Origin of the sequence: Alcaligenes sp. SJTW-7 (assembly GCF_047716895.1) — a bacterium.
GTDB classification, from domain to species: domain Bacteria; phylum Pseudomonadota; class Gammaproteobacteria; order Burkholderiales; family Burkholderiaceae_B; genus Alcaligenes; species Alcaligenes ammonioxydans.
Map to the genome: position 1 here is coordinate 1,712,771 of NZ_CP136682.1, position 461,373 is coordinate 2,174,143.

Genomic DNA, 461,373 nt, shown 5'->3' on the forward strand with positions numbered 1-461,373 from the left:
GCCCGCCCAGCAAAGCTACGAGCTGATAGAAGTAAAAGGGCCCGGAGATCGTTTGCAAGATAACCAACGGCGCTGGTTAAGCTATTTCGAGCAGCACGCCATCCCCGCGCGTGTCTGCTATGTGACCCGGCCTGAGGCGTCATGAAAGCCTGGACGGTAGGCGTACGAGCCTTATGCGAATTTACCGCCCGCAGCGGGGATCTGGACTTGCGCTTTACGCCTGCGGCGACGGCACAGGAAGGCATTCTAGGCCATCAGCAGTTAACGCTGCGTCGCCCCGAGCACTATGAAGCCGAAGTACCGCTGTCATATGAGATGGAAGGGCTCTTGGTGCGTGGCCGAGCCGATGGATTTGATCCCGTCAGCAATTGCCTGGAAGAGCTGAAAACCTATCGTGGTGCTTTTGATGCCATCCCCGAGCACCATAGACGACTGCATCAGGCGCAAGCCAAGGTCTATGCTGCCATGTTGTGCCAGGAACGCGATTTGCCGGGGATGACAGTCAGCGTGGTGTATTACCACGTAGATAAGCACAAAGAGACCAGCATTTCCGAGTATCTGGAGCGCGCGGACCTGTGGGCCTTTTTTGAGCAGCAATGTCGCGCATATGTAGCGTGGGGGCAGCAGGAGCAAAAACACAGGCTGGCGCGCGATCAAGCTTGTACTGCTCTGCAATTTCCCTTTGAACAGTTTCGTGCGGGTCAGCGGCAACTGGCTGTAGCTGCGTTCCGGGCGCAGCGCGATGCACAGTGCCTGTTAGCGCAAGCCCCCACGGGTATTGGCAAAACCTTGGCAGTCGTATTCCCGGGCCTGAAAGCCATGCCCGAGGCTGGTCTGGACAAGCTGTTTTATCTGACGGCTAAAAACTCGGGCCGGCAAATGGCGCTGGACGCCTTGCAGCGCTTAAGTCCGGATGGTGGGGGCGCGTGGCGGGTGCTGGAAATGGTGGCCCGCGACAAGCAGTGTCCCCATCCGGATAAAGCCTGCCATGGCCAATCCTGTCCCTTGGCCGAAGGCTTTTACGACCGGCTTCCCGCGGCCCGTCAGCAAGCTCTGGAGCAGCCCATGCTAACTAGCCAGCGCCTGCAGCAAGTGGCTAGCGAACACCAGGTCTGCCCCTATTACTTGAGCCAGGAAATGCTGCGTTGGGCGGACGCCATTGTGGGCGACTACAACTATTTTTTCGACTCACATGCGGTGCTCTATAGCCAGACCCTGGCCCAGCAATGGCGCAGCGCGATCTTGGTGGACGAGGCGCACAATCTGGTAGAACGTGCTCGTTCCATGTATTCCGCGTCCTTCTCGCAAGTGCAGTTGCGCATGGCACGTAAAGCCGCGCCTTCGGCCTTGAAGCGTCATTTCGCTCCATTGACTCGCTTGATGGAGGACCTGATACCCGAGGAAGGCGGTGACCAATGGGGGCTGGAAAAAATCCCGGAGGACTTGCTGGAGCAGTGCGAGTATCTGGCTGCCCGTTTAGGGGCCTATGTAGCGGAGAATCCCCTGCCGCAAGACAGCCCCTTGCTGCTGTTTTATTTCGAGCTACTGTATTTTGTGGACCTGGCCGGGCAGTTCGGCTCGCATTCCTTGTTTGATATTTTGGCGCAGCGCGATGGTGTACTTCTGAACCTGCGCAATATCGTGCCTGCTCCCTTTCTGGCCGAACGCTACGGCGATGCGCACGGCGTGGTGCTGTTCTCCGGCACGTTGAATCCTTCGCAGTTTTATCGTGATGTCTTGGGGCTGCCGCCCAGTACGGCAGAGTTGAACGTAGCATCTCCTTATCGAGCCGAGCAGTTGCGGGTACGTCAATATGCCGGTTTGTCCACGCGCTATGCCGACCGGGCGCAAAGCCTGAGCGGGGTGTGCGATATTGTCGGGCAGGCCTATCAGGAGCAGCCTGGCAACTATCTCTTGTTTTTGAGCAGCTTTGATTATCTGGAGCAGGTCAGCCAGGCCTTGCAGGAGCGCTGGCCGGATATGCCGCTTTGGCATCAGCAACCGGGTATGAGCGATCAGCAAAGAACGCAGTTTCTGGACCGCTTTACGCTGGACGGCAAGGGAGTGGGTTTGGCAGTGCTGGGGGGGGCGTTTTCAGAAGGGGTAGATTTACCCGGTAAACGCTTGATCGGTGCTTTTATTGCCACTTTGGGTTTGCCGCAATTCAACCCGGCCAATGAGTCGGTGCGGCAAGTCATGGCCCGGCTCTTTGGGGAGCGGCGGGCCTATGACTATACCTATCTGTATCCGGGACTACGCAAGATTACACAGGCCGCGGGTCGTGTGATTCGCGATGAGCAGGATCAAGGCTTTGTGTATCTGCTGGACGAACGTTATGGGCAGCGGCGGGTGCAGCAGTTGTTGCCGGACTGGTGGCAAATTGAGCAGGTGCGGACTGACGCTCGTTCTGGGCAATCACCTCGGTAATGATCTGCGCAGTGGCGGCGGACAGGGTCCAGCCCAGGTGACCGTGGCCGGTGTTGTAGTACACGCCAGGACGGCTGCCCGCTTTTACGCGCGGCATCATGTCCGGCATCATGGGGCGCAAACCTGCCCACGGTACGACACGGTCGGTAGCCGCGTCGTGGAAGTTGCGGCGTGTCCAGTTGGTCAGCGGGGCGATGCGATCGGCGCGTATGTCTTTGTTGGACCCGTTGTATTCCGCGGTGCCGGCCACACGCAGGCGGTCTTTGCCCAGGCGGCTGGTCACAATCTTGGCCTCTTCGTCCAGCAAACTGACCCAGGGGGCTGCATGTTGGGCTTCGGGCGTATCCAGGTACACCGAGATGGAGTAGCCCTTGACGGGATAAATATTGATGTAGTCGCCCAGCATACGGGCCAGGTGGCGGCTGCCTACGCCAGCGCACACGACCAGGGAGTCCACGGACAGCGTATGGGTGTGGGCATCTGCACCTTCGCCAGTACGGAGCTGGATACGGTGCGGTGGGCCGCAATCAATACCCAGGACTTCGGTATCCTGCAGAAACTTCACGCCGCGCTTGGCGCACGCATCGGCCAAGCCGCGGGTGTATTTGTGAATATCGCCGGTGGCGTCCGAGGGCGTGAAGAAACCGCCGTAATAGGTGCCTTGCAGAGCAGGTTCGATCTGATGGATTTCTTCGTTGGTAACGGTACGGCGTTCCAGACCGCCTTTTTGCAGTAGCTGGCTGACTTTTTTGCCAGACTCAAAGCCGCCGGGCGTGTGGTAAATATGCAAAATGCCGCGCTGCTCCAGGTCGAAATCAATATTTTCGTCCTTGGCCCACTGATACAAGTTTTCGCGAGCGGCAATGGCCAGCTTGACGGTCTCGATCGTGTTGCGCTCGTAACCGGAAATTGCCCCCACAAATTGGCCCATCCAGCTGTATTTGTGCCAGCTTGGCTTGGGGTTGAAGAGCAGTGGAGCGTCCTTGCGCATCATCCATTTCAAGCCTTTGAAAATGGTGCTGCGGCTGTTCCAGACCTCGGCATTGCAGGCGGAAAGCTGCCCGCCATTGGCAAAAGAAGTTTCCATCGCGGGGTAGCGAAGGCGGTCAATAACGGTGACTTGATAGCCCTTCAGACTAAGGGCGTAGGCGGTGGTGATTCCGGAAATACCGGCACCAATGACGGCAATATGCGACATAACAGGCTCCTGACAGGTGAATTACCACCGAGTAGTGGCAATACCCCATCTGTCCTGTGACCTGAGAGTTTATCCAACCTGTGCATCTGGCTGGGCTCCTTCGGTGGGCGTCAAACGCCGCTCTCCAGAGTGTCGGGCTGGTACGATCCTTTTGCCTGAGAGATTCCGGGGTGGTTGCTCCGTCGGCGCCTGATTGAACAGGTCTCTTTCATACCGCCTGTAGTGACGCGACTACAGTAGCCGCGCTTACAAAAGTTTGCAATCAGGGTAAACCGGGAGCTGTGGGGGGTGGCTCCCGGTTTGGAGCGATGGATCAGGAGGGGTAAATCCACAGTTTGGAGGGCGGCAATTGCAGATGATGCACGCCACTGGGCAGTGGTTCAGGTCCGAAAGCTCGCAGTGTGCCGGCAGTCGGGTCGGCCATGCGGAAAACGTGCTCCCACTTGTCGCCCAGATACATGCTGGTGGATAGCTGCAGTGGCAGCGTATCGGGGCCGGGCTGCGCATTCAGTTGCACTTGTTCGACGCGAATCACGGCGGTGGCGTGCTGGCCGGCGCTCAGAGGAGCGGCGGCATGGCCCCATAACTCCCAACCAGGGCCGCTAAGCCGAGTTTGTTGATCGCGTTGCTCGGTAACCTTGCCTTGCAGACGATTGTTCGAGCCCATGAACTCGGCGGTGTACAGGGTCTTGGGATTGCTGTAGACCTCTTGCGGGGTACCTTGTTGCTCGATTTCGCCACCATTCAGCAACAGGATCCGGTCCGAAATCGCCATGGCCTCCGCCTGGTCATGGGTTACCATCAAAGCGGACAGGCCCATTTTCACAATCAGTTCGCGCAGGAACACGCGGGCCTCTTCACGCAGCTTAGCATCCAGGTTGGACAGTGGCTCATCCAGCAAGATGACCGGGGGGTTGTAAATCAGCGCACGGGCAATGGCCACACGCTGCTGTTGCCCTCCAGACAGTTGGCTGGGGTAGCGCTCGCCCAGGCCTTTCAACCCCAATTGATCCAAAATGGCGTCCACCTTTTGGCGGCTTTGCGCCTTGGAGGTTTTGCGCAGCGTGAGCGGATAAGCCACATTGTCCTGCACGGTCATGTGTGGCCACAAGGCATAGGACTGGAAAACCAGGCCCAGATTGCGCGCCTCGGCGGGCAGGTCGATACGGTTTTGCGAGTCGTACAGCACGTTCTCATTGATGGCGATACGCCCTTGGGAGGGCTGTTCGAGCCCGGCAACCGCACGCAGCAAGGTGGTTTTGCCACTACCCGAGGCCCCCAGCAGGGAAACCACCTCACCTTTGTTCAGGCTCATGGACACGCCTTTCAGAACCGGGTTGCGGTCGTAGGCCAGATGAATGTTGTCTACAGTCAGCTCGGTCATCGTAGTTTTACTCCGAAGCGCAATGCGATGGTCAGGCCAATGACCACCAGAACGATATTGATAAAAGACAGGGCAGCTACAATGTCGATGGCGCCGGTCGCCCACAGTGAAACCAGCATGGAGCCAATGGTTTCCGTGCCCGGTGTGAGCAGGTACACGCCGGTAGAGTATTCCCGCTCAAAAATCAGGAACATCAATAACCAGGACCCGATCAGGCCGAACTTTGCCAGTGGTAAGGTGATTTGACGTGTTACCTGACCGGGACGCGCTCCCGTGCTGCGGGCGGCTTCTTCCAGCTCCGGACCCACTTGTAAAAGGGTGGAGGAGATCAGACGCAAGCCGTAAGCCATCCAGACCACGCTGTAGGCCAGCCAGACGCTGAAGATGGTGCTGCGCAGGGCGCGCAGCGGACTGACGAGCGTGCCTTGCAACCATTCCGCCATGGGCAGGACCGACAAGTAGCCGTTTTCCAGGGACTGATCCAGCCACATGGGCACGAACAGGAACATCCACAAAAAGGCCAGACCCGCCAGTAGACCGGGGACGGCACGGGGTACCAGAACGCTGTAGTCCAGAAAGCGGGTGATGCCGTCTGGCTTGCGGTGCATGGCCAGGCCAATGAAGGTGTAGCAGATGACGGCCAAGGCGCCGCCAAATACACCAATCGCCACTGAGTTCAGAATGGCGCGCAGCAGATTGGCTTGCCCAAACACTTGCCGGAAGGCATCCAGGGAGAGCACGTCCATCAGCGAGACGCCAATCCCCCAGTTGGACACAAAGGCGCGCAAGACTACGCCCACCACCGGGACAATGACGGTGAAGAACAACCACAGACCGACCAGTGTTGCAGCTGCCCAGCGCCAGCGACCCAGCGGCAAGGCACGCGCCTGGGAGGCTTTGCCCTTGACGGTTACGAAGCGGTTGGCGGTGCGCATCAGACGGCGTTGCAGCATCACGAGCGGGATAGTCATGGCAATCAGGACGACTGCCACAGCCGCCATCAGGTGGTAGGACGGAATGCCGAGCTTGTTGGTGAGCTTGTATAGATAGGTGGCCAGTACCAGGTGGCCTTCAGGGTCGCCGAGCACCAGCACCAGACCAAATACTTCCAGCCCCAGAAAAAAGAGCAGAACGCAGGCGTACAGGATGGCGGGACGCACCATGGGCAGGCTGACCGAGCGCATGACCTGCCAGGGGCTGGCACCGGCGCTGCGGGCGGCTTCTTCCACATCCGAGCCCATGCTGCGCAAGGCCGAGGAAATGTACAGATAGGCGTGGGGAACGTGCGTCAGACCGGCAATGATGACAATGCTGGTGAAGGAGTAAATGTTCCAGGGGACAAAGCCGATCAGCTCCAGCGTCCAGGTGGAGAAGAAACCGACGGGTCCGGCGGCAACAATATAGCCAAAGCCCAGCACCATGGGCGAGACGAAAATCGGGACCAGAATGAGCGGTTCAATCCAGGCACGGCCGGGTAAATCGGTACGTACCATCAGGAAGGCCAGGATGCCGCCCAAAGGAATCGAAATACCGGCCAGGCCAAAGGCCATGATGAAACCGCTCCCCAGTGCTTTGTAAAAGTCCGGGTCGTCGAAGATGAAACGGAAAGCATCCAGCCCCAGAGACTTGTCAGTCGCAAAAAAGGGGGCCGATAGCAGGCTTTGGATGATGATCAGGCTAAGCGGCACATAAATGGCCAATGCCGTGATCAGAACAACGACATGGCGTGGCCAGGCCTGCCACCGAAGGCGTAAGGCTTGCATGATAAGGATTCCAGGCGGTAAAAGGCAGGGTGACGGCCGAGGCCGTCACCCGGTTCACAGACGAGGTGTCTTATTTATTGGCCGCAGCGCGCCATTGCTTGATGAAGTCCAGGCGTTCCTTTTGCTTCAGGAAGTCCAGCAGCGACGAATCCACCGGGATGGGGGTCAGTTCTACCCCTGCCAATTTCTTGGTCAGGCCATCCACATCGTTGTCGCCTTCCACGTCAGAGCGGATCGAGGCCAGCTCGGATTGGTTCGCCAGAACATCCTGTCCGTCCTTGGATAACATGTAGTCCAGAAAGACACGGGCGGCATGGGGGTGCTGGGCCTTGTTGCTGATGAACGCCACGCGTGACAGGACCAGGGTGTAGTCCGAGGGGTACACAATACCGATGGCTTTATCCTTGGCGGCGCGGGTCTCCGCATATGAACCCAGCAGGTTGTAGCCAATCAGGTTTTCACCCGAGCTGACGCGCTCCATCATGGTGCCCGTCGAGGACTGCAGTACCAGATTGGCTGAACCTACGCCTTTGATGAAATCCCAGTAGCTCTGGCCTTTCTTGCTGTCTTGAGCGGCCAGCATATAGCCTACTGCAGATTTTTCAATGTCGTAGGTAGTGACCTTGTTGCGAAAGCGGTCCTTGTCGCTTTCCACCAGCTTGGCCAGTTCTGCATGCGTCTTGGGTGCTTCTTCAGGCTTGATAAGACGGTTGTTGTAGATGAATACCGTCGGCTCGTAAGTGGTGCCAAACGCCTTGTTTTCCCATACGGCCCAACTGGGCAGGGCAGGGATTTCAGGGGAGTCGTAGCGGGCTGCGTAGTCGGTGGCCAGGCGCATAGCCGAGTCCATGGAGGAGCTCCACACAAGGTCGCCACTGTGGCTGCCCGAAGCCTGTTCGCTGATGTAGCGGTTGTACAGCTCGGTGCTGTTCATGTCGTGGTATTCGACTTTGATCTTGGGGTGGGCGGCCTCAAACGCGGCAATGAGCGGTGCGGCGGCTTTGGTGTCCGTGGTCGAGTAGACAATAACCTTGCCTTCTTTGTCCGCTGCTTGAGTCTGGTCGTCCTGAGCCCAGGCCGCTTGTCCGGCCAGCAGGCTGGCACTGAGTGACAGGGCGAGCAGGCTCAGGCGCTTAGGGGGGGTAAATGCTGACATTCGGGTCTCCTTGTTGTCAGAGTCCCGTCCTGTTGCGGGACTTCTTGGGTGATCGGTGTCATTGCATTGTCTGGACTCTAGCTGTCAGCATCCTGTCATTGGGGATGGGAAGGGGCTAGGGTCCTGGCGGCGTGTCGGTGACCAGACGTCGCCAGTTCTGCAGAAAACGGTGGCGGCGGGTGGGGTCCAGGCCCACTAACAAAGAGGGATTGAGAATAAGCGGTTGAATAATTCCAATTGATTGATTTTCAATGGTTTTTGTGAACCAGCTGCCCGTTTCCACGGCGTTGAGCGAGCCTAATCCGGCTGGGCCGGCGAGGGTTTGTTGGCCTTGGGGAGAGAGCAGGTAATCAATGAAAGCAGCGGCTAGATCGGGGCGGCGAGCTTGTTTATGAATCAGGGCGCTGCGGGTAAACACTGACACATAATCGCTGGGTACGATGATGGCAATGTCCGAGCCTGCTTTTTGCCGAGCCAGGGCATACGAGCCTAGTACGTTGTAGGCGACATCCAGGGTGCCATTGTCCAGATCATCCAAAATGGCACCGGTATTGGCATACAGACGGGTGCCGACACGGCCCAGGGCATTGGCCAAGCCCCAGAACGTGGAAGAGGTGCGTTCGTCGTACAGTGCAAACAGGTAGCCCACGCCACTGATCTGAATGTCATAGGTGCCCACCCGGCCCCTCAGACTGCCCTGGTTACGCTCCAGCAGCTTAAGCAGCGCTTCGCGAGAGGCCGGCAGCTCGTACGGTAAACGAGCCGGTGCGTAGGCGATGACGGCCGGCTCCAGCGTGAAGCCAAACACCTCATTGCGCCAACGTGCCCAGCCGGGCATGGTCTGGGTCAGACTGGATGTGTGCGCACGAGCATAGCCGTCGTTCGCCAGTTTGACCTGCATGTCCGCGGCCGAGCTGATCAGCAGATCCGTTTCAGGCAGGCTGCCTTGAGTGGTGTGCCGATACAGCGCGGTGGAATCCATCTCGTGATAAAGAATGCGTACGTGAGGCTGGATACGCTGAAAGTCCTGTACGAGCACTTCAAACAGTTCGGTGTCGGTAGGGCCTGCAATCACCAGCAAGGCCTGATCTTCCGGTCCAGGTGGACGGGGGGAGCGAGCCGGGTAGTCGTGACTGCGAATGCCCATATCGGGTTCCGCGGCGCTGGCGAGGGCGAAGGCTGGCTGGGGCTGGGCCAACATGCCCGTCATGATCAACGCTGCGATGAGCATGGTCAGGGGGGGCGAGGGTCGGGGACTCTGGTAAAGGGTGGGGATTTCGATGCGGACTGTCAGACCCTGCGGGGTATGGTCACGCAAGAGCAACGTGCCTTGATGCGCTTGTACCACGGTGCGCACGATAGACAGCCCTAGGCCCGAACCGGGCCGCCCCTGGCTGCTGGGACCACGCTGAAAACGCTCCAGCAAACGGGTTTTGTCATCGTCACTGATGCCTGGGCCCAGGTCGGACACATCAAACACCACCCAACCGTTCGGGCGGGTGTAGATTCGCACGGAAACAGGCTCGTCGCTGTAGAGCATGGCGTTGTCGATCACATTGCGCAGCATCTCCCGCAAGGACACATGGTCGCCCAGGATTTGTGCTCGTCGAGCCGAGGGCGTGAGGTGAATGTACAGCCGGTGGGCCCGGTCGGGATCGACCCGGCCCTGGATTTCCTGAATCAACGGGGCCACATCTAAAGGCCGCATGGTGCTGCGGTCTAGGCGGTGGCTGACGGTGGCGTCCATCAGTAACTGGTTCAACAGATGGGTGGCATGCGTAGTGTTGTTCAGAATCCGTCGCAGGCGTGGCCTTAGGGTGTCAGAGCCGGGCTCATCCATCGCGAGCTGGGTTTGCAGATGGACTGCCGCCAAGGGAGTGCGAATCTGATGGGCCGCATCGGCCACCAGATTGTTCAGAGTACCAACCGCTGTTTGCAGGCGCTGCATGAAGGCATTGAGGGTATCGACCAGACGGCGAATCTCTTTGGGTACCGGCGTGTCGATGGGCTGCAAATTGTCGTGGGAGCGTTCTCGCAGTGCTGTTTCCAATTCGGCCAAGGGGGCGAACGCACGCCGAATCCCCAGGCTGGTAATCATCAGGGCCAGCAACATCAGACCGGTCAGGGACAGAGTGCTGCGACCCAGCAACTCATCGGCCAGCGCTTGTCGGGTGCCCAGGGTTTCAGCAACGCGGATGGTGATCCAGCCACGGCCCAGTGAATGCTGGCCTGTCAGCAAGCGTCCGATCGTGGCGACACGCACGGCAGTGCCGTGATAGGAAATGGTGTCGTAGCGCGGTTCGGAACTGGTGGCCGGCGGCAGGGTGTCTCCCAAGTCTGGATAGCCGGAAATCAGGCTATTGGCCGAGCGTACGCTGTAAAAAATATGTTCCTGTTCGGACAGCATGGCCATCGCCGAATAGGGCAGCTCCAGGGAAAGTTCACCCTCGTCAATTTGAATGGCATTGGCAATAGTCAGGGCGGCGGCGTTCAGGAGCCTGTCATAGGCGGAGTCGGCGGCACGCTGGGCATATTGTCGCGATGCCAGACCCAATGCCAGTAAGGCAGCGGCCAGCAAGCATACGGCCAGCGCCAGTACACGCTGCTGGATAGACAGGGTGCGGCGCATCAGCGGGCATCACCCAAGCTTGCCATATAACCGGTGCCCCGCACCGTGTCGATGCGAATGGCACTATCGCTAAGCTTGCGCCGCAGACGAGAGACATGCAGCTCCACGGCATTGGGGCTGGAGTCTTCATCGAAGTTGAACAGCTGCATCATCAACCGTTCCTTGGTGACCACTTGTCCGGCACGACTCAGGAGCAACTCCAGCAAGCAGAATTCGCGCTGGCCAAATTCCACGGTCTGATCCCGGCTATTGATGCGTCGGGCGGCGATGTCAATGCTGACGTGTCCCAACTGCCAGATTTCCGCTTGCGTGGTGGCGGGCCGCCGCATCAGGGCACGCAGCCGTGCTTCCAGCTCGCGCAGATCGAAAGGTTTGACCAGATAATCGTCTGCTCCCAGGTCCAGCATGGACACACGATCTTCGATTTCTGAACGAGCCGTCATGACCAGCACGGGCAGGCTGGGTGTTTGCTGGCGCAGATGCCGCAAAATGCTGAAACCGTCCTGATCGGGCAGCATGATGTCCAAAAGCAGGACGTCCCAGTTATCCATTTCCAGATAGCGTAGGGCCAGCTCGCCAGTGTTGACCCACTCCACGCTATGACCGCCCGCGCTGAGCCGGCTGGCGATGGCTTCTCCCAAATCCTCATTGTCTTCGACCATGAGTAATCGCATATTGCCTCCATCCAATGGGCTCCTGTTCGTCGAGAAGCCTCTTTATTTATTTTTTTATTCTATCTCATGGAACTAAGGCTTCTAGTCCAGCCGAAAATGCGCGCCCAGACTGTGAGGGCGGGCCAGAGCCGCGTGGGCCAGCAACCAGGCGGTGTCCAGGTGCAGACTGCCAATGCGATGATCGACCGTGTCGGGCAGGCGGCGAATTTGCTCTCGCCAGTCGCTCAGGGTGTGGATGGCGTGCGCCAGACCCGCTCTATTGCGAAGCAGACCGACATGCTCTTGCATCAGGTTTTGCAAGGCAGGCAGGGTGGGGAACGGGGGTGTGGGTGGGCGATGCAGTGTTCCCTTGTCTTTGCAGGGAATGTTGTTGTTGTTGTTGTTGTTGTTGTTGTTGTTGTTGTTGTTGTTGTTGTTGTTGTTGTTGTTGTTGTCGCGTGCGGGCGCAGGGGTGTGCGGTGATCCTGCGAAGGTCGGTGCCGTTTTTGATCTTTCGTCCTCGGGAGTCAGGGCGGAACAATGAGCGGCCCGGCTCCCTTCGATGGCTTGCGCTGCTGCCCGCCCCATGACCACGCACTCCAGCAGCGAGTTGCTGGCCAAGCGGTTCGCCCCGTGCAAACCGGTGCAGGCCACTTCCCCTATCGCATACAGACCCGAAACGCTCGTGCGACCGAACAGGTCGGTTTGAATCCCTCCACAGCTGTAATGCGCTGCCGGCGCGACAGGTATCCAGTCCTGGCGTAAATCCAGGCCGCGGCGTAAACCTTCTTCCAAGGCCCGTGGGAAATGCCGCTGCAACGTATCGGCACCCAGATGGCGCACATCCAGCCAGACGTGCGCACGGTCCTCTTGTTTCATTTGTGCTGCAATGGCTCGCGACACAATATCGCGGGGGGCCAGTTCGGCGCGGGAATCATAGTCCGGCATGAAGCGACGACCATGTGCATCCAGTAAATGGCCACCTTCACCCCGCAAGGCTTCGGTAAGCAGAAACGTCGGCCCTTGTGTGTACAGGCAGGTGGGATGGAACTGCACGAACTCCAGATCGCGGATTGCTGCGCCTATGCGCCAGGCCAAAGCCACGCCTTCACCTTTGGCGGTGTCGGGATTGGTGCTGTGGGCATACAGACTGCCGAGCCCGCCCGTGGCCAGCACCACATGGTCCGCTAGAATCGTTTCATGACGATGGGTTTGTTTGTCGTAAATATCAACCCCCGCTACACGACCGTGTTCATTCCGGCGCAAGGCCAATGCCAGGCAGTTTGTGCGTTGGAGCAGTTGTGTGGCTTGTTGTAGCTGGGGGTACAAGGCCTGCATGATGGCGTACCCACTGGCATCCGCCGCGTGCACGATACGTCGCTGGCTGTGCCCCCCTTCGCGGGTCAGGTGCAGTTGCCCGTCTGGTGTTCTGTCCAAAGGCACCTGGCGCTCCAGCAGCCACTGCACCGCTTGTGGCGCGGCTTGTAAGATGTTGCGCACAGCATCCGCATCGGAATGGTGGGCACCTGCCTGCAGGGTGTCCTCGATATGCAGCTCCACACTGTCCTGGGCGCTGAGCACGGCAGCCAGCCCCCCCAGCGCCATCGTGCTTGCGCTACACGGAGCCGCGCCACTGCTCAGCAACGCTGCCTTCATGGAGGCAGGCAGAGACAGAGCCAGACTGGTGCCAGCCAGGCCCGCCCCAATAATCAATACATCCGTCTTTGTGCTAAGGCGCGGCATCAGGCGGCCCCTACGTGCAGAAACTGCTGGCTGTGTTGGGCGAGATCAGCTCCTACACGCAGTGTTCTCTGATGAGCAGCTGCAAAGTCCATCATCCTTTGCAGGGAGCGTCGTGCGCCTTGCTGTAATGCGGGCTCGATTTGTATACCCGGGCCCGGCTCGCTCAAGCGTTGTTGCAGCGCTTGCAAACTGTTCAGCGCCATCCAGGGGCAATAGGCGCAGCTTTTGCAGGTGGCGCTTTCGCCTGCTGTAGGGGCGGCCAAAAAGGTTTTGCCTGGGGCCTGTTGACGCATGGCATGCAAAATGCCCTGATCGGTCGCCACGATAAAGGTGTCGGCAGGGTGGTTGACAGCGGCGCGCAGCAGTTGTGTGGTGGAACCAACCACATCGGCCAAGGCCACCACCGCAGCTGGCGATTCTGGATGGACCAGTACCTGAGCATGCGGATGCTCATTCATCAACGCTTTTAAGCCGTCGGCCTTGAACTCGTCGTGAACCAGACAGGAACCTTGCCAGAGCAGCATGTCCGCTCCGGTCTGCTTCTGGATGTACGCACCTAAATGACGATCGGGCGCCCACACTATTTTTTTCCCTTGCGCATGCAGATGGCGCACGATGTCCAGTGCGATCGAGGACGTGACCACCCAGTCTGCCTGAGCTTTCACCGCCGCGCTGGTATTGGCATAGACAACCACCTCCCGGTCCGGGTGAGCGGCGCAAAACTGTTTGAAGTCTTGCGGGGCGCAGCCCAGATCCAGTGAGCAGGTGGCTTGATCGTGGACGGCCAGGACCCGTTTTTCCGGACTCAGGATTTTGGCGGACTCTGCCATGAAACCCACACCGGCTACCAGGACCGTGCTGGCTTTGTGCTCTTGTCCAAAGCGAGCCATTTCCAAGGAGTCGCCCACGCAGCCCCCGGTCTCCAGCGCCAGATCCTGAATATCGGGATCGGTGTAGTAATGGGCCACCAGCACCGCATCCTGGGCCTTCAGCTCCGTGGCCAAGACTTGTTTCAAAGCCGCTTTATCGTTTTGTGACTTGATCGGGGATGGGACTTCATGCCAGCCAATCTGACGGTTTAAGGCATCCTGTGAATCGGGCTGACAGACATCAATAGGGAAACGCTGAGTCATGAGTGTCCTTGATGCTCAAATTGAGCATAAATGATTTAAAAAAATGGCCGCGGTGAAACATCGAGCGAAAAGGAAAATTGTTTTTTTTGTTATGCTTTTTTTGAGCATAATTAAAAAATCAATGCTTCGCAAGCACAAGGACAGATTCAGTCAGAAAAAGGAGACCCCGCGTCATGACATTGAAGCGGGGCCAAGTCCCTTACGGCGCCGGATTGGGCGTGTGGTGATGAATGGCGTTGATTTTGCTGATCAGTTCATCATTGAGCTGAACATCCACGCTGGCAATGTTTTCGCGCAATTGCTCCAGGGTGGTTGCACCAATCAAGTTGCTACTGGTAAAGGCTTGCTGGTTTACCCATGCCAAAGCCAGCTGAGTCGGTGTCAGACCATATTCACGGGCTAGTTCGTTGTAGGCCAACGCGGCCTCACGAGCCCGCGGCGCGTCATAACGCGTGAATCGGTTGTACCGTGTCAAGCGACCCTTCTCGGGGCGTGCGCCGTGATCATATTTGCCGGTTAGCACACCCATCGCCAAAGGCGAATAGGCCAGAAGCCCAAGTCCTTCATAGCGACAAAATTCGGACAGGCCCTCTTCAAACACCCGGTTCAGCAGGTTGTAGGGATTCTGGATGGTGGCAATCAGAGGCAGGGACTGGGTGCGCGCCAATTCCAGAAAGCGGGAAACCCCCCAGGGCGTTTCATTGGAAACACCGATATGCCGCACCTTGCCTTGACGTACAAAGTCGTCCAGTACCGCCAGAGTTTCTTCAATAGGGACGGTGTCTTCCTCTTTCCAGGGGTAACTGCGCTGCCCAAACGTAACCGTGCTACGGTCTGGCCAGTGCAACTGGTACAGATCCAGGTAGTCGGTTTGCAGTCTGCGCAGACTGTCATGCAGGGCTTGTTCCAGATTGTTGCGATCCAGGCTTGTGCTGCCATTACGGATGTGTCCGGGACGCTTGGGGTCGCGCTGCGGACCGGCAATTTTGCTGGCCAACACAATATCCTTGCGACGGCCCGTTTTCGCCAGCCAGGTACCAATATATTGCTCGGTCAAACCCTGTGTGGCTGCCATAGGAGGGACAGGGTACATTTCGGCGGTATCCACCAGATTTACCCCCAGCTCCAAGGCAAGGTCCAGTTGAGCGTGCGCCTCGGCCTCGCTGTTTTGTTCCCCGTACGTCATGGTGCCCAAACCAATCAGGCTGACGTCCAGATCTGTATTGCCCAGCTTGCGGTATTCCATCTACTTCGACTCCCGAAAACGCAGGGCCGGGCGGCCCTACAAATCGTGCATGGTAGCGTATTTACCAGACGCTATGCGGCTTCATCATGCTCGGGCAAGGCGGGCGGAGCGGGTAAGGGACGTTTGGGCAGCAGGGGCAAACCGTGCTTGGCCCGCAGACGTTGGCAGTCGACGTTGGGGCTGCCATCCAGTTCCCAGATCTGATAGTCGCGACAGGGGGTAGGGCGATCCGGGTAAATGGCGCAATGAATGCCTGGCTGACCCAAGGTGCCCCGCAAGGCAATGCAACGACCCTCACCTTGCTCTGTGCCTTTCATGCACGCGCGCAGCGGCCCGACCTGGGTGGTCAACTCGACCGGAACGGTCCCGCCCGTCTCCCCACTTAACTCGCCACTATAGAAGGAAACCCGAAAGTGTGAGCAGCACACCCCACAGCTCAAACAGGGGTTTTCGTCGAAAATCTCATCATTGGGGGGCGTATAAAGCACCGTTTCCAGCGTTGTTTCTTGAACGCCAGGCAAGTCAAGCAAAGTAGTGGGGGTAGGCGGGAGAGAAGAGCAAGTCATGTGCGTGGATGTCCCGTAGTAGCCGCAAATTCGGTTCAGATCAGATCGCGTATCTGCAGGCGTAAAGCATTTATTTTATTTTTGCGCGAAGAACTTGAATAGGAAAATCGTGTATGCCCCCAGGGGCGTGATGCTGAGGCGAGACAGAATTGATGTATCCATATGTATCTTGTGATGAATTGAGCAGAAAACGCCCAAAATTTTTTGGAACGATAGGTTTTCGTTTTATTCTAAGTAAAACAATGGCTTGGAGCTTATTCTGGGGATTTTGATGCGTTCGAGCGGATAGGTGGAGAAAAAAATAAGGGATTTTTTATGGAAAAACGCAAAATAGTGTTGACAGCCTCATAGGGAAGATCTATTATTTCATTTCTTCACCGCAGGCGGTTAGCTCAGTTGGTTAGAGCGCTACGTTGACATCGTAGAGGTCGCTGGTTCGAATCCAGTACTGCCTACCAGAATATATGCACACAGCTCCAAGCTGTGCCAAGAAAAGCCCCAAAGATCAATACTTTGGGGCTTTTTTGTTGCCCAGCGTTCCAAGCTGCGCCAAGCCCCGCCAAGGTATTTTGGTGGCATGAATGGGGGCACGGACGGAACGAATGGGGGCATGGCTATTTTGGCGCTTTCTCCAACTGCGCGTCCAGGTAATCCGACCACCATTGCATCAGGTCATGGCGCTCGGCCATGTACTGAGCATGGTTGTAGGCACGGCGCACCTTGTTGCGATCACGGTGTGCCAGCTGACGCTCAATCACCTCTGAGCGAAAACCGCTTTGCTCGTTCATGATGGTGGAAGCCAAGCCACGAAAGCCATGGCCCGTCTGCAGGCCGCCAAATCCCATAATCTTTAAAGCCCGGTTCATCGTCTCGCTGCTGATAGGCGTAGAGCGAGGATTGTGCACACCCGGAAAGAGAAACGCATGCCGGCCGGATAGGCTGTACAGCGAATCAAGAATTTGTAGGCTTTGGCGGGACAGGGGCACCAGGTGATCCGCGGCGCTTTGTTTTTGAATCAGCCGGCCTTTCATGCGCTCGGCGGGGATGGTCCATAAGGCGTTGGCCATATCGAATTCTTCCCAGCGCGCCCATTGCCGCTCGCTCGTGGGTGGGGTGGGGCTGTAATTAAATGAGGGAGCAGCGGGTGGGCTTCGCAATATAGGCGCTGTTACGCTCAGCCACAGCCCGTGTGCGCATGGACTGTGCACTGCAAGCGCTGTCATGCATAACCCCGTGAGGTTTGCGCCGCGTCAGGCTCCATTGAAAGGCAAGAGGCTTAGCCTGTGCCTGTCGCTGCATCTACGCGTAGGCCGTGACCGCCATGTCCGGGGATCTAATCCTATCGTTCGCGGTACTCTCGTTGCTCATGACAAGGCAGTTTTGATATTGAAATGCTTGAGGGAGTGGGAAGGCGGTGGCTGCAGAGCCAAGATTGAACGCGGTTTGGCTATTTAGTTTGTAACAGCGCTATCTATATCTCTGAATAAGGTCCATAGTGTGTTCAGGGAGATTTTTCCCTTGAACAATTAGGACATACATTGAAAACAGAAATTGGTATCGTGAAGTGGTTCAACAACGAAAAAGGCTTCGGCTTCATCGCACCGGAAAGTGGCGGTAAAGACCTCTTCGCACACCACAGTGAAATTCAGGGTACTGGGTTTAAATCTCTCGAAGAGAATCAGCGAGTTTCTTTCGTTGCAGGCGCTGGCCAAAAAGGCCCTTGCGCTACCCAGATCCAAATCGTTTGATCCCCTGCTTGCCTTCTTAGGCAAGTGTTGAGTTGATCGGTTAAGGCCGGACCCTTTGAAACATTGGGTTCGGCCTTTTCGTATGCAAGTGCCCCTTGCCCTCATCCAGGCATGGTCCGCGACGATGCATCGGCGTCCCTGACCCTCTGTCAATGAGGGTGTTTCTGGCAGAGACGACGCTGTGAGCATGATAGGGAAGGGCATGACAAGCTGGTTCTCAACCTCCATCCATACACGCCTCTTGTTGAAATAGACGCGCTGTTGGTAGCTTCAACGCCTAGCGTTGAGAATAAGGTAACGGCGCAGTGGTTGGTGATAGAATCGCGCATTTAATAATGTCAAATAGTCAAATAATGAGAAAAATAAATGCACTAACACTAGGTGCCATCGCTTGTAGCATGTTGATCGGTAGCGCCCACGCTCAGACGAGGGTGTCGTGTGAGCAGGAAGTGAGAGAGGTCAACCAGTTTCTCTCAGAGAAAGGGATGCCGGTCATCAATGACGTGAAGGCGCTTGTCCATGTGCTTCGCCAAATAAAGCAGTACGAAAGGCTTCCTCCTCAGTACCTGACAAGTAACGAAGCAAGGAGACTGGGGTGGTCTGGGAAGGCTTCAGACAGTCTGTGGGGGCTTAGGGCAACCAATCAGAAATTGATAGGAGGGGACGCTTTCAGAGGCCCAGGCTTGCCCGCTAATGTGCAGTGGCTCAGTGCTGACCTGGATGTGTCGCGAGGCTATCGCGGTAATAAGCGCTTGATTTACAGTCCCGAAAGCCCGATAAGCTTTATCAGCGTTGATAACTATCGGAATTTTGTTGAGTTATCTCCCTGTCATTAAAGCGATTGTGTTTGTCAGGTTGCTATGAGGGGCCTTGTAGGACAAGCGTGGCGCTGATCATTATCAGCGTCGAAGCAGAGCTACCCATGGGGAGCCGCTTGGGTAGGCCAGCGCTTCGTACAAGCGCCTGATCATCAGGGAGTGGTTGGCTGGAGTTGGCTTTACATCACCACGTATTGGGATATGGCCAGGAAATGTGCTGCACTGCCCGCCAGTACAAATAAATGCCAAATGCCGTGCCAATGTCGGAAGCGCTCGTCAAACACGAAAAAAACAATGCCGGCAGTATAAATTGCCCCTCCTGCCGCCAACCAGGAAAAGCCCTGTGAGCCCAGACTGGATGCCAGGGGCTCCAGCGCCAGCAAGACAATCCAGCCCATAAGAGCATAAATGACCAGCGACAAGACGCGTGCTGGCGAACGTGGACGGATATCCTGAAGGATACCGATGAGAGCCAGACCCCAGACCACGCCGAACAGACTCCATCCCCAAGGTCCTCGCAGCGTTACCAGGCAAAAGGGGGTATAACTTCCCGCAATCAGCAAATAGATGGAAAAGTGGTCCATCTTGCGAAATACGCGTTTGGCTCGTCCCTGGAAGCAGTGGTACAGCGTGGAGATCAGGTAAAGCAGGACAAGCGTAGTGCCATAGATGGCTGTGCTGGTAATGCGCCAAGGGTCGCCCGTAAAGCTTGCCATGACCAGCAGCCAGGAGACACCGCCGATGGCCAGAACCGCGCCGATCAAATGTGACCAGGCATTGAATCGTTCACCGTAATACATGATTCCCTCTTCTCTCCGAACACAGGGCAGGCACAATGGAAGACTGTTGCCGAAAGGGAAAAGCTTAGTGCATCGCTTCGAAGCCCGTATTGGTGTTGATCAAGTCCGCGCAATACCTGGGGCATGAACCGCCGTGTTTTTTAATTTCTTGCCGTACGGCGCCGTTTTTGGCGATCGTGCTGTTTTTGTGTTGGCTCCAAGCTTATTCCCTTACGGAAATGGGGCTCGTGCGGTGTCCGCATACTCCGTCAGGTTCAAAGTGGACGCCGTGTCTCCTAGCCTAGCGCTGTGGCCTGTTTGGTTAACCCGACAAGGCGATGCTGTCAGGTAAACCCCAATGTCTGCTGAACCTGTCTGGCCCTAGGATAGCAGCAGCGCAATGTGCGTTTTTACTCTGGGAGGGTCATCATGAAATTTGTGCTTTACAAGGACAAAGGGGGTGAATGGCGCTGGCGGTTCAAGGCGGCAAACGGCAATATTATTTGCGTCAGCTCGGAAGGCTATACCAGTAAGCAGAGTGCTCAAAACAGTATTGAGTCGGTCAAGAAAGGAATACCGGATGCGCCAGTTGTGGAGGAATAGATAGGGGCCCTTGTTGCCCCTTCTTCGTTCAGTCGGGAACGTGGACGAGAGCTCAGCCCGCCTGTCCGTGTGTCTTTTTATCTTGGGCCTTGCCATTACGCCGTCGCCTGGCGGAGGCTTCCTGCAACGGCGGTGCAGACAGGTACGGTGTGTGAACAGAGTCGTCGCCGCCTGCCATTGGGCAGGCTCAGGGCTTGGACGAGAGAAACAGGACGGCGCGGTCAACACGCCGTTCTGTCATTCGTGCTCCATTTTTTGTTCTTGGGCGTTATCTTGGCTGCGTACGATGCCGCAGCGCTTGTGGGCCTGCATGACCACAGCCACGTTGCTGTTGAGCACGCCTTCTATTTCCCCCAGCCGACGCGTCACTACATCCCAAAGCTGGAGGCTGTCGCGGCACAGCACGTGCCAGAAAAGTTGGGAAGGGCCACTGGTGCCAAAGAGACAACGGGTATTGGGGTCCTGGGCCAGGTGTGCTGCCAGCGTATTGACCGCCTGAGGGCGCACTTGTATCGAAACCACAGCTTCAACCGGAAAGCCTACCAAAGCGGGCTCCACTTCGACCCGGAAAGATAGCGCTTTACGCTCTACCAGATGCTGTAAAAGCCGTTGCGCGGTCGGTTCGCTTACGCCAGCCTGCTCGGCCAAATCGGCCAGGCTGGCCCGACCATCCCTTTTTAACCCATTCGCGATTCGGTGTTCGGCTTCGGTCAGTGCCAGGGGAGCGTGCGTGGAGTGGCTGTCGGTCGTGTCCGCTGGCTTGGCCTGTATGCGCCACTGACCTGCCCGTCGAAACGAGCGTAGTACCAGGCGTGCATCGACATGCTCGACGCCGGGCATGCAGGGAAGGCTGCGGGTCACCAGTTCGGGCATGTCTGCCTCATCGGCAAGTGTCAGTTCGGCCATCAAGTCTGCGGAGCCTGCCAAGGTGACCACCAATTGGCAGTTTTCCATTTGGGCCAGTTTTTCGGCCACGAAAGGAACTTGTCCGGCATGACAGCGCATCCAGGCATGCAAGACCACCCCCTTGCCAGTGGTCAACGGGTCGGTTTCGGCAATGACGCGCAGGGCGCCTGTTTCCAAAAGGCGCTTGATCCGTCTTCCCACTGTACGTTCGGCGATGCCGGCGGCCGCGCCGAGCTCTCGCCAGGAGGCGCGTGGCTCTGCCTGCAAGGCAATCAGGCAGGCCAGATCGGTGTCATCGAGAGTGGGTAGCAAGGGTTTACCCTTGCTTGACGTGACCATATTCATCTAATTAACCTTCTTCAATTGCTAAAAAATAAACTTTTTAAACCTGTTTTGACCAAAAATAAACAAATTGAGGAATTCATGAGCACTCCCTCTCTACGTCCGAGCGCCCCGACAGGAGTGGACCCCGTTCCGGTTTCGCGCGTTCGCACCATTGTGGCAGGTAGTGTAGGCAACGCGGTTGAATGGTTCGATTGGACCATTTACGCCTCCTTCGCTATCTTTTTTTCCAGTCAGTTCTTTCCTGAAGGAAATGAAACCACGGCACTGCTGGCCAGCTTTGGTATTTTTGCAGTGGGTTTTTTCATGCGCCCCATCGGCGGCTGGCTGCTTGGTATCTTCTCCGACCGTTACGGACGCAAAGCCGCTTTAGGACTGACTATCCTGATGATGGCCGGAGGGTCGCTTATTATCGCAGTAACCCCGACCTATGCGGCAATCGGTTTGGCGGCTCCTCTTTTATTGACCCTTGCCCGTCTGTTGCAAGGTCTGTCTTTGGGAGGAGAGTATGCCTCGGCAACAACTTTTCTGACCGAGATGGCGCCGCCCCATCGCCGCGGTTTTTACTCCAGCTTTGTTTTCTTCAGTGCGGCGGTCGGCATCCTGGCGGCTTCGGCCGTAGGGTGGGTGCTGACGACCTGGTTGACGCGTGCGGAAATGGCCGCCTGGGGGTGGCGTATTCCGTTTCTGCTGGGGGCATTGGGCGGGGTAGTGGGTCTGTGGATTCGACGCTCGATTCCCGAGACCGAGGCTTTTTCCGAAAGCAAGAAAGCAGGGGTTGAAAAGCAGCCTTTGCGCACGTTGCTGCGTGAATACCCCAGAGAAGTGCTGCGCATTATCGGTTTTTCCGTGCTGACAACCTTTGCGTTCTATATTTTTGTCGCCTATGTGCCGACCTATGCCATCCGCCATGTGCAGGCCGATCCCAAGGTTGCATTTGCCGCCAATACTGTGGCCTTGATTGTGTTCATGGTGGTCCAGCCCTTGTTCGGTGCCTTGTCCGATCGGATCGGACGCAAACCACAATTAATCGTTTTTGCGGCCGGGTACCTGTTCTTCTTTTATCCGCTGATGAGCACGTTGGGCCCGTCTTTCGGTTCTATTTTGTTGGTGGAGCTGTTTGGTCTGGTCCTGTACGCCATGTATACCTCGATCGGCCCAGCGATTATGTCTGAGCAGTTCCCGACCAGCGTCCGGGCGGTTGGCATCGGTGCCCCCTATAACCTGATGGTGGCTTTGTTGGGAGGCACGACGCCTTATCTGTTGACCTGGTTGCAAAGCAATGGCCTGGAACGATGGTTCTTTTACTATGTGTTGGCTGGCGCGGTAATTACCTTGGTCACCTTTATACGTATGCCCGAGACAGTCGGACAAAAATTGCGCTGATCGCGCCTGTTTAGCCCGGTGTCTGGCCGGGTAGTAGACACAGCCCGCGATGCGGGCTGTGTGATTTTCAGGAAACCCCATGTTGAAACAAGATGTCGCCCTTCATTTTCGAGATGCTCTGGAGATTGGGCAGGAGATTCGGCAGGGCCGCTTAAGCGCCCGCCAGGTTGCCACGTATTTTCTGGATCGTATCGAGCGTGCAGCCGAGCTCAATGCCTTTAGTGTCATCACGGCCGAACGCGCCCTGGCCCAGGCGGACGCGGCCGATCGTTTGCTGGCGGCGGGCATTGTGCTGGGACCCTTCCATGGTGTGCCCGTGGCTGTCAAGGACAGTGTGCAATGGGAGGGTACCGAGGCGACTCTCGGTTCGCAAAGCCGGGGCGGCAAGCTTAGTACCGAGACGGCAGTTGTCCTGCGCTCCTTGATGGCGCACGGCTTGGTGGTGCTGGGCAAAACCCGGATGACCGAGTTCGCCTTTGGCTTATCCGGGCAGAATCCTAGCCAGGGCACGGCGCGCAATCCCTGGGATGCGGTCGTCGCGCGTGCTCCGGGGGGCTCCTCCAGTGGCAGTGGGGTGGCGGTAGCGGCTGGTCTGGTGCCGATGGCCATGGGGGGCGATACGGGCGGCTCAGTACGTGCTCCTGCCACACTTAATGGCCTTGTCGGTTACAAGCCTTCGACGGGCGTGATCAGTTGTGCAGGCAGCTTGCCTTTGTCTGCGACCCTGGATGTTCTGGGACCCATCGCGCGCAGTGTGGCCGATGCCCGTCAAGTGACGGCGCTGTTGGCAGGCCCGGACATTGCCGATCCTTCGACGCTGGCGTTGCCTGCCGGGTGTGTGGCGGCCTTGCGCGCACCTGTTGCGCCGATACAGGGTTCGATTGCCGTGCTGGATGAGACGGACTGGCCCGCGACGTTGGACCGTGACACACAAACGAGCTGGCATTCCACGCTGGAGCGCTTGCAGGAGGCAGGCGTATCACTGCAGACCTGGGCACCGCCGCCGGATTGTTCTTTTGCCCGACTGGCTGAAGATAATTCGATTGTGCTCGCTTACGAGGCCTATCAATATTACGGTGAGCTCGCTGCCGATCCTCGACACGACCTGTGGTCAGTGGTGCGGGAACGCATCCTGGCGGGGGGGCGGATTGATAGAGCGGCTTATGAAGCGGCTTTGCAACGACGCACAGCCGATATGCAGGCGTTTGCGCAGGCGATGCATGGCTTTGCAGCGTTACTGATGCCCGCCTGCGATCAGGTGGCTCAGCCGCTCGATCCTGAAGATGTACGGCATGCTGGTTTGGGCCGCTTGCTGCGCCCCGGCAATTTTTTGGGAGCAGCCGCTATTTCTCTGCCCACCGGGCTGGATGGGCACGGTTTACCTACGGGCATTCAATTAATGACTTCGCGGGGACGTGATGCGGGTTTGCTCGATTGTGCGCACGGGGTTGAACACGCGCTTGGCCGACTTTCCCGCCATCCGGATTTGACGGCGTGGGGGCTGTAAAAAAACTGCTTGAGCCCGCCTGCAGCTCTTTGGGTGCTCCCCGTTCCCCACTCAGGGCGCAGGCTCTGTTTTCAGTAGTGCCCTTAGCAAGGTGAGCCCACACACAGGCTCTGGAGACAGAGAGCAAAAAAAAGACCTCGGTTCGATACCAGGTCTTTTTTTGCGCTCAGCATTTAAAAATGCATAGTGCGCGCGATCAGTCCAGCATGGCCTCTGCTTCAATCTCAATCAGCCATTCGCGTCGGGCCAGGCCGTTGATCAGAATCCAGGAGGAAGGGGGGGGATTGACCGGAAAGCGTTTCAATAATGCGGCGGCAATCTCATCCTGCTCTTGGGGTGAACTGGCATCTTCCCGAATAAAAATTCGCAGCATGATTACCTGATCGATCCGGCCGCCCGCTTCGGCCAGAACCAGTTCTATATTGTCCAGAGCGGCTTCTGTCTGTTCACGCATACCACCGCTGACGGTTTGTTCCTGGGCGTTGACGCCCACTTGCCCGGACAACATGACACGGCGTTGGCCGGTGACAACCAAGCCTTGGCTGAAACCGTATTGCAGAGAATTGAATACGGTGGAGGGGTTAATAGCGCTTTTAGTCATCTTCATCAATACATAAAAAGTCAGTTGAGGCGGTGTGTTCACACGCCATCCTCCTACCTTGGGGCTGCCTGGTAGAAGACAAGGGCTGTGTGGAAAATAGATACCGGCCCGGGCAGGGATTCACCAAGAGGGCTCACAAGACTGGAGGCGTAGTGCGGAGACACCTTACATCGAGTTTCCCTTGTTCGACCGCGCAGCCGCTAGAATGAGTTCACGTCCTAGCCACGGAGGCGTTTATGACGAGTGATCAAACCCGGATTCAGGGCACGTGTTTGTGTGCTGCGGTGTCAATCAGTATTGCGCAGCCCAGCCCGACAATCAGTGCTTGCCATTGCAGTATCTGTCGAAACTGGACGGGAGGCCCGTTCTTTTCATTAGAGACGCATGAGAGCCCTGTCATTGAGGGGAAAGAGCATGTCAGGTCTTATGCTTCCTCGGAATGGGCGCGGCGTAGTTTTTGCGCTGTCTGCGGCACGCATTTATTCTATGAGCTCAAGGCAGGTGGCTTTCATGCTATTTCGGCCGGCCTGTTCAAAGAGAGCGGGCAATGGCCGTTTGAACTGCAGGTTTTTATCGATGAGAAACCAGATAATTATCAGTTTGCCAATCCAACACGGCAGATGACCGGCGAGGAGGTGGTGAAGCTGTTTTCCTGATTGTTTGCGCTGTCCTGGCAGTCGGGTCTGGAAGCCGGCTGCTCGCCCTGCCCGGGCAGCGCTGTGAAAATCGTAAGAGAAGGTCGGCGGAAATAGTCTTTGATTCGTGTTCAAGGGGAGTTCTGATGAAAAAAATTATGGTGCTATCACTATCTGTCACCTTAGCGGCCTGCGCCACCTCGCAGGCGGACCTGGCGACACAGAAAGACGTGGACTTGAACCAGTACATGGGTACCTGGTATGAGCAGGCACGGTTGCCCAACAGTTTTCAGCGTGAGTGTGTCGGGGACGTGCAGGCCAATTATGTGATGGCGGCAGACAAAACCATCACGGTCACCAATCGCTGTCAGGGTAGCGATGGTCAGGTCAAAGAAGCGGTGGGGCAGGGCAGGCTGGCCAGTAGCGTTAATCCAGCTGATCCGGCGGTGCTGGAGGTGCGCTTTGCTCCGAAATGGTTGTCCTGGCTCCCGATGGTCTGGGGAGATTATTGGATTATGAAGCTGGAAGGAGACTATCAGTATTCTCTGGTTGGAACTCCAGACCGGAAATATCTGTGGGTTTTGTCCCGAGACAAGCAGGCTGACCCCAAGACGGTGAGCCAGTTGCTGGACTATGCGGCATCACAGGGTTTTGCCGTGCAAAAGGTGATTCCGACGAATCAATAGTCGCCTTTTAAGGGGCGGGGGCGCCGCAGCAGCACAGTTTTGCCTCTCTCCTTACATGTTTTGGTTATAAGCATGGGGAGATTTGATCGTTTTGAAAGGCTGACGGCTGTGGTCGAATGGCACGACGGTATGTATCGGACGTGCCATTTTTTTTACGGAATGTTTTTATTATGAAGTCGTTTTTAAGCATTGCCGCAACCCTTACCCTGGCGTTGGTGGCTGGAGTGGCCCAGGCTGATCGTCTGGATGACATCAAGAAAACGGGTGTCTTGAAAGTCGCGTCTTTCGACAGCAATCCACCGTTTGGTTTTGTGGATCAGAAGTCCCGTCAGATCACGGGTCTGGATGTGGATTTTGCTCAGGCTCTGGCGGACAAGCTGGGCGTGAAGCTGGAAGTTTTGCCGACCAACCCAGCCAATCGTGTGCCGCTGCTGACGTCCAATAAAGTGGATCTGGTTCTGGCCAACTTTACGATTACCGAAGAGCGCGCCAAACAGGTTGATTTCAGCATTCCGTACTTTGCATCGGGTCAGCAGTTCTTAGCCAAGAAAGGCGTCTTGTCCTCGCCCGAGCAATTGAACTCGCTGCGTATTGGTGTCGACAAAGGCACAGTCAATGAGATCGTCCTGCGTGAAAAATACCCCCAGGCCAAGCTGGTTGCCTATGACGATACGCCTTTCGCCTTTACCGCCTTGCGTAACGGCAATGTGCAGGCTATCACACAGGATGGCCCCAAGCTGATCGGCCTGTTGGCCAATGTGCCGGACAAGGAAAACTATGAAATCCCGGCCTTTAGCATTTCCGAGGACTTGATCGGTATTGGTATCCCCAAAGGCGAGACAGCACTGAAGTCCTTTGTGGATGAAACCTTGCTGGAGCTGGAAGCCCAGGGCAAGGCACAAGCCATTTATGACGTTTGGTTTGGTCCTCAATCCAAAACACCGCTGGAGCGTTTGTACCGCATCGGTCAGCAACAGTAAGTCGCCACGTGTTTGCAGGCCAGCCTCGCATGTTCAGGCTGGCCTTTTCCTGTTTGTGTTTTTAACAGCGGGATCGGTTGATCCTGCTTTTTGGTGTTTGCTATGCCGTCTTCTGATTTCTGGCTGGCACCCCACTATGTGGGCTGGTTGCTGCAAGGGTTCTGGGTCACGATTCAGCTCTCTTTAATCGTTTCCTTCGCTGCAACTGTTTTGGGTTTTTTGGTGTGTATTGCCAGGCTCTCGTCATTTGCCTGGCTGGCCTGGCCGGTGCGTGCCTACCTTAGCTTGTTCCGTAATACGCCCTTGTTGGTGCAACTGTTCTTCTGGTATTTCGGTGCCTCCGCGCTGATGCCCCCGGAGCTGGTTCAATGGCTGAACACCCAGCATGTCTTGCAACTGGTTTTGTTTGATGTGCAGTGGCCCAGTTTTGAGATGTTGGCCGCCTTTGTGGGGCTGACGCTCTACACCACAGCGTTTGTTGCGGAAGAGTTTCGCTCCGGCGTGCGCGCGGTGCGCAAGGGGCAATGGGCCGCTGCGGCCTCCCTGGGCATGTCATCCATGCAGGTCTGGCGCTATGTGGTGATGCCGCAAGCCTTGCGCAATACCTTTCCTTCGCTGATCGGGCAGTACATGAATGTCATCAAGAACACCTCGCTGACCATGGCCATTGGTTTGGCAGAGCTGTCTTATGCCTCCCGTCAGGTGGAAACCGAAACCTTCAAGACCTTCCAGTCCTTTGGGATTGCCACGCTGTTGTATGTCTTGCTGGTCATGCTGGTTGAGGTGGGTGGGCAATGGTTGCAACGCCATCGTCTGCAAGTGCGAGGTGGGCTGTAATGAACTTCGATGTAATCCATGAGAACCTCCTGTACTTCCTGGTGGGGGCGTATCCGCACGGCCCTTTAGGAGGGGCAGCCCTGACGCTCTTGTTAAGCGTGCTCTCGGCAAGCCTGTCTGCCATTTTGGGTTTGGTGTTCGGAGTGGCGTTGGTGTTGACGCGTGGTGTAGCGCATACCGCTTTGCTGCTGTTTCTGGGCTTTTTTCGCGCCGTGCCCGTGATCATGCTGATTTTCTGGGTGTATTTTTTGCTGCCCATTCTGTTCAAGGTGGATGTGCCGGGTTTGTTTACCGTGGTCTGCGCCTTGTCCTTGATTGGCGGTGCGTATCTGGCGCACTCGGTGTATGCGGGCATCAGCAGCTTGCCGGCGGGGCAATGGCAAGCGGGCAAGGCCCTGGGGCTGAAAACTGCCCAAATCATGACGTCCATCATCCTGCCGCAAGCTTTGCCGGTAATGCTGCCTTCTTTTATTAATCAGTGGGTTGCCTTGATCAAAGACACGTCGCTGGCCTATGTCATTGGCGTAGCGGAATTGTCTTTCGTGGCCACTCAGGTCAGTAACCGGGTCATGGTGCACCCCACTGAAATCTTCTTGTTTGTCGGGTTGATGTACTACGTGATTTGCGCAACGCTGGAGTTGATCGCGAACCGGGTGGCCCGACGTTATGACAAACATCTGCGACTGGATGGCAAATGATCCGTATCGATAGTGTTTCCAAGTGGTATGGCACATTTCAGGTGCTCAAGGACTGTACGGCCAAGGTGGACCGGCAGGAAGTCGTGGTGGTGTGCGGGCCTTCGGGCTCTGGCAAGTCCACCTTGTTGAAAACCGTCAATGGTCTGGAACCGTTTCAGCAGGGCGCGATTGTTGTGGATGGGATTTCCGTCGGTGACCCGGCAACGAATCTGCCAGACTTGCGCAGCCGGGTCGGGATGGTGTTTCAGAACTTTGAGCTTTTTCCGCATTTGAGTGTCATGGCCAATCTGACCTTGGCGCAGCGTAAAGTGCTGGGCAGGGATCGTGATGAAGCGAACGAGCGGGCCTTGCTGTATCTGGATCGGGTGGGCCTGAAAGCGCTGGCCGATCGTTATCCGGCCAGTTTGTCGGGCGGGCAGCAACAGCGTGTCGCGATTGCGCGGGCGCTGTGCATGGACCCGGTCTGCATGCTGTTTGACGAGCCCACCTCCGCATTGGACCCGGAGATGGTCAATGAGGTGCTGGACGTGATGGTCAGCTTGGCGCAGGAGGGCATGACCATGATGTGCGTCACCCATGAGATGGGCTTTGCCCGCAAGGTAGCCGATCGGATGGTTTTCATGGATCAGGGCCAGATTCTGGAGGACGTGCCCACGGATGTGTTCTTTGGTGATTTGGCAGGTCGGCCACAGCGAGTGCAAACCTTTTTGTCCAAGGAACTGCGCTTGTAGCTGGTTGTGGTGCACGGCAGCCAGTTGCTTGATTGCCGAGCCGTGCCGAGCCCAGAGTCCGTCACCAAAAAAAAGCCCGCCTGTGGAAAAATGGGCGGGCTTTTTTACGGGCGAACAAACCAGGCTTGGTGAAACAGGGCGAATGACATGCGTGCCCGGCCTGGAGTGGATCGCGATGTACTCAGAACTACTGAGCGGCGGTGTCAAACGATTGCAGTAGGGATTCTGAGGCCAGTACGGCGCGGCGTGCCTGTTCATGCTGATCATGCAGGGCCAGATAACGTGCTTCGGCTTCGTCGCCTCGCGCTACATCCCCTTTGTAGGAATGCTCTACGTAGTTTGCGTACCAGATGGACTCGGCTACGGTCATACCGACAAACACTTCATTGTTGTCCTGATCGTTCGTCAGGGCTCGGATACCCGATAAATACGCCCGTTCACGGGGCTGAAATTCCAACATAAGACTCCTTAGATAAGCCTCCATTGTAGTAGGTAGAGGAAATCAGGCTAGATCTCGTGCAATCCGCTCGACCAAAGCAAGGAATGAGGCCCTTTGTTGAGGAAACGAGCATTGGCGATTTGTTATGACGGAGCAACGATAGACTCTTTGTTTTGTTGCCCCGCAGCCTGCCTTATAGTGACCGCTTCCTGGCCACGAACTCAGCGTTAACTTATATGGATAGACAGAAACTCGAATCACGCCTGGCTTTTCTCGAAGAGGCGGAACGGCTCAAGAGTGTATTGCGTAGTGGACATACGTCGACCGGGCGCCCTGAGAGCACGGCGGAGCACTCCTGGCGCTTGTGCTTGATGGCCATGCTGTTTCAGGATGAGCTCGGTGATCTGGATATGCTTAAAGTCTTGAAAATCTGTCTGGTCCACGATTTGGGCGAGGCCTTGCACGGCGATATTCCCGCCATTGAAAAAGATCAGCATCCTGATAAGAGCGAGCAGGAGCGTGCGGATATGGCTTATCTGACCCGCCACCTGGATGCGACGGCCCAGGCCGGCATTCTGGGCTTGTGGGAAGAGTACGAAAATGCCAGTTCAGCCGAAGCACGTATGGTGAAGGCACTGGACAAGCTGGAAACGATTTTGCAACACACACAGGGGCGCAATCCGCAGGACTTTGATTACGGCTTCAACCTGACTTACGGTGAGAAATACACGGCTATAAGGCCGTTTCTGACCCGCTTACGCCAGATTCTTGACGAGAAAACCCGTGCTCGCATGGATGAGCGGGCAGGGGATGCGGACAAGGCTGGTGCATAAACGTCAATGAGCGCTCACACAGGGCCCGAGCCTTGTAAAAAGGCACTGGACTCGTCAAGCGGGCATCGTCACTTTTTTCAAGCGATAGGCCAATGCAGGCCGGGTCAATCCCAGTCTGCGGGCAGCTTCCGATATATTTCCGTTTGTCCTTTTCAGGGTCAGTTGAATGATCTGTTCCTCCAGCTCGTCCAGATTGAAGGGCGTTTCCAGCAAACTCTCCAGATACTGCGTCTGATTCGCGCTCAGACAGGATTCCTTGGCCATAAAGCCTTGCGTATTCAAACTGCTCAGATACTGCAAGGCACTTTTTTGCTGGGGGAACAGGTGGTGGGTTTCGATTTCGTGGTTGTGCTCGGTCAGGATGACACCACGCTCGATCATGTTTTCGAATTCGCGGATATTGCCCGGCCAGTCGTACTGCATCAGCAGTTCCCGGCTGCGGTCGCTCACTCCCAGCACGTGCTTTTTGTACATGCTGGAGTATTTGTTCAGGAAATATTCGGTCAGCAGCGGGATGTCTTCTTTGCGCTCACGCAGCGGCGGAATGTGGATGGGAAAGACATTCAGGCGGTAGTACAAGTCGGCGCGAAAACTGCCTTTTTGAACCGCCTCGGCCAAATCCTCGTTGGTTGCTGCCACTACACGCACGTCGATGTGACGGGTATTTTCATCCCCGACGCGCTCTAGCTCCTGTTCCTGCAGGACCCGGAGCAGGGCAGCTTGAGACCTTGGTGACAGTTCCACAATCTCGTCCAGAAACAGGGTGCCGCCTTGAGCGCGTTCGAAGCGGCCTGGGCGGGACTTGTGGGCGCCCGTGTAGGCCCCTTTTTCCACACCAAACAGCTCTGACTCAATCAGTTCTGGCGGGATGGAGGCACAGTTCACGGCGATGAAGGGCTGATCAGCCCGGTCGCTGGCCGCGTGCAGGCCGCGTGCGAAGGCTTCTTTCCCCACGCCGGTTTCTCCCAGCAGCAGCACGGAGACTTTGCTTTGCGCCGCTTTCTCCAGCAAATGGCAGGCGGCCTGGTAAGCCGCCGACTGGCCGATGGAGTTGGGCAAGTTGAAGTGGGCACTGGAGCGTTTGAACTCCTGCTCACGTAACTTCACCAGCTCGCATCGCAAGGCAAACAATTCGTCCTGAACCGGGTCGGGCAGCATGAAGCGGTCAATTTCGGGGTCGTCATGCTCCCATTCTTCGGCGGGTTTGCCTACGATTTTGCAGTGACTGTGGCCCATGGCCGCGCATTGGGTTTCTTTGTAGATGATGCTTTTGCCCATATAAAAGCTGGTGTAGCCGCTCGCATAGCCGAGCAGGCTCCAACAGACGGGCTCGCTGGACTGGCCGTGCTCTTTCTGGTGATTGCTGACTTCATAGGAGTCAAACCAGTCAAATTCGCCGTAATACTGGCCAGCATCGCGGTCAAAGGTCAGGGCGGTAGGTACCACTTTGACCATGCCGCGAATGGTGTGCATTTGCGGCCCCGCCAGAAAGGTCTCTTTCAGCGACAGGTCCGGGCGCACTTTCTGGGACACCTCAGCATCTTTCATGCCCGCGTGGTAGCCAAAGCGCATCAGAAAGTATTTGGCGCGCTCGCTGCCTAAAGAGGCAATCAGCTCTTTGCGCAACTGACCAAAACCGCTGGCGTGCAGCAAGAGCATGCGTTGCTCGCTAAACCAGATTTTTCCCTCACGAGCGTCAAAGCGAATGGCGTCGATCAGGTCCTGACTCAATGGCAGGGTGAGTTCAGTAGCCCCCATGGCAGTCTCCATCTTGTGTTTTTTTATTGTGTTTTTGGGTTTTCTAAAACCAGTATGCCGCCTGTCTTTCTAGTGACTCAAGGAAAACCGAATAGTGTCCAGAGTACGGATAAAACCGTTTTTTCTAAGGTTTTACCCTAACTCAGCATTTGGTGAAAACGGCGCTAAGAACTTGATCAAATGATCAATTTTCCTGCTGCGGACCCGTCTCAGGCCGCATTCCTTCTCGGCTGGTTCTCCTCTATCTCTTTAATCCTAAAGGGTTAAATCCTTCAAATTTGAAGTTGGCACGGCGTTTGCTATGAACAGGCTGTGGACACTCATGCAACCGTTTGATCAGGAGGAGAACCGATGGCAGACACGAGCTTGCCCACCTTGACGAAGTATGTACGCGTACGCAGTCCCGCCAATGCCCGTTTTGTGGAGTTTGATTTTGCGATTGGCCAGCCGGACCTGTTTGTGGAGCTGGTCATGCCCCCGGCGGCATTTGAGCATTTTTGCCTGCAAAACAATGTCCAGCCCATGAGCGATGAGCAAATGCGGGTCAATGACGAGAACGAGGAAAAATGGCGTTTTGGTTATGACACTTTGGTCGGTAACAGTCGTCAGGCTGAAGCCCAGTAGGTTTTATTCAGGAGAACAAGAGGATGACATTAGAAATTAAAACGGCCAGTTTGCAGCCGGTGCGGCAAACCTTCGCCAACGTGGCCCGCCGCTTTGGCGAAAAACCGGCCACGCGCTACCAGGAAGCCACCTACGACGCCCAGGCGACGGCCAACTTCCATTACCGGCCTCTGTGGATGCCGGACAAGACCCTGAACGACCCCACACACACCGCCATTCAAATGAAGGACTGGTATGTGTTCCGTGACCCGCGTCAGTTCTATTACGGGGCGTATGTTCAGAACCGTGCCCGCATGCAGGAGTCGGCGGAAACCAATTACGGTTTTTTTGAAAAGCGCGAGCTGGCTCAGTATCTGAGCGAGGACGTCAAAGCCAAGGTCACCCGCTTGCTGCTGCCTGTGCGTCACATTGAGCAAACTGCCAACCTGAACTTCATGTCGGGCTCGGCCTACGGGTATGGCACCACCATTACCCAAGCCTGTCTCTATGCCGGGATGGATTCGCTGGGTATGGCGCAATACGTCTCCCGTATGGGGCTGCTGATCGATGGCAATAGTGCCGATTCCCTGAGCCAAGCCAAAGAGGCCTGGATGCAGGATGCGGCCTGGCAAGGTCTGCGCGCCTTGTGCGAGAAAACGTTGGTCCAGAAAGACTGGTTTGAACTGCTGCTGGTGCAGTCTCTGCTGGTCAATAGCGTGGTGCATCAGGGGGTGTATCAAGCTCTGGTGGCGGATCTGGCCAAGGAAGGCGGCCGCGATCTGGATATGCTGCTGGAGTTCATGTTGGAGTGCCATAAAGACCTGGCCAATTGGAGCGATAGCGTCTTCAAGATTGCCGTTGCCGAAAGCGAGGAAAACAAGCGGCAACTCCAAACCTGGCTCAATCAGTGGCTGCCTCAAGTACGCGCCGCCTTCATGCCATACCTTAAGGCGGCCTTTGCCGAGCAGGCTGATCAGGTCTGGGAACAGGCGCAGGAAACCATTGCCAAACGCGTCACGAAAGCAGGCCTGAGCCTGGGTGGAGAAGCCTGATGACATCCAAGGTTTATATCGGTCTGCAAGACAACGACATGTCGCGCTACATCGTCGAGGCCATCGAGGAAGACAACCCGGACGCGACGGTGATTTATCAGCCAGCCATGATCCGTATTGAGTGTGTGGGTCAGTTGACCGTCAAGCGCGAGACCGTGGAAGAAAAGTATGGGCAGCAATGGGACATGCAGGAGCTGCATCTGAATCTGATCACCTTGGGTGGCAACGTGGATGAAGATGAAGACCGCTTGTTTTTGCACTGGAACAGCTAAATCGGAAAAGGGGGCAATATGGCCACGAAAAAACTAAATATCAAAGACAAATATCGCTATCTGACTCGTGATCTGGACTGGGAATTCAGCTACCAGGATCGCAAGGACGCCTTCCCCTATGAGGAGTTCGAAGGCATCAAGATTACGGATTGGTCCAAATGGGAAGATCCGTTCCGTCTGACCATGGACGCGTATTGGAAGTACCAGGCCGAAAAAGAAAAGAAGCTGTATGCCATTTTTGATGCTTTTGCGCAGAACAATGGCCAGATGAATATTTCCGATCCGCGTTACCTGAACGCGATCAAGGTGTTCCTGACGGCAGTGACCCCGCTGGAATACCAGGCTTACCAGGGCTATTCCCATGTGGGCCGTCAGTTCAGCGGCATCGGCGCCCGTATTGCGTGCCAGATGCAGTCGATTGATGAACTGCGTCACGTCCAGACGCAGGTCCACGCCATGAGCCATTACAACAAGTTTTTCAATGGCTTTCAGGACTGGAGCCATATGCATGACCGGGTCTGGTACCTGTCCGTGCCCAAGTCCTTCTTTGAAGATGCCCGCTCGGCCGGACCCTTCGAGTTTTTGCTGGCGATCAGCTTCTCCTTTGAGTACGTGCTGACCAACCTGCTGTTTGTGCCTTTTATGTCGGGCGCAGCCTATAACGGCGATATGGCGACGGTGACCTTCGGTTTCAGCTCGCAGTCTGACGAAGCTCGACACATGACGCTGGGGCTGGAAGTGATCAAGTTCTTGCTGGAACAGCACGAGGACAACGTGCCTATCGTTCAGCAGTGGATTGATAAATGGTTCTGGCGTGGCACCCGCCTGCTCTCCGTGGTGGCCATGATGATGGACTACATGTTGCCCAACAAGGTCATGTCCTGGAAAGAAGCGTGGGAAGTGTATTTTGAACAGGCCGGCGGTGCTCTGTTCAAGGACCTGGCCCGTTACGGCATTCGCATGCCCAAGTACAGCGACGTGATCGAGAAAGAAAAAGAGCACATTTCGCATCAGGCCTGGTGGATTTTTTACAACTTCGGTCACGCGGCCGGTTTTCACACCTGGATTCCCAGCGACGAGGAGCTGGATTGGTTAAGTGCCAAGTATCCCGACACCTTCGACAAGTATTACCGCCCGCGTTGGGAGATGGCCAAGAAGATGGAAGCAGAAGGCAAGCGTTTTTACTCCAGCGGTCTGCCACAGCTGTGCCAGGTGTGTCAGGTGCCCATGACCTTTACCGACATGGAAAAACCGGACGAGATTACCTATCGACAAAGCCTTTATCAGGGTGAGCGTTACCACACTTGCTCGGACGGTTGCCGCGATATTTTCGAGCACGAGCCTGAAAAGTACATCCAGGCCTGGCTGCCGGTGAACCAGATCCTGCAAGGCGGCTGCGGTGGCCCCGAGCTCGAGAAGATCCTGAGCGATTACTACCGGCTGAACGTGGGTGTCGACAATATGGACTTCAAGGGCTCGGTGGATGAAACGCGCTGGAATGAATGGAAAGGAGTGACGGCCTAGTCACGCGAGAAAAAAGGCAGCGCTCCCGGTGGGTGCTGCCACTACCTATAAAAATTGGAGATCAATATGGCAGTTACTGCGATTACCCCGGATTATCAAGGCTACGCGCGCGACCAGCGCTCCCACTATGGCGACAGCATGTTGCTGTACATCGGCTGGGATGAGCATCTGTTGTTCTGCTCGGCCAAGGCCTTTCTGGTTCAAGCTGACATGACCGTGTCGCAACTGATCCAGCAACTGATGCCCGCTGGCTTTGCCCAGCACCCTGACTTCGAGCAGATCGAATGGAGCAAGGTGCAATGGAATCTGAATGGTCAGGCGGTGGACCTCAAGCCTGATGGCACTCTGGGTGAACAAGGCTTCGATCACAAATCCTTGTTGCGTTTCAAAACCCCGGGCCTGAATGGCTACAAGGGCACGGGCGTATAAGAGGCGGAGGCAGCAATGACGTATCAGGTAACCGTAGAACCCACAGGTGATGTGGTCGAGGTGGAAGACGGACAAACCTTGTTGGACGCTGCGTTGCGACAAGGGGTTTGGTTGCCTTTTGCCTGTGGACATGGCACATGTGGCACCTGCAAGGTGCAGGTTCTGGAAGGCTATGCGGACGCAGGGGATGCGTCCAGTTTTGCCCTGATGGATTCGGAGCGCGATGAAGGCAAGTTGCTGGCCTGTTGCTGTCTGCCCGAATCCGATATGGTCATCGAGGCCGATATTGATGTAGACCCGGATTTTCAGGGGCTGCCCGTGGAGGACTATCAGGGCAAGGTCGTCCTGATTGAAGACTTGTCGCCCACCATCAAGCATATCCGTCTGGAATTGGATCGCCCGATGGCGTTCCAGGCCGGGCAGTACATCAACCTGCATGTGCCGTCCATCGACAGCACCCGTGCTTTCTCGATTGCGAATCCGCCGTCCATGAGCGGTATTGTTGATTTGCATGTGCGCAAGGTGGAAGGGGGAGCAGGCACCACCTGGCTGCACGAGGAGCTGCAAGTGGGACAGAGCCTGGATGTGTCTGGCCCCTACGGGCAGTTCTTTGTGCGCAAGTCCGATCCGCAAGGCGCGATCTTCATTGCCGGAGGCTCGGGGCTGTCCAGTCCCGAGTCCATGATTATGGACTTGCTGGAGCAGGGCGATACCCGCCCGATTTACCTGTTCCAGGGAGCGCGCAATAAAGCCGAGCTGTATCACGCCGATCACTTCTATCAGCTAGCTGAAAAGCATGACAATTTTCACTACATTCCGGCCTTGAATGCCCCCTTGCCGGAAGATGCCTGGGAAGGGTTTGTAGGCTTTGTACACGAGGCAGTGGGGCAGTTCTTTGAGCAACGCTGTTCAGGCAACAAAGCCTATTTGTGTGGCCCGCCACCCATGATCGAAGCGGCGATCTCCACCTTGATGCAAAGCCGCCTTTTTGAGCGTGACATTCACATGGAGCAGTTTCTGACAGCGGCAGATGGGGCGAGCGGCAAGGTGCGCTCGGCCTTGTTCAAGCGTATTTAAGGGCGGGGGATTTCCATCAGTCGGGCCCTTTGGCAATGAAAGGACCCGACTGGTGCGCCATGATCGCATTTTCAATAGTTTGTTGAAATATGGCGAGCAGCCCCTCTTCGAGCCCTAGTGTGTGCATGGGATTGCCTCCCTGTACCCAACCCCGCTGCAGGCCTTCCACGCCTTCGGCTCTGGCGAAATCCTTTCCATCGAATACGACATCACTCGTATAACTGAAGCATTTTTCCAATGCCTTGATACCCGCTTCTCCATGAAATTGGGTTAGTCGATACAGCATTTCATGTGTCCAGATTGTTCGATTCGGTGCCTCAGGACAGAACAGATTAATGGCCACGTAATCTGGGCGCATAATAAAAAAGCGTGCGAGAAAAGAGAGTAGTAAAGCGATGCAAAATCCAGAATACGTCGCTGGTCCGCCTGCACAGGCACTGTTTTCTGAAAGTTGCTTCGCGCCGTATTATCTGTCCCTTTATACCGGGCTATCGCTGTTCGCCGAGTCCTAGTATGAAGCCAAGCTTTTTGGGGGAGTCAGTTCAAGGGGTTTAAGTGGCCGGAACCACGGTTCCCTGTGCCAGCGCGCATAGTTTTTGGGACTCGCCATCAATGGCGTAAACCTCGCATTGGCAAACGGCCAAGCGCTTTCCTGTGCTACGTGCTTGCGCCTGGGCGACCAAACGAGTGCCAATCGCTGGCCGGATGTAATTGATTTTAAATTCTACGGTTAACGCGTTTCCGCCCAGTGCAAGCCCCCCAGCAAAAGTGATGGCATTGTCCGCCAGGTAACTGATCGCGCCACCATGAACAAATCCATGTTGCTGTTTGTGATGATCCTGAACAGCGAGTGCCAGTTCGGCGCTGTCGTGAGAGCATGTCACCAGCTCCGCGCCGATGAATTGGCTAAAGGGTTGTGATTGAAATATTTTTAACGCAAATGCTTTTATATCGTCCATTGATAAGCACCTTTGCCGAAAATACGGCGTTAGGTTTTTCGCAGTATTTTTGAGAGAAGTTTTTATTTATTATGTTAGCAAGATAATAAACCGGGATATTCAGTCGAAAACCGTAATTTTTTTTCTTGAAACTGTATTACGGTTTTATGCCAATTTTTCAAAATTCATTTATCTTTCATTTTGAACGACGCCCTATATTATTTAAACTAAATAATATAGGGCGATAATATGGCATCTATTGGAAATCGTCGCGCTATTCAGGCAGGACCGTTGCTTAAAGCACTGTGCCCTGGAATGAGCCAGGGCGGTTTTTCTGCATACATCTCTTCGATAAACGCATGCATCTGGGCGATATACCAGGAGTTGTCGTTTTTTCTGTGGCTGAAAATAATGGGCGAGGTCACTTTCTCGTCGTCAATCAGCCGGTAAACCAGATCGCTGCGTATCTGAGCGGCCGAGGGAATCAGACACAAACCCACGCCCCCGGCAACCAGTCCCATTGCGGTTTGCAGCTCCTTCACCTCATGTACTTCAGTGGGGAAAATAGCATTGTCATGCAGGATATTGAGCACATGATCGGCAAAGCTGGGGCGCGGCGATTTGGGATAAACGATGAAGGCGTGATCGGCAATGACCTGTAAAGACACGGGGCCCCGATCCCTGGCCAGTTCAATGGTGGGCGGGATGGCCAGAACCAGACGTTCTTCACGCAAAACGGTACGACATACGGCGCTGTCGTGAATGCGCACGCGGCCAAAAGCCACATCAATGCGCCCGGCACGCAAGGCGGCTATCTGCTGGCTGGAGGTGAGCTCCAGAAAGTGAAAACGAATGTCGGGGTAGGCGTGACGGAACTTCTGGATCAGGATAGGCAAGCCGCCGTACAAGGTGGAGGCCACAAAGCCAATCGACAGTTGCGGGCGTTGGTTCAGCCCGACTTCGGTGGTTGCGGTCTTCATGGCTTCCACCCGATTGAGCAGTTGGAGCGACTGCTCGTAGAAGATTCGGCCGGCCTCGGTCAGTTGTAAGGGTCGGCTTTCTCGTGAGAGCAGCAGGACATTAAGCTCCTGTTCCAGTAACTGGATCTGCCGGCTCAGTGCGGGCTGAGCGATGTGCAGTTGTTCGGCAGCGCGTGTGAAATTGCGTGCTTTGGCGACCGCAACAAAGTAGCGGATTTGTTTCAAGTCCATATGCTTTGCCTGTGGCCCAGATCCAAAAAACCCGATTCAATATATCACCTATCTCGACCATCCAAGCTTCAAGCTTATGCTCCTATACGTCTAGGGTTAACGATAGGTTTTGGTGTTAGTGATATATAAGCAATTGATTTTAATAATAAAAAAACAAACTATAGAATTTTGGTATAGAGCGGAAACGATATGGTATTGGAAGCCTGAGTCCACCCGGACTGTAATGAAAGTCATGCAGAACAGCCCTTGGTGTCAATTTAGCGGGCTGAGCATCAGCCGCCCGACAGCGTTCCAGTCGGGTGTGAAACAGGCTCGGTGCAGACTCACTTGCACGCTGTCATGAGCCTGCCGGATTTCGATCCGGCGCGATTTCTCTTTTTATCACGCGTGCTTGCTATGTCTCTCGGGGCATGGGCAGGGACGGCTGCAACTCTCATAAAGGCCACATCATGTCAGTCCTTATGGATAAAACCAAAGATATCAGACACTTGCTGGATACTGCCCTGGAAGAAAACAAAGAATCCGGCGTGTACCGCTGTCGTCGTGACATCTTCACGAACCCTGATTTGTTCGAGCTGGAGATGAAACATATTTTTGAAGGTAATTGGGTCTATCTGGCCCATGAAAGTCAGCTGCCCGAGGTCAATGACTACTTCACGACTTATATCGGACGCCAACCTGTGTTTCTGACACGCGGCAAAGATGGCGGACTGAATGCGTTCATCAATGCCTGCGCGCATCGTGGGGCCATGCTGTGCCGTCGCAAGCACGGCAACAAGGGCAGTTTTACCTGTCCTTTTCATGGCTGGACTTTCAATAACAGCGGCAAGCTGCTCAAGGTGAAAGATGAGAAAAGCACCCAGTATCCCGAGCAGTTCAATAGCAATGGCTCCCATGACCTGACGCGGGTGGCGCGTTTTGAGAACTATCGCGGTTTTCTGTTCGGCAGCCTGAATCCGGATGTGGTGTCCCTGGATGACTATCTGGGTGAAACCAAAGTCATTATCGACCAGATCGTGGACCAGGCCCCGGAGGGGCTGGAAGTGCTGCGCGGCAACTCTTCCTACATGTACGACGGCAACTGGAAGCTGCAGATGGAAAACGGCGCTGACGGCTATCACGTGAGCAGCGTGCACTGGAACTACGCAGCCACGATGGGTCGTCGCAAAGAGGGTGGGACGCAAGCGGTGGATGCGAATGGCTGGAGCAAAAGCCTGGGCGGTGTGTATGGCTTTGATTACGGCCATATTCTGCTGTGGACCAAGACCATGAATCCAACCGTGCGTCCGGTCTATGAGCATCGCGAGGAACTGAAACAGCGTTTGGGCGAGAAACGAGCCGAACTCATCGTCAACCAGACACGTAATCTGTGTTTATACCCGAACGTATACCTGATGGACCAGTTCTCCACTCAGATTCGGGTAACGCGCCCGATCAGCGTGGACAAGACAGAGGTCACGATCTATTGCTTTGCTCCCAAAGGCGAGAGTGCCGAGCAGCGTGCGATCCGTATCCGTCAATACGAGGACTTTTTTAACGTGTCGGGCATGGGAACGGCGGACGATCTGGAAGAGTTCCGCGCCTGTCAGGAGGGCTATGCCGGTTTGGCAGCCCCCTGGAATGATTTGAGCCGAGGCGCTCCCTTGTGGGTGGAAGGGCCGGATGATAATGCCACCGCCATGGGCATGAAGCCTTTGATCAGCGGCGGGCGTAGTGAGGATGAAGGCTTATTTGTCTGCCAGCACGAGTACTGGGCCAAGACCATGAGCCAGGCGTTGCAAGCAGAAAACGGGGAGGTCTAAGCCATGAACGCAAGCTATCACTCTATTTGCACTTTCCTGTATCGCGAAGCCCGCTTGCTGGATGATCGCCAGTGGGATGAATGGCTGGAATGCTATAGCCCCAACGCCCAGTACTGGATGCCTTGCTGGGATGATGATGATCAATTGATCGAAGACCCGCATAGCGAGATTTCCTTGATCTTTTATCCCAACCGCAACGGTCTGGAAGATCGGGTGTTCCGCATCAAGACCGAGCGTTCTGGCGCCTCCACGCCCGAGCCACGTACTGCTCACATGCTGAGCAATATTGAGATTCTGGCCGAGCGCGACGGGCAGGTGGACGTTCGCTATAACTTTTTAACGCTGAACCATCGCTATCGCGTGACAGATCAGTTCTTTGGCACGATTTACCTGACCTTGTCGCCTCAGGAGCAGGGCTGGGTGATCGAGCAAAAGAAGGTAGTGCTCAAGAATGACTACATCCGTCAAGTGATTGATGTGTATCACATTTAAAGCGGGGAACGTCGTGAATAGCTATCGTATTGCGCTGAATTTTGAGGACGGCGTCACCCGTTTTGTGGACTGTGGTGAACACGAAAAAGTACTGGATGCCGCGTATCGCCATCAGATCAATCTGCCTATGGATTGTTCGGACGGAGTGTGTGGCACTTGTAAATGTCAGGCCGAAAGTGGTCAGTATGATCAGGGCGACGACTATATCGAAGATGCCCTGACGCAGGAAGAAGCGGACAAAGGTTTGGTGCTGACTTGCCAGATGATTCCCAAATCAGACTGCGTGATTACCGTGCCGATTTCATCGGGTGTGTGCAAGACCGCCGTGGCCAAGTGGCAGGGGCAGGTATCGGAATGCCGTCAGTATGAGGACGCGGCTTACGAGCTGAAGATTGATGCGGCCGACAAAGCCTTGCCTTTCCTGCCTGGGCAGTACGTGAATATCACGGTGCCCGGCGGGCAGGCGCATCGCTCCTATTCCTTCAGCTCTGCGCCGGGCGAGTCGCGTTTGAGCTTCTTGATCAAGCAGGTTCCGGGTGGCCTGATGAGTTCCTGGCTGGCTGCACAGCCGCTAGGACAGCAGGTAGAAATGACTGGTCCTTTAGGCAGTTTTTATCTGCGGCAGGTAACTCGTCCTTTGCTGTTTCTGGCCGGCGGAACGGGCCTGGCGCCGTTTTTATCCATGCTTGAAGCATTGGTCCGGCAAGGCTGTACGCAGCCTGTGCATCTGGTCTATGGCGTCACCCGTGATCAGGATCTGGTGATGCTGGCAGAGCTGGAGTCCTATACCCAGCGATTGCCGGGATTCAGTTACACCACCTGCGTGGTGGACCCGAAATCCCGCCACGAGCGCAAAGGCTACGTTACCCAGCATTTGGATTTGGCGCATTGGCATGAGGGGCAGGTGGATGTTTACCTGTGCGGGCCGCCGCCCATGGTGGACGCAGTCAGCCAGTTCATTGATGCGCAAGCCCATGCTCCCGCGAATTTTTACTACGAAAAATTCATTACCAGCCAAGCAATGTAGGCAGGCAGCGCCTCCTTTGCGGGGCGTCCTGTGCTGCTTGACCCTTACAAGGAAAAATCATGACTGCGCCTGCGCGTTTTTATCAAAAAGTGGCCATTGTGACGGGTGCGGCCCAAGGTATTGGCCGTCGCGTTGCCGAGCGCCTGCAGGCCGAAGGGGCCTGGGTGCTGGCAGTCGATCGTTCGGAGCTGGTGCGGGAACTGGCCTGCGAGTCGGTCTTGACGCTGGAAGCGGATCTGGAAAGCGTTGAAGGTGCTCAGGCCGCGGCCCGGGCGGCGCTGGATAAGTGGGGGCGTATTGATATTTTGATCAATAACGTCGGAGGAACGATCTGGACGCGTCCTTATGAGCATTACACACCCGGGCAGATTGAAGCCGAGATCCGTCGCTCCCTGTTTCCAACGCTGTGGTCCTGTCATGCCGTTTTACCCAGCATGCAAGCGCAGGGTAGCGGGGCCATTGTGAATGTGTCCTCGATTGCCACCCGCAGCATCAACCGCGTGCCTTATGCCGCAGCCAAAGGCGGGGTCAATGCCTTGACCGCCTCATTGGCTTTTGAGAATGCCCAGCGCGGCATTCGGGTCAATGCCGTCTCGCCCGGTGGGACCGAGGCACCGCCACGGCGCATTCCCCGCAATACCCAGAATCACGAAGATCCTCAAGAAGCGATCTGGTATCAGCAGATTGTGGATCAGACCGTAGCGAGCAGTTTGATGAAGCGTCACGGCAGCCTGGATGAGCAGGCTGCCAGCATTTTGTTTTTGGCCTCGGACGAGGCTTCGTACATTACCGGCACTGTCTTGCCAGTAGGAGGTGGCGACCAGGGCTGATCAAGCGATGCGTGCGGCTTGTAGAGCGAATGGCATCAAGACAGAAACTCCATATTGGGGGAGACAAATCATGAAAATAATAAAAGTGAATGAAGTCATTGAGCAGGCTCGTTTTGGATCTTATCACTGGCTGGTGATGAGCCTGTGTGCGTTGCTGCTGGTGTTTGATGGCTATGACCTGTTCATTTATGGCGTGGTCTTGCCGGTGCTGATGGACGAGTGGAATCTGACTCCGGTACAGGCTGGTGCCTTGGGCAGCTACGCCTTGTTTGGCATGATGTTCGGCGCGTTTGTGTTCGGGCCCCTGGCTGATCGGATTGGCCGCAAAAAGGGGGTCACCCTTTGCTTTACCTTATTCAGTCTGGCCACATTTTTCAATGGTTTTGCATCCTCACCGACCGAGTTTGGTGTGTATCGCTTTCTGGCTGGCTTGGGCTGCGGGGGCTTGATGCCCAATGCCGTGGCCTTGATGAATGAGTATTCGCCCAAGCGGTCGCGCAGCACCTTGGTGGCGATCATGTTCAGTGGCTATTCATTGGGTGGCCTTTTGTCGGCGGCGATCGGCATCTATATGCTGCCGCGCTTTGGCTGGCAGTCCATGTTTTTCTGTGCGGCCATACCGTTTTTGCTGCTGCCTTTGATTGTCTGGAAACTGCCCGAGTCGCTGGCGTTTCTGATGCGCCAGGGGCAAGAAGACAAGGCACGGGCGATTGTGCAGAAACTGGCGCCGGAAATGGAGGTGTCAAAGCAGACAGTGTTGACCTTGAATGAGCCGAAAAAAGCGGGCGTGCCCATGCTGGATCTGCTCAAAGATGGGCGTTTGCTGGGCACCTTGATGATCTGGCTAGCGTTTTTCTGCTGTTTGCTGATGGTTTATGCACTGGGTTCCTGGTTGCCTAAACTGATGGCCAATGCCGGTTACAGCCTGGGCTCCAGCCTGTCTTTCTTGGTGGCGCTGAATCTGGGGGGGATGTTCGGTGCCATTTTGGGCGGCTGGCTGGGAGATCGGTTCAGCTTGCCCAAGGTGGTGGCATGGTTCTTTCTGGTGTCAGCGGTCTCTATTACGCTGCTGGGTTTCAAAAGCCCGACTTTGCTCCTGTATTTGCTGATCGTGATCGCCGGGGCGACGACGATAGGCACGCAAATTCTGCTGTATGCGAATGCGGCGCAATTCTACCCGCTGTCCATGCGTTCCACGGGTCTGGGCTGGGCGTCGGGAGTGGGGCGTCTGGGTGCGATTGCAGGACCTTTTCTGGGGGGGACTCTGATGGCAGCCAACTTGCCCTTGCAAATGAATTTTATGGCTTTTGCGGTACCGGGCGTTCTTGCCATGCTGGCCTTTCTCGTGTTTTTGGCCTCGTTGCGCAGTAGTTCGCGGCTAGCCATGAATGCCGTAGCAGGTTAGTTCTGAGGGTTTGCCAGGCCGTTCCTAAAACGGCCTTCCTGGTCGCTATCGGCTGGCAGCCTGTTGGATTGGGGGAGCTTCGTTATACTTACTTGTGCTAACAGGTCCTCTTTCAAGGGGGCGCCGGTATCAGGTTTGAACCCGTCTTTGTCAGTCCACCAATGCCAGCACTTCTGAATGAAGTGCTGGCATTGTCTATGGAGTCCGTACCATCATGAATGCCAGTAGTGTCTTGCTGTTTCTGCCCGCCTGCTTTGCCTTGAACATGGCTTTTGGGCCCAATAATCTCTTGTCCATGACCGTGGGCGCCAAGCAGGGGGTGTCTACGGCCCTGGTCGCGGCTATGGGACGCCTGCTTGCTTTCGCGATCATGATTGTGGTGGCAGCGCTGGGGATGGGAAGCTTGCTGATGGTCTCTGAAACGGCGTTTACCGTCGTCAAGTTTGCCGGCGCGGCCTACCTCATCTGGCTGGGCATCAAGATTTTGCGTGCCAATGGCAGGGCATCCACAGAGCAGCTAGAGCTAGGCAAAACGGATATCCGGGGGCTGGCACGTCAGGAGTTTTTGGTGGCGATTGGCAACCCTAAGGCAATCCTGATCTTTACGGCCTTTTTTCCACAGTTTGTGGACATGAATAATTACTGGACCAGTTTTATGATTCAGGGCGTGATTTTCTTGTTGCTGGAGGTGATTGCGATCGCCGCCTACGCGTATGTGGGTACGCGGCTGTCCGGGGTGCTGCAGCATGCGCAGGGGCTGCGTTGGGTGAATCGTATCAGTGGCAGCATGATGATTGGCTTTGGTTTGATCCTTGCCATGGCCAGACGTTCATAACATCTGCATTGAGCTTGGCCAAGAAAGCGCTCGCACGAGCGCTTTTTTTTCCTTTTTACATCCTTATCCCTACGCTCCTGTTTTTTTGACTGTTTTTGGTTTGCAGAGAAAATATGCAAACAAACAAACAGACTGACAGGGCAACGCGCGGCCCCTGTTTTTTCCTGGATGTGCATTGATGCAGGGAAAACACTAGGTAGTATGAAAGACGCTTGCGATTTGGTTTCTTTTTGATAGGATGAAAACTCGTTCTACGCTTTCACTATTAACCAAGCAGCAGGAGGTGAGGATGAACGATATACCGATGAACTGGCCCGGTGATTTTCCGAATAAACACGATTCACTATAAACACTCATTAAAAACGGAGTCTTTTGCCCGCCAGGCCGCCTTTGGGCGGCTTTTTTTATGCATGCTGTTATTTTGCATAAAAATCACTTTATATGCTGTGGCTATTTTCGAGTTGCTTTCTGGGTTTCTATGGATCGCGCTTTAATGCGTTTTATTTCAAGCAATGGTTGGGTCTCTGTATTTATCAGTAATCACCGTTGCAGTGTCTGAGTGGAAACAGCGGCCTCAGCTCATCCCCTCGGTCATCGACGAACCGGTGCCTGTCACCTTGGCCCGTAGCAAAGGCATTAAACAGCTCAGGCATCTCTGTGCGGCCATTAACTTGTAAGATAGCGCCTGAGGGAATGGACCAAGGCGTTTGGCCCTGGTTTGTTAAGCGTGGATGTGGGCAAAGGGTGTAATGAATAATTCAAATCGGGCCTATATGAGCGATCTGCTTAGTGTCGCTTCCTGGATGACCGGCCTGGGAGCGGCTTTTGTGGGGTTTGTTTACTTGCTGTCCTTTCCCTGGGATTGGGTCGTACCGGCCGCGATTGGTCTGGAAGTGGTCTTGTTGGTCATCGCCATAAGAATGGAGCTTTCAGCCAGACAAGTGAGTGGAGCCGCGGGCTGGGCAACGTTTGGATTCGTGTTCGGACACATCTGGATATTTGCGGCGGCACTGGTTCTGCGAGGCATCGTGTTGCTGGGGCAATGGGCGTTGGCTTAAGTCAGGCCGTCCCAGCCTTGGGTTGCTCGCCCGCATGTTCCCACAAGGCAGTCATCAATTCAGCCTGGCGGTCAGGTCGGCGAGGAAGGCAAACATCGGCCCCGGTCTAGCCTACGTTCGCGATGGGCGCGTTGGTAAACCAGCGCCCAAGGCAGGCTGCCAATACCCGTTGCGGTTTCCCTGATATCTGTCATCAGACTCGTGGTGACAAAAACTTTTTTACCGGGATTGAAGTGGGGCTAGAACGGGCCTACGATCAGCGTACCCCCATGTCGCTGATGCCCTGCATCAAGATGTCCGGCAGAACAGCGGCCAATACGATCGGCACACTGGCGGTCATCTCGCAGTCCTCCACCGTCGCGAGTAACAGGCCTTAATCCACAATGTAGAGTTTGGCGCCTGTCTGGGTGGAGGAACGATGTGGCTCGGCATTATCAGCCACATGGTAGGACTGCCCCGCCCTTAACGTGAAGCGGCGCCCGTCTTGCAGCTCGGTGTCCAATTCGCCCTCCAGACACAGCAGCATATGGCCTTTGACACACCAGTGATCGGCCAGGTAACCGGGGCTGTATTCCACCATGCGTACACGAATGGGGCCAAACTGCTGGGTACGCCACAGGGCCATGCCGGTTTCGCCTTTGTGCTCTGTAGGGTTAATGTCGGACCAGTTGACGGTGCAAAAAGGTAAGTTCTGAATATCCATGTGTGGCTCCTTAAAGAGGAATGAGGTTCATGCTAGGCCTGTTCGAAAGATTTGATTTGCTGCCTTACGAATTTTGCCTGATACGGACGATTTCAATTTAGAAATTTGCTGATGTCACAAGTGCAGGGAGGCGAGGAATACTCGCGCTTAACAAGGGCACGACACGCTTTTGACGATTTTCAGCAGCCTGGGGCAGAAAAACTATCAGCTGGCGGGTAAAGCAGGCGAGCGTTGCGTCTTGGTTTATACCAATCGCAGCGCCACGCCTTATGAAATCATCACCAGGGTAGATGGTCTGGATGTTTTGTCGGGCAAGCCGGGCAGCCGCAGCTCTAAGGCTGATCTCTAGCAGGCTGGGGCCGTCTTGCGGATCGAGCGCCTTCCGTCCCTTCGTCAACAGAGCCGTCAGTGTTCGATGAGGGGACGCAGGACAATCGCGTAAATGTCAGAGCTCATAGCGGGAAAGTACGCGCTTGGAGCCCCGAAACGACTCTGTTAATGTGGGCCAGGATTTGTCACTTTGCAAGGACAAGCCATGCCGCCAGAGTTGATCCACCCCGAGCATTTTGTTCACGTTCGCATCATTATCGGTATGGTGCTGGGGATCAGCATTTCCCGTCTGATTGTGGGCGTCTCCGAGTTCATTCAGCATCCCAAAGCCAAACGCATCTACCCCATTCATATGGGGTGGGTGCTGTACCTGTTTCTGACGATTATCCATTTTTGGTGGTATGAGTTCAGCCTGGTCAAAGTGCAAGTCTGGTCCTTTCCGCTGTATTTTTTCCTGATTCTGTATACCTGCGTGTTTGCCATCATGGCCTCCTTGCTCTTTCCTTCCAGCCTGCAGGAGTATCGGGGCTTTGAGGATTACTTCCAGACTCGGCGGCGTTCGTTCTACGGTATTTTTGTACTCATCCAGATCATGGATTTGATCGACACCGCCATCAAGGGAGAAGCCTATTTTCTCAGTCTGGGACTGGAGTATCCCTTGCAGCAAACGGTATTTATTGTCATGGGGTTGATCGCGATGGTCGTGCCCAGCCAACGTTACCAGGCCGCTTTAGTTGTGTGGACGCTGCTTTATAAAGGGCTGTGGATTTTCCGCTTGTACGACATTTTGAATTAATGCCGCTCAGTGGCGTCCACCTGTTTTACGCGTGCTGGCCTGTTTGTCGGGTTTGATAACGTGGCTGGATGCTGTCAACGGAAAGGGCCGCGCAATGACGTTCTTTCGCTGAGCTGTCATTGAGGCTGGGCTAGAATTGCTTTTTCAGCTTTGTTCTTGGAGAGGGTGACGACATGAGTGGCTCCTTTACCTTTGTAGTGATGTTGGCGTTTTTGGCGGTGGTCGTGGTGATGGCCGGAGTCAAAGTAGTGCCTCAGGGGCAGCAATGGACGGTGGAACGCTTTGGTCGCTATACCCGTACGCTGACGCCGGGCCTGTCTTTATTGGTTCCGTTTATGGACCGTGTCGGCAGAAAACTCAAAATGATGGAATCCGTGCTGGATGTGCCGTCGCAAAACGTGATTTCTCGCGATAACGTGGCCGTTACCGCCGATGGTGTGGTGTTTTATCGCATCGACAATGCGGCTCAGGCAGCCTATGAAATTGATCACCTGGAAATGGCGATTGTGAATCTGACCACCACCAACCTGCGTTCGGTTCTGGGTTCGATGGAACTGGATCACATGCTGTCCAATCGCGAAGTGATCAACGATCGCCTGCTGGCAGCGGTGGATGCAGCGACGACACCTTGGGGCGTGAAGGTGACACGTGTTGAGATCCGTGACTTGAACATGGCGCCGGAATTGCAGGAAGCCATGAATTTGCAAATGACGGCGGAACGTCATCGCCGTGCGGTAGTGACCAAGGCCAGCGGGCAGAAAGAAGCCGAGGTCCTGCAGGCTGAAGGGGAAAAGCAGGCTGCTGTGCTGCGTGCCGAGGGTGAAAAGCAGTCGGCAATTCTACGGGCCGAGGCGCGTGAGCGTGAAGCCGAGGCGGAAGCGCGTGCCACCCGCGAGGTATCGGAGGCAATCAAAAGTGGGGACGTACAGGCTTTGCAGTACTTTGTGGGCCTGAAGTATGTGGAAGCGTTGCGGGACGTAGGCAATGGCCCCAATAGCAAGCTGGTATTGATGCCGTTGGAGGCCAGCGGCATTACCGGTGCCGTAGCCGGCGTCGCAGAGCTGTTAAAGTCCACCGCCGGTCACTCGGGCCAGGGTTAAACGCAGGGCGGAAGGAGGTGATCGTGTCGTTTATTTTCGATTCCTTTTGGATATGGTTGGTATCAGGCCTTGTCCTGATTGCCGCCGAGGTTGTCATCTCCGGCGTCTATCTGCTTTGGCTGGGGCTGGGGGCTCTGACCGTGGGCTTGTTTTCAGCCGCCTGGCCCCATGCTCCCGTGTGGTTGCAATGGGTGATTTTGGCGCTTGCGATGATTGGCTGGGTGGTCGTGGGCGTACGGTGGCAACGGCGCAGCCGGGCGAATCAACCCGACATGCTCAACACTGGCTTGAGTGCCTATGTCGGGGCGCGTGCGCAGGTGAGCGAAGGTTTTGTGAATGGCCGAGGTCGTATTCGGCTTAACGATAGTTATTACAGTGCTAGCGCGAGCCAGAGTCTGGAGCAGGGCGCTGTCGTAGTGGTCTTGGCGGTGGAAGGCGCTGAAATGCGTGTTCAGGCTGTTGAGCAGCATAAATAGGTACATGTAGAACCATGATGAATAATCGCTATGGAAAGTTGGCTTCCTTGGTGTATCACCTGGACAAGCCGGTAGGACGTTCTTTTGGAGATGTTGAGTATTATCTGGAGCGCTTGCGCGGTGTAAGCGGACCTGTTCTGGAGCCGGCAGTCGGTACGGGGCGCATGCTCATCCCCTTGTTACAGGCCGGGCTCGATGTCAGTGGCTTTGATATCTCTCAGGAAATGCTGGATTACTGCCAGCGAGAGCTGGAGCTTCGCTCCTTGACGGCGCGACTGGAGTTGGCGGGGTTTACGGATTACCGCGTCGATCGTCCTGTGGAGGCGATTGTGGTGCCGGCCGGCTCTTTTCAACTGCTGGACTCCTTTGAGCAGGGTTTGCTGGCCTTGCGCCGTTTTCATGCCAGTTTGAAGGTGGGTGGACGTTTATTGCTGGATCTGGACCCGGTGGCTGCTATTGTCAATGTGCAGCCCGGTTTGCGGACTTGGTCGGCCCCGCCAAACGGCTTGATTACCCTCAATGCGACCCCCTTGGAAAAGGATTATTGCGCGCAGCTTACGCGGGAAATGCATCGCTATGAGCTCTGGGAACATGGTGTTTTGCTGGAAACCCAGCTGGAGCAGTTTTCGCTGCGCTGGTGGGGGGTACAGGAGATGCGGATGGCGCTGGAGCAGGTCGGCTTTACCGAGATAAGCGTATCAGGTGGCTACCAGTATGGAAAAATGCCGCAGGACACTGACGGAATCATCTCGTTTGAAGCATACAAGCGCCAGGACTGAAATGCCGCTGTGCATGGCGGGGGCGATTTGTACTATCGTCCGTCGCGTGCAGGCAGGCCTGCGGGCAGAAGGGCTATTCTGGATTCAAGCCTTGTTTCTGCTTTTGATCTTCACGTTTGGTACGTCTGCATACAGTCAGCGCCTGATTCAAGATGAGCACGGCTGGGTTTATGTGAATCATCGCGGTGAAGCGCTGTTGCGACCCTTTATTTACGATAATGGCCCGGATTATTTCAAAGAAGGTTTGGCGCGTTTTGTGCATGACGGGAAGATGGGCTTTCACGACGAGGCCCTAAGGATCTGGGTCCCCGCCCGCTATGATTTTGCCTTTCCTTTTGTGAATGGCAAGGCTCAGGTTGGTATGGATTGTCACCGGGTGTCGGACGGAGAGCATCGTTCGGTGTACTGCCAGCATTGGGACAGCATTGTCCACCCCGTGCCAGGCTCAACCTTTGCGTCCGACCATTAGACGTTGCGCAGTACACTGCACGGCAGAACTTATCCGGAGAACATGATGAAAAGATGGGGAATCCTGGGACTTGTCAGCGTCTTGTCCGCCTGTGCAAATCAGCCAGCCAACCCGCCTGCCCTCGGTATGGCCAATCCCGCTTCGGCCTATTGTGTGGAAAAAGGAGGGCGCCTCGATATAGTGCAGACGGCGGCAGGGCAAGTGGGTATGTGTACCTTGCCTGATGGCAGCGTGATTGAAGAATGGGAATTGATGCGCCGTGACCATCCATCGCCGCAATCGTAATGTTTGATATTAAAAAGCCAGCAAATTGCTGGCTTTTATGTTTTTGATATCAAATGTGTGGCCTGACTTGGGGGCAAGCCTGTTTGTAGTGATGCGCCGCGTCCCAGCTGTGCTTCATCGCTTGAATTGCCCGGGTGTCGTAAATGGCCGTGGATCAGCGCTCAATACGAACTTCAAAATACGCTTCTGATTCACCCAAATCACGAAAACCATCGCTCATGGCGCGCGTGGCGGCAGCGATCCATTTCTTGGCCAAGGCAATATCTTCTCCAGACAATTCGGTCTCTGCGGTTTCTTCCGCCAGTTGCCAGGCACGGTAGGCCTGGACCACGGCCTCTGGGCCTTGCATGACTTTTTCTAAGCTGCGGCGAAATCGCTCCTCAGCCTCGCGGCGGCCGCGTTCAGTGATATCGGAAGGAGCGTCGTGCAAAGTGATGGTATAGGACATGATGCTTCTTTTTTTGCTGTATGGATGAACAGTAATTTAGCACGACTTTTTATCTTGGGCTAGATTTTTATGCGTCAGTCTACGCCATGAAAGCAAGCTGGTTTTATGGCTCTGGGCATGGCCGGTTGGGGTGGCGCCAGCAGCGGACTGAAAGCGCAGATCTGATTTTCTATCCTGGACCAAGAGAGGCCGCGGCTGGGTATACTGCTCCAGGCAGATTGGCGCTTTCTTATTCATGGCCGAGGTATACGGTGCAGCTTGTAGCAATTGGCAGTATTACCCTTGATATTGTGGTTTCAGGTATGCCGGCCGAGCTGGCGCGTGGTGACAAGCAGGAGGTGGGATCAATTGATCTGTATCCTGGCGGAGGCGCACTCAATGCGACAGCGAGTTTTATGGGCCAAGGCGAGACGGTCAGACTCGTGGGAGCGTTGGGCCGGGACGGCCTGGGTGCTCGTTTGCATGAGCATCTTGAACAATTAGGGGTGGCAGTCGGCAGTATCCAGTTCTGTCCCGATCAGCCAACCGGTAAAGCGATCGTTCTGGTCGAGCCGTCTGGTAGTGCGTCAGTATTGGCCCGTCGTGGGGCGAATGCCTGTTTGCGTGTGCAGGCGCAAGATCTGCTGGCCGATCTGGTTTATGTAGCCCCCTTGGCGCTGCAACCGATGGAAAGCCTGGCACAGGCTTTGTCTGGAAAAAGTGCCAATTCAAGTTGTTTGGTAGTCAACCCCAGTGTGGCCTGCTTACAGCATCAGGGTCAGGGGTTCAGGCAGGTTTATGCGCAGGCCGATGTGTTGGGCCTGAATGCCGTGGAGGCTCAAATGCTGGCCGGTGTTCAAGGCGCCGATATTCAACTGGACCTGTCGGTTCAGCACGCCTGTGCGCTGGCCAGCCGCCTGCAACATCATGCGCAACAAGCCTTGTTGATTACCTTGGGGGCACAGGGAGCTGTCTTGCTGTTCCAGGGGCAGCATTACGTACAGCCTGCTTGCAAGGTGACAGTGTGTTCTACCGTCGGAGCGGGCGATGCGTTTCTGTCCAGCTTTGCCTTGGCATGGAAACGTGGCGTAGGGCCGACTCGCGCCCTGACAGTGGCCAGTCAGGCCGCGGCAATGCGCTTGGAACAATGGGCCGCCAATGCGTTTCCTCCTCTGCTGGGAGAGGATGACAATGAAAGTCCTGTGCCCTAAATGGGATAACAGTTCATTTGATCGCGGGGAGGGGATATGGCAGCCATCGTCATTATTGTTAGCCTGTATCTGCTGGTAACGCTATTGTTGGGTGTGACACTGCGTTATACCCGCCCGAACAGCTGGAAGCGGGATACGGGTTTGTTGATGGTCACGCCTTTGGCGGTGCCGCTAGCCTATGCTGTCTACTCTCTGCTGACTGGATGGGGGCCCTGATATCCCTCTGGTTTGAAAGCCTGTTGGCGTCCTTTAAGCAGGTATACGCCGTTTATGCCGCAGAAGTAAATTGATGTTGCTTAATACAAGTCGTTGTGTCGTTCCTGTGCTGGAACTTGACAATCGTTGACTTCATGTTCGGAGCCTGGCCCGCTACCATAGTCCTAAGCTTGTTGTAAGTTGGACTTTGGGATGTACGCCATGATTAATGCCTCGAATCTGATCGATTATGTACCTATGGTATTAATGCTGGCCGGCTGCGGTATTTTAGGTTTCATTCTCCTGTCTTTCTGGCTGCATCGTTCGTAAGCCAGGCCTGACGCTGTTGCGTCTTGTCATAACCTGTCTCTTTTCAGGCATGATTTCAGCGCCTTTTTTGACTGAAGGTGTTGCTTTTGCTGCACGCTTGGCTGTGCCCGCTTTTCGTGCTGGACAAGTGTAGTAAGCTATTTCCACGATCTGTTTCGCGACTGGCGCACTCCGATTTTCGATCCTGCGCGTCGTAGCGATTGCCTGGACAGTCCCCATCTCGGAGGACATCTCAGACATCGGCAACCTTCAGATCAAGGAGAAGGAAATCATGTTTTTCCGCTTAGTTTCTGCCTGTGCAGGGTCTTTGATGCTGTCGGCATGTGCCAACTCTCCCCAAACCGTGGCCAAGCCTGTTGCCCAGACGAATCTGGCATCCTCTTTTTGTCAGCGCATGGGTGGGCAAACCATTGTTCATGAAAGCGAGAGTGGCGCTTATGGAACCTGTTTGATGAAAGATGGGTCGGAGTCGGAGGAGTGGGCGTTTTACCGTAGCTGGTATCCCCGTATGGATTGAATTCTTTTTCGAATGTGGTTTTTGTAGCGATACCGCATCGCGACGGCGGGGAAGGTGATAAACTTATCCAATCAAATGTGTTATTTGGGAAGCAGAATCTTATGAACTCAACGCGAACTACCCGTCGGCAAGTCTAGCCGTGGCCGCGTAGCGTTTCGTTTGCTTTTCAAGAACGTTCAATTCAAAAGCGCGGCTTTTTCAAGGCCGCGTTTTTTATTTCAGGAAGTGTTATGGTCCGAATCACACTGCCCGATGGCTCCCAGCGAGAGTTTGAGGGCCCGGTTTCCGTCAGCGAAGTGGCGAACTCGATTGGTACTGGCCTGGGCCGCGCGGCCCTGGCGGGTCGTGTCAGCACGCCAGGCACCGAGTCGCGGCTGGTGGATACCTCGTATGTGATTGACCAGGACAGCAATCTGGCCATCATTACCGCCAAGGACGCAGACGGCCTGGAGGTGATTCGTCACTCCACCGCTCACTTGTTGGCTTACGCGGTCAAGAGCTTGTTTCCAGACGCGCAGGTCACCATTGGCCCGGTGATCGACAATGGCTTTTACTACGACTTTTCCTACAAGCGTGCTTTCACGCCCGAGGACCTGGAAGCCATTGAAAAGAAAATGGCTGAACTGGCCAAGAAGGACGAAGTGGTCACCCGTGAGGAGTGGCTGCGTGACGATGCGGTCGAGTTCTTCAAAAGCATTGGTGAGGACTACAAGGCAGAAATCATTGCCTCCATCCCGTCCAACGAGCCCATCAGTCTGTATCGCGAGGGCGAGTTCATCGACTTGTGCCGTGGGCCGCACGTCCCATCGACGGGCAAGCTGAAAGTCTTCAAGCTGATGAAAGTCGCAGGGGCTTACTGGCGCGGTGACAGCAACAATGAAATGCTGCAGCGCATTTACGGTACGGCCTGGGCGAGCAAGGAAGACCAGCAAGCCTATCTGACCATGCTGGAGGAGGCCGAGCGCCGCGACCACCGCAAACTGGGGCGCGAACTGGACCTGTTCCACTTCCAGGAAGAAGCCCCCGGTCTGATTTTCTGGCACCCCAAAGGCTGGGTCATCTGGCAACAGGTCGAGCAATACATTCGTCGCGTGTATCAGGACAATGGTTATCAGGAAGTGAAAGCGCCGCAGATTCTGGATCTGTCGCTGTGGAAGAAAACAGGTCACTGGGATAACTATGCTGAAAATATGTTCACGACCGAGTCGGAGAATCGCGTTTATGGCCTAAAGCCCATGAACTGCCCCGGCCACGTGCAGATTTTCAATTCAGGTCTGCATTCCTACCGTGAGCTGCCTATTCGTTATGGCGAGTTCGGTCAGTGCCACCGTAATGAACCGTCGGGCGCCTTGCACGGCATGATGCGGGTGCGCGGATTTACACAAGACGACGGCCACATTTTCTGTACGGAAGACCAGTTGCAGGACGAATGCGCGGCGTTTACAGCCCAGTTGCAAGCGGTGTATGCGGACTTTGGCTTTACCGAGATTTTGTACAAGGTCGCTACTCGCCCTGAAAAGCGCATTGGTGACGATGCCGTCTGGGACAAGGCTGAGCAAGCCCTGATCGAGAGCTTGCGTCGTACCGGTTGCGAGTTCGAGATTTCGGAAGGCGAGGGGGCGTTTTACGGTCCGAAGATCGAGTACACCCTGAAAGACGCGATTGGCCGTCACTGGCAGTGCGGTACCATTCAGGTGGACTTCTCCATGCCGGCCCGTCTCGGGGCCGAGTATGTGGATGCTCAGGACCAGCGACGCGTGCCTGTTATGTTGCACCGTGCTATTTTGGGGTCGTTTGAGCGCTTTATTGGCATGTTGATTGAAAACCATGCCGGCGCCTTGCCTGCCTGGCTGGCGCCAGAGCACGTGGTGGTATGCTGCATTTCAGAAAGCTCGGCTGATTATGCCCAGTCCGTCGCCCAAAATCTGAAGAAAATGGGATTTCGTGCCTCCTCTGATTTGCGCGGTGAAAAAATCACTCGTAAAATCCGTGAGCACAGTATGCAAAAAGTGCCCTATATTCTGGTCGTGGGTGAAAAAGAGCGTGAGAACGGTGCCGTTGCCGTACGTGCACGCGGTGGCGTGGACTTGGGCGTCATGCCGGTAGCCGATTTTTCAGCACGATTGAAACAAGAGATCGATAGCCGTCAATAAAACAGGAACGCTATCGTTTTTATCGACATTTTTAGGAGTTTTCGACATCGCAACCGAGAAAAAACATCGCATCAATGGTGAAATTCGTATTCCAGAGGTGCGACTCATTGGAGTCGAGGGTGAGCAGCTAGGTATCGTCAAGGTACCTGACGCCTTGGCTATGGCAGAACAGCACGATGTGGATCTGGTGGAAATCGCCCCTGCGGCTGTGCCACCGGTGTGCCGCTTGATGGATTACGGCAAGTTCCGCTATCAGGAGCAAAAACGCCAACAGGAAGCCAAGGCCAAGCAAAAAATCATTCAGATCAAGGAAGTCAAATTCCGTCCCGGAACGGATGAAGGCGACTACCAGGTCAAGCTGCGCAACGTGAAACGTTTTATTGACGATGGCGACAAGGTTAAGGTGACTTTGCGTTTCCGTGGTCGTGAGATGGCTCACCAGGAATTGGGGATGCGCGTGCTGGAGCGGATTCGCGACGAAGTTAGCGAAATCTGTCAGGTTGAAGCGATGCCCAAGCTGGAAGGCCGTCAAATGGTCATGGTTCTCGCGCCTCGCAAGAAAGCGTCCTGATCGTTTTGCGCGATACTGCCTGGGCCTGCCCAGGAGCATTATGCGTTGCCCGATTCGCTCCCAAGTAGCGAGTCGGGCACAATCGCCTTTGCAGCTGGTTTGCAAAGGCGTTTTTCTCTAGGTGTGACATGCACGTTCTATTCATCATTGATCCCTTGCCCAGCCTGTCGGCTTACAAGGATTCCTCCGTTGCCATGATGCGTGCATTCCTGGCGCGTGGTCATCGCGTCAGCGTGACCTTGCAGTCTGATCTGTATATCGCCCAAAGCCGGGTTCGTACGCGCAGCCAGGCTGTCAGCATTGCTGCGGATGCCGATTTGCGTGCACCTGCGTGGTGGAGTCATCCCGAACAGGCCATCGAGCAGGAGCTCAATGCCTTTGACGCAGTGATCATGCGCAAGGACCCGCCTTTCGATATGGAGTACGCCTATTCCACGCACCTGCTCAGTTTTGCGCAGGAGCAAGGGGCCAAGGTCTTCAATTCAGGGGCAGCCATTCGCAATCACCCTGAAAAACTCGCCATTACCGAATTTCCACAGTTCACACCGCCTACCCTGGTCACCCGTGATATGGGTCGCTTGCGCGCCTTTCACCAAGAGCATCAAGATGTGATCGTCAAACCGCTGGACGGTATGGGCGGCATGGGTATTTTCCGTTTGCAGGATCCCGAACCCAATCTGGGTGCCATCCTGGAAACGCTGACTGCCAATGGTACGCAAACCATTATGGCGCAGCGCTACATTCCGGAGATTGTCAAGGGGGATAAGCGCATCCTCATTATTGACGGCGAGCCTGTGCCTTACGCCCTGGCCCGTATCCCTCTGGCTGGCGAAACGCGTGGCAATCTGGCGGCCGGTGGTCGCGGGGTTGCTCAGCCCTTGTCCGAGCATGACTGGCATATTGCCCGCACCTTGGGACCGGTGCTGGCGGCCCGTGGTTTGCTGCTGATCGGCCTGGATGTGATTGGTGACTACGTCACGGAAATCAATGTGACCAGCCCAACCTGTTTTGTCGAAATTACCGAGCAGACAGGCTTTGATGTGGCACAGCGCTTTGTCCAGGCTGTCGAGAAAGCGACGGGACGCGCGTGATCCGCCTAGCCTTGATTATGCATGAGCCCCTGGCCAGTGCGTTTGCCAGTTGCGCCGAGCACGTTCTGGGCGAGAAGCCCGATCTGTTTGTCTTTGATATTCAGGCGGACGAATGCACGGACACGGCGGTAGAGCGCTTGCTGGGGCAATTACACACGCAGGCGCCAGATGCCGTGGCGACCTTGATTCTGTGTGATCTGTATGGCGCCACTCCGTTTAATGTGGCGCGCCGGGTCCAGCAGGCTTTACAGGATCAGGGACAGGGCGCCTATTTATTGACCGGCACCAATATGTGCATGGTATTGAAAGCTTTGACCGAGCGACGCGACAATCCGGAGCAATTCGCTCAGGATGTCATGGCAGGCGCATTGCGTGGCATTATTCACGCCGACTGCCATTGCTGATTTTGAATTTTCACTTTCATTTTTCCAGTTGCCTCTATGCCCAGCGTATCCATCACGATCAGTAATAAATTAGGTCTTCATGCACGGGCAGCGGCCAAGCTTACGCAATTGGCCGGCCGTTACAGCAGTGAGATTTTTATCGCACGTGGCTCTCAGCGTGTGAATGCAAAAAGTATTATGGGTGTCATGATGCTGGCCGCCGGAATGGGCGTCACGGTGGTGGTTGATGCCCAGGGCGATGACGCCGATCAGGCCCTGAATGATATCCAGGCGTTGTTTGACGCCAAGTTTGGTGAAAACGAATAAGGAACCACACCGGTCATGAATAGTGCTGCTGCTCGAACCCCCGCGTCTGATTTGTCCGCGATGTTTACCGCTCAAGGTCAAGCAGTCGGCAAGGGGTACGCCATTGCCAAGGCGGTGGTGATGAGCGCAGCTGCCTTGGAAGTTCCTCATTACCGGATTGCCGCCGAGGACGTGGATTCCGAATGTCAGCGTTTGCTGAGCGCCATGGCCGGTACGCGTGATGAACTGCGCACCATGGTGGACCAGTTGCCGGTGGATGCGCCGCGTGAGCTGGCGCCTATTTTGACGGTGCACAGCCTCTTGCTGGACGACCCCATGTTGACGCAGCAAACCTGTGCCATCATTGCCGAGCGTCACTACAACGCCGAATGGGCCTTGACCTCGCAGGGCCAGATGCTGGTCGAACAGTTTTCGCAGATGGAAGATGAATATCTGCGTGAGCGTGGTGCCGATGTGCGTCAGGTGATTGAACGGGTGCTGCGTGTCCTGGCTGGCAAACCCGCCATGCTGCCCGGCTTTGCCGCCGCTCACGAAGAGCCGCTGATTGTCGTGGCGCGTGATATTTCGCCTGCGGATATGTTGCGTTTGCGGGGAGGCCATTTTGCCGCCTTCCTGACTGATCTTGGCGGGCCGACCTCTCACACAGCCATTGTGGCTCGTAGTCTGGGCGTTCCGGCCGTTGTGGGTCTGGGCAGTTTTCGTAGTTTGATCCGCGATGGGGACTATCTGATTGTGGACGGCTTTTCAGGCGCCGTCATAGTGAATCCCTCCGAGCAGGTTCTGAGCGAATACCGGGAGCGGCAGGAAGCCTATCTCCGTGAACGTGCCGAGCTCCAGGCGCTGCTGGACGCCCCTGCGATGACTCTGGATGGTATTAATGTACGGCTCGAAGCCAATATCGAACTTCCCGAGGAGGCCGAGCTTGCCTTGAAAGCGGGCGCCGATGGCATTGGTTTGTTCCGTAGTGAGTTTTTGTTCATGGGGCGCACGGATTTGCCTTCTGAGCAGGAGCAGTATGAGGCGTATTCCCGCGTGGTCAAAGCCATGCAGGGCAAAGTTGTCACGATCCGCACACTGGATATTGGCGCCGACAAGACCTTGGATGGGGACGCGACGGTGGCGACCAATCCTGCCTTGGGCTTGCGCGCCATTCGCTACTGCCTGGATCGACCAGAAATGTTTGCCACGCAGTTGCGGGCCTTGTTACGTGCCAGCCAGCATGGGCAGATTCGTATCCTGATTCCCATGATCTCGTCCATGAACGAGGTGTACGCCAGCCGGCAGGCCATTGAAGCGGCTGCCCGCGAACTGGAGAAATCCGGCACGCCGTTTGCACGTAATTATTTGCTGGGGGCCATGGTTGAAGTGCCCGCCATTGCCATTGCTATCGAACCTTTCGTGCAGGAGCTCGATTTCCTGTCGATCGGTACCAACGACCTGATTCAGTATGTGTTGGCCGTCGATCGGGGCGATGCTGAAGTGGCCAATTTGTACGACCCCATGCACCCCGCTGTTTTGCGTTTGATTGCGCATACGATCAACGCCGCTGACCGCGCCGGCAAGCCAGTGGCTATCTGCGGCGAGATGGCCGGCGATGCTTCCGTGACCCGGATGCTGCTCGGGCTGGGTCTGAAAGAATTCTCCATGCATCCGCAGCAATTGCTGGATGTCAAAAAGGAAGTGCGTCTATCGCATTCCAACGCATTGCGTGTGAAAGTGGCCAGTGCCTTAAACCGCGCCGAGCGCATCGATTTGGCCACCTTAGCTGCCTAAGTAGTTGAAAATAGGTCTATTTAATTTGGTAAATATGTAACAAACCCCGGCTGTGATCCTATGAGGGATTCTATTTGTAACAGCGCATCAAAGCCGAGCTAGTCGCTAGGTGCTTGTTGTTAAAGGGTTTGTCATCCCGCTTGCACGATATCGTCAGATTCATTGAAATCAGGATTTACACTAATAGATTGGTCTGTGTGCCCAGCACCGATAGAATGGCTCTTAGGGGAGTTGTAACAGACCCAAGGCCGAGCTGGCAGTCGCAACAGATCTCGGCCCATTCTATCTAGCGACCTTGGAATAGTAGGAAGGAAATCTTATGAAACTGACTCGTGCTCATTTTGCTGTCATGGCCGCTGCTGCTTCGATGACTCTGCTGGCTGCGTGTTCCAAAGAGGACGATAAAGCCGCTACGAGTGCACCACCTGCTCCTGTTGCTGCTCCACAATCGACAGCGCCTGCCACCACTCCACCTGCACCAGAGGCTGACAAGACCTTGGAGCAGAGAACGGAAGAGCTGAAGAAGGATGCGGATAAAGTTGCTGAAGACGTCAAAAAAGACGCAGAGAAGCAGGAAGAAAACGCCAAGGAAAATCTCCATAACCTGAAGGAAGACGCCAAGGCAGCGGGTGATGCAGTTGCTGAGAAAGCCGTTGAGGCTAAAGATGCCATGGCCGACGCTGCCAGCCGTACAGGCGATGCCATTAAAGAAGGTGCTGCCAAAGCGGACAGCGCTATTCAGAGCAAGCTGGGCAATGGCGTAGATTCCTCGCCTTCTACTGTGCCTTCTGAACAGTCCAAGCCTTAAGGTTTGAATTAATCGGTCGCTTTTGCGGCCAGATGCAAAAAGCGGGTGCCTTCGGTACCCGCTTTTTCTATACTGCTGTTAGTGTCACTAATTTCAGGAGAGGACCATGATTAATCGTAGCGAGTGGCTGGAAGATCTGCAAAAAAATGTCTCGGAGCTGATCGCCAAAAGCCCGGCTGCCGATATTGAGCGCAATGTTAAAGCCTTTATGGGACAGGCTTTCAATCGCATGGACCTGGTGACTCGTGAAGAGTTCGATACCTACAAGTTGATGCTCGAACGCGCTCTGGCTCGTGTGGCCGCTTTGGAAACCCGCTTGCAAGCCCTTGAAGGACGTCAGGCACCGGTAGTCCAGGACAAGGGCGAGGTCCCTGAGCAAGCGGACAGCCAAGGCTGATTACGGCATTTGAATCCTACCGTCAGGCCTGGGGGCACACCATTGGCCAGCCCCTTTTTTACTGCTGTTTTTCTGGTCGTGACCGGGGTGTGCGCCGCATTGCATGTGTGGAAGGTCCCCCCGGCTTTGCCTTTTATGCAGCGGGAATTGGGGATGGACTTGGTGCAGTCCGGCTTCTTGCTGGCCAGTGTGCAAATGGCCGGCATGTTGCTCGGGCTGTGCATTGGTCTGATTTCCGAGAAGATTGGTCTGCGCCGCTGCATTGTGACGGGGCTGGGTATTTTGTCTCTGGCTTCGCTGCTGGGCTCTCTGTCCGACCATAGCACGCCGGTATTGCTCGGTCGCATGATCGAAGGCTGTGGCTTTCTGATGGTGGTGTTGCCCATCCCGGCCCTGATTAAACGTATTACGGTTGCGGCACGCTTGAGCCGAGTCATGGGTTGGTGGGGGTGTTATATGCCTGCCGGCGCGGTCTTGATGCTGTGGGCTGGCGCTGCCTGGCTGGCAGTGGGCTCCTGGCGCACCTTGTGGGTGGTTCTAGGCATACTGACAGCCATCTTTATGGTTTTGACCTTTCTTCTTGTGCCCCCCGATTCTCAGACTCAAGCCAAGCGTGCAGTGCAGCACACTGTGGCGCTTCGCTGGTCCAGTCTGTTGCGCACGACCTTAAGCTCGGGCCAGGTTTGGTTGCTGGCTTTGGCCTTTGGCGTGTACGCGGCGCAATGGGCGGCAGTCGTGGGTTTTATGCCCACTATTTATAACCAGGCAGAGATAGCAGTCGGTACCGCCGGTTTGCTGACGGCCTCGATTGCTGCGGGGAATGTTATCGGCAATCTGGGGGCAGGGCGCTGTTTGCATGCGGGTATCCCGCCTCATAGATTGTTGCAAGCAGGCTACCTGGGCATGATTGCGTGTGCGGTCCTTGCGTTTGGACTGACACAAAGCTTGGTGGTTCAGTTTGTCGCCATCCTGGTGTTCTCGATTGTGGGCGGCTTGATTCCCGCGACTTTGTTTTTTCTGGCCGTCACGGCCGCGCCTTCCCCGGAGACGACGTCCACGTCGGTGGGCTGGGTGCAGCAATGCTCTTCACTGGGTCAATTTGTAGGGCCGCCTGTCGTGGCTTCAGTCGTGCATATGTTGGGCGGGTGGCAGTGGGCGTGGGTCGCGACAGTCAGCTTTGCAATTTTGGGTTTGATCATTGCCTGGCGTCTGTCCCGATTGGGTTTGCCTGGCAGCCGTTAAGTTTTGCTCTGATCAAGGTCAGATTGCATGATGCAGATAGTCAAGGGGCCCGTGCCGTCAGGCGGGCTCTGTTTTTTTTTGAGGGGAAGGCAGCATGCTCGTCAGTAACGTCCAGATCACAAGAGATGAGTTGGCCGATCTGGTGGCCGGCGCCCATGCGTCTTTGAGTTTTGAGAACTGTATTTTTGATGATGAGGACCTGTCGGGGCTGGAGCTGGAAGGTTTGCTGTTTTCGGGTTGCAGTTTTTTGAGAACCTGCTTTACACGAGCCCATTTGCAAGACACGGTCTGGCAGCGTTGCAAGCTGAGTCAGTCAGATTTCAGCTTGGCGGACCTTAGTTCGGCCCGTTTTAGGGCTTGTGATCTGCACGTGAGCAAGTGGCTAGGCACTCGGATTGCCTCCTTGCAAATCGAGGACTCCAAGTTGAGCGCTGCGGTTTTCAACGAAACCCGTGGTTTGGACCTGAGGCTGCGTGAGTGCAAGCTAGTGGGTGCTACGTTGCGCGCGATTAGTTTCCGCAAGCAAAATCTGGTGCAACTGGATTTCTCCGATGCGGACCTCGGTGGCTGCGATTTCCAGGATGCCGTCTTTGAGGGCGGCAGTTTGCGCGGGGCCAGCCTGCGTGGGACCTGCTTTAAGGGGGCAGATTTGCGCAGTGTGGAGTTGGGCAGTATTAGCTTTTATGACTTGAACCACTCTTTTCAAGGTGCGTGTCTGTCGGTGGAACAGGCGGTCGGGCTAGTCAGTTCCATGGGGGTGCGGGTGCAGTAGGGGCAGCGTTGCGTACAAGTACGCAGTGATCAAGTCAGAGCCGCCATCTGGCACTTTCTTCCTTGGCTGGGCAAGCTATCTGTTTGCCTCAGGATAGGGGAAAGGTCTATGTCCTTGGCCGTGTTGAACAGTTGTGCCTTGTCGGGCCTGGATGTAATCGATGTGCGGGTTGAGGCGCATGTCGCTCCGGGCTTGCCCGCTTTTCATATTGTTGGTTTGCCGGATGCTGGTATCCGGGAAAGTCGGGAGCGAATACGTGCCGCTTTGCAAGCCAGCGGTTTTGATTTTCCCGCTGCCCGACTGACAATCAATCTGGCTCCGGCCGATCTGCCCAAAGATTCGGGGCGCTTTGATCTACCGGTGGCGTTGGCAATTTTGCTGGCCAGCGGCCAGCTTAGCCGCTGTGATGATGGACAGCGTGAGCAGGCGATTACGGGTTTGGAGCGCTATGTCATGGCCGGTGAGCTGTCCTTGACGGGCGCAGTGGTTCCTGTTCAAGGCGCGCTGACGATTGCGTTGGGAATGGCGCGGCGGCATCCAGCGCCTTGTTTGCTTTTGCCAAGACACAGCGCGGAGGTGGCGGCCCATGTGCCGGAACTGCAGGTTCGAGGTGTGGCGAGCCTGGCCGAGGCAGCCGCTTATCTGCGGGGTGATAAAGAGCTTGAGCCAGCTTTGGCTCAGCCCTGGCCAGAGGAGCACACTTACGATCCGTCGCTTTGCCTGTCTGATGTACGTGGACAGCCTTTGGCCTGTCGTGCTTTGGAAGTAGCAGCGGCCGGTGGTCACAGCCTTTTGTTGAACGGCTCGCCGGGTGTAGGAAAAACCATGTTGGCTCAACGTCTGCCCGGCCTGTTGCCCGATCTGGATCGCTATGCCCAACTCGAAGTGGCGGCCTTGTACTCTTTTGTTCAGGAGCGGGATTTTTACAGCCGACGCCCTCCGTTTCGTGCCCCGCATCACAGTGTGTCTACGCCAGCCCTGATTGGCGGGGGCAGCCGCCCCCGGCCGGGGGAGGTTTCTCTGGCGCACCAGGGCGTGCTGTTTCTAGATGAGCTGCCCGAGTTCAGCCGACGTTCACTGGAGGCGCTGCGCGAGCCCCTGGAGCAAGGCTGCGTACATATCTCCCGTGCACAGAAGCAGGCGGTCTTTCCGGCCCAATTTCAATTAGTGGCCGCGATGAACCCTTGTCCATGTGGCTGGGCGGCCAGTCGGCATCGGGCATGCCGTTGCTCGCCCGCTCAACGAGAACAATATCGGCAACGTTTGTCCGGCCCCATGTTGGACAGGATTGATCTCTTGGTCACCTTGAGCGAGTCCGGGGCGCAGAGCGATCATGAAGCGACGCCATCCGCTCAGGTCAGGTTACGCGTGCAGGAGGCGATCGAAAGGCAAGTGAGGCGTCAGGCGGTGCGCAATGCCCGCTTGCCGGTGTCGGGCTTGAAAGCGCATGTCGGCCTGTCTGCAGATGCCATGGCTTTGCTGAGCAGCGCGCGCAAGCGCTGGCATTGGTCGGAAAGAGTGCAGGGCAGGGTGCTGCGAGTGGCGCGTACGATTGCGGATCTGGCGGGCGTGGACCAGCTGACCCGCTCCCATATTGCGGAGGCGCTACAGTTCCGCCCGGATTTACCTTAAGCCTGCTGGGCTACAAGAAGACCGTGATGGCGGTTGAACATGGACGGGTGCCGCCCGCTTCAAGGACGATGTGGAAAATTCCCGAAGGGGGCGGTTCGCTGACGTTCGCACTGGGCGGATAGGGGGAGAACGAATAACCCTGTTTGTTTACAGGCCAGCTCTACAGACACATGAGCACCGTGTCGGGCCGTGATACGGTGTTGCTGGGTAGACAGTGGGTGTGGCAGGGACTGGTTTTATTGAGGGCCTGTCAGCAACGACCTGGCTATAAAAAACCGGGGTCTGTCTGGACAATTTTCCAGGAATCATCCTATAATCAAGAGCTTTTCCCCTGTTTGGATTTGTTCTTGCAGCGGGCAAAGAAAAAAATAAGTGCCTGTTTTGGGTCATACAAGTGCGTGCCAGTTTCTTTGGCGGCCACCCGCAGACACAAATTAGTCGAGTAATTTCATGCCTAAAATGAAAACCAAAAAAAGCGCTTCCAAGCGCTTTGTGGTTCGTGGTAGCGGTTCCATCAAGCGGGGCCAAGCGTTCAAGCGTCACATTCTGACCAAGAAGACGACCAAGAACAAACGTCAGTTGCGCGGTGCCGTCGAGGTTCATAAAGCCGACGTCGCTTCCGTAAAAGCAATGATGCCTTTCGCTTGATTAGGGAGAATCGAACATGTCACGAGTAAAACGCGGTGTTAACGCACGCGCACGCCACAAGAAAGTCATTGCCCAGGCCAAAGGTTTTCGCGGTCGTCGCGGTAATGTATTCCGTATAGCCAAACAGGCTGTCATGAAGGCAGGTCAGTATGCCTACCGTGACCGCCGTAACAAGAAACGTGTATTCCGCTCGCTGTGGATTACCCGTATCAACGCAGCTTGCCGCGAACTGGACATGAGCTACAGCCAGTTTATCGCCGGCCTGAACAAAGCCTCCATCGCTTTGGACCGTAAGGTTCTGGCTGACTTGGCTGTTAAAGACAAGGCAGGTTTTGCTGCTATTGTTGCACAGGCTAAGAACGCTCTGGCTGCTTAAGCGGTATCTGACTGTATAGTTCACAAACGGGGCCTTTGGGGCTCCGTTTGTTTTTGGAAAGTAACACGCCATGACTTCCTCCCACGACGATCTGATCGCCCAGGCTCGGGCCTTGTTTGAGCAGTCTCAGGACGCCGCCTCGCTGGAAAACGCCAAAGCCCGCTTTTTGGGCAAACAAGGTGCCATCACCGCCTTGATGAAAGGCCTTGCCCAGATGGAGCCGGAGCAGAAAAAAGCAGCAGGCGCCAGCATTAATGTGCTCAAGCGCGAAATTGAGGATTTGCTCAATGATCGTCGTGCTGCCTTGGCGGCAGAACAATTGAACCAACGTCTGGCTCAAGAACAGATTGATGTGACTCTGCCTGGCCGTGGACGGGGCACCGGCGGCATTCATCCGGTCATCCAGACCTGGCAGCGAGTCGAGGCCATTTTCCGCTCTATCGGTTTTGATGTGGCGGACGGCCCTGAAATCGAAAATGACTGGACCAATTTTACCGCTCTGAACAATCCAGAGAATCACCCGGCCCGCTCAATGCAGGATACGTTCTATATCGATATGAACGACGAGCAGGGTCTGCCTTATTTGCTGCGCACACACACCAGCCCCATGCAGGTGCGATACGCGCGCATGAACCAGGCCCCGATCAAGGTTATTGCCCCTGGGCGCACTTATCGCGTTGACAGTGATGCCACTCACTCGCCCATGTTCCATCAGGTCGAAGGCTTGTGGATTGCCGAGGATATTTCCTTTGCGGATCTGAAAGGCGTCTACACGAATTTTCTGCGCGCTTTTTTTGAAAGCGACGATCTGGTCGTGCGTTTTCGACCTTCTTTTTTCCCCTTTACCGAGCCATCCGCCGAGATTGACATGATGTTCTCCTCCGGTCCCAATAAGGGCCGTTGGCTGGAAATCTCGGGCTCCGGGCAGGTTCACCCGCAAGTGGTGCGCAATTTCGGTTTGGACCCCGAGCGTTACATTGGTTTCGCTTTTGGTTCCGGGCTGGAGCGCCTGACTATGTTGCGCTATGGTGTTAACGATTTACGCCAGTTCTTTGAAGGCGATCTGCGCTTTCTGAAGCAATTCAATCGTTGATTCCTGTTTCGCGCCGCTGGGCCTGACAGGCCCGGTCGGTTCCGGTATACACCGTTTTACGTCTCCATCTTTGCATCATGTTATTTTCCGAATCGTGGCTGCGCCGCTTTGTGAATCCCAAACTGGGAACTGAAGAACTGGGTCATCAACTGACGATGGCTGGCCTGGAGGTTGAAGAAATTCAAGCCGCCGCGCCAGCGTTCGAGAATGTTGTCGTTGGCTTTATTGCCGAGATTGCCCCTCATCCCGACGCTGACCGCCTGCGCGTGTGCCAGGTCGATGACGGCTCGGGCAAGCTGCTGCAGATTGTGTGCGGTGCCCCCAACGCGGCTCAAGGCATCAAGATCCCGGTCGCTCGTGTTGGCGCAACGCTGCCTGGTGGCATGAAAATTGGCCCGGTCAAAATGCGTGGTGTGGAATCCGCCGGCATGTTGTGCTCGGGTCGCGAGCTGGGTCTGTCGCAAGATCACGATGGTTTGCTGGTACTGGATACGGACGCACCCGTGGGGCAAAGCCTGCGTGAGCTGCTGGATCTGGACGACCAGATTATCGAATTGAAATTGACGCCTAACCGTGCGGACTGCCTGTCCGTGCTGGGCGTGGCGCGTGAAGTGGCCGCTCTGACGGGCGAACCATTGACACTGCCCGACTTCACTCCTGTTCCTGTCACGATTGAAGATCGCGTTTCCGTTACCGTGAAAGACGCTGATCTGTGTGGCCGTTTTGCCGGTCGTGTGATTCGTGGCGTCAATGCGCGTGCGAAAACCCCGGACTGGATGAAAACCCGTCTGGAGCGTAGTGGCCAGCGTTCGATCTCTGCTTTGGTGGACATCTCCAATTACGTCATGCTGGAGCTGGGCCGTCCTACGCACGTGTTCGATTTGCAGCACGTACAGTCTGGCCTGGAAGTGCGTTGGGCACGTAAAGGCGAACAACTGGAGCTGCTGAGCGGTTTGAACGTCGAGCTGGATACCGATGTTGGCGTGATCGCGGTTAACGATGTAGTGCAAAGCATGGCCGGTATCATGGGCGGCGAACAAAGTGCCGTCACGCTGGACACGACAGATGTGTATCTGGAAGGGGCTTTCTGGTGGCCGGAAGCCATCATGGGCCGTGCCCGTCGCTATAAATTTTCATCGGACGCCAGCCATCGTTTTGAGCGGGGCGTGGACTTTGATTCCATTACCCAGCATCTGGAGCGCACCACCGCCTTGATACTGGAAATTTGTGGTGGTCAGGCTGGCCCCCTGGATGACCAGATTGTGGCCCTGCCGGAGCGCAAGCCTGTCGCCATGCGTCTGGAGCGCTGTCGTCGTGTGCTGGGCATCGCTTTGGAGCAGGATCAGGTCGAGAGCATCTTTACCCGCCTGGGCCTGAGCTTTTCGGTCGCCGACGGTGTGTTTACCGTCACGCCGCCCAGCTACCGTTTTGACTTGACGATCGAAGAGGATCTGATCGAGGAAGTCGCTCGTATTTATGGCTTTGAAAATATCCCTGATCTTCCTCCAGTCGCCGCAGCCCACATGCGCGTTCCTGAGGAAGCCCTGCGCGGTCCGCATGCCTTGCGTGCTGTCATGGCGGGGCAGGACTACCAGGAAGTCATCAATTTTTCCTTTGTGCAAGAGTCCTGGGAAAAAGGGATCAACGGGCAGGCTGACCCGATTCGCTTGCTCAATCCGATTGCCAGTCAGTTGGCTGTCATGCGCACCAGTTTGATCCCTGGTTTGTTGGCCAATATCGAACACAATGCCAACCGCCGGCAGTCTCGTGTGCGGGTTTTTGAATTTGGCCGTGTTTTCCTGCGGGATGCTTCGCAAGAAAATGGCGCATTGACAGTGGCCGGCATCCATCAGCCGAACCGCATTGCGGCGGCGGCCTGGGGTTCTGTCGTGAGTGAGCAATGGGGCCAAGCCGACCGCCCTGTGGATTTCTTTGATGTCAAACGGGACCTGGAGACCTTGCTGGGTCAACGGGCTGCTCACGTACGGTTTGAACCTGAAGTTCATCCGGCCTTGCATCCTGGTCGTAGCGCCAGTGTGAAGCTGGAGGGTAAAACCATAGGCTGGATTGGTGAAGTCCATCCCCAGTGGTTGGGTGAGTTTGGTCTGAACCAGGCCCCGGTGGTTTTTGAGGTGGATGTCGAGGCGATTTCGCGTGACGACGTGGTGCATGCCCAGGAGATCTCCAAGCAGCCCGTGGTGCAGCGTGATCTGGCAGTTTGGGTCAATAAAGACGTATCCTATCAAGCGGTGCTGGATACGCTCAATCAAGTGCGCCGCAGCGTAGCATCCGCGGCAATTGTCAAAGACATTCAGTTGTTTGACGTCTGGCGTGACAAGAACGATGCGTCGGAAAAGAGTCTGGCCATTCGTTTCTGGCTGCAGGACAGCGCAAGCACGCTGGATGATGAGCGTGTCGAGCAATGCCTGGAAGCATTGCTGGCGGCACTGGTATCCGCGCATGGTGCACGGGCACGGGCATAAGGAGACACAATGAACGTAGAGCGTACTTTGACCAAAGCAGACCTGGCAGAACTCTTGTTTGAACGTGTTGGTTTGAATAAGCGGGAAGCCAAAGATATCGTGGATACCTTCTTTGCTGAGATCCGCGATTCCCTGGCCGACGGTGTAGAGGTCAAGTTGTCCGGTTTCGGTAATTTTCAGGTGCGGGATAAACCCCCGCGTCCTGGTCGCAACCCCAAGACGGGTGAGGTCATTCCTATTTCGGCGCGCCGGGTGGTGACTTTTCATGCCAGTCAAAAGCTCAAGAGTGTCGTTGAAGGCGCACCGGTGGCGCCCGAGGATGACCGGGACTAAATCCTGGTACGTTTGCGTACAGTTTTGCCTGACTGAACGTGTAAAATCATTCCTATTGTCGATGAGCATCAGTGGCCATGAGCACAAACGAAAAAACGGCGACCTTGCCTCCTATCCCTGCCAAGCGTTATTTCACCATCGGTGAAGTCAGCGAGCTTTGTCTGGTCAAGCCCCATGTCTTGCGTTACTGGGAGCAGGAATTTACACAGCTAAAGCCTGTCAAGCGACGTGGTAACCGACGTTATTACCAGCACCATGAAGTGCTGTTGATTCGCCGGATTCGCGGCTTGCTGTACGACGAGGGCTTTACCATCAGCGGCGCACGCAATCGTCTGGGCGATGGTCCGGATATGCCGTTTGACCAGGAAGCGGCGGTACGTCTGACCGGTCAGGAGATGCAAGCCCTGCGCACCAATCTGGGACAGATCCAGGCGATGCTGGATCAGGCCCTGGCCATGACAGACCCGGGCTCTGCCCAGTAATTCCGGATTGTCGGTGGGAAGGAAGGTCGGCCTGGGTGCCGGCCTTTTTTCATGGAAGGATGAACAGTGAATCTACGTCGTCGAGCTCTACAAGCCCTGGTGGTGCAAGAACCGGCTGCCAAGCTGGCTGCCGTTCGAGCCATTCCCCCTGGTTTGCCTGTTGGGGCGCATGAGCATCTGGATGAGCCACCTGGTGTGCCCGGAAGGCCGCCCGGCTTACGTTTTGTCGGTCCTCAACAGGTGCCCAGGCGCTCAGTACACACCCTTCAGGGGCGTGCGGCCTTATTGCACTCCCTGGCGCATATTGAATTCAATGCCATTAACCTGGCTTTGGACGTGTTATGGCGTTACCCGGGCTTGCCAGATTCGTTTTACGCGGGCTGGTTGCAAGTTGCGGTGGAAGAGGCTTTGCACTTTGAGTTGTTAAACGATCATTTGCAAACCTTGGGGGTCCGCTACGGCGATTTGCCTGTCCATGATGGCCTGTGGGAGATGGCAGAGCGAACCCGCTTCGATTTGCTGGCACGGCTGGCCTTGGTGCCTCGAACTTTGGAGGCGCGCGGTCTGGACGCGTGTCCGGTGGTCCACAGCAAGCTGCTGGAGGCTGGTGACCAGAAGGCCGCGTCCATTATTGCCATCATCTTGCGTGATGAGGTGGGGCATGTGGCCTTGGGGAACTACTGGTATCGCAAAGTCTGCCAGGAGCAGGGTTTATCCGATTTCGATACCTATGGTGAACTGGCGCAGCATTACCGCGCCCCGCGCCTGCGGGGGCCGTTCAATCGTAAAGCCCGCCTGGAGGCGGGCTTTACGGCAGCGGAGATTGATGAGCTGGAACGTCTGGATACGGCGTTCAGGAGCGCGTTGCCGACGAGCTAGCCTCCTTGTTGCTGATAGGCAGATTGTCCAATTGTCCAAAACTGACAATGCGGCCTATATAAAGGACGGGGCCTTCCGGCGCGCCGCTATTGGAGCCTCCCTCGGCTTCCAGCGTCATTTCAAAAATCTGTTCGTCTTCGACCGTGCCGATCAAGGCAGCGGGGACGGTGATGGGACGATTGGGGTCGATCAAACCCAGGGAGCGGATTTGTGTCCCACGGGGCGTGTGAGTCCATAACTGCACGGATTGGGTGGCTTTAACTTCGGTATTGACCTTGGGCACCAGCAGGACATTTCCTTGCGGGTCCACTGTCGCAATCCAGGCAGGCGTCGAGGATTGGCCGGGAGCTTGTAGGATCGCTGCCTGACGTGGCTTCATTTCAATGACATTGACCGGTGGTTCCGAATTCATGTTCATGAACAGGGCAATGGCCAAACCTAGTATTACGACAACGGCCAAACCACCGAGCAGCAGGGGCAAGGGCATTGCAAAGCCACGCGCTTTTTTTCCTTCCTCTGCGGCCTCGGGTGCCGGTTTTTTCTCGCTGGTCAGGCTGGGGGGCACTTCGCTGTTGGCAGGTTTTTTCTTGTCTCCTTTTCTGGGCGGCGCGACAGGGGGCAAGTCGGGCGTGGGAATCATCGATTTGGCTGCAGGGTCAGCGTCGGCGCGCAACAAAGTGGGAAAGGGCGGAGCATGCTCCTCGGCCTTGTCAGTGGCGCTTGTGCTGTCTGCGGACCAGCGTGGTTCATTACGAATGGCTGGCTTGGCGGTGCCGTCAATCGCATCGCTGGTCTTGATGCTGGGTTCCTGACGTTCTGTTTTAGCTGCTGTGCTGTTCGCTGCCGCGATCGCCCCTGCGCCGCCACCTGGCGACGCAGGAACTTCCTTCTCGGGGCTAATCGGGCTGCCTGCCTGACGGCGTGCGGCAGGCGGCGGCAACCCTAAGGTATGGTGGATGTGCGCCAGACTGGTGGGGGCTGGGACGGTAGGGGTCAGACAATCCACCAGCTCCAGCCAGGCCTGCTCCCAGGCCAATGCCAGACGAGCGGCCTGATCATTTTGCTGCATCAGCGTGTGCGCCTGCGCCAATTCATGCTGACTAAGCAAGCCCAATGTGTATTCGCCAATCATGACGGCATGGCGCGGGTCGTTGGCATTGCCTTCATTGATTAAAGGGGTGAGCTGTTGCAGACCATGCTGAACCACGGCGCGCAACTGAGCGGGGGATCGATTCAGTTGAGGGCCTAATTGCTCATAGCTGTTGCCATGCAAATAGGCATGAATCATGGCGCGTTGACTGGTACCGTCCAGTTTCCCCAGGGCGGGAATGAATCGTTGTCCTGACTGAGGCTTAATGGCGGGCAAAGCGTAACTGCTATCCCCACTTTGCGTACGCTGGCGTAAACGGGCCAGCAATCTGAAACGCAGAATGCTATAAATCCAGGCACGGCCCTCACCCAGATCGGGGTCGTAGCCTGCGGCATTTTTCCACAACAGGACAAAGCTGTCGCGCAGAACCTCTTCAGCATCAATGCGGCGACCCAAAACGGCCTGGCCCAAAGCCAGCATCAAGGGTGCTTCCCGGTCGTACAGCACATCCAGCGCCTGGCTGTCCTGTGCGGCTAACTGATCCAGGGAAGAAGAATACGAGAAAGAAGAAGACGGCATGGATGACTTTTGCACGGTAAAGGAATTTATAAGCCAGTTGCCCGTGTCTCAGGCGCCATTCTGATCGGATGGGTACCCGTTTCGGACAAGCAGGTATTGTATGCCTTTCGCAGAAGGCCGGAAGGTAACAAAGTGCTGGATTGCCAGCATTTTCATTGCAATGGCAGAGATGTCGGGAATGGGGAGCCAATCCTGTGCATTCGTTCCACCGGGCTGCTGGATGCACAGCACTTTTTGGAGCAATGTGGCTTGAAACAAGCACGCCGGCGTTAGGGTCTTGGTGTAGGAGTCAGGTGCCCGGAGCTATACTTGATGATTGCCTGACGCCTGCTCATCTGGCAGGAAAAGTAGGCGGCTAATCGTTTTGTTGTATTCGTATCAAGGACAGCTCAGGAGTCTGGCTGTGTGTGGACTGGGCATGCTGCCAGTTTGACCTTGATTTCAGCTTTGTGCTGCAACCTCTTTTGAACCTGTCCGCTGTTCTTTGGCCTTTTGCTATTGAACGCGACTCTATTGCGTGTGCCTCCTCGTCCTGAAGTGCTTGATGGTGTCTCCGGTGGTTTGAGCACCCTGAAATCTCTATTTCCTTACGTTTGGCGTTTCAAAACCCGCGTGGTTGTGGCCTTGGCCTGCCTGATTCTGGCGAAAGTGGCCACCGTCCTGATGCCCATCTACTTAAAGCAGGTCATCGATGCTTTGAGTCTGCCGGCTACGGCGCTGATGCTGCCTGTGGCGGCGCTGCTCGGATATGGGGCGGTGCGGCTGGCCTCCAGTGCCTTGGGGGAAATCCGCGATGCCCTGTTTGCACGGGTAACGCAAGGCGCAGTTCGCCTGATTGCCAATAATGTCTTTCGGCATCTGCTGGATCTGTCACTGCGTTTTCATACCGAGCGCCAGACGGGTGGGTTAAGCCGGGATATTGAGCGGGGCACCAAGGGCGTCAGCTTTTTGCTCAATTTTCTGGTTTTCAATATTTTGCCCACCCTGCTGGAAATCGCCCTGGTGTGCGGCATTTTGCTCTGGCGCTATGACTGGACCTTTGCGGCCGTCACCTTGGGAACCATTGCGACTTATATTGTCTTTACCCTGCTGGTCACGGAGCGGCGCATGCGTTATCGGCGCACCATGAATGATCTGGACAGCCGTGCCAACTCCCGTGCCATTGATGCTTTGCTCAACTATGAAACCGTGAAGTATTTTGGCAACGAGGAGTATGAAATCAATCGTTATGACCAGAATATGGGTCAGTGGGTGCAGGCTGCCGTCCGTAATCAGGTATCGCTGAACCTGCTCAATATCGGGCAAGCCTCTATCATCAGTATTGGCGTTACCGCTTTGTTGTTCATGTCTGCGCAAGGGGTGTTGGCCGGATCCATGACGGTAGGGGATGTGGTGTTGGTCTCGGCCTTTCTGACTCAGCTGTACGCACCGCTGAATTTTCTGGGATTTGTATATCGCGAGATCAAGAACTCCCTGGCGGACATGGAGCGTTTGTTCTCCCTGCTGCGCCGCAAGCAGGAGGTGACGGACGCACCCAATGCCCAAGAGTTGTCCTGTACACAGGCCAGTGTGCGTTTTGAGAACGTCAGTTTTGCCTACGATAAGCGTCGCACGGTTATCCAGAACCTGAGTTTCGAGATTCCGGCAGGCAAGACGGTGGCCGTGGTGGGGGCTTCAGGGGCGGGCAAGTCCACCTTGTCGCGTCTGTTGTTTCGTTTTTACGATGTGACCGCCGGGCGGATTCTGTTTAATGACCGTGCGCTAAACGAGTGGACACAAGAGAGTCTGCGTCGCCATATTGGTATCGTTCCGCAAGACACGGTGCTGTTTAACGATACGATTTTGCACAATATTGCGTATGGTCGTCCCGATGCCAGCAAGGAGCAGATTGTTGCCGCTGCCCGTGCTGCCAGTATTCATGACTTTATTCAAAGCCTGCCGGATGGCTACGAGACCGTGGTGGGCGAGCGTGGACTGAAGTTGTCCGGGGGTGAGAAACAGCGCGTGGCGATTGCTCGTACCTTGCTGAAAAACCCGCCGGTGCTGATCCTGGATGAAGCGACCAGTGCGCTGGATACGCGTACGGAGCGGGCCATTCAGGCCGAACTCAATGAGATCGCCCGTGACCGTACCACCTTGATCATTGCCCACCGCCTGTCCACGATTACGGACGCAGATCTGATCCTGGTTCTGGAGCGTGGCCAGATCGTGGAGCAGGGCACGCACAACGAACTTTTAGCCCTGGATGGCGCCTATGCCCGTATGTGGAATATCCAGCAAAGTCTGCAGGGATAATTTGACCATATAGTACCAAAGCAGTACTATATAGTTCTACGACCTGTTCAGAGAGAAGGAATGCTGCGAATCAGTAAAATCATTGATTACGGCACTTTGGTGCTGACACACATGGCTGGCGATCCAGACCGTGTGTTCAGTGCGTCTGACTTGGCCGCCATCCTGGGTTTGGGCCAACCAACTGTCAGCAAGGTGCTTAAACTGCTGGGCCAGCATGAACTGGTAATCAGTAGTCGAGGCGCACGCGGAGGGTATGTGTTGGGCCGCCCCGCCAAACAGATAAGTGTAGCGCAGATTATTGATGCACTGGAAGATCAGCCCTTTGGCTTGACCGAATGTGTTGCCACTCCTGGAGCCTGTTCCGTGGAGTCAGACTGCCACATACGCAGTAACTGGCAGCGTATCAACGATATTGTCCGGCGTACCTTGGAAGAGGTCAGTGTTGCAGACATGATACGCGTGCCCGTTAACGAGTTTCCCCTGACACACAAGCCGGGTCCCGAATTGAAAAACAGAAACAAGGCGAACACCTCCAACGTGGAGTTAACCGAATGAGTACCGTCAACGAACATCTGGACACCTTCCTCGATCGTGATTACGAGGCAGGCTTTGTCACCGACATCGAGTCTGAAACCATACCGAAAGGTTTGAACGAAGACGTCATCCGTTTCCTGTCCGCGAAAAAACGCGAACCGGAGTTCATGCTGGAATGGCGCCTGGCTGCTTACCGCCAGTGGCTGACCATGAAGTACCCCAAGTGGTCGATTGTGGAGTACCCGCCAATCGACTTTCAGGACATCAGTTACTACTCCGCGCCCAAAAGCAAGGCCGATGGTCCCAAGAGCCTGGATGAGGTCGATCCTGAACTGTTGCGCACCTATGAAAAACTGGGTGTGCCCCTGCACGAACGCGCACGTCTGGCCGGTGTGGCCGTTGACGCCGTGTTTGACTCGGTCTCGGTGGCCACCACCTTCCGCAAGGAACTGGAAGAAGTGGGCGTGATCTTCTGTTCCTTTTCCGAAGCGGTACGTGAATATCCGGAACTGGTCAAAAAGTACCTGGGCACGGTGGTCCCTCCCAGCGACAACTTCTATGCCGCACTGAACTCGGCTGTGTTCTCTGATGGTTCCTTTGTGTACATCCCCAAAGGGGTGCGCTGCCCCATGGAGCTGTCCACTTATTTCCGTATCAATGCCCGCGACACCGGCCAGTTCGAGCGCACCTTGATCATTGCGGAAGAGGGCGCGTCGGTCAGTTACCTGGAAGGCTGTACGGCGCCGATGCGCGATGAAAACCAATTGCACGCTGCGGTCGTGGAGCTGGTCGCGTTGGACGACGCCAAGATCAAGTACTCGACCGTGCAAAACTGGTACCCCGGTGACAAGGACGGCGTAGGCGGTATTTACAACTTCGTCACCAAGCGTGGCGAATGCCGTGGCGCACGTTCGCACATCTCCTGGACGCAGGTTGAAACCGGCTCGGCCATTACCTGGAAATACCCCAGCGTGGTGCTGCGTGGCGATGACTCCCAAGGGGAGTTCTACTCGGTCGCCCTGAGCAATCACCGTCAGCAAGCGGACACCGGCACCAAGATGATCCATATGGGGCGCAATACCCGCAGCACGATTATCTCCAAGGGGATTTCGGCCGGCCAGGGCATCAATACCTATCGTGGTTTGGTGCGGATTACTCCCAAGGCAGAGAACGCCCGCAATTACACTCAGTGTGATTCGCTGCTGATTGGCAAGCGCTGCGCTGCGCATACCTTCCCGACAATGGAAGTGCAGAATCCCAGTGCCAGTGTGGAACACGAGGCGACGGCTTCGCGTATTGGAGAGGATCAGCTCTTTTATGCCATGCAGCGCGGCCTGACAGCCGAAGACGCCGTCTCCATGATCGTGAACGGCTTTTGTAAAGAAGTGATTAAAGAATTGCCCATGGAGTTTGCGGTCGAAGCACAGAATTTGCTCGGCGTCAGCTTGGAAGGCAGTGTAGGTTAAGGAGAATAATGAAATGCTGACGATTAAAGATTTGCGCGCTTCGGTTGAAGATAAACCTATCCTTAAAGGCCTGAACCTGGAAATCAAACCCGGTGAAGTTCACGCCATCATGGGTCCGAACGGCTCGGGCAAGAGCACCTTGTCCCAGGTTCTGGCGGGTCGTGAAGACTACACCGTGGAAGGTGGTTCGGTTGATTGGCTGGGTCAAGACCTGCTGGAAATGAAGATTGAAGACCGCGCCCGTTCCGGTCTGTTCCTGGCATTCCAGTACCCCATCGAAATTCCCGGTGTGTCCAACGCCTATTTCCTGCGTGCTTCGGTGAACGCCGTGCGTCGTCATCAGGGTCTGCCTGAGCTGGACGCCATGGACTTCCTCAAGCGCGTGAAAGAGGAAATGAAGATTGTAGGTATGCGTGAAGAGTTTCTGTACCGCTCGGTGAACGAAGGCTTTTCCGGCGGCGAAAAGAAACGCAATGAAGTTCTGCAAATGAGTCTGCTGGAGCCCAAGCTGGCCATTCTGGACGAAACCGACTCCGGTCTGGATATTGACGCTTTGCGCGTGGTGGCTGACGGCGTGAACCGTCTGCGTTCCCCCGAGCGTTCCTTGCTGGTGATCACTCACTACCAACGTCTGCTGGATTACATCGTGCCTGACTTTGTGCACGTTTTGGCCGGTGGCAAGATCATTCGTTCCGGTGGCCGTGAGTTGGCCCTGGAACTGGAAGAGCGTGGCTACGGCTGGGTGCTGGAACAAGCAGAGGCCGAACAGAAAGCCAAGGGAGCTGCGGTATGAGTCTGCCGGATTGGGTCAACAGCTTTGCCGCTCAGGCTGCACAAGCACCTGGAGCCGGTCTGCCATGGCTAAGCGCTGTGCGTCAGCGTGCGCTGGAGCGTTTCGAACAAGAAGGCTGGCCAACCACACGCATTGAAGCCTGGCATCACACCTCCTTGGCTTTGCTGGAACAACAAAGCTTCGCACCACGCAAATCAGCGTCGGCAGCGGAGCTGGTGGCGTCGGTGCGCCAACAAGAGGACGGGTACTTCCTGGTCTTTGTGGATGGTCACTACGATGCGGCGCTGTCGCACCTGGATGAATTGCCCGCTGGTGTGCGTTTGGCGTCGCTCAGCGCCTGTCTGGAGCGCGATGCAGACTGGTTGCAGCAGGCTTACGGTGATGAGTCCCAGGGCGCTTCGACCGCAGCCTTGAACCTGGCCTTGGCTCAGGATGGTGCCGCCTTGCATATCGCCGCTGGCAAGCACCTGGAGCAACCGGTCCATTTGGTTTTTGTTCGCACCCAAGGGGGCAGCGCCAGCTTTACGCGTAACCTGATCTCTCTGGAGTCGGGTGCCAGTGCAACGGTGGTTGAGCACTACGTAGGTCAGGACGGCATGGATGCGTCCTTGAGCAGCGTCGTGACTCGTCTGAACGTGGCTCCAGATGCCAATCTGACGCACATGAAGTTGCAGCAGGAAGCGCTGCAAGACTTTCACCTGGCGGCCATCGATGTGCAGCAAGGTCGCGGCTCGGTATTCAATTCGCACTCGCTGTCCTTCGGTGCCCGTATTGCCCGTAACGATATTGCTACCGTTTTCAACGGCGAGCGTTGCGAAACCTTGTTTAACGGCTTGTACTTTGTGGATGGTCGTCGTCATGTCGACCACAACACACTGATTGACCATGCCCAGCCCAACTGCCAAAGTCGTGAGTTCTACCGCGGTATTCTGGCAGACACCGCCCGCGGTGTGTTCAGTGGTCGTGTGCTGGTGGGCAAGGGTGCCGATGGTACGGATTCGGTACAGCGTTCGGACAGCTTGCTCTTGTCCAAGATGGCGCGGGCAGATTCCCGCCCCGAGCTGGAAATCTACGCTGACGACGTCAAGTGTGCTCACGGGGCCACGGTGGGCCAACTGGATGCCGATAGCCTGTTCTATCTGCGCTCGCGAGGCATGAGCATGGAAGATGCCCGCAATATGCTGATTTATGCATTTGCCGCCCAGTCCTTGGAGCGCATTGCGTCTGAAAGCCTGCGTAGCCGTGCCACTGTCGGTATTAATGCGTTGTTGCCGGGCGGGCTCGCCCTTGGAGATCTTGCATGAATGCGCCCATGCCCGTAACTGCTGCTGGTTTGCTGAATCACCGCGAGGATTTTCCCATCCTAGCCCGCCCGATCCGGGGGCAACGCTTGTCCTATCTGGATAACGGTGCGACGACGCAAAAGCCGCGTTCGGTCATTGAGGCCGAGGCGCGATTCTATGAGCAGTCCAATGCGAATATCCATCGGGGTGTGCATTGGCTGTCTCAACATGCTACTGAGCTGTACGATCAGGCCAGAAGTACAGTGCGGGCATTTCTGAATGCCGCCCGTGATGAAGAGATTGTATTTACGCGTGGCACCACGGAATCCATTAATCTGGTCGCCTACAGCTGGGGCATGGATAACTTGAAGGCAGGCGACGAGATCTTGCTGACAGGTCTGGAGCATCACTCCAACATCGTGCCCTGGCAGCTGGTTGCCCAGCGTACCGGCGCCATCATCCGCGTGGTGCCCGTGCTGGACAACGGTGAATTGGATCAGGAAGCATTCCAGCAACTGCTCAATGAGAAAACCCGCCTGCTGGCCGTGGTCCATGTCTCCAATGCGCTGGGGACGATTAACCCCATTGCTGAAATGACGCGTCAGGCCCATGCGGTCGGCGCCAAGGTGCTGGTGGATGGTGCCCAGTCCGTCCCCCACGGTGTGGTGGACGTGCAAGCCCTGGATGCCGATTTTTATACATTTTCGGCTCACAAGCTTTACGGGCCAACCGGCATGGGCGCCTTGTATGTGCGCTACGACATTTTGGACAGCATGTCACCCTGGATGGGTGGCGGTGACATGATCACCACTGTCAGCTTTGAAAAAAGCAATTACGCGCCCGTGCCGCAGCGTTTTGAAGCGGGGACGCCCAATATCGCTGGTGCCATTACCATGGCTGCCGCCATCGATTATTTGATGCGTATTGGCATGCAGCGTATTGCCGACCACGAAGCACTGCTGCTGGATTACGCCACCGAAGCCTTGCTGGCCATGCCTGGCATTCGCATTATCGGGACGGCGGAACACAAGGCTGGGATTGTGTCTTTCCTGGTTGACGGTATTCATCCGCACGACCTGGGTACTATCCTGGATATGGATGGGGTAGCAGTGCGTGCCGGTCACCACTGTGCCATGCCTTTGATGACGCGGTTTGGCATCCCGGGTACGGCGCGTGCTTCTTTTGCCCTGTACAACGATTACGCTGATATTGATGCTTTGCTGGGCAGCCTGCGCAAAGCGCAAAAATTATTTGGAGTTGGCTAAATGAGCCAGGATTTCAACGGGCTGCGCGAGCTTTACCAAGAGGTCATTTTCGACCACAACCGTAGCCCGCGTAACTTTGAAGTAATAGAAAATGCCAGCCATTTCGCCAATGGCCACAACCCTTTGTGCGGGGATCAGCTGGCGGTATATGCCGTTGTCGAAGACGGCATTGTGCAGAAAGTCAGCTTTGTGGGTCATGGCTGTGCCATTTCCAAGGCGTCGGCGTCCTTGATGACCGAAGCTGTTAAAGGTCTGACTCTGGCTGAGTTTGAGTCGCTCTTTCAAGATATGCATGCCATGCTGACAGAGGCTCATCCAGATCGGGACCTGGGCAAGCTGGAAGTGTTATCGGGTGTGCGTGAATTTCCTGCACGGGTTAAATGTGCCACGTTGGCCTGGCATACCCTGCACAACGCCATCAATCAGGCCAAAGAAACCGCGCAAACGGAATAAAGGCGCAAGCAAGCCATGAGTTACTTTGAACGACATGATGTGCTGGTCAGTCGGGACTGCCCGGCAGTGAGCATTCCTTACGGCGCTCCCGTCACCATCGAGGCGGGGTGTACGGCGACGATTACCCAGAAGCTGGGTGGTAGTTATACCGTCATGGTGGAAGGCAATCTTTACCGGATTGAGGGCGTCGATGCCGATGCCTTGGGTTTTGAGTCTCAGGACAAGCCTGAGGTCTTTGTCCCTGAACTGCCGCTGAGTGAAAAAACCATTGAAGATGCCGCCTGGATTGTACTGTCCAGTGTGTACGATCCCGAGATTCCGGTTGATATCGTCAATCTGGGACTGGTGTATGCCTGTCACGTGACTAAGACGGGGCCCGAAACCTTTTCCATTACGATGGAAATGACGTTGACAGCCCCCGGCTGCGGAATGGGGACCATGATTGCGGACGAGGCTCGCTACAAGCTGGAAACGATTCAGGGTGTCGAGAAGGCCGTGGTTGATCTTGTCTGGGACCCGCCGTGGAGTCGTGAGCGAATGAGCGAATCCGCCCGTTTGCAACTGGGTATGTTGTAATTTTGAAAAGCCTGCGATCAGCAGGCTTTTTCCATGTGGGAGCTGGGCATCCCGAGCCTGGCCCCTTTGGAAACCGCGCGATAGACAGCCTCGTTGCGATTATGTACGTTCATTCGTATATAAAGGGTTTCGGCATGCGCCTTGGCCGTGGCCGACGAAATATTCAACTGCCGGGCCACGCCCTTGATGGTCATGCCACGAGCCAATAGCACAAGCACCTCGTACTGGCGAGGCGTCAGACCCAGTAGCCGTGCTTCGTCAAGAGGGTCGATTTCTCGATTGACGGGTGGCCAGCGTTCAGGTTCGTAGGACGTAATCAGCCTGTCGGGCTCCGCTTTAGAAGGCAATGGGCTCGAAGGCTGGTTTGTAGGCGTGGCCATTGAGGTCGGTTGACGCTGGGGCGCAGGCGATGGAAAACAGGAACCGCCTGCCAATACCAGATTGATGGTAGCCGCCATCAATTCCGGCGTGGCGGTCTTGAGTAAATGCCCCATGACGCCGGCAGGCATGTCCTGAATTGCCGGTAAGGCGTAGTGGGATTCGGCCATCAAGAGTACGGCGCTAGGCTGCAGACTGCGGCGTACATCAGCTAGCAGCTTCATACAGGCCTCGGCGGAAGGTACCGACAATAGCAGCAACTCACAACGTCGTGTTTGCAGACCTGTCTCCATTGACTCGTAGTCCATGCTGAGCAGTTCCGCGCTGGGCAGAGTGTCTGCCAGCAGTCGTATGATACCTAACCTGAATAAGGTGTGTGGTTCCACGACGATAATTGTTGTCATTTTGTATCTCCCTCACTGCGTATATAGGCTCTATGTCATTGTGTTGAATAAGCCTTTTGTTGGGTTGCATGTGTCATTTTCTTTGGTAGTTATGTGTGTTTTCGTTTCTCTATACCCGTTGTGCGGCCTAATTATCCGGCGGCGAGTCGCACTCAGGGCTGACGAATTATTTGAAATTGTTAAAAATGTTTTGTATTTGTCAAAATTTGATGTTTTAAATGTCAGTTTGTGCCGAAAAGCGCGGATTGGCTATTTGAATAGCCTTATAAATTCGGGTTACTCCTACGCTCCATAACCCTTAAATCCCTTACGTATCAATGATTTGAGGGTTGTCAGCGGCGCCTACTATATAACATATTGCCGCTGACAGGTGGCTTACATTAGCCGGTTAATGCTGGTTGACATACGCATTGTTGAAATTACCCGTCTGGGTGACGGTGCTGTTATGGTTTAGGCCGCTTTGCACCACTTGGGTGCGATTGCCCCAACCGTTCTGCGTTACCGACGAATCCAGGTTGAAACCGACCTGGGTAACCACGGCCTGGTTATAGCCGCCGCCCTGGCTGATGTAGGAATCGTTGCCGATCCCTGCTTGGGAGTTGTAGGCGTCATTACCCAAGCCACTTTGGATGATGTTGCTATCGTTGCTGTAGCCGGCCTGTTCAGTGACAGCTTTGTTATGCGAGCCGCTCTGGACAATACTGGCATGCAGGCGATCCGAATTGCCCCACCACGTACCAGTTTGGCTGATGGTGGCATCATTCTTGTGGCCGCCACCCTGGACGATAGAGGCGTTCGAGTTGGAGACATTCCACTGATCGATAACGCCGTTGTCGTACTTGCCGCTATCGGTGATGCTGGCCGTCGAGCCCGTGCTTTTATATTGATTGATGTATGCATCCCCTTTGTATCCCGACTGGGTAATGAAGGCGTTGACATTGCTGCTGTTGTTTTGCTCGATGACCGAGTCGTTGCGCTCGCCGCTGTCGTTGATGACAGCCAGTGCATCACGGGTTCGGTATTGATTGACATAGGCATCGCCCATTTGCCCCGTTTGGTTTACCCAGGCTTGGTCACCGGCGCTGCGGACTTGTTCCACAACCGCCTTATTGTCCGAGCGCAATTGCTTGATGCCGATTTGCGACCCATTGGCCTCCCATTGGCTGGCGAAAGCGTCGTTGCGATTGCGCGATTGAGTGATGGTGATCGTGGAGTTGCCGCCGCTGCGGCTTTGTTCCACCACGGCCTTGTTGCCGTTGCCGTTGATGACCTTCACGGTAGTGCGAACCGTACCGTTGTCCCACTGATTGATGTAGTCGTCGTTGCGGTCTCCCTTCACGTCGATGCTCGCGTTGGCGTTGGTGTTGTGGTTTTGAAGAACTACACCTTTATTAAAGCTGCCGGTCTGCGTCACGGTGGCGTTGTCAGCCAGCGCCAGTGTGGGCAGGGCCAGCGCGGTGCCCAGGGCAATAGCCAATGTGGACAGTTTGCCGTTCATATACTTCTCCTCAGTGCATGTCGAAGACCGTTGTCAGGAAAGAGAGCGGTGGCCGGTCTTCTCGGAACCACCGCGCTGTCTGCTCGTGTTCAACTGCCGGAGACGGGGGCGGTCTGCACCTCATCACTTGTGGCAGCATTGGCTTGCGCGGCTTGAGGATCGACCACAGCGGCCTGGGTGCGCAGGTTGCGGTAAGTTTCGTTTTGCTTCATGTAGTTCTGCACGATGGGGTTGTTACGGTCAGCCTCGTTTTGCAGGCGCCATTGACCTTCCCTCATGCCTTGCACGATCAGATGCACAACCGCCGATTCAATTGCCTCTTTGACCGAGAGCTGGGCCGGTTCGTTGTTGGTCACCCCGGCCTCGATTTCCAGCAGGTCTTTGAAGTTCACGAACTTGTAGACGCTAGGGCGGATTTCGTAGGAAAAGATGGTCTTGGTGGTGGACACGCTTTGCAAAATGTTGCCGGTGCGTACATCAATGGCGCGTAGGTTGACTGTGACTTGGTCGACCCGATACTGGGTAGACAGGCCTACGCCTAGAAAGCGTGCGCCCGCGCCGCCGGTGCGCACATTGCTTTCATAGGAGATGATGCCTCCGTCCATCATGATTTCGGCCGGGGCCAGCGGGGGGATATTAATGGCGGTGCGTTGGCCGTTTTCTTGCGATCCGTCCAGGGCGCGCACGATGCGCCGCTCGGTCAGCAGTTCCTGTAAGCTTTCGCGCTCGACCGGAGTGAACCAACGCGAATCACGCAAGGCTTTGACCAGTAGGGCGGCGGCTCCCTGGGTGACTGAGGTGGAAAAGGAGCTGTCCGGATTGGGCTTGTATTGGCCAGTCTGGTCACGAAACCCATAGACGGCCACGGTCAGGCGCTGCGCGGGCGCTGGCAGCTCCAGCAGATCGTGCGTGGCTGGCGAGGCGGGCGTCAGGTAGGCGGAACTTTTGACGTCGGCGGGGGTGGAGGGCAGGGCACAGGCCGCCAGGGCCGAGGCCATGGCCAGCACGCTGAGCAGGCGCGCTGGGCGGGCGTTCAGGATGGTCAACGGGCTCATCATGGCTGCATCACCCGGAAAGTAGTGGAAGCGCCGGTGATCCGGTCCGTGGTGGTGATCGTCAGTGCTCCGCCGCCGACATCAACGACGCTGACCGTAAAGCTGCCGGTCTCGAAGGTGCCCGGTACAAATTTTCCATTGCTGTCCACAAACTGTGAGGATGCGGCCGAGGCCAGACGGCTGAGTACCGAGCGCTCCAACTGATCGTTGAAGTCCTGGAAGGGGGTGCGCTGCTCAAAGGTCGAACTCAGGTCTTCGGCTGCTGGGTCCGTGTGCTTGTTGGTGACCTGGGCCGAGTTCAGTAGCCACTGCCCATTGAGCGGGCTGCCGCCGAAATTCGGATTGACAGGGGTATAGATCAGTTCGGTCGCATGGACGGGGGCAAATAGCGAACCGGCCAGCAGAGCGGAGGCAAGGGGCAGGAAAGTCTTCACGTTATGTCTCTCTTATTAAAGTTCGTCCGGTGCAAGGTCCGGGTTGTTGGTCAGTACGCGTTCGATTTCGCTTTTATTGACGTTTTCCAGAACCAGATCTACGGCTCGCTCACTGGTCTTTTTTGTGCCGGAGCGCGCCGGTGCGAGAAAAGCGTGATACATGCGCTGGCGGCGGTATTCGACCCAGATTTCGCTACCCCAGCGGGCCGACGGTCGTTCCACCACCGTCAGGGTGAAAGGACTGGCACCGCTCAGCTCGCGCCAGCGATTGCTGAAGTAGCGGTAAAAGTCGTGCCCTTGCACCGTTACGGTGCGGTTGATGACGATGCCCGAGAGCGGATCGTCAAACAGGTTCTTGCGTACCACTTCAGCCTGCTGGATGGCTTCCATGAAGTTGGCCGGTTTGGGCTTGCCGGTGCCTTTGCCGGGTTGTGCTTCGCTGCTGCCCATAACACACAGCATTGCCAGCAGCACGGCCCCTTGTTGGTATGGTTTTGTCATTGCAGCACCTCTTGTTCCCTCGCCTTACGGCTTGATACATCGGCGTTACTGACTATGGTAGAGATGGTCACCTGCATTTACATGAGCCGCATTCCCTAGGCTGTTTACCCTTGCGCAGGGTTGTCTGGCATCGGTACTACTGATTCGGCGTAGGCTGTTTGGAGTAAGCGCGAGGATGAAAGATCAGCGGTGCCAGCGGTTTTTCGTCGCGGGTGCCGGTGGCCTGCTGCAGGGGCAGCGGATGGGCTGCCTCCACATGCTGTACCGCGCCGTCCTGGGCGTTGTAGAGGACGACGATGCGGCTGTGGCGCACGGTATCGATCTGCTCGGGGTCAAAGTGCGGCAAGGGAGGCTGCTTGGCGCGATGCGAGCGGCTGCGGTGACGGTACAGGGCCTGACGAAGGCGGCGCTGCTGGCGCTGATGCCGCCGCCAGCGTGACCAGGCCAGCAGCAGCAAACCGTTGGTCAGTAAAACCGCCCCGTAGAATAGAAAGGTGGCCAGGGTCGGGAAGATCGGGTCGAGCTGTTTGTAGCCGGTTTTGTCCATGGAGTGATTGATCAATAGGAGCAAGCCTTTGGCGATCAGGTAACTGAAGGCGAACCAGCCGGCGATGGTCAGCAGGCGGTCTATCCAGCGAGTGATGGGATGGCGTTGGGTCGTAATGATCATGACAGCTCCTTGATGCCCCGGTCAGGACTGCTCCAGCGGGCGCGTTTGCGACGCAGGCGTAGCATGACCATGGGAAAACTCCACAGTGTGGTTAAGAAATTGATCAGCCAGTACACAAATGGGTACCAGATGATCCAGAACATGGTCAGGGGCAGATCGGGCTCGTAACGGCGGTCGATCCAGATGCTGATGGCAAATTGCAGCAGGCACATGCCGGCCAGTACCATACCGGTGAACGAGGGCGGGAACAGACCGTCGATCTGGGTTGCAGCGGGCAAGGGGAGCATGAGTCCAAGCAACCAGACCAGCATCGCCACGCCCAGGGCGAAACTCCATAAAGTCGAGCACAGGTATTCCAGACTGAGCGGCCACATGCCGCGATTTTCCCAGCGCAGCACCTGCGGGGTGTATTTCAGGAAAGTTTCCGCACCGCCCTGAGCCCAGCGCAAACGTTGCTTGAACAGGCCCTTCAGTGTTTCGGGCATCAGTACCCAGCACAGTGCGCGTGGCTCATAGAACACCTGCCAGCCGGCCAACTGCAACTTCCAGGTCACATCGATGTCTTCGGTGATCATGTCCAGACTCCAGTAGTCCACTTCCTCCAGGGCCTGGCGACGAAAGCCTGCGATCACCCCAGAAATCGTGAAGATCTTTCCGTAAACGCGCTGCGTGCGTTTGATCAGCCCGATGATCGAGGAGAATTCGCCTACCTGGATGCGGCCAATCAGGGTAGAGCGCGTGCGGATGCGCGGATTGCCGGTAGTGGCACCGACCTGCGGGTGGCGCAACATGGGGGCGACCAGGTAATTGACGCCTTCCGGGTCCAGGTAAGCATCCCCATCTATACATACGAAGTAATCGCCGCTGGCGCTCATGGCGCCCATGCGCAGGGCCAGGGCCTTGCCTTGGTTCTGGGCCAGGTGAACAACGCGTAGCTTGTCGTGCTCCTCGCTCAGTGCGTTGAGCACTTGGGCGGTCTGGTCGCTAGAGCCGTCGTTGATGGCGATGACTTCGATGTTGGGATAGACCTGGTTCAGCGCGGACAGAATGGTATGGCGGGCGTTGGCCTGTTCGTTAAAGCAGGGGATCAGGATGCTAACCAGCGGCATACCTTCCAGTGCGGGTGGGGCGTGTGGTTTATAGGTCCAGCGGCGTTCGTGCTGGAACCAGAAGATCAAGCCACCGCCTATCCATATGCCCGACATGAACAGCGGGTACATGAAGATGAAGTAGAGCAGCAGGTGGCTCGTCAGGGCGACGGTGATTCCCAGAGGGATACCGACGATCAGGCACAGGGCCAATAGGGCGATCAGTCGTTCAATCATTTTTTGTTGGATACCAGTCAATCGTGATTTCCGGACGAATCACGTTCATCTTGGGCTGATTGTTGACAAAGTCGTCTGGGTAATAGCCGACATGTCGCGCCCCTCTTGCTGTCAGTGCATTGAGCCAGCCGGCCACCAGGCGGGAGTCCAGAGGACGGGGTGGCTGATCTTGGCCGGGCCAATCTACGGATTGCACTTCAAACACGGTGCGGCGCAAGCCCTCTGGGTGGCTGGCTACCTGATCGACCAGCTCGTTTAGCCAGGACACGGCATGCTGATCGTGGATGCCTTCCATGCGGGGCATGGCCATCACGGCAGTCCAGTCGTAGGCTTGCAGAAAATCGTTCAGGTTCTGTGCGAACCACTGTTCGCTGTGAGGTTGCAGAACCGGCAGGGCGTACATATTGCGGGCCGTACTGATCTGTGGGCCGCGCTGTTTGCGCACCCGATCAGCCAGTTCCTGGGTCAGGTCGATCAGGGTTTGGGATTTAAAGCGCGTCCAGCGCTCAAACTGCTCGGGATTGGCGCGTATCACTCCTATGTCCCTGCCAAAACCAGCTTTTTCGTAGGCGTCCAGGGCGACGGGTGATGCATCTTCAAAGTCGGTCAGTGTGGCATCGTCATGGAATACGACGCCAAAGAAGATAGCGCTGCGTCCCAGGTCTTCATACAGATCGCCCATGATCTGGTGAGTGCGCGGGTCAAAGGGGGACAGGCGGCGGTAGCCTTGTGCGGGCAGGGAAGGCGGGCTGCCGTCGGCACGCCATTGCAGTACGTGTTGCGCCGGCTCGACCGTCTCGATGGCCAGCACGGGCATCCATGCAAAGACATTGACATGGGCGCGCGAACTTAATTGCCAGGCCGCACGGTTGAACAGGTCGGCGCGCATGGGCAGGTGGCGGTTGGGGAAGTAAACCGCGCGCACCAGGCCATCGCCTGTGGGGTCGGCGAAGGCTTGCAGATAGACACTGCGTGGTTTCAGGTCTGCTATACGTTGCACCAGGGCGCTCAAGTTGCGTTCCATCTGCGCCGGATCGGGGTCATACACATAATCCAGATCCACATGGACGACGCGTTCGGCCTGACGGTCTTCACGGGCAGTGATAAAGCCTGCAAAGGTGCTGATGTCCGGGTCGTTATCCACTAGATAGCGCGGCATATTCATCAGGTCGTGGACGTTGGCCACGCCGTCGGTCAGCGTCAGGGCCATCTGATAGCCTTCTTGCTCCAGAATTTGCAGGCCCAGACCACTGATCCGGCCGTAGGGCCAGACCCAGACGCGCGGCGTCTTGCCAGCGTGCTGTTTGACCCGGGCGCTGATAGCCCGCACGTCCTCGCGAAAGCGGGCGGTGTACTCGGCATCGGTCTCGTAGCGTTTCTGATCGGTCAGATAGCGATGCGCGGCAGCCACCGGCTGAACATTGCCTTGTGGGTTGGCGATGGCACCGTAATGCATGTTTTGGGTGTGCGCGCCGATTTCCACTAAACCGGAGTTGGCCATTTCGTTGACCTGCGCCCAGTGCAAAAAGCGCGAGCGTTCGGTGGAAAGTCCGCCGAAGTCCACTTTTTCGTTGTCGGGGGTGTCCAACCATTTGCCGACCGGGGCCAGCAGCGCAGGCCAGTGATAGGCTTTGAGCAGCGGGAACACGCGGGTATAGAAGCTTTGGTAACCGTCGTCAAACGACAGCAGCACCGCCTTTTCAGGAAGAGGCTCCACACCGAGGCGAGCGCGCATAATTTGCTCCACGCTGACCGGCACATAGTCGTTCTCCTGTAACCAGGAAAACTGCTGTCGAAGGTGCTCGGTGCTCACGCTTAGATAAGCCTGATTGGGGTCGCGGTCTTCGACATCGTGATAAGCGATGATGAGCAGTTCATCGTTGCGCCAGGGCTGTTCCTGTTGTTCAAGGCGACGCTGCTCGGGCGGCACATACAGGGCAGGCGGGCTAGTGCTGCAGGCGGATAAAAGGGCGCTGAAGGCTACTATCAGAAGGGGCAGGATTCGTGTGCTCATTGTCGTGGCCGCTTAGAATTTGATCTTGAGTTCAACCATGCCGCTGTACTGCTGTTCCCGCTGGCCGTCATAGGGGCGGGACAGGGCCTGCAGGCGCAGGCCGACTTCCAGATCGCGGTCGTGCTGGTAGTTCAGTTCGTAGGCGACGGAACCTACGGCGCCACTGCCATAGCCGCTTTGGTGATGTAGGCCCACACCCAGTGTCAGGGCCTGGGTCAGGCGCTCGTCGTAGTGTTGGTAAATCAGGTGCTCCAGACGTAGGGCAGGCACAGCCATATATTCGCGCCGTGGGCTGTAGTAGGGTCTGTCTTCGTCTTTGTTGGCGGAAGCCCATAGTTCCAGCTGGGCGTCGGCCTTGAGGCGCGGGCGGGTGTAGATGCGTTGGTTACCGGTGATCTGCAGGCTCTGACGTACGTTGTCGTCAGAGAATTTAGTCCCGGTGTAGGCGGCTTGCACCCACTGTTCGGGGCCGTTTTGCCAGCGCAGCCGTACTTGTCCCTGGTTGGCCGTGATGCCTGCGTCCAGAGCGCGATTCGGAATATCCAGGGTACGGTAATCCAGGGTGCCGCCGATGCTCCAGTGATCATTCAGCTCGTGATCGACCTGCAGGCTGGCCCCCATTTTGTTGCCCTGGCCCGCGTTCTGGTTGTTGATCATTAATTGCGACTGCCAGTCGCGGCCGCGGTACTCCAGACCGGCTCCCTGCCAGAACACGTTGTGGCCAAGCTCGTCGTTGGTATCCAGATGCCCGGCCAGGGCGGTGACGCGCCAGTTGTAGTCGATGGGGGCGCTGTACCATTGCGCCTCAGTGCGTATGCCGTCATTGCCCGAGACATCGCCCCCGTTGCTCTTTTCAAAACCGCTGCGCAAAATCAGTTCGTTCTTGCGGTAGGTTTGCCAGTCTTTGTCCAGTTCGGTGACCCGCATATTGGTGGGGTAGTGCGCTTTTGCATACGCTAATAGTTCTTCGGCCTGGCGGTATTCGTGCAGGTCCATGGCGGTCTGGGCCTGGCTGATGATGACGTCTTCTTGACGCGGAGCGTAGGTTTCGGCGATCTTCAGATTGCGTTCCGCCGCCCTTGGCATGCTCGATATGCGCTGAACGTCGGCTAGCGGCACGCGCAGGTTGACGTTACTCGGTGCCTTCGCACTGGCCTGGGCCAGATTTTCGCGTGCGTCCTTGAGCAAACCCGTATAGGTATAGAGCGAGTTTTTTAAAATCAAGGTGTCGGTATAGCCCGGATTGGGCTGGGCGATGGGATTGCCGCGTAACCAGCGAGTGGCGGGCATGTCTTTTTCCATGCGCTCGGCCAGTGCCAGTGCCTGGTCTTCGCGGCCAGATTCCAGCAAGGAAAAGGCTAATCCGGTTTGATAGCGTGTGCGTGTTTTTTCGTCCAGCGAGGGTTCGGCCAACGCCCGTTCGTAGCTGGACACAGCTTGTTCGGGGTGGCGGGCGCGCAGTTGCAGAGCTCCTAGCGAGGCGTAAGCATAGCTCGGATATTGGGCCGCCCGTTCGGGGGCAATGTCCACTGTCGAGGGGGCGTCTTCGCGTGCGTCCACAGCAATCAGGCGGTCGCCACGAATGCGGCGTGCGAAAGCGGGATTGCCCAGAAAGCTGCCGCTGTCAGCCAGCCTGTCTTGCAACGCGATGGCTCGGTTGGCAATCACAAAGCGTTCGGTCAGTGTGCGTGTGGGCTGGGGCGATAGCCGGGTCAATTCAGCAGCATAGTCGGCCTGACGGTCAGCCATGTCTGCGTTCGAGAAGATGCCGGGATGCTGTGTTTGCCATTCCATCGCCTGACGATGTAGGCCGGCGGCATGCAGGGACTGGTCATAATCCCGGATGACATCGATTTTGTCGGGCTGGACAGCCAGGGCATCCTGGCTGACGCGCAGGGCGTCGTAGTTCTGGCCGGCAGCGCGGTAGATGTAGCTGCGGGTCAGCAGGTAATTGGTATTTTCACGTGTGGCCGGCCTCAGTTGCTGGGTGCAGCTCAAGGCCTGGGCAGTCAGGCCGGCATCGGCCAGGCTCATACATAGGCCCATGGTGAAGGCCGTTTGCTGTGGAAAGCGCCGCACTCCTTCCCGATACAGGGTTTGGGCGGGAGCCCATTGGCGCGTATCTTTGTGGGCGCGCGCGGCCAACAGCAGGACATCGGCCGGCAAAAGCTGCTTGGTCGGCCAGTTTTCGTACAGACGGATGACCTCTTGCGGCTGACCTGCCCAGGCATGAATGCGCATCAGATCAAGCTGGGCACGCATCTCTTGCGGATGTTGTTGCTGGTACTGCTGCAAGCCGACGATGGCAGATTGATATTGGCCTTGGCGTGCCTGTTTGATCCAGTCCTCATAGGAGGCGGCATGCAGGCTATTGTTACACGCGGTCAGGACGAGCAGGGTTAAGGAATCCAGCCCACACCGGCGCAAAAACGAAGTTCTGGCTGGAAAGAGGCCGACGTTTTGCAGAGCACGTCTTTTTAGTGAACGCCTGGACACTTCTCTTCCCCTTGTTATTTGTATATACTTCGGCCCACTGTTCGTTATTGAGCGGTCAGAAGGGTCTTAAGGGGTATCCTAGGAGCCTGGGTCTCTGGCAGTAATTGGCCTTTTGATGTAAACCATCTGGTTTTTTGTAGTAAGCCACTCGGCCTAAGCAAAACCTTTTTCAAAAAAAGCTTGCACAACAGAAAAAACAGGGTTATAGTTTAATTCTTTCGGGGCGTAGCGCAGCCTGGTAGCGCACTTGCATGGGGTGCAAGGGGTCGAAGGTTCAAATCCTTCCGTTCCGACCAAATTTGAAAAGGCCTACAGCATTTTTGCTGTAGGCCTTTTTTAATTGCGGTGGAATAGTCGTGGGATTGCAGTTTTCCCTATTGCCCACGCAGTGGTTAAAGCATGATACGGGTGGTGCCTTGGTTTTGTGCGTTTGTTTGATAGACGGAAGATAAACAAGCTATTTATTGGTTTATGGCCTATCCTGTACAACTGCCCTGACATTTGTTGGGGCTGCCATTGACCAACGGAGGTCACAATGGACAAGAGAGTCAAACGGCCTAAGAAGCCCAGTACACGCAAGTCTGAGATTGCGCCGCCGCACGCAGCATGGCCGACTCAGGCTCCTAATGATGGGATCAAGCGCGCCAGTGCTGCTCATGATCACAGACATATGGGAAGAGGTGCGGCACGGGGTAGATAAACCCCTTGAGGCTTGAGTCACCCATCTATCCTGTTAGAGAAAAGGCCTGCAATGACACTCTTGCAGGCCTTTTTTCATAAGCTGTTTTCCGTAGCGCGTCACCGTTGAAAATCGTGCAACATACCTTGCAATAGCATCAAGCCCTGTTGCAAGCCTCGGGATGTTGAGTGCGTTAAGTTGCACTGTGATGCACGGGTGGCTAGTTAAAAATGGATTGATCGTTTTGTACTGGAGGAGGCAGGCGAGGTTTTTTGTCGCCGATTGGCTCATCGGTTGCAGGCGGAGTTAGATCGTCTTCGCGAATCCTTTCGATTTCGACAGGACGTTTGTCGCGTGGATCTGGGAGAGTGGGCTCGTCCGGGTCTGCGGCCGAGCGAAGGGGGAAGCGAAGCAAGTCAGCTTGTCTTCCAACGGAGCGGAGATAGTGTGTCATAGACACTCCTGCCAGGACTGACGGGATGCCTTTCAGAGGATCTGAGGAGCCGCGCCAGTAGCGCCTTCAAGTTGATGTCGAGAAGGTCTACTCTCATACTAGGCTGATCCTGTACGTCCCCACCATGATAATTTGTAAATCATTGTATTTTAAGGGAAAGCCGGGTCTCTGCGCATTGCTGGAAGCACGCCTGAAAGGCTGGGGGGGACTATACTGACCTCTCATTTAACTGTCGGCAGGAGAGGGAGTTATGCATACAGAAGTGTCATCAGGAGGTGGGCAATGGGATGATGATGGTGGATCTCAATTAAAAGCCCTGGCAATAGCAAGAGCCGTTGATCAGTTAGATGAAGACGATCGGTTGATACTTGGTTTTTTAGGGGCGTCGCTATTGAGTTTGTGGGATGATTTGCCTGCCAGCGAACAGCAGCGTTTGTTGAATAGCCAAGCTGTCAAAAGTGCATTTGATAAAGCAGAAATTAAGACTCGCATTCAGCGGTTGCAAGCGCATTTCAAGCGATGAAGATAGTCATTTGTCCGCTCAGGCTGTGTCGCTTCAGTCTGTGGGGCGTTGCTTCTGTTATTTTTGAGTACAAAAAAGCCCGCTCTATGGCGGGCTCTTTTTCTATTGCAGCAATCAGTTATAGCCAGGGGGCTGCGTTTCTACAATGTTCTTTGCGCCCATATAAATGGGTTCGTTGGGATGCTCAGTGCAGTAGTTACGCATCCGTTGTGCAATCTGCGCTGGAGTCAGGCGGATTTGTCCGTTTTGCGGTCTGTGAAGATTGGTTGCGGATATAAAGCCTTGCACCCAGGACATATAAGCCAGACTCATCGTGGCAAAAAGCTCGCCATCCGAAGGATCTTTCCACATTGCGTCGTGTGCCCGCATGTCCAGCGCCTCGGCCATGCTCTTGCATGGGTGGTGGGCCCCCAAACCGTGTCCGATTCCCTGGGCGTTTGCGGTTGTCGTGCCAACTAACAGACAAGCAGCCCATACTATTTTTCTCATTGTGTCCTCTCCCGCGCAAAGCGCACTTGTATTGAATTTGAACGTCTTGGTTTCACGCTGCTGCCTTGTGTGCGTTGACAGTCTGGATGCCGGCATGTTTTAAGTTTGGCATGCTAGGGCGTTCAAGACTCCTGGTAGTGCTACGCCAGGGGCAGCACATTTTATTTGGCTTCGTCCGGGAATTGGGGTTTATCGGGGGCGAAATCGATCGACGCCACCCATTCTCGCGAGCAGCGTCATGGCCCATAAGCGGGATGGCGCCCTTATTAACGTAAAGGGCGCTCATGCCTCAAGACAAGAAGCGTGGGGCCAACAAAAAATCCCGAATGCAGGCTTTTTGTTGGCTTGATTCCCACGATCCCGCTTTACCAACCCCAGCAAGTCCCCGATGCTGGCTTGCCGCAATGGCGGTAGTTCACCGCAAACCAGAGTTTGCCGGCGCCACGCGGGCTGCCGTCGGATTTGACGTCGTTGCGTGGCAGCTCTTCCAAGGTATCGCGAGCGGTCTTGGTGACCGATCCACTGGCCGCATCAGCTTCCAGGGTGATACGACCCAGAGCGGCAGCGTCACGATCTTCAAAGACCAGATCCGTATCTTGCAAGGCCGACATTTTCAGAGAGGCATCGCGCACGGCTGCCGCATAGCTCGTATCTGAGCCGCCGGTTTGCAGGGCCTTGTTCAGGGTGCTGGCTGCCAGAATCTGCTCTGGTGTAGCGGGCGTGGCCATCAGGTAGGCGTCCAGTCCGGGGAGTTGGCCTGCTGCTGCCTGACGACGCAGCCAGTCGCCCCACAGAAACTCTGCGTACTCGGGCAAATTCCCGTTTTTGTAGGCAATATCGCGCGTGAAGTACACCAGAGAACGATAGCGGTCTTCTTGCATGCCTCCTGCCTCTTGGTCGTTGGCCAAACCAAGACGCGTAGGCAGTTGTTCCACGGTGATGGGCTGATTCTGGCCATCTCGCAGCCAAACTTGTTTCTCCTCGCTCATGCGATCCCAGAAAGCAGGTGCATCATGCAAATCGCTGTAGTTGGCGCTGACTTTGACCCAGACGGGCAATTTCGGACCGCCATCAGGAATCTCACGTAGAGAGGAAAATGTGTGGTGACCATCGGTCAGGTAGAGATTGCCGTCCCAGCCGACCACCACAGTTTTAAGATTTTCGGTCTGCGAGCCCAACGGGTCTTTACAGAGATATGTCGTTGGTTGATCCAGACGCGCCGCTTGTACTTCGGCCAGGGACAGGAATTTCTGGGCACGTTCCGTGCCGCCCATGTCCTCGCAGTAGTCATCAAATTTCTTGCCGATGGTGCGATTCAGATAGTCCAGCTGTTGTTGGGGATCGTGTGCCCACGTGGGGCGATCCAGGTCGCCCTGCCAGCGTCCCAGCTTGTAATAAACCTGATCGTAGCCAATGGCGGCCTGAGTGGGATGCAGTTCTTCGATACGAACTTTGATCACATCACCTGCTTTGCGGTCTAGATAGGCAGTATTACGTGGTGGCGGCGCTGGCTCTTCGCTGGCAGGGGGAGTGACGACGGGAGGATCGACGAGGGCGTTGCCGCCGGTGCTCGATCCACTGTCGCAGGCTGCCAGAGCCAGAGGCAACAGGGCAATACCCAGAGTGCGCCATAAGGGGCGCCGCACGAGTTCGAGAGGGGGCAGGAAGGCAGGATTCATAGTCCATTAAGAAATGTTGTTGGAGGACCTTTCATCATGAGGGCTGGGTATTGCCGGAAGATTGCATTCAGAAACATTAATGAGCTGTCTTTCCGGTTGTTGGACTCATGGCTATAGGGTGGGGCGTGCTGTTGAGTTTGAGCCCACTTATTTCCTGCCTGCAGGAGGAATGCGGATCGCCTAAATGGGCCTGTATATAGCCTGGCCTGGGCTTTATCGAGTGTGGCATGACCATACGCAGACTAACTCATGATCTGGCCTTCTGGGTGGCCCGTATTTTTGGGACGTAGGTAGTGTTGTCTTTAGCTCTCTGGCGGGGTTGTCAGCGTAAGGTCAGCCCTTAAAGTGTCCGCCTAGTAAAAACCCTCTTGGCCGTTTTCCCAGGAAAGGCCTACTATTAGTCCTCGATTATCGGATATGAGAATTTTATGGTGTACGACTACCTGATCGTGGGCGCCGGCATGGCTGGCGTGTCTTTGGCTTACCGTTTGCCCCGTGATGCCCAAGTCCTGATTCTGGAAAGAGAGTCTCATGCCGCCTATCACTCCACCGGGCGTTCGGCTGCCATGTTTGTGGAAACCTACGGCACCGAGACGATTCGTGCCTTGACAGTGGCTGGCAATGACTTTTTCAGTCATCCCCCTGAGGGTTTTACGGATCAGCCCATCCTGTTGCCTCGAGGCGTGCTGTACGTGGGAACGGCCGAGCAGCAGGATTTGCTGGACAGCCAATATCAGGACTGGCTGGAGCAGGGCCTGGATGTCAGCCGCCTGAGTGCTGAGCAGGCTTTGGCCTTGGTGCCCTGTCTGGACCCGGAAACGCTGGCCGGCGCCTTGTATGACGGACAGGGCCAGGACATGGACGTCCATGCCTTGCATCAAGGTTTTTTGAAGGGCGCACAGGCGAAAGGAGTGAGCTTGCGTCTGGATGCCGAGGTGGTATCGGCGCAGTGGGATGGCGAATGCTGGGACGTCCAGCTCGAGGGTGAAGCGACCCGCCTGCGCACCCGTGTGCTGGTTAACGCGGCAGGTGCCTGGGCGGATACGCTGGCCCAACGCTGTGGCGTGCAGGCATTGGGCATTCAGCCCAAGCGTCGCTCGGCTTTTTTGTTCTCCCCGCCAGAGGGGGTCGATCATCGCCAATGGCCAGCCGTGATTGATATCGGCGAAGAGTTCTATTTTAAACCGGACGCAGGCATGTTGCTCGGGTCGCCCGCCAATGCGGATGATGTGCAGGCGCATGATGTGGTGGCTGAAGAACTGGATGTGGCCACCGGAATTTATCGCATTGAAGAGCGCACCCGATTGCGTATCCGTCGCCCTAGCCATACCTGGGCTGGGCTGCGCAGTTTCGCCCCAGATGGAGAGTTGGTGATTGGTCAGGATGCGCAATGTCCTGGTTTTTTCTGGCTGGCGGGGCAAGGTGGCTATGGAATTCAAACGGCGGCAGGGGCGTCCTTGCTGGCAGCCAGCCTGTTGCAACAGCAGGAACTGCCTGAATCGTTGAAAGCCTTGAACATTGATCCGGCTGTGGTGTCACCGGCTCGTTTCCGAACCTAAAAAAACAAGCAGCACTTTGATCTCCCGGAGGGGAAGGCATGTCAAATATAAAAAATATCCTGGGCATTGCGATGGCCTTTGTCGGCGTGGTGGTGGGCGCAGGCTTTGCTTCAGGACAGGAAATATTGCAGTTTTTCAGCAGCTTTGGCTACTGGGGGCTGTTGGGAGGGGTGGTCAGTGGCTTGTGTTTCACGATATTGGGCATGGCGGTGGGGGAACTGAGCCAGGTCTCCGTCTCGCATTCGTTCAAGGAAGGCTTGTATCTGATTTGCGGGCCACGACTGGGGATGGTGGTCGATGTCATGATTACCTTCTTTATGTATGCCATCGCTGTGGTGATGTTTGCCGGTGGCGGTTCGCTGATGGAGCAGCAGTGGGGGGTTCCGGCAGAGTATGGCAGCGTGGCGGTCATGCTGATTACGGTGCTGATTGTGTTTTTGCGCGTGGACCGCGTGATGGCGTTTATCGGCAGCATCACGCCCGTTCTGGTGTTGATGGTGATTTTTTTGGCGGTGTATAGCTGGAATACCCGTGACCTCCTGCTGGATGAGCTCAATGTCATCGCCCATACCAAACCCCAGGGCGCGGGGCATTGGCTGGTCGCCGCCTTGCTGTACGTGTCCTACAACATGGTGGTGGGGGCACCTTTTCTGATGATTGCAGGCTCGCAAGCCACGTCGCGGCGCAATGCGTTGCTGGGAGGGCTGCTTGGGGGGCTGTTATTGGGTGTGCTCATTGTATTGATCAGTGCCGGTGTGTTCGGTCGCATCGACTCGATTGGCTCGGCTGCCTTACCGATGCTGATGCTGGCGACCGAGCAGTCCAAGTTCTTGGGGACGGTTATGTCTGTGGTGATTTTCGCCATGATTCTGACAACCTCCGTGGGAGTGCTCTACGCTTTTTCGGCTCGCATTCTGCCTCCCAATACGCGTAGATTCAATATAGGCACCGCGATTGCCGGCGTGCTGGGATTGGTGGGCGCCAAGGTTGGTTTTATTAATCTGGTGGGCACGGTTTATCCATTTTTCGGCTATCTGGGCTTTGTTTTGATGGCCTGGATTCTGATTGCCTGGTTCCGTTTGCGCCGCTTACAATCCAGGAATGCTACGTAATGAACTGCTCAGCAAGGAACAGGTAGGAGCTCGCCTGCGCCAGGCCCGACATAATCAAAAACAGACACTCAAGCAGTTGGCTGAAAAAACCGGCTTGGCGCTTTCCACCATTTCCAAAGCGGAATTGGGGCAAGTCACCTTAAGTTATGAAAAATTCGTGGTGTTGGCCCGTGCCCTGAATATCGAAGTCGGCTCTTTGTTTGCCGTGCCCGATCAGGAAAGCGCAAAGGCTTTGCCGGTGAGCGCAGTGGGTATTTCCAGCCACAAATCCACTGCGACCCCCGGTTATGCGACCCGTAATTACGAATACGGTTTGTTGTTTGGGGAACTAAGCGGCAAGCACATGAACCCCATTTTGGCCGTGATCGATTCACGCGATGCCAGTGAGTTTGACGATTATATTCGTCATGCCGGGCAGGAGTTTGTGATCGTGTTGTCTGGCTCTATTGCCATTCAATTTGAAACCGGTGAGACCTTGTTTCTGGACAAACACGAATCTGCGTATTTCGACAGCGGTATTGGGCATATTTATTTATCGACCAGTCAGGAAGATGCCAAGGTGGTGGCGGTCTGTACCAGCGGTTTGCCGCCAGGGATGGCTTGAGGTTTCTGGCCGAGGGATAAGGGATTAAAGTTTTTCCGGCCCTTTTTTTACCGCCGATTTTCTTTTCTCGTTTGCTTTTGGCTGCTATTAAGATTTCGCGCATACGTACCTGAATATGATTATTCTGCTTATTTAATAATTGTTAGTTACAATGCCGTTTCTTATAGTAAAAAAAGTAAAGGGTTAAGAATGAGGAAGACTGTCTTTCTGGCTGCGTTCATGTTGACGGGTTGCGCGTCCATTACCTCCGAGTCCAATCAGTTGGTGCGTGTGGATGCGGTGGATGAGTCAGGAGAGAAGGTAGAAGCGGCGCGCTGCACTTTAACGAATGACAAAGGTGAGTTTGTATCAGAGGCTGGCAAGCATGCGAGAGTGAGCAAATCCAGCAAGAACCTGAGTGTGAGCTGTACGGCTGCTGACAGAACAGACGAAGCCACGGGCACCTTGATCTCACGAGCAGGCGCGGGCATGTTTGGCAATATTATTTTTGGTGGCGGGATTGGCGCCATCATCGACCATAATCGCGGCACCGCCTATAACTACCCCGATTGGGTGGAGTTGGTGTTTGGCAAAGTGCTGACATTTGATCGCACAAACAACAAGGAAGGTCGGCCCATGAAGGAAGCCGACCTGCTGGTTGATCCGACTCAGCCTGCTGAGGCGGTGGTCGCCGCCAATCCTTGATCAGCCCCTACGGGCTAAGTAGCCCCCAAGATGGGCTTGGTTTCACAAGCTTGGGGGGCAGGTACATGTCAGCGGGATGTGTGCGCATGAGCGTAAGCCCCTGCTGGCCGGTCTGCTTGCCAAGGGCTGTCAGACAGGGCTAGGGCTTGTCAGTTGCCTCATCAAACACAGCGGGGGCATCGCTGCTGGGAACGCGGGTGGGAGCAGGAGCTCCGTTGCTTTTCAAGGGGGCCACACAGCGAGCCGTAGCGTGTTGGAAGTAGGCGGTGCCGGCCGGGTAATGGCGTAAACGGGCCAGTTCCGGCTTGGCTTGGATGCTGCTTTCGGATAGGGGAAAGACGATGCCGCGTGTGGGGATGGTATTGCGTGAGGTGCTGGCATCGTCGCCGCCGCCCTTGACGACCCTGACATGAGGCGGGTCGCGCGTGGGGTCTGAGATGACCCATTCATGCAGACCGTTCGCCATATCCTGGATACCGAGTGGGTTAGCCGGGAAAGAGCCTATATCGTAGTGCTGTGTTCGTTGCTCCTGATCGGGCAGGTTGCGCCCTTCTTGCCATTGGCCATTGTCGGTGGCCCAGGGAAAAGCCTGACCGCGGCTGCGGGCAGCATACTCCCATTCAGCCTCGGTAGGCAGGCGCATATCCAGACCACTGTTTTGACCTAACCAGGCACAAAATGCCTCCGCTTCGTCATAAGGCATATTGGCGGCTTGTTGTTCGTCGCCTTTGACCGCTTGCCAGCGGGCAGGGCGCTGGGTCTGTTTTAAAAAGCGGTCATACAGAGCGTTGCTGGCCTCTTTCTTCATGATGGAAAATGCATTGACTTCGACGGGGTAGGGCTCCAGGGCGCCTTGGTCAGGCTGGGCTACCCATTGCACGCTTTGTGCGCCGTCAGGGGTTCGCATGGGGACCTGAAAATTGCCGGCCATGAAGGAGCCGCCTTCTACTTGTATCAGTTCGGGACCGGGTTCGGGGCTGGAGGGCAGTGATCTCAACACCAGTAAGAGCAATACGCTGGCAACGATGAGAGTTGCACTGATCCGGACGGGGGTATGACGCAATCTGGGTTCCTTGTCGCTGGCTTTGGTATAAGTCAGCGTTTCATCGATTTGTGGGTTGTGCTTTTCAGGCCCCGTATTATTTCACGCTTGCTTCCGTGATGGGTTTGCCTGTGCGCAGAGTTTACTCATTTAAGTCAGACGACGGGGTCGACCAGGCACTTATTCGGCAGGAGCCGCGGTTTTTTTGGGGATGACGCTCAGAGGAATACGAATCACCTGCCCTTCTTGAACCACAATGCTCCAGCGATCAGCTTGAAACAGCGCAGGGCTGACTTCAAATACCGCCACATCGGAAACGCTGACGCCAGGATTGATCTTGTCGGGCCCCACGGTGTCCAGATCATGCGCGTAACGGTAGTCCTGGCTTGCCCGTCGGTTCGGGGCGAACTTCTGACCGGCGGCATCCGCCAGGAAGAGGCGTGGCCGGTGTACCTGCGGGTTCAGAGGACGGCCTGAGGTGTTGGTGTAGCGGTAATGCAAAATGATAAATAGATTATTCTGGCGGGCGGGTGTGCCCATCTCGCCTTCATTCGGCTCATTTTGGGTGTTCCACCCGATCAGCTCGATATGCAGGCGCACTCCCTGATACTGAGGGGAGAGCAGGGTGGCTCCGTAGTTCAGCACGGAAGCCGCAGGTGGGATGGGCGCGATGGGAGGGGGCGCAGCAGGCTGCGTACGGGTGGATAGAATCCGGTCGTTTTGACTGTAAGCGACGGCAGACCACAGGGCCAAAGTGACACACAGCCAAAAACGGGAACGGGGAGCAATCATGGGGCGAGGCGAACAAGAGGCTTCATCGGTTACAGGGCCGGTCACGGCGACCCATATGGCAGGCCGGAAAAAAATAAACGGCTCATGGGCCGTTTTTCTTCACTACTTTTTTCAGATCATCCAGCTCTTTGCGCAGAGCGACGACTTCGTCACTGAGTAAACCAATGACGGCCATTTGACTTTGGTACATTTCTACCAAGGGGTGGTAACTGATACCACGACTGGTCAGTTCCCGACAAAGCGCGCTAAGACCGGTTCCAGCGCGCTTGGTTAAGGTTGCCATCTTCCTGTGATCCATAAGCCTGCGTCCTGATCCGTAGTTGTTCGATGTTTACATCCGTTAACCATACCAAAATTCGATGACAATAGTCATTTTTCTTAAAACTTCTTGTATATCGGTGGCTTGGCAATTGGCTTAGCCCACCTGAAAGTTTCCCTCCGGATAACGAACCCGGCTGCGTTTGCGGGTGGCCAGCGTGTACACCAGGGTCAGAGGCCCGAGTCGACCCGCAAACATCAGGATCATGATCAGGATCTGGCTGGGCAGGGATAGTTTGTGGGTGATGCCGTGGCTCATGCCGGTGGTGCTGAGCGCGGAGGCCGCTTCAAAGAGCAGGCTGGTAATGGGCATGTCTTCAAACAGCGTCAGCAGCAAAACACTGATGAAATACAGGGCGCCGGTGATCAGGAACAGGGCCAGGGCTTTCTGGACGGTCTCAGGCGGTACGCTGCGTTCCATCAGAACGACTTCTTCGCGTTGACGGATATAGGAGCGCACGGCTGCCAGCAGCACAATCAAGGTGCCGATCTTGATGCCACTGGCCGTACTGAGTGAGCCGCCACCAATCAGCATTAGCACAATCAAGGTTAACTGGGTGCTGTCGCGCAGATTGGCAATATCCATGGTGGTGAAGCCGGCAGTGCGGGTCGCGGCGTTCTGCATCCAGGCGGCCAGTGCCTGGTCGCCGGTGCCCAACATGCCCAGGGTGTGCGGGTTGTTGAATTCCAGTGCCCACAGGCTGAAAAAACCGATCAGATTCAGTACCAGCGTTCCGATCAGGATGAGCTTGGTGTAGGGCAGGAGGGTTTGCCAGCGTTTTTTCTGGCCGACATCGGCAAGGACTGTAAAACCGATTCCGCCCAGAATAATCAGACCGGACAGCGTCATGACTGAAATAATATCGCCGGAGATGGGGATCAGCGAGTCATGAAACAGAGAGAAGCCGGCGTTGTTAAAAGCCGTCACCGAGTGGAACAGGGCGCGATACAGGGCCGTTGTCCAGGGAAAATCGATGGACCAGCGCAAGAACAGGATAGCGGCTGCGATCAGTTCAATCAGGGCAGCAATCTTGAAAACCTGGAAGGCCGTGCTGCGGATACGGGACACGCTGGTCTGATTAAAGGCTTCCAAAGCCAGCGCTTGTTGGCTGACACTGATGCGCTTGTGCATGGTGATCGCCGCAATCACGGCGAAGGTCACAAATCCCATGCCACCAATCTGCACCAGCAGCGCCAGGACAATTTGTCCGAAGTGGGTCAGGTCCGTGGCCGGGTCAATGACCGCCAGCCCGGTGACGGTGACCGCCGAGGTGGCCATGAACAGGGCCTGGAAAACCCCCAGACGGTGTTCAGCGGCTTGTGGCAGGCTGAGCAAAAGGGTGCCCAGGATAATCAAGGCCATAAAGCCCAAGGCCAGCACCAGCGGCGGGCTGGCGCTCAAGGTGCGAGCATGAGGATGGACCTCAAGACGGCGGGTAAAGCTATTGGGCAGCCAGTTGCGCATACATCAGACCAGTTTGGGGGCGGCAGTACGAAGTGCTTGCAATTGCCCAAACAAAATGAGCAGATCCTTGGCATGCAGGGAGAAATCAGGGCCGGGCTGAATGGTGGTCTGGCCGCGGCGCTTGACCAGCAAGACTTGGACATCGGTCAATTGCTCGCGCAGTATATCCCGTATGGTCTGGCCATTCATATTGTCGCTGGCGGTCACCTCCACAATGTAATCCCCATTTCCCAGGGTGATGTAGTCGTTGACCATGGGGTAGCTCAACATTTGGGCAACGCGTATACCCATTTCTTCTTCGGGGTGGATAATCCGGTTGACCCCAATCTTGGCCAGAATCAGATGCTGGGTATGGGAAATGGCTTTGGCCCAGATGGTGGGGACGCCAAAACTTTTCAAATGCACCACGCACACCAGGCTTGATTCAATATCCGCCCCAATGGCAACCAGAACGACGTCATAATTGTCCAGCCCCAGCTCCTCCAGAGCCTGACGGTCAGTGACATCGGCGATGACGGCACGGTTTAATTGGTCGGCGTATTTGTTGACCAGTTTCGGATTGGTGTCCACTCCCAGCACGGAGTGTCCCATTTTCATGAGTTCCAGAGCGCAGGCTGATCCAAAGCGGCCTAGCCCTATGACGGCGAACTGTGCCATAGCTTATTTGTTCCGTTTGATGCTTGAAACAATTTCAAGCCAAATTAAGCGTTGATGGTATAAAGAGATATCTGGTAAAAACCCTTATCGGGTATTCCCTTGGGCGCGTGTCGTTCAAGCCCTGGCGGAAACATCAATAGTGGACAGTGTAAAACAATGGTTAGTTTGTTTGATCCAATCAAACTGGGTGATATTGAGCTCATGAACCGCATCATCATGGCGCCCATGACACGCGCGCGCGCCTCGGAGGGCCGTATGCCCAACGATTTGATGCGTATGTACTATTGTCAGCGGGCCAGTGCGGGGCTGATTGTAGCCGAAGCGACCTCGGTATCGCCGCAAGGCGTGGGCTATGCCCACACACCGGGCATCTGGAGCAGCGCGCAGGTAGACGCCTGGCGCACGATTACCGAAGCCGTGCATGCCAAGGGGGGGCGGATCGTTCTGCAATTGTGGCATGTGGGGCGGGTGTCTGACCCGGAGTTTCTCAATGGGCAGATGCCGGTAGCGCCTAGTGCAATTGCCTGTGACGGCATGGTCAGCCATTTAAGCCCCGAGCGTCCTTTCGTGGTGCCTCGCGCCTTGCGCATAGAAGAAATTGCCGACATCGTGGACGATTTTGCTGTAGCGGCCCAAAACGCACTCAGTGCGGGCTTTGATGGGGTAGAGATACACGGTGCCAATGGTTATCTGATTGACCAGTTCTTGCACGATGGGTCCAACACGCGTACCGATGCGTACGGCGGAACGATTGAAAATCGGGCGCGTTTCCTGTTGGAAATTGTGGATGCGTGTGTGGCCATTTGGGGTGCCGGCCGGGTGGGTGTGCATTTGTCTCCACGGGGTGGTTTGCATGGCATGAAGGATTCCGATCCGGCCCGCTTGTTCTCTTACGTGGCCTGTGAGCTGGATCGCCGCGATATTGCCTTTTTGTTCTTGCGCGAAAGTCCGGCCTCGGACAGCTTGTTGCCCATGATCAAATGTCAGTTTGGTGGCGCCATTATTGCCAATGAGCATTTTGATTTGCCCACCGCACAGACCACTTTATCCAAAGGCATGGCCGATGCCGTGTCGTTCGGTAAGGCTTTTTTATCCAATCCGGATTTGCCATTGCGTTTGCAGTTACGCGCTCCCCTCAATAGCTGGGACCGGGATTCGTTTTACACCCAGGGCCCCAAAGGCTATACGGATTATCCATTTTTGAAAACCCAGGCAGACTGTGAGCAGTCGGTGGGTGAGGATTTGCAGACGCATTAATTCGGCGCTCTGGTTAAGTCGCTTGAAAATAAAAAAGCCCGTTTGATGCGGGCTTTTTTAATGGAATTTGTGGTGATTCGGTAGTGGATTGAAACAAGGTGCCGTTTTTGAATGATTGTGTGCGGATGGCTGATTTACTGGTGTCAACGCTGGTTTGACGGTGCCCGTTTAGGCAATCCCTTGGCGCGTGGCGTTCAGCTACCGCGCACAACCCGAAAAGTGGCTGCCGCTTTAACCAGCAAGCGCTCCTTCTCGTCGTATCCGCCTCCTTCGCAATAGGCGGTGTCGCCTTCCAGATAGAGACACCGGGCTTTGAACCAGACATCGCCACGGGCTGGGAGCAGGAACTGGGTGTTCATGTCGATGGTGGCCATCCCTGAACCAGGGCGCTGGGCTCGCGCGGCAGCGCTGAGCGTGAAGTCCAGAATAGCCATCAAGGTGCCTCCATGTACATCCGCACGGGAGTTGGCATTCCAGGCTTGCCAGGGCAGAAAAGTGATCACTTCCTGCTCGGTGCTGCTGACGGTTTGCAGGCCCAGGTGCTGCATCAAAGGGATATGAGTGCCGAAGAAATCCTGTTTGGGCTGCGCCAGTTCGGCCTGCAAATGCTTCATGGATTCAGCTTCTGCTTCACTTGAGCGGAAACTTGAGACATATCGGCACGACCGGCCAGTTTGGCTTTAACCAAACCCATGACCTTGCCCATCAGTGCGGGACCTTGAGCGCCTTCCGATTGGGCTTGGGTAATTGCATCGGCAATTGCAGCATCAATTTCTGCCTTATCGGCCTGTTGGGGCAGATATTCTTGCAGAATCTGCAATTCTGCTGCTTCTTTCTCGGCGCTTTCAGTGCGACCGGCCGATTCAAAAGCCTGAATGGATTCGCGGCGCTGCTTGACCTGTTTTTCAATGATGCTTGTGACTTCGGCATCGCCCAGCTCCGTACGCTCATCCACTTCACGTTGTTTGATCGCGGCTTGCAAAAAGCGCAAGGTCTCCAGGCGCGCGCTATCGCGAGCGCGCATCGCCGTTTTGATATCGTCAGCTAAACGGGTTTTGAGTGTTTGACTCATGGTGGTTCCTGATTGAACGGGCAAAGCCTTAGTTTAACGCAGGGCGGGATGGGGAAAAATCCGATTATTGAAAATCCCGACTGCGCGTCACCAGATCACCGATCAGGTGATTCAGGCAAACCAGGCGTCGGGCAATCAAATGGCAGACAGCACCGTCGCGCTGCCAGATGCCATAGACGCCAAGCAGACGTGACTGGAGCAGTGCCTGGGATTGCTCCTGAGCCAGCTCCTCGCGCACGATGACATTCACACTGCCTGTTTCGTCTTCCAGCGTCACAAAGACCGTTCCCTTGGCGGTGCCGGGACGTTGGCGGGTCGTGACCAGGCCACAGGCCCGTGCCAGCCGGCGGTCCGGGTAGTTCAGACTCAGTTGCGCTGCCGTTGAGAATCGCAAAGGAATTAACTGCTGTCGCAGCAAGGACAGGGGGTGACGGTGCAAACTTAATCCGACTGCCTGATAGTCGCTCAATACCTCTATCCCTACGCTGGTACGAGGTAGCTCTGGCGTCGTGTCCGGGTTTTCTGCATGGCTGAGCAAACCGGCCTGGCTGGGACGGCGAGCATCCCATACGCCATGTCGACGCTGGCTATAAGCGCTGCGCAAGGCATGGGCTTGCGCCAGGGCTTGTTGATCATGAGCGGACAGGGCCAGCTCCTGGCGCAAGCAGGCCAGGTTCAATGTCCGTTCGGGGTGGTTTTGCCGGTAGTGAACAATAGCGTGTGCGCCTTGCTCACTTAAACCTTTAACCATGTGCAGGCCCAGACGGACCTGGCGCGGGCTGCCCGGTGCTGAACATACATGGCTGTCAAACAGGCTGTATTGCACATCAACAGGCAGCACTTGTACGCCGTGGCGGCGTGCATCCTGGACCAATTGGCTGGGGCCATAAAAGCCCATGGGCTGAGAGTTCAGCAAAGCGGCCAGAAAATGATCGGGATAACGCGCTTTCAGATAGGCACTGAACCAGGCCAGTTTGGCGAAGCTGGCCGAATGGCTTTCGGGAAAACCGTATTCCCCAAAACCGCTGATCTGATCAAACAGGCGCTTGGCGAACTCAGGGGGATACTGTTTAGCGGCCATACCATCTAGCAACTCCTGTTCAAAAGGCCCCAAACCACCACGGCGACGCCAGGCAGCCATGGCTCGTCGCAGGGCATCTGCTTTGTCGGCCGAAAAACCTGCCGCCTCCATGGCCAGTTCCATCGCCTGCTCCTGAAAAATAGGCACGCCCAAGGTGCGTTCCAGCACAGGGCGGATTTCGGGAGCGGGGTAATCGACTTTGCTGGGGTCGCGACGGCGTTCCAGATACGGGTGCACCATGCCACCTTGAATGGGGCCGGGCCTCACGATCGCCACTTGCACCACCAGGTCATAAAAGCACTTGGGACGTAGCCGCGGCAACATGCTCATCTGGGCGCGGGATTCGATCTGGAATACGCCTATGGTGTCGGCGCGCCGGATCATGCGAAAGGTTTTGGCGCTGTGCAAAGGAATGTCTTGCAAGCGGAACGGCTTGCCTGTTTGCTGACTGATGCTGTCCAGGCATCGACGCAGGGCGCTCAACATGCCCAAAGCCAGGATGTCGACTTTCAGCAGCCCCAGCACATCCAGATCATCCTTGTCCCATTGCACGACGCTGCGTCCCGGCATGGCGGCGTTTTGAATCGGCACCAGCCTGTGCAAAGGCGTTTGTGAAATCACAAAACCACCGGGATGCTGAGACAGGTGACGCGGGAAACCCATGAGCTGACGGGTCAAAGACAGCCATTGATGGGCTTGTTCAGGCGGGCATTCGGGAAAGCGTGCCAGGACCTCATCCTGAATACGGGTATCTTTGAGCCAGGCGCGGTCACATTGGATCAAGGCCTCGATCAAGGCGTGAGGAATGCTAAGTGCCTTGCCGGTATCACGCAAGGCGCTGCGACGGCGGTAGCTCGTGATTACCGCCGTTAATGCAGCCCGTTCACGACCATATTTACGATAAATGTATTGAATGACTTCTTCGCGACGCTGGTGCTCGAAGTCCACATCGATATCGGGCGGTTCGGCCCGTGCCCGACTGATAAAGCGGGCAAACAGCGTATGAGTGCTGGCGGGGTCCACTTCCGTAATACCCAGGCAATAGCATACCGCTGAATTGGCGGCCGAGCCGCGTCCCTGGCACAGAATTCCCCGGCTGCGGGCGTAGCTGACGATGTCATACAAGGTCAGAAAGTAGGACTCGTAGCCCAGGTCTTCAATCAGGCTCAGCTCTTCGTCCAGGCGCGTGCGCAAACGGTCACTGATTCCTTTCGGATAGCGCCTGTGCGCGCCACGCTCGGTTTCCTGTCGCAGATACTCACTGCCACTGAGGCCGGGCGGAACAATCTCGACCGGGTACTCGTACTTGATTTCGCTTAAACAAAACTGGCACAGCTCTTGAATGTGATCGCTGGTCTTGCGCAAGTCGGCCGGGTAGAGGTTGGCCAGTTGGAAACGACTGCGCAAGTGGTGTTCCGCATTGCTGGCCAGAGACCAGCCACATTCCTGTATGGGTGTTTTCAGGCGTATGGCGGTCAAGGTGTCGTGCAAGGGCTGGCGAGAACGCACATGCATGTGGACGCCGCCCAAGGCGGCACAAGACAGGCCACACTGTTGGGCTGCCAGCCGAACCGTGCGTAAATGCTGCTGATCCTGATCCCGCCTATGTAAGCTGAGGCCTAAAAACAAACGGTCGGCAAACAGGCTTTTCAAGTCTTGCGCTTGCTGATAGATGTGTTCGCCAGACAGGCCATAAGCCGGTTTGTAAATGACCAGACAGTCGGCTAATACCGTGTGCTGCGCACCGTAGCGGGCTTGCTGCAAAAAGGACCAGTCAATGGGCGCCTCCTGCTTCAAGTCCAAAGACTGGTGCAGCTCAGAGATGAACTGACAAAGATTGCCATAGCCTTCTTTGTTGCGGGGCAGAATCAAGAGTTCGTGGGCCTGCGTGTCGTTGGGTGAAGCGGTCTCACAATGCGTGCCAGGGCAGGAGGAAGTGTCCCATTGGCCGCTAAAGCGGAATCGGCTGCCAACCAGCAAACGGATCTGTGGATGCAGTCGGGCCTGTGCGTAGGCGCGGACTACCCCGGCCATGGAGGCGTAGTCGCATAAGGCCAGTGCCTTGTAGCCCAGCTCGGCGGCTCGACTGATCAGCTCCTCGGGATGGGAGGCACCCGTCAAAAAACTGTAGTTGGACAGGCAGTCCAGTTCGGAGTAGAGCAGTTCTGAAGGGATACTCATCCAAAGACTCCGTGTAAATACCAAGCGTGTTCCTGGCTTAAATCCCGGTAAACCCAATACAAACGCCCTTGGGGGCACAAGGCTACAAAATAGTCGCGCTGCTGGTGGCCGCCACCGTTCCACCAGCCGGTTTGTATTCGCTCTGGGCCTTGAATCAGGCGCAAACGTTGATGGTCCAGGAGCGGGGATTGTTGGTCGTGTGGCAGGGGCCGGGCCGGCTCCAGCAGCCAGCATGGACGCTGCCGTACCGGGCCTGCGGCTGGGCGGGCGGCCACCGTTGATGCGGGCTGCCATTGATTGGCTTGCTCGGGCAAATGGCTGGCCTGGGGGGCGGGGGTGAGGATCTGCCCGGTCCCGAGTCTGGCCTGCAAGCGTTCCAGAAGTTGCTGGTCTTGTTCCTGCCAATGGTGTGCATCCGGAAACAGACTGCTGGCGTGGGTTTGGCGTGGGTGAAGTTGGCGGGCCCGCAGCATCAGGCTTTGGACGGCGGCAGGTAATTGCAGGGGCTGGAACTGTTCTTGCCAGACAGGCAGAAAGTCCTGGCTGCGCCAGCTAGAGCGGGCCATGTGCAGTTCCAGATGAGTGCTGCGTGGGTAATCTTTATAGCGCTCCGTATGCAGGGTCAGCTCCAGGCCCGTACAAGCGAGTTGGTGCTGGTTCAGCCCGCCTTCCAGCTGGTTTAGCAGACGGGTCAAGGCCCGTAATACCAAGGCTTTGTTATTGGAAGGGGTGTCCAGCTCCAGTCGGTATATAAATTGTGGGGCAGACTGGACCCATTCCAGGGTCCAGCTCTGCAAGCCGTAGGCCTGATCCAGTTGCAGGAGCAGGGTACGCAGCCCGCGCTGGGCCAGACCGTCGCGTGGCAATTGACGCAACTGGCCCAAGGTATGACAGCCCAGGCTGTGCAACCAGTGCAACTGATCGGCAGGTGCGCCCAGCAACTGGATGGGAAGCGGGTTCAGACAAGCGTGCAGCCGCCGGATGCAACGACGTTGCTTGCGTGTGGACAGGGCCAGCAAACAGGCCGCCCGCGCGCTGGGAGCCAGGGCCAGACAGGGATCGGGAATCAGGGCTTGCAAGTCTGCCCGAACGTGTTGGTATAGACGACGCAGGCCACCAAACAGCCGTAGGCTGGCGCTGATATTCAGTACCCATAGATTCGCCTGAATGTGAGCCAGTTGCGGGCTGTAGTGTAGCAAGACCGCCTGCAGCCTGTCTTGCTGCTCTGAACCGGCCTCAGGCGTGAGCAGGCTCTGGGGCAGTCGCAGGCACAGGTACATGGTTTGGCAGGGCCGCTGGCGGCATCCCGGTTGGGTGAAGGGCTAAGGCAATGGCTTGCGAGCAGGGCGGACCGCGGCGCTTAAGAATCTGCACATCCAGCCAGGCCTGGCCTTGTTGATCTTGTCGGGGGTAAAGCGCCAGGCGCAACAGGGCCGGGCTATTGGCTTGGCTGTGCAGGGGACGTAAGCAAAAAAACAGGCTGTCGCTATGGCTGGCCAACAGTTGCAACTGGCGTAAGGCGGCTAAAGGGACATGGGCGGGCAACCAGCTCAGTACGGCGGCACAGTGGCCGTGCCGCAGGGCTTGGGCGCTGGCCCATAAGGTGTCGTTCAGGTGCTGGCTGCGTATCCAGAGCAGGCGGGCGGGTAGCGTGCGTGGCGCAGGGTGGGTTGGCCGGGACATTGCACAGGTGCCATGCCACGATTGCTGCATGGGCTGATAGGGAGGGGCGACCAGCACACGCAAGCGTTCTGCCGGCATGGCATTTAAGGCGGGCAATAGCAAGGACATGGCACTGCTGTCCGGGTGGGCCAGCAGCTCGATCAGGTTGCCCACTGGCCAGCCGCCTCCAGGCAGTTGGGCATTCAGGCTGTCAAAGCCACTGGACAGGCACGTGCCGGCGGCATGCGCATAATGCTTGCCCGTCCACAGGGAGGGGTGAATATCTAAAAGGGAACGAAGTGCGCTTGCCATAGAATGCTCCTGAATGCTGTATAAATATACAGTAAAAATGCAACTCGGCAAACCGGCCATCGGCTTCAAAGCAGAACTTTTATATACTGTGGCCTTCTGTTGGGTCCCCTTGCATGAACGCTTCCTCTTTCTCTCGTCCAGGCCGTTGCGCACGGTGTCAGCGGCCTGTGGCCCGATGCTTGTGTTCGCTGATTCCTTCTCTGCAAGCAACGTGCCCTCTTTTGATTCTGCAGCATCATTCCGAGGCGCGGCATGCGCTCAATACCGGGCGCCTGGCGTATTTGGGTGTGCAAGGGGCGCAGCTGTGGGTGGGGGAGCAGTTTGAAGATCTGGAGGCGCGTTTAGCGCAGGCCCAGCGTCCTGTACTGCTGTTTCCGGGACCTCAGGCCCAGGTGGCCCGGGCCTTGGCGCCCCAGCAAAGGCCTGATCTGATAGTGGTGCCCGATGGCACCTGGCGCAAGGCCCGCTTGATTTTGCATCGCAATCCGATCTTGCAGCGTTTGCCGCATTGGGTGCTGCCGCAAGGGGATGTGTCGCGCTACCGGTTGCGCAAAGCGCCAGATCCTCAGGCCGTTTCCACGTTGGAGGCGATTGTACGGTTGATGCAGCTTATGGAGCCGGAGCGCGATTTCAGCGCCTTGCTACGGCCATTTGAGCATTTGATCGAGGAGCAGATCCAGGCCATGGGCCTGGATACCTATGAGCGCAACTATCCTACTTCCAGATGAAGTTCAGTTCCTGCGGCTTACCCTCGACCAGTGTGGTCTGGCGCTCCTGGGTTTGGCCTTCGTACGTGGCAAACACTTTGTAGTTGCCCGGACCGAGGCGGATCAGGCAATAAGGGCCATCAATCAGGCTGTTGAGCACGGTCTGATCGGCGCTGTTACGGATCACCAGCTGAACATCAGAGATGTAGGCGATGCGCTCGCCCTGCTGGGCTGAAAAGTTGACGGACAAGGGAAAGGTGCTGCGCACCATGCGGAAAAGCTGGGCTTCATCACTGCCTATGCCGCCGCTGACGTATTCGGTGGAGCCGTAATACTGGCTGGGGGGCAGTTCCTGAGCGTGCGCAATCGGACTGCTCAACAAGGCCAGCGACATGGCAATGCCGATCAAAGAAAGACGAGGACTCATGAGATTTCCTTGCTTGAGGTGAGGTGGCTAAGCGGGCCATGCATGGCCCTGTTGCTGTTATGAGTGGAAGGGGGCAGGCCGTGCGGATGAAAGCTGGGCCATGACAAGGGCCAGTCATGTTGCCGCTCGGGCTGGGCCGCCGGGGTGAAGCTGCGTTCACGCAGCGTACCTTGCCCATGCTGATCCAGCGTAATGACGGTGGTGCAACGCGTGCCATAGTCGGGGCTGACAATAAACGGGCTGCTTAACAGGCGTTCGCGCTCCAGGCTCAAGCCGGTCTGAGGCAAGTCTGCATCGGCGGCCAGGTCCTGATTGCGCAAACCTTGAAACAAGCTCTCTACGGCCGGGGCCGAGCCGTCAAAATGTTGCGCTTGCAGGGTTTCCTTCAAGAACAGGCTTTTGGGCCACGGGGTGTTCAGCCAGGCATTGCTCAGAATATGGACGCCCGGATCGAGTCGTTGCGGCTGGCCGCTGGGGTGACGATTACTGTAATAAGCCAGTTGCAAGGCTTGCGTGTCGGTGGGCCATTGCAGCACAAAAAGATTAAAACCGGCGTACTCGGCCCCTTGACGGGCTAACTGGGCCAGATAATCCAGAGGGCTGCGCTCATCGCGCAGGAATTGGGGGATCAGTTCTCCCCGCGAACGTTGAGCGCCGCTTTTATTGCCGGGAATTTCGCGGTAGTTGGTAAGCAGGGCCAGTCGTCCCCGGCATTGTGTCAGGCCCAGCCACGTGCCTCCGGCCTGCAGGTCACGACCGGCAAGAATGTCGGGCTCGTCTTGCCAGGGCTGTGCCGGCTGGCTGGGACGAGCATGATATTCATCGCGATTGGCGGCAATAATCAGCGGCCAATCCGCATTGACTCCGATGGCGATATAAGCGATGCACATGTGCCGATTGTAGGATGGCTATGCAGGCTTTGGTAGCCGAAGAAGTGCCAAGTTCCGTATTTTTTCCCGGCATTGGAACGCAGGTGCGGGCCGTGTATTTGCCGCCGGGCCCTTAAGGCGCCATGTAGTCCCGGGCCAGGCGTACAACCGTGACGCCGGGACGCAGCTGACGTAAAGAAGGCATGATCAAGGTGCAGTGGTCGTAAGGCGTCAGCAAGGGCTGCCCATCGGCCTGGCCGATGCATGTGCCTGCCTGGCTCAGGGTTTCCAGGCCTTGCCAGGTCTGGCTGAAACTCACTTGCCGGGAGGGCGCCACCACCGCATGGGTGACCTGCACGATTCGTTGCTGTTTGGGAGAGGCCCGACGCCAGTCTGACGGGATATCTTGGATGTCCACAATCTCGGAGGCGATGAGAAAGCGGGCAATCAGGTCCAGCGCCACAGCCGGTGTCTGCGGGTCTCCGTGAAAGCCGCATTCCAGCAACAGGGAGCGGGTTTCTTCAGCCTCGGGCTCAGAGAATCGGCCGTAATCGCGCATGCGTACGCCGTCCTGATGGCCGGAATCCACAATGACGTGTTCGGGGGCGCCCAGTGTCTTGGCCAGCTCGATGTTGCGCTCCAAGGTTCCGGTCAATAGCAAGGGCGCACAGGGCTCGTGCATGGAGTGCAGATCCAGCAACCAGTCGGCCTGTTCCAGCCAGGGCAAGATGGCGCGTGCGCGACGTTGTTCCTGAGTCTGTGTTTGAGACAGTTTTTGCGCACTCCAGACCCGATTCATGTCTTCATCCACATAACGGCTGGCATCGTGATGCGCCGGGTCAAAGCGATCAAAAGCGTCCAGATTGCAAAAAGCCAGGATCAGCTTGCCGCGACGGGGTTGCACGCCACGAGCGAGCAAGGCTTTCAAGGCCCAGGCTCCGCAAAGCTCATTACCGTGTATTAGCGCGCTGATCATCACGGTTCGGCCCGCTTTACCGGAGTCCAGGCACCACAGGCCGGGAACACCGGTATTGCCCTGGCGCTCTGTTTGAATGTCGGGGTACGAAAGAGAAAAGGACATGCTAGGGGCTCCAGCACCCCGACCTGCGGCCGGGGGCCTGTTTTTTTATTCGGCTTGCAGTTTGGCCAGCTCAACCAGGCGGGCGTATTTATCGACTTCTCTGGCCTGAAATTCGGCTGCGTTCATGCCGGGGGCGTAAAGCGTAGCGCCATTCGACCGCATTTTCTCTTGCAGGCTGGACGATTCCAGGCTGTTGTCCAAAGCCTGGCGCAAGGTCTGGGTGACGGATTCAGGCAAGTCCTTGGGGCCATACAAGCCGAACCAGACATTGATGTCGACTTTTTCAAAACCGGGCGTATCAGCCAGCGGCGGAATTTCCGGTGCAGCCGCAGACGCACGGGTTTCGGTAATGCCCAGGGGGACGATGGCACCGGCCCGTGCTTGTGACAGGCCCGAGGACAGGACCAGATAGGCGGTGTCCAATTGTCCACTCATCAGGTCCGAGACCAGAGGGGGCACGCCGCGATAGGGCACATGCATGGCAGTGGTGCCGGTGGAGGCATTGACCATTTCACCGGCCAGGTGCAGGGTGGTCCCCACGCCCGAGGAGCCAAAGCTGAAGGCTTCGGGTTGGGCAGCCCGCAGTTTTTGCGCATAGTCCGCCGCCGAGCGGATGCCCGATTTTTTGGAGGCGGCCAGCAGCAGGGGCTGAGAAGCAATCATGCCAATGGGCGTAAAGTCTTTCTGTCCGTCATAGCGCACGGCCTTGTTGATCATGCCTGCGATAATCATCTCGTTGGTGGAACCCAGCAGCAGGGTATAGCCGTCAGCAGCGGCACGCTGGACACGTTGAGCTCCAATCGTCCCGCCTGCGCCGCCCGCATTTTCGACCACCACCGTTTGGCCCAGACGGTTGCTGAGCTCTTCCGCCAGCAGGCGTGCAGTCAGGTCGACGCTGCCTCCGGCCGGATAGCCTACGACCAACGTCAGGCTGCGTGAGGGATAGGTGTCGGCATGGCTGATCGAAATGGGCAAGAGGCTACAGGCGCCTGCCAGGCTCAGTACCAGACTGCGTTTGGAGAAAGAAAAAGACATGATGTGCTCCCCGTTCGATGGATAGGGCTCCGGCCCGCAGCCCGGGTGGGTGCGTCGGGCGTGTTTATCCTTAGTTATGAAGGGGTATTGTGTCCGCTGCAGCTGATGCTGATGTGCTGTTACGGCACATAGCCGTGCTTTTTCAGCCGGCAGATCTGTTAACGAGCTTGCTGGGTAAAGGCCCAGACAGATTCGGCCAGATCCGAAAGGGGGGCGCGCGAGCGATACAGACGAACCTCAAAGGCAATCTCATCGCCCTTGCCGCCTAGCTGCACCAGCGTTCCGCGACGACATTCATTGGCAATCATGGACAAGGGCAGCCAGGCCACGCCCATGCCTTTTAATACTGAGCCCATGGCCGTGTCCAGCGAATCGCACCGTACCGTACTGACCAGAGGGTAGGGAAAGTGATGCAGCTTGTCGCCCAGAATCCGGGCCATGGCCAGACCGCCCGAATATGAAATCAAGGGTATGCTGCGCCCGCTATCGGCGTTGAGCTCATACAAAGGGTGGCCATTCTTGCGCCGTTGACAGGTCGGCACCAGTTTGTCGGTAGCGATGGTCATGTAGGTGACCTGTTCGGCCAGAAGCTCAATTGACAGGGCGGGGTGCTCATAGCAGCACAGAAAGTCTGTTTTGCCTTGGGCAAGCAGCTTGGCCATATCGGCCATCATGCCGGTGCTGATATCGATCGGTATGTGGGCGGACAAGGGGGCCTGGCTGCCTTTCTGAAGGCGGCTGACCCAATCGGTGACCAAGGTGCGCGCCAGACTGCGGCCAGTGGCGATGCGCAAATGGCCTTGCCCTGTCTGCTCCGAGGCCTGCAATTGCCGACGTACCCGGTTGAGTTGCTCCAGTACTTGATGGGCGGTGTTGTAGAACACCTGTCCCTGGGCCGTGAGCGTGATGGGCAGGCTACCACGTTCCACCAGAGGGGTTCCGACCCAGGCCTCCAAGGCCCGGATACGGCGTCCAAATGCGGGGTGTGTGACGTGGCGTTGTTCTGCTGCCCGGACAAAGCTGCCTTCGCGTGCCAGGGTGAGGAAATCTTCAAGCAGTTTGAGCTGAGGCACGACAAGCACGCTCCTTAAAAGAATGCAGGCCTATTGATACCGGCTGCTGACCCATCGAAAGAGGTAGCCGAGCAGCAGGTCGTAAAAATGCCCCAAAATCGGCTCAAAGGCCATGATGTTGGGGCATCGGGCAGACCGTGTGTCTGTCACGGTTCAGACACGCAGGGAGATCAGAGCATGGCCAGACCGTTGGATTTTTCGACCAGATCACGAATGCGCACGGCATCACCGATACGAGAATAACGGCCTGAGGAATTCAGCAGCACAATAGCCACCTCTCGATCCTCGATTTTGGTCAACATTACCAGACATTCACCCGCTTCGTTGATGAAGCCGGTTTTGGAGACCTGGATATCCCAGTTGGCGTTTTTGACCAGACGATTGGTGTTGTTAAAGACTAGTTGGCGACCTCGCATGGGCTGGACGGAGTACTGGTCGTTGGTCGTGTATTGCTGAATGCGGGCATGCTGGCTGGTGGCGGTCAGCAGTTTGACCAGATCGCGCGGGCTGGCCACATTGTCGCTGGACAGGCCGGTGGGTTCGACAAAGCGCGTATTGCGCATGCCCAAGGCGCGCGCCTTGTCATTCATGGCGCGCACAAAGGCGGGCAGTCCGCCGGGATAATTACGGCCCAAGGCATGGGCGGCCCGGTTTTCTGACGACATCAGGGCCAGATGCATCATGTCGGCACGGCTCAAACGCGAGCCGACGCTCAGACGTGAGCTGGAATGTTTGATGCGATCCACGTCTTCGTCGATGATCTCCAGCATTTCATCCATAGGCAAGCCCGACTCGGCAACGACCAGAGCGGTCATCAGCTTGGAGATGGATGCAATGGGACGCACGGCGTCGCTGTTTTTCTGGTACAGCACCGTTGACGACTCCAGATCCTGCACAAATGCAATTTCCGAACGCAAGGCCGCATTCTGAATCAGGGCGTCATGTTTGAGGGCATTCAGGGCACGGCGACTATCGTTTTCGTTATAGCTGATAGGCTGCAGGTTTTTTTCGAAAACCAGGTGAGGCACGTTGTAGCTGATGGCGGCGGTGGCTTCCTCCTGGACGGAGGGCTCGGCCAGCGCCAAAGTCTGGGCCAGCGACGAAAGCGAAAAAGGCGCTAGAAATAAAACACATAGCGCACGGCGTATTAATTTATTTGTTCTGGTCTGAGGCATTTTTCAGTTCCCGGAGGGCGAGAAACAGAAGGGCGGAGAGAATTTATGCGCTTATGCTACCAGAAAAAATCCTCTTTATATTAGTATCTTACGGCTCAAAGTTAAAAAAAAATTAAGATGTCTTTGCGGTATCATTAAGAAACTTATTTTTATCTGTATAAAAACACAGTCTATGTCTTTGGTGAAATTTAAAAACAATAAAAAACCTGTTTTTATAAACAGTTTTTTAAATCGTTTGTGGACATCAATATCGCTGGCTTTGGTACTGCCGCTCGCACACGCCGCCTCATTAAGTTGGGATGGCGAGCAGCTCAGCAGTGCCATCACGCCCGCTTCGCCCAGCAGCCAGCAGTTCTTCATGCCAGCGCAAGCGGTACAGGCGCAGGCCTCATCGATTGGCAAGGTGGAGGTTAGCTACCACCATAATGGGCGCGCCATTTTGAAAAGCCGTTTGTGCCTGCAAGGAGGAAAGTGCGTGGATATGAACGGGTCGGTACTCAGCACCAGAGCCTTTGCGGGCCAGGATGCGCGTCTTGGTTTTGTGTTGATGCACGAGGTGTGGAGTTGGGCGGGTAGCACCGAACCGGTGCGCGTCCAGGCTTCGATCCGAGTCAATTACCAGCCTTAGTGTGACTGGCCGCGATGTGAATAATTGTTGTCTGTCTTTGATGCAACGCAAGGTCTAGGCCTAAAGAAACTCGTTCTGCTGCCGATATGTAGTCCTGATGCCCCTCGGGCCCATAACCAGGACTTGTGCATGAACCCCTCAACTTTGATCGGCATCGTGGCCAGCGTGCTGCTGTTTGCCGTGATCTTGTTTTTTACGGCAGAAAATCCCGCCTTGTTTGTGGATTTGCCCAGTCTGGCCGTGGTGCTGGTGGGCACCTTGGCAGCGACCTTTATCAGCTACCCGTTAAGTGAAGTGGTTCGCATCTTTGGACTGATTGGGACAGTGCTGCGTAACGAGCGGCTGTACACCCAGCAGGATATGGATGAGCTGATCAATATCTCCCGCCTGTGGATGATGGGAGATATCCGGGCCGTGGAAGAAGCGCTGGAAAAAGTCGCGAACCCGTTTTTGAAAACCGGCGTTCAGTTAGTGATTGATCGTGCCCCACAAGAAGACATTGAAGATCTTTTGCAATGGCGTATCAGCCGTCTGCGCGCTCGCGAACATGCCGAAGCGCAACTGTTTCGCCTGATGGCCAGCTTCGCGCCCGCTTTTGGTATGGTCGGCACGTTGATTGGTCTGGTCAATTTGATGTTTCTGCTCGGTGATGGCGATATCACCTCGATTGGTCAACAGATGGCGCTGGCCCTGATGACCACCTTTTATGGGGTGCTGCTTTCCAATCTGGTATTTAAGCCGGTGGCCGTCAAGCTGGAGCGTCGCACGGAACAGCGGGTAGTCTTGATGAACATGATCATGCAGGGCGTGTCCATGATGAGCCAGCGCCGTGGCCCCGCGCTGATGCGTGAGACGCTGAACTCGTTCATGGCGCAGTATCAGGACGAGATCAATGACCGGGGCGGCCGCGATGACGATGCCGACCCGGCTGCGCAGCGAGGTTGATCCCATGGGAAACATGGAGCAAGACCTGACGTTAGGTGAGTTGGCGGATCGCCAGAAAGCCTTGCAAAAGGAGTTGGAGCAGGCCCGGGGAGCCAAGATTGAGCAGCAGCTGGCGAGCAATCTGGGCAGTCGGCGTCGCAGTCGCCCCTGGAACGATCCCGGCCTGGCAGTCCCCGAGGAGGAAGAGGCGTGGCTGACCACTTACCTGGATATGATGACTTTGCTGCTGGTCTTGATGATCGTGATGCTTTCTTTTGCCGGCAAGCGGGCTCAGACTGCGGCTCAGGGGCAAGGGCAGGGGGCAGCAACAGTGATGGCCCAGGCAGGTAAAGAAGGGGCGGGGCTGTTGCCGGCTTCAGCAGGGCTGTTTCCTGAATCGGCGCTCGGTGACGGACCGGATAAAAGCAATCATGGTTTGGACCTGGATGGTCTGGGAGATAACATTGATGTGGTCATGAATGATCAGTCGGTTAGTTTCCGTATCAACAGCGAGATTCTGTTCAACTCGGGTGGCGCTGATTTGGGGCTGGAAGGGTTGACCGTCCTGCGCCAACTGGCTACCGTCCTGCAAAAATCGGCGCATCCTATTGTGATCGAAGGGCATACCGACTCGGTGCCCATTCGCAGTTATCGCTACCCGTCCAATTGGGAGCTGTCCGGTGCGCGTGCCGGAAGTGTGGTGCGCTATATGGAGGCCAATGGCATAGGCAGTCAGCGTCTGAGCGCGGTCGGCTACGCGGATACGCGTCCCTTGGGTGACAATGCCACGCAGCAAGGGCGTGCAACGAATCGAAGGGTTGAAATCATTGTGCAGATCCCTCAAACACAGACTGAAAGCCCTGCCCAATAAATCGTTAAAACAAAACCCCGGTTTGCATGTCGCAAACCGGGGTTTTTTTTATCCTGAGCCTTGGTCTCAGGGCGTTCGGATTTAGTCCAGTACCCGCGTGGAGGAAGCCAGGGAGCTGAGATCGAAATTGGGCAGATGACGGCGCAAGGGCATGATCAGGACGCTGATCACCACCGGCACAATCGCAGCCAGAAAGAAGGATTCCAGCAAGTAATCCATAGGGCCATTGGGACGTGGAAACACAGCCAGGCCGGCAACTAGACCGCCCAGGGTACTGACCGTGGCGGTAAAACCATCGTAGCGGCGGCTGTACAGTCCAAAGAACACGGGAAATGCTGCCGCCGAGCACAGCAAGTCTGCCAGCAGGAACAGGTACAGCACGCTGAAACCTTGCGAGGAAGCGTACAGCACAGGGATGGAGCACACCCAGATCAGGGAACGAGCCAGACTCATCATTTGAGCGGTATTGCGGTGAGGCATGATACGGCCCAGGTCCACCGCAATCAGGCTGGACACTGCGCTGATGGCCGTATCGGCGCTGCTCATCACCAGGGACAGCCCCAGGGGAATCAGCAGCACCAGAAACCAGACAGGAACATGCGGCAAAATCACATTGAACAGTGCCACGGAGCTGTCACCGTGTGAACCCAGGCCGACAAAGGCCAAGCCAAACAGACCCATCAGGAAGATGAAGGGGGCGACAAACAAGCCGCCCAGCAAAAAGCCACGCCGCATGGATTGCGTGTCTTTGGCAGCATAAATGCGCTGCCAGTTGCCCTGGTGAAACAGGCCGGTCAGCAAAATGGCGACAAAGAAGGTCAGGCCGGCCTTCATTCCCACGGGGTCGCTCAGTTCGATCAGACGCGGGGCTTGCAGCTTGACGCTGTCAAACAAATTCACCGGTCCTCCCACGGCTTGCCAGCCGAACATCACAATCAGAAATAGCATGGGCAGGATGACCAGCATCTGTACTTTGTCGGTAAAGATGGAGGCTCGCAGCCCGCCGTAAGAGGTGTAGATCAGGGTGGCCAGCAGCACAATACTGGCGGTAACCCACAAAGGAATGGGGGCAATCAAGGTAATCATCTTGGACATGGCGGTAATTTCGGCCGTCATGGAGATGAACATGTAAAACAGCATGATCAGCAGAGTCAGGGCATACATGGGACGGCCATAGCGGGCAATCACAAACTCGCTCAGGCTGTGACCGCGTGGCAGCAGTTCGCGCATGCGTTTGCCAAGCGGAATCATGGCCAGTCGTGGCGACATGGAGCCAATGGCATACCCGATCACGGCGCTCAAGCCTCCCCAACTGGCCGCCTGCGCCGGTGAGAATAGAATCCAGGCGCCCAGCGAAGAGGCCAATAAGGTCAGAATTGTGGCCAGCGAGCTTTGACTGTTGCGCGCTACCACAAAGTCTTCCAAAGAGCTGTTGTAGTGGCGGGCATACAGCACCCCGGCCAAAGCAAAGGCGGCAGAAAAAACAATCAGCCACAAAAGGGTGGCGGTTTGGTCCAGCATGAGATCTCCCCAAAAACCCGTGTGAACGGGCACAAACCGGCCCGGCCGGCACGATGCCGGGGACGGGGCGCAGAAAAATGGAGGGATTGAAATGGGGCGTGTGCGCTTGCCAATGCGCCGCACAGACAAGAGCGGGCAGGCTGCCAGGCCGCGTTTCCTTTCCCTTCGCCGGCATGATCCGGATCAGGTTCTAAGGGTTACCGCTGCAATGCGGAATCTCAGCCCGTCAAGGACTCCCCCAGGAACAGGCTCAAAGAGTAGGAGAGCTTCTTTCAATTGTCAATCATACGGTTGGCGGTGTTTTGTGCTATGGTCTGCCCTGCGGCACGGGGTGTCCTTCTTGAAAAGGGCTGAGATAAAACCCGTCGAACCTGATCCAGCTCATACTGGCGAAGGGATGTCCGAAGCTCTAGCCCTGCGTCCGAACCGGGCCGACATCCTCGCCGAATTTTTGCAAGGAATGTCATGCCTGTGGAACACGTCTCGGAACTCTCCCAACAACTGGTTCTGGTCACTGGCGGCGCACGCGGCCTGGGGGCTTGTCTGGTGCGTGCGTTTGCACGTCAGGGCGCCAAAGTTGTCATCAATTACCTGAAAAGTGCAGCCGCTGCCCAGGCGCTGGCGGACGAGTTTCCGCAGCACTGTCTGGCGGTGCAAGCGGATGTGAGGGATGCGACTGCTGTACAAGCCTTGTTTGCCCAGGCGCAGGCGCACTTTGGTCAGCCCATCACCACCGTCGTCAATAACGCCTTGCCCGAGTTTTCCTTCAACGGCGATGCCCGCCCTCATGCGGATACCTTGACCTGGTCGCAATTGAACCAGCAACTGGAAGGGATTGTGGGTGGGGCCCTGAACACCACGCAGGCTGCCTTGCCCGGCATGAAGCAGGCCGGTTTTGGCCGCATTATCAATATCGGGACAAACCTGTTCCAGAATCCTGTGGTGCCTTACCACGACTACACAGCGGCCAAGGCCGCCTTGTTGTCCATGACGCGCACCTTGTCGCACGATCTGGGACCGGATCAGATTACCGTGAACATGATTTCCGGCGGTTTGTTGCGCACAACGGATGCGTCCGCGGCTACCCCCGAGGCGGTGTTTGATCTGATTGCGGCCAGTACACCGCTGCGTCGCGTGACCACGCCCGAAGAATTTGCCGATGCGGCCTTGTTCTTTGCCGGTCCGTGGGCTCGTGCCGTAACAGGACAAAATTTGGTGGTTGACGGCGGATTGGTGAAAAACGGATGAGACAACTGCATTTCAATCTGTTCATTATGGGCTGCGGACATCACAAGGCCGCCTGGCGCCATCCCGAATCCCAGGTTGAGCGCTTGGGCGATATCCGCTTTTATGAAGAGCTGGCGCAGATTGCCGAGCGCGGCAAACTGGATGCGATTTTCTTTGCCGATGGTCAGTCCAGCGATAATGTGGCAGATGGACCGCGCTGGTTTCTGGAGCCCTTGACCATGATGGCCGCGCTGGCGCGAGCCACTGAGCGTATTGGTCTGATCAGCACCGTCTCGAGCACCTTTTACACCCCCTTTGTAGCGGCGCGCATGTTGTGTTCCCTGGACCATCTGTCCCAAGGGCGGATGGGCTGGAACGTGGTGACCTCGATGTTTGATGCCGAAGCACGTAACCATGGCTATGAAGCCATGCCTGACCATGCCTGGCGCTACGCCCGAGCCGAAGAATTCGTAGATACCGCACTGAAGCTGTTCGACTCCTGGAGCGACAGTGCCTTGGTGATGGACAGGCAGGGTGATTACGCCAAGGTGGATCAGGTGCGTCAGATCCTGCATAAAGGTGATCATTTCCTGGTGGATGGCCCCCTGACCTTGCCGCGCTCGCCTCAAGGACAGCCGGTGCTGTTTCAGGCCGGTGCGTCTGAACAGGGACGGGATCTGGCAGCGCGCAAGGCCGAAGCCATTTACGCCGTGGCGTATGACTTGCCCTCGGCTCAAGCCTATTACCGTGACATCAAACGACGCGTGCGTGAAGCGGGTCGTGGTGTGGATGTGCCTGTCATGCCGGGGCTGGTGACCTATGTGGGTTCCACCATGCAAGAGGCGCGCCGCAAGCAAGAGGAGCTGGATGCATTGCTGCCTACCCAGACCTCCTTGCGGCAACTGGGCATGTTTGTCGGGCAGGACTGCATGAACTGGGAGCTTGATGCACCGGTTCCGCCATTGCCTGCGCTGGAAAGTTTCAAGGGCCCCAAGGGGCGTTATGCCACCATGCTGCGCATCATTGAAACGGAAAAACCGACAGTCCGGCAATTGTTGGGGCGGATTGCTGCCGGTGGTGGTCACTGCACCATGGTCGGTACGCCCGAGTCCATTGCCGATCAGATTGAACATTGGTGGCGTAATGAGGGCGCCGACGGCTTTAACTTGATGCCACCGTCCTTGCCCAATGGCATTGGTGACTTTGTGGAGCAGGTCATCCCCGTTTTACAAAAGCGCGGTCTGTTCCGCCAGGAATACGAGCACACCAGCTTGCGGGGGCATCTGGGCCTGGAGCGTCCAGCGGCCTGATGCCCGGAGCAGAAAAAAGCGGGCATTGCCATGGACGGATTTGTCCGCTTTTTCCCTAGGGGGAAGGGGCTACGTAGTTCCTGAAGTTTGCTATCCTTAATGCTTTAATTGTCGCCTGCTTAACGAGCAGCGAGCTGTATAGGGATCGCACTATGAAAACCGCCGTTGTCACCGGGGCCTCCTCAGGGTTTGGGGCTGCTCTGGCCCGTAAACTGGTCGCTGAAGGGCATACCGTGCTGGGCCTGGCGCGTCGTCAGGACAAGCTGGAGGCCCTTGCTGCCGAGCTGGGCGAGCGTTTTTTTCCGGTCAGCGTGGATCTGACGGATCGTGCGCGTGCAGATGCGGTGCTCGGCGACCTAATGGCCCGGTTCCCCAATATCGATGTGCTGATCAATAATGCGGGTCTGGCGCTGGGCGTGGACAAGGCTCAGGATGCCAAGCTGGAGCAATGGGACACCATGGTGGCCACCAATATCAGCGCGTTGCTGCACATTACGCACGCTTTGCTGCCAGGTATGGTCAAGCAGAACAAGGGCCACATCATCAATCTGGGCTCGACGGCGGGCGAATATGCCTACGCAGGTGGCAATGTGTACGGCGCCACCAAGGCTTTTGTGCATCAACTGGGCCTGAACCTGCGTGCCGACCTGTCGGGTACGGCCGTTCGTGTGTCTACCGTGGCTCCTGGCCTCTGTTCCGGTACGGATTTCTCTACCGTTCGTCTGGGCGATAAAGATAAAGCTGCTGCGCTGTACCAGAACGTGGATGCGCTGACGCCCGAGGACATCGCCAACACCATTGCCTGGATCATGAACGCGCCTGCCCATATGAATGTCAACTACATCGAGTTGATGCCGGTGGCGCAAAGCTTTGCAGGCTTGAGCGTGCATCGCAAGGCTTAAGCTTGGCGACCGGCCCTGGTCTGGCTTGATTAGACTTGGGCTCCGGTCTTACACTGCAAACGTCTTCAGGGCGGGGTGAAATTCCCCACCGGCGGTAAGGGAGCCATTCCCCAGCCCGCGAGCGCTTTCCGCCAGAGAAAGGTCAGCAGATCAGGTGAGAAACCTGGGCCGACGGTGAGAGTCCGGATGAAAGAAGATGAAGCATCGCTGCCTTGATCACAAGGCAGCGACGTGTTTTATTGTTGCCCAGAGGACGCATTGTTTAATCAAGGATGCGTTCAAATGAAAAATCTGAAAATCTCCCCTGCATTAGCCGTTGGTCTTTTGCATGAATTTTGCGAAGGAGCGTGCTGATGTATACCGGAATTGTTAAAGCGGTTCGTCCTCTTACCGCGGTCAAGGCCGAGCTGGGCCGTACCGAGTTTGAAATTGATTTCACCGACGAATTGCTGGTGGATCTGCAACTGGGCGCCAGTGTCAGCGTGGAAGGCACATGCCTGAGCGTGACCAGTATTTCCGGCCACAAAGTTACTTTTGATGCGATTCCCGTCACGCTGGAGCGGACGAACCTGGGCACGCTCAAGACAGGTGATCTGGTCAATATCGAACGATCGGCCAAGCTGAACGAGGAAATTGGTGGTCATGTGATGGCTGGCCATATCGCAACGACTGCTGAAGTGCTGGAACTGAGCATTACCGAGGCCGGCAACCGTCTGCGTTTTCAGATGCCGGAAGATTGGGCGAAATACGTGTTCCCGCGTGGTTTTCTGGGTGTTAATGGCTGCAGCCTGACCGTGGCGGACGTGGAGGATGGCGTTGTGACCATCAATCTGATTCCCGAAACATTGCGCCAGACAACATTTTCTCGTTACAAGGCAGGCGATAGACTCAATATCGAAGTGGATCAACAGACGGTTGTTCTGGTTGACGTGCTGGAGCGTACGGTGGCAGGCACGATGGCGCGTGTGATGCCTGGTTTTAAAGACTGAGTCACGCATGAGTTAAGTGCAAAGGGCCGCTAGTTCTAAAACTGGCGGCCCTTTTTGTGTGTCTGTGCTTTTTAAGCACTCATAAAGCTCGGAATGAAATGCAGTACAGGTGTTAGAGAACATAGCCACTCTAGTGACGATCAGCCATTTTCCAATGGCCTGATGCGCTGCGCACCAAAGCTTGCTCCGTTATTGATTCAGTGTTTCCAAGACAAAATCAGCGCGGTTTTCTACGCTTGTTTTGGGCAGCAGGCGCACTTGGTATCCCAGCAGGGGATAGACACGCTCCAGACGTTCATACTCATGCAAAGCCGCGTTCATGTCGTGACGGCGCTCTGGATCAACTTCGTATATTTTAGGCCAGGGGGGCGTAAAGAACACCTGTGAATGATAAGGGTGAGTCTTGTTGAGTTCGTCCAGCAGTGGAGTACCTGTTAACTCTTCTAAAGCAGCTGCGGCGTCAATCAATCCTCGATCAAAAAATACCCAAGGGCCATCTTTGGGCGCGGTTGAGTAGTCAGTCTGCGCGACCTGTATCGCTTCTTTCAGGAAGGCCTCCATATCCTGCCAGGGGAGGGCGGAGCCACCATTGACCCACTGCTCCTGCACGATACGCCGTCCAGGCTCCTGGATAACCGTATAGCCACGATTTTGTAGCTCGGATAACAGAGTGGATTTACCGCCGCCGGAGCAGCCGGAAATGAGGACAAATGTAGACATAAAGAAATCCAGATCAACAAAGGATAAAGGCTTGGCGACGATGCGCCGCGCCCCGAAACTAAGACCGGAGGGAAGGAGGGAAGGAGGGAAGGAGGGAAGGAGGGAAGGAGGGAAGGAGGGAAGGAGGGAAGGAGGGAAGGAGGGAAGGAGGGAAGGAGGGAAGGAGGGAAGGAGGGAAGTGGCCTTATTTTAAGGCTGGGACGGGAAATGGTGAAATGCCTGGCCTTGAGTACATAACTTCCTAACACGCTGGTAAGTAGGCATCTTTCATAAATAATAAAATGCAATTAACGGAAAAGAAATATAAGCATTGAAAAAGAATGTCTACAACAAAAAGAGGGCGGTTTTGGTGAAGAAGCGGCAGGGTACACGGCTGGCTACCGATCAACGCATGGGCACACGTGTACGGTCAGATGCTTTCTGTTCGGATTTCCGTCTTTTTAGGGTTTGTTCTGTTCGGAAATCCGAACGGAAAGGGGCGTATTGTTGGTGCTAATACAATCAGCACACAAAAAATGACTTGTTTTTCAATAGACTAATGTCAGCAAAGAGTCTTGGCACAGTTGTTGCTTTTAACTCCGTACAAGAACCCCAGTATTGGGGGCCCTTAATAAAAACGGAGAGATGACATGACTGATTGCGCCGCAACGGCTAACACTCGTCTGGAGAAAGACCTGCTGGGTACGCGCCCCGTACCTGACTCGGTGTATTTTGGCGTACACACCTTGCGAGCCGTCGAAAACTTCAGGATTACGGCGACAACTATCGCCAACTACCCCGATTTGATCCGAGCCCTGGCACAGATTAAAGCGTCCGCCGCACAGGCCAACCATGCACTGGGGGCATTGGATGCCGCCAAGAAAGAAGCGATTGTGCAGGCGTGCCGGGAAATTGAGGCTGGCCAGCATCACGACCATTTTGTGGTGGATGTGATTCAGGGGGGGGCAGGAACTTCTACCAATATGAATGCGAATGAAGTGATCGCTAACCGTGCTCTGGAAATTCTGGGTCACCAACGCGGGCAGTACGGGTTCCTTCACCCTAATGAGGATGTAAACCTGGGGCAATCTACCAATGATGTGTACCCCACCGCCTTGAAACTGGCTGCCTATCAGGGTGCGGCCCGTTTACTGACTGCCTTGGAGTATTTGCAGCAAGCCTTTGATCGCAAAGCTCACGCTTTCAAAGATCTGTTGAAAATGGGGCGCACGCAGTTGCAGGAAGCAGTCCCCATGACACTCGGGCAAGAATTTGCGGTTTACGCCGGCATGATTGCCAAAGATCGCCTGTGCCTGACCGAGGCCATGCAAGAGCTGTGTGAAATCAATCTAGGCGCGACGGCGATCGGGACGGGGATCAATACGGAGCCACGCTATGCCGAACTGGTTACGCGCCTGCTGTCCTCGAACACGGGTATCAGTCTGCGTAGCGCATCGGATCTGATTCTGGCCACGCAGGACTGCAGCGCGTTCGTACAGCTGTCCGGTGCCTTAAAACGCATTGCCGTCACCTTGTCCAAGACTTGCAACGACTTGCGTTTGCTCTCAAGTGGTCCACGTGCAGGCATTGGTGAGATCAATTTGCCTCCTCGCCAGGCGGGCTCTTCCATCATGCCCGGCAAAGTCAATCCCGTTATCCCAGAAGCCGTCAGTCAGATTGCCTTTGAAGTCTTTGGTAATGATGTGACCGTCTCCTTTGCAGCCGAAGCCGGTCAGCTTCAACTTAACGCGTTTGAGCCCATTATCGCCCACAGTCTTTACAAGAGCCTGCGTCATCTGCAGCGTGGATGCATGATTTTGGCCGACTACTGCGTGGACGCGATTACCGCCAATCCCCAGCGTCTGGCAGACAGCGTCAGCAACTCCATCGGCTTGGTCACGGCGCTTAATCCGTTGATCGGCTATACCGCGGCCACCGCTATTGCCAAGCAGGCGCATGAAACCGGTAAAGGGGTGGCTGAGCTGATTCTGGAGCAAGGTTTGTTAAGCGTGGACGAACTGGCTCAGGCCTTACAGCCTGAGCAACTGATCGCGCCGCGCGCCTCCAAAACCACGGAACAAACTCTTTAATTAAAAACCGACAGGCCCGCGCACGGGCCGATACGGGAGATGAACGCATGAAGCTGAATAAGCAAACCACATGGATTCTGATTGCCATGGTACTGGGCGTGGTAGTGGGTTATATCTGCCACAAGATGGCCGACACCCCTGAACAGGCGCATGCCATTGCCAGCTACTTTGGCATGGTGACGGATATGTTCCTGCGCTTGATCAAGATGATCATTGCTCCGTTGATTTTCGCCACGCTGGTTGCCGGTATGGCCAGCATGGATGATGCGGCAACTGTTGGTCGTATCGGGGGCCGTGCTGTGGGCTGGTTTTTGCTGGCCTCGCTGGTATCGCTGACGGTAGGGTTGATTTTTGCCAATATCTTCCAGCCTGGTGCGAATGTTGGCATTCCCTTGCCGGCCGAATCGGCTCATTTGGGGGTGGATACCTCGGCGCTGAATCTGAAAACGTTTCTGACGCATGTTGTGCCACGTAACTTTTTTGAATCCATGTCCAAGAACGAGATTTTGCAGATCCTGGTGTTCTCGGTATTTTTTGGACTGGCCTTGGGCAAAGTGCGTGGTAACCCTCAGGCCAACATCCTGGCGCAAACGATTGAGGGCGCAGTGCCAGTGATGCTGACCGTCACCAACTACGTCATGTACTTTGCACCACTGGGCGTGTTTGCCGCTGTTGCCAATATCATCACGACCGAAGGGCTGGGTATTTTGGCCGTCTATGGCAAGTTTCTGGGCAGCTTTTATGCCACCTTGGTGGTGCTGTGGGCGATTTTGCTTGCCGCGGGATTTCTGGTGCTCAAGGGCCGGGTATTCACCCTGTTCAAAGAAATCCGTCAACCGATGTTACTGGGCTTTTCGACGGCCTCCAGCGAAGCCGCCTATCCTCGTTTGATGGAAAAGCTGGAAGTGTTCGGTGTACGCAAGCGTGTTATCGGTTTTGTCCTCCCGCTGGGTTATTCCTTCAACCTGGACGGCTCCATGATCTATACCGCTTTTGCGGCGCTGTTCATCTCTCAGGCATATGACGTGCCGCTCACCATGCAACAGCAAATTATCATGCTGTTGGTGTTGATGATTTCCAGTAAAGGTATTGCCGGCGTACCACGCTCTGCGCTGGTCGTCGTGGCAGCAGTTTTGCCTATGTTTGGACTGCCTGAGGCTGGTGTATTATTGATCATGGGCATTGATCACTTTCTGGACATGGGCCGCACTGCGACAAATGTATTGGGTAACGGCATTGCCACAGCCGTTGTCGCCAAATGGGAAGGTGCCATCGATGCGCCTGACCAGACGGACAGCAAGGCGACAGGCTCACCACAGCCCCAGCCCGAGCAGGCAGGCCTGGACTCAGCACCGGCTGTCGCCTGACGTCTTCCGTGTCGATATAGCGGCTGTTTACTAAATATTCTACGTAAGTGGCCGCTACGTTTTATGCATCTGCCCCGATTTATTCGTCTTCATAAAGTCCTGTTGTTGCTGATATTGATTGCGTCACTGTCAGCCTTGGCGGGCGTGATGGCTTACCGAGCTGGTGAATCATTCGGACTGTCCAGCTTGCAGGAGTCGGGGCGGCAGCGTCTGGATTTGTATGCGCTGACACTACGCCACGAAGTCGAGAAGTATGAGTATCTGCCCAAGATGCTGGAGCTGGATCAAGAAGTGGTGGGGCTGTTGGAGCGGGGCACCCGGTCCTCGCGCGAGGTCAGCCGTCATCTGGAGCGCTTGAACGAGCGCGCCCAGACCCGCGTGATTTATATCCTCGGCCGTCAGGGTCAGGTTCTGGCGACCAGCAACTGGCAAGAGGCCGATAGCTATCTGGGGGAAGATCTTTCCTACCGCCATTATTTCACCGAAGCGCGTGAAGGACGGCCCGGATTCTTTTTTGGAGTTGGAACCACACGGGGTGAGGCCGGCTATTACATTTCCTCCCCCATCACCCAGGCAGGGCAGGTGATCGGCGTGGCCGTCATCAAGGTGGATCTGGATCGCCTGCAGGATTCATGGACCCACGCTCAAGCGCCGGTGATAGTGTCCGATCACTATGGTGTGGCGATTCTGTCTTCGGTGCCCGCCTGGAAATTTACTGCCAGTCAGCCCCTCAGCGAAGATGTACAACTGCATCTGCACCAGACCCGCCAGTACAATGGTTTGCCCATTGTTCCCCTGAATTTACTGACCCAGAGCGTGTTGAGCCAGGATGCGCAGCTGGTGTCCTTGCCTTCTGATGGCAGGGCGTCGGGAGCCGAGGATGACACCCGCGGACTCCTGCTGGCCCAGACGATTCCGTTTGGTGCGAACGGCTGGACCTTGACCCTGTTTTTACCCACCGATCTGGTCTATTCCATGGCGCGTCTGTACGCCGTGTTGGCCGCTTTGGGGCTTGTATGCCTGTTTGTGATGCTGGTCAGCTGGTATTTGCGCCGGCAGCAACAGCGTGACCGTGCCTTGGCTCGCGTTCAGCTGGAGCGCGCACATGCTCAGCTTGAACGCAAAGTAGAAGAACGTACGCGTTCGCTGGAAGAAACCCAGGCGGGCCTGATTCACGCTGGCAAACTGGCGGTCATCGGGCAATTGTCTACTGGCCTGGCCCACGAACTGAACCAGCCCCTGACTGCCTTGCGTACCTTGTCAGGAAATACCATCCGCTTCATGGAGCGCGGTGATCTGGATACCGTGCGTGCCAACTTGAAGCGCATCAATGATCTGGTCGACAGCATGGGCGCGCTGACCTCTCAGCTCAAGCAATTTGCCCGCAAGTCGCCAGGCCATTCAGAACTGACAGATTTGAGCGCGATTATCGATCAGGCGCTGTTGATTCTCGAACCCGCGATTCGCCAGCATCGTGCAACAATCCAGATTCAATTGGCAGACGATGCAGGGGTAGTGCAGTGCAATCCCAACCGTCTTGAACAGGTCATCGTTAATTTACTGAGTAATGCGATTGATGCCGGCGCCTCACGAAACACGCACCCTGTTGTTCAGCTCAGCAGCCAGCGGCAAGGTCAGCAGGTGGCGATACGGGTTCAGGACAATGGCCCAGGATTAAGCGAGGATGCTCGGCTGCATCTATTCGAGCCATTTTTCACCACTAAAGAAAGTGGTACAGGGCTGGGGCTGGGTTTGGCTATTTCGATGAGTATTATTCAACATTGCGACGGCAGTCTGACAGCCGATAACTTGCCAGGTGGTGGCGCCGTGTTCACCATTGTGCTTCCCTTTCCTGGAGCAGAAAAATGTACGAAGGGCTAACCGTTCTCATCGTTGAAGACGATGTCAATGTGCGTCTGGGTTGTAGCCAAACCTTGCAGCTTGAAGGAATTCGGGTGGAGGAGGCCGAGAGCGCAGAACAGGCCTTGCGCCTCCTGCACAATGGCTGGCCAGGCATTGTCGTGTCCGATGTACGTTTGCCGGGTGCCGATGGCATGAGCTTGCTGCAGCAACTGCAACAGCTGGACAGCGACTTGCCTGTGGTGCTGATTACTGGTCATGGCGATGTGTCGATGGCTGTTCAGGCGATGAAAATGGGGGCTTACGATTTTATTGAGAAGCCGTTTTCGCCCGAACATTTTGTGCAGGTGGTATCGCGCGCCTTGGACAGACGTCAAATGAGCTTTGAGATCAAAGCACTGCAGGGTCGATTACAAGACAAGCAGTCCATTGAGGCTCGCGTGTTGGGCAACTCCTGTCCCATGTCCAAGGTGCGCGAACTGATCTGCAATCTGGGCAATAGTGCCGCCGATGTACTCATTTTTGGCGAAACCGGCACCGGCAAAGAGCTGGTGGCGCGCTGTCTGCACGATCTAGGGCCCAACAGGGACGGTAATTTTGTGGCAGTCAATTGCGGCGCCCTGTCCGACAGTCTGTTCGACAGTCAGATGTTTGGTCATGAGGCGGGGGCCTTTACGGGTGCAGGCAAGCGGGTGATCGGCAAAATCGAACATGCGCACCAGGGCACCTTGTTTCTGGACGAAATAGAAAGCATGCCGATGGCCATGCAGGTCAAGCTATTGCGCGTTTTACAGGAGCGCACGCTGGAGCGTCTGGGTTCTAATCAATCCATCGCCATCAATTGCCGCGTCATTGCGGCGACGAAAGTTGATTTACTGGCCCTGGCCGATCAAGGCCTGTTTCGTCACGACTTGTATTACCGCTTGAATATGGCGACCTTGCCCTTGCCGCCCTTACGCGAACGCCGTGAGGATATTGGCCTTTTGTTTGAGCATTTTGCCTTGTTGGCGGCGGCTCGGCATGATCGTCCGGCGCTGGAGCCAGACTCCGAGCGCTTGCAGGCTATGCTGGGCTGGCATTGGCCGGGCAATGTGCGCGAGCTACGCAATTTCGCCGATCGCTGCGTGCTGGGGGTCAACAGCGCCTTGCCCGGTCAGCAAGCCGCTCCAGGAACCGTGCCGACCTCATTGGTCCACACCGTTGAAGCGGTCGAGCGCGCCTTAATCGCTGAAGCCTTGAAACGACATCACCATAACTTGACTCGCGCCGGGCAGGAATTGGGCATAGCCAAAAGTACGCTGCACGACAAGATCCGCAAGTACGGCCTGTTGGCGTCCTAGAACTGGTCTGTCTGGGCATGGGCGGCCGACCCTGTCTGTTACGTCGCCTGAACAGGCCCGCACTACGCAATCGCTACGCGCTGGGGCGGGCAAGCACCAGATCGTGCCGGTTTGACGAGGCAAAAAAGAACGCCAGACTCTTCAACGTAGAGTCGGCGTTCTTTGCCTTTCACGGCCTTAGGAGACCCGGGTCGTCTTTTCTAAGCCGACAACTTCTCCACGCGGGCTGGCAAACCTTGACGCACGGCAGCTCCTGAAACCCAATCAATCCACACGTTGTCCTGACCGTCGCCACGGGTTGGGTCCGCAAAACCCAGCTCGTTCAGGTTCACGCCAGCCGCAAGATCCGCCAGATGGGGGGTGGCCTCACCGTCGATGTGATGAGAGCGGGCGCCCAGCTCGGTATGACCAAACCCATGTTCGATCGCGATGGCCCCGCGCATGATACCGCCGCGTACCAACGCCACGCCTTCGACGGCTCCGCCTGGCGTACTGACCCGGATACGATCTCCGTTACGGATACCCATATTCTTCGCATCCTCCAGGTTCAATGAGATCGGGTTATGCGGATGCACCTGGCGCAAACGGGACATGCCAATCGACATGGAGCTCATCAAGTTGGATTTGTAGGAGCTCATCAGCAGCGGCCACTCCTGTTCAGAGAAATGTTCGCGCATCGGGCTGCCATCGGCCAGACGGGTAGGGTACCAGGTGGGGCACCCACTGAGTCGTTCGCCCGTCATGGTGTGACGCATCTTGGCCAGATCTTCGTTCCAGATCTGTAAAGCGTTGTCGTAGCGATTTTTCAGCTGATTGCCTTTCCAGGCGTTTTCAATTCGATCGAAGCGTCCACCGCGGGTCAGCAACATGGCCACTTTACGCTGCTCTTCGGGATGCAAGCGCGATTGCAGCTCTGGAAAGAGGCGGTCGACACCCGTGATGCGCATATCGTCATCGGAGGCATCGCCCACCGGACGACCTGCACCAAACGCGATGTTGGCCATGCCCCGCAGGTAGAAATCCTCGGCGCACAACAAATCATGGGTATTGCCCGCCTTGTCTTTCAGGACACCCTTGCCAAAACCGGGCAGTTCCAGACGTAGCGCGACCGCAAACAGGAAACTTTCCAAGTTGATCGGCTGACCATCCGCCGTGCGCTCCACGCGGGGCTGAACAACCGGCCAGCGCAAGGTCGAGGACTTGGCGATTACGTCGGCCCAAGGCGCAGACACCCCCCAGCTTTCATAGGTGACCGTGTCCGGCACGATGTAGTCTGCATAAGCATTGGTCTCGTTGATGAATGGATTGACCGAAATCGACAGCGGGAGGGCGGCCGGATCTTTCAACTTGTGCAGCAGCGCATTTTTAAAGCCCGCGATCGCGTAGACCGGATTACTCATGTGATTGATCCAGACCTTGGCCGAGTAGGGATAGCCATTCAGCCCGGAGGCAATCATTTCGCTGCTCAAGGCGCCCACCGCGGGGTACCAGGGAGCAGGAGCCGGGTATAAGGCTTCACCTTTTGCCAGGCGGCGTTTGTACTCGCTGGATTTCTCATAGGCGAAACGATGGCGCGACAAGGACACGCCTTTGGCCGTCGCTTTTCCAGGAAACTGTGCAAAGTTGTAGCGTGGTCCCGGTCCAAAAGGCCCGAATGGGCCCGCATCCAGCACCAGGCCCCCTTTCAGGTTCAGGTTGCCCACCAGGGTATTCAACATGGCAATGGCATAAGCCGTGTAGAAACCCGACCCGTTCATGGTGCCACCATGCGCATCGGCCACTGCCTGCCGGCCATAGCTGGTGAACTCTCGCGCCAGCTCGATCAGGGCTTCTTCTTCCATGCCACAGCCTTGGGCGTACTGGGCAATGGTTTTCTCCTGACTGCGCTCGCGCAGCATATGCAAGGCGGTACAGACGCGTACATCCTTGCCGTCCAGATCAACAAGACGGTCGACAAACAGCGTCGCGCGATCCAGATCGGTATGGGCGCGCAGCTCACCTTGTTCGTCCTGAACGATAAAGGGTGATTCCGCTCCTTCGGTCACTTCCCAACCCAGGTCGGTACCGCGCAAGTAGCGGCCAAAACCAGGGTGCTCAGGATCAGCAATCAGTAAATGGCTGGCGTTAGTCCAGGAAGCCGTGTTTTCGTCCTGTTCGGCCGGGGCGTGGGGCAGGGACAAATGCTCCACATCAAAGCGCTCTTGTTCCAGAATCCAGCGCAACATGCCCATGACCAACGACAAGTCGGTGCCGGGCAGGACAGGCTGCCAGCGGTTGCCGCTGCCCGAGGCGAGGCTGGACGAGGTTGGCAGGATCGGGGAAACAACCACGTATTTAAAGGTGTTTTCAGGGCGCGAACGGGCTTCCGCCAGCTCGCGACCTTGGCGCTGGAAGGGGTTGCCGGATTGAGCGGGTGCCGCGCCAATAAACAGTCCAAAACGGGCGTTTTTCCAATCTGGCTTGCCATGCGGCATGCCTTTGATATCGCCCATGGCAGCGCCAGTGCCTACGCGGAAGCTCTGACCGCAATAAGAGCCGTGGTTGCTGACGTTGATCGTGCCAAACGCTTGTTCGGCAAAGCGTTTGACCAGCGGCGTACGACCTTCGTTGGCCGCATCGGTGAACAACAATTGATTGGCAAGTGGGCCAAACTCGGGGTTTTGCGGATCTATCAGGGTTTCATGGTCCCAAATGGCCCGCAATCCGTCGACGTGGCCTTCGTTAAACAAGTTGCCGCCTTCGCAAACCTCTTCGATCAGTTGCTCAAAGCTGATGCGTTGCCATTGCCCTGAGCCGCGCGGGCCAACACGCTTAAGGGGGGAGAGAACACGATAAGGACTGCTGTGCTGCTCTAGCATGGATGCACCACGCGCGCAGGCGCTGGCACGGCCTTCCAGTCCATTTTCACCACCGAGCATGGCGTAAACCTCGCGTACCGGCTGCTCCATGGGGGCAGACTGGGTGGTGGCCAAGGGATGGTAGGGGTTGCCGGCAATACGCAGAATCTTATTGTTCTCCGTATCAATGCGCACACGCACCCCACATTGGGTCCAGCAGCCCAGGCAACTGGAAGGGCTGACAATCTGGCCAGGCTGCGTGTCGAGCAAGCCGGTAACCGGATCGATCCGGAATTCAGCTTGCAGAGAGTTGCCGCGGGTAGCATGGGCGGTTGGCGCTCCGGCTGTGCCTTGACCCAGACCTTGTACCGCCTTGACCACGGTGTCGCTGTAACCGGCCGCAAAAGCAGCCAGACCACCCACAGCAACGCCGCCGCGGGTCAGGACCTGTCGACGCGACAGATCGGGGGTTTCGTTTTTCTTGCTCATGACGATAAGTACCTGAAATCTAGTGGGTCTGTGCGGCCTGGGCCGTCAACGGCGCATGCCGGGCCGGGAACAGAGAGAGCAGGGTGGTGCTGGCGGCAATCAAGGCAATGCACAGGCCGAGCACACCCAGCATGCCCAGCAGTCCATCACTGCCCAAAGGCATGGTGTAGAGGTACAAACCAGCACCATATTTCGGTACACCCTGCACCGCCATGAAAATAATCCAGCGAAACACCCAGGCAGAGCCAAGCATGAAGGCGGCACACAGCAAGCTATACCACGTGCCTTGCAACGTCTCGGCCGGGCGGCTGAGCATATAAAGCAGCAGCAGACCCAAAGCGCAAGAGCCCAGAAAGCCCAAACGCCATACCGGGTAGGTCTGGAACAGCTCCTGAGCGGCAGCAAAAGAGCGACTCTCACCCATCAAACCGGAGCCAAGCCACAGCAGGGCCACCAGGATCAGGGACAGCACCACACCCAACGACCAGCGGCGTATATAGTTCATCGGCAGACCGGCCACGCCACCGGGCAGAAAGCGGGCAACCAGTAACAGTGCGCCCAAACTGGCCAGGGCTGCTGTCAACGCAAAATTTACCGGCAAAAACGCGGTGTTCCACAAAGGACGTGAACGCAGCACCATCACTTCAAAGCCGCTGTAAACCAGAATCGACACGGCCGAGACCAGCAGGGCCAGGCTCAGGCCGCGCCACAAAGCGCGTTTGTCCAGCCACCAGGCCAGTACGTTCGCCACCGACAATCCGACGAACACAGGCAACAGAATGGCGCCCAATGACATCCAGGACCAAGGTGTGAAGTGGGCATAGAAATGCCAGAAACGGCCAGGTTGGTGCAAGTCGGCCAGCAAGGACACGGGCGCGGCGATGCTGCTGCACAGCAGCACAATCATCAGCGCGGGTTCCAAACGACGCAAAGCGGGATCGCGAGACCAGGCGCAACGCCATACCCAGACCGTGCTGGTGGCGGCCATGCCTACCAGAAAAAAGTATTGGACCGCCCAAGGTAGCCAGGCGACTTCATAGGCGGGGGTCAGAATTTCAATAATAGACATATCGGCCCTTTAGAACTGATTGGTCAGACGCACGCTGGCCTGACCATCCACACCATCGACAAACTCGTCTGGCAAGCCGATGTAAAACACATGGGGGCTGGTATTCATGCCGGGTTTGAGAACGCGGATTTCCTCTTTGTGCTCGTTGAGCAGTTGGGAAATCGTGCTGTTTTCATCGTTCATGTCACCAATGACACGCGCTCCACCCACACAGCTTTCTACACAGGCCGGCAGCAAGCCCACTTCCAGGCGATGTTCACAGAACGTGCATTTGTCGGCAGTTTGGGTTTCATGGTTAATGAAGCGGGCGTCGTAAGGACAGGCCTGAACACAATATGCGCAGCCGACACAGCGCTCGTTATCCACCAACACCACCCCGTCTTCACGCTGAAATGTCGCCTGTACCGGACAGACAGGTACACAGGGTGGGTTATCGCAGTGATTGCAAAGGCGCGGCAGGCTCAGCATGGCCGCCTGCTGCTGGTCGTCGAGCACCTCGTATTGCAGAACCGTGGTTCGGAACTGCCCGATAGGCGGGGCGTTTTCGATCGAGCAACTGACCGTACAGGCCTGACAACCAATACACTTTCGTAGATCCACCACCATGCCGTAGCGGGCCCCCTCTTTCCCACCGCTGCGGCGGGGAGGCTGACTGTTCATGGCCGCTTGGACAGGCTGGATAGGAATAATGGTGGCACCGGCGCTCAGGCCCAGTAATTCCTTAAGAAAACGTCGCTTGCCCGGTTTGGGCTCGGCGGTTGGAATCATGTGTTTTCCTTTTTTTGCCTGGGTTTAACCCATTTAAATTATTTACAGTTATAAGCATATTAAGAATACGAAGTTACAGTCTTGATGAAAGTCAAAAAGAACATTTAAAGGTTGAAATGTTGATATGCAGTGATAATGGGCACAAAAAAAAGCCCCTTCGTTCAGAAGGGGCTGTATAAGACTGATTTAAAAAGAAAAATACTTAAAAAGTCCCGCCCAGACTCAGGAAGAAAGTACGGCCAGGCTGGTTGAACGTATGAGCGCCAGCGCCATAGATGTAGTTGGGCGTCCCCAGGTTCACGCCGATTGCATTTCCGCGCCGGAACAGGCGTTTGTCAAACAGATTGTCGACACCCGCGGTGATATGCATCCGCTTGTTAATTTTGTACTGGGTGCTCAGACCAAATAAGGCGTACGGGGAGACCTTGTCGGTTGCAGAGCCTGTCAGAGTCTGCCCGTAGTAGTCGTATTTGGGTGGCTTTTGTTCGCCGTAGAACGTCGCTTTGGCCCGCAAGGACCAGTCGGCGTTTACCGTCCAGTCCAAGGTAGTGTTGATGGTGTATTTGGGAATCGTGGACAGCGCTTCGCCAGTGGTCTTGTTTTTGGACTCAATCATGTAGGTGAAGTTGGTTGACCATAGCCAGTTCGGGGCAACCGGCCAGGTCAGGTTGCCTTCCAGGCCTGAAACCACGGCTTTGGGAATGTTTTCCCACTGCAGAATCAATTGCTGCTTATTCAGGGCGGTAAAGCTATCTACTGCAAAACGTCCTGCTTCCACTTTATTGCGGTAGTCGTTATGAAAGTAGGTCAGGCTTGCACCCAGGCCGCCGTCACCGACATACTCAATTCCCAGCTCCTTGTTGATGCTGGTTTCTGCCTTCAGGTCCGAGTTACCCTGCAGGAAGCAACCTGTCGTGCTCGATGACGTATTACCCCAGCAACCGTTACCGAGACTGTACAAGGTGTAGCCATCATTGCTTTGATACAGGTTGGGAGCCTTGTAGGCGCGGGCGATACCGGCTTTGAACAACCAGTTGTCAGTTACCGCATGCGTGAGATTGAGTGACGGGCTCCAGTTGCTGCCATGCTTGTCGTGGTAGTCAAAGCGCAGCCCGGGTGTAACGGTCGTCTGGTCGGTAGCGTAAATATTGTTTTCAGCAAACACCGAATAAATATTGGCTCGCGATTTGGGCTTGTAGGCCGTCGGTACGCCAGGGATGCGGGTAGGGTTGCGTTGCGCCAAGTCCGAGGACGTGTCGTTGAGTTCCTGACCAACCCATTCCATACCGACCGTTGCGTATTGCTCAATACTGCCGGCCTTGAATTGATGACTGGCCTCGGCATGGGCGGTCAGGGTGCTCAGGTCAGCCGTACCAAATCCCCCATCGTTCACACGGGACGGGTCATTAAATGCCCCCTCGGTCCCGCCCGCCAGGCCCTCCAGCAGACGGTAGTTGCGTGTTTTCTCGTACTGCACATACGCCAGCGTGTTGGTTTTGTCATTCCAATCACCCCGATGGGTCAGGGAATAGCTTTGACGATATATTTTGTTCGTCTCGTCGCCCAACTGGCGTTTGACCTCATCATTGGTATTGGTGTTTTGGGTATCGCCGGTGTAAATATTGCCCTGGCGGCCGTAGAAAACCTCCAGGTCCACCGTGTGGCGGCTGTCGGGACGCCAGGACAGCAGACCATTGATGTCCTTGTTGCGCACCCCCTCACGCCCGGCAGGCAGACTGTTGGCGTTGGCCCCCCCGCGTTCGGTCTGGTGGCCTTTATTGATCTCCGGGTCGTCCGCATCGGTCTTGTTCAGGTTTCCGTATAGGCGAAAGGACAGGGATTCGCTGATGGGGCCGCTCAGGCCAAAATTCATGCGGCGTGTCGCCCCTTCATCGCTGTGTTCGGGCACATTCCCATAAAGAGAATAGGAGCCCTGGAACGTGTCGGTGGTGGGCTTGGTGATGATATTGACCACTCCTCCGGCTGCTCCGTTACCGTAACGAGCTGCGGCTGGGCCGCGCAGCACTTCTACTCGTTCGATCTGCTCGGCAGGAACCCAGTTGGTATCGCCGCGGGAATCGCGTTCGCCCCGCCAACCAAATCGCACGGCAGAGCGTGAACTGACCGGTTTGCCATCAATCAGAATCAGCGTGTTTTCCGGGCCCATGCCGCGGATATCAATTTGCCGATTATTGCCACGCTGCCCGCTGGCTGAATTACCCGTCAGGTTGACCCCCGGCATGGTGCGCAGCACTTCGGAGATGTCGTTGGCGGGTGGGGATTTCTGGATGTCGTCGGCGGTGATGACAGACGACCCCAAGGTTTGCTTGAGCTCTTGTTCGGCCTTGACCACGATGCGCTCCAGTTCCTCGACCTCTTGCGCTCGCGTCTGAACAGGGAAGGCCAAGCTCATCGCTACAGCCAGACTGCTTAGGGACATAAAGGGGACACCGCCAGGCCTACGGCGCGTAGCGGCGAAAGAGGAGGACACCGACATGATTAACACCTAGTAATAATGAGATTGATTCGTGATTATAAACAAGGTGAGCGGTGTTACAAAGTGATAATTTCGTATGGCCGATACAAAGGGATCGGCGCATTCAGCCCGACACCCAGCCGCTGCCGGTCAAGACAAAGCCCTTGTCAAGATGGGCAGCGTGCGTGGTAGACAGGGTGAATGCGCTCAAGCGCAGACACTGCAGCCAGGGCCCATGCAAGTATGGATAACCGAGTTGCGCGTACTGGAGCGCGTGCCGGGGCCAGTCACATTATTGCCGGCCAGGGCTTGTTGAGGGGTCAGGCCCCGCGCGGGGCTGGATTTGCTGAACAGACGCCGAGGAGCACTCAGCTGCAGCAAAAGACTGCCTTTTTCACAAGCAGGGCAAACTTGAGGGTCGTTGCGAGCAGCCATGCTGCGCAAATGGCTGCTGCGTTGCAAGCAATGATTGCAAAGATAGTCGTACAAAGGCATGGCAAATCCAAGTGAAACGGGCCCTGGTCTCAATGAAAGACCAGGGCCATGGACCGATTAGCTCAGCTTACAGCGTGTGCCTGGACGGCCAAAACGAGCGGCATCATTCAAGGCACCCTTAGGCAGAATATCGGTATCAAAAATACCGGTAGGCAAGGCCAGGGAGGCGGAGCTGTTGGGCAGGTCCACCACGCCACCGTAACGACCCTCAACGGGAGCGGCCGTCAGGAGCATGTACGCTTGCGCGCGCGACAAGTCCGTGGTGCGGCTGATGTAGTCAATCGCCGCCAGGCAAGCCTGACGGTACGCGACCGTGGAGTCCAGATAGTAGTTCACGCCTTCTTCCACACTGATCCCGGTAAAGTGCATCCACTGATCGTACTTGGGATCGTGGCGGCCCGGCACGTAGATAGGCGCGGTCAGATTATATTTGGCCATGCCCCCTTTGATCAGGTCAAAGCCAAGGTGGGCCGCGCCGTCCATCTCAATGGCGCCACAAAAGGAGATTTCGCCATCGCCCTGGGAGAAGTGCAAGTCACCCATGGACAGGCCAGCCCCTTTGACGTACACGGGGAAGTAAATCCGCGAACCGATGGTCAGATTCTTGATGTCCAGGTTGCCGCCGTGCTCACGCGGGGGCACGGTACGGGCGGCTTCGGCAGCCATACGGTCAAATTCCGCGCCCTTGACACCGCGCAGCACCGCTGTCTTGGCGTCGGGTGGATTGGCGTGGCCCTTGGGTACGAGCAAGGCTTCCCGACGATTCCACTCACGCAGCAACTCATGCGAGGGCAGGGTGCCGATCAGGCCGGGATGCATCATGGCAGCGATGCGTACACCAGGGATATGCCGCGAGGTGGCATACACACCATGCAGGTCCCAGATGGCCTTGTCGGCTTCGGGGAAATGCTCGGCCAAAAAACCACCGCCGTTCTCTTTGGCAAAAATGCCCGAGAAACCCACCGGGGTAATACAGCGAATATCCAGCAGGTCCACCACCAGAATGTCGCCGGGCTCGGCGCCTTCCACGTGGATCGGGCCGGTCAGGGGGTGAGCGCGGGTCAGGTCAACGTCGCGCACGTCGTTGGCGCTATCGGTGTTTTTAATCTGGGCATCCAGAAAATCCAGGCATTCCAGAATCATTTCTTCACCCGGCTTGACGCTGGTCAGATCGGGAATATCAGGATGCCATCGGTTGTGCCCTATTTCAGCTTGTTCGGCCAGGGGTGCGCCGGGTTTGATTTTTATATGCTGCATGTGTTCTCCGAAGTATGTGTGCGAGGTTCGCACCAAGGCGCTTTTTCAGGCGCTTGACCACACCATTAACACGACTGGACAAGCATGGTCAAAATCAGCCAAGCAACGGTTTTATATGCATTTTTTTGCCAGTAAATAATTTCTTAAGTGAGTCAATGATTTAGACATTAAGCGATTAAAAAACAATAAACCGCGCTTTTTGTCTAGAGGATAAATCCTGATCTGGCGCAGGTTTTTTATGTCGGCGCGTACCGTTAATTAAAAGGGTATGGACATACGCTAATTCGTATAGAAGACATACGAGTTTCTTAATGGCCCAAGCAGATTCAAGGCCAGACACGGAAAAGGGGGCTTGGTTCGTAAGGCTCCGAATAACCCTTATCACCAACGCGCAATAAGACAGCAAGTTGAACTGACAACAATAAAAGCAAATAAAACGCAGGAGACACCCTTGTGACTAGCTGTTCCCCCATCCTGTGGATTCGACATCCACTGGCTTGTTCTGACGCGGATGCCGCCGGTGGCGTGCTGATTCAAGACAGCCGCATTATCGAAAAAGTAGCGTCTGGTCAGCAACCGCGACAGGCCTATGACCAAACCTGGGACGCCTCACATCATGTATTGCTGCCCGGTCTGGTCAATACTCATCATCATTTTTATCAGACCTTGACCCGGGCCTATACCCCCGCCTTGAACAAACCGTTGTTTCCCTGGCTGACCACCCTGTATGACGTATGGGCAGGCTTGGATGATGAGCAGATGCAGGTGGCCAGTGAGCTGGCGATGGTGGAGCTGCTGCAATCGGGCTGCACTACGGTGGCTGACCACCATTATGTGTTTTCGGGCGCCTTGCAGCATGCAATTGACTGTCAGGCTGAAACGGCCCAGCGTCTGGGCGTTCGTGCGGCATTGACGCGAGGCTCCATGAGTGTAGGCCGCGAGCAGGGCGGCTTACCGCCGCAAATCGTAGTGCAGGACGAGCAAACCATTCTGGATGACAGTCTGCGCCTGATTCGCCAGTATCACCAGCGCGAGGACGGCGCCATGATTACCTTGGCGCTGGCTCCCTGTTCGCCTTTTTCTGTCAGCCGTGAGCTCATGCGTGAAAGTGCCCAACTGGCCGAGCGCGAAGACGTGCGTTTGCATACCCATCTGGCCGAAACCGACGATGAAACCGCCTACTGTGAACGCCTCTTTGGCATGCGTCCACTTGATTACCTGGATCAGCAGGGATGGTTGAGCAATCGTACCTGGCTGGCGCATGGCATTCATTTCAATGACGAAGAAATTCAACGCCTGGGTCGGGCAGGGACCGGCATCGCCCATTGCCCCTCCTCCAGTATGGTGTTGGGAAGTGGCCTGTGCCGCACCATTGAGCTGGAAGCGGCAGGCGCACCGGTTGGTCTGGCGGTTGATGGTTCGGCTTCCAACGATCACTCCAATCTGGCTCAGGAAATGCGGCAGGCCCTGTTGTTAGGCCGGCTGCGTTACCAGCCAGGGCAGGTCACCCATCAAGCCGTCATTCGTTGGGCCACCCAGGGTTCGGCCCGTTGTTTGGGCCGGGACGATATTGGCGGTCTGAACGTTGGACAGCAAGCAGATCTGGCCCTGTTCACTCTTGATGAATTGCGTTTTTCGGGTGCGGAAAACCCCCTGGCTGCCTTATTGCTGTGCGGTGCGGACCGCGCTGACCGCGTGATGGTCGCAGGTCAGTGGCGTGTCATTGACGGCCAGGTCTGCGGGATTGATCAACACGATTTGATGCAGCGTCATCAAGGCGCCGCACGTCGTTTGCGTGACAAGGCACTGTCCGGCGCAGTGACGGCTTAAGTTCAGTAGCGACAGGGCCGACAGAGCCCTGCCTCATTATTCCTCGGAGACAGTTATGACAAGACCTGCACAGGCAAGGGCTGCGGCAACGGCGCCGCGTCCTGAAGACGAGAATCTGGGCCTGGGGGCCAATCTGGCCTATGGCTTTCAGCACGTATTAACCATGTATGGCGGCATTATTGCCGTCCCGCTGATTATTGGTGAGGCTGCGGGCCTGCCTGCCAACGAAACAGGGCTGTTGATTACCGCCTGCCTGTTCATGGGCGGGCTGGCCACCTTGCTGCAGACCCTGGGCGTTCCTTTCTTCGGCTGCCGGCTGCCCCTGGTACAAGGGGTGTCCTTTTCGGGCGTTGCCACCATGATCGCCATTTTGGGCACGGGCGGCGGTTTGCCCGCGGTGTTTGGCGCAGTGATTGCGGCCTCCTTCATAGGGTTGCTGATTACCCCCATCTTTTCTCGAGTCATCCGTTTTTTTCCGCCTCTGGTCACCGGTTGTGTAATCACCACGATTGGGCTGACACTGATGCCGGTGGCGGCCTTCTGGGCGATGGGCGGCAATCCACAGGCGCCTGACTTTGGCAGTGTCGGCAATATTTCCCTGGCTGCCCTGACCTTGCTGATCGTGCTGCTGCTCAGCAAGCTGGGAAGTGCCACTATTTCTCGCCTGTCCATCTTGCTGGCTATTATTATTGGCACTGTCATTGCCGTTGCCATGGGACATGCCAATTTCTCAGCGGTCAGCGAAGGGGAGGTATTTGCCTTGCCCAGCCTGTTCCATTTCGGCATGCCCACCTTTCAGGCGGCCGCGATCATCTCCATGTTCATTGTGATCATCGTGACCTTGGTCGAGACCTCGGCGGATATTCTGGCAGTGGGCGATATCATCGAGACCAAAGTGGACGCCCGCCGTCTCGGTGATGGTTTGCGTGCCGATATGCTCTCCAGCCTGCTTGCTCCCGTTTTTGGTTCCTTCACGCAAAGCGCCTTTGCCCAGAATGTAGGCCTGGTAGCGGTAACCGGCGTGAAAAGTCGCTATGTTGTCGCCTTTGGCGGCCTGATCCTGATTGCTCTAGGCTTGTTGCCGGTAATGGGACGCCTGGTCGCTGCTGTGCCGCCGGCCGTTCTGGGCGGTGCGGGCATGGTGCTGTTTGGCACGGTCGCAGCCAGCGGCATCCGTACCTTGGCCAAAGTGAACTATGACAACAATATGAACCTGATTATTGTGGCCACCTCAATTGGCGCAGGCATGATTCCCATTGTGGCACCCAAGTTCTACGAGCACTTCCCGGTCTGGTTTGCAACGATTTTCCATTCCGGCATCAGCTCGGCCGCTCTGGTCGCCATCGTACTGAATCTGCTGTTCAACCACTTCACCCTGGGCAATTCCGAGCATCCTTCCGTATTTGCAGCTGGGGGAGGCCGCTATCTGCGTGTCTCGGATCTGGCCAAATTGAATGAAGGTGATCACGTGATTAATGGCAAGGTGATGGACAAAGACGGCAAGGAGATTCCGGTCATTGATGACGATCATCCACTGGCCCATGAGCCCGTCCTGCCACACGCCAAGCCAAGCCTGAGCAGTACGTAAGGCTGGGCAGTCCCTCTTGGCAATATTTGCTCAACGTCTACACGGTCGTACCTTTGGCCGCCTTGTCTCTCTAACGAGCAGGGCGGTTTTTTTACGCAGATACTTGAAAAAGTGAACAAGCCCCCCATTTCTGTTGATGTAGGCGCCCGAGCCCACGCCTTCCCTTGCACAGGGCTCAGCAAAGGAAAAATGGAGGTCAAGCATGGCAAGCAATTTGACACGTTTTAATCCGTTTGGGGATCTGGCTGGTCTGGATTCGTGGCGGGATATCGAAGATATGTTCCGGCGCGTCCCCGTCGTTGGTTCCCTGGCCGGGAATACGCCACCCGCCATCCGTCTGGATGTCAGTGAGAACGAGGAAGCCTATCAGGTTAGCGCTGAAGTGCCTGGCATCAATAAAGAAGATGTGCATGTCAGCGTTGATGGCAATATTGTCTCTATCAAGGTAGAGAGCCGGCGCACCCATGAAGAGAAAGAGGGTGATACGGTGTTGCGCAGTGAGCGTTACTATGGGGTGCAGACCCGTCGCTTCAGTCTGGCGCAGGATATTGACGAGGCGCGAGCCAGCGCTAAATGCGAAAACGGAGTATTGGAACTGGTTCTGCCCAAGAAAAAGAGCGGGACCGGGGCCAAAAAGCTGGAAGTTCGCTAAGCCTGTGCTGTCAACAAAAAACCGCGCCGTTCTGGCGCGGTTTTTTGTTTTATGCGCGGCATGCAGGGCGACTGCAGGCGTTCGTTATCACCTGTCCACGCCCCGGCCCAGACATCCCAGTATCAAGGAGTGTGGTTGTCGAGCATATAAGTCAATGAACTGGCCAGCAAAGCACGCGTTCCGATGCGCAGGGCCTTTTCATCAATCATGAACTCCGGTGAATGATTGGGCGCACCCATTTTATCCGGATAGGGTGAGGCATTAAGCCGCCAGAAAACCACGGGTACGTTCTTGCCAAACGCGCCAAAATCCTCCGAACCCATACCTGGCGGCACCTCTTTGGCCCCGATACGGTCGCTGGCCAGTTCCAGAGCAGGGATGATGGTTTGAGTCACGTTGGGATCGCTGACCAGGACCTCATAGCCCGTGTCGATGCGAACGGTCGCTTTCACATCATGGTTGGCTGCAATATTTTGGGCGTATCGCTCAATCAACTCGTGAGCCCTTGTCTGATTTTGTTTGGACAGTGAGCGCACCGTGCCGCTGATATCCGCAGTTTCAGGCAGCACATTTGGACGGTTACCACTTTGCAACAAGCCTACCGTCACCACTGTTGTGCCATCCTGTGGGTTCGTTCGCTGGGCGATGATGCTATTTAGCGCCACCACCGTCTCGGCAGCGGCAACAAGCGGGGAGGCGGCCGTCCAGGGCGAGGAACCATGGCCGCCTTTACCCGCCAAAGAAATGGAAAACACATCACCACTGGCCATCAGGCTGCCTTTTCGGTAGCCAATGCTCCCTGCGGGGTAGGAAGGTCCGATGTGCTGGCCCATGACCACATCCACTTTAGGCTTGTCCAGTACGCCTTCGGCCATCATGGCATTGGCGCCGCTCAAGGGCTTACCAGGACCTTGCTCTTCGGCGGGCTGAAACAAGAGCACAATCGTACCCGGCAGTTCCTCACGCATGTCGGAAAAAACTTGGGCAGCACCCAACAGCATGGCAACGTGCGTATCGTGGCCGCACGCGTGCGATACCGACACTTCCTTGCCTTGCCAGGTGCCTTTGGCAACGGACTTGAAGGGCAGGTCATTGCGTTCCTGTACAGGCAGGGCGTCCATATCGGCACGCAAGGCTACGACAGGGCCAGGCTTTCCGCCTTTCAAGACGGCCTTGATCCCGGTCTGTGCAATCCCGCTTTGAATCTGATAGCCGGGCATGCTCTCCAGTGCAGCTTTAATATAAGCCGCCGTATTATGCTCTTGATAAGAAAGCTCAGGATTCTGATGCAGGTGGCGTCGCCACTCGATCACCTTTTCCTCCAGGGCATCGGCCTTGCCCATCGCGGTTTCCACCATCGGATGGCTGGTTTGTGCCAACGCCGTCCCGGCCAGCAGGCAACTCGTCACCAATAGGCTCAGGCGAAATGCGTGTCTCATACTGTCTCCTCGCTTTTTTAGTGTCATAGCGATTGATCATAGCACCGGCCCAGCCTGTCACCGGCGCAGTTAATTGACACCTATACTACTGTGAATGCCCGAATGCCCTCGGGCCAGTCCCGTGTGTTCTTTGAAGAAAGCGATAAAAGCACTGTCACTGGCAAAACCCAGGTTCGAGGCCAGCCACGTCACGCGCTGCTCGCTCGCAAGCTGTTCGATCGCCTTGAATACACGCCATTGCTGTCGCCACTGCTGATAATTCAGGCCTGTGTCCCGTTTAAACAGACGACTGATTATTTTTTCGCTAAGGCCCAGCTCCACCGACAGGTCTTTCAGGGCCGGTGGCAGCTTGGCCCCAGCCAGCGGTCGCAAACGACTATCACGAGGCAAGGGCGGAAAAAGAGCCTGCTCGTGCGCGGCTTGCAACTTATTGAGCAACAGCAATATCAGATGCTGTCGCGGCGGCTGCTCCCAATCCGCGGCCAGATAAACCGAGCGGTACTTGACCTGTTCGCTCTGTTGTACCTGATGGGCAAGCAGAGCCGGAATCCAGATCAAGCAGCTTGGCGACAACAAGCACAGGTGTTGATGCAGAGTCACGGTCATGCAGCCGCTGTGAGTGTACAGAATCTGCCCTCAGGGGTAGCTGATGCATACCGGAATCATGTTGCGCCAGGCGCGCCGCGATGCCCAGCACATGACGTCCTGTCAGTTCGGGGAAAGGGTCATTGGCGTCCAACTGGGGCATTGTCTTGTTGATGGCTTGCGCCCTCGTTCCTACACATGGCTGGGCTAGTATACTGACGGCTCTGCTTTCCTGAGGCGGTACCCGCAGGACAGACTTCACCAAGGCATTATGAGCAAATCCCCCGTTTCCATCCTGGACAGCAATGTAGAGACCAATATGGCTTTTCAAATGGCCACCATTATCTACAAGCTGGACCAGACCCTTAGATCCACCACCCTGCGTGAACACAATATGACCTACGTGCATTTCAGGGTGCTGCAATACCTGTGGGATAAGGATGGGTGCAGCATAGGAGAAATTGCCAAGGCTATTGTGGTCCATCAGCCAGTCCTCAGTCGGGTGCTTGACCAAATGCAGGATCGTGGGCTGGTGCAGCGTCGCACGGATGAGACGGACAGTCGCTACATGCGCGTCTTTCTGAGCGACACAGGTCGCGAGCGCTACGCGCAGGTCTGGCCGCCTGCCAAGGCAATGATTGACAACGCCCTGTCTGTTCTGACCGTGGACGAGCGCCAGGATTTGGGCCGTATGTTGCGCTCAATGGCTACGCATCTGGCAAATTGACTGGACGCTTGCAAGCAGCCTGACCCGGTAGATTGGCCCGAATCAAACGACCTGCAATGGAGTCCGTATGGGGCAGGTCGGGCAAGGCGTCCTCTGGCCCGAACCAGCGCGCATCATTGATTTCGTCTGCCTGGATACACAATTCCCCGCCCGCATACTCGGCGGTATAAGCCACCATCAACGAATGCGGGAACGGCCAGGACTGGCTGCCGAAATACTGGATATTGTCCACGCGCAGCCCCACTTCTTCCATGACCTCGCGGTGAATGGCTTCTTCCAGGTTTTCTCCCGCCTCCACAAAACCAGCCAGGGCGGTGTAGCGCGCCGTTGCATAGGTGGAGTGGCTGGCCAGCAAGATACGGTTCTTGTCGCGGATCAGCACCATCATGGCCGGGGAGATTCGGGGATAAGCCGAGAAGCCACAAGAAGTACAACGAAAGCACAATTCATGCTTTACACGCTCCATGGCCGAACCACACACACCACAGTATCGATGGCTTCGAGCCCACTCGGATACCTGGAACGCCCGGTTGGCGATGCTGGCCAGTTCGTCCAGTTGCGACAGAACGCCACGCAGGGGACGAAAGGCAAAGCCATCGGGAGCAGGAGTCTGTGCAGCTACATGGCAGGCAAAATCCTGGCAATCCTCTCCCGAAAAAAGCGCATGCCATTGTGCCGGTGGGATATCCAGCGCGGGTTTGGCGGGAATCAAGGCCTGTCCGTCTTGACTGCTGACCAATATTTCATTTCCACGAAAAATGAAATTCATGTGTTTCCTGTCCTTTAATACGCCGCCTAAGCGAAGCACCGAGCCCGCTATTGTACGGGAAGGTACGGGACGCAAAACAGCGAAGAAAATCACCGCTGAAAAAGTGGAGAGGCGGGGTAGGGCGTAGCAAAAACCTGCGGTCCTAAAACGGGCAGCAACAGGAAAAAAGCTTGCGTTGGTGTTCAAGCTCTCAAGAAAATAAGCGGGGAAAAGTTGAAAAATACTAGTTAGTGGGCATATGGTTAACTGAAAATCAATTAAAAAAAGAAAATTAATTTTCAATCCCAAATATTTTTTTATTATTGAAAAAACCATGGTCGATTTTTTGTTTTAATTTTTTATTTTTAAAAATCCTATTTTATTTTTATATATTAAGGCGGCTGATAAAGTGTTTATGTTGTTTCGTCAATTTATCAGGCCACTTTAAAAAAACGAGACTATCTTATTGGGATAGGCTGCAAAAAGACTCAAAAAAAAAACCGTCTGCTTTGAGCAAGACGGCTTTTTGGAGAAAAAATGGCCTACCAGGAGACGGGGCGGTGCTGCGTGGCTGAAAAAAGCAAACCCCTCAGCAGCTAAAGGCAGCAGGCCCCTTGCTACTCAATATTCTGAGTCTGCTCTCGCAACTGCTCAATGCACAGCTTCAGATCAATCGAGGCCCGTGTCATGTCCATGCTAACGGCCTTGGAGCCCAAGGTATTGGCCTCTCGGTTCATCTCCTGAAACAGAAAGTCCAAGCGTTTGCCGGTACTGCCTTGCCGGGCGCTTTTCTTGCCGGGAGCGGCAAGCACGTCTCCGTTCAGGATCAATTCCAGTTCACTCAAGTGGGAACGCAAACGAGCCAGTTCCTCCGCCACATCAATACGCAGGGAAAAAACAGCCGCCTCTTGCGCCACCCGTGCTGACAACTCTTCCCCCGATATCAGGGCAAAACCGTCGGGGCTGGCTTGCAGCAAGGCATCGTGTAAACGACTGGCGATCTTGTTCTTTTGCTCGGTCAAAATGGACGGCAAGTGCTGTTCAACTTCGTCGACAATCGCACTCATATCCTCACGGATTTCCAGCATGGCCTGAGCCAGACGTTGGCCTTCTCGCTCTCTTGTGGCCTGAAAATCCTGCAAAGCAGCCTGAAAAGCCTCACTGATCATCGGCAACCATAACTCCGGGTCCATGCCCGAACTATTACCACTCTGATTGCTCAACAAGGTTTGCAGCTCCGGTGCCGGCAGATCGGGAATGCTGACGCGGGCAATCTGCAGCATCTGTGCCGTGCGCTCGACCGCTTCCAGATCCAGGGTGCGTTGCTGATCGCTTCCGCTGCGGACGAAGTTGACCCGAAGCTCCAGCTTGCCGCGTTGTACGCCTTGTGCGGCCAGCTCACGCAGCAGATTCTCCGCAAAACGCAGCTCCTCGGGCAAACGCAGATTCAGGTCCAGAAAGCGATTGTTGACGCTACGCATCTCGATAGTGATGGTGCCTGCTTCGGACTCGGCCTTGGCACTGCCAAACGCGGTCATGCTACGGATCATGGGGGTCACTTTAAGAATGGAATAAAGCCACCGATTGTACTCTTACGCCCCGGCTTTGGCGGCTCCCCAAGCGTCTGCAAAGCTCTATACTTTAGGCTTTTGGCCGATGGCGGCCAATTTTGTCCTTACACTCCCATCCGTACCGCAAAGGCAGGGCAGGGAAGCAGGGTGGTGACCGTTTTTTACCGCCAGGCGGCCCCACGGAGCCTTCCCTCCCTGAGGCGTGGCCGTCCCAGATAGGGGCCTGGGTTTTGGGCGTAACCGCCGAATTGCTCCTGCATGACTAGCGCTCCTACCAAGAGGGCGGCAGTTCACCGGTGCAACACGGAGGCTCTTTTTTAAGGCAAGCTGTCATGCTACGAATCTTGCATACCGCCGATTGGCAAATCGGGCGCCAATACGCGCGCTTTGAGCTGGAGGACGCGGCTGCCCTGGCTGAGGCGCGTTTCAAGGCTATCGAGAAGCTGGCCGCGCTGGCCACCGAGCATCGCGTGAACCTGCTGATGGTGGCGGGTGATGTGTTCGACTCCCAGACCTTGAGTGATCGCAATCTGCGCCGCAGCTTCAATGCCATGGCCGGATTCAAAGGGCCGTGGCTTTTGCTGCCTGGTAATCATGATGCGGCTCTGAGCGAAAGTGTCTGGACACGGGCCCGGCGCCTGAACTGCATTCCCGATCATGTGCATGTGCTCGATGCGCCCGAGCTGTTTCTGTTGGACTCCCTCAAGGTCGCCGTCCTGCCGGCCCCCCTGACTCAGCGCCAGACCTACCAGGATTTGAGCGACTGGTTCGATCAGGCGGAAAGCCCGGCCGGTTACTGGCGCCTGGGTCTGGCGCACGGCAGTGTCAGCGGCGTGTTGGAACATCTGGACAGCCATAACCTGATTGACCAAAACCGCGTGCAACGCGCCAAGCTGGATTATCTGGCACTGGGCGACTGGCACGGCACGGTCAAAGTCAACGAGCGCTGTTACTACAGCGGTACGCCCGAGCCGGATCGCTTTCGGGATAATGACTCAGGCCAGGCCTTGCTGGTGGACATCAGCGAACCGGGCGCCACGCCCGTCGTTCAAGCCTTGCCGGTTGCGCAGCACCTGTGGCGCAGCATTCAATACCATCTGAATGACGACACGGATCTGGACCTGCTGGAGCGGGAGCTCAATGCGTTGGCCGATCAAAGCGTGGTGGAGCTGGAACTATCGGGCCAGTTGAGCCTGAGTGGTTTTGAGCGGCTGGAGAGTCTTCTGGGACAGTCCCAGGCCCGGTGCCGCGCCTGGGACTGCCAGCGCGAGGCCTTGCGGCTGGCGCCTTCCGAAGAAGACCTGGATGCCTTGCAAGCGGATGGCTATCTGCAGGCCGCATTGAACCAATTGCAGGCGCTGCGTCACGGCAGCCAGCAGCAGGCTGCCGAGGATGCCTTGCTGATTCTGGCCAGTCTGCTGCGCGACAAGGAAGGTGGTCATGCACATTAAGTCTTTACGTGTTGAACAATTCAAACGTTTTCGCCAGCCTGTATCACTGGACAAGCTGGAACCGGGCCTGAATATCATCAGCGCGCCGAACGAAGCGGGTAAAAGCACCTTGGCCGAAGCCCTGCGTACGGTGTTTTTCGAGCGTTATGGCACCGGTAGTCTGACAAAAATCCTGCCCTGGGGCGATTCATCGGCCGCGCCAGAAATCGAATTGGATTTCAGTCTGAACGGCCAGGACATGCGCCTGAGCAAGCGTTTCCTGAAGCGCAAACGCTGCGATTTATACATAGGCAATCAGCATCTGGATAATGATGAGGCCGAGCAGTACTTGGCCCAGCAAATGGGGTTTGAGTATGCCGCCAAAGGCAGTAGTCAGCCCCGTAACTGGGGTGTGCCGGGCCTTTTGTGGATTGAGCAAGGGCAAGGCCAGGACCTGCGTAGCTCGGTCGAGCACGCCAGCGGCACCCTGCAGCAGGCGTTGGGTAGCGAAATTGCCGATCTGACTAGTGCAGGCGGGGATTATCTGATCGAACAGGCCCAGCAACAGCTGGACCAATATGTGACCCAGGCTCAAGGACAGCCTCGTGGCGTCTGGTTGGCAGCGCAGAAGGAAGCCAAGGAGCTGGAAGACCAGTTGCAGAGCCAGCAATCCGCCTTGCAGCAATATCAGCAATGGGTGGACGAACTGGCGCAGGCCCGCAAGCACATTGCCCACGCCGAAGCGAAGCGCCCTTGGGAACAACTGCGTGAGCAGGCCAAACAGGTACAGGTTCAGTTGCTTCAAGCCCGCCAATTGCAGGAGCGAGCCAAAGAGTTGCAACAAACCCTGACCATGCTGGCGGAGCGTGAAAAGCTCTATCAACAAGCCGGGGAACGCGACCAGGAGTGGGCCAGCCAACGTAGTCAGCGTGCTGAGCAGGTGAAATCCCTGCGTGCCAAGCTGGAGCTGGAACAGAGCCTGCTCAGCAGCCTGAGCCAGCGCCTGCAGCAGGCGCGCAGCCATAAAGACGCCAGTCTGCAGGAGCAGGAACGCGCCCGTACCTGGCAACAATGGTTTCAAGATCAAGCCAGCTTTGACAGCACACAGCAGCAGCTGCAGCAGATGCAAGGGCAGTTGGAGGAACTGGGTAAGCTGGAAGCCCAACTGGCGCAATGCGGTGCCGCCTTGGTGCAGCTGAAAATCGCCGACGAGGCCCTGGAGCAATTGCGTCAGCAGCACCAGCTCATTCAGCGCTTGCAACACCAGCTGGAGACGATTTCCACCGAAGTACAGATCGAACTGCAAGACGGAGCCAGTCTGGTGCTGGATGGCGAATCCATTCAAGGCCGACACCGCGCTCACCTGAGCGTCAGCACCCTGATTGAACTGCCCGGAATGGGCCAGCTACGCATCATTCCCGGTGGTCGAGACCTGGGTAAAGTGCAACAGCAGTTGGCGAAAACTCAGCAAGAATACGCACAGGCACTTGGACAGTTGGGCGGAAGAAGCCTGGAAGAACTGGAACGCCGCCGCGAGCAATATCGGGAACAAGAACAACAGGACCGACTGTTACGCAGTTCCATGAAAGCGCTGGCTCCGCAAGGAAAAGCACATTTGCAAGGTCTGGTTCAGGCAGCCCAACAGCGCCTCGCACCGCCGCGTCCACAAGGCGAAGCGATTGAGGCGTCGGAATTGAGCCGTATCGTCCAAGCTGCCACTTTGGCTGAGCAGCAGTACCGGGCGCTCGAAAGTGAGTGGCATGATGCCCGCGAGGCCGTTGCCCGCACTCAGGCCCGTCTGGAACAGGCCCAGGCCGAAGCCAATAGTCTGGAACAGCAATGGGCGGACCCGCAACGCCAGCGGGCGCAGCAGGAGCGCGAACAGCAGTGGGGACAGTTGCGCCTGCAACGCGATCAACTGCTGGCCGATCAGAAAGCCTTGGACGCTGAACTTGCCTCCCTGCCGTTGGCCGTGTTGGAACAAGACTTGCAGCGGCTGGAGCGCAGCGCCCAGCAGCAGGAGCAGAGCTACAACGAGGCCTGCCTGGCTGCCCAGCTTGTGCAAACCAAGCTGGAAACGCACGGCGCCCAAGGTCTGGAAGAACAAATCGATCAGACCGTGCTGCGACTGAACGACTGTCGGCGCCGCTGCACAGCGTACGAACGCCGCGTGCAAGCGCTACGGCTGTTGCTATCTGTACTGCGTGAACAGCGCAGCGCCTTGACCCAGCAACTGCACGAACCCTTGCAAAAGCACATCAACCACTATCTACGCCTGCTGCTGGGCAAAGCACGCGTCGAGCTGGACGAGCACCTGGCTCCACGCTGGCTGCAGCGCGACAGTGGGCAAGGCCTGGCCGACGATATTGATGGCCTGAGCTTTGGCGCACGCGAGCAAATCGGCCTGATTGCCCGTCTGGCCTATGCGGATTTGCTGCAACAGGCAGGCCGTCCTACCTTGCTGATTCTGGATGACGTGCTGGTCCACAGTGACAACGATCGCCTGGGAGCCATGAAGCGCATTATTCACGACGCTGCCCAGCGCCATCAGATCCTGCTTTTCACCTGCCAGGCCGACAAGTGGATGGACATGGGAGTGGCGCTACGGCCCGTGCCGCAAGGCGTACAATAGATGTTTTAAATTTTGTACGGAGCCTAGCCTTGTCTGAAAACGCTACGATTGCACGCCCCTCGGGTCGATCTGCCACACAATGCCGTCCTGTCGAACTGGTGACTGGTTTCACTCGTCACGCCGAAGGTTCGGTGCTGATCCGCTTGGGCGAGACCCATGTTCTGTGCAATGCCAGCGTGCTCGACAAAGTGCCTCCCTTTCTGAAAGGCAAGGAGCAGGGCTGGGTAACCGCGGAATACGGCATGCTGCCACGCTCCACCCACACCCGTTCCGACCGTGAAGCCGCCCGTGGCAAGCAAAATGGCCGTACCCAGGAAATCCAGCGCCTGATCGGCCGCAGCCTGCGCGCCGTCTTCGATCTGAAAGCTCTGGGCGAGCGCACCATTCACATTGACTGCGACGTGCTGCAAGCCGACGGCGGCACCCGCTGCGCGAGCATCACCGGTGCCTGGGTTGCCGCCAGTCTGGCGGTACGCAACCTGCAAGAGCAGGGCAAACTGCAAGCCTCGCCCATTCTGGATCAATTGGCGGCCGTTTCGGTCGGTGTATTCGAATCCCACCCCGTGCTGGATCTGGACTATCTGGAAGACTCCGCCTGCGGCGTGGATATGAATATCGTCATGACAGGCAGCGGCAATCTGGTGGAAGTGCAGGGCACCGCTGAAGGCCAAACTTTTGCGCGCCCCACCTTGAACCGCTTGCTGGATCTGGCCGAGCAGGGCATTGCCGAGCTGATGCAAGCCCAGAAACAAGCCTTGCAGGACTGATCACGATGAAACGGGTCTGTCCTGCTCCCTGCGCGACACCGCCAGGCAGCGGGACAAACCGCTATTGGGACGCCGTCCCATGCAGCACACACTGCCTGGCACGGCGCTTTGTCCTTTTTACTGAACAGGGCGCTTTGCCGCCTGTTGCCACTTATGAACACTACATCCAAGCGTGTTGTCCTGGCCTCCAACAATGCCGGCAAGCTCAAGGAGTTTTCCGCCATCCTGGCCCAGGCCGGTATCAGCATGGTTCCGCAAGGCCAATTGAACATTCCCGAAGCCGAGGAGCCCTTTGCCACTTTTATCGAGAATGCGCTGGCCAAGGCCCGTCATGCCAGCCAGTTAAGCGGTTTGCCCGCCTTGGCCGACGACTCCGGCCTGTGCGTGCGCGCCTTGGACGAAGCCCCCGGCGTGTACTCCGCCCGATTTGCCGCTCGCGAGCTGGGTGGTGAGAAGTCCGACTCTGCCAATAACGCCTTGCTGGTCCAGCGTCTGCAAGGACAAAGCGACCGCCGCGCCTGTTATGTGGCCGTTCTGGTGTATGTGCGCCATGCTCAGGACCCACGGCCCATCGTGATTGAAGGGGTCTGGGAAGGAGAGATTCAGGATCAGCCCGCCGGCGAGCACGGCTTTGGCTATGACCCGCACTTTTATCTTCCCGAACTTGGGCAAACCGCTGCACAGCTCGCGCCCGAGGTGAAAAACCAATATAGCCATCGGGCGCAGGCCATGCGAGCGTTGCTGCATCGTCTGGCGGCCGAGTAAAGACATGAGCGTTTTTTCTCCCGAAGTACGAATCCGGCCCGGCTCGGGGCCGGCGACTCTCTTGCCCAGCCTGCCTCCCTTATCGGTCTATGTGCATGTGCCCTGGTGTGTCCGCAAGTGCCCATACTGTGACTTCAACTCACACGAAGCACCGGCGCAGTTGCCCGAAAACGAGTACCTGGACGCCTTGCAAGCCGACCTGGAGCAAACCTTGCCCCTGGTCTGGGGCCGACAGGTCATTTCCGTCTTTATCGGCGGCGGCACACCCAGTCTTTTATCGGCCCAGGCGCTGGACCGCATGTTGGCCATGCTGCGCGCTCATCTGAACCTGCTGCCCGATGCTGAAATTACGCTGGAAGCCAATCCCGGCGCTTCGGAAGCCTCGCGTTTCATGGACTATGCGCACAGTGGCGTAAACCGTATCTCTCTGGGCATCCAAAGCTTTAACGATCAGGCCCTGAAAGCGCTCGGACGCATTCACGATAGTCAGCAAGCACGCCAGGCCATCGAGGCCGCCCTGAAAGCGGTAGACCGCGTGAACCTGGACGTGATGTACGCCTTGCCTGGGCAAACACCCGCCCAGTCCGAACACGACATCTTGCAAGCCATGTCTTACGAAACGGAGCATTTGTCGCTGTATCACTTGACGCTGGAACCCAATACCGTCTTTGCCAAATATCCGCCTGCCTTGCCTGATGACGATGACAGCGCGGCCATGCAGGACAGGCTGATCGAGTTGACGACCAGTCGCGGCTGGGAGCAGTATGAAATATCCGCCTACAGCAAGCGGGGTGGTCACAGCCGCCATAATCTGAATTACTGGGAGTTTGGCGACTACATCGGTATCGGTCCAGGTGCGCATGGCAAATTGTCCTTTCACGACCGTATTATTCGTACCGCCACGACCCGCAGCCCAGCCCAGTGGATGCAGACCGCCGTCAAACGGGATGGCAGCCACTATGCGCACAATGCGCGTGTGTCCCCTCAGGACCTGCCCTTTGAGTTCATGCTGAACGCGTTGCGTCTGAAAGCCGGGGTGCCGTCCCAATACTTTCAGGAGCGCACGGGCGTGCCACTGGCACAGATCCTGCCCACCATCAGGCGCAATATTGAAAAAGGTTTGCTGGCTGCCGATCCGCTGCGTATTCGAACTACGGATTTAGGCTGGCGCTTTCTAAATGACTTACAGGAAGCATTCCTTCCTGATGCAGGTTCCTGACATTTAATTGTTTATTTAAGACATTTTTTATTGTGCATCTGCACAATTGCTCTACAATTAATTTCTGGTAAGTCCTATGCCATAACTACTTTATCGAAATCGGCCTGTTTGGATCAATTCAGATCTGATCCCGGTAAACGTAATTAAGACCTGCCGTAGTGGGTTACACAATGATCCGCGCCACTCCTCCTCACTTTTTGTTAACGTCATTGACGCTGGAGTAACCATGTCCACCCCCGAAGATGTTCTGAAGATCATCGCCGAACGCGAAATCACGTTTGTCGATTTCCGCTTTACCGATACCCTGGGCCGTGAGCACCACTTGACCACCCCCGCACACGCGGTGGACGAGGATCGCTTTGAGTCCGGCGTCGCGTTTGACGGCTCTTCCTTGCCTGGTTGGAAAGGAATTGAAGCCTCGGACATGTTGCTCATCCCGGACGCCAAAACCGCGCGTATGGACCCGTTCCGTGAAGAGCCCACCCTGATTCTGACCTGCGATGTGGTCGAACCGTCCGACCTGAAAGGGTATGACCGCGATCCCCGTTCGCTGGCCAAGCGTGCCGAAGCCTACCTGCGCTCCAGCGGCCTGGGCGATACCGCGTACTTTGGTCCCGAGCCAGAATTCTTCGTGTTCGATGGGATTACCTGGAACGACGACATGTCGGGCAGCTTCGTGAAGATTCGCTCCGAAGAAGCCCCTTGGTCGCGCGGCCTGGAACTCAATGGCAACAACCTGGGTCACCGCCCAGGGGTCAAAGGCGGTTACGTTCCTGTGTCACCCACAGACTCTTTTGCCGATCTGCGCGCAGAAATGTGTCTGTTGATGGAGCAGCAGGGCGTTCCTGTTGAAATCCATCACCACGAAGTGGCGGCTCCCGGTCAGCTGGAAATCGGCACGCGTTTCTCGACCCTGGTCGAGCGCGCAGACTGGAATCAGATCATGAAGTACACCATCCATAACGTGGCTCACGTATATGGAAAAACGGCAACCTTCATGCCCAAGCCTGTCGTGGGCGACAACGGTTCGGGCATGCACGTTCACCAGTCCATCTGGAAAGATGGCCAGAACTTGTTTGCAGGTAATGAATACGCCGGGCTGTCCGAGTTTGCCTTGTTCTACATTGGCGGCATCATCAAGCACGCTCGCGCTCTGAACGCCATCACCAACCCCACGACCAACTCCTACAAGCGTCTGGTTCCGCACTTTGAAGCACCGGTCAAACTGGCGTACTCCGCCCGTAACCGTTCGGCCTCGATCCGCATTCCTTACGTCAGCAACCCCAAGGCTCGTCGTGTGGAAGCACGTTTCCCCGACCCAATGGCCAACCCTTATCTGGCTTTCTCGGCCTTGATGATGGCCGGTCTGGACGGTGTGCAAAACAAGATCCATCCTGGCGATCCTGCCGACAAGAACTTGTACGATCTGCCTCCCGAAGAAGATGCAAAGATCCCAACCGTGTGCGCTTCTCTGGAACAGGCCATCGAGTCTCTGGACAAGGATCGCGAGTTCCTGACCCGGGGCGGTGTGTTCAGCAACGAAATGCTGGATGCCTTCATCGAACTGAAACAAGCCGAAATCACCCGTTTGCGCATGGTGCCGCATCCGGTCGAATTCGACATGTACTACAGCCTGTAAGATCGCGGGCGCTGGCTTGTGCCAGTGCGGTCAAAAAGAGCGGCCTTCAGGCCGCTCTTTTTATGGACACGGCAAACACAGAAACGGTGACACTGAACAATCCGCAGCCTCAGTAGCCGCGCTGTTCAAGCCGCCCGGAGCCTCTGGGCTCTGGCAGTTTATGCTTGCGACTCGTGCTCAGACCTTTACCCTACGCAGTCACGCAAACCCTATTGATATGGAAGTAAAGATGGCTCTGGATTTTCAATGGAAACGACTGGATGATCTCTCCTCTCGGGAGCTGTACGCCCTCATCCAGGTTCGCGAAGCCGTGTTTGTGGTGGAGCAGCAGTGCGCCTATCAGGAAGCAGACGGTCTGGATCTGACTGCCTGGCACTTGTCGGTGTTCAAGGATGGGGAGCTGGCGGCCTATGCCCGCGTTGTCGAGCCGGGACTGAAGTATGCCGAACCGTCCATTGGCCGCGTCCTGACTGTGGCCAAGTTTCGCAATTTGAAGATCGGTTATGCCCTAGTGGCTGAAGCCATACGATTTACGCATGCTCAGTATCCTGGCGAGGATATTCGCATTGGCGCACAGGCTCATTTGCAGAAGTTCTACGGGTCTTTAGGGTTTGAACCCGTCGGTGAAATCTACGACGAAGATGGCATTGCTCATATTGACATGGTCAAGCCAGCGACTCCCGCCGATAGCAGTATGGATGCTCATCAAGACCACCCGGCTAGGCGTTTAGGTTTGTAGCAATCCAGCGTGCAACGCCTACAGACAGAAAAGGGCACCCTGTGCGGTCAGGGCTGCAGCGCGGCGCGGGAGAACGCGACCCCAGTCACAGTGCCACGGGCTCCCCACGTAAAAAGGCCTGGGCACGCTGCGCCATAATGGCCTCCCGCCGGATGAAGTCCGCGACAAAGTCATTCACGGGATGATGATGCAGGCTGTAGGGCGTATCCCATTGGATAATCTTGCCCGCCTGCATCACGCCGATGCGGTCAGCAATCGCGAAGGCCTCTGCCTGATTATGCGTCACCAATATTGCCGTGATGCCGGCCTTTTTTAAAATCTCGCGCACCTCAAAGGCCAGCCGCTCACGGGTATCCACATCCAGATTGGAAAACGGCTCGTCAAGCAATAATAAGGACGGCTTGGGAGCCAGCGCTCGCGCCAGAGCAACACGCTGTTGCTGACCACCGGACAATTCATGCGGATAACGCTGTGCCAAGCGGGACAAGTCCACCAACTCCAACATGTCGTGTACCCGCTCTTGTCGTTCGTTCCGGCCCCATTTGCGCAGGCCAAACGCCACATTCTTCTCTACGGTCAGATGAGGGAAAAGCGCGTAATCCTGAAACATCATGCCGACATGCCGGTCTTCCGGTGGAACCTGTTGAGAAACAGCGGATAGCACACGACCATTGAGCAAAATATGCCCGGCGCGCAAAGGCTCAAAGCCGGCGATCGCACGCAGAACCGTGGTCTTGCCACAGCCGGACGCGCCAAGCAAACAGCCAATTTCCCCTTGTGGCAGGTGCAAACTGAGTTGGTCGACGACCGGCCGAAATCCCTCGGACGTATCGTAGGACAGGGTAATAGCCTGCAAATCCAGAAAATCATTCATGATGCGCGTGGGCCAGAGGCCATCAATTGAGTACGTGCCAATAAAATAACGGGGATCAAACCGGCCAGCACAATGGCCAGAGCCGCCACCGCGCCTTCCTCATAGGTTCCCCGCGCCGCTTCCGCATACAACCAGGTTGCCAGGGTCTCGAAATTCATCGGACGCAGCAGCAAGGTGGCCGGAAGCTCCTTCATGGCATCCACAAAAATCAGCAGGGCAGCCGCACCCATGGCCGGGCGCAGCAAAGGCAAATGCACGCGCTTGAGCGTGCCGGCCGGCGTTTCACCCAATAGGCGGGAGGCCTGCTCCAAGGAAGCGGGAATACGAGCCAGGCCAGCCTCGATGCCGCCAATCGAGATCGCCAGAAAGCGCAAGGTATACGCGAGCACCAAGGCCAGAGTAGAGCCCATCAAGAGCAGTCCGCTTGACGAAATGCCCAACCAGGACAGGAGCTGGTTGTAAAAAGAATCGAACATCACCAGGGGAGTCAACAGACCAATCGCCAACACCGTCCCGGGAATGGCGTAGCCCAGACTGCTGACACCGGCCAGAAAACGGGCTAGACGAGGCTTGCGTCCCGAACGGACGGCGCGGGCAGCCCAGGCAACCACCAGACCACAGAACAGAGTCGCAAGCGTAGCCAGGGCAGCGATATACAGGGTGTTCCAGGCACTGTTGAGCAGTTGCGCCGAGATGCCGCCGGTTTGCGTCACATGTTTGATTGTCTCGTTAAGCAGATACAGGGAAGGAGCCACAAACCCTACCAGCACGGGGGCCGCACCCAAGGCAATCGCGATGCAGGCCGCCGAGCCTTTCAACCGAGTGGGTCGGATAGGCTCGGAGCGTTGATTACTGAAATACGCCTGGCGACGACGGCCATAACGCTCAATGCTGATCAAGGCCGCCACCAGACAGAGCATGGAAACAGCGATTTGAGCGGCACCTGCCAGATCAGAACGGGTCACCCAGGTGGTGTAGATCGATACCGTCAAGGTCTGCACACCCAGAAACTCGGAAGCGCCGATATCATTCAAGGTTTCCAGCAAGGCCAGACTGACGCCCACAGCAATCGCGGGGCGGGCCATCGGCAGCACAACCCGGAAAAAGACACTGCGTCCGGACTCCCCCATAATGCGTGCCGCTTCGAGCAGACTGGCCGACTGAGTGGCAAACATGGCTCGTGTACTCAGGTAAACATAAGGATAGAGCACCGAGCCCAGCAGAAAAATAGCCCCGCCCAGGGAGCGCAGGTCCGGCAGACGAAATTCACGCGGGCTGCTGTAACCCAGCACATAGCGTATGGCTGATTGAATCGGCCCGATCGGATGCAGCAAGTCCAGATAAGCAAAGGCCACGATATAGGTCGGGACCGCCAAAGGCAGCAGCAACGCCCATTGCAGAACCCGCCTGCCTGGAAACTCGTAGGCGGTAATCAGCCAGGCAGCGCCCACCCCTAAACAGCTGACCACCACTCCCACCCCCAGGAGCAGCAATAAGGTATTGCTCATGGCGTGGGGCAACACGAACTGGAACAGGTGCGACCAGTGCTCGGTCGAGCCGCCTAAGGCGTGGGTCAGCAGGGTAATCACAGGCGCAGCCACAATCAGGGCAATCACAGCAGCGGCCAGGGACCAAAGGGGCAGACGACGAAAAAAGGGCATTATGAAAGGCTAGGTGTTACAGGCGCTTCAATGCGCGACGACCGCCGCTCTGATTTCTCAAAGCTGGCGGTCGTAGAAAAAGAGTAGGGCGATTTTAGTTGTCGAAGCCAACTTTATCCACCAACTCGCTGGCTTGCTTGCGATGCTTGGCGATTTCAGTCAGCGGCAAGGGATCGACCTTCAAGGGCCCAAAGCTGGCCACGACCGGGTCCAGTTCAACACCGGCGCGCACGGGGTATTCGTAATTGGCCTTGGCATACAGGCTCTGCGCTTTCTCGGAAACCAGGTATTCCAGCAATTTGACGGCATTGTCCTTGTTGGGAGCATGCTTGGCCACCGCCGCACCGGAAATGTTCACGTGCGTGCCGCCACTTTTGGTATCCGCGAAGGTGGGACGCACCACATTAATGGCTTCCCCCCATTTGTAGGCGTCGCTACCTGGCTCGGCATTTTTCATGCGGCCCACGTAGTAGGCATTGGCGATACCGATATCACAAATCCCGCCCAGAATGTCGCGGGCAACGTCACGGTCCCCTCCGGCGGCTTTGCGACCCAGATTGTCCTTGACGCCACGCAACCATTTTTCCGTTGCTTCGGCCCCATCATGAGCAATCATGGCGGCGACCAAGGCCGTGTTGTAAGGGTGTTGGCCCGAACGGATGCACACTTTGCCTTTCCACTTGGGGTCGGCGAAATCTTCGTAGTGAATGCTTTTCACATCCACGTCCTTGGCAACATAAGCGACGCGATCACGCAAGGACAGGGAATACCATTGTTTGTCCGCGCCGCGCAGATTGGCGGGAATGGCACTGTCCAGGGCTGCGGATTCCACCGGCTGGGTAATACCCGCTTCGACCAGATCCAGCAGATTGCCAATGTCTACCGTCATCAGAATGTCGGCAGGGGATTTGTCACCTTCTGTCTTGACACGCTCGATCAGGCCATCTTTCACAAACACGGTATTGACCTTCACACCCGTGTCTTTGCTAAAGGTTTCCAACAGAGGAGTAATCAGTCCGGGTTCGCGGGTGGTGTAGAGATTGACTTCGCCAGAAGCAAAAGCCGCCATCGACACAGTACCCATCGCGGACAGAAGCAGGGCTTGGGTCAGGGCACGACTACGAAGAGTAAAGCGCATCATCAACACTCCAGAAACAGGCGCAGTTAGCTTAAAGCCGGAAAATGTGAATGATTATCAAACGTATGCAGGAAGTAGGCAAGAATTATTTGGGCAGTCAGTACGCAAAACAGTCAAATCTGCGGTTCAGCAGCCCGCCCGGAGAGCGACAATTCCTCGTCTGAAAACTTAATGGTTTGTCCTGATTGCGATCAAATCGCATTGATGTTCGAGCATGGATTTACCTGCTGAACTCGGTACAATGGGCAGATATTTGCTTACTGATCCGGGCTTTGTGGCCCCTTTACACGATAACTACCATGGCAGCTTTCAATACCGAACAAGTGCTTAGCGTCCACCACTGGAACGACACCTTGTTCTCCTTTACCACTACCCGCGACGCCGCCCTGCGATTTCATAACGGGCACTTTGTCATGATCGGTCTGGAAGTCGATGGCAAGCCGCTGATGCGTGCTTACAGTATCGCCAGCGCCAATTACGAAGAGAACCTGGAGTTTCTCAGTATCAAGGTGCCGGACGGCCCATTAACCTCGCGCCTGCAGCACCTGAAAGAAGGCGACACCATTTTGGTCAGCCGCAAGCCTGTGGGCACGCTGGTCATCGACGACCTGCGGGCCGGGCGCAATCTGTTCCTGTTTGGCACGGGCACCGGTCTGGCTCCTTTCATGAGCATCATTAAAGATCCGGACACGTATGAGCGCTTTGAGAAAGTGATCCTGGTACACGGTGTTCGCTATGTGAGCGAATTGGCCTACTCGGATTTCATCCAGCACGAGCTGCCCCAAAACGAGTACTTTGGCGAGATGGTGCGTGAAAAGCTGCTGTATTACCCCACGGTTACGCGCGAGGCGTTCCGCAATACGGGCCGCATCACGGAACTGATCGAAACCGGCAAGCTGTGCCAGGATTTGGGCATTGCCCCGTTGGACCCTGCTCAGGATCGCGCCATGCTGTGCGGCAGCCCCGCCATGTTGGCCGACATCAGCGCCATGCTCGATGAGCGCGGCTTTGAAGTATCGCCTGGTGTTGGACAGCCCGGCGACTACGTGATTGAACGCGCCTTCGTGGAAAAATAATCACGCCAAGATCTGTTAATTTTAGCTATAGGCGCTTAAACTCTGATAGTACAACACTCATCAGAGGTTTCTTATGACTAAGCAAGTTGTCTTCACCGACGCCGCTCCGGCTGCCGTAGGCCCTTATTCTCAGGCCATCATTGCATCGGGCGGCAAGACCGTGTTTCTGTCTGGTCAAATCGGTTTGGAGCCGGCCACCGGCGAACTGGTATCTGAAAATTTTGAAGGTCAGGTACGTCAGGCATTCGCCAATCTGGAAGCCGTGGTCAAAGAAGCTGGCGCCAGCCTGACCGACATCGTCAAACTGACGCTGTTTCTGACAGACCTGTCCCGCTTTGCCAGCGCCAATGCCATCATGGCCGAACTGATTCCGCAGCCTTTCCCCGCACGCTCGACCATCGGTGTGGCCAGCCTGCCCAAAGGCGCTCAGTTCGAGGTCGAGGCAATCCTCAATTTCTAAAGACGTATTGCCATGACCGCAGGTCGGCCTGCGCCTCAGGCCAAACGGACTGCGCCCCGTAAAGCGCTCAGTCTGGACCAGAAATTTGAAAAGCTCGGTCTGCGAGAGCCTGCCGACTTCGTGGTCCATCTGCCTTTGCGCTACGAGGACGAAACCCAGGTCGAGCCTATTGCCCATCTTTACCCCGGCAAGATGGCGCAGATCGAAGGACGTATTCTCAGCACAGATGTCCAGGCTCGGCCTCGGGCGCAACTGCATGCCCGTATTGCCGATGAAAGTGGCGAGCTGGTCTTGCGCTGGCTGCATTTCTATCCCAGCCAGCTCAAACAACTGCAAAGCGATTTGCCCTTGCGGGTGCGTGGCGAGGTGCGCCAGGGCTTTCATGGCCTGGAAATGGTGCATCCCAAAGTCACCAAAGCCGGCCAACCCCTGGCGCGCGCACTAACGCCCGTTTATCCCACCACGGACGGCTTAAGTCAGACCCAACTGCGCAAAGCCATTGCCGATGCGCTCAATACCGCGGACCTGCGCGACACGCTTCCCGAGCAAGTCCGTGCCGAATATGGCCTGATGCCGTTTAACGAGGCCATCCGGCTCTTGCATTACCCGCCGCCAGAGCTCAGCTACGACGAATTGTTCGAGCAGGGCCATCCCGCCTGGAGCCGCATCAAGTTTGATGAGCTGTTGGCTCAGCAGCTCTCCTTGGCGCAAGCTCGCGCGGCCCGTCAGGCTCAACGCGCCAGGCCGATGCGTGAAGCCAAGAGCGATTTGCTCCAATCCCTGCTGGCCTCCTTGCCGTTTAGCCTGACGGCAGCTCAGCAGCGCTGCGTTAAAGAGATCAGTGCGGACCTGAAGCGCTCCTATCCCATGCACCGGCTTTTGCAAGGCGACGTGGGTAGCGGAAAAACCATTGTCTCGGCTATTGCTGCGGTGCAGGCCATTGCCAGCGGTTTCCAGGTAGCCCTGATGGCACCCACAGAGATCCTGGCCGAGCAGCACTATCTGAAAATGCGTACGTGGCTGGAACCGCTGGGCGTGGAACTAGCCTGGTTAAGCGGCAGTTTGGGCGTGAAGGCCAAACGCCTTGCGTATGAGGCCATTCGTTCTGGGCAAGCGCGTCTGGCAATCGGCACCCAGGCCCTGATTCAGGACAATGTTCAGTTTCATAAGCTGGGGCTGGTGATCCTGGACGAGCAGCACCGCTTTGGAGTGGGCCAGCGTCTGGAGCTGAACCGCAAGGGCGATGCACAGGACAACAAAGGCCAAGCCTATTTGCCCCACCAACTCAATATGAGTGCGACCCCTATCCCGCGCACGCTGGCCATGGCGTTTTTTGCGGATCTGGATGTGTCCGCGATTGACGAGTTGCCGCCCGGGCGCAGTCCCATCATCACAAAACTGGCGGCGGACAATCGTCGTGATGAGATCATGGCCCGCGTGCGAGCCGAAGTTGCTCAGGGACGACAAGCTTATTGGGTTTGTCCCCTGGTCGAGGAAAGCGAGGCCCTGCAGTTACAAACCGCTGTCGACACCCATGCGGCACTGGAACAAGCCCTGGCCCCTTTGCGGGTCGGCCTGATTCATGGCCGTTTGTCCTCGGCAGAAAAAGCGGAGGTCATGGAAGCCTTTCGCAGCGGAAATCTGGACGTGCTGGTCGCCACGACCGTCATCGAAGTGGGGGTGGATGTCCCTAACGCTTCTTTGATGATTATTGAGCATGCCGAGCGTTTCGGTCTGGCTCAACTGCACCAGCTGCGCGGTCGGGTAGGGCGCGGGCAGATCCAGTCCGTTTGTGTACTGCTGTACCAGGCACCGCTCTCGGCAGTGGCCCGCTTGCGCTTGCGGGCCATGTATGAAACCACGGATGGCTTTGAGATCGCCCGCCGCGACCTGGAACAACGCGGCCCTGGCGAGTTTATGGGCATGCGCCAGTCCGGACAGGCCGGCCTGCGTTTTGCCAGTTTGCAGTCTGATGAGGACCTGATCGAACAGGCCCAACACTTGGCCAGCTCCTTTCGACGTGATTATCCAGACCACGCTCACCAGCATTTGCGGCGCTGGATGAAGGGACGGGAAGAGTTACTGCGTAGTTGACCATGAGCCTGCCTACAAGCTTCACCGTTTACGGCGTGCTAAGCCAGGCAGGATGGATATGGCGCCATAGGCGCCCCTGTATTGTGGTGAAGATGCTCAGCCTGTCCGGCCAGCGCTCTTTACCCAAGGTCTTAATGCTGTTTTGCACAAGGAATTGTCATGACATTGACCGAGCTGAAGTACATCGTTGCCGTGGCACGCGAACGCCATTTTGGGCGTGCCGCCGAAGCCTGCTTTGTGAGCCAGCCCACCTTATCGGTGGCCATCAAGAAGCTGGAAGACGAATTAGGCGTGGTCATCTTCGAGCGTGGCGGGCCCGAAGTGGCGATTACCCCGATCGGGCTGCGTATTGTTACCCAGGCACAGAAGGTGCTGGAAGAGGGGGCCAATTTGCGCGAAATTGCCCGACAGGGCCATGATCCCCTGGCCGGTCCATTGCGCGTGGGCATTATCTACACCGTAGCGCCGTATCTGCTGCCAAAGCTGGTTCCCAAGCAGATCGAACTGACTCCGCAAATGCCGCTGTTATTGCAGGAAAATTTTACGGTGCGCCTGCTGGAGCTGCTGCGTCAAGGTGAGATTGATTGTGCAATTGTGGCCCTGCCTTTGCCCGAGACAGGCCTGGTCATCCGCGAGCTGTATGACGAACCCTTTGTAGTGGCTATGCCGCATGATCATGCCTGGGCCAAGCGTAAGGAAATCGACCCCGAGCAACTGAAAGACCAAACCATGTTGCTGCTGGGCGCCGGCCACTGCTTCCGCGACCAGGTGCTGGATGTCTGCCCCGAGCTATCCCGTTTTTCGGCCTCCAGTGAAGGGATACAGCGCACCTTTGAAGGATCGTCGCTGGAAACCATCCGACATATGGTCGCCACCGGGATCGGTTTGACGGTCCTGCCTGCCAGTTCACTGACGGCCCCCGGACAAGCTAACGAACTGCTGGCCTACGTTCCCTTCAAAAAACCCATTCCAGATCGGCGCATTGCCTTGGTCTGGCGCAAAAGTTTTCCACGTCTCTCGGCCATTGATGCGCTGACCCGTGGGATCATGGAAAGCGGGTTAGCTGGTGTGAACTACTTAAAAGTCGAATACAACAGCAATTTCCCGTATCCTGAACTAGCGTAAGCCGCGCAGCCACTGCGTGTTATTCTGCTTCAGTATTTATTTAGCCCTCTGTTTAACAGGAGTCCACTATGGCAAAAGCCGTGAAAGCAGTGAGTAAAACCGCCAAGGTCAACAAGGCCGAAGAAGCCCCGAACACTGATACCAAGGTCGCAGTTGCAGCCGATGCAAAGGCTGAAGCAAAACCGGCCCCCGCCAAGAAAGTGACTGCTAAAAAGGCCGTCGCCAAAAAGCCTGCTACAGCGGCGGCCAAACCCGCCGCCGCCCGTAAACCGGCGGCTGCAAAACCGGCCGCCACCAAAACCGCTGCCCCCGCGACGTCCACCAGCAGCGCGCTGAAGATTGATATCGGCATTTCCACGGCAGATCGTGCTGCGGTGGTCAATGAGCTGTCCAAGGTGCTGGCCGACTCTTATACCGTCTACCTGATGACACACAACTTCCACTGGAACGTCACTGGCCCCATGTTCAAGACTCTGCACGAGCTGTTCATGACCCAGTACACGGAACTGTGGCAGGCTCTGGACGACATCGCTGAGCGTATCCGCGCGTTGGGTCATTACGCGCCAGGCACCTACGCCGAATTCCAGAAGCTCTCCTCGATTACGCAGCCCACTTCCGTGCCGGATGCCACCACCATGATCGAATTGCTGGTCAAGGGTAACGAGGCGCTGGCTCGTACCGCCCGTACGGCTTTTGATCGCGCCGACTCTGCCGACGACCAGCCCACGGCTGATTTGTTGACCCAGCGTCTGGACGTGCACGAGAAAAACGCCTGGATGCTGCGCAGTTTGCTGCAGTAATTCGTTCGTTGTCGCTGTCCAAGCGCAAGAAAAAGGGCCGCCGCGAGGTGGCCCTTCTTTTTTCCACTATAGAAAACCCTGAATTGGGTCACAAGGCAGGCATAAAGCCTCGTTATCGGTGTATGCTTTCCTGCATATTCACGGAGGTGTTTTCTATGAAAATTCGTTTCACTCCTGTTGCAGCGGCCATGAGCCTGGCAACGGGTCTGCTCTTGTCCGGTGCTGCTCACGCTGACAATATCCGTATCGCGCTGGCGGGCCCTTTTACAGGCTCGGTCACCCAATACGGCGATATGGTCAAACAAGGTGTCGACACAGCCATCGAACAGATCAATGCCAGCGGTGGCGTTCTGGGCAAACAGCTCGAACTGGTCACTGTTGACGACGCCTGCGAACCCAAGCAAGGGCCTGTCGCCGCTAACCGTATCGTGAATGACAAGATCCATTATGTTGTCGGCCACGTGTGTTCGGGTGCGACCATCGCGGCCACGGACATTTACAACAACGAAGGCGTATTGATGGTCACCCCATCGGCTACGGCTCCTGCGGTCACCGATGGCAAAGGCTATGAAATGATCCTGCGCACCATCGGTCGCGATGATCAGCAAGGTCCGGCTGCTGCCAAGTTCATTCTGGAACAGATCAAACCCACCAAAGTAGCGGTGCTGCACGACAAGCAGTCCTACGGTCAGGGTATTGCCGCCTCGGTCCGCTCTGAACTGCAAAAAGCCGGTACGGACGTGGTCCTGTTCGAAGGGATCAATGCGGGCGACAGTGATTACTCGGCTGTAATCACCAAACTGAAATCCACAGGTGTGGACTTCGTGTACTTTGGCGGCTATCACCCCGAAATGGGGCTGTTGCTGCGTCAGGCAGCTGAGCAAGGCGTGAAAGTTCATTTCATGGGCCCAGAAGGGGTAGGCAACCCCGATATCAACGCCATTGCCGGCAAGGCCGTGGAAGGTATGCTGCTGACCTTGCCTGCGGACTTCTCGCAAGATCCCGACAACCAGGCCATCGTACAAGCCTTCAAGGACAAGAAGCGCGATCCTAGCGGTGCGTTCCAGTTGTCCGCCTATGCTGCCACCTTGGCTATTGCCGAAGGCATCAAGGGCGCTGGCGCTGACGACCCCGTCAAGGTGGCAGAGTACCTGCATGCCAACAGTGTGAAAACACCTATCGGTCTTATCAGCTGGAACAAGCAGGGCGACCTGAACGATTTCAAATTTGATGTGTTCAGCTGGCACGCAGACGGTAGCAAATCGGTCTACGGCAAGTAATCTCTGATACTTGTGTGCAAAAAAAACCGACCCGAAGGTCGGTTTTTTTTATTAAGGTTTTGCGCCCAAGCCCATTCAGGCATCAATGCGCAACCCCGTCTCGCGATCGAACCAGTGCAAAGGGTGGGGGGGCATGTGACCAATCTGGATGGCCTCCCCAATTTGAATCGGATACTCGCGCGTTTGTTCAATCGGACAGCGCACAATAATGCGGTAGTCGCCACAACCCAGATGCAAGAGCTGCTCGGAGCCCAGAACTTCGACCATTTCAACTTGCGTCGTCACACCCGGCACATGCAGCCTGATGTGTTCAGGGCGAATGCCCAAAAACACCTTGCGGCCTCGGACGGAGGCAGGCACCATCTCAGGGCCAAACTGCACAGACTGGCCATTGTCCTGCAGAATCTGACCTTGCTCGCTCACTTGCACCGGTAAAAGGTTCATGGGCGGCGAGCCAATAAACGTGGCCACAAACACCGAGGCCGGTTTTTCAAACACCTCGACCGGAGTGCCGATCTGCTCGGGCATGCCCTGGTTCATCACAATCATGCGCTCAGCCAAGGTCATGGCCTCAATCTGATCGTGCGTCACATACAGACTGGTGGTTTTCAGGCGACGATGCAGCTTCTGAATTTCCAGGCGCATCTGGACTCGCAGCTTGGCATCCAGGTTTGACAACGGCTCATCAAACAGAAACACCTTGGGCTCACGCACAATCGCACGCCCCATCGCCACCCGTTGGCGCTGACCACCGGATAGCTGGCCGGGACGCCGCTCAAGCAGCGCACCCAGCTCCAGAATGGCCGCCGCCGCATTGACCCGTTGCTTGATCTCGTCCTTGGAGAATTTCCGGATCTTCAGACCATAGGCCATATTGTCAAAGACCGACATATGAGGGTAGAGGGCGTAGTTCTGAAACACCATGGCGATGTCGCGTTCAGCCGGTTCCAGATCATTGACTACTTTACCGTCAATCAGAACCTGGCCCGCCGTAACGGATTCCAGGCCTGCCACCATACGCATCAAGGTCGATTTCCCGCAGCCGGAAGGGCCCACAATGACCACGAACTCGCCATCGTTCACGTCCACATCAATGCCGTGAATAACGACCGTCCCGTTCGGGTAGGTTTTCTTGACGCCTTCAAATCGTAAGCTAGCCATTCAATAAAGCCTGTAGAGAATTACTTTTCAGAGTCGATAAGACCTTTGACGAACCATTTTTGCATCAGCATCACCACCAGTGCGGGCGGGATCATCGCCAAAAGGGCCGTTGCCATCACCACATTCCATTCAGTCACGCTGTCACCACCGGAAATCATGCGCCGGATACCGACCACAATCGGGTACATATCCTCTTTGGTGGTGATAATCAACGGCCACAGATACTGGTTCCAGCCGTAAATGAACTGAATCACAAACAAAGCGGCAATGCTGGTTTTGGATAGAGGCAGCAACACATCCTTGAAAAACCGCATCGGGCCAGCCCCATCAATACGCGCTGCCTCGATCAACTCATCCGGCACGGTCAGAAAGAACTGGCGAAACAGGAAGGTGGCCGTTGCCGAGGCGATCAGAGGCAAAATAAGGCCTCCGTAGCTATCGAGCAATTGCAAATCGGCCACCACCTTGTAAGTGGGCATGATTCGCACTTCCACAGGCAGCATCAGGGTGATGAAAATCATCCAGAAAAACAGCATGCGAAAGGGGAAGCGGAAATACACCACGGCAAATGCCGAGAGCATGGAAATAATGATCTTGCCAACCGCAATGCCCAGCGCCATCACCATGCTGACCAGCAGCATGCGGCCCACGGGCGGAGAATTGGTCGCCGTGCCTTGCAAGGCGGTCAGGTAGTTCTCCACCATGTGCGAGCCCGGCCAGAGCGACATGGGCGCACGGGCCACTTCGGCACTGGTCTGGGTCGAGGCCACAAAGGTGATGTACAGGGGCAGGGCGATCACGATCACCCCCAGGATCAGGATAAGATGCGTGAAAAAATCGAGAAGAGGGCGTCGTTCAACCATGACTATGTTCCTTGCTGCGCATTAGCTGTACGTCACTTTGCGATCGATGTAGCGGAACTGAATCACGGTCAGTGCCACCACAATCGCCATCAGCACCACGGACTGAGCCGCCGAGGAGCCAATATCCAGGCCTCGAAAGCCGGTGTTATAGACTCGGTAGACCAGGATCGACGTTGCTTCACCTGGGCCGCCTTGGCTGACGACATCAATGATGGCGAACGTATCAAAGAAGGCATAAATAATATTGACGACCAACAGGAAAAAGGTCGTGGGCGCCAGCAGGGGAAACACAATGCCCCAAAAACGGCGCATTGGCCCGGCACCGTCCATGGCGGCTGCTTCAATCAGAGAGCGAGGGATTGCTTGCAGACCCGCCAGAAAGAACAAAAAATTGTAAGAGATCTGTTTCCACACCGAGGCAATCACCACCAGCAACATGGCATCGTTACCATTCAAACGCGGGTTCCACTCAAAGCCCTGCTCCAGCAGAAAAACCGCCACAATCCCCACGGACGGCGAAAACAGAAATAGCCATAACACACCGGCCACGGCGGTTGCCACGGCATAAGGCCAGATCAGCAGGCTGCGATACAGCAGGGCGCCACGCACCACACGATTTGCCATTACCGCCAACAGCAACGCCACCACCAGGCCCAGAACGGACACGGCAAGGGAAAACACGGCGGTCGTCTTGAACGAGGCCCTGTATTCCGTACTGCTGAACAGCTCGGTAAAGTTGGCCAGGCCGACAAACTGCGAGGACAGACCAAACGGATCTTCCAAATGAAAAGCCTGCCACAGCGCTTGCCCGGCAGGCAGGAAAAAAAAGATCACAGTAATGGCCAGCTGCGGAGCAAGTAGCAGGTAGGGAAGTGTCTTATGACGAAAGACGACACGTTTTTCCATAGGTTCGCGCGCAAGGGGAAAGGAGCGCCACCATCAGGGTGGACAGATTTCAGGTGAAACGAAAAGCGTATGAGCAGCCAGGACGGCCTGCTGACGGTTTAGTGGGGCCAGGGGCCGGAAGGAACGTCGTCAGGCGCTGCGCTCATACGCTCGATTGTAAACCACCCGCACAAAGGCGGGCCCGGCTTACTTCACGCTCTTTTCAAAGCGCTCCAGCAGTTCATTGCCACGGTTTTGCATGGCTTTCAAACCTTCTTCAGGCGTGACTTTACCTGCAAAAATCTGTTCCATCACACCGTCCTCGATATCGCGAATCTGGGGCAAATAACCCAGTCGGATACCGCGGGAGTTATCGGTCGTGCTGGCATCGAGCTGTTTGACCGCCACATCCGCACCTACGTTTTTAGCGTAGAAATCAGACTCCTTGGTCTTTTCAAAGCCGGCCTTGGTCACAGGGACATAACCGGTGTTCTGGTGCCAGGCAGCAGCCTGCTCAGGGCTGGAGATGAACTGGAAGAATTCGGTAACGCCTTTGTAGACATCATCCGACTTTTTGGCAAATACCCAGAGGGAGGCGCCACCAATAATGGAGTTCTGAGGGGCGCCTTGCACATCGCTGTAATAGGGCAGGCTGCTGGTGCCAAACTCAAACTCGCCGGTTTTGATGATGTTGGCGCGGTTGCCGCTGGAGCCGGTAAACATGCCGCACTTGCCGCTGGTAAACAGGGCGTTGGCCGTATCACCCCGACCGCCGTACGAGAAGGAGCCGTCCTTGGACATATCCGCCAGGAAGGTCATATGCTTGAGAAACAGCGGATTGTCCAGCTGCAGGCGGGCACCGGGGCCACCAAAGCCGTTGTTTTCACTGGCATACGGAATGTTGTGCCAGGCCGCAAAGTTTTCCAGCAAAATCCACGATGGCCAGGACGAGGTATAGCCACACTCCTGACCGGACTCACGCAGTTTTTTGGCGGTGGCATGCAGTTCCTGCCAGGTCTTGGGTGGGTTTTCGGGGTCCAGGCCAGCCTTTTTGAACGCATCCTTGTTGTAGTAGAGCACGGGAGTGGAGCTGTTGAACGGCATGGAGATCAGCTTGCCCTCGTTCGAGGAGTAGTAGCCGGCCACAGCGCCCAGAAAATCAGCGGGGTTGATCGGTTTGCCCACTTTTTCGGACATCTCCTGAACGGGCTGAATAGCGCCTTTGGCTGCCATCATGGTGGCTGTGCCCACTTCAAAGACTTGCAGGATATCGGGTGCATTTCCCGCCCGGAAAGCGGCCACGCCAGCATTCATGGACTCGCCATAATTGCCTTTATACGAAGCCTTAACCTGGTAGTCCGACTGAGATGCGTTAAAGTCTTTGACTAATGCATTAACCCGTTCGCCCAAGGCTCCTTCCATTGAGTGCCAGAACTGAATTTCCGTGGCCGCTTGCGCAGTGCCAATCGAAGCAATCAGACCGGCCAGAGACAGAGCAAATAGTTTTGTTCGCATCAGGTTTTCTCCTGTATAAAAGGTGCCGCTAAGGTGTAGCAGGTTTTAAAACTCAAGCTTATGACTTGTTTATGACGCTCTCGTGAATGTATCCATGGGTTCGTCATATAAGCAATGACTAATTACCCTCAAACGCTAAGAAAACGTGTCAGAGGACAGATTTTAAATGGGAGCGATGATGAATCCACACGATACCTCTTTTAAGCTGGCGTTTATCGGCGCAGGCAATATGGCTAGCGCGCTGGCCGCTGGTTTGATCGGGAAACGCTGCGGCGGCTCGGACGTTTTGGCAATCGATATCTACCCGCCCGCCCTGGAGTCCTGGGCCCAGCAAGGCGTACACATCGCCCATGAGCCCGGTCCGGCCCTGTCCAGGCAACGTATCTGGGTTTTCGCCGTCAAGCCCCAGGTCATGAAAGAGACCGTGCTGGCCTGCAAACCCTATCTGCAGGACGATACCTTGGTGATCAGTGTCGCTGCCGGTATCCCCGCCACCGCGCTGGCCCAGTGGCTGGGTGAGCCTGGCAAGCCGTACCAGCGTGTTATCCGCTGCATGCCCAATACGCCGGCCTTTATTGGCTGTGGCATTACCGGTCTGATGGCTCTGGAACAGGTGGATGACAGCGACAAATCCATTGCTCAGCAATTGTTGAAGTCCGTTGGCGAGGTGGTTTGGGTTGAGGACGATGCAGCCATTGATGCCGTCACCGCCGTTTCGGGCAGTGGCCCAGCTTACGTCTTTTTGTTCATCGAAGCCTTGATCAAAGCCGGAATTGAGCAGGGCTTGTCGCCCGAACAGGCCCGCCAGCTCTCACTGGCGACCTTGCATGGAGCCACCCAGCTGGCAACCCTGTCTCCCGAAGCGCCCTCCGTCTTGCGCGAGCGGGTCACCTCCAAGGGCGGTACCACGGCTGCAGCTTTGGCTGTTTTTAACGAAGGGGGTTTTACGCCACTGGTACAACAAGCGGTCAAGGCTGCCAAACTGCGGGCCGGTGAACTGGCTAAAGAGTTTTCCTGATACCTGCTTGATTTTCTTTACCCCAAGCGGAATTAATCGGGCGCCCTGAACAGGCAAAACAAAAAGCATCCTCCGGGATGCTTTTTGTCTTTTAGCCATAAGGCCTTGAACAGGCGAGGTATTTTCAGGAAACAGGTTTTTAACAAAGCAGGCTTATTCGGAAAACACCGTTGCGCGGCGCTAGGGCTTATACGAAGTGACAACGTTTAGGCGGCTACCCCAAAATGGGTTCCCCTGGTGCAGAACAACGATTATCCAGGCACCAGAAAAAGCACTTTCTAAAAAGCAATGCCGGTAGACCCCGGCCTCGGGAGACAGCTGCTATGACCTTTACTCGACGCTTTACCCCCGCTCTGACCGCCCTGGCCACGGTAATGGCCATGGGTACCGCCTACGCGGCGGACACCATCAAAATCGGTATTCCTCAACCCATGACCGGCCCATCGACTCAATACGGGGACCAGATCCAGGCCGGTGCCTTGACCGCGATTGACGCGATCAATGCAGCAGGGGGGGTCAAGGGCAAAAAGCTGGAGGCCGTTCTGATTGACGATGCCTGTGAACCCAAGCAGGCCGTACCGGCTGCCAACCGCGTGGTCAACTCCGGCGCCAAGTTCGCCGTCGCCCATGCGTGCTCGGGCACGACCGTACCAGCTGTCAACATCTACGAACAGGAAGGGATTGTGGCGATTACTCCCGGCGCCACCTCGCCGCTGGTGACCGACACCATCAAACCTCATTACTTTTTCCGCACCATCGGGCGCGATGACCAGCAAGGCCCTTTTGCGGCCGACTACATTGCTGAAGTGCTCAAGCCCAAGAGCATCGCCGTGCTGCATGACAAGCAAACCTACGGCTCGGGCGTGGCCACGCAAGTGCGTGACGCACTCAAGAAAAAGAACATGAACATCGTCATGTACGAAGGCATCAACGTCGGTGACAGCGATTATTCAGCCGTGATCACCAAGCTCAAGGGCGTCAATCCAGACCTGATTTATTTTGGCGGCTATCACGCCGAACTGGGTCTGTTACTGCGTCAGGCTCGTGAGCAGGGCATGACAAACACCTTCATGGGACCGGAAGGCGTTGCCAACCGTGACCTGGTCGCCATTGCCGGCCCGGCAGTGGAAGGATTGCTGGTGACCTTGCCAACTGACTTCACCAAGATGCCGGCCAACAAAGAGGTGATGGAGAACTTCAGCAAATACAAGCGCAACCCTAACGGGGCCTTCACGTTCCCGGCCTATGCGGCAGTACAAATTATTGCCGATACGATCAACGCCGTCGGCGAGGATTCGGCCAAGGGCGCGGACTACATGCACGCAAATGCGTTCAATACCGCCATTGGCGAGGTAGAATACGACGCCAAGGGTGATTTGAAGCACTTCGAATTTGCCGTTTTCAAGTGGGATAAAGATGGCAACTTTGATCTAGTTGAGAAATAAGACTGGATGATGTGCCCCCGCTCTTTATGAAGAACGGGGGCATTGCTTTTGGATGCCCACAAAGCCTCAGAACAAAACGACGGACTCAACGGAAAAAAACAAGCATGTCTGATTTACTCCCTCAGATCGTGCAACAGCTGTTCAATGGATTATCCTTGGGCGCTATTTATGCACTGATCGCCATCGGCTACACAATGGTCTATGGCATTATCGGAATGATTAACTTTGCCCACGGCGAGATCTATATGATCGGCGCCTATGTCGGGCTGGTGACCCTGACTGCGATTGGCGTAGGCTCGGGTCTGCCCATCTGGCTGATCATTCTTATCATGTTGCTGGTTGCCATCCTGGTAACCGCCGTTTACGGCTATGCGATTGAAAAAGTCGCCTATGCGCCGTTGCGTGGCAGCCCCCGGCTGGTTCCGCTGATCTCGGCCATTGGCATGTCCATTTTTCTGCAGAACTGGGTGGCCCTGGGTCAGGGCGCGCGCGACATGGCCGTACCAACGCTGCTGTCGGGTTCCTTCCAGTTCAGCCTGGGCTCGGACGGCTTTACCGTTACAGCGCCATACTCGCGTGTCATGATTATCGTCGTGACCGTGGTGCTGATGATCATGCTCAGCCTCTACATCAAGTATTCGCGACTGGGGAGGGCTTCGCGCGCGTGTTCCCAAGACTTGCGCATGGCCAATCTGCTTGGTATTGATACCAACAAGATCATTTCCTTTACCTTCATCATCGGTGCCATGCTGGCCGCCGTGGGCGGCGTGCTGATTGCCACCGCGATTGGCAAACTGAACCCCTTTATTGGCTTTATCGCCGGCATCAAAGCCTTTACCGCCGCCGTGCTGGGCGGGATTGGCAGCATCCCTGGCGCCATGCTGGGTGGTGTCTTGCTGGGTTTGGCAGAAACCTTTGCGGCTGCCTTTATTTCGTCGCAGTACAAGGACATCGTGGCCTTTTTGCTGTTGGTCTTTATCCTGCTGTTCCGCCCCACGGGCCTGCTGGGTAAACCCGAGGTGGAGAAAGTCTGATGATGAACCGCTTTAGCAATGCATTTATCGCCGCTGTTCTGGCAGGCATCATTGTGGCTCCCGTCTTTGGGCTGCAAATTGTGCGCTCCGGAATGACTACCCATCTGGAGAGCGATTGGCAGATCGTCCTGATTGGCATGGCCCTGGTATTTGTGGTTCAGCTGATCCGGCCCAACGTCAATCGCACCAAAGTGCGAGAAAGCCGTTGGACACTGCCGACGCTAAGCATGCAGCACAAAAAGATTCTGCTGTATATCGTGATTGCCTGCGCCGTGGTCTGGCCCTTTTTTGGCGGTCGAGCCCAGGTGGACATTGCCACCCTGGTGCTGATCTACATCATGCTCGGTCTGGGCTTGAACATTGTGGTGGGCTTTGCCGGCCTGCTGGACCTGGGTTTTGTGGGTTTCTACGCGGTGGGTGCCTACACCTACGCCTTGCTCTATCACTACGCAGGCTGGGGCTTCTGGGAAGCACTGCCGCTGGCTGGTGGCATGGCGGCCCTGTTTGGCTTTCTGCTGGGTTTCCCCGTGCTGCGCTTGCGTGGCGACTATCTGGCCATCGTCACTCTGGGTTTTGGCGAAATCATCCGCCTCTTGCTCATCAATATGTATGACCTGACCGGCGGCCCTGACGGTATTTCCGGCATACCCAAGCCAACCGTATTCGGTTTCCCCATGGCGCGTCGTGCGCCAGAAGGGCAGACCACGTTCCACGACTTGATGGGCTGGACCTTCAGCAACCAGGACGTGGTGGTGTATCTGTACTTGATGGCCCTGGCTTTGGCCCTGATTACCTTGCTGGTCTCCAGCCGCGTGGTGCGTATGCCCATTGGCCGTGCCTGGGAAGCCTTGCGCGAGGACGAGATTGCCTGCCGTTCGCTGGGGCTGAACCCGACCACCATCAAGCTGTCTGCCTTTACCATGGGCGCCATGTTTGCCGGCTTTGGCGGGGCATTCTTCGCTGCCCGTCAGGGTCTGGTCAATCCAGAGTCTTTCACCTTTATTGAATCCGCCCTGATCCTGGCCATTGTGGTGCTGGGTGGCATGGGTTCACAAATCGGCGTCATCCTGGCGGCCATTGTGCTGACCGTGGTTCCTGAGCTGGCCCGAGAGTTTGCGGAGTATCGGATGTTGATTTTTGGTCTGGTCATGGTGGCCATGATGGTATGGCGTCCGCAGGGCTTGTTGCCTGTGCAGCGTCCTCATGTGGAGTTGCGCACATGAGTCCATTACTGCAAGTATCAGACCTGTCCATGCGTTTTGGCGGCTTGCTGGCGGTGGATTCCGTCAGCTTTGATGTGGCCAAAGACGAGGTATTTGCCATCATCGGGCCCAACGGGGCAGGCAAGACTACGGTGTTTAACTGCGTAGGCGGTTTTTACAATCCCACCTCCGGCTCGGTCACTCTGGAAGGTCAGCCCATTCACGGCCTGCCCAGCCACAAAGTGGCTCAGAAAGGGCTGGTGCGCACTTTCCAGAACGTGCGTCTGTTCAAGAAGCTGACCGTGCTGGAGAACCTACTCGTTGCCCAGCACAGCCAGCTCAAGGCCGGGTTCCTGTCGGGGCTGCTGAATCTGTCACGATACAAACAGTCCGAGAAGCAGGCCAAAGAACGTGCCGTGCAATGGCTGGATTTCATGGGGCTGACTGACCTGGCCAATCGCGAGGCCGGCAACCTGGCCTACGGTCACCAGCGCCGCCTGGAAATCGCGCGTTGCATGATTACCCAGCCGCGCCTGTTGATGCTGGACGAACCGGCTGCCGGCCTGAACCCCCAGGAAAAACGTGACCTGCAGGCTCTGATCGACCAATTGCGTCGCGAATTTGGCGTGGCCGTCTTGCTGATCGAGCACGATATGAGCCTGGTTATGGGCGTATCGGACCGGATTCTGGTGATGGAGTATGGCAAACCCATTGCCACCGGCCTACCTGAAGAAGTGCGCAATGATCCGCGCGTCATCAAAGCCTATCTGGGGGAAGAATAAGTGCTCAAGCTGGACTCCGTATCTACCCATTACGGCGCGATTCAGGCGCTGGACCAAGTCAGCGTGGACGTCAATCAGGGCGAGATCGTCACCCTGATTGGCGCGAACGGCGCAGGCAAAACCACCTTGCTCATGACGGTATGCGGTTCGCCCCGAGCCAGCTCGGGCAGCATCAGCTTCATGGGCGAGGACATCACGCACGCTGACACGCACCGCATCATGCGCAAAGGCATCGCCATTTCCCCGGAAGGCCGCCGCGTCTTTCCGGACCTGACCGTGTCGGAAAACCTGAAGATGGGCGGTTTCTTTCTGAACCGCAGCGAGATCGAAGAAGGGGAAGAGCATGTCTACAAACTGTTTCCCCGTCTCAAAGAGCGCGCCTCCCAGCGTGCCGGGACCATGTCCGGTGGTGAACAGCAAATGCTGGCTATTGGTCGTGCCCTGATGAGCAAACCCTCTTTGCTCTTGCTGGATGAACCGACGCTGGGGCTGGCTCCGCTGATCATCGCGCAGATCTTTGACATCATCCGCACCATTCGCGATGAAGGCGTGACGGTGTTCCTGGTCGAGCAGAACGCCAACAAGGCCCTGCAAGTCGCAGACCGTGGCTATGTGCTGGAAACCGGGAAGGTGGTGATGCAGGATACCGGGGCCAATCTGTTGGCCAATCCGGATATTCGCAAGGCGTACTTGGGCGCGTAAACAGCCAGCCCTCATAGCCTCAGCGCCGTACCGCACCGCGCATTTGAAGTATCGCTTTAATTGACGGGCTGTAAAAAAAACCTGAATCTCAGCTTGAGCTGGATTCAGGTTTTTTATTCGGAGAGTCAGCAGGGACAAGGATGGCGGCACCAACGCTAAAAGCCGTCGACATTCCTGCCCACAGTGTCAGGGGAGTAAAGCACGGCCGTATCCCCTGAACGCCTGAATCGCTAGCTGCTATACAACTTAATCCTTCAACAAGCCTTCACCACGCAGCGCCGCCTTCACACCTTCGTTCTGCTCCATGCGAGCAAAGAAAGCGTTCAGGTTCTTCATGCCTGACAGGTCCAGCTTCATCAGACCCGCCCAGCGCAGCACCACGTACAGATAAGCATCAGCCACAGACAAGGAACCCGACAGGGTTTCTTTGCCTTCCAGGTGCTTGTCGATCACACCAAGCTGCTTGGTCAGCAGGACGGCTGTCTTGGCTTTGATTTCGGCCTGTGTCGATTCCTGATCTGCATAGCGATGCGTACCAAACATGACACCTACGTTGCGGTGGATTTCGGCATTCAGGAACGCCAACCAGCGGCGGGCCTCAAAGCGTTGTTCGATGGTGTTGCCCAGCAGATTGGCCTGAGGAAATTTTTCGTTCAGGTACTCCAGAATAGCGATGCTTTGCGTCAGGACCAAATCACCATCGACCAGAACCGGCACGGCCCCGTTAGGGTTCAGCTTCAAGAATGCCTCTTGCTGCAGCTCGTCGCGGCTGACGCGCTGAGCTTCAAACGGCGTGCCGATCCACTCCAGTGCGATGCGGGTCACCAAAGGACAAGCGCCTGTCATGTAATACAGTTTCATACGTTCTCTTTCCAAAAGTGCGGTAAACAAATGGCGCGAGCTCATCGCGCCACTCCAAAACTATCGAGCTTGAAGGTGGCGGGCCAGGAAGCGCTCCATGCGTTCGTAAAACTCGAACTTGTTCTCGTCATTGTGAAAGCCGTGGCCTTCGTTGTCCTTGACCATATACTCCACATCCACGCCGCGAGCCTTTAAGGCCTCTACCATTTGATCACTTTCTGCCTTGTTCACCCGTGGGTCGTGGGCACCCTGGGCAATAAATAACGGGGTGCGGATCCTGTCGGCATGCAAAACAGGCGAATTGGCTTCCAGCAGCTCCTTGTCTTTGACGGGATCACCCACCATCGCATGCATCTTCACCAGCATCGGTTTCCAGTAGGGCGGAATGGTGTTCATGAAGGTCAGAAGATTGGACACGCCTACATAGTCCACTGCCGCTGCGTACAAGTCAGGGGTTTTGACAATACCGGCCAAGGTCGCGTAACCACCGTAGCTGGCACCGTAAATAGCAATGCGTTTGGGGTCAGCAATCTTTTGATCGATCAGCCACTGAACGCCATCGCTAATGTCGTCCTGCATGCTCAACCCCCATTGTTTGAAGCCCGCTTCCCAGAACTTGCGACCATAACCGGTCGAACTACGGAAGTTGATCTGCAAAACAGCGTAGCCACGGTTGGCCAGGAACTGGACTTCGGGGTTAAAGCCCCAATAGTCCCGCGTCCAAGGCCCCCCGTGCGGATTGATGACCACCGGCAGGTCGCGGCTGGGCACACCCAAAGGCAGGCTCAAGTAGCCATGAATCTTCATGCCATCGCGGGCCGTAAATTCGATGGGCCGCATCACCGCCATATCACTTTCCGGCAAAGCACTATTGATGACGGCCAGCTTGTGCAGGCTGTTGCTGTCCACATCGTACAAATAGCGCGAGCCAGGGTTGCGGTCGCTGTAGCTGGCCACAATCATTTTCTTCTCGTCGCGTGTCATGGACTGCACGCTGATTTCATAGCCCGGCAATTGACGGGCGATCGCGGCGTGAATTTTCTCGCTTTGCTCATCAAAGAAATGCTGACCGGGCTTGTCGGTATAGTAATCCACCGACGTCAGCACCTGACGCAGGCGTGAATACCCGGCCCCCATCAGGTCGTAATCGGGCAGCTCATAAACATTCTCTTCCACGTCGGGTCTGGCAGGGTCAATCAAGACCAATGCCAAGGTGTCACGCCCACGATTGCTCAGGGCATAAAAGCGCTGGTTATCGGCGTGAAAAAAGAGGGGGCTGACTTCGGTGCGGAAATCTGTTTGCAAAATGCTGCGGAAGGGCTCGGATTCGCTGTCACGATAACGCAGTTCGGAATCCACACCGGAAATGGCCATGGCCAGGCGTACGCGGCCCTGATGGTCCGTGCTCCAGCCCAGCACATCTCCCGGATTCTCGGCCGCCAGCGTGCTTTCACCGGTCAGCACGTTGACCTTGTAGACATCAAAGACTTCCGGGTTGCGACCATTGTGCGAGACCAGAATATGGTCCGGATCATCGGGCAAATCATCTTGCACGCCCGCTCGCACCCCTTTCAAAGGCGTCAAGTCCGTGATCTTGCCCGTATTCACATTGACGGCCAGAACGTGATAGTTCTCGTCGCCATTGACATCCTTGGCGTAAATTACGGTCTCGTCGCCTTTCCAGAAGTACTCGGCAATATCGCGTTGATGCTCGGCGGTCACGCGACGAGGCTCGCCGACCGGTTCACTGCCTTCCAGCTCTTGCACAAAAATATTCTGACGAGCGGGATGTCCGTCGATCTTGACCGGCTCCATAAAGCCGATCATGCGCCCTTGATCAGAAATCCGGAAACCGCTGCGTTTGGGGTTCTGAAAAAAATCCCGAATGTCGTACAGGGGAGGAGTGACGCTGGCGACGTTCTCCGGTACCAGGGCATGCGCGCCCAAAGAAAGCAAGAGGGACAAGAGCATAAGCACGAACCTATAAAACAGGGTTATGGAAGGAGACCAGGGACAAGCCTGCATCAATCCCATTACTATATCGGATGGTGATCCCAAGCAAAGGCAAGAACCCGCTGATAATAGGGCCGCAACGTACCGCTACCGCTCAGGACAAGGACAGGCATGACTTCTTTGACTCGTATCGTTTTTCTGGATAGGGAAACACTGTCTGACAGCGTCAAGCTGCCGCAGGTTCCCTTTAAGCATGAACTGCAAGTGTACGGACGTACGGCTCCCGATCAAGTGGCCGAACGTATTGCTGATGCCGACATTGTCATCAGCAATAAAGTGGCGCTGCGACGCGAGCATATGCAGGCCGCGCCCCACTTGAAAATGATCGCACTGGCCGCCACGGGTAGCGACAACATTGACCTTGATGCCGCCCACGAACGTCAGATTGTGGTCAGCAATATCCGCGACTATGCCGTACGCAGTGTCCCAGAACACGTTTTTGCACTGATCTTTGCCTTGCGTCGTAATATCTGCGCCTACCGCCAGTCCGTCAAGGAAGGACGCTGGCAAGAAGCCCAGCAGTTTTGTTATTTCGACTATCCCATCCGCGATCTGGCCGGCTCCACCCTGGGTGTGATTGGCTCAGGCTCTTTGGGTCAGGCCGTCGCCACCATGGGCCGAGCATTGGGGATGAAAGTCATCTTTGCGCAGCGCCGTGGTCAGACCATCGTTAGCAATGCCGATGACCGCTTGCCCTTTGAGCAAGTGCTAGAACAAGCCGACATTCTCTCGTTGCATTGCCCCTTGACCGCTGACACGCAGAACATGCTGGGTATGGCCGAATTCGAACGCATGGCCCCCCGCCGTCCCTTACTGATCAATACTGCCCGTGGCGGACTGATTGACAATCAGGCGCTGGAACACGCCTTGCGACAAGGCTGGCTGGGAGGCGCAGGGATTGATGTTTGCACGCCCGAGCCGCCACCCGCTGACCATACCCTGATGCGCTTGTTAGACTTACCCAATTACATTTTGACACCGCACATAGGCTGGGCCAGTCAGGAAGCTATGCAGGCTTTGGCAAACCAGCTGATCGACAACATTGCGGCTTTCCATCGTGGCCAAGCACGCCATACGCTGTAAATAATGACTGATTTACGCTCCTATCAAGCCAATTTTTCCCTGGCCGGTCGCTGCGCTCTGGTTACCGGCTCGTCCGCCGGCCTGGGCCTGGACATAGCCCGTGCCTACGCCGCTCACGGCGCCCATGTGATTCTGCATGGCCGTCACGCCAGCAAGCTCCTGCCGATTGCCGAGGAATTGAAAACCGCCGGTGCCCAGGTCGATACCTGGGAACAGGATCTGGCCGATCTGGACGCCTTGCCTGACTCTTACCAGGCCCTATGTCAGCGCGTCGGCACGCCCGATATTCTGGTGAACAATGTCGGCGTGCGATTGCGCAGCAGCTTGCAGGAGGCGGCCTGGGACGATATTGAGCATTTGCTGCAGGTAGACCTGCTGGCGACGCTGAAACTATCAAAGTACGCCGCCCAGGCCATGCTGCAAGCCCAAGCCCGACAAGGTCGTATTGTTACCTTGACCTCCATCGCTGGCCCCCTGGCTCGACCAGGCGACGCCATTTACCCCGTTGCCAAGCAGGGACTGGCAGGGATGGTGCGAGCGCTGGCGGTAGAATTTGGCGGGCAGGGCATTACCAGCAACGGCATCGCCCCCGGCACCTTTGCCACCGAGAGCAATGCGGCTCTGGCCCAGGACCCGGTCAAAGGCCCGCTGGTAGTTGGCCGCAACCCCCTGGGGCGGTGGGCCAGGCCGGATGAAATCCGCGCTGCCGCTGTGTTTCTGGCCTCACCGGCTGCCTCCTATGTCAATGGCCATATTGTGGTTGTAGACGGCGGATTTTCCATTACTTTCTGAGTTTCTCCGATCATGCCGCTACCTCGTCCCATCCGCATCGCGATCAATGGCTATGGCCGCATCGGCCGTTGCCTGCTGCGTGCCATTTACGAATCTCCACGACGCCAGGAATTTGAAGTCGTCGTCATCAACGAGCCAGCTACGATTGCCACCATGGCCTACCTGACCCGTTTTGACTCGACCCACGGCGTCTTTCCGGCGCCGGTAGAGCACAATGAGCACGAGCTGATTGTGGCCGGCACCGCCATACGAGTGCTGCACGAAACCGACCCCAAAGCGATTGATTGGGCCGCCCTGGAGCTGGATATGCTGATCGAATGCAGTGGCGCTTTTGGCAGCCGTGCGGGGCTGCAGCAGTTTCTGGATGCTGGATGCCCGCGTGTGCTGCTCTCCAATCCGGGCAACAGCGCTCATGACGTCGATTTCACCGCTGTGCTGGGCATTAACCATGAGCAGTTGCAGGGCGATGAGCGTATTGTCTCCAACGCTTCATGCACCACCAATGCCATCATTCCGGTCTTGGCCGAGCTGGATAAAACGTTCGGCATTCGTCACGCTTTTTTAAGTACGCTGCATTCGGTGATGAACGATCAGCCCATGATTGATGGCTACCACAGCAGCGATCTGGCCCGTACCCGCTCGGCTCTGCAGTCCATGATTCCGGTCTCTACGGGCCTGGCAACTGGGGTGGAGCGTCTCTTGCCACAGCTCAAGGGCAAGGTACAGGCCAAGTCCATTCGCGTGCCAATTCTGAACGTGTCTGCGATTGATCTGATGGTCAACCTGGAGCGCGACACCAGTCGGGACGAAATCAACCGCCTGTTTCAGCAGGCGGCGCAACGCTTACCGGGTATTTTGGACTACTCCGATCAGGCCCATGCTTCGATCGACTTCAATCACAACCCGCACTCTGGTGTGGTGGACGGTTCGCAAACCCGAACCAATGGGGACGGGCTGGTCAATATGCTGGTCTGGTTTGACAACGAATGGGGATTCTCCAACCGCATGGTCGATATTGCCTGTGTGTGGGCTGCGCGCTTTTTGCGCCAGCCGTGAACACCCCTTTTTCACACTAAGCTGTCATCCTAATTTTTTCAGGAGCCATGATGAGTACGACACGTATTGAACAGGATTCCATGGGGACCATTGAGGTTCCGGCCGAACACTATTGGGGCGCGCAGACACAGCGCTCCATCCAGAACTTTCCGATTGGCCGTGACCGCTTCCAGTGGGGTCGCAGCATGATCGAGTCGCTGGGCATCCTGAAGAAATCGACAGCGCTGGCCAATCAGGAGCTGGGCGAGCTTCCCGAGGATCTGGCCCGCCTGATCGTGCAGGCGGCCGATGAAGTCATCGCAGGCAAATGGGACTCTGAGTTCCCGCTGGTGGTGTTCCAGACCGGCTCGGGCACCCAAAGCAATATGAACGTCAACGAGGTCATCTCCAACCGCGCCATTGAGCTGGCCGGTGGCCAGAAGGGCAGCAAAAAACCCGTCCACCCCAATGACCACGTGAACCGCGGCCAATCCTCCAACGATACCTTCCCCACGGCCATGTACATCGCCGTGGGTCTGGAATGTCAGCGCCGTTTGCGCAAAGACGTGGGCCAGTTGCGCGACACGCTGGCGGCCAAGGCCAGGCAGTTCAATACTATTGTAAAAACCGGTCGCACCCACTTGCAGGATGCCACACCCATTACGCTCGGCCAGGAAATTGGGGCATGGGTTGCGCAGATCGATTTTGGCCTGCAAACGGTGGATAAGGCCCTGGACGGTATTTACCAGCTGGCTATTGGTGGCACCGCCGTGGGAACTGGCCTGAACGCTCATCCTCAGTTTGGCGAACGCACCGCAGCCCATATTGCCAGAATCACCGGTCTGCCATTCCAGGCTGCCGAAAACAAGTTTTTTGCTCTGTCGGCCCACGACGCGCTGGTGAACCTGTCGGCGTCCCTGCGCACCCTGGCCGGCGCCTTGATGAAAATGGCCAATGACGTGCGCTGGCTGGCCAGTGGCCCTCGTTGCGGAATTGGCGAGCTGCAAATCCCCGAGAACGAGCCCGGCTCCTCCATCATGCCCGGCAAGGTCAACCCCACTCAGTGCGAAGCACTGACCATGGTCGCCGTTCAGGTCTACGGTAACGACGCAGCTGTGGGTTTTGCGGGCAGTCAGGGCAACTTCCAATTGAACGTCTACAAGCCGGTGATGGTTCACAATGTGCTGGAAAGCATTGCTCTGATCAGCGATGCATGCCTGGCCTTTGACGAGCATTGCGCTCAGGGTCTGGAGCCGGTCATGGAGAAAATCCAGCACAATCTGGATCAGAATCTGATGCTCGTGACGGCCTTGAACCGCCATATCGGCTACGACAAAGCCGCTGCGATTGCAAAAACGGCCCACAAAGAAGGGCTGACACTGCGCGAATCCGCCCTGAAATCGGGCTACCTGACCCAGGAGCAGTACGACCAGTGGATTGTGCCGCTGGACATGACCCACCCAGGCTAAGCACCTGCCTGGCTTGGGCTTGAGCATATTCGTCCCCGTCAGGGGACGAATATGTAACAAAGCGGTTTTTGTCCCTATGAAAGACTAGGGGAGTGTTGATCCCACCTGTCTGCCTTTCACTGCCTTATGCGTATAACGAAGAATTTCAGCTTGTCTTTGGCAATAGTCGCCACCACACTGGGACTGCTAGCAGCCCTGGCCCCCCTAGCGGGCCGCGCACAATCTGACCCCGTTCCGGCAATCGAAGGGCCAGCGGTCTCGGTAGAGACAGTGGTCAGCGGACTGGAACACCCCTGGGGCATGGCTTTTTTGCCAAATGACGCAGGCATTCTGATTACGGAGCGTCCCGGTACACTGCGCGTCTGGACCAAGGAGAACGGCCTGTCCGCCCCTATCAGCGGCGTGCCTAAAGTCCACGCCCAAGGGCAGGGGGGGCTGCTGGATGTCGCCCTGGCACCAGATTTTTTTCGTAGCCGTCGTGTTTATCTGGCGTACGCCGAGCGTCGCGACAAACAGCACTCAGCCACCACCGTGGGTTTTGGGGTCCTGTCTTCCGACCTGACACGGCTGGACGCCTTTCGTCCCATATTCCGTCAAGAGCCCGCCCTGTCGACCGGGCAACACTACGGTGTGCGCATGGCTTTCGATCCGGGTGGTCGGGACTTGTATATCGCTTTGGGTGAGAACAATCAGCCTCCCACCGCCCAGCAACTGGATCATTTGCAGGGCAAGGTTGTTCGCATCCGCCCTGATGGCATGGTGCCAAGGGACAATCCTTTTCGTAGTCAGCGCGGCGCCAGAGGGGAAATCTGGAGTTATGGACACCGCAACCCCCAAGGCCTGGCCTGGAACCCCTGGACGAATGAATTGTGGGTGGCCGAACATGGTCCGCAAGGCGGGGATGAACTAAACGTCATTCAGGCCGGGGCAAATTATGGCTGGCCCTTGCGTACCGAAGGCCTGGGCTACGACGGAAAGCCTGTTCCAAACGCCAGCGCGACCCCACTTGAAGGCTTTACCGAACCGTTGCACTATTGGTCTGTTTCACCGGCCATCAGCGGCATGGCTTTTTATGACAGGCAAGAGGTCCCGGGCTGGCAATACAGTCTGTTTGTGGGGGCCCTGAAAGAGCAGGCGCTGATTCGCCTGCAGTTTGACGAGGAAGACGGCTACCTTGTCGGTGAAGAACGACTGCTTGAAGATCTGCAGCAGCGCATCCGGGATGTTCGGATCGGACCAGACGGTGCAGTCTACGTGCTGACCGATGACCAGAACGGCCAGCTCCTGCGGATTCAAGCCAAGCCGTGAACCAGGCACGACACGGTTCCGCTGATCCGTGCCCGGAGCTCAGTAAAGGGGCCGCCCTGTTGGCGACAGAGGCACGCCGCATATTGTCGATGGCCTACATCCGTTCAAAAAACGCCAGTCCAGGCGGCGCCCAATAGAAAGGCCGTCTCAAGGACGGCCTTCACAAAGCAAACGCTCAGTTCAACTTATTTGATCAAGGTCACCGGCACTTTCACCAGGCTCAACACCTTGGTCGTGACCGAACCCAATACCAGGCCGGGCAGGGCGCTCAAGCCACGGGTACCCATGACGATATGGTCAATATTGTTATTGTCCACATACTCTTTGATGGTCTGGGCGGCGTTGCCGGCAATAATACTTTCCTTAACATTCAAGGGCGAATTGGCGAGCACGGCACGAGCGGGCAGCAAGGCATTGCTTCCTTCATCCTGGTAGTAGGCTTGCAACACGTCTTCCGAAAAAAATCGTTTGACGTTGCCAGAAACGATAGGGGTAGGAACGGCCAGCACGTGCAAAGTGGCTTCCGGCTTGCCCGTTAGTATGTCAACCGCTGTTTTCAGAGCGCGCGTGGAAGCATCAGATCCATCGACAGGAACGAGAACATTAAGCATGAAGACCTCTTGTGGTGTGTGAACTGTTTAAATATGAAGCAATAACTTCTACTAGGACATTACAGAATAAGCGGACTGGCTCGCTTGATTCGCATCAAGCGCAACCGCTATTTGTAAAAGACGGTTCTATCATAACCGTATGATCACCCTATGAATGCCACCCTGTGCGTCTTATGCACGGAAAAAAAGCGTAGAGGCATCATGCCCCCTTCCTTTCCAACTTCGTTTTACTCAGGAGAACCTCTTATGGCCTTCAAGCAGTGGCTGGTCTGTACGGCTTTACTAAGTACCGCGTTCAACGCCTCGGCGGCTGATGCTGGTTTGGAGGCAGTCAAAGACATACTGACAAGAAACGCCTGTCTGTCCTGTCATACCGTCGAGCGAAAGGTGGTGGGACCGGCCTACCGGGATATTGCAGCCAAGCGTAAAGACGATCCGGCCAACGCTGAAATACTTGTCCAACATATACGGCAAGGCAGCAAAGGGGTGTACGGCCCCTTGCCCATGCCGGCCAACCCGGTCATCTCGGATAAGGACATCCAAGCCGTGGTCGACTGGATCATGGCGGGTGCCCCCCAATAGCAGGAATCAAGGCCACTGCGCCCAGATACGGCCGTCTGTGAAGGGCCGTATGTTTTAGGCTGCGTGGCCCGGCTGATCGCTATGTCAGAGTCAGGACTGATGCCCCTGTTGCTTCATCTTCTCGGCATAGTGAGCCGGCTGAAAACGCCAGGCCATGACCGCCACCAACAAAGCCATGGCGGCATGCAGTATCCAACCGGTCTGAAAGCCATTGCTCAACTCGCGCAGCTGCACGCTGATCATAGGAAACAGAGCGGCGATCGGGAAACCCCCACCTTGCATTAACGCGCTTAAGGTACCGGCACGGGCAGCGTCGGGAAAATGATCCAGAGCCACCAGCAGCAGCAGGGAAAAGCAGCCCCCTAAACCAATACCGATCACAATCGCCCAGGTATACGGTGCCAGATCAGGAACAAAGGCAAAAGCCAGAAAGCCGGCCACCTGGCAAGCCAGCGCCAGCCATACCCACCGGCGCCGATCCTTGTTCCTGGCGGCCAGCGTAGGCAGGCCAAAGGCGGCAAAGGCCTGTGCAACCGAGAGCACCGCCACCAAGCTACCGCTGCTCTCTGCCGTCCAGCCCCGATCTTGATAAAAGGTGGCCAGCCAGGTCACCAAGGAGGCATAGCCGCCATTAATCAGACCAAAGCACACGATCAGCGTCCAGGTGCGGGGTCGGGCCAGCAAGGACAAGGAGGGGGGAGACAGCTGCGCGCCAGGAGCCTGCCGGGGCACGACTTTCCAGGCAATCCACAAAGCGACACTGATGGGCAGGGCCCAAAAGGCCAGGGCAATACGCCAGCTATCGGTCAGGGAACTTACCCAAGGGGTAATCTGCGCGCCCAGCGCACCGCCACCCATCAGGGTCGCTGAATACACCCCCGTTACCTGCGCAATATGACGCGGGAACTGCTCCTTGATCAGACCGGGCATCCCCGCCTGCAGCAAAGACACACCCAAACCACAAAGCAGTGCCGTTGCGATCAGGCTGGCACCATTGGGCACAAACCAGCGCAACGCGCAGCCCAGGCACAGCAACCACAAAGAGGTGATCAGGACATGGCGCAGGGCCAGAACCCGCCGCAGCGAGGGCATGCAAAACGCGCCCAGGCCCATCACCATCATAGGCAATAAGGTCAGCCATGCCAGACTGCTCAAGGGCATGTCCAATCCTTGGGCTACCTGACGGGCCAGGGTGCCACTGGAAGTAAAAAACGGGCGCAGGTTCAGGCCCATCAAAATGACGAAAGCCAGCCACAAACCGGGGCTGGCCTGTGCGCCCGTCGACGTGGCGGACGGGGCGGTCTGAAAAGAAGACATAAAATGCGTGTTGTGATTGGAAGAAAAATAAGCGGCAACCATGCCGAACTTAGGGTCTGGCGCCGGCCTGCTCCAAGATTTCGGCCATTTCGGTCTGGCTGCGCTGACGCGCCAGACTCAGGGGACGCACGCCCTGACGATCGGGCAGATTCACATCGGCCCCGGCCTGGATCAACAGTCGCAATACCTCTTGATGCGCCGGCCCTCCGTCAGAGAGCACAATGGCTTCATGCAAAGCTGTCCAGCCCAAATAATTGACATGATTCGGGTCCACACCAGCCTTGAGCAAAAGACGAACGACCTCTACATACCCATGCTCAGCCGCCGGAATCAGCGCCGTCCCCCCATAACGATTCACACTGCGCAAATCCGCCCCGTTTTCCAGGGTCATACGCAAAATCTCCAGCCGGCCTTGTGCACCAGCAAGCAGATAGGGGCTGTCATGGATAGCGTCGGCCTGATTCACATCGGCCCCTGCACGAATCAGTTGTCGGGCAATATCGATATGATTTAACCATGTAGCGCGCAGCAAAGGGCTCTGCCCCTGATCGTCGGCAATGTTCACCGTCGTCCGCGCCCGCTTGTCCGATAGAATTTCGCGCACTTTGGCGCTGTCACCTTGCTCTACGGCTTCCAGCAAAACGGTTTGTGCCCCGACACTGCCACTGCCCAAGATCAGGCTCATCGCCAGCCCGGTCAGCAAGCTTTGCAATGTTCCTCTCATGCGTCCCCCTGTCATCACCGCAGTCCTCATGGACCAGAGGCCTATAAATAGCATAGTTAGACCATGGCCAACACCGATTCCAGGCTATAGCCCTTATTTTTTATGGATACGCCTGCCCGGCGGCCGCCACATCCAGCTCCGCGTGAGACATCAATCTGTCCAGCTCACTGCGCAAATAATTCAGAAACACCCGGGTTTTCTGAGGCATCAGACGCGACGGCAACAGGGCCAGAACAGGGAAGGGGGCAAACTCCCAATCGGGCAAGACACGCTCGAGCTGGGCACAATCGGGGTCAAGACGGCGCTCCAGCAAAGAAGAGGCGGTAATTCCCAAATCATGCACCGCCAGCTTGCGCATCATGATCGCGTTATTGACGGTAATCGAGCCGTCCACGATGGCGTCGTACCGTTCCTGATTGGGACCTCGCAAGGACCAGAGCCGATCTGGACCGGAAGGACGCGCACAGATGCAGGTGTGCCCGGTCAATTCCGAGGGATGCTTGGGGCGACCCTTGCGGTCCAGATAGTTGCGGGTGGCGTACAGACCCAGACGAATTTGCCCGAGCAATGTGGCCACGGCACTGGAGTCGGGCTGGGCACCCACCCGAATGACGCAATCGTAATTATCCGATTGCAAGTCAATGGGCCGGATGGTCAGATCAAACTCCAGTTCGATATCAGGATACTGCTGATTAAAGCCACGAATAATGGCCGGCATCAGCACAATGCTGAAACTGGCCGGCATGGAAACTCGCAAGCGTCCTTTAGGTGTTTGCGCCACGTCCAGCAATTGCTCATGAGCCAGACGGGCTTGCTCGACGATCGCCAGACAACGCTCGAAATACACTTGCCCAGCCTCGGTGACATCTACATTGCGGGTGCTGCGTTTGAGCAAGGCCACACCCACTTCTTTTTCCAATTCACGAATACGACGTGACACGGTGGAGACAGGCATGCCCAGGGCCTGGGCAGCGCGGCTAAAGTGGCGGGCACGGGCCACTTCCACGAAAATCGCGATGTCGTTTAATAAGGGACCAGCGATAATGGTACTCATTTGAATTGTTCCATGAATGGAAATACGTTTGCAATATTAAGGGTTTTTACTAGGTTTAGAAAGGCTCATACTCCATCTAACGATTCGCATTGAAGACAAGGCGAACGACCGAAAAACACACCATAGACTTGGAGTAAATAATGAAAAACATCACACGTGCCACCGTTGCCAGCCTGATTTTAGGCGCCACTGCGTTGAGCAGCACCGCCATGGCAGCCATCAATAACGACGCCACCGGGGAGAACCTGAATTACCCCACGATTCAGTCGAACGATGCCCCATTGAGCCGACAGCAAGTCGTGCAGGAATTGGCAGCAGCCCAGGAACAAGGCTTTATCAGCACAGGGTCCATGGTCGACTATCCCCGTATTAACACCCGCTCGCAGCTGAGCCGTGATCAGGTTAGCGCCGAAGCAAAAGACTGGAACAACAATAACGGCGGCTTCGTCGCTTATTGAGTGTGATCAGCACTGAGCAGTCCTGACTTCCCCCTTAAAACGCCTCCAAGGAGGCGTTTTTTTCGTAACGAGTTGACCTTACCATCGGGTCAAGCCCTAAAGTGACTTCATTCATGATTCATTGAAGGGTGATTTCGATGACAACAAGCGCTTCAACTAAGAACTCGCATCTGACATTGGATGTTGAAGGCATGACTTGCGCTTCCTGCGTGAGCCGAGTGGAAAAAATAATTGGCAAGGTCCCTGGCGTGCAGTCGGTTCAAGTGAACCTGGCCACCAACAAAGCCACCATCCAGTTTCAGGGCTCTGCCCCCACCGACGCTATTATGCAGGCAGTGGAAAAGGGTGGCTATCAAGTGACTCTCCAGGAGATGGTTCTGGACGTCCAGGACATGAGCTGCGCCTCCTGCGTAGGCCGGGTGGAAAAAGCTCTGTTGAAAGTGCCAGGCGTTCACAAAGCCTCGGTCAATCTGGCCACGGGCAAAGCCCATGTGCAGCTCGTCCAGGGCGTTAAGCCTGCCGAGCTGATTCAGGCGCTGGGCAAAGCCGGCTATCCCGCTCGTCTGGCTCAGGCTGCTGCCAGCAACGATCAGTTTGAGCGTGCCGAGCAAAGCTACGAGACCTTGCGCAAGCGCTTCTGGCTGGCCACGGTGCTGGCCTTGCCGGTCTTTATTTTAGAGATGGGCGGACATATGGTGCCCGCCTTTCATCATTGGGTTGCAGGCACGATCGGGACACAAAACAGCTGGCTGATCCAGTTTGTCCTCACCACGCTGGTTTTACTGTTTCCCGGTCGTGAGTTTTATACCAAAGGCATTCCTGTTTTGCTGCGAGGCAGCCCGGATATGAATTCGCTGGTGGCGGTTGGTACCTTGGCCGCGTACACATTCTCGCTGGTGGCCACCTTCGCACCACACTGGCTGCCTGCCGAATCGGTCTATGTGTACTTTGAAGCTGCCGCCGTCATTGTGGCCTTGATCCTGTTAGGCCGCATGATGGAAGCGCGCGCCAAGGGTCGCACTTCCGAAGCCATTCAACGCTTGTTAAGCCTGCAGCCGCCAACAGCCCGAGTCCGTCGCCAGGGCCAAGAACTGGAGTTGCCGCTGGCCGATCTGCTCACAGGCGATATTGTGCTGGTCAGACCCGGCGAGCGCATTCCCGTCGATGGTGACGTAGTCGCTGGCCAAAGCTATGTGGATGAATCCATGGTGACAGGAGAGCCCATAGCCGTATCCAAGTCTCAAGGCGACGCGCTCATCGGGGGAACCGTCAACCAAAAGGGCTCGCTGGAATTTAAGGCGACCGCCGTAGGCCAGGACACGGTACTCGCTAATATTGTGTCCATGGTTGAACAGGCTCAAGGCGCCAAACTGCCTATTCAAGCAGTGGTCGATAAAATTACCCTGTGGTTTGTCCCTGCTGTCATGGCGCTGGCAGTCTTGACGGCGATTGTCTGGCTGATTGTTGGTCCGTCGCCGGCCCTAAGCTTTGCGCTGGTCAACGCGGTTGCTGTGTTGATTATCGCGTGTCCTTGCGCGATGGGCCTGGCAACGCCCACCTCAATCATGGTGGGAACAGGACGTGCTGCGCAAGCCGGCGTGCTCTTTCGTAAAGGGGACTCGCTGCAAGCCTTGCGTGATGTGAAAGTGGTCGCCGTAGATAAAACCGGCACGCTGACCAAAGGCGCGCCTGAGCTGAGCAATTTTATTTGCGTCTCTGGAGAGGATGAGGCTCAGGCTCTGGCAGCCATTGCGGCCCTTGAGAATTACTCTGAACACCCAATTGCCCAGGCTATTGTCAGCGCCGCCCGAAGCAGACAACTGAGCCTTCCTGCAGCCGAACAATTTGAATCCCTGACCGGTCTAGGGGTGAGAGCTCAGATTGGTACTGATCAATGGCACGTCGGCGCCGACCGCTTGATGACGCAGCTGGGTGCTGACGTGTCCGACTTCAGCGAACAGGCTCAGATCCTGGCCCAAGAAGGTAAGACACCCATGTACGCGGCCCGCAACAAGCAGGTGATCGCGTTACTGGCTGTGGCAGATCCGATCAAGGAGACCACACCACGCGCGATTGAACAGTTACATGCCCGCGGCATCAAGGTGGTCATGATTACCGGCGACAACCGCCACACGGCCCATGCGATCGCCCGTCGTCTGAACATTGACGAGGTGGTCGCCGAAGTGATGCCAGACGGTAAAGTGCAGGCGGTTCAGACCTTGCGTCAAGCTCATCAGCACCTGGCCTATGTGGGCGATGGCATTAACGATGCTCCTGCCTTGGCCGCAGCCGACGTGGGAATTGCCATTGGCACCGGCACCGATATCGCCATTGAAGCGGCGGATGTGGTCTTGATGTCGGGCGATATGCAGGGCGTGGTCACCGCCATCTCCCTGTCTCACGCCACCATGCGTAATATTCGTCAGAACCTGTTCTGGGCATTTGCCTACAATGTCGCCCTGATTCCAGTCGCCGCCGGCGTTCTGTACCCCGTAAATGGCACCTTGCTCTCACCGATGTTCGCTGCGGGGGCCATGGCCCTGTCCAGTGTTTTTGTGGTCAGCAATGCCCTGCGTTTACGCCGGGTGAAGCTGCAGGAATAACCGTTCAGGCCTCAGCGCCCCTGAGGCTCATGAACTCGTTGTCAGTAGAGCAGCGGGTTTTACTGCCTGCAAACGCGAAAAAATGCCGCCCGAGATGGGCTGCAGGACGATGACTCAGTGGTGCTGTCGATGACACACAATGAGCGGACCGAGTATCAGGCCTTCAGCGTGTAGCGCAAAATTTCGACCACTTGCTCAGGAGTACTTGCCCAGGCTTGTGCACTGGCATCCACCTCTTTCAAGGGGTGAATGATATCTTCGGCATGCAAGGTGACATAGGGCTTGCCCAAGGCGGCACAGAATCCAGCATCAAAAGCGGCATTCCACTGTTTGTATTTATCCCCAAAGCGCACCACCACCAAATCCGCCTGTTCAATCAAGGCTCGGGTACGGATGGCATTAATCTTGGAGGATTTGTGGTCACGCCAGAACCCTTCGCTGGCAGGGCCCAAGTGATCGCCCGCCGCATCGCTGGCATCGTGGTCCGTGACAGGGCTGGTAAAGAGGATATCCAGTCCAGCGGCGTTGGCTCCTTGAGCAATCTGCTCGCGCCAGTCGGTGTGAATTTCGCCGGACAGATACACGGTGTAAGTCATTACGCACTCCATAAAGAAAAGCCGGACGCCTTTTGTTCAGGCGCCCGGCGCATTCAAACCCGCTTAACAGTAGCACATTGAACGCCGCTCGGCAGCAGGCAAACACGATAGTGCTTATCCAGCATCGACACAGAAGCAAGCGCAAGGACCGACATAAGCGCAGCCATCGCTCCCGCTCTGAGCCAAGCCTTCAGTCCCAGCCCAGACGATGTGATTGCTCTAGCGCGCGGTGGCGTTGATCGTCATCCGCATGTAGATAGATATTGGTGGTGGCGATGGATTCGTGGCCCAGGGTGTCACGGATGATCCGTAAATCCACCCCCTGATCCGCCAAATGAGAGCCCGCCGAGTGGCGCAACCAGTGTGCCGAAGCCTGCTCAAGCACACGGGCCTGGGACTCCTGATCGGGGTACAAACTCCGTAAACGATCGGCACTGCCTTGAAAAACCTGTTTGACCAACACATGCGCCATCGCACGGCTCAAGTGTTTATCACTCGCCCCCGATGACATCAGCAAAGGATATGGCTCCAAGGCCTGGGGAGGCCCCTGCAAATCATGCGCTTGTCGATAACGCATCAACTCTTCATACAGCTCTTGCGTCAAGGGCACGCGCCGCCACTTGTCTCCCTTGCCATGAATCTGCAGCCACCACTGCGTGGATGACGGGGCATCTGGCCGCTGTTGAACATCAGCCATACGGGCCTGGATCAATTCAGAGATACGCAAGGCGCCGCCATACAAAATGGAAAAAAGCCAGCGCACGCGGGCTTTATGGCGATGTTCGCTGGGGGTGTCCTCGGGCAAGGATTGAATATAGTCCTGTACCCAACGCCACTGCTGCCGACTCAAATAGCGTTGCTGTGGCGCAGACGCTTTCTTCTGACGTCGGCCTTGATGAGACAGAGCCAGGGGATTTCCCGCCAGATAACCAGCCTGGACCAGCCAACTGAACAAGGAGTTCAGAATCAACAAAGCCTGATTGCGACTGCTTTCAGACAAGGGGCCTGCGAAGGGGCGCCAGGCTGCATGATGACGGGCAGGGCGCGCGCGACCTTGCGCCACCCAGCGATGAGCGGGCTGCGGATCTGCCAGAAACAGGCGATAGGCCAGAATGTCTTCCAGACTCAGAGAGGACAAATCCTTGCGACGCTCAAGTACCGCCCATAACAAAAGACGTTCGGCCTCTTTACGGTAGTTCGCGTAGGTGCGTGGGCTATCGATATAGCGCGCCAGCCAGGCTCGTAGCGCTTCGATATCGGTTTGAGCTTCAATCTGGGCCCGTCCACTCATAGAGCGGTTAACACCTTGCCGCCCGTCAAACCGAGCCAGTAGTTGCGCAATATCGTCCGAACCCAATTCGGTGGACGACGAGGAGGGGATTATTTCCATGCAAACAGGGAAAGAAGGAGAAAAAAGGGAGGTGGGCGCGTCCCAAGGCCGTGTCGCAGCCGTCAAGGACCTAAAACACTTAATAATTTGACATTATAGAGATAATGTCAAATTTATAAATCCATTTAGTTGATAATTTTATATATTACGTTGTATTATTAACTAAATAATTAATGAGAGTATGAAAATGGAGCCCAAGCAGCCTAATGAGTCGCAAATTCTGGCTGACGTCGCTGAATTACGGGATCGTTTCAGCCATACGCAGACCTTGTACAAAGAAGTGGCGGCATTGCTTTTTTTTCGCTATGGCGTCACACCCACCGCCAACAAGCTGTATCAGCTGGTCCGCAAGGGCAGCATGAGCGCACCCGCTCAGGCGCTACAGACGTTCTGGGAGGAGTTGCGCGACAAAAGCCGGGTTCGCCTGGACGTGGCCGATATGCCGGAAGAGTTGCAAGCGCTGACGGGGGAGCTATTGGCTCGTATCTGGCAAGAGGCCTTGAGCCACTCAAAACAGCAGATGGAGCATTACCAAATCCAGGCTGACGAGCGGGTTGCCCAGGCCCAGGCACAGACTCGGCAAGCGCAAAGCGAACTGGAGGCAGGGCAGGGCGATCTAAAACGCGCCCAGGCACAGATAGCGCAGTATCACGACAATTTGCAAAGAGCAGGGCAGGAACAGGCGGCTTTGAAACAAGACTTGCTGCACGCAAACCAGCGTCAAAATGAGCTGGAAATCGAGAAACAAGGCCTGCAGCAAGAGCTTCGTCGTCAAAGCGAACAGTTCACCCTGGACCTGGAACGACTGCAAAAAGCCATTGAATTGACCGAGGAGCGAGCACAGGCTAACGAACGCCGAGCCTTGTTGGAGATCGACAAGGAACGCTCGATTCAGACACGATTGCGTCAGCACATCGAAGAGGCCGAGCAAACGAATAAAGCCTTGCGTCAGGCTCACGAGCAAGAACTGAACCAGCAACAAGACCTCCTGCAAAAGCTGCGTCAGGAATTGGGACAGGAGCAGGGCGAACGCCGTGCCCTGCAAGCTGCTCTGGATATCAGCCATAGTCTGGCCAAAGAAATACAAGGACAGGTGCAGATGCTGCGCACTCGTACCGCTTTGCTAGAGCGCGAAAATGACGAGTTACGCAAGAAATCCCAGTTGCTCAGCCAGGAACTGAAACAGGCACAGTCACAACCCGTCAGATCGCTGCGCTTGAAGCGGCGCCTGATCAAGAGTGATCCTGAAAAATAAATAGTCCTGGCTCGTCACGCAGTGAACGCTAGAAAACAGATCGGATGGCGCTGTAACACCTGAACAAGCCGAGGCAGGGCCTTGCCATCATGGCAGTCCTTTGAACGCTGTAGAATCTGGATTAATTCGCCGGGTGGCCAGTCTTCGATCGCAGCAGCACGCGGTGTAACGGACTGTTTTAAGAGCAACGAGAGTCGCAAGGCCCATGCTAAGCTTTATCGCATGTTGCACACGCCCATTTCTCCTCGCAAAACCGTCGGCTGGCTCTTATTGACCGGCCTGCTGGTGCTGCTGTTGGGTATGGGTTTGAGTATTGGCCGAGACGCACAGGCAGCAAGGATTCACGATGCAGGGCATCCTGTTGCTCACGCGCAATCCTCCGTTTTGGGCCAATCACCTCATCGTGCCCCCCATCATTGCAACACCCCACTCAAAATAAGCTGCTGTGCCTGTCTGGCTAGTCAGGTGAGCTTGCCGGCCGCGACTGTAGCACAGGCAGCTTTTCCGCCAGCACCTTTGCATCAACACTATCTCTCGCGGCTGTTTGGCCCCGCACAACCGCCTCCACGCGCGTCCTGATCTCCTCCATTCCATTGCCGATCCGCACCTCCATGCTCTTTGCTAGGGAAAGGCGGACGGCCCATGAACAGTGATGATCTACTGGGGCAAACCCATGAAAAGACGCGATTTTTTTAAACTGAGCGTGACCGCAAGCCTGTTGGGCAGCTTGCCGTTACGGAGCTGGGCACAAAGCAGGATGGGGCATCACAACCCCATGTCACACGGGATGGCCGAACAGGGCGTGACCACCCGTACGGGCTTGATGCCTGTAGAGAAAATGCCAGCCGGCCAGGCCCTACAGGCCTTGCCTGTGCTTCAAAACCGCAGCGATAAACCTGGTCTGTTTCAGGCCAACATTACCGCCGCCGCTCATCGACGAGTATTGGCGGATGGCCAAAACACAGAACTTTGGCTGTATAACGGGCAAATGCCAGGGCCCTTGATTGAACTGTATGAGGGCGATCAAGTAGAAATTGAATTTGAAAACCGTTTGGATCAGGCGACCACCCTGCATTGGCATGGCTTGCCAGTTCCCTCTGATCAGGACGGCAATCCTCAAGACACCGTTTTACCCGGACAACGGCGTCACTACCGTTTTACCTTGCCAGAGGGAAGTGCCGGAACCTATTGGTACCACCCACACCCACATGGCAAAAGCGGAGAGCAGGTCGCACACGGACTGGGCGGAACCATTATCGTACGCTCGCACGCTGACCCACTCAGAGAGTTCGCGGAGCAACATTGGGCTATCAGCGACATACGACTGGACAACACGGGCCATATTCCGCCCAATACGGGCCTGGACTGGATGAACGGTAGGGAGGGGCAGTTTGTCTTACTGAATGGCCAGCGCCAGCCACTGATACAAACCCGCTCCCGAGAGCGCATCCGCGTATGGAATACCTGCTCAGCCCGTTATCTGAACTTGCATATTCCCGGCGCTCGCCTGATTCAGGTGGGCACGGACGGCGGCCTGCTGGAGCAGCCCCTGGAGGCGGTCGACTCCATTCTCCTGGCACCAGCCGAACGGGTCGAGTTTTTCATTCAGACTGATCGAAATCTGGAGAGCACCCTGCAAGCCCTGTACTACGACAGACAAAAAATGATGGTCCAGGAGCAGCCCACAACATTGACCCTCGCACACCTGACAATACGCCAGGAGGAACTCGTCCTTCCACAGCAGTTACGGGCCATTCCCCTTGTGCCCGGTGCCTCCAACACCACGAAAGTGGTCTTTAGCGAATTGATGCCCATGGATCATGACATGCCCATGTCGTCAGAACACGGCTCAGGGGCGACATCGAACCAGCACCATCAGAACATGGGCGCAATGAATATCGCCAGCACCATGGATGGCGATGCCATGATGCCTGGAATGGCAGCTTTGCGTTCCATGTTCCGCATCAACGATCAGGTTTATGACATGAACCGCATAGACCTGCGCTGTCTGACCGGGCAATGGCAATACTGGGACGTGATCAACGACTCTCACATGGACCATCCCTTCCATCTGCATGGGACCCAGTTTCAGGTCCTCGCCCGACAAACCGGGATGCAGTCGGTTCCAGAGGCTTTCCGCGCCTGGAAAGATACTGTCAATCTGCGTCCCAGAGAAACCGTGCGTCTGGCATTCCGACAGGAGCTACCGGGCCTGCGAATGTTCCACTGCCACATCCTGGAGCATGAGGACCTGGGCATGATGGCTCAGTTAATGGTGGAATAGAGGCCACGCATCCTGCGGTCTCGGTCAACAAAGTCCGCCTTGCCGGTGTGTGTGCCGGCAGGGCGGACAAAGCCGTCCCCCCTTTTAAAAAGCAGGCACGGCCTGCATTACAATAGCGCTTTTGACTTTCTCATTTTCTGCGGAGCATGCACCATGAGCCTGTTGGGCACCCCCTTATCGTCGTCGTCGGACAAAATCATGCTCCTGGGCTCGGGAGAGCTGGGCAAAGAGGTGCTGATTGCGCTGCAACGTCTTGGGGTGGAAACCATCGCGGTCGACCGCTACGAGAATGCGCCGGGGCAACAGGTCGCCCATCACGCGCGCACGATCACCATGAGTGACCCCGACCAACTGCGCGCCCTGATCGAAAAAGAAAAGCCCACCTTAGTGGTACCGGAAATCGAGGCAATTGCCACGGGCGTGCTGGAAGAATTGGAAGCGCAAGGTCTGGTCCGTGTCATTCCTACCGCTCGTGCCGCCAGACTCACCATGGATCGCGAAGGTATTCGTCGTCTTGCCGCGGAAACTCTGGGTGTGCCCACCAGCCCCTATCAGTTCTGTGAATCACTGCAAGAACTCCAAGCGGCCATTGACAGCAAAATCGGCTACCCCTGCGTAGTCAAACCGTTGATGAGTAGTTCAGGCAAAGGCCAAAGCAAAATCAGCGGCCCCGAGGACGTTGCCCAAGCCTGGGACTACGCGATGGCCGGTGGCCGCGTCAGCCAGTGCCGCGTCATCGTGGAGGGCTTCATCGATTTTGATTACGAAATTACCTTGCTGACCGTGCGCGCTGTTGGCGCTGATGGTCAGATTGAAACCCAGTTCTGCGATCCCATCGGTCACCAACAAGTGGATGGCGATTACGTGGAAAGCTGGCAGCCGCAGCCCATGAGTCCCCAAGCGTTGCAAAGCGCGCGCGAGATTGCCCAGGCGGTCACTCAGAACCTGGGCGGTCAAGGTCTGTTTGGTGTCGAGCTTTTCGTCAAAGGCGATCAGGTCTGGTTCAGCGAAGTCAGCCCGCGTCCCCACGACACCGGCATGGTGACCATGGCAACTCAATGGCAGTCGGAGTTTGAGCTGCACGCACGTGCCATTCTGGGCCTGCCTGTCAACACCGCCTTGCGTATGCCCGGTGCCAGCGCAGTGATTTACGGAGGGGTAGACGCCAAAGAGGTCGATTTCCTGAACGTAGCTCAGGCGTTACGCATTCCGCAAACCGATATCCGCTTGTTCGGCAAACCCGAAAGCTTCGAGAAACGACGCATGGGTGTCGCTCTGGCGGCACATGACGACCTGGAAACTGCTCGTGAAAATGCGCGTCAGGCGGCGGCCACGGTGACCGTTCAAGCCCGCTAAGTCCAAAGACCGGTCGTCGCCATGCCCATTATCGTCGTCCTGCTGCTAATCGGCATTCTTGCGGGGCTGATGCAGGGCGGCGTGCAGCTTTTCAATCGGGTGAACGCCAGCGCGGGTGTAATGGCCGCTATCCTCAGTCTACTGGTGGCAGTGGCCATACTGCTGACACCATTCATCCTCTGGCGTCGTCATCACCTGGCTATTCACGGAAAAAAACAGCATGGCCAACGCATTGTGGAGCTGGCATTCGCTGATGGTTCCTTACGACTGGATGCCCTGCAAAAGCGGGGCCATATTCAGACCGGGCAGGGGAGCTGCGCCTTTATTTTTGCGGATATTGACACCATTGAAGTGCAGGGCAGGGGCTTGACGCTGCTACTGCGCAACCCCGTACAGCCTTGGCATATCCGTCCCACCAATGCCGCCGATCTCCGACGTTGGCACAAAATACTTCGTCTTGCCGCCAGCCAGGATCTCTAAGCGGCGTCCGCACTGCGGGACCAGGCCAAACAGCGCTAAATGAACGCGGTGCTGACGAGCCTGTGAGCGTAGCGTCAAGACACATCATCACGATCCGGTGTGCGTGTTCCCAGGGCCGCCCACCATTCCCACACAAATCCGCCCCAAATGCAGGATGACTGCATTTGGGGCGGATCATTAGCAGCCCGCTGTTTTATACCTGCTCACTGACCTGATCGGCCAAAGCCGGCTCATTCAGGCTGATCATATGTTCGTCCAAAGATTCCAGAGTCTCGACCACGGTGCGCAATACCTGGATGCGAGCGGCTTTTTTATCTTTACTGGGCACAATATGCCAAGGCGCCATATGAGTGTCAGTCTGAGCAAACATATCTTCAGCCGCCCGTTGATAAGCCGCCCAGTTTTCCCGATTGCGCCAATCTTCTGGCGTGATCTTGTAATTCTTGAAGGGCGTTTGCTCACGGGCCTTGAAGCGCTTGAGTTGCTCATCTTTATCAATATCCAACCAAAACTTGATCACGGCCGTGCCATTGGCAAGCAATTGCGCCTCAAATTCGTTGATTTCTTCATATGAGCGTTGCCAGGCGGCCCGGGAAATCAGCTTTTCCACCCGTTCCACCAGAACTCGGCCATACCAAGAGCGATCAAAAATCGCGACCTCGCCCAGCCGCGGCAACTTACGCCAGAAGCGCCATAAATATGGCCGTGCCCGTTCCACCGCATTGGGAGCGGAAATAGGATGAATATCGTAAATGCGAACATCCAGCGCTTCGGTCAGACGACGAATCGTGCCGCCTTTGCCAGCGGCATCGCGCCCTTCAAACACCAGTACCAGAGAATGATTACGAAACGCCTTGCTGCGTACCGCGGTCGACAGACGCCCCTGCCAATGCAGGAGTTCCGTGTCGTAATCGAGCACAGGCTCTACAGGGGGAGGGGACAGCAAGGAAGCGGCCGGAACATTCAAGCGAAACGGGAAGGCATGCGGCTCTCTGACCTGACGCGGGACAATAGGCTTGTCCATCGCTTGCAATACCACTTTTGCCAAGGACACATCACGCAGATTCTTGTCCGCACTGGGGATGACCACCCAAGGCGCATAGTTACGATGAGTCAGATTGATGGTCTGCGTGGCGGCGTTACGCAAGGTCTTGAAGTGTTTGTGAACTTTCAGGTCAGCCTTGCTAACGCGCCATGCCGTATTGGGGTCAGCCATCAGCATGGCACAACGATCCAGCTGCGCCTGGGCAGACAGGTGGAACCACAACTTGAGCACCTGCACACCCTGATAGGCCAATTGCGCCTCAAACCGGTTAATCAAGTGGGTATATAACGCAATCCTGGCCGGATCGGGCGTTTTACGCGCCAGCTCTTTCATCAGGGGTGCATACCAGGAGCCAAACACCAGTCCGGTCTGACCCCGTGCCGGCAAGCGATTCCAATAACGCCACATAAGGGGACGCATGGCTTCTTCTTCACTGAGTTTGCCGAACGCCAAGGTATGCACATGACGCGGGTCCAACCAGGTGTTCAGGGTGTTGATGGCAGATCCTTTCCCCACACCGTCCATGCCGGCCACCACAATCAGCAAGGTTTGATCGGCTTTTTCCAGCCGTTCGTACTGTTTGAGCAACAAGGCTTCGCGCAGTGTTTCGATCTGCGCCTTGGCCAACTCATCACTTAAGCTGGGGTCGCGTTCAGCAAACTGTAGTACATGGCCCATCGTGTTTTTGCTCCGTTTTACTTAGCAATCCACTATAACCACGCTAGAGAAAACTTAACTACCTTGGGCGTAAAAATAATCGGCGAAAGATAAACGGAGGGGAGACCGAAACGGAACTGCGCCTCAACCAGAAACATTGATCGATTCGCGACTTTACATAATATACATTATGCGATGTTTCCCAGCCGTCCTCTAGGGAGGAAAACGAGCCTGTTCAGCAGTCTTTTGCATTATGTGAAGTTAGGCACCTCACAGTAATCTAAACCGAAACCCCGTCGAAACGTTGAATTGCACGACTGATCGGACGGTAGCACAGCACTTTATCCTGTGTCAAACATCCCCTTCATTCAACGATCCAACTTTAATACTGGATTGACGGGCGGCACGGGTAAAACAAACCGGTCCGGGTCCATCAACACCACCGCCGCCAGCGAGGCGATCGGCACATTTCCTTTGCCAATGATCTGGTAGCGCAAGATGTTGACCTTGCCACCACCTTCTACTTGCCGCATCCGATGCCACCCAGCTTTGATAACCTCTCGCTGAATCTGCATCCCCATGGCGTCGGCCTGTTCTTCAGGCCCTGTTTGAGCCGCGTAGAGCTTGAAAATCTTGGGTGAAATCAGTGCCATGCCTTCCTCTACGAAATGCACGGGTGCCCCGGATTCGTTGTACTTAATCTCACGGCTGGCCAAGCCTTGCTGCAGCCACTGTATAAACGCCGTCGCGGCTTCACTGGGTTCCTTCACAGGAGCTTCGTGCGGTAGTTCAGGCAGGCTCGGGGTCAACACGACAGGCGTGGTGTTGGCCTGGCTGAACATGCGTTGCGATTTTGCCTGTGTCTTTGGAGCAGACTCAGGCTCAAGAACCGGCGCTTTAGGCGTCGGTAAGGCTGGTAATGCTCCAGGTGTGTGCTCAACAGAGGCTGGCTCAACACTTTTAGCCTGTGCTGCAGCTAGGGCTGTTGCTTCATGTTTATGTAATTTTTTGCCTGGCACAGGCGTGGGTTTATGCGACGCTTGCGGTGGGCTGCGATGAATAATGTTGGATGCTGTATCAGCTTCATCCAGAAAGTCATCGTCAACATCAAAGCCATCTACGGCGAGTTCGGCTGGCAAAATCACCGTCTCGTCGTCGTATGCCTGAATCGAAGCAGTTTGGTGAGTATTGCTTGAGGTTGGCACAGGTTTGGGCTGGTTGCCGCTTTGCGTTGCGCCATTTTTCGGTGTTTGACGCTTGGCTGCGCCAGTTGACGCATTTTTGGGCTTTCTAAACTCCATTGCTGGTACGAGATTACGCTTGGGTGCTGCAGTTTGGGAACGAGCTGAAGCAGTTTTGGCCGTTGTGGCCACCTTTTGCAGCAATATTCCTTCATCAATGTGTTCTGGAGCAGCTTTGGCTTGAATGACTGTTGTGTCAGCGCTGTGCTCACAATCAACCGCAGCTGGATCAGCCTCTGTTTCAAACTCATCATCGCCACGCTTGGCCCGGACATGGATCTCTCCGGACATCGCCGGTGGGTATAAGTTTGGATCATCATAGAGCTTTGACAGTGGAAAGCGCAGCACACTTAGTCTGTGTCGATATTGATGGGCTTCTGTGCCCTCTTCTGTTGCCGGCGTTTGCCCGTTGATTTCAACGTGCCAAATAGCTTGGCCAGAATGAGGACTGACTTGCAAGATTCCATATTCCTGCCATGTGTCAAACAGCCTATCGTTCTTGGCCTCTCCAGGTACAGACTCGTCAGGCTCATGCTTTTTAATCCAGGCCCGCGTGGCATCGGCCAAACGCTTAGCCACAAACCACACAGAGCCGTCATACACCCATCCGGCAGCTCCAGTACGATTGAGCGGCAATTCCGTTCCAGACTGCAACATGCTTTTGAGCGCTTGCATGAGTAAATCCACCAGCGGTACTGCATTGGCTGTCGCAAAACGAGCCTTACTGCCCTTCATCAATGCGTTGCTGGTGGAGGCCTGGTCAGCGCGTTTGATAATGTCAGCCAATAATCCATCCTTGTGGCCAGACAAATAATGAGTCAGCGCATCAAAGGCGTGAGGCGTTTGGGACAAAAAAGTTAAGGCAGATTTTGGTGCAATCTGATGAAGCAGGGTCAGTGCCAGGCGATTATGGGCCTGGTAGTCCCGGCTGGCTTTTGGCTCAAACTCGACCCGATACTCCAGATCCAGACGCCCCTGCCCCACTTCGAACAAGGAGCCAGCCAGCGGTTTCCATCGCAACGGTTCATCCATCGCCCCGCCTCGCCATAAGATCCGTAGGTCTGTCATCGGTTTGGCAATGTCATGAAGCAGTGCCGCGTAGAAGACCACATAGGTCCACTGATCACGCTCGGCGTCAATCTGCTCAACGGGAGCATTCGTAGGTAAAAAATGCGCGTTTCGCCAGGTCATGGCTGCCAATACCATCTCAAGCGTATGGGCCAACAAACCACCAGCGTGGGCGTGATGGTGTGCTTCTGAGGCAGGCATAAGCTGGACGTATTCTGCATATCGTCGGATAGCTGGGATGAAATCTCGTCGAAACACAGGATCTGCTACGCGAGACTGCAGGAACATTTGATGAACCGCTTTTTGAGCTTTCAGCAGACGGATCAAGTCATCAGACTCAAGAACACGCAACCACCCTTCCTCCCGCCCTGCTACACGTTGGGCAACTGGAACTGGTGGGGGGCTTGGAGGTGGCGGAACCGGTGCGGGCTTAGTCGTACTGGAGGCGCGTCGCGGAATAAAAGTGGAGAACTTCGAGATCCAAGGCGGGGTTCGGCGGTGAGTCATGCTCTAACGTTCAAGCAAATGGGCTCGCAACGTCTCCAGAGTCGGACGAGGATGTCGCAATGTGAGCAAAATATGCAGTGACTCAGTGGGATGTTGCGGATCGCCCAGCTGCAGGAAATGGAACCAGCTCATCTGCAGTGGATTCCATTGAATTGAATCAGGATCAGGCAGCATATTTTTGCCCCAGTGGGCCCGATAATGGACAAATGGCTGCTGCAAAATATCTTCAACAATGCTCTCTTTGCGCCCTGCGAGATCTACGGCCTGGCTGCTTTCTTGCGCCAGGTTCTGACAATGATTCTTCAAAATCTCTCTCACACACAGATGAGGATCATCTTCATCCTCGGCATAAATTTCTAATCCGTCATAACGCGATAGCCAGGCTGAAAAATGGGGGACCCATTCAGCCAATCCGAGCTCAGTCAGGAGCTCGACAATGCGGTAAATCGCATGAGCACGGTCGTGCGCATCACGCCCAAAATGGGGGAACCCAGGATCGGGGTATGGATGCTCGTTTTCAGCGAGGTGGGCGAGGATAGTCATAGCGGCCACTCTACAAAGCGGTTTGCTATCACTCAACGCGATACCGGGTGCGACGTAACCTAGGGTTCTCGCTTGCGCGCAACGTTAAGTTCTGATAAGTCACAGCCCGCTATGCTGGCCGAGGCCATTTGCAGCGCTTCACCCAGCCCCTGGGTGAAGCGCTGCGTAACCCGTAAGCCCCCTTTTCCCCTACCTGTAAAGCCTTTCCCGACGGCCACCGGATTTTTAGGTGGACGGCGGCCCTTTGGATAAGGCCCTTGACCCGTAGCAACCTTTTCCCAGTAGCGGATTGACGCCCCGGCAGTCCGTCAACACATTCTTGTTCTAGTTGTATTGTGCAAGGCAAAACATTTTAACTTGAATACCCTTTCTTCACTTACTCAAAAACGCATATAGCAGGCCGCGCGGATAACGCACATAACTGTTTTCGTCAAGCTGAAACCCCGTGTTACGTGACCTTGGGTTAACGAGCGACACCTTGGGGTGCCTTTGCAACACTGAACGCCATTCTCAATCGGATGGAGTACTTCATGAGCTGGACAGCTAGACTCGCTGTTGCCGCGCCACTGGCTGTTTTGGCGTTGCAGGCCCAAGCCCAGGTCGGGGATACCTACGACAACGGCACACAGGTGCGAATAGGACAATACAGCACACAAGCCAGCACACCAGGGCATAGCGTTTCTGATCCCCTGTCTGTGTTTGTGGCACTGACTTACCCACGTCAAGACGTAGCCACCATTGATGGTGCGATTGAGTACACCCTCAAACGGACTGGCTGGCAGCTTGATCGCTCCAAGCTGTCGCTAGAAGCCGCGCAGTTTCTTCGCTTACCCCTTCCAGAGTCCCAGCGGTCGCTGGGCACGTATCGAGTGCGTGATGTCTTAAATGCACTCGTAGGTGAGACCTGGCGCTGGGACGAGGACCCCATCCGTCGCAGACTGTGGATCAGTCTAGCGGCACAGCCGACTCTGTCAGGCGTCGAACTGACACAGAATTGGCTCCACGCCCAAACCTACCCCGTCACAGTTGACCCTAAAAAGCCGTGGTTGCCCCGGACCGAGCGCATCAGCGGGGTGCAGCCATGAACCAACAAGATCAACAATGGCAACAGCAGCAAGACGATCTTCGCCGCCGGGAGCAAGCCGAGCAGCTAGAGCGTGAACGGCTCGAGCGCTTGGAACATGAACGAATGGAGCAAGACCAGCAGCTTGAGCGTGAACGCCAAGAAAAGCTGGATCAGCACGACTATGACTCCCGTCGTGAGTTGGAGGACGCTACCCCAAACAAGCCAGGTGTCTTGCGAACACTCATGCAAATTTTGTTCTCTCGCAAAGAACCAACGGCAAGCGTTGAAAAACAGAACGTGGAGCCCGTGTTTTCGTCTGTAGTGGATCCCCTGACCGAGACGCAAAACAATGAAGCAGTCACCGATTTCTTTGCTGAACAAGAAAATCAACCGCAAGCAGCCAGCGTTACGCCATCCCCATTGGCATCCGCAGCGCTTACCGATGCTCCAACGCTCAAGAAAAAGACAGGCTATCCGTGGAAGCTAATCCTGGCGTTGGTGCTTTTTGCTGTCCTTTTCTTGAGCTGGAAATACCTGTTTAACCAACCTGTGGTTGAGCAAACAGCCGCCTTGTCGGCAGCCGAACCTTCACTGGCTGAAATCGAAGACCAGGTCGCCCCTGTTGAGGATGAGAAAAAGGGTTCTGAGCCCTCCCCTGCTCCCACCACCAGTGAACTAGGCAATGTAGAGAAAGCTTCTGACATGCCCATGGGAACAGATCCGATAGACACGGCAGAGTCAACGGAATTCCAAGAACTTTCCATTGATCTCGGAGAGTCGTTCCCATCGAACCTTGAAACATCGCAAGCCTCGTACGCCGTTCAAGAAACACCAACATTTGAGGTGCAAATCTCGTCCCTGCAACGTGATGTCAACGAAATCAGGCAGTTACTCAATGAGCTCTTACAACAAAACGAACAGTTGATTGCTCTGTCCACACCTGCACCTACACCTGAACCAGAACCAGAGGCGGTGCCAGTTGTTGAACCTGCCCCCGTGAAAAAGCCGGTCACTCGTCGAGCCAAGGCCGCACCGAAGCCAAGCGTTCGTCTGGTCTCAGTCGATATGTGGGATGGCAAACCCTCCGTTGTCGTCGCCAGTACACGCGCAGGCGACAACCAAACCTTAGTGATGCGACCAGGTGACACCGTCAACGGCGTCACGCTGCAAAGCGCAAGCGCATCCGAGCGCAGCGCCTCTTTTCTCGTAAACGGAAAAACCACCAAATTAACTGTGGAGGGCCAGTGATGCCGCGCCTTATGAAAATCAAAGCAGCAGCCATCAGCCTGCCCCTGTTTTTCCCTGCGATGGCGCATTCGCAAACCCAGGCCACCGCTCAGCAGCGTACCGAAGAAGTCGCCAATGCTACGCAGTCACAAGGGCGTAATCCGATTGCGCTGGATGCCGTAGATCGCCTGCGCGCCAATATTTGGGGCTTAACCGACGAAGAAATGTTGCGCGCCAAAACCTTGCTGGAAGGCCCTCGCAAAGCATTCTCGGTGGAAAACCTCTCGCCTATCGAAGCGCTGGGCATTCACGCGACCTCGGAAGCAGAGCGCCGTAAGTATGCCGAAATGTTCGCCCGCGCCTTTCATGCCGACGTGGAGCGCTCATTGGCATGGAATCGTGCTTTCACCGAAGCGATGGCACGCCTTTACCCAAATGAGCCAGTTGTCAATTTCAGTCAAATCCCACCCGTTCCCGCCACGGTAGGTGCGGCTGACACATTGAACGTGCCGCGCACGGCCATCATCGAGACCCCCGCTCCGGGCTACACACCTCTGACTCAAAGTGTGCCAGCACAGGGCTCTGCGAAGTGATGGGTACCCCCATGCACCGCCGACAGTTTCTTGGCGCCCTCACGGCACTGACGGCCAGTGGCGTCATGACGCGCTCGTGGGCAATCGCTGCACCTGCGCAATCGGAGCTGGCGCAGCCTGAAGGCCTGGACCCGCAATGGTGGCCATATTGGTCAGATACGGCTGTGCGCATTGAGCCCAAGATCACACCCCAGGAGCAGACGACTATCCCCCACGGCTATGTTCGTCAGATGCCTCGCACACGCACCCGTCCTGGTGCGCCGATCGTGACGGCATCCTTGTTGCCACCCCGCGCTTATGACTGGGCGGGACAGCGCTGGAACATAGATCCGTGGCTGCTTTACGGCGTGGCACTGCAAGAGTCGCAAATGAAATTTGGTCGGCAGACGCTGCCCTACCCTTGGACTCTGTGCGTCAGAGGTGCTGCTAAGCGCTATGGCTCCTATGAGGCCACCCTCAAGGCCTTGCGCAAGTATGTGGATGTCAGAGGTATCCGCAATGTGGATTGCGGTGCGATGCAGGTGAACTGGGGCTACCACAACGACAAGCTCCAAAGCTTTGAACGTGCTCTGGATCCCTACCCCAATCTCGATGTAGGTGCACAAATTCTGCGTGAACACTTTGACCGCAACAGTTCCTGGCGTTTGGCGGTCGCTCTCTATCACACGGGCTCCAGAAATACGCAAGAACGAATCAGCCGCGGCAATCGCTATAGCCGTGGCGTTTTCAACAAATTAGCCAACCTGGGCTTAGATGCGTCGGAACTGGCCACTTCAACCGGTTGGAGGCGATATGCACCGTAATCTCGCCCTCGCCTTCTTTGCAGCGACCACACTGATCTCCAGCTCGGTCAGCGCTCAGACTGCACCGGTCGTCCTGGACGATTCGGTTCCGGCTGTTTCCTATTATTCGGCCTTAATTTCAGGTGCAGACCAACCTGGTGTTGGTGCCGGCATCCAGTTTCCGCTGACGTCGAACTTGCTACAACCTGGCGTGCTTAAGCCATCGGCTGTTCCAGTATTTAACCCAAAATGGATGACCCAAACATTAGCTATTGTGGGTGACGACAAAGGCTCAGAAGAATGGCTCAAGCTCCATTTGGAACGCCTGCTTTCTCTGCAGGCCACTGTCATTGTGGTATCCGCAGCCAGTGAAAAACGCTTTAAAGACATCCAGCGACAAGCCAACGCATTGCCAATCGTCCCTGATCCCGGCCACTGGTTACAGAGCCGTCTTGCCGCAGCGCATGTGACTGTCTATCCCGTGCTGATTGGCTTGGACGGTCAAGCGCGACAGATCATCTTCTCAGAAGGTTTTGAACGAGGTGAAGCGCATGAAAAATAACGCCGTCTTGGAAGCGTTACTGCGTCCACCTGTCGAAATTTGGAGTGCGGCAACGGCCTGGTCCGTCACGGCCACGGCTGCCCTGGCGCCTTGGGCGCTGATGATGCCCCCTTCTTTGGGCTACGTTGCAGCAGCAGGATCGGGCTACTTTGGCGGGGTCCGCTTTAAGCAGGCGATGCGGATCAAGCGTTATCACCATCACCTGAAATACTACAAAGTCACGAAAATTGCTCCCGCCAAAATTCCCGTGGCACCGGGCGAGTTTTACCTGGGCGAAGGGTTCGAGTGGTCGCAAGCGCACACACAACGTAAACGTGAGGCCTTGCAACCGCAGGCCAAGCGTTTTGTGCGTCCATCGGGCAAAGAGCTGGCTCTACGCAGCCTAGGTTCAAAAGCCATCGAACAAGCGCAAGGCAAAGGCCCCGTCAAACCCATTGTGCGAGCCATTGCAGGAATTGCGAGCATTGATCATTGGCTCAACCCATTGCAGCCTCATCCAGACTTAGGTGGCTCACCCATCGTGCATGGCGTGGGCAGCATGGACGAAGCCCCCGTCAAGATTCCCCAATCTTCTCGCAATGGACACATGCTGGTCATGGGCACCACGCGCGTGGGCAAGACCAGGTTGCTGGAGTTATTTGCCACCCAGGACATTCATGCTGGGCACGTCACTATCGTGATCGATCCCAAGGGGGATGCCGATCTGATGCTGCGTATGTATGCCGAATGCGCTCGTGCAGGCCGCCTGGACCAGTTCTACATGTTCCATCTTGGCTACCCCGAGATCTCAGCCAGGTACAACGGCATCGGCAACTTCTCCCGTATCACCGAAGTCGCCACTCGTGCCACCAACGCCTTGCCCAGCAGCGGAAACTCCGCCGCTTTTAAAGAGTTCTCCTGGCGTTTTACCAATATTGTGGCTCAGGCCCAAGTTGCGCTGGGTCGTGTCCCGACCTATGAAGCCTTGCTCAAAGATGTGACCGGCATTGATGGTCTGTTCATGGACTATGCCCGCATGGTGTTTGGCCAACAAGCCCGCCAAGGCCGTCTGATCGACTGGGAAATAAGACTGGCCAGCCTTGAGCTCGCGCTGCAGGATCGCAAAACCGCGCCGCCGGTGCCAAGAGCCTTGGCCGATCGACAGCCCGAATTTGTAGCAATGTTTTTGCTCATCAAAGAGGCCAAGATCAACGATACGGTCCTCGCAGGACTGGCAGCCGCCTTTAGCTATGAGCGTAGTTTCTACGAAAAGATCATCGCGTCCTTGGGGCCATTCCTGGAGAAGTTGACCACCGGCGCAGTAGGCAAACTGATCTCACCTGACTATTACGACCAAACCGATAAGCGTCCCATCTTCGACTGGATGAGCGTCATCCGGCAGGGAGGCGTGGTCTACGTAGGCTTAGATGCCCTCTCTGATTCCGTGGTCAGCTCTGCGGTCGGTAATTCCATGCTGGCCGACTTGGTCAGCGTGGGCGGCAAACTCTACAAGACCGGACTGGACCCTCATGCCCCAGACGGAAAAATCGTGTTGCCGACCATTTGTGCGCACTTTGACGAGGTCAATGAGATTGCAGGCCCTGAATTTGTGCCCATGGTGAACAAGCTGGGGGGCTCGGGCTTTCGGATCACCGCGTACACACAGTCAGCATTTGATATTGAGGCAAAAGTCGGAGATAAGGCCAAAGCGGGCCAGATCCTGGACAACTTTAACCACCTGGTCATGCTGCGCGTGCGTAGTGTCACTACGGCCAAGCTGCTGACGGACCAGGTTCCCGAAGTCGAGGTGGTCCATCTCACGCCAATGTCAGGCGTCACAGACACCGCCGCTCAAGGCACCGGCGTCGATTTCATCAGTCGCAACGATGATATCTGGACCAAAACCAAGGTCCCTATGATTGAACCAGCCGATGTGCTGGAACTACCGCAAGGCCAAGCCTTTGCGCTACTTGAAGGCAATCGACGCTTCAAGATCCGAATCCCGTTGGCTGATGCAAGAAACGACGAATTTGTACCGCAGTCTTTGCAAAACGTCGCCGCGCAAATGAAGGCCCGCTACCGGACTTCCGAGCAATGGGCCAGTGAAACCGACTGGTTCACTGAAAACTGGCTCAATAGCCAGCCAATCGCCGATGGCACGGGCATGATCGCCACTGATCTGGCGGTGCAGGATCCTGACCCCGATGACGACACTCAAAGCAACAGCGCGATAAACACTGACACGATGGGCCTGATCACAAGGGGGCACGGATGAGTACCAACTCGACCAGCCGCCCTGTTAAGCCCACCACTCGCGGCCCCATTTTGATGACATTTGAGATGGTCATGGGTTTGCTTATGGTCTCTGTCTCAGCGTGTGTGCTGGGATTGTTCATAGAACTGGCCGGCATTCATACGATTTGGAAGGACCAAGGCACAGGCCATGCTCGCTCTATCGTGGAGCAGGACCTGAGCTATATCGAGGCTGCCCCGAAGAGCCTGATTATTCCCAATACAGTGGCCTTCTCAAACAAGATGCTCGGCTACATCTCATGGCCTTACGAGAAGTTCGGAATCTTGCAGTGGTATGCCAATAGCCATGACCCCGCCATGCAGCGTCAACAGGCCCTTCGTCGTGCACAAGAAATAAAGGCAAACGGCAACAGCCTCTCCTCCAGGCTGAAAACGATTGGCGCTGATGCCAGCCAATTTATCAGCACGGTACTCGTGCTTTCCATGTATGTCGCCATGGATGTAGCGCTTCGACTTTCGATTGCCCTTTATGCGCTGCCAGCTTTCGTTCTTGCGTGCCTAGTGGGTGCGGTCGATGGCCTGGTACGGCGTGACTTGCGCCGGTGGAGCGGCGGCCGAGAGTCCTCCTTCGTTTATCACCACGCTAAGCGATACACCGCCTGGGCACTGACTGGAGGTTTCGGTCTGTATTTGACCTGGCCTTTCGGCGGCTTCAACCCCGCTTACATGGTTCTGATTTTCACCGCGTTGGTCGCTGCAACGCTCAGCACCACAGTGGCTTCCCTCAAAAAGTATATGTAGCGCCTCTCGCTCACATCACGACATTGGAGAAACGACAGAAATGAAACCACAGCAATCTGGCCCCTCAGAACGTAAGACTCATCGCGCCTGGGTAGCCGCGCTCATGCTCGTCGCGTGCGCCACCGTTCAGGCTGGGGATGCCGATAGTGAGCGCGAAAGTCTGGCACGGATTGAAAACGAGCTGGCCGTCGTGCAGCAGATGGTGGCCGCGGCCTCTCGTGATGCCCCTCCATCTCAACGAGTCAATTTTCGATATGAGTGGTTAATCAATGACCTGGACGTGATGCGTCGGGGAATTCAACAACACCTTAATGCCCCTATGCAGCCGCGTCCGGTCGAGCCACTGCGAGGCGACTACCGCCAATGACGCAGCATCAGGAGATCTCCTTATGGGCATGAACAATGCGCAGATGGGTTCGAGCATGAGAGAGGCGTTTGCAGCGGGCTCGGGTGTTGACCCAAACGCCATGAAGATCGTGCTGACGGTCATAACGGTAGCAGCTGTGGCTCTGTTCTTTGCGTGGTTGGTAATGGCCGCTCTAGAGAACTACCGGGAGAACCAACTCAAGCAAGAAGAGGTGGTCTGGGCCTGCGTCAAATTAGTTGTGCTGTTGTCCTTAATCCTGTGGGTGTTGGTTTGACGCTCACAGGACTTCTTAACACATCAAACCATACGGAGTTTAGCTATGACCACACTGAACGCTCTGTTGGCGGCACCCCGAGCGGGGTGGCAAAAAGCCAAGCGTCACTTCGCGCAAGCCGCTTTGATCCCTGCTGTAGCGTTACTTTCGTCACCTGCCATGGCAGCTTTGCCCACGATGCCTACACCGGGATCTGGCATTGACGGGGCTCAAGTTGCTGACGGCGATTGGCTTGGAGCGATGGGTGCTTACTGGAAACAGGGCATCACGATTCTGGCCATGATCTTTGTTGGCTACTTTTTCCTGAAAGTCGTCATGGGTGCGATCACGAAGTGGAACCAATACACCCGCGGTCAAGCTGATATCAGTGACCTGAAAGAGTACGTAATTACTGGTGGCGTGTTGGCCATTGCACTCGTTGCCATGGCAACGTATGCCATCGCCACGCTCGGGTAAAGGGGAAAAGTCGATATGGCTCGCAAGCCCTCTGCCCCACACCTTGAACAGCTAGATGAGCAAGTTACCCAGGGCATCGCTACGCCGATAACCGATCGCGTGAATGTTCAACCAGCCATTCTGAACGGTATGACGGTCGATGAAGCACAAATCATCGGTCTGATCTCCGTGGTGGTGTGTCTGCTGGTGGGCTTGGTACTGCTGGCCATAACCGGCTTCTGGCAAACACTTTTGGCCATCATGCTATTTGGACCATTAGTCATTTTGTGGTTTGCCTCTAAATACCTGGCGGGACTTAAGCGCAACCGTCCTGACGGCTATTACAACCAGGCTATGCACCACTGGATGGCCTCTCGTGGGTGGGTGAAAGCCAAATTCATCCGCCACAACGGTTATTGGAGCTTGGGCCGGACCTTGCCCTTTAGCTTGTCCACTTCATTCAACCCTAAACCGTCCCGTCAGAACGTTGTTTCTACGGGCGAAACGGCCATCCCCTCTTCTTGCGCTGCTCAAGGTGTGACACCGATAGCGGATAAAGCGAGCAACAACGTATGAGTTCAAAATATTTAAACGCCCTGGCCACTGTTCAGGCGACAAATAAAAGACTGGGCGCACTTGTTTTAGTTGTCGCCGCTCTTGGGGCTGTGGGTATGTACTTTGCTGCCCGCACACCGCATCGAATCGACGTCAATTTGCACCCCAACATTCAAGGCGGGGATGTCGTCACCGTGACCGACGGCCAGTCGCCGGTCCCTGACGTCAATGTGTATGGCTTTGCCTACTACATCTGGCAGCAGGTCAACCGTTGGCAAGCCGACGGATACAAGGACTACGGCAAGCAAATCTACTACTACCAGGCCTACATCACCCCGTCTTGTCGCGCTCAGCTAGAGAACGACATGAACACACGGGATAGAGCCGGTGAGTTGCGCTCACGCACACGCATCATGACCGAGATTCCAGGGTTTGGGTTTTCACCCAGACGAGTCATTTCGCAAGGCACCAACACCTGGACAGTACTGCTCGACATGCAATTGCAAGAGACATTTCGCGGTCAACAAATCAAAGACATCTACATACGGTATCCGATGCGTGTCGTGCGATATGACGTTGACCCCGAGAAAAACCCCTGGAAGCTGGCCATTGACTGCTATGGCAACAACCGCCCTGCCCGCCTGAATCCTGACGAAGTCGCCGCAGTACAGAAGAACAACCAAAGTCCCGAGCTGCCAACTGAGTCAGAAATCGTGCCCGCCACATTGCCCGGCACGATCACCGACCCGGCAACCAACGTGACCGACCCCGCTCCGACACCTATCCAGGTGCGACCCGTCCAACCTCAAAGCGAGTGAGATTGTCATCCATGAAAGCCATTCTTAGCATTCGCAAAACAGCTCTGGCCTGCGCTCTTTTGGGGCTGGCCCAGTACGCACAGGCACAAGTGCGAGACTTGGGGCCAAACTTGGAGAGCGTACCAGCAGATCTTATTGCTCCAGCCCCTGACAGCGTCAACTCAAGTGTCAATGTGGGTTCTGCAACAAACGCAGCAGTGAATAACGCGCCCGATCTGGGAGAGATTCCCAATCTTGGCTCCTCACCCTCTAACGCTGAGTATCAAACCCCTGGCGTCAATGTGATGGGTGACCAAGCTATGGTGGTGAGCACTGTGGATGCGGCCATTCAACAGGCCAAGGATAATCAGGACGAAAGCGGCACGACCATCCGCAAACCGCCACAAAACAAACCGCATGGCGTCGAGCGAGCCGTGTTTAATCGAGCTCCGGTACGTGCGCCACTGCCTGTGGGCATCGAACGCATGATTACCTTGCCTGCGCCTGCCGCCCTGCATGTGCCATCGGATATGTCCAAGATTGCCAGAATCGAAGTCATTGATCGCACGATGTACATCACGGCCCTCCAGCAGTTCACACCCGTGCGAATCATTGCTGAGCTCATTGACTCTGGGCAGCAAATTCCCTTCGATCTGGTTGCCGACAGCACAACAGCCAGTGCCCGTAGCGAACTTCAGGTTTTTGTCGTTGCTTCCTCATCGCCTGGTTCAGAGGAGATCGGAGGTGATGGTCCCGCTTCCCAAGCGGCAGCGCAAGCGACCAGCATGGCCAATGAACACACATTGAGCCAGCAAATGGCGGAATCAGCACCGACAGATATGGTCCAGCTCACCCGCTACGCCGCACGCCAGCTTTATGCCCCAAAGCGGCTTGCCACCCCGTTCTCAGGTGTGCAGCAGGTCGAAGTCACTGCTGAGCCAATTGCCAACCTAATACGTGGCGTCCATGTTGTATCCACCCCCGTTGGTCAGTGGCGTTCTGGCCAGCTCTATGTGACAGCCGTTCTCATCAAGAACCGGTCACATAACCCCTTGGAGATTCCACTTGAGCAAGTGCGCGGCCAATGGATTGCAGCCACCGCGCAGCACGGTCGAATTGGCCCAGCCGGTTCCGAGACGGACACCATCGCCATTTATCTGGTGTGCCAGCGCCGATTTGAAGCCTGCCGGTAATAAAGGAACAACAGCATGAGCAGCACGTCCAGCAACAAACTGATCCCCATCCTCGGTGGTGTCGCCGTCTTAATAGTCAGCGTGGTGATATACAGGCAATTTACGGGTTCAGGAGAATCTACCAACTCGGTATTGACCTCCATTCCTACACCTGAAAGTGCCACACTGCCTACCGCGCAAGGAGCGGACAACGACAACGCCGCCGAAACCCTACGCACCGTCACCGCCAGCAATGAACAGTTGCGGCGTGATGTGGCACGCGTGATCGAGATGAACAATCAACTCATCGCCGAGAATAAGCGCGTGGGCGGTGCTAATGCCACGGTCTCGCGTCGCATCGAACAAGAGCAACGCGACACGCTCAATCTTGACGGACCCCGTACGGACTCGATCGACCCAACCGGCGACGAGACGGGCGCCAAAAACGCAGTCAACCTCACCTTGAAGCGTGGCTCCGAAGCAGTCGATACGTTTTCACGCGCCTTTCAACTGTCACCGGCCCGCTCTGAGACCGAAGCAGCCAATCGAGCTGCTCAGACGCGAACGACTCCCCTGGTCCCACAACAATCATTTTCCCTGGGAACAGAATCGCCCACTCCGACTGTTACCTCATCAGGGCCATACCGTGTTTTACCTCCCATGGGGTATAGCGCGGTAACGCAGTCCGAGCAGGGCCGCAATGGCAATGACGGACCAGCCATTACGCGCTATGTCCGCACCAGTGGCAATCAGGCCTATGCCAATAGCTCCATGGGCCCTGTGTCCAGGCCCACCGCCACACAAACACGGTCAGCACCACAAGCCGCCAAGCCTGAACCGATTCCGTACTTTACTGTTCCCGAGAACTCGACACTGGTCGGCGCAGTATCGATGACCAGTCTCATCGGACGTGTGCCCATTGATGGCCGTGTCACTGACCCGATGCAGTTTAAAGCGATTGTCGGCCGCGACAACCTGGCAGCCAATGGCTTTGAATTACCAGCAGACATTGAGGGGATGATCGTCACCGGTGTGGCAATCGGCGATATGGCGCTGTCGTGCTCAGAAGGAAAAGTGCGCTCGGTCACCTTTGTCTTTAATGACGGCACGGTTCGCACCATCTCTGAGCGCTCCAAAGGCGGGGGGAATGCCAACGTCAATGGCGGCGGTAGCACCCAGGACCTGGGCTACATCTCTGACGTACACGGCAATCCCTGCATTCCCGGCAAATTCGTCACCAATGCCCCGGCCTATCTGGCCGACCTGGCCATGCTCAAGGGACTGGATGTCGCCGCACAAGCTTACTCCGATGCCCAGCGCACCGTCTCCAACAATCTGGGCACGGGCAATACCACCTCTCAAATCACCGGCTCACGCAGTGGCTACGCCATGGGGCAAGCGGCCTCTGGCGCAACCAATGAGATCGTCGCATGGATGACCTCCCGTTTGAAGAATAGCTTCGACGCCGTTGTAACCCCGGCTGGCAAGCAAATAGTTATTCACCTGGATAAAGAACTGCAAATTGACAAGATGCCCAACGCCCGCAAGCTGGTGTACCGCCAGCAAGGGACGCAGCAGCTTTCTCGTGGAGCACATTATGGTCTGGAATAAAACTGCCCAACGCCTGGCGCTGACTCTAATCACCACCGCCATGTTCAGCGGTTGCACCGTCATGATGGATCGCGAATCCCCACTTAATGAGGTCACTAAGGATTCGCCAACCGTACTGGACGTCTACCGAGGCACTGACTATCGAAACGAAGCGACCCGTCAGTCACGCATCACCCCCCAGGAACGGATGCGTGAGCGCACTCAAGCCAGACCGATTAATCCAGGTGATGAGTTAACCCAGCGATATTGGTCCGCTGTTGATTCCATGAACCAGCGATTTGCTCGGCTGCCGAATCCTGACCTGGTAATGGTGGTGTTTCCGCATCTGGCCAAGGGCCAGTATCCGGTTCCAGGCTACGTGACCGTCTTCCCGATGTACGACCAGACACAGTATGCGCTACCTGGTGAAGTCACCCAAGATCTGCTGCAGTGGCGAGGTGACTACTTTGAGGCTAAATCCAGCGCCAAGAAAAAGGGAGGCGCAGATGATCGCTAATGTGGCCAGCTTGTTCGGATTCACGCGTCAACGTGCAGCGCAACCAGGCAGTAAGCGCGCTCCTCAAGTCACCGCAAAGGCATCGTCTCCTGGCCAGACCGTTGCAGATCGTCGACGCATGGCCCTGCGGCCACCGTCGTTTACCGACATGCTGCCCTATATCAGCTATGCCCCCGATGAGCGCATTTTTGTGTTGCGTGATGGCAATACCCTCGGGGCAATGTTTGAGCTCTCTCCCATTGCGACCGAGGCCATGCCTATCGAAATCCTGAATGAACACGCCCAGAAGATTCAGGAGGCCTTGCAAGCCATGCCATCGGTCAACGGCGCACCGTGGATTGCTCAGTTTTTTGTCAACGATGACCGTAACCTAGATCATCTTAATGACACTTTTACCGACTATATCCTGGAGCAACACAAGGACGATGGCCTGGGCCAGGAGATCCTGAACTCGCCGTTTACCCAGGCGGTATTGGGTGAGGTGTGCTCGCATCTGTCGAATGTCTCGCAACCCAATGGCCTGTTCACCGATACGCTCGTCACCGGTCAAGTCTGGCGCGGGCAGATCCGCCGTGTCCGTTGTTGCCTGTATCGTCGATTTGGCGGTGCAGCCGATGATCCACAAACGCCGGTGCAGCAAATCGAGTCGGTGGCCAACACCATCATGGCCACGTTTTCCGAAGCCGGTGTAGCCGTTCGCCGCTGCACCGGCAAAGACCTCTATGAGTGGCTACTGCCGTTTTTTAACCGCGATCTGCCCTGGGCGCCTGGCACGCAAATGATGCGTGAATTACCCTATCCCGGCGACACCCCGTTAACCGATGACGAGGATACGCCCATTTTTGGATGGGACTTGTCAGAGCTATTGAGCATCAATGAGCCCCGTTCGGACCTGGAACAGGGATTGTTTGAGTTTGATGGCGTACCCGTCAAGGCGTTGACCCTGCAAAATATGCGCAAGCAGCCTGAGATTGGTCATTTCACGGCGGAGCTGGCCAACGGTAAAGAGCGATTTGCACGGTTTGACCGTCTGCCTCCTGGCTCGATGCTCTCGGTCTCCATCACGATTGCGCCGCAACACATCGTCGAGTCACAAATTGAGCGGATCCGGGATGCCTCACGCGCTAAGACGGCGCAGGCCATCGAAACCTACCGGGAATGCACCAACGTTTTGAATGAAATAGTTCGGGGCAACCACCTGTTTCCAATGATGGTGACCCTGTACGCGACTGCCACCAGCACAGATGAACTCGATAGCAACATCAACACGATTAATGCGCTGTTGATCCCATCAGGCCTGAAGTTCATCAGCAATCAGCATGACCTGGTCCCGCTGGACACATTCATGCGTGCTCTGCCGTTTAACTATGACCCCGCCTTCGATAACCAGGTACTTCGTCGATCCCGTCTGACCTTCGCCTCCCATATTGCGCGTCTCTTACCGCTGTATGGCCGTGCCCGTGGCACACCCCACCCTGGCATGTGGTTCTGGAATCGCGGCGGGGAGCCCTTGTTTGTGGATCCGCTCAACAAACGCGATCGTAAAAAGAACGCGCATATGCTGGTGCTGGGACCGACCGGAGCCGGTAAATCGGCCACCTTGAACTACATCGCCATGATGACGATGGCCATTCATCGGCCACGGCTGGTGATTGTCGATGCCGGGAACTCCTTTGGTCTTTTGGTGGATTTTTTTAAAGACCGAGGGCTATCGACCTACAAAGTTGAACTGAACAGTAGTGCAAAAGTGTCCTTGCCACCGTTCGTTCATGCGTACCAACTACTAGATGATAGTGAAGTGATGGAGAGTTTTGTGGCGGCCGAGCAGCAGGCACGAAGCAACGCAGGTCTGCCCGATGACGAACTGCTCAATGCCCTGCTTGGCCAAGATGATGAGCCGTCGACTGCCAACGTGTCTTTTCATGAAACGTTCCAGGCCAGGGAAGAGGACGAAGAGCAGGACGACGAGCTGGATAAAAGAGACTTGCTGGGCGAGATGCTGATTGCCGCGATCCTGATGATCACAGGAGGTGAAGCGGACGAAGTCGCACAGATGAGTCGAGCCGACCGCTACCTGGTATCACGCGCCATCATTATGGCCGCGATCAGTTGCAAGGAACGGGGCGCCAAGCACCCGTTGACGCAAGATGTGGCCCTGCAGCTCATGCACATGAATAAGGACCAGACTATGTCACCGGCGCGGCGGGCCCGCGCCGAAGAAATGGGTCAGTCCATGATGACATTCACCCAGGCACTGCGAGGCAAATTATTCAATCGCGAGGGACAGGACTGGCCGGATGCAGATGTCACTCTAGTTGAGATGGGTACGCTCACTCAAGACGGCTATGAAGACGCCTTGGCAGTTGCGTACACAAGCCTCATCGACTCAGTGCAGTCCCGTTCCGAGCTGAACCAACACTCTGGTCGCCCGATGGTGTTCCTTACGGACGAGGGCCACTTGATCACAACCAATGAGCTGCTTGGCCCCAAGATAGCCAAGGGCACCAAAATGTGGCGCAAATTCAATACCTGGTTCTGGCTTGCCACACAAAACCTGAAAGACTTCCCCGACTCCATGGAGCGCGTGCTCTCGATGTGTGAGTACTGGATGCTACTGACCATGGACAAAGCAGAGATTGAAGAAGTGGTGCGGTTTCGGTCGCTCACCACCGAGCAGCGAGCCATGATGGAATCCGCCCAAAAGGAGCCGCCGAAATACACGGAAGGGGTTCTGATTTCAGCGACCGGTCAGATGCTCTTTCGCAACGTCCCCCCTGCCCTTCCCATTGCACTGGCCATGACCGAGGGTCATGAGAAAGCACACCGCCGTCGCCTGATGGAAAAGCATGGAATCAACGAAATGGGGGCTGCTCAAATGGTGGCACAAGAGCTGGCACGGAGTCGCTCATGACTAAGACACTCTCATTTTTCATCGCCGCCTCTCGTCTTACAGCTCGCATGGTATTGCTGTCTGCACTTTCTGCCGTTGTCACACCATTGTTTGCGCAACAGTTTGGTCAGGATCTGTATGCAGGCGTCATGACCGTAGAGGTGTTTGCCAATACCGCAATGCCAGTCACCCCAACTACGTCTCCTCACTATGCTCTTTCCATCTATCGCTTGGATGCGATGAGTAATCTGGAAGCCCAGATGAATGAAGGAATGCCACAAGACGAAGCAGAAGCGCGTCTATGGGTGGCTAAAAATGAAGCCCGCTTACGACAAATGATCCAACCCATGGTCGCCAGTGCGGTTAACGGCCTGGCACGAGCACAGCGTTATCAGATTGACCGCTTACCGGCCGTGGTTATCAACCAGCGCTATGTGGTCTTTGGCTATGTCGACGTTGACCAGGCGCTTATGGCCTGGCGTGACAGCCAAAATTAAGGGGCACTCATGTCAATCACTACTTTGCGCTTTAGGCACATGCTGGCGATTAGTTTGCTGGTGCTGACCACCGCGCTGCGGCCTGTTCCAGCAACAGCTGCCACAACCACGGCAGGCGTCATCACCAACACGGTCGCCGCACTACCCAGTTGCACGTCCTATCAGGTCAAAGGCATTTGCGTCTGGCTGGTTTGCATCCCGCTCATTGGCTGCTTCATCCGGACGTCGGTTCGGGTTGCACATTACGTGCCCGATGTCGTGATCAGCACCTACAACGATCCTCTGGCTCACCCTTGGGCTGAGGTGGGTAAGCCATTGGCGACAGCTATATCCTCAGTGGGATCAGCCGTAGTCGGCGCCCCGATCGACGCATCAGCAGGAACACAGCGCGAGGGCACAGAGGTGACTACCTATAAAAGTGCGGACGCCATTGGCAACCCCGCAGGCTTGATTGCCAGCATCGCCAGCGGCTACATCCCCAGCTTTGGCAGTTCATTCCAGTTTCCGGGCTATAGCGAATTGTTGGCCTTCACTCGCACAGAACTGCCTCGTATCGCGCAGTCTTGGCGGCAAGTCCCCCAACAGCTAGGCAACGAATTCATCGAAGCAGCCCGTGCCATGGCCAATGCACCAGCAGACATCATTTCCTCCGTCTCTGCATTTCCGGCAAAACTTGGCGAGTTGAGCTCATCGATTGGAAATTTGAGCAATGTTTTTGGTGGAAACGTCAGCACCCAAGCCATTGGTTTGTCCAGCGTTGATATGGTGGGTGCCGATCTTGGGCCAATCAGAGACATGGTGCAGATTGCTCAGCGCCTGGGTGCCTCCGGTGGGTTATCTGAGATGTTCTGCCCCGGCTCCGCATCCGCATTCAATTTGCACTTCCAGTCTGACATGGATGCCATGAGCTGGCGCGGATTCTGGCCACTGGAGATGCTCTACCCCCAATCATGGGTGCCTGGTACAGGAGAAGTAAGCATCTCGCCACTTTCCACCACCTGGGGCCCTATCTACCCACGCAATGGCGAGCTGGTGCAGTCACACCCAGTCAAGGCCTCTGCCGTCTTGGCTACACGTGTGGGCAGCATTATCTCGCAATCGGCGCAGCCTCACATTTACAAGCGTCTGCAACCAGGCAGTGGCTACAAGTACTTCCCTACCTCCAAGCCTACTACCTGGCAAATGATCTATCCGAGCGCTCAGCGCTCCTGCATAACCTTTGGGGCCGATGACTCACTGAGCCTGGCCAGCTTTGGCGATTACAAGACCGATGGTGCCGATGGCTATATGTGGAATATGTGGAACCACTATGACTGCTGCCGCATCCGTGGTGAGTTTTTATACAGCATCCCTTAAGCGAAGGACGAGAATATCTATGCAACAACCACAACGCCCGTTCACACTGCGCTTGAAACCAGCCGCCATGATGCTGGCGCTTGCGATGACCTCCATGAGCGTGATGCCCGACGCCTACGCGCAACCCGTACGCGGCTCTTCGCTGTATTACCGAATGGGAGGCGGCTCGCCTGGCGGCTCTGCCAATTATCGCGGCCAGGTCGCACACAACTTAGGCTTTGGAGGAAATGCTCGACTGAACTATTCATGTGGCAAGTTTGATATAGGCCTATCTTGGGCCAACATCATGAACAACCTCAACAACCTGGGCCAGACGGTGACTGGGGCGATTCAATCTGGTATCGCTGCCCTCCCCTTATACGTCTTGCAACGCGCACAGCCAGGCCTGTATCAGATTTTCCAAAACTATTCGCAAAAAGTGGATCTCCTGCTTGGGGCCAGCCTTAAATCCTGCGAAGAGATGGAGGCCATGGTCAAAGCGGGCCAGAACCCCTATGAAGATTGGATCAAGATGGCCAAAGGCGAAGGCTGGAAGATCAAGGCCTCTGCGCAAGGTGATATTTACCAGGCGAAAATCGACATTGAGAAAAATGAAGAGGCAAATAAAGCTGGAGTGCCATGGGTGTTTGGCCAGAATGCCGGGGGGGTAGGAGGCCGCCCCATTGAGCCGGTGCGAGATCTCTCTGTGGCAGGCTATAACGCTACCCTCAACAAACCAATCACCGCATCGGAAACCACGGACTACAGTAATTCTCCAGCCGAGAAGAACTCTCGTCTGGTTCGTGCGTTTAAATCGCCGGCAGAACTGGCCCAATGGACAACCGAAGTCCTAGGGGATCAGAAGGTCTATACCTGCGGGCAACATCACTGCCCCGCCCCAACCACGGTCGTGACCTCCAGCGGCCTGGGGCCCAAATATGAAGCCGAAGTCGATTTCGTCCAGCCTAAGCTCGAGGCAATGGCCAACCCATCGAACTCGGCCACGTATGCCGATCTCGCAGAAATCTCAGCTCCTGGCTTTGCCGTATCTCCCCAGTTGCTTGACTCATTACGGGCGATGCCGCCTGACACCCGCAGCATCGCTGTGAACCGCATTGCTCAGGAAATGGCGATGCACCGGGTGATCAATAAAGCGTTGGTGGCGCGTAGCGTGTTGATGACAGGCCTGACATTACCGGAGGTGACGGCCGCAGGAGATGCCATCCAAAACACTCAGGCCTCGGTCGATCGCTTAAGTGGCTACATTGACGACTTGATGTATGAGGCTCGGATCCGCAAGGATCTAACGTCCCAGACGGCATTGTCGATCATCAACACCCAGTCCGCCATTGACACACAATCACTGAACGTACCGGGTGGGAACCCTGTTGATCCTGCCCCAGCAGTGGGTGGACGGGTGCCTGGACTATGACACAAGTCGCTTTCACCAAAAAACGCAGCTGGCTGTGGCGAGCCTTGGTATGGCTCGCTATCGGTATGGCCGGATTTCTGCTGCTCATTGGGCTGCTCGGCGCACTAGCACAGTCATTTATCGGCCAGGAACATAAACTCCTGACCCTGCTTGAGGGAACGACGTCAGTGCGAGATATCGGTGCTATCGCTCAATGTATGGCAGCACTACTCATAATCGGGCGCTGGCCAGCCGTCGTTCGCTGGCTTCAAGCCAGACATATTGTTCAAGAATTCGAATATGACGCCGTGCTGGCCAGCCGCCGCAAGGTGGCCGCATTTATCGCACTGTACTTAATCTTGATCCCGATTGGCCTCGACCGTATCTGGCGCTTGGTAATAGCGCTCATTACGGCTTAGGTGGGGGTATAAGCCATGCAACTAGACAGTTACCTCGAACTCTTTACCACTTTCTACGGGTGGGCTTTTGCCAATATTTTTGGCGAGATAGTCACCGGTACGGGTTTGGTCGTCATCCCTTTTCTGGTGATAATTCTCAATGCCTGGCGCGAAGCTGGCCAGCGGGGAATGCAAGACATCGGTGTAATGGGTGTCATCAAAAGCGTACAGACACAGCTCATCGTCATGCTATTTGTGATGTCGGTCTGCTTTTTCACATCGCCCATCACAAGCCTAACGTATGCGCGCTTGTCGTACATACCTCCTCCTTCAATTGACAACCCTAACCCTGTAGAGGCTACGCCTGGAGCCAGCGGTAGCACCTACGATACAGCACTGCGCGACGCTCTTGATGGAAGTATGAGCCAGGCCAGCGGGCTGAGTAACGTGCCCCTATGGTGGTACTCCATCATGTCCATCAGCTCTGGGATAAACAATGCCTTTCGCAATGGCATGAATAACTCCGGCTCTGATATGCGGGTTCTGGAGGATATGGCCAAGAATGCCACAATCGAAGACCCCGCGTTGCTCGGTGATGTGCAACGGTTTTATAGCGAATGCTTTATCCCGGCACGCAGTCAGTATCTCCGCAGCGATCGCAGCAGAATCAGTGCATCAGGTGCCTCGATCTTGGCAGAATCCAATACCGACTATGGGCCAACTGATGTGGATTGGATGGGCAGCCAGTTTTTCAGAACTGAGCCTGGGTATTACGCCTCCATGCGCAGTCGTGCTCCAGTAACTGGTTTTGCGATCGATTACTCCCGCGATACGGAGTACTACGACCCATCGAGCGACGTGGATCCACAAGTCACCGGCGCGGTAAACCCAGAGTTTGGACGCCCAACCTGCAAGCAATGGTGGGAGGATCGGCTACGGGAAAAGCTGATCGATGGCAGCCCAGGTGTTCGAGCCTTCGCATCCAGAGCGGCGAACGTCCTCACATTTACGTCGTTCGATAAGCAAAAGGATGAAGTGGCTCGGCTAGCATCAACCGCAGCCAATCCAGTCTTTGTTGATTTCGACCAGATGATGGGAACCCCTTATGACGCTGCTACAGTCGCAGGTCGAACGATAACGGGCGCTGGGAGCACGCTCGGCGTAGGAGGCGCAGCTTTCATGGCCAGCATGGCGTGGATGCCATTAGTGACTTCGTTACCGATGATCCAGGCATTGGTCCTCATGGGTATCTACGCTTTTCTTCCCTTGGCCACCTTGGTCAGCGGCTTCAGTCTTCGCGTGTTGTTCTTAGGTGCCATGGCCATTCTTACTATCAAAATGTGGGCGTCGATGTGGTACATCGCCACCTGGATCGACGGCCACCTAATCAATGCCATGTACCCTGGCGCGCTGGGCAATATATTTGTCCAAGAAGCCATGATGATCGATAAAGGAGCTATTCCGGCTGGCTACAAGAGAATGGTTTTAAACACGATTTTACTTTCGCTGTATGTCGGTCTACCGGTCATTTGGTCGTCGATGATGGCTTGGGCTGGACTCAAAGTTGCGGGGGGTATAGAAAGAGTGATGAGTGATGGTGGTAACGTTGCTGCAAGCTCGGGACGAGTGCCGTTACTAGGGAAAATTTTTGGTGGAAAGAAGTAAAGCTTAATTTATATAAACCCAGACTTGAACTAACAAACTCTGTCAGACAAGAAATGACCCAAAGCGAAAATTTAGTTTCCATCATTCAATATCCGTTGAAGACTGATCTGAGTCATTCGCAATGTAGTACCTGAACGGCAGCAACGCCCTGCACTGGGCGTTCAACGCAACGGGTGTCGGTCTACTACTTCGTTCTTGGAATCGATTGCTCGAGAGTGGGTGGGCAATGCCGACCACCATTGATTGGGTTCGTACGCTTTGATAGATTAATGTCGTCTCTGAGGTGCAGGAGTCAAGCCTCGGCGGCATGGCAAAAGACTTGCTATCAAAAAATGTTGGCGGCAACTGAATCGTCATTTATCCGTTGAACTCGACGACCTTTTTCAAGCAAGCATATCGCTGAAAGTTAGGATAACTAACCGTCAGCCATTATAATTTTCCGGTCAACCACAAGGTCGCCATGATTTGTATAGATTGCGTTGAAATTGAACCATTAAGAAGGTTTGTCACTGGTAATGGTGCAAGTGGTACATGCGCCTACTGCAGGAAAGAAAAAATTTGCACCAAAAAACAGGCGGTTTTTGAATATATCCTCGCTTGCTTGGATAAAAACACTGCGTTGGACAAGGATCTATCGCAGTTCGAGTATTGGTCTTTTTATGATGGCGGCTCAGATGACATTGATGCGGCCTTCTTTGATGTCGTTGTCGCAGAGTGGTTAGGGATAGACAATGCTAGCGTCACCAATGACATCTACGAGTACGCGCCGGAAAGTTATAAAAGAGACGAAAAAGGAATCGACGTCAACTACTTCCGAGATGATGGAAATCTAGAGCGAAATTTCATTGAAGATGAGTGGAGCAAATTTATCAGTGGGATAAGTCATTCACACAGGTTTTTCAACCCGAAAGCAAAAGAATTCCTCGATACTGTTTTTAGTCGCATAGTGAGGAGCGATGGAAAACTGAAGCCGGAGTGTATTACGGTAGTGAATCATGGTGATGTCCTTTACCGTGCGCGCACTGTGGCTGACTACGATGCGGCCAGGAAGCTGGAAGACGATCCAGCAAATCAGTTTGGTCCGCCACCTCGGGGGGGGACTGGAAGCCAGCGCATGACACCATCTGGCATCTCTGCGATGTACTGTGGGTTTGAGCGCGAGACATGCCTCAGTGAGATCCGGGCAATAACTGGAGACTTTGTTGTTTCCGCTGGACTGACCCCAGCAGCTCCTATGAGTCTTCTCAACTTAAGCAGTCTCGATCAGGAGGTGGACGCCAAGCTAACCATCATGGATGAAGATTACATCCACTCGGTGCACCTCACGGCTTTCCTGAAGTCCTTAGTTAACAAGATGTCCAAACCCAAGGGACGAAATGATGAACTGAGCTATCTGTCCACTCAGGTTGTCTTCGAGTATCTTCGGCTGAAGTTCCAAGGCCAGGTTGACGGGTTGATTTATCCCTCGGTACAGACTGGAGGGAAGGGAAGAAATGCCGTCATCTTTCCTGAATGCAGCATCGTAAGCAAGGAAGCCTACTTGCCTTATGAGGACCTCTTTGGTGCAAAAAAGCAGCCACCTCCAATGCCGTCAATCAATGTGGAGAACTCCTTGGAAGAACCGCCCCGATTGATGTTCGTTAAGGGCTCACTCACATTTCACAAAATAACGGCGATTGTAACGAATTCAAAAGACTACCACAGGATAAACGATCTATTTATGGCTGACCTAGATAGGAGAAGATTAAATATTCCATAGTCATTCAATATTATCCAGCAAATCACTGATTCCCGGGGCGATTCAAGAGTGCGTCAAATTTGTATTGACGCAAGTAGCTTATAACTCTCATGTAAGACCTAACAATAAATTATAAATAAGCAGCAAGCCGCTGGAGAATATTGGTCAGCTAAACAGATTGAATTTAGTCGACTTCATTGGCGAAAGCCTTTCTTCTTTGTTTTAGCCAAACCTTAAAATTCATGGATGCACGGACAGTCCGCTCCTGGCCGATTACAACCAAAGTATGGTGAGCAAAACCGCCCCTAAGCCGACACCTTGATGCATTTTTTGAGCGTCCGCCTCACAGCTGAAGCTGATGATCCTTGCTCCTTTTCCATGGAGGAGCTTTTGCCATACTTACGCTTGATCTTTCCCTATTATTCCTCCGCTCCTTACTTCGGAGCTCTCTTGAGACCATTGCGTGACTTCAAAATCTTTGGATTAGTATTGCAGCCACCCGTCTGGAGTTGCCGTCAAATGCTTCGGGGCCATCCGCTGCTTGTGGAGTCGGCACTTTAATTGGCTCGGCGCGAGCTTACATTAAGATGGTTCGTTTTTGACCTGACGCAAGGCGATTTGCAACACACGGACTCCTTCCTGAGCTGGCATTACCTCGCGAACACAGAGTTCTTCTCGATCAAGGTTGGAATTACCTTCATCGTCGGTAATGAAAATTACTTCCGAAAAACTGTCTAAGAAATTAGAAATGACCTCGGTGAACCGTGTTTCACTGTTGCCCTGAGAGTCGGCAACCGCATGAACTCCACAGTCTTTTGCCTGCCAAATTACATTGGCATCTATGGTTGCAACACCAACATGGGAGGCCCCAAATACCTCCACTTGCCGCGTAAGAATTTCGCGCCGTGCTTCAAAAGCCAGCTTCATTGAAAAGGATCGATCAAGGATCACCGCCATGGGCGTATCACTTGCACACCTCACGCCCTTGTGAGCAGTTCGAAACACAGGGCCTACCGCTCGTTTGACTAGATCAGACAGTACTGCAATCGCAGAAGGCTGCCCTGGCCTAAGATTACCAATCAGTTGGCAGCGACTCTTGACATCGGAACGGACCGCGCTCATCGCGTTACCAGGCTTCCCATAGTTGAGTAAAACGATGGTTGCCATCGGATGAGCATCTGCGTAATCTTCGATGACATGAACCCAGTTGGTCTTAGCCGGACGCAGATAATGCTTCACTTCTACAACTAGGTCGCATAAGTCACCTGCGGGCGTGGAGTGCCAGATGCTGAAGTCGGGTTGAACGTTTTGCGACCTCCCTTTTCCCTTTGGGTTGCTCAAAGGTGATCGTCGCTCTGAGAACAAGGTTCGCACTGGATTCGCCGTCAGGACACGCGCAACCTCGGTGCATCTAAATGGAAGAGTGATGACTCCCTTTTCATGTAACAACTCTTGCTCATGCTCACCGCAAGCATCAATGATCCTGGTGGCGATCCATGCAGAAAAGAACTCATGCCTGCGTTCCCAAAGAGGAAGATCGAGAAAGGTAGTGAAAGACTCGACGCTGACCTCGGTAACAAAGCTCCTGCGTTCCATTGAGTCAAAAAATGCTTCCATTTCGTTGCAGATCAGCGTCTGCTCAGCGTGTGAATCCACGATAGCGCTCGCGCAGGCTATTAATTGCAGCAGCCAATAATCTGTCTCGTTCGTGCATAGGCTATCAACAGCCAAGCCATCTTCCTTTGTCCTTGCGTAGTTCAGCTTTTGCGCGTTTTCGCGAGCCTTAAGTTGACCTGAAATTCCTATTTGATTTAACTGCAAGGTCGCACAGCGAATGATATTCCAGACATCTATCAACCAAGAATCACAAGATGCTCCTAGTGGAGAAATCTGAGAAATATCGAATGCATACTTATAGAAATACGCGAAGTTCTGCGCCGACTTCGGCAGGGACTGATAGTTTTCATCGAAGACCAGCCTGCGCGCACGCTGAGCACTCGGAGCCTTTCCCAAGTGCTCAATGAGTTTCCAGCAATTATCGAAGGAGATAGCCGGGAGCTCCACCATAGCTGTGCATTTTTCCAGTTTTCTCAACGATTCCCGGAAATGTTTCAGCTCCTGAATATCTCCGCCATCCCATGCTAACTTCCACCCATGCGGCCCCTTCTTTGCATCCGCCTGCTCGAACCATCTTAGGATGTCCTTGAGCATATCAACGTATGGCGTGGCTGATTGGAAAAATGCTCGGATGAACTCTTCCAAAGATATCGATTGCAACATTTTATCTAATGTTGAATCTTGATCTTGTCCCTGACTCGCTCTTAAAGCATAACAGAGCAACTCTACCAGATCATCATCTCTCCCTGGTATTTCAAGCCCCCTTTTGCAAAGCATGTCCCATGCTTGAGTTGCGGTTGTCGCAACCTGGACGGCTGGAGAATCCATTGTCATTTTTATCCTTCCCGTTCTAGCCACTCATACGTTTTTACTGGTGTGGCGACTTATATTTTTTTAAAATTATTGACCATCTCGTATCACAGCTTTACATCAGTGTCTTCGGCATTAAGCAAAACTGGGGAATGCTTGGTCAGCTAATGGTTCGGTCATGCATCCGCAGGTTTTCTGAGGTCTGGCAGGTTTATCCGTTAAATCTGAGGCAGCCGTTCAGTTCGGGATACAGAAGGGGCGCTTCTGGCCGAAAACAATCATTGAGAAACAACTCGGTCACTCATGGTCCCCCCAATAAAACTCCCAGTTGGGATGCCCACGATCCAATGGATCAGGGACTTCTGGCGCGGCCAGTTTATTCAGAGTTTTATTATTACTAGAGCTTATTAATAATAGAAAAAAATCAATCACGAGCATTAGCCCGATCCACATCATCCTTGCAAAAAATATACTTCCATGACTTGCTAGTTTCAAAGCATATTTCATATACCTTAACCCTCCTCACACTCGGTATTACTTAGCGATTCCCAAGAAAACAGCAAGGCACCGTTCAATTTCCACCAGTGTATCAGCACTAATAGATCCAAAGGCTTGGCCAATCTTATCTCGTTTAACGGTCAATGCCTTATCGATCATGATTTGTGATGGTTTTTGTAGACCATTTTCTGGGTCTGGCTGAATGCTAATGCGCAATAAGGGCGCATTCACAATTGTGCTGGTCACTGGAAGTACTGTGACCGAGGAATGGGCAGCGAACAAATCCGCCTGGATCACTAACGCAGGACGAGGCTTTCCAAAATCCCCCTGCATTGCAACAGTAACTAGATCCCCACGCCTCATTCTGTCCAACCATCCAGGTCAGCCAGAGCCTCATCCATAAAATGTTCTGTATCCACGTCAGCCTTATCTGCCTTGGCTACCCGCAGCGCCTGACGACGGCATTCCGCCGCAAAATCAGGCCGACGTGTATCAGGCACCCAAAGCTGCACTGGGCGCAATCCTGCTTGCCGGAGCGAATCTCGGTGCTTCTGCACTCTCGCGTTTACATTTGCCATCTTGATCTCCATAACTATGCACTTATAGTACGGCCATCATCCGTTACATGCAACATGCCTCGGTAGTAGTTCTGCAACGCCAAGACAAGGCCCCTTGAGTTCGTGATCGATAGCCCAGCGTCACCCGCTCAGGCCGAAACAGCCATCAATTGCATCACCCCATCAACGGGGCTTGCTTCGTGCCTGGTGGTTCCGCTCTTGCATCACCTGCATCACTTCCTCATGGGTGTACAACCTGGCATTGGGATCACTGACTTCACCCAGAGCTTCTTCAACCTCGCGGGCCATCTGCTCGTATTCCTCCGGCCATAGCACCTGCTCCATACGCAGCGACGCCTGCCCCAGCAAGTGCAGCAGGCCGAACAGCCGCATGTCGTTGGTCGCGACGATATGCTCCCGAATCCGCTCCTGTATTGCTACGCTGGCTTGGTGTGCCGCAGGCGTGGCCGTCCCTTCGTAGTCGGTCGGGAATTCCGTTTCCTCAGCAATCCGTGCCCAAATGCTGGCCAGGGCCTCAATGTTGGATGTACTCATTTCAATCCATATAGGCTTTAAAAAACTGCAGTTTCAAGAGCACGAGATCTCACGCAGTGACTAGTTTAACTATCTTCAGCCTCAAATTCGGCCAATGCTTTGACGACAAATGTAGTGTATTGTGCAATACAAATTCATACATTAAGACCACCATGAACAAGAAAACGGTACCGACCCATCAAACATATACCGAGCTGCAACAAGCCTACGATCATTTCAATCGCGCCCTATACGACGGTAGGTTGCCTAACTGCCTGATTACCTTGCAACGCGAGAAACGCTCAATGGGCTATTTCTCAAGCCAGCGATTTGTAGATGCTCAAGGCACCTATACAGACGAAATAGCGATGAACCCGGCCTACTTTGCTGTCGTGCCCTTGATCGAAACCATGCAGACTTTGGTGCATGAAATGTGCCATCTCTGGCAATTCCATTTCGGCAAGCCTGGGCGTGGCAGGTATCACAATGAAGAGTGGGCCTCGAAGATGGAAGCGATTGGACTGATGCCCTCTTCGACTGGCCAACCTGGTGGCGCTCGCACTGGCCAACTCATGGCTGATTATGCGATTGAGGATGGCAAATTTGTGAAAGCATGCGCCGATCTGCTCACCCAGTCATTTTGTCTGACCTGGTACGATCGCTTCTCACATGCCGACGCACCTCGTAGCGCCGCTGAGCGCTTGGACATCTCAGTAGGAGGTGGAGCTCCTCCATACATCGCACTTCCAGCACTCACTCAAGCTTTGGCATCCAGTGCCACCTCCACAAGCAACGCCGCCCAGGGCGACGAGAGTATGCCAGTAAAACCCACCGGCAATTCAAACCGATGGAAGTACGTCTGCCCATGCGGCACAAGCGTCTGGGGTAAACCAAAGTTGAAGATTATCTGCGGATCCTGTGAAAGCCCATTCACATCGCCGGACGCAGCTCGACTAAGCACCAACAGCGAATCGGCCTAGAATTGATTTAAAGGCTTGTCAAGTCGAAACCCTTGGTTATGTGCCCAAGGGTTTGAACAGACACACACTTCATGCGGCCCTACAGTGGCCACATGGACCCATTCGACACTCCTACTCCACTATCACAGGCAGCTGCCAGCCACATTGCGCCTCCTCCATCCACGCGAGAGACAGAACTTATCTGGGTAGGCACAGAAGGCCAGCTCATCAATGCGGGCTGGTTCATTGTCGCTATCCTGTTCTGCTGGACAGTCATTCCTGTCCTGTGGGCGATCTACCGATACCTTAAGGTTGCCAATCATCGCTATGAACTGACGAACCAACGCCTACTGGAGTACAGCGGGATCCTCGTCAAACGTGTCGAAACCCTGGAGTTATACCGGGTAAAAGACATCGCCGTTTCCGGCACCCTCTTTCAAGCCCTGTTCGGCCGTGGCCGTGTCGTTTTGCAAACCACTGACGCCTCGACGCCGACCGTGCACATCAGCGCGATCGCTAGCCCTCAGCACGTCTCCCAACTTATTCGTGACGCGGTCGAACAATGCCGTGTCGCCCGAGGCGTTCGCGCCTTTGATTACTGAAAACCAGGATTCTTCCGAACAATGCTTACCTCAACCTATTCCCATTCTTCTTTGCTGATTCGCCTGGCAGCCAGTGCAAGCCTTAGCCTGGGACTGGCCACAGCGTCCTGGGCTCAAGGCGTACCGTCTGACGTGCAAGCAGCTATTGAGGAACACACTCAAGGTTCTGTCCCCATCGATAGCATCTCAACCACGCCTATTGCCGGCATCTACCAGGTCACCAGTGGCAACGAGATTTTCTACAGCGACTCGACCGGGCGGTACGCATTTGTCGGCGGCGCCCTCATGGACATGAAAGACCGCCGCGATGTGACCGCACCAGCCCTTGAAAAGCTCAACACAATCCCATGGGAATCACTACCGCTGAGTCAAGCCATTGTGCAAGTCCATGGCAACGGACAACGCAAGATGGCCGTCTTTGAGGATCCGCTCTGCCCCATCTGCCGCGTGTTCACAAAATTCGTCGATCAACTGGAAAACGTAACGGTCTATCGATTTGTCTTTCCCGTTATTGACCCGCAATCAGCCCCCATTGCCCGTAAAGCTTGGTGTTCAACAGACCGAAACACCGCTTGGAACATGGTCATGAATGGTCGAAATATTGATGGCCGTGAGGACTGCGACATTTCTGGTCTGGTGGAGATTTTAAAGTTTGGAGAAGCAAACAATATCGCTAACACACCTACAGTTATATTGGGCAACGGAAAGCGGTTAGTTGGCGCAACACCTCCCGAGCAATTTATTGCAGAATTAGATGCTTCAGAGTTATCAAAAAACTAAGGGAAGATAAAGATGAAGTTTAATAAATTAGCCAGCATCGCATTTTCATTCTCGCTAGTAATTTCTAACCTAGCACAGGCACAAGGCACTAACAGCCAAAGCAATCTTCCGCCTGGGCTTAAGTGGGAGCCGATGACGGTGGTCGGTTTTAATACAGGATCTATGGAGCTTCCTCACGCTTCTCGTGCGGAAATGAGTCTTGCTAGAAATATTTGGGAAAAGGAAATTAAATCAACTGGATCTGGCTTAACGCCCGGATCGAAAATGGCGTCTTTCATCTTAATAAAACCGTATTCAGTAAACGGGAGCCAATTCGTTTTTTCAATCTTTAGCTCCGGTTTTTCTAATGGCTGCATTCCTCCCGCCAACGGTCGTGGAATTGAAGATATGTATTCCGTCTGCCCGATGCGCGTGACTCAAATGAATAGCAGCAAGTCCGTATCGAAGGATTTTCCTGAATACTGCCATCTCTATCCTGAGCCAGCTGATAAACCGGGAGAAATCAATCAATCTCAAATTGCTTTCGACCGAAACACGATGACTGCTTATTTTCGCATTATCCAACATGGCAAGCACGTGAAATCGTGCGATAGAACCCTACGAATCCAATAAAAGGCAAAATAGTGATACGCAAGCGATCGATCTCAGGGTGGCTTTTATATACAGCCTCAGCGGTAGCATTCGCAGCAGCACTTCTTACGGCAGCACAAGTGGCGGATGCTGTCCGCAACTCACCCAACGCCAGCCCATGGCTCAAGGCAAATGCGGATGCCGTAGGCCGGTTGGCCATGTTTGAATCGAGTGGGCAGCTTGACATCTATAACGGGTCTTGTTGTACAGGCATCCTGCAGATGAACAAAACCAATATCCGTGAATATGCAAAAACAACCCCTGATGATTTTGCAACTTGGGACTTGCAACGCCAAGTCGATGCTTGGACAAAACTGACCACTGATGCCATGCAAGCACGGGCTCCCAAGACTCTTGCGGGACTGGGAACGTTCGATGGCCGAGAAGTCGATGGTGATATGGTACTGGCATGCGTCCAGCTCGGAATCGGGAATTGCCAGAAAATGATCAACTCAGGCAGTTGTAACGGCTTTGCGGATATCAATGGGACGACCATCTGCAAAATGGCTGACCGTATACGAAATGGCCCGCCTACGGGTAATAACGGCGATCCAGTAGACGACATCGTTCGACCAAACCCTGATCAAGGTGGCACCTACCGACCACCCGTCGATCCGTGTATCCGTGAAGGTGAAGCCTGCCTGCCTTTAACCGAAAGCCTGGAGCAAGGATTTGCATCTGGATCTGGCGTCAGCATGGGCAATTTAAGAGCGATCATTTTTGCGATATCAACTGCTTTTGTTACCCTTATCTTGATGTCGTTTATTACGGCGCTTTTTCGAAACTACTCAACTGGTTCAATCGAAAAGGTTGAGCTTGTAAGTGGCGTACAGAAAACCATCATGATCGGAATGTCATTCATTGTTGTGATGTCGTTGTTCTAACTCACGAAAAAAAGTTAGCCAGGCCGCTGGTGCCTGGCCAACATCCACGTTAGAAAGGCCACCTCTCAGTTTCGCCGGTTGAGAGATAATAAAGAGGAACGCATGAGAAAAGAATTTAATTCCATCACCGAAATAAAAAATGAAATTGCTCGACTACAACGTGATGCCGATAAATTGAAACAGAAAACAAGATCTAAAGTAATCAGCGATATTCTTCGCTCGATGAAGGAGCACGACCTAACACCTGAAGATATTGCCCAGGCGTTTCACAAAAACCCGTTAAAGACGAAAGCAGTATCGAAAATCAGGTATCAGCACCCAGATGGTCATACGTGGACTGGTAGAGGACGCACGCCGACATGGATCAAGCAAATTGAATCGGAAGGCCGTTCCCGTGAAGACTTTGTTGTGGATAATGACTGAAATCACTTTTTAAAGATAAATATCCCCAGGAATCAAGGAGGCAGTTTGGCTAAAGCACCGGTACAGCGTTCATCGGCACAGAGCCCGAGCGGGTTCGGCGATAAACCTCTTCAGCCTGCCCAACCACGATCTTGTATACGTCGACTTGGGTAGGCAATCCCTCTCCTTCTCAGCAGCGCTGCGGCAGTTAAGTCTTGGCAAAGCATTCAGTCCGTAAGGTTCACGAACAGTCGGCCCTGGCCACGCAACTAGCGATTACAAGTGCACCGAAGATTTCTATCCGCTTTACCATTTGAACCCAATTGGGTTTCATACTAACGCGCCCTTGCTTGTAGTAATTTCTAATAGCGGAAGCTAATATACAGGTACCACGTAACAAAGCGTAATGATTCTTAGGATAAGACATCGCTGGAATTTCCGTGGAGGAAACGCAAGAGCTCAATGCGGATATACCTTCTAGCCTGACTGCCAAATTGGTGAGCGTTACTAGAAGCAGTCTCACCGACAAAGGGCATTGGCAAACTACTTCACACAGCGATACAGCATATAGACAGGGGGGCGATCATGAATACTGCACAGCGATCCACTTTAATCGTTCATGGCCGCCTAGCCATGCAGGAGCATAGACTAGCGGCGAGTCGTCATAATCGCCACGGCCTCCAGATCATGTCCTTTGAGCAGGCCGCCGTCCGGCTGGCGGGCGGCTTCACCCGCCCTATCGACGATGAGAGCCTGCGCGCGGCCATCCAGGCCGCCTTGCCCGCCACGCCGATGGGGGAGCTGGAGAACATCAAGGCTCTCCCTGGCATGATCGATGCGGTGGCCGACACGCTCCATAAAGCCTGGCGTGCGGGCATCGATCTTACCGTACGCGCGACCGATCATCCGCGTCTCGCCGCTATGGCACAGATTGAAGCGGCCGTCCTCGACCAGCTTCCGCCCGGCATGATGCGGCCTCTCGACATCGTCGCCGCCGCAACCGCACGTATTGGTCATGCCCCGGCACTCCTCGGCCCATTGGAGATCGTCGGCCTCACCGAACTTTCGCCCTGTTGGCGGTCGCTGCTCCAGGCGCTCACTGCCCATATCCCCGTGCGATGGACGGCCGGCCCGAGGAGCGTTCCCGCATGGCTGGACGGCACCGGCGTCACGGTCGCGCGCGCACCGGCGCATGCGCCGGGAATCAGTGCAGCCAGCGCGGCGACGGCCTATCACGAGGCCATTGAGGCGATGCGCTGGGCGCGCAGCCTGCTCGCCTCGGGTATCCCGGCTTCGGAAATCGCCATCGCGACCGCTTCGCCCGCCGACTATGACGATCATTTCCTGGCCCTGCGCGCCGACGCCAACATCGACCTTCACTTCATCCATGGCATCCGCACCGTCGCCACTCGCGAGGGCCAGGCGGCTGCGGCGCTGGCCGACATCGTAGTTCGCGGTCTGTCGCAGTCGCGGCTGCGCCGCCTCGCGGCGCTCTGCCGGGACAGCGGGCCTTTCGAGACCCTGCCCGAAGGCTGGTTGCGGGTGCTGCCGACCGATGCGCCGCTCTCGACACTAGGCGCCTGGAATCGCCTGCTGGCCCGGCTGACGCCGGAAGACTGGCCCGACGGCGCCGACCACGTTGCGGCGCTGCGCACGGCGGTCGAGACCCTTGTGAAAGGATCGGCGGCCGCCAGCGAGATCGGAGAAGCCTTCCTCAAGGGCCGCGCGCTGGCGATCTGGCGCAAGGCTCTGCTCGCCGGCCCCGCCGCCTCGATCGACGCCACACTGGAAACCCTGAAGCAGGACGACGGTCTGGAAGCGTGCGTCTGCGTCGCCTGGATGCCGGCCAGCGCGCTCGCGGCATCGCCCCGCCGCTTCGTGCGGCTCCTCGGGCTTAATTCCTCGCGCTGGCCGCGCGGGATCGCCGAGGACCGGCTGATCCCGGGCCATATCATCCCGACCCAGGTGCTCGACCCGCTGCCGGTCAACCTCGCCGACCGCCGCGACTTCGAGACAATCCTCGCCACGACGGCCGACACCGTCGTTCTGTCGCGCGCCCGGCGCGACAGCGACGGGCGTCTCCTGGGTCGCAGCCCTCTGCTCGCCGGGCGTGACGACGAAACCTATCTGCGCCGCAACGCGACACCGGCGCACGCCTTCAGCGAAACAGACCGCCTCATGGCCCGGCCCCAAGAGTTCGCAGCCGATCCGCAAGCGCTCGGTGCGCAGGGCTGCTGGCGCGACTGGCGGCAGGCCGATATTACTCCCCACGACGGGCTCGTGCGAGCAGATCATCCGCTCGTTCTCGCCATCCTCGGCCGCACCCAGTCGGCCAGCTCGCTGCGCCGCCTGCTGCGCAATCCGCTGAGTTTCGTGTGGGTCTACGCGTTCGGATGGAGTGAACCGCAGAGCAGCACCGAACCGCTCGTGCTCGATGCGCTCGGGATCGGCGATCTCGTTCACTTGGTTCTCGACCGCGCCTTGCGCAACCTTGAAACCGGAGGCGGTCTTGCCTCCGCCGACGCCGAGGCCATCGAAGCAGCGGTGGCGCGGGCCGTACAAGCCGTCGCCGCCGATTGGGAAAGCGAGCGTCCAGTTCCGCCGGCCGTCATCTGGAGCCGCACGCTCGACGACGCCCGCGTGATGGCGGGTCGCGCCTTGTCCTATGGTGATGATGTCCTGCCGGGCGCACGCTCCTACGGAGAGGTTCCCTTCGGCGGCTTGGAGCCGAAATCCGACGCGGAAACGCCTTGGGATGCGAGCGAGCCAGTCGCGATTCCCGACACGGGCTTCAACATCGCCGGCTATATCGACCGGCTCGACATCTCGGGCGACGGCAAGCGCGCCCTCGTGCGGGACTATAAGACCGGACGGCCGCCGCGCGGCGACATCCGCCTCAATGGTGGACGAGAGCTTCAGCGCTGTCTCTATGCCTTCGCGGTGAAGGCGCTCCTCGGAGACGATGTCGCCATCAGCGCCTCGCTGCTCTATCCGCGCGAGCCTGTCAATCTCCAGCTCGACGATCCCGAGGCCGTGCTCGAGGAGATCACAGGCTATCTGCGCGCGGCACGGTCGAGTCTTGCCGGAGGCGCGGCCCTGCCTGGCCCGGATAGCGGTGGCGACTATGACGATCTCGCTTTCGCCCTGCCGGCCAACGCCAGCGCCACCTATTGCAAACGCAAAATGCCGGCCGTCACGGAGCGGCTTGGTGAAGTCGCTCAGGTCTGGGAGGCGGAATGATGAGCAGCATGTCCAAGGTGTTGAAGGACGACGGCGCGCGCCGCGATGCAATCAGCCTCCATGATCGCTCGATCCTGGTCGAGGCCGGCGCGGGCTCAGGCAAGACCGCCGTCATGGCCGGACGCATCGCCGCCATGCTGGCCGAAGGCGTCGCGCCGCGCTCCATCGCCGCCGTCACCTTCACCGAACTCGCCGCGAGCGAGCTGCTATTACGTGTCCGCGAATTCATTGCCGATCTCTCAGCCGGCACGATCGCGACCGAGCTGCGTGTGGCGCTGCCCGATGGGCTATCCCAGACCCATCGCGACAATCTCGCCGCCGCCAGCGCCGCGATCGACGAAATCACCTGCTCGACCATCCACGGCTTCTGCCAGCGCCTGATCAAGCCCTATCCGGCGGAGGCCGACATCGATCCCGGCGCCGGCGTTATGGATCGCAATCAGGCCGACCTCACCTTCCTTGAGATTGTCGATGGCTGGCTGCGCGAACGCCTGTCCGGCGGTCAGGGCGGTATCCTGGCCGAGCTGGTGCTGCATAGCCCCGGCGAGACCGTGGCGCTCATCCATAAGATCGCCGAGAATATACGCCGTCGCCCCACGCTCACGGCCCCGCCCGTCTCTCCACTTGGCGGCCACCTCATGGCGTTCCGGCAGGCCACGGCGGATTTCGCGAACTTCATGGATGGCACGGCGGCGGCCGAGCCGGAAACGGTGACGATCGTCGAGCGGCTGGCTGAAATGGCGACTGCCGTGGCGAACGGTCCCGATCCCGCGACGCCCGCAGGCCTCGTTCGGCTCCTGATCGCGCGGCCCCACCCGGATCTTTGCACCAAGACCGGCGCTTTCGCCTCCTACCGCAAGAAGGGCAAATGGGCCGCCACGGCCAAACAGACCGGTCTCTCCAAGGTCGATGGCGACCGGCTGAACGACGCCGCCGAGACCCACTACACCGCCTGTTGCGACGCTTGGGTCGCGTTGGCGCAGGCCGTCGCCGGCCATGCCCTAGCCGCGCTGATCGACGAAGCGCGGCCGATCCTGCAACGCTATCGCGACCACAAGCGCGCCAGCGCCCAGCTCGATTTCGACGATCTGATTTTCGCCGCGCGCGACTTGCTGCGCGACCACGACGCCGTGCGCCAGGCGCTGGGACAGCGTTTCGCCCATATCCTCGTCGACGAGTTTCAGGACACCGATCCCCTGCAAACCGAAATCTTCTGGCGGCTGTGTGGCGAACCGGTAGATGGCGATGACGATTGGACCCGCTTCCAAATCCGGCCGGGCGCGCTCTTCCTGGTCGGCGACCCGAAGCAGGCGATCTATCGCTTCCGGGGCGCCGACGTCGGCGCCTATGTTCAGGCGCGCGACGCCTTCCGCGCCCAGGACCCCGACAGCCTTCTGTCGATCTCCACCAACTTCCGCTCCTGCGCCTCGATCCTCACCTTCGTCAACGAGCGCTTCGAGGCTGCTCTCTCGGCCGATGGCCAGCCGGGCTTCACCGCTCTCGACTCATTCCATGACGATCGGGGCGGCCTGTGCGTGGCGGCTCTCGACATCGCCGTGGCCGACGAAAACAGCAAGGCCAGCGCTGAACAGCAGCGCGATGCTGAAGCCGACGCCATCGCCGAGCTGTGCGCCCGGCTGATCGAAGGCCACCCCATCATCGACCGTCGCAGCGGCGCCGAGCGCCCCTGCCAGCCGGGCGACATCGCCTTGCTGGCGCCAACCGGCGCGGAGCTGTGGCGCTATGAGGAAGCCCTGGAACGCCGCGGCATCCCCGTGGCGACACAAGCCGGCAAGGGGCTGTTCCGCCGCCAGGAGGTGCAGGATCTGATCGCGCTGACCCGCGTTCTGGCCGACCGCCGCGACACGCTGGCGCTCGGCGCGCTGCTGCGCGGGCCTCTGGTCGGACTCACCGAAGAAGACCTACTGGACATGATCTGGGGGCTTCCGCGCTCGGAGGAACAGCCAGATCGGATTCCGCGTCTGGATCTCAGCATCGATCCCGCCGTCATCGCGCACCCGCTCGCGCGCGACGTCATCGAGCGGCTGCAATCGCTCTCCCGGCGCGGCAACAGCACGACCCCGCACGAGCTGCTCTCGCAGGCCGTGGATGTGTTGCGCGTCCGCCCGCTCCTCCTCGAGCGCCATCGCGGCCATGCCGAACGTGCGCTTGCCAATATCGATCTCTATCTCAGCCTGTCGACCGGCTACGCCGTGCGCGGTTTGCGCGCCTTCGCCGAGGCGATGACAGCGGCGTGGTCCGACGAGGCCCGCGCCGTCGAGGGACGGCCCGACGCCCAGGAGGAAGCGGTCGCGCTCTTCACCATGCACGCGGCCAAGGGACTAGAATGGCCGATCGTCATTCCGGTAAACACCATGACCGGCGTCATGGCGCCCGAGAGCGCCGTGATCGACCGCCAGGCCGAGACCTTCTATTGCCCGGTCCTGGGCGTCGTACCCGAGGGCTACGAAACCGCGCGCCAGGCGGAGAAGGAGGAACTGGACCGCGAACGCATCCGGCTCTGGTATGTCGCGGCCACTCGCGCCCGCGAACTCCTCGTCTTGCCCCGGCTCGACGCCACGCCGTCGAAATCGGCCTGGATCGGTCTCGTCGATCTGTCGCTCGCCGACCTGCCCAGCCTGGACGTCTCTCACCTGCCTGCTGGTCTCGCCGCCGCAGGCGCGGGCGCGGGCAACACCCAAACGCGCGCGAGCTTCGCCGCCGAAGCCGAAGCCATCGCGGCCGCGCAGACGCGGTTGACTTGGCTCGCGCCCAGCCGTGACGAAAACGCCGCCGGGACCGTGATGCGAGAAGAAGAGGCGGCCCTCTGGACAGGATCGGGCGACGACCAGCCTCCCGAGCTGGATGCCGTCGCCCCGGTGCAGGGCGGCCGCGAACGCGGGCTGATCCTCCACAAGCTCATGGAAGAGGTGCTGACCGGCGAAACCCAGGAGGAGGAAGCCGCCCTGACCGAACGGGCTGACCACCTCATCCGCGCCCTCGGCCAGTCTCCGGTCGCCGACCCAGCGACGGGGCTGTCGGCGCAGGAATTGGCGGCCTGTGTGGCCCGGGCCCTGGCTCTGCCTGACATCGCGTCCCTGCGGCCGGGCCTTCTCGCCGAATTTCCCGTCTATTCCGCACAGGCGGCCGATGGCGTGGAAACCGCAACGGCCGGGATCGCTGATGCCCTGACCCTGACGGCCGAGGGCCGCCCCGCCGTCGTTGTGGACTGGAAAAGCGATGTGACGCCAGCGCCGGGAACGCTCGATCATTATCGCGCGCAGGTGCGTGCCTATCTCGACATGACCGGCGCCGGGCGCGGCCTGATCGTACTGATGACCCCAGGCACCATCATTCCCGTCCTGCCGACGAAACCGACCGAGAGCGAGGCGGCCTGAGCCCATGTCATCTCTTGCCTGGATCGATTTCGATGAAGCCGAGCGGCATCGCGCGCAGCGCATCATGGCGCTCTTTCAGGAGCGCGAGACCCGCGACGAACTGGGGCTAGGGGCGATCCGGGATTCCATCGCCGATCACCTCTTTCCGGGCACGAGCACGATCCAGACGCGCCTGCGATACATGCTGTTCATTCCCTGGATCTATCGGGCGCTGGAAAAGCGCGAAGTCCCTGAAGCGCAGCTCCGCACCGAGGCGCGCGACACCGAAATCCGCCTTGCCGACGCCCTGAAAGCCGGCGGTGAGTCCAACGGCATCATCGGCCGGGATGCAGGACCACGGCTCCAGCGGTTGCCGAGTTCCGTCTATTGGGTTGGCCTGGGCGCGTGGGGCATCCGCGTCTTTCCGGGCTCGCTCGACAGTCTGTTCGTCGCCTTGCGGGGCCGTGGCCGGTCGCGCGGCGCATCCAGCGGCGAAGACGCTCTGGCCGGCGACCAGACGCCCGTCGTATGGAATCCAGCCTTGCCCCAGATGCCCGGCGACCTGCTTGAGCACGCCGTCTTCCGCCTGACCACCTACGAGGCGCAATTCCTCATCGACCGCCTGATCGCCAGCCAGCCCACCGCACTGCTCACGATGCTGGCGCGCGAAGGCATCGACGCGGACTGCGACTACATCTGGACGCACCCCAATCTGTCGGCATTTCCATCCGCAGCGCGCCGCCTCGTCCAGCATGGGGAAATCTTCTCCCATGTGATGCACGGCGCCGCGCTGCTCTATAACCTCGCGCTCAGCGAGCTGCGCCAGCGTGACGACTGGATCGAGGACTATCGCGCTCGGCTTGAAACCTGGAGCGACGAACTCGATCCCGGCGCCGTCCGCGCGTGGTCGCTCGATGATTTCTGGAATGTCGTGGAGCATCCGGCGCACGCCGTCCGACCGGCCGCAAAGCGGTTCGTGAATGAGTGGCGCGATCTGGTTCTGGCCGGGACGGAGCAGGTAATCTCGGCTCCCGCAGCGCGGCGGCTCGTCGAGGAGCGCGAACGCAGGCTCAAGACCAGCCAGTCCCGCTACGCCAATCACGCAGTCCGTGACCGCTGGACCGGCGCATCGGGCGCAGACCGCCTCAGCTTCCGCTGGGCGCAGGCCAAATCCCACCTGCGGGATCTAGCCCATGCTGAATAGACGCAGCCTCGATCCCGAACAGCGAACGCTCTACGGCGCCAATCTTCAGCCGCCGGCGGGCTATGTCTTCGACGCGGCGGTCGCGACGACCTTCTCACTCGACTTCGAGACCGCGCTCGCCGTACCGGTCAGTCTGGCGCTCTTCGCCGCAGAGAACCGCAACGACATTCTCTCTCATCCTCTGGCGCTGCTGGAAGGCGCCGAGCGCATCGCTGGCCGCCTCGTCGTCTTCACAGACGCTGGCCATATCCAGGCGAGCGCCCGGCCACATTCCCGCCTTTGTTCGCTGCTCGAACGCATCATCGTCGAGGTCGCCGCCCCTCAAGGCGGGGCCTTCCACCCCAAGATGTGGGCGCTGCGCTTCAAGCCGCTGCAACCCGAAGACCCTGCCCGCATGCGGCTGCTCATTCTCTCCAGAAACCTGACGCGCGATCGCTCATGGGACATCGCTGCCACCCTCGATGGCGTGATCACCAGGCAGCCCAAAGCCGCCAACCGCCCGGTCGCCGACTTCCTTCGCCAGCTTCCCGACCTCGCGACCGTCGGCGTTCCCGACGGAACGAAGACGCTTGTCGATGACCTGGCCGAAGACATGCGCCGCGCCGAATGGAGCCTGCCCGAACCGTTCCAGAGCGTCTCCTTCGCCGTCAATGGGCTCGGCGGAAAGCCATGGCGCCCGGAACCCTGCGTTCGGCTGGGCGTAGTCTCGCCGTTCTGCGACGATCAAACCTTGTCGATGCTCGCCGGTCTGGCCAGCGCCGAAAAACCCATCTTCATCGGGCGATCCGACGAACTTGCCCAGGTACCCGGCGCCACACTCGATGGCTTTGCCCGCGTGGCCGTGCTCGACGAAATGGCGGCCACAGAAGATGGCGAGGAAGACGCAGCGGCCCAGCAAGGGCTCCATGCCAAGGCGTTCATCGCCGAACGCGGCTGGGACACAACGATCACGGTCGGGTCGGGAAACGCCACGCGGCCGGCGCTGCTGACCGGCAACAATGTCGAGATATTCACCACCTTGACCGGGAAACGATCGCGGGTTGGCAGCGTCGAGGAGATCCTTGGCGACAAGGGGTTTGGCCGGCTGACGCGCCCGTTCGTCCGCAACGAGACGGGAGCCGCCGATGCCAAGCAACGAGCCGCCGAGGCTCGTTTGGATCAGGCCCGGCGCGAGATCTGCCGCAGCGGCCCCACGCTGCGTTGCGAGCGCGGTGAGCTCGCCGCCGATGGCGCGACGGTCTGGCGGGTCTTGCTGATCCCATCCGAACCGCTAACCCTTGCCGGACTCGGTGCGCTGCGAGTTTGGCCAATCACGCGGGGCGAAGGACATGCGCGCGATGTGCTTGAGCCGCTCCGACAGGGACAGCCCGCCGACCTTGGTGTAATGTCCTTGGTCGATCTTACCCGGTTTCTCGCCTGTCACCTGACGGACGAAACGGAAGGCATCTCGATCCTGTTCAGCACCGGGCTCAAGATGGTGGGGCTGCCCGCAGAGCGCCACGCCGCCATCCTTCGCTGGGTGATCAACAGCAAGGACACCTTCTTCCGCTACCTCCGGCTACTCCTCTCCGAACTGGGCGATTCCTTCGCCGCTGCCCTCGCGACGCAGGATGGTTCAGGTCAGGGCGCCTGGCGCGCGTCAAGCGACGACGCACCCATCCTTGAGGAGATGGTTCGGGCCTTCTGCCGGGGTGGGGGTCAACTTCGCGCCATCGAACGGCTGATCGCACGTCTGGAAACCGGCGAAGGCGACGATACCGATCCGATTCCGGCCGAGTTCCGCGCACTCTGGAACACATTCCGAATTGCACTCGCCACGCAGGATGCCGCGCATGCCGAATGAACGGTTTCGCGCCGACACAGCGCTCGCCCCCCTCAAAGTCTTTCAGCGACGCACCGTCGACTACGTCTTTGATCGGCTCTATGGCCAGGACGATCCTGTCCGCCAGTTCCTGGTCGCCGACGAAGTCGGCCTCGGCAAGACGATGGTGGCGCGGGGAGTCATCGCCCGCATGATCGAACACCTGTGGGACAACACTAAGCGGATCGACATCCTCTACATCTGCTCGAACCAGGCAATCGCCGCCCAGAACCTCAACCGGCTGAACGTCCTCGGGCGTCGTGAGTTGGCCCTGCCGAGCCGCATGACGCTCGTTCCCCTGCAATTACGTGACCAGGCGGGCCTCGACGCCAACAGGGTGAACTTCATCAGCCTGACGCCGGGCACGACCTTCGATCTACGCTCCGCGACGGGCATAACGCAGGAACGCGCCTTGCTGTTCCATCTCCTGCACGATCTCGTTACGCGCCCTCGCGGCCTGCGCAACCTGTTGCAGGTCACCGCCGGCGTCGAGGGTTGGAACCGCGCTGTGGACAACCTCACCCTCGAAGGCGTCGACAAGCGCATCATCGAGCGTTTCCGCCGCGACTTGCAGGCGGATCGCTACCTCTTCGAGGAACTCGAACGGATTTGCGAACTCTTTCCGCGCCGCCGGGACACCTATCCCACCGAAATGACACAGCCCCGCAACAGCCTGGTCGCCCGGCTCCGCACCAAGCTGTCCCACGCCTGCGTGGATGCGCTGCAACCCGACCTCATCATCATGGACGAGTTCCAGCGGTTTCGGGATCTGCTGCATGGCGATAGCGACGCGGCGATCCTCGCGCGCGAACTGTTCGACTACTCGGGAGGCGACGGGCATGCCGCCCGCACCTTGCTATTGTCCGCCACACCCTACCGGATGTTAACGCTCGCCGGCGACGAGCCCGACGAAGGCGACCACTATCAGGACTTTCTCGAAACCCTGAGTTTCCTCTACGGCCGGGAAAAGGGACCGGAGGTGGCAGCCACACTGGCGCGTGAAATGCGCTCCTTCCGCGGCCTCTTGCATGCCCTGCCACAGTCACATGCTTCAGCGGTCGAGACTCGCCAGACCATCGAACGGCGCCTGCGCCGTGTGATCGCTCGAACCGAGCGGGTCGCATCCACGGTCGAGCGCGACTCTATGATGAGCGAGCCTCCCATTGCGGTCTCGATCGCGCCCGCCGACCTCGCGCAGGCATCCACCGTTTCTCAGGTGGCGCGCACGCTCGATGCGCCGGAGATAATCGAATACTGGAAGTCTTCGCCGTATCTGCTTAACTTCATGCGCCACTACAGTCTGAAGCGACTACTGAGAGACCAGATCGACGCGCCCTCGGCCGAGCTCCGCACAGCAATCCAGGCGGCTCGACCGGCTATGCTCGATCACGACGCCATCGACACCTATGCGCCGCTGGACCCGGCCAACGGTCGCATGCGTGCGATCATGGACGACATCTTCGGCCAGCATCTGGAACAGAACCTCTGGATACCCGCCGCCATGCCCTATTACGGGGAAGAGCGAGCCGGGGCGCCGCTGACCAAGGCGCTGATATTTTCGTCCTGGTCCATGGTGCCCGATGCGATCGCAGCCCTGCTGTCCTACGAAGCCGAACGGCGCATGGGCGTCGGTGAATCCGGCCGACGCTATTTCGAGCAGCATCGCCTGCGTCCCTTGCAGTTCAGGCAGGATCACGGCCGGCTCGCGGGTCTGCGCGCACTGCTGCTGATCTATCCCTCGCCGGTGCTGGCCGAGCTGGCCGATCCGCTAGTGGTGTTCAGCGAGACGGGAGACGCCTTATCGTTGGAGGGAATGCGCTCGGCTGTGGCCAACCGCCTCAAGCCCGCTCTCGGTGCTTTAGAGGAAGGCGCAGTATCGCATCAGGACGCACACAGCACCGAGTGGGCTGCCCCAGCCGTGGTCGATGATCTGCTGGGCGCGCGATCCCGTGCCTGGTTAGAAGCGCCCCATGGCATGTACGCCCTATCGAGCGAAGACGCCTTCCACGACCATGTCGCCGAGCTGGTGACAGCGGTGAAGACGCACGACATCGGCGTTTTGTCCGACGATCTTTCGGACCTGCTGGTTGACGTCGCGCTCGGCAGTCCGGCCGTCTGCGCGCTTCGCGCCCTCAAGCGGATCGCGCCCGAGCTGGCGTGGGATGACCCGCGCTTGCTAAGCGCAGCGGCTAAAGTCGCCTGGTCGTTCAGGGCGCTGTTCAATCAGCATGACGCGGTCGCCTTGCTGCGACGGGATACCGACGATCACTACTGGCGCCGCGTGCTGACCTATTGCGCCCAGCACAACCTACAGGCCGTCCTGGACGAATACGCACATTACCTCGTCGATGCCGAAGGTCTCGGGGCCCGCCCAGCCGAGGATCGCGCAATCGGTGTTGCCCACACCATGGCTCAGGCCCTGGCCATCCGCCCGTCGCAGATCGACGTCGATGACGTAAGGGTCGATGGAGAGTCCCTCGCCATCAGGAAGTTCCAAATGCGCGGACGCTTCGCCATGCGGCTCGCCGACTACAAGGACGAAGACGGCACCGTCGCGCGGCTCGGAGGCGTGCGCGACGCCTTCAACTCACCGTTCCGGCCATTCGTTCTCGCCACCACGTCAGTCGGCCAGGAAGGGCTGGACTTCCATCCCTATTGCTATCGCGTCTATCACTGGAACTTACCGAGCAATCCGGTGGACCTCGAGCAGCGCGAAGGCCGCGTCCACCGCTTCAAGGGCCATGCAGTGCGCCTCAACCTAGCTGAACGGCAGGCCGCAGTCGTTCGGAACCATGGGCATGCTCCTAACGACCCGTGGAAGCTGATGTTCGAACGCGCGCGATCCGAGGCCGTAGTCGACACTGATCTCATCCCTTACTGGATCTACGAGGGTTCCGTGCGCGTCGAACGGCGCGTGCCAATACTTCCATTTAGCAAAGAAGTTAAGCAGCTCGCTTGGCTTAAGCGTAGTCTAACGATATATCGCCTTGCATTCGGGCAACCAAGGCAAGATGAGTTACTAGAATACCTTCATACACTCATATTAAATGGCTTGAACACTATGGATCTTGAAGATCTTCAAATTCAGCTTGTACCTTCACCTATTTAGTGCGCCCAAAAAATATGTAATGTGTCGAAGTTATATCGCTACTTACGCCAAACCTAGCTTAAATAGCTATTGGAATTCCCCAAAAAGTTGGAGAAAAATCCAACTTTTTGGGGCAATGTAAAAGACCTATTAATATTACTTTTAAAGTTAAGTATTTCCCAGCAACTGCTTAGCCAACTGCACTTCGATACTGTCACCGGCATCATTCAGAACATCCAAGCCACAATCAGGCATATCCCCTGACGTTGACTGCGTAACAGCGATCTTTTTGGCCATCAACCTCAAACACTCAACCTGGCTGGATCCCGAGTAGCCCAAGAACACGACCTTGACTGGATGCTTCTGGCCAATCCGCCATGACCGCCTGGCCGCCTGCATTAACGTGTAGACGTTAAAGCCAGACTGCATGAACACAATCGTAGGGAACTCCAGCAGATCCAGGCCAGTCTTGACCAGCTCTGGATTGGTGACAAGGACGTCAATACCCCGCTCCACCTGGTCAGCAACCCAGTCTTCGCGTCGAGCTGCGTCAACAGAAGCACGCAACACAGCAACTTTGAAGCCGTTCATCTCAAGGTGGCTTTTGAGCCGAGCGGTGGTGTCACGTGTACCCGAGTAAATCGAGTACACCAGCACCTTTCTTCCTTGGGCCTTCTCCTGTTTGCACAGATCCAAGAGCTGTTGCTCTTTGGGGGTAAGCTCTGACTCCTGAAAAACAGGTCCTTGCGAAAACAAGACTGCCTTACTTCGAGGGTGCCGGACGGTTTCTGGGCAAAAGCAGCACTCTGGCCAAGCCAGTAGCGTATTCATCACAACCCCAAGCAAGCTATTGTCCTTTTGGGCCAACGCCTTCTTGAGCTCGTACACCAGGTGCTTTGCCATGCGCTGATAGGCCTCATCCTGCGCCTGGCTCATTGGTACGTTAATGAAGTGCTCGTCATAGTCAGGCAAGACGTTCTGGCCAATGTCGCGCAACTTCAAGAAAACGGTGATCGGCACTACATACCGCATAATGCCAACCGGACCAAAGCCAGGAGCTTTACTGGTCCGTACCGTCATCTGCTTACCTTTAGCAGTGCGATGCGATGGGCCAGTGCTTTCTTTGTACACGTCTTTGAGCACGCCATGCTCACGCATGAACGCCATAGCTGCGCTTCCCATTGACCCATTACGAGCAGGTTTGAAGCCATCTTGAATCATCTGTGTCGGATTTATTCTCCACAAAAGATGAAACAAGTCATCGGCATAGCCCCCCATCAGTGTCCCAGTGAGCAGCAGTGTTTTTTGGCATTGGCTGGCCAGCACGCCCATGGCCTGGCCTTGGGCTGAGCCCTCATTTTTGTATTCATGGCCTTCATCTACAACCAAAAGACCGAAATACCCACGAGGCAAGTAGCGTTTGATGAACTCAGTGGCTTGATAGCCCCCCTCCCCTATACTGAACTCAAAGGACGCGAGGGATCGCTCCATACGCATGGCCTGCCGATCGGAGAAAACAAGCTCTCCAGACTCATCCATAAGGTTGAGAAACTCATAGACGTTATCGTCGAGCATTCCCCCAAGCAGATCCTCTCCAAAAATCGAGAGCAATTTGCGAGCGGTTTTATCTCCGATCGTCGGCATTTGCTTCAAGGCACCCAACACCAGATCGTACATGGAGTCGATACGCTTACCTGCACGAATCAACGTCCAAAGCGTGCTATCGCAGTGGCTGCATTTGCAGCGTCTATCAGCAAGCATGAGTGCGGCCGCCTCAACGGAGAGCGGCATCATTTCACCATTCGCATTCTCACGTTCGATGGGTTTCATGCAATCAGGGCAGCAAGCAAACCTAAACCGTTGACCATCTTGCAATACCTGGCGAGTCAAAAATGCCGGTTTCCAGTGAAACCCCATGCGCATACGCACACGCCCAAGCACAAAGAACTCTGGCTTGCTGGTTTTCAAACCGAGGGCATTTCGTAGCGCCAACAGTTTGCGTAGCGTATCTGGCCCATTCAGAATCCAAACCTTGGCGCCAGGCACGGTGGCCAGAATCTCACGTCGCCACTTATAGACCAGGTGAGGCGGCGAAACGATCAGGGTACGTGGATGTGTACTCTGCATTAAAGCCGCAACACATATGGCCATCATGGTTTTGCCCGTGCCCATATCCGCATTGAGTACCGCTGCCGGTTCATTGTGATCCATCAACAGTTTCACAACAGCGTGTACAGCATGGGCCTGTGCTTCAAATGGCTGACGAGTCAGATTGTCCAGAACGTGTTGCCGCGCACGCCAAACGGGAGTTTGAGTGTCCAGGTCCGGATCGTAAATAGGCGGGTTCTGGCGACGGACTTGCTCCAACAAGCCCTCACCAAACTGATCAATAAAATTGGCCAGAGGCATATGCAGCTCATCGGCATCTTGCTCTGGGGTATCTAGCTGGGGATGTATAGCGCCCATACTGGCTCTCCACAAAAGGGATACGGGGAGCCAGCGGGGCTGCTCCCCGCATGGGTTAGAAAAAAATGTAGAAAAGGCTGGATCCGGAAATCAGCCAATCAGCTTAGAAAAACTACAACTGCAAACGTAGGCGCCCTACCCTGACCCCATCAGAGATGAAATCAAGAAAATGCTCACTTAGGCTCACCCGAACTGCCTTGACAGGGCCAAGCGTGGGATACAGATCGCTGCCCATTATCTGCACAGCTTGCTTATCACGGCACCACGCCAAAACCTCTGCACGCCAATGGTCCAGAAGGGCCACCGGCGACAAGCTTTTGATCAGTTGCCAGGCACGATCATCAAGATCATGCTCCTGAGCCTCGTTAAGGCTGGCCAGGTCGCTCTCTGCTGAGTAGTGAAGAGCCCAACCGATTCGATTCGCACGGTCTGGCTCCTGTAGATTCTTGTCAAATACCCACAGTTGCCCCAGAGGACCAAACAGGTTTTGCTTAGGCAACCTGCCGGTGTGTTTGCCTAAGCGATCCACACCACCAACCTCCACTAAGTGGCGTTGGCCATCATCGCCGCGCAAGTGAAAGCGTTGTATACCGCCTTCCTTATTGCCCAACTGCATCGCAGCCATGAATTGCATCAGCGATCCATCGCGTCCATACAGCGAAACGAACAAAAAGCGACCGTCCGACTCTCGGATGCAGGCATCTGCCCAGACTTCAGAAAACTCCTCTACTTGGTACATCACCGAGCTCCATAGTTATGCGACTGGCCCCTTCCTCGCAAAAAGGAGGAAGAGGCCAGGCCGCGCCGTTTAGAGAGATGGTCAAGCCGAGCGCACGGCAAATGAGCCGTCAGCTTGATGGGTGATGTCTCGATTCCCCACGTTGTTCCAGGAGTCGCGTTCGACCTCAGTGAACATATTTGCTGGCACAGTGATTTTGAGCCGGTGCAACACCGCTTTAAAATGCTCCAGGCTCAAACCAAATGGGTTGGACTCATAAAGATTGCTATACAGATACTGATCATCGAACCCGGTCACATCCGGATCCACAAAATCCACCTGCTTTTCGATGACCAAAAAATAATGCCCCAAAGCCCTATCCCAACCTAACAGCACGGTAACGGGATGATCTTTATAGGTGGTTTCAAAGTAATGACGACTCATGACAAACTCCAGAAAATGAGTCGCAACGCCCCATAAGGGCCGCAGCGACCCCATGGGTTCAGGTTAAAAACGCCCAAAAGCGGGCTAAACAAACAAGAAATGACTCAAGTTACAGGTCGCCATGCTCAGCGAACGAATAGCTAGTGGTGTTGGCTGAAGGCCCGACGATCAAATGGTCCAGAACCCTTACATCGATCAGCTCCAATGCTTTTTTAAGCCGCTCAGTGACTTGGCGGTCTACCTGGCTAGGCTCTAACTTTCCGCTTGGATGGTTGTGAGCCAAAATGACCGCGCCAGCATTGTTTTTGAGCACCTCTTTAACGACCTCACGAGGATAGACAGCCGTTTGATTCAGGGTGCCTTGGAACAATTCCCGATACTGGATCAGGCGAAGCTGGTTGTCTAAAAAGAAGACAGCGAAAACCTCGTGTTCTAGGCCAGCCAAACGAGCAATGGCATAGCGTTCCGCAATGCTCGGCGTTGACATGGGAGTTCCCGAAGGCACTAAAGACACAATCGCCTCACGTGCGGCCTCCAATATCTGCCCTGGAGTCGCCAACACGTAGTGCCCATGCGCATCAGCAACATGCAATTGCGCGGGTTCAGGCGCTGCCTGAGCGTATACAGACGGCGCGATGGGTAAAATCGACGTATTGAAAGAAGACATGGGTATCTCCAAAAATCTGGAGACATCCGGCCCCTTGAGGACGGATGTCCCCAAGGGATAAGGCGAGGCTACTGACATGCTATGCATGGCTGCAGCAGATAAGAAAAACTACCCAGGCAGTCAAAGACCACCTTGATGCGTTTACAGGGTTGAACGCACCTAAAGAAACCCCTTTAGGTTTGATGAGAAGGTTTCCCCAAATGGCCTGGACCAGGCCCCTTGAGGAACCCTTCTAATGAAGGGTGAATAGCGCCAACCATGGGCACTGATGGGTAAAGCATCAGCTGATCTTTACTATCTGACCAAGCCGATGATCGGCAGTAAATTCAATTGCATTGATCGTAGGCACAAACTTATCCAGCATCGTGATGGTCTCCGAGACATTCCCTTTCTCATCCACCTCCAGGTTCTGGATACGTTCTTTCTTCTTAAAGGTATCCCCCTTTATCAGAAAAATCCGGCCGTCTTTCGATTCAATGCAGCCAGTCACCTGTCCGGCTGCCAGCGCAAGCGCCAGGTGCCATTGCGTCATCGTACGAAGCGGTCTTCTGTGATTGGTCCGTACCTGAGAGAAATGAACATCAAAGCCTTGCCACAATAGACTCGCCTTCCATGTATTGAGCTCATCTTTCAATTGAGCGGCATCGATTCGCACCGCATGAAAGTCAAGCTCCGTATCAGCTGCTGGCACCTGGTAGGGTTCATCATCCCAGACCTCTGGCAATACTTGATCTACGAACTCTCCGGCCTGAGCCTGCGCAAGCCAGTCAAGAACGCTTTTACGTGGATGTGTGCTTCGGATTTTGGACCCGAAAATGACACATTGTTTGAATTGCTGCTCAGGGGCCATAAAAAATCGCAAATTGTCGAAATTACGGGCTAAAAATGTCCGAATCTCAGCATCTAAGGCGTAGTACGGAATGATGTAGATAAGTACCCCGCCCTCAACCAGGAATGATGCCGTTTTCTTTAAGAACGTCCGCTCCAGACGCTCGGCTTTGTCAGAGTCGGCGTTGGCCATGTTCGCCGCATCACTGATTCCAAACCCGTATGGAGGATTCAGAAACAGTAAGCCAATACTGCGAGCCTTAACCACGACGTCATGAAGGTCCGCGTGAATAACCCTATCCAAGAGGGTTTTCGCGTGCCAGGCACGTTCTTTATCAAACTCAACACCCAGAGCCTCAATGCTTACTGAAACCTCGCCAGCCCTCTCCTGTAGGCCAAGACGAATGTCAGCCAGCGCCGCACCTTCCCCGCAACATGGGTCAAGCACTCGCATGGGTCTTGATGCTGGCATGAGGAAGTGTTGAATCCGCTGCAAAGTCTCATCATCGGTCGGGTAGTACCCGGCTTTGACGAAGTTGCGAGCCAAGCGGGTGAACAAAAGGGCCATTTCACACCTCCTGACCATCAATGAGCGAGATCTCACGGCCAAACACTAGGCCTGCTGTTTCAGGCGAAGGCTCGCCATTCTGAGAAATCCACCAACTGGGTGGTTGAAGGGGGTAAACAAGCACCCCAAGGTACGGACCTTGTGAGGCAAAGCAAACGATTCTGCATTCACCAATATTGTTGAACCTGACCATCACAGTTTCGCCAATGGCTGGAACAGGTTCTGGCCCGGTCCAGATCAGTCGTTCATCGGTACGGTTTCTGTCAGTGGTGTACAGCGGTAAGGTGAAATAGCGGACAACGATCATCTGGGTCTCCGAAAAATACACGACGAGAGACCCAGACGGATCGTCCCGCCGGGAAAGTGAAAGAGGAAAATGCAAACCCATCCTGATGGGTTTGCATGGGTTAGAGGATCAGTACTCCGATGGCAACGTCAGTGTGGTACTGGATCGATCCCATTCTGTAACGATCCAGATTTTGAGTTGGTCGTTGACGCGATACGACGACATCAGTCGCCCTCCACACGCTAGAGACCGCTGGTTAAATCGCCAATCTTCGTGGCACAGATCCCCCCAATCACCAATAGCGTGACGAGCCAGGTACTCACAAGCGTTGATCGTGCCTTCTTGATCCAGCTTGGTAACACCTGGCGTAGCCACAACCACACCGAGCTCAAAGCGCGGCAGCACATCGGCAAGAGGCGAGAGATCGAAGGAACCTCTGCACACTGGTTGAGTCTGTTCAGTCATAGTCGGCCTCACTAAAAAATGCGCAGGCCATACCCATGCGGATCTGTGCCCGCAGGGGTGAAAATGGAAAAACAAAAGAAAAGTGAATGTCACCAAGCCTATGAAAGACCTGGTATACATTCGCTAATTTGGAGGAGCGGACTCCTCATCGGGCACACCGAGGTGTGCTGAAATGGTCGCGTGCTAAACGCTAGGGCATGAACATCTTCATGCCGCTTAAGATCAGACCGGCAAAACCAGCCAGCATCAAGCCAAGACGGATGGTCATATCCCGCTTGGTCACCTCGATGTCTTTTCTGGTCACCTCAATGTCGTGCTTCAGTTCAGTGCGAAGCGCGGCAATGTCGTGTTCAACCTTGGCTGTCCACTTCTCCAGCACTTGATCAAGTGTGAGTGCCATAGCACCCTCCATTGCGATGGCCACCTTTTCGGCAACCTCTTGCTTCATACCGGCATCGACCAGGCCCTGCCGCAGCAGGAACAAGTCAGATGGACTCATTGACATATAGTACCCCTTAAAAAATCAAGAGGGCGATCAACCCGCGAGGGTCAAAGCCCCCAAGGGTCAGTTAAAGAATCAAGCGGCTACCGCTGTAGCGCCGAATCGCAGCCAATGAAGTGCTTGCAGACGCTGCTTGAGATCACCTGGCAAACGTTGGGCCAAATCCTGTCGAACAGAGCAACCTTGGACCAGACGTACGAACGAGCACACCTGTGCGGGTGCCAACTCATGTCGAACAGCCAGAAACTGCTCAAATCCCTCTTCATTGGCCTGGGAAAGCCAGTCATTAAAGAGGGAATGCAAACTCTTGCGCTGAGCCGTCGTGATAGGGAAAAAATGCAGTTGAGCCATGATCGTCTTCCAAAAAATGGGGACGACCAAGCCCCAGGGGACACGGTGTCCCCACGGGGTTAGTAAGAAGCGCAGGTTAAATCTGCGTGAATGAATAAAGCGAGTTACCCAGGCAGCACTTACTGCCTTGGCACGTTTACAGGGTTGAACGCACCTGATTGAAACCATCGTTGGTTTGCTTAGATGATTTCCCTTGCAGGCCGGGCCTGATTGTCCTGGCTCGCAAGGGAACCCATCTCGGTTCCGGGCTTACATAACAAATTAAAATTCATACCCCCTCACTCCCCTTGGTGGATCCAAGGTGTGTGTCACCGAAATGGAGGTCCTGGTGACAAATGAAACGGCGCGCAAGGTACGTGGCTGATTTTGCTATCACCAGCTCCGGCTTAGCGCAAAAGCTGCGGGCGCATGGGGACGCCGCCTCCCAGATTCAACGATGCACCAATGCACTGTGCGGTCTGGCTCATGGTCTCGATCGCATCAAGAACATAAGTCAAACCGCCACCTTTGGGCGGTTTAGAAATGAGGATTTACTGGGCAAACCAGATTTGTTGTTTCGCATCGAAACGGTAGCCATGACGTTGGCCAAGTTCAACTGCTTGCCGTCGTAGCAGCGTACGTTCTACAGTCGCATCAAGTTTGATGGGATCGCGATTGGCAATGGCATGGAGCATTTCTGCGTCAAGCAACCCATCGTGCTCTCCCTGCGTAGACTCCAGTGGCACAGAATCCAAAGACCCTGACTGGGGCTTACCACCCTTATTGAAGTGGCTAAAGTCTTTTGCGGTAGATGGAGGGGGAACTGGCTTTTTAGGTGGCGCAACCCGTACAGGCCGTTGCTCGTCAATGGGGTCAGGCTCAGCTTGCTCATGAGCAGTCGATAATTCGGCCTGGCTCTCAACTTGTAAATCGTGCAAACGAGCACGAATTTCTGTCACACCTTTGCCAAACGCGATGTATTGCGACAGATAGATTTCACTAATCCACACCGTTGCCTGGTACTCACCTTCCTCAAACTGATCCAGGAGTGGGTCTTTGACCTTGAACTCACCAAAAGCAGTTGAGAGGTCTGCAACGCAGAACGCACCATTTCGACTTTGTCGAATCCGCTTTACGCGCAGCTGCGCTCCATCTATACGGATCATCGTGATCTCCTTCATAAAGATAGGGAGACCACATCCAGCCGGAAGAGATCTCCCGGTGGGGTGTGAAATGAAAGTACCCGTGCAGCTTACGCCGGACGGGTACAGGGGGGCTTAAATGGTGGCTATCCAACTTGCGATCGGATAGTAATTTAGAGCACGTGAGGTTCCTGTTTGAACGTGCAATTCAACGGACGTACTCGTGTGATATGTACCCCAACTCTATACAGAGCGTTCACGTTTCAGGGGTTGACGTGTCGTGCCCGAAGGCGACCAGGTTATTCAAGTGAAACCTGAAAACACTCGCAAAACCGAATTAGTTTAGTCGCTAATTTTTGCAGCATCAAGGAGAAGAAAACCCTCGCACAGCCCCCAGTGGGAACAGTAACGAGGGTTTGGATGAAGCATTAAAAATTAAGCAACGCTCTGATGGGCATAGCTTGCAACGTATTGAAGCACATTACTTGCTCCATATCCTGCTTGATATGCCGCAGCGCCTTGGTTCACAGGCACCGGAGTGCTGTTGAACTTTGGAGTTGCTGGACCTTGAGCGTTTTCCTGTGGTGCTTTATTTTCAGACTGGTCTTGCTCCGGCACATCCTGAGAAGATTCATCATCGGTCGAGGAGTTCTGCAAAGGAGCATCCTCCTGAAAAGGAATGTTATCCATGCTGGACTCTTCTTGCAAATCACGTCGGAAAATATTAACGCCATCAACAGTGACACTGTTGATCAACAACAGACGTCCCTTGATAAGTGCGGCAGGCTCTTGCTCGCCAGTTGTACGTCCCTTCTCATCTCGAAGGTTGCGCATGTAAACGTGTGTGTAGATATCACCCACACGAAACGATACGAAAACCTTACGCTTCGCCTCAACATCACCCATGAGCTTCTCCACCATTTCGATGGCTTCGCTCCCAGAGACCCGAAGGTCAAAGTAGGTGTAGTCAGGTTCATCCGTATTTCCACGCACGGCGGAAATCGAGCAAGCAAGAAAGGGTTGTGCCTTGCGGCCAGAACCTTTGGTTTCAACCCAGCGCACACGGTTCAGATAACCGAGACCGTTAACGTGAAGATTGAAGTGGTTGGAAGTTTGAGTGGAAGCGGTAGTCATGATGGTGAACTCCAGAAAAATGGACTGGAGGAACACGCACCCACCCAAGAGCCGAATGGCCTGGACAGGGAAAGCGGGTTCCCTGTCCGGGTAGCAAAGAAGAAGATGTACTCTGGTACTGCCGTAGAGGATCAGTACGTGCGTCTTTCAAGAGTTGAGACGCCGCTGTGGGGTGCCTTATGGCGATTCACGTAGCAAAGTTATCAATGAGTAAAGATAAAGTCAATAGCACTAGTTAAATGTACTAACACAGGCTTATCTTTCAAGCATTGACTGAAAAAGCCTAACCGATTCCAGAACGTCCGCTGTCGGCCAGAAGCGGATAGTCCATGCCGACCCCACAACCTACACGCCACTAGCGCACTAAGATAGGACTTCTATACAACCGTGAGCCACCTAAGCCCCCACGATGCCTTAAACGACTTGATTCTGGAGTTAGATCGGACACACACGGTCGCCTATGACCAGAGCGAAGAGTTCCGGAGCAATCGTGACTTTCCCAACTTCACCACCGCATCTAATGGCGAGGTTTGCAATTTTTACCAGTCTGCGCGCAGACTGACCTGAGACGGATTGTGTAGCTAAATCGCAAGTGAGTTCTCTTATTCTAGAAGCAAGGAGAACTCAATGAAAAAGCGATATGCCGACGAACAGATCATTCGGATTCTGCAGGAAGCCGAGAGCCGGGAATTACCGATCAAGGATCTTTGCAAACGTCATAACATTACGGAGCAGAAGTTCCACCGATGGCGCTGTGGCAGCGGTCCCCGCCTGCCGGGCGCTACACAACCGAATTCGGCCTGGAGCTACGACTTTGTGCACGACCAATTGGTCGACGGACGGGTTTTAAAGATGCTGTGTGTGATCGATAAATGCACACGGGATGCCTGGCGATCGAGGTGAGTGACAGCCTGCGTTCGCAGGACGTGATCCTAGTGCTGCCGCGGCTAATGCAGCAGTATGGCAAACCAGTATTCATTCGATCGGACAACTGGGTCGAATTTACCGCCGTTCGCGTTATGCGCTGGCTACGTGACGCATCGGTCGGCCCAGCCTTCATCACCCCCGGTAGCCCATGACACAACGGTTTTGTGGAAAGCTTCAACGGCAAATTACGCGCCCAACTGCTAAACCGTGAATGGTTCCGCAGTCGTGCCGAGGCAAAAATATTGATCGAGAGTTGGCGGCAGTTTTACGGCGAACGTCGATCGCATAGCGCCCATCGTTACCAACCGCCCACCACGCTCCGTCGAGCTTTGCTGGTATCCGAGACGACTCACTGCCTAATTGGCTACAAAATCTCGACGCAGGTCATCTGAACGCAATTTTATTGTCGCTGCATGTCGGTTCACCGATCATTTGGTCGTCAATAATGGCGTGAAGTGGACTCAAAGTCGCAGGGGATATTAATACTATGATGCGAAACGATGTTAATGCTGCAGCTAATTCTTGACCTCCACCACTATTAGGACAATTATTTGGGGGAAGGAAATAAAAGCCGATGCATATTATGCAAACGTGCTGACATACATGAGCTATGTCTCTACGAGAGTTAATAGAGTTTTCTACTCCGCTTTTTTATAAAATAATGACCTAAGCACGTTATGCATCAGTTTTACATCTTTCAGCCAGAAAACGGACAATGTCTGTCACTTAAGTCAGCGATAGACATTGTCCTTGGAGTAGGAGTTAGACGTCAGAAGGTAATGTGGGTGACATTAAGAAGAAACCTAGATACTTATTAGCCACATCAATTCGTTTTTCTATCTCTGAAGTATTCAGATCTAAAATGTTTGCCCGGTCTGCAATAAATTTCTCATACTGGTCAAGAGTGGCTTCCATTGACTGCGATAGGGAAATTTTCGTGTCCGACCAATAGGTTGTCAGGCCAGAAAGATACTGAGACAGAACGTCATTTTTTTTGAAGTCTTCGACAGTTTTTCGAGCAAGACGAGTTTCCCACGAAGCCCCAAACAGAGCATACAGACCAGCAGCAATTGTTGCTCCAAGCGCCACGGCAATGGTTACTGGTCCACCAAGGGCGGAAATACCGGCCATAACAGTTGAGGCACTACCAATTGAAATACCTAATGATGACAACCAACCTACGATCTTAGCCGCGAGTATGTAGCCACCTAAGTTGCTGCCTCCTGCAACGATAGCGGCCCACCCGGCCAATGCGCCAGTAGCAGTCAAACCGGTCAAGGCTGACAAAAATGCGCTCTTAGCGTCAAACGAAAGCACGCTGTCTGTTGGTTTTGTTACCTCGCTAAGCAGTGCTAAAACCTCATCCAAGTCTTTATTAAAGCTCAGACTAATTTCGGCAACATCAGTGTTTACGTTACGTTTCAGTCTGTCTAATAGTATGCCGGGTACATACTGTTGCGCATCTTTTTTGCTGTCACCGTAACTTTCCCTAATTAATTTCTCAACGTAAGATACATCAACGATTTTTTCGTAATGTTTTTTTGCTGAATCCTTAGATTTTCTCAAACACTCATCAATTAGCAAACTTAGTCTTCTATATTCTGTATCAAATCTTTTTTTGGTTAATTCCTTTTTTTCACGCATCTCCTTTACTTCTCGCTCAGCCGTGGCTCGGTCATTTAAGCTTTTTTTGAGTTGATCAGTTAACCCTGCTATTGCCGTAAGCTCCTGATTTTTTGTTGCATCCATTACTTTTATTAACTTGCCCAACGTAGCCCGAGGCATCATATCCCCAGCATATCGTGTCAACTCCGATAAAAAACTCGAGCGAATATCGGCTACGCTATTATCCACAGCAAAGCCAAACATACGTTTACGCAGCATATCGTGAGTTACTGGAAGCCCATAGCGCCTAGTTGCAGTATCCAATACACCTGCTACAACAGGTTTTATCCGTTTAGCTGCCGCTGTTAGTATTTCTTCTACTACGTTCTGACGTGGTTTATTATCCGCTGAGATAGCGTGCACGTGGGTGCAGACAATAAATAAGTTAGCAAGAGGTTCTTTTTTTTCATTGACTTCGAGAAGATTAAGCTTATCAATTAACGTTGGCAGGTAAACCATATCATCACCGGACATAAATCCATTGAAGGATGATAGATAAATAAACGCATCGGCAATATTTTGAACAAACTCGGCCTTTTGGTTATCGGCTTCGTCATTCGAATACCCTGGTAAGTCCACAAAGTCCAATGCAGTCAATATTGGAGAATCAAGGTATATGACTGCATAAGCTGCCCCTGTCACTGGCACAACCGGTTTTTCCAAATCAGAGATTCGATCAGCATGTTGTGCATATTTTTGTAGAATTGAGGTGTCACCTACAAACAGCTTATGGTTATCAAAGTTCTCTTTATTCTCGGGGTCATTTAAATCATAACCTTCTTTAAATAACGCTGCCGGCTCTACTTGCCATACAGGCTTATCGGAAATATGCCTAATATGGCAAAGTAAGGAAGTAGTAGGTTGAAAAGAGGTGGGTAATCTTTTTCCGCCTAACAAATAGTTAAGCATCGTGCTCTTGCCAGCATCAAACTTACCAGCAACAGCAATCCGAGGCTTTCTGCCTATAGTCTTTATAGACGCTGCCAGCTGCACTAGGTCTGGCATGTCAGGACTCAAGATCGTTGGGGCATAATTGAACCATCCAAAAACCGACGCTAAGGCCTCTTCCAGCGCAGGGCGCTTGTTTACAGCCAGGCTAAGCCCCAGAGAGGCTTGGGTATCACCACAGAGCGCTGTCCACTCCTTAATTATCTTGAATGGGGTCTCATCCGGGGCAGACTCATACCGAGAGACCTGCGATTGCGATATGTTCAACGCATCTGCTACTTGCTCTTGAGTTAGCCCTGCTTGCTTTCGTAAATTCAACAGATCAACTGAATCCATAGCCTTTCCTTTGTAAATGAAGCAACCCTCTCTGCATAAAAAATATTTTTTATGCTTAATTAGGATATTATCAATCATACAACCCAAAATCAATATAATTTTGCGAGTCACTAGGTGGTCAAGAAGGATCCTGCCAGGCCGCTCAACGGCAACACGCATCGGATGCGGGAGGGTGGTCACTGTTTCAGCCGACCCCTCGTCGTCATTCGGCAGCCAGATATCTATGCCTGCTAGGCAGCAGTTACAGCCCATCCCCAACAACTCCCGCCCTCTTCTTATACGATTAAATATTTTGAATTATCAACTGACCGGACGTAACTAAGAGGAGTTTGTGCGGTTGCTGAATAGGCTGGCTTGCACCTTGAGCAGACCGCTTTAAATATGGACGCCCCCCAAGATGAAAATGCGCAAAGACCATGCCCTTTGGTTTGCCATAGCCTTAACCTGTGCCCGGAATGAGCAGCATTGCGGCCAGTGTTTTATTTCATCTTAGATAGAACTATTGAGTACATAACCAGGCACGAGAAGAGCTAATTTCAAGCGTAAAAAATACTAATGTTTTAAAGCTCAGGCGGTCTGAATCGCCCCTGGTTTTGAGGAGGCTCCAACCTTTGAGAGAATGTGGCCACTATGAGCAAGCAGAACAAGTTTTCCCCTGAAGTCCGTGAATGTGCCGTGCGCTTGATACAGGAGCACCGTGGTGAGTACCCGTCGCCGCGGGCGGCTGTTGAGTCCATTGCGCCAAAGATCGGTTGCGTACCGGCCACATTGCTTGATTGGGTCAAGCGCAACGAGGTCGACAGCGGTATGCGTGATGGCATGACCAGCTGCGAACGCATGAAGGCGCTAGAGCGCGAGATCAAGAAGTACATGCCTATATCTACCGGCACCGGGACCACTAAGGGGTCGAGCCGCTCTGCAAGATGTTGCAGGTTGCCCCATCATCAGCGTATCGGCGCCCTGCCGCTCGCCAACAACGCCCAAAACTGCGCAGCGCACGCAGCCAGTTCGATGAGGATTTAATGGCATAGATTGGGCGTGCCTGGCACGCCAACATGCAGGTCCAGAGCGCCCGCAAGATCTGGCAGCAGTTGCAGCGCCGTAGGCATTGCCGTGGCCCGCTGCACGGTTGCACGCCTGATACGCCGCCTGGGTTTGCCGGGCGTGCGCCGAGACAAACGAGTACGTACCACACCATGGCCGACGGTTCGCAGTTATGCCCACTGGATCGGGTCAATCGCCACTTCCACGCCGACAGGCCCAATCAGTTATGGGGCTCAGACTTTAACTACGTCTAGACCTAGCTAGACTGGCTGTGTGTGGCCTTCGTCATCGACGTGTTTGCCCGGCGCATTGTGGGCAGGCGTATCAGCAACACCATGAGCACAGACTTCGTGCCTGATACCCTGGAGCAGGCCCTGTACGACCGACATCCCGCCGATTCCTTGAGCCACCATTCCGACCGGGGCGTCCAATACGTGTCCATCCGCTACGCCGAACGCCTGACCCAGGCAGGCATTGAACCGTCGGTCGGTAGCCGAGACGATAGCTATGACAATGCATTGGCGGAAATCATCAACGGGCTGTACAAGTCCGAGTTCATCCATCACCGAGCGCCGTGGGATTTGCCACGCTGGAATGGTTCGCCTGGTATAACCATCAGCACCTGCTCGTATCGATCGGGTACATTCCTCCTGCACAGGCCGAAGAACTCTACCACCGTACCCATTCTGACTCTGTGCGATGAACGCTGTACTTTAACCAAACAGCCTCCTCGATTCCCGGAGCGATTCAGGTACAAAGTAAGTGACTAACTGGCAGCTAGTCCACTTGAATGCCAAACCATGTTTGGCGTTCATTCCTAGGAACAGATAGGGCTTCTGAAGCGTGTTTGTGTGTACGACAATACAAATCATCAACTTAGCCTATCCATATAGAGCTGTTTTTTTGCCTCAGACCATAAAGCAGCAATTTTGGTCACCACACCTCCATCGCTCAATTTAGCCCGCTTCGTCTACACAAAAAATTAGTGCTGCCGAAGCGGGGGATTGTTTCCATCTAGATGACTCAGCTCATTGAGCAGCTTATATAAGTGGGCCAATCGCCACTTTGCTGCATATGTGCAGATGAAAATGTATCAAGCATCTGCAAAACTTGCTCGTTAGGTGATTGGTTAAAGTCGAAATGCATCTGCTCTCTGCTGGGCATCCTACAACGCCAGTATCCCATACCTTGATCCAGCAGGACCTTGCTAACCTTGCCAGAACTCCAGTTCACTGTGATGACTCTAGAGTGCAGCAGATCACGAGGGCTGCTCATGACCTTGATATCCGGTGCCAATTCGAACTGGCTTTTTAGCCAGAGCTCGAGAATCGCCTCTTGGTCCTCTGCTCGCATCCAGTCATGACTGAGGAAAAAGCTCGGTTGGCTACCGTTCGGTGCTAACGTATTGAGAGAGATTGACTGTAGTTTTTCACTTCTAAAAAGCTCGAGGAAGCTTGTCAAGAGCATCAGTGACCAGGGCGACTTCAGATAGCGATCGGAGTAAGTGATGGATACAGCTTGATCATTAGAGATCAGGGAAGCCAACTCCGGCATCTGGGTATTGATAAGCGCTGCGAGCCGTGTTTTAAGGGTATCCACCGGGCCGTTGAGCTCCGAGGTGACTTCGACTATACGCGCGCCCTGATGATGCTGACTCCAAGTGTCGCTGGCAATAGAACCTCCTTTCACGGCAGGCATTAGTTTACTAGTAACCCAGACTGCATCTGCATGACCTTGAAGCCAATCGGGCCCAGGTGCACCGACGCTGCTCATACTGCTATACAGACTCCACACACCAGCCTGAGATGACACTTGGGCAACCAAATAGGGAGCTTGCAATGTTTCAGCTTGCAGTTCAATCAACTCAACCCCTAAGCGTGTAAGCAGTGCCAAGGCTTCCTTTTGCTCCACTCTCAACGACGCAGGGGCAGTAATACCGACTCTTATTTTCAGTCGTTCGGTAATAGCCCAACTTAGGATTTTCTCCCTCACAAGGGGATGGTCCAGATCCCAATCCTGATGATCGCCATGCAGGCACACCAAGACAGAGGCAGTCTGATCGCGCCGATCCAATGAGTTGATGAAGGAGCTTAGCTCCCGCATAGGGCCAACAGAACAGTGTCGAGCTCCGCGAAGGCTTGCAAAGATATCGTGCAGTCCTAGGTGCTCGATCAGTTGAGACTCGCAGAGCCACTGCAGTGCCAGCCTGCGGTCCAGTTCTTCACGCTCGACACGGCTGTCTTGACTCGCCAGGCAGTGCGAGCAGACATTATCGCAGTTTGCTGGGCAGCTCAGACGCTCTTTTGCCTTAGTTAGCAGCTGAAGGATGTCACCCAGACCCGACAGCACAAAGCCAGCCCCGCCGCTAACCTCATCGAAAAGCTGAATGACGGAGCGGCCTTGCCCAGAATCCCGATCACGATCGAGGCGATGACTAAAGCCCATTTCGCTGCTGGCTATGCCCAGGTTTCCGGCGATCACATCACGTATAGCAACGCCAAGGGTTGTAGCGATCAAACGCCCTTTGGGTGTATCAGATAGCCATTCGCCAGTAAGTGGATTCTTAAGAAAAACTTCCAGTACATCGGTACGAATCTGGTAGCCCAAATGCAGATTGGCCTTGATGGCCTCACCTGAACAGTCGCTCTCTTTGCGGCTACCGGTTTGTCCGCCAACTGGGCGGTGAGCTTTATCAGGCTGCAGATCTTTAGGCACTTCATCCGAGGCAAGCATAGACGCCGAACGTCCACAATTCATGCAGACAGCGTAACCATTACCATGCTCACCAGAAGAGTGATGGAAGACACTGCCGTCATGACCGAAGCGCACGAAACCACAGCGTGGGTCGGGTAGCGAGATACTTTCGCTGTACAGCTGGATGCGCGGTCGCTCAATGCGGATGAACTTCTGCGAGGTAACATCATTGGAGGTTTCTTCATAAAAGTCCGTCACGAATCCACCCGGACGCAGTACCATTCGGCGCTCGCTGCGTGGAATAACGGATGAGCAATGTGAGCAACACAATCCTTCATTATTTGTATAGGCGTTTTCCATCACTCCGATGTTACCGCACTCAGGACAACGCCAAGCGATATCAAATTTCTGTGCTTCATTAACCTGTCCGTTGGCATGCCACTGTAGGCTGACACCAGCAGAACGGTAGACTCTGCCATCGATCACTACCTGAGCGCCAGGAGCATATTCGCGAATGGCAATATCCAGGCTGCGAGACGGCATTTCCTTATTGTCAAAGATGCTGTCTTCCCTGCTCGCTTCGCTTTTTCGTTGCTGATGCAGGAAGTCCTCGACGCTGTATGTCTTGAGACTGACGACGTCGGTCGGGAAGCCATATCCCGGAAGAAATGCGGACGATGCTAGATACCGGAGTAGATACTCGTTTTCATGGCGCTGCTTCTCCAGAGCCAAAGCCTTCTTGTATGGCCCATCACTGGCAGCCTGAAGTTTATGGTTAATAGTACGATAGTCGCCCAGCCAGCGATCCTCAAGAGAACATAATGCTAGCCGGGTTTCACTTGTGATTGAGATGAGCGAACGCCCCTCCAAGCATGTACCACACACCAACTGTTTCACAGCGCGATCAAATTCATTCGGGCTCGCCCTGAGCCAGGCCAGAAACTGCTGACTAGACGAGTCGCTTGGAGCAAAAAACCAATGCAAGGTTAATTTAGTACGGTCACCATCATTGCTGCTATGCATACGCAAGAAAAGCGCCAGCAACAGCGAGTTTACGTGCCGCTGCACAATTCGCTCAGAGCTGAGTGTAATGTTAGGTGCTGGAATGGCTGTCACGAACGGCCATTTAGGATTGGCGAAGGCACGCTGGTTATGTGGATCAGCTTTGCACAGGGTATAAGCGATAGCCCGTGCTTCGTTGCGTCTACCAGCACGACCTGCGCGCTGCAAATAGTTGGCCGGATGTGGTGGTAGGTTGTTCATTACCACAGCAGAGATACCACCGATATCCACGCCCATCTCCATCGTTGTGGAGCAGTTCAGTACGTTGATATCACCACGCTTAAACTCTTCAACATAATCATCAAGCCTCTTTGCAGACTGTTGCGCTGAGTGCTCTGCAGTTCGGTAGTAGAAGCCCCCCTCGACTGTACGGTCGCTGATATCCGTCCACAGGTTTTCCTGGCGGAGTTGAGAAATGATGGGATCTCTTGCTACCAGCTGACGAATCTGCACCTGCTTGGGAACTGGAGAACCGTCCGGGATGAGTGTACTCAGAGTCGGAAGCTGGATCTTACGGCAGCGGTAGTCCTGATTTAATCGTTTTTGAGGAAGGTAGGGTGTCAGCCCCCGGAACGTGGTATCGAATATACGGCGGGTCAACGGGCAGACCCAGCCTTCGCTAGGAAGCGAGAAAGTGAGGGTTTCTAGGCGTAAACTGTAACCGGTATCGACAGACTCCAGAATACGGGCATTTACCAGAGCAAACCACGCCGCCTCGAGCCAACTGTTGATCTTGTCTGCATCCGCATTAAGAGCGCGGTTTAGAGAGGTCGCTAGTTCAAGTAGTTTGATCAGTCGATGTGGTGCCCCCTGCTTGATCTGTGGCCATTTTCTGATGGTGGTGCTTTCTTGCACATCACTCTTAGGAGAGTAAAGTGCCTTGGGACTGAAACGGCTACCCATCCAACGGCGCATCTTGTTTTCCATTGGAATGAAGGTGTTTTCCCGGACATAGAAGTCTAGTGCGACCTTGAGGAAGTCGCGCCAGTCATCCAGCGTCAGAGGACTTCTTGCATCACTTGCAGAACCCTGCGTACAAATGGCGAAGGTGTCAGCCCACAGCGGTGGTGTTGTCGTTATATCCTCCAACCCCATGTAGCCGACCTTGATCAACCCTAGTGTTTCCGAACTGTTCTGATTTTTGGGTCGCCGGGAGAATTCACGTGCAAGCAGCAGGCGAGCCATTGTCAGACAGCCTTCGTTACCATCGAACAATGCCGGATTGGCATAACGGTTGTAGCGCAGGATGAACTTGTCTATATCTCTGGAGGCTGCAATCGTCTCGATCATCTGAGACCAACGAATTATTTTGGATTGATTTGCAGGTGCTGCGCCGCTCAACAAAAGCTGAGCTTTTTTACGAAGGTCAACTGCCATTGAAGCCATGCCTAATTTTTCCAGCTGATCTGCCTGGTACAGCATATCGTCAGGACTACAGTTGAATGTGTCCTTAACTGCAGCATTGGCCTTGGCCTGTTCATTCCTCAATGTTTCAAATACCAACCCCCGTAGTCGCGAGCGTTCCGCTTCTTGCTGCATCCGTACTGCCATACGAGCAGTTCCTTGACGGCTATCGGTAAAGGTAATCAGTTTGCGACCACGTCCCGGTAGTTCTTCTGGTGAACGGCCTTCGCAGTCTTCATTATCAGGATCGGGACAGAACTCAAGAACGGTCGGAACAGCGTTGGCTATATAGAACGGCGCACCAAGATAGGCTTTTCTCAGAAAATCGCTAGTACCAAAGGACGAGTTTTCGCAGTGGCTGCAGCAGCAGCCGTCTTTTTCACTGGTAAGTACAATACTAAGGTTGCGAGTAGCATTAACCGTTCCTAGCTTGTGACTATCTAAATCAAGGTTGATCGAAAAATAGGGATCATGGGCTGCCAGCAATCCTGCAATAACGACACGCGTGTTTATGGCTTTCGCCATCAACATTTCGACGGGCACGTCCTCGCCATTGGTGTCGTGATTAAGGGAGAACTCATCGCCAGCGTAAGGACTAGGTTGATGCAGTTCACCATCGCGATCCTCTGCCAGTAAATGTGGTGTCTTGCAATCGTTGCAGAAACCCAGCTCATACACTGGGGCATGACATTCGCATCGCGCACGCTGAGCCACATAGACGTTACCAAAAGGCCAGTCCCGTAGATGGGCAGATTTGGCACTGCACTGTGGATCGACGCAGGCCCAGAGGCCATGCAGCATACGTTGGAAAAGATGGACTCTCAATTTGAGGAACGGCGGCTGCTGCTCGGCCGGATGAGTACCGGTCATCGTGTCAATCCAGTCAAGCATCTGCTCCTGCCGCTCAAGGTGTGTGCCCCCCTGCAACTCGCTGGATACAGCGCTAATCAGGTCGTTTATGTCTAAGGGTTTGCCAGAGCTAACAACGGCATGACGTAGGCGCCTAGCTGTAGTGCTGTCGCACAGAGCCTTGAAGCGCGCTGCAGACACTACCTTTTCCGGCTCAATATCCCTGATAGCCTGCAAGGCAACATTGTTACCTGGCGATTCAAACTCAAGGTCGGGCCAAACACGCGAACCACCAATTACTTCCACCTGCTCAAGCGGAACGCCCGCTAAGTCAGCCAAATAGCGTTTAAGTCGCTCTTCAGCATCGGCACCGGCGATAGTCGCTGATGTAGCAATGAAGCGAATCTGTTCAGATTGTCTGCCGAATGCCTGAACTACTCTGCGTAACAACAGAGACATTTCAGCTGCTTGTGAGCCCACATAAGTATGTGCCTCATCGAGGACGATCCAGCGTAACGATTGTTTCTGCTTAGAAATTTCCAAAATCGGATTATCGACCTGACGCACCAGCATATACTCCAACATGGTAGCGTTAGTCATCAGAATCGGGGCTGGCTCCTTGCGCAAAAGCTCTCGAGACAGGATCTGGTTGGGCTTCTGTTGCTGCTCCTTACGGATCTTGTCGGCCCTCTCCTCAGTCTTACCGTTATATAGGCAGAAGCGGATATTGCTGCCGTATTTTCTAGTCCAAGCGTCTAGACGCTCTTGCTGGGAGTTAATCAGGGCATTGAGCGGATATAAGAACAAAGCACGCACACCCACTAGTGCTGCCTCGCTTCGCTCTTGCTCACGGATCAGATCTTCAAGGATTGGTACCATAAAGCATTCGGTCTTACCTGAGCCAGTACCGGTAGTGATCACGGCCGAGCGTGGTGTTTCGTCAAGTAGAGTGCGCCAGGCATGTAGTTGGTGAATATAGGGGTGTATCGTTTTCGAGAATCGGTAGGCTGGTGCAGATGCCAGCGTATCTAGCAAGCTGCTCGACAGCAGGCCCTCCCGCTGCAGATCCTGCAGGCACAAACCTGCTTCCTGCCAGCCAAAGGTATGCTCGAATACCGGCGGCGCTAGGAAGCAACCATCGGCTCCCAATGTGTTCACCATACTCTCACTCAGGTGACGATGCAGGCCTAAGTGATTGATACCTAGTACACCGAGCGTCGCCTCACGGGTACGCTCAAGGCTTTGCTCGATCAGACTTCTGAAAAATTGCATTGTCATTCCTTATACCTCATCCTCAGAGGCGAGCAGATAAGACACCATCAGTGCGTGCGCTGGCATAAACCAGCCATGGCGATCAAAATCAGAAATCTGTCGAATAGCAAATTTCAGATAAGTCGGTGTAACAGGAAGGTCGGTGAGACTAGCTTTTCCTGCCGTAACGTAGGCCATAAAAATCGGCAGATAAGTCACGGCATCAGTGAACTCATCCAGCGAAAGAGCTTTCACCAAAGGCTCCAGCCCCTGCTGGTCCACCCAACTGGAAAGCTCCTTACCAATTATGGTAGGCCAACTCCAACTGGACTCGTGCAGGTGTCGCAGATCCTGATACCAGATTGGTAAAACTCTTTCAGGTGGAATACTCCTCAACGAGTCGCGATGGCCAGTGCTCAGATAGTCCCCTAGGTAGTCGAATCCAGAAACCATACAGCGCAGCACGCTAGCTCTATTGGAGACAAGACTGTTTACTAATGCGTCAGGAAGACCAGTCAGGCGCATGTTGTTATCGAACAGCCGATAAGCCTGCACCCATAACGAAAGCGGGACGGTTTCCCATACGACAGCAAGCTCGTCACTGATACGTGTGCAGAACGATTCATCCATTTCTAGACGCAATACCGCGAAGCTCAGTGCGGTATGATTTCGCGACAGGGCTTTCCAAGTTTCGAAGGACGATAATGGCAGGTGATGATAATGCTGTTTCAAGTCAGCCAGATACTGCCAACCACTGTGATCGAAGTCTGTTGCCATAGCAGCGATCTGCTTCTCGATAACATGCGGATTATGTTGAGGATGGAAAAGTTCAGCTGCGCGATGTAGCGAACACACTTCTAATTGATAATCGAGGCTGTTATTCTGCGCCATATAGAGGCTAGGACGAAAATGGACGCTCGAGTGCGTGCTCGGATAGATCAACCATGGTCCCTGAGATTGCATTTTTTGTGGAATTTCGAAGTAACCAGTCCCTACCCCCTCGCTATTTTTTTCGACCAACTGAAGCGGCGTACACTTTGGGTCGGAGAGTAACATTGCCTCGGCCTGAACGCCATCCAGCATCGTCGCATTGGAGGTACTCCCAATATAAAACGTAAATTGCCGCTCCCATTGGAGTTGCCCGCCATAGCGGCGTATTTCTAGCCCTAGTAGTGGCTGTTCAGTACCTATGGAAAATTTGATATATGCATCTTGCTCGTCAACTGCACCGAGCATGTTTTGCATGTCGCCTAGGTAGCTGAACAAATTTAGTGTGACAGGCGTTGAGCCCACCCAGATACGAAAGGAGCGTTTCGGATGAGGCTGTTCCAAACTCATGAGCTCCAGTTCTATATGAAAGGTCTGCCCTTGGGCAAGACCAGAGATTAAAGCGATACGGTACCCGATCAGGTCAGCTAGGGTCAGCTCGCAAGCCCGCGATGGATTTCCATTATGGTCCAGAAGATGAGCCCCCTGGTAGGGGTAAGGTAGACGCAACTGGACCGGAGGCAGGCCCTGACTAGCTTCCAGTATAAAGGTCGTTGGGGGGCGTTCGCCTCCGTAGTGTAGCTGCAGCGCATGTTCGGATCGCTCCACTCTAAGGCTATCGCTAACCACCTGTAGATCAAGCAATCCCGTTCCTTTAGACAGGATGCGTGCAGGCTCCTGTTCAAAGCTTGGCGACATGGAAAGGCTGAATCCCTTAGGCAAAACACCGAATCTGCGCTGCAGCAGCGTGCTTCCTGAGCGGTTGCGCAGGCTATAACGGACAAGACCATAACTGCTATAACGTTGACGGTCGAGCAACTGACCGTTGATAAACTCGCGTAACTCATGGCGAGGATAGGGATAGCCCTCGGGCAGCTCAAGGTCTGGCCAACCGAGAAAGACGATCGAGGGAGAGCTTTCATAGAGTGCATAAACGCCATTCAGCGTGGGCTTACACTCGTTTTCAGCGTCCTTATTCAGTTCGATCAGGTAGTGTGCAGCACCGTTGTTGAGAGACAGATCCGATCGCGTCTCCAGCCAGTGACCATTCTCCGCATCCTGGGCTAAGATCACTGGGGTTACGCTATCACTGGCGATGGAAAAGTCTTGGGGAATACGAAGCCGAGCCAACCCAGATCCCACGGAACAGCTGGAGCTGGCAACAAGTTGCCACCGCTCAGAGCGGTTCTCAAATACCAGGGGGGCCTCTCTGAAATCGAGCGCACTACCATCGAAAAACAAACAATGTACCGTGCGTCCATTCTCCATGAGGCGCAAGCTAAGCGGCTCGTCTGGTGCGTACCGTTCCACAGTTACCTGGGGGTTGGCAAAGCGAACCCTGAAGCCCTCCGATGTAAACTGGCCATAAACAGTAGCACCGCGGGCAAGCAGCCGCTGGCCTTCGTAATAGAGCAATTCGAGGCGCGTGCTACCTAGACTCGTCGGATCTATCGCAAAGGTTGCTGCAGAGGGTAGAAATAGGTCGGTTCGTATTGACCAATGGGGTAGCGTGCCATGCAGAAAGTGCTCACAAGTAAATCCCCTAGCTTTCTCGAGTGCCTCTTTACGTTCCTGACGTTTCTGACCTGCATCCCGGAGCCAGTCATTTAGTAGCGTACGAGCATTGGTTTCATCGAGTGGGATTGGAAATGCATTCGTCCAGTCTTGAGCATTCTCATCGAGATAGCTGGCAGGATCCTGCTGATCCTTAAGGGGGTATTTTTCAACCAGATACATAAGTTGGTCAACGGTGCCTGCCAGTATCCGACGTGTCTCTAAGTTGCGAAAAGCTGCGGGTAAACCCTCTTCGAAATCGGCGATCAAGTCAGCCGTAGTTTTCCGGTTACTCTCTGTCCGGTAGTAATGCTTAATGCCTCGTCGTATTGCCCTCCCGAAACCATGCGACTCACTTTTCACTAGAGGCCAAGGCAGGCCCCCCTCTGTGAATAACGAACCTAGTAAGTCTCGACCATTGCCCCGGACACGTATCGGCCTCTTCCAATAAGCAAGCCCCTCGTTGGTCAGCGTTGCACGCTGCTGCGGAGTTAACAAAATCTCCAGTTCCTCTTCAGCCCCAGACCAGGACCAGGAGCCGTTGTAGTTCCGGCGATATTGCTCACTGACGAAAAGACAAAAGCAGGCCCCCATATACATGGCATGCAAGGAGTTGCTTCTTTTTTTGAATTCTTGTTTTAGTAGTTCGAGAAGCGATTTATATTCTTCCTCGGATATCTGATAGGTATAGAGAGGGTTGCCATTTGGGCCTCTGAAAAGCTCACGACTAAACAGTAGTTCGCTGAGCCAGGCTTTCAGCGGGTTGGTTAAATTTGGCGATTTTTTTATAAGCATCAAGAAAGCCCTTCTGATATTCAGTAAATCCTAAAGAACTCGCTGGCCACTTGGCCGAAAATCGACTGTACTAAAACTATATGACTTAATCAGCAATCGTCTATCAGATCAAGTCTAAGCCATTACACGGTATAGCCGTTCAAACCCACCAAAACAGTTAATTTCTACCAATTCCAGCACGGCTCACCGGACACCCGCCTCTTTAGGGAGGTATTCGTTAGCACTACGGCATCATTTGTTTGCAGTGTTGTTACGGCCTCCGTGACATCAATTTCTGTCTCCCGCTTACCCTCCAGAATTTTCCATACAACCTCATCAATTGTGCCGGGTATTAGCGGCACGATAATCACTACGTCGCGCTGTTGGCCCAGCCGGTATGTCCTATCCTCAGCTTGACCCATGAGCACCGGGGTCCAGGGCATAGAAGCAAAGGTCACATAAGTGGCGGCAATGAGAGTGGTCCCAACGCCTGTCGCCACGGTGCTACCGATAAATCCCCTGACCTCGGGATCATCTTGGACCGTGTCGAGAGCCTTTTGCCGCTCAGTGCCCAAGTCAGCGCCGAACAGACGCACTGCCTTGATGCCCGCTGCCGCACAGGCGTCATGCATAGCATTGACTATGCTCCTGTACTCGCAAAAGATGATGATCTTCTCTTAAGCCTGCAGACCTTCCATAGTTTCGATCAAAAACGGCGCCTTGAGCGTCTCCAGGCACTGACGCAGCTTGGTGATTTTAGGCATGACCATCACAGGCTCACGTCGTCATAAATCGCCTTGTATGCCGTAAGATCTTCGCTGGGCGAGATATAGCGCACAGAATGTGTTGTAGCGCCCAGGTCAAGTACATCCTTGCGTCTGCGCAACATCCAACCAGCCAAAGCGCGGGCTAAAGCAGCACGGCGTTCTCGCGAACTCGTAAAGGTATTCCTGAACTCCTTGAGCTCCATACGACCCAGCGAGTGATCCCAAACGCCAACCCGACTTCACGAACAAAGCCACCCAGACGTTCATAATTTGAAATGCTCCATTAACAGCCGTATAACGTCGAGATTCGATCATCCCATGCAAAGCCGACTACAGCATCGGGATACACTGCGTGGATCTCGCGTTCCCAGTTGATACACAAAGAGGCGGGGCAGACAATAAGCACTCTACTCTGCCCCACAGCTAGACGAGCACCTACAACAGTCTGACGTGTCTTACCCGGCCCATATCATCGCCCAAGCACGCACCAGTTTGACCGGCCAGGTGACGGACACCATCGACTTGATAGTCCCGTAAACCTGCGCCCACAGCGATCGCAGCCAGCACAGCATCGTCAATGTCGACCGCGTTGCTTTGCTCTAGGTCGGCAGACAAAAAGCCCGTTCCATCCACATCTTGGGCGGGGCCGCTTTCCCCTTGCTCAGGGGTCGCGGCAGGCACCTGGATGGAAGATTCATCAGCATTCGGTGATACCAGCTCTTCGAGTACGACAGGCTACTCATGCACGAACGAAAACTCAGCCGCCACTCCTGCCAGGTCACGGAGCACCTGCTGGATGTAAGCTACGTCACCGCGTACTTGCCACGCCGCAGCGGACTTATGAAATCTCCCCTGTAGCGCCCGCATTGCACGAACGCACAACCCATCATAGGAAAAGCTAACGGCATGTTGGCCATGGTTGAGCTCGCCTCTGGCCAGCTCAAAAACTTGAACGTCAAGCAGTTGGGTAAAGTAATCAGGCTCGTGGCCCTTATAACCGCTTTTAATAGCGCAGCCGCCCCGTCAAAATCAACATGCTCACGCAGATAGAGCGCCTGCAACCACGCCTGGGCATGTTCTGCACTGCCCTGCTCCAATACCCACATCCTCCGCCCCGGACACCACCATGCTCCAGCTTTGGATAACCGGGTCGCCATTCCTGAAATATTGAACAGTTGTAGCCCAAGCCTGCGCCCATCAAAAACAGCTTGAATAAGTAACTCAGGGGCCTTAAGCGAGATTGGGACAATATTCAACGGCAGCACCTTACTTTCATAACACCTCCATATCTATGAACATTGCCCCCTATCTTGTTAATTACGCTGGAACATCCTCATCCGACGGCACATCTTGATCACGAGCTGCCGCAGGCCGGTTTGCTTGCTTGTAGGTGATCGATTCAATGCGTGTGAGCTGCAGGGCCACATCCTCAGCGACGATCTTGATCACCTGTACCTCGGCATTCGTGGTCTCATCTTTGGCAAAGAAATCCCGCTCCTCACCAATGACCAGCACGCGAGCTCCCTTGCGCAAAAACTGTGCGCACGCCTCGGCCTTGCTGCCGTAGATCTCAACCTCGCGCCAGAAGCCCCCAATCTGCCCAACTTCGCCGGTGGCCTGGTCCACCCCATAACGCCCAAAGTACACACGCATACTGCACACACTAAACTCTTCGCCCGAATTGTTCTTACGAGGAATACGTTTCAAGGTGGGTGAGTCGCCCAGGTTGCCCTTACCAATAAACAAGTTCTGCATATCAACTCCTTTCGGTGAAAAACAAACGACTTGACCATATGGTCGGATTGCCCTGCATTAACTGGATCACGCCCCACTTCGACTCGGAATTGGCCTAGCAAAAGTGGGAACTTTGCGTTGCTGACTCAGTAACTTCAGCTCACGTACGAGTCCGCGCAATTTGAGGTGTTGTGAATTGAACTCTTGAGCTTGGGCATTGGCGTGTTCGTACCACTGCCGCAGCACGGTCGGTAGGACCGCATATCTTGAGTGCGCCTCTTCCCATGACAGATGCTTTCTTGTGCCAATCTCTCGCCAACGCAGCGCCATATAGCCGTCCGCTTTACGACGGTGCTCAGCCAGATACATGGAATAGCCAGCCACTTTCTTTGTGGCAGCACAGAGAGCGACCATATCTGCTTCAACTTGGTCAACTTGCATGAGATGGTGGCGCAGCGACTGGGCAGTGCCCCTACCCGTAAAGGGCTTTGTGTCAATCACGCTCTGACACGTCTCGTTCTCCAAGGTCTTCCTTGCCCACTCAACCACATTGACACGTAGACTTCGAGTTCGCTTCGTCATCCTTTCGCCCTTTCCTCACAAATCCCTTTCTTCACACCAAATCTGAATCGGCATCTTGAAACTGATTGGCTTCGCGCTGTGCTTCAGCTTCAGCCAGTTGCACACCGACTGACTGCAACAGGCTCCTTTCCTTCTCAGTTAATGTGTACCGACGCCGAGAATGTCGTGGTTGCAGCTTGGCGGTAAAGACGTCGGCAGGCACCATGCCGAATACTTCGCGCACGAATTCCACACGCTGCTTACCCTCTTCTGAAGCATGTTCCGTAATGAAGTCCAGTCGGGACAGCGCATTGATGTCTGGCTGCATGAGCCAACGTGAGAACCTGGCGACCTCATTGAATACGCGACGGATAAAGCGAGTCATTTCTGTGATCGAGCGGCGCATTTGCTGATCGCTTAAGAGCGTCTTGCGACCCAGCGTCTTTTGCAAACGGATGAAGTAGTCGTAATCAACAATCAAGCGGCTGATGCTGTATCCGTAGGGGGATCGGAACCCCAGTTGTAAAGACTGCGGTTGAGCGGACTTCAACACGGAATAGCTCAACCCACGTTGCTGCTGGCTGGACAGCAAAGTCTCGGCGGTCTTGATCTCCTCTTGCAGCCGCTCATTCAATTCTTCCATGGATTGCTCATGACGCAGCAAAGACCAGTCAGCGTAGGGATTGTCATTACCCGTCAACAGCCATAAGCTGCGCAAAGAACTGGCGACACGACGACCACCTACGATAGGGGCCACATCCGAGCCAGGCTCACGAACACGCCCCATAAACAGCCTGAATGCCTCCTTGGTATGCAGGGTCATCAGATCGTCTTCCGAATCGACCAGAGAGCCCAAGTCATCCATAGCGAAGAACTCGGCTGGTTTGACGTCAGGGTCCGAACCCTTGCGCGTCTGGAACTTGGCCTGCATACGTGCCAGTTGATCTTTACGATCTTCCAGTTCGATATACCGCTCATAAAGTGGATCATCCTCACGCATCGGCCCTGCCATAAACGTGGCCAACAAGGCTTCTTCGCCGGTGATCGAATATCCATCGGCGAAAGGTGAACTCTCCTCCGTCGAGAACCCAATAAGAGACTTGGGTGCGGGAACGACAGCGGGCTTGTCGCTGGAACTGAGTCGTGGCTGCTTATCTGTAGAAGTAGGCATAGGTAGTCACTGAGAAGAGGAAAATGAATAGGAGGTGACGGACATCATCAGATTGTCGACCCCTTGAAATCTGCCAGCGGTGTTGCGTTGACAGCATCCAGAAACGGGAACGTATTGGCACGGAGCCCAGGCAACATGCCGCTCAAAGGGTCTTGATTGAGAAATTCCAACAAGGCGTCACTGTTGACTATGACCAAGGTGCGGTAATTGGGCTGAGGCATCACGTTAATAAGCCCCATGGATTCCAACCGCTCGAAGGCACGTTGAACTTGACGGCGGTTAATCTGACCTCGCAATGAGTCCAAAGCCATCTTGGTAGCGGACGTCCGAACTCGGCGCTCATCTCCGTGGTCTTGTAGCAGTACATGAAGAACCAGGGCATCGCTATATTTCTGTAGCCTATGCAGAAGATGGATAAACAATTGTTCGTTAGTCATTAATACGGTCTCCTAAGTCTGTGCTCTTGAGTAGCCCAAATCGGGCTACTTCCCAACCGTTGGGCGGTGGCCCAAAACGGGCTACCCCCCACCGGGTGGGAGGTGACCCAAAACGGGCTACCTCTTAACCGTTGGGCATTGACGCAAAATGCGCTACCTCCCAACCGTTGGGGATTAACGCAATACGCGTTACTGAATGAAGCACGGGTAAACCAGGCCGTCATGGCAGCTTCCTCATGGTCTGCACCTGCTGGCGCAACTGAGCAAAGGCCTCCTCTTTCGTCATTGGAGGCAGAGTTGTCGTCAGGTTTGTATTGAGAGCCTTGATGTGCTCTTGGACGGCGTCTTGAGCATGTCGATTTTGTTCACGCTGGCTCGCAATGCTTTGCGTATATGCCAGTTGCACACGACCGGATTCCAAGCCGACACGCAGCGAATGCAAGTAGCCAGGAGGATTTGCGATGTGCTTGCCTGGATTGCGCAACTGGCCTTCCAACTCATCAAGCAAACTCTGACGATGCTCTGGCTTGGCAATGGACAGCACCTTGCGCACAGCCTCATGCCATTGCTTGCCAAGCACGCTGGGCAAAGTGATATCAACCTCGTCGTTTTGAACATTCAAATCATCACGACGACACCCCTCTATCTCGGCCAGTGCCTTGGACTTATCCCCCGCGGGCGCCGTGGTGATGGCGGGTCTTGTAGTTGTTTGAAGAGATATTGTTGTATTATTGTTTCGCGTTTTGGGCAGCTTAGTTTCGCGTTTTGGGCAAGTTAGTTTTGCGGTTTGGGCATCAAGTTTCGCGTTTTGGGCAACTGGGCAAGTTGTGAGGTCGCTTGTTTTTGTGAGTTGTCCACAAGCTGCCCCAGGACTCACTGGGGTCTGAGCAAAGAGACGTCCAGGATTCATACTGGCAGGGTCACGCAGCGCGTGCTGGACAGTTGCGTTGGCCCGTGCTGCGCCAGCAGTATCCAAATCAAACAGCGGCCTTTGTGACTGTGTGCCAGCTCCAAATAATTTGCTTGATCGTGATGGCGCAGGCTTCTGCCCATTCAAAGGAACAGGTTTGGATACCGATGTCAGTTTCGGTGCATCAGCAATGAGTGGTTGATCGATAGATTCAGACTTGAGGGGGTACTGCTCCTGACCGTGCAACAAAGGACATAAAGCCAGCAGGTTAATGCGTATGCGATTGCCGGCTTCCTGGAGTAGACCCATCTGTTTCAGGCGATCACGGGCATTGCGTTGTGTTTTGCTGGTCAAGCATAGAGCGTTACGAATCGCCTGTTGAGACAGCGTAAATTCACCCTCGATGCTTCGGCTGTAAGTGAGAACATGCCGTTGCTGAATCAGCAGATACGAGAGGTACAAGCCAGAGGCCACATTGCCCGCGATATCCGCCAAGGGCCGATAAAAGCTCACGTAGCGTTTCAGCAATGGGGCGAGCTGCGCCCAGTTTGCTTTCTGATCAACAACCGAGATCCCCAGGCAAGAAGCGAGACGATCCAGGTTGATACGGTAATGGAGCTTGGCCGGTCTACCAGCCAGCTTTTCCTGAATCAGCGAATGTTGAACAAGTAAGAGACGAGCGCTCTCCTGCTCTCGGGTACTCAATCCCGTTGCTTGCGTACACTGTTTTGCTGTCAGAAAGAACCAGCCATCACGATTTTTATAGTGAACGGCAGTATGCCGAGCCCAATAGAGTGCGTGCCCCAAAAACAAAGCAGCTTTGAAATTGCCCAGCGTTTCAGCCAGGTTCGGGTAGTACTGTACAAACCCTTGGCTGGTGAGCAACTGCATAGCCTCATCAATTAGAGACGCCGTTGTTGTATCGGTGTTTAATGCGGCACCCATAGCCATCTCATCCGTATCGCTTGGAAAGAACGGGTTGTGACGACGATGAGCCTTGTTGTTGATGAACCTCTTCGAGCGAGTTAGCCAATGAAGCGGATGCTTGGAGAATGGCATCCGCAACAACATTCAGATGCAAGCGGTATTCCGGCACACGTCCTGGCCCCGACTGTTCACTTAACATGCCCAGAGCAATCAAGTCGCGTCGGCATGTCCGCTGCTGAGAGGCAGTAATTCCGGTGACCTGATGACATTGAGTCGCCGATAGGCGAAACACATAATCATCCTCCTGGAACTCCTCGGGCATTGCTTGAGCAACCCGTTCCAGCACAGACGAAAGCCATAATCCCGTGATGACATTGCCCGTGATATCGACATATAGGCGATGGAAGCTGATTGGCGTTTGCCCCATCAAATTCAACAGCGCCGCTTGCGCTAAAAAGTCTTCCTTTGGCGCGTCTTTACTGTTCTGGGAGCCATCGGCATGAGAGGACGGCAAGGCCCACCCGCCCTGTGTCTGGCCATCACAAGCACGCTTTGACGGAGGCAGAGTCGACGGATGCGGCGCAGTTGTAGAAGTGATTGGCATAGTCATAATTTCGTCCATGTGGCTTTATCCTTGCAGTGGTGGCGTCGTCGGCTTTATTTCCAAACCAAGCTCATCATCTTCAGCAAACTCGACAATGGTTTGCTGGAGGACACTGATTCGCAGCTCAGGAAACTGTTGGTGTAAGGCGTAGACTCGGTCTCGGCAGGGTTGCTCAGACATCGATTGCTGAATATCGAACCAGGCTCGATGGATGGCATCACGCACAGCGACCGGAGGCAGGGCCGTACGGCCGCCAGGCTCCCCTCCCGGCCTGAGCTGTGCGCGCAAGTCCCGGTACTCCTCGTGGGACAGCTTGAAATACGCACACACCATCCGACGCGAAGCGCCATGAATCACAAAGTATTCGCGTAACTTGGCGTGCTCACGCCGCATATCGAGCAGATGTAGTCCCTTGCTGATGACTTGTTCAGACAGTGAGAACCACATTTCCTGCGGAGAGTTGGCCAGATTCGTGATGTCCCGAGTGGTTCGGTAACGCAAATCATCGAGAAACTCGGGTGAGTAGCCCGCACGCAGTAGAGAGTCCATGTACCCGCCATCGATTTGCTCAATAATGTGGGCCAGCAACATGCGCCGTAGAACAGGACATTGAATGGGAATCTTATTCATGAAATCTCCTCCGTCACATCCGGCATGAACAAGGACACAAAGCCGTCCAGTTGACGCTCTGGGTAACGGGTCCGAACCCGTTCCATTTCTGAGAGCAGACGTGTGACCAACGGCCCCAATTGCTCATGCCGCAATACCAGGCTCACGCTTTGGAGCGAGACATGGTCAAATGCCTCGCCCAGTAACTCCTGCGCTCCTTCCTGAAACTGTTCCTCGCCCTGCTCCCAAAGCTGTTTCCAAGCAATGGTGAAGCCATCGGCTTCGTGTGGGATGAACTGCGTAAATCGACGATCAAGCTGACCGGTGAGACTGACCAGGATTTTCCACAGGGCTCTGCGGTAAATGACCAATTCTGGTTCCAGCTCAATCCCATCGACATACCCAATACCTTGTGAAGGAAAGTCCAGGTAAAAGCCAAAGATGTGGTGTGGCTGATCGCTTTTAAAAAGCACATCCGACATGTCGATCAGGCTCTGAAACTCGCCTAACACCGTAAATATCGGCTGTGGATCGAACCCTTCCCCCTCTCCGCTCAAGACCACGTTCTGGGAGACCGATGGGGAAGCTGGCAAAAAGGCACCGCCAGAACTGTCGGGCTTACTCTTAGGCGTAGGCACACTGGCCAACATTCGACCGAGTGGAGGCTGAGTAGGTGGTTGAATTGCTAACGGCTTGGGGTCCACTGGCGCCATAGGAGTGGCTTCGATCAGCCTCAGGGTCTCAACCTCCAATCGCGGATTCGCCTCCAAGGCTTGGGCCATGGCCAGCAGTTTCTCAGGGGTCACACCCAAAGTTTCAGCGATGGCTGCGTTGACCTCATCAAGCAACTGCGAGACGTCTAAAACCTGCTGAGCACTCTGATCTGCCGTGACAGATTGTTGGCTCATCACAGCGGCGTACTTGTGCAAGATTGTCTGTAGCGCTGTTTCAGCGACTGCTTGCTGGCTGAACTTGTCAGCTAGTTTTAGCCACTGCGAGATCTGCGGTTTCAATAGCAGGTTGACATCGCGCGTTTGTAGCCAGCGCCCGATCGGGGTCAGATACTCAACCGCAAAAAGGAAGTTTTGCAGCATGCTCATGCCGAAATTCAGGCCGCTGGCCTGGCGCAACTCCCGGTTCAATTCCGTGGTTGAAAGCGATTTGCCCGATTCTTTCTCGAAATGCTCCTTAAACGACAGCACTCCCTGAGCTTTCTCCCAGAACGAAATCTCGCCACGCTGCTCGTTTTCCGCCAAGTGCGCCGCAATAGTCGGCGCATCCCCCTTCCAGACTTTGACGATGACTGTCAGGCGTGCAAAGCGTTGGTCGCCCTCTTCGTACAGCTCTTTCGCAATACGCAGCCGTGTATTCCCGCCACCGTAGACCATATAACGCGGCTGACCAGGACGCCTGGTAACGCTGATATGGTTCAAGATGCCGTTGGCCCGAATCGACGCCTTGATCTCGTCATAGAGTGGGTTGATTTCGGTACGCGGGTCAAATTCGTACCGATCAATATCGGTAACCGCCAAATTTGAAATACTGCCGTCCACCACATCCATGGGCGTCATCGCACCCATGGCGTTCAGCGGTGGCGGCGTGCCCATCAGGGAACGTTTGGCGATGTCTTCGTAATTCGATTTTTTTGAGGACACGGGACTGGTCTCTCTTAATTTTGAGCTCAACTCAGCGTTCATGCGCAACTGCGCGGCACGCTGACTGGCGGTCAGCAATTCCGGAGTTTTAGACATGGCGCGCTCTACGAGTTAGTCGTGAGCGGGCTGTCTGGCTCGTCTGACGCGGAGATAGGGACATGCAATGCAGCGAGCGCAGGAGCTAGCTCATTGCGATGATTCGGAGTGAATTTGTTGCTCAGGTTGGGGATCAATTCCCACAGCAAACTGTGCATGTGATCGCCCGCTCTGACCGGATCAATCCAGTGAGCAGGGACTTGGGCGGTAGCCGCTTTTTTGTAGGCGACCGCTTGGGGAATCTGGGTGGCCAGCACGTTCACACGCCCGCTCATTTCAATGAACTGATTGCGGATTAGGCTGGACATGGTGCGGCTATCGACCGTGTTCTCGCTACGGTTAATCACGCACTGGATGGCGGGCACTTTGTAGCCAAGGTTGGAGGCAGACTCGTGACGGGCGACCAGTTTGATCGTACCGTCAACAAACTCACGGGCCGACAGAACATCGGGGGCTACAGGTGCGAGAAGCACATCCGCTGCATTGACGGCGGCGTCTTGTAAGTGGCCCACTGCCCCTTGGGTATCGATGATGCAAACGTCGTACTGAGCACGGATATCCGGGTTACTGAGGGCCATCCGAATACGTACCAGGCGATCAAGCTGATTAGACAACCAGATTTGAAGGGGGCTGTCGTCACGCTGAGTGTCAGAACACACGATATGCAAGAAGCCGCCCTGCACGTTCAAACTTGAACGGTCACCCTCGAATTCGACAGGTGGAAATTCGACGTGACTAATGCAGTCCGTGGTGAGTGCTCCTGACATCACCATTTGCGTTAAGCCATAAGGGGCTTGATGAGCCAGTTTGTAATAGCGAGTCAGAGATGGCTGAATATCCGCATCAATTAAAAGAACGCGATATCCGAAATCAGCAAGCAATCCACCTAAATTGGCAGTTAAAGTGGTTTTACCAACACCACCTTTAGTGGCAACAGTTGTGAACGTAAGCATTTTAAAAACCTCGTTGAAAAAGCAACGAGTTTTCTGCTTAAATTACTGTATAAAAAATACTAATAAACAGGTGGACTTAACATAAAGCGACATTATGCGATAATTGCCAGCGAACTAAACAAGAGGTCTTTATTTGTCCCACACAGCAATCTTGCGGGACCTTCAAGCAACTGATTTTCAAGCAAAAAAGCATTCAATACAGTCAAAATCCGGCCGCCTGTCGTTGCTTCGGTGCACCGGCCACCTGCACCCATAAGGTCTACACCCAATCCTGGGCAATGCGCGCTTTCAGTTCCCTTATATCGGATTGATTGCCCCTAGGGCTGGGCTCGATGTGTTTTGTGGCATGAGTGTAGCCACCACAAGCACGCCAAGCACAGCCGCTCAAGATCAGCCCGCCACAGATACAGAGCGGTGTAGGACGACGGAACGAACGCAAGCCCTATCCCTGATCGCCCGAGCCCGCAGCCAGCACACTGGTTCTGGTCATCTCGTTGCTTGCGCCTGAGATAGTGTTACTGCACTACCAACTCAACTCGTCTATTGCGCGCGCGCCCTTTTTCGTCTGCATTGCTTGCTACCGGAGAAAAAGATGCGACACCTTTAGCCAGCAAGTTTTCCGCCTTAACACCATATGAAGTATGTAAAGCCTGAACAACTGCCTGAGCTCTACTCTGCGACAAAGTCAGATTGGCATCAAGCGAACCTTGATTATCCGTATGGCCCACCACATATACTTTTAGGTCTGGATGGCTAGAGAGCAATTTAGCCATTTCTGATAAGGCCGTATCCGATTCTGGTTTTATCTCCGCTTTAGCGCTATCGAAGTAAATGCCTGGAACCGTGACATACCCTTGGCGCTCGAGTGATTGTTGCAACTCGTCCGCTTGTAGCACTTTAATTTGATCCAGTTCCAATTGGGCACCTTCTACGATTTCCTGATAGAGATAGGTCCTGTTATTGGACGCATCATCCACCACATGCAGAAAAACGTGGACCTCTCCTGCCTCATCACTACGACGGGTGAGCAAAACACGCTCACTTGAACTACCAAAGACCGCATCGCCAAATGCAGTAGGTCGAACGCGTCCCTCAAGGGAAATAAAGGGCATCATATCCGGACCACACGTCTCTGGGCCATGGCAGGCAAACAGCGTTTCAAACCCGCCTTGCTGCAGCGCTTTCTCGTAATTTCGCAGAACCTCCAATGCTGAATGCTCACCCGGAATCCGGTAAGCGATGCGAGTGACCTTGCCCTCCAATTCAAGCAATTGCCCCGGTGCTTTCTTGTCCTTAATGATTCCCGCAGGCAACACGGCGGCATCGTAGTTTTTTCTCAAATAGTTGCGAATCTCTGCCCCTGGGAATCGACTCAAAAGCGGATGATCGCTAGAACCTTTGACGTCAGCGGCAAAAACAGCTGGTGCATCCACTATCAGCAACACCAGAAAAACGAAAGATAAAATTGTCTTTAACATATATTTTAATTATAAAAATAAACCGCTATTTATTACTATTTACATTCTGATTTTTTGATTCTTGATTTCTATGATCATTAATATTTTTTGTTGTTATAGGTTCCGCAATGCACTACGGACTTCTCCACATTTTGCGGGATTAGTGAGTTCAAAATCCGTCACCAAACGCGTCTTTGGATCGTAGGACATCGTTAGCTGACAGGGACGGAGTATGTCTCTGTCCTCATAAATAATACCTGTCGTCATTCCTGGTCGATCCAAGTTATGGTATGCGTAAGTATCTGCCTCCACGGTGACTCGTTGGTAGTAGGAAAGATTCCACTTATAGGCAGGCTCTCCATTCAAAACGGTTTCAACTTCCCCGCTACGACCAAAAGCATCACGATATTTTTCTATGCTCTCCCCCCTTACCATCGGTTTTTCTATGAGCTGAATACCTAACGCGGAGCCTATTTCAGCAGCACAGCCACCAAGACTTATCAGGGTTAAAAACGAAATAATTAATTTTATGATGTGTGTCATTTTATATAAAAAGATACAAATTGTATTAAACGATCAGCTCGGAATAATTCCAAAAGCCACGCGTTTTTAACACACATTCTGCAAGCTCAGGCTTAAAATTTTTCTCTTTTCCAAAGCATGCTCGAAAAAAGAACTCTAAGAGAATCTGCACTCTTTTTCACTCATAGCCATGTTGCAAGGCTATGACGGAACGCCTGGCTAAGCACTCAACGACTCAGCCCATATCCATTAAGCCTCCACAATCGCCATAGTCGTTTTAATACGCAACTGTGTACGGCAAGCCCCTTCTTTTAAACGCAAGGTCAAAAGTATCTGGGTTGTTTGCCTTCTAGAGGGAAGCGGACACCCACTGCATACGGCGTGTAGTGATTTGCTCGTAACTAGCATTGAACAATCCCACATGGAGGGGAACGGTCTGTGCCCAGTACAGAGAGAAACAATGACTTCCGGTGCCCCAGCCGTTCTGAGTACACGTCAAATCCCGACAAGGAAAGCACCATAAGGTTGGGGCACAGACCCAAGCCGACAAGGGCAACCGCCCTGAGCCTTGCGTGCAAAGCGCAAGACCAGCCATGCGCGACAGTTCTGGCGAATCTGAGCACGGCCGGAGCGACGCCATTCTATCGGGACCTGTACCCTGCTCCCGTCGATCATGCTACGCAGACCGACCCGCCAATAGTCGTTTTTTCAGCGCCATGTGATGTCGCGTTTGAGCCGCCGTAACCCTCACAAAGCCATTAACAGCCAATTATCGCCCCCCATGTGATCTGGGTTTTGCCACAGCCGCGTAATAAATCAGAGGCCTAATTAGTTTTGTTACAAGCCGACGCGGCCCGCTGCATGCCTTGTGTTCGCGCGGCCAAGCTTGATGGGTCCCTCATAGCGGTATTGGGGATCAGGTTTCCTTCCCGGTTAAACCAAAAATAAACGCCTGCAAACCAGAATGAAGCCTTTTGTTGCATCACTCTAACATTTACTAACGCAGGGTGCAGTCGGCAGGGATGGAAAACAAGATGGGAATGCAAACGGGGATCTCGAGACAGAGTCCCAACCGAATTGAACTCTATTGTTTGGGAACCTTTCGTTTATTGATCGACGGGCAGGACCGCAGTCACCTGTTAAGTTATGACAAGGTCAAGCTGCTGCTCGCTCTTTTGGTGCTGGCACAGGGCCAGGCAATAGCACGAGTCAAGCTGGCCGATATGCTCTGGCCCGAGAGCGACCCCGAGCAGGGGCGCGCTCGGGTGCGCCATGCCTTGTATGTGTTGCGTCAGGCATTGGCCCCCCTGTCCAAGGTGCTGCTCAGCTCCACGGCAAGCCTGACACTGGAGTCCGATACCGTCTGGAGTGACGTTCTGTACATAGGCAGTTCCACGGCGACCGAGCTGGACGAAGCGCGCAACAAACTAAGCCTGTACCAAGGTCCATTTCTGGAGGGCCTTAAATTGCCCGGTAGTGACAGTTTGATGAGCTGGCACAACAACTGGAATGCACGCCTGGACATCGAGCTGGCGCAATGCCGACACCATCTGATCAAGGCATTGATGGCCAGCGAACAGCAGCAGGCAGCCCTGGCGTATGCCAAAACCTGGGTCAATCTGTGGCCTGAGGATGAATCCTGCCACCGCTTACTTATCCGACTTTTGGTGCAGGACAATGATCATGACGCGGCCATGCTGGCCTATCAGCAATGTTGCGATGTGCTCCAGCAGCGTCTGGGTGTACAACCTGACGCACAGACGCGCGCTTTGCTAGGCACCGGTGTTAACGCAGCGCCCGCCTTACATGGGCCGTCCGATCCCGAAGGCTACCACTTTCGGGCCATGGCTACGGTAGCCATTGCCATTGGCTGGCGCCCCAACCCTGACAGCGGCGACGATTCCATGGAGACGGATTACGAAACCAGAACCTTTCTCCTGCGCGAAACGCATGAGCGGGTGGTGCGCTGTGCTCGCGAACACGGGGCCTGGATAGAACAGGAACATAACGCCACCTTGCTGGCGCATTTCGGCTACCCCGCCATCAATGAGCGTCCCGTGGCCCCTGCCCTGACCCTGGCGCGCACGCTGGCCGGTCTCAGCCGGCCAGCCCAAGTCAGTCTTGGCCTGGCCGTTCATGCTGATGTACTGCCCATTGATCCGACCACGCCCATCAACGCACACCATTTGCTCTGCCAATCCGTCATTTCCCTGGCCTGGCAAGCAGACAATGGGGCGGTCTTGCTCAGCAGTCAGGCGGCTGCACGCCTGTCGTCCTGGTCTCTGGAGGCCTTGCCATCAGGCAAAGAACCATCCTCATACCAGTTACGCCTGAGCGAAACCGCCACCGATACCGGCCGCATTCACGGACGGCTGCGCGAGTTCGATATTCTGCTTCAATACTGGAGCGGTCGTCTTAGCGCGGCGCCACGCATGCTGTTGCTGCATGGTCATACCGGAATGGGCAAGACCAAGCTGCTGCGTTCGCTGCAGGACTATGTGCGCAATGTGGAAGGTGCCGTCGTGGGGCTGCAGACCCAGGAAAATGATGTACGCAGCCCTTACGCGCCGGTACTGCGCTGGCTGCAAAAAGAGCTGCGATATGTCACACCGAATACCGCCGACACCCGTAACGGCGAGCAGGACACGCAGCTACATCAACGATTGATGGCCCAGTACGACCTGAGCGTTGCGCAGGCCGATATTCTGCATCAGACCTTGATTGAACCGTCCACACTCGGCCAGAGCGTAGTGCGTGAACAAACGCAACACGTCTTGCTGGCCCTGTTGCACGCGCTTTGTCGGAACCAGACCTTGTTGCTGACCTGGGAGGACTTGCACTGGTGTGATGCCGCCAGCCTACAATTGTTGCAGCGTCTGCTGGCAGGCGAGGAGCGGCTGCGCATCGTGGCCACCTCTCGCCAGGCCTTGCCCGAGTCCTGGCCTGTCCTGCCCTTGCGGATTGGCGCACTCGCCCACCAGGACATGAATGAACTGATCAGTCAGCGCAGCCGCTCGATCAAGCTGCCTCGCGATATTCGCACGCACATCATCGAGCACAGTGAAGGCAGCCCCATGCTGGCACGCGAACTGCTGCACTTATATCAGCTCGGTCAGGACCTGACCCTGGTGCCGCGCTTGCTGGACCAGTGCGCCGCCCATTTGCGCCGCCTGACGCCGCTACAACGCGAACTGGCCTACTTGGCAGCCCTGCTGCCCAATATTGACGAGCGCCTTGCCAGCCGTTTGCTGGAGCAACCCCAATCGACCATCCGTACCGCTTTGCAGATCCTGGAGCAGCATGAATGGTTGATGTCCACCGAGCAATCCCGCTGGCGCTGCCCCGATATACTGGGCAACTGTCTGCGCCAGCTCATTATCCGTCCCGAGCGTGAACGACTCGGACGACGGCTGGCCGAGCATATGGTCGAGCATAATCACGCGCCATCGGCTATTGCCACCCTACTGGGGCAAGTTCGCTACCAGGATACGGTCCAGTGGTGGCAACGCGCCATCGAGCACGCACTCGAACACGGCCAGTTACAGGAAGCCGAGCGCTACCTGTCACAGGCTTTACGCAGCCGGCGCTTCATCGCCGATCCCACCGTGCATTCACAAACCAGTTTTGCACTGCACCTGACTAAAGCCTCCTTAAGCACCGCGGCCACGGGCCCGGGCTCTCCCCGTTCGGTAGAAGCCTTCGAGCAGGTCAACGAGCTGAGGGACCCTGAAGAGCCCCTGACCTTGCTGGCCAGCCTGTGGGGCGAATGGTTGACCCGCCACAATCGCGGACAATTGGACGGCTCCTTGCCGATTGCCGAAAAAGTACTGCGCTTGTCTCAGGATCAACTCAACGAGGCTTGGCAAGGCTGGGCCTGGTACGCATTGGCCCAGCATCGCCTGTGGCGGGGCGATCCGGTACAGGCAGAGACGTTGCTGGTGCGGGCCCTGCCGTTGATCGGCATGTCGGCCGAACCCCAGGATGCCCAGGCCCTGCCATCCCAGAAGCCCTCGCAGGCGCTGGCCTATGCCTCGTTGGGATTGTGTCAGGCCTTACAAGGCCATTTTTCCACTGGTTTGCAAAATGCCCGCCACGCCATCACCCTGGCCAGCTACCACCATCATCCTTTGGCGGGCGCCATTGCCTCCCGGCTACATCTGATGCGTATTTACTACCTGGCCGGAAATCTGCAGGAAATGGCTCAGGAGAGTTTGGCGTTGACTGGAACGCAGTCACCGGCCAAGCCCGATACGGTCTGGATTGCACTGGCGCAGATGCATCAATTACTACCCGCTGTGCTACAGACCCGCAACGCGGACCTGATTGAGCCCATGCAGGCCGCGATCGAACGTATACGCATGGATATGCCTGTTGCTGTGGAAGGACAACTGTGCATGCTGGCTCGCGCCCTGCTTAGCCTGGCGCGCGACGACGCCGCGTTTGCCGTATTGGCCGAAGCCGAACAGATCAGCGAACAACACGGTTCCGTGCTGATGCTTCCAGAAATACAGTGTCTGCGCGGCGATATCTGGCTACAGCGCCAATGCCCGGACCTGGCCAGCCAACACTGGCAGCAGGCCCGGGAAAGCATGGACCAGCATGGGCTGCTGGCCTACCAGCACTGGCTTAACGATCGCCAGGCACTAATTCCGGGTTGACCCGCAAGGCCTGGGCAATCTGCCCGGCCACGATGCGGGCTTGTTCGCGGCTGTCATAAACCGGGCTTTGCACCCGGTACAGATCTTTGCGTCCCGGACGAGGCAAGGGAATCTGCACGGCGTCAATCCCCAGCGCATCCAATTGCTCAACGGCAGCGCGGGGATCGGCAAACACCCCCACCTGAACACGCCAGCCCTGCTGCGACCGCTCCTGAGCAGGCGTCGCTAATGAGGCCGCCACTTGCTCGGGCGCAGGTTTGGCGGCCCGTTTTGAAGCGGGCTGAACAGCCTGCTTTTGCGGCGCCGGTGCAGTCGGGGCCGAATCGGGCGGCAATGGTCCCTCCTCCTGAAACACCGTTACTGGCGAACGCCAGCACTGGGTCACAATGCGCTCGGGCACCAGATCCTGCGTCCAGCTCGGTTGCGCCATCGGACTGCTCACGCCGGACTGCGCCTCGCGCAGGGTCAGCAATTGCTCGTTGATCTGAGCCTGTCGGGCCTGAATGCGATGCAACTGGTTCACGTTATCCACCAGATTACGTTGCCCCTGCAAACGCCAGTTCAAGACCAGCCACTGTACGCCGGCATCGATCAGACGCTCTTCTTGCTGCGGGAAGTCGCTGGCCTGGAAACGGTGCTCACCACTGCTGAACTCGTGCAAAAAGTCGATAAAGCCTTCTGCGCCCGGATAGACCCGCTCCAGCACAAAGCCTGGAAACTGAATCTGCAGCACTGCATCACCACACTGCCCCTGTGCCCATGCAAAGGTAGCCCTGGAGGGGAAGTTGAAGTTATCCAGCCGCGTCACACCGCTGGCACATTGCAAACTCAGGCGGGTGCGTTGAGGCAATTGACGCGCCCCGGTGTTGAGCAGCGGCGGCTCGGCATCGATCACAACGGCAGCGGCCAAGGACTGAACCGCTTTGGCCTGTTTATCCAGCTCAGCCAGCTCCTGCTGCAAGGTTTCGATCTGGCTACCGCGCACACGCGCCGCCTGTTCATCGTGCAGGCGCGTTTCGGCATGCGCCACCTGCCGCGCCTGAACGGCGTTCGCGTAGGCATAGAACTGCCCACTAAGCGGCATGCTCTGCCCCAGCGCACTGCGCGGTCCGTAACTTTGCGCATCACGGCTCACAAAGTAGCGCAAATCACCCTGCAAGAACTGAGGCACGGTGCCACGATCACCGTACAACAGTTCATAGGCCAGGACGGGACTGCGCACACCCTGTACCACACTCAAGACCGAAGCGGCCCATTGATCCTGCAAACCGCAGGCGGTGCGCCGGGCGGTGTAATCCAGCACCAAGGCCAGCGGACCACGCATCAGAGTCCACACGGCATCCTCACGGGCTGTATCGCGCTGCAACTGGGTGCGCAAGTCATCCAGACTGTGTTGGGCATCGTGCAGCAACGACTCTTGCACTTGCGGGTCCTGTCCAAACCCCCAGGTCTGGCGTGCCAGTTCCTGCGCGCTGCCCGGCCCCTGCAACAAGCGCTTGATCGCATCGGCAAGTTGAGTCTGATAGGCACGCAACGGCGCAATGCCCGCCAGACTGGCGCTGACGCCCTGCACGCTTTGTGTCAACGACTCCCCCTGCTGCACCGAGCGCAGCCCCACATGCCCCAGTGCATTGACGCGTTGAGCCTGATCCAGCCAGCCTGCCAGACCCTCCTGGGCGGGGGCCTGACGGGCGGCCAGACGCAGTTGCTGCAACGTCAGCATGCTAGCCACCCAAGCCGGGCGTTCTCCGGCAGGCACCTGCTGAAACAGCCCATCGACCGCTTCAAAAAGACGGGCATAGGGATCAGCCACTGAAAACAGACTGCTGATGGCGCCATCCCAATCCGATTCGGTCTGCAAATAAAAACGGGCATCGTTAAAGCGCACAATGAAGCGATACCAGGCGTCGTAGGACAGTTGCCGGAAACCCTGTTCCAGCACATCACTTTGCCCCATCCAGAAACTGCGCTCACCCGAGGCTTCGGCCAGCTCCTGGACAAAGCCCGAGATCGCTGCCGTACCGGTCTGCGTCAAACCGGCAGCGATCACAGGCGCCCTAGCATCGGGCCGGACACTCCAGAAATCCGCCAGCGTAATCGGGCGGATGCTGTTTTGAAAATCCGCCCACGCCAGCAACCAGGAGGGCGAGCGAGCACGCAAGCCCAACTGGCGCAGCGCAGCCTGCAACGCATCCAGCTCCCCTTGCAGTTGAACCCGCTCGGGGGACCAGCGCAGATAATCCACATATTGTTGACCAAGCAGCACACCCGTCTGCAGACCGACTTGCCGGGAGGCCGAGTCGCCATACAAGGTCGCCAGCTCCATGCCCGGCAAAGGCCGACCTTCAAGCGGGCTGCCGCGTAACTGGCCGGCCACCAGATTGATGCGACGCACCAAATACTGACTCCAGGCAGCCACTTCTGTCTCGCTGCCGCTACGACTGACGCGTGGCAGATCCTGCACAATCAATGGGTCCAGAAACGCCTGCAGGATTTCGCGCCGGAACGCATCCACAAAACGTTGCTGGTAAAACTGCTGTACCTGGCGCACATGGCCCTGAAACGGCAACCAGGCCTGGATGCCGTGATTGGCGCTGTCCAGCCTGCCAATGGCGCTGCGCCAGATATTGAGCGACTGCACATCTTCGTCCAGCGCACCCTTTTGCATGCGTGTTTCGAGCTGCTGCAACGGTTGGGCCGCAAAGGCTTGCAAACTCGAGCGGGCACGTTCACTGGAGTAAAACAAGCCGCCTGCCAGCGCACCACACAAGAGCAGCCAGGCCAGAACCAGAGAATGACGCAACACACGGCGCCAGGACGACCAGCGGTCGAAGACTTGCCAGCCATACCGGCAAGACGGCAGGATGCGATCGAGCACGTCGCGGGCAAAGGCAATGCCTTCACGAGTTTGATGCGGAGTGCGCACCTGCCAGTACAGGCCACGCAATAAAGGGGTGGCCGAATACGGCGTGGCCTCGAAAGCCGGGGCCAGCAAGTCTTGCAGGATGGCTTGTTGTGCCGCGATACGTTCGGGCAATTCAAACACCGGCGCAGGCTGCACTCCATGCTGACCGAGTACAATCCGCAATTGCGCCATTCGTCGCCCCACGGACTCGAACGCCTGCGCCAGAAACTGCAGCGAGCCCTGCTCGGCCCCTTGTCCGCCCACCATATAGCCCAGCGCCTGATCGTAGACCTCGGGCGGCAATTGCTGCAGCCAGGCAGACAGACCGGGAACCTTCTCGCCCCCTTGCAACATCAGCCAGACAGGAATGCGCGCCTGAAAAACACGCGCCAAGGCATCATGGCGAGCCCGCATCTGCTTGCCCGCCGCCTGCAACTGTTCCTGATTGGCCTGCAATAGCCAGGACAAGTCGATATTGAAAACCAAGCCGTTAAGCGGCTCGCGTCGGCGCGTGCGCATCAGTTGGTGCAACAGACGCGACCATGCCGCTTCTTGGGCCGTGTGCTCATCCGCGCCGAGCACCGGCCCAGCCCACACCATGACACTGGCTTTCATGAAAAACCAGCCCACGCCCTGATCCAGGCCTGGCCCCGCTGCGGGCAGCGATTGCACCGCGAGCCGGGCATAATCGTCCTGAGTCTGGCAAGGTCCAACATCCAGGCTCAGCATCCAGGGCAAGGCATACAACGATGAACGCCGTCCCCCCAGTCGTGCCTGACGCAGCACCTGCAAGCCGGCTCCCCATTGGGCGTCAAACGCGGCATACTGGCTGCCCACCACACGCGGCATGTCGCGCGCCAGACGCCGGCGCAAACGCCACGCCAGCCAGCGCCGACGCAGCCCCGCGGCCAGCCAGATCAGCAATAGTGCGACCAGCACCAGCGTTGGCAAGGCCCACAGCGGCCAGCCCTTGTGCATCACATACAACCAGGCCAGCCCCGTCAGCACGAGCAGCAGCGCCAAGAAGCCCAGCACACGCAAACTTCGTTTCAACATATCAATGGTCCATCAACAAAGCGCTGGCCAGATTGGCCAGTGAGTGATCCAGATACAGATACAGCACCAGCACCAGCAGCAACGGTGCCAGCAGCAGCGTCACCGTGTATCCACTGGGCCGCCCCGTCAATCGCCCGGCTGGCCGCGGGGGCGTGGCCTGTCCGGTACCCGACTGCGGAAACAGCGCCTGTCCCGCCGCAAAACCCGGCATGCCCTGCTCATGACGTATCTGCTCGAGCAACTGCACTCGCCAGGACTCAAACTCACCGGGCGCGCGCGCCGCATATTCACCCTGAAATCCGGCAACCAGCACCAGGCCGTACACCTCACGCACCTGCGTGGCATTCTCGGGCAGGGACTGCAACCGTTGATAAAACTCGCTGCCAGCGCGCGTGGTGGCAAAGTAATGACGCTGCAACGGCGTCAAACGCCAGTGTCCGGCCCCGGGCCAGGGACTGGTCATGGCCGCCTCGTCAATCCAGGCCACAATCGCAAACAGGGCGGCACCGACCTCGGCCTGTTCATAGCCGCGCTCACGGGCGCGCGCGCAGGCCTGATCCAGCGCCTCGATCAACGCCGCACCGCTTTGGGCTGCATCGGCTTCCTGAGAAAAGTGAGTACGCGCCTGACGCATGACCGTCAAAAAGAAAGAAGCCAGGCTACTGTCCTGTATCATGGGCATCGCGCTCACCATTTGCTGACAATCAGTTCAATCTGCAGGTTCTCGGGCGCGCCCAGCGCAACCAAGGACACTGCGCGTGTCTGCTCCAGTGCCGCCCAGCCCGGCGACATGGGATCGATGTAGCAGTACAAGGCTCCCGGGCGACGAGGAATGCCACGTGGCGGTTCGGCCAGTTTGAGCAGCTCGACCCCTCCCAGCGAATGGGTCACCAGCAATTCAACCTGATCGGGAGCACACAGCTTGAAGTCGCCCGCCAGCGATTGCAAACGCTCTTGCTGCTCGACTCCGGCATAGGCCACCAGGTGGTAGCGTTGCCGAGCGGCAAAAAACGCGTCCGGCAGCTCAGCCTCGTACAAGCCGGCGCTGGCGCCAACAGGCTGCAAACGGATCAGCAATTCAGGAGCCGCAACAATTTCATTGAGCAAGGCGCTGATCAGGGTGCTCATGGCGTGAAACCCCGCTGCCAGATCTTCGTGCTGATACGGCGGGGCCAGCACCTTGCCGTCCCGGGTCTCGCCCATCATGTCGTAGCGCTCCGAGAACGTGGACAGCTCGCCGACCAACTGCCGCAACAAGCCGTAGACCTGCCAGGGATGCGTCTGCGGAGCCTCCAGCACATGATTGAGCATGGGGCCATAACGATTGAGCACCTGCAAAGCCACCAGCAAGCTCAGGTGGTTACCGTCCAAATCCTCCGCCCTGCCCAAGCCGCCAGGTTTAAAGACTTCCAACTGCCGTGCGCGTCCGGTCAGCTCGTCGCGGATGCGTCGTATCGTCTCGATCAGCCAGGGACTGGCCGACAAATTCAGGCTGGGGGGGATGTACTGGCGCTGCAAGCGCGCCTGATCGCCGTCCTGCTCCAGCCGCGCCACAGCCAGCAGTTCATAATGACCCAGCTGAGGCAATTCCTCGTCCCAGAACACGCGCAAGACGTAATTCATCAAGTCCAGTTGCCCCTCAGGGCCCTGCGCGTAATCATCCGCCACCGTGACCGGATCGGCAGCCGCCACCATGCGCGTGCTCACCGTCTGAGCCTGGCCCGGATCGTCAACCACACTCACATTGGCCTGGCCAGGCATCATGCGCCGCAGTCCAAGGTACACCGTACGGCCAGTGGCCAGATCCGCCAGTTCAAAACCGCGCGACTCAATCACGGCATTGCCGGGATACTGAATGAAACTGCCGTCGCGCAGCCGCGCTGTTAAGGCCAGCACCCTGAAATCCAGCGTCTGCAATGCCGCCTCGTCCAACTCCAGTTGCAGCACACCCCATGGGTACGGCTGAGTCTGGGCCATGAATAAAGCCAGACGCTGGTAGAACAGATTGTCGTTATGCTGGAAATGCTGGGGCTGCAAAAACAGACCCTGGTGCCAGAAGATCGGTTGCAAAGGATGAACGCTCATGAAATCTCTATGGGTGTTGGTGACCGACGGGCCAGGGGCCCGCTGCCGGCAAGGTGGCCGGGGGCGGAATGACAGTATCAGTCTGACTCTCGATGATGGCTTGCGGGCCCAGCCGCAGACGAATACGCAACGGCTCGGGCCGGGCCTCGTACTCACGGAACATCAGGCCATGGCTGTCAAGCTTGGCGCCAAACTGATAAAGACGGGTGCTGCGGGCGGGGTCCAGGTGCTGATAGCCCAGCGCGACGGCGACGTAACGGGCCTTGTCCATGCGTGCCAGCCGGATGCGCCGCTTGACGCCCGGCTCGATAAAAATACGATCCAGACTGAGCAAACCCGTCGGCGCGCTATCGGCCATCAACAGACTGGAGAGCTGATCGGGGCTGCTTGAATACGGCTCAAACACTGAGGGTTCGACCATCTGCGCCACCACCATCAGCACCGTATGCGCCTGCCCTCCCCAGGTGTTCAACTGTGGGTCGGCATTGACCTCCAGCACCAGCGCATCACGCTCGTACTCCCACTGCAGATCCTTCAAGGCCTCGTCCTTGGACTTGGTCTTGAACATGCCGCAGCCGGTCAACACCAGTGCGGCCAGCAAGACCAGCGCGGCGCGGCGACCCATACGAACACTATGACTGTGCCTCATCCTCAGCTCCCCACCATCACCGTACTTTGACTAGGGCTGATCACCGTCCCGACCGCATTGACCGGCATGCCGTTGTGGCCCGTCATGCAGCCCATCCGCACAGCCGGTTTGCCACCCACCATCACCGTCATGCTGCCGTTCATGAACTGCACTTCACCTTTGATTCGATTGCTGGCTACGCCGCCGACGGTGCCAACCTCATCACCGCTGCTCATCATGATTTTGCTGGCCTGATTCAAAGCCGGCATATTGACCACCAGCACATTGCGCACCAAGCCCGAGGGCTGGGCCATCTGCGTCGTCGCCAGATTGGGAAAAGGCGTAGGCACGGGACCGGCCGGAGTCGGCACCTTGCACACATCGGGAATTGCATTGGCCTGCGCCCCGCCATTGTTGAGCATGAACATAAATAAAAATCTCCTTGGCAATACCGGGCCTAGCCCAGATGCACCTGCTGGCCGTCCACGACCACACGTTGGGCGCCACGCAGCTCAGCGCTGCGGGCCCGCACACGCCAATCCCGCTCGATGACCAGCCGTTGAGAGGCAGCCGCATAGTCATCGTGTCCCGCCACACGCGTAACGCGCTGACCAGCATGTAGCTGGCTCTGGCCATCGACCTGCTGACGCTGGCCGCTATACTCCTGCCGCTGTGCAAAATAGCTGTGCAGGGACTGTCCGGCCAGATGCACGTTCCGGGCCTGTAACAGATACTGTTCCGCCTGTAGCGCCACATCCGCCCCTTGCAGCACTACGGCCTGCGCCGCTTGAAAATGCAAACCGCCGCCAGTCTGGACACGGACGCTGCCAGCACTGCGCACCACGGTATCAGCGGGCAGATGCAGCTGCGCCGTGTGACCGGAGCGCTCCAACACCGCCAGGATGTAGGCCTGCCGCCCATCGAACGTCAGCAAGACCAGATCGCCTACTTGTGGCTGCAACAGGCAGGAGGCTGCCAGCGGTGCAAAGCAACTGCCCATCGTGCCAAGCACGCCCCAGCGCTGGCCGGCCTGGACATAGACTTTGGCCGGCACGGTTTGCCACTGAGCGACCTGCGAGGGCTCCTGCGCGATGGACGGCTGCTCAGAACCTGAACTCAGACAAGACATCTGCATCTCCTTTTTATAGAGCCGACAAAGTCCAGCGCGCGTCGGCACGCCAGCGCTCGGCCTGCAGGCGTGGGATATCGTCACCCTGCAGATCTTGCTTGTCACAGCCATCCCAGCACACCTGATGCAGATCGGCTCCGTGTACGCGCATGCCTTTGGCCTGCGCGCTGCTCAGATCAGCCCCTTGCAAACGCGCATAGCTCACATCGGCATATTCCAGACAGGCGCCCGACAGGCAGAGCCCTTGCGCATGCGTATGCCCCAGTCTGGCCTGTGCCAGACGGGCTCCGCGCGCACTGGCCTGCGGCAAGCGTGCATAATTGAATATGGCCCCCTCCAGACGGGCCCCGTCCAGGCAGGCTCCATCCAGCGTGCTGTAAGCCAGCGACAGAAACGGAGCCACAATCTGCGACAGGTCGGCTCGCTCCAGATCACAATGCTCAAACGCACATTGTTCGAAACGGCCTTGTGCCAGATGCGCGTGCGCCAGACTGGTGCGACGCACCTGAACCTGAAACCACTGCGCGGCCACCGCCTGCAAGCCAGCCGCCTCACAATCCATCCATAAGGCCGGCCCGATTTGCTCGGGCAGGCGCAAGCCCCTCAGATCGCAGTGTTGCCAGGTCACGCCGTGCATGAGTGCCTGACTAGCCTGCACCTGGCTCAAATTGCACTGCAGCCACCAGCCATCGTCCAAAGAGGCCGCGCTCAAATCCGCGCCGCTGAAATCGCAGCGCTCAAAGTGCGCCCGGCTCAGTGCGGCCCCGCTCAAGCGCGCCCCCTGGAACTGGCAGTCGACCAGCACCGCATCCGATAAATCACAGGCGCTCAGATCGGCACCGCGCAGGTTCAATCCGTCCGCCCGCAAACCGTCGAATTTCAAACCACTATATTGACCGCCGGACAAATCCAGATCTCGAATTGGGCCCTGTTCGATCAGGGCCAGCAACTGCTCTGCACTCAAACTCATCGTGATTTACCTCCTTGTGTGTGTCGGGCCCAGTCAGGCAAATGGCCTAGCAGCGCCCCTTCCAAGTCCACGCTACGCACTGTGGCACTGCCCAGTTGCGCTCCATACAGATTGGCTCCACGCCAATCGGTTTGGTCAATCAAGGCGTAATCAAACGCCGCATCCAGAAAATTGGCGCCGGGCCAGCGCGCTCCTGTCCAATTCACTTCTTTGAAAATGCTTCGTGCAGCTTGCACCTGCCAGCCCGTCGCAGCGCGTAAATCGCAGATCTGTAAAAAAGCATCGCTCAGATCAGCCTGGTCGAAGCGGCTGCCGCCCAAGTCACTGTCCTGCATACTGGCCCCCCGCATATCGGCAGACCGCATATCGGCCTCACGCAAGATGCAGCCACTGTCCAAGCGCACATCGGCCATCTGCGCGCCCACCCAGTCCACAGCGTGGCCCTGCGCGCCGGAAAAAGTGGCGCCCCGTAATACCGCTTGCGAGAAACACGCCCGATCCAGCGTGCATTGCGACAGATCAGCGCCATCCAACTGTGCGGCATGCCAATTACTGCCTGCCAGACGGCAACTCGTCATTCCCAGGCGCTCGGCCTGTGCCTGGGCAAAGCCGCCACCTTCCAGCGAGCAGTTTTCCCATTGCCCAGCAGCCAGTCGGGCCGCGCTCAGAACAACGCCCTGCAAATCACAGTTCTGTAAACGAGCACCGGTCAGATTCAATGCATCGATCCTTTTGCCCGCCAGAATGCATGCTTCCAACACGGCGCCGCTCAGATCGGCCCCGTCGAGCTCCACACCCCGCAGATCCAGCCCCATCAGATGACACCCGCGCAGGCTATGGCCCGCCTGTCGGTGGGCATGAAATTGCTCCAGCGTGTCGATAAACTGCTGCGGTGCTCCTTGAGCAGCCAACCCAGCCTGCAACACGGCCAGCTCGGCAGCCAGACTGTCCAGACGCTGATCCATTTCGGCCAACTCAGCGTGCAGGCTAGTCCCTTGCTCCTCCAAGGCATCAAAGGCGGAAGGCGGCACATCGGCCCAACCGGCCTTGGCAGCCTGTATCTCGGCCAGCATGTCCACCGGTCCGGAGGTCGAGGGGGCGCGAGGTAATTGCGCCAGCGCCAGCAAGGGCTTTTCATCCAGCTCCAGACGCGTGGCCACGTCCTTGACCTGCGTCAGCAACTGGTCCTGTCCCTGTTGCAAGGCATGTTCGATGCTTTGCAGCGGATCGCTATCCTCGGCCTTTTCGCTCAGAACCAGAGCGGCCAAAGGCGCAATGCGCGGCAAGGAAACCGGGCTGTACGGAGCCAGACGTTCTTCCATATCCGCAATCCAGGCATTGCCCTGCGCTCGACCTTGCTCCAGGCTGTCCTGCAACTGGGCCAGGATCTGCGGGTCCGCCTGCGACGCGTCGGCCATCTGCGGCAGGTCGCTCAACGGCTCCATCTCTTTGTCCTGCGGTGTTTCGTGCGCCATACCCTGCGCACCAGCGGCTGCATGCAGCGCTGTCCAACGTGCCTGCAGATCAGGCAGGCTGCCAGCCGGCTCGTGCGCGTACTCGGTAAAGACTGCCGCAGCGGCAACATCGGCCGCATCGGCACGCTGGACCGGGATGCTGGCCCGATACAGCATCAGGACACGTTCATCTTGAGGAAACAGCCACACTGTATCCAGATCAAGGACCGCCTCCTCAATCCGTTCACTCCCTTTTCTGCGCAGCAGCAAACGGGGGCGCAGGCCTGGCAGGCGGCCCGACACTTCCGGTCGTTGCGGATGCATCCCCTGCACACGCCAGGACTCCGTGCCTTGCCAGTAACCATCCCGTACCTGATCCTGAGGAAAAGCATCGAACAATCGCGGATCAGTATCATCAGGCAGCCAGGGAAAGCGCTCTTTCTCCCAGCGTTCATCCACCGTCCCCACCCAACGCATGCGTGAGCCAGCGCCAGCGGGCAGACGCGTCAATATCGCCGGCCCCCATCGGTCAGCCGGCGAAAGCACCGGCGTATCCGGATGTTCGGTATGAGGCAGCAAGACACCCTGCGCCTGCTCCGGGTCTTTCAACCACCCGCAACCGTATGGGTTTTCGTTGTAGCCTGCGCCACCATACGCCTGGCGCAAGGTCAAGGGCAGCGACTGAAACGGCTCGGCAGCACTGGCACGCCAACCTGCCAGCGTGTGTTGCCAGCGACGCGTGCCATGCACATGGAGGGTTTTTTGCAAGTGGCCCAATTGGACCTGGACCGCCATGGCCGTCGTGTGCTGCCCAGGGGGCGCCCAGGCCTGTCCCGCTACGCCATAACTGCCCCGTGTCTTTTTCAAACCCGCATCAAAGGCCTCATCCGGAAAATGCGCCAGCAACCACGGCCAGGCCTGGGCTTCGGGCAGGCATCCGCCCGCTTGCCAGACATAGCCCAAGGTCACCACCCAGCGCGCTTGCCCTGCCTGGGCATGGTAGGCCTGCATCAGCAGCACATCATCGGGTTTGTCGATATCCATAGGGGCAATGTTCCTAATTGAGCTTCACAATGCCGTTGGCCTTGATATTGACCGAGGCCGTGCCATTGATGCGTACGTTCTGGCCGGCCACATCAATCATGGGAGCCTTCATGTAAACCACCGTGTCTTTCACCTTGAGCTGCCCCGTCATGGACATGGATTCCAGAATCACACCGGCATTACCCGCTTTAATCACGACCTGAGCCTTGCTGATCTTGATCTTGGAGATCAGGACTTCCCAGGACAGCAAAGACGTGGGCGCTCCAGTTACGGAGGCATTGCCAGCGACCAGCGTATCGATTCCTCCGGTTCCCACGACATACTTGATTGTGCGGCTGGTCAGCGAGTAGGCATTGGCCACCGTAATGGACTGCTTGCCATAGGTGCCCTCCATATCCACCACCTTGGTGCTTTGACTGCGCACCACCCGTTTCTCGGCCCCCAGGATGATCTTCTTCTCATCGCCTTTGGTAATGCGGCTCTGATCGCTCAACTCGACTTTGGTGTAGTCGCGCAGATCCAGCTCCTTGGAGCCGCTATACTTGATCCCCACGCTATAGCCCACGGTAATGCTGCTTTTGAGCGAGGCTGAGGCACTGACTTCCGCGCCCAGCGACGTGGATATCTTGATGGGATTGACATTCAGCAGCGAAATATCCAGCACCTTTTCCGGTGCCTTGAGGTAGGACAGATCAACCCAGCCATCGGTCCCTTCCTTGACCTTCTTGGCCGATTGATTGATCTCATCCATCAGTTCTTTGAACTTTTCGCTGGACGTTTTTTCCTTCTTTGCCTCCGTCGTATCCTTCTTGTCTCCGGTATCCTCGCCCGCTGCCTCCCCTTCTTTTTTGGGTTCCTCAGATACGGACTTGCCTTGCTCGAGCCTGTCCAAAGCGCTATCTAGTTTGGCCAGCAGGGCTTGCAACTGCTTTAAGGCCCCATCCAGATCAGGCTGCCCGCCTGCCGTGGCCTGCGCATTCTTTTGCAGTTGGGCCAACATCTGCGCCAACAGCGCCCGTTTGGCCTCCAGGGCTTTCATCTGCACGGGCGCGGTAGCCGTCGGCAAGCTGGCCTCCTCTTCCAGAAAGTCGGCCATGGCCTGATTCTGTGCCTGCTTTAGGCGTTCGCGCGGTTCGGGATCGGTATCAACATTGCCCTTGTTGCCCACTTCCAGGTGGTAAACACCAGGCACTTGTTGAATGAACGAGCGTCCCAGCAGGCCCATATGCCCCTGTGTACTCAGACGCACGCCCGAGCGATGGGGGCTGGCCGGGTCCGCGCCCAGATGGAAAGTGCTCCCCAGCGTAGGCGAGGACAAACGCGTATGCTGGGCGCCCAGTCTGTCCTCGAACTCCAGAGCATTCTGACCGGCCGTGCGCAAGCCCGGCTGAGTCGCCGTATCCTGATTGCGAATGCTAGGATTTTCTTCGTTTGGAATGGCCGAAACAATCACCGGCCGGTCCGGGTCGCCGCCCAGAAACGACACCAGCACCTCCGTTCCCTTGAGCAAAGGAAAATTCATGCCATGCTGGCTGCCCGCATACGGCGTGGCCATGCGCACCCAGGCGGAGTTGCCACCATCGGGGCGATTCGCATCGACAGGGGCAAACAAAAAGCGTATGCGGTAACAACCGTGCTCGTTGATCTGGGCATATTCGCCCTGGCCTTCGGCCACGACGATCGCGCTCAAGAAGCCAACCACACGGGGCTTGGGAGTGACGCGCGCCGGGCGAAATTGACGCACCTCGGGCAGCACCGTCAAGGAAGCCTGATAAAAAACCTGCTCATGCCCCGCCGCACCACTTTGGCGCGGCAAGGGCTGGCGCCCCTCGTGGCGCAGCGCAATCACAAAGTAGCGCTGGTTGAAATCGTGGCGGAAATGCTCATGCAACTGCACGGGATAACCGGCCCGTACTCCCGGCGCCAAAGCCACACCCTGAAAACGACTACGCTGGCAGGCAATTTCTTCGGCACGCAAGCTCGCCATGCGCTCGCCATCGTCCTGCTTGCTGAAGTGGGCCCCATAGATCTCCACACTTCCCACGCCATCGAACCTGTCTTGTGGCGGCTGCCCCTGCGGGTCGATAGCCGCTTTCATGGTCAGATTCAATGAAGGCTGGCTAACCGAGAAATCCCGCAGCACCACCGAGCGCGGCGACACACTCAGCGCATGATCGAAACGCGAAACCCCAATCCGATTCTGTTCACCGCTCAAGGCACCGGCCGGTCGCCAATACAGGGGGACAGCCTGCCGAGGCTGGTCCGTGCGCTCATGACCAAACACCAGAATTTCATGGTCTGCGCCCTGTTCGAACCAGTAGTAGACGCCCTCGTGCTCCAGTCGCCGCGAGAGAAAGTCCAGGCTGCTCTCCTCGAACTGACAAATAAACGCAGTGCGCGTCGCCATCAACAGGTCGGAGGACAAACGCAGGCAATACTGCGCGCCGGCATCCTGGGCTGGCTCGCCTTGCCGGCTCAGGCCGCACTGCGCCAGTACCATGCGAATGATGGTGCCCAGATCAGGTTTACCGCCTGCCTGTGCATCGGCTTCCATATAGACTCGCGACAGGCGAAACATGCGCAGCAGCGCCATTTGCGGCTCAAGCACGGCTCGATAATGGGCAAAGCCATCATCACGATGCGTCTGCCGCAATTCGGTAATAATGCCGTGCCAGGGCAGCCAACGCTCCTGCGCATCAAGCACGCTCAAGGTAGCACGCGCTCCCAGCAGTTCTTCCAGATCGATATCGTCGCGTGCGGAGGCCAGCTCGATCTCGAAACGATACGGCCGCGACACGGCCTCCTCGCCGGACCAGCGCGTCACCAGAAAAAGGTCAGGATCGGCCAGGCCACAACGGAAGCTGGCCAAGGCCTGTTCGGTATCGTAGTCATTGAGCATGCCTTAGCTCCCCATCCGTATCACCCAGGGCTGCGATGCCTGCGGGCCCACATCTACACTCAAGGCGGTCGAGCCATCACCGTCGGCCATCCAGGCCAACACCCGGTCAGACAGCGCCGGCAACAGGCTCTTGCGCAAAATAAAGTCGATATTGCGCGCGCCACTGTCTACCTCGGTACAACGCGCCGCAATGGCCTGAGCAACTGCGGGGGTAAATTCCAGACTCAACCCATTGCTAACTTGCAAGCGCTGCACGATGCGAGCCAGCTTTATCTGCACAATCTGCGCCAAAGCCTCATCCGACAGCGTGCCGTAGGGCACCACCGTCATACGCGCCAGCAGAGCCGGCTTGAAATGCTGCGACAGTGTCGGGCGGATACGCTCGGCCAGTTCATCAGTCTGCGGCGGGGGGGTCTCGGCCCGGGCGGCCGTCACGATGTCGGTGGCCAGATTGCTGGTCAGGAAAATGACCGTATTGGAAAAGTCGATCAGCCGACCTTCGCCATCGGCCAGCGAGCCTTTGTCAAACACCTGATAAAACAGATTGACCACATCCAGATGAGCCTTTTCCACCTCGTCCAGCAGCACCACACTGTAGGGCCGTTTTCTGACAGCCTCGGTCAGCACGCCGCCTTCGCCATAGCCCACGTAGCCGGGAGGTGAGCCGACCAGCCGGCTGACAGTGTGTTTTTCCTGAAATTCGCTCATATTGATGGTGGTCAGCGCCTGCTCACCGCCGAACATCTCATCGGCCACCGCCAGCGCTGTTTCTGTCTTGCCCACCCCCGAAGGACCGACCAACAAAAACACGCCCAGCGGCTGGCGCGGATCGCGCAAGCCGGACTGCGCCGCCTTAAGCACCTGGGCTATCTGCGCGAGGGCCTCATCCTGACCCCGGATGCGCTGACACAACTGCCCCGCCAGTCCCAGCACGGCACTGGCCCCATCGCGCTGCATCTTGCCCAGTGGCACGCCGGTCCAGTCCGAGACCACCTGCGCGACTGTATCGGGCCCGACCTCCGTAAACAAGAGAGGGGCATCGCCCTGCAGGCGGCACAATTGCTCGCGCGCCTGGCTCAACGCCTGGGTCAAATCCTCGGGCGACAAGTCCGGTTCCACCGCCGCATCACCGTGTTCAGGTCCGGCCTTATCGGGGTCTGCCTGCAAGCGGGCCAGACGCTGTCGCAAATCCAGGACCTGCTCGGCAGCTGTCCGTTCGGCCTGCCAGCGTTCGACCAACGCATCCAGATCCTGTTGGTCCTGCTGCACGTGTGCATCGATCTGCTCAAGACGCGCCGCCTCGATACGATGACCGTGCGCCTGATCGCGTTCCAGGGCCTCACGCTCGCGGGCCAAACCCGCCAGACGACGTTCTATCCGCTCCACCCCGGCAGGCTTGACTCCTAGACTGATACGCACGCGGGCTGCTGCCGTATCCAATAAATCCACAGCCTTGTCCGGCAACTGTCGACCCGTGATGTAGCGCTCCGACAAGGTGGCTGCGGCCTGCAAGGCATCGTCGCGCACGCTCACACCATGCACCGCCTCGTAGCGGCTCTTGAGCCCACGCAGTATCTGCACCGCCGTGGCACTGTCAGGCTCGTCCAGTCGAATCAATTGAAACCGTCGCGTCAGGGCCGGATCGCGCTCGAAATACTTCTTGTACTCGGCCCAGGTGGTCGCGGCAATGGTGCGCAGCTCACCACGCGCCAAGGCCGGTTTGAGCAGATTGGCGGCATCGCTGCCACCGCTGGCGCCACCGGCGCCAATCAGCATATGCGCCTCGTCGACAAACAAGATAATGGGCTGCGGTGAGGCCTTGATGGCATCAATCACACCACGTAGCCGTTGCTCAAACTCCCCCTTGACGCTCGCCCCGGCCTCCAGCAGCCCCAGGTCCAGGCCCAGCAAGCGGGTACCGCGTAAAAACTCCGGCACATCGCCTTGCTCGATGCGCAAGGCCAGCCCCTCGACCACCGCTGTCTTGCCCACGCCGGGCTCACCCACGCAAATGGGGTTGTTCTTGCGACGACGCGCCAGAATGTCGATCATCTGGCGGATCTCATCGTCACGCCCGAATACCGGATCTATCTCACCGCGCGCCGCCTTGGCGGTGTAATCTTCGCAAAACCGCGCCAGTGCGCTATCAGCGGCCGAGGTCGCCGTGGGCGGTGCCCCCTTGGACGCGTCGAGCGGCTCGTAAGCCTGCTCAGCCGACGCCCCGGTCCAGGCGGCAAACTGCTTGTGCAATTGCTCACTGGAGAGGGCACGCAAACTCTCGCCCCACGGTGTACCTGCGGCGTAATAACCCAGCCGCATCAACAAGGCCAGCAACACGGCACCACTACGCACATGGCGGGCCCCCAGATTGACCGAGGCGACCAGCCAGCTATCTTGCAAGCACTCCGTCAGCATGGGCGAGAACACCGGGCGCCCCGGATTGCCGCTTTTGAAGCGTGCCAGTGCATCCTCCAATTGGGCGGCCAGTCGCAGGCTATCAATCTGGCTCTGGGCCAGAATGTGAGCCAGATCGCTGCCCGTCTCGCTCAGCAGGCGATGCAACAGGTGCTCAATGCTGATTTCATAATGCCCCCGTGCCAGGGTCAGGCCTGCGGCAGACTCCACGGCCGCTGTGCACAAGGGATTGAGCCTGGCAAACAAAGGCTTTAAGTCAACGAGCATCATGATCATCGTTCTCCGCAGTAAAAAGATTCAAGCCGAAACGCACCGGCCGCTCGGCCAGTACGCGGCTACGGCCTTGGCCCAGCCATGTATTGCATCCCAGCCGCTGCCAACCCCGGCCCAGACAGGCCCCCTGGCGCTGCTGCGGCTCCAGCCACAACTGCAGCTCACACTGCAGCGGAGCCTGTAAATACCAGGCCACGGTGCGGCTGACCCGATCAAACAAGGGCGCACCCGGCAATAAGTCGTGAAACAACTCGGCCTGCAAAGGGCCAATTTCGATATCGGCATTGCCGGCGCAATCGAGCACCTGTTCGCCCAGCACACTGTCCTCACCCAAACTACAGGCCTGTCCGCCCAAGCGGCTGCGATAGACCGGGGCAATGCGGACAAAGCGCGGTGCACAGGGGTGGACCCGCACCGGCAAGCCCCCCAACAAACCTGCCAACAGGCTTTGCAAACCCAAGGCGGAACGTGACTTCATGCCCAGATTGCCGGCAAAAGGCAGGAGCGCTTGCGCATCATCCTGGCGCTCAGGCGTCTCACGCAGCCCTACCAGGGCATATAGCTGGCGCAGGCGCTGGCCGTCACGACGCTCGTGCACAGCCAGCCAGATGCGATACTTTTCCCAAGCCTGATACAGCAGCGGATAAAGCGCCGCATGCACAATGTCGATAAAGTCGCGGCGGGCCGAATATCCCTGCATCGCCTCTTGAATCAGGTCCTCGGTATAAAACGTGGGCAGCGGCGAGGTCACCCCATACAAGCCAAAGAAATTGGCTTCAATATGAAAACGGCCATCGACACCGCGCTCGATCTTGGCCAGATCCGACTCGGGGAATGCCAATGTCAATGCCGGCCGAATACGCACGCGCTCGCGCAAGGCCGCATCGTCGCCCAGATGCTGGCGCAGCAAACGCGCCGCCTGGAAAAAGCTGTATTGGGGGGCCTGGGTCTGCAAATCCTGCAGCAGCCCAGCCTCTACAACAGGCGTTGCTGACCGATTTGCGCTGGCCATTGCAGCGTCTCCCCATGGACCGTGTCATGCAGCGTCAAGGCGATGAAGGTATTCATCGTGGCGCAGCCGGACAAAAATTCGTTCAAGACAGAACCGAACAGATACAGGCTGCCGGGACCTGAGAAATGATCTCCTGCGCACTCGATGCGAACCGTACTGCCCTGCACAGGCATGCCGCGCACCATGCGCCGCTGGCTTTGCACCTGCACCTGCTGAATAGATTCGATCTGGCGCAATCCGGCGGCCCGCTGCCCGGACTCCCCGCGTTGCTCGGGCAGATACAGCAACAGCAATTTGCGCAGACTCTCGGCGCTGGACAGCGCCATCTGATTGGCCTGCATGTGCGAGAGCACGCGCCAGAGCAAATCCTGCGCCAGATAGGGTTCGCGATAGGAGGTGACCCCGGTGATGTTGGAGAAGGTCACCCGCACCGGCGACCGGTCGGTCGCCTCGCAGATCTCGCCCAGGCGCAGATCATCCGGCCCGTTGCCGTCTGTGCAGCTCAGGCGCAAGGACAGGACCTGCTCACCGTCTTGCGCCAGCCCAGCGCCTGGCAAGCTTAAATAATGCTCACAACCCGAGCCCAGTGCCGAGGCACGTACGCGAATGTGATAGGACTGGGCGCCCGGCACACAGTCGCTGGCCGGCTGATAGCCTTGTTCCAGCCCATCCGCACTGCGCAGGTCCACCCGGTCCACACTGTAAATCTGAGCACCCTGACGCCCCGTGACTGGCCGGATACGATATTCCGGCTGCCGGTGATCCACGTACAAGGGCTGGCCATCCAGGGGGTACAAGTTGACGGCCGGGCTCGCATGCAAGACAAAATTGTCCACACTGACCTCAGGAGCCCAGTCGGGCAGACGGTCAAACTCAAAACGCAACACCAGCCGCGTCCCCTGGCGGGCACGCCAGCGCTCCAGTCCCTTTAGTTCCAGAAAACGCAGCTTTTCAGGCAGGGCAAAATATTCATGCAAAATGCGCCAGGCCGGATGCGCGCCTGCCGGCCAGGGTAATAAAGGATAGGCGGGGTCAAAGCCAAACGGACGCAGACACGCCGGCTCCAGCCGCACCATGCTGCCTTGGGGCGAGCCGACATAGATGGCGCGCGTGTCACGCATAAGAATTCGAAACAAGCCGCTGGCCACCGTCTCGCTGCCGCCCAGCCACAGCCGTAACGAGTTCCCTTCCCATTGAGCGGCGTCCAAGCCTGTCAGAGCCAGTTCCAGCACCAGCGCCGGCACCTGACTGGCGCGCTGACCTGCATCCCAATAGGCGTGTTCCAGACGCAAAGGCTCAACAGCGACCGGATAAATCGCATTGAATACCGCGCGTTCACCGCGCTCGCCGGAAGAGGAAAAAGTCGTACCGACCGGCACCTGCAAGGTTTCACCGGTCACGCTGCGCGGACTGTACTGCATGATGGTCATGCACGGCACCGGCCGCAGGAACTGCGGAAACATCAGTTGCGCCAGACTTTGCACAAACTCAGGAAAATCGTCGTCCAGACGCTGGCGCACAAGCCCCGTCATGAAGGCCACACCTTCGAGCAGACGCTCTACATCCGCATCGACCGCGGCCGCACTGCCCAGCAAGGGGGCCAGAGCGGGATTGCGACGCCCAAACTCCGCGGCCAAGGAGCGCAGATTATGCAGTTCCTGTTCGTAGTATCGATTCAACATTCCCATTTCCCTGGAGCACACGCAATGGCCAACACGTTTGTCATTGCGCTTGCAACGACACCCGGCCAGACGAGGAGATTGACGTAGCCAGCCGTATTGGCAGCTCGTGGTCGTCTACCTGCACCAGACCTTCGAGCGAAAAGCTCAAGGACAGCACTTCACTGCCCTGCTCGCTGACCTGCACTTTGGGCGCTTTCAGGCGCGGCTCGTAGCGTTCGATCATGCGGGTGATACTGTCGATGATCTCGCGCGTGGACCCGCTGCTAAAGGAGCCGGCCAGATTGGTGAAATCCGGCACCCCGAACTCCGGGTCCAGTGGCACGCTGCCGCGCCGGGTATTGAGGATGCGCTGCAGATGCTCGCGTATCGAGACCACCAGCACCTGGGCACGCGTGGCCTGGGTCTGGATCTGTCCCGTCTCCAGCGCAGCAATGCGCTCCAGCAGACGCAACTCGCGCATCCCTTTTCCCTCTTACTTTGGTGTGAGCCAGGAGTCTTCGGCCTCGATGCCGTCCGGCTCCCAGGTCCAGACGATTTTTTCGTAGGTCAGGGCGATGTCTTCCATGTGGCCGAACTGGCGGTTCTCGGGAGCCAGGCAGTTAGGGACCCAGGTGCGCGAGCTGGTGACGACGGCCTTTTCCAGGCGAATCGTGTAGTACTTTTCTTCCGTGCCCTTGGGGCTAATACGGTAAAACTCCAGCTCGACTTTGCTCAGTTGTTCGCCCGAGCACTGTGCCTGGAAGATCTTGGGCGAGGACTTGTCGATTTCCTTGGTCAAGGTAATACCCAGGTGCTGGCGCTTGCCCGAGGGCAGGCCCGTCTGGGGGCTCTTGGGCAGTTCAATACGATGATCGACGGCCTGGATCAGAATCTTGCCGCTGTGACCCTGAACTTCGCAGGACCCTTCGATCTTGCCCTGGGTTTCGCCTTCAAGCGTGAGATAGCATGGCATAGGCATGGTAAATTACTCCTGTTGTTAACTGACTGTGTGATGACTTAAGCAGTAGTTGCCAATACCGGGTACACCACGACGTCTGGCTGGCGTCGCGCCGGTGCCTCAAGGCGGCGATCCTGTGTCAGCAGGATCGCCCGCCCTCAAACTCAGTTTTTGTCCAGCTTGCCCACCAGCGACAAGGTGAACGATGCGCCCATGTACTTGAAGTGCGGACGCACTTTCAAGCCCACGCGGTACCAGCCTGGATCGCCTTCCACATCCGAAACGGTCACCTCGGCCTGTCGCAAAGGCCGACGGCTGCGTACACCCGCGCTTGGGTTATCCATATCGGCCACGTACTGACGAATCCACTCGTTCAGTTCGGCTTCCAGGTCATTGCGCTCTTTCCAGGTGCCGATGTTCTCGCGCTGGATCACCTTGATGTAGTGCGCCAGACGGCTCACCACATAGATGTAAGGCAGTTGCGTGCCCAGCTTGTAGTTGGTCTCGGCCACCTTGCCTTCTTTGTTGTTGCCAAAGAACTTGGGCTTTTGCGAGGAATTGGCCGAAAAGAAGGCCGCATTGTCCGTGTTCTTGCGCATGGTCAGGGCGATAAAGCCTTGTTCGGCCAACTCGAATTCGCGTCGTTCGGAGATCAGCACTTCGGTCGGGATCTTGGTCTGGGTCTCGCCCATGGCCTCGTAGTTGTAAATAGGCAGATCCTCGACCGCCCCGCCGCCTTGCGGACCGATGATGTTGGCGCACCAGCGATAACGTGCAAAGCTGTCGGCCAGTCGGTCTGCAAACGCAAAGGCCGCATTGCCCCACAGAAAGTTCTGATTGCCGCCCGACACATCTTCGTTGTAATTGAAGGTCTTGGCCGGTACCGTGTCCTCGCCATAAGGCACGCGCAGCAGAAAATGCGGCAAGGTCAGGCCCACGAAGCGGGCGTCATCGGACTGGCGAAATGAATTCCACTTGGTAAATTGCGGGCCTTCAAAAACCGCACTCAGATCTTTCAGATTGGGCAGTGCCGAGTAATTGTCCACGCCAAAAAACTGCGGTCCGGCCGATGCAATGAAGGGCGCGTGCGCCATGGCCGACACGCTGGCCAAGGACTGCAGCAGCTTGATGTCCTGGGTGCCGGGACCAAATTCGTAATTGCCGATGATCGAACCAAACGGCTGACCACCGAACTGTCCGAATTCCGCCGTGTAGACAGCGGTATACAAGCCCGAGCGGGTGATATCGGTGGCATCCTCAAAGTCTTCCAGCAGCGCCTGCTTGGACACATTCAGAATGGCCAGCTTGTTGTTCTCACGAAAATCCGTGCGATCGACCAGAAATTTCAGCCCTGTCCAGGCCGACTCCAGACGTTGGAAATCGGCATGGTGCAAAATCTGGTCCACCTGACGGCACAGTTTGCGATCCAGATTGGCGATCATTTCATCGATCAGGCCCTGGCTGATCTTCTCGCTTTGGCGACCTGGCTCAAGCAGCTCGGCTACAAAGGCTTCCAGCCCCTGGCGGGTAATGGCATAGGCCTCATCATCAGGACGCAGGCGAGTCGATTCAATCAGCTCATCGAGCAGCGAGCCGCCTTCCTGGGCGCCTTGCGCAGTCTGAGCCTGCTGTTCCGGTGTGTTTGCAGTCATGTTTATTCCCCTTGCTTGTCCTGTACGCCCAACTCAGCCAGCAGACGCTGACGCGTGCCTTCGTCCTGTACCAGTCCCTGCAGACGCTTGCGAAAATCAGGCAGATTGCCCAGTGGCCCTTTCAATGCCTTGAGTGCGTCGCGCAAGGCAATCAACTGGCGCAGTTCGGGCACCTGATCGACCAGCGCATCGGGCTGAAAGTCGCGCATGGACTCAAACCGCAGGTCCACAGTCAGTTGATCGTCCGGCCCGGCCTGCTCATTGAGCTTGTCCTGCACCAGCAAGGTCAGCGACAGATTCTGGGCCTTGAGCACGTCGTTGAACGTATCCTTGTCCACGCTGACCGGCGTACGCGCATCCAGGGGCGTACTGTCTTCGCGCAAGGTAAAGTCGCCCAGCACTAACTGGCGAAACGGCAGCTCCACCTGCTCCTGGGCATCACCCGTGGCGGGTTTGTACACAATATTGACGCGCTCTTTGGGGGCGACGGAACCATCAGCAGCCATGTCGGTTTCTCCTGTTTAGAAAATCGGGGTCTGTTCTTTCATCGGGCGCGCATCAGTTGCTCGCCACCCGTCTTTAACCGCGCCAACGCTCCATCCAGCAAGCGTCGCGCAGCTTCGGCCTCGGCTCCAGCCGCCATGACCAGAGAGGTCAGGCCAAACACATCCAATCCTTCACCGTCCCGCGCCGTCTCTGTAGGCGGTTCGGCATGGCCAGCGGCCGGTGCAGGCTCAGTCACCCGCGTCCCGGACGCGGTCAGCCACGCACGCGTCTGCTCATCGGCAAAGGGACGCCCATCGCTAAAAGCCAAGCGCTCCAGCCCCGGTAAACGCTGCAAGATCGCTTGCGTTTCGATCAGAATGGTTTGCGCACCGGGCTGTCCCTGAGGCAAAGCCTGCGCCGCCTGATAGGACAGGCGGTTCAAATCCAGCCAGAAACGCATGCGTCCCAGGCGCGACTCTGCAAAGCGCAATATCGCCGCCGGGTCCTGGGCTTCGCTCAGGCGCTCCAGCACTGCCAAGTCCGCGACAGGCGGCGGAGCAACACGCGTCACCCCTTCCTGGGCATGCGGCAAGGTATCCAGAAACAGCCAGGCGCTTTGCCGGTTCAACCGCAGCAGCCAGGCCGTAGCCAATAGTGCATCGTCCAGAGTCAGCAAAGACTCCTGGATCGTCGCGACGCTTTGCTCTACATAGCGCTCGGCCGCGACCACGTCGCTTAGCGTTGCAGCAGCGATGGCAAGGGCCTTGTCGCTCACGGAATCAGGCGCCACCTCAGAGTGCACAGGCTGAGCGACTTCTTTGGCTACACGTACCGGGGCGGCCGTCTGGGTCGCTACCGCAGGCTCGTCCTGAGCCGGTTCAGAACGCGGGAAATCAGGAACAGGCGTTTCAGACGAAGTCTGTGCATCAGGGGCCTCGCTCTGGGCGGTCGGCAACAACTCTCCCAGACGCTTGCCTAAACGCCACCACGCCGGCGGTTCATCGTCTTTAGCCTGCCAGAACGCATCCAGCTCATCACACAGGGCAAGAACCTCGTCGCGTTGCTGCGAATCCAGTCCCTCTGTGTCCCAATCGGGCTCGGACAATACTGCGTCACATTCGTCCAGCAGCCATTGCACCTGATTGCGCCGGCCACGAATGCGTGCCGCAGGCGGACTCATGACGTCCCAGTACACCGTATGCAGATCGCGGATCACCTGCAGTCCAGCTGCCAGACCACGCGTACCGTACTCATGCAACCAGGCTGCGCACAACCACACCCCGGCACTCAAATCCTTGCCCTCTTTATCCAGTACCTGAGTTGCCAGAGAGGCGACCAGTGACCAGTCCACCGGCGTGGCGGCATGCATGTCCACACGCTTTCCGACTTCAGCCTGAAGCGACGCAAATGTCTCACCGTCACGCGGCATGTGCCCATGAGTGAGTGTTTCATTGATGGCCCGTACGCCTAGCTGCTTGTCCAACATCTCTACGTGCTCCCTGAGTCGGATCACCGGAAAAACGGCGATCTGCTACTGATGAACCTAGTGTAGAAATGTCACGTTTAATGACCGTCCAAATCTTATTGTTGCTGTTTCACCGTTTGAGACGATTCAATAAACACTTGGTAAACGCTCAGCCGTTTACACCCGCAGCTTGGCTGCAGCTCCCGCAAAGCGGATGTGCTAGACAACGGTGCCACTTGACATCATCAAGGAGTCTGGGGGCGGGAAGGTTGGATAAGACGGGAACCGGTTATTTCTGGGGCTGTTTTCTCAAGGCGCTAAGGGTAGCGCCGCATTGGATCGCATGGAGGCATCGGGGTTGCCAATGCCAAGTGCAGGGTTCAGTACCGGACTTCCTACCGGCATATGATCTCTGAATTTGAAAGTCTGAAAATTAGCCAAGGAAATCGCCCGTATTCCATTAATAAAATTGAAAGGGATGATAATTTCCTCTTCACTGGCGGTATGCGGCCCTCGATAGATGAAACCTTGCAGTCCTAGACTCTGAATCAGCGGTTTGTCATCTGGAATTTTTATACCAATTTCACTTAATGCTTCCCTGACCAATTTTGATTTTTCTGATTGCGGAATTTCAGGGTCTGCGATTTCATTACCGGCAATATCAACAAAATGGGTTTTTTTCCCCTTACCTGCGAACTTGTTAACGGGTGAGGTCTCTATATAAATCAGATTGATATAGGCTTCGCCGGTACCATCCGGCGGTAAAGCGTCCGGTAAATACCCTTCTGCCGTGAGTCTATCCTCCGCCACATACAAACCCGACCAATCGTCTTTTTTGCCTTCCGGATAAGACTTGATCGTGCTGCGATAGCGCTTGTCATTGGCGCTGACACCAGCGGACTTGTAGCCCAGAAACACGCCGGTCGGGCCGGGCTCAATGGCGATCTCCCTTGTTTTCGCTTTGACACTCATCGGACTCTCTCCCTGTCTAAGACATGTACTGCAGCGTCAATCCATTCCGTCTTTGACTATATGGTGATTAAGAATAGAAAGCAGCAACAGGAAAGATAGATCGAGCAAGAGTCAAACGTCAATCAAACAAGAATACTCAGTTTCATTGATTCCTTATTATCAGGCCCTTTAGAAATAACGCCGGGTTCATCATCAGGCAGCGTCACGCCGGATTTTTTTGCGCACACACGAGAACATATTTTTTGAACGAAGAATAGATAAAATCCATATTCAATGAAATGGTTCAGCGTCAGAAAACCATAATACCTCGGCTGCGCCTTATTCTGCCTACAGACAGGCTCGAGCGCTTGTTCTTGAATTCGAAAAAACTCCTTGCTGTCTGAGCGGTCTTTATCGTTCTTGTTCGCACCGCGCTCCCTGGCAAACTGCCTCAACAAGACAGGTTTACAGAGTCAGCTTGAAACCCTTGTGGCTGGCCGTAAAGCCCAGCTGTTCATAAAACCGATGTGCATCCGTTCGGGCCATATCGGAAGTCAACTGCACAATACGACATTGGCGCTGACGGCACTGCTCGACGGCCCACTGGATCATCAAACGACCCAGGCCGGAACCACGGGCCGAGCTGGCAATACGAACAGACTCGATCTCGCCCCGCCATGCGCCTTGGTGAGAGAGTCCCGGCATATAGCTGATCTGCAACGTACCCACCACACGACCATCCAGTTCCACCACGGCCAGATACTGATTGGGATCTGCCTCTATGGCGGCAAAGGCATCCAGGTAGGACCGGGCTAGGGGCAAGCGTGTATCTTCGCGTTTTTGGCCCAAAATGTCGTCGGCCAACATGGTGACGATCGCCTCAAGATCGGTTGCAAGCGCCCGACGAAAAACAGGTGTGGATGTCAATTCAAACTCCTTGGTCAAAAAACCGGCTTAATGGATTTGAAATTATGCCCCTTGGAAGCGAACAAACCATGACTAGCCCTTCAGTCTGATTGCGTACTGGGCCTCGTTAATGAGGTCGCCACCACTTTTTGCGCCTGCAACCAAGCCAGCCAGGCAGCCTGCAGACGCCAGGCGCTGGCCGCGCCCGGGGCGTAACCCATCACCTCTTCAATTTCAGGCAGAGAAAAGCCGCGTTCAATCAGGCCAGCACCAAAGGTGTTGCGCAAGCGTTGTGGCGTCATCAACAAATCCATCTGCTTGATGCCCCATTTACTGACGATACGCGCCAGGGTGGCCGGATTCATCTGCGCCTGGGGACGAGCCGCGCTGATCTGACGGCTGCCCGGAAAGACGCGACTCTCTTTCACCCAGGCTCCAGCGTCTTGAAGGCCACTGAAGATCAACCAGCTACGCAACATCTCATCACACCATACGGGCACCCTGACATCGCGCTTTGCCACGCCCGAGAGACTGATGAGCAGGGAGCCATCGCGCCAGAGGGCCATGCCCTCGTCCTCATCGGCCTGCCCGTCAGAAAGGGGGTCAACCCCCACTTGGGTGGCTCTGATGGCCGAGGGATGCAGCTGTTCCAACTCCACCGGACGCAGACCCGTCGCCAGCATCACCGCCACAATCGTCATGTCCCGATATTCGCGCCACCGGGTGGCGACCGTCATATCAGTGGCCAGCTCCAGAACGCGGCGCCGATGACGCAATGACTTGATCGTCGCCCGACATTGTTCGACCGACAGAAATTGAGTGGCCTGATTGTCGGGCGCTTGCCGCCAGCTTTCCTTGAAGGGATCGTTGATGGCTGGCGCCAGAGCGGGGTTTTCGGAGCGACCATCCTGACGACACAGTTCCTCGTAGGCGCGGGCGATGACTTGTTGATAGCGTTCGCGCTGAGGTCGGCGCACATCGTCCAGATTGCTCAAAAAGTCACGAATATCCGTGGGCTGAATCTGCGTGTACTGTTTTTGATGCTCATGAAGGGCCTGCAAAAAGCGCCGCCATAAGGTTCGATACACTCGTTGCGTACTGGCTGCCATGGGGGGACGCTGATGCTGCAGCCAAGTATCAAACAAGGCTTCCGCCGAAATGTCGGCGGCTTTTACGCCCAATAGTGGCAGGTCAAACTGCCCTTCTTCGCGTGTAGACCTTTTTTTCATGGCGTGCCTGTTTTTTCCGTTAATTGCATTTTATGATAAGCCCCCAGGGAGCAGCGTGCAATATGGCCGGCTCAGGCCAGCGAATTTGCTTTCTTCCATTGGCGCAGCCGATTTCGCGCATTGGCATACGGCGAGGCCGTATTGAACTGAATCATGCGCCCCTGTGAGTAGGTCTTGTACCAAGGGGCACCGTACAAGGCCTGGTCGGTACAGTGTCCGACCAGCTCCACAATCCGGCCATAGACATCCTGGAGACGGGTAAGCAGTTCCGAATAAGAAAGATCGGCATAATCCGCGTAGAACTTCTGTGCCAAGGCCCCCAGCTCGTTCCATTTGAAACCACGTTCGGGAAAATCGACCGCTTCCCCCCGGGCTTTGGCGTGACTCCACTTCAATACCAGTTCGTTCCAACCGATTAAATAAGCCACCAGATCCGACACGCTCATCTGTGTTCCTTTGACATGCCCTTGCAGGCTGCGCTCGCGGCATCGCTCCTCAGGAACCGTCAGCAACTCTGCCCTGAGTTGTTGATAGCTACTAGAGATAGCCTGCAGTAACTCCTGTTTGTTTTGCGGTACTGCCATCGGTGCCCTCCCCTGGTCTTGGTTGTTCAAGTCCGGCGCGCCGCCCCCCAAGCAAGACAGACGGCAGCCAGACCGCCTGACTTAACGAAAGAGATTTTGGTGTACCCAACCCTTATTGGTCAGAATCAACCGTGCCTGCCCTTGAACTTCTGGTGCTGTCAGTGCACGCAGGTCCTCGTAGGCATCCAGAACGGCTCCATCCGTAATCCACAGCGCGGCATCAGCCAGATGATAAACATAGTTAACTTGGCTGACGGTAAATCCGCCTGCACTGGCCGGCTCTGTGAAGTAGTTGATGCGTTTGAGAACCAGACGGCCCGTACAAAAGGCATCACGCTCGCCCTGGGACGGCTCGGAGCCTGCACGTCGCAAATAGGTATCGGCCTGAGGCGTCAATTCGTAGCGCGGTGCCTGCTCTGTCCCCACCTGACGCACGAGCCCCACCGAGGCCAAGGCCGCCAGACGAGCCCGATCCTCCACGATCAGGGGCGAGTCATGCTCAGCCTGGTAAGGATAACTTCGTCCCGGCACACCGACACATAAACCATCCCGGCTATCCAGATAAGACTGGATAGCTGTGCTGAAATTTTCCTCATTGGCCTGCCTGGAGTCCTGACACCCTGCCAACAAGGCGGCTGCCCCAACGACCAACGCTGTCTTCCACATAGATACTTCCTTGCTCGCGAGCTGAAAAATCGAGTGTATCCCGCGCTCGCACCACCCTAACAGCCTTGTCACACGCTGACAAGAAAAGACGCCGATAGCAAGGTCGCAGCGCGACTACCCTCAAATTTGCATTACTGCATTGCAAAATCTGGTCTTTTAGGAAGCTTACAAACAGGTTAAAGTTTCCAGGCTTCGTAAATGAAAGGCATTATCAATGAGCAACACTTCTGTCCCAGAGGATCAGCCCCGTTACACCCGCATCGCCCGCATCTTGCACTGGATCATGGCATTGGCGCTGACTGCCTTGGTCATCGTGGGCTACACCATGAAAACCTTGCCGCTGTCCCCCCTGAAACTGCAAGTCTATTCCTGGCACAAGTGGGCTGGCATCACCCTGCTGCTACTGCTGGTGCTGCGCCTGATCTGGCGTTTGTTGCACCGCCCCCCTGCCTTGCCCGCCAGCATGTCTTTCTGGAGCCGGGCGCTGGCGCACAGCGGCCATGCCCTCCTGTATCTGTTGATGCTGGCCATCCCTCTGACCGGCTGGCTGATGAGCTCGGCCAAAGGATTCCAGACGGTCTGGTTTGGCGTGATCCCCCTGCCCGATCTGGTCTCCAAAGACAAACCTTTGGGAGAGTTGCTGGTCCAAGTACACATCTTTTTGAATTACGCCCTGATTGCCATGGTCAGCCTGCACGTTCTGGCGGCCCTCAAGCATCAGTTCATTGACCGTGACGGCTTGCTCGGCCGCATCACCTTTACTTTAGGCAAAGCCAAATCATGAAAAAATCTGTCTTCGTGTCCCTTCTGGCCGGCTCCTTGGGTCTCAGTCTCAGTCTGGCGGCCAATGCCAAGAACTACCAGACGCTGGATGCCCAAAATAGCGAAATCGGCTTTCAGTATTCGCAAATGGGCGTGAAGCTGGATGGCCAATTTCGCAAGTTTGAAGGCGAGCTGAACTTCAACCCCGACGCCCTGGATCAGTCCAAGGTGGTGTTGAAAGTGGCACTGGATAGCGTGGATACCGGCTCGGAAGAAGCCGATGACGAATTGCAGGACGTACGCTGGTTCGACATTGACGCGCATCCCCAGGCCGTTTTCAGCTCCAAGCGTTTCCGTGCAGTCAGCGCCCAGCAATATGAAGTGCAAGGCACGCTGCAGATCAAAGGCCGTGAACAGCCCGTTACTGTCATGGCAACCATGGCACCCGAAGGCGATAAAGCTACGTTCAGCGGCGCTTTTGACATTAAGCGTGGCGACTTCTCGATCGGTGAAGGCTCCTGGTCCAGTTACGACATCGTGGCCAACGAGATCACCGTCAATTTCAAGATTGATGCCCGGTAAAACGACGCATCAGCCCTCATTCCTCTTTTCTACCCGCATCAGCAAGGATTACACCCTCATGATCAAACCAGTGATTGCTCTGTCCGCCAGCTTCCTCCTTGTCTTTGCCGCTCAAGCCGCGCCGGTGAGCTATCAGGTTGAGCCCAGCCACACCTTTGTACACTTCAGCTACAAGCACCTGGGCCTGAGCACTCAAAACCAGCGTTTCGACAAAGCACAAGGCACGGTTACCCTGGATCAGCAAGCCAAAACCGGCAACATCGACATGAAAGTCGACACCCGTTCGGTCAGCACCGGCTTTCCCCTGTTCGATGAACACATTCAAGGCAAGGATTACTTTGATACGGCCCAGTTTCCTGAAGCCACGTTCGTATCCAAGGAAATTCAATTCGACGGCGACAAGCCTGTGTCCGCCAAAGGCGATCTGACCATCAAGGGCATTACCAAGCCCGTTACCATGAGCATTGAGTCGTTCCTGACCATGCCCAAGCACCCGATGTTGAATAAACCCGCCCTGGGTGCGGATGGCAAGATCGAGATCAAGCGCAGCGACTTTGGCATGGCTGCCAATGTGCCCCATGTCGGTGATGAGGTCACCATCCGTATCGCCCTGGAGGCCATCGCGCCCTGATCCAGACCTGCCCGCCGTTGCAGGAAATCCAGTTACAGGATTTCCTGCACCACTTCCAGGGGACGCGCCAGACGCGTCCCTTTTTCCGTCACCACAATGGGACGATTCAGCAAAATGGGGTTGGCTTCCAGGGCAGCGAGCAACTCCTCGTCGCTTAAATCCGGATTATCCAGATTCAACTCGCTGTAAATCGCTTCTTTGCTGCGCATGGCCTCACGCACCGTCAGACCCGTGGCCGCAATCAGCGCTTTGAGTTCGCTGCGCGACAAGGGGGTTTTCAGGTATTCAATGATCTCGGGCTCCCGTCCTTTTTCTCGCATCAGGGCCAGGGCATTGCGCGAAGTGCTGCAGCGCGGATTATGATAGATTTTGCTCATAACAGTCTTTGACTTCCTATAAACCGTATTCAGGCAAACAATAGTAGCCCAGTGCTGCCGGCCCCGTCATCCGGCTTGCTTGCGGCAAACAGGCCCGCATCTTCATTCAGCCAGGAGAACCCATGATCGACCTGTATTACTGGACCACTCCCAACGGACATAAAATCACGATGTTTCTGGAAGAGTCCGGTCTGCCTTACACCCTGTACCCCGTCAATATTGCTCAGGGCGACCAGTTCAAACCCGAGTTCCTGCGTATCGCCCCCAATAATCGCATTCCCGCCATTGTCGACCACGCTCCGCAAGACGGCGGCGCGCCCATCTCCTTGTTTGAGTCAGGCGCCATCTTGCAGTATCTGGCCGAAAAAACCGGACAATTCCTGTCCGCAGACTTGCGCATCCGCACCGAAACCTTGCAGTGGCTCTACTGGCAAATGGCAGGGCTGGGCCCCATGGCCGGTCAGAACCATCATTTCAATGTGTATGCCCCGGTAAAAATCGAGTATGCGATAGACCGTTATGTGCGTGAGACAGGTCGCCTCTATGGCGTGCTCAACAAGCATCTGGCGCAGCGCGACTTTATCGCTGGAGACTATTCCATTGCGGACATGGCCAGTTACCCCTGGATTGTCTCGCATGAGCGCCAAGGCCAGAACCTGGACGACTTTCCCCATTTGAAGCGTTGGTTCCAGCGTATTGCCGAACGGCCTGCTACGGGTCGTGCCTACGCACTGGTCGAGACAATCAACCCTGGCTCTCCCGTCCATGATGAGAAAGCCCGTCAAATCCTTTTTGGCCAAGATTCCAAAACCATTCGATAGGACTACGACTCCATGACCTTACAGCGCCCTTATCAGCTGCTGCTTATTGGCCTGACAACCCTGGCTCTGTCGGCGTGCTCCAGCACGCCAAGCTCCAATATTTCCCTGATCCCCACGCAAACCCAGGATCAGACGGAGAAAGACGGTGTCTTTACCCAATCCCTGAACTACAAGCACATCAAGCCTGGCTGTACCGGCGAATGCCCGCGCCTGGAAGTCAAATCCCTGATTTTCCCCGGTAATCCTGAGCTAACCGGGCTGGTCGATGAAAGCCTGGCACACATGACCGTCATCACCGACCGTCATCCCGGTTATCGTGGTTTGAAAGAGTTCGAGAACTACTACTGGGCCACGGCCAATCATCGCGATGAAGTTCATCTGTCAGCCCGTACGCGCTACCGCAACCGCGATTTGACCGTTGTAGAGCTAAGTTCAGGCATTTACATGACCGGTGCCGCTCACGGTATTACGGCCACGCAGTTCATCAACTGGGACAATCGCCTGAAAATGGCCCTGCCCCTGGATCGTATTATCGCCCCAGGCCAGATCAAACCTTTCCAGGAACTGGTACGTCAAGCCCATCAGAACTGGCTCTCCGGCCTGAGCGAAGCGCGCGAGGATCGCGCCGGCTGGGACAGAATGTGGCCTTTCCAGCCCGCTCAGAATGTTGCGCTGACGGACCAGGGGCTGCTGGTGAAGTACAACCCCTATGAGATCGCCCCCTATTCCTTCGGTCAGCCTGAGTTCTTGCTGCCTTACTCCCAATTGAAAGGCATATTGCGCCCCGACTATCTGCCCGCCAACTAGCCAAACCGCTTGACTGAGCAGACAGGCGGCCTTCCTCTGGCTGCCTGTCCTAGCCCACACGCTGTTGCACGCTACCCCAAGCCCGGCATCGCTGCCCTGCCGATCCGAAACCCAGCCTGCTGCCAGCGCCCTGTTCCCTCTTTACCTGGTCCCGCCATCATGTCTGATAATTTGTTCCGCTTTCACGACCTGTTTGCCCAATTGGGTTTGCCGAACTCACCTGAGGCGATTGCCCGCTTTCTGAACGAACACCGCCCCTTGCCCAACGACGTCCTGCTGGCGGATGCCCCTTTTTGGGATGCCTCCCAGGCGGATTTCATTCGGGAAAAACGCCTGCAGGATGCGCCCGAATGGATTCAGGTCATTGATCAACTCAGCGAAGCGCTGCGTGAGACCAGGGACGTCGTAAGTTCAGATAGGCCTTGTCGTGTGCTGGCCCTCTCTGGGAGCCTGCGCCAGGGCTCTTTCAATACCGCCTTGGCTCATGCAGCCCAAGCCCAGGCCCCTCAGGGCATGACGGTTGAAGTGGCAACCTTGCACGGCATCCCCCTGTATGACGGCGATCTCGAAAGCAGCAACGGCATTCCAGAGGCGGTACTGAGCTTGAAAGCAAAAATTCTGAATGCAGACGCGCTCCTTCTGGTCACCCCCGAATACAACAATGGCGTACCCGGCGTGTTCAAGAACGGCATTGACTGGCTGTCACGCACTGATAGGAACGCCATTTTCTCAGGACGTTTAACGGGGTTGGTCGGTGCCTCCATGGGGGGATTTGGCACGATTTCATCCCAGGCGGCCTGGCTGCCCACACTGAAAATGTTGGGTGTGTCCCTCTACAGCGGGGGATCTTTGATGGTGTCTCGCGCACAGAACTCCTTTGACGCAGCGGGCACGTTACACGATGAGCACACCCTGAACCTGCTGAGCACGTATCTGCAGGGTTTCCACCGTTTTGTCCAGGCCTCCCAGCCAAGCAGAGCACATCAAACAAGCGCGTAGCCGACACGGCCAGAAGTGCCAGGTGGCCTGATCGCTTTTACAAAGCAAATCGACACGCACAGGTACAACAGAAAACGGTGGGACCAGCACCAGCAAGCCTTACAAGTTCGCCGTCTCAGCAAAAAGGAGCCTTGAAGGCTCCTTTTTTATTGCCCAAGGCTTAAGGCTGAACGGGCTTGTCGAAACGATCCAGATCAAAGTAACGACTGGTACCACTGGAAGCGGCGGGAGCAGGACTTGTACTGTCCGCCGCAGGCGAAGCGGCAGGCTCGACCGTGACAGTCTGGACCCGATTAAGATCGGGCTGCTCCACGCGTTCGGGCACACCATAGGTCTGTACACTCTCTCCCGAAGATGATCCTGCGGGAGGAGGAGTCGAGCCGGCCTTGCGGGCAAGCGTCTGTTCGAGATAGGCGGCCAATTGATCGTGGTTGGCTGAACGCGCCCAGTCTGCAGCGCTCAAACCCTGGGCATTTTGCATGCCTGGGTCTGCACCGGCCGCCAATAACAGATCCACCACCGCACGTTTGCCCGATAAGGCCGCCATCATCAAGGGACTGGTACCGTCGGGTGCGGGCGCATTCACAATCGCTTTTTGCGACAGCAGGTAGCGTACCGTGTCTTCATGGCCTTTAGAGGCTGCGTAGTGCAAGGGCGACCAACCCACTCGGTTCACTTGCCCTCCTCGTGCCTGCAAATCACGTAAACGGTCGGTTTCCCCCATCAGGGCCAGATACATCATGGGGGTTTCACGGGCCTCGTTCTCGATGTTCACATTGGTTTGGCGATTGGCCAGCAAGGTATCCACCACTTTCCAGGACTTGTTGCGGATCGCCAGCATCAAAGAGGGATTGCCCTTGGAGTCCACCGCATTAGGGTTCGCCCCTTTGATGAACTCCTGCTCAATGATGTTGGGGCGATCATTTTCCAGCGCCAAATACCAGTTCCGGCTTTCCAACTCAGGCTCCTGCGCCTGCACAGAGGTGGACAGCAGCAGGGCCAGAGGCAGCATCATGGAAAGAACAGGCTTTCTTATTACTTTTTTATTAAAAATCATTATCTTAAGTCCTTTTCTTAAGGTGCTTGATGAGGTATTGAAGCGGAAAAACAAGCTCTTTCGAATCTCAAGCCGTTCCCTCTTGGCAGTAGGTATTTTCTCAGAAAAAGGATCATATAAATCCGCTAAGCAATTGATAATAAACAGAAATTTAATATCAAAAAACCTGAGCATGTCTCAGACACGAGGCGCCCGTCAAAGCCGTGCGTGACTAGCATGACCGCGCCGCCTTGTTTGTCAATGTCACCGCCTATTGTTCCAACCGGAACGAGGGCTTATCCGCGTTTGCCTCATCCCGAAAACACAGGCACTACTTATTTAAAATCAATCACTTAGCCTGACTATTTGACACATTGCCTAAGAATCAAAAGGCATCCCACGTTCTGCTGGCTATGCTCTACTCAATCCCGCAGAGTAATAAACGAATCTCTCATTCAGATTAACTTAGAGCCGTACCTTATTGAATAATCTGAAAAAATTCTCTGTGCTGGCTTCTTCCACCTCCTTGACGGAAATACCCCGCAATTCTGCAATCTTCTCGGCCACATGAATGACCAGAGCAGGATTATTGGTTTTACCTCGATACGGAACTGGAGCCAGAAAGGGCGAATCGGTTTCAATCAGCAAGCGGTCCAGCGGCACCCGTTGCGCCACGTCTTGGAGCTGGGTGGCATTTTTGAAGGTGACGATGCCCGAGAAGGAAATGTAGAAATTCAGGTCCAGGGCCGCCTGCGCCACTTCCCAGGTTTCCGTAAAGCAATGCATGACGCCCCCCGCAAGCTGAGCCTGCTCCTGGCGCATGATCGCAATCGTGTCCTCACTGGCTGAACGCGTATGAATAATCAAGGGCAGGCCCGATTCACGACTGGCCCGTATATGGGTACGGAAGCGCTCGCGCTGCCACTCCAACGGCTCTTGCAAACGGTAGTAATCCAGGCCCGTCTCTCCGATAGCCACGACTTTCGGGTCCTGAGCCAGCGTCACCAGCTCCTGCACGGTGGGCTCGGTCACCTTTTCGTAGTCCGGATGTACACCGACCGAGGCAAACAAATGGGTATGCGGACGGACCAACTCCATCAAACCGGGCCAGTCGTCCATATCGACGCTGACCACTAGCGCACAGCCCACCTGGTTCTGACGCATCTTATCCAGAATGGCGTCCAGATTTTCAGCAAGTTCGGGAAAGTTAAGATGGCAATGCGAATCAACAAACATGATGAGAGGTACTTTTCTTAAACACGACGACATGCCTGGTGCAAGCGGTCCAAGGCATGATGAACCAACAATTTAGCATTGAGCGGATGATTGCCCAGCGCCTTTTGCTGGGCCAGCCATTTGAGCGCTTCGGTAAGGGCCGCCGAATTGGCCTGAGCCGCCAGCGCATCAATCTGTTTTTGCAACGAGGGATAGTAACGCGCCGACTGGGCAAAACCACTTAACTGAATATCAACGAACAAACGTTGCCAATGATCGACCCATTCCTGAACCGGAAGTTTTTCCAGCGTATCGGCCAGCGACAAGTCCGCTTCACGGCCAGCTTTCAAGACACCCTCGATCCAGGCACTGAGCCAGTCCGGACACGGCGCCTGCATCGCCTCACTGGCGCTGAACGCCTTTAAAGGAGCCCCCCCCCAGGCTGCCAACCAATCAGATGCGTGCTCTAGCCCCTGCTGCTGCAGCCATTGCACCGATTGCTGAGCATCCGGTACCGGCAAAGGCAAGCGGCGACAGCGTGAGACAAGCGTTGGCAGCAGTCGATCGGGGGCATCGGCCACCAGCAAAAAAACAGTACGATCGGCCGGTTCCTCCAACACCTTCAGCAAGGCATTGGCAGACACCAGATTCAAGGCCTGAGCCGGATACACGACCGCGACGCGCCAGCCTCCCCGATGCGTGGCCGTATTGAACCAGTGCTGCAACTGTCGCAACTGCTCCACCCGGATTTCCCGAGACGGATTTTTACGGGCTGCCGCGTCCTTGGCCAGATCGCCCTCCTGCATGTCGGGTCCCTGCTCCTCCAAGGCAATCGCATCAGGACGCAACAGACGCAAATCCGGGTGATTGCCCCCACGCACCCACTGACAGGCCTGACAGTGGCCGCAAGCCAGTCCCTGAACAGGCTGCTCGCACAATAAACTGGCTCCAGCCGCCCGGGCGAACCGCGTCTTGCCGATACCGGGCAGACCATGGATCAGCCAGGCATGGGCAAAACGCTCTCGATTACCCAGCCAGGCCTGAGCCGTCTCAATTTGCCAGGGTAGAAAAGTCAAACTATCAGACACCGTATTGCCTCAAGGTTGCACATCAACAGGCCTGATTCACGCCAGAAAGACAAGATGGTCTCCCTTGCCTGAACGGCTCAGCGCACATTGTAATATGAACCGGTAAAATGCCTGCTCCACTACCAAGGATGATGAAGTGAGCTTATTGATCGGGCTGGCCGCCAAAGCGCGTTCAGGCAAAGATACCGTGGCCAATCTTTTGCTGGCCCACACCCCTTTACTGGCTGCCTATGCCTTGGCCGACCCTGTCAAAATGGGCTGCGAGGTGCTGTTTGGCCTGAGTCCCGCCCAGGCCTGGACTGACGACAGCCTGAAAGAAGTCCCTATCGCGCTATGGCAGCGCTCCCCGCGGCAGTGCTTTCAGTTGCTGGGAACAGACTGGATGCGCGAACGCGATCCCGATCACTGGTTGCGCCGCGCCCAACATCTGCTGAAGTTCGGGCCAGGCGCCGCCCTGGTTCGCAAACCGCAGGACTATTCGGTCTGGGCCCTGGCTTTGCCCGCTCTTTACGGCTTGTCGGCCGAACAGTTGGACGGCGAGCAAGCCGACCGTGTGGACAGCTTTTGGGGACTCAGTCCACGTCAGGCCGTTGAACACCTGCGCAGCCGGGTCCTGTCGCAGTATCCCGACTTCGAGCAACGCCGTCAGGCCTTGCCCCTGCGTGCACCGAGCCACCAGCTACCGGATATGAGCCAGGCACGCTGCCTGCTGATTAAAGATATTCGCTACGAAAACGAAGCCGACTTCATCCGTCAAAATGGCGGGGAGATATGGCATATTGAACGCCCTGGCAACCCGGTCATCAGCCAGCACTCCTCGGAATGGGGGATCGCGCGTGCCCCGCAAGACTACCTGATCCGAAACGATGCCGGCTTGCCAGAGCTGGCAAACAAGGTCCATGACCTCTGGCGCGGATTTACCCAGCGCCACGGCTTGCTGGCGTAAGAGGCCGCCAGCTCGGCCCCGGTCGGACAGGATCTACCATGGCCGGCCTTCCTTCATCGAGCGCCGGCCTGTCTTGCACTCTGGCGCTAACGCTTGAGAATGTACTTGGCCACGGCCCGGTTATGCGCCGCCAGATTGGCCGAGAACTCGCTGGTACCGTCACCCCGCGACACAAAATAGTAAAAATCGTGCTTTTCCGGATGCAAAGTCGCCAATAAGGAGGCCTTGCCCGGACTGGCGATCGGAGTGGGCGGCAGACCCGCACGAGTGTAAGTATTCCAGGGCGTATCGGTTGTCAAATCACGCTTGCGGATACGACCCTCATAGGCTGAACCCATTCCATAAATCACCGTCGGATCCGTCTGCAAAGGCATACCCACGCGCAAGCGGTTCATGAACACCCCCGCCACTCGCGCCCGATCCTGGCTGTGACCCGTCTCACGTTCCACAATGGAGGCCATGATCAGCGCCTCATAAGGCGTTTTCAACGGCAAATCAGGATCACGGTCGGCCCATAACTGCTCCAAGAGCTCCTGCTGGGCCAGAAAACCGCGTCGCAAGATATCCACGTCAGCCGTACCCGGAACAAAGACATAGGTATCGGGGTAAAACAAACCTTCGGGATGTCCGACTTCAACACCCAGGCGGCTTAACAAATCGGCATCGCTGACCTCGCCCAAGGTCTGTCGAACCTGCGGGTTGTTCGCCAGCGTGTCACGAATGCGCTGATAGGTCCACCCCTCCGGAATGGTCAGGCGGGTCTGCAGCATATTGCCGCTGGACATCCGCTCCATCACTGTCCAGGGGGTATCACCACGCACCGCCTCATAGGCGCCGGCCTGCAGCGAGGTATCCAGACCCGTCAGGCGCGCCATCCAGACGAAGGCGTCCTCCTGGATATCAATGCCAGCCTGCTGCATGCTGCGCGCAATCGCACGCGGCCCTGAACCGGCAGGGACCACATAATCAATGCGTTCAGCACTCATGTTCACGGGCAGCTTCTTGGCCCAATACCAGGCGCCACCCGCGAGAACACAGGCGGCAACCACCACAAGGCCCAACAGGGCAGAGAAGATTTTGACGTTTTTTTTCATGCGAGCGCTATTGTAAACAGAATGGGGCGGCCTGTTCTTGACGATGTGTCACAAGGCGGCATGGAAATGACGTGCGCCGATCGTCCCCTTAACACGCGAACACGCACATGCCCTGTTGTCAGCGGGGATATGAGCCTGGAACAGGCCCTACCCACGGTATGATTGATGTTTAAATTTATTCTTTCGCTCAGCCATGACCGGAATGTCTGCCCCTCTCTCGTTCACCTTGCCCGATTTGTGCGTCCTCCAGTTTCAGGGAGCGGATGCCGTCTCCTTTCTTCATGCCCAAGTCAGCAATGACCTGGAGCATCTGGCTGCCGATCGTGCCTGTCTGGCCGCCTACTGCACCGCCAAAGGGCGCAGCCTGGCGACCCTGGTGCTCTGGCGCGAAGCGACCGACACCGTATTTGCTCTGGTGCGTCGTGATCTCAGCGAAGCGCTGATCAAGCGCCTGCGCATGTTCGTGCTGCGCAGCAAGGTCACCATCAGCCTGGCCGAATTGCAGGTTTATGGTGTGGCCGATCAATCTGCCGCCCAAGCCGTCTGGAATTTGCAGCGCGAGGGTGGCGACACCCTGATTCAAGCCCCCGGCACGCTGGAGGGCATGAATCGGCACTGGCGGATTTCTTCGCAGCAAGATGCGAACGCGCAGGCTTCTGAAGGCCTTTGGGAAACAGCAGATATTTTGGCGGGCTTGCCCTGGATCAGCGCCGCTACGCAGGACCTGTTCATTCCCCAGACCCTGAACCTGGACCTGATCGACGGGATCAACTTCAAAAAAGGCTGTTATCCCGGCCAGGAGGTCGTGGCGCGCAGCCACTATCGGGGCACCATCAAGCGTCGCATGATGGCCGCCCGCACGGACCGGCTGGATGCGCCCCCTGCGGGCCAGGAAGCAGCAGACGTATTCTTAGTCCCGTCCGAGGGAGGGGCCGAGCCGATCGTTGCCGCCCGTATCATTAATCGTGCCTGGCAGGCCCAGCAGCAGCGTCTGTATGTCTTGATGGAAGTGGTACTGGCGGACCTGGAGCAAGGCCAGTTTCAACTGGAGCAAGGACAGGCACTGGAATTGCAGCCCCTGCCCTACGCTCTCCCAGAACTTAGCGCCTCTGACGGTACAAATTAAGAATGCTGGAAAAATCCAGTCCGGCATTCTGACCCTGGGCCGCATGCAAGGCGAACAGGTTACGGGCCAGTTCGCCTAACGGCGTCGCGCTATTTTGGCTCACGGCAGCATCCGCAGCCAGACCCAGGTCCTTGAGCATCAGACCGGTGGCAAAGCCCCCCTGATAGTCACGCGAGGCCGGCACATCCGGCATGACACCGGGCCATGGGTTGTACAGTTCGGTGGCCCAGTTGCGCCCCGAGCTGCGCGCCATGATGGACGACAACACGGCAGGGTCCAGACCATGGGCAACGCCCAGCGCCAAGGCTTCAGCGGTACCCGCCATCAAAATTCCCAACAGCATATTGTTGCAAATCTTGGCAACCTGACCCGCACCGGCTTTACCGGCGTGGAAAATGTTCTTGCCCATCGCATCCAGATAAGGACGCGCCTTTTCCAGCGCCTGATCCTCACCCCCAACCATAAAGGTCAAGGTACCGGCAATTGCGCCACCCGTACCACCGGAGACAGGCGCATCCAGCATCAACAAGCCCAGCTTGGCTGCCTTGGTCGCCAGATCCTGGCTGGTTTGCGCATCAATCGTGCTGCAATCGACCAGCACCGTGCCCGGGGCCACCGCCTGCAGCAAGCCGTTCTCGCCCTCGTAAACCTGACGAACATGGCGACCAGCGGGCAGCATGGTAAAGACCATCTGTGCCTCTTTGGCGATTTGCGCGGCTGACTCGCCCACCTGCGCCCCCGCCGCCTGCAATTCCTTCATGGCTTCCGCATTCAGGTCAAAGACTTTCAAACGATGACCGGCTTTGAGCAGATTCAGCGCCATGGGTTTGCCCATATGGCCCAGCCCGATAAATGCAATCGTGTTACTCATTTTGTCTCCTCGTCATTATGAAAACGGCGCCGTCAGGCGCCGCAGCGGTCTGCCTGAATTACAGGTCAGCCAAGGGATGAGTCCTGTCTGCAGGCCACGCCGGAACAAAAAAGCGTTCCACCCAGCGGGCATCGGCCTGCTCCAGCGACGCCGGATTCCAGCGTGGCTGTTTGTCCTTGTCAATCAGCAGTGCGCGTATGCCTTCCTGGAAATCGCCTTGCACGCCACACTGCAGCGAGACGATGTATTCCAGACGGAAAACATCGGCCAAGGACAGGTGGTGCACGCGCTCCAGTAGCTCAAAGGACAAGCGAGCCGAACCAGGAGCCCCTTTGGCGAAGGTTTGTGCAGCACGCGACAGCCAGGGGTCGGCACTATCCTGCCACTGCTGCAGAGCCTGTGTCATGCGTTCAAATTCACGGCTGGCGCAGACATCACGCAGCATGGCGTAATTTTGCTCCAGCGGGCCGCTATCGGGGCGAGCGCCCTCTGCCAGAGTGCGCAGGACCTGATGCAGGCTGCTGTCACGAGCAGCGCGTTCATCAGACCAATCCGTGGCTTGCAGGGCCTTGAGCAAGGCGTCGAAATGCGCTCGTGGCAAGTACGCATCCGCCAAGCCCAGGAACAAGCAGTCCGAGGCGTTGATTTGCGCGCCGCTCAGGGCCAGGAAATGGCCGATCCCCGCAGGCAGATGCGACAGCATCCAGGTACCGCCCACATCCGGGAACAGACCAATGGAGATCTCGGGCATGGCAAAACGCGTGGTATCTGTCACCACACGATGGCTGGCGCCATTGAACAGGCCCACGCCCCCACCCATCACGATACCGTCACCCCAGCACAAAATCGGCTTGGGGAAGGTATGGATCAGATAGTCCAGGCGGTACTCCACATCAAAAAATTCGCGGGCGTACTCATTATTCCAGGCCGAGCCCCCCTGGTTCTTTTGCATCGAGGCGTACAGCGAATGCAGATCGCCCCCTGCGCACAGCGCCTTTTCTCCGGCACCGCGCAAGACGATCATGGCAATACTGGCGTCCTGCGCCCATTTCTGAAACTGCTTGAACAGCAGCTGGCACATTTCCAGATTAAGTCCATTCAGGGCTTGCGGGCGGTTCAGCGTAGCAACACCGATCGCCTTCCCGTTCTGGCCGGGCAGGCGATCAAACAAAACAGAATCCGTCATCGAATATCAGCTCCAAGATCAATGATTTGTCGTGCAATGATGACACGCATGATCTCGTTGGTGCCTTCCAGTATCTGGTGCACCCGCGTATCGCGCACCAGACGCTCGACAGGATAATCCTTCAGGTAACCATAACCGCCAAACAGCTGTTGCGCATCCACGCAGGCCTGAAAACCCAGATCGGTGGCCATACGTTTGGCCATGGCGCAGTAGGTACTGGCCTGGCTGCTACCGGCGTCCAGATGAGAGGCCGCCAGCCGCACCATTTGGCGGGCAGCCACAACGCTGGTCAGGATATCGGACAATTTGAACTGCAGCGCCTGAAACTGATCCAGCGGCTTGCCGAACTGGCGGCGCTCCTGCATGTACTGACGGGCCGCATCATAAGCGCCTTGGGCGGCGCCTACCGAGCAGCAGGCGATATTGATGCGCCCACCGTCCAGGCCCTTCATGGCCAGTTTAAAGCCCTCGCCTTCCTGGCCCAGCAGGGCCGAGGCAGGAACGCGCACGCGCTCAAAGGTAATGCCGCGCGTGGACTGACTGTTCCAGCCCATTTTCAGTTCTTTGCGACCATAGGTAATACCCGCCGCATCCGCAGGAACCACAAAAGCCGAAATGCCTTTGGGACCGTCGCCTCCGGTACGGGCCATCACCACCAGCACATCGGTATCGCCCGCTCCGGAAATAAAGGCCTTGCTGCCACTGATCAGATAGTCATTGCCGTCACGCTCGGCACGGGTACGCAGCGACGCCGCATCCGAACCCGAACCAGGCTCTGTCAAGCAATACGAGCCCAGTTTCTGTCCGCTGCTGAGCAGTTCGCCCCATTGGGACTTGACCTCATCCGTGCCCCAGGTGCCAACCATCCAGGTCACCATATTGTGGATCGTCAGAAATGCCGTGGTCGAGGGATCAACCGCCGCCATTTCCTCAAACACCAGGCTGGACTCCAGACGCCCCAGCCCCAGGCCGCCGATGGACTCCGGAGCATACAAGCCGCAAAAACCCAATTCACCCGCTTTACGGAAGGCCTCGATCGGGAAAATCTGTTCCTCGTCCCAATGCGCCGCATGGGGTGCCAGCTCACCTTGCGCAAACTCGCGAGCCGCTTGCGCAAACGCGTTCTGATCGTCTGTCAGTATCATGTCCGTCTCCTTATTTTTACCCACCATAATGCGAGCTGCCCCCTTTAGTTGTCGTGCTGATGACAATCAGCCGTTTCATAGGGGGCAGTGCAAGGCAGGAGGCGACAGTCTAGCCGAAAGTAGCGGCCTGACGCGCAGGCGCAGAAGAACTAGGCGCGGACGGGCTTGCGGCGGGGTCGGGCAGCAGCGCGAGCCGCCAGCTTGTGCGCATAGCGGCGGCGGCGGGAGTCCATGGGGTCAAAGACCAGTTCACGGTAGATCTCAACGCGATCCTGATCACGCAACACCTGATCGAGCTGACAGCGCTGGCCATAGACGCCGACCTTCAAGCCCTCCAGGCTCGACGCCTCATCCAGGGGCGGCAAGCCACATTCACGCAATCCTTGCGCAATACCGGCCTGTAGCAAAGCGTCACGCACACAACTGCCAGCCGGCAAGCGCAAGGCGGCTTTCCAGACCTGGGCCTGGGTTGCCACCACAACGCTAACGGATAATTCAGTCACCGTACACCTCTTGTGCGCGACGGGTGAAGGAGTCGATGAAACTGTTGGCAACACGGTTGAAAATGGGACCGACCACCATCTCCAGGGCGCGACTGGAAAACTCGTACTCCATGGTGAACACGATCTTGCACCCGTCTTCCCCCAAGGGCGTAAACTGCCAGTCCCCCGTCAGGGCAGAAAACGGCCCTTTAACCAGGCGCAGCACAATGCGGTTAGGATAGTCGTGCTCGTTACGGGTGGTGAAGGTCTGGCGAATACCCGCGATGCTGATGGTGACTGAGGCTTCCATCCCCTTTTCGTCGCGCTGGCTGACACTGGCACCACCACACCAAGGCATGAACTCAGGGTATTTTTCCACCTCTGCAACCAGGTCAAACATCTGTTCGCAGCTATAAGGAAGAAGGACGGAGCGTTTTACTGTATGCATCAGGTCTGGTTAATAGATAGAATGTTCTGATTTTACAATCTATGGTTGGCAATTAATTCATGAGTATTGTTGATAATCGCAAGGCTACCCACGAATACTTTATCGAAGAGCGCTTTGAGGCCGGTCTGGTCCTGGAAGGCTGGGAGGTCAAGGCGATCCGGGCTGGGCATGTCCAGCTCAAAGAAAGCTATGTCATCGTGCGCGAGGGCGAGTTGTTTATTTTGGGCATGCACGTCAGTGCCTTGCCCACCGCCTCAACCCATATCCGGCCCGACGCGACTCGTACCCGTAAACTGCTGCTCAAAGCCGAGGAGATCAGTAAACTGATCGGCAAGGTTGAGCAGCGCGGTTACGCCCTGGTTCCCCTGAACCTCCACTACAAAAAAGGTCGTATCAAGCTGGACTTCGGTCTGGGGCGCGGTAAAAAACTGCACGATAAACGTGATGTCTCCCGCGACAAAGACTGGAAGCGCGAACAAGAACGCTTGATGAAACACGACACCCGCCGTAAGACAAATGAATAAAACGGGCTGAAAAGCCCGTTTTGTTCTAAATCTCAATGTAATTTAACACGAGGGGCGGCCCGTTTGCTGAGCAAGCGGCCCAAAGCCAGGGTTGCGGTACGTGCAAACCCCAAAATCGCCATGTAATGCATCAGGTGCAGGCTCATGTACATGATGCGCGCCAGCAGCCCTTCCACAAACCAGCTTTTGCCGGACAGCACCCCCATCAGGCTGCCGACACCGCGACTGTGGCCCACCGACACCAGCGAACCATAATCCTTGTAAACAAAGGGCGCTTCATCGACCGGTCTGCCCTGAATGCGCGCCGCCAGCCGCTTGCGCAAATAGCTGGCCTGCTGGTGAGCGACCTGGGCACGGGCAGGCAAAAACTGACCCTCTTTGTCCCATGGCACCTGTGCGCAGTCTCCCAAGGCCCAGATGTAAGGGTCCGGCGTGGCCAGGCAGGCATCGAGCACCAGTTGATTGATTCGGTTAACGGGCAGACCCAACTGCGCCAAAAAGGCGGGGGCTTCAATTCCAGCCGCCCAGACGCAGAGATCATTGGGATATTGCCCCCCTTGCGCGTCCTCAATGTAATCAGCGGCCACTCGGCTGACCCTGACCGAGGTACGCACGGCCACGCCACGCTGCGCCAGCAAACTTTGCGCGGTGGCAGACAGTTTGGGCGGCAAGGCTGAAAGAATACGATCGGCACCTTCCAACAGGGTAATGCACACCTCGCGGTCAGAACTGCTGCCTGGAATACTGTAAATACTCAAATCCGCACGAGCCTCGAGCAGCTCAGCGGCCAGTTCCACCCCGGTTGCCCCGCCCCCCACAATATTGATATAGAGTGGCGCCCCCGGTTCTCGCTGCGCGCGACGGGTCACACTGATCAGTTCATTGAGCAACTTCAAACGAAAACGCTCGGCCTGATGTGTCGAGTCCAGCGCCAGCGCATGCTCATGGGTGCCCGGCGTATTGAAAAAATTCGATTTGCTACCCACAGCCATCACCAAGGTGCCGTAGCTCAGGGTGCGCTCGGGAAAGACCTCGTCATGATCGGGCCCCAGAACCGGGGCCAGCGTGATCGTGCGTCGGGCACGGTCTATGCCGGTCATCTCACCTTGAATAAAGGTAAAGCCACAATCGCGCGCCAGCATGAAATACGACAGGCCCTCGCGATGAATATCCAAGGTGCCCGCAGCAACCTCATGCAAGGACGGCTTCCAGATATGGTCGCTGTCTTTATCGACCAAAAAGATATGCTGGCGCCCGAACTGACGCCCCAGCTTGGCGGCCAGCTCCAGCCCACCTGCCCCACCCCCAACGATTACCACTTGATACGGCTGCGTAGTAGACATCCAAAACTCCTTGGGACTTACCTCAAGCAAAGAGAGTATCAGAACCGTCGCCTTATACTTTAAATCAAAACAGATAAGGACTATAGCGATACGCAAACACGATCTGGGTCACTCAGCCAGACGAGCTTGTGGACCGCCAAGGACCCGTGCTGTTTTTAGAGGCCTGAACGGGGAGCAGATCAAAGACTGACGCAAAGAAATACGTCTTTGCGTGGTGCATGGCGTAAAATCGGGACGTTAGTCTTGCCTTCCCTTAACGATCGAAATAGGGCAGCAGCACAACAGCCATTGATACGGTATGATGCTGACTTTGTCCTGTTCACTTCCTTTCTGCCTGCCACTATGCATGACGATGTTCCCCGAAAATCCCAACGTGCGACTCGAAAGGGGCGCGAACGCCGCGACAAAATCCTGGAAGTCGCTTCCGAGGTTTTTCGTGAGAATGGTTTTGAGGCTACGTCCATGTCCCAAATCGCCGCATTGGCAGGCGGTTCCAAGGGCACGCTCTACAATTACTTCCCCTCCAAAGAAGACCTCTTGCTGGCTGTCCTGCTGACGGGAGCCCAGAGATTTACCGAGCAGGTCCTGACCAAGCTGGACTATGAAGGTGATATTCGCGAGGAGTTGCGGCGTTTCCTGCTTCCCATGTTGAGCAACCTGTACTCGAAGCAAACGGCTCAACTGCTACGTATTGTAGTTTCGGTAGGTGGCCATAGCGATATTGGCAAGCGCTTCATGGACATGCTGGACGACCAGATCTGGGATGGTGTGAAGCGTTTTTTTGCCCGCCACATCGAGCGCGGCACCCTGCGCAAGCTGGACCCGACCTTAATGGTGGAACACTTTCGCTGCCTGAGTGAAAGCGAGATTGTGCTGCTGCTCATGGGAGCCATGGAGCCCTGGAGCGAAGAACGCATTCAAAACGAAACCGAACACATTCTGGATATGTTCCTACACGTTTATCAGCTTGACCCAGCCAGTTAAGACACTGGCTTCCTGGAAACCTACCCGACTACGCTGCGCCGCCCGCAGCGTCTTTGCGCCGCCAACCCGGCACACGCACCCCACACACCGAGCCCGCCCTCTGCGCGAAGGCAGCCTAGCAAAGGGGCTTACACCCCTCCTTCCCTCTACCCTGTCCGATCGATAAGGAACTGCCCCTCCTAGGCCTGACCGTGTCCGTGTTCGCGAACGGTGCGTTGAAAAACCGTAGCGGCCTACAGAGACGTTTCGCAATATCGAAGGAGCGGCTAAGGCAAAAGCAAAGTCACTCACAGGGATTGAACCGCCAGCAAGATAACCCTGCCCCCAGATGCAACAACACCCCGGCCTGCCTATTGCACACCGAGGTGTTGTTGTGGCGCTTAGCCACTGGCTTCCGCCAGCACCCTGCCAGGCAGACGCTGGCAGGAATCAGGACTTAAGCCTTGGCCAGACGCTGCCAGGTGTCCACAACCGTGTCAGGGTTCAGCGACAGCGAAATAATGCCCTCTTCGCTCAGCCACTTGGCCAGATCAGGATGGTCGCTGGGGCCTTGGCCGCAAATACCAACGTATTTGTTCTGGGCCAGACATGCCTTGATGGCACGGCTCAGCATGAACTTCACCGCCTCGTCGCGCTCGTCGAAGTCGGCAGCCAGCAGTTCCATACCGGAGTCGCGATCCAGACCCAAAGTCAACTGAGTCATATCGTTGGAACCGATGGAGAATCCGTCAAAGTATTGCAGGAACTTGTCGGCCAAAATGGCGTTGGAAGGTACTTCGCACATCATGATCAGGCGCAGGCCGTTTTCGCCACGAGCCAGACCGTGGGAAGCCAGCAGATCAACCACACGCTCTGCCTGACCCAGGGTACGCACAAATGGCACCATGATCTCGACGTTGGTCAGACCCATTTCGTCACGCACTTTCTTCAGGGCTTCGCATTCCATCTTGAAGCATTCTGCGAAGTCTTCGGACAGGTAGCGAGCCACACCGCGGAAGCCCAGCATGGGATTCTCTTCCTCGGGCTCGTAGCGCGAACCACCCACCAGCTTGCGGTATTCGTTGGACTTGAAGTCCGACAAACGCACAATGACGGGCTTGGGGTAGAAGGAAGCGGCCAGGGTCGCGATACCTTCAGCCAGTTTCTCCACGAAGAAAGCACGTGGGCTGGCGTAGCCACGAGCAGCCGATTCCACCGCCTTTTTCAGGTCGCTATCCACATTCGGGTAGTCCAGAACCGCCTTGGGGTGAATGGCGATGTTGTTGTTGATGATGAATTCCAGACGAGCCAGACCCACACCATCGTTGGGGATTTGCGAGAAATCGAAAGCCAGTTGTGGGTTACCCACGTTCATCATGATTTTCAGACCGATCTCGGGCATCTGGCCCCAGCTGACTTCTTCGATCTCGGTTTCCAGCAGACCGTCGTAAATACGGCCTTCGTCGCCTTCCGCACACGACACCGTCACTTCCTGACCTTCTTTCAGCACGTCGGTGGCGTTGTTGCAACCGACCACGGCGGGGATGCCCAGTTCGCGAGCAATAATCGCAGCGTGGCAGGTACGGCCGCCACGGTTGGTGACAATAGCCGACGCCAGCTTCATGATGGGTTCCCAGTTGGGGTCCGTCATGTCAGTCACCAGCACGTCGCCGGGTTTGACCAGATCCATCTCGGAGGCGTCAGCCACGATGCGGACTTTACCCGAGCCGATCTTCTGGCCAATGGCGCGGCCAGTGACCAGCACCTCGCCCGTGGCTTTCAGGCGGTAACGCTCTTGCACATCGTTGCTGCCTTGCTGGGACTTCACAGTCTCGGGACGGGCTTGCAGGATGTAGATCTTGCCATCGATGCCATCACGGCCCCACTCAATGTCCATAGGACGCTGGTAGTGTTTTTCAATGATGGTGGCGTAACGGGCCAGTTCGATCACTTCTTCGTCGCTCAGGGAGTAACGATTGCGCTCGGACACAGGTACGTCCACGGTACGCACAGCGTGATCGGTGGTACGACTTTCGTCAAATTCCATCTTGATCAGCTTGGAGCCGATACGACGGCTGATGATGGGGTAGTGACCGGAAGCCAGGGTTGGCTTGTACACGTAGAACTCGTCCGGATTGACCGAACCTTGAACCACGGTTTCGCCCAGACCGTAGGAGGAAGTCAAAAAGACGACGTCCTTGAAGCCCGATTCCGTGTCCAGGGTGAACATCACACCAGCGCTGCCCTTGTCCGAGCGCACCATACGCTGAATACCCGCAGACAGAGCCACTTCAGCGTGGGCGTAGCCCTTGTGGACGCGGTAAGAAATAGCGCGGTCGTTGTACAGGGAAGCAAACACGTGGTGAATCTTGCTCAGCACCTCGTCGATGCCCACCACGTTCAGGTAGGTTTCCTGCTGACCGGCAAAGGAAGCATCAGGCAAGTCTTCGGCGGTGGCGGACGAACGCACGGCAAAGGAACCCTTGCCGTCAGCGTCCAGCTCGGCAAACGCCTCACGTACGGCTTTTTCAAACTCGGCCGGGAACGGCGTGTCGATGATCCACTGACGGATTTCGGCACCGGCAGCAGCCAGTTCACGAACGTCGTCGGCATCCAAAGCGTCCAGACGCTGCTGAATGCGCTTGTCCAGATCGTTGTTTTTCAGGAAAACGCGGAATGCTTCGGCTGTGGTGGCAAAACCACCTGGCACGCGCACACCGGCATCGGCCAGTTGGCTGATCATTTCACCCAGCGAGGCGTTTTTACCGCCTACTGTGTCGACGTCCGTCATGCGGAGCTTGTCGAAACCAATTACGTAAGACATAAGTCACCTTGAATAGAAAAAAAAGCGTGTTTGCTTAAGACAGGGACCGTCACAGCGGTGTCTGTGCAATCTGTCTTAAGCAAACCTGCCTTTCCATACCCCGATTCGAGCGGTAAATGGTAATCTTGCAAATTGTACCGTTTCCCGAGCTTTGTGCACGACTTATTCCATGTCTTCTTCTCCTATTGAGCGTACCGTCTTTGTCGTTTCCGACAGCACGGGCATTACCGCCGAAACTTTCAGCAACTCCGTCCTGTCGCAATTCGCTCAATTCGAATTTCAGGCCGTCCGGATTCCCTTCATCGACACCATCGAGAAAGCCCAGTCTGTCGCAGACCGCATCAATCAGTGTGCCCAGGACCAGGGTCAGCAGCCCCTGGTGTTCAGCACCTTGGTCGACCCCAAGATGGCCCACATCATTGGCGCGGCCAACTGCACTTTCCTGGATTTGTTTGGTGCCTTTGTACGACACATTGAGCGTGCCCTGGGCGTGAAATCCAGCCGTTCCGTAGGCCGTTCGCACTCGGGCGGCATGTCCAAGCGCTATAACAGCCGCATTGAAGCCATCAACTTCAGCCTGGCCCACGACGATGGCCAGTATGTGAATGGCCTGGAACAAGCCGATGTGATTCTGGTGGGCGTGTCACGCTGCGGCAAAACCCCGACCAGCTTGTACTTGGCCATGCAGTACGCTGTCAAGGCCGCCAATTACCCGCTGATTCCGGAAGACTTTCAGCGCGGCACCCTGCCAGCCACCCTGGCCCCCTACCGAAAAAAGATCTTTGGTTTATCCATTCATCCGGACCGCCTGTCCGAAGTGCGCAATGAACGTCGTCCCGACAGCAAGTACGCCTCGATTGAGCAGTGCCGCATGGAAGTCGCCGAGGCAGAACGCCTGATGCGCATGGAAGGCATCCCCTGGTTGTCGACCACGACCAAATCGATTGAGGAAATCTCCACCAAGATTCTGGATGATGTCGGTTTGGACCGCCGTTCTTACTGAAGTCGACGCCAGTGTTTGCCCGCAGTGCAACAAAGCGGAGCGGCAATGAGCGTAAGGCCTGAGTCGGTGTTTCACCGAACTCGGGCTTTTTTTATTTAATCCTTCTCCGGCCCACTTATCCCGCAGCACCAGCCGTATGTACGGCAGAATGTACCCCCCCCTGATCAGCCTTCGCCCCGGCTCTCAGGCGCGAGCATGCCCATCACGCTGGACGGCAGAGTCATCACCGCTTGTTTAGCCCCTCAAGACACGCCGCACGCGACATCGTCAAGGTCGTGGAGAGGGGAATTTCAAGGCTGTCTGTCCGACCCGTGCCACGACAAATTCAACCCACGTCTTGCCCAGGCCACGCAAGGAGCATGCCGCTGCCACCCACCCACAGCAGCGCTATTACTTTCTATGCTGGCGACGCTGTTCGTACAAACACAGCGCCGTGGCAATGGCCACATTCAGGGACTCCACCCCGGGCGCCTGGGGGATGAACAAACGCTGGCTGGCTTTGACCAGCAAAGCAGGACTGACGCCCTGCCCCTCGTTGCCAAACACCCATATTGCGTGTGCAGGCAAGGCAGATTCATACAGGTCTTGAGTGTCAGGCCCCAGAGAGGTCACCAAAACCGGCAAGCCGGCTTTCTCAAGCAGTTCCAGGCCCTCGACCTGCTCATGAATCTGAATAGAAAAATGCGCGCCTTGTGCGCTACGCAGCACCTTCTGGGACCAGACACTGGCGCAGCCCGGCGTCAAGTAGACCGCCTCCATGCCCACCGCCACGGCGGTTCGCAGTACGGTGCCCACATTGCCGGGGTCCTGCACCTGATCGAGCAAGACTGCACTTCCAGCAGGCGCTGTCCACGCCTGCCCGCGCGGCACACGCACAATAAAGCCCACGCCTTGCCCCTGGCCTACCTGGGACACCGCATTCATCAGCGTGGCATTGAACGTCACACTGAGATGACCCGGTAAAAAACGAGCCAGTTCCAACAGCTCGTCCGAATGGCGATCCATTTCAAACACCGCCAGTTCCGGCAAGCCACGGCGCTCCAGCCACATCTGGCAGAGATGGATGCCTTCCAACCAAATCAGCTGATCGCCCCCATCCAGCTCGCGTTTGTCGTGAGCCAGGCGCTGCACTCGTTTGAAAAGCGCATTATCTTTGGATTCAATCAGCCTCATTTTCTTCAACTTACCTAACTAGAGATGCGCGTACCGGCGCGAAACTTCGACGATGCTCGGGACACGGCCCGTGCTGGGACAAACGTTGCAGATGAAAGGCCGTCCCATAGCCTTTGTGCTGGTCAAAACCGTATTCGGGATAGTCTCGGTGCAATTCCAGACAGACTGCATCCCGCGCTGTTTTCGCCAAAATTGATGCAGCCGCAATGGCAGCATGGCTGGCGTCACCTTTGATGATGGCTTCTGCCGGGCAACACAGGCCAGTGGGAATGCGATTGCCGTCCACCAAGGCCTGTTCGGGTTTGACACTCAGGCCATTGCAGGCTCGCTGCATCGCCAACATGGCCGCGTGCAAGATATTGATGTCGTCAATTTCCGCCACACTAGCGCTGGCAATTTCCCAGGCCAACGCCCTTTCCTTGATCAACACCGCCAAGGCTTCACGCCGTTTGGCGGTCAGCTTCTTGGAATCATTCAGGCCTTCAATGGGATTGCTCGGGTCCAGAATCACGGCAGCGGCAAAGACGGGACCTGCCAGAGGGCCACGTCCTGCCTCATCCAGCCCCGCCACCAAACCCGTCGAGGCATTACTGACTAATAAATCCAGCTGCTTCATGCACGCGCCATATTCACAATGACCTCGGCCGCCAACGCGGGTGTGTCCCGACGCAAGATCAAATGCATTTCGGTAAAGACTTGCTCGATATGTGCCACATAGCTCTGATCGCTCAAGGCTTTCCAGCACTCTTGCGCCAGCTTCCTGGGCTCGGCGTCTTCTTGCAGCAGTTCTGGTACGACAAAATCCCGAGCCAGCACATTAGGCAAACCCACCCAAGGCACATAAGGCCGGTCCTGACCAGACTTCCACCGTATGATGCGCTCCATCATGGGGCTGAGCACATATGAAATAACCATAGGCCGCTTGTACAAGGCGGTTTCCAGACTGGCAGTACCACTGGCCACCAGCACAGCGTCACTGGCTTCCATCACCGTCCAGGCGGGTGGACGAACCACGCCTTCCGAATCAGGCTGACGAATACCGGCTGTATTGGCATCAATAATGTGCAAGTTACGGACGGGGTGTTGGGCCAGTGCTTCCTCAAATTCCTGACGGCGCTTAGGATTGACCATGGGCACCAGAATCATCAAATCCGGCTCCTGGTCCTGCAAGATCTGCACCGCCTGCAAAAAACGGGGTGACAGCATCTTGACCTCGGAAGACCGGCTGCCAGGCAAGACGCCCAATATACGCCCTGTCTCGGGCAAGCCCAGCCGCCGACGCGCGTCGGCCTTGTCCGGCTGCAAGGGAATATTCGCCGCCAGGGGGTGACCCACATAGGTCACGGGAATGCCTTCCTTCTCGTAGATCTCGGTCTCGAAAGGAAACAGCACCAACATGTGAGACACGGCTTCGCGGATTTTATGGATGCGCTCATAGCGCCAGGCCCAGATGGAGGGCCCCACAAAATGCACCGTTGGAACCCCGGCCTGACGCAGACGATGTTCCAGACGCAAGTTGAAGTCGGGGGCATCGATGCCTACAAACACATCAGGGCGTTGCCGCAACCACTGATTGCGCATGCCCAGGTAGGTAGAAACCAGCCCGGGAATGCGTTTCAGCGCCTCGACATAACCGAATACCGTCAAGGCATCCATGGGATAAAACTGATGAAATTGCTGCGCCGCCATTTCGGGTCCGCCTATGCCCTCTACCCGCAAGTCGGGATGGCCTTGGCGCAAGCCTTGAATGATACGAGCCGCCAGCAAATCGCCAGAGGGCTCACCCGCCACCATCCCAATGCGCAAATCCTGCTTGACCCCTGTCTGCCCCGACCCGCCTGAACGTGCCGCTACTGGGCTGGAGGCGCTGCTCATGGTCGGCAAATACCCCGACTGGAATCGTTCAGAAAATCGATCATGACCTGAACCGCTGCCCGGCAGTCGGGCTGCGCCTGCTGCAAGGCCTGCATCTGCTCAACGGCCTGCTCGACGGTCAATTTACGACGGTACAGCAGCTTGTAGCTTTCCTTGACCGCCGAAATAGCGTCGGCAGAAAAGTGACGACGACCCAGGCCTTCGCTATTGACACCGACTGGACGGAATGGATCACCTGCACCGATCACGTAAGGAGGAATGTCCTGACGGACCGAGCTGGTGCCACCAATCATGCTGTGCGCACCGATGCGACCGAACTGATGCACGGCGGTCAAGCCGCCCAGAATGGCCCAGTCGCCAATATGCACATGGCCGCCCAACTGAACACTATTGGCAATAATCGTATGACTGCCGATCTGGCAATCGTGCGCAATATGGGTGTAGGCCATGATCCAGTTGTCGTTGCCAACACGGGTCACTCCCACATCCTGCACCGTGCCGGTGTTAATGGTGACGTATTCACGAACCATATTGCCATCGCCGATTTCCAGACGAGTGGGTTCCCCGGCGTACTTCTTGTCCTGCGGCATGCCCCCGATGGAGCAGAAACGGTAGAAATGGTTGTTGCGACCGATCGTGGTCACGCCATCTATCACGCAGTGCGGGCCTACTTTGGTGCCCGCCCCTATCGTGACATTGGGCCCAATGATGCTGTAGGGCCCGACCTCGACATCATCGGCAAGCTGAGCGCCCGCTTCGATAATGGCCGTTTCATGAATACGCATAAACTATTCTTCCAATTGTCGGATAGCACACATGATTTTGGCTTCGGCGACCACTTGGCCGTCCACCAATGCGCGACCCGTGTACTTGCACAACGCGCGGCTGATGCGGTCAGCCGTCACTTCCAGGCGCAGTTGATCGCCCGGCATCACGGGTTTGCGAAAACGCGCACCATCCACGCCGACCAGATAGTAAGCCAGCTTGTTGTCCACTTTCGCGTACGGATCTTCAGGATCAGTAAACGAGAACAAGGCGGCGGCCTGGGCCATGGCTTCAATGATCAAGACCCCAGGCATAACCGGCATGTGCGGAAAGTGGCCAGTAAAAAAGGGTTCATTCATCGACACGTTCTTGATGGCGACGATGCTCTTGCCAGGCACCAGTTCCAAAACGCGATCCACCAGCAACATCGGGTAACGATGAGGAAGGCGATCCATAATTTGTCGAATGTCGAGTTCCATGTCCTGTCCTGCTTAATTTTTATTGATATGTTCAGATGATTCATTTGCTCCATCCGCCTGCTGCCGTTCCAAGGAACGCAGGCGACGGCGCAAACCGCTCAATTGCCCCAGCACGGCAGCATTTTTCTGCCAGTCCTGATGCCCCGCAAAGGGATAAACTCCGGTGTAACGTCCGGGCTGGCTGATGCTGGAAGTAACGGCGGTACCGCCCGAGATGTGCACATCATCACCCAAGACCAGATGCCCGGACAGCATGGCCGCCCCGGCAATCGTGCACCGCGCCCCGATCCGGGTTGAGCCGGCCACCCCCACACAGGCCGCCATGGCCGTATGTTCACCGACCTGCACGTTGTGTCCGATCATGATCTGATTGTCCAGCTTGACCCCATTGGCCAGCACCGTATCGTCCAACGCTCCTCGGTCCACCGTGGTGTTGGCTCCGATTTCAACATCGTCACCAATACGCACGTGACCGATCTGCGCAATCTTGGCCCAGGCGCCCTGACCCTTGACGGGGTCCGGAGCAAAACCAAAGCCGTCTGCACCAAGCACCACACCCGAGTGCAAAATGGCGCGATCACCAATATGCACCTCGTGATACAGGGTCACGCGCGCATGCAGCAAACAGTCCTGCCCCAAGGTAGAGCCTGCGCCGATCACGCAATGCGCACCCAAGCGGGTGCCCCGTCCGATCTTGACGCCTGCCTCCACCACACAAAATGGACCGATCGACACACCATCGCCCAATGCAGCACTGGGATCAATCACAGCGCTGGGGTGAATACCCGTGGGCAACTGAGCCATCCGCACTTGATCAAAACGCTGTGCGAGCAGCGCATACATCAAATACGGCTGAGAGCACAGAACCGGGATAAAGGAGGGCTCAACGTCCAGACCTTCGTAGACTTGCGGCGTCAAAATCACCACCGCGGCGGCAGTCTGCTGCAGCAGATCCTGCATCTTGGGATTGGATAGAAAGCTGATTTCTTCCGGGCCCGCAGAAAGCAAAGAGCCTAGGCCCCGAATCCGGGGCATAGGCTCTTTCACGCCTTCTGGCAGCTTGCAATCCAGTCCGGTCTTGTTGATGGCGTCTATAAGTTCAGACAGCTGTACAGCCTGATCAACGTTCAGCAATACCGGCATAGTGCATCAACCGCCCAATGCTTTCAGAACTTCCTCGGTGATGTCCACACGTGGGCTAACCGTTACGGCGTCCTGAATGATCAGGTCGTAGCCCTGGGAGTCAGCAATACGTTTGATGGCGGCATCAGCCTGCTCAACAATGGCCGAGAATTCTTCGTTGCGGCGACGATTGAAGTCTTCCTGGAACTCGCGGCGTTTGCGCTGCAGGTCGGAATCCAGATCAGCCAGCTGGCGCTGACGCTTGACGCGATCAGACTCGGACAGCACAGGAGCGTCCTTGTCGAATTTCTGAGCTTGCGAACGCAGGTTGTTGGCCATGCGCTCCAGCTCTTCGTCACGGCGCTTGAATTCTGCCTCGATCTTGGTCTGGGCCGCTTTGGCTGGCTTGGAGTCGCGCAAAATGCGCTCTGTGCTGACAAAACCGATTTTTGTCTGTGCCTGAACAACAGGTGCAGCGGTCATGGCGCCAACACCCAGCGCGGCAGCCAGAACGAGCGCTTTATTGCCACGCGACAAGCTGCGGGCGATGTTTGTAAGTTTTAATGCGATGTTTGACTTCATGAAAAATCTACCTTGCAAATTAGGCTGCAGAATAGTGCAATTGTGCCACTAAACACGAACATCAGAAAGCGGTACCAATCTGGAACTGGAAGGCTTGTTTATCGTCGCCTTCCTTGGCGCGCAAGGCGCGACCGTAGGACAGTTGCAAAGGACCCAGCGGGGATTCCCACGACAAGCCCAGACCGGCGGCGTACTTCCAGCCGCAGGGATCTTCAGATCGACGATCAGGGCGACCCATTGCACAACCACCGCTCGTGTTGTCGACCTTGCCAGCATCGGCAAAAACGAACCAACGCAAGGTGCGGTCACGTGATGCGCCTGGGAACGGCAGGTACAGCTGAGCATTGGCCACCATACGGCGCGAACCACCCAGATAGTCACCGGTCAGGGTGTCTCGTGGGCCCAGGGACGCACCCTCGTAACCACGTACCGAACCGATACCACCGGCGTAAACGTTCTTGATAACCGGGAAAGTCTTGCTGCCAATGCTGCGACCATAGTCAATCGCTCCATTCAAGGCAAGCGTGTATGCGCGACCCAATGGAATGTAGTGCTGATGGCTGGCGCGCAGCATGTAGTAGCGCAAATCCAGCGTACCCATATCGGCCGACAAGCTGGTCAGGCTTCCCTTCTTGGGAGCAATCGCGCTGTCACGGGTATCTTTGGACCAACCCAGATTGAAAATGAAGGTGTTGGTACGCTCACCATACTCCTGCACATAATCCTGGTAGGCAAGCGGAGTGTACTGAGGGCTCAGACGCGATAGTTTGTTCTGCTCGAAATTGACGCCCATGAAAATACGGTCGTATTCCGAGATGGGCACACCAAAGTTCAAACCGGCACCGATGGCGGTGTTCTGGTAGTCGCCCCAGCCGTCATTGGACTGGTAGGGCGTAGTACGCCGATAGTAAATCGAGGTCGTTTTGCTGATGCCGTCTGTTGTCCAATACGGATTGGTATGGCTGATTACCGCTGTGCGGTTCACCTTGCTGGTATTGACCTGCAAGGACAAGCTATTGCCACTACCGAAAATATTGTCCTGGCTGATCCCGGCCGAGAGCATCAGCTTATCGGTGGAGCCATACCCGACACCCAGGTTGACCAGACCCGTGGGTTTTTCCTTGACGTCCACCTGGACGTCCACCTGATCCGGCGAACCGGGCACAGGCTTGGTATTAACATCCACTTCATTGAAGTAGCCCAGACGATCCACGCGATCACGGGAGAACTTGATGGCGTCCGAATCGTACCAGGCAGCCTCCTGCTGACGCATCTCACGGCGCACGACCTCGTCACGCGTGCGGACGTTGCCGCCCACCTCGATACGGCGCACATACACGCGACGGCCCGGATCAACATAGAAGGTCAGGTCAGCCGTATGATTTTCGCGATCCAGGACCGGATTGGGGTTGGCGTTGGCGAACGCATAGCCCAGGCCACCCAGGTATTCGGTAATGGCTTTCACCGTACCGCTGGTTTTCTCCGAGGAGAACACCTCCCCCTCTTTTTGCTGAACCAGTGGTTGAATCTGATCATCCAGACCCAGCAAGTCACCGGCCAGCTTCACGCTGCTCAGCGTGTACGGCTTGCCTTCATGAATCGTCAGGGTGATGTAAATGTCTTTGCGATCGGGCGAAATCGACACCTGAGGCGGCTCGGCGGAATACTCCAGAAAGCCTCGATTCAGGTAGTAGGAACGGATGCGTTCCATGTCACCTTCCAGCTTCTCGCGGGAATACTTGTCGGTGCCCGTGTACCAGGTCATCATGCCCGAGGTGGTCAGCTCCATCTGGTCGAGCAAATCGCTTTGCGAGAACGCCTCGGTACCGACAATGCGAATTTCCTTGATCTTGGCCAGACCGCCTTCAAAGATGTCAAAGCTGACGCCGACACGGTTACGCGGCAACGGCGTGATGATAGGGGTAATTTCCACCCCGTACTTGCCCTTGGACAAGTACTGCTGTTTCAGCTCAAACTCGGCTCGTTCCAGCATGGAACGGTCAAAAACCCGCCCTTCTCCAAAGCCTACCTGAGCCAGGGAGTTGGTAATATTCTTGGCATCGAACTCGCGCATGCCGTTAAAAGATATGGAGGCGATGGTTGGGCGCTCTTTGACATTGACGATCAGCACATTGGTGCCCGTGTCAATTTGCACATCACTAAAAAAGCCTGTGGCGTACAGACGCTGAATGGCATCTGCGGCCTGCTCTTCCGAGAAGGACTCACCAACCTTGACAGGCAAAGACGCGAACACGGCGCCGGGATCGACCCGCTGGATACCGTTGACTTGAATATCGCGCACGACAAACGGTGCAAATGCATTCGCCAAGGCGGGAGCAAGCAAACTTGCCACCAATACGGGCAGAACACGCAACGCAAAAGTAGGTTTCCGGCTAAACGACATCCTGGACAATCCTTGGTCGGTCAAATGGTTGGAAATTGTATGCCACCCGCTCTCAACTGAAAAGGCGGGTGATGTCATTAAAAAAAGCAATACTCATCAGTACGGCCAACAAGGCCAAACCCAGGCGCTGACCCAGCAGCATCATGCGCTCCGAAGCGGGCTTGCCGCGTACGGCTTCGATGGCATAGTACAGTAGATGCCCACCATCCAGCATAGGTACGGGCAATAAATTCAGTAAACCAATGCTAATACTGATCAGCGCCAGGAAATTCAGGTAGGCGATCAAGCCTATTCTGGCGGTCTGACCCGCATAATCGGCAATAGTAACCGGCCCGCTGACATTCCGTACAGAGACTTCCCCGGTAATCATGCGCCCAATCATCTTCAAAGAGAACCAGAATGTCTGAGCCGTACGGGTAAATCCGCGCTCCACGCTCTCGATAGGGCCATAACGTACCAGTGTCATGGGCATGTCTGCCGTCACCTGCGCACCAATGCGTCCCAGCCCTTGCGAATCGCTCGCGGGCGTGACCAGCAAACGCTCAAGCTCACCCGCACGCAGTACATCCAGTTCCAGGGTCTGGCCGGCCGATTGTTGCACTTTTTGGACAAACGGGGTGATGCCGGGCTCGGCCAGATCACCCAGGCGGACGATGACATCCCCTTCTTTCAGCCCGCCCTGCTCGGCCGCACTTTCCTTGAACACTTCCTGCACAATCGAACGAGCCGGACGCAGAACCAGGCCTGCCTGGGCCATCAGGTCCTGTCCATCCGGCAAAATCTCGCCGGCCGGCAAAGTCAGGTAACGATTTTGTTCCCGCCCCAGTTGGTCTTTCACCCCCACTTCCAGCTCGCCGCCGGAAGACAAGGCATCCATGAGTGCCCAACGCGCCTGCAACCAGGAATCAACAGGCTTGCCATCGACCGACACCAAACGGTCTCCCGCCTGAAAGCCGGCCTGTGCAGCAGGCGTCCCTGCAGGCACGGGGCCGATTTGCGCAATGGGCTCTTGGGTGCCCAACAAACCGACCACGGCGTAGATCACCACGGCCAGGATCAGGTTCGCCAGGGGACCGGCCAGCACAATGGCGGCCCGCTGACGCAAGGGTTTGTTATTGAAGGATTCGTTGATCTGCGCCTGCGTCGCGTGAGCAGGTGGATCGTTCTGCATGGCCACATAGCCACCTAAGGGCAGCGCCGATACGGCCCATTCAGTGCCGTTCCTGTCGAAACGACGGTACAACACCTTGCCAAAACCAATAGAAAAGCGCTCGACACGGACTCCACAACGACGAGCCACCCAGTAATGACCCAGCTCGTGAAAGGTCACCAGCACGCCCAGGGCCACCAGGAAAGCCAGAACGGTGAAGAGCATGTTAATTCCTGTTAAATACGCGCTGAAAATCGACAATAGTCCAGCGCCAGTGACCGTGTCTCGCTATCCAGTGCCAGAACCCCATCCAGGGCATCCAAAGCCTGACTGGCCCGGCCATTGAGCTTGTCCAGACAGTGCTCGATCACTGCCGGAATTTGAGTATAGCCAATCTGTCTTTCCAGGAAACGGTCCACGGCAATTTCATTGGCCGCATTCAGGGTCACACAGGCGGCTTGACTGTCGCGCAAGGCCTCATACGCCAGCTTCAAGCAGGGAAAACGTTGAAAATCGGGCTGTTCAAAGTCCAGGCGTCCCATCGTGGCCAGATCGAGCAGACCCACGCCACTGTACAAGCGCTCCGGAAAGCCCAGACCATAGGCAATCGCCGTACGCATATCAGGCTGCCCCAACTGCGCCATGACGGAACCGTCTATATACTCGACCATGGAGTGAATCACGCTTTGCGGATGCACCACCACATCAATCTGGTCAACGGGCACAGAAAACAGCCAATGCGCCTCGATGACCTCCAGACCCTTGTTGAGCATGGTGGCCGAATCCACCGAAATCTTGCGACCCATGCTCCAGTTGGGATGAGCACATGCCTGCTCCGGTGTAACCGTCTCCAGCTCAGAGAGTGCGCGCGAGCGAAAGGGCCCACCCGAAGCCGTCACCAACAAACGACGCAAGCCGGCAACCGGCTGGCCAGGCTCGGCAGGCAGTTCGCCCGCCAGACATTGGTAAATGGCACTGTGCTCGGAGTCGATGGGCATCAACTGTGCCCCGCCCTCTTGCACAGCTTGCATGAAAATACGTCCTGCGGCGACCAAGGCCTCTTTATTAGCCAGCAATACCCGCTTACCGGCACGCGCGGCGGCCAAGGCCGAAGGCAAACCAGCCGCGCCAATAATGGCCGCCATGACGGTCGTTACCTGGGGGTCGGCAGCCGTGTCGGCCAGCGCCTGTGCGCCTACCCGGATTTCCGGCAAAGCACCACCCTGCCATGCATCCAGAAAACGGCTGCGAGCCGCCTCGTCCGGCACCAGAACAACGCGAGCCGCACTGTCCTGAGCCTGTTGGGCGAGCAGCTCCATGCGACTATGGCCACTCAAGGCATATACCGCCATCCGATCAGGATGACGAGCAATCACATCAAGTGTGCTGACACCAATAGAGCCAGTGGCCCCTAACACACATACTTGCTGGAAACTCATGAGTTCTTCCTTGACGCATACTCGTCCAAGTCACACCGGACTAAAAGAGCCACGCCCCACTTAACAACAAGGCCACAGGAGCAACCGGCAACAAGGCATCGATACGATCGTATACGCCACCATGGCCAGGCAACAATTGGCTGGAATCCTTGACTGCAGCACGGCGCTTGAGCAAAGACTCGAACAAGTCACCCACGATGGAAAGGGCGGCCAGGGCAACACCCAATACCGCCGTGGCCACCCAGCCCCAGCGCTGCATCACATCAGCACCAAAACTCCCGGGCCAATTGGCGCTGATCAGCATCCAGGCGGAAGCGGCAACCATACCACCCACTGCCCCGGCCCAGGTCTTGCCGGGACTGACACGCGGAGCCAGCTTGGCTTTGCCAAAGGCACGGCCCGCAAAGTAAGCGGCGATGTCCGCCACCCAGATCAGGACCAATAGGGAGAGCACATAGACCATGCCCTGCGTATGCAGAAACAAATACAGACTGGCCCAGGCGACCAGGGGCGCCAGTACGCCCATCACACTGAGCAAAACACCTTGAGCACGTTGTGTGGCCTGACCTTGCAGCACCAGCCCAGTGGCACCCACCACCCACAAGGCCGCCATTATTGGTACAAGCCCCCGGTACACCAGGTCAGCAGCCTGCCCCTGCGGACCGGTTTCATACCAGTACACACTGAGCCACAGCATCAGGGCACCATTGAGCAAGGCCAGCGGCCAGGCCCAGCGCTGCTGCGCCTGAGACAGGCTCAAACGCTCCCACTCCCAGCAGGCCAAGGTGCTCATCAGCACAAAAATCGCCAGCAAAGGCCAGCGTACGGGAGCGAGCATGGCCGCGCCCAGAATGACCAGCAGGAACAGGGCGGTAATGACTCGTTGTTTCAACATAGACTAGGCTCCGTCAAGGCGCGAGGGTACCCTGCACCTGGGCACTGGTGCGCCCAAAGCGCCGCTCGCGCCCACGATACCACTCAAAGGCCTGTTCAAGCTGCGCCCGGTCAAAATCCGGCCAGTACACGTCTGTGAAATACAGCTCGGTATAGGCCATCTGCCAGATCAGAAAATTCGAAATACGGCGCTCGCCCCCCGTGCGGATAAACAGATCCGGCTCAGGAGCGTAGGACATCGCCAGGTAGGGACTGAACAGGGCCTCATCCAGTTGTTCGGGATGATCGACCAGCTGGGGATTGGCAGCCAATGCTTTTTGCGTCGCCTGCAAAATATCCCAACGACCGCCGTAGTTGGCGGCAATCGTCAAATGTAAGGTGTCGTTATCGCGAGTCTGCTCTTGAGCGTCGGCAATCAGGCCGCGCAACTCTTCACTAAACGCAGACAATTCGCCAATAACATGAAGTCGGACGCCGTTTTTTTTCAGTGTTGCCACTTCTTTTTGCAGCATCTTGACAAACAGGCCCATCAACAGGGACACCTCTTCCGCAGGGCGTTGCCAGTTTTCGGAACTGAACGCAAACAGGGTCAGATAGCGCACGCCAAGCTCGCCACAGGCTTCAACAACACGCCGGACAGTTTGCACACCCCGCAAGTGCCCTGCCGTGCGAGGCAACAGACGACGGGTCGCCCATCGTCCATTGCCGTCCATGACAATCGCCAGGTGGCCAGGAACCTGACCGTGTTCCGGAATCGTTTGGGTAGAACTGAATGAAATCACCTAGCCACCTGTGCAAAAGCCGTTAGACCGTCATGATCTCGGCTTCTTTCTGGGCGATCAACTTGTCGACCTCGGCAACATACTTGTCGGTCAGCTTCTGGACCTCGTCCTGGGCACGACGTTCCTCGTCCTCGGAGATTTCCTTGTCCTTGACTTGCTTTTTGAGCGTGTCATTGGCATCACGGCGCAGATTACGGATGGCGACCTTGGCATCTTCACCTTCGCTACGCACCACTTTGGCCAGATCGCGACGACGCTCTTCGGTCAAGGCAGGCATGGGAACACGAATGCTCTCGCCCATGGAAATCGGGTTCAATCCCAGGTCGCTGTCGCGAATGGCTTTTTCAATCGGGCCGGCCATATGCTTTTCCCACACTTGCACATTCAGCGTGCGGGCATCCACCACCGTGATATTGCCCACCTGGCTGACGGGAACCATAGAGCCGTAGTACTCCACTTGCACGTGATCCAGCAAGCCCGCAGTGGCGCGGCCTGTGCGGATCTTGGCCAGGCCCGTCTTGAGAGACTCGATGGACTTGCCCATACGATTGTCGGTCGATGCTTTGATCTCGGAAAGACTCATGGACTAAATTCCTATAACTTTAAACGTGAACCAGGGTGCCCTCGTCCTCGCCAGAGACCGCGCGAGTCAACGCACCGGGCTTGTTGATCGAAAACACTTTAATGGGCAGTTTTTGGTCGCGACACAGCGCAAAGGCCGTGGCGTCCATCACTTCCAGACGACGCACGATCGCTTCGTCAAAGCTGATACGCGAATAACGAGTCGCGCCTGGATCTTTATTGGGATCGGCACTGTAGATGCCATCGACTTTGGTGGCTTTCAGTACGATTTCCGCTCCCACTTCGGCGCCGCGCAGAGCCGCTGCCGTGTCCGTGGTGAAGAACGGGTTGCCCGTACCAGCCGCAAAAATAACAACTTTGTTTTCTTCCAGATAACGCAGCGCCTTGGGACGAATGTAAGGCTCTACGACCTGTTCAATATTCAGGGCGGATTGCACCCGGGCATCCAGGCCACGGTGCTTTAAGGCATCTTGCAAGGCCAGGGCATTCATGACGGTGGCCATCATGCCCATGTAATCGGCTGTCGCACGATCCATGCCCTGGGCACCCGGAGCGATGCCGCGAAAGATATTGCCCCCGCCAATCACGATAGCCAGTTGTACCCCCAACTGGGCAACCTGGGCGATCTCCTCCGTCATACGAATGATTGTGCTGCGATTAATACCGAACGAGTCCTCGCCCATCAGCGCTTCGCCGGAGAGCTTCAACAGAACACGTTTGTAATGAGGGGTAGTCATGGGTGGGATTCCAAGTGACGAAGACAGAAGAGAGTGTAAAGCAGCAGGGCAGGCACCGCCACTACGGTGCCTGCCCTGAAAAAACAAGCTGGATTAGGCTTGGCCGGCAGCGGCTGCTACCTCAGCGGCAAAATCCTCAACACGCTTCTCAATGCCTTCACCCACTACGTACAGGGTAAAGCCAGCGATCGATGCTTTTTTCTCGTCCAGCATTTGCTGCACGCTTTGCTTGTCGTTCTTGACGAAAGGCTGGCTCAGCAGCGTCACTTCCTTCAGGAACTTGGCTACAGCGCCATCGACCATCTTGGTAACGATATCAGCAGGCTTGCCGGATTCAGCTGCTTTCTGAGCTGCCACAGAGCGCTCAGCTTCGATTTCGGCAGCGTCAACACCCGACGCGTCCATGGCTTTGGGGCGAGTTGCCGCGATGTGCATGGCCAGATCCTTGCCCACTTCTTCGTCGCCACCGGCGAAATCCACCAGCACGCCGATCTTGCCACCGTGAACGTAGCTGGCCAGCTGACCAGCTGTTTCGTAGCGTTGGAAGCGACGGATCGAGATGTTCTCACCGATTTTGCCCACCAGAGCGGCGCGCACGGTTTCAACGTTGCTGTCAGCCAGTGGCAATTCAGCCAGAGCGGCCAGATCAGCAGGATTATTCTTGGCAACCAACTGAGCGATATCGTTGATAAAGCCGATGAAATCATCGTTCTTGGCGACAAAGTCCGTTTCGCAGTTCACTTCAACCACGGAACCGGTCTTGCCATCTTCAGCGATGTAGACCGACACCAGGCCTTCAGCGGTAACGCGGGTAGCTGCCTTGCTTGCCTTGCTGCCCAGCTTCACGCGCAGGATTTCTTCAGCACGAGCCATATCGCCGTCGGCTTCAGTCAGTGCTTTTTTGCATTCCATCATGGGCGCGTCGGTTTTCTCGCGCAATTCTTTAACCATCGATGCGGTGATTTGAGCCACGGTTTTCTCCAATTCTGTAGAACGTGCCCCGGCCAAGCCGGGGCGATACGAAAGGTCACTGTAACTGCCTGCCATGACAACTTATGGCGTCTGACAGGCAGCCGTGAGCCTGTTACTCCTGAGAGTCAGCCTGAACTTCAACGAACTCTTCGTCAGCGGCAATTTCTTCAACCAGACCGTTCAGGTTCTGCTCGCGGCCAGCCAGCACGGCGTCAGCCATGCCACGGGCGTACAGAGCGATTGCCTTGGCCGAGTCATCGTTACCAGGAATCACGTAATCCAGACCTTCTGGGGAGTGGTTGGTATCAACCACGGCCACAACGGGGATACCCAGCGTGCGGGCTTCAGCCACGGCAATCTTGTGGTAGCCGACGTCGATCACGAACAGGGCGTCAGGCAGGTTGTTCATGTCCTTGATACCGCCGATGGCCTTGTTCAGCTTTTCCAGTTCGCGTTCGAACATCAAGGCTTCTTTCTTGCTCATGGTTTCCAGACGGCCTTCAGCCATCTGACCTTCCATTTCTTTCAGACGCTTGATGGAAGTCTTGACCGTTTTGAAGTTGGTCATCATGCCACCCAACCAGCGGCTGTCAACGTAAGGCATACCGCAACGCTCGGCCTCAGCAGCCACCAGTTCGCGAGCAGCACGCTTGGTGCCTACGAACAGCACGTTGCCGCCACGAGCGGCCAGTTGACGCAAGAATTTGGTTGCTTCTTCGTACTGAACAACCGTTTTTTCCAGGTTGATGATGTGGATGTTGTTACGCTGACCGAAGATGAACGGAGCCATCTTGGGATTCCAGTAACGAGTTTGGTGGCCAAAGTGCACACCGGCTTCCAGCATTTCACGCATCAAAGACATAAAGTTCTCCAAGGGTTTGGTCTTGTAACTGCCCGGTATCCGGTAAGGGCCGCAGCCTAGGCTGCATTCCAGACACCCCGAGACGGGCAATCACGCGATTTACAACTTAAAACATAAAAACGCAGCCCAACATGGGCATACGCCTGCACTACAACGGATTTGCACCTTGTAACGGACCACACGTCCGCCACCCAGACCCAAATCTGTAACTTTTCTGGCCACCGCCTGCATACAGCACCGGGTTTGCAGGTGTATCCTAGAGGATTGCCTAGCCAGCACCGCCCGAACAAGAACCGGGCGTTGCCCAAGTTGCTCTTGCAAGGCCTGGCAACGCTGGCTGACCATATATTCGTTGTGAATCATGCCTGTGCTACACAACACGCTTCTTTTTAAAACAGCAGCACGTTTATCTCAGTTCCGGCTAGTCCGGGCAGACTGGATAAAGCCTGAGTTTGATCCAAGCACTTGTCCGGCCGTATTTTCCTGGTCCTGCCAGCGTCTACAAGCCAGCAAGCCTGAAGGATCAACCTGTGGCCCGCTTTGCCTGGCGGCTGTTGCTTGGCACCCGTTGCCGGGTAAGCTGTTGTTTGCAAGCCCTGTTGTTGCACGCCGTTGTTTGAAACCCGTTGTTCGGGCTCCCTTCCGGCTCTTCTTTAAGCCACTTATTCGGATTAACCAAACCGTCCGAATGAGCCAAAGCGGGGCTAAACCGACCCAGCGCACAACTGCAAAATTCACAAAAGCCTATAATTCTACTATTTTTCAATAGACCTGTTCAAGTTGCTATGAGTATTCTCGTCACAGACCCCACTGATCTCGAAAAAATGCGCGCCGCTTGCCAGACGGCGGCATCCATCCTTGACTACCTGACCCCCTTTGTCAAAGCAGGTGTCACCACGGGCGAACTGGACCGTCTGTGCATGGAGCGGATCAATGAGCTGGGAGTCAAATCCGCCACAGTTGGCTACGCGCCTCCCGGTTACCCGCCTTTTCCCGGTTCTATCTGCACCTCCGTCAACCACGTGATCTGCCACGGCATTCCTGGCGATAAAGTGTTGAAAAATGGCGACATTCTCAATATGGACGTCACCATCATCCAGGACGGCTGGTTTGGCGATACCAGCCGCATGTACTACGTGGGCGAACCCAGCATCCTGGCCCGCCGCCTGACCGAGACCACCTACGAATGCATGTGGCTGGGCATTGACCAGGTCAAGCCGGGCGCCACGCTGGGCGATATTGGTCACGCCATTCAACAGCACGCCGAAAAGCAGGGCTTTTCCGTCGTACGCGAATACTGCGGACACGGCGTGGGCCAGAAATTCCACCAGGACCCGCAAGTGCTGCATTACGGCAAGCCCGGCACCGGTGTAAAACTGGAACCGGGCATGATTTTCACCATTGAGCCCATGATCAACGCCGGTCGTCGTGAACTGCGCACCCTGGCCGACCAATGGACGGTGGTGACCCGCGACCACAGCCTGTCAGCCCAATGGGAGCACGCAGTCCTGGTGACCGACACCGGTTACGAAGTGCTGACAGTCTCGCCCGGCATGCCGGCCCCTCCAGCCATCATCAACAAGGCCTGAACCATGTCTTTCCTGGCCCAGCTTCGCGACAGAATTGCTGGCCGCCGGGCTCGGGCCTACGAGCGCTTCAGACAGGATCTGCATTGCGACCGCTTGCTCAAGAGCCTGTGCAGGATTTGCGATCAGGGCCTACGTGAGTTGCTGGAGCATTATCCCCTGCCCCGCCAGGCCAGCCTCGCGGCTCTGGGCGGGTATGGGCGCGGCGAACTGTACCCGCATTCGGACGTAGACCTGCTGATCCTCCTGCAGCGCGAACCTAATGCGCAGGATATTGATCGCATTCAGGCTCTGGTTGCCGCTCTGTGGGACATCGGGCTGGCACCCAGCCACAATGTGGCCACGCCCGCTCAATGTCTGGAACAGGCCAGCCAGGACATCACAACGGAAACCGCCTTGCTGGAGAGTCGCTGGCTGGCGGGTTCATCACTCCTGCTGCGCCACGCCCAACGGCAGCTACAAAGCCAGATGGACCCGCAGGCCTTCTTCTTGGCCAAGCAGGCCGAGCAGCAGCAACGTCATGCCCATCTGCAGGACACCCCCTATTCGCTGGAGCCCAATTGCAAAGAGTCTCCAGGTGCCCTGCGCGATTTGCAGGTACTGCTGTGGATGGCCCGGGCCGCCGGCTTGGGACGCACTTGGGCGGCTGTGGCCCAGTCAGAATTACTGACCGAATCCGAACTGAACGCCCTGCAACGCGTCGAGCAAGCCTTCAAGCGCCTGCGCATTGAGCTTCATCTGTTAACGGGCCGTGCCGAAGACAGGCTGCTGTTTGATCTTCAGCCGCGTCTGGCAGAAATCTACGGTTTCCAGCCCACCGCCACCCGCCGCGCCAGTGAATTGCTGATGCAGCGCTACTACTGGGTCGCCAAAATTGTCAGCCAGCTCAATCTGATCCTGATGCGCAGCATTGAGGAACATTTATTTCCGCAAACCGATCAGGACCCGATCATTCTGGACAGCCAGTTCCAGATTCATCACGGCCAGCTTGAGCTGCGCCAGCCCGACGGCTTCGAGCAGGACCCGTCGCTGATCTTTGTGGCCATGCTGCATTTGCAGCAGCAGCCCAATCTGCGCGGCCTGAAGGCCGACACCTTGCGGGCCCTGTGGCATGCACGGCGGCTGATCGACGCCAAGTTTCGGGCCGAGCCCAAAAATCGACGCCTGTTTCTGGAGATCCTGCAACAGAACAAGGGGATTGTGCATACCCTGCGGCTGATGAATCTACTGAATCTGCTTCCCCGCTACCTGCCGGTTTTCCGGCGCGTGGTCGGACAAATGCAGCATGACCTCTTTCACGCCTACACCGTGGACGAGCACACGCTGAAGGTCATACGCAATCTGCGCCGCTTCACCATGGCCGAGCACAGCGAAGAGTTGTCCATGGCCAATCAGTTGATGAGCGGCTTTGACCGTCATTGGCTGCTCTACATTGCCGCCCTGTTCCATGACATCGCCAAAGGCCGTGGTGGCAATCACTCCGAACTGGGCGCACAGGACGCACTGGCGTTTTGCCTGGATCACAATCTGATACCCGTGGACGCGGAACTGGTGGTGTTTCTGGTGCGGGAACATCTGACCATGTCTCAGGTAGCCCAGAAACGCGATCTGAGCGACCCGAATGTCATCTTCCAGTTCCTGCAGACCGTGGGAACGGAACGACGCCTGACCGCGCTGTACCTGCTGACCGTCGCCGACATCCGCGCCACCAGTCCGACCGTCTGGAACTCCTGGAAAGGCAAACTGCTGGAGGACCTGTACAACCTGACGCTGGCAGCGCTGGGGAGACAGGCTAAGGACGGGGTTTCCGTCCTGGATCAGCGCAAGCGCGATGCCGCAGGGGAAATCCGTCTGGCGGGCTTGCTGGACGAGGCTCGCGAGGAATTCTGGCAGTGGCTGGACAAACCCTATTTCCTGCGCCACGACGCCAGCGAAATCGCCTGGCATACCATTCAGCTCTACCACCAGTCGCACAGCCAGACGCCCATTGTGCGCATACGGCCGGCCGGACAAACCGACGCCCTGCAAGTGCTGGTCTATACCAAGGATGCCAGCGGCCTGTTTCTGCGCATCTGCCGCTACTTTGACAGCCAGTCCGTCAGCATTCAGGATGCCCGTATCTACACCACCCGGCATGGGTGGGCGCTGGACAGCTTTGTTGTCATGCTGCCCGCCTACGACCATGCGCTGCGACGCGACCCGTTGCTGATCGAAACCGAGCTCTGTCAGGCACTGGAGCAGGAAGTGCTGCCCTCAGAGCCAGCTCATGACCCCTACCGCGACATTCGTTCTCGCCGGGCCCGTGTGTTTCCTATCCAGCCTACCGTGGACCTGCGTCAGGACGAGCAGGGACAAGACTGGATTTTGACACTTAGCGCCACGGACCGGCGCGGTTTGTTGTACAGTCTCGCCCAGGTATTCGAGCGCCACGACGTACGTCTGCGCTCGGCCAAGGTCATGACCTTGGGTGATCGCGTCGAAGACGTCTTTATCCTCAGTGGCGCCGCCCTCGAACACAACCGTCATCAATTGCGCCTGGAGCGCGATGTCCGTTTAGCCCTTTCTCAATAAGCCCGCCCCCTTTAATGGAACTCTCCTCCGTATTCGCCGATGTCAGCCGCAGCTTCCTGTTTGCATTGGCCACGCTCTTGCCCATGCTCAACCCGCCTGCGGCCGCTCCTATTTTTCTGACGCTGACCGAAGGCGCCAGCGTGCCCGATCGTGCCCGCCTGGCCAAAAAAGTGGCCGTCAACATCTTCATCATGCTGGCCATTGCGATGGTCGCTGGCAATATCGTGCTGAACTTTTTTGGCATTTCCCTGCCTATCATTCGCATTGGCGGGGGCCTGCTGGTGATCGGCACCGCATGGCGCCTGATCAATGCCTCGGACTTTGACGCGGCCCATGCCCAGAACATGGCCGAGTCCTATTCCTGGGAGCAGATTCGCTCCAAAGCCTTCTATCCACTGACTTTTCCCATGCTGTGCGGCCCTGGCTCGCTATCGGCGGCGCTCACGGTCGGCGCGACCTTGCACGACAACTCGGTCACCGGCACCATGAGCAAGCTCGCGGGGGCCTTACCGGCGATTGCCGCAGCCAGCGTCATCGTGTTTCTGGCCCTGCGCTTTGCCTCCCAGTTTTTATACAAACTGGGTAAAAATGGCACGGCTGTCGTGATGCGTCTATCCGCCTTCATCCTGTTGTGCCTGGGCGTGCAGATTACCTGGGCCGGTTTCCATGAACTTTTCCTGGGTTTGCTGCACGAAGCATCTACCTTCCATTCTTTAAATGCATCTTGATACCATGGCCGCCTCTTTCCGCCAGTCCGCTGCACCCTTTTATCTGATTGCCCTGCTCGCCTTCGCAGGTGTGGGTATCGCCCTGCTATCGCAGCACGTCTTTAGCATCCCGCCTTGCGCCTGGTGCGTACTGCAACGTCTGATTTTCATTGTGCTGGGTCTATGTAGCCTGGTGGCCGGCGTCCTGCGTCAGCTCGGCCATTCGGGCAGCTCCACCTTGTTCAGCCTGCTAGGGTTGGCGACGAGCGTGGGCGGTGTGCTGGCGGCCTGGTATCAGGTTTCGGTCGCACAGCATTTATTCAGCTGCGACCAGACCTTTGCGGACCGCTTCATCACCCAGTCCGGCCTGGAAAGCAGCCTGCCCTGGCTGTTTGGTATTTACGCCTCCTGCATGGATGCCCGTCAAGACCTGCTGGGCATTGAATATGCCTACTGGAGCCTGGGACTGTTTGTGCTATTGGGGCTGGGCTTGCTGCTGACCCTGCTCACGCGACGCCGTGCTTGATACAGCCAGCCCTCCTGAAAAGCCCTGCAGTCTTGCAGGGCTTTTTTTCAAAGCGCATTGCCCTTGACACAAGCACAGCAAAGCACAGCCCAGTTCAGCTCTACGCACCACGGCTACGGTGTCAATCGGCACATCGGGTGGATAACCGTAGCACTCCTATGAACGCGCAAAGTGCTGCGCTCGATTCCATACCCCTGTCAGAGCCTAGCAATCCCCAAAAGCGAAAACAGGCCTATTAGGGGCCCGTGACGCCAAGCACATGACACCAAGCCAAAGAAGCAGGCGCACTACTGGCGAACAAGAAAAATTTACATCACCCTACACGCAAGGCATCCGGAACAGGGAATAGAAAAAGCCCGCTTTAGAGCGGGCTTTTCTCCAACGAGCGGGCATCCGCTTAATCGGTCACATCCGGAACATCACGGCCACTTTTACGACCTTCCGCCAACAGATTCAAATATGCCTCATCCACATCGCCAGTTACGTAGTCGCCACTAAAGCAGGAAGACTCAAATCCAGCAAAGCGGGGATTCAGATCACGCAGTGATTGCTCCAGGTCGTGCAGGTCCTGATAGACCAGTCCGTCCACCCCAATTTCCTTGGCAACCTGGTCCACATCGCGACCAGTGGCGATCAGCTCAGAAACCGTAGGCATATCAATGCCGTAAACGTTCGGGAAGCGAACCGGTGGCGCGGCCGACGCAAAAAACACCTTGTTTGCACCCGCGGCACGGGCCATATCCACGATCTGACGGCTGGTTGTGCCACGCACGATGGAGTCATCCACCAACAGCACATTCTTGCCACGGAACTCCATGGGAATGGCGCTCAGTTTCTGACGCACCGACTTCTTGCGCACTTCCTGACCGGGCATGATGAAGGTACGGCCCACGTAACGGTTTTTGATAAACCCTTCGCGGTAGTTCAGGTTCAAGTGAGCCGCCAACTGCATGGCCGATGGACGGGCCGAGTCAGGGATAGGCATGACGACATCAATATCGGCCAGACGCAGGTTCTTGGCGACATTCTCGGCCAGGTACTCACCCATTAACAAGCGGGCGTCATAAACCGATACGCCGTCGACCGTGGAGTCAGGACGAGCAAAATACACGTATTCAAAGACACAGGGATTCAGGCGTGGGTTCTCGGCGCACTGACGGCTGCTGAGATTACCGTCCAGATCCACGATGATGGCCTCGCCGGGCTCCACATCACGGACGAGCTCGAAACCGCAACCCGTCAGGGCTACGGACTCGGAGGCGATCATCCATTCTTCACCCTTCGGGGTCACGTTGCGACCCAGGCACAAGGGACGAATCCCGTTCGGGTCACGAAAGGCAACCAGACCGAAGTTCGCGATTTGCGACACCACCGCATAGGCGCCCCGGGCACGACGATGCACGGCAGCCACGGCCTCAAACACTTCGTCCTGAGAGAGTTCAGGGCCGGTAGCGGCACGCTGCAACTCGTGCGCATACACATTCAGCAGAACCTCGGAGTCCGAGTTGGTGTTGATGTGGCGACGATCAATGGTGAACAGTTCTTCACGCAGCTCACGCCAATTGGTCAGATTGCCGTTATGCACAAAGCTCAGACCAAAGGGGGCGTTCACGTAAAAAGGTTGCGCCTCCTCCACGCTCTGGCTGGAGCCGGCCGTGGGGTAGCGCACATGGCCAATACCACTATTGCCGGGCAAGGAGCGCATGTTGCGAGTACGGAATACGTCCCGCACCAGGCCAAATGCCTTGTGCATGCTGAAGAACTGGTCGTGCCAGGTCGCCAGCCCCGCGGCATCCTGCCCACGGTGCTGCAGCAAGAGCAAACTGTCATAGATCAACTGATTTACAGGGCTGCGCGCAACAACCCCTACAACTCCACACATGATTGGTTCCCGTTAGTGTGTTCTCAATAAGGTAGCCATTCTGCCAAAGACGGCGGCAGCATGGCCTTAATCGACTGCACCGCGCGGATTGCAGGTTCAGCCAGCTTGGCCTGCTCCCACCACGGCTCTTTAGGTAAATCGGTATGCCCGGCCAGGATGACCAATATCAGCACCAGCAGCACGCCACGGGCCACGCCAAACAGGCCGCCCAAACCATGGTCGGCAGGCGTCAGCCCCGTTTGCTCGATCAAGCTGGCCAGCAGCATGTTCAACAGCCCCACCAGCAGCAAGACCATAAAAAAAACGGCTCCGTAAGCCAAAGCCGTACGTAATAAGCCGTTTTCTACCCAGACTTGTATCCAGCCTGATGTGCGTGGCCCCCACCAGATTGCGGCCATGAAAGCCAGCAAATAGGCGCTGAGCGAAAGCACTTCCTTGATCAATCCGCGTATCAGGCCCAGCAGGCCTGACACACCCACAATCCCAAGGACGATATAGTCGAAGCTGCTCACTTAGCCGAGATAAAACTGTTCTCGTAACCGAGCGAACGCAAGCGCGCCTGGGCCGCCTGAGCCGCTTCGCGCGTAGGGAATGGCCCCACGCGCAAACGATAGGTTGGTTTGCCACCGCTTTGCGCTGTCTCCACATAGGCATTGGTCACACCGGCCGATACCAGTTGATCACGGCGCGACTGGGCATCGTTCTGATTGGAGTAGGCGACAATCTGCAAAATGAAGTTGCCTTGTTGCGCGGCCGGTTTAGCGGCAGGCGCAGGCTTGTTGGGTACACGCCCCTCCAGCAGAGCCAAGGCATACGAACCATCATCCGTACGACCGTTTTGAGCCGGGGCGGGAGCTGGCTTGGGTTTTTCAACAGGCTTGGGTTTTTCCACGGGCTTGACGGGCTCTGGAGTGCTAGTCTCAGGCGCTGGTACAGCAGGCGTGCCAGTCTGGGCCGGATCGGTTTGCAAGCCGGGATCGACCACGGCCAGTCCACCATCGCTACTGGTAGCAGGGTCGGCGACCAAGGGTTCGTCGGGCTGCTCAATCACCGGGGTGGGCGTGTTTTCCTGCACCACCAGCTCGCCAGGGCGAGTCTGCGTCGTACCCTGCCCTGCGGGCTGAGTAATCGGGCCCAGCGCCAGCGACTGTTCCGGCTCGGGCGGAGTTTTGTCAGCAGTCAGCATGGGCACCAGCACCACCACGGCCAGCACCAGCGCCAGCGCACCGATCAGACGGCGACGAGCCCGTCCACGCAGTTCCGATAATTGTGAATCGCTGGAAGCACTGGAGCGGCGACCCGACGATGAGGAAGTATCGTTACGTGAAAATAAACCCATGAGCCCTAGACCTATGAAATAAGCAGTCTTGCCGATAATCAGGAAGATGTGCGCTCGTTTGCGGCTTCAAGAATCGGCCCTACTGTCGCAAACGAGCCAAACACGACAATTCTATCATTGTCACCGGCCTCTTTTAATGCCGCCTCGTAAGCGAGCCGGGGACTGTTGTAACTGGATACGACCGCTGACGCTTTACTGACCGAAGCACGCGCAACAGGGCGCACACCGGGTCGATGCCCGCTGCTTTCCGCTTCAGGTGCCAACACATCAGCAGGCATCTGATCGCTGGCCAGAACGGTACGCACATGCTCCGCCAACTCGTGACCCGACAGGCTGCGCGGCCCTTCCAGGCTGGCGCACATCCAGTGGTCAATACGGCTTGCCAGACGTGCGATGACGCCATCCACATCCTTGTCCTTGTACATACCCACAACGGCAATTGTCTTGGGGTAAGGAGGCATATTGTCCAGGTTCTGCGCCAGAGCGGCAGCAGCATGCGGATTATGCGCCACATCGAAAATGACACAAGGCTGACCTGGCTGAATCTGGAAACGTCCCGGCATATGCGCACGCAGCAAGCCCGCACGCACCGCCTGGGCAGGGACGGCCAAACGAGGATGCAAGGACTCCAGCGCCGCCAGGGCGGCAGATGCATTGAGCAGCTGATTGGCGCCACGCAGGGCCGGATAGGCCAAGGCAGCCCGTCGTTGACTACGCCCGCCATACGCCCATTGCTGGCGGTCGCCGGAGTAGTTGAAATCCTTGCCAAACAACCAGAGTTCGGCGCCAATCTCCTGGGCGTAATCCAGCATGGTCTGTGGTGGCACTGGATCGGCGCAAATGGCGGGACGACCGGGACGGAAAATATGGGCTTTTTCCCAAGCCACCTGCTCGCGGGTATTGCCCAGGTATTCTGCGTGATCAATATCAATGCTGGTAATGATCGAACAGTCGGCATCCACGATATTGACGGCGTCCAAACGCCCGCCCAGACCGACTTCCAGCACCGCCACGTCCACACGCTGCTCCTGGAACAGCATCAAGGCAGCCAGCGTGGAAAACTCAAAATAGGTGAGCGTCAGATCACCACGGGCTTCGTTGATACGAGCGAACTGCGCCGTGATCTGCGCGTCCTCCGCCATCTCGCCATTTAAGCGGATGCGCTCGTTATAACGCACCAGATGCGGGGAGGCGTACACCCCTACTTTGTAGGCCGCGGCCAGCAGAATCGCTTCCAGCATGGCACAGGTCGACCCTTTACCATTGGTACCACCCACGGTGATGACCACACCATCCAATTTGATGTTCAGACGTTGGGCAACCTCGCGAATCCGGCCCAGACCCAGGTCGATGGTCGACGGATGCAAGGTTTCCAAATAGGACAGCCAATCGCTTAGCGAAGAGTCGGCTTTCAGAACAGGATGAGTCATGGACAACACCAATTACAAAATAAAAACGGCAGGCGCTGATGATAGCACCTGCCGTGAGCCAATACGCCTTAACTATCAGGCGAATACTGGTATTACTTGCGACGTGTTGGCGGCAAGTCCGTGCACGTCCCTTCAGCGACGGCCGCAGCCTTGCTGACCGACTCGCACAAGGTGGGGTGCGGGTGAATGGATTTGGCCAGATCGACCGGGTCCACCCCCATTTCGATGGCCAGCACCAGCTCACCGATCAGCTCGCCTGCATTGGTACCGACAATGCCGCCACCCACGATACGGTGGGTTTCCGCATCGAACAGAACCTTGGTAAAGCCTTCATCGCGGTTGTTGGCAATGGCACGACCAGACGCAGCCCAGGGGAACACGCCCTTCTCGACCTTGATACCGTCTTTTTTCGCCTGATCTTCGGTCAGACCCACCCAGGCGATTTCCGGATCGGTGTAGGCCACCGAAGGAATCACACGAGCATCAAAGAAGGATTTCTCGCCGGCGATGACTTCAGCGGCCACGTGCGCTTCGTGCTCGGCCTTGTGTGCCAGCATGGGCTGCCCCACGATATCGCCAATGGCGTAGATATGTGGCACGTTGGTACGCTGTTGCTTGTCAACCGGAATGAAGCCACGGTCGGTGACGTGTACGCCCGCTTTCTCAGCACCAATTTTCTTGCCATTGGGCGAGCGGCCCACGGCTTGCAGAACCAGATCGTAACGCTGCGGCTCGGCTGGCGCATTCTTGCCTTCAAATGTCACCCAGATGCCATCGTCACGAGCTTCGGCAGCCACCGTGCTGGTTTCCAGCATCATGTGGTCGAAGCGGTGCTTGTTCATCTTCTCCCACACCTTGACCACGTCGCGGTCTGCGCCCGGCATCAGGCCAGTCTGCATTTCCACCACGTCCAGGCGTGCGCCCAGCGCCGAGTACACCGTACCCATTTCCAGACCGATGATGCCACCACCCACGATCAGCATGCGCTTGGGCACAGACTTCAGTTCCAGCGCGCCGGTGGAGTCCACTACGCGTGGATCGTCGGGCAGGAACGGCAGTTTTACCGACTGGCTACCGGCCGCAATAATGGCCGAAGCGAACTTGATCACTTTCTTGGTGCCGTCGTTGGCGGTCACTTCGATGTGATTGGGGTCCAGGAACTGGCCGTTACCGACCACAACCTGCACCTTGCGGCCCTTGGCCATACCGGCCAGACCACCGGTCAGCTTGCCGATCACCTTGTTCTTGTAGTCGCGCAGCGCGTCGATGTCGATTTGCGCTTCACCGAACTTGATGCCGTGTGTTGCCAGGGACTTGGCTTCCTCGTAGACCGCTACGGTATGCAGCAAGGCCTTGGAAGGAATACAACCCACGTTCAAACACACACCACCCAGGGTGCTGTAGCGTTCGACCAGAGCCACTTTCAGGCCCAGGTCAGCGGCACGGAAAGCCGCGTTGTAACCGCCCGGGCCCGCGCCCAGAACGACCACATCCACGGAATCATCCGCAGCACCCTGATGGCTAGCAGCCTGCGGAGCAGGTGCCGCGGCTGGAGCGGCAGCGGCTGGAGCCGCTGCTTTAGGTGTTTCCTGTGTGGCGGGTGCTGCAGCGGGGGCCGCCTGGCCCTCCGCTACTTCGATTTTGGCAATGGCCGACCCCTGGGAGACCTTGTCACCCACTTTGACCAGCAATTCCTTGATCACTCCTGCCTGCGCGGCAGGAATTTCCATGGAGGCCTTGTCGGACTCCACGGTGATCAGGCTTTGCTCGACTTCGACCGTATCACCGACCTGCACCAGCACTTCGATAACATCCACCTCGCCGGAGTCACCGATATCCGGGACCGTCAGATCAATCAGACTCATGACAACTCCTTACAATGCGATGCGACGGAAGTCAGCCAGCATCGTTGCCAGGAAGGCATTGAAACGGGCGGCAGAGGCACCATCAATAACACGGTGGTCGTAGGACAGGGACAGCGGCAACATCAAGCGTGGCTCGAACTCCTTGCCATTCCAGACTGGCTGTATGGAGGAGCGCGACAGACCCAGAATGGCCACTTCTGGCGCATTGATGATGGGTGTGAAGTCCGTGCCGCCAATACCGCCCAGCGAAGAAATGGTGAAGCAACCGCCCTGCATCTGAGCTGCGCTCAACTTGCCGTCACGGGCCGCGGCGGCCAGTTCGCCTGTTTCACGCGCGATATCCAGAATGCCTTTCTTGTCGGCATCACGGATGACAGGCACCACCAGACCGTTAGGCGTATCAGCGGCAAAGCCGATGTGGTAGTACTGCTTGAGCACCAGATTGTCGCCGTCCAGCGACGCATTGAACTCGGGGAATTTCTTCAGGGCAGCCACGGCAGCCTTGATGACGAAAGCCAGCATGGTGACGCGAGCGCCGGACTTCTTGTATTCCTCGTTCAGCTCTTTGCGCAACGCTTCCAGCGACGTGATGTCAGCCAGATCGTTATTGGTGACATGCGGAATCATGACCCAGTTGCGATGCAGGTTGGCACCCGAGATTTTCTTGATGCGCGACAGGGCTTGGGTTTCGACAGGACCAAATTTGGCAAAGTCCACCTTGGGCCAGGCCAACACGTCCAGACCACCGACCTGGGCAGCAGTACCGGCAGCGGTAACCGGAGCGGCACCGCCCGCCATGACCTGCTTGACAAAGCCGCGCACGTCGTCCGCCGTAATCCGGCCTTTGTCGCCGGAGCCATGGACCTTGGCCAGATCCACGCCCAGTTCGCGAGCGAACTTGCGAACGCTGGGCGACGCATGGGGAAGATTGCGCAAGGAGACTTCGGCATCCGCAAACGCTGCAGTAGGCGAAACACGCTCTGGGGCGGGAGCACCCGCACCCACCACCACCGAAGAGCTGGCAGCAGAAGCTGCTGCAGCGGGTGCCGCTTCGGCCTTGGGAGCGGGGGCGGCCTCGGCTTTGGCTGGCGCAGGCGCTGCGGCGTTACCTTGCACCGTCAACTCCAGGATGTCGCTGCCCTGGCTGACCTTGTCACCCAGCTTGACCTTGATGGCGGTCACCACGCCAGCGTGGGAAGACGGCACTTCCATGGAGGCCTTGTCCGACTCCACGGTAATCAGGCTTTGATCCACCTCAACGGTGTCACCCACCTGCACCATGATTTCAATGACGTCCACATCGCGAGCGTCGCCGATATCAGGAACCTGCACGGTCACTTGCTGCTCGCCACCGGCGGGAGCTGCCGCGGCAGCGGCAGGCGCCGCTTCAGCTTGAGCAGCAGGAGCAGCGTCGGCCTTGGCAGACTCAGCGGCAGGCGCGGCCTGCGCGCCTTCGGCGGCTTCCAGTTCCAGAACCAGACTGCCTTCCTTAACCTTGTCGCCCAGCTTGACCTTGATCGACTTGACCACGCCCGCGTCGGACGAGGGAATCTCCATGGAAGCCTTGTCGGACTCCACGGTAATCAGGCTTTGCTCGACCTCGATGGTCTCGCCTTCCTTGACCAGGATTTCGATCACTTCGACTGCGTCGTCAGCACCGATATCCGGGATTTTGACTTGAATGATATTGCTCATGGTTCAGTCCCTTATGCGTGCTGCGGGTTGGCCTTGGAAGGATTGATGCCGTACTTGGCAATGGCCTCGGACGCTTTGCTGAACGGAACCTTGCCCTCTTCAGCCAGTGCGCGCAACGCGGCCAACACCACAAAGTGACGGTCAACCTCAAAGTGCTCACGCAGCTTGAAGCGGTAGTCGGAACGACCGAAACCATCGGTACCCAGCACCTTGAAGGTACGATCTTTGGGCACGAAAGGACGAATCTGGTCGCCAAAAGCCTTGACGTAGTCGGTCGAGACCACGATGGGGCCATCGGTTTTGGCCAGTTGGGCCGTCACGTACGGTACGGGCAGGTCCTTGCCTTCAGGGTTGAGCAAAGCTTCACGCTCGCAGTCCAGACCATTGCGGCGCAATTCGGTAAAGCTGGTCACGCTCCACACATCAGAGCCAATGCCCCAGTCTTTTTCCAGCAGCTCTTGTGCTGCAATCACTTCACGCAAAATCGTGCCCGAACCCATCAGTTGAACGCGCAGCTTGGCGTCCTCAGCGACCGATTTGAATTTGTACATGCCACGCAGGATGCCTTCTTCGTCACCCTCGACCAGACCGGGCTGGGCGTAGTTCTCGTTCATCAAGGTGACGTAGTAGTACACGTCTTCCTGATCCTGAACCATGCGCTTCAGACCGTGCTGCATGATCACCGCCACTTCGTGCGCGAAGGTCGGGTCGTAAGACACGCAGTTGGGAATCAGCGAGGACTGAATATGGCTGTGGCCATCTTCGTGCTGCAGACCTTCGCCATTCAACGTGGTGCGACCGGCGGTACCGCCCAGCACGAAACCACGGGCTTTCATATCACCCGCTGCCCAGGCCAGATCGCCAAAGCGCTGGAAGCCGAACATCGAGTAGTAGATGAAGAACGGGATCATGATGCGGTTGTTATTGGAGTACGACGTGGCAGCCGCAATCCAGGAGCTGAATGCACCCTGCTCGTTAATCCCTTCCTGCAACAACTGACCATTGGCCGTTTCGCGGTAGTACATGACCTGATCTTTGTCGACCGGGGTGTACTTCTGGCCTTCCGGCGCATAAATGCCGATTTGACGGAACAGACCTTCCATACCAAAGGTACGCGATTCGTCAGCCAGGATGGGCACCGCACGCGGACCGACCTGCTTGTCGCGCAGCAAGGTATTCAGGAAACGGACAAATGCTTGCGTCGTGGAGATCTCACGGCCTTCGGCGGTGGGCTCCAGCATAGGTTTGAACGCCTCCAGGGTCGGCACGGTCAACTGTTCATCAGCCTTGGTGCGACGCTTGGGCAGGTAGCCGCCCAATGCCTTGCGACGAGCGTGCAAATACTGCATTTCAGGCGAGTCGTCAGCAGGCTTGAAGTACGGCAGTTCTTCGAGCTTGTCATCGGGTACCGGAATATTGAAACGGTCGCGGAACTCGCGCACAGCGTCCAGATCCAGGCTCTTTTGCTGGTGCGAAGGGTTCTTGGCCTGGCCAACGTGGCCCATGCCGTAGCCCTTGATCGTCTTGGCCAGAATAACGGTAGGCTGACCTTCGTGCTTGGTGGCAGCGTCAAACGCCGCATACACCTTGTGAGGATCATGACCGCCGCGGTTCAGGCGCCAGATGTCCTCATCGCTCATGCGGCTGACCATCTCCAGCAGCTTAGGATGCTTGCCAAAGAAGTGCTCACGAACATAGGCACCGTCGTTGGCTTTGTACGCCTGGTACTCGCCGTCCACGGTTTCTTCCATGACCTTGCGCAAGATGCCTTCCTTGTCGCGCGCCAGCAACGGGTCCCAGTAACCGCCCCAGATCAGCTTGAGCACGTTCCAGCCAGCGCCCCGGAAGGTTCCTTCCAGTTCCTGGATGATCTTGCCGTTGCCACGCACAGGGCCGTCCAGTCGCTGCAGGTTGCAGTTCACGATGAAAATCAGGTTGTCCAGCTTTTCACGGGCAGCCAGACCAATTGCACCCAGGGATTCAGGTTCGTCCATCTCGCCGTCGCCCAGGAACACCCAGACTTTACGGCCACTGGTATCGGCAATGCCGCGGGCATGCAGATACTTCAGGAAACGGGCCTGGTAAATGGCCATCAATGGGCCCAGACCCATGGATACCGTGGGGAACTGCCAGAATTCGGGCATCAACTTGGGATGCGGGTAAGACGGCAAGCCTTTGCCGTCCACTTCCTGACGGAAGTTGTTCAACTGATCTTCGCTAATCCGGCCTTCCATGAAAGCGCGGGCGTAGATACCGGGCGAGGAATGGCCCTGGAAAAACACCATGTCGCCGCCGTGATCTTCGGTCTCGGCGTGCCAGAAATGGTTCTGACCGCAACCAATCATGGTCGCCAAGGAGGCAAAGGACGCAATGTGACCGCCCAGACCACCCCCATCAGGAGGGGTTTCGCGGTTGGCACGCACCACCATGGCCATGGCGTTCCAGCGAATGTAGGAACGAATGCGCTCTTCCAGAGCGAGGTTGCCAGGGTGCGCAGGTTCCAGACCGGGAGGGATCGTGTTCACATACGCCGTGTTGGGCGAGAACGGAATATGGGCGCCGGAACGACGGGCCAGATCAATCAGCTTTTCAATAAGCTCGTGAGCGCGGGCCGGGCCTTCACGGTCCACCACCGCTTCCAGGGCGTCAAGCCACTCTTTTGTTTCTAGGGCCTGGTCTTGACTGACCTGAGCCGAACTATTGTCTTGGGTTGAGGACATATAGTGTCTCCATATATGTGGTAGTAGTCCGGTCTTGCTCGACGCTGAGCCGCCCATCTCCTGAGAAGTAAAGCGATCCTGACCGAAGCGGGTATTGCGGACTGTGAGCGTTCAAGGCGGGGTACGCCTGCACCAACCCATTCTAGGAAAGAACCTAGAAACGCTCAAGCAAAATTTCATTTTATGGTATGTGTTTTCATAATACGAAATATCACTAAAAAAAATAGCCCTACATTACAATTCAGCCATACTTCTTTTCGTGCAGTTATGGCCACTCATCCTAAAAAGTCTCTGATCCCTTCAACCTTCTACGATCAGGCCAAGCAGAACCGGCGTGGATTCTATTGGCTGACGCCGGTTGTCGTGCTGTTTCTTTACCTCTGTGTCATGGGGGTATTTCTCTGGCTGCAACGTCTGCAAAACGACAGCGTCATGTTTGTGACCATCGATCAGGAAACGCGCCAGCAGCGTTTGATGATGGTGATTCTGGCCCTGTCATTGGTCATTGTGGTCAGCCTGCTGGCCTTGTGGCGCTATACCCGCTTTCGCACCCACGCCGAGGCCGCCCAGACAGCCGAGACCGGGTTTCGACGCGCCATGGAAAATTCCATGTCCACGGGGATGCGCGTCTTTGACATGCAAGGCCGCATTGCCTATGTCAACCCTGCGTTTTGCAGAATGATTGGCTGGAACGAGGCCGATCTGGTCGGTCGCACCGCCCCTTTCCCCTACTGGTTGCCCGGTCGTCATCAGCAGCACCAGGAAACGCTGGATTTGCTCTTGTCCGGACGAACCCCCAGCAGCGGACTGGAAGTGGAAGCCCAGCGACGGGACGGATCGCGTTTTACCGCCCGCATGTACGTCTCGCCTTTGCGCGCCCCCAACGGAGAGCAGATCGGCTGGATGACTTCCATGACCGACATTACCGAACCCAAACGTATCCGTGAAGCCCTGACCGCCGCTCACGAACGCTTCATGACCGTACTGGAGGGTCTGGATGATGCCATTTCCGTGGTCGCCGATACCTCCGAGGGCCTGGAGCTGCTGTTTGCCAATCGCACTTATCGACGCTTCTTTGGCGCCCAGTCCAACGGCCATGCCGAACTGCTGGGAGGGCGTCTCGGTCGCTTCACGGACGAGACCGTGGAAATTTATTCTGAATCAGCGGCCCGCTGGTTCGAGGTCCACCATCGTATGCTGGCCTGGACCGATGGCCGCCGTGTGCGTTTGCAAGTGGCACGCGATATTACCGACCGACGCAAACACGAAGAGGCTTCGCGCATTCAACAGGAAAAAGTTCAGCTGACCAGCCGTCTGACCACGATGGGCGAGATGGCCTCCTCGCTGGCCCACGAATTGAATCAGCCGCTGACGGCCATCAACAACTACAGCATGGGCGCGGTTGCCATGCTCAAGTCAGGCCGCTACCAGCCCGAGACCTTGCTGGCTGCCTTGGAAAAAGCGGCCCAGCAGGCCGAACGGGCCGGCAAGATCATCAGCCGCATCCGCGAGTTCGTCAAACGCAGTGAGCCGCGTCGCACGCGCGTCAAAGTCATGCGCATTGTGGAAAATGCCGTGGGCTTTGCAGAAATTGACGCCCGCAAACGCCAGATCGAAATCGAACTGAGCATCCCCGATCCCGTTCCAGACGTCATTGCCGACCCCATTCTCATAGAACAGGTATTATTGAACCTGCTCAAAAATGGGATCGAAGCCATGGAACACAGCGAGCATCATGTGCTTCAATTGGTGATTACCCAACAAGAATCGCTTTTGGAGATGGCCGTCATCGACCGTGGTCATGGCCTGAAAGATCCCGAGCGCCTCTTTGAACCGTTTTACAGTACCAAGTCCGAAGGCCTTGGGATGGGCCTGAACATCTGCCGCACAATTATTGAATCGCATCACGGCCGCCTGTGGGCAGTCGGCAATCCCGAGGGTGGAACGATCTTTCGTTTCAGTCTACCTTGTGCAGCGCCCGATGTAGCGGACACCCTTGATAACAAACTGGAGATACCCGAATGACCAGCCCGCAAATGCCATGCACCATCTACGTAGTCGATGACGACGAAGCCGTACGGGACTCCTTGCGCTGGCTACTGGAAGCCAACGGCTACCGGGTCCGCTGCTTTGCATCGGGCGAAGAGTTTCTGGGTGCGTACGACCCGGCCCAGGTGGCCGTGCTGATCGTGGACGTGCGCATGCCCGGCATGAGCGGCCTGGAGCTCCAGGAAGCGCTGATTGCCCGCAAATCCACTATCCCGATCGTGTTCATTACCGGTCACGGTGATGTCCCCATGGCCGTGAGCACCATGAAGAAAGGCGCGGTCGACTTTCTGGAAAAACCCTTTAACGAAGCCGATCTGCGCACCATCGTAAGCCGCATGATTGAACAGGCTACCGCTCGCGCCTCGCAGGCGCAGGCGCAAAAAGATCAACAAGAAGTCCTGGGCCGCCTGACAGCGCGCGAGCAACAAGTGCTGGAGCGCATTGTTGCCGGTCGCCTGAACAAGCAAATTGCCGGGGACTTGAACATCAGCATTAAAACTGTCGAAGCGCATCGCGCCAATATCATGGAAAAACTGGAAGTCACTACGGTTGCCGACCTCATGAAAATCGCCCTCACCAAGTCCGAGGACGTGTAAATGAGTGCTCGTATTATTGATGGAAAAAAGCTGTCCACCGCCATCAAGGCGGACGTTGCAGAACGTGTTGCCAAACTCAAGCAGACTCACGGCATCCAGGCAGGCCTGACCGTGGTGCTGGTCGGGGAAGATCCCGCCTCGCAAGTCTATGTGCGCAACAAGGGCCTGGCATGTGAAGCCGCCGGCCTGAAGTCCGACATCATCCGCCTGCCTGCAGATACCAGCGAAACGGAACTGCTCGCACTGATTAAGCGCCTGAATCAGGACAGCTCGGTACACGGCATTTTGGTCCAGTTGCCCCTGCCCGCCCATCTGGACGAGCATAAAGTGATCGAAACCATTGCTCCCCACAAGGACGTGGACGGCTTTCACGTCAGCAACGCGGGCATGCTCATGACCGGCAAACCTCTGTTTGCTCCCTGCACGCCCTATGGCGTGATGAAAATGCTGGAGTCGGAACACGTGGCCTTGCGCGGTGCGGAAGCCGTCGTTGTTGGCGCCAGCAATATCGTGGGCAAACCCATGGCCATGCTCTTGCTGGCGGCGGGCGCTACGGTCACCCTGTGCAACTCCAAGACACGTGATCTGGCCGCTCAGACCCGCCGCGCCGATGTGCTGGTCGCGGCTGTAGGCCGCCCCGGCATCATTACCGGTGATATGGTCAAGCCCGGTGCCGTGGTGATCGACGTGGGCATCAACCGCGGTCCCGACGGCAAGCTGTGCGGTGACGTGGACTTTGCCAGTGCCAGCGAAGTGGCCTCGGCCATTACGCCCGTGCCCGGTGGCGTCGGCCCCATGACCATTGCCATGCTGCTGGTCAACACCTTGGAAGCGGCCGAACGCTCGGCCACCATCAGTCTTTAATTTATTCAACGGTTTATGACGACAAATCCCTTACTGGTTCCTATCGACAGCCTTATTGACTATCCCGCCATCCAGCCCGAACACATCGAGCAGGCGGTGGACCAACTTCTGGCCCTGGCCCGCCAAGCCGTAGAGACAGTCTCCAACGACGATAGCGAACCCAGCTGGGACAACATCGTCGAGCCCATCACGGATGCCACCGAGACCTTGTATCGCGCCTGGTCGGTAGCCGGTCACCTGAATTCGGTTATCAACACGCCTGAACTGCGGGCCGTCTACAACCAGTGCCTGCCGCGCATGAGCGAGTTCTCGACCTGGGTGGGCTTGAACCGACCTTTATTTCTACGCTATCAGGCCCTGGCAGACAGCCCGGCCTTTGCGGCCCTGACACCTCAGCGCCAACGCATCATTACCCTGGCCCTGCGCGATTTCCGCCTGAGCGGCGTACAACTGGAAGGTCAGGCTCGTGAGGACTACGCCCGCATTTCCGAGGAACTGGCGCAAACCTCGCAGCAGTTCTCCGAGCACGTACTGGATGCCATTGATCAGTGGCATTACCTGGTCACCGATCAGGCTGAGCTGGACGGCATCCCGGACGATGTGCTGGCCGCAGCCCAACGCGCCGCTCAAGAGAACGATCAGCAAGGCTGGCGTCTGACACTGAAAATGCCGTGTTACCTGCCCGTCATGCAGTACGCCCGCAATCAGGCCTTGCGCGAGCGGATGTACCGGGCCTACACCACCATTGCCTCCGATCAGGGGGATGCGCAATTCGATAACTCCCAGGCCATCGAAACCCTGCTGAGGCTGCGTGCTCAGGAAGCCAGCCTGCTCGGTTTTGCCAGCTACGCCCATATGCGTCTGGAAACCCGCATGGCCGACACTCCCGAACAGGTGATGGGCTTTTTGCGCGACCTGGCGGCCAAAGCACGCCCCTACGCGCGTCAAGATCTGGACGAGTTGCAGGCCTTTGCCCAGAAAGAGCTGGGTCTGGACAATCTGCAAGCCTGGGATGTCCCCTTTTGCTCTGAGCGCCTGCGTGAACAGCGCTACGCCTACTCGGAAGATGAGGTCAAACAGTACTTTACCGAGCCTGCTGTTCTCAACGGCCTGTTCAAGGTCATTCAGCGCCTGTTTGATGTGACCTTGCGCGCCAGCGACGTCCCCGTATGGCATCCTGCCGTGCGTCCATTTGAAGTTCTTGCCTCGGATGGCAAAACCTTGGGCTACCTGTATATGGACCTGCACGCCCGTCAAGGCAAACAAGGGGGGGCCTGGGTCGATAGCGAACGCAGTCGCCGCCGCCTGGGTGAGCAACTGTGTCTGCCGATCGCCTATCTGGTGTGCAATTTTGCCGAACCCCAGGCAGGTCGCCCGGCCCTGCTGACGCATGATGATGTAATCACCCTGTTTCACGAGTCGGGCCACGCCTTGCATGCCTTGCTCTCACGCGTGGACGATCCAGCAGCGTCGGCCTTCTCCGCCGTGGAATGGGACGCCATCGAACTGCCTTCGCAGTTTATGGAAAACTTTTGTTGGGAGTGGCCTGTCGTCCAGATGCTGACCGCCCACGTGGAAACGGGCGAGCATCTGCCGCGCGCGCTCTACAACAAGCTCAATCAAGCCCGCAACTTCCAAAGCGGCATGCAAATGGTGCGTCAGCTCGAGTTTTCCCTGTTCGACATGTTGATCCATTCGCGCGACAGCGGTCTGGACATCGATGCCGTCATGGAGATTCTGGATCAGGTACGTCAGGAAGTGGCCGTGCTGTTTCCGCCAGAGTGGCACCGCTTCCCGCATCAGTTCTCGCACTTGTTTGCGGGTGGCTATGGCGCGGGTTACTACAGTTACAAATGGGCCGAAGTCCTGTCTGCCGATGCCTACTCGGCCTTTGAGGAAAAAGCCTATACCCATTCGGATGGGGCGCGTGATACCCTCGATAGCAATACCGGCCATCGCTTCTGGCGCGAGATTTTGTCCGTGGGGGGCGAGCGTCCCGCTGCCGACTCCTTCCGTGCTTTCCGAGGTCGAGACCCTTCCATCACCGCCCTGCTCCGTCACAGCGGGCTCACACCCGAGCCCGCCTAAACCCAGAGGACGCTCATGACAGCCAGCCGGATGCGGCCCAGCCCAGTAAACCCCATTCTTGTCTTGTTTAAGCAATATGGTCTGACACTGGCGCTGAGCTTGCTCCTGCTTGGCAGCGCGACTGCTGCCAATCTGCATCCCGTACGGGGCTTCCTGCCCGATCTGCGCTTTTCCCTACAAGCCGCTGGTCCCAAAACACTCACTCAGGATGACTTCAAAGATAAAGTCGTCATGATGTTTTTTGGTTATGCCAGTTGCCCCGATGTCTGTCCCACTACCCTGGCCCAGTTAGGTGCCGTCATGGACGCTCTGGGAGACAAGGCTGAGCAGGTGCGCATCCTATTTGTCAGCGTGGACCCGCACCGCGACACCCCGGATGCACTGGCCCGCTACGTGGCCGCCTTTGATGGCAAGCACACGACGGGACTGACCGGTTCAGAAAAGCAGATTGCAGACCTCGCCCGGCGTTATCGGGTGGCATACCAGATCGAAAAACCAGACCCCAAGGCGCCGGAGAACTACGAAGTCTCGCACAGCCGTGGCGTATATATCTTCGATCAGCAAGGCAGGGCGCGCTATCTGGCACCGGATACGGAGTCGGTACAGGTTCTGGCAGAGGGTGTGCGAAGTCTGCTACCTTGAAAAAGCCCCCTTCAAGAGGGGGCTTCGTCTTTCTGGCGATTCCACTACGGGCACGACCTGGTGAACAAACGCAGACATGCCCACGCTCTCTGCCTGACAGGCCGGCAAACCACTGCTGGCCGACCCGCCAACCCCTGAGTTATTGGCCTCGCAACGCAGACTGTGCCTGGCGCAAGGCTGTACGCAAGCCCTCTTCCAGTACGGGATGATAGAAAGGCATGGCCAGCATCTGGTCCAGCGTCAGCCCCATCTGCAATGACCAGGCTAATAAATGGGCAATATGCTCTGCTTGAGGCCCCACCATCTCAGCCCCAAGAAATGCCCCGTCCTGGTCTGCATACACATGCAGCAAGCCACGGTTGACCAGCATGACCCGCGCCCGTCCCTGATTACCAAAGTTCACACTACCGGTCACGGCCCCTTGCGGAAGTGATTTAAAGGGAGTCCCCACCACGGCCACCTGCGGATCGCTGAATACGACCGCCATACGGGCCCGGCGAGCCATCGGCTCGTCCTGCCCCTCGCTCAGGGCCTGCAAAGCCGCCAGGCGACCATCGTCAGCCGCTTCATGCAGGATAGGTGCACGCTGGTTGACATCACCCGCAAGGTAAATAGAGGTTCCTTTGATCTGCAGGCTGGTCATGTCATAGACCACCCGGCCTTTGTCGTCCCATTGCGCAGGCGTATTTTCCAGGCCCAGATCATCCAGTTGAGGACGGCGGCCGGCCGCTCCCAATACATAATCATAATCTTCGACACGTTCCTGACCGTCCACCTTCAGATGCACCCGTGCCTTGCCATTGACCACTTCGCTACCCAGCACGGTCACGTCCGCGCGGATATCGAGCTCCTGACTGAAAATAGCCCGCCCAGCCTCGCGCACTGTCGGATCGGACAGTCCCGCCAGACTCTGACTGCGGTTGATGATCGATACCTTAACGCCCAGCCGAGCCAGAGCCTGCCCCAGCTCCAATCCGATCACGCCCGTCCCTACTACCAGCACACTGCGCGGCAAATCAGTCCAATCAAAAACGTCCTCGTTACTGATCAGCAAGGCGCCCAAAGGCTCCAGCTCTTTCGGGCGCACTGGCGTGGAACCCGTAGCGACAATCACACTCCCTGCCGTGATGCGGGTGTGCTCATCCACCTGCAGCACGTGCTCCGACAAGAAACGGGCGTGGCCGCGTATCTTGTCCTTCTCATCAAAGCCGTTCACATCCTCCACTACAAAACCCACAAAACGGTCACGCTCGCGACGCACGCGATCCATTACCTCTTTTCCATCGATACGGATTGCGCCATCCACATGAACCCCAAAAGGCGCGGTGTGACGAGCATGATGGGCGGCATCCGCAGCCGCAATCAGCAGTTTGGAGGGCATGCAGCCAACCCGGGCACACATCGTGCCATACGGGCCAGACTCGATCATCAGCACTCGTTTACCAGATCGTTTAGCCGTACGATACGCTGTCATGCCCGCTGTTCCCGCTCCGATCACGGCAACATCACACTGAATTTCCTTCATAAACCGCTCCTTGAGTGTGTAACAAGGCTATCAGGGGCCAGATGACCGGTCTGACAGCCCGTTCTACAATGTGCAGAATTGAACCGTTTAATCATAACGCAGTCCTTTTGCACTGCCAGAGGAAAGCCCATGCTGATTAGTGAAGCGGCCCGCGTCACCGGCCTGACACCCAAGATGATCCGGCACTATGAGGATCTGGGCCTGGTAAATAGTGTCCGTGCTCCGAACGGCTATCGTATCTATCAGGCTCAGGACCTGGACACCTTGCACTTTATCGTCCGCGCCAAAGAACTGGGTTTTAATCTGGCCGATATTCAACAACTGACCAGTCTATGGCGCAATCAGCAGCGCCCCAGCTCTGAGGTCAAGCAGTTGGCTCAAGCCCATATTCAGGACCTGGAAAGCCGGGCGGCCTTGCTGCTGGATATGGCTGCCAAACTGCGTGTCCTGGCCGAGCAATGTCAGGGCGACCAGCATCCCGACTGTCCGATCCTGGATGGGCTGGAGGGCGGCTGTTGTCACCCGAGTACGCCAGATAAGACTGCCGTGCCGCCCCGAAGTAATCGTGCATCCGCTGCAGGCCCGCTTTGAGACATCGGCCCCGGCGGGTGGTAAGCGGCTTCCCCCAAGCCGATCTACGCCGCTGAAAAAGCGCGGACTCTGACCGCTTGTGCCGACTTGCCACCTTCACCCGCACAAACACAAAAAAGCCTGAGCTCAAGGAGAGCTCAGGCTTTTTGCTTCTTGTGTCTTGGATGGGCTGCTCAGCCGCACCGACTTCGGGCTCAGGCCGCGCGCCACTCCGTCACAAACTGCTGCGGCTCGGGACGTTGCGCAGGACCTAGCGTGTGAATGGGCGTACCCACCGACACAAAGCCCAGGAACTGATAATCCAGGGAGTCAAAGCCCAAGGCTTCAGGAACTTCCTCACCGTAGGTCCCCAGGCCCGTGCTCCAGAACGCTCCAAAACCCAGTTGGTGAGCCGCATGCAGCATATTGCTAACCGCAGCACCCGTTGCCAGAACACGCTCCAGCTCAGGAATTTTTTCCTCGCCATGATCGATGTGGCTAGCCACGGCAATCAGCAAAGGGACTTTTGCCAACCAGGCACGTACGCTGGCCGCCTTCTGCTCGGTCAAGGGTGTGCCCGCGCGTTCGTTAGCCGCAATCGCCAACTCGCCCAAAGCCTGTACATTTTCACCACGAATCAGGCAAAAGCGCCAGGGCTGCAAACGGCCATGATCGGGAGCGCAAACGGCAGCGCGCAAAATCAGGTCTAACTCCTGTTCGCTCGGGCCGGGGCCTTGCACCAGCTTGATGGAACGTCGGGACAACAAGGAATCAATGGTACTCATAGTGCTTCCAGAATCAGTAAAGAATGCCCTGCCCGGCTGGCAGGGCTCGGTCAGGCGTGAGCAGGAGCGCCCGCTTGTACCAGCAAGGCTTTCATGTCGCGCACGGCTTTTTCCCAACCATCAAAGACAGCCTGCGCAACAATGGCGTGACCAATATTGAGCTCAGCCAGACCTGGTAACGCCGCGATGGCCTGGACATTGCCGTAATGCAGGCCATGACCCGCATTCACACGCAAACCTTGCGAGACGCCTTGCGCGATACCCGCACGAATGCGTTCCAGCTCGCTGGCAGCCTGCTCGGGCGTTTGAGCATCCGCATAGGCGCCGGTATGCAGCTCGATCACCGTGGCGCCCACTTGACTGGCAGCACGAATTTGCGCGGGATCAGCGTCAATGAAAAGCGAAACACGGATGCCCGCAGCCTGCAACTGCTCAACCGCTGCCCTGACCTGATCCAGATGCCCCAGTACATCCAGCCCCCCTTCGGTGGTCAGTTCGGCTCGGTGCTCGGGAACCAGGCAGACATCATCCGGCTTGATACGGCAAGCGATGTCCAGCATTTCGGTAGTGATGGCGCACTCCAGATTCATCCGGGTGCGCAACACAGGGCGCAGGGCCTCGACATCGGCATCCTGAATATGACGCCGATCTTCACGCAGGTGTAAGGTAATCAGGTCCGCTCCGGCTTCTTCTGCTCGCAAAGCGGCCTGAATAGGATCAGGGTAGGTGGTCAGACGCTGCTGGCGCAGCGTTGCCACATGATCGATATTGACGCCCAGTTCTAACATTCCCCAAGGACCTCCGTAGTTTCAGGGATGAATGACCAGACACATTATCGCCTGTTTACTCCGGTGCTGTCCCGGCTGCCTGGATCTTTGTGTCAGGCTGGACGGTTTCGGCAGACCATCCACCGCCCAAGGCCTTATACAACTCCACCCGGTTCATCAGCGAGGCCAGACCCGTCTGGATATAAGCCTGACGGGTTCCATACAGGCTGACTTCGGCCGTTTGCACCTGCAAAAAGCTGTCTATCCCCACCTCGTAGCGCAATTTGGCCAGACGCAAGGTCTCGCTGGCAGCCTGATCGACTTCCTGCAAGGCATCAATCTGCTGCCCATAGGTCGCCTCGCCCGCCAGTGCATCGGCCACCTCACGGAACGCATCCTGAATGGTTTTCTCGTACTGGCTGATCGCAATATCACGACGCGCCTGGGCCAGATCCAGATTGGCCCAGGTGCTGCCCGAGAGCAAGGGCATGGTAATTTGCGGCTGGAACTGCCAGTACCGGTTGTCTGAGCTGAACAAACCACCCAGCTCCGGGCTCATGAAGCCTAACAAACCGGTCAGACTCAAACGCGGGAAAAAAGCCGCGCGCGCCGCACCAATGCTGTAGTTCGAACCGCGCAGCACGTGCTCGGCGGCCAGAATGTCAGGACGACGCTCCAGCAACTGCGCCGGCAAGCCCACCGGCAAACGGGGCATCAACTGCGCACGGGTGAAGGGCACGCCAGCGGGCAGATCATCCGGGATCTCACCACCCAGCAGGACTTGCAAGGCATTCAAAGCACGTTGACGATCGCGTTCGACCGCCTGCATATCGGACCGCACAGTGTTGTATTGCACCTTGGCCTGATTCAGGTCCAAAGCAGACACCGTGCCGGCATCGTAGGAGGACTGCACCAAACGCAAAGTCTCTTGACGACTGCGCAAGGTGTTGCTCATCAAGGCATGCAGCTCTTCAGCCGTGCGTACCTTGAAGTAGGCCTCCGCCGTTCCCGCCACCAGCGCGATATGGGCCGTGCGTTGGGCCTGCTCAGTCGCAAAATACTGTTCGCGAGCGGCACGGGCCAGATCACGCACACGACCGAAAAAGTCCAGCTCAAACGCAGTGATGCCCACTCCAGCCTGGAACGTGCGGGTCACCGGAGCCGAGGTCGGGCCAGCAGGACGCAGCTCTGCGGGCGTGTGAGTGGCCTGCTGAGCTGCCTGAACGCCAATGCTGGGCAGTTGATCGCTGCGCGCCACGCCATATTGGGCGCGCGCCTCTTCGATACGTTGAGTCGCAATGCGCAAGTCGCGGTTGTTCTCCAGAGCGCGCTCAATCAGGACATGCAAGCGTGGATCGGTGAAGAACTCACGCCAGCCCAGATCGGCGGCCTGCACCGCCTCCGTCTGGCCCTGCTGGGCCAGGGGAAACTGAGCGGGCACCGGCGCCGCCGGACGCTCATACTTTGGCGCCAAGGAGCATGCCGACAAGGCAAAGGCTACAGCCAGCACCAGGGGACTACGTAAAAACATGCTAGACATCAGTGCTGTCCTCCTTGCGAACCGGGCTGCTGCGCAGCTTGCTTGGCCAGTTCTTCCTCGTGCAGTTTGGCGGCTTCGCCAAACAAGCGAGGCTTGGTTTTAAAGAGCTTGAGGATAACGACGAAGAAGGTCGGCACCATCAAGACAGCCAAAGGCGTGGCGGCCAACATGCCACCGAGCACACCCAGACCCACGGCGTTCTGGCTAGCTGCGCCCGCACCGCTGGAAGTCGCCAGTGGCACCACCCCCAGCACAAAGGCAAAGGAGGTCATCAAAATAGGACGAAAACGCAGACGGGCTGCTTCCAGGGTGGCGTCGATCAGTGTCGCGCCCCGGGCATACGCATCCTTGGCAAACTCCACAATCAGAATCGCGTTCTTGGCTGATAGCCCGATCACCGTCACGATACCTACCTGGAAGTACACATCATTCGGCATGCCCAGACCAGAGACCAGCAACACCGACCCCAGCATGCCCAACGGCACCGCCAGCATCACCGACAGTGGAATGGCCCAGCTTTCATACAAGGCCGCCAGCAGCATGAACACCACCAACACAGCCAGCCCCATCAAAATTGTCGACTGACCCGCTGCCTGACGCTCCTGGTATGACAGACCGGTCCAGTCCACCCCAAAGCCGCTAGGCAGCTGCTTCATCAGGTTTTCCATCTCGATCATGGCTTCGCCGGAGGTGTAGCCGGGTGCAGGACCGCCACCAATACGCACCGACTCGTAACTGTTGTAGCGTACGATCTGCACAGGACCCTGCTCAGTTGTCTGGCTGACAAAAGCGGACAGCGGAACCATCTTGCCTTCGCTATTGCGCGCGTTGAGTTTGAGCACATCATCGATGGTCATGCGGTAGGGAGCATCAGCCTGCAGCCAGACGTTTTGCACCCGACCCTGGTTCGTGAATTTACCCACAAAGGACGAACCCAGCGCACCGCTGATCAGGGACGAGACTTCGCTAAAGTTCACCCCCAAGGCCGCGGCCTTGTCCCGGTCAATCTCCAGACGAATTTGCTTGCCCGGACTCAGGCCGGTGATACGCACACTTTGTGGATCAAAAACAGGGCTTTGCTTGGCCAGGCTTAACAACTGATCGGCTGCCGCCATCAGTGCGTCGTGGCCCATGCCTGCCCGATCTTCCAGCCGCATATCGATACCCGAGGAATTACCCAGGGCAGAAATGGCCGGCGGCACAATGGCGATCACCATGGAGTCAGGCAAACCGAACAGCAGTTGACCCATGGCCCGGCCGGAAATGGCCTGTGCCGAGTTTTCCTCTCCCTTGCGCTCGTTAAAGTCCTTCAAGGGCACAAAGGCAATGGCCGAGTTCAAGCCGCTACCGTTAAAACTGAAACCCTGCACGGCAATGATGTTCTCGACCTGAGGCTGCTCTTTGAAGTAGTCCTCGACCTTGGCGATGGTTTCAATGGTGCGGTTGGCGGTCGAGCCGGCGGGCAGCTCAATATTGGCAATCACGTAGCCCTGGTCTTCTTCGGGCAGGAATGCAGTGGGCATGCGCACATACAGGAAGCCGAGCACCAACACCATAAGCAGATAGATAAACATCATCCGGCCGCCACGGCGCAAGGTCTTGCCTACAAAGCTTTCATAGCCGTTGGTCGTACGCATGAAGACACGGTTGAACCAGCCAAAAAAGCCACGCTTGGTTTCGTGATGACCTTTCGGAATCGGTTTCAGCAAGGTCGCGCACAGCGCAGGCGTGAAGGTCAAGGCCAGGAAACCGGAAAACGCGATGGACACGGCCATGGCTACCGAGAACTGACGGTAAATGACGCCGACCGAACCGGCCATGAAAGCCAGGGGCAGGAACACCGCCGACAAGACCAGCGTAATACCTACAATGGCGCCACTGATTTGCGGCATGGCTTTCTTGGTCGCTTCTTTAGGCGAGAGCCCGTCCTCGACCATGATACGTTCGACGTTCTCCACCACCACGATGGCGTCGTCGACCAAAATACCAATGGCCAGCACCATCGCGAACATGGTCAGCACGTTTACCGACATGCCCAGCACCTGCATCACCGCAAAGGCACCCAGAATGGCCACGGGCACCACCAAGGCCGGGATGACGGTGTAACGTACGTTCTGCAAAAACACGTACATCACGATAAACACCAGCACCATGGCTTCCAGCAGGGTGTAGACCACTTGCGTGATGGACTTGTCCACGTAAGGCGAGGTGTCGTAAGGAATATCGTAGCGAATATTATCCGGGAAAAACTCGGAGAGCTTTTCCATCTCGGCCTTGATGGCCGCCGCGGTATCCAGGGCGTTGGCCTCGGGCAGCAGGGAAATCGCAAAGGCCGCTGTAGGTTTGCTGTTCAGGCGCGCCCCAAACTGGTAGTTGTCCGCCCCCACTTCGACCCGCGCCACATCTTTGATACGCACCGTCGAACCATCCGGCTGGGAGCGCAAGATGATGTTCTCAAACTCTTCCACGGTCTGGAGCTGGCCATTGACCGTGATGGGCGCTGCCACACGCTGACTTTCCAGATTAGGAGGCCCGCCCAAGATACCGGCAGACACCAGCATATTCTGCTGGCGGATGGCCGTGGTGACGTCCGAAGGGGTCATCTGATAGCCGACCAGCTTGGCCGGATCAAGCCAGACCCGCATGGCTCGACCAGAGGCAAACAACTGGAATCGGGCCACACCAGGCACACGGGAAATCGTGTTTTTGATGTTGCGCTCGATGTAGTCGGCCAGCGCGGTCTGATCCAGGCTGCCGTCTGTCGAGGACAAGGTCGCCACCAGCAAAAAGCCGGTACTGGACTGCTCGACGTGCAGGCCCTGCTCCATCACTGCCGTCGGCAAGGACGCGGTAATGTTGCTGACCCGGTTCTGCACGTCCACCTGCGCCAGATCAGGATTGGTGCCGGGACGGAAGGTGGCGGTAATCTCAGTGGAGCCATAGGAGTCACTGACAGACTCGTAGTACAGCAGCCCCTTGGCGCCGTTCAACTGGTCTTCAATCACACTGGCTACTGTGCTGGCCACATCCTCGGCCGTCGCCCCCGGGTAGGTCGCCCGGATCGTGACCGAAGGCGGTGCCACATCGGGATACTGCGCCACGGGCATATTGGGCAATGCCAATAAGCCAAATAGCGTGATCGCCAAGGCAACGACCCATGCAAAAATGGGCCTTTCAATAAAAAACTGAGGCATGTCGCTTACTCGCTAGACTTGGCTTCGTTTGGCTCAGCCGCTGCGGCCGGCTGCTGTGCGGGAGTCGCATCAGAGGCTGGCGCCGCGGCGGGCTTATCCCCCTTCCAGGGAATGGTCTGGACCGGGGCACCGGGGCGAATCTTCTGGAAACCCTCAACAATGATCTGGTCACCGGCCTGCAGGCCTTTGTTCACGACATACTGGCCATCGTGCTCAGGTCCGAGCACCACGGGTACGGACTGAGCTTTTCCGTCACGAACCACGTAAAGATTGGATGAGCCATCCGAGGTGTACTGCACTGCCTGGGCAGGCACCAGCAAGGCATCGGGAATAACCCCTTGCTCCAGACGCAGGCGAACATACATACCTGGCAGGAGAATTTCATCGGGGTTGGGGAACACGGCCCGCAGCGTAACCTGGGAGGTGGACGGGTCCACACTGACACCACTAAACAGCAGCACGCCGTCCTGGTCGTACAGCGAGCCATCTTCCAGCACCGCCTTGGCTTTGGCCTGGCCCTCGCCGGCCGACTTCAGGCTCCCATCGGCCATGGCACGACGCAGCTGGCTAAGTTCGGCGGTCGAACGGGTCACGTCTATATACACACGATCCAGTTGCTGTACCGTTGCCATGTGCGTGGCATTGGTCGCTGACACCAAAGCGCCTTCGGTAATCAGCGCTCTGCCAATGCGTCCGGCAACAGGAGAGACAACCTTGGTATATCCCAAATCGATAGTGGCGCTTTCCAGGGTCGCCTGGGCGGCGGCAATGGAGGCCTCAGCCTGCATGGCCCGTGCCTTGGCGTTATCGTAATCCTGACGCGAAACCGCGTTTTCCTTGATCAGGCGCTCATACCGCTGTGCCAGTTGACGGGCGCTTTGCGCATCAGCCTGAGCATTTTTCAACTGGGCCGCCGCCTGATTGCGCACCGCACGGTAAGGGGCGGGATCAATGGTAAACAAAAGCTGGTCCTGCTTGACCTCAGCGCCTTGCTCAAAGTTGATCTCTTCAACAATGCCGGACACACGGGCACGGATTTGTGCATCTTTGATCGCTTCGACTCGTCCAGGCAGCTCGGAGAACAACTCGGTAGAGGTCGGTTGGACGGTAATCACGCTGACCGGGACCTTCATCCCGCCGGCCGGAGCTTGAGGCTCTTTGTTGCCGCAGGCGGCCAGAAGAACCAGGGAAGAGAAGACAGCAATGCGAAATGGCTGTCGACCCAGCAAGCTTTTAAATGACATGAAGAACTCCTGAGCTAAGCGTTGCATGGGAGTTTAACGCTTAAACTGACTGGATTGTATGGTTTGGACAAGCAGCAAGTATATGTCGAAAAAGCCTAAATCAAACAGCAAAATTTGCGATGAGACTCATTCCGATCATGCAATCATTTGGCGCCTACGAGTAGCCCGCTCCCACCTGATCCCCGTCCCGTCGTCGGCCCACCTCAAAAGAACACGTATTATCATATACCTAGGGTTTGATGAATATAAAAAAACCGCGTTTAACCCCCTAGAGTTGACGCGGTTTTCCAGATCCGGGATAGTGCTTTCTAACCGAGCAACAAACTATCGTCGGCCAGAGTTTCACCCCGCACCTTCTCGAACATCTCCAGCAAATCACGCACATCCAGACCCTTGCGCTGTTCACCGCTGACATCCAGCACCACCTTGCCCTGATGCAGCATTACCGTCCGATCGCCGACATCCAGCGCCTGACGCATACTGTGCGTGACCATCATGGTGGTCAGCCCGCCCTCACGCACAATGCGGTTGGTCAGCTGCAAAACAAAGTCGGCTGTACGCGGGTCCAGAGCGGCGGTATGTTCATCGAGCAGCAAAATTTTGGAGGGGCGCAAGGCGGCCATCAGCAAGCTGACCGCCTGGCGCTGACCGCCCGACAACAGACCGATACGATCCGTCAGACGGTTTTCCAAGCCCAGGCCCAAGGTTTCCAGACGCGCTGCAAACTCGGCGCGCATGGAGTGCCGCACTGCACGGCTTAAACCGCGACGACTGCCCCGACAGGTGGCCAGCGCCATATTCTCTTCGATCGTCAAGTCTTCACAGGTGCCCGCCATGGGGTCCTGAAACACCCGGGCCACCCAGTTGGCGCGCTCCCAGACGGGACGGCGTGTGACATCCACATTATCGATCAGGATGTGGCCTTCATCCACGGACTGATCGCCCGATATGGCATTCAAGAAGGTGGACTTGCCCGCGCCGTTGGAACCGATCACGGTTACAAACTGGCCTTCAGGAATCGTCAGAGACAGGCCGCGCAAGGCACGGGTTTCAATAGGCGTGCCTGGATTAAAGGTCAGGCACAGGTTTTTTGCTTCCAACATTACTGGGCCCCCTTCTGTTTACGAGCACGCTTTTTCTTGAGCAACGGAATCACCAGCGCCACCGTCACCAACAAGGCAGTCACCAGGTTCAGATCCTGCGCTTTCAGACCGATCACATCCGCGTTCAGCGCCAAGGCAATGAAGAAGCGGTACAGAATCGCACCGAGCACCACGGCCAGCGTCGCATAAAACAGCTTGCGGGCAGGCAGGATGCTTTCGCCCACAATCACGGCAGCCAAACCAATGACGATGGTCCCGATCCCCATGGAAATATCGGCCCCGCCCTGCGACTGAGCAAACAGGGCTCCCGCCAAGGCCACCAGAGCGTTGGAGATGGCCATGCCCAGCAAAAGCATATTGCCGGTTGCCACACCCTGCGCACGCGCCATGCGGGCGTTGGCTCCGGTAGCCCGCATCGCCAGACCCGTTTGCGTGCCGAAAAACCAGTCCAGTGCCAGCTTGGCCACCAGAACCAGGCCAATCAACAACAACGGACGCGCAATATAGTCGGCGATGGCGTCGGGCTGCAGAATCGTAAAGACCGTTGGCTCCATGATCAAGGGCACATTGGGGCGTCCCATGATACGCAGATTGATGGAGTACAAGGCAATCATCATCAGGATACTGGCCAGCAGATCCATGATTTTCAGACGCACGTTCAACCAGCCAGTGATGGTGCCCGCGATGGCACCGGCAAAGGTTGCGACCACGGTGGCTATAAACGGGTCATTGCCCTGGCTGATAAGGATGGCGGCTACTGCCCCACCCAAAGGAAAACTGCCATCGACCGTCAGGTCAGGAAATCGCAGGATGCGAAAAGAGATCAGAACCCCCAGAGCAACCAGTCCGAAAATCAGACCAATTTCCAGGGCCCCCCACATTGAATAGATAGACATATTGTTGGACGTCTAGGATACAAAAGAAACAGGCGGGCAGCTTGTGGCAACCCACCTGCAAGAAGCGGTCAGCTCAGGCTTATTCGACGATTTTTGTGGCGGACTTCACGAAGTCCTCGTTGAGCGAAACACCTTGACGCTTGGCCGCGCCCGGATTGACGTAGAGCTCCAGTTTGGTGCTGGTCTCGGAAGCCATGTCGCCCGGTTTTTCGCCTTTAAGAATACGAATGACCTGCTGACCGGTTTGCAGACCCAGATCGTAATAATTCACACCCAGGGCCGCAATGGCACCGCGGGCCACGCTGTCGGTGTCCGATGCAATCAGAGGCACCTTGGCATCAACGCCCACTTTGACCAAGGACTCGTAAGCCGACACGACGTTATTGTCAGTATTGGTGTAGATCACATCGACCTTGCCCACCAGACTGCGCGCCGCTGCACCCACGTCCACGGTACGAGGAGCAGTGGCTTCAACCAGCGTCATGCCGTGTTTGGGCAACAGCTCTTTCATTTCTTTAACAACCACGGCGGAGTTGGCTTCGCCAGGGTTGTAGACCATGCCCACGCGCTTGGCATCGGGCACAACTTTCTTGATCAGATCAACCTGGGCTTCCAGGGCCAGGGCATCGGACACACCTGTCACGTTGGTGCCCGAGGGCGCCATGCTGGGCACCAGATGCGCGACCACGGGATCGGTCACCGCGGAATACACCACAGGAATGGTTTTGGTTGCCGACACCACCGCCTGCGCGGACGGCGTCGAAATGGCCACGATCACATCTGCCTTGTCGCCGACAAACTTGCGGGCGATCTGGGCGGCAATCGCAGGGTTGCCCTGCGCGGTCTGAAACTGCCATTTGAAGCCGGAGGCTTCGGTGTACCCGGCATCGGTCAGCGCTTTGTGTACCCCATCCTTAATGGCGTCCAGGGCCGGATGTTCCACAATTGACGACACCGATACAGATTGCGCTTGAACGGCAGCGCCCGACATCAATCCAACACAAGCCAAAGCGGCCGCCACCTGATGCACCGATCTGATCAGTTTCATCCAATACTCCTTAGATGCAAAAAAACGAAAATTTTAGGTTTTAAGTCTAACGCGAACAGCCGGAATTTTCCCCCTGAGGTAATCCCTGCCCCAAGGCCTTATTGGCCCTGCATCTGGCGTCGAAACGAGAGCAGCTCGCGCGCCCAGCGCGTAGCCGGCAAACCATAATCAGCCTGCACCTGCTCGGCACGACTGAGCAGTTCGCCCGCGGTCATCTCCAGGGTGCTGCCTTTAAAGGCCAGAACGACCTGATTGCCCTCATCCATTTCGGGCAAGAGCAGTACTTTGCCATTAAAAGCGGCGCGAATGTTGTCAATATTATGTTTGAAGCTGGGATGCGCGCCAAAAAGATTGACGGTCATGATGCCCTCGTCTTCCAGAACGGCACGGCAGTCCTGATAAAACTCCAGACTGTCTCGCACAGGACCTTGCGCATCGGCATCATACAAATCCACCATCAAGGCCCGATATTGACCATGTTGCCCGCTGTCTTGTACCCATACGCCGGCATCGGCCTGATCGATCAGCGAGCGCGCGCTGCGAGGCAAGCGAAAGAAAGCATGACACATGCCAATGACCGAGGGATTCCACTCGACGGTCTGAACCTGGCACGCCGTCTGCTTCAAACAGAAACGCAGCAAGGACCCGGCTCCCAGACCCAGAATGGCCAGCTTGTGCTCAGGTTTGGGGTCTTCCATGAACAGCAACCAGGCCATCATTTGCTGCGTATAAGCCAAGACCAGCTCGGCGGGCTTGCGAATGCGCATCGCGCCTTGAATCCACTCCGTGCCAAAGTGCAGATAACGAATCCCTTCGCTTTCCGACAATGTGGGGCTGTCATCCCCCTGCTCACCTGCCATGAAACTCTTCCTTGCAAATCAGTCAGGCCCGCCCGCTCAGACCGAGTGCTCAGCGCGGGGCCACGCCCTGGTCCGAACCTGCAGACACAGAAAACATCGCCGGAAGGCGGCATTGCGCCACTTCCGGCGTTTTTTAGCAAGGCGCCATCATAACAGCGATCACCGCAGAGCAAAGAGCAGATTCAGACGCGCCCCACCATGACGACCGTATCCTGACTGCCATTCCAGACCCAGGGTGGTCAAGGCGTAGCGGGCTCGACCGCCTTGAATGCGAATCTGCCATTATCCCGATCAGAAGCCGCAAAGACTGGCTGCTCGACCAGCCAGTCCTAGACGTGGTTTCAACACAATTCCGTGTTATTGACTGGATGCTTAGGGGCCCACAAGAGGGGACGTGGCTAGACCGGTTTTGTCAGGATATATACGCCTGAACCAAAAAAAAACCGGAGAGCGGTTTGATCCGCTCCCCGGGTTTTCCATCCTCTCATCAAGGCCGGGACAACCGACCTGCGCAAGCTCAGGGACGCTCAAAAATAGCGGCAATCCCCTGCCCGCCCCCAATGCACATGGTGACCAGGGCATAGCGGCCCTGCACACGCTGCAGCTCATGCAAGGCCTTGACCGTAATGGCGGCACCTGTCGCCCCAATCGGGTGACCCAGGCTGATACCACTGCCGTTGGGATTGACTCGCGCCGGGTCCAGCCCCAACTCGCGCAATACCGCGCATGCCTGGGCGGCAAAGGCTTCATTGGACTCAACCACATCCAGATCAGACACGCTCAAGCCCGCACGTTCCAGCGCCAAACGGCTGGCTGGCACAGGTCCAATGCCCATAATGCTCGGGTCCACACCGGCGTGTCCCCATGACACCAGCCGGGCCAAGGGTTTGAGGCCGCGTTGGCGAGCTTCATCGGCGCACATCAGCAAAACGGCGGCCGCTCCGTCATTCAGGCCCGAAGCGTTGCCGGCCGTCACACTGCCTCCCTCGGGCAGGAACACTGGCTTCAAACCCGTGAAATTGTCCATGGTGGCATCCAGACGCACGTGCTCATCCTGATCAAACACAATCTCGCCTTTGCGGCTTTTCTGGATGATCGGCACGATCTGCTCTTTGAAGTAGCCCTGTTCAATCGCCCGCCGCGCACGCTGGTGCGACTCCAGGGCGAGCTCATCCTGCTCGGCACGGGTGACGCCATATTGACGGGCGACGTTCTCGGCCGTGATCCCCATGTGAACGCGATCAAAAGGATCGGTTAACGCCCCCGTCATCATGTCCATCATGACCGAATCACCCATGCGCGCGCCCCAGCGATGAGCGCTGGCCATGTACGGGGCTCGGCTCATACTTTCTGCTCCGCCTGCCAAAGCAACCTTGGCATCACCCACCAGAATGCCTTGTGCGGCCGAGACAATCGCCTGCAGACCGGAGCCACACAGCCGATTTACATTCATGGCCGGCGTTCCATGTCCCACGCCGGCTTGCACGGAGGCCACACGCGACAAATACATGTCACGCGGCTCGGTCTGAATGACTTGCCCCATCACCACATGCTGAACGTCTGCCGCTGATACACCGCTTCTGTCCAGCACCGCCCGCAATACGGTGGCCCCCATTTCAATGGGGGACACATTTTTCAAGCCCCCCCCAAAATCCCCAATCGCAGTACGACATGCCTGGACCACCACCACTTCTTTCATATGAATCTCCCTCCATCCCATTGGGATAAGATGACCTGCATAAAAAAAGCCAAGCTGACAAAAACGTTCACTCGAATATACACGGCTGCCATAGAAAACTATAAAGCAGACACAAAGACCTTAATTCGCAGTATGGTTTTATACCTTACCCACAAGACACGTTCTTGATAACTCTTTTTAAAGGATTGCCCCTCATGTACGAGCGTATCCTGGTCTGCACCGACGGCTCAGAACTGTCCGCCCATGCTGTCACCCATGCATTGAACCTGGCTAAAGCCACCGGCGCCAAACTGCTGGCTTTGCGCGTCATTCCCCGGTACCGCCAAAGTTACCTGGAAGGAGGCCCGATTCTGGATCAAAAACTCGATAGCCGCATCGAAGCATCCTGGGTGGAACACGCACAATCCGAACTGGCCGCAGTCAAGCAGGCCGGTAAAGATATTGGCGTGTCTGTCAAAGGCCTGGTGGTGAAATCAGAACTGGTAGCCGATGCAATCATCGCCACTGCCGAAAAACAAAAGGCCGACTTGATCGTCATGTCCTCGCACGGACGCAAAGGCTATAAACGTCTGTTGCTGGGCAGCGAAACCCAGCACGTATTGACGTATTCGGAAATTCCCGTGTTGGTCATCCGCAAAAAAGCCAAGAAAAAATAACACGCGACCAAGCATCTAAACGCAAACTCCGGTTTGCGTTTTTGATTCTCAGGAGGCTTGCATGAGCGTCAGCACACAGGAAAAACGTCGCCGTTTTCGGGCCTTGCATGAAAATGGCCTACTGATTCTGCCCAATCCCTGGGACATAGGCAGTGCCCGCCGGCTCGAGCGCATGGGCGCTCAAGCCCTTGCAAGCAGCAGCGCCGCGTTTGCCTGGTCCAGAGGATTGGAAGACTTTGAAGTGGGGCGCGACGCCCTGCTCGGCCACTTGCGCGAGCTGAGCGCCTGTACCAGCCTGCCCATCAACGCCGACTTTGAAAATGGCTTTGCCGATGAGCCCGAACACGTGGCCACTAACGTCAGTCTGGCCATTGAAACCGGCATCGCCGGTTTGTCCATTGAAGATCGGCAGACGCAGGGCCTGTATGACCTGGATCTGGCCGTTGCCCGGATGCGAGCCGCCAAACAAGCGATTCGCGAGAGTGGTGAGGATGTCATGCTGGTGGGCCGCTGTGAAGGCCTATTGATCGGTGCGCTCAGCCTGGAGGAGACCATAGCAAGACTACAGGCCTTTGCGGCGGCCGGGGCTGACGTGGTTTACGCCCCCGGTTTGCGAGTGCTGGACGACATCGCCCGTCTTGTTCGGGCACTGGCCCCTACCCCGGTCAATGTTCTGCTGATCCACCCCGGCCTGACCGTGCCCGATCTGGCCGCCATAGGTGTGCGACGAGTCAGCACCGGTTCCCAACTGGCCTTGGCAAGTTGGAATCATTTCGAACAAGTGAGCCTGCAACTGCTGGAGCAAGGCCACCTGCCCCCCACTGCAGCGCATCGCCCTTGGCCTTAGCGTGCCGTGACAGACCGGGCAGGCATAAAAAAGCGCAAGCAACCGGGCTTGCGCTTTTTAAGCTCTCAGTCAGAACTCAACTGTCCTGATTCTGCTCGCTGGAAGTGTCCGCCTTGGACTTCTGATCGGCTTCCACGACAGCTTTCTTGGGAGCCACCCAATTCAAGGGCTCGACCTCAAAGGCTTGCTTACGACGTACTGGTTTCGATTTGCTCACGAATAACTCCTGCTCAATATCGACAGGGGGCGCTGCCCTTAGCACCCCGATTTCTTTATTATATCAATGATTAGACCACAAATCAATTCCACACGCGTTATAAGCGCATTATCAGATCAAATTAGACGACGTTGAGCAAAAATAAAAGAAATTAAAACCGAGCTTTTCATAGACAAAAAGGACATCGACTTCTTCGCCCTGCCTTGCTGGCAGGAACCGAACAAGGCCCGGCCCTCCCCTCTCGCTTCACAAGTTGGATTACAACAATAAAGAGACCACGACATGCGCGATTCACACCCCACCGACCACCTGGATCGATCCTTGCGCAGTTTTCTGCGTATTGCACAATTAGGCTCCGTCAGCAAAGCGGCTGAAGATTTAGGACTGAGCCAATCGAGTCTGAGCAAACAACTGAGCGCACTGGAGCAAAGCCTGGGCCAGACGCTATTTATCCGCACCGGACGCGGCGTCAGCCTGAACGATGCCGGCGAGCTACTGCGCCAGGCAATTGAACCGGCATACAGCCGCATTGACAGCGCTATCCACGCCGTGCGCCAGGAACATGGCATCCATTCGGGCACGGTACGGCTGGCGACGGTGCATACCCTAAGCTACTACTTCATGTCGGATGTTGCAGCCGCTTTCATGAGCACCCACCCTGGCGTGAACTTGTCTCTGTTGGGGCGCAGCTCACCAGAAGTGGTGGCCTTGGTCGAAAGCGGCAAAGCCGACGTAGGATTTGTCTACGATTCGGCCGTAGACTGCGGAGGGCTGATTTCCCATTCTTTGTTTGACGATCATATGTGCCGCATCTCTGCCAGACACGAGGCCGTGCCCAGCACGGACCTCCGTCATCAGGACTTGCGCCTGATTGGTTTTCCGCCCCACTATGCCCTGCGCCGCATGATTCACAGCAGCGGGCTGCATCCCGAGTTTGTGGCTGAGGTCGAGACTATAGACGCCATGTTGCGACTGGTGGCGTCCGGACTGGGCGACTGTATTTTGCCCAGCCGTATTCCCGACACCTTGCTGCACGAGCATCAACTGCATAAATACCCCATCGAGCTCCCCAGCCTACAACGTCGGGTGGTGGCGATCTTGCGGGCAGACCGTGACCCACAAGCCCTGACCTCACGGCTGCTCGAATGTGCTTTACGCATAGCTCAAAGCGTGTGACAAGACACTGCAACAAGAGCGTGTCACAAGGGCTCGTTACAGATAGCCAAGCCGTAAAAAAACGGGCCTGACGACCGACATTTCAAGTCTGGAAATTGCCCAGAATCTTGAAGGCCCATCACCTGGCCCGCTCACTTAACGGCTCTAGCCCAAGGCCGGGTTCCCTCTGCGGCCTTGGATTGCACACTGCTTTATTTACTGTGCCACGCAGTCCACGTAGTAGCGTTTCTGACCAGTGGCATCCACCTCTTCCACGAAACCGTGAATATCAGTCCCAAAACCCGGGCACTGACGATGCAGTTCACGCGAGAACTTCAGGAAGTCCACAATCGTTTTGTTGAACGCTTCACCGGGGATCAGCAATGGAATACCCGGTGGGTACGGTGTAATCAGGTTCGTGGTGACACGACCTTCCAATTGATCGATCTCCACGCGCTCTGTGCGGCGCTGCGCAATGCAGGCAAAGGCATCCGCCGGACGCATGACCGGCACCACATCGGACAGGTACATATCGGTCATCAGGCGGGCAATGTCGTGCTTGGCGTAAAGCTGATGCACATGCTGACACAAGTCGCGCAAGCCCATTTCCTCGTAGCACGGGTACTGGCGCGCAAACTGCGGCAGGACACGCCAGACTGGCAAGTTGCGGTCATAGTCATCCTTGAATTGCTGCAGGGCAGTCACCAGGGAATTCCAGCGGCCTTTGGTAATGCCAATCGTGAACATGATGAAAAAGCTGTAGAGCCCAATCTTCTCCACGATCACGCCGCGCTGCGCCAGGAACTTGGTCACGATGGAGGCGGGAATGCCGGTTTCCCCGAATGCCCCCTTCAGATCCAGGCCGGGTGTGACAATCGTTGCCTTGATCGGGTCCAGCATATTGAAGCCGTCTGCCAGGGGACCAAAACCGTGCCATTCGCTATGCTCGGGATCGTCCGTGATGATCCAGTCCTCGGGCTGGCCCACCCCATCTTCGGCCAAGGTCGGCGGACCCCAGACTTTGAACCACCAATCGTCCTCATCGAACTGGGATTCCACCTTGCGCATGGCGCGGCGAAAATCCAGTGCCTCGATAATGCTCTCCTCGACCAGCACGCGACCGCCGGGCGGCTCCATCATGGCGGCCGCCACATCGCAAGAGGCGATGATCGCGTACTGCGGGCTGGTGCTGGTATGCATCAGATAGGCTTCATTGAACAAGTGGCGGTCCAGGCTACGGGTAACCGAATCCTGAGCCAGCACATGGCTGGCCTGACTCAGACCAGCCAGTAATTTGTGCGTGGACTGGGTGGAGAACACCATCGTCTCTTGAGGACGCGGGCGGTTCTTGCCCATGGCATGAAACTGACCATAGAAAGGATGAAACGCCGCGTGCGGAATCCAGGCTTCGTCAAAGTGCAGCACTTCCACATAACCATCCACCGCATTTTTGATGACCTGAGTGTCATAGATGATGCCGTCGTAGGTGGACTGAGTCAGCGTCAGCACACGCGGTTTCACCGTATCGGCATCCAGATGAGACAGCAACGGATGGTTGCGGATCTTCTCGCGAATGGTTTCGATATCAAATTCGCTACGCGCAATGGGGCCGATAATCCCGAAGTGATTACGAGTCGGACGCAAAAACACCGGAATGGCACCGGTCATCACAATGCTGTGCAGGATGGACTTGTGGCAGTTGCGGTCGACGACCACCACATCACCCGGTGCCACAGCATGGTGCCAGACAATCTTGTTGCTGGTGCTCGTGCCGTTGGTCACGAAAAAGCAATGGTCAGCATTGAAGATGCGCGCCGCATTGCGTTCGCTGGCACCAATGGCACCGTTGTGATCGAGCAATTGGCCCAGTTCCTCGACGGCATTGCAGACGTCGGCCCGCAGCATGTTTTCACCAAAGAACTGGTGAAAAATCTGCCCCACCGGGCTTTTCAGAAAGGCCACGCCACCGGAGTGACCGGGGCAGTGCCAGGAATAGGAGCCGTCCTCGGCGTAATCGAGCAAGGCTTTCAAAAAGGGGGGTTTGACCCCTTCCACGTAACTGCGCGCCTCCCGCACGATGTGACGCGCCACGAACTCGGGCGTGTCCTCAAACATGTGAATGACGCCTTGCAGCTCGCGCAAAATATCGTTTGGCATATGACGAGCGGTTTTGGTCTCGCCATAGACATAAATGGGCACATCGGTATTGCGTCGGCGAACAGCCCGGATAAAGGCCCGCAGATTGACCAGCGCAGGCGCACTGTCTCCATCTTGCGTGAACTCCTCATCATCGATGGACAAAATAAACGCACTGGCACGACTTTGCTGCTGGGCAAACTGACTCAGATCGCCATAACTGGTGGTTCCCAACACCTCGAAGCCCTCGGCCTCGATCGCATCTGCTAATACACGAATGCTCAGACCAGACGCATTTTCAGAACGAAAATCCTCATCGATGATCACAATGGGGAATTGATATTGCATGCCATGTCCTTAATACAAGGGAGTGCCGCAGGGGGCGGCAAAAAAAGGGAGGGACGCCAGTCGCTTTTGTGCTGCAGATCGTACCGATTTTCACGTCCCGTCATTTGACACTTGCTTTTCCCTACGTCCTTGGGCATAATTTTACATGTCCCAGGACAAAACAAAAGGCGTGGTGACAGATTGGCTATGTGACGGACTGCAAATCCGTTCAGGTTGGTTCGATTCCAGCACACGCCTCCATCTTGCTTGCAGTCAAGACCGACAAAACTGGCTTAAGTTCCGGTTTGATGCACACAGAAAAAGTCGCCTTTAGGGCGATTTTTTTATTCACTTTTCCTGGGCTGCGAATCGGCACACTCTGCGCTGCGGCCAAGTATTTTCATCCCACTTGGCCCTCCAATCCAACTTGGCCTGCAATTTAACACAAGCACGCGCGTGATCTGCGCAAAAAGCCCGCTTTTTCGTGCCCTAAAAACATCACTGTGCATGCAAGACCCGCGAGGTCTTGAACCCTGTCTTTGTAGCTGTTACATGCAAATAATGAACAGTGAAACTCCTGGCCTCACGTGTCTGCTTTTTACTACGACCTAGTACAAACATCCGCCATCCGTATTTGATTCACCCCCGCAAGCCTGCTGGCTTTAAAACCAGCCTTTGGCCTGCGCTGATATGATGGCGGCATTCGCGCATGCTCCAGGTCATCGAGCGGCTTTGTCCGCCTCGCTGGCCGCCTCTGCCTCACCCATAACCATAAGACCGTCTGCAAACGGTTTTCACCGATTCAAGTCGATTGTCGAACACCATGAAATTAACCACCTGGAACGTCAATTCTCTGAACGTTCGTCTTCCCCAAGTGCTGGACTGGCTGGCAGCCAACCCCGTTGATGTACTTTGTCTTCAGGAATTGAAACTGCCGGACGAACGTTTTCCTTTGGAGGCCTTTCAGGAAATGGGCTATCACGCGCATTGGGCTGGTCAGAAGACGTATAACGGCGTGGCCTTGATTTCCCGCGAGCCAGGCACGGACGTACAACGCAATCTGCCCAATTACGAGGACCCCCAGCAACGGCTGCTGGCTGCCACCTACCCCTCGCCGGATGGCCCGGTCCGTGTCGTCAGCGCCTATTGCCCGAACGGGCAATCGCTGGACAGCGACAAATACAGCTACAAGCTGGAATGGTTCGCCGCCTTGCACGACTGGCTGGAAAAAGAATTGCAGCAGTACCCCCGACTGGCTATTTTGGGCGACTATAATATTGCCCCGGCCGACCAGGATGTCTACGATCCCGTGAAATGGGGGGTGGATGTGCTGGTCTCCCCGCCCGAGCGCGCGGCGTTCGAGCGCCTGCTGGCTCTGGGACTACATGATGCCTACCGTCTGTTTGAGCAAGAGGGCAGCCCGTTCACCTGGTGGGACTATCGCCGTTTTGCGTTTCGCCGTGATGCCGGGCTGCGTATTGACCATGCCCTGCTGTCTGATGAACTGAAGGCGCGCTGTCTGGCCTGCGAGATTGACCGTGAGCCACGCGCCAATGAGCAACCTTCGGATCACGCCCCCGTTACCGCCATCCTGTCTTTTAGCTGACACACTCACTTCATTATGCAAATTCAAAGCCAAATCATCGAGCAGACCGACTCGGCCTATGTGCTTGAGATCACCTTGGAAGAGGAACACAAGGTCTGGGCCTATCTGGCCGTCAGCGAACCTGATCTGGATGCGGTTGCCACCATTGTGCCTCCCGAACAATTCGAGGCAGGAGGCGATGTGCATGTCATGGCCATTGCTCAGGCAACGGACGCCCCGCAGGAAGTGGAAGCCGTGCTGTTTTCCATGAACCCCAACGATACGGTCGTCTTTCTGTGCGCCGACACGGCCAGTGTGCAGGCTGTCCTGAATGAGTTTGGGCAGACCGACCCAGACAGCCATTAATTTTTTTATAAAAACACCACTATTTGAGTCCGCTCTCCATGTCCACGAGCTATCCTGGCACCGTTTTTATGGTTGTCGCCCCTAGCGGGGCCGGCAAATCCAGTCTGGTCAACGCCCTGTTGACCAACGATTCCAACATCATGCTGTCCATCTCGGCCACCACGCGCGCGCCGCGTCCCGGAGAGAGTCACGGCGAGCACTATTTCTTCGTGGATAAACCACGTTTTGAGCAGATGTGTGCTGACAACGCCATGCTGGAATGGGCTAAAGTCCATGACAACTACTATGGCACCCCGCGCGAACCCATTCAGAAAGCCTTGCAAGAAGGCCGTGATGTGTTGCTGGAAATCGATTGGCAAGGCGCTCGTCTGGCCCGAGCCCATTTTCCTGAGGCCGTAGGCATTTTCATCCTGCCGCCCTCCTTACCCACCTTGCAGGCGCGTTTACGCAAACGCGGCCAGGACAGCGAAGAGACGATCGCCCGTCGCCTGGAGGCGGCCGAGCACGAAATCGCCCATGTTCACGACTGTCAATATGCTATTATCAATGAGGATTTTGATACGGCATTACAGCAGCTATTGAGTATTGTGCAGGCCAGTCGTTTGCGCACTGCCACTCAGTCAGTACGGCATCGCCAACTCTTTCAACAATTAGGCGCAAATGCCCTGCTGAACCAGGGCTGATCTCCTTCTTATTTCTTTTTGATAACAGGTCTACTATGGCTCGCATCACTATCGAGGACTGCCTGGAGCAGGTCCCTAATCGTTTCAAGCTCACTTTGGCCGCAGCTTACCGTGCGCGTGAATTGGCCCAAGGCCACGAACCACGCCTGGAGAGCAAGAACAAGCCTACGGTTACCGCCTTGCGAGAAATTGCCTCGGGCGCGACCGGTCTGGAAATGCTGCGTAAAGTTCCTACCTGATCGACACGGGCGGAGCACAGTATGGCATTTTCTGGTTTACGGGGCGCATCGTCTGGGCTGTTGGCCGTCCTTAAAAAAGGTTCACGGCTAGGGCGGCGCAAGCCTAAAGAGAAGACGCCCGCGGCCCAGGCATCGGCCGTGCCAGACAGCGCCAACCCGCCGATTGCCTCGCTGGCTCCCCTCACCAAGATCATCTCGCAGTACCTGGACCCCAAAGATGTGGAACGGGTACGCGAAGCCTACCGCTTCTCCGACCAGGCGCATCTGGGGCAGTTTCGCGCCAGTGGTGAACCCTATATCTCGCACCCGATTGCGGTTACGGAAATCTGTGCCGGCTGGAAGCTGGATACCGATGCCCTGATGTCAGCCCTGCTGCACGACGTGATCGAAGATCAGGATGTCACCAAGCAGGAACTGGCCGAGAAGTTTGGTACAGATGTAGCCGAGATCGTGGATGGCCTGTCCAAACTGGAACGGCTGGAGTTTGCCACCAAAACGCAACAGCAAGCTGACAGCTTTCGCAAGATGCTGCTGGCCATGTCGCGCGATGTACGCGTCATCCTGATCAAGCTGGCTGACCGCTTGCACAATATGCGTACGCTGGACGCGGTCAAGCCCGAAAAGCGCCGCCGTGTGGCCCAGGAAACCCTGGACATTTATGCTCCGATTGCACATCGTCTGGGCTTGAATGCCCTGTTTCGCGAGCTGCAAGACCGCTGCTTCAAGGCCATCTATCCCAACCGCTATAAAGTGCTGCACAAGGCCTTGCTGGCTGCGCGTGGCAACCGCCGAGAAGTCTTGAGCAAGATCACCGAAGCCGTCAAGATTGCCTTGCCGGCTGCCGGGATTGATGCCGAAATTTCCGGCCGCGAAAAGTCGCTCTACAGCATTTTCTGCAAGATGGTCGAGCAGAAGAAATCCTTTTCGGATGTGCTGGACATTTACGGCTTTCGCGTCATTGTGCATACCTTGCCCGAGTGCTACCTGTCTTTGGGCACCCTGCACCAGCTCTATCGCCCCGTGCCAGGGAAATTCAAGGACTACATTGCCATCCCTAAAGTAAATGGCTATCAGTCCCTGCACACAACCTTGATTGGCCCCTACGGCACCCCCGTCGAGTTCCAGTTCCGCACGCGTGAAATGGACCATGTGGCCGAGGAAGGTGTCGCCTCTCACTGGCTGTACAAAGAAGATGACGTCACCCTGAACGATCTGCAAAAGCGCACACACCGCTGGCTGCAGTCCTTGCTGGATATTCAAAGCCAGACGGGTGACTCCACGGAGTTTCTGGAACACGTCAAGGTTGACCTGTTTCCCGATGCCGTTTACGTTCACACGCCTAAAGGCAAGATTATTTCTCTGCCACGCGGCGCGACGCCAGTCGACTTTGCCTACAGCATCCATACGGATATTGGCAATCACGCCGTGGCGTGCAAGATCAATGGCGAGTTCGCCCCCTTGCGCACTGAGCTGAAAAGCGGTGACTCGGTGGAGATCATTACCTCCCCGGCTGCCCGACCCAGTGCCCAATGGTTGAACTACGTCCGTTCGGGCCGCGCCCGTTCGGAGATTCGCCACTACCTGCGCACCGTCAAATACGAGGAATCCGTCGCCTTTGGCCGTCGCCTGCTCGATCAGGCCTTCGACCAGCTAGGTTTGCCTCACGCCACAGACGACGATCCCAACTGGGACAAACTGGCCAAGGGATCGGGCGCCGCATCCCGTGAAGAAATTCTGGCCGATATCGGTTTGGGCAAACGTCTGGCCGCCGTGGTAGCCCGGCGCTTTGCCCCGGAAAACCCTTTGCTGGAAACAACAGCTGCTGAATTTGACGAAATCAGCGCCAACACCTCGGCCCCTATTCTGATTCATGGCAACGAAGGTCAAGCCGTGCAACTGGCCCCCTGCTGTGGGCCTTTGCCTGGTGACGCCATTATTGGGGGGATTCGCCTGGGCCATGGCCTGGTAGTGCACATGGCGGAATGCGCGGTGGCACAGCGCGCCCAGGCCAAGGAGCCGGAGCGTTGGGTGCCGGTGATGTGGGACAGTAATACCGCCCGCCATCTGTCCACCCGACTGGATGTCACCACCATTAATGAACGGGGCGTTCTGGGGCGTCTGGCGGCTGAAATTACCGATGCCGACTCCAACATCTTGCACATCTCCATGCCCGACGAGTCGGCAGCCACTTCCGTACTGCATCTGACCGTTCAGGTGGACAGTCGTACTCATCTGGCCCGCGTTATCCGGGCGATTCGACACGTTCCTCAGGTTCAGAAGATTGTGCGTGTCAAAGGCTAAGCCCATCCGCCCAAGCAAGGTCTGCCCTTAAAACAAAAAAGCCTACTGACAACAGTAGGCTTTTTGTTGGCTTGCCGCCTCAGTCAGCGCGTAGATATCGGCCTACCGTGAAAAAGACAAGCGCGGGCCACAGCATTCAGACCCCGACATAGGCCGTACACAAGCCATAGGCCACCACGCCCAGCAATGTTGATCCCGCAATCCCCCCTGGCCAGCGACGGCCCAGCAGGACGCCGGCCAGGCCGGCCAGCAAAGGGGGCAAATCCAGGGCCAACTGATCGGGACGCAGCAAGGATATCAAGGACACGACCAATAAGGACACCACGCCCGCAGGACCAATCGCACCGAACAAACGGGGCCAGATCGAAATACGACTGGGATCAGCTTTGTGCTGACGTCCTCCAAGGCGCAAAGGTAGATAGCGAATCAAAAATGTGCCCAGTCCAGCCAGCACAACCATGAGCAGGAAACTCCAGTCCATCTCCACCCCCTACGCGCGGCGCAAAGCCATCAAACCCCCGGCCAGCATGCCCACAATAATGGCCAAGTACGAGGGCAGCAAAGTCATGGCAAGCAAGGCTCCCAACGCCGCAGCCAGCAGCACGGCCATGGGTGCCGAGCGGCGGATTTCCAGCAGCAAGGCAAAAAACAGCGCTGGCAGAACAAAGCCCAAGGTTTTTTCCAAAACCGGTGACTGCCCCAACAAGTCGCTGGCAAAATACGCGCCTACCGCCGTACCCAGCACCCAGGACAGATACGATCCCAGTTGCAAACCGCAATACCAGGACTCCTGTTCCAGGGGTGGTTGACGCGCTATGCCGGCCGCAGAGGCCGCAAACACCTCATCGGTCAGGCCAGGAGCCAAAAACAGGCTGGAGACCGTCCTGGGACCGGTAAAAAAACCCATCAGGCTGGGGCCATAAAACACATGACGCAGGTTCATTACCAGCACAATCCCCAAAATACTGGGATAGGCGGCACCAGCAAGCAGCAGGCTGATCAATATAAACTGGCTGGCGCCGGCGTACACGACCAGAGACACCAACACCGCCAACCACGGCGACAGACCCGCATGCACGGCAGCCAAACCAAACGAAATGGCGACGGGCACATAGCCCAGAGCAATGGAGGCGCTGTCGCGCAAACCACGTCGATACGCCGAACCGATCATCATGAAAAACCTTGTTGCGCCTGTCTAGGCCTGAAAAGCACCAATAAAGATCGCTGGATCTACCCGAGCATTGTTCAGACTGACATTCCAGTGCAAGTGAGGGCCAGTTGCACGGCCCGTCGCACCCGAACGTGCCACCACATCACCCCTGCTGACGCGGTCGCCAACTCGTACATCAAAGGTCGACAAGTGGCAGAACATGGTGATCAGGCCCTGACCATGATCAACAAATACAGTTTTGCCGTTGAAGAAGTAATCCGCCACGATGGTCACGATTCCGTCTGCCGGCACCTTGACCGCCGTGCCGGTCGGCGCTGCGAAGTCCAGGCCGGAATGGGGGTTGCGCTCTTCACCGTTGAAGAAACGGCGTAGACCGAAAGGACTGGTCAGACGCCCCGGCACTGGTTTTTCAAAAACCACATTGCTGGGTCCCTCTTCGCGGAAACTGGCATAAGCCTGCATCTGCTCTTCGTACTCACGCTCGAAACGGGCCTGCTGTTGCGGGTCCGGATTCACATGGGACTTGTTCTTAAGGGTGATACGCTGCTCACGATACCGTTTGCTGCCCACCTGGAACCCCACCGCAAGCTGGCCTTGCACCACGAGGCTGTGTTGACCAGGCCGTGTTTTCAGGTCCAGGCCCACAATGGCTTTCCAATGCCGGTCAGCATCCTGAATCACCAGGACACGCTGGCCGTTAAAGTTCGCTACCGGCATCGTGGCGACCGTTCCCAAGTCCAGCACGGCCACTCCGCCCGGCACTGGGTGGTGCAGCGTACGTTCGATGAATGTGCCCGCAGGCGGCGCCGCGTGGGCCCACCACGGAGCGGTCAAGCCCCAAACAGTTGCGGCGCCTATAAGGCGCCGCCGTACCATCGAAATATCCGTGTGAGTCATGCTCATACTCTTTGAAAATGCCCCTGGAGCCCACGGGCTCCAGGGTTGTGTCGTGTGATGCGCGTCGCCTTATTCGTTATCGCCGCTAGCGCTCAACTCTTTTTCCGCCTCGGGCAGAAGCTCAACCTTTTCCTCAACACGCATGGCCTGCAACACAGCCTGCGTCTCGGTACGAGCCATGGCTTGTGTCAGTTGTGCAGTCAGCATGTCCAGGCCAGGATTGCCCGCCTTGCCAGGCTGATGGCTCAAAATCTGCACCACCGTGTAGCCCTGGGGCTGACGATCACCTACATAGGCGGGCAGCTTGTCCACCGGATTGGCCAGCACCTTGTTCAACAAAGCCTCATCCATCTCCGGGAACTCGGCACGGCTCACGGCAAACTGGGCCGAGAAATTCTCAGGCTCTGCCCCCGCCTGCAGCTCCTTCAAGTAGTCCTCACCGGCCTGAACAGCCAATGCAGCAGCTTTTTCACGACGCAGGTTTTCTTCGGCAATACCGCGCACCTTATCCAGTGCCGGCACATGCGCTTGCTTCACATCCACAACGCGCAGCGCGATCAACGTGTCTGGCGAGACTTCCACGACACCCGCATTCTTGCGCGAGGCCATGGCTTCAGCGTTGAACAAGGCCTGCCGCACGCGACTGTCATCGAGCACGGCCGCATCGGGACTGTCGGCCGCAGCCAATTCACCGTCAACCTGGGAAGCCGGAATCAAACCCTGACGGCTGACGCCTTGGGCCTGTTTCAGGGTCAGCCCCAGTGCATTGGCGGCCGCTTCCAGATTGTCTTCATTTTCGTATACCAGATTGGTCAGCTTGCTGGCCATATCGGCAAAGCGCTCCGAGGCCAGCTGTTTGCGCACTTCATCCTGCACCTTGCTACGGGCTTGCTCAAAGGACTCACCTTGTTCTGGCTGAACCTCATTGCTCTTGAAGATATGAAAACCATTAGGCCCTTCGATCACGCCCGACACATCACCTTTTTTCAAGGCGAACACGGCGTTCTCCAGCACGCTGGGCCAGGAACCTTTGCTGATCCACCCCAGTTCCCCGCCTTCACGGGCGCTACCCTCGTCCTGGGAATGGGCGCGGGCCAAATCGGCAAAACTCTCTTTATCGGCCTGTGCCTTTTCAGCCAGCTCGCGCGCCTTGGTCTGGGCCGCTTCGCGTTCGCTGTCAGAGGCGCCAGCCGGCAAGGTCACCAGAATATGACTGATATTGACCCGACCGGCCTGCACATAACGCGCCTTGTTTTGCTCGTAGTATTGCTTGAGCTGCTCATCGGTCGGGGTGGGCAAATCCTTGGAGGCCGCCGCTTCATTGAGCAGCAGATATTCCACCTTGACTTGCTCGGGCAGTTCCAACGATTGCTTGTTCGCGTCATACCAGGCTTGCAAGTCGGCATCACTGATCTGCACCTTGGATTCAAAGTCACGAGTCAGGAAGCTGCGAACACGCACGCCACGCTCTTCTGTCAGCGCGATCTCCAGCTTGTTCATCACGCTGGGCAGCATGGAGGCGCTGGCTGCCACTGGGCCGAGAACACGTTGCAGGGCCAACTGGCCACGCTGGCTTTGTTCGAAATCGCGGGTATTGATACCGGCCGAGGCCAATACCTGGCTATACAGAGCCGGCGAAAAGACGCCATTTTCCTGAAACTCCGGCATGGAGGCAATGTAATCGCGCAGCGCAATGTCAGACACGTTGAAGCGGTCAGCAGTAGCCACTTCAATTTGTACTCGCTGATCGATCAAAGACTCCAGCAAAGCACGACGGCTCTCTATGCTGTCGGCCTGGGCCAGATCAAAACCGGAAGGATTGTTGCGCTGCATATCATCGAGCTGCATGCGGCGCGCACGATCAAATTCCTGGCTGGTAATAGCGCTATCGCCAACTTTGACCATATCGCTATCGCCAGAAACATAGCTGGAGTAGCCGCTGACGCCAATCAGTACAAAAGACGGCAGAATCAGCACTAACAACACCAGCTGCATGACGCGTTGGTTCTTACGGATAATCTCGAACATTAATCATCACCTACTTTCGCTTGCAGCAAGGTGCTGCGGGCGGCGCATCAGACCGGAGAGAGAGCCCGGCTCGGCCTGAAAATATACCGTGTTTGAATCAAGTGTGTTTGGCTTAAACTGTGGCTTCACGAAGTGCCCAACAGCGCTCAAAATAGGGCGTTATGAGTACTTGATGTGGCCTAGGATCGGATTGTAAATCCAAAACCTTAACCGTACAGTGTACAGCCCCGGTTAAAATAGTACATTGGCTTTTTATCACGCCGCTTGCGAGTCCGCCATGCCTTCAATGAATCATCACTGGCCCTACCCCGCTTTGATCGCCCACCGTGGTGCAGGCAAGATTGCGCCGGAAAATACCCTGGCCGCCATTCGGGTCGGTACACAGAACGGTTTTCGCATGATGGAGTACGACGTCAAACTGAGCCGTGATGGGGTTCCCGTGCTGCTGCACGACGACACGCTGGAGCGCACGTCCAATGGACAAGGCTTGGCCTCCCGACTGACACTGGCCGAACTGTCCGCCCTGGACTTTGGCGCCTGGCATTCCTCGGCCTATGCTGGAGAGCCCATACCCACTCTAGGTTCGATTGCCGCCTTTACCCTGGCCAATCAGGTTCACAGCAATATCGAAATCAAGCCCACCACGGGACACGAGGCGGAAACCGGACGTCAGGTCGCCCTGGCTGCCCAGGCTTTATGGGCTCAGGCCAGCCTGCCTCCGCTGCTGTCCTCTTTTTCCGAAGTCGCTCTGGAGGCGGCGCAGCAAGCCGCACCTACCTTGCCCCGAGCCCTACTGATTGAAGAGGAAGTTCCTGCTGATTGGCCGGAGCGTCTGGAGCGTCTGGGCTGTATGGGGCTGAATCTGAACGACCGCTTTGTCAGCCAGGCCCTGGTGCAGGCGGTCCGTAGCAAAGGCTATACCGTCGCCGTCTGGACCGTGAACGACGCCGAGCGAGTGCGCGAACTGCTGGACTGGGGATGCAATGCCATCTTCACTGATAAGGTCACCACGATCCGCCCCGACACGCTTTAACTCAACCGCAACACCAGGATTTCTTTTGTTCAGCTATCGTCACGCTTTTCACGCCGGCAACCACGCGGATGTACTCAAACACGCCACCTTGCTGCATATTTTCAATTATTACGCTCACAAAGACAGCGCATTCAGCATCATCGACACCCATTGCGGTGCTGGTATCTATGATCTGGAACACGACTGGGCGCAAACCAAAGGCGAGTTCTACGACGGCCTGGACCGCGTCTTGCAGCAAGATGAGTACCCGGAGCTGGTGGAGCACTATATTGACGCCATTGCCGACCTGAATCCGGACGGAACCGCCCGCTATTATCCCGGTTCTCCCTGGCTGGCCCTGATGCATCTGCGTGCGCAAGACAGCTTTCATGGCTTCGAGTTGCACCCGACTGAATTTGACGTTTTGAGCACGAACGTGGCGCGACTGTTTCCTCAAGGAAACCGCCGGGTGCGCCTCTATCAGGAAAATGGCTTTGAACAGCTGGGACGGCTACTGCCGCCGCCATCACGACGCGCCATCGTGGTAATGGACCCTTCGTACGAGGCCAAGTCCGACTATCAGCAAGTCTTGAACAGCGTCAGAAACGCCCTCAAGCGTTTTGCCCAGGCCTGCATGGTCGTGTGGTATCCGATTGTGCAACGCCCCGAAGTACAGGCCTTGCAACGCAAGCTGGAGCAACTGGAGACACCTTGGCTGCATGTGAGCCTGACGGTTCGTGCTCCGGCCAAAAATGGTTTGGGTTTGCATGGCAGTGGCCTGTTCATCAGCAATCCTCCCTGGACGCTGCTCAACGCTCTGGAACAAAGCATGCCTTGGTTAACAAAAACGCTGGCCCAGGATGACAAGGCCAGCTTTCAACTTCGTCATTCGGGGCTGTAAACCGCCCCGTTTGCCTTTAGGCCAGACGCTCGGACTCTTTCATGTAGCGCCACTGGCCCATAGGCAAATCACCCAGCACCAGTTCGCCAATACGCACGCGCTTCAGGCCCACCACTTTCAGGCCAACCAGTTCACACATGCGGCGAATCTGGCGTTTCTTGCCTTCGCGCAAGATGAAACGCAGCTGATCATCGTTTTGCCAGGACACTTGGGCGGGCAGCAAAGGCTTGCCATCCAGGCTCAAACCAAAGTTCAGCAGCTCCAGCCCCCGTTCGCTGAGCTTGCCGGTCACTCGCACCAGATATTCCTTGTCGATGACCGAGTCTTCGCCAATAATCTGGCGCGCAATACGACCGTCCTGTGTCAGGATCAGCAAACCGGTGGAGTCAATGTCCAGACGGCCTGCAGGCGCCAGACCGCGCAAATGCGCCGGGTCAAAGCGTTGACTGCCACGGCCGCCCTTGTATTGGTTGGCGGCACTGATCAGCGACACCGCATTGCGGTAACCGGCCTCGGCCTGTCCCGACACATAACCCACGGGCTTGTGCAGCAAGATGGTGGCACGTTGAGTCTGACGCTGACGCGCCTGCTTTTCCAGTGTGATTTTCTGATTGGGGTAGGCTTTGCTCCCCAATTCAGAGACGATTTGACCGTCCACACGGACCCAGCCGCGCTCGATAAAAGCGTCCGCCTCACGGCGTGAACACATGCCGCGCTGGGCCATCAATTTTGAGATACGTTCTTTTTCCATGAGCGCTATTTTATGGCTTTGGCGATAATACAGGACATGAAATTTCCCTCCAGCATAAAAAAACCTTGGCATGCGCAGGTCCACCCCAGCGCAAGCCCTGCTCAAAAGTACTGGCTTCATCGTCCGGGCGCCCTGACCGCGGGCCTGCGTCGGCTGGGCCTGGTCCATCTGGACGTCGTGCGCGAATACGCCTGCCGCCTGAACCCGCAAGAGGCCGCTTTGATCCGAAAGCCGCCGGGCACGCTGGCCTGGGTACGGGAAGTGTCCATGAGCGTGGACGGAATCCGCTGCGTGGTCGCCCGCAGTTTCACGCCCTTGGCTGCCTCCCACAGTGTCTGGCAAGGCATACGACGGCTGCGCAGCCGCCCGCTGGCCGACATGCTTTATAACGATGCCCAGATACAACGCTCGGCCTTTCTCAGTTGCCGTTTACATCGCGGCATGAGCTTTTTCCGCAGTGTTGAGCGTGCCTGCAAACAGGATAAGGAGCCGGTACCCCACGCGCCGCTGATTCTGTCACGCTGCTCGGTTTTCTGGCGCCACGGTCAGCCCCTTTTGGTGGCCGAGTCCTTCATGCCCGCCTTCTGGGATCACGGTGCTACACTGGCTTAGTCATATTTCGACATTAGTTAATAATACTGAGTTATATAACGAGCCTAACCATGTCCACGCAAGTCGATCAAAGCCGCCGCAACGCCTTTATTCTGTCTGGAATGCAAGCGCTGGGGGGAGCAAATCCGGCATTGGTGGTGGCCTTGAGCAGTCTGGTCGGCCAGAAAATGGCCAGCAGCCCCGATCTGGCAACCTTGCCGGTGGGTATTTTCAATCTGGGCTTGGCAGTCGGTATTTTGCCGGCCGCCTATCTGATGCGCCGCCTGGGACGCCAGGGCGGCTACCTGATTGGCGCCTTGCTGGGTGTCGCAGCGGGTCTGCTGGCCGCTGCAGGAATCTATGGCCTGTCCTTTGCCATGTTCTGCATGGGCACACTGCTGGCCGGATTCTATGCCTCCTACGTGCAAAGTTATCGTTTCGCCGCCGCCGACGAGGCCAGCGAGATCTTCCGACCCAAAGCAATCTCCTGGGTGATGGCCGGTGGGCTGCTCGGCGCCATTATCGCCACCCAGACCATTATCCATACGCAAGACATCTGGCCTGACCATCCTTTTGCCGCTGCCTTCCTGGCACAAGCCGCCTTGGCAGCTCTGGTGTTGCCTTTCGCCTTCAGCTTGCGTCTGGCACCCGGTACACGCCACCAGCGGCAGAAAGTGCCCTATACCGGCCGCCCCTTGCGCGAGATTGCCTCCAATAGCTACTTCATCATTGCCCTGATCGCCGGGGTCGCCTCTTATGTGCTGATGAACTTTCTGATGACGGCCTCGCCCTTGGCTATGGTCATGCATGGCCACAGCCTTAAAGAATCCACGCTGGGCATTCAATGGCATATTCTGGCCATGTTCGGCCCCAGTTTTTTCACCGGCCATCTGATCAAGCGCTTTGGCAAGATCCCGGTCACCTTTGTGGGTGTGCTTTTGCTGGGTCTGGCCAGCATGGTGGCTTTACTGGGCATGACCGTACCGCACTTTTGGGTCAGTTTGATTTTGCTGGGGCTGGGCTGGAACTTCGGCTTTATCGGCGCTACCAATATGGTGGTGGATTGCTACCGCCCTGAAGAGCGTAGCCGGGTGCAGGCCCTGAATGATTTCATCATCTTTACCTGTGTGGCCTTGTCCTCCTTCACCTCGGGCCGTGTGCTGGCCGTGTATGGCTGGTATGGCGTCAACACCTGGACTTTACCGATTTCCGCCGTGGTGATGCTGGCTCTGGCCTGGTTGTACTTCAAGAACAAGCGTCAGCCCTACTTCGCCAGTTAAGCAAAGCGACAACCGCAAAGCGACGGCTCATGGAAAACGGCCCCAAAGCCCTGGATGGAACCCTGGCTTTGGGGCCGTTCTTCTTGCGTTCAAATCATCGGCAAATAAGGCGGCTTGGGCCCGCGTGGAAACTGGGCATCCAGTGCCTGAATATGCTCGGGCTGCAATATCAGATCCCCAGCAGCCGCATTTTGCTGGGCATGAGCCGCACGTGATGCCTTGGGAATCACAAACACATGGGGGTCACGCAGCAAAAAGGCCAAAGCTACTTGACGCGCGGTGGCCTGATATTGGGTGGCAATCTCGGCCAACAAGGCCCCGCCTTCAGAATCCGGCTCCGGAAAATCATCATGACCGAAGGGACTGTACGCCACCACGCTAACTTGATGCTCCTGACACCAGGGCATGACCGCGTGTTCAATCGCACGCTCATTCAGGTGATACAAAACCTGATTGCAGGCGATCTCGCCCGGGCCCACGATGTCGTACAGCGCTTCCAGTTCCGGCACGTCAAAATTGCTGACGCCCCATTGCTTGATCTTGCCTTGCTGCACCAGCTTGTCAAAGGCTGCGCAGGTTTCTTCCAAAGGAATCTGGCCCGGCCAATGCAATAAGTACAGATCCAGATAATCGGTGCCCAGACGCTTTAGGCTGGCCTCGCAAGCGCGGATCACGCCCTGCCTACTGGCATTGAAGGGCAAGACCTTAGACACCAGAAACGCCTCATGGCGACGACCTTGCAAGGCCTGCCCGATCAGGCTTTCTGCCTGACCATCCCCATACATTTCTGCCGTGTCGATATGGTTCATTCCTGCATCCAGGCCCGCCCGAAAGGCCGCAATACTTTGCGCCCGATCCGACTGCTCGACATACCAGCTGCCTTGTCCCACGCGCGAGACGCGCGAAGCGGAACCCAAGGGTGCGTATCGCATCAGTCCGTCCTTATCGTGCTGCGCTCAGAGCCCGAGATACCGGGACACGGGTGCCTGTTAGAGCGCATCGCGGCCGCTTTCCGAGGTACGAATACGGATAGCCTGTTCGACCGGCGTCACAAAAATTTTGCCATCGCCAATCTTGCCGGTATGAGCCGCTTTGATAATGGCTTCGATGATGGCATCACAGCGATCTGCCGCCACCACAATATCCACACGAATCTTAGGCAGAAAGTCCACCACGTATTCAGCCCCGCGATACAGCTCGGTGTGGCCTTTCTGACGGCCAAAGCCCTTGACCTCGGTCACGGTCAAGCCGTTCACATCCAGCTCTGCCAGAGCCTCACGTACTTCATCCAGCTTGAAAGGTTTGATAATGGCCGTAATTTGTTTCATGGTTACTCACACGTCAAATTGAAAGAGATTCTTTGCCACTGTCCCGCAAGGAGCGGTGACTTTCTGCTGCCAGGCTCAGGCCCAGACTCAGATCCCGGCCAGTAGGCGATTGGAACAGACGCAAACCGATTTCAGGCAGCACCGCCAGAAAGTGATCAAAAATATCGCCCTGGATACGCTCATGGTCCACCCAGGCCGTTTTATTGGTAAAGCAATACACCTCGACAGGAATACCCTCGGCAGTCGGCTCCATCATGCGCACCATCTGAATCATGTCCTGATGGATTTCAGCATGGCGCTTGATATAGGCCATGCAGTAGGCGCGAAACGTACCCAGATTGGTCAAGCGGCGATAGTTGACCGCATCCATGCCCGCACGGCTGAGCTCCTGGTTGGAGCGCTCCAGATCTTCTTTTTTCTCGTTCAGATAATCGCGCAGCAAGGCAAAACGCGACAGGCTGTCCACTTCGGAAGGGGTCAAGAACCGCACGCTGGACGCATCAATACTCAAGGTGCGCTTGATCCGTCGCCCACCAGACTCGAACATCTGGCGCCAGTTGCGATAACTTTCGGAAAACAGCTTGTAGGTCGGAATGGTAGTGACCGTCTTGTCCCAGTTCTGCACCTTGACGGTATGCAAAGCGATATCAATCACAAAGCCATCCGCACCGGCCTGTTTCATCTCGATCCAGTCACCAATGCGCAGCATGTCATTGGTGCTCATTTGCGTACTGGCCACCAGCGACAGCAAAGTGTCTTTGAAAACCAGCAGCAATACCGCCGACAGCGCGCCCAGACCGGAGAGCAGCAGCACAGGGGATTGGTCCAGAATAATGGAGATCATGACGATGATGCCCACCGCCCAGACCGCGATCTTGGCAACCTCCACGTATCCCTTGATGGATTTGGTGCGCCCTTTGCTGGAGTTGGCATAGACCTCTTGCCAGGCCCCCAGCAAACTGACAATTGCCATGATGAAAAAGACCAGAAAGCCCAGCAGAGCCACGCGCTCGACCACCTCCAGCAAGGTCTTGGTCAATGGCAGCAACGTCAGGTTGGAGCTGACCACCAACAAGGGCACGGCATACCCCACATTGCGCACGAAGCGCTTTTTAACCAAAGCCCGCGCCCAATCATCCTTGCCTGCCACTTTCAACAAACGCCGTACCAGACGGGAAAGCACCGACGTGGTCAACCAGCTGACAATCCAGACCAGCACGGTCAGCATGGCCAGGCCGGCCAGGATCTGTACCCAGCGATCCTGCGGTAAATACGCCTCGATCCATTGCCAGCCCAACAAATCGGCAAAGGTGCGTTCTTGCTCCATGTCGTGTTCCTTATCCAGCCAGCCCCAAAAAGGTCTGCCTGGTTTCCTAGAGTCTGAAAACTCTCTAATATACTGCACAGCGTCTGTTTCCTGCGGGACTGGATGACCTGCGTTCGTCCGTCCGATCCACTATAATTGCCCTCTATGTCAACACACACCCCCCCCTCTTCCCAAGACCAGTTTGCCAATAAAGCCATGGCCTGGTCGGCTCGTTTTTCCGAGCCCGTCTCTGATCTTGTCAAACGCTACACAGCGTCGGTGGACTTTGACAAGCGCATGGCCCGCTTTGATATTCAGGGTTCCCTGGCCCACGCCAGCATGCTGGCTGCTGTCGGTGTGATCACCGAGCAGGACAAAGCCGACATTGAGCGCGGCATGAGCCAGATTCTGGACGAAATCGCCCAAGGCCAGTTCCAGTGGTTGCTGGATCTGGAAGACGTGCACCTGAACATTGAAAAGCGCCTGGTCGAGCTGATTGGCGATGCCGGCAAACGCCTGCACACGGGCCGTTCGCGCAATGACCAGGTGGCAACCGACATTCGCCTGTGGCTGCGCAATGAAATCGACATTGCCCTGGACCTGCTGGCCCAGATGCAGCGCAAGCTGGCCGAGCTGGCCCTGGCCCAGGCAGATACAATTTTGCCCGGCTTTACCCACCTGCAAGTGGCCCAGCCCGTTACTTTTGGCCACCATTTGCTGGCTTACGCCGAAATGTTCCAGCGCGATGCCGAGCGTCTGCAAGACTGCCGCAAACGCGTGAACCGCCTGCCTTTGGGCGCTGCCGCCCTGGCCGGTACCAGCTACCCCATCGACCGCGAAATGGTTGCCAAGCTGCTGAACTTTGACGATGTGTGCCGCAACTCGCTGGATGCTGTGTCGGACCGCGACTTCGCCATCGAATTCTGCGCCGCTGCTGCCCTGATCATGACGCACATCTCCCGCTTCTCCGAGGAGCTGGTGCTGTGGATGAGCCCACGCGTGGGATTTATCGATCTGGCCGACCGCTTTTGCACCGGCAGCTCCATCATGCCGCAAAAGAAAAACCCCGACGTTCCCGAGCTGGCCCGTGGCAAGACGGGTCGCGTCAATGGTCACCTGATCGCCTTGCTGACCTTGATGAAAGGCCAACCGCTGGCCTACAACAAGGACAACCAGGAAGACAAGGAAGGTCTGTTCGATTCGGCTGATACCATTCGCGACACCCTGACCATTTTTGTCGACCTGATCTCCGGCATCAAGGTCAAGCCAGAAGCGATGCGCGCCGCCGCCCTGCAAGGCTTTGCCACCGCTACCGATCTGGCCGACTACCTGGTCAAGAAAGGCCTGCCGTTCCGTGACGCCCACGAAACCGTGGCCCTGGCCGTACGCGAGTGCGAACAACTGGGCTGCGATCTGGCTGATCTGAACCTGGAACAGCTGCAGAAATTCGACAGCCGTATCGAGTCGGACATTTTTGGCGTGCTGACACTGGAAGGCTCGGTCGCTTCGCGCAAACACATCGGTGGCACCGCCCCCGAGCGTGTCCGCATCGAGGCACAGCGCATTCTGGATCGTGTAGCAGGTTGATAAACGCTTCGCCTGAAAGCAGAAAAAGCCGCTCCTGTTCCAGGAGCGGCTTTTTTTACAGGTGTTGACTCAGATTTGGTCTGACGTGTTTTGTCAGTTGCGTTAGGCTTAGGACTGGAACTGCTGCTCTCAGCCAAAAGCGGACACAGCTCTACTGAGGTAAAACATGATGAATCAGGTCTTCCAGTCCGCTGTAGGAGTTGATCTTGGTGGGACAAAGCTACTACTGAGGTATCGGGATCACGTCCTGCGGTTCGAAACCGGACCCGATTTCGGTGCTGCTGATCTAAGGAATATCTTAAAGGATTTTATTGGGCAATACGTCGAACCAGGCGTTGTGATTGGCATCGCTGTACCTGGCGTCGTCGAAAACGATACTGTGGTTGCCTGTGATGTCTTGCCGAAACTTGCTGGGTGGAGAGCAAATACTCTGCTTTGCCAAAAAGTCGACCAGGTTTCCTTGGTAAACGATGCGAATGCAGCACTACACGCTACTGTAATTGACTTGGCTAGTGACAAGACAGCCGTCACCGTTATGGTGGGTACTGCCATTGGTTGTGGTCTTATGCTCAACGGCAAAGTATTCCGCGGTGCAAGGGGGTGGGCTGGCGAACTTGGATATTGGCCAGTGCAGGCATCTGGCTCACAGTGGGAAAGACTCGACGACATCGCTGGTGGACGCTACATGGCCAATAGACTTAACGTTGACGCAAACCAGTTAGCACTGTTAAGCCAACGAGGTCATCTGGCGGCATTAGAAGTGATTGCGGAAGGAGGACGCGCTCTTGGGCGTGCACTTGGGGGAATCATCAATCTATTGAACCCACATCGTCTTTCAGTCGGCGGGGGCACCCTCAAACTTGTTGGGTATTGGGCAGAGGCGCAAACCCAAATCGAAGCCTCGGCGATCCCAAGCATGCTAAAAAAGTGCGAGATACGGACAGTTCACGAATTGGAGGATCTTGTCGCGATGGGCGCCGCTCAAATTGCGCTGACAGCTCCTCGCTGAGTTCGGGGCTCACCACCTATTTCCGCTCCGGGTCGTTTTCTGCCCAATAGACCTGCCAGAGTCTGTCAGATCAACCTGAGTCAATACATTTATATCGCTTCAACCCACTTCCGATCCTGCCCGGATTTGCAGCTTGGACTTCATACTCAGCTTCGCTCCTGATACTGACAGGCTATTTTTACTAATTTACAACTTCGGGCTACATCTCCTGGCCAGCTAAGCCCTCCAGCAACGATCAAAAAAAGCGGCACCGCCTCAAAGCGCAGGTGCCGCACTCAACGTTAAGGCTGAGGCTGAATCAACAGCATCGTGCTGCTTTGCGCATTACGACGAATGTCCGCATGCGTCACATCCATCGTCTTGCACTCGAAGTTCTCGTACAACTTCAGCTGATCCTCATAATGCGGGCTGCGCACTCCATTGCGGTCGGTGAAACCGCTTTGGCCGGGCGGCATGGCGTCGCAGAACTCCACGCCCCTGGCATCAAACACCACGCGGTTATTTTCCGTGCCTCGATTCTGATAGCCGGTAAAGGCAAAGGTATTGCCCGGCATCGTCTGCGAGGTTCCCGTGAAGTTCTTGTCGCTGAAACGATGCACGGAGGTCGGCATGGTCCAGCGCGCCATCTGAGCGCCCTGCTCCTGGCTCAAGCGAGCCTGCGCATATCGCAAAGCCTCCAGCATGATTTCTTCAGAAGAGCGCTCACCAAAGACATTCACACGCTTGGGATCGGGATGGGCTTCCAGCGCCAAGGCACGCAACAAGACCTTGGTGCCCATGCTCAAGTTGATGGAACCGGGGTTGGGACCTTGCTGCGTGGCAAAACCAGTCTGGCTATACATGGCGCGATGCGATTCAGGCACCACCGGCATCAAGACCTGCTTGTACATTTCTTCCAGCCAGGTCTTGAAGAGCACCCGCGCCGGTCCGGCATTTTGCCCTCCCTGATCCTGTTCCATTCCATCCCAGGCGAGCAACATCGTCAGCGCCGCCTTGCTGCTATCGTCGGCCGGCAGCTGTTGCGCCAGCTTTTCCAGATGTGGGCGGAAGTAGCGCCAGTTCACATCGCTATAGGAGGCTTTTTGATTGAACTCCCAGATCTCCTGCACACTGAAGAGGTCTTTCTGCTGGTACTGACTGACCAGTTCATTCATGCGGTCGCCATAGGTCCAATAGTAAGTATCCGTATTGGTTTTGTCCGGCGCAGGCTTGTTGTTCCAGTTGACCAGATAGCCCTGGGGTGGATTGTAGGCTTTGGGAATCGCGTCGAAACTCTTGATGCCCAGCCACTCCATGCTGCCATCCCCCTTGGCAGGGACACGGATGTCCTGATCGGCAGGACGCTGGGGCAGGAAGGCCGGCGAGACATAACCAATATTGCCGTGCTTGTCGGCGTAGTACCAGTTGATCGAAATCGCCATCTTGCTGGCTTGATCCAGAAACTCCGTCCAGTTGCGGGCCTTGGCCACGTTCAACCAGGCCAGCAAGGACTGCACCTCATAGCCATCCCAGCTGCGTTTCTTGCTGTACGCCGCGCCCTGATCGTAATCAAACTGCATCACAGGGCCGTGCACGGTGCGCCAGATCGTCATTTCCCGATCAGCCTGACCGCGTACCTGGATACGTTCCTTGCGCTGCTCCATCGTGCGCCAGGCATTGTTGAACCAGTACTGATCGGCACGCGAGGGGTTCAATTTTTCCTGATATATGTCCACCACATCTTGCGGGCCAGCAGTCGCCCCCCAGGCAATCTCGCTATTGGTGCCAAACAGTACGATCGGATAGGCAAAAGGCGTATTACCCACCACATCGAAGCCGGCGCCATGCAAGCCAATGCCATAGGTGTAGGCCGGGTTGTACCAGCCAAACTGTGGGCCGTTGATCAGTACGGTCGAGCCCTCCTGCACTCGCTCGGGGCGAGTGCTCCACAGGTTGCTGGCCTTGGGCGCGAAGTCCGGGCCACGGCCGCCCCAGTGCTTGTCCTGGCGCTCTAGCTCGGTAGCCAGTACTGGCGAGGAAACATGAGCCAGATCCTGCGTCCCTGCTTGTGCCTGCGGCTTGTGCTCGGCAGCGGGGGCCGGAACTGTAGTAGGAGCTGTTGTGTCATTAATCCACAGCAGCTCATCAAACAAGGCACTGCCTCGTTCCGGGCCGTGCTGTTTCTCCAGAGACTGACGCATGGCCAATGCCGTCACTTCCAGATTCGTGTCGGAGAAGCGATTGGCCATGGAGCCCACCCAGATCATGACCACATCAAAGTCGGTCAGCGGCTCGGGCTGGAAATCAAAATCCACATATTCTTTGGGCAGCAACTCAGGGCGACGCCGCACCTGCTCCAGATAGGCGTTATAGCCATCGGCATAGCCACGAAAAATATCGCGCTCATCCTTGGACAAGGCCGCGATCTGCCGCTGTATGGAAGCCGGGGTGAAGTTCTGCCGCACCTGCATGTCGTACTTGACGTAGGCATCTTGCTCACCAGGGCCTAAGACGGCGGCGGTTGTGCCGACAAAGGAGCGACGCGCCATGTCCATCTGGAACAGACGGTCTTGGGCGACCGCATAACCATAGCCGTAATACAAGCCATAGTGGCTGTCGGCAAAGACGTGCGGCACGCCATAACTGTCCCGCATCACCTCTACCGACTGCACTTGCGCGTGGGTCGGTGCCCCCGCCCAACCCAAGATCAAACCAGCGGCCACAAGCCCGGTACGAACAAGCCCTTTCTGCATATCTGTCCCTTGTTTTTATGATACTGAAAATTATTATGAACCTAAAATATTGAAGCCAATACAAATAGGAAATCACAATGTAAAGCAATCAGGATCGAAAACAAGTAAGGGCTTGCCCTAGTCAACGCCGCTGAGCAGGGACTTGAAAGCGTACTTAGAAAGACACCAGGCGACCGGGATTAACCGCGCTCATCATGCCTATCGCGGCCTTGACCACGGGGATGGCCAGACCCGATAAGTGATGGCCCAAAGGGATGCTGCGGTGGGTAATATCCGTCAGCATGGCAAAGTCCTCGTTGCGACCCATGACGTCGTCACTAATGGCTTTACCAATACGCACGGTTTGCGCCACGCCGTGACCACTCCAGCCATGCACCATGTACACGGGAACCGCATCCTCGGTCTTGCGCGAGTCCGTGGCACCGTTCAGAGTAAAGTCACTGATCCCGCTCCAGGAAAAGTCCAACTGCACCTGCTCCAGCTGCGGGAAAACCGTCTGGATACGATCCAGCAAGTAGTCATTGATACGGTCAGGAGACCAACTGGTACCGGTGCCTTGCCCGCCAAACAGCAAACGGTTTTGACGCACGGCTCGGTAGTAGTCGATCTGGAATTGTGTGTCATACACCGCACGGTCGGTTGGCAGCAGCTCGCTGACTGGACACTCCAGGGGTTCAGTCACACCTACATAGGTATAGAACGGAACAGTGGTATTGGACTGCGTGGGCAAGAACTGCGAAGTCGTGTCATGCACGGCCAGCACCAAGGCCTGACGCGCCAGAATCGTGCCACCGGGGGTGATGGCCAAGGCGCCCTTTTCCGTCTGCTCGATCTCCTGGACCGGGCTGCCTTCGTAAACTCGACCGCCATGCTGAACCAGGCCATACACCAGTCCGCGCAGCAGCGCCAAGGGGTGCAGTTGACCACCCAAGGTATCCACCACGGCACCGTGATACAGCGGCGAGCGGATTTCCTGCTCCAGCTCGTAACTACCCACAATTTCCACACTGGTATCACCCAGATAGCGGCGGGCATCCGCCCCCTCTACCAGAGCACCCATATGGCCGGCATGAACGGCAGCCGTCAAATGGCCGCGGCGACGATCAAAATCCAGTTCGTAATCCTGAGCGATCTGATCCAGTAGATCCATGGCTTCGTGCGAGGCAAAGCGCCACAAGCGACGAGCTTCATCCAAGGGCAGATGCGCGATCATGTCCGCCGCTTCCCATCGAGCCAGACCCGGTGTCAGTTGCCCGCCGTTGCGGCCTGAGGCCGCCGAGCCAATACTGTCTTTTTCCACCAGCACCACATCCAGACCGGAGCGGGCCAGGTGCAAGGCGGTCGAGGCCCCCAGCAGGCCGCCACCGACCACCAGCACATCGCAGTGCGTGTCAGCTTGCAGGGGTTCAAAGCGGGTCCAGGGTGCAAGAGACGCCTCGTAGTAGGTAGCAGGCGCGACCGCGTCGTTCAGATGGCCTTGCCGCCAGTTCCACAATCGAGGATTACTGGTCAACAAGCTCTGTGCATGAGAAACATCGTTTAAAAGCGTGGGTTTGGAAATAAGCATAAATGTCCTGTGTCTGTTACGGCCCTTTGGCCGCCTGGATCACAGAGCGGAATGCTCCGGTGACGCCCCGTCAACGCGGCGTTCCGTTCTGTCTCGTTATCAACATCCCGTTGCAAAAACGGAATGGAACGATCTTCTTCTACGCTGTAGAATTGAATTTATTCTACTCTGTAGAGTTAAACTTGGCAAATTGATCCGTTACTCTTTTCTCGCACTAAAGGAACACTATTGGCGCACGCATCCCCTCTCACCGCGACCCGAACACGCAAACTCAATAAGAACGAGCTGGTGCTGGCGGCCGTCAACTTGATCGAAGAGGCTGGGGATCATGGCTTTTCACTGCGGAAATTGGGGGAACGGGTAGGCTGCGACCCCATGGCCGTGCTCTATCACTTCAAGTCCAAAGAAGGGCTGCTGCGTGCAATGGCGGATTACTTAAGTGGTCGCATTCAACCCGTAGACCGTCACCTGCCCTGGGACGAACGACTCTATGATCTGGCCCGACAATATCGGACTCTGGCGTTGAATTATCCGCAGACTTTTCAACAAATGCAGCGTTTTCTGAATACCGGCAGTGCCGACTACCTGGTCCTTGAGCAGGTGTATGGCGCTTTGCGCGATGCAGGGTTGAGTGATGCCGAGATCCCCGCCGCCTGTGTAGGCTGGTATGCCGCCCTTTACGGCTTGATTCAAGGTGAGCTAAGTGGTTTGATCCGTCCCGTGACAAGCCAAGAACTGGACGAACTTCAACAGTGGCCTGCTGAAGACATCCCCATGCTGCGCCGGGTTCTGCCGCGCTTTGTGCATTTGCAATCCGAGCAGGTATTCAAAATGATGATGGAACTGATACACGATGGCTTGGCTGCCCACGCCAGCAAAGCGGCCACGCCTTCCCCAGACCTGTAACAGCAGAAACGGGCTCAATCCGGATCACAGCACGGATCAAGCTGCGTGGCCCCTACGCGCCCGAATGCAGAACAGCGTGCTACCCGCTGGCATGGCAAGAACAGGAAGTCCACTCCGAGCGCCCGACCGAACAGTGCATACGGCCTTGAGTCAACCTTCGATCCGCCTTTAAACGCCGTGCAGCCCACGTTTTTGGGCTTGAAAGCAGCAGCGTAGGCGATTGAGTGGACAGGGCTGGCGTGAGGAAAAAAAACGCCCCGCAAACTGGAACTCTGTCCACTTTGCGAGGCGCTCTATAACAAGTCTGTCCAGGGCGTGCTTAACGCGTAAAAACAGCAATCGACTCAACGTGCGCCGTATGCGGGAACATATTCACCACGCCCGCCGATTCCAATGTGTAGCCACCTTGATGAACCAGCACACCAGCGTCACGGGCCAAGGTACCAGGGCTACAGGACACATAAACCAGACGCTCGGGACGTTCGTGCTTTTCCAGTTGCGCCAAAGCGGTGGCCACCGCGAAGGCACCGTCACGCGGCGGGTCAATCAACATACGATCAAAATGGCCCAGATCACGTAGCCATTGCACATCCACTTCAAACAGGTTCAGCGTTGTGAATGTAGCCTTGTCCTGCAAGCCGTGAACCAAGGCCGCTTCACCAGCACGTTCGGTCAAGGTGCTGCTGCCCTCAATGCCGACCACTTCGGCAGCACGACGTGCCAGTGGCAGGCTGAAGTTACCCAGACCACAGAACAAGTCGGCCACACGGTGCTCGGGCTTGACGTCCAGCAGGGTCAAGGCACGCGAGATCAGGCTACGGTTAATGTCGTGGTTCACCTGCGTAAAGTCCGTAGGACGATACGGCATGCGCAAATCAAACTCGGGTAAGGCATAGGCCAGCTTGTCCGCATCTTCGCGCAACAAGGGGTGCGCCGTTTCCGGGCCCTTGGGCTGCAACCACCAGCTAATGTCGTGCTCTTGCCCGAAATCCTGCAAACGCTGGATATCCTCGCTGGTCAGCGGCTCCATATGACGCAGGGTCAGGGTAGTGACCCGGTCGCCCATGGCCAGCTCAATCTGTGGCAATCGGTCCGGGCGCGACAGGCCTGCCAGGCAAGTGCGCAAGGGCTCGAGCAGAGCCGATACCTTGGGAGGCAACACGCGGCATTCAGTCATGTCCACAACATAACGGCCATTCTTCTCACGAAAGCCTACCAGCACTCCTCCCTTTTTGGGCACATAACGCATGGAGAAGCGCGCACGGTAGCGGTAGCCCCAGTAGGGGCCATGCAAGGGCGCCAGCACCCGGCCCGGCTTGACCTTGCCGATGTGCGCCAATGAATCCTCCAGCACACGTTGCTTAACCGCCACCTGGGCCGAGGGCTCCAGATGTTGCATGGCGCAACCGCCACAAACCCCGAAATTGGGACAGGGAGGCTCGGCACGCTGGGACGAAGCCTGCAGCAAAGCGGTCATGCGGGCCTTGTCATACGAGTCTTTGGAGCGCACCGTCTCGGCCAACACTTTCTCGCCTGGCAGCGCGCCTTCCACAAACACCACTTTGCCCTCTTTGTGGGCGACGCCGCGGCCTTCCAGATCCAGCGACTCAATTAACAATACGTCAGACATTCGATAAAAACCCAAATAAGCGTCCTGCCAGGCAGAAAGGCGCAGTTGCACCGCCGCTAGCGATGGCGAATCGATGATTTTACAATGAGCATCCGGCTCAACGGGTAAAAACAAGCACAATCCGACCATGGCGGTTCCGCAAGGTCACTACCTATGCGGCACATAGATACCACAGAAGGCTGTTGGCTTCCCCCTCAAGATCCGTCTTGGGATCATTCAGGCCCGGCGCTCCACTCCAAACACGTCAGACAAAAAAAGCGGCCAGAAGCCGCTTTTTTCAGACACACTACCGAGTTTATCGCGCAGGCAGATAAGACATCGGGTTAACCGGCGTACCGGAGCGTCGAATCTCAAAGTGCAGACGAGGCGAGGTCGTGTCCGACTGGCCCAGATCGGCAATACGCTGACCCTTCTTCACTTGCTGACCTGTTTTTACATGCAGGACGCTGTTATGCGCGTAGGCGGTAATAAAGCCATTGCTGTGGCCGACCAGGACCATGGAACCCAGGCCACGCACGCCGTTACCGGCATACATGATCTTGCCGTCAGCCGCCGCTACAACCGGGTCCCCCACCTTGCCTTCAATATCAATACCTTTGGTGGAGGCATTGAAACCCTGGATAATCTTGCCACTGGCTGGCCAGCCCCAGGCAATGAGCGCCGCATCACTGGCGCGAGGGGCCGACACCGGCGTTTCCGTCTTGACAGGGGTGGCAGGACTGACCGGCGAGGTCTGGGTGCTGCCGCTGCTGGCAGGACGTGTAGTGGTCGCCGCCATCGACGTACTTCCATCCAGACGCAGGGTTTGGCCCACACGCAGCATGGATGGATCGGTAATCTGGTTCAACTGTATCAGCGAGTTCACGTCCATGCCGTGCGCTTGTGCAATCTTGTAGAGCGTATCGCCGGGGCGTACGACGTACGTACCCGAAGCCGTGCTGACACTGCCCGCTGCTGAAGAAGAACTCAGGTCAGTGACTGGGGCGCGCTCGGTACGGCTTGCACAACCAGCCAGCAGGGTACTGGTGACCACAGCCGCCACCAGGCACTGACGGGGCGTCAAGAACCACTGTGTACCGGTGGAAGCAGCGGTTAACGGTAACCTGACTGCATGCTGCATATAAATCTCCTGAGAATATCTGACTAAATCTGGGTTCCGGCTCGCATCGGCACGAAGCGAACCGCATCAAGTTCTTCACGACGCCAAGCAGCCTGTCCGGTGCGTTCCACCAAAACCAGGCGCTGTTGTGTCGTACCTTCGGGAGCGATCAGTCGCCCCCCCACTGTTAATTGTTCCAGCAGGCTTCTCGGAATGACCGGGCCGGCTGCCGCCACAACAATAGCATCATATGGCGCCGCCGCCGGGTAACCTTGCATTCCGTCACCAAACATTATGCGTGCCCGTTGCGACAGGCCCAATTGGCGCATGTGGTCACGCGCCAGATCGCACAGGCCTTTGATGCGTTCCACGGCATACACTTCTTTTACTAATTGTGCCAAAACAGCGGCCTGATAACCACACCCGGCCCCCACTTCCAGCACTTTACTCGGTATTTTATGGTCGCATACCAGGCTGATCATATGGGCCACGACCCACGGCTGAGAGATGGTCTGCGCAAAGCCGATAGGCAGGGCGTCATCTTCGTAGGCCCGACTGGCCAGACCCTGATCGACAAACTGATGGCGCGGCACCGCCTGCATGGCGGCCAGCACCCGTTCATCAGTGATACCCTGTCGGCGCAAGCGCTCGATCATCATGCCACGCGAGCGTTCCGAGTTCAAACCCAGATTGACACTTGTTGACACTTGTGCAGACAACACCACCGTCGGTGCGGGTTGTAACTGACCGCGCTGCACAATACGGGTATTGCTGTTGGTGGCCGACAGACCACTGCCCAGGCTGGATTTTCCAAACCGGTTGCGTGTTCCGTCCGCAAAAGGATAGCGCTTGCCTGGCTTACTTGTCATTGCACCCAGTCCCGCAAACCCGCCAGCTGCTCGTGATGAGTCAGGTCGGCACGCAAGGGAGTAATAGAAACGGCCCCTTGCTCGACAGCACCAAAATCTGTTCCCTGCTCACTATCGGATACCCCGCCAACGCGACCAATCCAATAGACCGGCTCTCCATAGGGCGTCTGACTCTTGACTACCGGCTCCGAGGGATGCCGCTTGCCAAGACGGGTCACCTGCATGCCCTTGAGCGCCTCATAAGGCAGACACGGAATATTCACGTTCAGCAAGGTATTGGCCGCCAAAGGACGCTGCTGGCAGCGCTCGACCAAATCGCGCGCCACGCGGGCAGCACTGTCCAGATTCTTCCAGCCGCGCTCGATCAGGGAAAAAGCGATGGCGGGAATACCGAACAGATGGCCTTCCATCGCTGCGGCAACCGTACCCGAATACAAGGTGTCATCACCCATATTGGCGCCATTATTGATGCCGGACACAATCAGATCAGGACGAAAATCCAGCAAGCCGGTCAGGGCCACGTGGACACAATCGGACGGTGTACCATTGACAAAATAAAAACCATTGTTGGCCTGGCGCAGCGACAAGGGACGATTCAACGTCAGGGAATTGCTGGCACCGCTGCAATTGGTCTCGGGTGCAATGACAGTGAGCTCGCCCAGTCCTTGCAAAGCTTCATACAAAGCCTCGATACCGGCTGCCGTGTAGCCATCATCATTGGAGACCAGAATACGCATGCTTTACTTTTCCGTTAAAAATCTAACAGGGGCAACAAATTGTACCCGCTGCCTTTGGTATTTTGCTGCAAGGCCGGTAGAATCCGCGCAACAATAATTGTGGAGCTCGATCCTCATGAACGCCGTTTCTTTTGCCGTGGCCGCCCCGCTGGTCGCTCTCTTGTCCTATTTGCTCGGCTCCTTGCCGTTTGCCGTCATCGTGAGCAAGATCATGGGCTTGCAGGACCCGCGCACCTTTGGTTCGAAAAATCCGGGAGCCACTAATGTACTACGTAGCGGCAATAAAAAAGCAGCCATTCTGACCTTGCTGGGCGACGCGTTCAAGGGCTGGCTGGCTGTCTTTCTGACCCAACAAGCCATCAGCAATTGGGGCTGGGCGCCTGCCTTGCTGGGGATCAGTGCCTTTTGTGCCTTTCTAGGTCACCTGTACCCGGTCTTTCTGGGATTCAAAGGCGGCAAAGGTGTGGCCACCGCACTGGGGGTCATTTTAGCGCTGCTGCCCTGGCTGGCGCTGGCCACCGCCCTCACCTGGCTGATCATCGCCTATGTCAGCCGCTACTCTTCGCTGGCCGCCCTGGTCAGCGCGATCTTCGCCCCTTTGTATTACCTGCTCGGCGCCAAGGTCGTCTGGCCCATGAATACTTCCATTGCCACCGCTCTGGTCCTGATCAGTGCCTTTTTACTGTGGCGTCACCAGGAAAACATCCGTCGCCTGATGACCGGCAAAGAAAGCAAGATCGGCGCCAAGAAGAAGTAATCTTCAGGGCTTCAGCTGGGACACGGACTGATTGACGCAGGCCAGATCCCAGCGAGGTCGGATGGCAAAGCCATGCTGACTATCGTCCAGGCGGGCCAGGCCATGCTTGACCCGCATCGCCGCCGCAAAAGCAATCATGGCCCCGTTATCGGTACAAAACTCCAAGGGCGGAAAAAATACCTCGCCCTTCAGACGCGCCACGGCCTTTTGCAAATAGCCACGCAAATGACGGTTGGCGCCCACCCCTCCGGCCACCACCAAGCGCTTCAGACCAGTTTGCTTCAAGGCCTTGATCGCCTTGGCCGCCAATACATCCACGATGGCCGCTTCGGTGCCAGCAGCCAGATCTGCACGTTGCTGTTGCGTTACCCCTCCCTCCTGCGCCTCCAGCTTGCGCAAACGAGTCAGCACGGCAGTTTTCAGGCCACTAAAGCTGAAATCCAGATCTTTGCTGTGCAACATGGGCCGCGGCAGCTCGTACACCGTGGCATCGCCTTGCTCGGCCAGGCGCGACAAGGCTGGCCCACCGGGATAGCCCAAACCCATCAGCTTGGCGCTTTTATCAAAGGCTTCACCAGCCGCGTCGTCCAGCGTTTCGCCCAGCAGCTCATACTGCCCCACCCCGTCGACGCGCATCAGTTGCGTATGCCCGCCCGACACCAGCAAGGCCACGAACGGAAATTCCGGTCGCGGTTCTGCCAGAAGCGGCGAGAGCAAATGGCCTTCCAGGTGATGGATGGCAATGGTGGGTTTTTTCAGTGACCAGGCAATCGACTGCGCCACGCTGGCCCCGACCAACAAGGCGCCCGCCAGCCCGGGACCGGCGGTGTAGGCAATGGCATCGACCTGATCGAGTTGCATCTGACAGGAGGCCAGGACCTGACGAGTCAAGGGCAGGACGCGGCGGATATGATCGCGAGAGGCCAGCTCAGGCACCACACCACCGTATTCACGATGCATGGCAATCTGGCTGTGCAAGGCATGGGCCAACAGGCCCTGTTCCGTACTGACCAGCGCCACGCCGGTTTCATCGCAGGAACTTTCAAATCCAAGAATATTCATGGCACTTATTTTAGCCTGCTGTATTGGGGAAAACAGGAATTTATCCCTTCATTGAAACCAGCCGATAGTATCGGGGTTGTGCCGATACATCGCATAAAAGGGGGGGACGCAGTGGCACACTCGTGGTTAAAATCCCGCATCGATACACTCACGCTCCGATCGCCTAATAATCACAAGGAGGCTGCCCATGTTTGAACGTCTCTTCAAACTCGCTGAGCACGGCACCAACGTTCGCACCGAGGTCCTGGCAGGTATTACTACCTTCCTGACCATGTCCTACATCATTTTTGTGAACCCAGACATCCTGTCGTCCACCGGGATGGATCGCAATGCCATCTTTGTAGCGACCTGCCTGGCCGCCGCTCTGGGCACCTTCATTATGGCCTTTGTCGCGAACTGGCCCATCGGCATGGCACCGGGCATGGGCCTGAACGCCTTTTTTGCGTTCACTGTGGTCGCAACCCTGGGCTATAGCTGGCAACAGGCACTGGGCGCCGTGTTTATCTCGGGTGTCATCTTCCTGATCCTGACGGTGACTGGCATCCGGTCATGGCTGATCCGGGGCATCCCGAAATCCCTGCAAAGCGCGATTGCCGCCGGTATCGGCATGTTCCTGGGCCTGATCGCCCTGATGAACTCGGGCATCGTCGTCGCCCACCCCGCGACCAAGATTGGTCTGGGTGATCTGACCCAGCCCGCGGCCCTGTACGCGATTCTGGGCTTCTTTATCATTGCTGCCCTGGATGCACTGAAGGTACGCGGTGCGATCCTGATCGGTATTCTAGCTGTGACCATTCTGTCCATGCTGACTGGTCATAGCGAGTTTGGCGGCGTGGTCTCCGCGCCTCCGTCGCTCATGCCCACCTTCATGCAGCTGGACATCATGGGCGCCCTGCACACGGGTTTTGTTCACGTGATTCTGGTGCTGGTTCTGGTTGAGGTATTTGACGCTACCGGCACCATGATCGGGGTTGCCAAACGTGCCCGTCTGATCGAAGAAGGCAAACCCAACCGTCTGGGCCGCGCCCTGCTCGCTGACAGTACCGCCATTGTGGCCGGCTCCATGCTCGGCACCAGCAGCACCACCGCGTATGTCGAGAGCGCCTCAGGCGTGCAGGCCGGCGGCCGCACGGGCCTGACGGCCTTGACCATTGGCGTACTGTTCCTGCTGGCGCTGTTCTTCTCGCCGCTGGCCGCGACCGTTCCCGGTTACGCCACCGCCCCCGCCTTGCTGTACGTAGCGTGCTTGATGATGCGCGAAATTACCGAAGTGAAATGGGATGACATGACCGAGGCTGTGCCTGCTGCGCTGGCCGCCTTGACCATGCCGTTCACCTACTCCATTGCCAATGGTCTGGCCTTTGGCTTTATCAGCTATGTGATCCTGAAGCTGAGCACGGGCCGGTGGCGCAGTATTCACCTGGCCACGCTGATTGTTGCCATCTTGTTTGTGATCAAGTACGCAATCGCTACGGAATGAAAAACCTTACAGCAAATTCGTCTGGCGCTTTAGGGCTGTCTGGAAAACGAGTACACTGATCGCATGTTTAACGAAGCGGCTGAACACCATCAGCCGCTTTTTTATTGCGGAGGCTCCCCCATGAGCATCGTCGAACTGAACGAAGAAACATTCCAGGCCGCCGTGGAAGACGGCAAGCCACTGATTATCGACTTCTGGGCGCCCTGGTGCGGTCCATGCCGCCAATTTGCCCCCGTCTTTGACGCGGCAGCGGCCAAGCACCCGGATGTCACGTTTGCCAAGGTCAACACCGAGGAAGAGCAGGAGCTGGCCGCGGGCCTGCGTATCCGCTCCATTCCCACCTTGATGGTGTTTCGCGAGCGCGTTCTGCTGTTCTCGCAGGCCGGCGCCCTGTCGGCGGCCCAGCTGGACGACCTGGTCGAACAAGTCAAGGCGGTGGACATGGAAAAGGTCCACGCTGAAATTGCCGCCCAGCAAAACCAGGAGCCTGATCAAGCCTGATCGGCTTCCCAACAAGAAAAACGCCAGACATGCAGTCTGGCGTTTTTTTGTCTGCAGCAAGCCTACTCGCAGTTCTCCAGCTCAATGATGGCAAAGCCCCGCCGTTTGATTTCGTTCTCTACCGGCGCCGAAGCGATTTCCGTATGGCAAAAACGACATTCACGCGAGGTGAAACTCTCCACATTCACCCCTTTGGCCGCCAGATAACGCTGGCCATAACTTAACACCTTGTCCATATCCTTGGCGTCGTCACTGACCAAAATATCAAAGTGCATGCGACGCCCATCAGGGCGCACCACATAGGTATCAAACACCGCAATCTTCATGACAAACCCTTTTCAGCAAAAAACTCAGTAGGTACACGTCGGCCCGCAAGATGCAGAACCATTCTTGTCCGCGACCGCTTGTGCCTCCTCCCCTTTCTTATCCTGTACAGGAGTATTTCGGGCAATCAGCTGACCGACAAAGGCCCCCAGACGTAAATCATCCAGATGCCCCAGCTCTTTCAACGCCAGCTTGCCGTCTCGATCAAAGATGATCGTTGAGGGCGTCCCCCCCAAACCCCATGCCTTCATGGTACGCGGCAAGGGGCCGGTGTCTGAGGGCTGGTCAATGGCGATGGGAAAATTCAAACGGTACTCGTGAACAAAAGCCTGCAAAGCGGCAGGCCCCATCACATCGTGGTGCTCGAACACGCTATGCAAACCGATGATGCGCAGATCATCACGCGAAAACAGAGTATCGAGTTTTCTGGCTTGTGGCAGGCTGTTGATGACGCAACCAGGGCAAAGCAGCTGAAAGGCGGTGACGACCACTACCCGGCCCCGCAAGGACGCCAGGCTTAAAGGTGCCGAGGTGTTAAGCCACTGGCTGGCATGAATTTCATAAGTCATGACGTACCCCCAATGCAGACTGGACCCAATCGAACCCACTGGCTGGATAAGGACGTAAAAGGAATCACAGAGAGGTAGTATGGCCACAGACTGGACGGCACAGAGAGACAATCGTCTGGAAAAGATACCTTTTCGTCCAGAAAACCGCAGCAGACGCTCTAGCGACAACAGACCAGAGCCAGTCTGCCGTAAAGCGATCATTTATGCCTGTTCGACAGGCTCGCATTCACCTTGGCCGCGCGTCATATTGATAAAGGCTTGCTGAAAGTCTGCTTGATGCCCGAGCGGCAGATTCAATAGCCAGCGCACGCCTTCTGCATCGAACTGCTCGTCCTGAACCTGAACGCCAAAACTGTCGAAACGGGATTGCACCAGGGCCAGATCGGCAAATGAACAGCGGCAGCGCAAGGCGGCCATGGGAATCAGTTCCTGCTTGTCAGCAAGACGCAAACATTGAGCGGCGACGCCGCCATAGGCACGCACCAGGCCACCCGTGCCCAGCTTGACGCCCCCAAACCAGCGAATGACCAGCACCGCGACGCGGTCGCAATCCTGGCCTTCTATCGCTTGCAAAATGGGACGCCCGGCTGTGCCGCCGGGTTCGCCATCATCGTTAAAGCGGTATTCAGACCCGATCTTGTAGGCCCAGCAATTATGCGTGGCATCGGGCACACCCCTGGCCTGAAAGAAGGCCAAGGCCTGGCTGGCACTGTCGACAGGCGCAGCCAAAGCCAGAAAACGGCTTTTTTTGATGTCCTGTTCGAAGCTGGTGGGCTCACGCAGGGTAAAGACCGCCACCCCTAGCCTCAGTCCTGTTCGCGACTGGCCAGGTAGTCTTCATAGCCGCCGCGGTAATCCACCAGACGGCCTTCGGGCATCACTTCGATAATGCGGGTTGCCACACCGGAGACGAACTCACGGTCATGGGACACGAAAATCAGGGTGCCTTCAAACTTTTCCAGGGCCATCTGCAAGGATTCGATCGATTCCATGTCCAGGTGGTTAGTCGGTTCGTCCAGCAACATGACATTGTGACGGCCCAACATCAGGCGGGAGAAGGTCATGCGGTTTTTCTCGCCACCGGACAGTACTTTCACAGGCTTGATGATGTCGTCGGCTGAAAATAGCATGCGGCCCAGTACGGAGCGCAAAGACTGATCATCGTCGCCGGCCTGACGGAACTGACTGATCCAGTCAAATACATTGTCGTCCGTATCGAACTCATCCGAGACGTCCTGCGCCATATAACCGATATCGGCATTTTCGGACCAGACCACCGAACCACTGTCGGGGGCCAGATCGCCGGCCAACAAGCGCAACAGGGTCGTCTTACCCACGCCGTTCGCACCCACAATCGCGATTTTCTCGCCCGCTTCAATCATGGCAGAAAAATTCTTGATAACGGGATGGTCATAGGATTTGCTCAAACCCTCGACCGTCACTGCCAGGCGGTGCAAGACTTTTTTCTGCTCAAAACGAATAAACGGGTTTTGGCGCGATGAGGGCTTGACCTCGATCGTGTCCGCCTTGAGACGACCAATCTGCTTCAGACGCGAGGTAGCCTGGCGGGATTTGGACTTGTTGGCCGCAAAACGACGCACAAAGTCCTGCAGTTCCCCTATGCGTTCCTTGGCCTTGGAATTGGCTGCCAGCACACGCTCGCGCGACTGCACCGAAGCCAGCATGTAATCGTCGTAGTTGCCGGGATAGACACGCAGCTCGCCGTAGTCCAGGTCGGCCATGTGGGTGCAGACCTGGTTCAGGAAGTGACGATCGTGGCTAATAATAATCATGGTGCTCTGATAGCCGTTGAGCACATCTTCCAGCCAGCGGATGGTGTTGATATCCAGGTTGTTGGTCGGTTCGTCCAGCAGCAGGATATCGGGATTGGAGAACAGGGCCTGAGCCAGCAGCACGCGCAGTTTCCAGCCCGGCGCAATTTCGCTCATGGGCAGTTGATGCTGTTCGACCGGAATTTCCAGGCCCATCAGCAATTCACCGGCCCGGCTCTCGGCGGTATAGCCGTCGTACTCGGCAAAACGGGCCTCCAGCTCGGCGGCCTTCATATAGTCTTCTTCAGTGGCTTCCGGATTGTCGTAGATGGCATCACGCTCTTGCATGGTGTTCCACATTTCGGTGTGGCCCATCATGACGACATCCAGCACCCGCTGGTCTTCGTAGGCAAACTGGTCCTGACGCAACTTACCCAGACGCACGCCGGGGTCCAGCGATACATTACCCCCACTTGGCTCCAGGTCGCCGCCAATGATTTTCATGAAGGTAGACTTGCCCGATCCATTGGCACCAATCAGGCCGTAGCGGTTGCCTCCGCCCAGTTTGACACTGACGTTTTCAAATAAAGGCTTGGCACCAAACTGGATCGTTAAATTAGCGGTGGAGATCACGTAAACGTACTTTGAAAAAGGTTGAGTTCAACCCACTAGTGTATCAAGCAGGCGCGAAATCCGTTAGTGCTCGTGCTCATCCAGGACCAGATAAGCCATGCCATCCTCGGTGGCCAGACCCACTTCCTGCCCAATAGGCAGACTAACCTTGACCTCCACATGGCCATAAGGTAGTCCCGTTACGACCGGAACCTTGACGGTTTCACGCAACCAGCGCACCACCGACTCCATCTCGAAGCCGTTATCCGAAGCTCCTGTCTTGTAGGCAGTGAAACGACCCAACACCACCGCCATTTGACGGTTCAGCACGCCGGCATGCCAAAGCTGTGTCAACATGCGCTCGACCCGGTACGGAGCTTCGCCCACATCTTCGAGAAACAGGATTCCGCCATCCACCTGCGGGAAATACGGGGTGCCCAGCAAGGAGCAAACCAGGGCCAGATTGCCGCCCCACAGCACACCGTGACCGTCGACCGCATCCGAATCCTCGGACTCAAAACTGAACAACTCCAACTCGCCACGCATCAACTCACCAAAGAGCTCGGTGGTCAGTTCATCCGTTTCCTCTCCGCCAAAATCCGCAATCGCAGTAGGCCCGGTGTAGCTGATGGCGCCGGTCTGGGCAAGCAGCGCTAAATTGAAGGCCGTGAAATCCGACATGCCCACAAAACGCTTGCCACTATCAGCCACCGCACGCCAATCGATCTGACCCAATATGCGGCTCAGGCCGTAGCCACCTCGCGTGGCCATCACAATGGGCTGAGGCTGCTGCAAGGAGCGCTGCACGGCGGCCAGACGCTGAGCGTCCGTGCCGGCAAAGCGTTCGTGGACGGCCAGGGCATCGGGGTCGATATCCACGGCAAAACCCTGTTGCTTCAGTCGTTGACTGGCCAGCTCCAGCCGTTGGGGTTCCATGAGGTGCCCAGAGGGCGAAAACAGGTAGATGCCCGAGCTGTCCGGCTGCCCACACTGGCATTGGCCATGCTCGTGGTGATGATGGTGAGGGTCGTGCTCGGGGCTGCTCATGATTAACCTTGATAATAAAGTGTTTGTTATTTTAGCCAGACTACGGTGCGCCATCCACCAAGGATTGGCCTTGCTGACCCTGCTTTTGCAACTTCTTTTGCTCGCGCCGTTGGCGAAAGAAGTCGCGCAAAGCCTGAGCGGCCTCGTCGGCCATCAGCCCACCTGTCACCCGGGTGTGATGATTAAGCGTGGGATGCAAATGCAAGGACTCCACGCTGCCGCATACCCCGGTCTTGGGATCAGCCGCCGCCCACACCACCCGTGACAGGCGCGCATGCATCAAAGCGCCCAGGCACATCATGCAAGGTTCCAGGGTCACGAACAAGCTCGCTCCGGGCAGGCGGTAATTACCCACTTTACGCGTTGCCGCCCGCAGAGCCACGATCTCGGCATGCTGGGTGGGATCATGATCGCAGACGGTGCGATTGGCACCCACGGACAAAAGTCTGCCGTCTGCATCCAGCAAGACTGCACCGACCGGCACCTCTCCCAGGCTCGCTGCCTGCCGCGCCAGCTCCAGGGCCAAAGCCATGGCCTGGGCATCACTCAAAACCTCACTCTGCGTTTGCGGTGGTAAGCTAGTTGGCATCGTCATATCCATTGCGTTATTCAAACCCTCTCAGCCCAGCAAAAGGGGCATTTTACTGTCTATGCGCAACACTCCCGATTCTCACGCTATTTTGCGTGTCCGAGGCCTGAGCAAACAATACGCGAACGGGCATCAAGCCCTGCACTCATTGGATCTGGATATCTGGCGAGGTGAGATTTTTGCCTTGCTCGGCGCCAACGGTGCGGGCAAAACCACCCTCATCAGCATTATCTGCGGATTGGTCAATCGCAGCAGCGGCACCGTGCAGGTCGATGGCGCCGACAATGTGAGCGACTACAAACGCGCCCGCCAGAAAATTGGCCTAGTGCCACAAGAGCTTAGCGCGGACTCGTTCGAGACGGTCTGGAATACGGTCAACTTTAGCCGGGGCCTGTTTGGCAAAGCGCCCGATCCGGCTCTGATTGAGCAGATTCTGAAAGACTTGTCCTTGTGGGACAAAAAAGACAGTCCCCTGATTACCTTGTCGGGCGGCATGAAACGGCGCGTCCTGATCGCCAAGGCGCTCTCGCACGAACCTGAAATCCTCTTTCTGGATGAACCCACCGCTGGCGTGGATGTGGCTTTGCGCCAAGGCATGTGGGCCCTGGTCAAACGACTGCGCAGCCAGGGCGTCACCATTATTTTGACTACGCATTACATTGAAGAAGCACAGGAGATGGCCGACCGTATCGGTTTTATCAATAAAGGCTCGCTGCAATTGGTGGAAACCAAAGACAAGTTGATGCGTCGCCTGGGCGGCAAAACACTGCTCCTGAATCTGGCTGAGCAGTTGGTCGCCCTGCCCGCCTCCTTGGCCGGCCTGGGTCTGCAAGCGGCCGCTGATGGCATGAGTTTGTTATACCCCTTGGCCAATCGCGAGCAGGACCATGATTTGAGCGCCCTGTTGGCGGCAGTGGGACAGGCCGGCTTGCGAATTACCGACATCCACACCCGGGAGCGCAGTCTGGAAGATATTTACGTTGAGTTTGTAGGGGCACAGTCATGAACTGGTACGCCATCCTGGCCATTTATCGCTACGAAATGTCACGCACCCGTCGCACCCTGCTGCAAAGCATTGTGGCACCCGTGATCTCGACTGCCTTGTATTTTGTGGTGTTTGGTGCGGCCATTGGCCATCGCATCAATGAGATTGGCGGCATCTCTTATGGCGCATTTATCGTGCCCGGGCTCACCATGCTGTCCGTGCTGACCCACAGCGTCTCGAACGCAGCCTTCGGCATTTACTTTCCGCGCTTTACCCGCAATATTTACGAGATCCTGTCGGCCCCCATCTCCCATTTTGAGATTACCCTGGCCTTTGTCGGCGCTGCGGCCACCAAATCGCTGTTTCTGGCCGCCATCATCCTGATCACCGCGAGGCTCTTCGTCCCTTATGAGATTGCCCATCCGGTCTGGATGCTGGCCTTTCTGGTGCTCACCGCCCTGACCTTCAGCCTGCTGGGCTTTATTATCGGCATATGGGCCGACAACTTTGAAAAGCTGCAATTTGTGCCCATGCTGATCCTGACTCCCCTTACCTTTTTGGGCGGCACCTTCTACGCCATCGACATGCTGCCCCCGTTTTGGCAAAAGCTGACCTTGCTCAACCCGGTCCTGTACCTGATCAGCGGTTTTCGCTGGAGTTTTTTTGATCTGGCCGACGTCAATGTCTGGCTCAGCCTGGGCATGACACTGCTGTTTTTAAGCCTTTTTCTAGGCGTAGCGGCCTGGATATTCAAGACCGGCTACCGACTCCGCCCCTGACAGACCGGCCTTAACGCTACTAGGGGAAAAATCCGGTGCCTGCCTGTCCTGGCAGGCCCGATAAAACCCACTTTTCGGGCGCTGGCAATACAAAAAAAATATATAGAAACTCAAAAATCGGCTAAGCAAGTATTAAGAAAGTCGAATCCTTAGAAAATACCGTAAATTATTAGCCCATTAACAATAATTAACGCACTTGATAACGCTAAAATTTTTTCCATCAGTCCAGAAAAATCAAGTGTTTATATGGCCTGTTTTTTTGACACAGGACAATATTGACAGTAATAACAAGCCTAAATACTATCGAAAAGTCATTTCAACGATTTTTCGGAATAGATCCTCATGGATATCAGCTTGTTATGCTCGCAAGGCCGTGTTGCGGACCGCACTGACAATACCTTGGCAGGCTCCCGCTATACAGCACAGCATCTTGCGGCCTTACTGGGCAAAAAAGAAATTACAGTCGGTCAGCTCAGCCCGGCTGAAAAAGACAAATGGCCTGAAAGTCTGGATAAAGCCCGTCCACACTTGGAAAAAATGGCCGCTGCCCTCAGCCAGGAGCTCAGCAAGAACAAGCGGGTCATCCTGACCACCAGCACCTGTCCCACCAGCCTGGCCACCATTCCTGAAGTCGTAAAAAAATATCCTGATATCAAGCTGCTTTGGTTTGATGGCCACGGCGACTTCAACACCCCTACCAGCAGCGATTCGGGATATCTGGGTGGCATGGTGGTCAGCGCCGTCTGTGGAGTCTGGGACGCCGAGCTGGATGCCACCATCCCTCCCGAGAACGTGATTATCGTCGGCGCCCATGATATCGACGCTGCCGAGCAGATCCTGCTGGAGCAGCACCGCGTTCGCGTCATCCCACCCGCCCACGTAAAGCCCGAGACGATTCTTCCGCTGATTGGGGACTCGCCAATCTGGATTCACGTGGATTGGGATGTGCTGGAACCCGGCAACGTGCCCGCCGAATACAAAGTCAAGGGTGGAATCACCCTGGAGCAATTGCGCGCCATTTTCCGTGCCCTGCCGATTGATCAGGTCAAAGGTCTGGAGCTGGCCGAGTTCAGCGCGCAGGACGACGACAACCAGCCGTGGCTAAACAATATTGAAACCCTCGTCACTGACTTACTGAACTAGTCTTGCTGTCACACCGCCCCGGGAGGAGAGAATGTTGATTTCACAGCAGGATCTGCACGAGAAGCTGCCGTCAATGCAGGCGTGGGAAAACACAGCATGGAATGAAATCGAGCAAAAAATACAAAATCCCGATTTCCCCTGCATCTTCAGTCTGAAAGCATGGAAAATCCAGTCCCTCTATCTGGTGTTCTGTCATAAAGGATCACCCGGCAACGAGTATGAGGATTTTATTCAGGGCCTGAAGTCGTATTCCGAGTTCATCATCACCACCCCTGAAAGCGAGCGGCTGTTCAATCCCTTGCTCGTGGTTTTCTCGCCGGATTTTCACGATGGCCACAGCCTGCTGGCCCATGGTTGGGAAGCACTCAATCACGCGCATCGCCATGATCCCTCCCCTTGGCCGGACAGCGTCTCTCGCAACCCCGATGACGCCAGCTGGAGCTTTTGTTTCTGCGGGATTGAATACTTTATCAATATGAGCTCTCCGGAGCACATTCAACTGCAAAACCGAAACCTGGGCTCTCATCTTGTATTCGTGATCAATGCACGCCGAAACTTTGATCTGGTTGCCAATGGGCAAACACCCGATGGCCAAGCCACCCGTACACGGATCAGGGACCGGGTCGCCGACTACAACCAGGGTTTCAGACCGGTGGAACTCGGTTCCTACGGCACCGTCGAGAATCTGGAGTGGAAACAATACCAACTTTCAGAACCGCAGGTACCGCGTCCGGCCATCTGCCCTTTCACACAGAAAAAAACGGGAGAAAATTTTGCCTAACAATGACAAAAACAAAGGCCTGATAGAGCTCTTGCTCGCCATGATCATGATGGGCACAGTGGGCCTGTTCGTTATCGAATCGGGTCAAAATGCCTACAACGTCGTCTTTTATCGATGCCTGCTGGGCTCGGTTTTTCTGCTGATCTACTGCCTGGCGAGCAAGAAATTCAGCGATAGCCAGCTTACGGCCCGAAACCTGATGCTCATTATTGCCAGCGGCATATTCCTGGTCTTTAACTGGGCTTTGCTGTTCGAGTCCTTCAAGGTCGCCTCCATTTCGACCTCCACCACGATCTACCACACCCAGCCCTTTTTCTTTTTGATCATCTGGTCGGTCATCTTCAAGGAAAAGACCGAAAAATCCAAACTGTTCTGGATGCTTATTGCGTTTGTAGGGGTAGCGCTGGTCGCCGATCTTGCCCAGACCTACGACTCGCTGTCCTTCGCCCAACTATGGGGAACACTGCTGGCTCTTTCCGCTGCCGTGTTATGGGCCTTGTCCGCCGTCCTCGTCAAGTTCCTGTCTCAGATTTCGCCGTTTATCGTCACCCTGATACAGCTGGTGGTAGGAATTTTCGTGCTTTTCCCCTTTGCCGAACTACAGACTGTGGGAACGATCACCCCGACTCAATGGGCCTGTCTGGTCACGCTCGGCCTGGTGCACACCTGCTTGACCTATGTCTTGATGTACTCGTCCTATAAAAAACTGCCGGCCAGCACCATTGCCATCATGACGTTCATCTACCCGGCCGTCGCCATCTTCATTGACTATCAGTTCTACGATCAAAGCCTGAACGGTTTCCAAATTGCCGGGATTTTCATGATTTTCCTGAGCAGCTATGCCTCCACGCAGAATTTGAAGTTCCCCTTCAAATTATTCAGCCGTCAAGAAACACAATAAACCCTCTCATCCCTATGACAATCCATCATTCCATTCTGGACACGATCGGCAACACGCCCATCGTCAAACTCAACAACACCGCCCCCGAAGGGGTTGAGCTTTTCGTCAAACTCGAATCGTTCAACCCGGGTGGGTCGGTGAAGGACCGGCTGGCCCTGTCGGTCATCCTGGACGCGGAGGCCAAGGGTGAGCTCAAGCCCGGAGACACCATCATCGAATGCACCTCGGGCAATGTCGGGATCGCGCTTGCCATGGTGGCCGCCGCACGCTGCTACAAGTTCATCGCCGTCATGGGGGATAACTATTCAATGGAACGCCGCAAACTGATTCGGGCGCTGGGCGGCGAGGTCATTCTGATTCCGGGGCATCTGGGCAGCAGCGGCGGCAATAAAATCGCGGATGAGCTGGCCCTAGAAAATGGCTGGTTCCGGCCCCGGCAATTTGAAAACCCAGCCAATCCCAGTTATCACCGCATGACGACCGCCTCCGAGATTCTCAGTAACTTCGCCGGCAAACGACTGGACTATCTGGTGACGGGTTTTGGAACCAGCGGAACGCTGACCGGCGTGGGGCAAATGCTGAAGCTGGCTCGACCAGACATCAACATTGTCGTGGCCGAGCCCGAGAACGCCCAGATCCTGGCTAAAGGTCACTGGGAAGTCCATCAGATCCAGGGCTGGACGCCGGATTTTGTCCCCAGCTTGCTCGATCGCGATGTCATCGATTCGCTGGTAACGATCACTGGGCAACAAGCCCTGGAAACCGCCCGGCTCATGGCCGCCAAGGAAGGAATTCTGGTGGGCATTTCGGCGGGCGCCACCATTGCGACAGCAATGCGACTGGCTCAATCTGCGGCACCTGGCAGTGTCATCCTGGCTATGGCTCCCGATACCGGCGAGCGCTATCTCAGCACCGAACTGTTCAATGAGCTGGGTCAGCTGGAAACCGACCCTGGCATCCGATACTGGGAATCGGCCCTGCAAACCCTTGAAAACAGCGAGGCCTGATCATGAGCACCGCCTTGAGCGCCAACACCGAAACAGTCCGCATCAATATTGACAGACTGTGGGACTCACTGGAAAAAATGGCCGAAACCGGCCCAGGCATTGCTGGAGGCTGCAATCGACAAGCCCTGACCGACGAAGACGATAAAGGACGCAAGCTGTTCGTAGAGTGGTGTCAACAGGCCGGTCTGTCCGTTACGGTCGATCAAATGGGTACCCTCTTTGCGAGTCGGCCCGGCAGCGACCCGCAGGCAGCTGGCATCTATATTGGTTCTCATCTGGATACCCAACCGACGGGCGGGAAATACGATGGCGTCCTGGGCGTATTAAGCGGTCTGGAAGTAGTACGCACCCTTAATGATCATGGCATCCGTACTCAACGCCCGATCGTCATCAGCAACTGGACCAACGAGGAAGGCTCCCGCTTCGCCCCCTCCATGCTCGCCTCAGCCGTCTTTGCAGGGGTCTATTCCTTGGAGTATGCACATGGCCTGAAAGACCAGGCGGGCATCACGCTTGGCCAGGAACTGACGCGTCTGGGCTGGCTAGGGTCAGAACCTGTGGGCAAACGCACGATGCACGCCTATCTGGAATACCACATCGAGCAGGGCCCCATTCTGGAGGCTCAGCACAAAACGGTGGGGGTGGTCACGCACTGTCAGGGCCAATCCTGGCTGGAGGTGACCTTGACGGGACGTTCAGCTCACACCGGCTCCACTCCCATGACCATGCGCGCTAACGCCGGTTTGGCGATGGCACGCATTATCGATGCGGTCGACCACATTGCCATGGCCCATCAGCCCAATGCAGCCGGCTCCGTGGGGCAGATCAAGGTCTATCCCAACTCCCGCAACGTTCTGCCCGCCAAAGTCATCTTCACCATCGATATACGGGCGGCAGACAAACATAAATTCGACCGGATCTGCACTTTGGTCAGGGACAAAATCCGCGAGATCAGTCATGCCCATGGCGTGGCCTTCTCCATTGAAAAAATAGGCCACTACGATCCTGTCGAATTTGATGCTGACATGACGGGAATCATTCGCCAGGCTGCTGAGGACATGAACTATCCACACATGGATATCACGTCGGGCGCCGGACACGACGCCACCTGGATTGCCCGTGTGGCGCCCACCGCCATGATCTTTTGTCCTTGTGTCGGCGGCGTCTCCCATAACGAATCGGAAGCGATTTCCCCGGAATGGGCGCAGGCGGGAGCCAATGTCCTGCTGCAAACCGCCCTGCAACTGGCCAATACCTAAGGTGCCCCCACGGGCTTCACCGCCCGACCGGCTCCTCCAGGCCGCTCAGTCCAAAGGCAGCAAGCAATGCATAAAGCGTGCTTGCTGCCCATATTGCCGCAGCTTGTTTTCCAGGACCGCGGGCTCCATGCCCTGTACAGGCTGATACCCCCGTTTGAGCCAATAGTCGACCGACGGCCCCAACGACACCAAACTACCCCGACGCAACCCCCGTTGCCGCGCATACTGCCGGCCGGTACGCAGCAGCGCCCCTGCAATGCCACGGCCCTGTCCATGGCGTCGCACGGCACAATCGTGAATGAACCATTGATCGGCCAGCGAAGGCAACTCTTCAAGCGTGTCTCCCAGCGAGGGAGGTAACAGCCCTGCCCAGGGATAAGACACCAGATACCCCTGCAATTGACCGTCCCGGTCACGTGCTACCCAACAGCTCTCGGGGGACAGATCCAGACGGTTCTGATAAAAGTGGCGGTCTTCCAGAATATCTGCGTCATACACATCGGCCTGAACGTCCAGCACCTGGTCCAGGTCGTGCAAACGCATTAACTCAATCTGTAAGGTCATAACAGCTACACGGCGGCCCAACATCACCACCGTGCCATTTCACTCGGTTTAATCGCGGAAGTTATCGTACTGCAAGGGCAGTTCCACATCGGTCTGCTTCAACAAAGCGATGGCCGCCTGCAAATCATCCCGCTTTTTGCCGGTAACGCGCAGCTTCTCGCCTTGAATCTGGGTCTCCACCTTAAGTTTGGCATTCTTGATGGCGGCAATCAGCTTCTTGGACGTAGGCTGATCCAGCCCCTGACGCACCTTCACTTTCTGACGCGCACCTGCCACATTCTCCAGCACCTTCTCGGTTTCCAGACAGCGCACATCAATGCCACGGGCGGCAATACGGCCACGCAGAATCTGCATCATCTGCTCGAGCTGAAAAACGCTGGGAGCCGACTGCAAAATCGTGGTTTCATCCTCAAGTTCAAATTTGGCATCCGTACCTTTGAAGTCAAAACGGGTGGCCAGCTCGCGGCTGGCCTGTTCGACTGCGTTACGCAGCTCGTGCGTGTTGACCTCGGATACAACGTCAAAAGATGGCATTCCTAACCGTCCTGTTCCATAAGTGCCTACAGGCCGCCCGAAGCGACCTGTGTGCTTTTTAAATAACGCCGGCCTCAGTCCGAAGCGACTTGCTTGGCCTGCTGACGCAGCGCGAATTTCTGTATTTTACCGGTTGCCGTTTTGGGCAATTCCATAAAACTGAAATATCGCGGTATTTTAAAGCCAGCCAGGTGTTGCCGGCAATGCGCGCGCAACTCCTCGACCGTGACCTGGGCGCCAGGGCGCAGTTCGACATAGACATGCGGCGCTTCGCCCCAGCGCTCGTCGGGCTGGGCAACGACGGCCGCCGCCTGCACCGCCGGATGCCGGTACATGACATCCTCAATTTCAATGGAGGAAATATTCTCGCCCCCGGAAATGATGATGTCCTTGCTACGATCCTTGATGCGCACATAGCCATCGGGTTCACACACCGCCAGATCGCCGGTATGAAACCACCCCGCTCCCAAGGATTCCTGGGTAGCCTCGGGGTTTTTCAGATACCCCTTCATGGTGATATTGCCGCGGAACATGATCTCACCCATGGTCTGACCGTCTGCCGGAACCGGCTGCATGGTTTGCGGGTCCAGAACCTTGACCGCCCCTTGCAGGTGATAACGCACCCCCTGTCGGGCGTTGCGCTGCGCACGCTCCTGGATGCCCAGCTCATTCCAGGGAGCGTGCTGCGCACAGACGGACGCCGGACCGTAGGTTTCGGTCAGCCCATACACATGGGTCAGCGCAAAACCCATGCGCTCCATGCCCTCGATCATGGTGGCCGGTGGAGCCGCACCCGCCACCATAGCGGACACGCCTTTGGGCAAACGAGACTTCAGGGTTTCATCGGCATTGACCAGCAAGGAGTGCACGATGGGCGCGCCACAGTAATGGGTAACACCGTAATCGACCATATTGTCGACCATGGCCTGCGCTTCCACTTTACGCAAACAGACATTCACACCGGCACGGGCCGCGATCACCCAAGGGAAAGTCCAGCCATTGCAATGGAACATGGGCAAGGTCCACAAGTAGACGGCATGCTTGGGCATGTCCCATTCCAGCACGTTGGACAGCGCCCCCAGATACGCCCCCCGATGATGATAGACCACGCCTTTTGGCTTGCCCGTTGTGCCACTGGTGTAATTCAGGGCAATCGCGTCCCACTCGTTGGCCGGCAGTTGCCAATCGTAATCTGGATCTCCACCATCCACAAACGCTTCATAAGTTTGCGAACCGATCCCTTCGGCCCCTTGGTCGAAATAGGGGTCCACCACATCAATGACCAGGATGGGCGCTTTGCTCTCACGCAGGCTCAAGGCTTCCTTCATGACGGCGGCAAACTCGCTGTCGACCAGCACGGCCCGTGCTTCACCATGATCGAGCATATAGGCGATGGTACTGGCATCCAGACGGGTATTGAGCGTATTCAAAACGGCACCACACATGGGTACGCCGAAATGTGCCTGCACCATGGGAGGCGTGTTGGGAAGCATCACGGCCACGGTATCGCCCTTGCCGATGCCGGCCTTGGACAACGCGCTGCCCAACTGACGGGTGCGGGCATACAGTTGCGACCAGCTCATCTTGATACCGTCTTGGGCGGGCCCGTAAACCAGAGCCGGGTAGTCAGGGTAGACAAAAGCACTGCGCTCGATGAAATCCAGCGGCGACAAAACACGATAGTTGGCGTCTGTCTGGGGCAAATCCTGATCGTAAATACTCACCACAAAGTCTCCAAAAAAGGGCGGTCTAACCGAAATTCACGGTGGTCCGTCTGATAATTGCGCTCTTACATTAGCTGGACACAGCGCTTTGGGCAAGGTCGCCTTTTCAGCTGTACAAGAGCATAATGACACGCTATCTAAGGTATATATCGCGATCGGCTGACTGCTCGCTGACAGTTTGCCCCCCTACCCGAAGGCCTTTCATGCCCGTAGCCATGCTTTATATTGCCGCCGGCGGCGCCCTGGGCGCGCTGGCACGCTGGTTCCTCAGTCAGGCACTCAACACCCTGTTCCCCACCTTGCCACCAGGCACCTTGCTGGCCAACTTGATCGGCGGCTATTTGATGGGCATCGCCATGGCCTGTTTCAACCAGTGGGGACTGGGTCACGAAGGCTGGCGCATGTTTGTCATGACCGGCTTTCTGGGTGGCCTGACTACCTTTTCCACCTTCTCTGCCGAGATCATGACCTTAATGATGCAGCAGCGCTATCTGTGGGCACTGGGCGGCATTGCCGTTCATGTCATCGGTTCTTTACTGATGCTGGGCTTGGGCATGGTCACGTGGAGCCTGTTTCGAGGGCAAGCATGATGGACGTCCATTTTCTTCAGGCCGGTTCACCTCCGCCGGATGTTGAGCAGCGCTTTGGCAATCAGAACGCCTGGTTCAAACGTGCACTGCAAACACTGCCGGTCAACATCCGTACCTGGCGTGTGCATCAGGATAAAGCCTTGCCCGCTGCAGACTGCCCGGACCCTGTGGTGATCAGCGGTTCCTGGAACATGGTCACTGATCGTCTTGACTGGAGCGAGAACCTGGCCGCCTGGATTCGTGAGCGTTATCGGACTCAAATGCCTCTGCTGGGCATTTGTTACGGTCATCAACTGATGGCTCATGCCTTGGGTGGACGCGTCGATTACGCTCCAAAAGGCGCTGAGGTGGGCTATTTACCTGTCCAGCTCTCAGAGCAGGCGCAACACCATGAACTGCTGGCAGACCTGCCCATGCAATTTCCTGCCTTGCTCACCCATCAACAAAGTGTGCTGAGCCTGCCCGATCACGTAGAAGTGCTGGGTCGTTCCGCGCAGGACCCTCATCAAATCCTGCGTTATGGCCCATCGCAATGGTCGGTCCAGTTTCACCCCGAATTTTTCGCCGGCTTGCTGCGCTACTGTGTCTTGCGCAAGGCCGACTTCTGGAGAGCACAAGGCATCGACCCACAGGCACTGGCCGACCCGATCCAGGACACGCCCGACGCCCACCGCCTGCTCTGTCATTTTGTGCGGACTTACTCATCCAGCGGGCCCAAGGGGCGACGGAAAAACTCGCCCGGCGTTTGACCCATCAAGTCTCGAAATGCCGCCACAAAAGCCGACATGCTTTCGTAGCCACAGGCCAAGGCTACATCAGTCACGCGCTCGTGGCGCTCTAACAAGGGCAAGGCGCTCATGACGCGCAGGCGCTGGCGCCACACCCGAAAAGTCAAACCAGTTTGTTGCCGGAATAGACGGCTTAGCGTTTTTTCTGACAAACCTTGCTGCTCAGCCAGCTCGTGCAAACTCCAATCGACCGCTGGCTGAGCCTGAAGCTGCTCACAAACCTGCAACAAGCGTGAGTCCGATGGCCAGGGCAGAATCAGACCGCTTTCAGGGGCGGCCAACAGGCGATCGAGCAGAACCTGTACCAAACGCCCTTGCGCCCCCTCTCGCTCATACAGGACCGGCAATAAACTAAACTCGCGAATCAATTCCCGCAATAAGCGGTCCACCGCCACCACCCGACACGCAAGGGGTGCCTGCGGCAAGGCGCTGACATCAATATAAAGACTGCGAATCTGGGCATCGGGTGAACTGCGTACCCCATGCTCGACGCCTGCTGGCACCCAGACCGCCTGCTGGGGCGGTGCCATGAAACGCCCACTGGCCGTGCGCACCTCAATCACACCGGTCAGCGCATAAGAGAATTGCACCCAAGGATGACGATGCGGGCGCGCAATGGCCTGATTGGGCAAGGTACGTTCCTGACCATAGAGTGGTCTGGGCAGATACCGCAGTTGCTGCAAACTCTCTGGAATCCGCTCGGCGGGTTGCAGAATGTCCGTTTGTCGATAATCCATATCCGTTTAGCGATAAACACCCAAAAAAGTCTACGGTAAAGTGAGGCCTTTCATAACGCAAGCCTTTCAAGCCTCTCACAAACCCATGCTCTCTCAACTGCGACTGCTTTTTGACAACTTCACTCTGATCCTGATCGGCGTTGTGGCGCTGGCCAGCTTCTTTCCCGCCTATGGTCAGGGCGCCGTGATTTTTGATGTGATTACCGGTCTGGCCATTGCCCTGCTGTTTTTCATGCATGGCGCCAAGCTGTCTCGCGAGGCCATCATTGCCGGCGCAACCCACTGGCGTTTGCACCTGTTGGTCTTTGCCTGCACCTTTGTGATGTTCCCTCTTTTGGGCCTGATCTCCAAGCCCATTTTGTTGCCTTTGCTGGGCATGCCCTTATTTGTCGGCATTTTGTATATGTGCGCCTTGCCCGGCACCGTGCAATCGGCCATTGCCTTTACCTCGATTGCTCGCGGCAACGTACCAGCCGCCATTTGCAGTGCCTCGGCCTCCAGCCTGATCGGCATTGTGCTCACTCCCGTGCTGCTCAAGCTCTTGCTGGACGCGGACGGCGGCTCGGCCAGCTCGACGGTGGACGCCATCAAGAAGATCAGCCTGCAATTGTTGCTGCCTTTTGTTGTGGGCCATCTGATGCGCCCCCTGATTGGCAAGTGGATGGATCGCAACCGCAAATGGCTGCGCAGTGTGGATCAGTCTTCCATCCTGCTGGTGGTCTACACGGCTTTTAGCGCGTCGGTAATCGGCGGTCTGTGGCAAGCTGTTCCACCCAAGTCCCTGGCTATTCTGACCGTGGTCTGCGTGGTGTTACTGGCCATTATCTTGTTTCTGACGACCTGGATGGCCCGCAAGCTGGGCTTTAGCAAGGAAGACGAAATCACGATTGTGTTCGGCGGCTCCAAAAAAAGTCTGGCAACCGGTGTGCCCATGGCCCAAGTGCTGTTTACCGGCGCTGCGATTGGCCCCGCTCTGCTACCCATCATGATCTTTCATCAGATTCAATTGATGGCCTGCGCCTTCATTGCGAATCGATACGCACAGCGCCCGACAACACCAGAAGAAAAGATGTCTCTGCAAAAAGCCTGATACGTAAGCGATGATGGCCCAGTTCCAGGAACACTGGGCCATTGCGTGCCAGGGCACTGAAACGCAACAAGCCGCAGGTCTTCTCAGCCAAAAGCTGTTCGTCGCCGCCCTCACTTGCTCTCTGGCGCGCCGTAGCTCATTGAGAACGCCATGGACAATGCGCCCCCCGCTCACTGCAAGGTATTGATCTTGTCATTCAAGGTCGCTGCCGACAATTCTCCGGCCCGCACATCCACCAGACGACCCTGCTCATCCAGAAACAAGGTCGTTGGCAAACCCCGACTGCGCACGGCCTGCCCCAGCTGCATATGCGGATCGCGCCACATATTGCCCAATTCCAGGTTTTCCTCATTCAGATAGTGCTGGATCGCCGTCAGCTCCTCGCCCTGGTTGGCGAACACAATATTCACATCGCTTCGGCTGGCTTGCACTTGCTGGAATGCTGGCATCTCGCGACGGCACGGCGGGCACCAACTGGCCCAGAGATTCACGACGGTTACCTTCCCCTTGTACTGATCCAGATTGTCCGGCGTACTGAAGTCTGCCTGCAGGGGAATCAAGTCTATCTCGGGCAAGGGGATGGATGGTTCAAGGCCACCTCGGCCCGTTGCGACCATAACCAGCGAAAACGCAGCGACACCCATAGCCAGGCCACCGGCCACCGCTGGCAAGACCGCCTTGTCACGCAGCACACGCCACAGCACGTAGAACCAGCCCGCCGTCACTGCAGCCGGAATCATCAAACCGCCATCGCGCACATCCAGCCAGCTCAAGGAGTCATTTTGGTAGAACTCCCATTGCTGAATGAGAAAGCCCAGGCGGCCGACCAAGACCCCCAGAAGAACGGCGCGCCATAAGACTGATTCCGCCCGGGTCTGTCGGCGTCTGTCCAGCCAGGCCGCCAGAAACAGCCCCAAGAAGGCCGCGACCAAGAACGCAAACAAGGACGTGGCAAAGGTAAAAGGACCGAGCTGTATGCTTTGCATAACCATAAATCCTGACAAGACCAGATAAAAACAGACCCGCCTTAAGCGGGTCGGGCCAACAAGAACAGACAGCCATCGCGCGTAAAGATTCCCTAGTTCAGGGAAGCCTCGCTCAACATCTGCATGAATTGACCCATCTTGGCAGGGCATTTGACGCCGGGCTCCAGCTCAACACCGCTGCTCACATCAATCGCATAAGGTCGATGCAATGCGACTCGATCGGCCACATTATCGATACGCATGCCTCCAGCCAGAACCAGGGGCGGCAGGCCTTCCTGGGAGCGCAGACGCAGTTGCAGGCCCTGGATCAAGGCCGGATCGAAGGCCGTACCCGTGCCGCCATAAGCATCGTGATAGCCGTCCATCAACCAGGCTCGCGCATCGGGATACTTCATGCACTGCTCAAACAGGCTGTCTACCGTGTCCAGGCCGGGCGCCCCGACACGGAAAGCCTTGATATACGGATGAGCATAGCGCCGGCATTCTTGCGGACTTTCTTCCCCATGAAATTGCAGCAGGTCCGGTTGCACCTGCTCCAGAATCTCCCGCACAAAGCCTTCGGGGGCGTTCACAAACAGACTTACCGCCTGCACGAATGCCGGGACATGGGCGCGCAAGGCGACAGCCTGCTGGGTGCTGAGCATGCGGGCACTTTTCGGATAAAACACAAACCCCACCGCATCCGCGCCCAATTGGACGGCAGCATCAACATCCTGCGCTCGGGTAAAGCCACAAATCTTGACTCGGGTACGGCTGTACATCATTGATCCTCGAATAAAAAACGGGGGCCCGATGCCCCCGTTTGAAAGATGGAACGACTTTATTGGAAACTGCTGGCGGCGTCATCCATACCAAAGCCATAGATATCAGAGCCGTAGGTCGACTCGGTACCAAACTGGATCTGCGAGTCCTCCAACAGAACTTCGCCGTCTTTGTAATGCGTGACCAGCCCGGGAAAGACCAGCACAGCGGCGACCATCAATAACTGGATGATAATAAAGGGCACCGATCCCCAGTAAATATCGGTCGTTGCCACTCGCTTGACCCGCTCGCCCGTTACCTTGTCGGTGTAATCCTCTTTCGGAGCGACCGAACGCAGGAAAAACAGCGCAAAGCCAAAAGGCGGGTGCATGAAGGAAGTCTGCATATTGACCGCCAGCAAGACACCGAACCAGATCAGGTCAATCCCCATCTTGTCGGCAATCGGCCCGAGCAACGGCACAATAATAAAGGCCAGCTCAAAAAAGTCCAGAAAGAAGGCCAGCAGAAAGGTCAGAATGCTGACAATGATCAGAAAGCCCCACTCTCCGCCAGGCATGTCGATCAGCAGGTGCTCCACCCACAAATCGCCATTGATGCCGCGAAAGCTCAGGCTGAACACCGTAGAGCCCACCAGAATAAAGACCACAAAGCAGGACAGACGGGTGGTGGACTCCATCGCCTGACGCAACAGCTTCCAAGACAAACGCCCACGCGATACGGCCATGATGATGGCCCCTACGGCCCCCATTGCCCCGCCCTCGGTCGGTGTCGCCACGCCAATAAAGATTGTGCCCAGCACCAGAAAGATCAGAAACAGGGGCGGCACCATCACGAAGACCACGCGCTCGGCGATCCTGGAGAGCATCTTGAGCTTGAGCAGCTTGTTGGCCAGCGCGATCAACCAGGCCGTCATGCCCCACAGCAACATCAGCACAACAATATGCTCGTCCATCGGAATATTGGGATGCGTGGCAAAGTAGTGCTGAGAACCAAAATAGGCCACAGCAGACGCCACGATCGTCAGGACTACCAGGGAAGTCAGGCCACGACTGCCATCAGGCTCCATGTACACACGGGCCTCGGGCGGCAGGGCTGGCGCCGACTTGGGCTTGATGTACGACATCACCACAATGTACAGAATATAAATCACCACCAGCAGCAAGCCGGGCAGCATCGCACCGCGATACATGTCGCCTATGGATCGACCCAGCTGGTCAGCCAGAATAATCAACACAATTGAGGGAGGAATGATCTGCGACAGCGTGCCCGAAGCAGCGATCACGCCGGTAGCCAGTTTGCGGTCATAGCCATAGCGCAGCATGATGGGCAAGGAAATCAAGCCCATGGAAATCACCGAAGCCGACACCACGCCTGTGGTGGCGGCCAGCATGGCACCGACCAGTACCACCGCAATGGCCAGTCCGCCGCGCAAGGGGCCGAACAACTGCCCGATGGTATCAAGCAGATCTTCCGCCATTCCCGATCGTTCCAGTATCAGGCCCATCAAGGTAAAGAAGGGAACGGCCAGCAAGGTGTCGTTCTCGACGATTCCAAATACCCGTTGCGGCAAGGCCTGGAACAAGGCCGGCTGCATCATGTCCAGCTCAATGGCGACCAGACCATACAACACCCCGATCGCCGACAAGGTAAACGTCACGGGGAAACCCAACAGCAAAAACACGATCAGGTTAAAAAACATGATCGGAGCCAGATTATCAACCAGAAATTCCATTGTTACTGGCCCTTAGAAACAGAAATCGTTGCGTCATTTGCCCGGGCTATCTCCAGGATCTCCTTGGCCAGCTCTTCCTCAGCACTTAACCCGCCGTTTTTAAGCAAGGGGTTGGGACAAGCACCCCGCAAAAAGCCGATGCATTTGATCAGATGCGAAATACCGGCCAGTGCCAGCAAGGCGAATCCGACCGGAATCAAGAGCTTGACCGGCCAACGCGCCAGCC

General features: G+C 56.4%; 409 protein-coding genes, 3 tRNA genes, 3 pseudogenes, 4 riboswitches and 1 other annotated feature (2 of these 420 only partly in view). Of the genes and pseudogenes, 206 read left to right on the forward strand and 209 right to left on the reverse strand.

Translation table 11 applies throughout. The annotated features are described in order from the left end of the window. A protein-coding gene (locus RSQ48_RS07690; protein ID WP_415302305.1) for a VRR-NUC domain-containing protein crosses the window boundary here: on the forward strand, nt 1-145 show its final stretch. The gene continues 1,523 nt to the left of window position 1, outside the view; 145 of the gene's 1,668 nt are visible here — the last part of the coding sequence; its start codon lies beyond the left edge, outside the window; its stop codon occupies nt 143-145. Between the two features lie 797 nt (nt 146-942). Then, nucleotides 943-2,319 (forward strand): annotated as a pseudogene (locus RSQ48_RS07695) (ATP-dependent DNA helicase); the annotation flags it as partial. On the opposite strand, the gene RSQ48_RS07700 reads toward RSQ48_RS07695, so the two are convergent. From RSQ48_RS07700 to RSQ48_RS07745, 10 genes are all read right to left on the reverse strand, one after another. Further along, nucleotides 2,264-3,625 carry a D-amino acid dehydrogenase gene (locus RSQ48_RS07700; RefSeq protein ID WP_415302306.1) on the reverse strand — a complete coding sequence of 454 codons (1,362 nt, stop codon included), beginning with the start codon at nt 3,623-3,625 and terminating at the stop codon, nt 2,264-2,266. The pseudogene RSQ48_RS07695 and the gene RSQ48_RS07700 sit on opposite strands and share 56 nt — an antisense overlap. Nucleotides 3,626-3,758: 133 nt before the next feature. Next, nucleotides 3,759-3,846: riboswitch (glycine riboswitch) on the reverse strand. 92 nt (nt 3,847-3,938) lie between these two features. Then, nucleotides 3,939-5,009 carry an ABC transporter ATP-binding protein gene (locus tag RSQ48_RS07705; RefSeq protein WP_415302307.1) on the reverse strand — a complete coding sequence of 357 codons (1,071 nt, stop codon included), beginning with the start codon at nt 5,007-5,009 and terminating at the stop codon, nt 3,939-3,941. Beyond that, on the reverse strand, nt 5,006-6,772 hold the full coding sequence (locus RSQ48_RS07710) for an ABC transporter permease (protein ID WP_415302308.1): 1,767 nt from the start codon (nt 6,770-6,772) through the stop codon (nt 5,006-5,008). The genes RSQ48_RS07705 and RSQ48_RS07710 overlap by 4 nt, the downstream gene beginning before the upstream one ends. 70 nt (nt 6,773-6,842) lie before the next feature. Next, nucleotides 6,843-7,928, reverse strand: a complete 1,086-nt coding sequence (locus tag RSQ48_RS07715) for an ABC transporter substrate-binding protein (protein ID WP_240208750.1) — start codon at nt 7,926-7,928, stop codon at nt 6,843-6,845. A 115-nt stretch (nt 7,929-8,043) separates the two neighbouring features. After that, entirely contained in the window at nt 8,044-10,557 is a 2,514-nt protein-coding gene (locus RSQ48_RS07720) for an extracellular solute-binding protein (protein WP_415302309.1), read from the reverse strand. Then, nucleotides 10,557-11,231 (reverse strand): response regulator transcription factor, encoded by a 675-nt coding sequence (locus tag RSQ48_RS07725; protein WP_059317704.1) that lies wholly within the window; start codon nt 11,229-11,231, stop codon nt 10,557-10,559. Before RSQ48_RS07725 ends, RSQ48_RS07720 begins: the two co-directional genes overlap by 1 nt. A gap of 81 nt (nt 11,232-11,312) precedes the next feature. Then, nucleotides 11,313-12,953, reverse strand: a complete 1,641-nt coding sequence (gene nadB, locus RSQ48_RS07730; RefSeq protein ID WP_415302310.1) for an L-aspartate oxidase — start codon at nt 12,951-12,953, stop codon at nt 11,313-11,315. Next, a complete protein-coding gene (gene nadA / locus RSQ48_RS07735) occupies nt 12,953-14,086 on the reverse strand; it encodes a quinolinate synthase NadA (protein ID WP_131071666.1) in 1,134 nt (377 codons plus the stop codon). Before nadA ends, nadB begins: the two co-directional genes overlap by 1 nt. Nucleotides 14,087-14,285: 199 nt before the next feature. Next, the gene (locus RSQ48_RS07740) at nt 14,286-15,332 is read right to left on the reverse strand and encodes an NADP(H)-dependent aldo-keto reductase (protein ID WP_003801154.1); all 1,047 of its coding nucleotides are present in this window, start codon (nt 15,330-15,332) and stop codon (nt 14,286-14,288) included. A 71-nt stretch (nt 15,333-15,403) separates the two neighbouring features. Beyond that, entirely contained in the window at nt 15,404-15,898 is a 495-nt protein-coding gene (locus RSQ48_RS07745) for a YkgJ family cysteine cluster protein (RefSeq protein ID WP_275694034.1), read from the reverse strand. 381 nt (nt 15,899-16,279) lie between these two features. On the opposite strand from RSQ48_RS07745, the gene RSQ48_RS07750 reads away from it, so the two are divergent. After that, a tRNA-Val gene (locus RSQ48_RS07750) sits at nt 16,280-16,356 on the forward strand. A gap of 156 nt (nt 16,357-16,512) precedes the next feature. On the opposite strand, the gene RSQ48_RS07755 is transcribed toward RSQ48_RS07750, so the two are convergent. After that, nucleotides 16,513-17,121: a tyrosine-type recombinase/integrase gene (locus RSQ48_RS07755; protein WP_131071667.1), complete on the reverse strand. Its 609-nt coding sequence runs from the start codon at nt 17,119-17,121 to the stop codon at nt 16,513-16,515. Between the two features lie 315 nt (nt 17,122-17,436). On the opposite strand from RSQ48_RS07755, the gene RSQ48_RS07760 reads away from it, so the two are divergent. Then, complete coding sequence (locus tag RSQ48_RS07760) at nt 17,437-17,646, forward strand: cold-shock protein (RefSeq protein ID WP_003800472.1); 210 nt, start codon at nt 17,437-17,439, stop codon at nt 17,644-17,646. A 997-nt stretch (nt 17,647-18,643) separates the two neighbouring features. Here the strand turns inward: RSQ48_RS07760 and trhA are convergent. Beyond that, nucleotides 18,644-19,264 carry a PAQR family membrane homeostasis protein TrhA gene (gene trhA, locus RSQ48_RS07765; protein WP_003800468.1) on the reverse strand — a complete coding sequence of 207 codons (621 nt, stop codon included), beginning with the start codon at nt 19,262-19,264 and terminating at the stop codon, nt 18,644-18,646. Between the two features lie 408 nt (nt 19,265-19,672). Here trhA and RSQ48_RS07770 point away from each other — a divergent pair, with 408 nt between their 5' ends. Next, nucleotides 19,673-19,846: a YegP family protein gene (locus RSQ48_RS07770; RefSeq protein WP_003800466.1), complete on the forward strand. Its 174-nt coding sequence runs from the start codon at nt 19,673-19,675 to the stop codon at nt 19,844-19,846. A gap of 237 nt (nt 19,847-20,083) precedes the next feature. Here the strand turns inward: RSQ48_RS07770 and RSQ48_RS07775 are convergent, their stop codons facing one another. After that, nucleotides 20,084-21,097 carry an Lrp/AsnC family transcriptional regulator gene (locus RSQ48_RS07775; protein ID WP_131071669.1) on the reverse strand — a complete coding sequence of 338 codons (1,014 nt, stop codon included), beginning with the start codon at nt 21,095-21,097 and terminating at the stop codon, nt 20,084-20,086. A gap of 78 nt (nt 21,098-21,175) precedes the next feature. Here RSQ48_RS07775 and RSQ48_RS07780 point away from each other — a divergent pair, with 78 nt between their 5' ends. Beyond that, entirely contained in the window at nt 21,176-22,480 is a 1,305-nt protein-coding gene (locus RSQ48_RS07780; RefSeq protein WP_240208745.1) for an MFS transporter, read from the forward strand. A gap of 79 nt (nt 22,481-22,559) precedes the next feature. After that, a complete protein-coding gene (locus RSQ48_RS07785; protein ID WP_415302311.1) occupies nt 22,560-23,987 on the forward strand; it encodes an amidase in 1,428 nt (475 codons plus the stop codon). 196 nt (nt 23,988-24,183) lie between these two features. Here RSQ48_RS07785 and RSQ48_RS07790 read toward each other — a convergent pair whose 3' ends face one another. Beyond that, a complete protein-coding gene (locus tag RSQ48_RS07790) occupies nt 24,184-24,588 on the reverse strand; it encodes a RidA family protein (protein WP_039943113.1) in 405 nt (134 codons plus the stop codon). A gap of 236 nt (nt 24,589-24,824) precedes the next feature. Here RSQ48_RS07790 and RSQ48_RS07795 point away from each other — a divergent pair, with 236 nt between their 5' ends. The 6 genes from RSQ48_RS07795 to RSQ48_RS07820 all read left to right on the forward strand — a co-directional run bounded on the left by RSQ48_RS07795 (nt 24,825) and on the right by RSQ48_RS07820 (nt 29,155). After that, nucleotides 24,825-25,244, forward strand: coding sequence for a GFA family protein (locus RSQ48_RS07795; protein WP_240208743.1), 420 nt, complete (start codon nt 24,825-24,827; stop codon nt 25,242-25,244). 125 nt (nt 25,245-25,369) lie between these two features. Then, entirely contained in the window at nt 25,370-25,909 is a 540-nt protein-coding gene (locus tag RSQ48_RS07800; RefSeq protein WP_003800454.1) for a lipocalin family protein, read from the forward strand. Between the two features lie 170 nt (nt 25,910-26,079). Further along, on the forward strand, nt 26,080-26,889 hold the full coding sequence (locus RSQ48_RS07805; RefSeq protein ID WP_003800452.1) for an ABC transporter substrate-binding protein: 810 nt from the start codon (nt 26,080-26,082) through the stop codon (nt 26,887-26,889). 102 nt (nt 26,890-26,991) lie between these two features. After that, nucleotides 26,992-27,726 (forward strand): amino acid ABC transporter permease, encoded by a 735-nt coding sequence (locus RSQ48_RS07810; RefSeq protein WP_003800450.1) that lies wholly within the window; start codon nt 26,992-26,994, stop codon nt 27,724-27,726. Beyond that, the gene (locus RSQ48_RS07815; RefSeq protein ID WP_003800448.1) at nt 27,726-28,424 is read left to right on the forward strand and encodes an amino acid ABC transporter permease; all 699 of its coding nucleotides are present in this window, start codon (nt 27,726-27,728) and stop codon (nt 28,422-28,424) included. Before RSQ48_RS07810 ends, RSQ48_RS07815 begins: the two co-directional genes overlap by 1 nt. Then, the gene (locus tag RSQ48_RS07820; RefSeq protein WP_219235973.1) at nt 28,421-29,155 is read left to right on the forward strand and encodes an amino acid ABC transporter ATP-binding protein; all 735 of its coding nucleotides are present in this window, start codon (nt 28,421-28,423) and stop codon (nt 29,153-29,155) included. The genes RSQ48_RS07815 and RSQ48_RS07820 overlap by 4 nt, the downstream gene beginning before the upstream one ends. Before the next feature lie 187 nt (nt 29,156-29,342). Here RSQ48_RS07820 and RSQ48_RS07825 read toward each other — a convergent pair whose 3' ends face one another. After that, on the reverse strand, nt 29,343-29,615 hold the full coding sequence (locus RSQ48_RS07825) for a hypothetical protein (protein WP_003800445.1): 273 nt from the start codon (nt 29,613-29,615) through the stop codon (nt 29,343-29,345). A gap of 215 nt (nt 29,616-29,830) precedes the next feature. Between RSQ48_RS07825 and RSQ48_RS07830 the strand changes: the two genes are divergently transcribed. After that, nucleotides 29,831-30,427, forward strand: coding sequence for an HD domain-containing protein (locus RSQ48_RS07830; protein ID WP_415302312.1), 597 nt, complete (start codon nt 29,831-29,833; stop codon nt 30,425-30,427). Between the two features lie 54 nt (nt 30,428-30,481). Here RSQ48_RS07830 and RSQ48_RS07835 read toward each other — a convergent pair whose 3' ends face one another. Further along, the gene (locus RSQ48_RS07835) at nt 30,482-32,185 is read right to left on the reverse strand and encodes a sigma 54-interacting transcriptional regulator (RefSeq protein WP_415302313.1); all 1,704 of its coding nucleotides are present in this window, start codon (nt 32,183-32,185) and stop codon (nt 30,482-30,484) included. Nucleotides 32,186-32,536: 351 nt separating this feature from the next. Here RSQ48_RS07835 and RSQ48_RS07840 point away from each other — a divergent pair, with 351 nt between their 5' ends. The 6 genes from RSQ48_RS07840 (at nt 32,537) to RSQ48_RS07865 (ending at nt 37,142) form a co-directional block, all read left to right on the forward strand. Then, a complete protein-coding gene (locus RSQ48_RS07840; protein WP_003800440.1) occupies nt 32,537-32,809 on the forward strand; it encodes a phenol hydroxylase subunit in 273 nt (90 codons plus the stop codon). 23 nt (nt 32,810-32,832) lie between these two features. Beyond that, a complete protein-coding gene (locus RSQ48_RS07845; protein WP_415302314.1) occupies nt 32,833-33,840 on the forward strand; it encodes an aromatic/alkene monooxygenase hydroxylase subunit beta in 1,008 nt (335 codons plus the stop codon). Next, nucleotides 33,840-34,112 (forward strand): MmoB/DmpM family protein, encoded by a 273-nt coding sequence (locus RSQ48_RS07850; protein ID WP_003800437.1) that lies wholly within the window; start codon nt 33,840-33,842, stop codon nt 34,110-34,112. The genes RSQ48_RS07845 and RSQ48_RS07850 overlap by 1 nt, the downstream gene beginning before the upstream one ends. 18 nt (nt 34,113-34,130) lie before the next feature. Beyond that, complete coding sequence (locus RSQ48_RS07855; protein WP_003800435.1) at nt 34,131-35,636, forward strand: aromatic/alkene/methane monooxygenase hydroxylase/oxygenase subunit alpha; 1,506 nt, start codon at nt 34,131-34,133, stop codon at nt 35,634-35,636. Between the two features lie 66 nt (nt 35,637-35,702). Then, nucleotides 35,703-36,065 (forward strand): phenol hydroxylase subunit P4, encoded by a 363-nt coding sequence (locus RSQ48_RS07860; RefSeq protein ID WP_003800433.1) that lies wholly within the window; start codon nt 35,703-35,705, stop codon nt 36,063-36,065. A 15-nt stretch (nt 36,066-36,080) separates the two neighbouring features. After that, nucleotides 36,081-37,142, forward strand: a complete 1,062-nt coding sequence (locus tag RSQ48_RS07865) for an NADH:ubiquinone reductase (Na(+)-transporting) subunit F (protein WP_059317690.1) — start codon at nt 36,081-36,083, stop codon at nt 37,140-37,142. 16 nt (nt 37,143-37,158) lie between these two features. On the opposite strand, the gene RSQ48_RS07870 is transcribed toward RSQ48_RS07865, so the two are convergent. The 3 genes from RSQ48_RS07870 to RSQ48_RS07880 all read right to left on the reverse strand — a co-directional run bounded on the left by RSQ48_RS07870 (nt 37,159) and on the right by RSQ48_RS07880 (nt 39,291). Further along, nucleotides 37,159-37,500 carry an SRPBCC family protein gene (locus tag RSQ48_RS07870; RefSeq protein ID WP_153008881.1) on the reverse strand — a complete coding sequence of 114 codons (342 nt, stop codon included), beginning with the start codon at nt 37,498-37,500 and terminating at the stop codon, nt 37,159-37,161. Nucleotides 37,501-37,693: 193 nt separating this feature from the next. Next, nucleotides 37,694-38,101 carry a PaaI family thioesterase gene (locus RSQ48_RS07875; RefSeq protein ID WP_003800427.1) on the reverse strand — a complete coding sequence of 136 codons (408 nt, stop codon included), beginning with the start codon at nt 38,099-38,101 and terminating at the stop codon, nt 37,694-37,696. A 257-nt stretch (nt 38,102-38,358) separates the two neighbouring features. Beyond that, a complete protein-coding gene (locus RSQ48_RS07880) occupies nt 38,359-39,291 on the reverse strand; it encodes a LysR family transcriptional regulator (RefSeq protein ID WP_003800426.1) in 933 nt (310 codons plus the stop codon). A 449-nt stretch (nt 39,292-39,740) separates the two neighbouring features. On the opposite strand from RSQ48_RS07880, the gene RSQ48_RS07885 reads away from it, so the two are divergent. The 8 genes from RSQ48_RS07885 (at nt 39,741) to RSQ48_RS07920 (ending at nt 47,117) form a co-directional block, all read left to right on the forward strand. Further along, complete coding sequence (locus RSQ48_RS07885) at nt 39,741-41,093, forward strand: Rieske 2Fe-2S domain-containing protein (RefSeq protein WP_003800424.1); 1,353 nt, start codon at nt 39,741-39,743, stop codon at nt 41,091-41,093. Nucleotides 41,094-41,096: 3 nt separating this feature from the next. Further along, nucleotides 41,097-41,585, forward strand: a complete 489-nt coding sequence (gene benB / locus RSQ48_RS07890) for a benzoate 1,2-dioxygenase small subunit (RefSeq protein ID WP_131071677.1) — start codon at nt 41,097-41,099, stop codon at nt 41,583-41,585. 13 nt (nt 41,586-41,598) lie between these two features. Continuing rightward, entirely contained in the window at nt 41,599-42,612 is a 1,014-nt protein-coding gene (benC, locus tag RSQ48_RS07895) for a benzoate 1,2-dioxygenase electron transfer component BenC (RefSeq protein WP_059317688.1), read from the forward strand. A 59-nt stretch (nt 42,613-42,671) separates the two neighbouring features. Continuing rightward, entirely contained in the window at nt 42,672-43,442 is a 771-nt protein-coding gene (locus RSQ48_RS07900; RefSeq protein WP_415302315.1) for a 1,6-dihydroxycyclohexa-2,4-diene-1-carboxylate dehydrogenase, read from the forward strand. A gap of 70 nt (nt 43,443-43,512) precedes the next feature. After that, a complete protein-coding gene (locus RSQ48_RS07905) occupies nt 43,513-44,847 on the forward strand; it encodes an MFS transporter (RefSeq protein ID WP_415302316.1) in 1,335 nt (444 codons plus the stop codon). A gap of 214 nt (nt 44,848-45,061) precedes the next feature. After that, nucleotides 45,062-45,682 carry a LysE family translocator gene (locus RSQ48_RS07910; protein ID WP_059317687.1) on the forward strand — a complete coding sequence of 207 codons (621 nt, stop codon included), beginning with the start codon at nt 45,062-45,064 and terminating at the stop codon, nt 45,680-45,682. 749 nt (nt 45,683-46,431) lie between these two features. Next, the gene (locus RSQ48_RS07915) at nt 46,432-46,740 is read left to right on the forward strand and encodes a hypothetical protein (protein WP_240208736.1); all 309 of its coding nucleotides are present in this window, start codon (nt 46,432-46,434) and stop codon (nt 46,738-46,740) included. A gap of 122 nt (nt 46,741-46,862) precedes the next feature. Beyond that, complete coding sequence (locus RSQ48_RS07920) at nt 46,863-47,117, forward strand: hypothetical protein (RefSeq protein WP_219235979.1); 255 nt, start codon at nt 46,863-46,865, stop codon at nt 47,115-47,117. On the opposite strand, the gene RSQ48_RS07925 is transcribed toward RSQ48_RS07920, so the two are convergent. Beyond that, nucleotides 47,114-47,443, reverse strand: coding sequence for a DHCW motif cupin fold protein (locus tag RSQ48_RS07925; protein ID WP_003800408.1), 330 nt, complete (start codon nt 47,441-47,443; stop codon nt 47,114-47,116). The two genes, RSQ48_RS07920 and RSQ48_RS07925, sit on opposite strands and share 4 nt — an antisense overlap. Before the next feature lie 169 nt (nt 47,444-47,612). On the opposite strand from RSQ48_RS07925, the gene RSQ48_RS07930 reads away from it, so the two are divergent. The 7 genes from RSQ48_RS07930 to RSQ48_RS07960 all read left to right on the forward strand — a co-directional run bounded on the left by RSQ48_RS07930 (nt 47,613) and on the right by RSQ48_RS07960 (nt 51,678). Beyond that, nucleotides 47,613-47,792, forward strand: a complete 180-nt coding sequence (locus RSQ48_RS07930) for a hypothetical protein (RefSeq protein ID WP_219235981.1) — start codon at nt 47,613-47,615, stop codon at nt 47,790-47,792. Nucleotides 47,793-47,978: 186 nt separating this feature from the next. Then, nucleotides 47,979-48,569 carry a hypothetical protein gene (locus tag RSQ48_RS07935; protein ID WP_230406293.1) on the forward strand — a complete coding sequence of 197 codons (591 nt, stop codon included), beginning with the start codon at nt 47,979-47,981 and terminating at the stop codon, nt 48,567-48,569. A 173-nt stretch (nt 48,570-48,742) separates the two neighbouring features. Further along, a complete protein-coding gene (locus RSQ48_RS07940) occupies nt 48,743-49,669 on the forward strand; it encodes an SPFH domain-containing protein (protein WP_003800403.1) in 927 nt (308 codons plus the stop codon). A 23-nt stretch (nt 49,670-49,692) separates the two neighbouring features. Further along, nucleotides 49,693-50,145, forward strand: a complete 453-nt coding sequence (locus tag RSQ48_RS07945) for an NfeD family protein (RefSeq protein WP_240208734.1) — start codon at nt 49,693-49,695, stop codon at nt 50,143-50,145. A 14-nt stretch (nt 50,146-50,159) separates the two neighbouring features. After that, nucleotides 50,160-50,924: a class I SAM-dependent methyltransferase gene (locus RSQ48_RS07950; RefSeq protein ID WP_415302317.1), complete on the forward strand. Its 765-nt coding sequence runs from the start codon at nt 50,160-50,162 to the stop codon at nt 50,922-50,924. 1 nt (nt 50,925) lies between these two features. Continuing rightward, nucleotides 50,926-51,393 (forward strand): WG repeat-containing protein, encoded by a 468-nt coding sequence (locus RSQ48_RS07955; RefSeq protein ID WP_415302318.1) that lies wholly within the window; start codon nt 50,926-50,928, stop codon nt 51,391-51,393. Nucleotides 51,394-51,435: 42 nt separating this feature from the next. After that, nucleotides 51,436-51,678, forward strand: coding sequence for a DUF333 domain-containing protein (locus RSQ48_RS07960; protein WP_415302319.1), 243 nt, complete (start codon nt 51,436-51,438; stop codon nt 51,676-51,678). Between the two features lie 154 nt (nt 51,679-51,832). Here RSQ48_RS07960 and RSQ48_RS07965 read toward each other — a convergent pair whose 3' ends face one another. Next, nucleotides 51,833-52,126 (reverse strand): hypothetical protein, encoded by a 294-nt coding sequence (locus tag RSQ48_RS07965; RefSeq protein ID WP_003800394.1) that lies wholly within the window; start codon nt 52,124-52,126, stop codon nt 51,833-51,835. A gap of 251 nt (nt 52,127-52,377) precedes the next feature. Here RSQ48_RS07965 and RSQ48_RS07970 point away from each other — a divergent pair, with 251 nt between their 5' ends. The 21 genes from RSQ48_RS07970 to RSQ48_RS08070 all read left to right on the forward strand — a co-directional run bounded on the left by RSQ48_RS07970 (nt 52,378) and on the right by RSQ48_RS08070 (nt 71,801). Next, nucleotides 52,378-53,316, forward strand: coding sequence for a carbohydrate kinase family protein (locus tag RSQ48_RS07970; RefSeq protein WP_157784334.1), 939 nt, complete (start codon nt 52,378-52,380; stop codon nt 53,314-53,316). A gap of 36 nt (nt 53,317-53,352) precedes the next feature. Further along, nucleotides 53,353-53,532: a hypothetical protein gene (locus RSQ48_RS07975; RefSeq protein WP_039943019.1), complete on the forward strand. Its 180-nt coding sequence runs from the start codon at nt 53,353-53,355 to the stop codon at nt 53,530-53,532. A 580-nt stretch (nt 53,533-54,112) separates the two neighbouring features. Continuing rightward, complete coding sequence (locus RSQ48_RS07980) at nt 54,113-54,358, forward strand: DUF333 domain-containing protein (protein WP_003800390.1); 246 nt, start codon at nt 54,113-54,115, stop codon at nt 54,356-54,358. A gap of 230 nt (nt 54,359-54,588) precedes the next feature. Beyond that, nucleotides 54,589-56,511 (forward strand): threonine--tRNA ligase, encoded by a 1,923-nt coding sequence (thrS, locus tag RSQ48_RS07985; protein ID WP_059317680.1) that lies wholly within the window; start codon nt 54,589-54,591, stop codon nt 56,509-56,511. Nucleotides 56,512-56,557: 46 nt separating this feature from the next. Next, nucleotides 56,558-57,082: a translation initiation factor IF-3 gene (infC, locus tag RSQ48_RS07990; protein WP_080584954.1), complete on the forward strand. Its 525-nt coding sequence runs from the start codon at nt 56,558-56,560 to the stop codon at nt 57,080-57,082. Nucleotides 57,083-57,210: 128 nt separating this feature from the next. Further along, nucleotides 57,211-58,173, forward strand: a complete 963-nt coding sequence (gene gshB / locus RSQ48_RS07995; protein WP_059317679.1) for a glutathione synthase — start codon at nt 57,211-57,213, stop codon at nt 58,171-58,173. Then, nucleotides 58,170-58,577 (forward strand): PTS sugar transporter subunit IIA, encoded by a 408-nt coding sequence (locus tag RSQ48_RS08000; protein WP_415302320.1) that lies wholly within the window; start codon nt 58,170-58,172, stop codon nt 58,575-58,577. The genes gshB and RSQ48_RS08000 overlap by 4 nt, the downstream gene beginning before the upstream one ends. A 36-nt stretch (nt 58,578-58,613) precedes the next feature. After that, nucleotides 58,614-58,883, forward strand: a complete 270-nt coding sequence (locus RSQ48_RS08005; RefSeq protein ID WP_003800381.1) for an HPr family phosphocarrier protein — start codon at nt 58,614-58,616, stop codon at nt 58,881-58,883. A 60-nt stretch (nt 58,884-58,943) separates the two neighbouring features. Beyond that, nucleotides 58,944-60,656 (forward strand): phosphoenolpyruvate--protein phosphotransferase, encoded by a 1,713-nt coding sequence (gene ptsP / locus RSQ48_RS08010; protein WP_193353485.1) that lies wholly within the window; start codon nt 58,944-58,946, stop codon nt 60,654-60,656. A gap of 319 nt (nt 60,657-60,975) precedes the next feature. After that, nucleotides 60,976-61,464, forward strand: a complete 489-nt coding sequence (locus RSQ48_RS08015) for a hypothetical protein (protein ID WP_003800375.1) — start codon at nt 60,976-60,978, stop codon at nt 61,462-61,464. A gap of 106 nt (nt 61,465-61,570) precedes the next feature. Continuing rightward, nucleotides 61,571-61,861: an accessory factor UbiK family protein gene (locus tag RSQ48_RS08020; RefSeq protein ID WP_003800374.1), complete on the forward strand. Its 291-nt coding sequence runs from the start codon at nt 61,571-61,573 to the stop codon at nt 61,859-61,861. Between the two features lie 42 nt (nt 61,862-61,903). Further along, nucleotides 61,904-63,103 (forward strand): CynX/NimT family MFS transporter, encoded by a 1,200-nt coding sequence (locus RSQ48_RS08025; protein ID WP_003800372.1) that lies wholly within the window; start codon nt 61,904-61,906, stop codon nt 63,101-63,103. 94 nt (nt 63,104-63,197) lie between these two features. Then, nucleotides 63,198-63,875 (forward strand): pentapeptide repeat-containing protein, encoded by a 678-nt coding sequence (locus RSQ48_RS08030; RefSeq protein ID WP_003800370.1) that lies wholly within the window; start codon nt 63,198-63,200, stop codon nt 63,873-63,875. 108 nt (nt 63,876-63,983) lie between these two features. Beyond that, complete coding sequence (locus RSQ48_RS08035) at nt 63,984-65,507, forward strand: YifB family Mg chelatase-like AAA ATPase (protein ID WP_415302321.1); 1,524 nt, start codon at nt 63,984-63,986, stop codon at nt 65,505-65,507. A gap of 450 nt (nt 65,508-65,957) precedes the next feature. After that, a complete protein-coding gene (gene rpmI, locus RSQ48_RS08040; protein ID WP_003800367.1) occupies nt 65,958-66,155 on the forward strand; it encodes a 50S ribosomal protein L35 in 198 nt (65 codons plus the stop codon). 16 nt (nt 66,156-66,171) lie between these two features. Further along, nucleotides 66,172-66,531: a 50S ribosomal protein L20 gene (rplT, locus tag RSQ48_RS08045; protein ID WP_003800365.1), complete on the forward strand. Its 360-nt coding sequence runs from the start codon at nt 66,172-66,174 to the stop codon at nt 66,529-66,531. A 70-nt stretch (nt 66,532-66,601) separates the two neighbouring features. Further along, nucleotides 66,602-67,624 carry a phenylalanine--tRNA ligase subunit alpha gene (gene pheS / locus RSQ48_RS08050; protein WP_003800363.1) on the forward strand — a complete coding sequence of 341 codons (1,023 nt, stop codon included), beginning with the start codon at nt 66,602-66,604 and terminating at the stop codon, nt 67,622-67,624. Nucleotides 67,625-67,701: 77 nt separating this feature from the next. Beyond that, nucleotides 67,702-70,107, forward strand: coding sequence for a phenylalanine--tRNA ligase subunit beta (pheT, locus tag RSQ48_RS08055; protein ID WP_219235987.1), 2,406 nt, complete (start codon nt 67,702-67,704; stop codon nt 70,105-70,107). Between the two features lie 9 nt (nt 70,108-70,116). Beyond that, entirely contained in the window at nt 70,117-70,440 is a 324-nt protein-coding gene (locus RSQ48_RS08060; RefSeq protein WP_059317675.1) for an integration host factor subunit alpha, read from the forward strand. A 77-nt stretch (nt 70,441-70,517) separates the two neighbouring features. Continuing rightward, complete coding sequence (locus RSQ48_RS08065) at nt 70,518-70,922, forward strand: MerR family transcriptional regulator (RefSeq protein WP_003800357.1); 405 nt, start codon at nt 70,518-70,520, stop codon at nt 70,920-70,922. Nucleotides 70,923-70,988: 66 nt separating this feature from the next. Continuing rightward, the gene (locus RSQ48_RS08070) at nt 70,989-71,801 is read left to right on the forward strand and encodes a ferritin-like domain-containing protein (protein WP_415302322.1); all 813 of its coding nucleotides are present in this window, start codon (nt 70,989-70,991) and stop codon (nt 71,799-71,801) included. Here RSQ48_RS08070 and RSQ48_RS08075 read toward each other — a convergent pair. After that, a complete protein-coding gene (locus tag RSQ48_RS08075; RefSeq protein ID WP_240208729.1) occupies nt 71,776-73,470 on the reverse strand; it encodes an anti-sigma factor domain-containing protein in 1,695 nt (564 codons plus the stop codon). The genes RSQ48_RS08070 and RSQ48_RS08075 overlap by 26 nt on opposite strands. A 513-nt stretch (nt 73,471-73,983) precedes the next feature. Between RSQ48_RS08075 and RSQ48_RS08080 the strand changes: the two genes are divergently transcribed. From RSQ48_RS08080 to sufT, 8 genes are read left to right on the forward strand one after another with little or no spacing between them, the layout of a single operon-like run. Continuing rightward, nucleotides 73,984-75,765: an ABCB family ABC transporter ATP-binding protein/permease gene (locus RSQ48_RS08080; RefSeq protein ID WP_059317672.1), complete on the forward strand. Its 1,782-nt coding sequence runs from the start codon at nt 73,984-73,986 to the stop codon at nt 75,763-75,765. 60 nt (nt 75,766-75,825) lie between these two features. Continuing rightward, nucleotides 75,826-76,320 carry an SUF system Fe-S cluster assembly regulator gene (locus RSQ48_RS08085; protein WP_003800349.1) on the forward strand — a complete coding sequence of 165 codons (495 nt, stop codon included), beginning with the start codon at nt 75,826-75,828 and terminating at the stop codon, nt 76,318-76,320. Continuing rightward, entirely contained in the window at nt 76,317-77,765 is a 1,449-nt protein-coding gene (sufB, locus tag RSQ48_RS08090; RefSeq protein ID WP_003800345.1) for a Fe-S cluster assembly protein SufB, read from the forward strand. Before RSQ48_RS08085 ends, sufB begins: the two co-directional genes overlap by 4 nt. 13 nt (nt 77,766-77,778) lie before the next feature. Further along, on the forward strand, nt 77,779-78,558 hold the full coding sequence (gene sufC, locus RSQ48_RS08095) for a Fe-S cluster assembly ATPase SufC (RefSeq protein ID WP_003800343.1): 780 nt from the start codon (nt 77,779-77,781) through the stop codon (nt 78,556-78,558). Further along, on the forward strand, nt 78,555-79,862 hold the full coding sequence (gene sufD / locus RSQ48_RS08100) for a Fe-S cluster assembly protein SufD (RefSeq protein WP_059317671.1): 1,308 nt from the start codon (nt 78,555-78,557) through the stop codon (nt 79,860-79,862). The genes sufC and sufD overlap by 4 nt, the downstream gene beginning before the upstream one ends. Beyond that, the gene (locus tag RSQ48_RS08105; RefSeq protein WP_003800337.1) at nt 79,859-81,106 is read left to right on the forward strand and encodes a cysteine desulfurase; all 1,248 of its coding nucleotides are present in this window, start codon (nt 79,859-79,861) and stop codon (nt 81,104-81,106) included. Before sufD ends, RSQ48_RS08105 begins: the two co-directional genes overlap by 4 nt. Beyond that, nucleotides 81,107-81,559 (forward strand): Fe-S cluster assembly sulfur transfer protein SufU, encoded by a 453-nt coding sequence (gene sufU, locus RSQ48_RS08110; RefSeq protein WP_003800334.1) that lies wholly within the window; start codon nt 81,107-81,109, stop codon nt 81,557-81,559. It abuts the gene before it with no gap. A gap of 15 nt (nt 81,560-81,574) precedes the next feature. Continuing rightward, complete coding sequence (gene sufT / locus RSQ48_RS08115) at nt 81,575-82,135, forward strand: putative Fe-S cluster assembly protein SufT (protein WP_059317670.1); 561 nt, start codon at nt 81,575-81,577, stop codon at nt 82,133-82,135. A gap of 17 nt (nt 82,136-82,152) precedes the next feature. On the opposite strand, the gene RSQ48_RS08120 is transcribed toward sufT, so the two are convergent. The 9 genes from RSQ48_RS08120 to pgaA all read right to left on the reverse strand — a co-directional run bounded on the left by RSQ48_RS08120 (nt 82,153) and on the right by pgaA (nt 92,841). Further along, nucleotides 82,153-82,917 carry a response regulator transcription factor gene (locus RSQ48_RS08120; protein WP_059317669.1) on the reverse strand — a complete coding sequence of 255 codons (765 nt, stop codon included), beginning with the start codon at nt 82,915-82,917 and terminating at the stop codon, nt 82,153-82,155. Between the two features lie 388 nt (nt 82,918-83,305). Beyond that, entirely contained in the window at nt 83,306-84,415 is a 1,110-nt protein-coding gene (locus RSQ48_RS08125; protein ID WP_415302323.1) for a curlin-associated protein, read from the reverse strand. Between the two features lie 89 nt (nt 84,416-84,504). After that, complete coding sequence (locus RSQ48_RS08130; RefSeq protein ID WP_415302324.1) at nt 84,505-85,473, reverse strand: CsgG/HfaB family protein; 969 nt, start codon at nt 85,471-85,473, stop codon at nt 84,505-84,507. Further along, nucleotides 85,470-85,904 carry a curli assembly protein CsgF gene (locus tag RSQ48_RS08135; RefSeq protein WP_003800325.1) on the reverse strand — a complete coding sequence of 145 codons (435 nt, stop codon included), beginning with the start codon at nt 85,902-85,904 and terminating at the stop codon, nt 85,470-85,472. The genes RSQ48_RS08130 and RSQ48_RS08135 overlap by 4 nt, the downstream gene beginning before the upstream one ends. Before the next feature lie 15 nt (nt 85,905-85,919). Continuing rightward, nucleotides 85,920-86,405 carry a curli production assembly/transport protein CsgE gene (locus RSQ48_RS08140; RefSeq protein WP_059317666.1) on the reverse strand — a complete coding sequence of 162 codons (486 nt, stop codon included), beginning with the start codon at nt 86,403-86,405 and terminating at the stop codon, nt 85,920-85,922. A 136-nt stretch (nt 86,406-86,541) separates the two neighbouring features. Continuing rightward, complete coding sequence (gene pgaD, locus RSQ48_RS08145) at nt 86,542-87,075, reverse strand: poly-beta-1,6-N-acetyl-D-glucosamine biosynthesis protein PgaD (RefSeq protein ID WP_131071690.1); 534 nt, start codon at nt 87,073-87,075, stop codon at nt 86,542-86,544. Then, nucleotides 87,072-88,400 (reverse strand): poly-beta-1,6-N-acetyl-D-glucosamine synthase, encoded by a 1,329-nt coding sequence (pgaC, locus tag RSQ48_RS08150; protein ID WP_003800319.1) that lies wholly within the window; start codon nt 88,398-88,400, stop codon nt 87,072-87,074. The genes pgaD and pgaC overlap by 4 nt, the downstream gene beginning before the upstream one ends. Continuing rightward, on the reverse strand, nt 88,393-90,414 hold the full coding sequence (gene pgaB, locus RSQ48_RS08155) for a poly-beta-1,6-N-acetyl-D-glucosamine N-deacetylase PgaB (protein ID WP_336579551.1): 2,022 nt from the start codon (nt 90,412-90,414) through the stop codon (nt 88,393-88,395). Before pgaB ends, pgaC begins: the two co-directional genes overlap by 8 nt. A 12-nt stretch (nt 90,415-90,426) precedes the next feature. Beyond that, nucleotides 90,427-92,841, reverse strand: coding sequence for a poly-beta-1,6 N-acetyl-D-glucosamine export porin PgaA (gene pgaA / locus RSQ48_RS08160; protein WP_415302325.1), 2,415 nt, complete (start codon nt 92,839-92,841; stop codon nt 90,427-90,429). A 288-nt stretch (nt 92,842-93,129) separates the two neighbouring features. Between pgaA and RSQ48_RS08165 the strand changes: the two genes are divergently transcribed. Together RSQ48_RS08165 and RSQ48_RS08170 are read left to right on the forward strand one after the other, a co-directional pair. Next, nucleotides 93,130-93,206: transfer RNA gene (locus RSQ48_RS08165), tRNA-Pro, on the forward strand. Nucleotides 93,207-94,293: 1,087 nt separating this feature from the next. Beyond that, entirely contained in the window at nt 94,294-94,566 is a 273-nt protein-coding gene (locus RSQ48_RS08170) for a hypothetical protein (protein ID WP_336579549.1), read from the forward strand. 114 nt (nt 94,567-94,680) lie between these two features. On the opposite strand, the gene RSQ48_RS08175 is transcribed toward RSQ48_RS08170, so the two are convergent. After that, nucleotides 94,681-95,055, reverse strand: a complete 375-nt coding sequence (locus tag RSQ48_RS08175; RefSeq protein WP_003800164.1) for a hypothetical protein — start codon at nt 95,053-95,055, stop codon at nt 94,681-94,683. 365 nt (nt 95,056-95,420) lie between these two features. Next, nucleotides 95,421-96,734, reverse strand: a complete 1,314-nt coding sequence (locus RSQ48_RS08180; RefSeq protein WP_415302326.1) for a ParB/Srx family N-terminal domain-containing protein — start codon at nt 96,732-96,734, stop codon at nt 95,421-95,423. A 428-nt stretch (nt 96,735-97,162) separates the two neighbouring features. On the opposite strand from RSQ48_RS08180, the gene RSQ48_RS08185 reads away from it, so the two are divergent. From RSQ48_RS08185 to RSQ48_RS08200, 4 genes are all read left to right on the forward strand, one after another. After that, a complete protein-coding gene (locus RSQ48_RS08185) occupies nt 97,163-98,293 on the forward strand; it encodes an NAD(P)/FAD-dependent oxidoreductase (protein ID WP_059317662.1) in 1,131 nt (376 codons plus the stop codon). Nucleotides 98,294-98,331: 38 nt separating this feature from the next. Beyond that, on the forward strand, nt 98,332-99,405 hold the full coding sequence (locus RSQ48_RS08190) for a hypothetical protein (protein ID WP_415302327.1): 1,074 nt from the start codon (nt 98,332-98,334) through the stop codon (nt 99,403-99,405). Further along, nucleotides 99,395-100,009 carry a helix-turn-helix domain-containing protein gene (locus tag RSQ48_RS08195; protein WP_415302328.1) on the forward strand — a complete coding sequence of 205 codons (615 nt, stop codon included), beginning with the start codon at nt 99,395-99,397 and terminating at the stop codon, nt 100,007-100,009. Before RSQ48_RS08190 ends, RSQ48_RS08195 begins: the two co-directional genes overlap by 11 nt. A gap of 189 nt (nt 100,010-100,198) precedes the next feature. Further along, nucleotides 100,199-100,693 carry a hypothetical protein gene (locus RSQ48_RS08200; RefSeq protein WP_230406302.1) on the forward strand — a complete coding sequence of 165 codons (495 nt, stop codon included), beginning with the start codon at nt 100,199-100,201 and terminating at the stop codon, nt 100,691-100,693. Between the two features lie 139 nt (nt 100,694-100,832). On the opposite strand, the gene RSQ48_RS08205 is transcribed toward RSQ48_RS08200, so the two are convergent. From RSQ48_RS08205 to RSQ48_RS08225, 5 genes are all read right to left on the reverse strand, one after another. After that, a complete protein-coding gene (locus RSQ48_RS08205) occupies nt 100,833-101,756 on the reverse strand; it encodes a formylglycine-generating enzyme family protein (protein WP_219236073.1) in 924 nt (307 codons plus the stop codon). 159 nt (nt 101,757-101,915) lie between these two features. Further along, entirely contained in the window at nt 101,916-102,572 is a 657-nt protein-coding gene (locus RSQ48_RS08210; protein WP_193353482.1) for a hypothetical protein, read from the reverse strand. Nucleotides 102,573-102,609: 37 nt separating this feature from the next. Continuing rightward, entirely contained in the window at nt 102,610-102,810 is a 201-nt protein-coding gene (locus tag RSQ48_RS08215) for a hypothetical protein (protein WP_230406303.1), read from the reverse strand. Between the two features lie 132 nt (nt 102,811-102,942). Continuing rightward, the gene (locus RSQ48_RS08220; RefSeq protein WP_003800147.1) at nt 102,943-104,310 is read right to left on the reverse strand and encodes a TrkH family potassium uptake protein; all 1,368 of its coding nucleotides are present in this window, start codon (nt 104,308-104,310) and stop codon (nt 102,943-102,945) included. A 3-nt stretch (nt 104,311-104,313) separates the two neighbouring features. Then, on the reverse strand, nt 104,314-104,901 hold the full coding sequence (locus RSQ48_RS08225; protein WP_230406304.1) for a potassium channel family protein: 588 nt from the start codon (nt 104,899-104,901) through the stop codon (nt 104,314-104,316). Between the two features lie 222 nt (nt 104,902-105,123). Between RSQ48_RS08225 and RSQ48_RS08230 the strand changes: the two genes are divergently transcribed. Beyond that, the gene (locus tag RSQ48_RS08230) at nt 105,124-106,224 is read left to right on the forward strand and encodes an alkene reductase (protein WP_003800143.1); all 1,101 of its coding nucleotides are present in this window, start codon (nt 105,124-105,126) and stop codon (nt 106,222-106,224) included. Between the two features lie 194 nt (nt 106,225-106,418). On the opposite strand, the gene RSQ48_RS08235 is transcribed toward RSQ48_RS08230, so the two are convergent. From RSQ48_RS08235 to RSQ48_RS08255, 5 genes are all read right to left on the reverse strand, one after another. Further along, nucleotides 106,419-106,838, reverse strand: coding sequence for a PaaI family thioesterase (locus tag RSQ48_RS08235; RefSeq protein WP_003800142.1), 420 nt, complete (start codon nt 106,836-106,838; stop codon nt 106,419-106,421). After that, nucleotides 106,835-107,296, reverse strand: a complete 462-nt coding sequence (locus tag RSQ48_RS08240) for a GatB/YqeY domain-containing protein (RefSeq protein WP_003800141.1) — start codon at nt 107,294-107,296, stop codon at nt 106,835-106,837. Before RSQ48_RS08240 ends, RSQ48_RS08235 begins: the two co-directional genes overlap by 4 nt. Before the next feature lie 64 nt (nt 107,297-107,360). After that, a complete protein-coding gene (locus RSQ48_RS08245; protein WP_415302329.1) occupies nt 107,361-110,558 on the reverse strand; it encodes an error-prone DNA polymerase in 3,198 nt (1,065 codons plus the stop codon). Next, nucleotides 110,555-111,838: a Y-family DNA polymerase gene (locus RSQ48_RS08250; protein ID WP_003800138.1), complete on the reverse strand. Its 1,284-nt coding sequence runs from the start codon at nt 111,836-111,838 to the stop codon at nt 110,555-110,557. The genes RSQ48_RS08245 and RSQ48_RS08250 overlap by 4 nt, the downstream gene beginning before the upstream one ends. After that, nucleotides 111,795-112,532, reverse strand: coding sequence for a hypothetical protein (locus RSQ48_RS08255; protein ID WP_059317654.1), 738 nt, complete (start codon nt 112,530-112,532; stop codon nt 111,795-111,797). The genes RSQ48_RS08250 and RSQ48_RS08255 overlap by 44 nt, the downstream gene beginning before the upstream one ends. 113 nt (nt 112,533-112,645) lie before the next feature. Here RSQ48_RS08255 and RSQ48_RS08260 point away from each other — a divergent pair, with 113 nt between their 5' ends. Beyond that, nucleotides 112,646-113,260 (forward strand): tRNA-uridine aminocarboxypropyltransferase, encoded by a 615-nt coding sequence (locus RSQ48_RS08260; RefSeq protein ID WP_039943006.1) that lies wholly within the window; start codon nt 112,646-112,648, stop codon nt 113,258-113,260. On the opposite strand, the gene RSQ48_RS08265 is transcribed toward RSQ48_RS08260, so the two are convergent. From RSQ48_RS08265 to pbpG, 6 genes are all read right to left on the reverse strand, one after another. Further along, nucleotides 113,247-113,666, reverse strand: coding sequence for a carboxypeptidase-like regulatory domain-containing protein (locus RSQ48_RS08265; protein WP_003800134.1), 420 nt, complete (start codon nt 113,664-113,666; stop codon nt 113,247-113,249). The genes RSQ48_RS08260 and RSQ48_RS08265 overlap by 14 nt on opposite strands. Further along, nucleotides 113,663-114,556 (reverse strand): NRDE family protein, encoded by an 894-nt coding sequence (locus tag RSQ48_RS08270; RefSeq protein WP_003800133.1) that lies wholly within the window; start codon nt 114,554-114,556, stop codon nt 113,663-113,665. The genes RSQ48_RS08265 and RSQ48_RS08270 overlap by 4 nt, the downstream gene beginning before the upstream one ends. Nucleotides 114,557-114,668: 112 nt before the next feature. Beyond that, nucleotides 114,669-115,616: a succinylglutamate desuccinylase/aspartoacylase family protein gene (locus tag RSQ48_RS08275; protein WP_415302330.1), complete on the reverse strand. Its 948-nt coding sequence runs from the start codon at nt 115,614-115,616 to the stop codon at nt 114,669-114,671. 45 nt (nt 115,617-115,661) lie between these two features. Then, nucleotides 115,662-116,651 (reverse strand): Bug family tripartite tricarboxylate transporter substrate binding protein, encoded by a 990-nt coding sequence (locus RSQ48_RS08280; RefSeq protein ID WP_131071762.1) that lies wholly within the window; start codon nt 116,649-116,651, stop codon nt 115,662-115,664. A gap of 158 nt (nt 116,652-116,809) precedes the next feature. Further along, nucleotides 116,810-117,724 carry a LysR family transcriptional regulator gene (locus RSQ48_RS08285; RefSeq protein ID WP_003800130.1) on the reverse strand — a complete coding sequence of 305 codons (915 nt, stop codon included), beginning with the start codon at nt 117,722-117,724 and terminating at the stop codon, nt 116,810-116,812. A 170-nt stretch (nt 117,725-117,894) separates the two neighbouring features. Further along, nucleotides 117,895-118,809 carry a D-alanyl-D-alanine endopeptidase gene (gene pbpG, locus RSQ48_RS08290; RefSeq protein ID WP_415302331.1) on the reverse strand — a complete coding sequence of 305 codons (915 nt, stop codon included), beginning with the start codon at nt 118,807-118,809 and terminating at the stop codon, nt 117,895-117,897. A 325-nt stretch (nt 118,810-119,134) separates the two neighbouring features. On the opposite strand from pbpG, the gene RSQ48_RS08295 reads away from it, so the two are divergent. The 3 genes from RSQ48_RS08295 (at nt 119,135) to RSQ48_RS08305 (ending at nt 121,322) form a co-directional block, all read left to right on the forward strand. After that, the gene (locus RSQ48_RS08295; RefSeq protein ID WP_230406305.1) at nt 119,135-119,527 is read left to right on the forward strand and encodes a flagellar protein FlhE; all 393 of its coding nucleotides are present in this window, start codon (nt 119,135-119,137) and stop codon (nt 119,525-119,527) included. A gap of 129 nt (nt 119,528-119,656) precedes the next feature. Beyond that, nucleotides 119,657-120,472, forward strand: coding sequence for a motility protein A (locus RSQ48_RS08300; RefSeq protein ID WP_003800126.1), 816 nt, complete (start codon nt 119,657-119,659; stop codon nt 120,470-120,472). Beyond that, on the forward strand, nt 120,438-121,322 hold the full coding sequence (locus RSQ48_RS08305; RefSeq protein ID WP_207307417.1) for a flagellar motor protein MotB: 885 nt from the start codon (nt 120,438-120,440) through the stop codon (nt 121,320-121,322). Before RSQ48_RS08300 ends, RSQ48_RS08305 begins: the two co-directional genes overlap by 35 nt. Nucleotides 121,323-121,403: 81 nt before the next feature. On the opposite strand, the gene RSQ48_RS08310 is transcribed toward RSQ48_RS08305, so the two are convergent. Then, nucleotides 121,404-122,843, reverse strand: coding sequence for a sodium:solute symporter family protein (locus RSQ48_RS08310; RefSeq protein ID WP_131071763.1), 1,440 nt, complete (start codon nt 122,841-122,843; stop codon nt 121,404-121,406). A gap of 142 nt (nt 122,844-122,985) precedes the next feature. Continuing rightward, nucleotides 122,986-123,093, reverse strand: a riboswitch (TPP riboswitch). A 67-nt stretch (nt 123,094-123,160) separates the two neighbouring features. Beyond that, a riboswitch (TPP riboswitch) is annotated at nt 123,161-123,258 on the forward strand. A gap of 50 nt (nt 123,259-123,308) precedes the next feature. Between RSQ48_RS08310 and RSQ48_RS08315 the strand changes: the two genes are divergently transcribed. From RSQ48_RS08315 to RSQ48_RS08330, 4 genes are all read left to right on the forward strand, one after another. Then, entirely contained in the window at nt 123,309-124,091 is a 783-nt protein-coding gene (locus RSQ48_RS08315) for a 3-oxoacyl-ACP reductase (RefSeq protein WP_131071764.1), read from the forward strand. Further along, nucleotides 124,088-125,380, forward strand: a complete 1,293-nt coding sequence (locus RSQ48_RS08320) for an LLM class flavin-dependent oxidoreductase (RefSeq protein WP_003800121.1) — start codon at nt 124,088-124,090, stop codon at nt 125,378-125,380. Before RSQ48_RS08315 ends, RSQ48_RS08320 begins: the two co-directional genes overlap by 4 nt. Nucleotides 125,381-125,532: 152 nt before the next feature. Next, nucleotides 125,533-126,282 carry an SDR family NAD(P)-dependent oxidoreductase gene (locus RSQ48_RS08325; protein ID WP_415302332.1) on the forward strand — a complete coding sequence of 250 codons (750 nt, stop codon included), beginning with the start codon at nt 125,533-125,535 and terminating at the stop codon, nt 126,280-126,282. Nucleotides 126,283-126,339: 57 nt separating this feature from the next. Then, a riboswitch (FMN riboswitch) is annotated at nt 126,340-126,484 on the forward strand. Between the two features lie 151 nt (nt 126,485-126,635). Then, nucleotides 126,636-127,271, forward strand: a complete 636-nt coding sequence (locus RSQ48_RS08330; protein ID WP_003800116.1) for a riboflavin synthase — start codon at nt 126,636-126,638, stop codon at nt 127,269-127,271. A 189-nt stretch (nt 127,272-127,460) separates the two neighbouring features. Here the strand turns inward: RSQ48_RS08330 and RSQ48_RS08335 are convergent, their stop codons facing one another. Continuing rightward, a complete protein-coding gene (locus RSQ48_RS08335; RefSeq protein ID WP_415302333.1) occupies nt 127,461-127,991 on the reverse strand; it encodes an AAA family ATPase in 531 nt (176 codons plus the stop codon). Between RSQ48_RS08335 and RSQ48_RS08340 the strand changes: the two genes are divergently transcribed. From RSQ48_RS08340 to RSQ48_RS08360, 5 genes are all read left to right on the forward strand, one after another. Continuing rightward, a complete protein-coding gene (locus tag RSQ48_RS08340; protein ID WP_415302334.1) occupies nt 127,972-128,184 on the forward strand; it encodes a hypothetical protein in 213 nt (70 codons plus the stop codon). The genes RSQ48_RS08335 and RSQ48_RS08340 overlap by 20 nt on opposite strands. Before the next feature lie 436 nt (nt 128,185-128,620). Further along, the gene (locus RSQ48_RS08345; RefSeq protein ID WP_415302335.1) at nt 128,621-130,060 is read left to right on the forward strand and encodes an aspartate ammonia-lyase; all 1,440 of its coding nucleotides are present in this window, start codon (nt 128,621-128,623) and stop codon (nt 130,058-130,060) included. A 47-nt stretch (nt 130,061-130,107) separates the two neighbouring features. After that, nucleotides 130,108-131,427, forward strand: a complete 1,320-nt coding sequence (locus tag RSQ48_RS08350; protein ID WP_415302336.1) for a dicarboxylate/amino acid:cation symporter — start codon at nt 130,108-130,110, stop codon at nt 131,425-131,427. Between the two features lie 147 nt (nt 131,428-131,574). Next, complete coding sequence (locus tag RSQ48_RS08355) at nt 131,575-133,308, forward strand: ATP-binding protein (RefSeq protein ID WP_415302337.1); 1,734 nt, start codon at nt 131,575-131,577, stop codon at nt 133,306-133,308. Continuing rightward, complete coding sequence (locus tag RSQ48_RS08360; protein WP_301605604.1) at nt 133,293-134,627, forward strand: sigma-54-dependent transcriptional regulator; 1,335 nt, start codon at nt 133,293-133,295, stop codon at nt 134,625-134,627. The genes RSQ48_RS08355 and RSQ48_RS08360 overlap by 16 nt, the downstream gene beginning before the upstream one ends. 200 nt (nt 134,628-134,827) lie before the next feature. On the opposite strand, the gene RSQ48_RS08365 is transcribed toward RSQ48_RS08360, so the two are convergent. The 6 genes from RSQ48_RS08365 to fmdA form a co-directional block, all read right to left on the reverse strand. After that, nucleotides 134,828-137,953 carry a tetrathionate reductase subunit A gene (locus RSQ48_RS08365; RefSeq protein ID WP_415302338.1) on the reverse strand — a complete coding sequence of 1,042 codons (3,126 nt, stop codon included), beginning with the start codon at nt 137,951-137,953 and terminating at the stop codon, nt 134,828-134,830. 19 nt (nt 137,954-137,972) lie between these two features. Then, nucleotides 137,973-139,022: an NrfD/PsrC family molybdoenzyme membrane anchor subunit gene (nrfD, locus tag RSQ48_RS08370; protein WP_131071771.1), complete on the reverse strand. Its 1,050-nt coding sequence runs from the start codon at nt 139,020-139,022 to the stop codon at nt 137,973-137,975. Nucleotides 139,023-139,031: 9 nt separating this feature from the next. Further along, nucleotides 139,032-139,790, reverse strand: a complete 759-nt coding sequence (gene dsrO / locus RSQ48_RS08375; protein ID WP_131071772.1) for a sulfate reduction electron transfer complex DsrMKJOP subunit DsrO — start codon at nt 139,788-139,790, stop codon at nt 139,032-139,034. Between the two features lie 202 nt (nt 139,791-139,992). Continuing rightward, nucleotides 139,993-142,230, reverse strand: a complete 2,238-nt coding sequence (locus RSQ48_RS08380) for a TonB-dependent siderophore receptor (protein WP_415302339.1) — start codon at nt 142,228-142,230, stop codon at nt 139,993-139,995. 243 nt (nt 142,231-142,473) lie between these two features. Continuing rightward, nucleotides 142,474-142,761, reverse strand: a complete 288-nt coding sequence (locus tag RSQ48_RS08385) for an FmdB family zinc ribbon protein (RefSeq protein ID WP_131071774.1) — start codon at nt 142,759-142,761, stop codon at nt 142,474-142,476. Nucleotides 142,762-142,818: 57 nt separating this feature from the next. Next, on the reverse strand, nt 142,819-144,018 hold the full coding sequence (gene fmdA, locus RSQ48_RS08390; RefSeq protein ID WP_003800092.1) for a formamidase: 1,200 nt from the start codon (nt 144,016-144,018) through the stop codon (nt 142,819-142,821). A 453-nt stretch (nt 144,019-144,471) separates the two neighbouring features. On the opposite strand from fmdA, the gene RSQ48_RS08395 reads away from it, so the two are divergent. The 3 genes from RSQ48_RS08395 to RSQ48_RS08405 all read left to right on the forward strand — a co-directional run bounded on the left by RSQ48_RS08395 (nt 144,472) and on the right by RSQ48_RS08405 (nt 148,088). Next, nucleotides 144,472-145,848 carry an 8-oxoguanine deaminase gene (locus tag RSQ48_RS08395; RefSeq protein ID WP_415302340.1) on the forward strand — a complete coding sequence of 459 codons (1,377 nt, stop codon included), beginning with the start codon at nt 144,472-144,474 and terminating at the stop codon, nt 145,846-145,848. 55 nt (nt 145,849-145,903) lie between these two features. Next, nucleotides 145,904-147,436, forward strand: a complete 1,533-nt coding sequence (locus RSQ48_RS08400) for a nucleobase:cation symporter-2 family protein (RefSeq protein WP_415302341.1) — start codon at nt 145,904-145,906, stop codon at nt 147,434-147,436. A gap of 202 nt (nt 147,437-147,638) precedes the next feature. Continuing rightward, nucleotides 147,639-148,088: an Hsp20/alpha crystallin family protein gene (locus tag RSQ48_RS08405; protein ID WP_003800089.1), complete on the forward strand. Its 450-nt coding sequence runs from the start codon at nt 147,639-147,641 to the stop codon at nt 148,086-148,088. 122 nt (nt 148,089-148,210) lie between these two features. Here the strand turns inward: RSQ48_RS08405 and RSQ48_RS08410 are convergent, their stop codons facing one another. Both RSQ48_RS08410 and RSQ48_RS08415 read right to left on the reverse strand, forming a co-directional pair. After that, nucleotides 148,211-149,527, reverse strand: coding sequence for a M20 metallopeptidase family protein (locus tag RSQ48_RS08410; protein ID WP_131071778.1), 1,317 nt, complete (start codon nt 149,525-149,527; stop codon nt 148,211-148,213). A gap of 69 nt (nt 149,528-149,596) precedes the next feature. Next, complete coding sequence (locus tag RSQ48_RS08415) at nt 149,597-150,133, reverse strand: helix-turn-helix domain-containing protein (RefSeq protein WP_415302342.1); 537 nt, start codon at nt 150,131-150,133, stop codon at nt 149,597-149,599. A gap of 43 nt (nt 150,134-150,176) precedes the next feature. Here RSQ48_RS08415 and RSQ48_RS08420 point away from each other — a divergent pair, with 43 nt between their 5' ends. Together RSQ48_RS08420 and RSQ48_RS08425 are read left to right on the forward strand one after the other, a co-directional pair. Continuing rightward, nucleotides 150,177-150,323: a hypothetical protein gene (locus RSQ48_RS08420; protein ID WP_336579535.1), complete on the forward strand. Its 147-nt coding sequence runs from the start codon at nt 150,177-150,179 to the stop codon at nt 150,321-150,323. A 60-nt stretch (nt 150,324-150,383) separates the two neighbouring features. Further along, complete coding sequence (locus RSQ48_RS08425) at nt 150,384-150,839, forward strand: MarR family winged helix-turn-helix transcriptional regulator (protein WP_003800086.1); 456 nt, start codon at nt 150,384-150,386, stop codon at nt 150,837-150,839. Here the strand turns inward: RSQ48_RS08425 and nudC are convergent. Together nudC and RSQ48_RS08435 are read right to left on the reverse strand one after the other, a co-directional pair. Beyond that, nucleotides 150,820-151,608, reverse strand: coding sequence for an NAD(+) diphosphatase (gene nudC / locus RSQ48_RS08430; protein ID WP_415302343.1), 789 nt, complete (start codon nt 151,606-151,608; stop codon nt 150,820-150,822). The genes RSQ48_RS08425 and nudC overlap by 20 nt on opposite strands. A 596-nt stretch (nt 151,609-152,204) precedes the next feature. Beyond that, on the reverse strand, nt 152,205-153,137 hold the full coding sequence (locus RSQ48_RS08435; RefSeq protein ID WP_415302344.1) for a YicC/YloC family endoribonuclease: 933 nt from the start codon (nt 153,135-153,137) through the stop codon (nt 152,205-152,207). A 353-nt stretch (nt 153,138-153,490) separates the two neighbouring features. Here RSQ48_RS08435 and RSQ48_RS08440 point away from each other — a divergent pair, with 353 nt between their 5' ends. The 7 genes from RSQ48_RS08440 to RSQ48_RS08470 all read left to right on the forward strand — a co-directional run bounded on the left by RSQ48_RS08440 (nt 153,491) and on the right by RSQ48_RS08470 (nt 162,349). After that, complete coding sequence (locus RSQ48_RS08440; protein WP_131071781.1) at nt 153,491-154,609, forward strand: metallophosphoesterase family protein; 1,119 nt, start codon at nt 153,491-153,493, stop codon at nt 154,607-154,609. Beyond that, entirely contained in the window at nt 154,599-157,220 is a 2,622-nt protein-coding gene (locus RSQ48_RS08445; RefSeq protein ID WP_415302345.1) for an AAA family ATPase, read from the forward strand. Before RSQ48_RS08440 ends, RSQ48_RS08445 begins: the two co-directional genes overlap by 11 nt. Before the next feature lie 29 nt (nt 157,221-157,249). Beyond that, complete coding sequence (gene rph / locus RSQ48_RS08450; protein ID WP_275694031.1) at nt 157,250-157,987, forward strand: ribonuclease PH; 738 nt, start codon at nt 157,250-157,252, stop codon at nt 157,985-157,987. A 153-nt stretch (nt 157,988-158,140) separates the two neighbouring features. Next, nucleotides 158,141-158,752 carry an RdgB/HAM1 family non-canonical purine NTP pyrophosphatase gene (gene rdgB / locus RSQ48_RS08455; protein ID WP_301605619.1) on the forward strand — a complete coding sequence of 204 codons (612 nt, stop codon included), beginning with the start codon at nt 158,141-158,143 and terminating at the stop codon, nt 158,750-158,752. A 4-nt stretch (nt 158,753-158,756) separates the two neighbouring features. Beyond that, a complete protein-coding gene (hemW, locus tag RSQ48_RS08460) occupies nt 158,757-159,971 on the forward strand; it encodes a radical SAM family heme chaperone HemW (protein ID WP_240208700.1) in 1,215 nt (404 codons plus the stop codon). A 226-nt stretch (nt 159,972-160,197) separates the two neighbouring features. Further along, nucleotides 160,198-161,610, forward strand: coding sequence for a type I glutamate--ammonia ligase (gene glnA / locus RSQ48_RS08465; protein WP_059317635.1), 1,413 nt, complete (start codon nt 160,198-160,200; stop codon nt 161,608-161,610). A 229-nt stretch (nt 161,611-161,839) separates the two neighbouring features. Beyond that, a complete protein-coding gene (locus RSQ48_RS08470) occupies nt 161,840-162,349 on the forward strand; it encodes a GNAT family N-acetyltransferase (RefSeq protein WP_415302346.1) in 510 nt (169 codons plus the stop codon). An 85-nt stretch (nt 162,350-162,434) separates the two neighbouring features. On the opposite strand, the gene RSQ48_RS08475 is transcribed toward RSQ48_RS08470, so the two are convergent. The 3 genes from RSQ48_RS08475 to RSQ48_RS08485 form a co-directional block, all read right to left on the reverse strand. Continuing rightward, nucleotides 162,435-163,223, reverse strand: coding sequence for an ABC transporter ATP-binding protein (locus RSQ48_RS08475; RefSeq protein WP_003800071.1), 789 nt, complete (start codon nt 163,221-163,223; stop codon nt 162,435-162,437). Beyond that, the gene (locus RSQ48_RS08480) at nt 163,220-164,884 is read right to left on the reverse strand and encodes an ABC transporter permease (RefSeq protein ID WP_415302347.1); all 1,665 of its coding nucleotides are present in this window, start codon (nt 164,882-164,884) and stop codon (nt 163,220-163,222) included. The genes RSQ48_RS08475 and RSQ48_RS08480 overlap by 4 nt, the downstream gene beginning before the upstream one ends. A gap of 94 nt (nt 164,885-164,978) precedes the next feature. After that, nucleotides 164,979-166,022, reverse strand: a complete 1,044-nt coding sequence (locus tag RSQ48_RS08485) for a Fe(3+) ABC transporter substrate-binding protein (RefSeq protein ID WP_003800067.1) — start codon at nt 166,020-166,022, stop codon at nt 164,979-164,981. A 299-nt stretch (nt 166,023-166,321) separates the two neighbouring features. On the opposite strand from RSQ48_RS08485, the gene RSQ48_RS08490 reads away from it, so the two are divergent. From RSQ48_RS08490 to RSQ48_RS08515, 6 genes are all read left to right on the forward strand, one after another. Beyond that, the gene (locus tag RSQ48_RS08490) at nt 166,322-167,098 is read left to right on the forward strand and encodes a ferredoxin--NADP reductase (protein WP_131071787.1); all 777 of its coding nucleotides are present in this window, start codon (nt 166,322-166,324) and stop codon (nt 167,096-167,098) included. A gap of 73 nt (nt 167,099-167,171) precedes the next feature. After that, nucleotides 167,172-167,558 carry a Rid family detoxifying hydrolase gene (locus RSQ48_RS08495; RefSeq protein WP_003800063.1) on the forward strand — a complete coding sequence of 129 codons (387 nt, stop codon included), beginning with the start codon at nt 167,172-167,174 and terminating at the stop codon, nt 167,556-167,558. 12 nt (nt 167,559-167,570) lie between these two features. Then, nucleotides 167,571-169,652, forward strand: a complete 2,082-nt coding sequence (gene recG, locus RSQ48_RS08500) for an ATP-dependent DNA helicase RecG (protein WP_415302348.1) — start codon at nt 167,571-167,573, stop codon at nt 169,650-169,652. A gap of 159 nt (nt 169,653-169,811) precedes the next feature. Next, entirely contained in the window at nt 169,812-170,777 is a 966-nt protein-coding gene (locus RSQ48_RS08505) for a LysR substrate-binding domain-containing protein (protein ID WP_003800059.1), read from the forward strand. Between the two features lie 332 nt (nt 170,778-171,109). Continuing rightward, nucleotides 171,110-171,577: a Dps family protein gene (locus RSQ48_RS08510; RefSeq protein ID WP_039943084.1), complete on the forward strand. Its 468-nt coding sequence runs from the start codon at nt 171,110-171,112 to the stop codon at nt 171,575-171,577. Between the two features lie 155 nt (nt 171,578-171,732). Beyond that, nucleotides 171,733-172,857, forward strand: a complete 1,125-nt coding sequence (locus RSQ48_RS08515) for a branched-chain amino acid ABC transporter substrate-binding protein (protein WP_003800055.1) — start codon at nt 171,733-171,735, stop codon at nt 172,855-172,857. 75 nt (nt 172,858-172,932) lie between these two features. Here the strand turns inward: RSQ48_RS08515 and RSQ48_RS08520 are convergent, their stop codons facing one another. The 4 genes from RSQ48_RS08520 to ugpB all read right to left on the reverse strand — a co-directional run bounded on the left by RSQ48_RS08520 (nt 172,933) and on the right by ugpB (nt 177,281). Beyond that, complete coding sequence (locus tag RSQ48_RS08520; RefSeq protein ID WP_003800053.1) at nt 172,933-174,018, reverse strand: sn-glycerol-3-phosphate import ATP-binding protein UgpC; 1,086 nt, start codon at nt 174,016-174,018, stop codon at nt 172,933-172,935. Nucleotides 174,019-174,038: 20 nt separating this feature from the next. Then, complete coding sequence (gene ugpE, locus RSQ48_RS08525; RefSeq protein ID WP_003800051.1) at nt 174,039-174,881, reverse strand: sn-glycerol-3-phosphate ABC transporter permease UgpE; 843 nt, start codon at nt 174,879-174,881, stop codon at nt 174,039-174,041. Between the two features lie 21 nt (nt 174,882-174,902). Further along, on the reverse strand, nt 174,903-175,787 hold the full coding sequence (gene ugpA / locus RSQ48_RS08530; RefSeq protein ID WP_003800049.1) for a sn-glycerol-3-phosphate ABC transporter permease UgpA: 885 nt from the start codon (nt 175,785-175,787) through the stop codon (nt 174,903-174,905). 186 nt (nt 175,788-175,973) lie between these two features. Next, the gene (gene ugpB / locus RSQ48_RS08535) at nt 175,974-177,281 is read right to left on the reverse strand and encodes a sn-glycerol-3-phosphate ABC transporter substrate-binding protein UgpB (RefSeq protein ID WP_059317629.1); all 1,308 of its coding nucleotides are present in this window, start codon (nt 177,279-177,281) and stop codon (nt 175,974-175,976) included. A 166-nt stretch (nt 177,282-177,447) separates the two neighbouring features. Here ugpB and proC point away from each other — a divergent pair, with 166 nt between their 5' ends. The 6 genes from proC (at nt 177,448) to RSQ48_RS08565 (ending at nt 183,464) form a co-directional block, all read left to right on the forward strand. After that, on the forward strand, nt 177,448-178,299 hold the full coding sequence (proC, locus tag RSQ48_RS08540) for a pyrroline-5-carboxylate reductase (protein ID WP_131071790.1): 852 nt from the start codon (nt 177,448-177,450) through the stop codon (nt 178,297-178,299). Between the two features lie 323 nt (nt 178,300-178,622). Then, the gene (locus RSQ48_RS08545) at nt 178,623-179,744 is read left to right on the forward strand and encodes a high-affinity branched-chain amino acid ABC transporter substrate-binding protein (RefSeq protein ID WP_415302349.1); all 1,122 of its coding nucleotides are present in this window, start codon (nt 178,623-178,625) and stop codon (nt 179,742-179,744) included. A gap of 104 nt (nt 179,745-179,848) precedes the next feature. Then, entirely contained in the window at nt 179,849-180,778 is a 930-nt protein-coding gene (gene livH, locus RSQ48_RS08550) for a high-affinity branched-chain amino acid ABC transporter permease LivH (RefSeq protein ID WP_003800042.1), read from the forward strand. Next, nucleotides 180,778-182,001 carry a high-affinity branched-chain amino acid ABC transporter permease LivM gene (livM, locus tag RSQ48_RS08555; RefSeq protein ID WP_039942987.1) on the forward strand — a complete coding sequence of 408 codons (1,224 nt, stop codon included), beginning with the start codon at nt 180,778-180,780 and terminating at the stop codon, nt 181,999-182,001. Before livH ends, livM begins: the two co-directional genes overlap by 1 nt. Beyond that, a complete protein-coding gene (gene livG, locus RSQ48_RS08560; protein WP_003800036.1) occupies nt 181,998-182,762 on the forward strand; it encodes a high-affinity branched-chain amino acid ABC transporter ATP-binding protein LivG in 765 nt (254 codons plus the stop codon). The genes livM and livG overlap by 4 nt, the downstream gene beginning before the upstream one ends. Then, a complete protein-coding gene (locus tag RSQ48_RS08565; RefSeq protein ID WP_003800034.1) occupies nt 182,763-183,464 on the forward strand; it encodes an ABC transporter ATP-binding protein in 702 nt (233 codons plus the stop codon). It begins immediately after the preceding gene. 246 nt (nt 183,465-183,710) lie between these two features. Here the strand turns inward: RSQ48_RS08565 and RSQ48_RS08570 are convergent, their stop codons facing one another. Together RSQ48_RS08570 and RSQ48_RS08575 are read right to left on the reverse strand one after the other, a co-directional pair. Then, complete coding sequence (locus tag RSQ48_RS08570) at nt 183,711-184,325, reverse strand: glutathione S-transferase family protein (protein ID WP_039942985.1); 615 nt, start codon at nt 184,323-184,325, stop codon at nt 183,711-183,713. A gap of 60 nt (nt 184,326-184,385) precedes the next feature. Beyond that, nucleotides 184,386-186,296, reverse strand: a complete 1,911-nt coding sequence (locus RSQ48_RS08575) for an alpha/beta hydrolase family protein (protein WP_131071791.1) — start codon at nt 186,294-186,296, stop codon at nt 184,386-184,388. 153 nt (nt 186,297-186,449) lie between these two features. Between RSQ48_RS08575 and RSQ48_RS08580 the strand changes: the two genes are divergently transcribed. The 5 genes from RSQ48_RS08580 to RSQ48_RS08600 all read left to right on the forward strand — a co-directional run bounded on the left by RSQ48_RS08580 (nt 186,450) and on the right by RSQ48_RS08600 (nt 192,025). Next, nucleotides 186,450-187,421, forward strand: a complete 972-nt coding sequence (locus RSQ48_RS08580; RefSeq protein WP_003800028.1) for a D-2-hydroxyacid dehydrogenase — start codon at nt 186,450-186,452, stop codon at nt 187,419-187,421. A gap of 3 nt (nt 187,422-187,424) precedes the next feature. After that, nucleotides 187,425-188,213 carry an SDR family oxidoreductase gene (locus RSQ48_RS08585; RefSeq protein WP_003800026.1) on the forward strand — a complete coding sequence of 263 codons (789 nt, stop codon included), beginning with the start codon at nt 187,425-187,427 and terminating at the stop codon, nt 188,211-188,213. A gap of 12 nt (nt 188,214-188,225) precedes the next feature. Next, entirely contained in the window at nt 188,226-189,269 is a 1,044-nt protein-coding gene (locus RSQ48_RS08590) for a type I glyceraldehyde-3-phosphate dehydrogenase (protein WP_336579524.1), read from the forward strand. A 50-nt stretch (nt 189,270-189,319) separates the two neighbouring features. Beyond that, nucleotides 189,320-190,717 carry a class II fumarate hydratase gene (gene fumC / locus RSQ48_RS08595; protein ID WP_219236108.1) on the forward strand — a complete coding sequence of 466 codons (1,398 nt, stop codon included), beginning with the start codon at nt 189,320-189,322 and terminating at the stop codon, nt 190,715-190,717. Nucleotides 190,718-190,843: 126 nt separating this feature from the next. Further along, the gene (locus tag RSQ48_RS08600) at nt 190,844-192,025 is read left to right on the forward strand and encodes a PQQ-dependent sugar dehydrogenase (RefSeq protein ID WP_415301660.1); all 1,182 of its coding nucleotides are present in this window, start codon (nt 190,844-190,846) and stop codon (nt 192,023-192,025) included. A 185-nt stretch (nt 192,026-192,210) separates the two neighbouring features. Here RSQ48_RS08600 and RSQ48_RS08605 read toward each other — a convergent pair whose 3' ends face one another. After that, nucleotides 192,211-192,636 (reverse strand): universal stress protein, encoded by a 426-nt coding sequence (locus RSQ48_RS08605; protein WP_003800016.1) that lies wholly within the window; start codon nt 192,634-192,636, stop codon nt 192,211-192,213. 246 nt (nt 192,637-192,882) lie between these two features. On the opposite strand from RSQ48_RS08605, the gene RSQ48_RS08610 reads away from it, so the two are divergent. Continuing rightward, complete coding sequence (locus RSQ48_RS08610) at nt 192,883-193,218, forward strand: c-type cytochrome (RefSeq protein WP_003800014.1); 336 nt, start codon at nt 192,883-192,885, stop codon at nt 193,216-193,218. Nucleotides 193,219-193,308: 90 nt separating this feature from the next. On the opposite strand, the gene RSQ48_RS08615 is transcribed toward RSQ48_RS08610, so the two are convergent. The 3 genes from RSQ48_RS08615 to RSQ48_RS08625 form a co-directional block, all read right to left on the reverse strand. Beyond that, nucleotides 193,309-194,535 carry a cyanate transporter gene (locus RSQ48_RS08615; RefSeq protein WP_415301661.1) on the reverse strand — a complete coding sequence of 409 codons (1,227 nt, stop codon included), beginning with the start codon at nt 194,533-194,535 and terminating at the stop codon, nt 193,309-193,311. 49 nt (nt 194,536-194,584) lie between these two features. Then, nucleotides 194,585-195,259, reverse strand: a complete 675-nt coding sequence (locus tag RSQ48_RS08620) for an ankyrin repeat domain-containing protein (RefSeq protein ID WP_051010394.1) — start codon at nt 195,257-195,259, stop codon at nt 194,585-194,587. Nucleotides 195,260-195,359: 100 nt separating this feature from the next. Next, the gene (locus RSQ48_RS08625) at nt 195,360-196,313 is read right to left on the reverse strand and encodes a LysR family transcriptional regulator (RefSeq protein ID WP_240208691.1); all 954 of its coding nucleotides are present in this window, start codon (nt 196,311-196,313) and stop codon (nt 195,360-195,362) included. Nucleotides 196,314-196,453: 140 nt separating this feature from the next. Between RSQ48_RS08625 and RSQ48_RS08630 the strand changes: the two genes are divergently transcribed. Next, entirely contained in the window at nt 196,454-196,771 is a 318-nt protein-coding gene (locus tag RSQ48_RS08630; RefSeq protein ID WP_415301662.1) for a DUF4148 domain-containing protein, read from the forward strand. Nucleotides 196,772-196,908: 137 nt separating this feature from the next. Further along, a complete protein-coding gene (locus RSQ48_RS08635; RefSeq protein WP_415301663.1) occupies nt 196,909-199,374 on the forward strand; it encodes a heavy metal translocating P-type ATPase in 2,466 nt (821 codons plus the stop codon). 155 nt (nt 199,375-199,529) lie between these two features. On the opposite strand, the gene RSQ48_RS08640 is transcribed toward RSQ48_RS08635, so the two are convergent. Both RSQ48_RS08640 and RSQ48_RS08645 read right to left on the reverse strand, forming a co-directional pair. Continuing rightward, nucleotides 199,530-199,970, reverse strand: coding sequence for a YtoQ family protein (locus RSQ48_RS08640; protein WP_003800002.1), 441 nt, complete (start codon nt 199,968-199,970; stop codon nt 199,530-199,532). A gap of 190 nt (nt 199,971-200,160) precedes the next feature. Next, a complete protein-coding gene (locus RSQ48_RS08645; RefSeq protein WP_415301664.1) occupies nt 200,161-201,360 on the reverse strand; it encodes a tyrosine-type recombinase/integrase in 1,200 nt (399 codons plus the stop codon). A gap of 187 nt (nt 201,361-201,547) precedes the next feature. Between RSQ48_RS08645 and RSQ48_RS08650 the strand changes: the two genes are divergently transcribed. The 4 genes from RSQ48_RS08650 (at nt 201,548) to RSQ48_RS08665 (ending at nt 206,735) form a co-directional block, all read left to right on the forward strand. Next, nucleotides 201,548-202,615 carry a DNA-binding protein gene (locus tag RSQ48_RS08650; protein ID WP_415301665.1) on the forward strand — a complete coding sequence of 356 codons (1,068 nt, stop codon included), beginning with the start codon at nt 201,548-201,550 and terminating at the stop codon, nt 202,613-202,615. Between the two features lie 673 nt (nt 202,616-203,288). Beyond that, nucleotides 203,289-204,899 carry a multicopper oxidase family protein gene (locus tag RSQ48_RS08655; RefSeq protein WP_415301666.1) on the forward strand — a complete coding sequence of 537 codons (1,611 nt, stop codon included), beginning with the start codon at nt 203,289-203,291 and terminating at the stop codon, nt 204,897-204,899. Between the two features lie 153 nt (nt 204,900-205,052). Further along, complete coding sequence (purT, locus tag RSQ48_RS08660) at nt 205,053-206,255, forward strand: formate-dependent phosphoribosylglycinamide formyltransferase (protein ID WP_003799976.1); 1,203 nt, start codon at nt 205,053-205,055, stop codon at nt 206,253-206,255. Between the two features lie 21 nt (nt 206,256-206,276). Beyond that, nucleotides 206,277-206,735 (forward strand): hypothetical protein, encoded by a 459-nt coding sequence (locus tag RSQ48_RS08665; protein ID WP_415301667.1) that lies wholly within the window; start codon nt 206,277-206,279, stop codon nt 206,733-206,735. Nucleotides 206,736-206,928: 193 nt separating this feature from the next. Here the strand turns inward: RSQ48_RS08665 and pap are convergent, their stop codons facing one another. From pap to RSQ48_RS08680, 3 genes are all read right to left on the reverse strand, one after another. Beyond that, a complete protein-coding gene (pap, locus tag RSQ48_RS08670; protein WP_059317621.1) occupies nt 206,929-208,458 on the reverse strand; it encodes a polyphosphate:AMP phosphotransferase in 1,530 nt (509 codons plus the stop codon). Between the two features lie 347 nt (nt 208,459-208,805). Continuing rightward, on the reverse strand, nt 208,806-211,097 hold the full coding sequence (gene mobH / locus RSQ48_RS08675) for a MobH family relaxase (RefSeq protein ID WP_415301668.1): 2,292 nt from the start codon (nt 211,095-211,097) through the stop codon (nt 208,806-208,808). Between the two features lie 159 nt (nt 211,098-211,256). Next, on the reverse strand, nt 211,257-211,796 hold the full coding sequence (locus RSQ48_RS08680) for a hypothetical protein (RefSeq protein WP_131071802.1): 540 nt from the start codon (nt 211,794-211,796) through the stop codon (nt 211,257-211,259). 530 nt (nt 211,797-212,326) lie between these two features. Between RSQ48_RS08680 and RSQ48_RS08685 the strand changes: the two genes are divergently transcribed. From RSQ48_RS08685 to RSQ48_RS08790, 22 genes are all read left to right on the forward strand, one after another. Further along, the gene (locus RSQ48_RS08685; protein ID WP_415301669.1) at nt 212,327-212,881 is read left to right on the forward strand and encodes a hypothetical protein; all 555 of its coding nucleotides are present in this window, start codon (nt 212,327-212,329) and stop codon (nt 212,879-212,881) included. Beyond that, entirely contained in the window at nt 212,878-214,110 is a 1,233-nt protein-coding gene (locus RSQ48_RS08690) for a hypothetical protein (RefSeq protein ID WP_415301670.1), read from the forward strand. The genes RSQ48_RS08685 and RSQ48_RS08690 overlap by 4 nt, the downstream gene beginning before the upstream one ends. Continuing rightward, complete coding sequence (locus RSQ48_RS08695) at nt 214,110-214,682, forward strand: hypothetical protein (protein WP_094196720.1); 573 nt, start codon at nt 214,110-214,112, stop codon at nt 214,680-214,682. The genes RSQ48_RS08690 and RSQ48_RS08695 overlap by 1 nt, the downstream gene beginning before the upstream one ends. An 11-nt stretch (nt 214,683-214,693) precedes the next feature. Then, nucleotides 214,694-215,485: a transglycosylase SLT domain-containing protein gene (locus tag RSQ48_RS08700; RefSeq protein ID WP_415301671.1), complete on the forward strand. Its 792-nt coding sequence runs from the start codon at nt 214,694-214,696 to the stop codon at nt 215,483-215,485. Then, nucleotides 215,475-216,026, forward strand: coding sequence for a PFL_4695 family integrating conjugative element protein (locus tag RSQ48_RS08705; RefSeq protein ID WP_203144624.1), 552 nt, complete (start codon nt 215,475-215,477; stop codon nt 216,024-216,026). The genes RSQ48_RS08700 and RSQ48_RS08705 overlap by 11 nt, the downstream gene beginning before the upstream one ends. Next, nucleotides 216,016-218,280, forward strand: coding sequence for a type IV conjugative transfer system coupling protein TraD (gene traD / locus RSQ48_RS08710; RefSeq protein WP_415301672.1), 2,265 nt, complete (start codon nt 216,016-216,018; stop codon nt 218,278-218,280). The genes RSQ48_RS08705 and traD overlap by 11 nt, the downstream gene beginning before the upstream one ends. Next, nucleotides 218,277-219,059 carry a TIGR03747 family integrating conjugative element membrane protein gene (locus tag RSQ48_RS08715; protein WP_003799956.1) on the forward strand — a complete coding sequence of 261 codons (783 nt, stop codon included), beginning with the start codon at nt 218,277-218,279 and terminating at the stop codon, nt 219,057-219,059. Before traD ends, RSQ48_RS08715 begins: the two co-directional genes overlap by 4 nt. Before the next feature lie 40 nt (nt 219,060-219,099). Further along, nucleotides 219,100-219,426: an RAQPRD family integrative conjugative element protein gene (locus RSQ48_RS08720; protein ID WP_094196721.1), complete on the forward strand. Its 327-nt coding sequence runs from the start codon at nt 219,100-219,102 to the stop codon at nt 219,424-219,426. A gap of 22 nt (nt 219,427-219,448) precedes the next feature. Further along, complete coding sequence (locus RSQ48_RS08725; RefSeq protein WP_021446579.1) at nt 219,449-219,700, forward strand: DUF3262 family protein; 252 nt, start codon at nt 219,449-219,451, stop codon at nt 219,698-219,700. Between the two features lie 45 nt (nt 219,701-219,745). Continuing rightward, complete coding sequence (locus tag RSQ48_RS08730) at nt 219,746-220,156, forward strand: DUF2976 domain-containing protein (RefSeq protein ID WP_415301673.1); 411 nt, start codon at nt 219,746-219,748, stop codon at nt 220,154-220,156. A 15-nt stretch (nt 220,157-220,171) separates the two neighbouring features. Then, nucleotides 220,172-220,711: a TIGR03750 family conjugal transfer protein gene (locus RSQ48_RS08735; protein WP_415301674.1), complete on the forward strand. Its 540-nt coding sequence runs from the start codon at nt 220,172-220,174 to the stop codon at nt 220,709-220,711. Continuing rightward, nucleotides 220,708-221,508: a PFL_4703 family integrating conjugative element protein gene (locus RSQ48_RS08740; protein WP_080584946.1), complete on the forward strand. Its 801-nt coding sequence runs from the start codon at nt 220,708-220,710 to the stop codon at nt 221,506-221,508. Before RSQ48_RS08735 ends, RSQ48_RS08740 begins: the two co-directional genes overlap by 4 nt. A gap of 11 nt (nt 221,509-221,519) precedes the next feature. After that, nucleotides 221,520-222,680 (forward strand): TIGR03749 family integrating conjugative element protein, encoded by a 1,161-nt coding sequence (locus RSQ48_RS08745; protein ID WP_415301675.1) that lies wholly within the window; start codon nt 221,520-221,522, stop codon nt 222,678-222,680. Nucleotides 222,681-222,695: 15 nt separating this feature from the next. After that, nucleotides 222,696-224,270 carry a TIGR03752 family integrating conjugative element protein gene (locus RSQ48_RS08750; protein WP_321287675.1) on the forward strand — a complete coding sequence of 525 codons (1,575 nt, stop codon included), beginning with the start codon at nt 222,696-222,698 and terminating at the stop codon, nt 224,268-224,270. After that, a complete protein-coding gene (locus RSQ48_RS08755; RefSeq protein ID WP_045931315.1) occupies nt 224,257-224,766 on the forward strand; it encodes a TIGR03751 family conjugal transfer lipoprotein in 510 nt (169 codons plus the stop codon). Before RSQ48_RS08750 ends, RSQ48_RS08755 begins: the two co-directional genes overlap by 14 nt. Then, on the forward strand, nt 224,756-227,677 hold the full coding sequence (locus RSQ48_RS08760) for a conjugative transfer ATPase (protein ID WP_415301676.1): 2,922 nt from the start codon (nt 224,756-224,758) through the stop codon (nt 227,675-227,677). Before RSQ48_RS08755 ends, RSQ48_RS08760 begins: the two co-directional genes overlap by 11 nt. Then, nucleotides 227,674-228,153, forward strand: coding sequence for a TIGR03757 family integrating conjugative element protein (locus tag RSQ48_RS08765; protein ID WP_415301677.1), 480 nt, complete (start codon nt 227,674-227,676; stop codon nt 228,151-228,153). Before RSQ48_RS08760 ends, RSQ48_RS08765 begins: the two co-directional genes overlap by 4 nt. Nucleotides 228,154-228,162: 9 nt before the next feature. Next, complete coding sequence (locus tag RSQ48_RS08770) at nt 228,163-229,509, forward strand: TraU family protein (protein WP_415301678.1); 1,347 nt, start codon at nt 228,163-228,165, stop codon at nt 229,507-229,509. A gap of 19 nt (nt 229,510-229,528) precedes the next feature. Beyond that, nucleotides 229,529-230,920, forward strand: a complete 1,392-nt coding sequence (locus tag RSQ48_RS08775; RefSeq protein WP_415301679.1) for an integrating conjugative element protein — start codon at nt 229,529-229,531, stop codon at nt 230,918-230,920. Then, on the forward strand, nt 230,917-231,318 hold the full coding sequence (locus RSQ48_RS08780; protein WP_415301680.1) for a hypothetical protein: 402 nt from the start codon (nt 230,917-230,919) through the stop codon (nt 231,316-231,318). Before RSQ48_RS08775 ends, RSQ48_RS08780 begins: the two co-directional genes overlap by 4 nt. Nucleotides 231,319-231,333: 15 nt before the next feature. Next, the gene (locus RSQ48_RS08785) at nt 231,334-232,962 is read left to right on the forward strand and encodes a conjugal transfer protein TraG N-terminal domain-containing protein (RefSeq protein ID WP_415301681.1); all 1,629 of its coding nucleotides are present in this window, start codon (nt 231,334-231,336) and stop codon (nt 232,960-232,962) included. 460 nt (nt 232,963-233,422) lie between these two features. After that, nucleotides 233,423-234,721, forward strand: coding sequence for an RES family NAD+ phosphorylase (locus RSQ48_RS08790; protein WP_415301682.1), 1,299 nt, complete (start codon nt 233,423-233,425; stop codon nt 234,719-234,721). A gap of 561 nt (nt 234,722-235,282) precedes the next feature. Here the strand turns inward: RSQ48_RS08790 and RSQ48_RS08795 are convergent. From RSQ48_RS08795 to RSQ48_RS08810, 4 genes are all read right to left on the reverse strand, one after another. Further along, nucleotides 235,283-237,151: a hypothetical protein gene (locus tag RSQ48_RS08795; RefSeq protein ID WP_415301683.1), complete on the reverse strand. Its 1,869-nt coding sequence runs from the start codon at nt 237,149-237,151 to the stop codon at nt 235,283-235,285. 510 nt (nt 237,152-237,661) lie between these two features. Then, nucleotides 237,662-237,988 carry a type II toxin-antitoxin system PemK/MazF family toxin gene (locus tag RSQ48_RS08800; RefSeq protein WP_321216509.1) on the reverse strand — a complete coding sequence of 109 codons (327 nt, stop codon included), beginning with the start codon at nt 237,986-237,988 and terminating at the stop codon, nt 237,662-237,664. Continuing rightward, a complete protein-coding gene (locus RSQ48_RS08805; RefSeq protein WP_234354429.1) occupies nt 237,985-238,137 on the reverse strand; it encodes an antitoxin MazE-like protein in 153 nt (50 codons plus the stop codon). The genes RSQ48_RS08800 and RSQ48_RS08805 overlap by 4 nt, the downstream gene beginning before the upstream one ends. A 228-nt stretch (nt 238,138-238,365) precedes the next feature. Beyond that, nucleotides 238,366-238,737 (reverse strand): hypothetical protein, encoded by a 372-nt coding sequence (locus tag RSQ48_RS08810; protein WP_094196741.1) that lies wholly within the window; start codon nt 238,735-238,737, stop codon nt 238,366-238,368. A gap of 152 nt (nt 238,738-238,889) precedes the next feature. Here RSQ48_RS08810 and RSQ48_RS08815 point away from each other — a divergent pair, with 152 nt between their 5' ends. The 11 genes from RSQ48_RS08815 to RSQ48_RS08865 all read left to right on the forward strand — a co-directional run bounded on the left by RSQ48_RS08815 (nt 238,890) and on the right by RSQ48_RS08865 (nt 255,764). Then, nucleotides 238,890-239,696, forward strand: a complete 807-nt coding sequence (locus tag RSQ48_RS08815) for a SprT-like domain-containing protein (protein ID WP_094196742.1) — start codon at nt 238,890-238,892, stop codon at nt 239,694-239,696. Between the two features lie 71 nt (nt 239,697-239,767). Continuing rightward, complete coding sequence (locus RSQ48_RS08820) at nt 239,768-240,277, forward strand: PH domain-containing protein (protein ID WP_094196743.1); 510 nt, start codon at nt 239,768-239,770, stop codon at nt 240,275-240,277. Between the two features lie 21 nt (nt 240,278-240,298). Then, nucleotides 240,299-241,057 (forward strand): DsbC family protein, encoded by a 759-nt coding sequence (locus RSQ48_RS08825; protein ID WP_094196744.1) that lies wholly within the window; start codon nt 240,299-240,301, stop codon nt 241,055-241,057. Between the two features lie 12 nt (nt 241,058-241,069). Continuing rightward, nucleotides 241,070-241,669, forward strand: coding sequence for a hypothetical protein (locus RSQ48_RS08830; RefSeq protein WP_159063924.1), 600 nt, complete (start codon nt 241,070-241,072; stop codon nt 241,667-241,669). Nucleotides 241,670-241,680: 11 nt separating this feature from the next. Then, a complete protein-coding gene (locus RSQ48_RS08835; protein WP_234354299.1) occupies nt 241,681-242,571 on the forward strand; it encodes a hypothetical protein in 891 nt (296 codons plus the stop codon). Between the two features lie 102 nt (nt 242,572-242,673). Continuing rightward, nucleotides 242,674-242,994 (forward strand): H-NS family nucleoid-associated regulatory protein, encoded by a 321-nt coding sequence (locus RSQ48_RS08840; protein ID WP_094196747.1) that lies wholly within the window; start codon nt 242,674-242,676, stop codon nt 242,992-242,994. Nucleotides 242,995-243,558: 564 nt separating this feature from the next. Then, complete coding sequence (locus tag RSQ48_RS08845; RefSeq protein WP_199827814.1) at nt 243,559-246,213, forward strand: PD-(D/E)XK nuclease family protein; 2,655 nt, start codon at nt 243,559-243,561, stop codon at nt 246,211-246,213. Beyond that, nucleotides 246,210-249,611, forward strand: a complete 3,402-nt coding sequence (locus RSQ48_RS08850) for a UvrD-helicase domain-containing protein (protein ID WP_415301684.1) — start codon at nt 246,210-246,212, stop codon at nt 249,609-249,611. The genes RSQ48_RS08845 and RSQ48_RS08850 overlap by 4 nt, the downstream gene beginning before the upstream one ends. Nucleotides 249,612-249,615: 4 nt before the next feature. Beyond that, nucleotides 249,616-250,794 carry a DUF6361 family protein gene (locus tag RSQ48_RS08855; protein ID WP_415301685.1) on the forward strand — a complete coding sequence of 393 codons (1,179 nt, stop codon included), beginning with the start codon at nt 249,616-249,618 and terminating at the stop codon, nt 250,792-250,794. Then, on the forward strand, nt 250,784-252,637 hold the full coding sequence (locus RSQ48_RS08860; RefSeq protein ID WP_415301686.1) for a phospholipase D family protein: 1,854 nt from the start codon (nt 250,784-250,786) through the stop codon (nt 252,635-252,637). Before RSQ48_RS08855 ends, RSQ48_RS08860 begins: the two co-directional genes overlap by 11 nt. Then, complete coding sequence (locus RSQ48_RS08865; RefSeq protein WP_094196751.1) at nt 252,627-255,764, forward strand: helicase-related protein; 3,138 nt, start codon at nt 252,627-252,629, stop codon at nt 255,762-255,764. Before RSQ48_RS08860 ends, RSQ48_RS08865 begins: the two co-directional genes overlap by 11 nt. 147 nt (nt 255,765-255,911) lie before the next feature. On the opposite strand, the gene RSQ48_RS08870 is transcribed toward RSQ48_RS08865, so the two are convergent. The 11 genes from RSQ48_RS08870 to RSQ48_RS08920 all read right to left on the reverse strand — a co-directional run bounded on the left by RSQ48_RS08870 (nt 255,912) and on the right by RSQ48_RS08920 (nt 265,293). Then, on the reverse strand, nt 255,912-258,209 hold the full coding sequence (locus RSQ48_RS08870; RefSeq protein WP_415301687.1) for an SNF2-related protein: 2,298 nt from the start codon (nt 258,207-258,209) through the stop codon (nt 255,912-255,914). A 112-nt stretch (nt 258,210-258,321) separates the two neighbouring features. After that, nucleotides 258,322-258,948, reverse strand: coding sequence for a hypothetical protein (locus RSQ48_RS08875; protein WP_094196753.1), 627 nt, complete (start codon nt 258,946-258,948; stop codon nt 258,322-258,324). 81 nt (nt 258,949-259,029) lie between these two features. Continuing rightward, on the reverse strand, nt 259,030-259,371 hold the full coding sequence (locus RSQ48_RS08880; protein WP_094196754.1) for a hypothetical protein: 342 nt from the start codon (nt 259,369-259,371) through the stop codon (nt 259,030-259,032). A 109-nt stretch (nt 259,372-259,480) separates the two neighbouring features. Beyond that, nucleotides 259,481-260,038 (reverse strand): RadC family protein, encoded by a 558-nt coding sequence (radC, locus tag RSQ48_RS08885; protein ID WP_415301688.1) that lies wholly within the window; start codon nt 260,036-260,038, stop codon nt 259,481-259,483. Nucleotides 260,039-260,318: 280 nt separating this feature from the next. Next, the gene (locus RSQ48_RS08890; RefSeq protein ID WP_415301689.1) at nt 260,319-261,434 is read right to left on the reverse strand and encodes a DUF6094 domain-containing protein; all 1,116 of its coding nucleotides are present in this window, start codon (nt 261,432-261,434) and stop codon (nt 260,319-260,321) included. A gap of 1 nt (nt 261,435) precedes the next feature. Then, a complete protein-coding gene (locus tag RSQ48_RS08895) occupies nt 261,436-261,741 on the reverse strand; it encodes a hypothetical protein (RefSeq protein ID WP_094196757.1) in 306 nt (101 codons plus the stop codon). Nucleotides 261,742-261,849: 108 nt separating this feature from the next. After that, a complete protein-coding gene (locus RSQ48_RS08900) occupies nt 261,850-262,185 on the reverse strand; it encodes a hypothetical protein (protein WP_234354300.1) in 336 nt (111 codons plus the stop codon). 190 nt (nt 262,186-262,375) lie between these two features. Beyond that, nucleotides 262,376-262,690 carry a hypothetical protein gene (locus tag RSQ48_RS08905; RefSeq protein WP_234354301.1) on the reverse strand — a complete coding sequence of 105 codons (315 nt, stop codon included), beginning with the start codon at nt 262,688-262,690 and terminating at the stop codon, nt 262,376-262,378. 72 nt (nt 262,691-262,762) lie between these two features. Then, nucleotides 262,763-263,038 (reverse strand): hypothetical protein, encoded by a 276-nt coding sequence (locus RSQ48_RS08910; protein WP_003799870.1) that lies wholly within the window; start codon nt 263,036-263,038, stop codon nt 262,763-262,765. A 530-nt stretch (nt 263,039-263,568) separates the two neighbouring features. Then, complete coding sequence (locus RSQ48_RS08915) at nt 263,569-264,183, reverse strand: DUF3275 family protein (protein WP_094196758.1); 615 nt, start codon at nt 264,181-264,183, stop codon at nt 263,569-263,571. A gap of 411 nt (nt 264,184-264,594) precedes the next feature. After that, nucleotides 264,595-265,293: a DUF3577 domain-containing protein gene (locus RSQ48_RS08920; RefSeq protein ID WP_094196759.1), complete on the reverse strand. Its 699-nt coding sequence runs from the start codon at nt 265,291-265,293 to the stop codon at nt 264,595-264,597. A 627-nt stretch (nt 265,294-265,920) separates the two neighbouring features. Here RSQ48_RS08920 and RSQ48_RS08925 point away from each other — a divergent pair. Continuing rightward, nucleotides 265,921-266,612, forward strand: a pseudogene (locus RSQ48_RS08925) (integrase core domain-containing protein). A 370-nt stretch (nt 266,613-266,982) separates the two neighbouring features. Here the strand turns inward: RSQ48_RS08925 and RSQ48_RS08930 are convergent. Beyond that, nucleotides 266,983-269,169 carry a dynamin family protein gene (locus RSQ48_RS08930; RefSeq protein ID WP_415301690.1) on the reverse strand — a complete coding sequence of 729 codons (2,187 nt, stop codon included), beginning with the start codon at nt 269,167-269,169 and terminating at the stop codon, nt 266,983-266,985. A 630-nt stretch (nt 269,170-269,799) separates the two neighbouring features. Between RSQ48_RS08930 and RSQ48_RS08935 the strand changes: the two are divergent. After that, nucleotides 269,800-270,916 (forward strand): annotated as a pseudogene (locus tag RSQ48_RS08935) (IS3 family transposase). After that, nucleotides 270,004-270,110 (forward strand) — a sequence feature (AL1L pseudoknot). It overlaps the preceding pseudogene by 107 nt. Before the next feature lie 320 nt (nt 270,917-271,236). Here RSQ48_RS08935 and RSQ48_RS08940 read toward each other — a convergent pair. The 15 genes from RSQ48_RS08940 to RSQ48_RS09010 all read right to left on the reverse strand — a co-directional run bounded on the left by RSQ48_RS08940 (nt 271,237) and on the right by RSQ48_RS09010 (nt 293,212). Next, nucleotides 271,237-277,500: a DEAD/DEAH box helicase gene (locus RSQ48_RS08940; RefSeq protein WP_415301691.1), complete on the reverse strand. Its 6,264-nt coding sequence runs from the start codon at nt 277,498-277,500 to the stop codon at nt 271,237-271,239. 3 nt (nt 277,501-277,503) lie between these two features. Further along, nucleotides 277,504-280,809 (reverse strand): STY4851/ECs_5259 family protein, encoded by a 3,306-nt coding sequence (locus RSQ48_RS08945; protein WP_094196762.1) that lies wholly within the window; start codon nt 280,807-280,809, stop codon nt 277,504-277,506. Nucleotides 280,810-280,973: 164 nt separating this feature from the next. After that, nucleotides 280,974-281,420 (reverse strand): helicase-related protein, encoded by a 447-nt coding sequence (locus tag RSQ48_RS08950; protein ID WP_415301692.1) that lies wholly within the window; start codon nt 281,418-281,420, stop codon nt 280,974-280,976. Between the two features lie 570 nt (nt 281,421-281,990). Then, nucleotides 281,991-282,170, reverse strand: coding sequence for a hypothetical protein (locus RSQ48_RS08955; RefSeq protein ID WP_415301693.1), 180 nt, complete (start codon nt 282,168-282,170; stop codon nt 281,991-281,993). A 188-nt stretch (nt 282,171-282,358) separates the two neighbouring features. Further along, on the reverse strand, nt 282,359-282,811 hold the full coding sequence (locus RSQ48_RS08960; RefSeq protein ID WP_415301694.1) for a hypothetical protein: 453 nt from the start codon (nt 282,809-282,811) through the stop codon (nt 282,359-282,361). A gap of 61 nt (nt 282,812-282,872) precedes the next feature. Beyond that, nucleotides 282,873-283,310 (reverse strand): single-stranded DNA-binding protein, encoded by a 438-nt coding sequence (locus RSQ48_RS08965; RefSeq protein WP_086060003.1) that lies wholly within the window; start codon nt 283,308-283,310, stop codon nt 282,873-282,875. A gap of 592 nt (nt 283,311-283,902) precedes the next feature. Then, a complete protein-coding gene (locus tag RSQ48_RS08970) occupies nt 283,903-285,021 on the reverse strand; it encodes a PFL_4669 family integrating conjugative element protein (RefSeq protein WP_415301695.1) in 1,119 nt (372 codons plus the stop codon). Between the two features lie 47 nt (nt 285,022-285,068). Further along, nucleotides 285,069-285,458, reverse strand: coding sequence for a hypothetical protein (locus RSQ48_RS08975; protein WP_415301696.1), 390 nt, complete (start codon nt 285,456-285,458; stop codon nt 285,069-285,071). Between the two features lie 220 nt (nt 285,459-285,678). Then, nucleotides 285,679-287,313, reverse strand: coding sequence for a hypothetical protein (locus RSQ48_RS08980; protein ID WP_415301697.1), 1,635 nt, complete (start codon nt 287,311-287,313; stop codon nt 285,679-285,681). Nucleotides 287,314-287,320: 7 nt separating this feature from the next. Next, complete coding sequence (locus tag RSQ48_RS08985; protein WP_415301698.1) at nt 287,321-287,917, reverse strand: hypothetical protein; 597 nt, start codon at nt 287,915-287,917, stop codon at nt 287,321-287,323. A 6-nt stretch (nt 287,918-287,923) separates the two neighbouring features. Next, on the reverse strand, nt 287,924-288,529 hold the full coding sequence (locus RSQ48_RS08990) for an STY4526/YPO1902 family pathogenicity island replication protein (RefSeq protein WP_415301699.1): 606 nt from the start codon (nt 288,527-288,529) through the stop codon (nt 287,924-287,926). Continuing rightward, nucleotides 288,526-290,205, reverse strand: coding sequence for a ParB family protein (locus RSQ48_RS08995; protein WP_415301700.1), 1,680 nt, complete (start codon nt 290,203-290,205; stop codon nt 288,526-288,528). The genes RSQ48_RS08990 and RSQ48_RS08995 overlap by 4 nt, the downstream gene beginning before the upstream one ends. Nucleotides 290,206-290,267: 62 nt before the next feature. Beyond that, entirely contained in the window at nt 290,268-291,212 is a 945-nt protein-coding gene (locus tag RSQ48_RS09000; RefSeq protein WP_415301701.1) for a ParA family protein, read from the reverse strand. A gap of 515 nt (nt 291,213-291,727) precedes the next feature. Further along, nucleotides 291,728-292,690: a DUF4892 domain-containing protein gene (locus RSQ48_RS09005; RefSeq protein WP_415301702.1), complete on the reverse strand. Its 963-nt coding sequence runs from the start codon at nt 292,688-292,690 to the stop codon at nt 291,728-291,730. Between the two features lie 93 nt (nt 292,691-292,783). Beyond that, nucleotides 292,784-293,212: a hypothetical protein gene (locus RSQ48_RS09010; protein WP_131070581.1), complete on the reverse strand. Its 429-nt coding sequence runs from the start codon at nt 293,210-293,212 to the stop codon at nt 292,784-292,786. Between the two features lie 1,070 nt (nt 293,213-294,282). Between RSQ48_RS09010 and RSQ48_RS09015 the strand changes: the two genes are divergently transcribed. Next, nucleotides 294,283-297,849, forward strand: coding sequence for an AAA family ATPase (locus RSQ48_RS09015; protein WP_415301703.1), 3,567 nt, complete (start codon nt 294,283-294,285; stop codon nt 297,847-297,849). On the opposite strand, the gene RSQ48_RS09020 is transcribed toward RSQ48_RS09015, so the two are convergent. The 22 genes from RSQ48_RS09020 to RSQ48_RS09125 form a co-directional block, all read right to left on the reverse strand. Continuing rightward, on the reverse strand, nt 297,818-301,810 hold the full coding sequence (locus RSQ48_RS09020) for a type VI secretion protein IcmF/TssM N-terminal domain-containing protein (RefSeq protein ID WP_415301704.1): 3,993 nt from the start codon (nt 301,808-301,810) through the stop codon (nt 297,818-297,820). The genes RSQ48_RS09015 and RSQ48_RS09020 overlap by 32 nt on opposite strands. 1 nt (nt 301,811) lies before the next feature. After that, nucleotides 301,812-302,492, reverse strand: coding sequence for a DotU family type IV/VI secretion system protein (locus RSQ48_RS09025; protein WP_415301705.1), 681 nt, complete (start codon nt 302,490-302,492; stop codon nt 301,812-301,814). A gap of 5 nt (nt 302,493-302,497) precedes the next feature. Then, entirely contained in the window at nt 302,498-303,895 is a 1,398-nt protein-coding gene (gene tssK / locus RSQ48_RS09030) for a type VI secretion system baseplate subunit TssK (protein ID WP_415301706.1), read from the reverse strand. A gap of 7 nt (nt 303,896-303,902) precedes the next feature. Then, a complete protein-coding gene (gene tssJ / locus RSQ48_RS09035) occupies nt 303,903-304,544 on the reverse strand; it encodes a type VI secretion system lipoprotein TssJ (RefSeq protein ID WP_415301707.1) in 642 nt (213 codons plus the stop codon). 2 nt (nt 304,545-304,546) lie between these two features. Continuing rightward, nucleotides 304,547-304,951 carry a DUF4150 domain-containing protein gene (locus tag RSQ48_RS09040; protein WP_240208672.1) on the reverse strand — a complete coding sequence of 135 codons (405 nt, stop codon included), beginning with the start codon at nt 304,949-304,951 and terminating at the stop codon, nt 304,547-304,549. Between the two features lie 29 nt (nt 304,952-304,980). After that, nucleotides 304,981-305,652 (reverse strand): DUF3540 domain-containing protein, encoded by a 672-nt coding sequence (locus RSQ48_RS09045; protein ID WP_415301708.1) that lies wholly within the window; start codon nt 305,650-305,652, stop codon nt 304,981-304,983. Nucleotides 305,653-305,665: 13 nt separating this feature from the next. Then, complete coding sequence (locus RSQ48_RS09050) at nt 305,666-306,622, reverse strand: pentapeptide repeat-containing protein (protein ID WP_131070585.1); 957 nt, start codon at nt 306,620-306,622, stop codon at nt 305,666-305,668. After that, nucleotides 306,619-309,120, reverse strand: a complete 2,502-nt coding sequence (locus RSQ48_RS09055; protein WP_415301709.1) for a DUF2169 domain-containing protein — start codon at nt 309,118-309,120, stop codon at nt 306,619-306,621. The genes RSQ48_RS09050 and RSQ48_RS09055 overlap by 4 nt, the downstream gene beginning before the upstream one ends. Before the next feature lie 13 nt (nt 309,121-309,133). Continuing rightward, entirely contained in the window at nt 309,134-312,019 is a 2,886-nt protein-coding gene (gene tssI / locus RSQ48_RS09060; RefSeq protein WP_415301710.1) for a type VI secretion system tip protein TssI/VgrG, read from the reverse strand. Nucleotides 312,020-312,022: 3 nt separating this feature from the next. Beyond that, nucleotides 312,023-314,704, reverse strand: coding sequence for a type VI secretion system ATPase TssH (gene tssH, locus RSQ48_RS09065; RefSeq protein WP_415301711.1), 2,682 nt, complete (start codon nt 314,702-314,704; stop codon nt 312,023-312,025). Next, nucleotides 314,691-315,719, reverse strand: coding sequence for a type VI secretion system baseplate subunit TssG (gene tssG / locus RSQ48_RS09070; protein WP_003799826.1), 1,029 nt, complete (start codon nt 315,717-315,719; stop codon nt 314,691-314,693). Before tssG ends, tssH begins: the two co-directional genes overlap by 14 nt. Beyond that, a complete protein-coding gene (gene tssF / locus RSQ48_RS09075; RefSeq protein WP_059317611.1) occupies nt 315,683-317,401 on the reverse strand; it encodes a type VI secretion system baseplate subunit TssF in 1,719 nt (572 codons plus the stop codon). Before tssF ends, tssG begins: the two co-directional genes overlap by 37 nt. Before the next feature lie 40 nt (nt 317,402-317,441). Continuing rightward, a complete protein-coding gene (gene tssE / locus RSQ48_RS09080) occupies nt 317,442-317,861 on the reverse strand; it encodes a type VI secretion system baseplate subunit TssE (protein WP_003799822.1) in 420 nt (139 codons plus the stop codon). Between the two features lie 12 nt (nt 317,862-317,873). Beyond that, complete coding sequence (locus RSQ48_RS09085) at nt 317,874-318,359, reverse strand: Hcp family type VI secretion system effector (protein ID WP_003799821.1); 486 nt, start codon at nt 318,357-318,359, stop codon at nt 317,874-317,876. A gap of 143 nt (nt 318,360-318,502) precedes the next feature. After that, a complete protein-coding gene (gene tssC / locus RSQ48_RS09090; RefSeq protein ID WP_003799819.1) occupies nt 318,503-319,990 on the reverse strand; it encodes a type VI secretion system contractile sheath large subunit in 1,488 nt (495 codons plus the stop codon). 2 nt (nt 319,991-319,992) lie between these two features. Next, a complete protein-coding gene (gene tssB, locus RSQ48_RS09095; RefSeq protein WP_003799817.1) occupies nt 319,993-320,496 on the reverse strand; it encodes a type VI secretion system contractile sheath small subunit in 504 nt (167 codons plus the stop codon). Nucleotides 320,497-320,534: 38 nt separating this feature from the next. Then, on the reverse strand, nt 320,535-321,962 hold the full coding sequence (locus tag RSQ48_RS09100; RefSeq protein WP_003799815.1) for a TssA family type VI secretion system protein: 1,428 nt from the start codon (nt 321,960-321,962) through the stop codon (nt 320,535-320,537). Between the two features lie 288 nt (nt 321,963-322,250). After that, on the reverse strand, nt 322,251-322,913 hold the full coding sequence (locus RSQ48_RS09105) for a hypothetical protein (RefSeq protein ID WP_415301712.1): 663 nt from the start codon (nt 322,911-322,913) through the stop codon (nt 322,251-322,253). A 444-nt stretch (nt 322,914-323,357) separates the two neighbouring features. Then, a complete protein-coding gene (locus RSQ48_RS09110; RefSeq protein ID WP_039942953.1) occupies nt 323,358-323,819 on the reverse strand; it encodes a GNAT family N-acetyltransferase in 462 nt (153 codons plus the stop codon). Nucleotides 323,820-323,899: 80 nt separating this feature from the next. Then, nucleotides 323,900-325,027: a tyrosine recombinase XerC gene (gene xerC / locus RSQ48_RS09115; protein ID WP_240208665.1), complete on the reverse strand. Its 1,128-nt coding sequence runs from the start codon at nt 325,025-325,027 to the stop codon at nt 323,900-323,902. Between the two features lie 71 nt (nt 325,028-325,098). Beyond that, a complete protein-coding gene (locus tag RSQ48_RS09120; protein ID WP_003799808.1) occupies nt 325,099-325,611 on the reverse strand; it encodes a ClbS/DfsB family four-helix bundle protein in 513 nt (170 codons plus the stop codon). Nucleotides 325,612-325,692: 81 nt separating this feature from the next. Further along, nucleotides 325,693-326,277 (reverse strand): hypothetical protein, encoded by a 585-nt coding sequence (locus RSQ48_RS09125; protein WP_415301713.1) that lies wholly within the window; start codon nt 326,275-326,277, stop codon nt 325,693-325,695. A 214-nt stretch (nt 326,278-326,491) separates the two neighbouring features. On the opposite strand from RSQ48_RS09125, the gene RSQ48_RS09130 reads away from it, so the two are divergent. The 3 genes from RSQ48_RS09130 to RSQ48_RS09140 are packed head-to-tail and all read left to right on the forward strand — an operon-like array spanning nt 326,492 to nt 328,252. Then, nucleotides 326,492-327,061, forward strand: a complete 570-nt coding sequence (locus tag RSQ48_RS09130; protein WP_240208663.1) for a cytochrome b — start codon at nt 326,492-326,494, stop codon at nt 327,059-327,061. Continuing rightward, a complete protein-coding gene (locus RSQ48_RS09135) occupies nt 327,058-327,621 on the forward strand; it encodes a YceI family protein (protein WP_003799805.1) in 564 nt (187 codons plus the stop codon). Before RSQ48_RS09130 ends, RSQ48_RS09135 begins: the two co-directional genes overlap by 4 nt. Before the next feature lie 58 nt (nt 327,622-327,679). Continuing rightward, nucleotides 327,680-328,252 (forward strand): YceI family protein, encoded by a 573-nt coding sequence (locus RSQ48_RS09140; protein ID WP_415301714.1) that lies wholly within the window; start codon nt 327,680-327,682, stop codon nt 328,250-328,252. A 32-nt stretch (nt 328,253-328,284) separates the two neighbouring features. Here the strand turns inward: RSQ48_RS09140 and arsC are convergent, their stop codons facing one another. Then, nucleotides 328,285-328,629, reverse strand: a complete 345-nt coding sequence (arsC, locus tag RSQ48_RS09145) for an arsenate reductase (glutaredoxin) (protein ID WP_336579477.1) — start codon at nt 328,627-328,629, stop codon at nt 328,285-328,287. A gap of 122 nt (nt 328,630-328,751) precedes the next feature. Here arsC and RSQ48_RS09150 point away from each other — a divergent pair, with 122 nt between their 5' ends. The 3 genes from RSQ48_RS09150 to RSQ48_RS09160 all read left to right on the forward strand — a co-directional run bounded on the left by RSQ48_RS09150 (nt 328,752) and on the right by RSQ48_RS09160 (nt 331,256). Then, nucleotides 328,752-329,450: a glutathione binding-like protein gene (locus RSQ48_RS09150; protein ID WP_003799802.1), complete on the forward strand. Its 699-nt coding sequence runs from the start codon at nt 328,752-328,754 to the stop codon at nt 329,448-329,450. Nucleotides 329,451-329,462: 12 nt separating this feature from the next. Beyond that, on the forward strand, nt 329,463-330,257 hold the full coding sequence (locus RSQ48_RS09155) for an RsiV family protein (protein ID WP_336579476.1): 795 nt from the start codon (nt 329,463-329,465) through the stop codon (nt 330,255-330,257). 159 nt (nt 330,258-330,416) lie between these two features. Further along, nucleotides 330,417-331,256: a DUF2789 family protein gene (locus RSQ48_RS09160; RefSeq protein ID WP_131070595.1), complete on the forward strand. Its 840-nt coding sequence runs from the start codon at nt 330,417-330,419 to the stop codon at nt 331,254-331,256. Between the two features lie 160 nt (nt 331,257-331,416). Here the strand turns inward: RSQ48_RS09160 and RSQ48_RS09165 are convergent, their stop codons facing one another. The 3 genes from RSQ48_RS09165 to holB all read right to left on the reverse strand — a co-directional run bounded on the left by RSQ48_RS09165 (nt 331,417) and on the right by holB (nt 334,595). Beyond that, the gene (locus RSQ48_RS09165; RefSeq protein WP_415301715.1) at nt 331,417-332,271 is read right to left on the reverse strand and encodes an ankyrin repeat domain-containing protein; all 855 of its coding nucleotides are present in this window, start codon (nt 332,269-332,271) and stop codon (nt 331,417-331,419) included. 486 nt (nt 332,272-332,757) lie between these two features. Next, nucleotides 332,758-333,528 carry a TatD family hydrolase gene (locus tag RSQ48_RS09170; protein WP_059317606.1) on the reverse strand — a complete coding sequence of 257 codons (771 nt, stop codon included), beginning with the start codon at nt 333,526-333,528 and terminating at the stop codon, nt 332,758-332,760. A gap of 17 nt (nt 333,529-333,545) precedes the next feature. Beyond that, nucleotides 333,546-334,595 carry a DNA polymerase III subunit delta' gene (holB, locus tag RSQ48_RS09175; RefSeq protein ID WP_415301716.1) on the reverse strand — a complete coding sequence of 350 codons (1,050 nt, stop codon included), beginning with the start codon at nt 334,593-334,595 and terminating at the stop codon, nt 333,546-333,548. Between the two features lie 136 nt (nt 334,596-334,731). Between holB and RSQ48_RS09180 the strand changes: the two genes are divergently transcribed. Next, nucleotides 334,732-335,541, forward strand: coding sequence for a hypothetical protein (locus tag RSQ48_RS09180; protein WP_003799796.1), 810 nt, complete (start codon nt 334,732-334,734; stop codon nt 335,539-335,541). An 86-nt stretch (nt 335,542-335,627) separates the two neighbouring features. Here RSQ48_RS09180 and mltG read toward each other — a convergent pair whose 3' ends face one another. Beyond that, the gene (gene mltG, locus RSQ48_RS09185) at nt 335,628-336,635 is read right to left on the reverse strand and encodes an endolytic transglycosylase MltG (protein WP_003799795.1); all 1,008 of its coding nucleotides are present in this window, start codon (nt 336,633-336,635) and stop codon (nt 335,628-335,630) included. A 202-nt stretch (nt 336,636-336,837) separates the two neighbouring features. Between mltG and RSQ48_RS09190 the strand changes: the two genes are divergently transcribed. Next, nucleotides 336,838-337,761, forward strand: a complete 924-nt coding sequence (locus RSQ48_RS09190; RefSeq protein ID WP_336579474.1) for a folate-binding protein — start codon at nt 336,838-336,840, stop codon at nt 337,759-337,761. Here RSQ48_RS09190 and mmsB read toward each other — a convergent pair. The 5 genes from mmsB to RSQ48_RS09215 all read right to left on the reverse strand — a co-directional run bounded on the left by mmsB (nt 337,736) and on the right by RSQ48_RS09215 (nt 341,893). Continuing rightward, a complete protein-coding gene (gene mmsB / locus RSQ48_RS09195) occupies nt 337,736-338,632 on the reverse strand; it encodes a 3-hydroxyisobutyrate dehydrogenase (RefSeq protein ID WP_131070599.1) in 897 nt (298 codons plus the stop codon). The two genes, RSQ48_RS09190 and mmsB, sit on opposite strands and share 26 nt — an antisense overlap. 58 nt (nt 338,633-338,690) lie before the next feature. Then, nucleotides 338,691-339,818, reverse strand: coding sequence for an enoyl-CoA hydratase/isomerase family protein (locus tag RSQ48_RS09200; protein ID WP_003799788.1), 1,128 nt, complete (start codon nt 339,816-339,818; stop codon nt 338,691-338,693). Continuing rightward, on the reverse strand, nt 339,815-340,963 hold the full coding sequence (locus RSQ48_RS09205; RefSeq protein WP_003799787.1) for an acyl-CoA dehydrogenase family protein: 1,149 nt from the start codon (nt 340,961-340,963) through the stop codon (nt 339,815-339,817). Before RSQ48_RS09205 ends, RSQ48_RS09200 begins: the two co-directional genes overlap by 4 nt. A gap of 149 nt (nt 340,964-341,112) precedes the next feature. Next, nucleotides 341,113-341,466 (reverse strand): RnfH family protein, encoded by a 354-nt coding sequence (locus RSQ48_RS09210; protein ID WP_003799785.1) that lies wholly within the window; start codon nt 341,464-341,466, stop codon nt 341,113-341,115. Then, complete coding sequence (locus RSQ48_RS09215) at nt 341,459-341,893, reverse strand: type II toxin-antitoxin system RatA family toxin (protein ID WP_003799783.1); 435 nt, start codon at nt 341,891-341,893, stop codon at nt 341,459-341,461. Before RSQ48_RS09215 ends, RSQ48_RS09210 begins: the two co-directional genes overlap by 8 nt. A 59-nt stretch (nt 341,894-341,952) precedes the next feature. Between RSQ48_RS09215 and smpB the strand changes: the two genes are divergently transcribed. Next, nucleotides 341,953-342,417: an SsrA-binding protein SmpB gene (gene smpB, locus RSQ48_RS09220; RefSeq protein WP_003799781.1), complete on the forward strand. Its 465-nt coding sequence runs from the start codon at nt 341,953-341,955 to the stop codon at nt 342,415-342,417. A gap of 32 nt (nt 342,418-342,449) precedes the next feature. Here the strand turns inward: smpB and RSQ48_RS09225 are convergent, their stop codons facing one another. Next, nucleotides 342,450-343,760 (reverse strand): NAD(P)/FAD-dependent oxidoreductase, encoded by a 1,311-nt coding sequence (locus RSQ48_RS09225; RefSeq protein ID WP_059317600.1) that lies wholly within the window; start codon nt 343,758-343,760, stop codon nt 342,450-342,452. Nucleotides 343,761-344,102: 342 nt separating this feature from the next. Between RSQ48_RS09225 and RSQ48_RS09230 the strand changes: the two genes are divergently transcribed. Next, nucleotides 344,103-344,744 (forward strand): TetR/AcrR family transcriptional regulator, encoded by a 642-nt coding sequence (locus RSQ48_RS09230; RefSeq protein WP_237714392.1) that lies wholly within the window; start codon nt 344,103-344,105, stop codon nt 344,742-344,744. Between the two features lie 436 nt (nt 344,745-345,180). Here RSQ48_RS09230 and ppsA read toward each other — a convergent pair whose 3' ends face one another. Continuing rightward, nucleotides 345,181-347,547, reverse strand: a complete 2,367-nt coding sequence (gene ppsA / locus RSQ48_RS09235; RefSeq protein ID WP_003799770.1) for a phosphoenolpyruvate synthase — start codon at nt 347,545-347,547, stop codon at nt 345,181-345,183. 169 nt (nt 347,548-347,716) lie between these two features. Between ppsA and RSQ48_RS09240 the strand changes: the two genes are divergently transcribed. Continuing rightward, nucleotides 347,717-348,550, forward strand: coding sequence for a pyruvate, water dikinase regulatory protein (locus RSQ48_RS09240; protein ID WP_003799769.1), 834 nt, complete (start codon nt 347,717-347,719; stop codon nt 348,548-348,550). Between the two features lie 390 nt (nt 348,551-348,940). Here RSQ48_RS09240 and RSQ48_RS09245 read toward each other — a convergent pair whose 3' ends face one another. The 16 genes from RSQ48_RS09245 to rpsB form a co-directional block, all read right to left on the reverse strand. Next, nucleotides 348,941-349,723: a TrmH family RNA methyltransferase gene (locus RSQ48_RS09245; RefSeq protein ID WP_003799767.1), complete on the reverse strand. Its 783-nt coding sequence runs from the start codon at nt 349,721-349,723 to the stop codon at nt 348,941-348,943. A gap of 10 nt (nt 349,724-349,733) precedes the next feature. Further along, entirely contained in the window at nt 349,734-350,339 is a 606-nt protein-coding gene (rnhB, locus tag RSQ48_RS09250) for a ribonuclease HII (protein ID WP_003799764.1), read from the reverse strand. Continuing rightward, nucleotides 350,336-351,517 (reverse strand): lipid-A-disaccharide synthase, encoded by a 1,182-nt coding sequence (gene lpxB / locus RSQ48_RS09255; RefSeq protein WP_039942943.1) that lies wholly within the window; start codon nt 351,515-351,517, stop codon nt 350,336-350,338. Before lpxB ends, rnhB begins: the two co-directional genes overlap by 4 nt. 77 nt (nt 351,518-351,594) lie before the next feature. After that, nucleotides 351,595-352,383 carry an acyl-ACP--UDP-N-acetylglucosamine O-acyltransferase gene (gene lpxA / locus RSQ48_RS09260; RefSeq protein WP_003799760.1) on the reverse strand — a complete coding sequence of 263 codons (789 nt, stop codon included), beginning with the start codon at nt 352,381-352,383 and terminating at the stop codon, nt 351,595-351,597. Between the two features lie 3 nt (nt 352,384-352,386). After that, the gene (gene fabZ, locus RSQ48_RS09265) at nt 352,387-352,842 is read right to left on the reverse strand and encodes a 3-hydroxyacyl-ACP dehydratase FabZ (protein ID WP_003799758.1); all 456 of its coding nucleotides are present in this window, start codon (nt 352,840-352,842) and stop codon (nt 352,387-352,389) included. A 12-nt stretch (nt 352,843-352,854) separates the two neighbouring features. After that, nucleotides 352,855-353,985, reverse strand: a complete 1,131-nt coding sequence (gene lpxD, locus RSQ48_RS09270) for a UDP-3-O-(3-hydroxymyristoyl)glucosamine N-acyltransferase (RefSeq protein WP_003799756.1) — start codon at nt 353,983-353,985, stop codon at nt 352,855-352,857. A 6-nt stretch (nt 353,986-353,991) separates the two neighbouring features. Further along, nucleotides 353,992-354,546, reverse strand: a complete 555-nt coding sequence (locus RSQ48_RS09275) for an OmpH family outer membrane protein (RefSeq protein WP_003799754.1) — start codon at nt 354,544-354,546, stop codon at nt 353,992-353,994. 61 nt (nt 354,547-354,607) lie between these two features. After that, the gene (gene bamA, locus RSQ48_RS09280; RefSeq protein ID WP_003799752.1) at nt 354,608-356,950 is read right to left on the reverse strand and encodes an outer membrane protein assembly factor BamA; all 2,343 of its coding nucleotides are present in this window, start codon (nt 356,948-356,950) and stop codon (nt 354,608-354,610) included. Nucleotides 356,951-357,002: 52 nt separating this feature from the next. After that, nucleotides 357,003-358,325, reverse strand: a complete 1,323-nt coding sequence (rseP, locus tag RSQ48_RS09285) for an RIP metalloprotease RseP (protein WP_415301717.1) — start codon at nt 358,323-358,325, stop codon at nt 357,003-357,005. An 11-nt stretch (nt 358,326-358,336) separates the two neighbouring features. Then, a complete protein-coding gene (locus RSQ48_RS09290; RefSeq protein WP_003799748.1) occupies nt 358,337-359,539 on the reverse strand; it encodes a 1-deoxy-D-xylulose-5-phosphate reductoisomerase in 1,203 nt (400 codons plus the stop codon). A 40-nt stretch (nt 359,540-359,579) separates the two neighbouring features. Further along, nucleotides 359,580-360,434, reverse strand: a complete 855-nt coding sequence (locus tag RSQ48_RS09295; protein WP_059317598.1) for a phosphatidate cytidylyltransferase — start codon at nt 360,432-360,434, stop codon at nt 359,580-359,582. 13 nt (nt 360,435-360,447) lie between these two features. Next, on the reverse strand, nt 360,448-361,212 hold the full coding sequence (gene uppS / locus RSQ48_RS09300; RefSeq protein ID WP_415302357.1) for a polyprenyl diphosphate synthase: 765 nt from the start codon (nt 361,210-361,212) through the stop codon (nt 360,448-360,450). Nucleotides 361,213-361,237: 25 nt separating this feature from the next. Then, nucleotides 361,238-361,798, reverse strand: coding sequence for a ribosome recycling factor (gene frr / locus RSQ48_RS09305; protein WP_003799742.1), 561 nt, complete (start codon nt 361,796-361,798; stop codon nt 361,238-361,240). Between the two features lie 19 nt (nt 361,799-361,817). Next, the gene (pyrH, locus tag RSQ48_RS09310) at nt 361,818-362,534 is read right to left on the reverse strand and encodes a UMP kinase (RefSeq protein WP_003799741.1); all 717 of its coding nucleotides are present in this window, start codon (nt 362,532-362,534) and stop codon (nt 361,818-361,820) included. A 93-nt stretch (nt 362,535-362,627) separates the two neighbouring features. Then, entirely contained in the window at nt 362,628-363,506 is an 879-nt protein-coding gene (gene tsf, locus RSQ48_RS09315) for a translation elongation factor Ts (RefSeq protein WP_039943062.1), read from the reverse strand. A 112-nt stretch (nt 363,507-363,618) separates the two neighbouring features. Then, entirely contained in the window at nt 363,619-364,368 is a 750-nt protein-coding gene (gene rpsB, locus RSQ48_RS09320) for a 30S ribosomal protein S2 (RefSeq protein WP_003799736.1), read from the reverse strand. A 785-nt stretch (nt 364,369-365,153) separates the two neighbouring features. On the opposite strand from rpsB, the gene map reads away from it, so the two are divergent. From map to RSQ48_RS09340, 4 genes are read left to right on the forward strand one after another with little or no spacing between them, the layout of a single operon-like run. Beyond that, complete coding sequence (map, locus tag RSQ48_RS09325) at nt 365,154-365,957, forward strand: type I methionyl aminopeptidase (RefSeq protein ID WP_059317597.1); 804 nt, start codon at nt 365,154-365,156, stop codon at nt 365,955-365,957. A gap of 3 nt (nt 365,958-365,960) precedes the next feature. Next, nucleotides 365,961-368,525 carry a [protein-PII] uridylyltransferase gene (locus RSQ48_RS09330; protein ID WP_415301718.1) on the forward strand — a complete coding sequence of 855 codons (2,565 nt, stop codon included), beginning with the start codon at nt 365,961-365,963 and terminating at the stop codon, nt 368,523-368,525. Between the two features lie 14 nt (nt 368,526-368,539). Continuing rightward, entirely contained in the window at nt 368,540-369,253 is a 714-nt protein-coding gene (locus RSQ48_RS09335) for a MarC family protein (RefSeq protein ID WP_003799729.1), read from the forward strand. A gap of 4 nt (nt 369,254-369,257) precedes the next feature. Further along, complete coding sequence (locus RSQ48_RS09340; protein WP_100214794.1) at nt 369,258-369,758, forward strand: disulfide bond formation protein B; 501 nt, start codon at nt 369,258-369,260, stop codon at nt 369,756-369,758. 397 nt (nt 369,759-370,155) lie between these two features. Here the strand turns inward: RSQ48_RS09340 and purF are convergent, their stop codons facing one another. The 7 genes from purF to aceE form a co-directional block, all read right to left on the reverse strand. Next, on the reverse strand, nt 370,156-371,640 hold the full coding sequence (gene purF / locus RSQ48_RS09345) for an amidophosphoribosyltransferase (RefSeq protein WP_059317595.1): 1,485 nt from the start codon (nt 371,638-371,640) through the stop codon (nt 370,156-370,158). A gap of 23 nt (nt 371,641-371,663) precedes the next feature. Beyond that, on the reverse strand, nt 371,664-372,152 hold the full coding sequence (locus RSQ48_RS09350) for a CvpA family protein (protein ID WP_003799724.1): 489 nt from the start codon (nt 372,150-372,152) through the stop codon (nt 371,664-371,666). Further along, nucleotides 372,149-372,979: an SPOR domain-containing protein gene (locus RSQ48_RS09355; RefSeq protein WP_415301719.1), complete on the reverse strand. Its 831-nt coding sequence runs from the start codon at nt 372,977-372,979 to the stop codon at nt 372,149-372,151. The genes RSQ48_RS09350 and RSQ48_RS09355 overlap by 4 nt, the downstream gene beginning before the upstream one ends. Before the next feature lie 38 nt (nt 372,980-373,017). Beyond that, on the reverse strand, nt 373,018-374,415 hold the full coding sequence (folC, locus tag RSQ48_RS09360; protein WP_415301720.1) for a bifunctional tetrahydrofolate synthase/dihydrofolate synthase: 1,398 nt from the start codon (nt 374,413-374,415) through the stop codon (nt 373,018-373,020). Nucleotides 374,416-374,501: 86 nt separating this feature from the next. After that, entirely contained in the window at nt 374,502-376,274 is a 1,773-nt protein-coding gene (gene lpdA / locus RSQ48_RS09365) for a dihydrolipoyl dehydrogenase (RefSeq protein WP_059317594.1), read from the reverse strand. A 9-nt stretch (nt 376,275-376,283) separates the two neighbouring features. Beyond that, nucleotides 376,284-377,969 carry a dihydrolipoyllysine-residue acetyltransferase gene (gene aceF, locus RSQ48_RS09370; protein WP_059317593.1) on the reverse strand — a complete coding sequence of 562 codons (1,686 nt, stop codon included), beginning with the start codon at nt 377,967-377,969 and terminating at the stop codon, nt 376,284-376,286. An 11-nt stretch (nt 377,970-377,980) separates the two neighbouring features. Beyond that, entirely contained in the window at nt 377,981-380,689 is a 2,709-nt protein-coding gene (gene aceE, locus RSQ48_RS09375) for a pyruvate dehydrogenase (acetyl-transferring), homodimeric type (RefSeq protein WP_003799716.1), read from the reverse strand. 267 nt (nt 380,690-380,956) lie between these two features. Here aceE and RSQ48_RS09380 point away from each other — a divergent pair, with 267 nt between their 5' ends. From RSQ48_RS09380 to RSQ48_RS09400, 5 genes are read left to right on the forward strand one after another with little or no spacing between them, the layout of a single operon-like run. Next, nucleotides 380,957-382,714: a PAS domain-containing sensor histidine kinase gene (locus tag RSQ48_RS09380; protein WP_003799713.1), complete on the forward strand. Its 1,758-nt coding sequence runs from the start codon at nt 380,957-380,959 to the stop codon at nt 382,712-382,714. Then, nucleotides 382,711-383,334, forward strand: coding sequence for a response regulator transcription factor (locus RSQ48_RS09385; RefSeq protein WP_003799711.1), 624 nt, complete (start codon nt 382,711-382,713; stop codon nt 383,332-383,334). Before RSQ48_RS09380 ends, RSQ48_RS09385 begins: the two co-directional genes overlap by 4 nt. Then, nucleotides 383,335-384,198: a bifunctional methylenetetrahydrofolate dehydrogenase/methenyltetrahydrofolate cyclohydrolase FolD gene (gene folD / locus RSQ48_RS09390; RefSeq protein WP_059317592.1), complete on the forward strand. Its 864-nt coding sequence runs from the start codon at nt 383,335-383,337 to the stop codon at nt 384,196-384,198. 15 nt (nt 384,199-384,213) lie between these two features. Then, nucleotides 384,214-386,286 (forward strand): M3 family metallopeptidase, encoded by a 2,073-nt coding sequence (locus RSQ48_RS09395; RefSeq protein ID WP_059317591.1) that lies wholly within the window; start codon nt 384,214-384,216, stop codon nt 386,284-386,286. Between the two features lie 30 nt (nt 386,287-386,316). Further along, entirely contained in the window at nt 386,317-386,928 is a 612-nt protein-coding gene (locus RSQ48_RS09400) for an SCO family protein (protein ID WP_161937125.1), read from the forward strand. 139 nt (nt 386,929-387,067) lie between these two features. On the opposite strand, the gene RSQ48_RS09405 is transcribed toward RSQ48_RS09400, so the two are convergent. Then, nucleotides 387,068-388,453 (reverse strand): dihydrolipoyl dehydrogenase, encoded by a 1,386-nt coding sequence (locus RSQ48_RS09405; RefSeq protein ID WP_415301721.1) that lies wholly within the window; start codon nt 388,451-388,453, stop codon nt 387,068-387,070. 129 nt (nt 388,454-388,582) lie between these two features. Here RSQ48_RS09405 and RSQ48_RS09410 point away from each other — a divergent pair, with 129 nt between their 5' ends. Then, nucleotides 388,583-389,044, forward strand: coding sequence for a MerR family DNA-binding protein (locus RSQ48_RS09410; RefSeq protein WP_059317588.1), 462 nt, complete (start codon nt 388,583-388,585; stop codon nt 389,042-389,044). A gap of 194 nt (nt 389,045-389,238) precedes the next feature. On the opposite strand, the gene RSQ48_RS09415 is transcribed toward RSQ48_RS09410, so the two are convergent. The 10 genes from RSQ48_RS09415 to RSQ48_RS09460 form a co-directional block, all read right to left on the reverse strand. After that, complete coding sequence (locus RSQ48_RS09415; RefSeq protein WP_059317587.1) at nt 389,239-389,808, reverse strand: nitroreductase; 570 nt, start codon at nt 389,806-389,808, stop codon at nt 389,239-389,241. Between the two features lie 50 nt (nt 389,809-389,858). Continuing rightward, nucleotides 389,859-390,596, reverse strand: a complete 738-nt coding sequence (gene pdxJ, locus RSQ48_RS09420) for a pyridoxine 5'-phosphate synthase (protein WP_003799697.1) — start codon at nt 390,594-390,596, stop codon at nt 389,859-389,861. A 55-nt stretch (nt 390,597-390,651) separates the two neighbouring features. After that, entirely contained in the window at nt 390,652-392,115 is a 1,464-nt protein-coding gene (locus RSQ48_RS09425) for an efflux transporter outer membrane subunit (RefSeq protein ID WP_415301722.1), read from the reverse strand. Then, nucleotides 392,115-395,309 carry an efflux RND transporter permease subunit gene (locus RSQ48_RS09430; RefSeq protein WP_059317584.1) on the reverse strand — a complete coding sequence of 1,065 codons (3,195 nt, stop codon included), beginning with the start codon at nt 395,307-395,309 and terminating at the stop codon, nt 392,115-392,117. Before RSQ48_RS09430 ends, RSQ48_RS09425 begins: the two co-directional genes overlap by 1 nt. A 5-nt stretch (nt 395,310-395,314) precedes the next feature. Continuing rightward, the gene (locus RSQ48_RS09435; protein ID WP_415301723.1) at nt 395,315-396,553 is read right to left on the reverse strand and encodes an efflux RND transporter periplasmic adaptor subunit; all 1,239 of its coding nucleotides are present in this window, start codon (nt 396,551-396,553) and stop codon (nt 395,315-395,317) included. A gap of 308 nt (nt 396,554-396,861) precedes the next feature. After that, entirely contained in the window at nt 396,862-397,656 is a 795-nt protein-coding gene (locus tag RSQ48_RS09440) for an ABC transporter ATP-binding protein (protein ID WP_003799689.1), read from the reverse strand. Beyond that, complete coding sequence (locus RSQ48_RS09445; RefSeq protein WP_059317583.1) at nt 397,656-398,552, reverse strand: ABC transporter permease; 897 nt, start codon at nt 398,550-398,552, stop codon at nt 397,656-397,658. The genes RSQ48_RS09440 and RSQ48_RS09445 overlap by 1 nt, the downstream gene beginning before the upstream one ends. A 79-nt stretch (nt 398,553-398,631) precedes the next feature. Next, a complete protein-coding gene (locus RSQ48_RS09450) occupies nt 398,632-399,600 on the reverse strand; it encodes an ABC transporter substrate-binding protein (RefSeq protein WP_003799686.1) in 969 nt (322 codons plus the stop codon). 98 nt (nt 399,601-399,698) lie between these two features. Next, nucleotides 399,699-400,460: a hypothetical protein gene (locus RSQ48_RS09455; protein WP_003799684.1), complete on the reverse strand. Its 762-nt coding sequence runs from the start codon at nt 400,458-400,460 to the stop codon at nt 399,699-399,701. A gap of 517 nt (nt 400,461-400,977) precedes the next feature. Continuing rightward, nucleotides 400,978-402,159 (reverse strand): acetyl-CoA C-acyltransferase family protein, encoded by a 1,182-nt coding sequence (locus tag RSQ48_RS09460; RefSeq protein ID WP_059317581.1) that lies wholly within the window; start codon nt 402,157-402,159, stop codon nt 400,978-400,980. Nucleotides 402,160-402,353: 194 nt separating this feature from the next. Between RSQ48_RS09460 and RSQ48_RS09465 the strand changes: the two genes are divergently transcribed. Together RSQ48_RS09465 and RSQ48_RS09470 are read left to right on the forward strand one after the other, a co-directional pair. Next, nucleotides 402,354-402,815, forward strand: a complete 462-nt coding sequence (locus RSQ48_RS09465) for a universal stress protein (protein ID WP_003799679.1) — start codon at nt 402,354-402,356, stop codon at nt 402,813-402,815. A gap of 61 nt (nt 402,816-402,876) precedes the next feature. Next, a complete protein-coding gene (locus tag RSQ48_RS09470) occupies nt 402,877-403,662 on the forward strand; it encodes an isocitrate lyase/PEP mutase family protein (RefSeq protein WP_003799678.1) in 786 nt (261 codons plus the stop codon). A gap of 76 nt (nt 403,663-403,738) precedes the next feature. Here RSQ48_RS09470 and RSQ48_RS09475 read toward each other — a convergent pair whose 3' ends face one another. After that, nucleotides 403,739-403,879, reverse strand: a complete 141-nt coding sequence (locus RSQ48_RS09475; RefSeq protein WP_157784319.1) for a hypothetical protein — start codon at nt 403,877-403,879, stop codon at nt 403,739-403,741. A gap of 282 nt (nt 403,880-404,161) precedes the next feature. Here RSQ48_RS09475 and RSQ48_RS09480 point away from each other — a divergent pair, with 282 nt between their 5' ends. Continuing rightward, nucleotides 404,162-405,055, forward strand: coding sequence for a LysR family transcriptional regulator (locus tag RSQ48_RS09480; RefSeq protein WP_003799675.1), 894 nt, complete (start codon nt 404,162-404,164; stop codon nt 405,053-405,055). A 195-nt stretch (nt 405,056-405,250) separates the two neighbouring features. Here the strand turns inward: RSQ48_RS09480 and RSQ48_RS09485 are convergent, their stop codons facing one another. Continuing rightward, the gene (locus RSQ48_RS09485; RefSeq protein ID WP_219234865.1) at nt 405,251-407,518 is read right to left on the reverse strand and encodes an arginine/lysine/ornithine decarboxylase; all 2,268 of its coding nucleotides are present in this window, start codon (nt 407,516-407,518) and stop codon (nt 405,251-405,253) included. A 166-nt stretch (nt 407,519-407,684) separates the two neighbouring features. On the opposite strand from RSQ48_RS09485, the gene RSQ48_RS09490 reads away from it, so the two are divergent. From RSQ48_RS09490 to RSQ48_RS09515, 6 genes are all read left to right on the forward strand, one after another. Continuing rightward, nucleotides 407,685-407,758 (forward strand) — tRNA-Cys (locus tag RSQ48_RS09490). A gap of 562 nt (nt 407,759-408,320) precedes the next feature. Then, nucleotides 408,321-409,103 (forward strand): exodeoxyribonuclease III, encoded by a 783-nt coding sequence (gene xth / locus RSQ48_RS09495; protein WP_003799672.1) that lies wholly within the window; start codon nt 408,321-408,323, stop codon nt 409,101-409,103. Nucleotides 409,104-409,118: 15 nt separating this feature from the next. Next, on the forward strand, nt 409,119-409,448 hold the full coding sequence (locus tag RSQ48_RS09500) for a hypothetical protein (protein WP_003799670.1): 330 nt from the start codon (nt 409,119-409,121) through the stop codon (nt 409,446-409,448). A 38-nt stretch (nt 409,449-409,486) separates the two neighbouring features. After that, entirely contained in the window at nt 409,487-410,131 is a 645-nt protein-coding gene (gene gmk / locus RSQ48_RS09505) for a guanylate kinase (protein ID WP_003799667.1), read from the forward strand. Nucleotides 410,132-410,166: 35 nt separating this feature from the next. Beyond that, nucleotides 410,167-410,370 (forward strand): DNA-directed RNA polymerase subunit omega, encoded by a 204-nt coding sequence (gene rpoZ, locus RSQ48_RS09510; protein ID WP_003799665.1) that lies wholly within the window; start codon nt 410,167-410,169, stop codon nt 410,368-410,370. Between the two features lie 21 nt (nt 410,371-410,391). Beyond that, nucleotides 410,392-412,671 carry a RelA/SpoT family protein gene (locus RSQ48_RS09515; protein WP_219234867.1) on the forward strand — a complete coding sequence of 760 codons (2,280 nt, stop codon included), beginning with the start codon at nt 410,392-410,394 and terminating at the stop codon, nt 412,669-412,671. A 136-nt stretch (nt 412,672-412,807) separates the two neighbouring features. On the opposite strand, the gene RSQ48_RS09520 is transcribed toward RSQ48_RS09515, so the two are convergent. The 4 genes from RSQ48_RS09520 to RSQ48_RS09535 all read right to left on the reverse strand — a co-directional run bounded on the left by RSQ48_RS09520 (nt 412,808) and on the right by RSQ48_RS09535 (nt 416,767). After that, entirely contained in the window at nt 412,808-413,152 is a 345-nt protein-coding gene (locus RSQ48_RS09520) for an AzlD domain-containing protein (RefSeq protein ID WP_100214767.1), read from the reverse strand. Between the two features lie 9 nt (nt 413,153-413,161). Next, the gene (locus tag RSQ48_RS09525; protein WP_165477512.1) at nt 413,162-413,845 is read right to left on the reverse strand and encodes an AzlC family ABC transporter permease; all 684 of its coding nucleotides are present in this window, start codon (nt 413,843-413,845) and stop codon (nt 413,162-413,164) included. Nucleotides 413,846-413,866: 21 nt separating this feature from the next. Further along, nucleotides 413,867-414,739, reverse strand: a complete 873-nt coding sequence (locus RSQ48_RS09530; RefSeq protein WP_415301724.1) for a peptidoglycan DD-metalloendopeptidase family protein — start codon at nt 414,737-414,739, stop codon at nt 413,867-413,869. Between the two features lie 69 nt (nt 414,740-414,808). After that, nucleotides 414,809-416,767, reverse strand: coding sequence for a SurA N-terminal domain-containing protein (locus tag RSQ48_RS09535; RefSeq protein ID WP_415301725.1), 1,959 nt, complete (start codon nt 416,765-416,767; stop codon nt 414,809-414,811). A 286-nt stretch (nt 416,768-417,053) separates the two neighbouring features. On the opposite strand from RSQ48_RS09535, the gene ugpQ reads away from it, so the two are divergent. Further along, a complete protein-coding gene (gene ugpQ / locus RSQ48_RS09540) occupies nt 417,054-417,800 on the forward strand; it encodes a glycerophosphodiester phosphodiesterase (protein WP_240208839.1) in 747 nt (248 codons plus the stop codon). 25 nt (nt 417,801-417,825) lie between these two features. Further along, the gene (locus RSQ48_RS09545; protein ID WP_059317578.1) at nt 417,826-418,680 is read left to right on the forward strand and encodes a 23S rRNA (adenine(2030)-N(6))-methyltransferase RlmJ; all 855 of its coding nucleotides are present in this window, start codon (nt 417,826-417,828) and stop codon (nt 418,678-418,680) included. Nucleotides 418,681-418,696: 16 nt separating this feature from the next. On the opposite strand, the gene RSQ48_RS09550 is transcribed toward RSQ48_RS09545, so the two are convergent. Continuing rightward, entirely contained in the window at nt 418,697-419,431 is a 735-nt protein-coding gene (locus tag RSQ48_RS09550; protein WP_003799654.1) for a pseudouridine synthase, read from the reverse strand. Between the two features lie 36 nt (nt 419,432-419,467). Here RSQ48_RS09550 and RSQ48_RS09555 point away from each other — a divergent pair, with 36 nt between their 5' ends. Then, nucleotides 419,468-420,043 carry a chorismate--pyruvate lyase family protein gene (locus RSQ48_RS09555; protein WP_003799653.1) on the forward strand — a complete coding sequence of 192 codons (576 nt, stop codon included), beginning with the start codon at nt 419,468-419,470 and terminating at the stop codon, nt 420,041-420,043. A 50-nt stretch (nt 420,044-420,093) separates the two neighbouring features. Continuing rightward, nucleotides 420,094-421,302, forward strand: coding sequence for an MFS transporter (locus RSQ48_RS09560; protein WP_336579456.1), 1,209 nt, complete (start codon nt 420,094-420,096; stop codon nt 421,300-421,302). A gap of 89 nt (nt 421,303-421,391) precedes the next feature. Here RSQ48_RS09560 and RSQ48_RS09565 read toward each other — a convergent pair whose 3' ends face one another. Genes RSQ48_RS09565 through RSQ48_RS09575 form a run of 3 tightly spaced genes read right to left on the reverse strand, consistent with a single transcriptional unit; the run spans nt 421,392 to nt 423,957 of the window. After that, nucleotides 421,392-422,234 (reverse strand): aldo/keto reductase, encoded by an 843-nt coding sequence (locus tag RSQ48_RS09565; RefSeq protein ID WP_003799651.1) that lies wholly within the window; start codon nt 422,232-422,234, stop codon nt 421,392-421,394. Nucleotides 422,235-422,291: 57 nt separating this feature from the next. Next, the gene (locus RSQ48_RS09570) at nt 422,292-422,630 is read right to left on the reverse strand and encodes a P-II family nitrogen regulator (protein WP_003799650.1); all 339 of its coding nucleotides are present in this window, start codon (nt 422,628-422,630) and stop codon (nt 422,292-422,294) included. Nucleotides 422,631-422,643: 13 nt separating this feature from the next. Further along, nucleotides 422,644-423,957 carry a mechanosensitive ion channel family protein gene (locus RSQ48_RS09575; protein WP_003799649.1) on the reverse strand — a complete coding sequence of 438 codons (1,314 nt, stop codon included), beginning with the start codon at nt 423,955-423,957 and terminating at the stop codon, nt 422,644-422,646. 144 nt (nt 423,958-424,101) lie between these two features. Here RSQ48_RS09575 and argH point away from each other — a divergent pair, with 144 nt between their 5' ends. Then, complete coding sequence (gene argH, locus RSQ48_RS09580; RefSeq protein WP_059317576.1) at nt 424,102-425,523, forward strand: argininosuccinate lyase; 1,422 nt, start codon at nt 424,102-424,104, stop codon at nt 425,521-425,523. Nucleotides 425,524-425,689: 166 nt separating this feature from the next. After that, nucleotides 425,690-426,532, forward strand: a complete 843-nt coding sequence (locus tag RSQ48_RS09585) for an ROK family protein (RefSeq protein ID WP_336579454.1) — start codon at nt 425,690-425,692, stop codon at nt 426,530-426,532. A 281-nt stretch (nt 426,533-426,813) separates the two neighbouring features. Here RSQ48_RS09585 and RSQ48_RS09590 read toward each other — a convergent pair whose 3' ends face one another. Together RSQ48_RS09590 and RSQ48_RS09595 are read right to left on the reverse strand one after the other, a co-directional pair. Further along, nucleotides 426,814-429,264 carry a penicillin G acylase gene (locus RSQ48_RS09590; protein WP_415301726.1) on the reverse strand — a complete coding sequence of 817 codons (2,451 nt, stop codon included), beginning with the start codon at nt 429,262-429,264 and terminating at the stop codon, nt 426,814-426,816. A 154-nt stretch (nt 429,265-429,418) separates the two neighbouring features. Continuing rightward, the gene (locus RSQ48_RS09595; RefSeq protein WP_131070624.1) at nt 429,419-430,831 is read right to left on the reverse strand and encodes an NAD(P)/FAD-dependent oxidoreductase; all 1,413 of its coding nucleotides are present in this window, start codon (nt 430,829-430,831) and stop codon (nt 429,419-429,421) included. Between the two features lie 228 nt (nt 430,832-431,059). Between RSQ48_RS09595 and RSQ48_RS09600 the strand changes: the two genes are divergently transcribed. Further along, nucleotides 431,060-431,737, forward strand: a complete 678-nt coding sequence (locus RSQ48_RS09600) for a TetR/AcrR family transcriptional regulator (RefSeq protein WP_003799639.1) — start codon at nt 431,060-431,062, stop codon at nt 431,735-431,737. Between the two features lie 319 nt (nt 431,738-432,056). On the opposite strand, the gene rlmD is transcribed toward RSQ48_RS09600, so the two are convergent. The 4 genes from rlmD to surE form a co-directional block, all read right to left on the reverse strand. Beyond that, nucleotides 432,057-433,367, reverse strand: a complete 1,311-nt coding sequence (gene rlmD, locus RSQ48_RS09605; protein ID WP_415301727.1) for a 23S rRNA (uracil(1939)-C(5))-methyltransferase RlmD — start codon at nt 433,365-433,367, stop codon at nt 432,057-432,059. 295 nt (nt 433,368-433,662) lie between these two features. Beyond that, nucleotides 433,663-434,487 (reverse strand): peptidoglycan DD-metalloendopeptidase family protein, encoded by an 825-nt coding sequence (locus tag RSQ48_RS09610; protein ID WP_003799634.1) that lies wholly within the window; start codon nt 434,485-434,487, stop codon nt 433,663-433,665. Between the two features lie 23 nt (nt 434,488-434,510). Beyond that, nucleotides 434,511-435,335, reverse strand: coding sequence for a protein-L-isoaspartate(D-aspartate) O-methyltransferase (locus tag RSQ48_RS09615; RefSeq protein ID WP_003799633.1), 825 nt, complete (start codon nt 435,333-435,335; stop codon nt 434,511-434,513). Then, the gene (surE, locus tag RSQ48_RS09620) at nt 435,332-436,072 is read right to left on the reverse strand and encodes a 5'/3'-nucleotidase SurE (RefSeq protein ID WP_003799631.1); all 741 of its coding nucleotides are present in this window, start codon (nt 436,070-436,072) and stop codon (nt 435,332-435,334) included. The genes RSQ48_RS09615 and surE overlap by 4 nt, the downstream gene beginning before the upstream one ends. A gap of 115 nt (nt 436,073-436,187) precedes the next feature. On the opposite strand from surE, the gene plsY reads away from it, so the two are divergent. Beyond that, nucleotides 436,188-436,829: a glycerol-3-phosphate 1-O-acyltransferase PlsY gene (gene plsY / locus RSQ48_RS09625; RefSeq protein WP_003799629.1), complete on the forward strand. Its 642-nt coding sequence runs from the start codon at nt 436,188-436,190 to the stop codon at nt 436,827-436,829. Between the two features lie 3 nt (nt 436,830-436,832). On the opposite strand, the gene tsaD is transcribed toward plsY, so the two are convergent. Continuing rightward, nucleotides 436,833-437,891 carry a tRNA (adenosine(37)-N6)-threonylcarbamoyltransferase complex transferase subunit TsaD gene (gene tsaD, locus RSQ48_RS09630; protein ID WP_039943057.1) on the reverse strand — a complete coding sequence of 353 codons (1,059 nt, stop codon included), beginning with the start codon at nt 437,889-437,891 and terminating at the stop codon, nt 436,833-436,835. 187 nt (nt 437,892-438,078) lie between these two features. On the opposite strand from tsaD, the gene RSQ48_RS09635 reads away from it, so the two are divergent. Together RSQ48_RS09635 and trxA are read left to right on the forward strand one after the other, a co-directional pair. After that, nucleotides 438,079-439,371, forward strand: a complete 1,293-nt coding sequence (locus RSQ48_RS09635; protein WP_131070625.1) for an NCS2 family permease — start codon at nt 438,079-438,081, stop codon at nt 439,369-439,371. A 120-nt stretch (nt 439,372-439,491) separates the two neighbouring features. Continuing rightward, on the forward strand, nt 439,492-439,872 hold the full coding sequence (gene trxA / locus RSQ48_RS09640) for a thioredoxin (protein WP_039943056.1): 381 nt from the start codon (nt 439,492-439,494) through the stop codon (nt 439,870-439,872). Nucleotides 439,873-439,934: 62 nt separating this feature from the next. Here trxA and RSQ48_RS09645 read toward each other — a convergent pair whose 3' ends face one another. The 6 genes from RSQ48_RS09645 to tadA form a co-directional block, all read right to left on the reverse strand. Continuing rightward, the gene (locus RSQ48_RS09645; RefSeq protein WP_059317571.1) at nt 439,935-440,198 is read right to left on the reverse strand and encodes a DUF2024 family protein; all 264 of its coding nucleotides are present in this window, start codon (nt 440,196-440,198) and stop codon (nt 439,935-439,937) included. Nucleotides 440,199-440,222: 24 nt separating this feature from the next. After that, nucleotides 440,223-440,765, reverse strand: coding sequence for a peroxiredoxin family protein (locus tag RSQ48_RS09650; RefSeq protein ID WP_131070626.1), 543 nt, complete (start codon nt 440,763-440,765; stop codon nt 440,223-440,225). A gap of 201 nt (nt 440,766-440,966) precedes the next feature. Further along, the gene (locus RSQ48_RS09655; protein ID WP_003799618.1) at nt 440,967-441,563 is read right to left on the reverse strand and encodes an IMPACT family protein; all 597 of its coding nucleotides are present in this window, start codon (nt 441,561-441,563) and stop codon (nt 440,967-440,969) included. Between the two features lie 8 nt (nt 441,564-441,571). After that, the gene (locus tag RSQ48_RS09660; RefSeq protein WP_003799616.1) at nt 441,572-443,170 is read right to left on the reverse strand and encodes an ABC-F family ATPase; all 1,599 of its coding nucleotides are present in this window, start codon (nt 443,168-443,170) and stop codon (nt 441,572-441,574) included. A gap of 63 nt (nt 443,171-443,233) precedes the next feature. Further along, nucleotides 443,234-444,196: an LD-carboxypeptidase gene (locus RSQ48_RS09665; RefSeq protein ID WP_059317570.1), complete on the reverse strand. Its 963-nt coding sequence runs from the start codon at nt 444,194-444,196 to the stop codon at nt 443,234-443,236. Between the two features lie 40 nt (nt 444,197-444,236). Then, nucleotides 444,237-444,785, reverse strand: coding sequence for a tRNA adenosine(34) deaminase TadA (gene tadA, locus RSQ48_RS09670; RefSeq protein ID WP_415301728.1), 549 nt, complete (start codon nt 444,783-444,785; stop codon nt 444,237-444,239). A 61-nt stretch (nt 444,786-444,846) separates the two neighbouring features. Between tadA and RSQ48_RS09675 the strand changes: the two genes are divergently transcribed. From RSQ48_RS09675 to RSQ48_RS09705, 7 genes are all read left to right on the forward strand, one after another. Then, nucleotides 444,847-445,791: an ABC transporter ATP-binding protein gene (locus tag RSQ48_RS09675; protein ID WP_003799613.1), complete on the forward strand. Its 945-nt coding sequence runs from the start codon at nt 444,847-444,849 to the stop codon at nt 445,789-445,791. Then, nucleotides 445,788-446,549 (forward strand): ABC transporter permease, encoded by a 762-nt coding sequence (locus RSQ48_RS09680; protein ID WP_003799612.1) that lies wholly within the window; start codon nt 445,788-445,790, stop codon nt 446,547-446,549. The genes RSQ48_RS09675 and RSQ48_RS09680 overlap by 4 nt, the downstream gene beginning before the upstream one ends. Nucleotides 446,550-446,891: 342 nt before the next feature. Then, entirely contained in the window at nt 446,892-447,692 is an 801-nt protein-coding gene (locus RSQ48_RS09685) for an arginase family protein (protein WP_003799611.1), read from the forward strand. A 34-nt stretch (nt 447,693-447,726) separates the two neighbouring features. Further along, on the forward strand, nt 447,727-448,473 hold the full coding sequence (locus tag RSQ48_RS09690; protein WP_165477513.1) for a YqcI/YcgG family protein: 747 nt from the start codon (nt 447,727-447,729) through the stop codon (nt 448,471-448,473). Continuing rightward, entirely contained in the window at nt 448,466-449,374 is a 909-nt protein-coding gene (locus RSQ48_RS09695; RefSeq protein ID WP_003799609.1) for a DMT family transporter, read from the forward strand. Before RSQ48_RS09690 ends, RSQ48_RS09695 begins: the two co-directional genes overlap by 8 nt. A gap of 14 nt (nt 449,375-449,388) precedes the next feature. Beyond that, nucleotides 449,389-450,381: a cysteine synthase A gene (cysK, locus tag RSQ48_RS09700; protein ID WP_003799608.1), complete on the forward strand. Its 993-nt coding sequence runs from the start codon at nt 449,389-449,391 to the stop codon at nt 450,379-450,381. Between the two features lie 2 nt (nt 450,382-450,383). Continuing rightward, on the forward strand, nt 450,384-451,640 hold the full coding sequence (locus RSQ48_RS09705) for a Zn-dependent hydrolase (protein WP_165477514.1): 1,257 nt from the start codon (nt 450,384-450,386) through the stop codon (nt 451,638-451,640). A gap of 45 nt (nt 451,641-451,685) precedes the next feature. Here the strand turns inward: RSQ48_RS09705 and RSQ48_RS09710 are convergent, their stop codons facing one another. The 3 genes from RSQ48_RS09710 to RSQ48_RS09720 form a co-directional block, all read right to left on the reverse strand. Beyond that, complete coding sequence (locus RSQ48_RS09710) at nt 451,686-452,204, reverse strand: GNAT family N-acetyltransferase (protein WP_235587616.1); 519 nt, start codon at nt 452,202-452,204, stop codon at nt 451,686-451,688. A gap of 48 nt (nt 452,205-452,252) precedes the next feature. Next, a complete protein-coding gene (locus tag RSQ48_RS09715) occupies nt 452,253-452,738 on the reverse strand; it encodes a YajQ family cyclic di-GMP-binding protein (protein WP_003799603.1) in 486 nt (161 codons plus the stop codon). Nucleotides 452,739-452,812: 74 nt separating this feature from the next. Next, entirely contained in the window at nt 452,813-454,465 is a 1,653-nt protein-coding gene (locus tag RSQ48_RS09720; protein ID WP_003799601.1) for an acyl-CoA synthetase, read from the reverse strand. A 200-nt stretch (nt 454,466-454,665) separates the two neighbouring features. On the opposite strand from RSQ48_RS09720, the gene crcB reads away from it, so the two are divergent. Beyond that, nucleotides 454,666-455,052, forward strand: coding sequence for a fluoride efflux transporter CrcB (gene crcB / locus RSQ48_RS09725; RefSeq protein ID WP_003799599.1), 387 nt, complete (start codon nt 454,666-454,668; stop codon nt 455,050-455,052). Beyond that, nucleotides 455,049-455,801 carry a glutamine amidotransferase gene (locus RSQ48_RS09730; RefSeq protein ID WP_336579447.1) on the forward strand — a complete coding sequence of 251 codons (753 nt, stop codon included), beginning with the start codon at nt 455,049-455,051 and terminating at the stop codon, nt 455,799-455,801. Before crcB ends, RSQ48_RS09730 begins: the two co-directional genes overlap by 4 nt. On the opposite strand, the gene RSQ48_RS09735 is transcribed toward RSQ48_RS09730, so the two are convergent. Continuing rightward, nucleotides 455,750-456,577: an AraC family transcriptional regulator gene (locus RSQ48_RS09735; protein ID WP_003799594.1), complete on the reverse strand. Its 828-nt coding sequence runs from the start codon at nt 456,575-456,577 to the stop codon at nt 455,750-455,752. The two genes, RSQ48_RS09730 and RSQ48_RS09735, sit on opposite strands and share 52 nt — an antisense overlap. A gap of 85 nt (nt 456,578-456,662) precedes the next feature. On the opposite strand from RSQ48_RS09735, the gene RSQ48_RS09740 reads away from it, so the two are divergent. Continuing rightward, complete coding sequence (locus RSQ48_RS09740; protein WP_003799592.1) at nt 456,663-457,667, forward strand: bile acid:sodium symporter family protein; 1,005 nt, start codon at nt 456,663-456,665, stop codon at nt 457,665-457,667. A 170-nt stretch (nt 457,668-457,837) separates the two neighbouring features. Here the strand turns inward: RSQ48_RS09740 and RSQ48_RS09745 are convergent, their stop codons facing one another. From RSQ48_RS09745 to RSQ48_RS09760, 4 genes are all read right to left on the reverse strand, one after another. After that, nucleotides 457,838-458,653: a redoxin family protein gene (locus RSQ48_RS09745; protein WP_415301729.1), complete on the reverse strand. Its 816-nt coding sequence runs from the start codon at nt 458,651-458,653 to the stop codon at nt 457,838-457,840. A gap of 92 nt (nt 458,654-458,745) precedes the next feature. After that, complete coding sequence (locus RSQ48_RS09750; RefSeq protein WP_240208838.1) at nt 458,746-459,414, reverse strand: phosphoribosylanthranilate isomerase; 669 nt, start codon at nt 459,412-459,414, stop codon at nt 458,746-458,748. A gap of 59 nt (nt 459,415-459,473) precedes the next feature. Continuing rightward, nucleotides 459,474-461,147: a TRAP transporter large permease gene (locus tag RSQ48_RS09755; RefSeq protein WP_415301730.1), complete on the reverse strand. Its 1,674-nt coding sequence runs from the start codon at nt 461,145-461,147 to the stop codon at nt 459,474-459,476. A 2-nt stretch (nt 461,148-461,149) separates the two neighbouring features. After that, a protein-coding gene (locus RSQ48_RS09760; protein WP_003799584.1) for a TRAP transporter small permease subunit crosses the window boundary here: on the reverse strand, nt 461,150-461,373 show its 3' portion. The gene runs 394 nt beyond the window's last position; only the last 224 of its 618 coding nucleotides appear in the window; its start codon lies beyond the right edge, outside the window; it ends in the stop codon at nt 461,150-461,152.

Coding starts and splice junctions, on each gene's coding strand:
- livG (WP_003800036.1), top strand. CDS start 181,998: ATGAGTCCATTACTGCAAGTATCAGACCTGTCCATGCGTTTTGGCGGC.
- RSQ48_RS09730 (WP_336579447.1), top strand. CDS start 455,049: ATGATGGACGTCCATTTTCTTCAGGCCGGTTCACCTCCGCCGGATGTT.
- benB (WP_131071677.1), top strand. CDS start 41,097: ATGAACGCAAGCTATCACTCTATTTGCACTTTCCTGTATCGCGAAGCC.
- ppsA (WP_003799770.1), bottom strand. CDS start 347,547: ATGTCTTACGTAATTGGTTTCGACAAGCTCCGCATGACGGACGTCGAC.
- tssI (WP_415301710.1), bottom strand. CDS start 312,019: ATGCTCAATGACTACGATACCGAACAGGCCTTGGCCAGCTTCCGTTGT.
- RSQ48_RS08130 (WP_415302324.1), bottom strand. CDS start 85,473: ATGATGAGCCCGTTGACCATCCTGAACGCCCGCCCAGCGCGCCTGCTC.
- purT (WP_003799976.1), top strand. CDS start 205,053: ATGAGCCTGTTGGGCACCCCCTTATCGTCGTCGTCGGACAAAATCATG.
- RSQ48_RS08730 (WP_415301673.1), top strand. CDS start 219,746: ATGACCACACTGAACGCTCTGTTGGCGGCACCCCGAGCGGGGTGGCAA.
- RSQ48_RS07855 (WP_003800435.1), top strand. CDS start 34,131: ATGGCCACGAAAAAACTAAATATCAAAGACAAATATCGCTATCTGACT.
- RSQ48_RS09275 (WP_003799754.1), bottom strand. CDS start 354,546: ATGAAGTCAAACATCGCATTAAAACTTACAAACATCGCCCGCAGCTTG.
- tssF (WP_059317611.1), bottom strand. CDS start 317,401: ATGTTGAATCGATACTACGAACAGGAACTGCATAATCTGCGCTCCTTG.
- RSQ48_RS09020 (WP_415301704.1), bottom strand. CDS start 301,810: ATGTTGAAACGAAGTTTGCGTGTGCTGGGCTTCTTGGCGCTGCTGCTC.
- RSQ48_RS09205 (WP_003799787.1), bottom strand. CDS start 340,963: ATGATACTGACAGACGATCAGAACGCGTTTGCGCAAGCGGCTCGCGAG.
- RSQ48_RS08195 (WP_415302328.1), top strand. CDS start 99,395: ATGCTACGTAATGAACTGCTCAGCAAGGAACAGGTAGGAGCTCGCCTG.
- thrS (WP_059317680.1), top strand. CDS start 54,589: ATGGTCCGAATCACACTGCCCGATGGCTCCCAGCGAGAGTTTGAGGGC.
- RSQ48_RS09565 (WP_003799651.1), bottom strand. CDS start 422,234: ATGCGATACGCACCCTTGGGTTCCGCTTCGCGCGTCTCGCGCGTGGGA.
- RSQ48_RS08645 (WP_415301664.1), bottom strand. CDS start 201,360: ATGGAAATAATCCCCTCCTCGTCGTCCACCGAATTGGGTTCGGACGAT.
- RSQ48_RS08075 (WP_240208729.1), bottom strand. CDS start 73,470: ATGCCGTCTTCTTCTTTCTCGTATTCTTCTTCCCTGGATCAGTTAGCC.
- bamA (WP_003799752.1), bottom strand. CDS start 356,950: ATGTCGTTTAGCCGGAAACCTACTTTTGCGTTGCGTGTTCTGCCCGTA.
- RSQ48_RS08180 (WP_415302326.1), bottom strand. CDS start 96,734: ATGAATCCTGCCTTCCTGCCCCCTCTCGAACTCGTGCGGCGCCCCTTA.
- RSQ48_RS09570 (WP_003799650.1), bottom strand. CDS start 422,630: ATGAAACAAATTACGGCCATTATCAAACCTTTCAAGCTGGATGAAGTA.
- sufU (WP_003800334.1), top strand. CDS start 81,107: ATGAGCCAGGATTTCAACGGGCTGCGCGAGCTTTACCAAGAGGTCATT.
- pdxJ (WP_003799697.1), bottom strand. CDS start 390,596: ATGTTAGAACTGGGCGTCAATATCGATCATGTGGCAACGCTGCGCCAG.
- RSQ48_RS07705 (WP_415302307.1), bottom strand. CDS start 5,009: ATGACCGAGCTGACTGTAGACAACATTCATCTGGCCTACGACCGCAAC.
- RSQ48_RS09400 (WP_161937125.1), top strand. CDS start 386,317: ATGCGGCCCAGCCCAGTAAACCCCATTCTTGTCTTGTTTAAGCAATAT.
- RSQ48_RS08170 (WP_336579549.1), top strand. CDS start 94,294: ATGCATACAGAAGTGTCATCAGGAGGTGGGCAATGGGATGATGATGGT.
- RSQ48_RS09405 (WP_415301721.1), bottom strand. CDS start 388,453: ATGAAGGAAATTCAGTGTGATGTTGCCGTGATCGGAGCGGGAACAGCG.
- RSQ48_RS09415 (WP_059317587.1), bottom strand. CDS start 389,808: ATGAGTACCATTGATTCCTTGTTGTCCCGACGTTCCATCAAGCTGGTG.
- RSQ48_RS08610 (WP_003800014.1), top strand. CDS start 192,883: ATGGCCTTCAAGCAGTGGCTGGTCTGTACGGCTTTACTAAGTACCGCG.
- RSQ48_RS09685 (WP_003799611.1), top strand. CDS start 446,892: ATGGATATCAGCTTGTTATGCTCGCAAGGCCGTGTTGCGGACCGCACT.
- sufC (WP_003800343.1), top strand. CDS start 77,779: ATGCTGACGATTAAAGATTTGCGCGCTTCGGTTGAAGATAAACCTATC.
- RSQ48_RS09485 (WP_219234865.1), bottom strand. CDS start 407,518: ATGCAATATCAATTCCCCATTGTGATCATCGATGAGGATTTTCGTTCT.
- RSQ48_RS08830 (WP_159063924.1), top strand. CDS start 241,070: ATGAAGTTTAATAAATTAGCCAGCATCGCATTTTCATTCTCGCTAGTA.
- RSQ48_RS08250 (WP_003800138.1), bottom strand. CDS start 111,838: ATGTACCTGTGCCTGCGACTGCCCCAGAGCCTGCTCACGCCTGAGGCC.
- RSQ48_RS09135 (WP_003799805.1), top strand. CDS start 327,058: ATGAAAAAATCTGTCTTCGTGTCCCTTCTGGCCGGCTCCTTGGGTCTC.
- RSQ48_RS08690 (WP_415301670.1), top strand. CDS start 212,878: ATGAACCAACAAGATCAACAATGGCAACAGCAGCAAGACGATCTTCGC.
- RSQ48_RS09615 (WP_003799633.1), bottom strand. CDS start 435,335: ATGACAAGTAAGCCAGGCAAGCGCTATCCTTTTGCGGACGGAACACGC.
- RSQ48_RS09710 (WP_235587616.1), bottom strand. CDS start 452,204: ATGACCTTACAGATTGAGTTAATGCGTTTGCACGACCTGGACCAGGTG.
- RSQ48_RS09595 (WP_131070624.1), bottom strand. CDS start 430,831: ATGCTTATTTCCAAACCCACGCTTTTAAACGATGTTTCTCATGCACAG.
- RSQ48_RS09000 (WP_415301701.1), bottom strand. CDS start 291,212: ATGCTTACGTTCACAACTGTTGCCACTAAAGGTGGTGTTGGTAAAACC.
- RSQ48_RS08965 (WP_086060003.1), bottom strand. CDS start 283,310: ATGCAGAACTTGTTTATTGGTAAGGGCAACCTGGGCGACTCACCCACC.
- RSQ48_RS08480 (WP_415302347.1), bottom strand. CDS start 164,884: ATGCCCTTTTTTCGTCGTCTGCCCCTTTGGTCCCTGGCCGCTGCTGTG.
- RSQ48_RS09705 (WP_165477514.1), top strand. CDS start 450,384: ATGAGCACCGCCTTGAGCGCCAACACCGAAACAGTCCGCATCAATATT.
- RSQ48_RS09520 (WP_100214767.1), bottom strand. CDS start 413,152: ATGGACTGGAGTTTCCTGCTCATGGTTGTGCTGGCTGGACTGGGCACA.
- RSQ48_RS09740 (WP_003799592.1), top strand. CDS start 456,663: ATGCTCTCTCAACTGCGACTGCTTTTTGACAACTTCACTCTGATCCTG.
- RSQ48_RS09455 (WP_003799684.1), bottom strand. CDS start 400,460: ATGGCAGGTGAGCAGGGGGATGACAGCCCCACATTGTCGGAAAGCGAA.
- RSQ48_RS09215 (WP_003799783.1), bottom strand. CDS start 341,893: ATGCATACAGTAAAACGCTCCGTCCTTCTTCCTTATAGCTGCGAACAG.
- RSQ48_RS08385 (WP_131071774.1), bottom strand. CDS start 142,761: ATGCCTTTGTACGACTATCTTTGCAATCATTGCTTGCAACGCAGCAGC.
- RSQ48_RS09335 (WP_003799729.1), top strand. CDS start 368,540: ATGGAACTCTCCTCCGTATTCGCCGATGTCAGCCGCAGCTTCCTGTTT.
- RSQ48_RS09245 (WP_003799767.1), bottom strand. CDS start 349,723: ATGAGGCTGATTGAATCCAAAGATAATGCGCTTTTCAAACGAGTGCAG.
- RSQ48_RS08485 (WP_003800067.1), bottom strand. CDS start 166,022: ATGCGCTTTACTCTTCGTAGTCGTGCCCTGACCCAAGCCCTGCTTCTG.
- RSQ48_RS09045 (WP_415301708.1), bottom strand. CDS start 305,652: ATGTCTTGTCTGAGTTCAGGTTCTGAGCAGCCGTCCATCGCGCAGGAG.
- RSQ48_RS09680 (WP_003799612.1), top strand. CDS start 445,788: ATGAACTGGTACGCCATCCTGGCCATTTATCGCTACGAAATGTCACGC.
- cysK (WP_003799608.1), top strand. CDS start 449,389: ATGACAATCCATCATTCCATTCTGGACACGATCGGCAACACGCCCATC.
- RSQ48_RS08625 (WP_240208691.1), bottom strand. CDS start 196,313: ATGAGTACCATTATCGCTGGTCCCTTATTAAACGACATCGCGATTTTC.
- frr (WP_003799742.1), bottom strand. CDS start 361,798: ATGAGTCTTTCCGAGATCAAAGCATCGACCGACAATCGTATGGGCAAG.
- RSQ48_RS08030 (WP_003800370.1), top strand. CDS start 63,198: ATGCTCGTCAGTAACGTCCAGATCACAAGAGATGAGTTGGCCGATCTG.
- mmsB (WP_131070599.1), bottom strand. CDS start 338,632: ATGAGTAACACGATTGCATTTATCGGGCTGGGCCATATGGGCAAACCC.
- RSQ48_RS07980 (WP_003800390.1), top strand. CDS start 54,113: ATGTTTTTCCGCTTAGTTTCTGCCTGTGCAGGGTCTTTGATGCTGTCG.
- pyrH (WP_003799741.1), bottom strand. CDS start 362,534: ATGACTACCCCTCATTACAAACGTGTTCTGTTGAAGCTCTCCGGCGAA.
- RSQ48_RS08685 (WP_415301669.1), top strand. CDS start 212,327: ATGAGCTGGACAGCTAGACTCGCTGTTGCCGCGCCACTGGCTGTTTTG.
- RSQ48_RS07770 (WP_003800466.1), top strand. CDS start 19,673: ATGAAATTTGTGCTTTACAAGGACAAAGGGGGTGAATGGCGCTGGCGG.
- RSQ48_RS08855 (WP_415301685.1), top strand. CDS start 249,616: ATGTCATCTCTTGCCTGGATCGATTTCGATGAAGCCGAGCGGCATCGC.
- RSQ48_RS09755 (WP_415301730.1), bottom strand. CDS start 461,147: ATGGAATTTCTGGTTGATAATCTGGCTCCGATCATGTTTTTTAACCTG.
- RSQ48_RS07915 (WP_240208736.1), top strand. CDS start 46,432: ATGAATAATTCAAATCGGGCCTATATGAGCGATCTGCTTAGTGTCGCT.
- RSQ48_RS09535 (WP_415301725.1), bottom strand. CDS start 416,767: ATGTTCGAGATTATCCGTAAGAACCAACGCGTCATGCAGCTGGTGTTG.
- RSQ48_RS08235 (WP_003800142.1), bottom strand. CDS start 106,838: ATGAAGCATTTGCAGGCCGAACTGGCGCAGCCCAAACAGGATTTCTTC.
- mltG (WP_003799795.1), bottom strand. CDS start 336,635: ATGAAAAAAAACGTCAAAATCTTCTCTGCCCTGTTGGGCCTTGTGGTG.
- RSQ48_RS08470 (WP_415302346.1), top strand. CDS start 161,840: ATGGCTCTGGATTTTCAATGGAAACGACTGGATGATCTCTCCTCTCGG.
- RSQ48_RS08985 (WP_415301698.1), bottom strand. CDS start 287,917: ATGGACGAAATTATGACTATGCCAATCACTTCTACAACTGCGCCGCAT.
- RSQ48_RS07905 (WP_415302316.1), top strand. CDS start 43,513: ATGAAAATAATAAAAGTGAATGAAGTCATTGAGCAGGCTCGTTTTGGA.
- pgaC (WP_003800319.1), bottom strand. CDS start 88,400: ATGATTGAACGACTGATCGCCCTATTGGCCCTGTGCCTGATCGTCGGT.
- RSQ48_RS08325 (WP_415302332.1), top strand. CDS start 125,533: ATGAAAACCGCCGTTGTCACCGGGGCCTCCTCAGGGTTTGGGGCTGCT.
- RSQ48_RS08380 (WP_415302339.1), bottom strand. CDS start 142,230: ATGTCCCTAAGCAGTCTGGCTGTAGCGATGAGCTTGGCCTTCCCTGTT.
- RSQ48_RS07820 (WP_219235973.1), top strand. CDS start 28,421: ATGATCCGTATCGATAGTGTTTCCAAGTGGTATGGCACATTTCAGGTG.
- RSQ48_RS07780 (WP_240208745.1), top strand. CDS start 21,176: ATGAGCACTCCCTCTCTACGTCCGAGCGCCCCGACAGGAGTGGACCCC.
- RSQ48_RS08585 (WP_003800026.1), top strand. CDS start 187,425: ATGACTGATTTACGCTCCTATCAAGCCAATTTTTCCCTGGCCGGTCGC.
- RSQ48_RS08795 (WP_415301683.1), bottom strand. CDS start 237,151: ATGACAATGGATTCTCCAGCCGTCCAGGTTGCGACAACCGCAACTCAA.
- RSQ48_RS07795 (WP_240208743.1), top strand. CDS start 24,825: ATGACGAGTGATCAAACCCGGATTCAGGGCACGTGTTTGTGTGCTGCG.
- RSQ48_RS09290 (WP_003799748.1), bottom strand. CDS start 359,539: ATGAGTTTCCAGCAAGTATGTGTGTTAGGGGCCACTGGCTCTATTGGT.
- pgaD (WP_131071690.1), bottom strand. CDS start 87,075: ATGATCATTACGACCCAACGCCATCCCATCACTCGCTGGATAGACCGC.
- RSQ48_RS09435 (WP_415301723.1), bottom strand. CDS start 396,553: ATGTCATTTAAAAGCTTGCTGGGTCGACAGCCATTTCGCATTGCTGTC.
- RSQ48_RS08895 (WP_094196757.1), bottom strand. CDS start 261,741: ATGATCGTTGTCCGCTATTTCACCTTACCGCTGTACACCACTGACAGA.
- aceF (WP_059317593.1), bottom strand. CDS start 377,969: ATGAGCAATATCATTCAAGTCAAAATCCCGGATATCGGTGCTGACGAC.
- RSQ48_RS08305 (WP_207307417.1), top strand. CDS start 120,438: ATGACGATGCCGACCCGGCTGCGCAGCGAGGTTGATCCCATGGGAAAC.
- RSQ48_RS07800 (WP_003800454.1), top strand. CDS start 25,370: ATGAAAAAAATTATGGTGCTATCACTATCTGTCACCTTAGCGGCCTGC.
- RSQ48_RS08065 (WP_003800357.1), top strand. CDS start 70,518: ATGAGCACAAACGAAAAAACGGCGACCTTGCCTCCTATCCCTGCCAAG.
- RSQ48_RS08865 (WP_094196751.1), top strand. CDS start 252,627: ATGCCGAATGAACGGTTTCGCGCCGACACAGCGCTCGCCCCCCTCAAA.
- RSQ48_RS08715 (WP_003799956.1), top strand. CDS start 218,277: ATGAGTACCAACTCGACCAGCCGCCCTGTTAAGCCCACCACTCGCGGC.
- ptsP (WP_193353485.1), top strand. CDS start 58,944: ATGTTTACCGCTCAAGGTCAAGCAGTCGGCAAGGGGTACGCCATTGCC.
- recG (WP_415302348.1), top strand. CDS start 167,571: ATGACCGCAGGTCGGCCTGCGCCTCAGGCCAAACGGACTGCGCCCCGT.
- surE (WP_003799631.1), bottom strand. CDS start 436,072: ATGCGTATTCTGGTCTCCAATGATGATGGCTACACGGCAGCCGGTATC.
- folD (WP_059317592.1), top strand. CDS start 383,335: ATGAGTGCTCGTATTATTGATGGAAAAAAGCTGTCCACCGCCATCAAG.
- RSQ48_RS08880 (WP_094196754.1), bottom strand. CDS start 259,371: ATGAGTCGTCATTACTTTGAAACCACCTATAAAGATCATCCCGTTACC.
- RSQ48_RS08765 (WP_415301677.1), top strand. CDS start 227,674: ATGACTAAGACACTCTCATTTTTCATCGCCGCCTCTCGTCTTACAGCT.
- RSQ48_RS08990 (WP_415301699.1), bottom strand. CDS start 288,529: ATGAATAAGATTCCCATTCAATGTCCTGTTCTACGGCGCATGTTGCTG.
- gshB (WP_059317679.1), top strand. CDS start 57,211: ATGCACGTTCTATTCATCATTGATCCCTTGCCCAGCCTGTCGGCTTAC.
- RSQ48_RS08725 (WP_021446579.1), top strand. CDS start 219,449: ATGGGCATGAACAATGCGCAGATGGGTTCGAGCATGAGAGAGGCGTTT.
- fmdA (WP_003800092.1), bottom strand. CDS start 144,018: ATGCAGCATATAAAAATCAAACCCGGCGCACCCCTGGCCGAACAAGCT.
- RSQ48_RS09130 (WP_240208663.1), top strand. CDS start 326,492: ATGAGCAACACTTCTGTCCCAGAGGATCAGCCCCGTTACACCCGCATC.
- RSQ48_RS09585 (WP_336579454.1), top strand. CDS start 425,690: ATGATGAATCAGGTCTTCCAGTCCGCTGTAGGAGTTGATCTTGGTGGG.
- RSQ48_RS08265 (WP_003800134.1), bottom strand. CDS start 113,666: ATGAGTCCTCGTCTTTCTTTGATCGGCATTGCCATGTCGCTGGCCTTG.
- RSQ48_RS08545 (WP_415302349.1), top strand. CDS start 178,623: ATGACCTTTACTCGACGCTTTACCCCCGCTCTGACCGCCCTGGCCACG.
- RSQ48_RS08790 (WP_415301682.1), top strand. CDS start 233,423: ATGATTTGTATAGATTGCGTTGAAATTGAACCATTAAGAAGGTTTGTC.
- RSQ48_RS08705 (WP_203144624.1), top strand. CDS start 215,475: ATGCACCGTAATCTCGCCCTCGCCTTCTTTGCAGCGACCACACTGATC.
- nadB (WP_415302310.1), bottom strand. CDS start 12,953: ATGCCGCGCCTTAGCACAAAGACGGATGTATTGATTATTGGGGCGGGC.
- RSQ48_RS08255 (WP_059317654.1), bottom strand. CDS start 112,532: ATGGCAAGCGCACTTCGTTCCCTTTTAGATATTCACCCCTCCCTGTGG.
- RSQ48_RS09025 (WP_415301705.1), bottom strand. CDS start 302,492: ATGCCCATGATACAGGACAGTAGCCTGGCTTCTTTCTTTTTGACGGTC.
- RSQ48_RS08340 (WP_415302334.1), top strand. CDS start 127,972: ATGAGGACAAATGTAGACATAAAGAAATCCAGATCAACAAAGGATAAA.
- RSQ48_RS09385 (WP_003799711.1), top strand. CDS start 382,711: ATGACCAGCCCGCAAATGCCATGCACCATCTACGTAGTCGATGACGAC.
- RSQ48_RS09745 (WP_415301729.1), bottom strand. CDS start 458,653: ATGCAAAGCATACAGCTCGGTCCTTTTACCTTTGCCACGTCCTTGTTT.
- RSQ48_RS09450 (WP_003799686.1), bottom strand. CDS start 399,600: ATGAAACTGATCAGATCGGTGCATCAGGTGGCGGCCGCTTTGGCTTGT.
- RSQ48_RS07975 (WP_039943019.1), top strand. CDS start 53,353: ATGGCAGCCATCGTCATTATTGTTAGCCTGTATCTGCTGGTAACGCTA.
- RSQ48_RS09240 (WP_003799769.1), top strand. CDS start 347,717: ATGTCTTCTTCTCCTATTGAGCGTACCGTCTTTGTCGTTTCCGACAGC.
- RSQ48_RS08350 (WP_415302336.1), top strand. CDS start 130,108: ATGAAGCTGAATAAGCAAACCACATGGATTCTGATTGCCATGGTACTG.
- RSQ48_RS08875 (WP_094196753.1), bottom strand. CDS start 258,948: ATGTACCAAGTAGAGGAGTTTTCTGAAGTCTGGGCAGATGCCTGCATC.
- RSQ48_RS08440 (WP_131071781.1), top strand. CDS start 153,491: ATGCTACGAATCTTGCATACCGCCGATTGGCAAATCGGGCGCCAATAC.
- RSQ48_RS08930 (WP_415301690.1), bottom strand. CDS start 269,169: ATGGATTCAGTTGATCTGTTGAATTTACGAAAGCAAGCAGGGCTAACT.
- RSQ48_RS07720 (WP_415302309.1), bottom strand. CDS start 10,557: ATGCGCCGCACCCTGTCTATCCAGCAGCGTGTACTGGCGCTGGCCGTA.
- RSQ48_RS09515 (WP_219234867.1), top strand. CDS start 410,392: ATGGCATTTTCTGGTTTACGGGGCGCATCGTCTGGGCTGTTGGCCGTC.
- RSQ48_RS09410 (WP_059317588.1), top strand. CDS start 388,583: ATGCTGATTAGTGAAGCGGCCCGCGTCACCGGCCTGACACCCAAGATG.
- plsY (WP_003799629.1), top strand. CDS start 436,188: ATGAACGCCGTTTCTTTTGCCGTGGCCGCCCCGCTGGTCGCTCTCTTG.
- purF (WP_059317595.1), bottom strand. CDS start 371,640: ATGTGTGGAGTTGTAGGGGTTGTTGCGCGCAGCCCTGTAAATCAGTTG.
- sufB (WP_003800345.1), top strand. CDS start 76,317: ATGAGTACCGTCAACGAACATCTGGACACCTTCCTCGATCGTGATTAC.
- pheS (WP_003800363.1), top strand. CDS start 66,602: ATGACTTCCTCCCACGACGATCTGATCGCCCAGGCTCGGGCCTTGTTT.
- RSQ48_RS07910 (WP_059317687.1), top strand. CDS start 45,062: ATGAATGCCAGTAGTGTCTTGCTGTTTCTGCCCGCCTGCTTTGCCTTG.
- RSQ48_RS09465 (WP_003799679.1), top strand. CDS start 402,354: ATGTACGAGCGTATCCTGGTCTGCACCGACGGCTCAGAACTGTCCGCC.
- RSQ48_RS08275 (WP_415302330.1), bottom strand. CDS start 115,616: ATGTCCTTTTCTCTTTCGTACCCCGACATTCAAACAGAGCGCCAGGGC.
- RSQ48_RS07790 (WP_039943113.1), bottom strand. CDS start 24,588: ATGACTAAAAGCGCTATTAACCCCTCCACCGTATTCAATTCTCTGCAA.
- RSQ48_RS08800 (WP_321216509.1), bottom strand. CDS start 237,988: ATGAGGCGTGGGGATCTAGTTACTGTTGCAATGCAGGGGGATTTTGGA.
- RSQ48_RS08400 (WP_415302341.1), top strand. CDS start 145,904: ATGACAAGACCTGCACAGGCAAGGGCTGCGGCAACGGCGCCGCGTCCT.
- crcB (WP_003799599.1), top strand. CDS start 454,666: ATGCCCGTAGCCATGCTTTATATTGCCGCCGGCGGCGCCCTGGGCGCG.
- RSQ48_RS07845 (WP_415302314.1), top strand. CDS start 32,833: ATGACATTAGAAATTAAAACGGCCAGTTTGCAGCCGGTGCGGCAAACC.
- RSQ48_RS08215 (WP_230406303.1), bottom strand. CDS start 102,810: ATGGCAACCTTAACCAAGCGCGCTGGAACCGGTCTTAGCGCGCTTTGT.
- rlmD (WP_415301727.1), bottom strand. CDS start 433,367: ATGTCTGACGTATTGTTAATTGAGTCGCTGGATCTGGAAGGCCGCGGC.
- sufD (WP_059317671.1), top strand. CDS start 78,555: ATGAGTCTGCCGGATTGGGTCAACAGCTTTGCCGCTCAGGCTGCACAA.
- ugpA (WP_003800049.1), bottom strand. CDS start 175,787: ATGGAAAAACGTGTCGTCTTTCGTCATAAGACACTTCCCTACCTGCTA.
- RSQ48_RS08355 (WP_415302337.1), top strand. CDS start 131,575: ATGGCTTACCGAGCTGGTGAATCATTCGGACTGTCCAGCTTGCAGGAG.
- RSQ48_RS08320 (WP_003800121.1), top strand. CDS start 124,088: ATGAGACAACTGCATTTCAATCTGTTCATTATGGGCTGCGGACATCAC.
- xth (WP_003799672.1), top strand. CDS start 408,321: ATGAAATTAACCACCTGGAACGTCAATTCTCTGAACGTTCGTCTTCCC.
- RSQ48_RS07885 (WP_003800424.1), top strand. CDS start 39,741: ATGTCAGTCCTTATGGATAAAACCAAAGATATCAGACACTTGCTGGAT.
- argH (WP_059317576.1), top strand. CDS start 424,102: ATGTCAACACACACCCCCCCCTCTTCCCAAGACCAGTTTGCCAATAAA.
- RSQ48_RS08300 (WP_003800126.1), top strand. CDS start 119,657: ATGAACCCCTCAACTTTGATCGGCATCGTGGCCAGCGTGCTGCTGTTT.
- RSQ48_RS07745 (WP_275694034.1), bottom strand. CDS start 15,898: ATGACTTGCTCTTCTCTCCCGCCTACCCCCACTACTTTGCTTGACTTG.
- RSQ48_RS08315 (WP_131071764.1), top strand. CDS start 123,309: ATGCCTGTGGAACACGTCTCGGAACTCTCCCAACAACTGGTTCTGGTC.
- RSQ48_RS09200 (WP_003799788.1), bottom strand. CDS start 339,818: ATGACGGATTCTGTTTTGTTTGATCGCCTGCCCGGCCAGAACGGGAAG.
- RSQ48_RS08650 (WP_415301665.1), top strand. CDS start 201,548: ATGGAGCCCAAGCAGCCTAATGAGTCGCAAATTCTGGCTGACGTCGCT.
- RSQ48_RS09125 (WP_415301713.1), bottom strand. CDS start 326,277: ATGTGGAAGACAGCGTTGGTCGTTGGGGCAGCCGCCTTGTTGGCAGGG.
- ugpE (WP_003800051.1), bottom strand. CDS start 174,881: ATGGTTGAACGACGCCCTCTTCTCGATTTTTTCACGCATCTTATCCTG.
- RSQ48_RS08910 (WP_003799870.1), bottom strand. CDS start 263,038: ATGGCTCAACTGCATTTTTTCCCTATCACGACGGCTCAGCGCAAGAGT.
- tadA (WP_415301728.1), bottom strand. CDS start 444,785: ATGCCAACTAGCTTACCACCGCAAACGCAGAGTGAGGTTTTGAGTGAT.
- pgaB (WP_336579551.1), bottom strand. CDS start 90,414: ATGAGCACACGAATCCTGCCCCTTCTGATAGTAGCCTTCAGCGCCCTT.
- RSQ48_RS08950 (WP_415301692.1), bottom strand. CDS start 281,420: ATGCATGACGCCTGTGCGGCAGCGGGCATCAAGGCAGTGCGTCTGTTC.
- RSQ48_RS08335 (WP_415302333.1), bottom strand. CDS start 127,991: ATGTCTACATTTGTCCTCATTTCCGGCTGCTCCGGCGGCGGTAAATCC.
- RSQ48_RS09560 (WP_336579456.1), top strand. CDS start 420,094: ATGTCCACGCAAGTCGATCAAAGCCGCCGCAACGCCTTTATTCTGTCT.
- RSQ48_RS09500 (WP_003799670.1), top strand. CDS start 409,119: ATGCAAATTCAAAGCCAAATCATCGAGCAGACCGACTCGGCCTATGTG.
- RSQ48_RS09295 (WP_059317598.1), bottom strand. CDS start 360,434: ATGTTGAAACAACGAGTCATTACCGCCCTGTTCCTGCTGGTCATTCTG.
- RSQ48_RS09445 (WP_059317583.1), bottom strand. CDS start 398,552: ATGTCTATCTATTCAATGTGGGGGGCCCTGGAAATTGGTCTGATTTTC.
- RSQ48_RS08140 (WP_059317666.1), bottom strand. CDS start 86,405: ATGACAAAACCATACCAACAAGGGGCCGTGCTGCTGGCAATGCTGTGT.
- RSQ48_RS07810 (WP_003800450.1), top strand. CDS start 26,992: ATGCCGTCTTCTGATTTCTGGCTGGCACCCCACTATGTGGGCTGGTTG.
- pheT (WP_219235987.1), top strand. CDS start 67,702: ATGTTATTTTCCGAATCGTGGCTGCGCCGCTTTGTGAATCCCAAACTG.
- RSQ48_RS08615 (WP_415301661.1), bottom strand. CDS start 194,535: ATGTCTTCTTTTCAGACCGCCCCGTCCGCCACGTCGACGGGCGCACAG.
- RSQ48_RS08105 (WP_003800337.1), top strand. CDS start 79,859: ATGAATGCGCCCATGCCCGTAACTGCTGCTGGTTTGCTGAATCACCGC.
- RSQ48_RS07875 (WP_003800427.1), bottom strand. CDS start 38,101: ATGGACGATATAAAAGCATTTGCGTTAAAAATATTTCAATCACAACCC.
- nudC (WP_415302343.1), bottom strand. CDS start 151,608: ATGAATTTCATTTTTCGTGGAAATGAAATATTGGTCAGCAGTCAAGAC.
- RSQ48_RS08750 (WP_321287675.1), top strand. CDS start 222,696: ATGAGCAGCACGTCCAGCAACAAACTGATCCCCATCCTCGGTGGTGTC.
- tssH (WP_415301711.1), bottom strand. CDS start 314,704: ATGATGCTCGTTGACTTAAAGCCTTTGTTTGCCAGGCTCAATCCCTTG.
- RSQ48_RS09575 (WP_003799649.1), bottom strand. CDS start 423,957: ATGGAGCAAGAACGCACCTTTGCCGATTTGTTGGGCTGGCAATGGATC.
- RSQ48_RS08945 (WP_094196762.1), bottom strand. CDS start 280,809: ATGCTTATAAAAAAATCGCCAAATTTAACCAACCCGCTGAAAGCCTGG.
- RSQ48_RS08360 (WP_301605604.1), top strand. CDS start 133,293: ATGTACGAAGGGCTAACCGTTCTCATCGTTGAAGACGATGTCAATGTG.
- tssK (WP_415301706.1), bottom strand. CDS start 303,895: ATGAGCGTTCATCCTTTGCAACCGATCTTCTGGCACCAGGGTCTGTTT.
- RSQ48_RS09525 (WP_165477512.1), bottom strand. CDS start 413,845: ATGATGATCGGTTCGGCGTATCGACGTGGTTTGCGCGACAGCGCCTCC.
- RSQ48_RS08785 (WP_415301681.1), top strand. CDS start 231,334: ATGCAACTAGACAGTTACCTCGAACTCTTTACCACTTTCTACGGGTGG.
- RSQ48_RS09050 (WP_131070585.1), bottom strand. CDS start 306,622: ATGAGTTTGAGTGCAGAGCAGTTGCTGGCCCTGATCGAACAGGGCCCA.
- RSQ48_RS07900 (WP_415302315.1), top strand. CDS start 42,672: ATGACTGCGCCTGCGCGTTTTTATCAAAAAGTGGCCATTGTGACGGGT.
- RSQ48_RS09550 (WP_003799654.1), bottom strand. CDS start 419,431: ATGGAAAAAGAACGTATCTCAAAATTGATGGCCCAGCGCGGCATGTGT.
- RSQ48_RS08755 (WP_045931315.1), top strand. CDS start 224,257: ATGGTCTGGAATAAAACTGCCCAACGCCTGGCGCTGACTCTAATCACC.
- RSQ48_RS08270 (WP_003800133.1), bottom strand. CDS start 114,556: ATGTGCATCGCTTATATCGCCATCGGAGTCAATGCGGATTGGCCGCTG.
- RSQ48_RS08310 (WP_131071763.1), bottom strand. CDS start 122,843: ATGCTGGACCAAACCGCCACCCTTTTGTGGCTGATTGTTTTTTCTGCC.
- lpxB (WP_039942943.1), bottom strand. CDS start 351,517: ATGGTGGCGGGTGAGCCCTCTGGCGATTTGCTGGCGGCTCGTATCATT.
- rpsB (WP_003799736.1), bottom strand. CDS start 364,368: ATGTCTTTGATGCGTGAAATGCTGGAAGCCGGTGTGCACTTTGGCCAC.
- RSQ48_RS08760 (WP_415301676.1), top strand. CDS start 224,756: ATGATCGCTAATGTGGCCAGCTTGTTCGGATTCACGCGTCAACGTGCA.
- RSQ48_RS09735 (WP_003799594.1), bottom strand. CDS start 456,577: ATGGATTATCGACAAACGGACATTCTGCAACCCGCCGAGCGGATTCCA.
- RSQ48_RS07835 (WP_415302313.1), bottom strand. CDS start 32,185: ATGGGGGCTACTGAACTCACCCTGCCATTGAGTCAGGACCTGATCGAC.
- RSQ48_RS08600 (WP_415301660.1), top strand. CDS start 190,844: ATGCGTATAACGAAGAATTTCAGCTTGTCTTTGGCAATAGTCGCCACC.
- RSQ48_RS08630 (WP_415301662.1), top strand. CDS start 196,454: ATGAAAAACATCACACGTGCCACCGTTGCCAGCCTGATTTTAGGCGCC.
- tssE (WP_003799822.1), bottom strand. CDS start 317,861: ATGCGCGAGTTGCGTCTGCTGGAGCGCATTGCTGCGCTGGAGACGGGA.
- RSQ48_RS07925 (WP_003800408.1), bottom strand. CDS start 47,443: ATGGATATTCAGAACTTACCTTTTTGCACCGTCAACTGGTCCGACATT.
- livM (WP_039942987.1), top strand. CDS start 180,778: ATGATGAACCGCTTTAGCAATGCATTTATCGCCGCTGTTCTGGCAGGC.
- hemW (WP_240208700.1), top strand. CDS start 158,757: ATGAGCGTTTTTTCTCCCGAAGTACGAATCCGGCCCGGCTCGGGGCCG.
- RSQ48_RS09430 (WP_059317584.1), bottom strand. CDS start 395,309: ATGCCTCAGTTTTTTATTGAAAGGCCCATTTTTGCATGGGTCGTTGCC.
- ugpQ (WP_240208839.1), top strand. CDS start 417,054: ATGAATCATCACTGGCCCTACCCCGCTTTGATCGCCCACCGTGGTGCA.
- RSQ48_RS08770 (WP_415301678.1), top strand. CDS start 228,163: ATGTCAATCACTACTTTGCGCTTTAGGCACATGCTGGCGATTAGTTTG.
- RSQ48_RS08820 (WP_094196743.1), top strand. CDS start 239,768: ATGCGGCCCTACAGTGGCCACATGGACCCATTCGACACTCCTACTCCA.
- trhA (WP_003800468.1), bottom strand. CDS start 19,264: ATGTATTACGGTGAACGATTCAATGCCTGGTCACATTTGATCGGCGCG.
- RSQ48_RS09480 (WP_003799675.1), top strand. CDS start 404,162: ATGCGCGATTCACACCCCACCGACCACCTGGATCGATCCTTGCGCAGT.
- RSQ48_RS07965 (WP_003800394.1), bottom strand. CDS start 52,126: ATGTCCTATACCATCACTTTGCACGACGCTCCTTCCGATATCACTGAA.
- RSQ48_RS09530 (WP_415301724.1), bottom strand. CDS start 414,739: ATGACTCACACGGATATTTCGATGGTACGGCGGCGCCTTATAGGCGCC.
- RSQ48_RS08410 (WP_131071778.1), bottom strand. CDS start 149,527: ATGAGACACGCATTTCGCCTGAGCCTATTGGTGACGAGTTGCCTGCTG.
- RSQ48_RS08740 (WP_080584946.1), top strand. CDS start 220,708: ATGAGTTCAAAATATTTAAACGCCCTGGCCACTGTTCAGGCGACAAAT.
- RSQ48_RS09040 (WP_240208672.1), bottom strand. CDS start 304,951: ATGTTCATGCTCAACAATGGCGGGGCGCAGGCCAATGCAATTCCCGAT.
- RSQ48_RS09340 (WP_100214794.1), top strand. CDS start 369,258: ATGGCCGCCTCTTTCCGCCAGTCCGCTGCACCCTTTTATCTGATTGCC.
- RSQ48_RS08580 (WP_003800028.1), top strand. CDS start 186,450: ATGACTTCTTTGACTCGTATCGTTTTTCTGGATAGGGAAACACTGTCT.
- lpxA (WP_003799760.1), bottom strand. CDS start 352,383: ATGCGTATTCATGAAACGGCCATTATCGAAGCGGGCGCTCAGCTTGCC.
- RSQ48_RS08700 (WP_415301671.1), top strand. CDS start 214,694: ATGCACCGCCGACAGTTTCTTGGCGCCCTCACGGCACTGACGGCCAGT.
- RSQ48_RS09160 (WP_131070595.1), top strand. CDS start 330,417: ATGTCTGATAATTTGTTCCGCTTTCACGACCTGTTTGCCCAATTGGGT.
- RSQ48_RS09190 (WP_336579474.1), top strand. CDS start 336,838: ATGTCTGCCCCTCTCTCGTTCACCTTGCCCGATTTGTGCGTCCTCCAG.
- RSQ48_RS09675 (WP_003799613.1), top strand. CDS start 444,847: ATGCGCAACACTCCCGATTCTCACGCTATTTTGCGTGTCCGAGGCCTG.
- RSQ48_RS08225 (WP_230406304.1), bottom strand. CDS start 104,901: ATGGGACACTCCGTGCTGGGAGTGGACACCAATCCGAAACTGGTCAAC.
- RSQ48_RS07825 (WP_003800445.1), bottom strand. CDS start 29,615: ATGTTGGAATTTCAGCCCCGTGAACGGGCGTATTTATCGGGTATCCGA.
- RSQ48_RS08860 (WP_415301686.1), top strand. CDS start 250,784: ATGCTGAATAGACGCAGCCTCGATCCCGAACAGCGAACGCTCTACGGC.
- RSQ48_RS08365 (WP_415302338.1), bottom strand. CDS start 137,953: ATGAGCAAGAAAAACGAAACCCCCGATCTGTCGCGTCGACAGGTCCTG.
- RSQ48_RS08490 (WP_131071787.1), top strand. CDS start 166,322: ATGGCAGCTTTCAATACCGAACAAGTGCTTAGCGTCCACCACTGGAAC.
- RSQ48_RS07775 (WP_131071669.1), bottom strand. CDS start 21,097: ATGAATATGGTCACGTCAAGCAAGGGTAAACCCTTGCTACCCACTCTC.
- RSQ48_RS08280 (WP_131071762.1), bottom strand. CDS start 116,651: ATGTCTTTTTCTTTCTCCAAACGCAGTCTGGTACTGAGCCTGGCAGGC.
- RSQ48_RS08980 (WP_415301697.1), bottom strand. CDS start 287,313: ATGGGTGCCGCATTAAACACCGATACAACAACGGCGTCTCTAATTGAT.
- RSQ48_RS08445 (WP_415302345.1), top strand. CDS start 154,599: ATGCACATTAAGTCTTTACGTGTTGAACAATTCAAACGTTTTCGCCAG.
- RSQ48_RS09440 (WP_003799689.1), bottom strand. CDS start 397,656: ATGTTGGAAGCAAAAAACCTGTGCCTGACCTTTAATCCAGGCACGCCT.
- RSQ48_RS09100 (WP_003799815.1), bottom strand. CDS start 321,962: ATGTTGGACAAGCAGCTAGGCGTACGGGCCATCAATGAAACACTCACT.
- RSQ48_RS07935 (WP_230406293.1), top strand. CDS start 47,979: ATGCCGCCAGAGTTGATCCACCCCGAGCATTTTGTTCACGTTCGCATC.
- RSQ48_RS09120 (WP_003799808.1), bottom strand. CDS start 325,611: ATGGCAGTACCGCAAAACAAACAGGAGTTACTGCAGGCTATCTCTAGT.
- RSQ48_RS07850 (WP_003800437.1), top strand. CDS start 33,840: ATGACATCCAAGGTTTATATCGGTCTGCAAGACAACGACATGTCGCGC.
- RSQ48_RS09460 (WP_059317581.1), bottom strand. CDS start 402,159: ATGAAAGAAGTGGTGGTGGTCCAGGCATGTCGTACTGCGATTGGGGAT.
- RSQ48_RS07880 (WP_003800426.1), bottom strand. CDS start 39,291: ATGGACTTGAAACAAATCCGCTACTTTGTTGCGGTCGCCAAAGCACGC.
- nadA (WP_131071666.1), bottom strand. CDS start 14,086: ATGACTCAGCGTTTCCCTATTGATGTCTGTCAGCCCGATTCACAGGAT.
- RSQ48_RS07860 (WP_003800433.1), top strand. CDS start 35,703: ATGGCAGTTACTGCGATTACCCCGGATTATCAAGGCTACGCGCGCGAC.
- rpoZ (WP_003799665.1), top strand. CDS start 410,167: ATGGCTCGCATCACTATCGAGGACTGCCTGGAGCAGGTCCCTAATCGT.
- RSQ48_RS07870 (WP_153008881.1), bottom strand. CDS start 37,500: ATGCGCCCAGATTACGTGGCCATTAATCTGTTCTGTCCTGAGGCACCG.
- RSQ48_RS07865 (WP_059317690.1), top strand. CDS start 36,081: ATGACGTATCAGGTAACCGTAGAACCCACAGGTGATGTGGTCGAGGTG.
- RSQ48_RS09355 (WP_415301719.1), bottom strand. CDS start 372,979: ATGGGTTTATTTTCACGTAACGATACTTCCTCATCGTCGGGTCGCCGC.
- RSQ48_RS08995 (WP_415301700.1), bottom strand. CDS start 290,205: ATGAACGCTGAGTTGAGCTCAAAATTAAGAGAGACCAGTCCCGTGTCC.
- RSQ48_RS08035 (WP_415302321.1), top strand. CDS start 63,984: ATGTCCTTGGCCGTGTTGAACAGTTGTGCCTTGTCGGGCCTGGATGTA.
- sufT (WP_059317670.1), top strand. CDS start 81,575: ATGAGTTACTTTGAACGACATGATGTGCTGGTCAGTCGGGACTGCCCG.
- RSQ48_RS07920 (WP_219235979.1), top strand. CDS start 46,863: ATGGGCGCGTTGGTAAACCAGCGCCCAAGGCAGGCTGCCAATACCCGT.
- RSQ48_RS08695 (WP_094196720.1), top strand. CDS start 214,110: ATGCCGCGCCTTATGAAAATCAAAGCAGCAGCCATCAGCCTGCCCCTG.
- RSQ48_RS08825 (WP_094196744.1), top strand. CDS start 240,299: ATGCTTACCTCAACCTATTCCCATTCTTCTTTGCTGATTCGCCTGGCA.
- glnA (WP_059317635.1), top strand. CDS start 160,198: ATGTCCACCCCCGAAGATGTTCTGAAGATCATCGCCGAACGCGAAATC.
- RSQ48_RS08635 (WP_415301663.1), top strand. CDS start 196,909: ATGACAACAAGCGCTTCAACTAAGAACTCGCATCTGACATTGGATGTT.
- RSQ48_RS08520 (WP_003800053.1), bottom strand. CDS start 174,018: ATGGCTAGCTTACGATTTGAAGGCGTCAAGAAAACCTACCCGAACGGG.
- RSQ48_RS09165 (WP_415301715.1), bottom strand. CDS start 332,271: ATGATGCTGCCTCTGGCCCTGCTGCTGTCCACCTCTGTGCAGGCGCAG.
- RSQ48_RS08505 (WP_003800059.1), top strand. CDS start 169,812: ATGACATTGACCGAGCTGAAGTACATCGTTGCCGTGGCACGCGAACGC.
- RSQ48_RS08060 (WP_059317675.1), top strand. CDS start 70,117: ATGAACGTAGAGCGTACTTTGACCAAAGCAGACCTGGCAGAACTCTTG.
- RSQ48_RS07785 (WP_415302311.1), top strand. CDS start 22,560: ATGTTGAAACAAGATGTCGCCCTTCATTTTCGAGATGCTCTGGAGATT.
- RSQ48_RS08435 (WP_415302344.1), bottom strand. CDS start 153,137: ATGATCCGTAGCATGACCGCGTTTGGCAGTGCCAAGGCCGAGTCCGAA.
- RSQ48_RS09425 (WP_415301722.1), bottom strand. CDS start 392,115: ATGTCTAGCATGTTTTTACGTAGTCCCCTGGTGCTGGCTGTAGCCTTT.
- rseP (WP_415301717.1), bottom strand. CDS start 358,325: ATGCTCTTCACCGTTCTGGCTTTCCTGGTGGCCCTGGGCGTGCTGGTG.
- RSQ48_RS08900 (WP_234354300.1), bottom strand. CDS start 262,185: ATGACTGAACAGACTCAACCAGTGTGCAGAGGTTCCTTCGATCTCTCG.
- RSQ48_RS07950 (WP_415302317.1), top strand. CDS start 50,160: ATGATGAATAATCGCTATGGAAAGTTGGCTTCCTTGGTGTATCACCTG.
- RSQ48_RS09590 (WP_415301726.1), bottom strand. CDS start 429,264: ATGCAGAAAGGGCTTGTTCGTACCGGGCTTGTGGCCGCTGGTTTGATC.
- RSQ48_RS08840 (WP_094196747.1), top strand. CDS start 242,674: ATGAGAAAAGAATTTAATTCCATCACCGAAATAAAAAATGAAATTGCT.
- RSQ48_RS09230 (WP_237714392.1), top strand. CDS start 344,103: ATGCATGACGATGTTCCCCGAAAATCCCAACGTGCGACTCGAAAGGGG.
- RSQ48_RS08920 (WP_094196759.1), bottom strand. CDS start 265,293: ATGACTACCGCTTCCACTCAAACTTCCAACCACTTCAATCTTCACGTT.
- gmk (WP_003799667.1), top strand. CDS start 409,487: ATGTCCACGAGCTATCCTGGCACCGTTTTTATGGTTGTCGCCCCTAGC.
- tsaD (WP_039943057.1), bottom strand. CDS start 437,891: ATGAATATTCTTGGATTTGAAAGTTCCTGCGATGAAACCGGCGTGGCG.
- fabZ (WP_003799758.1), bottom strand. CDS start 352,842: ATGGAACTCGACATTCGACAAATTATGGATCGCCTTCCTCATCGTTAC.
- RSQ48_RS08915 (WP_094196758.1), bottom strand. CDS start 264,183: ATGATCCGTATAGATGGAGCGCAGCTGCGCGTAAAGCGGATTCGACAA.
- aceE (WP_003799716.1), bottom strand. CDS start 380,689: ATGTCCTCAACCCAAGACAATAGTTCGGCTCAGGTCAGTCAAGACCAG.
- RSQ48_RS08015 (WP_003800375.1), top strand. CDS start 60,976: ATGAAACTGACTCGTGCTCATTTTGCTGTCATGGCCGCTGCTGCTTCG.
- RSQ48_RS08515 (WP_003800055.1), top strand. CDS start 171,733: ATGAAAATTCGTTTCACTCCTGTTGCAGCGGCCATGAGCCTGGCAACG.
- RSQ48_RS09665 (WP_059317570.1), bottom strand. CDS start 444,196: ATGAGCAGCCCCGAGCACGACCCTCACCATCATCACCACGAGCATGGC.
- RSQ48_RS07815 (WP_003800448.1), top strand. CDS start 27,726: ATGAACTTCGATGTAATCCATGAGAACCTCCTGTACTTCCTGGTGGGG.
- RSQ48_RS08125 (WP_415302323.1), bottom strand. CDS start 84,415: ATGAACGGCAAACTGTCCACATTGGCTATTGCCCTGGGCACCGCGCTG.
- RSQ48_RS08970 (WP_415301695.1), bottom strand. CDS start 285,021: ATGCCTACTTCTACAGATAAGCAGCCACGACTCAGTTCCAGCGACAAG.
- RSQ48_RS08085 (WP_003800349.1), top strand. CDS start 75,826: ATGCTGCGAATCAGTAAAATCATTGATTACGGCACTTTGGTGCTGACA.
- RSQ48_RS07840 (WP_003800440.1), top strand. CDS start 32,537: ATGGCAGACACGAGCTTGCCCACCTTGACGAAGTATGTACGCGTACGC.
- RSQ48_RS08120 (WP_059317669.1), bottom strand. CDS start 82,917: ATGACAACAATTATCGTCGTGGAACCACACACCTTATTCAGGTTAGGT.
- RSQ48_RS08775 (WP_415301679.1), top strand. CDS start 229,529: ATGCAACAACCACAACGCCCGTTCACACTGCGCTTGAAACCAGCCGCC.
- RSQ48_RS07700 (WP_415302306.1), bottom strand. CDS start 3,625: ATGTCGCATATTGCCGTCATTGGTGCCGGTATTTCCGGAATCACCACC.
- xerC (WP_240208665.1), bottom strand. CDS start 325,027: ATGAAAAAAAGGTCTACACGCGAAGAAGGGCAGTTTGACCTGCCACTA.
- RSQ48_RS07805 (WP_003800452.1), top strand. CDS start 26,080: ATGAAGTCGTTTTTAAGCATTGCCGCAACCCTTACCCTGGCGTTGGTG.
- lpxD (WP_003799756.1), bottom strand. CDS start 353,985: ATGCCGGTATTGCTGAACGTTGATCAGGCTGTACAGCTGTCTGAACTT.
- smpB (WP_003799781.1), top strand. CDS start 341,953: ATGAGTATTGTTGATAATCGCAAGGCTACCCACGAATACTTTATCGAA.
- RSQ48_RS08190 (WP_415302327.1), top strand. CDS start 98,332: ATGTCAAATATAAAAAATATCCTGGGCATTGCGATGGCCTTTGTCGGC.
- RSQ48_RS08570 (WP_039942985.1), bottom strand. CDS start 184,325: ATGAAACTGTATTACATGACAGGCGCTTGTCCTTTGGTGACCCGCATC.
- RSQ48_RS08905 (WP_234354301.1), bottom strand. CDS start 262,690: ATGTCAATGAGTCCATCTGACTTGTTCCTGCTGCGGCAGGGCCTGGTC.
- RSQ48_RS07940 (WP_003800403.1), top strand. CDS start 48,743: ATGAGTGGCTCCTTTACCTTTGTAGTGATGTTGGCGTTTTTGGCGGTG.
- RSQ48_RS08405 (WP_003800089.1), top strand. CDS start 147,639: ATGGCAAGCAATTTGACACGTTTTAATCCGTTTGGGGATCTGGCTGGT.
- RSQ48_RS08495 (WP_003800063.1), top strand. CDS start 167,172: ATGACTAAGCAAGTTGTCTTCACCGACGCCGCTCCGGCTGCCGTAGGC.
- RSQ48_RS07710 (WP_415302308.1), bottom strand. CDS start 6,772: ATGCAAGCCTTACGCCTTCGGTGGCAGGCCTGGCCACGCCATGTCGTT.
- RSQ48_RS09170 (WP_059317606.1), bottom strand. CDS start 333,528: ATGTTTGTTGATTCGCATTGCCATCTTAACTTTCCCGAACTTGCTGAA.
- RSQ48_RS08850 (WP_415301684.1), top strand. CDS start 246,210: ATGATGAGCAGCATGTCCAAGGTGTTGAAGGACGACGGCGCGCGCCGC.
- RSQ48_RS09555 (WP_003799653.1), top strand. CDS start 419,468: ATGAAATTTCCCTCCAGCATAAAAAAACCTTGGCATGCGCAGGTCCAC.
- tssJ (WP_415301707.1), bottom strand. CDS start 304,544: ATGAGGCACAGTCATAGTGTTCGTATGGGTCGCCGCGCCGCGCTGGTC.
- RSQ48_RS08005 (WP_003800381.1), top strand. CDS start 58,614: ATGCCCAGCGTATCCATCACGATCAGTAATAAATTAGGTCTTCATGCA.
- RSQ48_RS07955 (WP_415302318.1), top strand. CDS start 50,926: ATGCCGCTGTGCATGGCGGGGGCGATTTGTACTATCGTCCGTCGCGTG.
- livH (WP_003800042.1), top strand. CDS start 179,849: ATGTCTGATTTACTCCCTCAGATCGTGCAACAGCTGTTCAATGGATTA.
- RSQ48_RS08720 (WP_094196721.1), top strand. CDS start 219,100: ATGAAACCACAGCAATCTGGCCCCTCAGAACGTAAGACTCATCGCGCC.
- RSQ48_RS08260 (WP_039943006.1), top strand. CDS start 112,646: ATGAACGCTTCCTCTTTCTCTCGTCCAGGCCGTTGCGCACGGTGTCAG.
- RSQ48_RS08590 (WP_336579524.1), top strand. CDS start 188,226: ATGCCGCTACCTCGTCCCATCCGCATCGCGATCAATGGCTATGGCCGC.
- tssG (WP_003799826.1), bottom strand. CDS start 315,719: ATGGCCAGCGCAAATCGGTCAGCAACGCCTGTTGTAGAGGCTGGGCTG.
- RSQ48_RS09750 (WP_240208838.1), bottom strand. CDS start 459,414: ATGTACAGCCGTACCCGAGTCAAGATTTGTGGCTTTACCCGAGCGCAG.
- rnhB (WP_003799764.1), bottom strand. CDS start 350,339: ATGAAGCAGCTGGATTTATTAGTCAGTAATGCCTCGACGGGTTTGGTG.
- RSQ48_RS09140 (WP_415301714.1), top strand. CDS start 327,680: ATGATCAAACCAGTGATTGCTCTGTCCGCCAGCTTCCTCCTTGTCTTT.
- nrfD (WP_131071771.1), bottom strand. CDS start 139,022: ATGTCTATTATTGAAATTCTGACCCCCGCCTATGAAGTCGCCTGGCTA.
- RSQ48_RS08845 (WP_199827814.1), top strand. CDS start 243,559: ATGAATACTGCACAGCGATCCACTTTAATCGTTCATGGCCGCCTAGCC.
- RSQ48_RS08655 (WP_415301666.1), top strand. CDS start 203,289: ATGAAAAGACGCGATTTTTTTAAACTGAGCGTGACCGCAAGCCTGTTG.
- RSQ48_RS07960 (WP_415302319.1), top strand. CDS start 51,436: ATGATGAAAAGATGGGGAATCCTGGGACTTGTCAGCGTCTTGTCCGCC.
- RSQ48_RS08890 (WP_415301689.1), bottom strand. CDS start 261,434: ATGGCCCTTTTGTTCACCCGCTTGGCTCGCAACTTCGTCAAAGCCGGG.
- RSQ48_RS07725 (WP_059317704.1), bottom strand. CDS start 11,231: ATGCGATTACTCATGGTCGAAGACAATGAGGATTTGGGAGAAGCCATC.
- traD (WP_415301672.1), top strand. CDS start 216,016: ATGAAAAATAACGCCGTCTTGGAAGCGTTACTGCGTCCACCTGTCGAA.
- RSQ48_RS09380 (WP_003799713.1), top strand. CDS start 380,957: ATGGCCACTCATCCTAAAAAGTCTCTGATCCCTTCAACCTTCTACGAT.
- pap (WP_059317621.1), bottom strand. CDS start 208,458: ATGGGCCATGTACTACAGTTTGCTGAACGCGACCCCAGCTTAAGTGAT.
- RSQ48_RS08640 (WP_003800002.1), bottom strand. CDS start 199,970: ATGACTTACACCGTGTATCTGTCCGGCGAAATTCACACCGACTGGCGC.
- RSQ48_RS08020 (WP_003800374.1), top strand. CDS start 61,571: ATGATTAATCGTAGCGAGTGGCTGGAAGATCTGCAAAAAAATGTCTCG.
- radC (WP_415301688.1), bottom strand. CDS start 260,038: ATGTCTTCTTTCAATACGTCGATTTTACCCATCGCGCCGTCTGTATAC.
- lpdA (WP_059317594.1), bottom strand. CDS start 376,274: ATGAGTCTGATTGATCTGACGGTCCCGGATATCGGTGACTCCGGCGAG.
- trxA (WP_039943056.1), top strand. CDS start 439,492: ATGAGCATCGTCGAACTGAACGAAGAAACATTCCAGGCCGCCGTGGAA.
- map (WP_059317597.1), top strand. CDS start 365,154: ATGAGTATTCTCGTCACAGACCCCACTGATCTCGAAAAAATGCGCGCC.
- RSQ48_RS08940 (WP_415301691.1), bottom strand. CDS start 277,500: ATGACAATGCAATTTTTCAGAAGTCTGATCGAGCAAAGCCTTGAGCGT.
- RSQ48_RS08345 (WP_415302335.1), top strand. CDS start 128,621: ATGACTGATTGCGCCGCAACGGCTAACACTCGTCTGGAGAAAGACCTG.
- RSQ48_RS08240 (WP_003800141.1), bottom strand. CDS start 107,296: ATGAGTCAAACACTCAAAACCCGTTTAGCTGACGATATCAAAACGGCG.
- RSQ48_RS09005 (WP_415301702.1), bottom strand. CDS start 292,690: ATGTTAAAGACAATTTTATCTTTCGTTTTTCTGGTGTTGCTGATAGTG.
- RSQ48_RS08665 (WP_415301667.1), top strand. CDS start 206,277: ATGCCCATTATCGTCGTCCTGCTGCTAATCGGCATTCTTGCGGGGCTG.
- RSQ48_RS08870 (WP_415301687.1), bottom strand. CDS start 258,209: ATGGGCGCTATACATCCCCAGCTAGATACCCCAGAGCAAGATGCCGAT.
- RSQ48_RS09010 (WP_131070581.1), bottom strand. CDS start 293,212: ATGACACACATCATAAAATTAATTATTTCGTTTTTAACCCTGATAAGT.
- RSQ48_RS08975 (WP_415301696.1), bottom strand. CDS start 285,458: ATGACTAACGAACAATTGTTTATCCATCTTCTGCATAGGCTACAGAAA.
- RSQ48_RS09105 (WP_415301712.1), bottom strand. CDS start 322,913: ATGAGTGTCAAAGCGAAAACAAGGGAGATCGCCATTGAGCCCGGCCCG.
- RSQ48_RS09150 (WP_003799802.1), top strand. CDS start 328,752: ATGATCGACCTGTATTACTGGACCACTCCCAACGGACATAAAATCACG.
- RSQ48_RS08780 (WP_415301680.1), top strand. CDS start 230,917: ATGACACAAGTCGCTTTCACCAAAAAACGCAGCTGGCTGTGGCGAGCC.
- rpmI (WP_003800367.1), top strand. CDS start 65,958: ATGCCTAAAATGAAAACCAAAAAAAGCGCTTCCAAGCGCTTTGTGGTT.
- proC (WP_131071790.1), top strand. CDS start 177,448: ATGGGAGCGATGATGAATCCACACGATACCTCTTTTAAGCTGGCGTTT.
- RSQ48_RS09715 (WP_003799603.1), bottom strand. CDS start 452,738: ATGCCATCTTTTGACGTTGTATCCGAGGTCAACACGCACGAGCTGCGT.
- RSQ48_RS08420 (WP_336579535.1), top strand. CDS start 150,177: ATGCATACCGGAATCATGTTGCGCCAGGCGCGCCGCGATGCCCAGCAC.
- RSQ48_RS08200 (WP_230406302.1), top strand. CDS start 100,199: ATGAGGAAGACTGTCTTTCTGGCTGCGTTCATGTTGACGGGTTGCGCG.
- fumC (WP_219236108.1), top strand. CDS start 189,320: ATGAGTACGACACGTATTGAACAGGATTCCATGGGGACCATTGAGGTT.
- RSQ48_RS08330 (WP_003800116.1), top strand. CDS start 126,636: ATGTATACCGGAATTGTTAAAGCGGTTCGTCCTCTTACCGCGGTCAAG.
- dsrO (WP_131071772.1), bottom strand. CDS start 139,790: ATGATTCCAACCGCCGAGCCCAAACCGGGCAAGCGACGTTTTCTTAAG.
- RSQ48_RS09330 (WP_415301718.1), top strand. CDS start 365,961: ATGTCTTTCCTGGCCCAGCTTCGCGACAGAATTGCTGGCCGCCGGGCT.
- RSQ48_RS09635 (WP_131070625.1), top strand. CDS start 438,079: ATGTTTGAACGTCTCTTCAAACTCGCTGAGCACGGCACCAACGTTCGC.
- RSQ48_RS07755 (WP_131071667.1), bottom strand. CDS start 17,121: ATGACAGCGCTTGCAGTGCACAGTCCATGCGCACACGGGCTGTGGCTG.
- RSQ48_RS08245 (WP_415302329.1), bottom strand. CDS start 110,558: ATGAGTATCCCTTCAGAACTGCTCTACTCCGAACTGGACTGCCTGTCC.
- RSQ48_RS08175 (WP_003800164.1), bottom strand. CDS start 95,055: ATGAGAAAAATAGTATGGGCTGCTTGTCTGTTAGTTGGCACGACAACC.
- RSQ48_RS09650 (WP_131070626.1), bottom strand. CDS start 440,765: ATGACTTATGAAATTCATGCCAGCCAGTGGCTTAACACCTCGGCACCT.
- arsC (WP_336579477.1), bottom strand. CDS start 328,629: ATGAGCAAAATCTATCATAATCCGCGCTGCAGCACTTCGCGCAATGCC.
- RSQ48_RS09155 (WP_336579476.1), top strand. CDS start 329,463: ATGACCTTACAGCGCCCTTATCAGCTGCTGCTTATTGGCCTGACAACC.
- RSQ48_RS07715 (WP_240208750.1), bottom strand. CDS start 7,928: ATGTCAGCATTTACCCCCCCTAAGCGCCTGAGCCTGCTCGCCCTGTCA.
- RSQ48_RS08185 (WP_059317662.1), top strand. CDS start 97,163: ATGGTGTACGACTACCTGATCGTGGGCGCCGGCATGGCTGGCGTGTCT.
- RSQ48_RS08230 (WP_003800143.1), top strand. CDS start 105,124: ATGGTTAGTTTGTTTGATCCAATCAAACTGGGTGATATTGAGCTCATG.
- RSQ48_RS09225 (WP_059317600.1), bottom strand. CDS start 343,760: ATGTCTACTACGCAGCCGTATCAAGTGGTAATCGTTGGGGGTGGGGCA.
- RSQ48_RS08220 (WP_003800147.1), bottom strand. CDS start 104,310: ATGCGCAACTGGCTGCCCAATAGCTTTACCCGCCGTCTTGAGGTCCAT.
- RSQ48_RS07830 (WP_415302312.1), top strand. CDS start 29,831: ATGGATAGACAGAAACTCGAATCACGCCTGGCTTTTCTCGAAGAGGCG.
- RSQ48_RS09645 (WP_059317571.1), bottom strand. CDS start 440,198: ATGAAGATTGCGGTGTTTGATACCTATGTGGTGCGCCCTGATGGGCGT.
- RSQ48_RS08815 (WP_094196742.1), top strand. CDS start 238,890: ATGAACAAGAAAACGGTACCGACCCATCAAACATATACCGAGCTGCAA.
- RSQ48_RS08575 (WP_131071791.1), bottom strand. CDS start 186,296: ATGCTCTTGTCCCTCTTGCTTTCTTTGGGCGCGCATGCCCTGGTACCG.
- RSQ48_RS07740 (WP_003801154.1), bottom strand. CDS start 15,332: ATGGAATACCGCAAGCTGGGCAATACAGATCTGGACGTCAGCCTGATT.
- RSQ48_RS08745 (WP_415301675.1), top strand. CDS start 221,520: ATGAAAGCCATTCTTAGCATTCGCAAAACAGCTCTGGCCTGCGCTCTT.
- rdgB (WP_301605619.1), top strand. CDS start 158,141: ATGAACACTACATCCAAGCGTGTTGTCCTGGCCTCCAACAATGCCGGC.
- RSQ48_RS09610 (WP_003799634.1), bottom strand. CDS start 434,487: ATGCAGCATGCAGTCAGGTTACCGTTAACCGCTGCTTCCACCGGTACA.
- RSQ48_RS08810 (WP_094196741.1), bottom strand. CDS start 238,737: ATGAGTACATCCAACATTGAGGCCCTGGCCAGCATTTGGGCACGGATT.
- RSQ48_RS08605 (WP_003800016.1), bottom strand. CDS start 192,636: ATGCTTAATGTTCTCGTTCCTGTCGATGGATCTGATGCTTCCACGCGC.
- RSQ48_RS08425 (WP_003800086.1), top strand. CDS start 150,384: ATGAGCAAATCCCCCGTTTCCATCCTGGACAGCAATGTAGAGACCAAT.
- RSQ48_RS09470 (WP_003799678.1), top strand. CDS start 402,877: ATGAGCGTCAGCACACAGGAAAAACGTCGCCGTTTTCGGGCCTTGCAT.
- RSQ48_RS09395 (WP_059317591.1), top strand. CDS start 384,214: ATGACGACAAATCCCTTACTGGTTCCTATCGACAGCCTTATTGACTAT.
- RSQ48_RS08680 (WP_131071802.1), bottom strand. CDS start 211,796: ATGACTATCCTCGCCCACCTCGCTGAAAACGAGCATCCATACCCCGAT.
- RSQ48_RS08620 (WP_051010394.1), bottom strand. CDS start 195,259: ATGAGAGGAACATTGCAAAGCTTGCTGACCGGGCTGGCGATGAGCCTG.
- tssC (WP_003799819.1), bottom strand. CDS start 319,990: ATGACTGCAAACACACCGGAACAGCAGGCTCAGACTGCGCAAGGCGCC.
- ugpB (WP_059317629.1), bottom strand. CDS start 177,281: ATGCGAACAAAACTATTTGCTCTGTCTCTGGCCGGTCTGATTGCTTCG.
- RSQ48_RS08475 (WP_003800071.1), bottom strand. CDS start 163,223: ATGAATGATTTTCTGGATTTGCAGGCTATTACCCTGTCCTACGATACG.
- RSQ48_RS08415 (WP_415302342.1), bottom strand. CDS start 150,133: ATGACCGTGACTCTGCATCAACACCTGTGCTTGTTGTCGCCAAGCTGC.
- RSQ48_RS09085 (WP_003799821.1), bottom strand. CDS start 318,359: ATGCCTATGCCATGCTATCTCACGCTTGAAGGCGAAACCCAGGGCAAG.
- RSQ48_RS08735 (WP_415301674.1), top strand. CDS start 220,172: ATGGCTCGCAAGCCCTCTGCCCCACACCTTGAACAGCTAGATGAGCAA.
- RSQ48_RS09055 (WP_415301709.1), bottom strand. CDS start 309,120: ATGGATATCGACAAACCCGATGATGTGCTGCTGATGCAGGCCTACCAT.
- tssB (WP_003799817.1), bottom strand. CDS start 320,496: ATGGCTGCTGATGGTTCCGTCGCCCCCAAAGAGCGCGTCAATATTGTG.
- rplT (WP_003800365.1), top strand. CDS start 66,172: ATGTCACGAGTAAAACGCGGTGTTAACGCACGCGCACGCCACAAGAAA.